Source organism: Pseudomonas sp. SW-3 (assembly GCF_016615645.1).
GTDB lineage: Bacteria > Pseudomonadota > Gammaproteobacteria > Pseudomonadales > Pseudomonadaceae > Aquipseudomonas > Aquipseudomonas mandelii.
Map to the genome: position 1 here is coordinate 4,952,979 of NZ_CP067098.1, position 456,927 is coordinate 5,409,905.

Annotated in this window: 416 protein-coding genes, 2 tRNA genes, 1 other RNA gene and 7 pseudogenes (1 of these 426 cut by a window edge); 192 read left to right on the forward strand and 234 right to left on the reverse strand. The window is 59.5% G+C overall.

Annotated features, from left to right (window positions below; translation table 11 throughout):
• Positions 1–113: 113 nt before the first annotated feature.
• Together JIO00_RS22290 and JIO00_RS22295 are read right to left on the reverse strand one after the other, a co-directional pair.
• The gene (locus JIO00_RS22290; protein WP_010457321.1) at positions 114–602 is read right to left on the reverse strand and encodes a GyrI-like domain-containing protein; all 489 of its coding nucleotides are present in this window, start codon (positions 600–602) and stop codon (positions 114–116) included.
• A gap of 69 nt (positions 603–671) precedes the next feature.
• Positions 672–1,334: a LysE family translocator gene (locus tag JIO00_RS22295; RefSeq protein ID WP_077748680.1), complete on the reverse strand. Its 663-nt coding sequence runs from the start codon at positions 1,332–1,334 to the stop codon at positions 672–674.
• Between the two features lie 138 nt (positions 1,335–1,472).
• Here JIO00_RS22295 and alaC point away from each other — a divergent pair, with 138 nt between their 5' ends.
• Entirely contained in the window at positions 1,473–2,690 is a 1,218-nt protein-coding gene (gene alaC, locus JIO00_RS22300) for an alanine transaminase (RefSeq protein ID WP_102594217.1), read from the forward strand.
• 193 nt (positions 2,691–2,883) lie between these two features.
• On the opposite strand, the gene JIO00_RS22305 is transcribed toward alaC, so the two are convergent.
• Both JIO00_RS22305 and JIO00_RS22310 read right to left on the reverse strand, forming a co-directional pair.
• Complete coding sequence (locus tag JIO00_RS22305) at positions 2,884–4,236, reverse strand: GntP family permease (RefSeq protein WP_083375903.1); 1,353 nt, start codon at positions 4,234–4,236, stop codon at positions 2,884–2,886.
• Positions 4,237–4,318: 82 nt separating this feature from the next.
• Positions 4,319–4,852 carry a gluconokinase gene (locus JIO00_RS22310; RefSeq protein ID WP_010457327.1) on the reverse strand — a complete coding sequence of 178 codons (534 nt, stop codon included), beginning with the start codon at positions 4,850–4,852 and terminating at the stop codon, positions 4,319–4,321.
• A 215-nt stretch (positions 4,853–5,067) separates the two neighbouring features.
• Between JIO00_RS22310 and JIO00_RS22315 the strand changes: the two genes are divergently transcribed.
• Positions 5,068–6,099: a LacI family DNA-binding transcriptional regulator gene (locus tag JIO00_RS22315; protein ID WP_077748682.1), complete on the forward strand. Its 1,032-nt coding sequence runs from the start codon at positions 5,068–5,070 to the stop codon at positions 6,097–6,099.
• Between the two features lie 51 nt (positions 6,100–6,150).
• Here the strand turns inward: JIO00_RS22315 and JIO00_RS22320 are convergent, their stop codons facing one another.
• Both JIO00_RS22320 and JIO00_RS22325 read right to left on the reverse strand, forming a co-directional pair.
• Positions 6,151–6,765 (reverse strand): DUF998 domain-containing protein, encoded by a 615-nt coding sequence (locus JIO00_RS22320; RefSeq protein ID WP_412070807.1) that lies wholly within the window; start codon positions 6,763–6,765, stop codon positions 6,151–6,153.
• A gap of 103 nt (positions 6,766–6,868) precedes the next feature.
• Complete coding sequence (locus tag JIO00_RS22325) at positions 6,869–7,741, reverse strand: LysR family transcriptional regulator (RefSeq protein WP_010457333.1); 873 nt, start codon at positions 7,739–7,741, stop codon at positions 6,869–6,871.
• Positions 7,742–7,862: 121 nt separating this feature from the next.
• On the opposite strand from JIO00_RS22325, the gene JIO00_RS22330 reads away from it, so the two are divergent.
• From JIO00_RS22330 to JIO00_RS22340, 3 genes are all read left to right on the forward strand, one after another.
• Positions 7,863–8,294, forward strand: coding sequence for a PACE efflux transporter (locus JIO00_RS22330; protein ID WP_200666856.1), 432 nt, complete (start codon positions 7,863–7,865; stop codon positions 8,292–8,294).
• A gap of 57 nt (positions 8,295–8,351) precedes the next feature.
• A complete protein-coding gene (locus JIO00_RS22335; protein WP_010457337.1) occupies positions 8,352–8,984 on the forward strand; it encodes a glutathione S-transferase family protein in 633 nt (210 codons plus the stop codon).
• 162 nt (positions 8,985–9,146) lie between these two features.
• A complete protein-coding gene (locus tag JIO00_RS22340) occupies positions 9,147–9,701 on the forward strand; it encodes a hypothetical protein (RefSeq protein ID WP_077748727.1) in 555 nt (184 codons plus the stop codon).
• Positions 9,702–9,768: 67 nt separating this feature from the next.
• Here JIO00_RS22340 and JIO00_RS30215 read toward each other — a convergent pair whose 3' ends face one another.
• Positions 9,769–10,341, reverse strand: a complete 573-nt coding sequence (locus tag JIO00_RS30215; RefSeq protein ID WP_238706180.1) for a methyl-accepting chemotaxis protein — start codon at positions 10,339–10,341, stop codon at positions 9,769–9,771.
• A gap of 27 nt (positions 10,342–10,368) precedes the next feature.
• A pseudogene (locus JIO00_RS30220) lies at positions 10,369–11,088 on the reverse strand (PAS domain-containing protein); the annotation flags it as partial.
• Positions 11,089–11,912: 824 nt separating this feature from the next.
• Between JIO00_RS30220 and JIO00_RS22350 the strand changes: the two are divergent.
• Positions 11,913–12,392, forward strand: coding sequence for a GNAT family N-acetyltransferase (locus tag JIO00_RS22350; RefSeq protein ID WP_200666860.1), 480 nt, complete (start codon positions 11,913–11,915; stop codon positions 12,390–12,392).
• Between the two features lie 54 nt (positions 12,393–12,446).
• On the opposite strand, the gene def is transcribed toward JIO00_RS22350, so the two are convergent.
• The 3 genes from def to JIO00_RS22365 form a co-directional block, all read right to left on the reverse strand.
• Positions 12,447–12,986: a peptide deformylase gene (gene def, locus JIO00_RS22355; RefSeq protein WP_010457345.1), complete on the reverse strand. Its 540-nt coding sequence runs from the start codon at positions 12,984–12,986 to the stop codon at positions 12,447–12,449.
• Positions 12,983–13,939 carry a YihY/virulence factor BrkB family protein gene (locus JIO00_RS22360; RefSeq protein WP_010457347.1) on the reverse strand — a complete coding sequence of 319 codons (957 nt, stop codon included), beginning with the start codon at positions 13,937–13,939 and terminating at the stop codon, positions 12,983–12,985. The genes def and JIO00_RS22360 overlap by 4 nt, the downstream gene beginning before the upstream one ends.
• 171 nt (positions 13,940–14,110) lie before the next feature.
• Positions 14,111–14,302: a CsbD family protein gene (locus JIO00_RS22365; protein ID WP_010457349.1), complete on the reverse strand. Its 192-nt coding sequence runs from the start codon at positions 14,300–14,302 to the stop codon at positions 14,111–14,113.
• Positions 14,303–14,502: 200 nt separating this feature from the next.
• Here JIO00_RS22365 and JIO00_RS22370 point away from each other — a divergent pair, with 200 nt between their 5' ends.
• Positions 14,503–14,880, forward strand: coding sequence for a hypothetical protein (locus JIO00_RS22370; protein WP_010457352.1), 378 nt, complete (start codon positions 14,503–14,505; stop codon positions 14,878–14,880).
• Positions 14,881–15,085: 205 nt separating this feature from the next.
• Here the strand turns inward: JIO00_RS22370 and fadD1 are convergent, their stop codons facing one another.
• Both fadD1 and fadD2 read right to left on the reverse strand, forming a co-directional pair.
• Complete coding sequence (gene fadD1, locus JIO00_RS22375; protein WP_010457354.1) at positions 15,086–16,786, reverse strand: long-chain-fatty-acid--CoA ligase FadD1; 1,701 nt, start codon at positions 16,784–16,786, stop codon at positions 15,086–15,088.
• Between the two features lie 383 nt (positions 16,787–17,169).
• A complete protein-coding gene (gene fadD2, locus JIO00_RS22380; protein WP_010457356.1) occupies positions 17,170–18,858 on the reverse strand; it encodes a long-chain-fatty-acid--CoA ligase FadD2 in 1,689 nt (562 codons plus the stop codon).
• A gap of 235 nt (positions 18,859–19,093) precedes the next feature.
• Here fadD2 and JIO00_RS22385 point away from each other — a divergent pair, with 235 nt between their 5' ends.
• Positions 19,094–20,038, forward strand: a complete 945-nt coding sequence (locus JIO00_RS22385; RefSeq protein WP_010457358.1) for an alpha/beta hydrolase — start codon at positions 19,094–19,096, stop codon at positions 20,036–20,038.
• A gap of 41 nt (positions 20,039–20,079) precedes the next feature.
• Positions 20,080–20,550: a MaoC family dehydratase gene (locus JIO00_RS22390; protein ID WP_008151121.1), complete on the forward strand. Its 471-nt coding sequence runs from the start codon at positions 20,080–20,082 to the stop codon at positions 20,548–20,550.
• Between the two features lie 189 nt (positions 20,551–20,739).
• Here JIO00_RS22390 and JIO00_RS22395 read toward each other — a convergent pair whose 3' ends face one another.
• The 4 genes from JIO00_RS22395 to JIO00_RS22410 form a co-directional block, all read right to left on the reverse strand.
• Positions 20,740–21,597 (reverse strand): efflux RND transporter periplasmic adaptor subunit, encoded by an 858-nt coding sequence (locus tag JIO00_RS22395; RefSeq protein WP_200666862.1) that lies wholly within the window; start codon positions 21,595–21,597, stop codon positions 20,740–20,742.
• 10 nt (positions 21,598–21,607) lie between these two features.
• Positions 21,608–21,814 carry a DUF1656 domain-containing protein gene (locus JIO00_RS22400; protein ID WP_008151119.1) on the reverse strand — a complete coding sequence of 69 codons (207 nt, stop codon included), beginning with the start codon at positions 21,812–21,814 and terminating at the stop codon, positions 21,608–21,610.
• Complete coding sequence (locus tag JIO00_RS22405; protein WP_010457364.1) at positions 21,801–23,789, reverse strand: FUSC family protein; 1,989 nt, start codon at positions 23,787–23,789, stop codon at positions 21,801–21,803. The genes JIO00_RS22400 and JIO00_RS22405 overlap by 14 nt, the downstream gene beginning before the upstream one ends.
• A gap of 158 nt (positions 23,790–23,947) precedes the next feature.
• Positions 23,948–24,415, reverse strand: a complete 468-nt coding sequence (locus JIO00_RS22410) for a ferritin-like domain-containing protein (protein ID WP_010457366.1) — start codon at positions 24,413–24,415, stop codon at positions 23,948–23,950.
• A 203-nt stretch (positions 24,416–24,618) separates the two neighbouring features.
• Here JIO00_RS22410 and JIO00_RS22415 point away from each other — a divergent pair, with 203 nt between their 5' ends.
• Both JIO00_RS22415 and JIO00_RS22420 read left to right on the forward strand, forming a co-directional pair.
• Complete coding sequence (locus JIO00_RS22415) at positions 24,619–24,855, forward strand: DUF3820 family protein (RefSeq protein WP_010457368.1); 237 nt, start codon at positions 24,619–24,621, stop codon at positions 24,853–24,855.
• Between the two features lie 28 nt (positions 24,856–24,883).
• Positions 24,884–26,065, forward strand: coding sequence for an aminotransferase class V-fold PLP-dependent enzyme (locus tag JIO00_RS22420; RefSeq protein WP_083375896.1), 1,182 nt, complete (start codon positions 24,884–24,886; stop codon positions 26,063–26,065).
• 2 nt (positions 26,066–26,067) lie between these two features.
• Here the strand turns inward: JIO00_RS22420 and JIO00_RS22425 are convergent, their stop codons facing one another.
• The 4 genes from JIO00_RS22425 to zwf all read right to left on the reverse strand — a co-directional run bounded on the left by JIO00_RS22425 (position 26,068) and on the right by zwf (position 29,828).
• Positions 26,068–26,793 (reverse strand): intradiol ring-cleavage dioxygenase, encoded by a 726-nt coding sequence (locus JIO00_RS22425; RefSeq protein WP_200666864.1) that lies wholly within the window; start codon positions 26,791–26,793, stop codon positions 26,068–26,070.
• Between the two features lie 182 nt (positions 26,794–26,975).
• On the reverse strand, positions 26,976–27,641 hold the full coding sequence (locus JIO00_RS22430; protein WP_010457374.1) for a bifunctional 4-hydroxy-2-oxoglutarate aldolase/2-dehydro-3-deoxy-phosphogluconate aldolase: 666 nt from the start codon (positions 27,639–27,641) through the stop codon (positions 26,976–26,978).
• Positions 27,642–27,658: 17 nt separating this feature from the next.
• Entirely contained in the window at positions 27,659–28,372 is a 714-nt protein-coding gene (pgl, locus tag JIO00_RS22435) for a 6-phosphogluconolactonase (protein ID WP_169858027.1), read from the reverse strand.
• A complete protein-coding gene (zwf, locus tag JIO00_RS22440) occupies positions 28,359–29,828 on the reverse strand; it encodes a glucose-6-phosphate dehydrogenase (protein WP_010457378.1) in 1,470 nt (489 codons plus the stop codon). The genes pgl and zwf overlap by 14 nt, the downstream gene beginning before the upstream one ends.
• A gap of 239 nt (positions 29,829–30,067) precedes the next feature.
• Between zwf and JIO00_RS22445 the strand changes: the two genes are divergently transcribed.
• Complete coding sequence (locus JIO00_RS22445; protein WP_169858048.1) at positions 30,068–30,928, forward strand: MurR/RpiR family transcriptional regulator; 861 nt, start codon at positions 30,068–30,070, stop codon at positions 30,926–30,928.
• A 153-nt stretch (positions 30,929–31,081) separates the two neighbouring features.
• Here the strand turns inward: JIO00_RS22445 and JIO00_RS22450 are convergent, their stop codons facing one another.
• The 11 genes from JIO00_RS22450 to edd form a co-directional block, all read right to left on the reverse strand.
• The gene (locus JIO00_RS22450) at positions 31,082–31,936 is read right to left on the reverse strand and encodes a D-hexose-6-phosphate mutarotase (protein WP_010457382.1); all 855 of its coding nucleotides are present in this window, start codon (positions 31,934–31,936) and stop codon (positions 31,082–31,084) included.
• A gap of 107 nt (positions 31,937–32,043) precedes the next feature.
• Positions 32,044–33,390, reverse strand: coding sequence for a carbohydrate porin (locus JIO00_RS22455; protein ID WP_010457384.1), 1,347 nt, complete (start codon positions 33,388–33,390; stop codon positions 32,044–32,046).
• Between the two features lie 172 nt (positions 33,391–33,562).
• Entirely contained in the window at positions 33,563–34,723 is a 1,161-nt protein-coding gene (locus JIO00_RS22460; RefSeq protein ID WP_010457386.1) for an ABC transporter ATP-binding protein, read from the reverse strand.
• A 2-nt stretch (positions 34,724–34,725) separates the two neighbouring features.
• The gene (locus JIO00_RS22465; RefSeq protein ID WP_077748691.1) at positions 34,726–35,571 is read right to left on the reverse strand and encodes a carbohydrate ABC transporter permease; all 846 of its coding nucleotides are present in this window, start codon (positions 35,569–35,571) and stop codon (positions 34,726–34,728) included.
• On the reverse strand, positions 35,564–36,472 hold the full coding sequence (locus tag JIO00_RS22470; RefSeq protein ID WP_010457390.1) for a carbohydrate ABC transporter permease: 909 nt from the start codon (positions 36,470–36,472) through the stop codon (positions 35,564–35,566). Before JIO00_RS22470 ends, JIO00_RS22465 begins: the two co-directional genes overlap by 8 nt.
• Positions 36,473–36,620: 148 nt before the next feature.
• The gene (locus JIO00_RS22475; RefSeq protein WP_010457391.1) at positions 36,621–37,922 is read right to left on the reverse strand and encodes an ABC transporter substrate-binding protein; all 1,302 of its coding nucleotides are present in this window, start codon (positions 37,920–37,922) and stop codon (positions 36,621–36,623) included.
• Positions 37,923–38,039: 117 nt separating this feature from the next.
• A complete protein-coding gene (locus JIO00_RS22480) occupies positions 38,040–39,299 on the reverse strand; it encodes a D-mannose isomerase (protein ID WP_200666865.1) in 1,260 nt (419 codons plus the stop codon).
• Between the two features lie 227 nt (positions 39,300–39,526).
• On the reverse strand, positions 39,527–40,996 hold the full coding sequence (locus JIO00_RS22485; RefSeq protein ID WP_042932631.1) for an ATP-binding protein: 1,470 nt from the start codon (positions 40,994–40,996) through the stop codon (positions 39,527–39,529).
• On the reverse strand, positions 40,986–41,717 hold the full coding sequence (locus JIO00_RS22490) for a response regulator (protein WP_010457397.1): 732 nt from the start codon (positions 41,715–41,717) through the stop codon (positions 40,986–40,988). Before JIO00_RS22490 ends, JIO00_RS22485 begins: the two co-directional genes overlap by 11 nt.
• Before the next feature lie 183 nt (positions 41,718–41,900).
• Entirely contained in the window at positions 41,901–42,851 is a 951-nt protein-coding gene (locus JIO00_RS22495) for a glucokinase (protein WP_077748693.1), read from the reverse strand.
• Positions 42,848–44,674, reverse strand: a complete 1,827-nt coding sequence (gene edd / locus JIO00_RS22500; RefSeq protein WP_010457401.1) for a phosphogluconate dehydratase — start codon at positions 44,672–44,674, stop codon at positions 42,848–42,850. Before edd ends, JIO00_RS22495 begins: the two co-directional genes overlap by 4 nt.
• 220 nt (positions 44,675–44,894) lie before the next feature.
• On the opposite strand from edd, the gene gap reads away from it, so the two are divergent.
• The 5 genes and pseudogenes from gap to JIO00_RS22520 all read left to right on the forward strand — a co-directional run bounded on the left by gap (position 44,895) and on the right by JIO00_RS22520 (position 50,297).
• On the forward strand, positions 44,895–45,896 hold the full coding sequence (gap, locus tag JIO00_RS22505) for a type I glyceraldehyde-3-phosphate dehydrogenase (protein WP_077748694.1): 1,002 nt from the start codon (positions 44,895–44,897) through the stop codon (positions 45,894–45,896).
• Positions 45,897–45,911: 15 nt separating this feature from the next.
• Positions 45,912–46,376, forward strand: a complete 465-nt coding sequence (locus JIO00_RS22510; protein ID WP_200666866.1) for a methylglyoxal synthase — start codon at positions 45,912–45,914, stop codon at positions 46,374–46,376.
• A gap of 560 nt (positions 46,377–46,936) precedes the next feature.
• Positions 46,937–47,944, forward strand: a pseudogene (locus JIO00_RS30225) (PDC sensor domain-containing protein); the annotation flags it as partial.
• Between the two features lie 102 nt (positions 47,945–48,046).
• Positions 48,047–48,802 carry a methyl-accepting chemotaxis protein gene (locus tag JIO00_RS30230; protein WP_370654441.1) on the forward strand — a complete coding sequence of 252 codons (756 nt, stop codon included), beginning with the start codon at positions 48,047–48,049 and terminating at the stop codon, positions 48,800–48,802.
• Between the two features lie 163 nt (positions 48,803–48,965).
• Complete coding sequence (locus JIO00_RS22520) at positions 48,966–50,297, forward strand: CoA transferase (RefSeq protein WP_200666868.1); 1,332 nt, start codon at positions 48,966–48,968, stop codon at positions 50,295–50,297.
• A gap of 128 nt (positions 50,298–50,425) precedes the next feature.
• Here JIO00_RS22520 and arcD (JIO00_RS22525) read toward each other — a convergent pair whose 3' ends face one another.
• Entirely contained in the window at positions 50,426–51,853 is a 1,428-nt protein-coding gene (gene arcD / locus JIO00_RS22525; RefSeq protein WP_077748698.1) for an arginine-ornithine antiporter, read from the reverse strand.
• 428 nt (positions 51,854–52,281) lie between these two features.
• Here arcD (JIO00_RS22525) and arcD (JIO00_RS22530) point away from each other — a divergent pair, with 428 nt between their 5' ends.
• The 12 genes from arcD (JIO00_RS22530) to JIO00_RS22585 all read left to right on the forward strand — a co-directional run bounded on the left by arcD (JIO00_RS22530) (position 52,282) and on the right by JIO00_RS22585 (position 66,861).
• Positions 52,282–53,709 carry an arginine-ornithine antiporter gene (gene arcD, locus JIO00_RS22530; RefSeq protein WP_077748699.1) on the forward strand — a complete coding sequence of 476 codons (1,428 nt, stop codon included), beginning with the start codon at positions 52,282–52,284 and terminating at the stop codon, positions 53,707–53,709.
• A 35-nt stretch (positions 53,710–53,744) separates the two neighbouring features.
• The gene (arcA, locus tag JIO00_RS22535) at positions 53,745–55,001 is read left to right on the forward strand and encodes an arginine deiminase (protein ID WP_010457415.1); all 1,257 of its coding nucleotides are present in this window, start codon (positions 53,745–53,747) and stop codon (positions 54,999–55,001) included.
• 69 nt (positions 55,002–55,070) lie between these two features.
• Positions 55,071–56,081 carry an ornithine carbamoyltransferase gene (locus tag JIO00_RS22540; RefSeq protein WP_200666869.1) on the forward strand — a complete coding sequence of 337 codons (1,011 nt, stop codon included), beginning with the start codon at positions 55,071–55,073 and terminating at the stop codon, positions 56,079–56,081.
• Positions 56,082–56,260: 179 nt separating this feature from the next.
• Positions 56,261–57,190 (forward strand): carbamate kinase, encoded by a 930-nt coding sequence (arcC, locus tag JIO00_RS22545; RefSeq protein ID WP_077748700.1) that lies wholly within the window; start codon positions 56,261–56,263, stop codon positions 57,188–57,190.
• Between the two features lie 12 nt (positions 57,191–57,202).
• Positions 57,203–57,565 carry a DUF5064 family protein gene (locus JIO00_RS22550; protein ID WP_077748701.1) on the forward strand — a complete coding sequence of 121 codons (363 nt, stop codon included), beginning with the start codon at positions 57,203–57,205 and terminating at the stop codon, positions 57,563–57,565.
• Between the two features lie 243 nt (positions 57,566–57,808).
• Positions 57,809–59,317, forward strand: coding sequence for a sigma-54-dependent transcriptional regulator (locus JIO00_RS22555; protein ID WP_077748702.1), 1,509 nt, complete (start codon positions 57,809–57,811; stop codon positions 59,315–59,317).
• 453 nt (positions 59,318–59,770) lie between these two features.
• Positions 59,771–60,154, forward strand: a complete 384-nt coding sequence (gcvH, locus tag JIO00_RS22560) for a glycine cleavage system protein GcvH (RefSeq protein WP_200666870.1) — start codon at positions 59,771–59,773, stop codon at positions 60,152–60,154.
• 11 nt (positions 60,155–60,165) lie between these two features.
• The gene (gene gcvP, locus JIO00_RS22565) at positions 60,166–63,018 is read left to right on the forward strand and encodes an aminomethyl-transferring glycine dehydrogenase (protein ID WP_200666871.1); all 2,853 of its coding nucleotides are present in this window, start codon (positions 60,166–60,168) and stop codon (positions 63,016–63,018) included.
• A 103-nt stretch (positions 63,019–63,121) separates the two neighbouring features.
• Positions 63,122–64,498, forward strand: a complete 1,377-nt coding sequence (locus JIO00_RS22570) for an L-serine ammonia-lyase (protein ID WP_010457430.1) — start codon at positions 63,122–63,124, stop codon at positions 64,496–64,498.
• 38 nt (positions 64,499–64,536) lie between these two features.
• Positions 64,537–65,661 (forward strand): glycine cleavage system aminomethyltransferase GcvT, encoded by a 1,125-nt coding sequence (gene gcvT / locus JIO00_RS22575; RefSeq protein WP_200666873.1) that lies wholly within the window; start codon positions 64,537–64,539, stop codon positions 65,659–65,661.
• A 404-nt stretch (positions 65,662–66,065) separates the two neighbouring features.
• Positions 66,066–66,278, forward strand: a complete 213-nt coding sequence (locus JIO00_RS22580; protein WP_003175786.1) for a cold-shock protein — start codon at positions 66,066–66,068, stop codon at positions 66,276–66,278.
• A gap of 94 nt (positions 66,279–66,372) precedes the next feature.
• Complete coding sequence (locus JIO00_RS22585; protein WP_077748705.1) at positions 66,373–66,861, forward strand: RDD family protein; 489 nt, start codon at positions 66,373–66,375, stop codon at positions 66,859–66,861.
• Between the two features lie 138 nt (positions 66,862–66,999).
• On the opposite strand, the gene nadA is transcribed toward JIO00_RS22585, so the two are convergent.
• The 19 genes from nadA to JIO00_RS22680 form a co-directional block, all read right to left on the reverse strand.
• Positions 67,000–68,058 (reverse strand): quinolinate synthase NadA, encoded by a 1,059-nt coding sequence (nadA, locus tag JIO00_RS22590; protein WP_077748706.1) that lies wholly within the window; start codon positions 68,056–68,058, stop codon positions 67,000–67,002.
• A 272-nt stretch (positions 68,059–68,330) separates the two neighbouring features.
• A tRNA-Lys gene (locus JIO00_RS22595) sits at positions 68,331–68,406 on the reverse strand.
• A gap of 63 nt (positions 68,407–68,469) precedes the next feature.
• On the reverse strand, positions 68,470–69,162 hold the full coding sequence (queC, locus tag JIO00_RS22600; RefSeq protein ID WP_154501453.1) for a 7-cyano-7-deazaguanine synthase QueC: 693 nt from the start codon (positions 69,160–69,162) through the stop codon (positions 68,470–68,472).
• 1 nt (position 69,163) lies between these two features.
• On the reverse strand, positions 69,164–69,811 hold the full coding sequence (gene queE, locus JIO00_RS22605; protein WP_077748728.1) for a 7-carboxy-7-deazaguanine synthase QueE: 648 nt from the start codon (positions 69,809–69,811) through the stop codon (positions 69,164–69,166).
• A gap of 167 nt (positions 69,812–69,978) precedes the next feature.
• The gene (gene ybgF / locus JIO00_RS22610) at positions 69,979–70,818 is read right to left on the reverse strand and encodes a tol-pal system protein YbgF (RefSeq protein WP_077748707.1); all 840 of its coding nucleotides are present in this window, start codon (positions 70,816–70,818) and stop codon (positions 69,979–69,981) included.
• A 6-nt stretch (positions 70,819–70,824) separates the two neighbouring features.
• Entirely contained in the window at positions 70,825–71,322 is a 498-nt protein-coding gene (gene pal, locus JIO00_RS22615; RefSeq protein WP_003178634.1) for a peptidoglycan-associated lipoprotein Pal, read from the reverse strand.
• A 52-nt stretch (positions 71,323–71,374) separates the two neighbouring features.
• Positions 71,375–72,643, reverse strand: coding sequence for a Tol-Pal system beta propeller repeat protein TolB (tolB, locus tag JIO00_RS22620; RefSeq protein WP_187699818.1), 1,269 nt, complete (start codon positions 72,641–72,643; stop codon positions 71,375–71,377).
• A 29-nt stretch (positions 72,644–72,672) separates the two neighbouring features.
• Positions 72,673–73,752 (reverse strand): cell envelope integrity protein TolA, encoded by a 1,080-nt coding sequence (gene tolA / locus JIO00_RS22625; protein WP_010457470.1) that lies wholly within the window; start codon positions 73,750–73,752, stop codon positions 72,673–72,675.
• Positions 73,752–74,204, reverse strand: a complete 453-nt coding sequence (gene tolR, locus JIO00_RS22630) for a protein TolR (protein WP_161807482.1) — start codon at positions 74,202–74,204, stop codon at positions 73,752–73,754. The genes tolA and tolR overlap by 1 nt, the downstream gene beginning before the upstream one ends.
• Before the next feature lie 23 nt (positions 74,205–74,227).
• Positions 74,228–74,923, reverse strand: a complete 696-nt coding sequence (tolQ, locus tag JIO00_RS22635) for a protein TolQ (protein WP_008147369.1) — start codon at positions 74,921–74,923, stop codon at positions 74,228–74,230.
• A complete protein-coding gene (ybgC, locus tag JIO00_RS22640; RefSeq protein ID WP_010457477.1) occupies positions 74,913–75,380 on the reverse strand; it encodes a tol-pal system-associated acyl-CoA thioesterase in 468 nt (155 codons plus the stop codon). Before ybgC ends, tolQ begins: the two co-directional genes overlap by 11 nt.
• 126 nt (positions 75,381–75,506) lie before the next feature.
• Positions 75,507–76,568, reverse strand: a complete 1,062-nt coding sequence (ruvB, locus tag JIO00_RS22645) for a Holliday junction branch migration DNA helicase RuvB (RefSeq protein WP_200666875.1) — start codon at positions 76,566–76,568, stop codon at positions 75,507–75,509.
• Positions 76,569–77,183 (reverse strand): Holliday junction branch migration protein RuvA, encoded by a 615-nt coding sequence (gene ruvA / locus JIO00_RS22650; protein WP_077748709.1) that lies wholly within the window; start codon positions 77,181–77,183, stop codon positions 76,569–76,571.
• Between the two features lie 115 nt (positions 77,184–77,298).
• Positions 77,299–77,823 (reverse strand): crossover junction endodeoxyribonuclease RuvC, encoded by a 525-nt coding sequence (gene ruvC / locus JIO00_RS22655; RefSeq protein WP_008147379.1) that lies wholly within the window; start codon positions 77,821–77,823, stop codon positions 77,299–77,301.
• 125 nt (positions 77,824–77,948) lie between these two features.
• A complete protein-coding gene (locus JIO00_RS22660) occupies positions 77,949–78,695 on the reverse strand; it encodes a YebC/PmpR family DNA-binding transcriptional regulator (RefSeq protein WP_154912402.1) in 747 nt (248 codons plus the stop codon).
• A 120-nt stretch (positions 78,696–78,815) separates the two neighbouring features.
• Positions 78,816–80,591, reverse strand: a complete 1,776-nt coding sequence (gene aspS / locus JIO00_RS22665) for an aspartate--tRNA ligase (protein ID WP_042932630.1) — start codon at positions 80,589–80,591, stop codon at positions 78,816–78,818.
• 94 nt (positions 80,592–80,685) lie between these two features.
• Positions 80,686–80,907 (reverse strand): FmdB family zinc ribbon protein, encoded by a 222-nt coding sequence (locus tag JIO00_RS22670; RefSeq protein WP_010457489.1) that lies wholly within the window; start codon positions 80,905–80,907, stop codon positions 80,686–80,688.
• 135 nt (positions 80,908–81,042) lie between these two features.
• Positions 81,043–81,381, reverse strand: a complete 339-nt coding sequence (locus JIO00_RS22675; protein ID WP_010457491.1) for a ribbon-helix-helix domain-containing protein — start codon at positions 81,379–81,381, stop codon at positions 81,043–81,045.
• Between the two features lie 264 nt (positions 81,382–81,645).
• Complete coding sequence (locus tag JIO00_RS22680) at positions 81,646–82,116, reverse strand: Dps family protein (RefSeq protein WP_010457493.1); 471 nt, start codon at positions 82,114–82,116, stop codon at positions 81,646–81,648.
• A 307-nt stretch (positions 82,117–82,423) separates the two neighbouring features.
• Here JIO00_RS22680 and JIO00_RS30020 point away from each other — a divergent pair, with 307 nt between their 5' ends.
• Positions 82,424–83,026, forward strand: a complete 603-nt coding sequence (locus JIO00_RS30020) for a cold-shock protein (protein WP_010457494.1) — start codon at positions 82,424–82,426, stop codon at positions 83,024–83,026.
• A gap of 61 nt (positions 83,027–83,087) precedes the next feature.
• On the opposite strand, the gene JIO00_RS22690 is transcribed toward JIO00_RS30020, so the two are convergent.
• Positions 83,088–83,294 (reverse strand): SlyX family protein, encoded by a 207-nt coding sequence (locus tag JIO00_RS22690; RefSeq protein ID WP_010457497.1) that lies wholly within the window; start codon positions 83,292–83,294, stop codon positions 83,088–83,090.
• Positions 83,295–83,297: 3 nt separating this feature from the next.
• A complete protein-coding gene (locus JIO00_RS22695) occupies positions 83,298–83,723 on the reverse strand; it encodes an HIT domain-containing protein (RefSeq protein ID WP_042933027.1) in 426 nt (141 codons plus the stop codon).
• Between the two features lie 874 nt (positions 83,724–84,597).
• Between JIO00_RS22695 and JIO00_RS22700 the strand changes: the two genes are divergently transcribed.
• Positions 84,598–85,866 (forward strand): OprD family porin, encoded by a 1,269-nt coding sequence (locus tag JIO00_RS22700; RefSeq protein WP_010457501.1) that lies wholly within the window; start codon positions 84,598–84,600, stop codon positions 85,864–85,866.
• Between the two features lie 166 nt (positions 85,867–86,032).
• On the opposite strand, the gene JIO00_RS22705 is transcribed toward JIO00_RS22700, so the two are convergent.
• Positions 86,033–86,875 carry a mechanosensitive ion channel family protein gene (locus JIO00_RS22705; protein WP_010457503.1) on the reverse strand — a complete coding sequence of 281 codons (843 nt, stop codon included), beginning with the start codon at positions 86,873–86,875 and terminating at the stop codon, positions 86,033–86,035.
• Between the two features lie 154 nt (positions 86,876–87,029).
• The gene (locus JIO00_RS22710) at positions 87,030–87,515 is read right to left on the reverse strand and encodes a YajQ family cyclic di-GMP-binding protein (RefSeq protein ID WP_007906601.1); all 486 of its coding nucleotides are present in this window, start codon (positions 87,513–87,515) and stop codon (positions 87,030–87,032) included.
• Between the two features lie 139 nt (positions 87,516–87,654).
• On the opposite strand from JIO00_RS22710, the gene JIO00_RS22715 reads away from it, so the two are divergent.
• Genes JIO00_RS22715 through JIO00_RS22725 form a run of 3 tightly spaced genes read left to right on the forward strand, consistent with a single transcriptional unit; the run spans position 87,655 to position 91,239 of the window.
• Positions 87,655–88,572 carry a putative 2-dehydropantoate 2-reductase gene (locus JIO00_RS22715; RefSeq protein WP_010457507.1) on the forward strand — a complete coding sequence of 306 codons (918 nt, stop codon included), beginning with the start codon at positions 87,655–87,657 and terminating at the stop codon, positions 88,570–88,572.
• Positions 88,573–88,617: 45 nt separating this feature from the next.
• Entirely contained in the window at positions 88,618–90,654 is a 2,037-nt protein-coding gene (locus tag JIO00_RS22720; RefSeq protein ID WP_042933026.1) for a sensor histidine kinase, read from the forward strand.
• Between the two features lie 3 nt (positions 90,655–90,657).
• Positions 90,658–91,239 carry a cob(I)yrinic acid a,c-diamide adenosyltransferase gene (locus tag JIO00_RS22725; RefSeq protein WP_200666877.1) on the forward strand — a complete coding sequence of 194 codons (582 nt, stop codon included), beginning with the start codon at positions 90,658–90,660 and terminating at the stop codon, positions 91,237–91,239.
• Between the two features lie 114 nt (positions 91,240–91,353).
• Here JIO00_RS22725 and JIO00_RS22730 read toward each other — a convergent pair whose 3' ends face one another.
• The 4 genes from JIO00_RS22730 to secA all read right to left on the reverse strand — a co-directional run bounded on the left by JIO00_RS22730 (position 91,354) and on the right by secA (position 97,105).
• Entirely contained in the window at positions 91,354–92,304 is a 951-nt protein-coding gene (locus JIO00_RS22730; protein WP_077748711.1) for a Nudix family hydrolase, read from the reverse strand.
• Positions 92,301–92,933, reverse strand: a complete 633-nt coding sequence (locus tag JIO00_RS22735) for a glutathione S-transferase family protein (protein WP_010457515.1) — start codon at positions 92,931–92,933, stop codon at positions 92,301–92,303. The genes JIO00_RS22730 and JIO00_RS22735 overlap by 4 nt, the downstream gene beginning before the upstream one ends.
• A 97-nt stretch (positions 92,934–93,030) precedes the next feature.
• Entirely contained in the window at positions 93,031–94,248 is a 1,218-nt protein-coding gene (gene argJ / locus JIO00_RS22740; RefSeq protein ID WP_010457517.1) for a bifunctional glutamate N-acetyltransferase/amino-acid acetyltransferase ArgJ, read from the reverse strand.
• Positions 94,249–94,369: 121 nt separating this feature from the next.
• A complete protein-coding gene (gene secA, locus JIO00_RS22745) occupies positions 94,370–97,105 on the reverse strand; it encodes a preprotein translocase subunit SecA (RefSeq protein ID WP_010457520.1) in 2,736 nt (911 codons plus the stop codon).
• 307 nt (positions 97,106–97,412) lie between these two features.
• Here secA and JIO00_RS22750 point away from each other — a divergent pair, with 307 nt between their 5' ends.
• Positions 97,413–97,868, forward strand: coding sequence for a DUF721 domain-containing protein (locus JIO00_RS22750; protein WP_008147416.1), 456 nt, complete (start codon positions 97,413–97,415; stop codon positions 97,866–97,868).
• A gap of 68 nt (positions 97,869–97,936) precedes the next feature.
• Here the strand turns inward: JIO00_RS22750 and JIO00_RS22755 are convergent, their stop codons facing one another.
• The gene (locus tag JIO00_RS22755; RefSeq protein WP_010457524.1) at positions 97,937–99,424 is read right to left on the reverse strand and encodes a helicase HerA-like domain-containing protein; all 1,488 of its coding nucleotides are present in this window, start codon (positions 99,422–99,424) and stop codon (positions 97,937–97,939) included.
• Positions 99,425–99,756: 332 nt separating this feature from the next.
• On the opposite strand from JIO00_RS22755, the pseudogene JIO00_RS30235 reads away from it, so the two are divergent.
• The 5 genes and pseudogenes from JIO00_RS30235 to JIO00_RS22775 form a co-directional block, all read left to right on the forward strand.
• Positions 99,757–100,596 (forward strand): annotated as a pseudogene (locus JIO00_RS30235) (HAMP domain-containing protein); the annotation flags it as partial.
• A 141-nt stretch (positions 100,597–100,737) separates the two neighbouring features.
• Positions 100,738–101,502: a methyl-accepting chemotaxis protein gene (locus JIO00_RS30240; protein ID WP_427701491.1), complete on the forward strand. Its 765-nt coding sequence runs from the start codon at positions 100,738–100,740 to the stop codon at positions 101,500–101,502.
• Between the two features lie 194 nt (positions 101,503–101,696).
• Entirely contained in the window at positions 101,697–102,818 is a 1,122-nt protein-coding gene (locus JIO00_RS22765) for a glycosyltransferase family 4 protein (RefSeq protein WP_010457528.1), read from the forward strand.
• Positions 102,811–103,587, forward strand: coding sequence for a DUF2334 domain-containing protein (locus JIO00_RS22770; RefSeq protein ID WP_172791525.1), 777 nt, complete (start codon positions 102,811–102,813; stop codon positions 103,585–103,587). The genes JIO00_RS22765 and JIO00_RS22770 overlap by 8 nt, the downstream gene beginning before the upstream one ends.
• Positions 103,584–104,579 (forward strand): lysylphosphatidylglycerol synthase transmembrane domain-containing protein, encoded by a 996-nt coding sequence (locus JIO00_RS22775; protein ID WP_200666879.1) that lies wholly within the window; start codon positions 103,584–103,586, stop codon positions 104,577–104,579. Before JIO00_RS22770 ends, JIO00_RS22775 begins: the two co-directional genes overlap by 4 nt.
• Here JIO00_RS22775 and JIO00_RS22780 read toward each other — a convergent pair.
• Positions 104,566–104,742, reverse strand: a complete 177-nt coding sequence (locus tag JIO00_RS22780; RefSeq protein ID WP_010457533.1) for a hypothetical protein — start codon at positions 104,740–104,742, stop codon at positions 104,566–104,568. The two genes, JIO00_RS22775 and JIO00_RS22780, sit on opposite strands and share 14 nt — an antisense overlap.
• An 86-nt stretch (positions 104,743–104,828) precedes the next feature.
• Positions 104,829–105,677 (reverse strand): formyltetrahydrofolate deformylase, encoded by an 849-nt coding sequence (gene purU, locus JIO00_RS22785; RefSeq protein WP_010457535.1) that lies wholly within the window; start codon positions 105,675–105,677, stop codon positions 104,829–104,831.
• Between the two features lie 340 nt (positions 105,678–106,017).
• Between purU and mvaT the strand changes: the two genes are divergently transcribed.
• Positions 106,018–106,395 carry a histone-like nucleoid-structuring protein MvaT gene (gene mvaT / locus JIO00_RS22790; protein ID WP_007933316.1) on the forward strand — a complete coding sequence of 126 codons (378 nt, stop codon included), beginning with the start codon at positions 106,018–106,020 and terminating at the stop codon, positions 106,393–106,395.
• Between the two features lie 99 nt (positions 106,396–106,494).
• Here mvaT and sbcB read toward each other — a convergent pair whose 3' ends face one another.
• Positions 106,495–107,925 carry an exodeoxyribonuclease I gene (sbcB, locus tag JIO00_RS22795; RefSeq protein WP_010457539.1) on the reverse strand — a complete coding sequence of 477 codons (1,431 nt, stop codon included), beginning with the start codon at positions 107,923–107,925 and terminating at the stop codon, positions 106,495–106,497.
• Between the two features lie 182 nt (positions 107,926–108,107).
• Between sbcB and JIO00_RS22800 the strand changes: the two genes are divergently transcribed.
• The 8 genes from JIO00_RS22800 to JIO00_RS22835 all read left to right on the forward strand — a co-directional run bounded on the left by JIO00_RS22800 (position 108,108) and on the right by JIO00_RS22835 (position 115,798).
• Positions 108,108–108,833, forward strand: a complete 726-nt coding sequence (locus tag JIO00_RS22800; protein ID WP_077748715.1) for an RDD family protein — start codon at positions 108,108–108,110, stop codon at positions 108,831–108,833.
• Positions 108,830–109,807: a stage II sporulation protein M gene (locus tag JIO00_RS22805; protein ID WP_200666881.1), complete on the forward strand. Its 978-nt coding sequence runs from the start codon at positions 108,830–108,832 to the stop codon at positions 109,805–109,807. Before JIO00_RS22800 ends, JIO00_RS22805 begins: the two co-directional genes overlap by 4 nt.
• Positions 109,794–111,338, forward strand: coding sequence for a DUF4129 domain-containing protein (locus JIO00_RS22810; RefSeq protein ID WP_200666883.1), 1,545 nt, complete (start codon positions 109,794–109,796; stop codon positions 111,336–111,338). Before JIO00_RS22805 ends, JIO00_RS22810 begins: the two co-directional genes overlap by 14 nt.
• Positions 111,335–112,498, forward strand: a complete 1,164-nt coding sequence (locus tag JIO00_RS22815) for a DUF4350 domain-containing protein (protein WP_102594727.1) — start codon at positions 111,335–111,337, stop codon at positions 112,496–112,498. The genes JIO00_RS22810 and JIO00_RS22815 overlap by 4 nt, the downstream gene beginning before the upstream one ends.
• The gene (locus JIO00_RS22820; protein ID WP_010457549.1) at positions 112,495–113,496 is read left to right on the forward strand and encodes an AAA family ATPase; all 1,002 of its coding nucleotides are present in this window, start codon (positions 112,495–112,497) and stop codon (positions 113,494–113,496) included. Before JIO00_RS22815 ends, JIO00_RS22820 begins: the two co-directional genes overlap by 4 nt.
• The gene (locus tag JIO00_RS22825; protein ID WP_200666885.1) at positions 113,493–114,824 is read left to right on the forward strand and encodes a DUF58 domain-containing protein; all 1,332 of its coding nucleotides are present in this window, start codon (positions 113,493–113,495) and stop codon (positions 114,822–114,824) included. Before JIO00_RS22820 ends, JIO00_RS22825 begins: the two co-directional genes overlap by 4 nt.
• A 106-nt stretch (positions 114,825–114,930) precedes the next feature.
• Positions 114,931–115,149, forward strand: a complete 219-nt coding sequence (locus JIO00_RS22830; protein WP_010457552.1) for a hypothetical protein — start codon at positions 114,931–114,933, stop codon at positions 115,147–115,149.
• A gap of 265 nt (positions 115,150–115,414) precedes the next feature.
• Positions 115,415–115,798, forward strand: a complete 384-nt coding sequence (locus JIO00_RS22835) for a DUF6124 family protein (RefSeq protein ID WP_010457553.1) — start codon at positions 115,415–115,417, stop codon at positions 115,796–115,798.
• A 147-nt stretch (positions 115,799–115,945) separates the two neighbouring features.
• Here the strand turns inward: JIO00_RS22835 and JIO00_RS22840 are convergent, their stop codons facing one another.
• Positions 115,946–116,305 (reverse strand): PilZ domain-containing protein, encoded by a 360-nt coding sequence (locus JIO00_RS22840; RefSeq protein WP_010457554.1) that lies wholly within the window; start codon positions 116,303–116,305, stop codon positions 115,946–115,948.
• A gap of 245 nt (positions 116,306–116,550) precedes the next feature.
• Entirely contained in the window at positions 116,551–116,928 is a 378-nt protein-coding gene (locus tag JIO00_RS22845; RefSeq protein WP_077748721.1) for a tetratricopeptide repeat protein, read from the reverse strand.
• 157 nt (positions 116,929–117,085) lie between these two features.
• Between JIO00_RS22845 and pyk the strand changes: the two genes are divergently transcribed.
• Entirely contained in the window at positions 117,086–118,537 is a 1,452-nt protein-coding gene (pyk, locus tag JIO00_RS22850) for a pyruvate kinase (protein WP_154501472.1), read from the forward strand.
• Positions 118,538–118,628: 91 nt separating this feature from the next.
• Here the strand turns inward: pyk and JIO00_RS22855 are convergent, their stop codons facing one another.
• The 3 genes from JIO00_RS22855 to JIO00_RS22865 are packed head-to-tail and all read right to left on the reverse strand — an operon-like array spanning position 118,629 to position 121,444.
• Entirely contained in the window at positions 118,629–119,378 is a 750-nt protein-coding gene (locus JIO00_RS22855; protein ID WP_200666887.1) for an enoyl-CoA hydratase-related protein, read from the reverse strand.
• Positions 119,379–119,409: 31 nt separating this feature from the next.
• Positions 119,410–120,345 carry an iron-sulfur-binding ferredoxin reductase gene (locus tag JIO00_RS22860; protein WP_200666889.1) on the reverse strand — a complete coding sequence of 312 codons (936 nt, stop codon included), beginning with the start codon at positions 120,343–120,345 and terminating at the stop codon, positions 119,410–119,412.
• A complete protein-coding gene (locus JIO00_RS22865; RefSeq protein WP_010457559.1) occupies positions 120,338–121,444 on the reverse strand; it encodes a GGDEF domain-containing protein in 1,107 nt (368 codons plus the stop codon). Before JIO00_RS22865 ends, JIO00_RS22860 begins: the two co-directional genes overlap by 8 nt.
• Positions 121,445–122,014: 570 nt before the next feature.
• On the opposite strand from JIO00_RS22865, the gene JIO00_RS22870 reads away from it, so the two are divergent.
• From JIO00_RS22870 to JIO00_RS22905, 8 genes and pseudogenes are all read left to right on the forward strand, one after another.
• A complete protein-coding gene (locus tag JIO00_RS22870; RefSeq protein WP_010457560.1) occupies positions 122,015–123,538 on the forward strand; it encodes a fumarate hydratase in 1,524 nt (507 codons plus the stop codon).
• A gap of 161 nt (positions 123,539–123,699) precedes the next feature.
• A complete protein-coding gene (locus JIO00_RS22875; protein ID WP_083375878.1) occupies positions 123,700–125,466 on the forward strand; it encodes a sensor histidine kinase in 1,767 nt (588 codons plus the stop codon).
• Positions 125,460–126,785: a sigma-54-dependent transcriptional regulator gene (locus JIO00_RS22880; RefSeq protein WP_200666891.1), complete on the forward strand. Its 1,326-nt coding sequence runs from the start codon at positions 125,460–125,462 to the stop codon at positions 126,783–126,785. The genes JIO00_RS22875 and JIO00_RS22880 overlap by 7 nt, the downstream gene beginning before the upstream one ends.
• A 121-nt stretch (positions 126,786–126,906) precedes the next feature.
• A pseudogene (locus JIO00_RS22885) lies at positions 126,907–127,107 on the forward strand (helix-turn-helix domain-containing protein); the annotation flags it as partial.
• Positions 127,108–127,228: 121 nt separating this feature from the next.
• A pseudogene (locus tag JIO00_RS22890) lies at positions 127,229–127,429 on the forward strand (helix-turn-helix domain-containing protein); the annotation flags it as partial.
• 121 nt (positions 127,430–127,550) lie between these two features.
• Positions 127,551–127,751, forward strand: a pseudogene (locus JIO00_RS22895) (helix-turn-helix domain-containing protein); the annotation flags it as partial.
• Positions 127,752–128,062: 311 nt separating this feature from the next.
• Entirely contained in the window at positions 128,063–129,382 is a 1,320-nt protein-coding gene (locus JIO00_RS22900; protein WP_010457563.1) for an MFS transporter, read from the forward strand.
• A gap of 239 nt (positions 129,383–129,621) precedes the next feature.
• Positions 129,622–130,251, forward strand: coding sequence for a flavin reductase family protein (locus JIO00_RS22905; protein WP_010457564.1), 630 nt, complete (start codon positions 129,622–129,624; stop codon positions 130,249–130,251).
• Here JIO00_RS22905 and JIO00_RS22910 read toward each other — a convergent pair whose 3' ends face one another.
• Complete coding sequence (locus tag JIO00_RS22910) at positions 130,252–130,482, reverse strand: hypothetical protein (RefSeq protein ID WP_200666893.1); 231 nt, start codon at positions 130,480–130,482, stop codon at positions 130,252–130,254.
• Positions 130,483–130,523: 41 nt separating this feature from the next.
• Positions 130,524–130,877, reverse strand: a complete 354-nt coding sequence (locus JIO00_RS22915; RefSeq protein ID WP_077750448.1) for a putative quinol monooxygenase — start codon at positions 130,875–130,877, stop codon at positions 130,524–130,526.
• A 335-nt stretch (positions 130,878–131,212) separates the two neighbouring features.
• Between JIO00_RS22915 and JIO00_RS22920 the strand changes: the two genes are divergently transcribed.
• Positions 131,213–132,142, forward strand: a complete 930-nt coding sequence (locus tag JIO00_RS22920) for an AraC family transcriptional regulator (RefSeq protein ID WP_010457570.1) — start codon at positions 131,213–131,215, stop codon at positions 132,140–132,142.
• A 113-nt stretch (positions 132,143–132,255) separates the two neighbouring features.
• Here the strand turns inward: JIO00_RS22920 and JIO00_RS22925 are convergent, their stop codons facing one another.
• The 6 genes from JIO00_RS22925 to JIO00_RS22950 all read right to left on the reverse strand — a co-directional run bounded on the left by JIO00_RS22925 (position 132,256) and on the right by JIO00_RS22950 (position 139,678).
• Entirely contained in the window at positions 132,256–133,311 is a 1,056-nt protein-coding gene (locus JIO00_RS22925) for an ABC transporter ATP-binding protein (protein ID WP_010457573.1), read from the reverse strand.
• A gap of 15 nt (positions 133,312–133,326) precedes the next feature.
• Positions 133,327–134,175 (reverse strand): ABC transporter permease, encoded by an 849-nt coding sequence (locus JIO00_RS22930; protein ID WP_010457574.1) that lies wholly within the window; start codon positions 134,173–134,175, stop codon positions 133,327–133,329.
• The gene (locus JIO00_RS22935; protein WP_010457577.1) at positions 134,172–135,080 is read right to left on the reverse strand and encodes an ABC transporter permease; all 909 of its coding nucleotides are present in this window, start codon (positions 135,078–135,080) and stop codon (positions 134,172–134,174) included. The genes JIO00_RS22930 and JIO00_RS22935 overlap by 4 nt, the downstream gene beginning before the upstream one ends.
• Positions 135,081–135,274: 194 nt before the next feature.
• Complete coding sequence (locus tag JIO00_RS22940) at positions 135,275–136,378, reverse strand: extracellular solute-binding protein (RefSeq protein WP_010457579.1); 1,104 nt, start codon at positions 136,376–136,378, stop codon at positions 135,275–135,277.
• A 217-nt stretch (positions 136,379–136,595) separates the two neighbouring features.
• On the reverse strand, positions 136,596–138,044 hold the full coding sequence (locus tag JIO00_RS22945) for an aldehyde dehydrogenase family protein (RefSeq protein ID WP_010457581.1): 1,449 nt from the start codon (positions 138,042–138,044) through the stop codon (positions 136,596–136,598).
• Entirely contained in the window at positions 138,041–139,678 is a 1,638-nt protein-coding gene (locus tag JIO00_RS22950) for a 5-guanidino-2-oxopentanoate decarboxylase (RefSeq protein WP_154912389.1), read from the reverse strand. Before JIO00_RS22950 ends, JIO00_RS22945 begins: the two co-directional genes overlap by 4 nt.
• Positions 139,679–139,837: 159 nt before the next feature.
• On the opposite strand from JIO00_RS22950, the gene JIO00_RS22955 reads away from it, so the two are divergent.
• Positions 139,838–140,719, forward strand: a complete 882-nt coding sequence (locus tag JIO00_RS22955; RefSeq protein ID WP_010457585.1) for a LysR substrate-binding domain-containing protein — start codon at positions 139,838–139,840, stop codon at positions 140,717–140,719.
• A gap of 129 nt (positions 140,720–140,848) precedes the next feature.
• Here JIO00_RS22955 and JIO00_RS22960 read toward each other — a convergent pair whose 3' ends face one another.
• Positions 140,849–141,463: an NAD(P)-dependent oxidoreductase gene (locus tag JIO00_RS22960; RefSeq protein ID WP_200666895.1), complete on the reverse strand. Its 615-nt coding sequence runs from the start codon at positions 141,461–141,463 to the stop codon at positions 140,849–140,851.
• A 212-nt stretch (positions 141,464–141,675) separates the two neighbouring features.
• Positions 141,676–142,563 carry an MBL fold metallo-hydrolase gene (locus JIO00_RS22965; protein ID WP_077750442.1) on the reverse strand — a complete coding sequence of 296 codons (888 nt, stop codon included), beginning with the start codon at positions 142,561–142,563 and terminating at the stop codon, positions 141,676–141,678.
• Between the two features lie 115 nt (positions 142,564–142,678).
• Between JIO00_RS22965 and JIO00_RS22970 the strand changes: the two genes are divergently transcribed.
• The 3 genes from JIO00_RS22970 to JIO00_RS22980 all read left to right on the forward strand — a co-directional run bounded on the left by JIO00_RS22970 (position 142,679) and on the right by JIO00_RS22980 (position 146,370).
• A complete protein-coding gene (locus tag JIO00_RS22970) occupies positions 142,679–143,584 on the forward strand; it encodes a LysR family transcriptional regulator (protein WP_202979502.1) in 906 nt (301 codons plus the stop codon).
• A 294-nt stretch (positions 143,585–143,878) separates the two neighbouring features.
• On the forward strand, positions 143,879–144,841 hold the full coding sequence (locus JIO00_RS22975) for an IS110 family transposase (protein WP_017341458.1): 963 nt from the start codon (positions 143,879–143,881) through the stop codon (positions 144,839–144,841).
• Between the two features lie 1,352 nt (positions 144,842–146,193).
• Positions 146,194–146,370, forward strand: coding sequence for a hypothetical protein (locus JIO00_RS22980; RefSeq protein ID WP_200666897.1), 177 nt, complete (start codon positions 146,194–146,196; stop codon positions 146,368–146,370).
• A 9-nt stretch (positions 146,371–146,379) separates the two neighbouring features.
• Here the strand turns inward: JIO00_RS22980 and JIO00_RS22985 are convergent, their stop codons facing one another.
• Positions 146,380–147,276: a helix-turn-helix domain-containing protein gene (locus tag JIO00_RS22985; RefSeq protein ID WP_010457596.1), complete on the reverse strand. Its 897-nt coding sequence runs from the start codon at positions 147,274–147,276 to the stop codon at positions 146,380–146,382.
• 188 nt (positions 147,277–147,464) lie between these two features.
• On the opposite strand from JIO00_RS22985, the gene pobA reads away from it, so the two are divergent.
• Positions 147,465–148,649, forward strand: a complete 1,185-nt coding sequence (gene pobA / locus JIO00_RS22990) for a 4-hydroxybenzoate 3-monooxygenase (RefSeq protein ID WP_200668665.1) — start codon at positions 147,465–147,467, stop codon at positions 148,647–148,649.
• A gap of 79 nt (positions 148,650–148,728) precedes the next feature.
• A complete protein-coding gene (locus JIO00_RS22995) occupies positions 148,729–150,246 on the forward strand; it encodes an MDR family MFS transporter (RefSeq protein ID WP_145311005.1) in 1,518 nt (505 codons plus the stop codon).
• Positions 150,247–150,382: 136 nt separating this feature from the next.
• Here the strand turns inward: JIO00_RS22995 and JIO00_RS23000 are convergent, their stop codons facing one another.
• The 4 genes from JIO00_RS23000 to JIO00_RS23015 form a co-directional block, all read right to left on the reverse strand.
• Positions 150,383–151,231: a cache domain-containing protein gene (locus JIO00_RS23000; RefSeq protein ID WP_145311002.1), complete on the reverse strand. Its 849-nt coding sequence runs from the start codon at positions 151,229–151,231 to the stop codon at positions 150,383–150,385.
• Positions 151,232–151,324: 93 nt separating this feature from the next.
• Positions 151,325–152,200: an ATPase gene (locus JIO00_RS23005; protein WP_010457604.1), complete on the reverse strand. Its 876-nt coding sequence runs from the start codon at positions 152,198–152,200 to the stop codon at positions 151,325–151,327.
• A 121-nt stretch (positions 152,201–152,321) separates the two neighbouring features.
• Positions 152,322–153,314 (reverse strand): NAD-dependent epimerase/dehydratase family protein, encoded by a 993-nt coding sequence (locus tag JIO00_RS23010; protein ID WP_010457606.1) that lies wholly within the window; start codon positions 153,312–153,314, stop codon positions 152,322–152,324.
• Between the two features lie 96 nt (positions 153,315–153,410).
• Positions 153,411–154,310 (reverse strand): LysR family transcriptional regulator ArgP, encoded by a 900-nt coding sequence (locus tag JIO00_RS23015; RefSeq protein ID WP_200666899.1) that lies wholly within the window; start codon positions 154,308–154,310, stop codon positions 153,411–153,413.
• 95 nt (positions 154,311–154,405) lie between these two features.
• Between JIO00_RS23015 and JIO00_RS23020 the strand changes: the two genes are divergently transcribed.
• The 3 genes from JIO00_RS23020 (at position 154,406) to JIO00_RS23030 (ending at position 156,189) form a co-directional block, all read left to right on the forward strand.
• A complete protein-coding gene (locus JIO00_RS23020) occupies positions 154,406–154,807 on the forward strand; it encodes an ACT domain-containing protein (RefSeq protein WP_010457610.1) in 402 nt (133 codons plus the stop codon).
• Positions 154,808–154,813: 6 nt separating this feature from the next.
• Positions 154,814–155,416, forward strand: a complete 603-nt coding sequence (locus tag JIO00_RS23025) for a LysE/ArgO family amino acid transporter (RefSeq protein WP_010457612.1) — start codon at positions 154,814–154,816, stop codon at positions 155,414–155,416.
• A 176-nt stretch (positions 155,417–155,592) separates the two neighbouring features.
• Complete coding sequence (locus tag JIO00_RS23030) at positions 155,593–156,189, forward strand: superoxide dismutase (protein ID WP_010457614.1); 597 nt, start codon at positions 155,593–155,595, stop codon at positions 156,187–156,189.
• 217 nt (positions 156,190–156,406) lie between these two features.
• On the opposite strand, the gene JIO00_RS23035 is transcribed toward JIO00_RS23030, so the two are convergent.
• The gene (locus JIO00_RS23035; protein ID WP_154501498.1) at positions 156,407–156,763 is read right to left on the reverse strand and encodes a DUF6124 family protein; all 357 of its coding nucleotides are present in this window, start codon (positions 156,761–156,763) and stop codon (positions 156,407–156,409) included.
• Between the two features lie 1,454 nt (positions 156,764–158,217).
• Between JIO00_RS23035 and JIO00_RS23040 the strand changes: the two genes are divergently transcribed.
• The 7 genes from JIO00_RS23040 to JIO00_RS23070 all read left to right on the forward strand — a co-directional run bounded on the left by JIO00_RS23040 (position 158,218) and on the right by JIO00_RS23070 (position 170,667).
• Complete coding sequence (locus tag JIO00_RS23040; RefSeq protein WP_010457618.1) at positions 158,218–160,269, forward strand: putative bifunctional diguanylate cyclase/phosphodiesterase; 2,052 nt, start codon at positions 158,218–158,220, stop codon at positions 160,267–160,269.
• Positions 160,270–160,502: 233 nt separating this feature from the next.
• A complete protein-coding gene (locus JIO00_RS23045) occupies positions 160,503–161,846 on the forward strand; it encodes an imelysin family protein (protein ID WP_010457619.1) in 1,344 nt (447 codons plus the stop codon).
• A gap of 752 nt (positions 161,847–162,598) precedes the next feature.
• Positions 162,599–164,026 carry a di-heme oxidoreductase family protein gene (locus tag JIO00_RS23050; RefSeq protein ID WP_102594591.1) on the forward strand — a complete coding sequence of 476 codons (1,428 nt, stop codon included), beginning with the start codon at positions 162,599–162,601 and terminating at the stop codon, positions 164,024–164,026.
• Positions 164,027–164,052: 26 nt separating this feature from the next.
• Entirely contained in the window at positions 164,053–165,117 is a 1,065-nt protein-coding gene (locus JIO00_RS23055; RefSeq protein WP_200666901.1) for an imelysin family protein, read from the forward strand.
• A gap of 14 nt (positions 165,118–165,131) precedes the next feature.
• Entirely contained in the window at positions 165,132–166,229 is a 1,098-nt protein-coding gene (locus JIO00_RS23060; RefSeq protein WP_154501502.1) for a DUF1513 domain-containing protein, read from the forward strand.
• Positions 166,230–166,469: 240 nt separating this feature from the next.
• Positions 166,470–167,618 (forward strand): efflux RND transporter periplasmic adaptor subunit, encoded by a 1,149-nt coding sequence (locus tag JIO00_RS23065; protein ID WP_010457626.1) that lies wholly within the window; start codon positions 166,470–166,472, stop codon positions 167,616–167,618.
• A 13-nt stretch (positions 167,619–167,631) separates the two neighbouring features.
• Positions 167,632–170,667, forward strand: coding sequence for a multidrug efflux RND transporter permease subunit (locus tag JIO00_RS23070; protein WP_010457628.1), 3,036 nt, complete (start codon positions 167,632–167,634; stop codon positions 170,665–170,667).
• A 172-nt stretch (positions 170,668–170,839) separates the two neighbouring features.
• On the opposite strand, the gene JIO00_RS23075 is transcribed toward JIO00_RS23070, so the two are convergent.
• The 5 genes from JIO00_RS23075 to colR all read right to left on the reverse strand — a co-directional run bounded on the left by JIO00_RS23075 (position 170,840) and on the right by colR (position 174,564).
• The gene (locus tag JIO00_RS23075; protein WP_077749882.1) at positions 170,840–171,067 is read right to left on the reverse strand and encodes a hypothetical protein; all 228 of its coding nucleotides are present in this window, start codon (positions 171,065–171,067) and stop codon (positions 170,840–170,842) included.
• 2 nt (positions 171,068–171,069) lie between these two features.
• Positions 171,070–171,783 (reverse strand): lipopolysaccharide kinase InaA family protein, encoded by a 714-nt coding sequence (locus JIO00_RS23080; RefSeq protein ID WP_077749883.1) that lies wholly within the window; start codon positions 171,781–171,783, stop codon positions 171,070–171,072.
• A 4-nt stretch (positions 171,784–171,787) separates the two neighbouring features.
• On the reverse strand, positions 171,788–172,456 hold the full coding sequence (locus JIO00_RS23085) for a class I SAM-dependent methyltransferase (protein WP_077749907.1): 669 nt from the start codon (positions 172,454–172,456) through the stop codon (positions 171,788–171,790).
• A gap of 160 nt (positions 172,457–172,616) precedes the next feature.
• Positions 172,617–173,891, reverse strand: coding sequence for a sensor histidine kinase (locus tag JIO00_RS23090; protein ID WP_145308548.1), 1,275 nt, complete (start codon positions 173,889–173,891; stop codon positions 172,617–172,619).
• Positions 173,881–174,564, reverse strand: coding sequence for a two-component system response regulator ColR (gene colR / locus JIO00_RS23095; protein WP_010457636.1), 684 nt, complete (start codon positions 174,562–174,564; stop codon positions 173,881–173,883). Before colR ends, JIO00_RS23090 begins: the two co-directional genes overlap by 11 nt.
• 218 nt (positions 174,565–174,782) lie before the next feature.
• On the opposite strand from colR, the gene JIO00_RS23100 reads away from it, so the two are divergent.
• A complete protein-coding gene (locus JIO00_RS23100) occupies positions 174,783–175,526 on the forward strand; it encodes a phosphatase PAP2 family protein (RefSeq protein ID WP_083375857.1) in 744 nt (247 codons plus the stop codon).
• A gap of 169 nt (positions 175,527–175,695) precedes the next feature.
• On the opposite strand, the gene groL is transcribed toward JIO00_RS23100, so the two are convergent.
• From groL to JIO00_RS23120, 4 genes are all read right to left on the reverse strand, one after another.
• Positions 175,696–177,339, reverse strand: a complete 1,644-nt coding sequence (gene groL, locus JIO00_RS23105; protein ID WP_008155543.1) for a chaperonin GroEL — start codon at positions 177,337–177,339, stop codon at positions 175,696–175,698.
• 49 nt (positions 177,340–177,388) lie between these two features.
• Positions 177,389–177,682, reverse strand: a complete 294-nt coding sequence (locus tag JIO00_RS23110; RefSeq protein WP_007948593.1) for a co-chaperone GroES — start codon at positions 177,680–177,682, stop codon at positions 177,389–177,391.
• Positions 177,683–177,930: 248 nt separating this feature from the next.
• Positions 177,931–178,407, reverse strand: a complete 477-nt coding sequence (locus tag JIO00_RS23115) for an FxsA family protein (protein WP_010457646.1) — start codon at positions 178,405–178,407, stop codon at positions 177,931–177,933.
• A gap of 66 nt (positions 178,408–178,473) precedes the next feature.
• The gene (locus JIO00_RS23120; protein WP_169857910.1) at positions 178,474–179,205 is read right to left on the reverse strand and encodes a HugZ family pyridoxamine 5'-phosphate oxidase; all 732 of its coding nucleotides are present in this window, start codon (positions 179,203–179,205) and stop codon (positions 178,474–178,476) included.
• A gap of 166 nt (positions 179,206–179,371) precedes the next feature.
• Between JIO00_RS23120 and JIO00_RS23125 the strand changes: the two genes are divergently transcribed.
• The gene (locus tag JIO00_RS23125) at positions 179,372–180,130 is read left to right on the forward strand and encodes an SDR family oxidoreductase (protein WP_077749886.1); all 759 of its coding nucleotides are present in this window, start codon (positions 179,372–179,374) and stop codon (positions 180,128–180,130) included.
• A 124-nt stretch (positions 180,131–180,254) separates the two neighbouring features.
• Here the strand turns inward: JIO00_RS23125 and apbC are convergent, their stop codons facing one another.
• Complete coding sequence (apbC, locus tag JIO00_RS23130; protein ID WP_010457651.1) at positions 180,255–181,349, reverse strand: iron-sulfur cluster carrier protein ApbC; 1,095 nt, start codon at positions 181,347–181,349, stop codon at positions 180,255–180,257.
• A gap of 326 nt (positions 181,350–181,675) precedes the next feature.
• On the opposite strand from apbC, the gene metG reads away from it, so the two are divergent.
• The 8 genes from metG (at position 181,676) to JIO00_RS23170 (ending at position 188,484) form a co-directional block, all read left to right on the forward strand.
• Positions 181,676–183,727 carry a methionine--tRNA ligase gene (gene metG, locus JIO00_RS23135; RefSeq protein ID WP_077749887.1) on the forward strand — a complete coding sequence of 684 codons (2,052 nt, stop codon included), beginning with the start codon at positions 181,676–181,678 and terminating at the stop codon, positions 183,725–183,727.
• Positions 183,728–183,870: 143 nt separating this feature from the next.
• Entirely contained in the window at positions 183,871–184,440 is a 570-nt protein-coding gene (locus JIO00_RS23140; RefSeq protein ID WP_010457655.1) for an electron transport complex protein RnfA, read from the forward strand.
• On the forward strand, positions 184,437–185,453 hold the full coding sequence (rsxB, locus tag JIO00_RS23145) for an electron transport complex subunit RsxB (protein ID WP_083375854.1): 1,017 nt from the start codon (positions 184,437–184,439) through the stop codon (positions 185,451–185,453). The genes JIO00_RS23140 and rsxB overlap by 4 nt, the downstream gene beginning before the upstream one ends.
• A complete protein-coding gene (locus tag JIO00_RS23150; protein WP_200666903.1) occupies positions 185,440–186,423 on the forward strand; it encodes an RnfABCDGE type electron transport complex subunit D in 984 nt (327 codons plus the stop codon). Before rsxB ends, JIO00_RS23150 begins: the two co-directional genes overlap by 14 nt.
• Positions 186,420–187,031: an RnfABCDGE type electron transport complex subunit G gene (locus tag JIO00_RS23155; RefSeq protein ID WP_200666905.1), complete on the forward strand. Its 612-nt coding sequence runs from the start codon at positions 186,420–186,422 to the stop codon at positions 187,029–187,031. The genes JIO00_RS23150 and JIO00_RS23155 overlap by 4 nt, the downstream gene beginning before the upstream one ends.
• Positions 187,024–187,533 (forward strand): Rnf-Nqr domain containing protein, encoded by a 510-nt coding sequence (locus JIO00_RS23160; RefSeq protein ID WP_200666907.1) that lies wholly within the window; start codon positions 187,024–187,026, stop codon positions 187,531–187,533. The genes JIO00_RS23155 and JIO00_RS23160 overlap by 8 nt, the downstream gene beginning before the upstream one ends.
• Positions 187,534–187,558: 25 nt before the next feature.
• Positions 187,559–188,197: an endonuclease III gene (gene nth / locus JIO00_RS23165; protein WP_083375850.1), complete on the forward strand. Its 639-nt coding sequence runs from the start codon at positions 187,559–187,561 to the stop codon at positions 188,195–188,197.
• A 107-nt stretch (positions 188,198–188,304) separates the two neighbouring features.
• A complete protein-coding gene (locus JIO00_RS23170) occupies positions 188,305–188,484 on the forward strand; it encodes a PA3496 family putative envelope integrity protein (protein WP_010457665.1) in 180 nt (59 codons plus the stop codon).
• A 95-nt stretch (positions 188,485–188,579) separates the two neighbouring features.
• Here JIO00_RS23170 and JIO00_RS23175 read toward each other — a convergent pair whose 3' ends face one another.
• Positions 188,580–189,206, reverse strand: a complete 627-nt coding sequence (locus JIO00_RS23175) for a response regulator transcription factor (protein ID WP_010457667.1) — start codon at positions 189,204–189,206, stop codon at positions 188,580–188,582.
• Between the two features lie 598 nt (positions 189,207–189,804).
• Here JIO00_RS23175 and JIO00_RS23180 point away from each other — a divergent pair.
• Positions 189,805–190,374 (forward strand): hypothetical protein, encoded by a 570-nt coding sequence (locus tag JIO00_RS23180; RefSeq protein WP_010457670.1) that lies wholly within the window; start codon positions 189,805–189,807, stop codon positions 190,372–190,374.
• A gap of 183 nt (positions 190,375–190,557) precedes the next feature.
• On the opposite strand, the gene JIO00_RS23185 is transcribed toward JIO00_RS23180, so the two are convergent.
• Complete coding sequence (locus JIO00_RS23185; protein WP_007898502.1) at positions 190,558–191,775, reverse strand: argininosuccinate synthase; 1,218 nt, start codon at positions 191,773–191,775, stop codon at positions 190,558–190,560.
• Positions 191,776–191,904: 129 nt separating this feature from the next.
• Positions 191,905–192,813, reverse strand: coding sequence for a flagellar protein MotY (locus JIO00_RS23190; RefSeq protein ID WP_010457676.1), 909 nt, complete (start codon positions 192,811–192,813; stop codon positions 191,905–191,907).
• A 157-nt stretch (positions 192,814–192,970) separates the two neighbouring features.
• Between JIO00_RS23190 and pyrC the strand changes: the two genes are divergently transcribed.
• Together pyrC and rnt are read left to right on the forward strand one after the other, a co-directional pair.
• Positions 192,971–194,017 (forward strand): dihydroorotase, encoded by a 1,047-nt coding sequence (pyrC, locus tag JIO00_RS23195; protein WP_010457678.1) that lies wholly within the window; start codon positions 192,971–192,973, stop codon positions 194,015–194,017.
• On the forward strand, positions 194,014–194,691 hold the full coding sequence (gene rnt / locus JIO00_RS23200; protein ID WP_008155580.1) for a ribonuclease T: 678 nt from the start codon (positions 194,014–194,016) through the stop codon (positions 194,689–194,691). Before pyrC ends, rnt begins: the two co-directional genes overlap by 4 nt.
• Before the next feature lie 75 nt (positions 194,692–194,766).
• Here the strand turns inward: rnt and JIO00_RS23205 are convergent, their stop codons facing one another.
• Positions 194,767–195,369: a peroxiredoxin gene (locus JIO00_RS23205; protein WP_010457682.1), complete on the reverse strand. Its 603-nt coding sequence runs from the start codon at positions 195,367–195,369 to the stop codon at positions 194,767–194,769.
• Positions 195,370–195,684: 315 nt separating this feature from the next.
• On the opposite strand from JIO00_RS23205, the gene JIO00_RS23210 reads away from it, so the two are divergent.
• Positions 195,685–195,903 (forward strand): bacterioferritin-associated ferredoxin, encoded by a 219-nt coding sequence (locus tag JIO00_RS23210; RefSeq protein ID WP_007943567.1) that lies wholly within the window; start codon positions 195,685–195,687, stop codon positions 195,901–195,903.
• Positions 195,904–196,102: 199 nt separating this feature from the next.
• The gene (gene bfr / locus JIO00_RS23215) at positions 196,103–196,576 is read left to right on the forward strand and encodes a bacterioferritin (RefSeq protein ID WP_010457685.1); all 474 of its coding nucleotides are present in this window, start codon (positions 196,103–196,105) and stop codon (positions 196,574–196,576) included.
• A 221-nt stretch (positions 196,577–196,797) separates the two neighbouring features.
• On the opposite strand, the gene grxD is transcribed toward bfr, so the two are convergent.
• From grxD to JIO00_RS23240, 5 genes are all read right to left on the reverse strand, one after another.
• The gene (gene grxD / locus JIO00_RS23220; protein ID WP_010457686.1) at positions 196,798–197,139 is read right to left on the reverse strand and encodes a Grx4 family monothiol glutaredoxin; all 342 of its coding nucleotides are present in this window, start codon (positions 197,137–197,139) and stop codon (positions 196,798–196,800) included.
• A 97-nt stretch (positions 197,140–197,236) separates the two neighbouring features.
• A complete protein-coding gene (locus tag JIO00_RS23225; protein WP_200666909.1) occupies positions 197,237–199,345 on the reverse strand; it encodes a molybdopterin oxidoreductase family protein in 2,109 nt (702 codons plus the stop codon).
• Between the two features lie 134 nt (positions 199,346–199,479).
• Complete coding sequence (locus JIO00_RS23230; RefSeq protein WP_077749897.1) at positions 199,480–199,773, reverse strand: hypothetical protein; 294 nt, start codon at positions 199,771–199,773, stop codon at positions 199,480–199,482.
• Positions 199,774–199,929: 156 nt separating this feature from the next.
• Positions 199,930–200,265, reverse strand: a complete 336-nt coding sequence (locus tag JIO00_RS23235) for a hypothetical protein (protein WP_138739082.1) — start codon at positions 200,263–200,265, stop codon at positions 199,930–199,932.
• Positions 200,246–200,452, reverse strand: coding sequence for a hypothetical protein (locus JIO00_RS23240; RefSeq protein WP_010457690.1), 207 nt, complete (start codon positions 200,450–200,452; stop codon positions 200,246–200,248). Before JIO00_RS23240 ends, JIO00_RS23235 begins: the two co-directional genes overlap by 20 nt.
• A 448-nt stretch (positions 200,453–200,900) precedes the next feature.
• Between JIO00_RS23240 and argF the strand changes: the two genes are divergently transcribed.
• A complete protein-coding gene (gene argF / locus JIO00_RS23245) occupies positions 200,901–201,821 on the forward strand; it encodes an ornithine carbamoyltransferase (protein WP_010457691.1) in 921 nt (306 codons plus the stop codon).
• The gene (locus JIO00_RS23250; RefSeq protein WP_010457692.1) at positions 201,818–202,927 is read left to right on the forward strand and encodes an ABC transporter ATP-binding protein; all 1,110 of its coding nucleotides are present in this window, start codon (positions 201,818–201,820) and stop codon (positions 202,925–202,927) included. Before argF ends, JIO00_RS23250 begins: the two co-directional genes overlap by 4 nt.
• A 56-nt stretch (positions 202,928–202,983) precedes the next feature.
• Here JIO00_RS23250 and JIO00_RS23255 read toward each other — a convergent pair.
• Positions 202,984–203,770: pseudogene (locus tag JIO00_RS23255) on the reverse strand (PhzF family phenazine biosynthesis protein).
• 15 nt (positions 203,771–203,785) lie between these two features.
• Positions 203,786–204,256, reverse strand: coding sequence for a Cys-tRNA(Pro) deacylase (gene ybaK, locus JIO00_RS23260; protein ID WP_010457694.1), 471 nt, complete (start codon positions 204,254–204,256; stop codon positions 203,786–203,788).
• Between the two features lie 371 nt (positions 204,257–204,627).
• Between ybaK and JIO00_RS23265 the strand changes: the two genes are divergently transcribed.
• From JIO00_RS23265 to glpD, 4 genes are all read left to right on the forward strand, one after another.
• Positions 204,628–205,479, forward strand: coding sequence for an MIP/aquaporin family protein (locus JIO00_RS23265; RefSeq protein WP_010457695.1), 852 nt, complete (start codon positions 204,628–204,630; stop codon positions 205,477–205,479).
• Positions 205,480–205,554: 75 nt separating this feature from the next.
• The gene (glpK, locus tag JIO00_RS23270; RefSeq protein WP_077749900.1) at positions 205,555–207,060 is read left to right on the forward strand and encodes a glycerol kinase GlpK; all 1,506 of its coding nucleotides are present in this window, start codon (positions 205,555–205,557) and stop codon (positions 207,058–207,060) included.
• A gap of 94 nt (positions 207,061–207,154) precedes the next feature.
• Positions 207,155–207,910, forward strand: coding sequence for a DeoR/GlpR family transcriptional regulator (locus tag JIO00_RS23275; RefSeq protein ID WP_010457697.1), 756 nt, complete (start codon positions 207,155–207,157; stop codon positions 207,908–207,910).
• Positions 207,911–208,227: 317 nt separating this feature from the next.
• Positions 208,228–209,766 (forward strand): glycerol-3-phosphate dehydrogenase, encoded by a 1,539-nt coding sequence (gene glpD / locus JIO00_RS23280; RefSeq protein ID WP_200666911.1) that lies wholly within the window; start codon positions 208,228–208,230, stop codon positions 209,764–209,766.
• Positions 209,767–209,827: 61 nt separating this feature from the next.
• On the opposite strand, the gene JIO00_RS23285 is transcribed toward glpD, so the two are convergent.
• Positions 209,828–210,715: a LysR family transcriptional regulator gene (locus JIO00_RS23285; protein ID WP_010457699.1), complete on the reverse strand. Its 888-nt coding sequence runs from the start codon at positions 210,713–210,715 to the stop codon at positions 209,828–209,830.
• A gap of 105 nt (positions 210,716–210,820) precedes the next feature.
• Between JIO00_RS23285 and JIO00_RS23290 the strand changes: the two genes are divergently transcribed.
• The 12 genes from JIO00_RS23290 (at position 210,821) to JIO00_RS23345 (ending at position 221,726) form a co-directional block, all read left to right on the forward strand.
• A complete protein-coding gene (locus JIO00_RS23290; protein ID WP_200666913.1) occupies positions 210,821–212,188 on the forward strand; it encodes an MFS transporter in 1,368 nt (455 codons plus the stop codon).
• The gene (locus tag JIO00_RS23295; RefSeq protein ID WP_083375845.1) at positions 212,169–212,579 is read left to right on the forward strand and encodes a DUF4440 domain-containing protein; all 411 of its coding nucleotides are present in this window, start codon (positions 212,169–212,171) and stop codon (positions 212,577–212,579) included. The genes JIO00_RS23290 and JIO00_RS23295 overlap by 20 nt, the downstream gene beginning before the upstream one ends.
• A 287-nt stretch (positions 212,580–212,866) precedes the next feature.
• Complete coding sequence (locus tag JIO00_RS23300; RefSeq protein ID WP_042933025.1) at positions 212,867–213,793, forward strand: glutamate/aspartate ABC transporter substrate-binding protein; 927 nt, start codon at positions 212,867–212,869, stop codon at positions 213,791–213,793.
• Positions 213,794–213,985: 192 nt separating this feature from the next.
• A complete protein-coding gene (locus JIO00_RS23305; RefSeq protein ID WP_010457703.1) occupies positions 213,986–214,732 on the forward strand; it encodes an amino acid ABC transporter permease in 747 nt (248 codons plus the stop codon).
• On the forward strand, positions 214,732–215,403 hold the full coding sequence (locus tag JIO00_RS23310; protein WP_010457704.1) for an amino acid ABC transporter permease: 672 nt from the start codon (positions 214,732–214,734) through the stop codon (positions 215,401–215,403). The genes JIO00_RS23305 and JIO00_RS23310 overlap by 1 nt, the downstream gene beginning before the upstream one ends.
• The gene (locus JIO00_RS23315) at positions 215,400–216,134 is read left to right on the forward strand and encodes an amino acid ABC transporter ATP-binding protein (RefSeq protein WP_010457705.1); all 735 of its coding nucleotides are present in this window, start codon (positions 215,400–215,402) and stop codon (positions 216,132–216,134) included. Before JIO00_RS23310 ends, JIO00_RS23315 begins: the two co-directional genes overlap by 4 nt.
• 161 nt (positions 216,135–216,295) lie before the next feature.
• On the forward strand, positions 216,296–218,197 hold the full coding sequence (locus JIO00_RS23320) for a sensor histidine kinase (protein ID WP_077749905.1): 1,902 nt from the start codon (positions 216,296–216,298) through the stop codon (positions 218,195–218,197).
• Between the two features lie 44 nt (positions 218,198–218,241).
• Positions 218,242–219,522, forward strand: a complete 1,281-nt coding sequence (locus JIO00_RS23325) for a sigma-54-dependent transcriptional regulator (protein ID WP_229801794.1) — start codon at positions 218,242–218,244, stop codon at positions 219,520–219,522.
• An 8-nt stretch (positions 219,523–219,530) separates the two neighbouring features.
• On the forward strand, positions 219,531–219,860 hold the full coding sequence (locus JIO00_RS23330) for a GlpM family protein (RefSeq protein WP_169857921.1): 330 nt from the start codon (positions 219,531–219,533) through the stop codon (positions 219,858–219,860).
• A 165-nt stretch (positions 219,861–220,025) separates the two neighbouring features.
• Positions 220,026–220,946: a hypothetical protein gene (locus tag JIO00_RS23335; RefSeq protein ID WP_010457709.1), complete on the forward strand. Its 921-nt coding sequence runs from the start codon at positions 220,026–220,028 to the stop codon at positions 220,944–220,946.
• Entirely contained in the window at positions 220,943–221,317 is a 375-nt protein-coding gene (locus JIO00_RS23340; RefSeq protein WP_083375843.1) for an EamA family transporter, read from the forward strand. Before JIO00_RS23335 ends, JIO00_RS23340 begins: the two co-directional genes overlap by 4 nt.
• A gap of 10 nt (positions 221,318–221,327) precedes the next feature.
• On the forward strand, positions 221,328–221,726 hold the full coding sequence (locus JIO00_RS23345) for a transporter (RefSeq protein WP_010457712.1): 399 nt from the start codon (positions 221,328–221,330) through the stop codon (positions 221,724–221,726).
• A 154-nt stretch (positions 221,727–221,880) separates the two neighbouring features.
• Here JIO00_RS23345 and JIO00_RS23350 read toward each other — a convergent pair whose 3' ends face one another.
• Positions 221,881–222,642 carry a MipA/OmpV family protein gene (locus JIO00_RS23350; protein ID WP_200666914.1) on the reverse strand — a complete coding sequence of 254 codons (762 nt, stop codon included), beginning with the start codon at positions 222,640–222,642 and terminating at the stop codon, positions 221,881–221,883.
• 220 nt (positions 222,643–222,862) lie between these two features.
• On the opposite strand from JIO00_RS23350, the gene JIO00_RS23355 reads away from it, so the two are divergent.
• The 6 genes from JIO00_RS23355 to JIO00_RS23380 all read left to right on the forward strand — a co-directional run bounded on the left by JIO00_RS23355 (position 222,863) and on the right by JIO00_RS23380 (position 230,269).
• Positions 222,863–223,561: an MtnX-like HAD-IB family phosphatase gene (locus JIO00_RS23355; protein WP_010457714.1), complete on the forward strand. Its 699-nt coding sequence runs from the start codon at positions 222,863–222,865 to the stop codon at positions 223,559–223,561.
• Entirely contained in the window at positions 223,554–224,948 is a 1,395-nt protein-coding gene (locus tag JIO00_RS23360; RefSeq protein WP_010457715.1) for an aspartate aminotransferase family protein, read from the forward strand. The genes JIO00_RS23355 and JIO00_RS23360 overlap by 8 nt, the downstream gene beginning before the upstream one ends.
• Positions 224,945–225,838 carry an alpha/beta hydrolase gene (locus JIO00_RS23365; protein ID WP_077749835.1) on the forward strand — a complete coding sequence of 298 codons (894 nt, stop codon included), beginning with the start codon at positions 224,945–224,947 and terminating at the stop codon, positions 225,836–225,838. The genes JIO00_RS23360 and JIO00_RS23365 overlap by 4 nt, the downstream gene beginning before the upstream one ends.
• A 156-nt stretch (positions 225,839–225,994) precedes the next feature.
• Positions 225,995–227,122, forward strand: a complete 1,128-nt coding sequence (locus JIO00_RS23370) for a GNAT family N-acetyltransferase (protein WP_200666915.1) — start codon at positions 225,995–225,997, stop codon at positions 227,120–227,122.
• Positions 227,119–228,891 carry a sensor histidine kinase gene (locus JIO00_RS23375; protein ID WP_200666916.1) on the forward strand — a complete coding sequence of 591 codons (1,773 nt, stop codon included), beginning with the start codon at positions 227,119–227,121 and terminating at the stop codon, positions 228,889–228,891. The genes JIO00_RS23370 and JIO00_RS23375 overlap by 4 nt, the downstream gene beginning before the upstream one ends.
• Positions 228,881–230,269, forward strand: a complete 1,389-nt coding sequence (locus JIO00_RS23380) for a sigma-54-dependent transcriptional regulator (protein ID WP_077749832.1) — start codon at positions 228,881–228,883, stop codon at positions 230,267–230,269. The genes JIO00_RS23375 and JIO00_RS23380 overlap by 11 nt, the downstream gene beginning before the upstream one ends.
• A 158-nt stretch (positions 230,270–230,427) precedes the next feature.
• Here the strand turns inward: JIO00_RS23380 and JIO00_RS23385 are convergent, their stop codons facing one another.
• On the reverse strand, positions 230,428–231,093 hold the full coding sequence (locus tag JIO00_RS23385; RefSeq protein ID WP_200666917.1) for a DsbA family oxidoreductase: 666 nt from the start codon (positions 231,091–231,093) through the stop codon (positions 230,428–230,430).
• 534 nt (positions 231,094–231,627) lie between these two features.
• On the opposite strand from JIO00_RS23385, the gene JIO00_RS23390 reads away from it, so the two are divergent.
• Entirely contained in the window at positions 231,628–231,996 is a 369-nt protein-coding gene (locus JIO00_RS23390) for a DUF6124 family protein (RefSeq protein ID WP_010457721.1), read from the forward strand.
• A 140-nt stretch (positions 231,997–232,136) separates the two neighbouring features.
• On the opposite strand, the gene JIO00_RS23395 is transcribed toward JIO00_RS23390, so the two are convergent.
• Together JIO00_RS23395 and metE are read right to left on the reverse strand one after the other, a co-directional pair.
• Positions 232,137–233,156 carry an alpha/beta fold hydrolase gene (locus JIO00_RS23395; protein ID WP_010457723.1) on the reverse strand — a complete coding sequence of 340 codons (1,020 nt, stop codon included), beginning with the start codon at positions 233,154–233,156 and terminating at the stop codon, positions 232,137–232,139.
• Positions 233,157–233,403: 247 nt separating this feature from the next.
• On the reverse strand, positions 233,404–235,716 hold the full coding sequence (metE, locus tag JIO00_RS23400) for a 5-methyltetrahydropteroyltriglutamate--homocysteine S-methyltransferase (protein ID WP_200666918.1): 2,313 nt from the start codon (positions 235,714–235,716) through the stop codon (positions 233,404–233,406).
• Positions 235,717–235,823: 107 nt separating this feature from the next.
• Here metE and metR point away from each other — a divergent pair, with 107 nt between their 5' ends.
• The gene (metR, locus tag JIO00_RS23405) at positions 235,824–236,741 is read left to right on the forward strand and encodes a transcriptional regulator MetR (protein WP_010457725.1); all 918 of its coding nucleotides are present in this window, start codon (positions 235,824–235,826) and stop codon (positions 236,739–236,741) included.
• A 121-nt stretch (positions 236,742–236,862) separates the two neighbouring features.
• Here the strand turns inward: metR and JIO00_RS23410 are convergent, their stop codons facing one another.
• The 4 genes from JIO00_RS23410 to JIO00_RS23425 form a co-directional block, all read right to left on the reverse strand.
• On the reverse strand, positions 236,863–237,360 hold the full coding sequence (locus JIO00_RS23410; RefSeq protein WP_010457726.1) for a GNAT family N-acetyltransferase: 498 nt from the start codon (positions 237,358–237,360) through the stop codon (positions 236,863–236,865).
• Between the two features lie 2 nt (positions 237,361–237,362).
• Positions 237,363–238,001 carry a LysE family translocator gene (locus tag JIO00_RS23415; protein WP_010457727.1) on the reverse strand — a complete coding sequence of 213 codons (639 nt, stop codon included), beginning with the start codon at positions 237,999–238,001 and terminating at the stop codon, positions 237,363–237,365.
• 24 nt (positions 238,002–238,025) lie between these two features.
• Positions 238,026–238,460 carry an NUDIX hydrolase gene (locus JIO00_RS23420; RefSeq protein WP_200666919.1) on the reverse strand — a complete coding sequence of 145 codons (435 nt, stop codon included), beginning with the start codon at positions 238,458–238,460 and terminating at the stop codon, positions 238,026–238,028.
• A 207-nt stretch (positions 238,461–238,667) separates the two neighbouring features.
• Positions 238,668–240,047, reverse strand: a complete 1,380-nt coding sequence (locus JIO00_RS23425) for an HD domain-containing phosphohydrolase (protein WP_200666920.1) — start codon at positions 240,045–240,047, stop codon at positions 238,668–238,670.
• 259 nt (positions 240,048–240,306) lie between these two features.
• Between JIO00_RS23425 and JIO00_RS23430 the strand changes: the two genes are divergently transcribed.
• Genes JIO00_RS23430 through JIO00_RS23450 form a run of 5 tightly spaced genes read left to right on the forward strand, consistent with a single transcriptional unit; the run spans position 240,307 to position 248,690 of the window.
• Positions 240,307–242,601 (forward strand): putative bifunctional diguanylate cyclase/phosphodiesterase, encoded by a 2,295-nt coding sequence (locus tag JIO00_RS23430; protein ID WP_154912501.1) that lies wholly within the window; start codon positions 240,307–240,309, stop codon positions 242,599–242,601.
• The gene (locus tag JIO00_RS23435) at positions 242,601–244,475 is read left to right on the forward strand and encodes a putative bifunctional diguanylate cyclase/phosphodiesterase (protein WP_083375836.1); all 1,875 of its coding nucleotides are present in this window, start codon (positions 242,601–242,603) and stop codon (positions 244,473–244,475) included. The genes JIO00_RS23430 and JIO00_RS23435 overlap by 1 nt, the downstream gene beginning before the upstream one ends.
• A gap of 44 nt (positions 244,476–244,519) precedes the next feature.
• Positions 244,520–245,479 (forward strand): cytochrome-c peroxidase, encoded by a 960-nt coding sequence (locus JIO00_RS23440; RefSeq protein ID WP_102594179.1) that lies wholly within the window; start codon positions 244,520–244,522, stop codon positions 245,477–245,479.
• A complete protein-coding gene (locus JIO00_RS23445) occupies positions 245,476–247,287 on the forward strand; it encodes a DAHL domain-containing protein (protein ID WP_010457736.1) in 1,812 nt (603 codons plus the stop codon). Before JIO00_RS23440 ends, JIO00_RS23445 begins: the two co-directional genes overlap by 4 nt.
• Entirely contained in the window at positions 247,284–248,690 is a 1,407-nt protein-coding gene (locus tag JIO00_RS23450; RefSeq protein ID WP_010457738.1) for an ATP-binding protein, read from the forward strand. The genes JIO00_RS23445 and JIO00_RS23450 overlap by 4 nt, the downstream gene beginning before the upstream one ends.
• Before the next feature lie 126 nt (positions 248,691–248,816).
• Here the strand turns inward: JIO00_RS23450 and JIO00_RS23455 are convergent, their stop codons facing one another.
• Both JIO00_RS23455 and JIO00_RS23460 read right to left on the reverse strand, forming a co-directional pair.
• Positions 248,817–250,142, reverse strand: a complete 1,326-nt coding sequence (locus JIO00_RS23455; RefSeq protein WP_010457740.1) for an APC family permease — start codon at positions 250,140–250,142, stop codon at positions 248,817–248,819.
• Positions 250,143–250,365: 223 nt separating this feature from the next.
• Positions 250,366–251,187 carry a carbon-nitrogen hydrolase family protein gene (locus tag JIO00_RS23460; RefSeq protein WP_200666921.1) on the reverse strand — a complete coding sequence of 274 codons (822 nt, stop codon included), beginning with the start codon at positions 251,185–251,187 and terminating at the stop codon, positions 250,366–250,368.
• Between the two features lie 124 nt (positions 251,188–251,311).
• Between JIO00_RS23460 and JIO00_RS23465 the strand changes: the two genes are divergently transcribed.
• Together JIO00_RS23465 and JIO00_RS23470 are read left to right on the forward strand one after the other, a co-directional pair.
• Positions 251,312–252,112 (forward strand): helix-turn-helix transcriptional regulator, encoded by an 801-nt coding sequence (locus JIO00_RS23465; RefSeq protein ID WP_010457744.1) that lies wholly within the window; start codon positions 251,312–251,314, stop codon positions 252,110–252,112.
• 177 nt (positions 252,113–252,289) lie between these two features.
• Positions 252,290–253,909: an FMN-binding glutamate synthase family protein gene (locus JIO00_RS23470; protein WP_083375834.1), complete on the forward strand. Its 1,620-nt coding sequence runs from the start codon at positions 252,290–252,292 to the stop codon at positions 253,907–253,909.
• Between the two features lie 50 nt (positions 253,910–253,959).
• Here the strand turns inward: JIO00_RS23470 and JIO00_RS23475 are convergent, their stop codons facing one another.
• The gene (locus JIO00_RS23475) at positions 253,960–254,334 is read right to left on the reverse strand and encodes a GtrA family protein (RefSeq protein ID WP_200666923.1); all 375 of its coding nucleotides are present in this window, start codon (positions 254,332–254,334) and stop codon (positions 253,960–253,962) included.
• A 119-nt stretch (positions 254,335–254,453) separates the two neighbouring features.
• Positions 254,454–255,959, reverse strand: a complete 1,506-nt coding sequence (locus JIO00_RS23480) for a glucosyltransferase domain-containing protein (protein WP_145308488.1) — start codon at positions 255,957–255,959, stop codon at positions 254,454–254,456.
• Positions 255,960–256,208: 249 nt separating this feature from the next.
• Here JIO00_RS23480 and JIO00_RS23485 point away from each other — a divergent pair, with 249 nt between their 5' ends.
• Positions 256,209–257,336 (forward strand): OpgC family protein, encoded by a 1,128-nt coding sequence (locus JIO00_RS23485; RefSeq protein ID WP_010457751.1) that lies wholly within the window; start codon positions 256,209–256,211, stop codon positions 257,334–257,336.
• 111 nt (positions 257,337–257,447) lie between these two features.
• On the opposite strand, the gene JIO00_RS23490 is transcribed toward JIO00_RS23485, so the two are convergent.
• On the reverse strand, positions 257,448–258,869 hold the full coding sequence (locus tag JIO00_RS23490) for an amino acid permease (protein ID WP_010457753.1): 1,422 nt from the start codon (positions 258,867–258,869) through the stop codon (positions 257,448–257,450).
• A 614-nt stretch (positions 258,870–259,483) separates the two neighbouring features.
• Here JIO00_RS23490 and JIO00_RS23495 point away from each other — a divergent pair.
• Positions 259,484–262,600, forward strand: coding sequence for a transglycosylase domain-containing protein (locus tag JIO00_RS23495; protein ID WP_154501557.1), 3,117 nt, complete (start codon positions 259,484–259,486; stop codon positions 262,598–262,600).
• A gap of 150 nt (positions 262,601–262,750) precedes the next feature.
• Positions 262,751–267,823, forward strand: a complete 5,073-nt coding sequence (locus tag JIO00_RS23500; protein WP_200666925.1) for an NEL-type E3 ubiquitin ligase domain-containing protein — start codon at positions 262,751–262,753, stop codon at positions 267,821–267,823.
• Between the two features lie 43 nt (positions 267,824–267,866).
• Here JIO00_RS23500 and JIO00_RS23505 read toward each other — a convergent pair whose 3' ends face one another.
• The 5 genes from JIO00_RS23505 to JIO00_RS23525 all read right to left on the reverse strand — a co-directional run bounded on the left by JIO00_RS23505 (position 267,867) and on the right by JIO00_RS23525 (position 273,530).
• Positions 267,867–269,132: a hypothetical protein gene (locus tag JIO00_RS23505; RefSeq protein WP_102599731.1), complete on the reverse strand. Its 1,266-nt coding sequence runs from the start codon at positions 269,130–269,132 to the stop codon at positions 267,867–267,869.
• Entirely contained in the window at positions 269,129–269,617 is a 489-nt protein-coding gene (locus JIO00_RS23510; protein WP_042933024.1) for a CS1 type fimbrial major subunit, read from the reverse strand. The genes JIO00_RS23505 and JIO00_RS23510 overlap by 4 nt, the downstream gene beginning before the upstream one ends.
• A gap of 5 nt (positions 269,618–269,622) precedes the next feature.
• Positions 269,623–270,363, reverse strand: coding sequence for a hypothetical protein (locus tag JIO00_RS23515; protein WP_010457763.1), 741 nt, complete (start codon positions 270,361–270,363; stop codon positions 269,623–269,625).
• 38 nt (positions 270,364–270,401) lie between these two features.
• On the reverse strand, positions 270,402–272,924 hold the full coding sequence (locus tag JIO00_RS23520) for a TcfC E-set like domain-containing protein (protein WP_010457765.1): 2,523 nt from the start codon (positions 272,922–272,924) through the stop codon (positions 270,402–270,404).
• Between the two features lie 114 nt (positions 272,925–273,038).
• Positions 273,039–273,530: a CS1 type fimbrial major subunit gene (locus JIO00_RS23525; protein WP_145308475.1), complete on the reverse strand. Its 492-nt coding sequence runs from the start codon at positions 273,528–273,530 to the stop codon at positions 273,039–273,041.
• A gap of 517 nt (positions 273,531–274,047) precedes the next feature.
• Here JIO00_RS23525 and JIO00_RS23530 point away from each other — a divergent pair.
• Both JIO00_RS23530 and JIO00_RS23535 read left to right on the forward strand, forming a co-directional pair.
• Positions 274,048–274,626 carry a PadR family transcriptional regulator gene (locus JIO00_RS23530; RefSeq protein ID WP_200666927.1) on the forward strand — a complete coding sequence of 193 codons (579 nt, stop codon included), beginning with the start codon at positions 274,048–274,050 and terminating at the stop codon, positions 274,624–274,626.
• Positions 274,623–275,405, forward strand: a complete 783-nt coding sequence (locus tag JIO00_RS23535) for a siderophore-interacting protein (RefSeq protein ID WP_077749808.1) — start codon at positions 274,623–274,625, stop codon at positions 275,403–275,405. The genes JIO00_RS23530 and JIO00_RS23535 overlap by 4 nt, the downstream gene beginning before the upstream one ends.
• Before the next feature lie 173 nt (positions 275,406–275,578).
• On the opposite strand, the gene JIO00_RS23540 is transcribed toward JIO00_RS23535, so the two are convergent.
• The gene (locus JIO00_RS23540) at positions 275,579–276,229 is read right to left on the reverse strand and encodes a Pr6Pr family membrane protein (protein WP_200666929.1); all 651 of its coding nucleotides are present in this window, start codon (positions 276,227–276,229) and stop codon (positions 275,579–275,581) included.
• 2 nt (positions 276,230–276,231) lie between these two features.
• Positions 276,232–276,462, reverse strand: coding sequence for a VF530 family DNA-binding protein (locus tag JIO00_RS23545; protein ID WP_007903672.1), 231 nt, complete (start codon positions 276,460–276,462; stop codon positions 276,232–276,234).
• 283 nt (positions 276,463–276,745) lie between these two features.
• Between JIO00_RS23545 and JIO00_RS23550 the strand changes: the two genes are divergently transcribed.
• The 10 genes from JIO00_RS23550 to cmoB all read left to right on the forward strand — a co-directional run bounded on the left by JIO00_RS23550 (position 276,746) and on the right by cmoB (position 289,194).
• Entirely contained in the window at positions 276,746–278,128 is a 1,383-nt protein-coding gene (locus JIO00_RS23550; protein ID WP_077749806.1) for a carbohydrate porin, read from the forward strand.
• Between the two features lie 210 nt (positions 278,129–278,338).
• The gene (locus tag JIO00_RS23555) at positions 278,339–280,750 is read left to right on the forward strand and encodes a glucose/quinate/shikimate family membrane-bound PQQ-dependent dehydrogenase (RefSeq protein WP_200666931.1); all 2,412 of its coding nucleotides are present in this window, start codon (positions 278,339–278,341) and stop codon (positions 280,748–280,750) included.
• Positions 280,751–281,236: 486 nt separating this feature from the next.
• Positions 281,237–281,614 carry a DUF6124 family protein gene (locus JIO00_RS23560; protein ID WP_200666933.1) on the forward strand — a complete coding sequence of 126 codons (378 nt, stop codon included), beginning with the start codon at positions 281,237–281,239 and terminating at the stop codon, positions 281,612–281,614.
• 455 nt (positions 281,615–282,069) lie between these two features.
• Entirely contained in the window at positions 282,070–282,450 is a 381-nt protein-coding gene (locus tag JIO00_RS23565) for a DUF6124 family protein (RefSeq protein WP_200666935.1), read from the forward strand.
• A gap of 757 nt (positions 282,451–283,207) precedes the next feature.
• A complete protein-coding gene (gene lon, locus JIO00_RS23570) occupies positions 283,208–285,625 on the forward strand; it encodes an endopeptidase La (protein ID WP_010457788.1) in 2,418 nt (805 codons plus the stop codon).
• A gap of 158 nt (positions 285,626–285,783) precedes the next feature.
• Entirely contained in the window at positions 285,784–286,260 is a 477-nt protein-coding gene (locus JIO00_RS23575) for a hypothetical protein (protein ID WP_145308466.1), read from the forward strand.
• A 127-nt stretch (positions 286,261–286,387) separates the two neighbouring features.
• Entirely contained in the window at positions 286,388–286,780 is a 393-nt protein-coding gene (locus JIO00_RS23580; protein ID WP_010457792.1) for a protease inhibitor I42 family protein, read from the forward strand.
• A 2-nt stretch (positions 286,781–286,782) separates the two neighbouring features.
• Entirely contained in the window at positions 286,783–287,418 is a 636-nt protein-coding gene (locus JIO00_RS23585) for a lysoplasmalogenase (RefSeq protein WP_042933023.1), read from the forward strand.
• Positions 287,419–287,461: 43 nt separating this feature from the next.
• Entirely contained in the window at positions 287,462–288,241 is a 780-nt protein-coding gene (gene cmoA, locus JIO00_RS23590; protein ID WP_154501569.1) for a carboxy-S-adenosyl-L-methionine synthase CmoA, read from the forward strand.
• Positions 288,238–289,194, forward strand: a complete 957-nt coding sequence (cmoB, locus tag JIO00_RS23595) for a tRNA 5-methoxyuridine(34)/uridine 5-oxyacetic acid(34) synthase CmoB (RefSeq protein WP_200666937.1) — start codon at positions 288,238–288,240, stop codon at positions 289,192–289,194. Before cmoA ends, cmoB begins: the two co-directional genes overlap by 4 nt.
• A gap of 125 nt (positions 289,195–289,319) precedes the next feature.
• On the opposite strand, the gene tadA is transcribed toward cmoB, so the two are convergent.
• The 7 genes from tadA to treP all read right to left on the reverse strand — a co-directional run bounded on the left by tadA (position 289,320) and on the right by treP (position 298,677).
• Positions 289,320–289,817: a tRNA adenosine(34) deaminase TadA gene (gene tadA / locus JIO00_RS23600; RefSeq protein ID WP_010457801.1), complete on the reverse strand. Its 498-nt coding sequence runs from the start codon at positions 289,815–289,817 to the stop codon at positions 289,320–289,322.
• On the reverse strand, positions 289,817–291,193 hold the full coding sequence (locus JIO00_RS23605) for a multicopper oxidase family protein (RefSeq protein WP_083375818.1): 1,377 nt from the start codon (positions 291,191–291,193) through the stop codon (positions 289,817–289,819). Before JIO00_RS23605 ends, tadA begins: the two co-directional genes overlap by 1 nt.
• A 123-nt stretch (positions 291,194–291,316) precedes the next feature.
• Entirely contained in the window at positions 291,317–291,607 is a 291-nt protein-coding gene (locus JIO00_RS23610) for a PTS transporter subunit EIIB (protein ID WP_010457805.1), read from the reverse strand.
• A 2-nt stretch (positions 291,608–291,609) separates the two neighbouring features.
• A complete protein-coding gene (gene ptsP / locus JIO00_RS23615; RefSeq protein ID WP_200666939.1) occupies positions 291,610–294,144 on the reverse strand; it encodes a phosphoenolpyruvate--protein phosphotransferase in 2,535 nt (844 codons plus the stop codon).
• 62 nt (positions 294,145–294,206) lie between these two features.
• Complete coding sequence (locus JIO00_RS23620; RefSeq protein WP_200666941.1) at positions 294,207–295,430, reverse strand: maltoporin; 1,224 nt, start codon at positions 295,428–295,430, stop codon at positions 294,207–294,209.
• A gap of 105 nt (positions 295,431–295,535) precedes the next feature.
• Positions 295,536–297,182 (reverse strand): alpha,alpha-phosphotrehalase, encoded by a 1,647-nt coding sequence (treC, locus tag JIO00_RS23625; protein ID WP_200666943.1) that lies wholly within the window; start codon positions 297,180–297,182, stop codon positions 295,536–295,538.
• 52 nt (positions 297,183–297,234) lie between these two features.
• Positions 297,235–298,677, reverse strand: coding sequence for a PTS system trehalose-specific EIIBC component (gene treP, locus JIO00_RS23630; protein WP_145308456.1), 1,443 nt, complete (start codon positions 298,675–298,677; stop codon positions 297,235–297,237).
• A 236-nt stretch (positions 298,678–298,913) separates the two neighbouring features.
• Between treP and treR the strand changes: the two genes are divergently transcribed.
• Both treR and JIO00_RS23640 read left to right on the forward strand, forming a co-directional pair.
• Complete coding sequence (treR, locus tag JIO00_RS23635) at positions 298,914–299,618, forward strand: trehalose operon repressor (protein ID WP_010457814.1); 705 nt, start codon at positions 298,914–298,916, stop codon at positions 299,616–299,618.
• A 99-nt stretch (positions 299,619–299,717) separates the two neighbouring features.
• Complete coding sequence (locus JIO00_RS23640) at positions 299,718–302,777, forward strand: membrane-targeted effector domain-containing toxin (RefSeq protein ID WP_200666945.1); 3,060 nt, start codon at positions 299,718–299,720, stop codon at positions 302,775–302,777.
• A 71-nt stretch (positions 302,778–302,848) separates the two neighbouring features.
• On the opposite strand, the gene guaA is transcribed toward JIO00_RS23640, so the two are convergent.
• From guaA to JIO00_RS23660, 4 genes are all read right to left on the reverse strand, one after another.
• Positions 302,849–304,426, reverse strand: a complete 1,578-nt coding sequence (gene guaA, locus JIO00_RS23645) for a glutamine-hydrolyzing GMP synthase (protein ID WP_010457818.1) — start codon at positions 304,424–304,426, stop codon at positions 302,849–302,851.
• 98 nt (positions 304,427–304,524) lie between these two features.
• Positions 304,525–305,994 carry an IMP dehydrogenase gene (gene guaB, locus JIO00_RS23650; protein WP_010457821.1) on the reverse strand — a complete coding sequence of 490 codons (1,470 nt, stop codon included), beginning with the start codon at positions 305,992–305,994 and terminating at the stop codon, positions 304,525–304,527.
• Between the two features lie 117 nt (positions 305,995–306,111).
• Positions 306,112–306,660: a hypothetical protein gene (locus JIO00_RS23655; RefSeq protein ID WP_010457822.1), complete on the reverse strand. Its 549-nt coding sequence runs from the start codon at positions 306,658–306,660 to the stop codon at positions 306,112–306,114.
• A gap of 164 nt (positions 306,661–306,824) precedes the next feature.
• Complete coding sequence (locus tag JIO00_RS23660) at positions 306,825–307,592, reverse strand: sulfite exporter TauE/SafE family protein (protein WP_200666947.1); 768 nt, start codon at positions 307,590–307,592, stop codon at positions 306,825–306,827.
• Positions 307,593–307,716: 124 nt separating this feature from the next.
• On the opposite strand from JIO00_RS23660, the gene xseA reads away from it, so the two are divergent.
• On the forward strand, positions 307,717–309,096 hold the full coding sequence (gene xseA, locus JIO00_RS23665) for an exodeoxyribonuclease VII large subunit (RefSeq protein ID WP_010457826.1): 1,380 nt from the start codon (positions 307,717–307,719) through the stop codon (positions 309,094–309,096).
• 3 nt (positions 309,097–309,099) lie between these two features.
• A complete protein-coding gene (locus JIO00_RS23670) occupies positions 309,100–309,921 on the forward strand; it encodes a peptidoglycan DD-metalloendopeptidase family protein (RefSeq protein ID WP_102593573.1) in 822 nt (273 codons plus the stop codon).
• 64 nt (positions 309,922–309,985) lie between these two features.
• On the opposite strand, the gene JIO00_RS23675 is transcribed toward JIO00_RS23670, so the two are convergent.
• Positions 309,986–310,342 (reverse strand): hypothetical protein, encoded by a 357-nt coding sequence (locus JIO00_RS23675; RefSeq protein ID WP_200666949.1) that lies wholly within the window; start codon positions 310,340–310,342, stop codon positions 309,986–309,988.
• A gap of 395 nt (positions 310,343–310,737) precedes the next feature.
• On the opposite strand from JIO00_RS23675, the gene leuA reads away from it, so the two are divergent.
• Positions 310,738–312,417 (forward strand): 2-isopropylmalate synthase, encoded by a 1,680-nt coding sequence (gene leuA, locus JIO00_RS23680; RefSeq protein ID WP_077749336.1) that lies wholly within the window; start codon positions 310,738–310,740, stop codon positions 312,415–312,417.
• Positions 312,418–312,500: 83 nt separating this feature from the next.
• Here leuA and ltrA read toward each other — a convergent pair whose 3' ends face one another.
• The 22 genes from ltrA to trmJ form a co-directional block, all read right to left on the reverse strand.
• Positions 312,501–313,922: a group II intron reverse transcriptase/maturase gene (gene ltrA, locus JIO00_RS23685; protein WP_200666950.1), complete on the reverse strand. Its 1,422-nt coding sequence runs from the start codon at positions 313,920–313,922 to the stop codon at positions 312,501–312,503.
• Between the two features lie 617 nt (positions 313,923–314,539).
• On the reverse strand, positions 314,540–315,331 hold the full coding sequence (locus JIO00_RS23690) for an amidohydrolase (RefSeq protein ID WP_010457836.1): 792 nt from the start codon (positions 315,329–315,331) through the stop codon (positions 314,540–314,542).
• A complete protein-coding gene (locus JIO00_RS23695) occupies positions 315,319–316,467 on the reverse strand; it encodes a pyridoxal phosphate-dependent aminotransferase (RefSeq protein WP_077749337.1) in 1,149 nt (382 codons plus the stop codon). Before JIO00_RS23695 ends, JIO00_RS23690 begins: the two co-directional genes overlap by 13 nt.
• Positions 316,468–316,613: 146 nt before the next feature.
• Positions 316,614–318,083, reverse strand: a complete 1,470-nt coding sequence (gene der / locus JIO00_RS23700; RefSeq protein WP_010457840.1) for a ribosome biogenesis GTPase Der — start codon at positions 318,081–318,083, stop codon at positions 316,614–316,616.
• A 140-nt stretch (positions 318,084–318,223) separates the two neighbouring features.
• Entirely contained in the window at positions 318,224–319,375 is a 1,152-nt protein-coding gene (gene bamB, locus JIO00_RS23705) for an outer membrane protein assembly factor BamB (RefSeq protein ID WP_042932605.1), read from the reverse strand.
• Positions 319,368–320,009: a tetratricopeptide repeat protein gene (locus JIO00_RS23710; RefSeq protein WP_010457845.1), complete on the reverse strand. Its 642-nt coding sequence runs from the start codon at positions 320,007–320,009 to the stop codon at positions 319,368–319,370. Before JIO00_RS23710 ends, bamB begins: the two co-directional genes overlap by 8 nt.
• 42 nt (positions 320,010–320,051) lie before the next feature.
• Complete coding sequence (gene hisS / locus JIO00_RS23715; protein ID WP_010457847.1) at positions 320,052–321,341, reverse strand: histidine--tRNA ligase; 1,290 nt, start codon at positions 321,339–321,341, stop codon at positions 320,052–320,054.
• A 23-nt stretch (positions 321,342–321,364) separates the two neighbouring features.
• Positions 321,365–322,474, reverse strand: coding sequence for a flavodoxin-dependent (E)-4-hydroxy-3-methylbut-2-enyl-diphosphate synthase (gene ispG, locus JIO00_RS23720; RefSeq protein ID WP_010457850.1), 1,110 nt, complete (start codon positions 322,472–322,474; stop codon positions 321,365–321,367).
• 3 nt (positions 322,475–322,477) lie between these two features.
• Entirely contained in the window at positions 322,478–323,512 is a 1,035-nt protein-coding gene (locus JIO00_RS23725; RefSeq protein ID WP_010457851.1) for a RodZ domain-containing protein, read from the reverse strand.
• The gene (gene pilW, locus JIO00_RS23730) at positions 323,512–324,270 is read right to left on the reverse strand and encodes a type IV pilus biogenesis/stability protein PilW (protein WP_010457854.1); all 759 of its coding nucleotides are present in this window, start codon (positions 324,268–324,270) and stop codon (positions 323,512–323,514) included. The genes JIO00_RS23725 and pilW overlap by 1 nt, the downstream gene beginning before the upstream one ends.
• 17 nt (positions 324,271–324,287) lie before the next feature.
• On the reverse strand, positions 324,288–325,430 hold the full coding sequence (gene rlmN / locus JIO00_RS23735) for a 23S rRNA (adenine(2503)-C(2))-methyltransferase RlmN (RefSeq protein ID WP_010457857.1): 1,143 nt from the start codon (positions 325,428–325,430) through the stop codon (positions 324,288–324,290).
• Between the two features lie 28 nt (positions 325,431–325,458).
• On the reverse strand, positions 325,459–325,884 hold the full coding sequence (ndk, locus tag JIO00_RS23740) for a nucleoside-diphosphate kinase (protein WP_010457859.1): 426 nt from the start codon (positions 325,882–325,884) through the stop codon (positions 325,459–325,461).
• Between the two features lie 92 nt (positions 325,885–325,976).
• Positions 325,977–326,177, reverse strand: a complete 201-nt coding sequence (iscX, locus tag JIO00_RS23745; protein ID WP_047538086.1) for a Fe-S cluster assembly protein IscX — start codon at positions 326,175–326,177, stop codon at positions 325,977–325,979.
• A gap of 14 nt (positions 326,178–326,191) precedes the next feature.
• Complete coding sequence (gene fdx, locus JIO00_RS23750) at positions 326,192–326,533, reverse strand: ISC system 2Fe-2S type ferredoxin (protein WP_010457863.1); 342 nt, start codon at positions 326,531–326,533, stop codon at positions 326,192–326,194.
• A 2-nt stretch (positions 326,534–326,535) separates the two neighbouring features.
• Positions 326,536–328,398 (reverse strand): Fe-S protein assembly chaperone HscA, encoded by a 1,863-nt coding sequence (gene hscA, locus JIO00_RS23755; RefSeq protein ID WP_083375808.1) that lies wholly within the window; start codon positions 328,396–328,398, stop codon positions 326,536–326,538.
• Positions 328,399–328,449: 51 nt separating this feature from the next.
• Complete coding sequence (hscB, locus tag JIO00_RS23760) at positions 328,450–328,971, reverse strand: co-chaperone HscB (protein WP_010457866.1); 522 nt, start codon at positions 328,969–328,971, stop codon at positions 328,450–328,452.
• A gap of 8 nt (positions 328,972–328,979) precedes the next feature.
• On the reverse strand, positions 328,980–329,303 hold the full coding sequence (iscA, locus tag JIO00_RS23765) for an iron-sulfur cluster assembly protein IscA (protein ID WP_007903589.1): 324 nt from the start codon (positions 329,301–329,303) through the stop codon (positions 328,980–328,982).
• Positions 329,304–329,331: 28 nt separating this feature from the next.
• Positions 329,332–329,718, reverse strand: coding sequence for a Fe-S cluster assembly scaffold IscU (gene iscU, locus JIO00_RS23770; protein ID WP_003443374.1), 387 nt, complete (start codon positions 329,716–329,718; stop codon positions 329,332–329,334).
• An 84-nt stretch (positions 329,719–329,802) separates the two neighbouring features.
• Positions 329,803–331,017: an IscS subfamily cysteine desulfurase gene (locus tag JIO00_RS23775; RefSeq protein WP_010457878.1), complete on the reverse strand. Its 1,215-nt coding sequence runs from the start codon at positions 331,015–331,017 to the stop codon at positions 329,803–329,805.
• A gap of 50 nt (positions 331,018–331,067) precedes the next feature.
• Positions 331,068–331,559, reverse strand: a complete 492-nt coding sequence (iscR, locus tag JIO00_RS23780) for a Fe-S cluster assembly transcriptional regulator IscR (protein WP_007903581.1) — start codon at positions 331,557–331,559, stop codon at positions 331,068–331,070.
• 225 nt (positions 331,560–331,784) lie between these two features.
• Positions 331,785–332,561 (reverse strand): serine O-acetyltransferase, encoded by a 777-nt coding sequence (gene cysE / locus JIO00_RS23785; protein WP_010457882.1) that lies wholly within the window; start codon positions 332,559–332,561, stop codon positions 331,785–331,787.
• A 2-nt stretch (positions 332,562–332,563) separates the two neighbouring features.
• Positions 332,564–333,334: a tRNA (cytosine(32)/uridine(32)-2'-O)-methyltransferase TrmJ gene (gene trmJ, locus JIO00_RS23790; RefSeq protein ID WP_010457884.1), complete on the reverse strand. Its 771-nt coding sequence runs from the start codon at positions 333,332–333,334 to the stop codon at positions 332,564–332,566.
• A gap of 145 nt (positions 333,335–333,479) precedes the next feature.
• Between trmJ and suhB the strand changes: the two genes are divergently transcribed.
• Positions 333,480–334,298 carry a type III secretion system regulator SuhB gene (suhB, locus tag JIO00_RS23795; RefSeq protein ID WP_008053258.1) on the forward strand — a complete coding sequence of 273 codons (819 nt, stop codon included), beginning with the start codon at positions 333,480–333,482 and terminating at the stop codon, positions 334,296–334,298.
• 251 nt (positions 334,299–334,549) lie between these two features.
• Here the strand turns inward: suhB and JIO00_RS23800 are convergent, their stop codons facing one another.
• The 6 genes from JIO00_RS23800 to queA form a co-directional block, all read right to left on the reverse strand.
• Positions 334,550–335,098: a glycine zipper 2TM domain-containing protein gene (locus JIO00_RS23800; RefSeq protein WP_010457893.1), complete on the reverse strand. Its 549-nt coding sequence runs from the start codon at positions 335,096–335,098 to the stop codon at positions 334,550–334,552.
• A gap of 120 nt (positions 335,099–335,218) precedes the next feature.
• Positions 335,219–336,133: a protein translocase subunit SecF gene (gene secF / locus JIO00_RS23805; RefSeq protein ID WP_010457895.1), complete on the reverse strand. Its 915-nt coding sequence runs from the start codon at positions 336,131–336,133 to the stop codon at positions 335,219–335,221.
• Between the two features lie 9 nt (positions 336,134–336,142).
• Positions 336,143–338,011, reverse strand: coding sequence for a protein translocase subunit SecD (gene secD / locus JIO00_RS23810; protein ID WP_010457897.1), 1,869 nt, complete (start codon positions 338,009–338,011; stop codon positions 336,143–336,145).
• Between the two features lie 63 nt (positions 338,012–338,074).
• Positions 338,075–338,413 (reverse strand): preprotein translocase subunit YajC, encoded by a 339-nt coding sequence (yajC, locus tag JIO00_RS23815; protein WP_007916913.1) that lies wholly within the window; start codon positions 338,411–338,413, stop codon positions 338,075–338,077.
• A gap of 43 nt (positions 338,414–338,456) precedes the next feature.
• Positions 338,457–339,572, reverse strand: a complete 1,116-nt coding sequence (tgt, locus tag JIO00_RS23820; RefSeq protein WP_010457900.1) for a tRNA guanosine(34) transglycosylase Tgt — start codon at positions 339,570–339,572, stop codon at positions 338,457–338,459.
• A 14-nt stretch (positions 339,573–339,586) separates the two neighbouring features.
• Complete coding sequence (gene queA / locus JIO00_RS23825) at positions 339,587–340,636, reverse strand: tRNA preQ1(34) S-adenosylmethionine ribosyltransferase-isomerase QueA (protein WP_008025479.1); 1,050 nt, start codon at positions 340,634–340,636, stop codon at positions 339,587–339,589.
• A gap of 107 nt (positions 340,637–340,743) precedes the next feature.
• Between queA and JIO00_RS23830 the strand changes: the two genes are divergently transcribed.
• Together JIO00_RS23830 and JIO00_RS23835 are read left to right on the forward strand one after the other, a co-directional pair.
• Positions 340,744–340,828 (forward strand) — tRNA-Leu (locus JIO00_RS23830).
• A gap of 151 nt (positions 340,829–340,979) precedes the next feature.
• On the forward strand, positions 340,980–341,309 hold the full coding sequence (locus tag JIO00_RS23835) for a hypothetical protein (protein WP_200666951.1): 330 nt from the start codon (positions 340,980–340,982) through the stop codon (positions 341,307–341,309).
• Between the two features lie 85 nt (positions 341,310–341,394).
• Here JIO00_RS23835 and JIO00_RS23840 read toward each other — a convergent pair whose 3' ends face one another.
• Both JIO00_RS23840 and JIO00_RS23845 read right to left on the reverse strand, forming a co-directional pair.
• The gene (locus JIO00_RS23840; RefSeq protein ID WP_200666952.1) at positions 341,395–342,021 is read right to left on the reverse strand and encodes a hypothetical protein; all 627 of its coding nucleotides are present in this window, start codon (positions 342,019–342,021) and stop codon (positions 341,395–341,397) included.
• 7 nt (positions 342,022–342,028) lie between these two features.
• Positions 342,029–343,069: an ImmA/IrrE family metallo-endopeptidase gene (locus tag JIO00_RS23845; RefSeq protein ID WP_200666953.1), complete on the reverse strand. Its 1,041-nt coding sequence runs from the start codon at positions 343,067–343,069 to the stop codon at positions 342,029–342,031.
• Positions 343,070–343,385: 316 nt separating this feature from the next.
• On the opposite strand from JIO00_RS23845, the gene JIO00_RS23850 reads away from it, so the two are divergent.
• Positions 343,386–343,952 (forward strand): sce7726 family protein, encoded by a 567-nt coding sequence (locus JIO00_RS23850; protein WP_200666954.1) that lies wholly within the window; start codon positions 343,386–343,388, stop codon positions 343,950–343,952.
• Here JIO00_RS23850 and JIO00_RS23855 read toward each other — a convergent pair.
• Positions 343,936–344,961 carry a beta family protein gene (locus tag JIO00_RS23855; protein WP_200666955.1) on the reverse strand — a complete coding sequence of 342 codons (1,026 nt, stop codon included), beginning with the start codon at positions 344,959–344,961 and terminating at the stop codon, positions 343,936–343,938. The genes JIO00_RS23850 and JIO00_RS23855 overlap by 17 nt on opposite strands.
• A 657-nt stretch (positions 344,962–345,618) precedes the next feature.
• On the opposite strand from JIO00_RS23855, the gene JIO00_RS23860 reads away from it, so the two are divergent.
• Positions 345,619–345,927 carry a DUF3077 domain-containing protein gene (locus JIO00_RS23860; protein WP_102593562.1) on the forward strand — a complete coding sequence of 103 codons (309 nt, stop codon included), beginning with the start codon at positions 345,619–345,621 and terminating at the stop codon, positions 345,925–345,927.
• A gap of 435 nt (positions 345,928–346,362) precedes the next feature.
• Here JIO00_RS23860 and JIO00_RS23865 read toward each other — a convergent pair whose 3' ends face one another.
• Together JIO00_RS23865 and JIO00_RS23870 are read right to left on the reverse strand one after the other, a co-directional pair.
• Positions 346,363–346,731: a PH domain-containing protein gene (locus tag JIO00_RS23865; protein ID WP_010457986.1), complete on the reverse strand. Its 369-nt coding sequence runs from the start codon at positions 346,729–346,731 to the stop codon at positions 346,363–346,365.
• A 75-nt stretch (positions 346,732–346,806) separates the two neighbouring features.
• Positions 346,807–347,148 carry a potassium channel family protein gene (locus tag JIO00_RS23870; protein WP_077749351.1) on the reverse strand — a complete coding sequence of 114 codons (342 nt, stop codon included), beginning with the start codon at positions 347,146–347,148 and terminating at the stop codon, positions 346,807–346,809.
• Between the two features lie 415 nt (positions 347,149–347,563).
• On the opposite strand from JIO00_RS23870, the gene JIO00_RS23875 reads away from it, so the two are divergent.
• The 6 genes from JIO00_RS23875 to JIO00_RS23900 all read left to right on the forward strand — a co-directional run bounded on the left by JIO00_RS23875 (position 347,564) and on the right by JIO00_RS23900 (position 354,426).
• Positions 347,564–348,040 (forward strand): formate dehydrogenase subunit gamma, encoded by a 477-nt coding sequence (locus JIO00_RS23875; RefSeq protein ID WP_200666956.1) that lies wholly within the window; start codon positions 347,564–347,566, stop codon positions 348,038–348,040.
• Entirely contained in the window at positions 348,037–349,569 is a 1,533-nt protein-coding gene (locus JIO00_RS23880) for a formate dehydrogenase beta subunit (RefSeq protein WP_200666957.1), read from the forward strand. Before JIO00_RS23875 ends, JIO00_RS23880 begins: the two co-directional genes overlap by 4 nt.
• Complete coding sequence (gene fdhF, locus JIO00_RS23885; protein ID WP_010457995.1) at positions 349,566–352,448, forward strand: formate dehydrogenase subunit alpha; 2,883 nt, start codon at positions 349,566–349,568, stop codon at positions 352,446–352,448. The genes JIO00_RS23880 and fdhF overlap by 4 nt, the downstream gene beginning before the upstream one ends.
• Complete coding sequence (locus tag JIO00_RS23890) at positions 352,445–352,666, forward strand: formate dehydrogenase subunit delta (RefSeq protein WP_010457997.1); 222 nt, start codon at positions 352,445–352,447, stop codon at positions 352,664–352,666. Before fdhF ends, JIO00_RS23890 begins: the two co-directional genes overlap by 4 nt.
• 783 nt (positions 352,667–353,449) lie before the next feature.
• Positions 353,450–353,914, forward strand: a complete 465-nt coding sequence (locus JIO00_RS23895) for a hypothetical protein (RefSeq protein ID WP_010458001.1) — start codon at positions 353,450–353,452, stop codon at positions 353,912–353,914.
• 146 nt (positions 353,915–354,060) lie between these two features.
• Complete coding sequence (locus JIO00_RS23900) at positions 354,061–354,426, forward strand: hypothetical protein (RefSeq protein WP_010458003.1); 366 nt, start codon at positions 354,061–354,063, stop codon at positions 354,424–354,426.
• Positions 354,427–354,602: 176 nt separating this feature from the next.
• Here the strand turns inward: JIO00_RS23900 and JIO00_RS23905 are convergent, their stop codons facing one another.
• The 3 genes from JIO00_RS23905 to JIO00_RS23915 are packed head-to-tail and all read right to left on the reverse strand — an operon-like array spanning position 354,603 to position 357,048.
• Positions 354,603–354,971 (reverse strand): PH domain-containing protein, encoded by a 369-nt coding sequence (locus JIO00_RS23905; RefSeq protein WP_083375797.1) that lies wholly within the window; start codon positions 354,969–354,971, stop codon positions 354,603–354,605.
• Between the two features lie 38 nt (positions 354,972–355,009).
• On the reverse strand, positions 355,010–356,341 hold the full coding sequence (locus JIO00_RS23910) for an ATP-binding protein (RefSeq protein ID WP_200666958.1): 1,332 nt from the start codon (positions 356,339–356,341) through the stop codon (positions 355,010–355,012).
• Entirely contained in the window at positions 356,338–357,048 is a 711-nt protein-coding gene (locus JIO00_RS23915; RefSeq protein ID WP_077749357.1) for a response regulator, read from the reverse strand. Before JIO00_RS23915 ends, JIO00_RS23910 begins: the two co-directional genes overlap by 4 nt.
• 166 nt (positions 357,049–357,214) lie before the next feature.
• Here JIO00_RS23915 and JIO00_RS23920 point away from each other — a divergent pair, with 166 nt between their 5' ends.
• The 6 genes from JIO00_RS23920 to JIO00_RS23945 all read left to right on the forward strand — a co-directional run bounded on the left by JIO00_RS23920 (position 357,215) and on the right by JIO00_RS23945 (position 361,735).
• Positions 357,215–358,006 carry an MlaA family lipoprotein gene (locus JIO00_RS23920; protein WP_102593558.1) on the forward strand — a complete coding sequence of 264 codons (792 nt, stop codon included), beginning with the start codon at positions 357,215–357,217 and terminating at the stop codon, positions 358,004–358,006.
• A complete protein-coding gene (locus tag JIO00_RS23925) occupies positions 357,996–358,259 on the forward strand; it encodes a hypothetical protein (protein ID WP_010458013.1) in 264 nt (87 codons plus the stop codon). The genes JIO00_RS23920 and JIO00_RS23925 overlap by 11 nt, the downstream gene beginning before the upstream one ends.
• A 105-nt stretch (positions 358,260–358,364) precedes the next feature.
• Positions 358,365–358,727, forward strand: a complete 363-nt coding sequence (locus JIO00_RS23930) for a hypothetical protein (protein ID WP_010458015.1) — start codon at positions 358,365–358,367, stop codon at positions 358,725–358,727.
• 114 nt (positions 358,728–358,841) lie between these two features.
• Positions 358,842–360,764 carry an alkaline phosphatase D family protein gene (locus JIO00_RS23935; RefSeq protein ID WP_442793937.1) on the forward strand — a complete coding sequence of 641 codons (1,923 nt, stop codon included), beginning with the start codon at positions 358,842–358,844 and terminating at the stop codon, positions 360,762–360,764.
• A 14-nt stretch (positions 360,765–360,778) separates the two neighbouring features.
• Positions 360,779–361,288, forward strand: a complete 510-nt coding sequence (locus JIO00_RS23940) for an adenylate kinase (protein WP_200666959.1) — start codon at positions 360,779–360,781, stop codon at positions 361,286–361,288.
• Positions 361,289–361,300: 12 nt separating this feature from the next.
• Positions 361,301–361,735, forward strand: a complete 435-nt coding sequence (locus JIO00_RS23945) for a bleomycin resistance protein (RefSeq protein ID WP_200666961.1) — start codon at positions 361,301–361,303, stop codon at positions 361,733–361,735.
• 67 nt (positions 361,736–361,802) lie between these two features.
• Here the strand turns inward: JIO00_RS23945 and JIO00_RS23950 are convergent, their stop codons facing one another.
• On the reverse strand, positions 361,803–362,978 hold the full coding sequence (locus JIO00_RS23950) for an aspartate aminotransferase family protein (protein ID WP_200666963.1): 1,176 nt from the start codon (positions 362,976–362,978) through the stop codon (positions 361,803–361,805).
• A 102-nt stretch (positions 362,979–363,080) separates the two neighbouring features.
• Between JIO00_RS23950 and JIO00_RS23955 the strand changes: the two genes are divergently transcribed.
• The 3 genes from JIO00_RS23955 (at position 363,081) to JIO00_RS23965 (ending at position 365,472) form a co-directional block, all read left to right on the forward strand.
• Positions 363,081–363,986: a LysR family transcriptional regulator gene (locus JIO00_RS23955; protein ID WP_200666965.1), complete on the forward strand. Its 906-nt coding sequence runs from the start codon at positions 363,081–363,083 to the stop codon at positions 363,984–363,986.
• Positions 363,987–364,057: 71 nt separating this feature from the next.
• Positions 364,058–365,071 carry a sensor domain-containing diguanylate cyclase gene (locus tag JIO00_RS23960; protein ID WP_200666967.1) on the forward strand — a complete coding sequence of 338 codons (1,014 nt, stop codon included), beginning with the start codon at positions 364,058–364,060 and terminating at the stop codon, positions 365,069–365,071.
• Positions 365,068–365,472: a GNAT family N-acetyltransferase gene (locus tag JIO00_RS23965; RefSeq protein ID WP_010458034.1), complete on the forward strand. Its 405-nt coding sequence runs from the start codon at positions 365,068–365,070 to the stop codon at positions 365,470–365,472. Before JIO00_RS23960 ends, JIO00_RS23965 begins: the two co-directional genes overlap by 4 nt.
• 12 nt (positions 365,473–365,484) lie before the next feature.
• Here the strand turns inward: JIO00_RS23965 and msrA are convergent, their stop codons facing one another.
• Genes msrA through msrB form a run of 3 tightly spaced genes read right to left on the reverse strand, consistent with a single transcriptional unit; the run spans position 365,485 to position 368,549 of the window.
• The gene (msrA, locus tag JIO00_RS23970) at positions 365,485–366,192 is read right to left on the reverse strand and encodes a peptide-methionine (S)-S-oxide reductase MsrA (RefSeq protein WP_083375787.1); all 708 of its coding nucleotides are present in this window, start codon (positions 366,190–366,192) and stop codon (positions 365,485–365,487) included.
• A 31-nt stretch (positions 366,193–366,223) separates the two neighbouring features.
• Positions 366,224–367,987, reverse strand: coding sequence for a cytochrome c biogenesis protein DipZ (locus tag JIO00_RS23975; RefSeq protein WP_010458037.1), 1,764 nt, complete (start codon positions 367,985–367,987; stop codon positions 366,224–366,226).
• A gap of 43 nt (positions 367,988–368,030) precedes the next feature.
• A complete protein-coding gene (gene msrB / locus JIO00_RS23980; protein ID WP_077749381.1) occupies positions 368,031–368,549 on the reverse strand; it encodes a peptide-methionine (R)-S-oxide reductase MsrB in 519 nt (172 codons plus the stop codon).
• A gap of 152 nt (positions 368,550–368,701) precedes the next feature.
• On the opposite strand from msrB, the gene JIO00_RS23985 reads away from it, so the two are divergent.
• The 4 genes from JIO00_RS23985 to JIO00_RS24000 all read left to right on the forward strand — a co-directional run bounded on the left by JIO00_RS23985 (position 368,702) and on the right by JIO00_RS24000 (position 372,557).
• A complete protein-coding gene (locus JIO00_RS23985) occupies positions 368,702–369,418 on the forward strand; it encodes a response regulator transcription factor (RefSeq protein WP_010458041.1) in 717 nt (238 codons plus the stop codon).
• A complete protein-coding gene (locus tag JIO00_RS23990; protein ID WP_042932584.1) occupies positions 369,415–370,932 on the forward strand; it encodes a sensor histidine kinase in 1,518 nt (505 codons plus the stop codon). The genes JIO00_RS23985 and JIO00_RS23990 overlap by 4 nt, the downstream gene beginning before the upstream one ends.
• Before the next feature lie 60 nt (positions 370,933–370,992).
• Positions 370,993–371,736 (forward strand): DUF72 domain-containing protein, encoded by a 744-nt coding sequence (locus JIO00_RS23995; RefSeq protein ID WP_200666969.1) that lies wholly within the window; start codon positions 370,993–370,995, stop codon positions 371,734–371,736.
• A gap of 116 nt (positions 371,737–371,852) precedes the next feature.
• On the forward strand, positions 371,853–372,557 hold the full coding sequence (locus tag JIO00_RS24000) for a hypothetical protein (protein WP_010458047.1): 705 nt from the start codon (positions 371,853–371,855) through the stop codon (positions 372,555–372,557).
• A gap of 172 nt (positions 372,558–372,729) precedes the next feature.
• Here the strand turns inward: JIO00_RS24000 and JIO00_RS24005 are convergent, their stop codons facing one another.
• Complete coding sequence (locus JIO00_RS24005) at positions 372,730–373,224, reverse strand: RidA family protein (protein ID WP_042932582.1); 495 nt, start codon at positions 373,222–373,224, stop codon at positions 372,730–372,732.
• A 122-nt stretch (positions 373,225–373,346) separates the two neighbouring features.
• Here JIO00_RS24005 and JIO00_RS24010 point away from each other — a divergent pair, with 122 nt between their 5' ends.
• Positions 373,347–374,750, forward strand: coding sequence for an aminotransferase-like domain-containing protein (locus JIO00_RS24010; RefSeq protein WP_200666971.1), 1,404 nt, complete (start codon positions 373,347–373,349; stop codon positions 374,748–374,750).
• A gap of 105 nt (positions 374,751–374,855) precedes the next feature.
• On the opposite strand, the gene JIO00_RS24015 is transcribed toward JIO00_RS24010, so the two are convergent.
• From JIO00_RS24015 to hmpA, 10 genes are all read right to left on the reverse strand, one after another.
• Positions 374,856–375,308: a hypothetical protein gene (locus tag JIO00_RS24015; RefSeq protein ID WP_077749374.1), complete on the reverse strand. Its 453-nt coding sequence runs from the start codon at positions 375,306–375,308 to the stop codon at positions 374,856–374,858.
• Positions 375,292–375,930 (reverse strand): DUF6036 family nucleotidyltransferase, encoded by a 639-nt coding sequence (locus JIO00_RS24020; protein ID WP_200666973.1) that lies wholly within the window; start codon positions 375,928–375,930, stop codon positions 375,292–375,294. Before JIO00_RS24020 ends, JIO00_RS24015 begins: the two co-directional genes overlap by 17 nt.
• 254 nt (positions 375,931–376,184) lie before the next feature.
• Positions 376,185–377,072 carry a heme o synthase gene (cyoE, locus tag JIO00_RS24025; protein WP_077749375.1) on the reverse strand — a complete coding sequence of 296 codons (888 nt, stop codon included), beginning with the start codon at positions 377,070–377,072 and terminating at the stop codon, positions 376,185–376,187.
• Between the two features lie 11 nt (positions 377,073–377,083).
• Complete coding sequence (gene cyoD / locus JIO00_RS24030; protein WP_010458054.1) at positions 377,084–377,419, reverse strand: cytochrome o ubiquinol oxidase subunit IV; 336 nt, start codon at positions 377,417–377,419, stop codon at positions 377,084–377,086.
• The gene (locus JIO00_RS24035; RefSeq protein ID WP_010458056.1) at positions 377,420–378,046 is read right to left on the reverse strand and encodes a cytochrome o ubiquinol oxidase subunit III; all 627 of its coding nucleotides are present in this window, start codon (positions 378,044–378,046) and stop codon (positions 377,420–377,422) included.
• A gap of 3 nt (positions 378,047–378,049) precedes the next feature.
• A complete protein-coding gene (gene cyoB / locus JIO00_RS24040) occupies positions 378,050–380,080 on the reverse strand; it encodes a cytochrome o ubiquinol oxidase subunit I (protein ID WP_010458058.1) in 2,031 nt (676 codons plus the stop codon).
• Positions 380,081–380,083: 3 nt separating this feature from the next.
• On the reverse strand, positions 380,084–381,028 hold the full coding sequence (gene cyoA / locus JIO00_RS24045) for a ubiquinol oxidase subunit II (protein WP_010458061.1): 945 nt from the start codon (positions 381,026–381,028) through the stop codon (positions 380,084–380,086).
• Between the two features lie 816 nt (positions 381,029–381,844).
• Positions 381,845–382,354 carry a disulfide bond formation protein B gene (locus tag JIO00_RS24050; protein ID WP_042932579.1) on the reverse strand — a complete coding sequence of 170 codons (510 nt, stop codon included), beginning with the start codon at positions 382,352–382,354 and terminating at the stop codon, positions 381,845–381,847.
• A gap of 25 nt (positions 382,355–382,379) precedes the next feature.
• Complete coding sequence (locus JIO00_RS24055; RefSeq protein WP_200666975.1) at positions 382,380–382,922, reverse strand: ester cyclase; 543 nt, start codon at positions 382,920–382,922, stop codon at positions 382,380–382,382.
• A 249-nt stretch (positions 382,923–383,171) separates the two neighbouring features.
• Positions 383,172–384,353: an NO-inducible flavohemoprotein gene (hmpA, locus tag JIO00_RS24060; RefSeq protein WP_010458067.1), complete on the reverse strand. Its 1,182-nt coding sequence runs from the start codon at positions 384,351–384,353 to the stop codon at positions 383,172–383,174.
• Between the two features lie 157 nt (positions 384,354–384,510).
• Between hmpA and norR the strand changes: the two genes are divergently transcribed.
• The 5 genes from norR (at position 384,511) to JIO00_RS24085 (ending at position 389,056) form a co-directional block, all read left to right on the forward strand.
• Positions 384,511–386,061: a nitric oxide reductase transcriptional regulator NorR gene (gene norR / locus JIO00_RS24065; protein WP_200666977.1), complete on the forward strand. Its 1,551-nt coding sequence runs from the start codon at positions 384,511–384,513 to the stop codon at positions 386,059–386,061.
• A gap of 266 nt (positions 386,062–386,327) precedes the next feature.
• Entirely contained in the window at positions 386,328–387,230 is a 903-nt protein-coding gene (locus JIO00_RS24070; RefSeq protein WP_010458072.1) for a chemotaxis protein CheV, read from the forward strand.
• A 27-nt stretch (positions 387,231–387,257) separates the two neighbouring features.
• Complete coding sequence (locus JIO00_RS24075) at positions 387,258–387,716, forward strand: GNAT family N-acetyltransferase (RefSeq protein WP_154912505.1); 459 nt, start codon at positions 387,258–387,260, stop codon at positions 387,714–387,716.
• A gap of 180 nt (positions 387,717–387,896) precedes the next feature.
• Positions 387,897–388,223 (forward strand): hypothetical protein, encoded by a 327-nt coding sequence (locus JIO00_RS24080; protein WP_077749378.1) that lies wholly within the window; start codon positions 387,897–387,899, stop codon positions 388,221–388,223.
• A gap of 83 nt (positions 388,224–388,306) precedes the next feature.
• Positions 388,307–389,056, forward strand: a complete 750-nt coding sequence (locus JIO00_RS24085) for a YkgJ family cysteine cluster protein (protein WP_200666979.1) — start codon at positions 388,307–388,309, stop codon at positions 389,054–389,056.
• A 157-nt stretch (positions 389,057–389,213) separates the two neighbouring features.
• Here the strand turns inward: JIO00_RS24085 and JIO00_RS24090 are convergent, their stop codons facing one another.
• Both JIO00_RS24090 and JIO00_RS24095 read right to left on the reverse strand, forming a co-directional pair.
• Complete coding sequence (locus tag JIO00_RS24090; protein ID WP_010458080.1) at positions 389,214–389,471, reverse strand: hypothetical protein; 258 nt, start codon at positions 389,469–389,471, stop codon at positions 389,214–389,216.
• A gap of 201 nt (positions 389,472–389,672) precedes the next feature.
• Positions 389,673–390,044, reverse strand: a complete 372-nt coding sequence (locus tag JIO00_RS24095) for a DUF6124 family protein (RefSeq protein WP_083375781.1) — start codon at positions 390,042–390,044, stop codon at positions 389,673–389,675.
• A 462-nt stretch (positions 390,045–390,506) separates the two neighbouring features.
• Between JIO00_RS24095 and JIO00_RS24100 the strand changes: the two genes are divergently transcribed.
• From JIO00_RS24100 to JIO00_RS24135, 8 genes are all read left to right on the forward strand, one after another.
• Entirely contained in the window at positions 390,507–391,043 is a 537-nt protein-coding gene (locus JIO00_RS24100; RefSeq protein ID WP_200666981.1) for a hypothetical protein, read from the forward strand.
• Positions 391,044–391,505: 462 nt separating this feature from the next.
• Positions 391,506–392,666: an efflux RND transporter periplasmic adaptor subunit gene (locus JIO00_RS24105; protein ID WP_102593548.1), complete on the forward strand. Its 1,161-nt coding sequence runs from the start codon at positions 391,506–391,508 to the stop codon at positions 392,664–392,666.
• A complete protein-coding gene (locus JIO00_RS24110; protein WP_200666983.1) occupies positions 392,663–395,764 on the forward strand; it encodes a multidrug efflux RND transporter permease subunit in 3,102 nt (1,033 codons plus the stop codon). The genes JIO00_RS24105 and JIO00_RS24110 overlap by 4 nt, the downstream gene beginning before the upstream one ends.
• 9 nt (positions 395,765–395,773) lie before the next feature.
• The gene (locus JIO00_RS24115) at positions 395,774–396,451 is read left to right on the forward strand and encodes a heavy metal response regulator transcription factor (protein ID WP_007916978.1); all 678 of its coding nucleotides are present in this window, start codon (positions 395,774–395,776) and stop codon (positions 396,449–396,451) included.
• The gene (locus JIO00_RS24120) at positions 396,441–397,805 is read left to right on the forward strand and encodes a heavy metal sensor histidine kinase (protein WP_200666985.1); all 1,365 of its coding nucleotides are present in this window, start codon (positions 396,441–396,443) and stop codon (positions 397,803–397,805) included. The genes JIO00_RS24115 and JIO00_RS24120 overlap by 11 nt, the downstream gene beginning before the upstream one ends.
• A gap of 275 nt (positions 397,806–398,080) precedes the next feature.
• The gene (locus tag JIO00_RS30030) at positions 398,081–398,305 is read left to right on the forward strand and encodes a hypothetical protein (protein WP_010458093.1); all 225 of its coding nucleotides are present in this window, start codon (positions 398,081–398,083) and stop codon (positions 398,303–398,305) included.
• 194 nt (positions 398,306–398,499) lie between these two features.
• A complete protein-coding gene (locus tag JIO00_RS24130; RefSeq protein ID WP_200666987.1) occupies positions 398,500–399,819 on the forward strand; it encodes an OprD family porin in 1,320 nt (439 codons plus the stop codon).
• 148 nt (positions 399,820–399,967) lie between these two features.
• Positions 399,968–401,464 (forward strand): sensor domain-containing diguanylate cyclase, encoded by a 1,497-nt coding sequence (locus JIO00_RS24135; RefSeq protein ID WP_200666988.1) that lies wholly within the window; start codon positions 399,968–399,970, stop codon positions 401,462–401,464.
• A 148-nt stretch (positions 401,465–401,612) separates the two neighbouring features.
• Here the strand turns inward: JIO00_RS24135 and lpxC are convergent, their stop codons facing one another.
• The 18 genes from lpxC to rsmI all read right to left on the reverse strand — a co-directional run bounded on the left by lpxC (position 401,613) and on the right by rsmI (position 421,146).
• Complete coding sequence (lpxC, locus tag JIO00_RS24140; RefSeq protein WP_008147525.1) at positions 401,613–402,524, reverse strand: UDP-3-O-acyl-N-acetylglucosamine deacetylase; 912 nt, start codon at positions 402,522–402,524, stop codon at positions 401,613–401,615.
• Between the two features lie 112 nt (positions 402,525–402,636).
• Entirely contained in the window at positions 402,637–403,830 is a 1,194-nt protein-coding gene (ftsZ, locus tag JIO00_RS24145; protein ID WP_007943486.1) for a cell division protein FtsZ, read from the reverse strand.
• 107 nt (positions 403,831–403,937) lie between these two features.
• Positions 403,938–405,197 (reverse strand): cell division protein FtsA, encoded by a 1,260-nt coding sequence (ftsA, locus tag JIO00_RS24150; protein WP_008147519.1) that lies wholly within the window; start codon positions 405,195–405,197, stop codon positions 403,938–403,940.
• A gap of 15 nt (positions 405,198–405,212) precedes the next feature.
• A complete protein-coding gene (locus tag JIO00_RS24155) occupies positions 405,213–406,082 on the reverse strand; it encodes a cell division protein FtsQ/DivIB (RefSeq protein ID WP_010458113.1) in 870 nt (289 codons plus the stop codon).
• A gap of 4 nt (positions 406,083–406,086) precedes the next feature.
• Positions 406,087–407,043: a D-alanine--D-alanine ligase gene (locus tag JIO00_RS24160; protein ID WP_010458115.1), complete on the reverse strand. Its 957-nt coding sequence runs from the start codon at positions 407,041–407,043 to the stop codon at positions 406,087–406,089.
• Positions 407,040–408,503, reverse strand: a complete 1,464-nt coding sequence (gene murC, locus JIO00_RS24165) for a UDP-N-acetylmuramate--L-alanine ligase (RefSeq protein WP_200666989.1) — start codon at positions 408,501–408,503, stop codon at positions 407,040–407,042. The genes JIO00_RS24160 and murC overlap by 4 nt, the downstream gene beginning before the upstream one ends.
• Positions 408,496–409,566: an undecaprenyldiphospho-muramoylpentapeptide beta-N-acetylglucosaminyltransferase gene (gene murG / locus JIO00_RS24170; RefSeq protein ID WP_010458119.1), complete on the reverse strand. Its 1,071-nt coding sequence runs from the start codon at positions 409,564–409,566 to the stop codon at positions 408,496–408,498. The genes murC and murG overlap by 8 nt, the downstream gene beginning before the upstream one ends.
• Complete coding sequence (gene ftsW / locus JIO00_RS24175) at positions 409,556–410,773, reverse strand: putative lipid II flippase FtsW (protein WP_010458121.1); 1,218 nt, start codon at positions 410,771–410,773, stop codon at positions 409,556–409,558. The genes murG and ftsW overlap by 11 nt, the downstream gene beginning before the upstream one ends.
• Positions 410,770–412,116 carry a UDP-N-acetylmuramoyl-L-alanine--D-glutamate ligase gene (gene murD / locus JIO00_RS24180; protein WP_083375775.1) on the reverse strand — a complete coding sequence of 449 codons (1,347 nt, stop codon included), beginning with the start codon at positions 412,114–412,116 and terminating at the stop codon, positions 410,770–410,772. The genes ftsW and murD overlap by 4 nt, the downstream gene beginning before the upstream one ends.
• 5 nt (positions 412,117–412,121) lie before the next feature.
• A complete protein-coding gene (gene mraY / locus JIO00_RS24185; RefSeq protein ID WP_010458126.1) occupies positions 412,122–413,204 on the reverse strand; it encodes a phospho-N-acetylmuramoyl-pentapeptide-transferase in 1,083 nt (360 codons plus the stop codon).
• A complete protein-coding gene (locus JIO00_RS24190) occupies positions 413,204–414,571 on the reverse strand; it encodes a UDP-N-acetylmuramoyl-tripeptide--D-alanyl-D-alanine ligase (RefSeq protein ID WP_010458128.1) in 1,368 nt (455 codons plus the stop codon). Before JIO00_RS24190 ends, mraY begins: the two co-directional genes overlap by 1 nt.
• A complete protein-coding gene (locus JIO00_RS24195; protein WP_010458130.1) occupies positions 414,564–416,027 on the reverse strand; it encodes a UDP-N-acetylmuramoyl-L-alanyl-D-glutamate--2,6-diaminopimelate ligase in 1,464 nt (487 codons plus the stop codon). The genes JIO00_RS24190 and JIO00_RS24195 overlap by 8 nt, the downstream gene beginning before the upstream one ends.
• The gene (locus JIO00_RS24200; protein ID WP_169857918.1) at positions 416,027–417,766 is read right to left on the reverse strand and encodes a peptidoglycan D,D-transpeptidase FtsI family protein; all 1,740 of its coding nucleotides are present in this window, start codon (positions 417,764–417,766) and stop codon (positions 416,027–416,029) included. Before JIO00_RS24200 ends, JIO00_RS24195 begins: the two co-directional genes overlap by 1 nt.
• Positions 417,766–418,059, reverse strand: a complete 294-nt coding sequence (gene ftsL, locus JIO00_RS24205; protein ID WP_010458132.1) for a cell division protein FtsL — start codon at positions 418,057–418,059, stop codon at positions 417,766–417,768. Before ftsL ends, JIO00_RS24200 begins: the two co-directional genes overlap by 1 nt.
• Entirely contained in the window at positions 418,056–419,003 is a 948-nt protein-coding gene (gene rsmH, locus JIO00_RS24210) for a 16S rRNA (cytosine(1402)-N(4))-methyltransferase RsmH (RefSeq protein ID WP_010458133.1), read from the reverse strand. Before rsmH ends, ftsL begins: the two co-directional genes overlap by 4 nt.
• Positions 419,000–419,455, reverse strand: a complete 456-nt coding sequence (mraZ, locus tag JIO00_RS24215; RefSeq protein ID WP_008025967.1) for a division/cell wall cluster transcriptional repressor MraZ — start codon at positions 419,453–419,455, stop codon at positions 419,000–419,002. The genes rsmH and mraZ overlap by 4 nt, the downstream gene beginning before the upstream one ends.
• Positions 419,456–419,810: 355 nt before the next feature.
• Positions 419,811–420,164, reverse strand: an RNA gene (gene rnpB, locus JIO00_RS24220) — RNase P RNA component class A.
• Positions 420,165–420,240: 76 nt separating this feature from the next.
• Positions 420,241–421,146 (reverse strand): 16S rRNA (cytidine(1402)-2'-O)-methyltransferase, encoded by a 906-nt coding sequence (rsmI, locus tag JIO00_RS24225; protein WP_167362276.1) that lies wholly within the window; start codon positions 421,144–421,146, stop codon positions 420,241–420,243.
• Positions 421,147–421,321: 175 nt separating this feature from the next.
• Here rsmI and JIO00_RS24230 point away from each other — a divergent pair, with 175 nt between their 5' ends.
• The 4 genes from JIO00_RS24230 to JIO00_RS24245 all read left to right on the forward strand — a co-directional run bounded on the left by JIO00_RS24230 (position 421,322) and on the right by JIO00_RS24245 (position 424,768).
• A complete protein-coding gene (locus JIO00_RS24230; RefSeq protein WP_200666990.1) occupies positions 421,322–423,133 on the forward strand; it encodes a penicillin-binding protein activator in 1,812 nt (603 codons plus the stop codon).
• Positions 423,133–423,495: a YraN family protein gene (locus JIO00_RS24235; RefSeq protein WP_007904371.1), complete on the forward strand. Its 363-nt coding sequence runs from the start codon at positions 423,133–423,135 to the stop codon at positions 423,493–423,495. The genes JIO00_RS24230 and JIO00_RS24235 overlap by 1 nt, the downstream gene beginning before the upstream one ends.
• Positions 423,496–423,599: 104 nt before the next feature.
• A complete protein-coding gene (locus JIO00_RS24240) occupies positions 423,600–424,193 on the forward strand; it encodes a phosphoheptose isomerase (RefSeq protein WP_008025961.1) in 594 nt (197 codons plus the stop codon).
• Positions 424,190–424,768 carry a BON domain-containing protein gene (locus JIO00_RS24245; RefSeq protein ID WP_010458144.1) on the forward strand — a complete coding sequence of 193 codons (579 nt, stop codon included), beginning with the start codon at positions 424,190–424,192 and terminating at the stop codon, positions 424,766–424,768. The genes JIO00_RS24240 and JIO00_RS24245 overlap by 4 nt, the downstream gene beginning before the upstream one ends.
• Before the next feature lie 99 nt (positions 424,769–424,867).
• Here the strand turns inward: JIO00_RS24245 and JIO00_RS24250 are convergent, their stop codons facing one another.
• From JIO00_RS24250 to rplM, 7 genes are all read right to left on the reverse strand, one after another.
• Positions 424,868–425,281 carry a ClpXP protease specificity-enhancing factor gene (locus JIO00_RS24250; protein ID WP_010458147.1) on the reverse strand — a complete coding sequence of 138 codons (414 nt, stop codon included), beginning with the start codon at positions 425,279–425,281 and terminating at the stop codon, positions 424,868–424,870.
• A gap of 16 nt (positions 425,282–425,297) precedes the next feature.
• Positions 425,298–425,915 carry a glutathione S-transferase N-terminal domain-containing protein gene (locus JIO00_RS24255; RefSeq protein ID WP_007905304.1) on the reverse strand — a complete coding sequence of 206 codons (618 nt, stop codon included), beginning with the start codon at positions 425,913–425,915 and terminating at the stop codon, positions 425,298–425,300.
• Between the two features lie 150 nt (positions 425,916–426,065).
• Positions 426,066–426,848, reverse strand: a complete 783-nt coding sequence (locus tag JIO00_RS24260) for a cytochrome c1 (protein WP_010458152.1) — start codon at positions 426,846–426,848, stop codon at positions 426,066–426,068.
• Positions 426,848–428,059, reverse strand: a complete 1,212-nt coding sequence (locus JIO00_RS24265) for a cytochrome b (RefSeq protein WP_010458153.1) — start codon at positions 428,057–428,059, stop codon at positions 426,848–426,850. Before JIO00_RS24265 ends, JIO00_RS24260 begins: the two co-directional genes overlap by 1 nt.
• Positions 428,059–428,652: a ubiquinol-cytochrome c reductase iron-sulfur subunit gene (gene petA, locus JIO00_RS24270; RefSeq protein WP_007905300.1), complete on the reverse strand. Its 594-nt coding sequence runs from the start codon at positions 428,650–428,652 to the stop codon at positions 428,059–428,061. The genes JIO00_RS24265 and petA overlap by 1 nt, the downstream gene beginning before the upstream one ends.
• A 267-nt stretch (positions 428,653–428,919) precedes the next feature.
• Positions 428,920–429,312, reverse strand: a complete 393-nt coding sequence (gene rpsI / locus JIO00_RS24275) for a 30S ribosomal protein S9 (RefSeq protein WP_002555064.1) — start codon at positions 429,310–429,312, stop codon at positions 428,920–428,922.
• 14 nt (positions 429,313–429,326) lie between these two features.
• The gene (gene rplM, locus JIO00_RS24280) at positions 429,327–429,755 is read right to left on the reverse strand and encodes a 50S ribosomal protein L13 (protein WP_007905295.1); all 429 of its coding nucleotides are present in this window, start codon (positions 429,753–429,755) and stop codon (positions 429,327–429,329) included.
• Between the two features lie 245 nt (positions 429,756–430,000).
• On the opposite strand from rplM, the gene JIO00_RS24285 reads away from it, so the two are divergent.
• Entirely contained in the window at positions 430,001–431,041 is a 1,041-nt protein-coding gene (locus JIO00_RS24285; RefSeq protein ID WP_010458157.1) for an NADP(H)-dependent aldo-keto reductase, read from the forward strand.
• A 103-nt stretch (positions 431,042–431,144) separates the two neighbouring features.
• Here JIO00_RS24285 and JIO00_RS24290 read toward each other — a convergent pair whose 3' ends face one another.
• The gene (locus JIO00_RS24290; protein ID WP_010458159.1) at positions 431,145–432,281 is read right to left on the reverse strand and encodes an acyl-CoA dehydrogenase family protein; all 1,137 of its coding nucleotides are present in this window, start codon (positions 432,279–432,281) and stop codon (positions 431,145–431,147) included.
• A 245-nt stretch (positions 432,282–432,526) separates the two neighbouring features.
• On the opposite strand from JIO00_RS24290, the gene JIO00_RS24295 reads away from it, so the two are divergent.
• Positions 432,527–433,423: a GlxA family transcriptional regulator gene (locus JIO00_RS24295; protein WP_169857917.1), complete on the forward strand. Its 897-nt coding sequence runs from the start codon at positions 432,527–432,529 to the stop codon at positions 433,421–433,423.
• Between the two features lie 177 nt (positions 433,424–433,600).
• Here JIO00_RS24295 and zapE read toward each other — a convergent pair whose 3' ends face one another.
• From zapE to JIO00_RS24310, 3 genes are all read right to left on the reverse strand, one after another.
• Entirely contained in the window at positions 433,601–434,695 is a 1,095-nt protein-coding gene (gene zapE, locus JIO00_RS24300; protein ID WP_010458163.1) for a cell division protein ZapE, read from the reverse strand.
• 91 nt (positions 434,696–434,786) lie between these two features.
• Positions 434,787–436,142 carry a tryptophan--tRNA ligase gene (locus JIO00_RS24305; protein ID WP_010458165.1) on the reverse strand — a complete coding sequence of 452 codons (1,356 nt, stop codon included), beginning with the start codon at positions 436,140–436,142 and terminating at the stop codon, positions 434,787–434,789.
• Positions 436,143–436,166: 24 nt separating this feature from the next.
• Positions 436,167–436,796: an alpha/beta hydrolase gene (locus JIO00_RS24310; protein ID WP_169857845.1), complete on the reverse strand. Its 630-nt coding sequence runs from the start codon at positions 436,794–436,796 to the stop codon at positions 436,167–436,169.
• A 144-nt stretch (positions 436,797–436,940) separates the two neighbouring features.
• Here JIO00_RS24310 and JIO00_RS24315 point away from each other — a divergent pair, with 144 nt between their 5' ends.
• Positions 436,941–437,375, forward strand: coding sequence for a YhcB family protein (locus JIO00_RS24315; protein ID WP_010458168.1), 435 nt, complete (start codon positions 436,941–436,943; stop codon positions 437,373–437,375).
• Between the two features lie 172 nt (positions 437,376–437,547).
• Here JIO00_RS24315 and JIO00_RS24320 read toward each other — a convergent pair whose 3' ends face one another.
• The 8 genes from JIO00_RS24320 to ehuR all read right to left on the reverse strand — a co-directional run bounded on the left by JIO00_RS24320 (position 437,548) and on the right by ehuR (position 446,955).
• Positions 437,548–438,933, reverse strand: coding sequence for an aspartate aminotransferase family protein (locus tag JIO00_RS24320; protein WP_010458170.1), 1,386 nt, complete (start codon positions 438,931–438,933; stop codon positions 437,548–437,550).
• Positions 438,934–438,944: 11 nt separating this feature from the next.
• A complete protein-coding gene (locus JIO00_RS24325) occupies positions 438,945–440,417 on the reverse strand; it encodes an NAD-dependent succinate-semialdehyde dehydrogenase (protein WP_200666991.1) in 1,473 nt (490 codons plus the stop codon).
• A 246-nt stretch (positions 440,418–440,663) separates the two neighbouring features.
• Positions 440,664–441,143: an Lrp/AsnC family transcriptional regulator gene (locus JIO00_RS24330; RefSeq protein WP_083375771.1), complete on the reverse strand. Its 480-nt coding sequence runs from the start codon at positions 441,141–441,143 to the stop codon at positions 440,664–440,666.
• A 68-nt stretch (positions 441,144–441,211) separates the two neighbouring features.
• A complete protein-coding gene (gene doeB, locus JIO00_RS24335) occupies positions 441,212–442,213 on the reverse strand; it encodes a N(2)-acetyl-L-2,4-diaminobutanoate deacetylase DoeB (RefSeq protein ID WP_083375770.1) in 1,002 nt (333 codons plus the stop codon).
• Positions 442,214–442,216: 3 nt separating this feature from the next.
• The gene (gene doeA, locus JIO00_RS24340) at positions 442,217–443,407 is read right to left on the reverse strand and encodes an ectoine hydrolase DoeA (protein ID WP_200666992.1); all 1,191 of its coding nucleotides are present in this window, start codon (positions 443,405–443,407) and stop codon (positions 442,217–442,219) included.
• 42 nt (positions 443,408–443,449) lie between these two features.
• On the reverse strand, positions 443,450–444,442 hold the full coding sequence (locus tag JIO00_RS24345) for a cyclodeaminase (RefSeq protein WP_200666993.1): 993 nt from the start codon (positions 444,440–444,442) through the stop codon (positions 443,450–443,452).
• Positions 444,443–444,481: 39 nt separating this feature from the next.
• Complete coding sequence (eutB, locus tag JIO00_RS24350; protein WP_200666994.1) at positions 444,482–445,453, reverse strand: hydroxyectoine utilization dehydratase EutB; 972 nt, start codon at positions 445,451–445,453, stop codon at positions 444,482–444,484.
• A gap of 107 nt (positions 445,454–445,560) precedes the next feature.
• Positions 445,561–446,955 carry a MocR-like ectoine utilization transcription factor EhuR gene (gene ehuR, locus JIO00_RS24355; protein WP_200666996.1) on the reverse strand — a complete coding sequence of 465 codons (1,395 nt, stop codon included), beginning with the start codon at positions 446,953–446,955 and terminating at the stop codon, positions 445,561–445,563.
• Positions 446,956–447,235: 280 nt separating this feature from the next.
• Between ehuR and ehuB the strand changes: the two genes are divergently transcribed.
• From ehuB to ehuA, 4 genes are all read left to right on the forward strand, one after another.
• The gene (gene ehuB, locus JIO00_RS24360; RefSeq protein WP_010458186.1) at positions 447,236–448,093 is read left to right on the forward strand and encodes an ectoine/hydroxyectoine ABC transporter substrate-binding protein EhuB; all 858 of its coding nucleotides are present in this window, start codon (positions 447,236–447,238) and stop codon (positions 448,091–448,093) included.
• Between the two features lie 68 nt (positions 448,094–448,161).
• Positions 448,162–448,821 carry an ectoine/hydroxyectoine ABC transporter permease subunit EhuC gene (gene ehuC / locus JIO00_RS24365; RefSeq protein ID WP_145310104.1) on the forward strand — a complete coding sequence of 220 codons (660 nt, stop codon included), beginning with the start codon at positions 448,162–448,164 and terminating at the stop codon, positions 448,819–448,821.
• Positions 448,818–449,474, forward strand: a complete 657-nt coding sequence (gene ehuD, locus JIO00_RS24370) for an ectoine/hydroxyectoine ABC transporter permease subunit EhuD (protein WP_010458188.1) — start codon at positions 448,818–448,820, stop codon at positions 449,472–449,474. The genes ehuC and ehuD overlap by 4 nt, the downstream gene beginning before the upstream one ends.
• Before the next feature lie 80 nt (positions 449,475–449,554).
• Positions 449,555–450,349: an ectoine/hydroxyectoine ABC transporter ATP-binding protein EhuA gene (ehuA, locus tag JIO00_RS24375; RefSeq protein ID WP_010458189.1), complete on the forward strand. Its 795-nt coding sequence runs from the start codon at positions 449,555–449,557 to the stop codon at positions 450,347–450,349.
• Between the two features lie 137 nt (positions 450,350–450,486).
• Here ehuA and JIO00_RS24380 read toward each other — a convergent pair whose 3' ends face one another.
• The 5 genes from JIO00_RS24380 to JIO00_RS24400 all read right to left on the reverse strand — a co-directional run.
• The gene (locus JIO00_RS24380) at positions 450,487–451,218 is read right to left on the reverse strand and encodes an OmpA family protein (RefSeq protein WP_010458190.1); all 732 of its coding nucleotides are present in this window, start codon (positions 451,216–451,218) and stop codon (positions 450,487–450,489) included.
• 102 nt (positions 451,219–451,320) lie between these two features.
• Positions 451,321–451,962 (reverse strand): MBL fold metallo-hydrolase, encoded by a 642-nt coding sequence (locus JIO00_RS24385; RefSeq protein WP_010458191.1) that lies wholly within the window; start codon positions 451,960–451,962, stop codon positions 451,321–451,323.
• Positions 451,963–452,050: 88 nt separating this feature from the next.
• Entirely contained in the window at positions 452,051–454,789 is a 2,739-nt protein-coding gene (locus JIO00_RS24390; RefSeq protein ID WP_010458192.1) for a LuxR C-terminal-related transcriptional regulator, read from the reverse strand.
• A gap of 351 nt (positions 454,790–455,140) precedes the next feature.
• The gene (locus tag JIO00_RS24395; protein WP_010458193.1) at positions 455,141–456,505 is read right to left on the reverse strand and encodes a DUF1329 domain-containing protein; all 1,365 of its coding nucleotides are present in this window, start codon (positions 456,503–456,505) and stop codon (positions 455,141–455,143) included.
• Positions 456,506–456,533: 28 nt separating this feature from the next.
• Positions 456,534–456,927, reverse strand: partial view of a DUF1302 domain-containing protein gene (locus JIO00_RS24400; RefSeq protein ID WP_102595362.1) — the 3' end only. It continues 1,493 nt past the right edge of the window; 394 of the gene's 1,887 nt are visible here — the last part of the coding sequence; the start codon falls outside the window, past its right edge; the stop codon is at positions 456,534–456,536.

Here is a 456,927-nt window from a genome sequence, read left to right on the forward strand (position 1 = left end):
GGCATCAGCACGTTTGGCTTTGTGACGTTGTCGATTGACGTGATGCGGTCGCGACGGATGAAGCGGAGCAAGTAACGATCAAGAGGCGGACGTGGGTTCGCCTCTTGATGCGGTCATTTGTCTTTTAGCGGCAGCCAGATTTCCAGCACGCCGGTGTTGAGCTTCGGGTTGAAGTCTTCGCTGTAGCGTTCGAACTCTGGCGCGTCCGCCGCCTGATGGCCGGACTGTGGCAGCCAGGTTTTCCAGATGTACTGAAAGGTCGCGGGCAACTGGTCCAGTGTGCCTTTGTGCTCGAACACCGCGTAATGCTGGGGTAGAACCTCGACCCAGCGGTACTTCTCGGGCAGGTCGTCGAGTTTGGCGATTTCGACGCCGGCGATGTACTCAAACCCGCCTTTGCCATCGGGATTGCAGCAAATACCGTAGGTCACTTCACCTTTTTGGCCGGGTATCTTGCCCATCTCGGGAATGAATTTTTCCCAGAGTTCGGGAATGCCTTGTGTGGTCTGCTGGGTAAATCGACCACCCAGCCCTGCAATGAGCAGAAAATGCCCATGTTCGAAGCGTGGCTCGGCCGGTTTCACGCCTGTTTGCTCATCCATGACTCAACTCCTTGCTGCAAAAAAAATGGGTTCGGCTGGGAGTATAGAAGCCAAACCCGATTCGCCTAATTACAGGGCGTGCAACTGCTCGACGGCGCCCGCACCAACAAACTCGTTATAACCCGATAGAATCACGTACACCGCGAAATAGCAGAAGATCGCCGCTGATGCCATGTAGGAGTAACGCAGCAGTTTGTCGCCCAGCAACTTGCCGCCGTGGCTCGCGGCGAAGCACAACGCGACGCACCAGAACACTCCGGCGCACAGAAAACCGCCGAGAAACAGCGCCGAACTGACGGCATCACCGCCACCGGAGCGCGCGATGAGCGTACCGCCCACGGCCGCAAACCAGAGAATGGCGCTGGGTGACGACATGGCCAGGAAAATCCCGCGGAAAAACTCCTTGCGGTGAGAGTTCTGCCCCACCTCGGCGGACTGCGCCAACACCGCTTCATGGTGAATCGCCGAATAGATCATCTTCGCCGCGAAATACACCAGCAACGCTGAACCGCCGATCCACAGCACCCAACGCACGGTTTCGTATTGCAGCAAAACGGTCATGCCCGCCAACGCCAGCACCGCGTAAATCAGGTCACCGACGCAAGTGCCCAAGCCCAGGGCAAAGCCTTGAAAATAGCCGCGCTGCATGGCCAGGGTGATCATCGCGATGTTGGCCACGCCGATATCCAGGCACAGCGAAAGGCTCAGCAGAAAGCCGCTGGTAAATTCCATCAACCGGGTTCCTTCGGACAAATTTGTTTACAGAGTCGCTGGACAGTGTGCCACAACAGCCCTTACATTCCGCCACAGGCCACCGCAGTGGCCAGCGTCGCTCGGACGGTTCCGGGCGCTCACGTTACCGAGGCAACAATGGCTAACCCAGGTTCGCCGCGCCGCTTTGCGCGCATAGATCGACTCCCCCCTTACGTATTCAACATCACTGCCGAGCTGAAGATGGCCGCCCGTCGTCGTGGCGAAGACATCATCGACTTCAGCATGGGCAACCCTGATGGCCCTACTCCGCCACACATCGTCGAAAAACTGGTCACCGTCGCCCAGCGCGAAGACACCCACGGCTACTCGACGTCAAAGGGTATCCCGCGTCTGCGCCGGGCCATTTCCAATTGGTACAAGGATCGCTACGAGGTCGATATCGACCCGGAAACCGAAGCCATTGTCACCATCGGCTCCAAGGAAGGCCTGGCGCATCTGATGCTGGCCACCCTCGACCAGGGCGACACCGTGCTGGTGCCGAACCCCAGTTATCCGATTCACATCTACGGTGCCGTGATTGCCGGCGCCCAGGTGCGTTCGGTGCCGCTGATCCCGGGCGTGGACTTCTTCGCTGAACTGGAAAGCGCGATTCGCGGCTCGATCCCGAAACCGAAAATGATGATTCTCGGCTTCCCGTCGAACCCCACCGCCCAATGCGTGGAACTGGATTTCTTCGAGCGGGTGATCGCCCTCGCCAAGCAGTATGACGTTTTGGTGGTGCACGACCTGGCTTACGCCGACATCGTCTATGACGGCTGGAAAGCCCCGTCGATCATGCAGGTGCCGGGCGCCAAGGACATCGCGGTGGAATTTTTCACCCTGTCCAAGAGCTACAACATGGCGGGCTGGCGCATCGGCTTCATGGTCGGCAACGCTGAACTGGTCAACGCCCTGGCGCGGATCAAGAGTTACCACGACTACGGCACCTTCACCCCGCTGCAGGTCGCGGCGATTGCGGCGCTGGAAGGCGATCAGCAGTGCGTCAAGGACATCGCCGAGCAGTATCGGCAGCGTCGCAACGTGCTGGTCAAAGGCCTGCACGAACTGGGCTGGATGGTCGAGAATCCGAAAGCGTCGATGTATGTCTGGGCCAAGATCCCCGAAGCCTATGCGCACTTGGGCTCGCTGGAGTTCGCCAAGAAATTGCTCGCCGAGGCCAAGGTCTGCGTCTCGCCAGGCGTCGGGTTTGGTGAGTATGGGGATGATCATGTGCGCTTTGCGCTGATCGAAAACCAGGACCGGATTCGTCAGGCAGTGCGCGGGATTCGCGGGATGTTTCGGGCGGATGGCCTGGCCCCGAAATCCGCCGGCTAACGCTTAACCTGTAGGAGTGAGCCTGCTCGCGATGAGGCCATCACATCCAATTGAAGTGTCAACTGCCGCACCGCTATCGCGAGCAGGCTCACTCCTACAAGGGTGATGTGTTGAGCCATGAAATCATCACCCACAAAAAAACCGCATTGCTGCGGTTTTTTTGTGCCTGCGCCTTGCTTAAACAAAGAGCCGCTTAAACGAACATCGACAGCAACAGGATAAAGCCCAGCGCAACGATGGACAGGATGGTTTCCATCGCGGTCCAGGTCTTGAAGGTTTCCGCCACGGTCATGTTGAAATACTGCTTCACCAGCCAGAAACCCGCGTCGTTGACGTGAGACAGGATCAACGAACCGGCACCAGTGGCCAGCACCAGCAGCTCACGGTTCACACCCGGAATCATCCCCACCACCGGCACCACGATGCCTGCGCCAGTAATGGTCGCCACGGTTGCAGAACCGGTTGCCACACGAATCACCGCCGCCACCAGCCAGGCCAGCAGGATCGGCGAGATCTGCGCTTCCACCGCCATGTGGCCGATCACGTCACCCACACCGCTGGTGACCAGCATCTGCTTGAAGCCACCACCGGCACCGATGATCAGAATGATCGCGGCGGTTGGCGCAAGGCTCGCGTCCAGCCATTTGAGCATCTGGTTGGAGCTAATGCCTTGCTTGTAGCCGAAGGTATATAGCGACAGCAGCAACGCCAGCAGGAGGGCCGAGATAGGGTGACCGATAAGGTCCATGAAGGTGCGGAAGAAGTTACCGTCCGGCAGCACCACATCGGCAAAGGTTTTGAGCAACATCAGGAAAACCGGCGACAGCACGGTGATCAAGGTGATGGAGAAACTCGGAAGATCGGCAGAATCGTTTTCACGTGCCAGTTGATCCACCAGTTCCTGGTTAGGATGACCGGGGATGTATTTGGCGATGAACGTGCCGTAGATCGGACCGGCAATGATGGCCGTCGGCAGCGCAACGATCAGACCGTAAAGAATGGTTTTACCGATGTCAGCGCCAAACACGCCGATGGCCAGCAACGGACCCGGGTGCGGCGGAACCAGGCCGTGCACGGCGGACAGACCGGCCAGCAGCGGGATACCGATCTTGATGATCGACACGCCGGTACGTCGGGCGACGATGAACACCAGCGGGATCAGCAGCACGAAGCCGATTTCGAAGAACAGCGGAATGCCGACCAAGAACGCGGCGAACATCATCGCCCACTGCACCTTGTCCTTGCCGAACGCACGAATCAGGGTCTGGGCAATCTGATCCGCCCCGCCCGACTCGGCCATCATTTTGCCGAGCATCGTGCCCAGCGCGAGGATGATCCCGACAAAACCGAGCACCCCACCGAAGCCGTCCTGGAACGCCTTGATGATGGTGCCGATCGGCATGCCGGAGGTCAGCCCGAGAAAGGCTGCGGCGATGATCAGGGCAATGAACGGGTGGAACTTGAACTTGGTGATCAGGACGATAAGCCCGATCACCGTGACCACTGCATCGAGCAGCAGGAACGTCTCGTGGGACATGCCAAACATTAGGGGTGTCTCCTGGTTGTTGTTGTTATTAAAGCGGGTAACTCGCACGCCATCAGGACAGCGCTATCTCTTCGGAAAAAACTCATACGGCCTGTTTCAGGCCATGGGCCTGCCACCAGACATGCGCTTGCTTCGCCAGTTGCTCGACGCTGTGGTTTGAAGCGTCCAGCGCCAGGGTCAAGGGCTCGCCAACGGGGGATTCAAGGGTGGCGAACTGACTGTCGATCAGGGTCGAAGGCATGAAGTGGCCCGGCCGGTGGGAGACACGATCAGCGGCGACTTCAGGGGTCAGCTCAAGGAACACGAAGCCCAGGCCCGGCAAGGCGCTGCGCAGACGTTCGCGGTAACTGTGTTTGAGGGCCGAGCAGGTCAGCACCGGGCGCTGGCCTTGAGCGTCGACGCGGCGCAATTCATCGCACAGGCTGTCGAGCCAGCCGGCACGGTCTTCGTCGTTCAGGGGGATGCCCGCGCTCATCTTTTCGATATTGGCGGCAGGGTGGAAAGTGTCGCCTTCAATGGCGGTCGCGCCGCTGAGTTGGCACAAGGCCTCGCTGACGCAAGTCTTGCCGCAACCGGCAACGCCCATGATGACCAGGGCGGTGATGGAATGATTCATGTAACACCTCAGCGCGCAGACAGCGCTACCTTTGCCAGTTATGACGCTTGAGCAAAAGCAGAAGTTGCCGACGCCTTCTTGTCATTTTTGTGGGTTGCAGCATGTTCGTTCCCAATGCCAAAAAGCGGGGATCAGGCAAACCCCGCTCACGCATTTGCAGCTGCATCGAGACAGCGCTACCTTAGTGCCTCGAATTTTGTTTGGCAAGCCGTCCGATGATCTCCCCTAAAAACGATAAGAATACGCGCACCACTGGCCGCCCTACCCTGAACGAAGTGGCACGCCTGGCCGGTGTCAGCCCGATCACCGCCTCCCGCGCCTTGCGCGGCGTCAGCACGGTGGCCACCGAACTGGTGGAAAAAGTGCAGAAAGCGGCCCTTGAACTCAACTACGTGGTCAACCCTGCCGCCCGCGCCTTAGCCTCGGCCCAGAGCCATTCGGTGGTGGTTTTGGTGCCTTCGCTGTCCAACCTGCTGTTCATCGATACGCTGGAAGCCATTCATCAGGTTTTGCGCCCCAAGGGCTTCGAAGTGCTCATCGGCAACTTCCATTATTCGCGCGATGAAGAAGAAAACCTGCTGCGCAATTACATGGCGTATCAGCCTCGCGGTTTGCTGCTGACCGGTTTCGACCGCACCGAAAGTTCGCGACGGATGATCGAGGCGAGCAACATTCCGTGCGTGTACATGATGGAACTGGACAGCGCCGCCGGGCTCAATTGCGTGGGTTTCTCGCAACTCGCGGCGGGTGAAACGGCGGCGCACCATTTGCTGTCACGTGGGCGCAAGCGCCTGGCCTACATCGGCGCGCAGCTGGATCAACGCACCTTGCTGCGCGGCGAAGGTTTCCGCAAAGCCCTGCAAAAGGCCGGTTTGTATGACCCGGACCTGGAAGTGCTGACGCCGCGCGCCTCCTCCGTCGGCCTGGGGGGCGAACTGTTCCTGCAACTGCTCGCCAATCATCCTGATGTCGATGCCATTTTCTTCGGCAACGACGACCTGGCCCAGGGCGCCCTGCTTGAAGCGATGCGTTGCGGGATCAAAATCCCCGAACAAGTGGCGATCCTCGGTTTCAACGACCTGCCCGCCTCGGCGCACATGGTCCCGCGCCTGAGCAGCATCAGTACCCCGCGCGAGGCGATTGGCCGACGTTCGGCGGAGTTGATGTTGACCTTGCTGGCGGGCAACACCGTGGCGAAACCGGTGCAGGACATGGGGTTTGAGTTGAAGGTGCGCGAAAGTACCTGACACGGCATCTGATCGTTCCCACGCTCTGGTCTGCATGGGAACGATCAGTTACTAAGCGCGACGGCTTATCAGCACCCCGGCAAACACGCCAACCCAAAGGATCGACACGCCATAGTTGATCCGCTGGTACAAACCAAACCCCTGCCCCACCTCAACAGCCTGTCCCATCAATGGCAGCACCAACAACGCCCCAAGGGTGCATACCAGGGAAAACCAGGCGAACCATTTCAAGCCCAATACTCGCGACGCTAGATAGACCCATAGCGCGTTGGCGATCAACAACGTCAGAAACATCACCAGGCCCGAAAGGTTATGCAGCTTCTGACTGTCGGAGGGATTTTCCAGACCACAGCCGATATCGCAGGAAAAATAACCGGCGCCGAAACTGGCAACACCGTGCAGCACAATCAGCACCGCGCTCAGTCGAGCGAGTTTCGAGGTATGGAAGGTCGCGAACGCGGCCAGACCGAAGACGATAAACAACACACCCAATGGGTAATTATTGATCAGCGGCGACACGCCATGAGTCGGTGCCCCAATTGCACCCAGCTCACTCATTGCCTGATTGAGATGGCTGTATCCCGGATACAAACTGCCGGCAATCACTACACCAACCAGCAGCCAGATCGGCGCCAACAAACCCGCCACAAAACCCCATTTGATCATTCCCTTGTTCACGCGCCATTACTTCCTTGATAGACCTGTCCGAAACAGACAAGTGGTCAGCAACTTAGTGGCTCTTCGAAGAAAAGTCACCCCTGTCCGAGCATCATCCCCCCATCAATTCCACAAACGCCATCGCGCCTTTCTGCAACGGCTGGCTCTTGAGCCATACCGCGTGCACCGGCAGCACCAGACCGTTCTCGATGTTGCGGAAACTCAGGCGCTTGAGTCTTCCGGCATCGAGCAACGGTTGGACCACCGACAACGGAAAATTGCCCCAGCCCAACCCGGCTTCGACCATTTCCAGCGCCATGGCGAGGGTGTCGGTGCGCCAATAGGATTCGCCCACCAAAGGCCGGGTTTCGCTGATCGGCAGGTCGCGACTGGCAACGATGATTTGCCGCACGTGAACCAGATCCTCCAGAAACAAATCCTCGCCCTGAAACAGCGGATTGTCCGCTGCCAGCGTGGCGATCACGCGCTCGGTGCCGACGAACTGGAATCGCTCCAGTACGTTCATGCTCAACCCCGCGAAGGCCAGGCAAACGCTGACGCGACCGCTGTGGAGCATCGCCAGCACATCGTCCTGGGGCGCGCTGAGCAGTTCTATTTCCAGGAGCGGATGACGCTGGGCGATGACCTTGATCGCGGCCAGCAAATGGCGCTTGTCGAGGTCTGCCACGACGCCAATGGACAACTTGCTTTCCAGCCCCAGCGACAGCTCGATCGCATGCACCTGCAGCTGCTTGAGCTGTTCGGCGATCAACCGCGCGTGCGGCACCAACGCACTGGCCATCGCCGTCGGCACCGGTTCGCGATGGCTGCGATCGAACAGCGGATATCCGAGCTCGGCTTCCAGGTTGGCAATGCCCATGCTCACCGCCGACGGCACTTTGCCCAGCGCACGCGCCGCCGCCGAAAACGAACCGCGCTCGATCACGGCCAGGAACAACTCGATGCTGTCGCTGTTGAAATTCATTCCTCGTCCTATCAATAAAATTGAAAGCTTCTGACTTTTTCTGTCAGCACTATTGAAGCTATCTTTCGTCGCCTTCGCCAGTGCTGCTGGCTTCAAGTTCGCGAGAAAGAGGCAAAACTCCATGCAAGGCGTTAAACGAAAACTGGTCTACGTGTCGCTGTTCGAAGTCTTTGGCATGACCTTCTCGACGCTGGGCCTGGCATTGCTGTCCGGCACCTCACCCGGCAGCACCGGGCCGTTGGCCGTCATCATCACCACCATCGCAGTGACCTGGAATTTCATCTACACCACAGTGTTCGAGCGCTGGGAACGTCGTCAGCCATCGCGCACCCGCACCGTTAAACGGCGCATCGCCCATGCCGTAGGATTTCAACTAACCTTGATAGTGTTTCTCATCCCGCTGATCGCCTGGTGGATGAACATCAGCCTGCTGCAGGCTTTCCTGCTGGACTTGGCGCTGATCATTTTCATCCCGTGCTACACCTTCGCGTTCAACTGGCTGTTTGATCGCACATTTGGTTTGCCCGCCTCGGCGTTGCCGGATCCGGTTTGAAAACCGCGCAATGTCTGTCAGATTCCTGAAGCGTCGAATCGCTAACGGAGTAGCTCAATGGAACATGCACTGAAGATTTTGGGTAAGGCGTCGTCCATCAATGTCAGAAAGGTCCTGTGGACCTGTGAAGAACTGGGCGTTGCCTACGAACGCGAGGATTGGGGTAGCGGTTATGCCTCAACCCACACACCGGAGTTTCTGCGGCTCAATCCCAACGCGCTGGTGCCGGTGATCATCGACGACGCTGGAGTGCTGTGGGAGTCCAACACCATCTGCCGTTATCTGGCCGGCAAACACCAGAACACCGATCTGCTCCCCCACGAACCGGCCGCGCGCGCTCGGGTCGAGCAATGGATGGATTGGCAAGCCACTGAACTCAATGCCTCATGGAGCTATGCGTTCACGGCATTGGTGCGCAAAGATCCGGAGTTCCAGGACCCGCATCACATTGCTGCCGGTGTACGTGGCTGGAACCAGAAGATGGGCATCCTCGAACACCAGCTCGCGGCGACCAAAGCTTACGTCGCCGGGCCACGCTTCACCCTCGCCGACATTGTCATCGGGCTGTCCGTCAACCGCTGGCTGATGACCCCGATGGAGCGGCCCGATTACCCGGCCATCGACGAGTATTTTCAGCGACTAGCACAACGTCCGGGGTTCCTCAAGTTCGGCTGCAATGGCCTGCCTTGATGCCCTGCCTTGTTTGCCGCCAAGCGGCAAAGACTAACCGCAGAACCCACGTCACCCCCTCGACCAGCACTCACTAACTGGTTGATTTATAGTGGTTTTTGCTTATAGGCATACTATTTGCTCAAAGCACCGCACCACAACTACCTGCAAGGTCTATTCATCATGTTGGTCAGTGCCAAACAACAAACGTTAATGATCCCGCTCTCCAAGAAGCCCGGCGATGATCCTGCGGCTGAAGCCGCTGCCGGCCTTCAGGGGGCGATGCTGCAAACGTTGCAAAGCAACGTTCAGGCGCAAACCGCGCAGGTGCAGACTTCCGCCACCCGGGACGCCACCCGGCAAGTCAGCGAGGCGAGCAAAATCAGCGACAACGTGGATGAAGCGTTCGCCAAAACCCGCGTGCAATTGCAAGCGCTCGAGTCTCTCCAACTGCCGGCCGATGTTAAAGCCAGGGTCACGGACAGCGCCGCCATGAGCGACTTCAAGGACTACATGAGCAAAACGCCTGAGCAGCGCCTGCGCGACAGCATTCTGCAAGAGATGGGGCTGACTGAAGAAGAAGTACAAGCCATGCCACCGGAGAAACAACAGGCAATCGCCAAAGAGATCGCCGAGCGCACGGAGGACAAGGTCAAACTGGCGCAGGTCGAGAAAGAAAACGCCAACAGTGAGAAAGGCAGTAGCCAGGTGGTCGACAAGTTCCTCGCTTCGCTTTAACGGCAGGGAGAACCCTGCACTTCATGCAGCAACCGGCACAGCCGGCTGCTACAAGAGACGCGATCAGTCAGTTCAACTGCAACGTTTCGTTGAACTGACTGATCGCATCCACCACATGCCGCGACCCTTGCTGAATCTCCAGGATCACCTCCCCCGCCTCGTTCGCCAGTTCCACCCCAAGTCCGGTTCGACTCAAGCTCGACTGCATGCTGGTCACCGCGCTCAACGACAGGTCATGGTTCTTGCGCACCACGTCGACGATCTCCAGCGTCGCCTGACTCGTGCGTGCCGCGAGGCTGCGTACTTCATCGGCGACCACCGCAAAACCCCGCCCATGCTCGCCGGCCCGGGCCGCTTCGATGGCTGCATTGAGCGCCAGCAAGTTGGTCTGGTCGGCAATGCCGCGAATCGTCTGCACGATGGTGCCGATGATGTCGGACTGTTTGCTGACGGCATCAATACTGAGCGCGGCTTCGTTCAAATCCCGGGAAATGTCCTGGATGATCTGCACCGTTTGCTGCACCACCTGAGAACCTTTCTGCGCACAGGCGTCGTTTTGCACCGACGTGCTGTGCGCCGACTCCGCAGCGGTTTGCAACGTGGCGATTTGCCGGGTGATGTCGCTGGCAAACTTCACCACTTTGTAGAGCCGGCCCTTGGCGTCGAACAAAGGGTTGTAGGACGCTTCGAGGTACACGGTATGGCCGTGTTTATCTTTGCGTTCAAAACGATGGGAGTGATACTCGCCGCGATTGAGTGATGCCCAGAACGCTTTGTAAGCCGACGACTCGGCTTCGGCGCGGTGGCAAAACAGGCTGTGGTGTTTCCCCACCACTTCGTTGAGCGAGTAATGCATCGTCTTCAGAAAGTTATCGTTGGCCGTGATGACGTTGCCCTCGGGGGTGAACTCGATCACCGCCATGGAACGACCTATGGCGGCGAGCATGCTTTCTTCTTCGTGTTCCTTGTAAACCCTGGCGGAGATGTCAGTGGCAACTTTAATCACGCTTTTAACCTGACGGTCGGGACCGAACACCGGCATGTAACTGGCTTCGAGCCAGACCTCCTTGCCGCGCTTGTTCAAGCGCAAGAAGCTCCCGCCCACCGGTTCGCCACGGGCCAGGTCGCGCCACAACTTCGCGTAAGCCTCGCTGCGATAAAATGCTTCCTCGCAAAAGATCCGATGATGTTTGCCGCGCACTTCGTCGGCGCTGTACCCCATGACACTGCAAAAGTTGTCGTTGGCATCCAGCACGATGCCGTCCGGCGTGAACTCGATCATCGCCATTGATCGACTGACCGCCGCCAACTTGGCGTTGGCTTCGCTCAACGCGCAGCTATAGCGCTCGATTTCCAGCAGGTCAGCCTTGTGATGTAGGTTAAACATGGTCGTATCACCTTCAGCGCGTTCTTTTGATTGATGAAAGGTCTTTGGTCTTTCAACGGATCCACCACAACGTTCTATGGAACAGGCACACGCGTTCCTCCACGGGAGGAAGTGTCAGGTGATCAATGATGTTCAATCGGAGTGTCCATGCAGCAACGCACTCATCAAGACATCCTTCTCTTGATAGCCCGGGACCGGGCCAGCCCTAACGGTTTCATAAGTAATTCCCTTTACCGGCCAGCTCCTTGTTACTCCCTGTCGGCGCCTTGGGTTGGGCGCTCTTGCTGCGCCATCTTTCATATGGCGAGCGACATGGGTAGTTAGAAGTCAGCGTAGACAGTCGATAGAGGGGCGCAAGGCCACTAGTCGGCCAGTATTGAGGACAAAATCGGTTCAGCGAGGCAAATCAGGAATGCCTGTAGCGCTGCAGCGCATCAAACGAACTCGCAATGTCTGCCCGTGGGCGGCATCGAAGTAATGGGGCATGGCGTTGCTCAGATCGGGGACCGGTCCCCCTCTGTGCAATGGCGCAGGGAAATCTTGCGGATTATTGGGTTACTTCTTTAGGCATGCAGCAGGAGCCCGAAGACCGGGCTCCCTTGTGGCGAGATCAATGACCGAACACATCCACCTTCTTGGCCTTCTTGTCTGCGCGCTTTTCATCGGCGGTTTTCGCCGGTTTCTTCTTTGCCGCTTTTTTTGAATCCATGCCTTTGGCCATGATACGTACTCCACTCATACGGGATGTGAGATCAGGTATACACCTATCGCCGGCCGCGCGTTCTTTTATAATCGCCCGCTTTGCGCACCGACAGATCGAACCCATGCCCGACACCCAGTACACCCTGCTCGCCGAGCCGTTATGGCCGTTGATGAACAAGTTTTATCGCGCCCACCAATCGTCGATGAAAGCGGTTCGCGACGCTCAGCTGTGGGTCGCCAGACGCGAGGAGATCATTGGCGCGCTGTGTTTGCGGCCGGTCTCGGGGGGGCATTGGTTGACGGGATTGTTCGTCGATCCGGCCTGTCGCGAACAGGGCATCGCGGCGGCGTTGATCGCCGAAGCGGTGCGCGGTCTCGACCAACCGGTCTGGCTGTTCTGCCACCCGGACTTGCGGGGCTTTTATGAACGCCGAGGGTTTTCCTTCGATCCGCCAATGCCCTACGCCATGACCGAACGGTTGAGCCGTTATGCCCGCAGCAAACCGATGATCGCCATGGGCCTGGAACCGTCTGTGAGTTCGACATGTAGGAACGAGCCTGCTCGCGAAGGCGGCGTGTCATTCGACATCATCGGTGAATGACCCGCCGCCTTCGCGCGCAGGCTCGCTCCCATCGTGGTTTGTGGTGTTTTCGCCTCAGTCGTCAGCGTCAGGGTCGAGGTCGGGGAACATCACTTCGGTAAAGCCGAATTGGCTGAAGTCGGTAATCCGTGACGGGTACAACCGGCCGATCAGGTGATCGCATTCATGCTGCACCACCCGCGCATGGAATCCCTCGGCGATCCGCAAGATAGGCTGGCCTTTGGGATCGAAGCCTTCGTAGCGAATCTGCTGATAACGGTCTACCGCGCCGCGCAGGCCGGGCACTGACAGGCAACCTTCAAAGCCCTCTTCCATCAGCGAGTTCAAAGGTGTGATCAACGGGTTGATCAGAATGGTCTGCGGCACCGCTTCAGCGTCCGGGTAGCGTTCACTGTGTTCGAACCCAAAGATCACCAGTTGCAGATCGACGCCGATCTGCGGCGCAGCCAGGCCGACGCCACCGACGCTCTCCATGGTCTGGAACATGTCGTCGATCAGTTGCCACAATTCAGGGCTGTCGAACATCTCGGCCGGCACCGGCGGAGCAATGCGCAGCAGGCGTTCATCGCCCATTTTCAGGATTTCACGGATCATTTTATGGTTTCGTCAGTGTGCGGCTTGATCGAGTGATCCCGACCCAGTCCGGAAACGTGGTGTTTGGGTTCGTGATCGAGCTCACCGGGGACTTTTTCACCGTCATTCTTGCCTTCGGTCGACATGTGCTCGATCACTGCATTCATCTCCGCGCCCAGCAACAGCACCGCGGCGGAAATATAAAAATAGAGCAGCAACACGATGATCGCGCCGATACTGCCATACATGGCGTTGTAGTTGGCGAACTCCTTGACGTACAGGCCAAAGCCCACGGAGGCAAGGATCCACACCACCACCGCCAGCACCGAACCTGGGGTGATAAAACGAAACTCTTGTTTAACGTCCGGCATGACGTAATAAATCAGCGCCACGGCCACCATCAGCAAAATCACCACCACGGGCCAGCGCACGATGGTCCACAGGGTCACGATGAAGTCTTCCATGCCGACTTGCGCGGCAATCCAGCCCATCAGTTGCGGCCCGAGCACCATCAACGCGGCGGCGATCAGCAGCATGCCGGCGATGCCAACGGTGTAGATGATCGACAGCGGAAAACGCTTCCACGCGGGCCGGCCTTCGACCACGTCGTAGGCGGCGTTCATCGCGCTCATCATCAGCCGCACGCCAGCGGATGCGGTCCACAGGGCAATCACGATACCAATCGACAGCAAGCCACCCTTGGACTGCTGGAGTTGGTCGATCACCGGGTTCACCTGTTCCAGCGCCTGGGGCGGCAGGACCAGTTCCGATTGCAGACGCAGCCACGAGAAGAAGTCCGGCAGGTGCAGGAAACCGATCAGAGCGATCAGGAACAGGATGAAGGGAAATAGCGAAAACAGCATTTGATAAGCCAGCGCCGAGGCATAGGTCGACATCTCATCGTCGACGAACTCGGTGACCGTGCGCATCATGACACGGTGCAGGCGCAGGCCTTTCATGTGGGGGAAAAACATTAGCGTCTCCTTTCGCCGCAGGTTGGGTTGAAGTCGAGGCGACTCAGGGGCCGTTTTCTACATCAAAGTAGCCTACTTGGCGACTTTGAAACAATTTCCGTGCGCAAGTTCAGGCTGACACAAAAACGGCCATCCGTGGATGGCCGTTCATGTTGTTCATCAAAGGCCGAATCAAGCCTTGTCGACGCCTTTCTTAATCGCGTCCTTGGCTTTGCCGACCGCTTGCTGGGCCTCGCCTTTTCTTTCCTGCACGACCCCTTCGGCGCGCATTTTGTCATTACCGGTGGCCTTGCCGACGCCTTGCTTGACGTTGCCGGCGGCTTCGTTGGCCATGCCTTTTACTTTATCGCCAGTGCTGCTCATGGTGTTTCTCCTGTGAACAATTCAACGGAAAAAGTCGTTACACAAAGATTGACCGGGGGCATTTGCACGGAGTTTCATTTATTTTCACGGCGACATTTCATCGTTCAGTGCAGGTTGGGCTTTATGTTTGCCGACCAACCCCCGAGAATGCGCAACGTATTCAGGCCATGGCGCTGAAGATCCAATCCCGTAGGAATGTTATGAAACTCGATAAAAAGCAGGCCATTGCCCGCAGAAACCAGGAACTCGGCGGTGCTGTGCTTGGCGTCAACAACTGCCATTTCACCGAACTGAACCGCAACCGCAACATCTGGTGGTTCGATATCCCGGTGGCGCGCCTGGCCATTGGTCAGTACGAATGGGTTCACCTGCTGATGCACACGCCGGAAACCGACGAACTGCTGCACTTGAAAGTGCCGACGGTATTCCTGCGCGAGAAGCTTGAAGGCCTGGTGGTGCGCAACGAAGGCAAGCGCAAGGCCGCCTTGAGCCTGGAACTGAGCGCCGACAAGGACTCGTACCTGCAGGACATGCGTCCGGCGGGCACCAACGTCAATTTCGCGCCGTTTCGCCTGTAACTTTACACATCCCCTGTGGCGAGGGAGCTTGCTCCCGCTGGGCCGCGAAGCGACCCCAAAACAGACGCTGCGGTATTTTTGGTGTAACTCCATCGACTGGGTGACGACTGCTTCGCAGTCGAGCGGGAGCAAGCTCCCTCGCCACAAAAGCAGTTCTGATATCGCTGCAAACAAAAAGCCCCGCATCTGCGGGGCTTTTTGTTTGTTACGCGCCGACTTTCCTGGCGTTGAGCTTCTTCAGCTCTTCGTCGCGCAATTCGCGGCGCAGGATCTTGCCGACGTTGGTGGTCGGCAGCGCATCGCGGAACTCCACGGCGCGCGGGACCTTGTAACCGGTGACGTTGGCACGCATGTGCTCCATCACCTGCTCCTTGGTCAACGTCACGCCCGGTTTGGCGACGATGAAGATCTTGATCGCCTCGCCCGACTTCTCGTCCGGCACGCCGATGGCCGCGCATTGCAGCACGCCCGGCAGGGTCGCCAGCACATCTTCCAGCTCGTTCGGGTAAACGTTGAAACCGGAGACCAGGATCATGTCTTTCTTGCGATCGACAATTCGCATGTAGCCGTCCGGCTGGATCAGCGCGATGTCACCGGTCTTCAACCAGCCTTCGCTGTCGAGCATTTCATCGGTGGCGTCCTGACGCTGCCAGTAGCCCTTCATCACTTGCGGACCTTTCACACACAGTTCGCCGATTTCGCCCAGCGGCTGTTCAACGCCGGCATCGTCGATGACCTTGCACACGGTCGATGGAACCGGAATACCGATGGTGCCGATCTGGATGTGCTGGATCGGGTTCACGGTGGCGACCGGGCTGGTTTCGGTCATCCCGTAACCTTCGCAGATGGCGCAACCGGTGACCGCTTTCCAGCGCTCGGCTGCCGCCAGTTGCAGGGCCATGCCGCCGGACAGGGTGACTTTCAGCGCCGAGAAGTCCAGCTTGCGGAACGCTTCGTTGTTGCACAGCGCCACGAACAGGGTGTTGAGGCCGACGAAGCCGCTGAACTTCCACTTCGACAGTTCTTTGACCATCGCCGTCAAATCGCGCGGGTTGCTGATCAGGATGTTGTGGTTGCCGATCAGCATCATCGCCATGCAATGAAAGGTGAAGGCATAGATGTGGTACAGCGGCAGCGGCGTGATCAGGATCTCGCAGCCTTCGTTGAGGTTGGAACCCATCAGCGCCTTGCACTGCAACATGTTCGCCACGAGGTTGCGATGGGTCAGCATCGCGCCCTTGGCTACGCCGGTGGTGCCGCCAGTGTATTGCAGGACGGCAACGTCGCTGCTGGCCGGGTTGGCTTCAGCCACTGGCTGGCCGTGGCCCTTGCTCAGCACGTCGTTGAACTTGATCGCCTTGGGCAAGTGATACGCCGGGACCATCTTCTTCACGTACTTGATGACGCTGTTGACCAGCAGGCGCTTGAGCGGTGGCAGCAGGTCGGCCACTTCGGTGACGATCACGTGCTTGACGCCGGTTTTCGGCACGACGATTTCGGCCAGATGCGCCATGTTGGCCAGGCAGACCAGGGCTTTGGCACCGGAATCGTTGAATTGGTGTTCCATTTCCCGCGCGGTGTACAGCGGGTTGGTGTTGACCACGATCAGCCCGGCGCGAATGGCACCGAACACGGCGACCGGGTACTGCAACACGTTGGGCAGTTGCACGGCGATTCGATCGCCCGGCTGCAAGTCGGTATGCTGTTGCAGGTAAGCGGCAAAGGCACCGGACAATTCGTACAGTTCACCGTAGGTGATTGTCTTGCCCAGGTTGCTGAATGCCGGTTTGTCGGCGAAGCGCTGGCAGGAACGTTTCAACACTGCCTGAATATTCGGATACTCGTCTGGATTGATCTCGGCAGCAATCCCGGCAGGGTACTTATCCTTCCAAAAGTCTTCGTTCATGGAAGCCCACTCCTCAGCAACGCGAATTCAGCACCGCATTTGATGCGATTATTATTGGTGTGTGTTTGTCGGTGAATCTAGCGCTTTCATAAGCCCGAGACGTCACAAAGCGCGCCGAGAGTAGCAGCTTTGCCAAGGGTCGACTAGAGCCAAAAGCGGCCTCTACGGTCACAATTGTGACTCAAGAATTGCTAGCGGTCATTTTAGAGCAAAAATTCTATACACCCCTGAAAAGCCTGTGAAACCGGGGGCTTCAGATGTTTAAAAGCTTCGCGGGCAAGCCTCGTTCCTGCAGGCTCGCATCGTTCGCTGACTTAATGAACGACACGAACCTGCAGGAGCGAGGCTTGCCCGCGAACGCGCGAAGCGCGGCCATTCACCGACTACGCGATATCCCGCAACTCCCGCCGCAGGATCTTGCCCACCGGCGTCATCGGCAACGACTCCCGCAACACAATGTGCTTGGGCACTTTGTACGCCGTGAAGTTTTCCTTGCAGTACGCCTTCAGCTCTTCAAGGCTGACCCCTGATTCGCGGGCCACCACAAACAGCTTCACCGCCTCCCCCGAACGCTCGTCCGGCACGCCGATCACCGCGCAGTTGGCGACTTTCGGGTGAGCCATCACGATGTCTTCGATCTCGTTCGGGTACACGTTGAAGCCCGAGACGATGATCATGTCTTTCTTGCGATCGACGATGCGCACAAAACCGTCCGGGTCGATCACCGCGATATCGCCGGACTTGAACCAGCCTTCGGCATCCAGCACCTCGGCGGTGGCTTCCGGTTTCTGCCAGTAGCCCTTCATGATCTGCGGGCCCTTGATGCACAGTTCGCCTCGCTCGCCCAGCGGCTGCTCGACGCCTTCATCGTTGATCACTTTCAGGGTGGTGCCCGGCACCGGCAGGCCGACCGTGCCGATCCGCGATTTGTCGCCGTAGGGGTTGGTGCAGGCCACCGGTGAGGTTTCGGTCAGGCCATAACCCTCGGTGATGCGGCAGCCGGTGAGCTGTTCCCAGCGCTCGGCGGTGGCCTTGACCAGCGCGGTTCCGCCGGAGTTGGTCAGCTTGAGGCTGGAGAAATCCAGGGTCTTGAAGTCTGGGTGATCCATCAATGCAACGAACAGCGTGTTAAGCCCCAGCAGTGCCGAGAACCGCCAGTTCTTCAGCTCCTTGATGAAGGCGCCGATGTCGCGTGGATTGGTGATCAGCACGTTGTGGTTGCCGGTCACCATCATGCACATGCAGTTCGCCGTGAAGGCATAGATGTGGTACAGCGGCAGCGGCGCGATCATCACTTCCTGACCTTCGCGCAGCAATGGCTGACCGTCGCTGCCGAACTGTCCGAGGCATGCCCGCGCCTGTTGCATGTTCGCCACCAGGTTGCCGTGGGTCAGCATCGCGCCCTTGGCCAGGCCGGTGGTGCCGCCGGTGTATTGCAACACCGCGATGTCGTCGAGGCTGACGTTCAGCGGCTTGATGCCCAGGCCCCGGCCCAGACGCAGCGCGCTCTTGAAGGAAATCGCCTGGGGCAAGGAATAGTCCGGGACCATTTTCTTGACCTTGCTCACCATCGTGTTGACCAGCCAACCCTTGGCGGCAGGCATCAGGTCGCCCATCTTCGCTTCGATCAGGTACTGGATGTCGGTGTCGGGCAGCACTTCCTGGACCTTGGCCCCGAACATGTTCAGGTACACCAACGCCCGGGCACCGGAGTCCTTGAACTGATGACGCATCTCCCGCGCGGTGTACAGCGGGTTGGTGTTGACCACGATCAGCCCGGCGCGCAAGGCACCGAACACGGCAATCGGGTAATGCAAAACGTTGGGCATCTGCACCGCGATGCGATCCCCCGGCACCAAGTCGGTGTGGGCTTGCAGGTAACCGGCGAACGCCAGGCTGTAGCGTTCCAGTTCGGCGTAGGTCAGGGTCACGCCCATGTTGCTGAAGGCGGGGCGATCAGCGAATTTCTTGCAGGAACGCTCGAACACCTCAAGCACCGACTTATAGGCCCCAAGGTCAATATCCAGGGGCACGCCGGCCGGGCGTTTGTCATTCCAGAAATCAGGTTGCATTGTTCTTGTCCTCTTTACCTGAGCCTATCCGGGCCGCTTTTCTGTCACTTTTGTAAAAGCGGGGCTTCACGGACACTAGCAGCTATGGCGAATCAGGCAAATATGCCAATGGGCGTCATTGACCGCGTGAATCTTGCTGCAGCGGCGTGGCCTGATCAGACGGCAAGCGCTGGATGCGCTATACAATGCATCGAGGCTATTTTCATACCCGGCAGCCCCATGCAAAGGAATCGCCATGATCCACGACACTTTCTGGCTGACCGCGAGTGACCGCAGCCGCCTCTTCGTCAACCAGTGGCTGCCCGATCCGCCTTTGAAAGCCGTGATTCTGCTGGCCCATGGCATGGCGGAACACAGCGGTCGCTACGCCCGCCTGGCGGAAAAACTCTGCGCGCAGGGTTACGGTGTCTACGCGCCGGACCTGCGTGGACATGGCAAAACTGCCGAAAACGGGACGCTCGGCCATTTCGCCGATGACGATGGCTGGTGCAAAGTGGTTGGCGATCTGGCGAGCCTCAACCAGCACATCGGCCAGCAACATCCTGGCGTGCCGATCGTGCTACTCGGCCACAGCATGGGCAGCTACATCGCCCAGGCCTACCTGCTGCATCACAGCGCCAGCCTGCACGGTGCGGTGCTCAGCGGTTCGAACTTCCAGCCCATCGCGCTCTATCGCGCGGCACGTCAGATTGCCCGTGTCGAAAAACTGCGTCAGGGGCCCAAGGGCCGCAGTGCGCTGATCGAGTGGCTGTCGTTTGGCTCGTTCAACAAAAAATTCAAACCGGTGCGCACGCGGTTCGACTGGCTCAGCCGCGATCCGGCGGAAGTCGATCGGTACGCCAACGACCCGCTCTGCGGCTTTCGTTGCACCAATCAGCTGTGGATCGATTTGCTCGGTGGGTTGCAGCAAATCAGCAAAGCGTCCAATCTCGCTCAGATTGATCCGGGCCTGCCGTTGCTGGTGATTGGCGGTGAATGTGATCCGGTGAGCGAAGGCAAACGTCTGAAGGATCTGGCCGATGCACTACGCGCGGCCGGCAGCCAGAACCTGCAACTGACTATTTACCCGCAGGCACGGCATGAACTGTTCAACGAGAGCAACCGCGATGAAGTGATCAATGACGTGTTGAACTGGATCGCCCAGGCGCTGAGCCACCGCCGGCCACCCAGATCGGAATAGTTTTTTTGTGGATTTTTTATTCGTCACAGGAATTGAAACAGATGACCCAGGTTACCAACACCCCATACGAAGCCCTCGAAGTCGGCCAGACCGCCAGCTACAGCAAGACGGTCGAAGAGCGCGACATTCAGTTGTTCGCCGCGATGTCGGGTGATCACAACCCGGTGCACCTGGACGCGGAATTCGCCGCCGGCACCATGTTCAAGGAGCGCATCGCTCACGGCATGTTCAGCGGTGCGCTGATCAGCGCTGCCGTGGCTTGCGAGTTGCCTGGGCCGGGGACTATTTATATCGGTCAGCAGATGAGCTTTCAGAAGCCGGTGAAGATTGGCGACACCCTGACCGTGCGCCTGGAAATCCTCGAGAAACTGCCGAAGTTTCGTGTGCGGATCGCCACGCGGGTGTTTAACCAGCGCGATGAATTGGTAGTCGATGGCGAGGCCGAGATTCTGGCGCCGCGCAAGCAGCAGACGGTGACGCTGCCTACCCTGCCGGCGATCAGCATCGGCTGATTCACCTCTCACCTGTGGCGAGGGAGCTTGTCGGAACGCCGCACCGTCCCGTTGGGGTGCGCAGCAAATCAGGCGCCGCGTTTGATCTGATCAACCGCGGCGTTAGTTTTTACGACTGCTTCGCAGCCGAGCGGGACGGTGTGGCGTTCCGACAAGCTTCCTCGCCACAATGATTGCGGCGCAGCGTATTTAGCGTTCGCTTACCTGCACACTCGCCGTCATCCCCGAACTCAGATTCATGCCCTCCGGCAATTTATCAATCTTGATCCGCACCGGAATCCGCTGTGCCAGCCTCACCCAGTTAAACGTCGGTTCTACCTCCGCCAACAACTGCCCATCTGGTGTGGTGTTGCGATCGGTAATCCCGCGACTGATGCTTTCCACATGCCCGTCCAGCGCTTCTCCCGCGCTCATCAACCAGATCTTCACCGGATCGCCAACCCGAATCCGCGACAACTTGGTTTCCTCGAAATACGCCTGCACATAGAAGGTCGAATCATCGATCAATGCCATCACCGGTTGCCCGGCGTTCACATAATTGCCTTGGGCCAGGCGCAGGTTGGTGATGTGGCCGCTGCGAGGCGCATGGACCTGACTGCGCGCCAGATTGAGTTCGGCAACCTTGGCTTCCGCCTGAGCTTCACGCAATTCACCCCGGGCGATACCGGCGTTGATTTGCGCGTTCTCGCGCAGCTCGGCACTGATGGCTTGCGGCCCGAGGCTGGCGCGGCGACTGGCTTCGCGTTCGCGCAGATTGAGTTGTTGCTGGCGGGTCTGCACCACCGCCTGGGCCTTCTCCAGCGCCGCTTCGAACCGGTCACGATCGATGCTCAGCAACAGGTCGCCCGCCTTGACCGGCTGGTTATCGAACGCCTTGAGCTCACGCACCCACCCCGAGACGTCCGGGGCGATGACCACCACGTCGGCGCGGATCCGCGCATCCCGGGTCCAGGGCGTAAGCATGTAGTACTGACACAAATGGAAGCCGGCAAAGATCGCCACCGCCACCAGGCACAGGGTTACCGCGACACGTACGGGGGTACGCATGTTCAACTCCTTATAAAGGTCCGAGGACGACGGTGATCAGGGTCAATACACAGACGTACAAGGCGCAATCAAACAGTGCTTCGTGCCAGATCCAGCGGCCGACCGGTGTCAGGCGCAACAGCATGCGCAAGGCTCCGGTGACCAGCAGTGCCAGCAGCACATAAATCAAAAACGGACTGAGCAGCACGCCGCCCACCGACCACTCACGCAAGCCCATGGCTTTGCTCCTGTTGACGGCACCAGGCGCGCCAACTGCTCTGCAGTTGCAGCACCGCGCCCTGAGCCAGTTTCACCGCGTCGCTGGGTGGCAACGCGTACAAGGTCTTCAAGAAATCTGCGCTGGGTCGTTCGAGCGCATCGGCGCAGTTGCCCGCAGGGCCCTGCTCAAGGACTTTTTCCAACTGCTCGAGATAACGCCGCTGCGGTGCGCTGACCGGCACTTGCGCCACCGCCAGGCTCAACCGCAGATGCAACAATTCATCGCCGATATCGAGGCCGAGCAAGCCGTCATCCCAGCGACTGCGCGCCGGTTCCGGCAACTCGGGATAGTGCCGCGCCAGTTGCAGCAAGCGGTCGGCCATGCGTCCGCCAAACCAGCTTTCGGCACCCCGCAGGTTACGTCGGGTCAGCCGCACCAGATCGTCGAGCGTCGCTGCCAGCAAGCGGCGGCCATGCCACGCCGGGTTACGCAGGATCAGCAAATGAAACGCCAGCACCGCCGCGCCGACACCGACCACCATCGCCTGGGCGCTGTTGAAGAACGTGGCGACGTCGAATTTCATCGCGTTCAGCGGCGACACCAGCACGATGAAATGCAGACAGAACGAAGTCGCCGTGGCCCCAATCTGCGGCTTGGCCATGCCCAGCGCACCGAAAAACAACGGCACGCCCATGCCCATGCAGAGCAAGGCAAATCCGCTCCATTGCGGCAGCAGAATCTGCCCGACGAAAAACGCCGCGGGAATCGCCAGGAAAATGCCACGCATAAAACTCATGCCGATCTGCGCACCGTTCTCTCGACTGGCGAACAGGCTGCACACCACGCACGTCAGCACCAGGGCGCCCGACGCGGCGGGCCAGGCCGTCGCCAGCCAGAAGCACGACACCACCAGAAACGCCAGGGCACTACGCGCGCCAAACACCAGCGCCAATGACAGGTCGCGGTGCGGCGCCAGGGTGCGTGGCGGATCGACCGTTTCGCGCCCCTCCTCCACCGCTTTCATCGCCGCAGTGGCCGCCATCGCGGTATCGAGCAACAAGGTGAAACGGGCCAGGCAATAACTCTGCGCCGAGCTGATGTGCGGGTCATGGGACGCATCGAGCAACCTCGGCCGCAACGCTTGCAGGGTCGCCGTATCGTCGCCGCTGAGCGCAACCTGAACCTCGGTCATCCACGGCGACAGTTGCTCGGCTTCCTGTGGTTCCAGTTGCTTCCACTGACGGCGCACCGAACGGGCAATGCGCAGCAGCATCAAGAGCTTCTGGCTCAAGCCGCTGATGGCTCGTGCCCGCTGCCGACCCAGGCCACCTTCAAACCAGGCATGTTCGCGCTGGGCATCGACCGCGACGATTCGCCCGAGGATTTCCAGCAACCCCTTACGGGCCTGAGCATCGCCGGCCAGCGTTGCACGCGCAGCATTCATCCCGCTGTTCCAGGCGGCTCGCGCCTGATCCGCCAGTTGTCGCTCGACGCGCATCGGCCACAGCAACGCGCTGGCCGCCGTGGCGCACAGGATGCCCAGACAGATTTCCGTGCAGCGCGCCACGGCCTGGTCGAACACCGTCAGCGGATGGGTAATGGCCGGCAATGCGATGATCGCCACCGTGTAACCGGCCAGCACAAATGAATAGGACCAGGCACTGCGCAGCAACGTTGAACTCGCCGTACACAACCCGAGCCACAACGCCAAGGCCAGCAAAAACAGCCAAGGCGTCTGGGCGAACAAGCCCATGAATACCACCGACATAATCGTGCCGACCAGCGTGCCCAGCAGCCGTGCCAGCCCCTTCTGCACCACCATTCCAGACAATGGCTGAGCGACGATGAACGCCGTCATCAATGCCCAGGCGGGTTGCTCAAGCCCCCAGCGCAATGCCAGCCACAGGGCCAGACCGCCACCGATCAGGGTTTTGATTGCGAACTGTAGGGCGCGGCGGTCAGGCGCAAACAAAGCCTGCAAAGTGATAGGCACGTAAAAGACTCTTGAAAGGACGTTTTTAACGATAGTCGGGTTCACTGAAGTCACTTGAAAAACAAATTATTAGCGAGCTATCTATATTCCGTCCAGCGTTAAATCCCAGACACAAAAAAACGCCAGACTGGCTGGCGTTTTTGACAGGCTACGAACGCTTAAGAGCGTGCGCGAGCCTGGTTGCGCAGGGCTTTTACCTGGTCGTGATTGCGTTGCACGCCGTGGTACTGACGTTCAACCAGGTCACGAATGCCCACCAGATTGTGCTTGTTGATTTTTTCGAGGGCTTCTTTGTAAGCCTTCAGTGCATGGTCTTCACCGCGTTCGGCTTCGTTCAGCACGGCTTCTTCATCCTTGCCGGTGAACATCGCTTTGACGTCGACCCAACGACGGTGCAGATCACCGCTGACACTGGTGGACGTTTCCGGATCGCCGCCCATCGAACGCACGGCACTCTGAAGTTCGGCAGCGGCGGTGGCGCAGTCGGCGGAGCGTTGCACGAACAGGGTTTTGAGTTCAGGGTGTTTGATGTCTTCAGCGCAAGTCTTGAACCCTTCCTGACCGTCTTTGCTGGTTTCAATCAGGTCGTTGAGTACAGAGATCGCTTCTTTATTCATGTCGGTCATTTTTCAATTCCTTGCGGGTTGATGAAAGATGCAATAGCTATTGCACCCTGCATGCCAGCTTCGAACTGAGAATTTATGCCTTATATTTCAATAAGTTAGTTATAGCGACCAAATCTGTATCCGCTTTTTTTGCATGAACTGTCAATTGGCCTGCATGCAGAATGCCTGTATTTTCCAGCCTGATGAATCAAGACGACCGATAGATGAACCCTGAAAAGCTCGAACTGTTGATCACCCGTGAAATGCCCTTCGGCAAATACAAGGGTCGCATCATTGCCGACCTGCCCGGCCAATACCTGAACTGGTTCGCCCGTGAAGGATTCCCGCACGGTGAGCTGGGCGGATTGCTGGCCCTGATGCAGGAGATCGACCACAACGGTCTGTCGGACCTGCTCGAACCGCTGCGCGCCAAACACGGCAAACCTGCCCCGCGCCACTGACATCGTCATCAAAAAAGCCGAGTAGCTCATGCCCGATAACACCCGTCGCGCCCGTGATGAACATTTCTGGAAAACCTTTGCCGACCGCTACTCGGTCGAACCCGGGCCCATCAACCTTGAAAACGGTTACTTCGGACGGATGTCGCGCACCGTGGTCGAGGAGTACGAGCGCAATATCGAGCTGATCAACCGCAGCAACTCGGTGCATGTACGCCAGCGTTTCGAACAGATCGAAAGTCTCGAGATCCGGGCGCAGCTCGCCCGCCTGATCGACGTTCCAGTCGACACCGTGGCCCTCACCCGTAACGCGTCGGACGGCCTGCAATCGTTGATCCGCAATTACAATCGCCTTCAGCCGGGCGATCAGGTGCTGATTTGCGATCTGGAGTACGACACGGTCAAAGGCGCGATGCGTTGGCTGGCGCGGCATCGCGGCGTGGAAGTGATCGAAATCGACCACGCGCACCCTGCAACGTTTGACAGCTTGCTGGCGACTTATCGCGACGCTTTCGCGCGTTATCCAAAGCTCAAATTGATGGCCCTGACCCATGTCACCCATCGCACCGGATTGGTCATGCCCGTGCAGGCCATTGCTGCTGCCGCGAAAGAATACGGCATCGACGTGATCCTTGACGGCGCGCACGCCCTCGGCCAGATCGAGTTCAATCTGGATGAACTGGGCGTTTCTTTCGCCGGCTTCAACCTGCACAAATGGATTGGCGCGCCCCTGACGCTGGGCTTTATCTATATAGACCCCGAGCGTTTGGCCGACATCGACCCAGACATGGGCGAGATGCACTTCCCGGTCACCGATATCCGCGCCCGCACGCCCTACAGCACACCGAACATCCCGGCCCTGCTGACGCTGCCGCTGGTGTTCGAGGAGCATCTCGCCATGGGCGGGGCCGCTGCCAAGAGCACACGGCTCAATTACCTGCGCAACCGGTGGGTCAGCGCCGTTCGCGAGTTACCGGGGATCGAGATCATGACACCCGATGACCCGCGACTGTATTGCGGCATTACCTCGATGCGCTTTACCCGGCATACCGATCAACAGGCGATGGTCGAGCGGCTGCTCAGCGATTACAACCTGTTCACCGTGGTCCGCAGTGGCGCGGCGAGCGGGCCCTGCATTCGCATTACACCGGGACTCACCACCACCGCTGCCGACATGGATCTGCTGGCCAGGGCGCTGAGCGAGTTGCGCTGACGTCAGACCGTGTATTTGTCGAAGTCCTCCGGCTTGATTTGCGTCGAAGCGGCGAACGTGTCGATACCGATGGTCGTATGCCCGAAAAAGCCATCCTCGTTCGAGTCTCGACCGAGGGTGTGGACCGTCAATGTCGAAGCCTCGCCAGCCTGCTCGCGGTAATAAGTGTCTTCATTGTTGCTCAACGGCGAGACCGATCGGCCGCTGTAGTCCCGGGCGTTTAGCACCGAACGTGAAGCGGGTTCGGGGAAGTAGAGCTGACCGACCCAGGCGACGTGTCGTTCGTCGAGGTAATTGTTGCCGGACGTAATGCGCACGGCGACATGAATGTGCAAGGTACGGCCGGCATAGAACCCCGGGTAGATGGTGGTAAACCGCACAATGCCCTTTTTGTCGGTGAATTGTCCGCCTCGCAGATAGGTGTCGTCGTCGGTGCGCGGGATGGAGCCGATGTCCCCGACATCGACTTCCTGGTCCGGATCGACCTTGCTCCAGCCCGAATACGCACCGCGCGCATTGCAATGCCAGATATCGACCAGGGCTCCGGTCACCGGCTCCCCCGTCATGGCATCGACAATCGACAATCGCAGCACCAGGGGAATGCCATCGGCGCTCTCGCTGATGTTGCGCCTGATCAGTTTCGGATTGCGGAAATACGGGCCGGCAATTTGCTCGGGAGACAGCAGGTAAACGGAGGGTGCGGGTGTTGCGGAGGTGGTGTCGTCCATGACGTTCTCTCTTCCATAAGATGAACGCAGGTTAACGCTGGATGGGCGGCGAGAGGCGGTAACTATGTATCGCATCATTTCCCTTGCAGGAGCGGTATTTCATCAGGCAAAAAAAAACGGTGCACCGACCAAGCGCACCGTAAAGCCGTAGAACACACAACGAAGTGTTTGGTAAAAGCCGATCAGTCCAGCAGCGCCAAGGCCTCGGCGGTGCATTCCTGAATGCGGGCCCAGTCGCCGTTCTTGATCCACTCGGGATCCAGCATCCAGCTACCGCCCACGCACATCACGTTTTTCAACGCCATGTAGCTCTTGATGTTGGCCGGGCTGACGCCGCCGGTCGGGCAGAATTTCACTTCACCGAACGGGCCGCCAAGGGCCTTGATGGCGGCAACGCCACCGCTGACTTCCGCCGGGAACAGCTTGAAGCGGCGATAACCCAGACCATAGCCTTCCATGATGCCGGAAGCGTTGCTGATGCCTGGCAACAGCGGGATCGGGCTATCGACGCTGGCTTCGAGCAGGTCACGGGTGATACCCGGGGTGACGATGAACTGCGAGCCGGCCGCTTCGGCAGCGGCGAGCATCGTGCGATCCAGCACAGTACCCGCACCGGTCACCAGCTCCGGACGCTGCTCACGCAGAATCTGGATGGCCTTGAGGCCGAACTGCGAACGCAGGGTCACTTCCAGGGCAGTCAGGCCACCGGCGGCCAGGGCATCGGCCAGCGGCAGGACGTCCTGTTCGCGGGCGATGGTGATCACCGGCAGGATCCGCGCCTTGGCGCAGAGGCTGTCGATCAGGGCAATTTTGTCCGCCATGGAAACGGTCGGGGATGTGATTGTCATAGCGGCTGATCCTTGGCTCATGGGCACCAGTAAATCTCTAACGTAGGTTGCAGAAACGCGCGAATCGGCATGGCGGCGACATCGTCACCGGCCAATGCGGCACTCAAAGTGGTCAGTTTGGACTGACCGGAAATCGATAGAACGGTGGTCTTGGCCGAGGCCAGCAGCGCGCGGCTCATGGTCAGTCGCTGATGCGGCACGGTCGGCGCCAGCATCGGATAGCACCGACGGGTGCCGTCGACTTTCAAGGCATCGATCAGGTTCGGGCTGTTGGGGAACAACGAAGCGGTGTGACCGTCATCGCCCATGCCGAGGATCAGCACGTCGATCGGCGGCAATTCGGCGAGCAAACGGTCGGCCTGCTCGGCGGCCAGCTCAAGGTTCGCGGTGGCGCTGTAGAGGCTCAGAAACTGAGCCTTGGCTGCCGGGCCTTGCAACAGGTAACGCTTGAGCAGACCGGCATTGCTGTCGGCATGCTCGACCGGCACCCAACGCTCGTCGGCCAGGGTGACGACCACCTTGGACCAGTCGAGTTTCTGCTTCGCCAGGTTCTGGAAGAACGCCACCGGGCTGCGGCCACCGGACACCACCAGCGTCGCGCTGCCGCGAGCGTCGATGGCATCACTCAGTTGCTTGGCCACAATCAGCGCCAGACCATCGGCCAGCAACACCGGGCTTTTGAACTCATGGGCGCTGACGCCCTGAGGCAGTTTCAATTCAGATATCGCCATACCACGACCTCCCATCCCGCGTGATCAGAGCAATGGAGCTCATCGGTCCCCAGGACCCGGCCGCATACGGCTTGGGCGCATCACCGGATTTTTTCCACCCGGCGATCAACTGGTCACACCACTTCCACGCGGCTTCGATTTCATCTTTACGGACAAACAGGTTCTGATTGCCGCGCATCACTTCCAGCAACAACCGCTCGTAGGCATCGGGAATCCGTGCGCTGCGATAAGTGTCGGAAAAATTCAGCTGCAACGGACCGCTGCGCAACTGCATACCCTTGTCCAGGCCTTGTTCTTTGGTCATCACACGCAAGGAAATGCCTTCATCCGGTTGCAGGCGGATAATCAGCTTGTTGCTGATTTGCAGGCGCTGCTCGGGGGCGAAGATGTAGTGCGACGGTTCCTTGAAGTGGATGACGATCTGCGACAGCTTCTGCGGCATGCGCTTGCCGGTGCGCAGGTAAAACGGCACGCCGGCCCAGCGCCAGTTGCGGATGTCCGCACGCAGGGCGACGAAGGTTTCGGTGTCGCTCTGGGTGTTCGAATTCGGTTCTTCCAGATACCCCGGAACCGGTTTGCCTTCGCTGTACCCGGCGATGTACTGGCCGCGCACCACTTGTGTAGTCAGGCCTTCCGGGCTGATAGGCGCCAGGGCCTTGAGCACTTTGACTTTCTCGTCACGGATGCTGTCGGCGGACAGGTCGGCCGGCGGGTCCATGGCGATCAGGCAGAGCAGTTGCAGCAGGTGATTCTGAATCATGTCCCGCAGCTGACCAGCCTTGTCGAAGTAACCCCAGCGGCCTTCGATGCCGACCTTCTCGGCCACGGTGATTTCCACGTGGGAGATATAATTCTGGTTCCACTGGGTTTCGAACAGGCTGTTGGCGAAACGCAGGGCGATCAGGTTTTGTACGGTCTCTTTGCCCAGGTAGTGGTCGATGCGGTAGGTGCGGTTCTCAGGGAAGAACTGCGCCACGGCGTCGTTGACCTTGCGCGAGGATTCCAGGTCCGAACCGATGGGTTTTTCCAGCACCACGCGGGTGTTTTCGGTCAGGCCGACCTTCGACAGGTTCTCGCAGATCGCACCGTAAACGGCGGCCGGCGTGGCGAAGTAGGCAATCACACGCTGGGCGCTGCCGGCCATTTCGGCCAGGGCGACGTAATCGTCGGCCTTGAGGAAGTCGACATGCAGGTAGCTCAAACGGGCCAGGAAGCGTTCGACCACAGCTTCGTCCAGCTCTTTGGCACCTACATAACGGCGCAGTTCGGAGGCGATGAACGCCAGGTGTTCCTGTTCGCTGCCTGGCTCACGGGCCAGCGCGATAATCCGCGTTTCCTCGTGCAGCAGGCCTGCGCCATCGAGTTGATAAAGGGCAGGAAACAGTTTGCGCAGGGCCAAGTCACCGAGGGCGCCGAACAAGGCAAAGGTGCACGGTTCAACCGTAATCGAAGGCATGATGTTTGTTCTTTTATCAAGTTAAGCTACAAATACCTTTTTTCAAGGCATCACTCAAGGGAAAATGTAGTAATAACCACAACATTTTCGCAAAATACAGATTCCGAGTGGTGGTCGGTCGGAGCCATCAGTAGGATAGGCCACCGTGACGGGCCCGATCAAAGTCCCAATTTGCATAGCCGGGGCCCTTATTTGCATTGCTCTCTTGTTTGCGGAGCTAAGGAACATATATGGACCGCGTGCGAAATTTACTGGAACAGATCCAGAATCGCCTTGAAGACCTGAACAAGGCGGAACGCAAAGTCGCCGAAGTGATCCTGCTCAACCCTGAGCTGGCCACCCGGTTCAGCATTGCCGCGCTCGCCCAGGCCTCGAAGGTCAGCGAGCCGACGGTCAACCGTTTCTGCCGTTCGTTCGGCGTCAGTGGCTACCCGGAGCTCAAGCTTCAACTGGCCCAAAGCCTGGCCAGCGGCGCGGCGTATGTCAGCCGTGCAGTCGAGGCCGATGACAATCCCGAGGCGTACACCAAGAAGATTTTCGGCAGCGCCATTGCGTCGCTGGACAGCGCCTTGCAGGCACTGGACCCGAACCTGATCAGCCGCGCCGTCGACCTGTTGATCCAGGCCCGGCAGATCCACTTCTTCGGCCTTGGCGCCTCGGCCCCGGTGGCTCTGGACGCGCAGCACAAGTTCTTCCGCTTCAACCTGGCGGTCACCGCCCATGCCGACGTGCTGATGCAGCGCATGATTGCGTCGGTGGCGCATACCGGCGAGTTGTTCGTGATCATTTCCTACACCGGCCGCACCCGCGAACTGGTGGAAGTGGCGCGTATCGCCCGGGAGAACGGCGCTTCAGTGCTGGGGCTGACGGCCGAGGGGTCGCCTTTGGCCAAGGCCAGCACCTTGAGCCTGAACATTCCGTTGCCGGAAGACACCGACATCTATATGCCGATGACGTCGCGGATCATCCAGCTGACCGTGCTGGATGTGCTGGCCACCGGCATGACCTTGCGCCGTGGCGTGGACTTCCAGCCGCATTTGCGCAAGATCAAAGAGAGCCTCAATGCCAGTCGGTATCCGGTTGGGGATGAGTTTAACTAGGTCAATATCTTCATTGCCTGTCCTGGCCTCATCGCGAGCAGGCTCGCTCCCACATTAGATCTTCGGTGGACACTGTATTTGTATTCAAAGCAGGTCCACTGTGGGAGCGAGCCTGCTCGCGAAAGGGCCAGCCCAGGCGCAAAGATTCTGGAACTAAACCCCCACCCGCGCCTGCAAACTCAAATGCGCTTTCTGCCCCGGCGCCAGGCTCAAACTGTCGGTCCCGCCACTCGCCGCCTCGACACACACAAATTCTGAAATCTCGTTCCAGCTCACCCCCAGCAACGGTCGCGCCCCCGGATGCCAGACCACCGTGTCCGCATGGTCGCCGGTGTCGATGCACAACTCGCGCTGCCAGGCGTGGTCCTTGAGCTGCAATTCACCGTCATGCTGGAACACCCGCTGACACCCACCGTCGACTCTCAACTCGCCTTCCTGCTGGCAAACCTGGCGGTTCAACTGGTCGTAACCGTGGGCGCCATCGAGTCCGGACAGCGCTATCTCACCGACATCACCAATACGCCAATAGGCATGCAAGGCCTGGCTCAATTGGCACGGCAGGCTGTCCTGATGCTCGGTGCTCAGGCGCAGATCCATGCGTTCACCCAAGTGTGCGTGCAGGTCCACTTGCCAGTCACACAGCTGAAGTTGCCAATGCAGGCGCACGCCATCGTCGTCATGGCTGCTGTCGAGCAGTTTCCAGTCGATCAACCGTGCCCAGCCATGGGAAGGCCAGGCGTTTTCGCTTGGATGACGGCCATACCACGGCCAGCATACCGGCACACCGCCACGAATCGCGCCGACTTGTGGCCACTTCGCCGCGCACCAGAGCCAGGGCTTCTGGCCCTTTGGCTGGAAGTGCAGCAACTGCGCGCCCTGCCGGCTGAACACCGCCTGACACAGCGGGTGATCGATCACCAGCACATCGCGCTTCTGATAGCGCTCCCACGCAAACACCGGACGTTCGCGCAAGGATTTGAAGAAGCGTTGTAGCGGATGCTCATGCATGTGCCACGGTCCTGAAAATCATCCGGGGTGCGCCGCCCCAAAAAAAAGCGGACAGCCAAGGCTGTCCGCAAAAATGCGCACATAGAGAGGAGCTTATCGCAACAGCGTTAGAACACCGACTGAATTTTCAGGCCGGCCACCAGCGCGTTGTCGACTTCATCCACACCGCCCGGGTGAGTGATGTATTGCAGGTTAGGACGCACGGTCAGCCAGTTGGTGACGTGGAAACCGTAGTTGATCTCGTAGTTGTACTCAGTGTTACGCAGCGGCGCGAACAGCGGGTCCTGATAGTCAGTGACATTGTTGGAGGCGTTGACCAACTCTGAGTTTTTCTTAACGTCATCGTTGACATGGATACGGGCGGCACCGATACCGAAGTCATCCTTCGGCCGTGCATCGAACGGGCCTTTGTACACCAGCATCAGCGACTGGTAGTTATCGACGAAGTTGGTGTCCTTGTCGTGGAAGGTAGCGTTGGCAGCAATGTTCAGACCGCGGGAAGCGTCACCGTTGTGGGTGGTGAGTTGTTGCTGCGCCACGAACCAGTAGCCGGACTTGCTGCTGTGGCTGCGATAGGCGTTACCGCTGGTTGCGGCGTCATTACCGTTGTCGTCTTCACGAACGTCATCGGCCTTGGCCGTGCTTTTGTAGTAACCGACACGGTATTCGCCCGGCAGGTTGCCAGGGTTAGGCAACCAGACCAGTTCGACTGGCAACACGGTGCCCTTGGTACCACTGCCGCTGAGTTTGAAGCCGTTACCGTGCTCCAGTTGCGACGGGTTCTGGTTGTACGCGCCGATCTGCGCATACCACTCAGGCGAGATGTTGTACTTCACGCGGACCGCAGCCTGCATGACCGGCCAGTTGTACCAGATGTTGGTCGCCCAGTTACCCGCTTGGGAACCGCAGAACGCCAGGTTCTGGAACTCGCACGGGAAGGTGTTGAAGTCTTCGCCTTCGCCGAAGTAACCGGCCTTGACGTCCAGTTTGCCATCGAGGAACTGGTGCTTGATCCACAGTTGGGTCAGGCGAACCATGTGGCCACGGCCGTAGACTTCCTGGGAGGAACTCAAGGTGCCGGCACGCGGATCGCCGACACGGTCATTGGAGATGTTCTCACCGTTACGGTTGGTGAGCTGGACCTTGGCCTGGGTGTTATCCCAGCCCCACAGCTTTTGCAGGTCCAGCGCCACGCCCAGGCCAAACTGGTCGGCGTAACGCGCGGTCTTGTCGTTGTTGTAGCCACCGTGAAGGTTGCCACCGACTTCACCGACGTAGTCCATCTTGATGTCGATGCCCCGCTCGATCAGCTTGGTCCGCTCGCCACCCCAATCGCCGGTCATCCATTCGGAATCGGCGCTGAACGCGTCAGCCGCGTGCACACTACCGGCCAGCATCATGGCCGCAACCGCGGACAACTGGCAGATAAGCTGAGCGTTGTTGTTCTTCTTCATCCCTACATCCTCGTTTTATTGTTATTAACTGTTTTTATTTAACGCGGTTACATCAGGTGCGGAGAGCGACAGGCCGCTCACCGCATATCCCCCCTGCAGGAGCCAGTTTTGCCGGCGAAGGCGACCCTGAAATCGCCTTCGTCGGCAAGCCTGGTTCCTACAGTTTTAATCTTCAGCGGCCTTTGAATTGGGCGACGTTGGCGCCGTGGCTCTCGGCTTTTGGTTGACCGGCCACCCCCAGGCGCTCCCCCGTCTTGGCATCGAACAACAGCACTTTCGATGGATCGAATTGCAGGGTCAGGGTCTCGCCCACGTTCGGCGCGACGTCCGGCGCCAGGCGGCAGCAGACTTTGGTGTCGTTGAGATTGACGAACACCAGGGTGTCGGGACCGGTCGGTTCGGTGACCTGGACTTCGGCGCGAATGGTCGGCAAACCGTTCGGCTCGCTGCCCGCCAGAACGATCTGCTCCGGGCGCAGGCCGAGGATCACTTCACGGTCTTCCAGACCGGCGTCCTGCATGCCCATCGGCAATTCGCAACGCGCCTGGCCGCTGTCGAGCAGCGCCACCAGACGACCGTCCTTGCGCTGCAAACGCAGCGGAATGAAGTTCATCGGCGGCGAGCCGATGAAGCTCGCCACGAACAGGTTGGCCGGGTTGTTGTAGATGTCCTTCGGCGTACCGAACTGCTGAATGATCCCGTCCTTCATCACCGCAACTTTGTCGCCCAGGGTCATCGCTTCGATCTGGTCGTGGGTCACGTAGACCGTGGTGGTTTTCAGGCGCTGGTGCATCAGTTTCATTTCAGTGCGCATCTCGACGCGCAGCTTGGCGTCGAGGTTGGACAGCGGTTCGTCGAACAGATAAATCTTCGGCCGACGCGCCAGGGCACGGCCCATGGCCACGCGCTGTTGCTGACCACCGGAGAGCTGACCGGGCTTGCGGTTGAGCAAGTGTTCGATCTGCAACAGCTTGGATACCCGCGCCACTTCCGCTTCGATGTCGGCGGCGGGCATTTTGCGGATCTTCAAGCCGAAAGCGATGTTCTCGCGCACGCTCATGGTCGGGTACAGCGCGTAGGACTGGAACACCATGGCGATGTCGCGGTCTTTCGGGCTCATGCCGCTGACGTCCTGATCACCGATCATGATCGCGCCGCCGGTGATGGTTTCCAGGCCGGCGATGCAATTCATCAGGGTCGATTTACCGCAACCCGAAGGTCCGACCAGGATCAGGAACTCACCGTCCTTGATCGACAGTTCGATGTTCTTGAGGGTGTCCGGCAGGCCGGGACCATAGGTCTTGTTTACATTGCGAAGTTCGAGCGTAGCCATGATTACCCCTTGACTGCGCCGGCCGTCAGCCCGCGCACGAAATACTTGCCTGCGACCACATAGACCAGCAGGGTCGGCAGCCCGGCGATCATCGCCGCCGCCATATCAACGTTGTATTCCTTGGCCCCGGTACTGGTGTTGACCAAGTTGTTCAACGCCACCGTAATGGGTTGCGAATCACCGCTGGAGAACACCACGCCGAACAGGAAGTCGTTCCAGATCTGGGTGAACTGCCAGATCAGGCAGACCATGATGATCGGGGTGGACATCGGCAGGATGATCAAGCGGAAGATGGTGAAGAAACCCGCGCCATCGAGCCGCGCCGCCTTCACCAGCGCATCGGGAACGCTGACGTAGTAGTTACGGAAGAACAGCGTGGTGAACGCCAGGCCGTAGACCACGTGCACGAACACCAGGCCGGTGGTGGTGCTGGCCAGGCCCATCTTGCCGAGGGTGAACGAGGCCGGCAGCAGGACGGTCTGGAACGGCAGGAAGCAACCGAACAGCAGCAGACCGAAGAACAGTTGCGAGCCACGAAAGCGCCACATCGACAGCACATAGCCGTTCAGTGCACCGATGGCGGTGGAGATCAGTACCGCCGGAACGGTGATCTTGATCGAGTTCCAGAAGTACCCGTCAACCGTGCCCCAGGCCTTGACCCAGCCAATGCCACTGACCACGGTCGGCCAGCTCAGCAGGTTGCCGGAGTTGATGTCTTCCGGCGTCTTGAAACTGGTCAACAGCATGACCACCAGCGGTATCAGGTAAAGGAATACCGCCAGGATCAGCACGCCGTAGATGGCGATGCGACTCAGGCTGATGGATGGTTTGGCAGCGAAATTAGTCATGACGCTTGGTCCTCAGCTCGGAGTACAGGTAAGGCACGATGATTGCGAGAATCGCACCGAGCATCAGAATCGCACTGGCCGAGCCCATGCCCATCTGGCCGCGACTGAAGGTGAAGGAATACATGAACATCGCAGGCAGGTCAGAGGAATAACCCGGGCCACCGGCAGTCATTGCCGCCACCAGGTCGAAACTCTTGATCGCGATGTGGGCCAGGATCATGACCGCGCTGAAGAACACCGGGCGCAGGCTCGGCAACACCACTTTCAGGTAAATGCGCGGCATGCTCGCGCCATCGATCTGGGCAGCACGGATGATCGATTGATCCACGCCACGCAGACCGGCGAGGAACATCGCCATGATGAAGCCCGAGGCTTGCCAGACCGCCGCGATCACCAGGCAATACACGACGCGATCCGGGTCGATCAGCCAGTCCAGGCGAAAGCCTTCCCAACCCCAGTCACGCAGCAATTTGTCCAGGCCCATGCCCGGGTTGAGCAGCCACTTCCAGGCGGTACCGGTGACGATCATCGAGAGCGCCATCGGGTACAGGTAAATGGTGCGAATGAAACCTTCGCGACGAATCCGCTGGTCAAGAAACACCGCCAGCAGCACACCGATCACCAAGGTGATGCCGATGAACATGCCGCCGAACACCGCCAGGTTCTTGCTCGCTACCCACCAACGGTCGTTGTCGAACAGCCGCTGGTACTGCGCCAGGCCCGCCCATTTGTAAGTCGGCAGGAAGGTCGATGTGGTGAACGACAGGATGAACGTCCACAGGATATAGCCATAGAAGCCCACCAGGACGATGAACATGCTCGGCGCCAGCACCAGTTTGGGGAGCCAGCGCTGCAATGCATCGAACGGCGAGGCCTTGCTGAACACAGCAACAGAACTCATGGGAAGATCCCGTACGAGAGAAAATTTACGTTGGAAATGCTGACCCTTGCAGGCGTGAGACTGCTTGCGATAGCTGAGTGTCAGACTCTGGATGTATCAACTGATACACCGCTATCGCGAGCAGGCTCGCTCCTACAGGGGCCAAGCATTACTTGGCAGCTTTGACGGCCGTGCCCAATTGCTTGGCGGCAGTCGCCGGATCGGCTTTCGGGTCGTTGATGAAGTTGGTCACCACATCAAAGAACGCGCCCTGTACCGCCAGCGTGGTCGCCATGTTGTGCGCCATGCTCGGCTGCAGGCCGCCGGACTTGGCGTCCACCAGGAAGTCCTTGGCAGCGGTCTGGGCGCAGGAGTCGAAACCGTACTTGCCCATGTCGTTCAGCATGTCGATTCGAACCGGGATCGAGCCCTTGTTGATGCTGAAGACTTTCTGGAAGTTCTCACCCAGCACGACCTTGGCAATGTCCTGTTGAGCAGCAGCAGTGCCTTTGTCTTTCTGCTTGAACACAGCCAGGGAGTCGATGTTGTAGGTGAACGCCTTGTCGGTGCCCGGGAACGCTACGCACTCGTAGTCCTTGCCGGCGACTTTCTTGGCGGCTGTCCACTCGCTCTTGGCCCAGTCGCCCATGATCTGCATACCGGCCTTGCCGTTGATGACCTTGGCCGCTTCCAGGTTCCAGTCCTGGCCTTTGCCGTCGGCGTCCATGTAGGTCGCGACTTTCTTCAGCTCGGTCAGCGCCTTGACCATTTCAGGACCGGTCAATGCTGCGTTGTCCAGGTCGACCAGGGCTTTCTTGTAGCCGTCGACGCCCATGACCGACAGGACCACCGCTTCGAACACGGTGCTGTCCTGCCAAGGCTGGCCGCCGTGGGCAAGCGCAATGAAGCCCGCTGCCTTGAGCTTGTCACCGGCTGCGTAGAATTCCTGAAGGGTGGTTGGCGCTTTTTCGATGCCGGCTTTCTTGAAGACTTCCGGGTTGATCCACAGCCAGTTGACGCGGTGAATGTTCACCGGCACGGCCACGTAGTCACCTTCGTACTTCACGGTATCGGAGACTTTCTTGTCGAGCAGACTGTCCCACTTCTCGGTTTTGGCCGCGTCTTTCAAGACGTCGGTGTCGAGCAGACCGGTAGACGCCCATTCCTGGATGTCCGGGCCTTTGATCTGTGCGACGCCCGGTGGGTTGCCTGCAACGGCGCGGCTCTTCAGCACGGTCATGGCGGTCGCACCGCCACCACCGGCAACGGCGCCGTCCTTCCAGGTGAAACCGTCTTTTTCGACTTGGGCCTTGAGGACATCAACGGCCGCTTTTTCGCCACCGGAGGTCCACCAGTGAACGACTTCTACCGAACCTTTGGAATCGGCGGCAAGCGCACTGACAGGGAATGCAGAGATAGGGAGCAATGAGGCAAGAGAAATGACAGTAGCGAGGCGAGAAATCGCATTCATCTAGAATTACCTTTCTTGTTGTTATGCATGCAAGTCTGGTGCTTGCGCTGCATAGGATTTTAAACAGGAGTTATCCCCTCGCAGGTAACGAAGGGACGCTTGAATGTCACCACATGGTTACACAGGAGCGCTCTGGGACAACTGCCCCAAGGCCTTGGCCATGCTCGGCGCCAGTGGCAGGCGCGGGATCAGGACGGCTTGCCAGGCGTGATACAGATCCGGTTTACCGGCCCAGATATCGGCACTTGGACGGTTTTGCGGGTCGAGCTCATGGTGCCAACTGCCATCGCAGCGGTCGATGAAATGACTGTCACAGAAATCCCAGAACAGCCGGTACCAGGTTTCGTATTGCGTATCCCCAGTGCGTTTAAGCAACGCGCTGGCGGCGGCACTGGCTTCGCAATGGGTCCAGTGCAAGCGATGGCGAACCACCGCGCGATTGTCCCAGTCGAGGGTGTAGACAATCCCGGGCAGCCCGTCGACATCCCAGCCGTGACGGCAGTTGTGATCGAAGAGTTTTTGCGCGTCGGTGGCCAGCCAACCCGGCGTGAGCATGCCGGCTTGCACGCGTGCCGCTTCGAGGTGCAGCAACAGCCGCGCCCATTCGAAACCGTGGCCCGGCGTGGTGCCGTAAGGGCGGAAACCGTCGGCCGGGTTGTCGTGGTTGTACTCGCGCAGCGGCTGCCAATCGCGATCGAAATGCTCGACCACCAGGTAGTCGTTGGCAGCGGCATGACCATGAATGACGCGCTCGACGATGCGCTGAGCGCGGACCAGCCAGCGGTGGTCGTCGGTGACATCGGCCAGGGCGAGAAAGGCTTCGGTGGCGTGCATGTTGCTGTTGGCGCCGCGGTAGGCTTCTTCTCCGCTCCAGTCGCGAGCAAAGGATTCGCGCATCGCACCCTCCTCCTCGCTCCAGAAATGCGTGTCGATGATGTTGATCGCATCGTCGAGCAACGCCTGTGCACCGGGGCGCTGGGCGACGACCGCCGAACTGGCCGCGAGGGCCACGAAGGCATGCAGGTAAGCGGCCTTGCCGGTGTTGTCATCGTGATGATGGGCAGCGGCAAACCAGCCGCCGTGTTCGGCATCACGCAACGGGCCGCTGAGCGCCTGAATGCCGTGATCGACCAGCTCGGCAAACCCTGGCAAACCCTGAATATGCGCCATGGCGAAGCTGTGGGTCATGCGGGCGGTGTTCATGGTTTCGGCGTGGGCGTTGGCCGGGAGACGGCCCTTTTCATCGAGATTGCCGAAGCCTTCGGCAAGCTTTGAAGCCTTGGCAAATGCCAACAGGCGCAGGCCTTCGGCCGCGAGCCATTGCTGATGGGCAGGTGCGTTGAGCCAACTGCTGAATGCAGGTTGGAAGGTGTCCATGGGGTGCCTTTTTTGTTGTTTTGACTGAGGGCAGTCTAAACAACGGGCGGGGGCGGGCTTGTAACGAAGGGGGCGAGTTATGTCACCGGTTTGTGACATTTAGCTTGAGAGATTTGTTTAATGGTCTGACGCCTTCGCGAGCAGGCTCGCTCCCACATGGGTTCTGCGGTGCACACAAATTCCCTGTGGGAGCGAGCCTGCTCGCGAAGAACGATAACGCGGTCAATCTAGTCAACACTGCGCGGCAACTGCAACGTCACCCGCAACCCGCCTTCACGCAGGTTTTGCAGGCTGACTTCACCGCCATGGCTATGGGCAATGTTGCGCGCAATCCCCAACCCCAAGCCATATCCCTGCTGCTGCCCGGCCAACCGGAAGTGCGGTTCGAACACCTGCTCCATCCGTTGCTCCGGCACGCCTGGCCCTTCGTCATCGACATGCAGGATGAAGGCGCTCTCGTCGTCATCGATATGCAAATGCGCGTTCTGCCCATACTTCAATGCGTTGTCGATCAGGTTGCCGATGCAGCGCTTGAGCGCCAGCGGTTTGCCCGGGTACGCCGCCAGCGCCCGGCCCTGCTGGGTGACGCGACCATTGCCGTTGGGCGCCAGGTACGGTTCCACCAGACAATCAAGCACATGGTTCAGATCCACCGGCTCGATGTTTTCGTGAATATCGGTGTCTTTCACGCATTGCAGCGCGCCCTTGACCAGCAATTCCAGCTCATCCAGATCGCGGCCGAACTTGGCTTGCAGCTGTTCGTCTTCAAGCAATTCGACCCGCAGCCTTAACCGGGTAATCGGCGTGCGCAGGTCATGGGAAATCGCGCTGAACAACTGGCTGCGCTCGGTCAGGTAACGGCTGATACGCTCGCGCATCGCATTGAAAGCGCGGCCCACTTCGACCACTTCACTGCCGCCGCCTTCGGCCACCGGTTCGACTTCGGCACCGAGGGACATGTCCCGCGCCGCCCGCGCCAGGCGTTTGAGCGGACGACTCTGCCAGTGCACCAACAGGCCGATGAACAACAGCAAAAAGCCACTGGTGAGCACGATGAACCAGACCTGCTGCGCCGGCAGGCCCTGTTCTTCAAGGCTGGTGTAGGGCTCGGGCAACAGCGAGGCGATGTACAGCCACTCGCCCGGCGCCATCTGGATTTGCGTGACCAGCACCGGCGGGTTCACCGGTTCCAGCGTCAGCGCGTAATGCGCCCATGAGCGCGGCAACTCATCGAGTTTCAGCCCGCTGTTGAAGATCCGCAGGTCTTCGGGGCTGACGAAGGTCACCGAGATATCCGTGTCTTGGCCGAGGGACTCGCGCAACACCTGATCCACCGCCTTGAGCACGGCTTCCTTGCGCGGGGTGATCGGCAACACTTCCATGCCCAGCGGCTTGTCGTTGAGGGTCACCACGAAACGGGTGCCGCCCATGCTGCGCAATTGGTCGAGCACCAAGGGACGAAACGCCACCGGCAGCGAACGAAAATAACTGACGCTGGCCGTCATCGAATGGGCCAGGCTGCGGGCACTGGTGACCAGGCCTTCAAGTTGGGTGGCACGCAGTTGCGACACCCAGATCACGCTCGACAAGGTCTGCGCGAACAACACCGCCAACAGGGTCAGCAGCAACATGCGCCCGAGCAGCGAACGCGGCATCGGCACGCGGGCGGCGAGCTTGCGCAACCACTCAGTGGCCATTGCTGGCAACCACATTGGCGGCCAGTTGGTAGCCGCTGCCACGCACGGTACGGATCAATCGCGGCGGTTTTTCGGTATCACGCAGGCGCTGACGCAAACGGCTGACCGCCATGTCGACGATACGATCCAGCGGCATCAGATCGCGACCACGGGTGGCGTTGCCGATGGTGTCGCGGTCGAGGATTTCCTGCGGATGATCGAGGAACAGTTTCAGCAGCGCAAAATCGGCGCCGGAGAGAATCACTTCTTCGCCGTCAATGTGGAACAGCCGGTGGCTGACCATGTCCAGCCGCCAGTCGTCGAACGCCAGCACTTCACCGCCGGAACGCTCCTGACCGAACTGCGCGCGGCGCAACAAGGCCTTGATGCGCGCCTGCAATTCACGGGGGCTGAACGGTTTACCGAGGTAGTCGTCGGCGCCCAGTTCCAGGCCAATGACGCGGTCGGCCTCGTCGGAGCTGGCGGTGAGCATGATGATCGGCACCTGCGCCTGACGCGGGTGTTGGCGGATCCAGCGGCAAAGGCTGAAACCGTCTTCGTCGGGCAGCATCACGTCGAGGATCACCAGATCGCTCGGCGCTTCGTTCATCGCTTGGCGAAAGCCCGCGCCATCGGGCGTGGTGCGGACCTGGAAACCGGCGCGGGTCAGGTAGGTGTCCAGCAACTCGCGTATCTCTTGATCATCATCGACCAACAAAATCGACTTGTTGACTGAGCTCACGGGGCGGCGTCCTTGTTGTTTGAATTGGGCGGATTATGCCTGATCGCGGGTAAATCGTTGGTGCCTGTACGGACGCCTTCGCGGGCAAGCCTCGCTCCTGCAAGGTCAGAGCCGTTCGCGAATTCCGTGAACGACATAAAACCTGTAGGAGCGAGGCTTGCCCGCGAAGGGCGCGACTCGGTGTTAGGCCTGATCGAGCGCCACACCCGCACCCATCAACCCGGAATACGGCGCCGTCACCAGCCACACCGGGATGCCTTTGAAGTAATCGCTCATGCAGCCCTTGTCGGCGAAGCACCGGGCAAAGCCGCTTTCAACGAAGAAATCGGCAAACCGCGGAATCACTCCGCCGACGATATACACGCCACCGCGAGCTCCCGTGGTCAGCACGTTGTTGCCGGCGACACGACCGAGCCAGCAGCAGAACTGCTCCAGCACTTCCAGCGCAATCGGGTCACCCGCCAGACCGGCAGCGGTTATCGATTCCGGAGTATCGAGCACCGGCTCATGACCGTCCACCGCACAAATCGCCCGGTAGACCCGCGGCAAACCGCTGCCGCTCAAGGCCGTTTCAGCGCTGACATGCCCGATCTCATTGAAGATGTGTTGCCACAGTTGGGTTTCACGCAGACTGCTCAAGGGCAGATCGACGTGACCGCCCTCCCCTGGCAAGGCGGCAAAACGGCCTTCACCCAGGTCCAGCAAGGTGCCGACACCCAGCCCCGTGCCCGGACCGATCACCACGGCAGGCCGCAGCGGCTCAGGCGTGCCTTCGCAGACCACCCGAAACTCACCCGGCTGCAAACGGGTCATGCCCAGCGCCATCGCCGAAAAATCATTGACCAGCAACAACTGATCGACCTGCAATGCCTTGCAAAAATCTTTGCGACTGAGCCGCCAGTGATTATTGGTGAACTTGAATTCATCACCGCTCACCGGACCGGCCACCGACAGGCATACCGAGCCGATCGAACCCGGCGCCAGGCCAAGCCCGCCCAGATAGAGGGAAATCGCCTCTTCCGGGCTGGCGTGGTCGGCCGTTGCCAGCACCTGGATCGCTTCCAGTTGCTGGTTTTTCCACAACGCGAAACGTGCGTTGGTCCCACCGATGTCACCGACCAAAGCCAGTTTCAATTAAGCGTCTCCAGGGCAGAAGTAAAGGCGCTGGCGCCCTGCTCTGCGGAGCTGAAGGCCATGCGCATGAAACCAAACAGTTCGCGACCGCTGCCAATGTTGTTGCCCAACAGGCCCTTGGCCGGGGTGCGCGCTGCAAATTCTTCGGCGTCCACCTTAAGCTCCAGGGTGCCTTTGACGCCATCGACGCGGATGATATCGCCCTCTTGCACCCGCGCAAGAGCACCGCCGACATAAGCTTCGGGACTGACATGAATCGCTGCCGGGATTTTCCCCGACGCGCCGGACATGCGCCCGTCGGTCACCAGCGCGACTTTGAAGCCGCGATCCTGCAGCACGCCGAGGAACGGCGTCATTTTGTGCAGCTCCGGCATGCCATTGGAGCGCGGGCCCTGGAAGCGCATCACCGCGACAAAATCCTTCTCCAGCAAACCGGCCTTGAACGCGTCGGCCAGATCCTGCTGATCCTGGAACACCATGGCTGGCGCTTCGACGATCTGGTTTTCCAAGGCAACGGCGGAGACTTTCATCACGCCACGTCCGAGGTTGCCTTCCATCACCCGCAAGCCGCCCTCAGGCGAGAACGCACGCGCGACCGGGCGAAGAATGGTTTCGTCGAGGCTTTCGATCGGGCCTTCGCGCCAGACCAGTTCGCCGTTTTCGAGGAACGGCTCCATGGTGTAACGGCTCAAGCCGTGGCCCAGCACCGTGTTGACGTTTTCGTGCAGCAGCCCGGCTTCCAGCAGTTCGCGGATCAGGAATGACATGCCGCCCGCCGCCTGGAAATGGTTGATGTCGGCTTTGCCGTTCGGGTAGACGTGGCTCAGGGTCGGCACGACTTCGGAGAGGTCGGCCATGTCCTGCCAGGTCAGTTGAATGCCGGCCGCCATGGCGATGGCGGGCATGTGCAAGGTGTGGTTGGTCGATCCGCCGGTGGCGTGCAGCGCCACGATGGAGTTGACCAGCGAACGCTCGTCGACGATTTCGCCGATCGGCATGAAGTCACCGTTCTGCTTGGTCAGACGCGTCACCTGATGCGCCGCTTCGCGGGTCAGGGCATCGCGCAACGGGGTGTTCGGGTTGACGAACGAGGCGCCCGGCAAGTGCAGGCCCATGACTTCCATCAGCAACTGGTTGGTGTTGGCGGTGCCGTAAAAAGTGCAGGTACCCGGGCTGTGGTAGGACTTCATTTCCGATTCCAGCAGCTCTTCGCGACTGGCCTTGCCTTCGGCATAACGCTGACGCACGTCGGCTTTCTGCTTGTTGGAAATGCCCGACACCATCGGCCCGCCCGGGACGAAGATCGTCGGCAGATGACCGAAACGCAGTGCGCCCATCATCAGGCCCGGGACGATCTTGTCGCAGATGCCGAGCATCAGCGCGCCATCGAACATGTTGTGGGACAGCGCCACGGCGGTGGACAGCGCAATCACCTCACGGCTCGGCAGGCTCAGCTCCATGCCCGGCTCGCCTTGGGTCACGCCATCGCACATGGCCGGGGTGCCGCCGGCGAACTGGCCGACAGAGCCGATCTCGCGCAGGGCTTTTTTGATCTGTTCAGGAAAGACTTCGTAAGGCTGATGCGCCGAGAGCATGTCGTTATATGACGAAACAATCGCAATGTTGGCGGAGTTCATCATCCGCAGACTGTGCTTGTCTTCAGTGCCGCAACCGGCCACGCCGTGGGCGAAGTTGGCGCATTGCAGCTTGCCGCGCATCGGACCGTCGCTGGCTGCATCGCGAATAAGCGCAAGGTAAGCCTCACGGGTTGCGCGGCTACGGGCGATAAGCCGTTCGGTGACCTCAAGGACGCGGGGATGCATGTGTAGAACTCCAGGCTAACGGATGTGGCGACCTGATTGTCTATGCTGAGCAAGAGCCGGTGTCGATGGGATGACAGACGGTTTTCTTGATCGGTCGGACCAGTTGATTCAGGTCACTCGTTGTAGATTGAACAAAATATTGCCATTAAAAAGGCTTGTTTTCTATTTTTATGCGAATAATCTTGTAATTCCAACAACAAAACGACGGCGGCCCTGTTAAATGACTCTTCGAATCGCAATCAATGGTTTTGGCCGAATTGGCCGCAACGTCCTGCGCGCACTGTATACCCAAGGCTATCGCCAGGATCTGCAGATCGTTGCCATCAATGACCTTGGCGACAGCGCGATGAACGCTCATCTGCTCAAGTACGACACCGTTCACGGCACGTTCGACGCCGATGTCCAGCACGATCAGGAAAGCCTGACCGTCAACGGTGACCGTATTGCCGTCAGTGCCATCCGCAACCCGGCCGAGTTGCCTTGGGCCGCGGAAAAAATTGATGTGGTGTTCGAGTGCACCGGTCTGTTCACCGACCGTGCCAAAGCCGCCGCGCATATTACGGCCGGCGCGCGCAAAGTGATTATCTCGGCCCCGGCCAAAGGCGCCGACGCCACCGTTGTCTACGGGGTCAACCACGACATTCTGCGCCAATCGCACCAGATCATTTCCAACGCATCGTGCACCACCAACTGCCTGGCCCCGGTGGCGCAGGTGCTGCACCGCGAACTGGGCATCGAAAGCGGTCTGATGACCACGATCCACGCCTACACCAACGACCAGAACCTGACCGACGTCTACCACACCGACCCGTACCGCGCCCGTTCGGCCACCCAGAACATGATTCCGAGCAAGACCGGCGCCGCTGAAGCGGTCGGCCTGGTGCTTCCGGAACTGGCCGGCAAACTGACCGGCATGGCGGTACGTGTTCCGGTGATCAACGTGTCGCTGGTGGACCTGACCGTGCAACTCAAGCGTGAAGCATCGGCCGATGAAGTGAATGCATTGCTCAAAGAAGCCGCCCAGCACTCGAAGATTCTCGGCTACAACACCCTGCCGCTGGTCTCCAGCGACTTCAATCACAACCCGCTGTCGTCGATCTTCGACGCCAACCACACCAAGTCCAGCGGCAAGCTGCTCAAGGTACTGGCGTGGTACGACAACGAATGGGGCTTCTCCAACCGCATGCTCGATAACTGCCTGGCGCTGTGCAACGCTGAGTAACGGGGAGCTAAACCGATGATCGGTATCAGCTTCACGCAAAAGACCATGGCGGCGCGCAAGCGTATCGCCCTGGTTGCCCATGACCACTGCAAGGTGTTTTTGCTGGACTGGGCCGAGCGGCAGAAGGACAAGCTTGCGCAACATGAACTGGTCGCCACCGGCACCACCGGGCTGTTGTTGCAACAACGCCTGGACCTGCCGGTGGAAAGCATGATCAGCGGCCCCTTGGGCGGCGACCAGCAACTCGGTGCGCGCATTGCCGAGCAGCGGGTCGACATGCTGGTGTTTTTCTGGGACCCGTTCGAACCGCAACCCCATGACCCGGACATCAAGGCGTTGCTGCGGGTCGCGGCGGTCTGGAACATTCCGGTGGCGTGCAACGAATGCAGCGCCGACTACCTGCTCAGCAGCCCGATGATGGAGCAGGCTCACGCTCACCGCATCCCCGATTACGCAACCTATCTGTTGGGTCGCGCCTGAACCGCTTTCGGATCCATCACTGATCCCTTGAACGGATAATGGACATCATCGTCCGTTCAAGAAGGATCAGGTACGCCAGCCCCGGAATTTCCCCGCGATTTCCCCCGTTTTAAGCCCTGTTTTCGGCAGATTTTTCCGCGCAAACGTTCAACCCCTACCGTTCGTCGGGGCCACCATCATGCATCCTCGTCCCACGCCGATGTGCATTGAATGGCGCTGAATGGACTTGGCGAACCGGGTCGACATCGACCCACAGCCAACACTTCATCCCTTCGCGAGTTCGCCCTATGTTCGACTCTCTCTCTATCCGTCTGAAAATCGTCTTGCTGTCCGGCCTGTGCCTGCTTGGCGTGGTCGCGTTGATCGTTGGTATGAACTTCTACCAGACCAACCAGAACGATGAGCTGGTCAGCGCCTCCAGCCGCAAGATGCTCACCACCAGCGTGCAGGACCTGCTCCAGGCCAAGGCCGCCGAGCAAGCGGTGCGGGTGCAGAAGACATTCGGTGAAAGCCTGTTGGTGGTGACTGCCCTGGCCGATCAGATCAAGGACATGCGCGCCATGGCCGCCAAGCGTTCGCTTGAGGCCGGGGCCCTGCGTGAGGAGTTGAACCAGAGCCTGAAAACCGCGTTTGAGCGCAACAGCAAAGTGCTGGGGATCTGGCTGGCGTTCGAGCCCAACGGCCTGGACGGCAAGGACAGCGAGTTCGCCAACGATGCGGCCCGCCAGTCCAACGAATCCGGGCGTTTTGCCAGTTACTGGAGCCGTGCCGGCGGGGCCGGGATCAACACGATCATGGTCGAAGACGACATGACCAAAACCACCCTGAGCCTCAGCGGCACGCCGTACAACAGCTGGTACACCTGCCCTCGCGACAGCAAACGCACCTGCTTGCTGGACCCGTATGCCGACACCGTCGGCGGCAAGGAAATGCTGATGACCACCATTTCCGTCCCGCTGCTGGTGGACGGCAAGTCCATCGGCGTGGTCGGTGTCGACATCGCCCTCGACGCCCTGCAAGCGGCCGCGGTCGATTCCCAGCGTGACCTGTTCAACAGCGCCGGGCACATGCTGATTGTCTCCGGCAGCGGTGTATTGGCTGGTTACAGCGTCGATGCGAGCAAGGTCGGCAAAGGCATTGATGCGACCCTCGGCGCTGACGGCAAGGACATCCTGCAACTGCTCAGCGGCGGCACGCCGAAGATCCTCGAACAAGGCGATGTGATTCGTGCGGTGTACCCGGTGAGCCCGATCAGCGACTCCAAAGCCTGGGGCGTGGTGATTGACCTGCCCAAGCAAGTGCTGCTGGCCGATTCGGTCAAGCTGCAAGCGGTGCTCGATGACGCCCAGCAAAGCGGCACGATCAAAGCGGTGCTGGTGGCTGTCGCGGCAGGCCTGGTCGGTCTGTTGCTGATCTGGCTCACCGCGTCCGGCGTGACCCGGCCGATCAACAGCGTCGCCGAGATGCTCAAGGCGATTGCCAGCGGCGACGGCGACCTGACCCAACGCCTGCACTACAGCAAAAAAGATGAACTGGGCGAACTGGTCAGCTGGTTCAACCGCTTCCTCGACAAGCTGCAACCGACCATCGCGCAGATCAAACAAAGCATCACCGACGCTCGTGGCACCGCCGACCAATCCTCGGAAATCGCCCGTCAGACCAGCGAAGGCATGCAGGTGCAGTTCCGCGAAATCGACCAGGTCGCCACAGCGTCAAACGAAATGAGCGCCACCGCCCACGAAGTCGCCAACAGTGCGTCGAACGCGGCCAATGCGGCCAAAGGTGCGGATCAATCGGCGCGCGATGGCATGTCGATCATCGAGCGCAGCACCCGCGACATCAATCAACTGGCCGACGAAGTCAGCAAGGCTGTGACTGAAGTCGAGGCGCTGGCGGTGAACAGCGAGCAGATCGGTTCGGTGCTGGAAGTGATCCGCAGCATTGCCGAACAGACCAACTTGCTCGCCCTCAACGCGGCGATCGAAGCGGCCCGTGCCGGCGAAAGTGGTCGCGGGTTTGCCGTGGTGGCCGACGAAGTGCGCAACCTGGCCAAACGCACCCAGGACTCGGTGGAAGAAATCCGCGTCGTGATCGAGCGCATCCAGACCGGCACACGCGGCGTGGTGGCCACCATGCATTCGAGCCAGACCCAGGCCCACAGCAACGCCGGACAGATCCAGCAAGCGGTCCAGGCCTTGGGCAAAATCAGCGACGCGGTCACCGTGATCAGCGACATGAACCTGCAAATCGCCAGCGCCGCCGAACAGCAAAGCGCGGTGGCCGAAGAGGTCAACCGTAACGTCTCGGCGATCCGCACCGTCACCGAAACCCTGACCGGCCAGGCCACCGAATCGGCGCAGATCAGCAGCCAACTCAACTCGCTGACCACCCACCAGATGAAATTGATGGATCAGTTCCGGGTGTGACAGCCACAGCCCTGTAGGAGCGAGGCTTGCCCGCGAAGGGAGCGCTGCGGTTTTCAGATAGACCGCATTATCGTTCTTCGCGGGCAAGCCTCGCTCCTACAGGTTTCATCCGCTTCATCACCTGTTTGATCTATGCTCGGGCTCTCGTTCCGGAGGGCCTTCGATGACTGGTTTACTCACGTCCATTCAAGCCGCGCTTGGCTTGCCTCACACGCCAATTCCCTTTACGTCGAGCGGCGCCCTGCCCTCGGCGTTTGCCGTCACTGATCTGGCCTGTGCCAGCATCGCCGCCGCCGGTCAGGCAGTCAGCGAATTACTGCAACAACACACCGGTCGCTTGCCCAGCCTTGAAGTCGACCGCCGCCTGGCCTCTTTCTGGTTCGCCACCTCGATCCGCCCCGTGGGCTGGAGCGTTCCGCCGCTGTGGGACCCGGTGGCCGGTGACTACGCGACCCAGGACGGCTGGATCCGCTTGCACACCAACGCGCCGCATCACCGCGCCGCCGCCGAAAGCGTGCTCGGCACTTGTGCCGACCGTGCGGCGATGGCGAGCAAGGTTGCGCAATGGGCGAAAACCGATCTGGAACAGGCCGTGGTCGATGCCGGCGGCTGCGCCGCCGAGATGCGCAGCTGGGCACAATGGCAGGCGCATCCCCAAGGCTTGGCGGTGAACGCCGAGCCGTTGATTCAGTTCAGCGCCGGCAGCGGTCAACACGCGAAACCCTGGAAAGGTTCTGTGGCGCAACCGTTGGCAGGCATCAAGGTGCTGGACTTGACCCGCGTGTTGGCCGGCCCCGTCGCCAGTCGTTTTCTCGCCGGCCTCGGCGCCGATGTATTGCGCATCGACCCACCGACCTGGAACGAACCCGGCGTGGTGCCCGAAGTCACGCTGGGCAAACGCTGCGCACGGCTGGACCTGCACAACAACGACGATCGAGCGGTGTTCGAAAGCCTGCTCAAGGACGCCGATATCGTGCTCCACGGCTACCGCGCCGACGCACTGGAAAAGTTGGGTTACGGTGTCGCCGAGCGGGAAAAACTGGCGCCGGGCCTGATTGATGTGTGCCTCAACGCCTACGGTTGGAGCGGCCCGTGGCGCAACCGCCGTGGCTTCGACAGCCTGGTACAGATGAGCAGCGGCATTGCCGACGCGGGCTGGCAGTGGAAGAAAGCGGACAAACCGACGCCGCTGCCCGTTCAGGCGCTGGATCATGCGACCGGGTATTTGATGGCGGCTGCGGCGATCACGTTATTGGGACGGGGTGGGTCGGCCAGGTTGTCGTTGGCGCGAACGGCGAAATTGTTGATTGAAAACGGTGCCGGGACGGATGAGGCGCTGCGAGCTGAAGATGAAAATGATCAGGGGATGTTGATCGAGCAAACGCCTTGGGGGCCGGCACATCGGCTTCATGTGCCTTTGAAGATCACCGGCACACCGTTGCAGTGGACACTTCCGGCTTCGGAATTGGGTGCCCATCGCGCGCAGTGGTGGTGACTGTCAGATAGCTATCGCGAGCAGGCTCGCTCCCACATTGGATCTGCGTCGAACACAAAACCTGTGGGAGCGAGCTTGCTAGCGATGGGGCCAGAACACTCAATACAAAACCGGTGCCAGCCGCCACCTCACAACGACAGCAACCCGCTGTACAACCCATACGCCGCCAGCCCCGCCCCGCTGATGACGCAGGTAAAAATCCCTTTCTCGATATGGGTAAACAGCGGCTCGCCTTGCTCTCGCTTGGCCTTGGCAAACAAGATCACTCCCGGCGCATACAGCAACGCCGACAGCAGCAGATATTTCACCCCGCCCGCATACAACAACCACACTGCGTAACCCAGGGCGATGCCGCCGATCATCAGGTCCTTGGTCCGCTCGGCCGACGCGTGCTCGTAGGTTTCGCCGCGTCCGCTCAACAGCACCGCATACGCCGCCGACCACAGATACGGCACCAGGATCATCGACGACGCGAGGTAGATCAGGCTGGTGTAAGTGCCTGCCGAAAACAGCGTGATCAGCAGAAAAATCTGGATCATCACGTTGGTCAGCCACAGCGCATTGACCGGTACATGGTTGGCGTTTTCCTTGGTCAGAAAGGCCGGCATGGTCTTGTCTTTAGCCGTGGCGAAAAGGATTTCGGCGCAAAGCAGCGCCCAGGACAACAATGCACCCAACAGCGAAATCGCCAGGCCGATGCTGATCAGCAGCGCCCCCCAAGGACCGACAATGTGCTCCAGCACCGCCGCCAGTGACGGGTTTTGCAGGGTGGCCAATTCCGGCTGGCTCATGATCCCCAGGGATAACACGTTCACCAGCACCAATAACGCCAACACGCCGAGAAAACCGATCACCGTTGCCCGGCCGACGTCCGAGCGTTTCTCCGCCCTGGCCGAGTACACACTGGCGCCTTCAATGCCAATGAACACGAACACGGTGACCAGCATCATGTTGCGCACCTGCTCCATGACGCCGCCGAAATTCGGGTTGCTGCTTCCCCAGATATCGCGGGTGAAGACGTCCGCCTTGAAGGCCACGGCGGCGATGACGATGAACATGATCAGCGGCACGATCTTGGCCACGGTGGTCAGCTGGTTGATGAACGTCGCCTCCTTGATCCCGCGCAGCACCAGAAAATGCACGGCCCACAGCAGCACCGAGGCGCAACCGATGGCGATCGGCGTGTTGCCCTGGCCAAATACCGGAAAGAAATAACCGAGGGTGCTGAAAAGCAACACAAAATACCCGACGTTGCCCAGCCAGGCGCTGATCCAGTAACCCCAGGCGGATGAAAACCCCATGTAATCGCCGAACCCGGCCTTGGCGTAGGCGTACACCCCGGAATCCAGTTCGGGTTTGCGATTGGCCAGGGTCTGGAACACGAAGGCCAGGGTCAGCATGCCGACCGCAGTGATCGCCCAACCAATCAATATCGCCCCGGCATCGGCACGCGCCGCCATGTTTTGCGGCAAGGAAAAAATCCCGCCGCCGATCATAGAACCGACGACCAGGGCGATCAGCGCACTGAGGCGAAGCTTTTGCGTCGTTTGCACCATCTTGCGTCCCTTTTTTACGGCATGGCCATTGAGGCATAACTTTAACTAAATGGATAACGGGTTTAAGCGTTTATTAACTAACGGAAAATAACGCCTTCTATTTATAGCCGATAATTCTATGGGATCGGTGTGTAACAGTTTTGTATGTCAATTTTGATAAATCCATTCCACACCGAAAACAGATGACAAAATTGGCAGAAAGCCAAAACCGGACTAAGGTCAAAATTCAAAAGTGCTATGCATCATTCACGCCTGAACTGGCCGAAGCCTCTGGAAAGGGCTTTTCCAGCGATATCCTTATGCCCGTAAAAGTTTCATAAGTCTTTCATTAACAATGGAATGTGTCGATGTACTGATCTATGTCAGATGTCTGAATAGCTAACAGCATTAATCTGCTGTCTCTTTTCTCCTGCATTGGAGGTCATGCAATGTCTGAATCCCCCGGTAAACTGAAACTCGGCGCACTTGTGGCGCTGGTTGTCGGCTCAATGATTGGTGGCGGGATCTTCTCTTTACCGCAAAACATGGCCGCCAGTGCCGATGTCGGTGCCGTGCTGATCGGTTGGGCGATTACCGCGGTCGGCATGCTGACCCTGGCCTTCGTGTTCCAGACCCTCGCCAACCGCAAGCCTGACCTGGACGGCGGTGTCTACGCCTACGCCAAGGCCGGTTTCGGCGACTACATGGGTTTCTCGTCTGCCTGGGGTTACTGGATCAGTGCGTGGCTGGGCAACGTCGGTTATTTCGTGTTGCTGTTCAGCACCCTCGGCTATTTCTTCCCGATCTTCGGCGAAGGCAACACCGTCGCTGCGGTGATCGGCGCGTCGGTGCTGCTCTGGGGCGTGCATTTCCTCGTGTTGCGCGGGATCAAGGAAGCGGCGTTCATCAACCTGGTGACCACCGTCGCCAAGGTCGTGCCACTGGTGCTGTTTGTGCTGATCGCGATTTTCGCCTTCAAACTGGACATCTTCACCGCCGACATCTGGGGCCTGAAAAACCCGGACCTGGGCAGTGTGATGAACCAGGTGCGCAACATGATGCTGGTCACCGTGTGGGTGTTCATCGGCATTGAAGGCGCGAGCATTTTCTCGGCCCGGGCAGAAAAACGCAGCGACGTCGGCAAGGCCACCGTGATCGGTTTTATCACCGTGTTGCTGTTTCTGGTGCTGGTGAACGTGCTGTCGCTGGGCATCATGACCCAACCGGAACTGGCCAAACTGCAGAACCCGTCGATGGCCGCGGTGCTGGAACACGTCGTCGGTCCATGGGGCGCCGTGCTGATCAGCGTCGGCCTGATCATCTCGCTGCTCGGGGCGCTGCTGTCGTGGGTGCTGTTGTGTGCGGAGATCATGTTCGCCGCCGCCAAGGACCACACCATGCCGGCGTTCCTGCGCAAGGAAAACGCCAAACAGGTACCGGTCAACGCCTTGTGGCTGACCAACGCAATGGTGCAGCTGTTCCTGGTCATCACCCTGTTTTCGGCCAGCACTTACCTGTCGCTGATCTACCTTGCCACCTCGATGATTCTGGTGCCGTATCTGTGGTCCGCGGCTTATGCCCTGCTGCTGGCGGTGCGTGGCGAGAGCTATGAAAACGCTGCGGCTGAACGTCGCAAAGACCTGTTCATCGGTGCCGTCGCGTTGATTTACGCGGTCTGGCTGATCTATGCCGGCGGCGTCAAATACCTGCTGCTCTCTGCCCTGCTCTATGCCCCCGGCGCGATCCTGTTCGCCAAGGCCAAGATGGAGCTCAACAAACCGGTTTTCACCAACGTCGAGAAGCTGATTTTCGCCGCTGTTGTCGTCGGCGCCCTGGTGGCGGCCTACGGCCTGTATGACGGCTTCCTGACCCTGTAACACTCGACTCATTTGTCATCTGGAGGATCACTGTAATGACCACCGAAAAAGTTAAGTACGGCGTCCATTCCGAAGCCGGCAAACTGCGCAAAGTCATGGTTTGCTCCCCAGGCCTGGCCCACCAGCGGCTGACTCCGAACAACTGTGACGAACTGCTTTTCGATGATGTGCTGTGGGTGGCCCAGGCCAAGCGTGACCATTTCGACTTCGTCACCAAGATGCGCGAACGCAACGTCGATGTGCTGGAAATGCACAACCTGCTGACCGACATCGTCGCCATCCCCGAAGCCCTCGACTGGATTCTGGAACGCAAGGTCACCGCCAACTCGGTCGGCCTCGGCCTGATCAACGAAGTGGGTTCGTGGCTGCGTAGCCTGGAACCGCGGCATATCGCCGAGTTCCTGATTGGCGGTGTCTCCGCCGATGACCTGCCGGACAGCTTCGGCGGCAAGACCATCCAGATGTTCCGCGACTTCCTCGGCCACTCCAGCTTCATTCTGCCGCCGCTGCCCAACACCCAGTTCACCCGCGACACCACCTGCTGGATCTACGGTGGCGTGACGCTGAACCCGATGTACTGGCCGGCGCGACGTCAGGAAACCCTGCTGACCACCGCCATTTACAAATTCCACCCACAGTTCACCAACGCCGATTTTGAAATCTGGTACGGCGACCCGGACCAGGATCACGGCAGCGCCACCCTGGAAGGCGGCGACGTGATGCCCATCGGCAACGGTGTGGTGTTGATCGGCATGGGCGAACGTTCGTCACGACAGGCCATCGGCCAACTGGCGGTGAACCTGTTCAAGCACAACGCCGTGGAGAAAGTCATCGTCGCCGGCCTGCCGAAGTCCCGCGCAGCGATGCACCTGGACACCGTATTCAGCTTCTGCGACCGCGACCTGGTGACGATTTTCCCGGAAGTGGTAAACCAGATCGTCGCCTTCACCCTGCGCCCTGACGACAGCAAGCCGGGCGGCATCGACATCCGCCGCGAAGAAACCAACTTCCTCGACACCGTCGCCAAGGCCCTCAACCTCAAGGCGCTGCGCGTGGTGGAAACCGGCGGCAACAGCTTCGCTGCCGAACGCGAGCAATGGGACGACGGCAACAACGTGGTGGCCGTGGAGCCCGGCGTGGTGATCGGTTATGACCGCAACACCTACACCAACACCCTGCTGCGCAAGGCCGGTGTAGAAGTCATCACCATCAGCGCTGGCGAACTGGGGCGCGGCCGTGGCGGCGGCCACTGCATGACCTGCCCGATCATTCGCGACCCTATCGACTATTAATTTTTATGCCCTGCTTCGCGCTCATAAAGCGCGAAGCAGGCGGATAACCGAAACCCAAGGAGATCCAAAATGGCTTTCAATATGCGCAACCGCAGCCTGCTCTCGCTGATGCACCACACCACTCGCGAGCTCAACTACCTGCTAGACCTGTCCCGCGACCTCAAGCGCGCCAAATATACCGGCACCGAGCGTCCGCACCTGCAAGGCAAAAACATCGCGCTGATCTTCGAAAAAACCTCGACCCGCACCCGTTGCGCCTTCGAAGTCGCGGCCCATGACCAGGGCGCCCACGTCACCTACATCGACCCGGTGTCGTCGCAGATCGGCCACAAGGAAAGCATGAAAGACACCGCCCGCGTGCTGGGGCGGATGTTCGACGCCATCGAGTACCGGGGCTTCGAACAGGAAATCGTCGAAGAGCTGGCCAAGTTCGCCGGCGTACCGGTGTTCAACGGCCTGACCGCTGAATTCCACCCGACACAAATGATCGCCGACACCCTGACCATGCGTGAGCACAGCGACAAGCCGCTGCACGACATCAGCTACGCCTACCTTGGCGACGCCCGTTACAACATGGGCAACTCGCTGCTGATGATCGGCGCCAAACTCGGCATGGACGTGCGCATCGCCGCGCCGAAAGCGCTCTGGCCACACGCTGATTTCATCGCCCAGTGCAAAGCCTTCGCCGAAGAAAGCGGCGCGCGCATCACCATCACCGAAGACCCGAAAGCAGCGGTCAAGGGCGTGGACTTCATCCACACCGACATCTGGGTGTCGATGGGTGAGCCGGTAGAAGCGTGGGACGAGCGCATCGAGCAACTGCTGCCGTACCAGGTCAACGCCGCGATGATGAAAGCCTCCGGCAACCCGCGGGTGAAATTCATGCACTGCCTGCCGGCGTTCCACAACAGCGAAACCAAGGTCGGCAAGGACATCGCCGCACGCTATCCGCACCTGGCCAACGGCCTGGAGGTGACTGAAGAAGTCTTCGAATCGCCGGCCAACATCGCCTTCGAGCAAGCGGAAAACCGCATGCACACCATCAAGGCGATCCTGGTGTCGGCGTTGGCGGATATCTAACGGCCCACCCGGCTCTCCCGGCTGGAACAAAGCCCCTGCGGGAGCGAGCCTGCTCGCGATAGCGGAGTAACAGTCAACGTCTCTGTTGAGTGTTAAATAGTCATCGCGAGCACGCTCACTCCCACACTGATCGGGTTTCACCAGGGAGACCGAGTCACCCCATTTAGAAGGACTGCATTATGCGTATCGTCGTTGCTCTGGGCGGTAACGCCCTGCTCCGCCGTGGTGAACCCATGACCGCGGACAATCAACGCGCCAACATCCGGATCGCCACTGAACAGATCGCCAAGATTTATGCTGGCAACGAACTGGTGATCGCTCACGGCAATGGCCCGCAAGTCGGGTTGCTGTCGTTGCAGGCCGCCGCTTACACCTCGGTTTCGCCTTATCCGCTGGACGTACTCGGCGCCGAAACCGAAGGCATGATCGGCTACATCATCGAACAGGAACTGGGCAACCTGCTGGACTTCGAAGTGCCCTTCGCCACCTTGCTGACCCAGGTCGAAGTCGACGCCAACGACCCGGCGTTCCAGAACCCCACCAAACCCATCGGCCCGGTCTACGCCAAGGCTGAAGCGGAAAAACTTGCCGCCGAAAAAGGCTGGGCGATTGCCCCGGACGGCGACAAATACCGTCGCGTGGTGGCCAGCCCCAGACCCAAACGCATCTTCGAAATCCGCCCGATCAAATGGCTGCTGGAAAAAGGCAGCATCGTGATCTGCGCGGGCGGTGGCGGCATCCCGACGATGTACGGCGCCAGCGGCAAACTGCAAGGCGTGGAAGCGGTCATCGATAAAGATCTGTGCTCGGCGCTGCTGGCCGAACAGCTGGAAAGCGATCTGCTGGTGATCGCCACCGACGTCAACGCCGCCTGCATCGACTTTGGCAAACCTACCCAGAAAGCCATCGCCCAGGCCCACCCCGACGAAATGGAAAAACTCGGCTTCGCCGCCGGCTCCATGGGACCGAAGGTGCAGGCCGCCTGCGAGTTTGCCCGCCATACTGGAAAAACCGCGGTGATCGGTTCACTCTCGGACATCGAAGCAATCGTCCAGGGCAAGGCCGGCACGCGCATCAGCACGGCGACACCTGGCATTACTTATTTATAAGGAGAAACGTCAATGGCAACGTTCGCCCCCGGTCACTTGCACATCGAGCGCCACGCGCTGACCTCGGATGATGTCAGCTACAACCTGCACTTCGACTATGAGGTCAGCAATAACGACAAAGGGGAAAAAGGCATCCAGTTCACCATGCATGGCAGCATTCAGGGAAAGGATATGAGCGAAACCTTCTTTCTACCCAAGGTTGAGGCCTACAACTTCGCCAACAACATAACGAATATCGCCGAGAAGTACGGTATTCCAAGGACACACAGCCAGATCGGCTCGGTTCACAAAAATTACGACGAGGTATTTGAAGACATTCGGAAGAAGCTGGATATGAAATCCGGCGACCCGGTAGATCTCAAAAACTTTGAGTAGCCTGCGTCCCCTTGTGGGAGCGGGCCTGCTCGCGATGACGGACTTTCATTCGCTATGGATGCCGACTGAAAGACTGCGGCCCCACGACCTGTAGGAGCGAGGCTTGCCCGCGAAGCTTTTAGTGGTCTTGATGGCCTCTACGCGGGCAAGCCTCGCTCCTGCAGGTTGAACACGTGCATTTCACCTGAGACCCGCCCCAAGGCATACTTGCCCCCCTCCGCTTGCCAGATTGAAAACCGCCCCATGCGTATCCACGTCAGCTTCATCGACCGCGTCGGCATTACCCAGGAAGTCCTGGCCCTGCTCGGTGGGCGTAATCTCAATCTGGATGCGGTGGAAATGGTCCCGCCCAACGTGTACATCGACGCTCCGACCCTGAGCCCGGAAGTGCTCGAAGAGCTGCGCGATGCGTTGCTCAGCGTGCGTGGCGTGCAAGCGATGACGGTGGTCGACATCCTTCCGGGGCAACGGCGGCACTTGCAGCTCGATGCGCTGCTCGCCGCCATGACCGACCCGGTGCTGGCCCTGGACAGTGACGGCAAAGTGCTGCTGGCCAACCCGGCGCTGATCGCGTTGTATGGTCGCGAACCGGCCGGTGAAAGCGTCGCCGATCTGTTTGCCGACCCGGCGCTGCTTGGCGTATTGCTCGAAAACGGCTTCCGCCTGCCGCTGCGCGAGATCACCGTCAACGGCCAGACCCTGCTGCTGGACGCCACCCCGATCACCGACGCCGGCGCCCTGCTGACCTTGTATCAACCGAACCGCATCGGCGAACGCCTCTCGGCGCTGCACCACGACCATGCCGAAGGTTTCGACGCGTTGCTCGGCGAGTCCCCGGCGATCCGTACCCTCAAGGCACGCGCCCAGCGCGTGGCAGCACTGGATGCGCCGTTGCTGATCCAGGGCGAAACCGGAACCGGCAAAGAACTGGTGGCGCGGGCCTGCCACGCCATCAGCGCCCGGCACGGTTCGCCGTTCCTGGCGCTGAACTGCGCCGCATTGCCGGAGAACCTCGCCGAAAGCGAACTGTTCGGCTACGCCCCTGGCGCCTTTACCGGTGCGCAACGGGGCGGCAAACCGGGGCTGATGGAACTGGCCAACCAGGGCACGGTGTTTCTCGATGAAATCGGTGAAATGTCGCCGTACCTGCAGGCGAAGTTGCTGAGGTTCCTCAACGACGGCAGCTTCCGGCGAGTCGGGGGTGATCGCGAGGTAAAGGTCAATGTGCGAATCCTCAGCGCAACTCACCGCAACCTGGAAAAAATGGTCAGCGAAGGTTCGTTCCGCGAAGACTTGTTCTATCGCCTCAACGTCCTGAATGTCGAAGTCCCGCCTCTGCGTGAACGCGGTCAGGACATCCTGCTGCTGGCGCGCTATTTCATGCAGCAGGCCTGCGCACAGATCCAGCGCCCGGTCTGTCGTCTAGCGCCCGGGACTTATCCTGCACTGCTGGGTAACCGCTGGCCGGGCAACGTGCGGCAATTGCAGAACGTGATCTTCCGTGCGGCGGCGATTTGCGAAAGCAGCCTGGTGGACATCGGCGACCTCGACATCGCCGGCACCTCGGTGGCGCGCCAGAGTGACAGCGATGTCGATAGCCTGGAGCAGGCGATGGAAGAGTTCGAAAAGACGCTGCTGGAAAAACTCTACGTCAGCTACCCCTCTACCCGGCAACTGGCCAGCCGCCTGCAAACTTCCCACACGGCGATCGCCCATCGACTGCGCAAGTACGGCATTCCCAATAAGCCGTGAGGCCGGGTATACAATCTCCCAACCGGCACAAAACAACTGTAGGAGTGAGCCTGCTCGCGATAGCGGAGTGTCAGTTGCTGCATGTGTTGACTGACACACCGCTATCGCGAGCAGGCTCACTCCTACAGAGGTTTGTGTCTGGCCTGAAGACCTGTTTAAAAACGACCTCCATCTGTACTGAAAGCGCTACAGCGGAACGATATCGCTACACCCTCCCCTGATCACCGCTGTGCAAGGCTTTGATCCACCTAGGCTTTTTTCTTCGCCTCTTGCTGTAGCGATTTCGCTACAGCCATCAATCTGTTGCGCATCGCAATATCAACTAAGCTATTGATTTATAACGATAAAAAAACATTGGCCGCGAAATTGCTTAGTAACCCGCCATAAAGCAGGGCTTTAGCCCAAGCATTCCATCGCGTCCACCAGACAAGTCTGGCCCCCTTAGGAGTTTCCATGAGCGAGTTGCGTTTTACTAAAGATCACGAATGGCTGCGCACCGAAGCTGACGGCAGCGTCACTGTCGGCATCACCGCCTTCGCACAGAACGCCTTGGGCGACGTGGTTTTCGTACAACTGCCTGAGCTGCAGTCCTACGACAAAGGCGCCGAAGCCGCCACCGTGGAATCGGTAAAAGCCGCCAGCGGCGTGTACATGCCTTTGGACGGTGAAGTGGTCGAGACCAACCCGGCCCTCGAGAGCAGCCCTGAACTGGTCAACGAAGATCCGCTGGGCGAAGGCTGGTTCTTCCGCTTTAAGCCAACCGACGCCTCGGCTGTCGCCAAACTGCTGGATCAGGACGCTTACGACCGTCTGATCAAAGCCAACGCCGAAGCCTGAGGAGCGCTGACATGACTCAAGTCAACCTGACGACCGCCAACGAATTCATCGCCCGCCACATCGGCCCGCGTTCCGGCGACGAGCAAGCCATGCTCAACAGCCTCGGTTTTGACTCCCTGGAAGCCCTGAGCGCCAGCGTCATCCCGGAAAGCATCAAAGGCACCAGCGTCCTCGGTCTCGAAGACGGCCTGAGCGAAGCCGATGCCCTGGCCTTGATCAAGTCCATCGCCGGCAAAAACCAGCTGTTCAAGACCTTCATCGGCCAGGGTTACTACGGCACCCACACGCCGTCGCCGATCCTGCGCAACCTGCTGGAAAACCCGGCGTGGTACACCGCGTACACCCCGTACCAGCCAGAAATCTCCCAGGGTCGTCTCGAAGCGCTGCTGAACTTCCAGACCCTGATCAGCGACCTGACCGGCCTGCCGATCGCCAACGCATCCTTGCTCGACGAAGCCACCGCCGCCGCCGAAGCGATGACCTTTTGCAAACGCCTGAGCAAGAACAAGGGCAGCCACGCCTTCTTCGCGTCCGTGCATTGCCACCCGCAAACCCTCGACGTGCTGCGCACCCGTGCCGAGCCGCTGGGTATCGACGTGGTCGTTGGTGACGAGCAGGCACTGACTGACGTGACGCCGTTCTTCGGCGCCTTGCTGCAATACCCGGCGAGTAACGGTGACGTCTTCGATTACCGCGAACTGACCGAACGCTTCCACGCCGCCAACGCGCTGGTCGCCGTCGCCGCCGACCTGTTGGCCTTGACCGTGCTGACCCCTCCAGGTGAGTTCGGCGCCGACGTGGCCATCGGCAGCGCGCAACGCTTCGGCGTGCCGCTGGGCTTCGGTGGCCCGCACGCGGCTTACTTCTCGACGAAAGATGCGTTCAAGCGCGACATGCCGGGCCGTCTGGTCGGTGTCTCCGTGGACCGTTTCGGCAAACCGGCCCTGCGCCTGGCGATGCAAACCCGCGAGCAACACATCCGCCGCGAGAAGGCCACGTCGAACATCTGCACCGCGCAGGTTTTGTTGGCCAACATCGCCAGCATGTACGCCGTGTACCACGGCCCGAAAGGCCTGACGCAGATCGCCAACCGCATTCATCACCTGACCGCGATTCTGGCCAAGGGCTTGAGCGCACTGGGGCTGACGGTCGAGCAAGAAAGCTTCTTCGACACGTTGACCATTAAAACCGGCGCCAACACTGGCGCGTTGCACGACAAGGCTCGCGCCCAGCAGATCAACCTGCGCGTCGTGGATGCCGAGCGTCTGGGCCTGTCCCTCGACGAAACCACTTCGCAAGCCGACGTGGAAACCCTGTGGGCCCTGTTCGCCGACGCTAAGGCGCTGCCAGACTTCGCCGCCCTCGCCGCTTCCGTGGTCAGCACCCTCCCGGCCGCGCTGGTTCGCCAATCTCCGATCCTCAGCCACCCGGTGTTCAACCGTTATCACTCGGAAACCGAGCTGATGCGCTACCTGCGCAAGCTGGCCGACAAGGACCTGGCCCTGGATCGCACCATGATCCCGCTGGGTTCGTGCACCATGAAACTCAACGCCGCCAGCGAAATGATCCCGGTCACCTGGGCCGAATTCGGTGCCCTGCACCCGTTCGCCCCGGCCGAGCAAAGCGCCGGTTACCAACAATTGACCGACGAACTGGAAGCGATGCTCTGCGCCGCCACCGGTTACGACGCGATCTCCCTGCAACCGAACGCCGGTTCCCAAGGTGAATACGCCGGCCTGCTGGCAATTCGCGCCTATCACCAGAGCCGTGGCGAAGACCGTCGCGACATCTGCCTGATCCCGTCCTCTGCCCACGGCACCAACCCGGCCACCGCCAACATGGCCGGCATGCGCGTAGTCGTCACCGCGTGCGATGCCCGCGGCAACGTCGACATCGAAGACCTGCGCGCCAAGGCCATCGAGCACCGCGAACATCTCGCGGCATTGATGATCACTTACCCGTCGACCCACGGCGTGTTCGAAGAAGGTATCCGTGAAATCTGCGGCATCATTAATGACCACGGCGGCCAGGTGTACATCGACGGCGCCAACATGAACGCGATGGTCGGCCTCTGCGCCCCGGGCAAGTTCGGCGGCGACGTGTCCCACCTGAACCTGCACAAAACCTTCTGCATTCCCCACGGTGGTGGCGGCCCGGGCGTTGGCCCGATTGGCGTGAAATCGCACCTGACCCCGTTCCTGCCGGGTCACGGCACCATGGAGCGTAAAGAAGGCGCGGTCTGCGCGGCACCGTTCGGCAGCGCGAGCATTCTGCCAATCACCTGGATGTACATTCGGATGATGGGCGGCGCCGGCCTCAAGCGCGCTTCGCAGCTCGCGATCCTCAATGCCAACTACATTTCCCGTCGCCTCGAAGAGCACTACCCAGTGCTGTACACCGGCAGCAACGGTCTGGTGGCGCACGAATGCATCCTCGATTTGCGTCCGCTGAAAGACAGCAGCGGCATCAGCGTCGATGACGTCGCCAAGCGCCTGATCGACTTCGGTTTCCACGCTCCGACCATGTCCTTCCCGGTCGCCGGCACGCTGATGATCGAGCCGACAGAAAGCGAATCCAAGGAAGAACTGGACCGCTTGTGCGACGCCATGATCCGCATCCGCGAAGAAATCCGCGCGGTGGAAAACGGTACGCTGGACAAGGACGACAACCCGCTGAAAAACGCCCCGCACACCGCCGCGGAAATCGTTGGCGAGTGGACGCATCCGTACAGCCGTGAGCAAGCGGTATACCCGGTTGCGTCGCTGATCGAAGGCAAGTACTGGCCACCGGTCGGTCGCGTCGACAACGTGTTTGGCGATCGCAACCTGGTTTGCGCTTGCCCGTCAATCGAGCTTTATGCCTAAAGCAGCTGCAAGCTCTAAGCTTCAAGCTACAAGTTAAAAGCCTGCGGGCTCTTACTTGCAGCTTGTAGCTTGCTGCTGACAACTGCGACCCCGGAGCCAAACCATGTCGTTAAGCGTGTTCGACCTGTTCAAGATTGGCATCGGCCCTTCCAGCTCCCACACCGTCGGTCCGATGCGCGCTGCTGCGCGTTTTGCCGAAGGCTTGCGCCGTGAAGGGCTGCTGACTGCAACCGCCTGCGTCAAAGTCGAGCTCTACGGCTCGCTCGGCGCCACCGGTAAAGGCCACGGCAGCGACAAGGCCGTGTTGCTCGGCCTGGAAGGCGAACACCCGGACACCGTGAACACCGAAACCGTCGCCGCCCGTCTGCAAGATATTCGCGGCAATGGTCGCTTGAACCTGCTCGGCGAACACAGCATTGCGTTCAACGAGAAAGAACACCTGGCGATGATCCGCAAACCGTTGCCCTATCACCCCAACGGCATGATTTTTCGTGCGTTCGACGCGGCGGGCCTACAGGTCCGCAGCCGCGAGTACTACTCGGTCGGCGGCGGATTCGTGGTCGATGAAGACGCCGCCGGCGCCGACCGCATTGTCGAAGACGCCACGCCGCTGACCTTCCCGTTCAAAAGCGCCAAGGACCTGCTCAGTCATTGCGCCACGTACGGCTTGTCCATCAGCCAGTTGATGCTGACCAACGAAAGTGCCTGGCGCCCGGAAGCGGAAACCCGTGCCGGCCTCCTGAACATCTGGCAAGTCATGCAGGATTGCGTCGCTGCCGGTTGCCGCAATGAAGGAATTCTGCCCGGTGGCTTGAAGGTCAAACGTCGGGCCGCTGCGCTGCATCGGCAACTGTGCAAGAACCCGGAATCGGCGCTACGTGATCCGCTGTCGGTGCTGGACTGGGTCAACCTCTACGCTTTAGCGGTCAACGAAGAAAACGCCAACGGCGGGCGCGTCGTCACCGCGCCCACCAACGGAGCAGCGGGCATCGTCCCGGCGGTGCTGCATTACTACATGCGCTTCATTCCCGGCGCCAACGAAGACGGCGTCGTGCGCTTTCTGCTGACCGCCGCCGCCATCGGCATTCTCTATAAAGAAAACGCCTCGATCTCTGGCGCCGAAGTCGGTTGTCAGGGTGAAGTCGGCGTCGCCTGTTCCATGGCGGCCGGCGCGCTGTGCGAAGTGCTTGGCGGCACGGTGCAGCAAGTGGAAAACGCGGCGGAAATCGGCATGGAACACAACTTGGGCCTGACCTGCGACCCGATTGGCGGGCTGGTGCAAGTGCCTTGCATCGAGCGCAACGCCATGGGTTCGGTGAAAGCCATCAATGCCGTGCGCATGGCCCTGCGCGGCGACGGCCAGCACTTCGTCTCCCTCGACAAGGTCATCCGCACCATGCGCCAGACCGGCGCCGACATGAAAAGCAAATACAAGGAAACCGCCCGTGGCGGTTTGGCGGTCAACATTATCGAGTGCTGATGCCCACGCGCATCCGCACACTTTTTCAGGAGCTGAATATGTCCACCGAACAATTGCTGAAAACCCCGCTGCACGCACTGCACATCGAACTCGGCGCGCGCATGGTGCCGTTCGCCGGCTACGACATGCCGGTGCAATACCCGTTGGGCGTGATGAAAGAACACCAGCACACCCGTGATCAGGCCGGGCTGTTCGATGTCTCGCACATGGGCCAGATCCGCCTGACCGGCGCCAATGCCGCCAAGGCCCTGGAAACCCTGGTGCCGGTGGACATCATCGACCTGCCGGTGGGCATGCAGCGCTACGCGATGTTCACCAATGAAACCGGCGGAATCCTCGACGACCTGATGGTCGCCAACCTGGGTAACGACGAACTGTTCCTGGTGGTCAACGCCGCCTGCAAGGATCAGGACCTTGCGCATCTGCAAAAGCACATTGGTGACCAGTGCACAATCGAACCGCTGTTCGAAGAACGCGCGCTGCTGGCCCTGCAAGGCCCGGCTGCCGTGACCGTGCTCGCTCGTCTGGCGCCTGAAGTCGCGAAGATGACTTTCATGCAGTTCACCCGAGTGAAACTGCTGGGTGTCGAATGCTTTGTCAGCCGTTCGGGCTACACCGGTGAAGACGGCTTCGAAATCTCCGTACCGGCCGCCAACGCTGAAGCCTTGGCGCGCGCGCTGCTGGCTGAGCCTGAAGTGGCGGCCATCGGCCTCGGCGCTCGCGACTCCCTGCGCCTGGAAGCCGGCCTGTGCCTCTACGGCCACGACATGAACACCGAGACCACTCCGATCGAGGCCAGCCTGCTGTGGGCCATCTCCAAGCCACGTCGCGCCGATGGCGCACGGGCCGGCGGCTTCCCTGGCGCAGAGACTGTGTTCGCGCAACAACAAGCCGGCGTCAACCGCAAGCGTGTGGGCCTGTTGCCTCAGGAACGTACACCGGTGCGTGAAGGCGCGGAAATCGTCAACGAAGCAGGCGACATCATCGGCGCTGTGTGCAGCGGTGGTTTCGGCCCGACTCTGGGCGGACCTTTAGCCATGGGCTACCTCGACAGCGCTTATATCGCTATTGATACACCCGTATGGGCGATTGTTCGTGGGAAAAGGGTGCCTTTGCTTGTAAGCAAAATGCCATTTGTTCCACAACGCTACTATCGCGGCTGATTGACTGTTTCTATAAGTAACGCGGTTGCGTTAACAGTGCACTAATGTGTAACGCAACCGCCATAAAACAGTGCATGTCTTTGGCTCTAAGCTTCGTTTATGAACGTTGCTTATAACGTTCGAAAACAATTGAACAACCCGATCGAATAAGCCCGCACTAGTGGACACGCTACTGCCATCAACCTGAGCAAAACCGGGCCTCTCACAGGGCTTGTTTTTTCTCACGTAGTTGGCGTAGAGTTTGTTCACTGTGTTTGCATGGGTCGCTTGGAATCGTGACCTGGGCAGTAGCCTACAAGTTAGCTACATCCCGTTCGACGTCTTCTTACTCTCCTGCAACCAGCCCCAGTACTCTTTCATGAGAAGGAGGCTGTCATTAATTTTTGCGTCAAAGGAAATAAGAAATGTCCCAACGTCAGAGCGGTACCGTCAAGTGGTTTAACGACGAGAAAGGTTTTGGTTTTATCACTCCAGAAAGCGGTCCGGATCTGTTCGTGCATTTCCGCGCTATTCAGGGCAACGGCTTCAAAAGCCTGAAAGAAGGCCAGAAAGTGACTTTCGTTGCTGTGCAAGGCCAGAAAGGCATGCAGGCTGACGAAGTACAAGCAGAAGCCTAATCTTCTGTAACGAAAAAGCCCCTGATGCTGACATCAGGGGCTTTTTTGTGCGCGTAAATCCGTAAAATAGCTTTTTTTCCGTCCAGAGGCTGTCATGTCGAAACACCTGCTCAACCCCCAGGGCGACTTTCCCGCCGCCACCCTGGGCCGTCGCCTGGCAGCGATGTTCTATGACTTCCTCTTGTGCACCGCCCTGCTGATCGTCACCAGCGGCATTTACAAGATGATCCAGATGGCGATCATCGGCGAAGACAAAATGCGCACATTGACCGAATCCGGCGCGCTGGACGGTGATCCGCTGCTATCGACGGTGTTGCTGTTTGTGTTGTTTGGTTTTTTTGCCAAGTTCTGGACCTGGTCCGGTCAGACGCTGGGTATGCAGGTGTGGTGCATTCGCGTGCAGAACGCGGATGGTTCGTCCATCAGCCTGTGGCAGGCGCTGCTGCGGTTTGTCGTGTCGATCGCATCGCTGTTGTGCGTTGGCCTTGGGTTCTTCTGGTCGCTGTTCGATAAACAGAAACGCAGCTGGCATGACATGTACTCGAACACGCAGCTCGTGCGCATTCCGAAGAAGAACAAGTAGCTGCGGGAAGCAAAAACCACTGTGGGAGCGAGCCTGCTCGCGATGGCGGTGCCTCAGTCAACATACATGTGACTGACGGACCGCCATCGCGAGCAGGCTCGCTCCCACAGTTTTTATCCCACAGTTTTTTGCGAGTACTTAAGCGTTACCGGCCAGTTTCATCCGAGCAGCCTGGGTGAAGTCGAGCATCCGCTTCAACGGCCGAATCGCCTGCGGAATCAACGCCGGATCCACAAAGATCTCGTTCGTCCCCTCCTTCAAGCACTTCAGCGTGCGCTCAAGGGTGTTCATCGCCATCCACGGGCAATGTGCGCAACTGCGGCACGCTGCGCCGTTACCAGCCGTTGGGGCTTCGATGAAGACCTTGTCCGGGCACAGCTGCTGCATCTTGTAGAAGATGCCGCGATCGGTGGCGACGATCAGGGTCTTGTTCGGCAGGCTCTGTGCCGCCGCAATCAACTGACTGGTGGAACCGACGGCGTCCGCCAGTTCGATCACCGAGGTCGGCGACTCCGGGTGCACCAGAATCGCGGCGTCCGGGTACAGCGCCTTCATGTCTTCGAGCTGCTTGGACTTGAACTCTTCGTGAACGATGCAGGCACCGTCCCACAGCAGCATGTCCGCACCGGTCTGGCGCTGGATATAAGTGCCCAGATGCTTGTCCGGGCCCCAGATGATGGTTTCGCCGTTATCCATCAGGCTTTCGACGATCTCCAGCGCGCAGCTGGACGTTACCACCCAATCCGCCCGGGCTTTGACCGCCGCCGAGGTGTTGGCATACACCACCACCGTGCGTTCCGGATGCTGATCGCAGAACGCCGAGAACTCATCCACCGGGCAACCCAGGTCCAGCGAGCAGGTCGCTTCCAGGGTTGGCATGAGAATGCGTTTTTCAGGATTGAGGATTTTCGCGGTTTCGCCCATGAACTTCACACCGGCGACCAGCACAGTCTTGGCCGGGTGAGCACTGCCGAAGCGCGCCATCTCCAGTGAGTCGGAGACGCAACCACCGGTTTCTTCGGCCAGGGCCTGAATCACCGGATCGCAATAGAAGTGAGCAACCAGCACCGCGTCCTGAGCCTTGAGCTCGGCAGCGATGGCGGCACGGTAAAAAGCTTCCTCTTCAACGGTCAGCGGCTTGGGCTGCTTGGCGTCGAGGTGGGCTTGAACCAGAAGGCGTTCGGAAATTTGCGTCATGTTCGCAAGACCTGCAGGCGCTTTCGCGCGAAAGTCGAGTATACACCCGGCTCCGGACCCTTCAGGGTACCGCCGGGAGAGTGAGTATCATCAGGCACGGACATCGGTGAAGCTGCGCAAGGCTACAGAATATCCCGTGGATGCAAAAGATGATTCTGACCTGCGTCACGCGGTGCAACCCCGCGTTGAGCCGAGGTCAAATCGCGGACAAAAAAAAATCCGGAAATCCTCACTTGCGTGGGCCTTCCAGACTTTTAAAACTGCTACAAAAATGGTGGGTCGTGTGGGATTCGAACCTACGACCAATTGGTTAAAAGCCAACTGCTCTACCAACTGAGCTAACGACCCGCTGTGTGGTGGCGCGTATAATACTGATTTTTAAGGACTATTCAACACCTAATTTGAAATAAATCAAAAATAAGGTGTTGGGTCGCTCACGCCGGCCGCTGCAAAGCCTTCTGCACGCAGTCGGCAGCTGTCGCATTTACCGCACGCACGACCATTATCGTCCGCCTGATAGCAGGAAACGGTCAGCCCGTAATCGACCCCCAGCTTCACGCCTGCCTGGACGATCTGTGCCTTGCTGAGGTTCTGCAGTGGCGCCTGGATGCGGAAGCCATTGCCCTCTACACCGGCCTTTGTCGCCAGATTGGCCATGCGCTCGAAGGACTCGATGAATTCGGGACGGCAGTCCGGGTAACCGGAATAATCCACCGCGTTCACGCCGATGAAGATGTCGCGCGCGCCGAGCACTTCAGCCCAACCCAGCGCCAGAGACAGAAACACCGTGTTGCGCGCCGGCACATAAGTGACTGGAATGCCTTCCCCCAACTCTTCAGGAATGTCGATGCTGCTGTCGGTCAGTGCCGAGCCGCCCATACCGTTCAAATTGAGGCCGATCACCTTGTGCTCGACCACGCCCAGGTCGCGGGCGACTCGTTCTGCGGCGTGCAACTCTACTTGAGACCGCTGACCGTAATCGAAGCTCATGGTGTAGCAGCTGTAGCCTTCAGCACGGGCCATGGCCACGACCGTCGCGGAGTCGAGACCGCCGGATAGCAGGATGACCGCACGTTTTTCAGCAGTGTTCAGTTGTTCAGTCATCTCAGCGCCCCGGCTCGTCATTCCAAAGATATTTATGCAGCTGCAATTGCAGACGCACTGGCAGGTTGTCCGCCACCACCCAGTCAGCCAGATCCCGCGCATTCAGGTCATGGTGGCTTGGCGAAAACAGCACTTCGCCCGCACGCGTGTCCAGGCCGTACTGAATCAGCTTGGACACCGCCCAGTCGTAGTCTTCCCGCGAGCAGATGACAAACTTCACCTGGTCGTTGGGCGTGAGCAGTTCGATGTTTTCGTAGCGGTTGCGGTGTGCTTCTTTCGAACCCGGGGTTTTCAGGTCGACGACCCGACTGACCCGTGGATCGACCGCCGAGATGTCGAGCGCGCCGCTGGTCTCCAGCGACACTTCGTAACCGGCGTCACACAACTGCTTGAGCAATGGGATGGCATTGGGTTGCGCCAGCGGCTCGCCACCGGTGACACAGACGTAACGCGGACGGAAACCGGCCACTTGCTCGAGGATGTCGTCGAGGGGGCGAATGGTGCCGCCGGTGAACGCGTAGGCGCTGTCGCAGTATTGGCAACGCAATGGGCAACCGGTCAGGCGCACAAAAACTGTGGGCAGCCCGGCAGTCCGCGTTTCACCCTGCAACGAGTAGAAAACTTCGGTGATTCTCAATGTGTCTTGCATAGTCGCCACGGGCATAACAGCTAAACAGGCTGTCCGCCTCCGTCAGGCACTTCAAGGAACCCCGCCAACGCGCAGATCCCAAAAAGCGTGTTTCAGAAAAAGGGCGTGAATTCTAACGAAAAAACCCGCGACAGGCGCGGGTTTCTTCAAAACGGGTAAAGCAGCCCTTACATTTTTTGCAGATCACGCTGGGCCAGCTGCGCAGCGGAAGTGCCCGGATACTGGGACACAACCTGTTGCAGAATGCCTTTGACCTTGTCGGTGTGACCGAGGCGGCGTTCTACATCAGCCAGCTTGTACAGCGAATCAGGCACTTTGGGGTGCTTGGGGTATAGCTGCGAAACCTTGGCAAATGCCTGACCTGCACCTTGCAGATCGCCTTTGGCCAAATTGACTTCGCCCAACCAGTATTGGGCATTGCCCGCGTACTGGCTGTTCGGGTACTTGCGCAGGAATGCGGCAAAAGCCTGACTGGCCTTGTCGAAGTCCTTGGCTTTGATCAGGTCGAAGGCTGCATCGTAATACAGTTTTTCCTTCGCCGGATCAGCCGGTTCGCTACCCGCAGCAGGTGCCTGAGCGGCGGCCGCTCCTGCACCTGCGCCAGCGGCGGCACCGGGGGCATTCAAACTGCCACCGGTGGAAGAATTATCAGGAGTCGCGGCTGGTGCAACGCCGGTTCCTATGCGCCGATCAAGATCCTGATATCGCTCCAGGCTCTCTTGCTTCATGCGCGCTACATCATTCTGCAGAACTTCGATCACACCCTGTTGGCGTGAAATCTGCTCCTGCATGGATTGCAATTGGTTGAACAGCTCGCCCTGTGCCGAGACAGGGGTCGAAACCCCTCCCCCGGCATAGGCGCCGTTCGTACCGTAACCCGCAGGCGGATTGCTACTCCCGCTATTGTTATAGCCGGAGTCGTTATCGACCACAGGAACCGCAGCCCACACCGCAAGCGGTGCGAGGCTGAGAGCCAAAACAGTTACAGCACGACGGCACGTTCGCATGACGAATTACTTACGCAGTTCGACGCGACGGTTTTGAGCCCAGGACTGCTCGTCGTTGCCGGTAGCAACTGGACGCTCTTCGCCGTAGGAAACCAGTTCCAGCTGAGCTGGGGAAACACCTTGCAGTACCAGGTAACGCTGAACGGCTTTCGCACGACGCTCGCCCAGTGCCATGTTGTACTCACGAGTACCACGTTCGTCGGTGTTGCCTTCCAGAACAACGCGAGCGCCGTTTGCTTTCAGGTCTTTGGCGTGAACGTCCAGAGCGCGCATGGCTTCTGGCTTCAGGTCCGAGCTGTCGTATTCGAAGTAGAAGGTAGTGATTGCGCGCAGAGCAGCTTCTTCGCTCAGGGAGCCATCAACGGCACCAGTGTTAGCGCCGTAACCAGCGTTTGGATCAACAGCGCCTTCACCGGCATTGTCGCCGCCTTTGGACGAGCAACCTACAGCTACAGCCATGGCCAGAGCCAGCGCAGCAAATTTACCAAACTTCAGCATTTCCATCGTGAAACTCCTAATGAACCCCAGTGTGTTAAGTAAAACGTGTAGCGCCGCGTCAGTTCAGGTAAGGGGACCAGGAAGGTTCTCTGACTTCGCCTTGTGCGGTAGGAAGCGGGAGCCTTACGCGTCCATTAATGGACACGAGCATCAAGACTCCCCGGCCCTGCTGGCGGGTGGCGTAGATTACCATGGTGCCGTTGGGCGCAACAGTAGGCGACTCGTCCAGAGTGCTATCAGTGAGGATCTTTACACTACCGCGCTGCAAATCCTGGGCCGCCACCTTGAAATTAGTGAAGCCATCCTGGCGGTGAATCATCACCAGGGTCTTTTCATCAGCCGAAAGTTTAGGGTTGGCGTTGTAGTTACCAATAAAGGTCACGCGTTCCGCACCGCCACCACCGACGCTGGTTTTGTAGATCTGTGGCTTGCCGCCACGGTCGGAGGTGAAGTAGATGGTCGAACCATCCTTGCCCCAGAACGGTTCGGTGTTGATGCCGGGACCATTGGTGACGCGAGAGATCTGACGCGAGCCCAGGTTCATCACGTAGATGTCCGGGTTACCGTCTTTCGAGAGTACGAATGCCAGGCGATTGCCATCCGGCGACCAGGCAGGCGCGCCATTGAGGCCTTCGAAGTTGGTGATCTGCTCACGGCGACCGGTGTCGATGTTCTGCATGAAGATACGCGGACGCTTCTGCTCGAACGAAACGTAAGCGATGCGCTTGCCGTCCGGTGCGAAACGCGGCGACAGGATCGGCTCGCGCGATTGCAGCAGAGTCACGGCGCGGGCACCGTCATAGTCCGAGCGTTGCAGCGTGTAGCGCGTGTTCTTCTCGGAGAAACGTTCGGCCGTCACGTACAGCAGGCGTGTCGAGAACGCACCTTTGATACCGGTGAGTTTTTCGAACGACTGATCGGCGATGTAGTGCGCCATGTCACGCAGTTGATCGACGCTGCCCGACACGCTGCCGGTCAGCACTTGCTGTTCGGTGGCGACGTTGAACAGAGCGTATTGAACCTGCAGGCGACCGCCCGCTGGAACGATGCTGCCGACCATAATGTACTGAGCGTTGATCGCCTTCCAGTCACGGAAAATGATTTCGCTGGCCTGGCTCGGCTGGCTGATCATGTTCTGCTTTGGAATCGGCGCGTAGTAACCCGAGTTGCGCAGGTCGTTGCCGATGATTTCGGCCATGTCATCCGGCAGCACGGTGCCGCCCTGGAAACCGAATGGCACTACGGCAATTGGAGTTGCCTGGGAGCTACCACTGCTGACCAGGATATTTTTTTCATCTGCTGTGGCCAGTCCTGCAAAGCAGAACATGACGACAAGCAGTCCTCGAAGAAGGTTTCTCACAAGGCTAGATCCTCAGGTGTGAATGTCATCTTGAATGAACGATAGGGTGCGAAATCAGCTGGCTTCAGACCCTGCATTTCGGTCAATCGACCAATATTTTTTACCGCCGCTACCGCTGAACTGTCGAACGGTACATCACCGCTGGACTTGGCAACCGATACGCCGGAGATTGTTCCATCAGGCAGCATGTTGATTTGCAGAATCACTTTCATGCCCTTGCGGGCCGACGGTGGCTGCGCCCAACCTTCGGAAGCACGCGAGCGAATCAAATCGTCGAAGTTACCCGCGACTTCATCACCCGTTTCATCCGCCAAGGCCTGCTGACGCTCCGTCGTGTCGGAAAGCAGATCGGCCAGGGCCTGAGCTTTTTTCTCATCGACGGATTTACGCGCCGCTTCCTGCGATTTTTTCTTCGCAGCATCGGCAGCAGCTTTCTTCTTCGCGTCTTCGGCGACTTTCTTCTTCGCCTCTTCAGCTTCGGATTTCTTCTTGGCGTCTTCCGCGGCTTTCTTCTTCGCGTCTTCGACAATCTTTTTCTTGGCTTCTTCAGCGGCCGCTTTCTTGGCCTCTTCTTCAGCCGCTTTCTTGGCTTCTTCTTCAGATTTCTTCTTGGCTATATCAGCCAATTGTTTCTCTTCGGCCTTTTTGGCTTCGGCGGTCTTCTTCGCTTCATCGGCTTTCTTGGCTTCATCAGCCTTTTTTGCCTCTTCCGCTTTCTTGGTCTCGTCGGCCTTCTTGGATTCTTCGGCTTTTTGAGCCGCATCTTCCTTCTTTTGTTCCGCGGCCTTGATCGCTTCCTGTTCGATCTTTTTCTGTTCCATCTGTTCGACTTCGGTCTGACGCGCGGCGGATTTCTTCGCCTCACCCGCAATCTTCTGATTGGTCTGGGTGGTCGCCTGACTTTTCGATTTCAGTTGGTACAAGGTCGCCTGGACAATCGGCTTGGCCGGCGGCAACTCCGGTGTGAAGGCGAAACTGACGAACAGCATGCCGAACACCAGCACGTGCAAGACAATCGCCAGGACACTAGGCCAGAAGTAGCTTTCCGAGGCGGACGGCTCTCGCATTTGCTGCATCAGGGTGCCTCGGTAATCAAGCCAACATTACCGACCCCGGCTTTCTGCAACCCGCCCATGGCGCCCATCACGGAACCGTAATCGACGGTCTTGTCACCGCGGATGAACACCTGGGTGCGCTTGCCGCCTTCAGTACCGGCGCGAATGATCTTGGTCACCGCGTCAGTCATCTGCGGCAAGGTCATGGCCTTGTCCTGTTGCTTTTCAGTGTCGACTTCGCTGCCAAGGTTCCAGTAGTAGGTCTTGTCAGCCTTGATCGAAATGGTCAGGACCTGGGTGTTGTTGTCCTGCGGCAAGGCTTCGCTGGAAACCTTGGGCAGATCAACTTTCACGCCCTGATTGAGCATCGGAGCGGTCACCATGAAGATGACCAGCAGCACCAGCATCACGTCGATGTAAGGCACCACGTTCATCTCGGCAACCGGCTTGCGCTTTTTGCGAGCTCGAGCGATTAAAGCCATTGGAAATTACCTGCTTATTCTTCGCTGGTGTGCACTTTGCGGTGCAGGATCGCCTGGAATTCATCGGCGAAGGTGTAGTAACGGCCCAGCAGGGTTTCACTGCGAGCAGCGAAACGGTTGTAAGCGATAACGGCCGGGATGGCTGCGAACAGGCCGATCGCGGTAGCAATCAGTGCTTCGGCGATACCCGGAGCCACGGTGGCCAGGGTCGCTTGCTGGGCAGTGGCCAGGCCACGGAAGGAGTTCATGATCCCCCAGACCGTACCGAACAGACCGATGTACGGGCTGACGGAACCGACGGTAGCGAGGAACGGCAGGCTCTGTTCGAGCTTTTCTTCTTCGCGGGAAATGGCGACGCGCATGGCACGGGCCACGCCTTCCATGACCGCTTCCGGGTCAACGCCTGGCTGCTGACGCAGACGGGAGAATTCCTTGAAACCGGCACGGAAGATCTGCTCGACGCCCGAATCCGGGTCCGGGTTGCTACCGGCCTGACGGTAGAGTTTGGACAGGTCGATGCCGGACCAGAAGCGCTCTTCAAAGCTCTCCAGGGCACGTCGACCAGCGCGCAGCAGGTTGCTGCGCTGAAAGATCATGATCCATGAGGTCACCGATGCGGCTACCAGGATCAGCATTACCAGTTGCACCACGATACTGGCATTGCTGACCAGGCTCCACATGGAGGAATGGTCGACGACGTTAGCTTCCACGCTTTATCTCCTGCTTTGAGTGTGTACCCGCGCCGCTCACGTCGGCAAAGGCCGCACGTAGAGCTTCGGGAATGGCCCGGGGTTTTAAACTTTCAGTGCGCACACAGGCCACCAGAAACTGCCCTTCGCAGAGCAGCGCATTATCCGTGGCTCGCCTGACCTGCTGTTTGAAGCGCAGGCTGACACGGTTCAATTCGATTACTTCAGCGCTTACCAGAAGTTCGTCGTCCAGTCGCGCCGGCGCGTGATAACGCGCTTCGCTGGAATGCACGACAAACAACAGGTCCTCGCCTGCCAGCTGGGACTGGGCAAAGCCCAGATCCCGGAGCCGCTCGGTTCGAGCCCGTTCCATAAACTTGAGGTAATTGACGTAATACACGATGCCGCCCGCATCGGTGTCCTCGTAATAAACGCGACAACGAAGTGCGAAAGGCTCAAGCCCGTTTTGCGCGCGCATACTCTAGTGCTTACTCCTCAGGTTGCCAATCCGGCCAGGCAACTGTTTTTCATTGATTCGCGGCTTTCTGGCAAAAGCACGGTCCTAGGACCGCGCAAATCCCGAATAAATCGGCCCGAAAGGTGATTAATCGTCTACCGCATCGAGGAACTCGTCTACAACGGGCATCTCGCCCAATCGTGACGGAATGTTTAAACCGAAGTGCAGATACGCGTGCCGAGTGACCACTCGCCCCCGCGGCGTGCGCATGATGTAGCCCTGCTGGATCAAATATGGCTCCAGCACGTCTTCAATGGTGTGACGCTCTTCGCTGATCGCCGCGGCCAGACTGTCCACACCCACCGGCCCACCGTCGAACTTCTCGATCATGGTCAACAGCAGGCGCCGGTCCTGGTGATCGAAGCCACGCTCGTCGACGTCCAGCAGGTTCAAGGCCAGGTCGGCGATCGGTTTGGTGATGTGGCCCTTGGCACGCACTTCGGCGAAATCCCGAACCCTGCGCAACAAACGGTTGGCGATCCGCGGCGTGCCACGGGCACGAAGGGCGATCTCAAAGGCGCCCTCCGGGTCCAGCGGCAAGCCGAGGATGTTCGCCGAACGACTGACAATCGTCGCCAGGTCGGCGGTGTTGTAGAACTCCAGGCGCTGGACGATGCCAAAGCGGTCGCGTAACGGGTTGGTCAGCATGCCGGCCCGCGTCGTCGCCCCCACCAGGGTGAACGGCGGCAGATCCAGTTTGATCGAGCGCGCAGCCGGCCCTTCACCAATCATGATGTCGAGCTGGAAATCTTCCATGGCCGGGTACAGCACTTCCTCGACGATCGGCGAGAGCCGATGGATTTCATCGATAAACAGCACGTCGTGGGGTTCAAGGTTGGTCAACAGCGCCGCCAGATCACCCGGGCGCTCAAGCACCGGGCCCGAAGTGCTCTTGATCGACACGCCCATTTCCTGGGCGATGATGTTGGCCAGGGTGGTTTTACCCAGACCCGGCGGGCCGAAAATCAGCGTGTGGTCCAGGGATTCGTTACGCCCGCGTGCGGCCTGGATGAACAACTCCATTTGCTCGCGAACGGTCGGCTGGCCAATGTACTCGGCCAGGCTGACGGGGCGAATCGCCCGGTCCTGGACTTCCTCGCGGTCGCGAGGGCCGGGCGTGGCGGCAATCAGACGATCAGCTTCAATCACTTAGATCATTCCCTTCAGGGCACGACGAATCATGTCTTCACTGCTCAAACCTTTCTCCTTGATCGCGGAAATCGCCTTGCTGGCTTCCTGCGGCTTGTAGCCCAGGGATATCAGCGCGCTGACCGCGTCATTTTCGGCGGTGGCAACCGGCGCCACATCAGGCCCGCCCGGCTGGTTCGGCACCAGGGCGAACATCGCCGGCACAGTTTCCCAAGCCTTGAACCGGTCCTTGAGTTCCACCAGTAAACGCTCGGCCGTCTTTTTGCCCACGCCCGGCACCTTGGTCAGCGCCGAGGTGTCCTGGGATTGCACGCAACGGACCAGCTCATCCACTTCCAGGCTCGACATCAATGCCAGGGCCAATTTCGGCCCCACACCATTGAGACGGATCAACTCGCGAAAAAAGTCTCGCTCACGCTTGCCGAAGAAGCCATAGAGTAACTGCGCGTCTTCACGTACGACCAAATGGGTGTGCAAGGTCAGTGGTTCACCGACCGACGGCAAGCGATAGAGCGTGGTCATGGGCACTTCCAGCTCATACCCCAGACCGTTTACATCCAGAATCAGGTGCGGCGGCTGTTTCTCAGCCAGTGTGCCGCGCAAGCGTCCAATCACGTTTCAGATCCTTGAGCGTTGGCCAGATCAATGACTGGCGGCTGACAGAACAAGGGGTTTGCGCCGACAACACAGGCGCAAAACCCTCATTCGCTAAAAATGATTGCTGATGCTATCAGAGACGCAGGCGCCCGCCACGACTGCGTGCCGTTCCCAGGCCATGGGGCAACAGGCTGGAACGGGTATGCGCGTGGCAAATGGCAATGGCCAGGGCATCCGAAGCATCGATTTGCGGCTTGCTGGTCAATTTCAGCATGTGCATGACCATCATCTGCACTTGCTCTTTATTGGCGGCACCGGTGCCGGTCACTGCTTGTTTGACCTGGGTTGCGGTGTACTCAGCGATTTCCAGGCTTTCTTCGGCACCCGCCACGATCGCGGCGCCCCGGGCCTGACCAAGCTTGAGGGCAGAGTCGGCATTGCGCGCCATAAAGACTTTTTCGATGCCCATGGTCACCGGGCCGTAGGTCTGGATGACTTCACGCACACCGCGATAGACGATTTGCAGACGCTCATGCAGTTCGCCGGACCCGGTGCGAATGCAGCCCGACGCCACATACACGCAACCACGCCCGGTATCGCGTACCACGCCATAACCGGTGATGCGCGAACCGGGGTCGATACCAAGAATTAAAGTCATAACGCCTGCAGCTCAAAAATGATGCCTGCCGGCAATTGCTTGCTCGGCGTAAAGGCAGAAGCCGGACATGCCTGGCGGTAAACATCACCGCCTGCACTTCCGGCTTCAAGAGTATTGCAGATCAATCAACCCAGCTGTGCGGCCACCGACTCTGGAATATCCGCGTTGGAGTAGACGTTCTGCACGTCATCCAGGTCTTCAAGCATGTCGATCAGCTTGAGCACCTTCTCGGCACCTTCCAGGTCCAGTTCAGCGCTGGTGGTCGGCAGCATCACGATTTCCGCATCATCACCTTTGAAACCTGCCGCTTCCAGCGCGTTACGCACGGCGTAGAAGCCGGCGAACGAGGTGAACACGTCAATCGAACCGTCTTCATGGGTGACCACGTCATCGGCGTCAGCTTCCATGGCCGCTTCCATCAGCGCGTCTTCATCGACACCTGGCGCGAAGGAAATCTGCCCCTTGCGCTCAAACAGATAAGCCACCGAACCGTCGGTCCCCAGGTTGCCACCGCACTTGCTGAACGCATGGCGAACAGCAGCTGCGGTGCGGTTACGGTTATCGGTCATGCACTCGACCATCACCGCCACGCCACCCGGGCCGTAGCCTTCGTAGGTCAGTTCGACCATGTCGTCGGTATCGGCTGCACCGGCACCGCGGGCGACTGCGCGATCAATGATGTCGCGGCTCATGTTCGCACCTAGCGCCTTGTCCAGCGCCAGGCGCAGGCGCGGGTTGGAACCCGGATCACCGCCGCCCTGACGGGCCGCAACGGTCAGCTCACGAATCCACTTGGTGAAAATCTTGCCCTTCTTGGCATCCTGACGTTCTTTGCGGTGCTTGATGTTCGCCCACTTGGAATGACCCGCCATATCTCGCTCCGAATTTCTCTTTGAAACATCGCCCGCCGCGCACGTTGTGTCGGCCAGCAACAAAAAATCTCGACCTAAAGAAAAGGCGCATCCCGGAAGGATGCGCCTTTGCGGTCAGCTTTACTCAGCCTTTGGTGTTTCGCGCAGACGAATGTGCAGTTCGCGCAATGCCTTGGCATCTACAGCACCCGGTGCCTGAGTCATGACGTCAGCCGCGCTCTGGGTTTTCGGGAAAGCGATCACTTCACGAATCGACTGGGCGCCGGTCATCAGCATGACCAGACGGTCCAGGCCGAAAGCCAGGCCACCGTGCGGCGGCGCGCCGTATTTCAGGGCGTCGAGCAGGAAGCCGAACTTCTCTTCCTGTTCCGCTTCATTGATACCCAACAGGCGGAACACGGTCTGCTGCATTTCCTTGCGGTGGATACGGATCGAACCGCCCCCCAGCTCGGTGCCGTTCAGAACCATGTCGTAGGCACGGGACAGAGCGATCGCCGGGTTGGCTTCCAGTTCTTCCGGGGTGCACTTCGGCGCGGTGAACGGGTGGTGCAAGGCGGTGAAGCTGCCGTCGTCGTTCTCTTCGAACATCGGGAAGTCGACAACCCACATCGGCGCCCACTTGCAGGTCAGCAGGTCCAGGTCGTTGCCGACCTTGATCCGCAGCGCGCCCAGGGCTTCGCTGACGATCTTGGCTTTGTCGGCACCGAAGAACACGATGTCGCCATCGACCGCGCCAACACGATCGAGGATCACGTTGAGGTTGGCTTCAGGGATGTTCTTGACGATTGGCGACTGCAGGCCTTCAACACCTTTGGCGCGCTCGTTGACCTTGATGTACGCCAGGCCCTTGGCACCGTAGATGCCGACGAACTTGGTGTAGTCGTCGATCTGCTTGCGCGGCATGCTCGCAGCGCCTGGAACGCGCAGGGCGGCAATACGGCACTTCGGGTCGTTGGCCGGGCCGCTGAACACCTTGAAGTCGACGTCTTTCAGCTGGTCTTCAACGTCAACCAGTTCCAGCGGGTTGCGCAGGTCAGGCTTGTCGGAACCGTAACGACGCATGGCTTCTTCGAAGGTCATGTGCGGGAAGTCGCCGAACTCCAGGTCCAGCACTTCCTTGAACAGGTTGCGGATCATTTGTTCGGTGATGGCCATGATCTCTTTTTCATCGAGGAAGCTGGTCTCGATGTCGATCTGGGTGAATTCCGGCTGACGGTCGGCGCGCAGGTCTTCGTCGCGGAAGCACTTGGCAATCTGGTAGTAACGGTCGAAGCCGGCGACCATCAACAGTTGTTTGAACAGCTGCGGCGATTGCGGCAAGGCGAAGAAGCTACCGGCGTGGGTACGGCTCGGCACCAGGTAGTCGCGAGCGCCTTCTGGCGTGGCACGGGTCAGGATCGGCGTCTCGACGTCGAGGAAGCCGTTTTCGTCGAGGAAGCGACGGATGCTGGTGGTCATGCGCGAACGCAGACGCAGCTTCTCGAGCATTTCCGGGCGACGCAGGTCGAGGAAGCGATAGCGCAGGCGGGTTTCTTCACCGACGTCGGAGAACTCGTTCAGCGGGAACGGCGGGGTTTCCGACTCGTTCAGCACTTCCAGTTCATAGCCCAGCACTTCGATCATGCCCGACGCCATGTTGGCGTTGGTGGCACCCGCCGGACGCAGGCGAACCTTGCCAGTGATCTTCACGACGTATTCGCTGCGCACGCGATCGGCGGCGGCGAAGCTCTCGGCGCGGTCCGGGTCGAAAACCACCTGGGCCAGACCATCACGATCACGAATATCGAGGAAAATCACCCCACCGTGGTCACGGCGACGGTGCACCCATCCGCAAAGGGTAATTTCCTGGCCTTCCAGGGCTTCGTTCAGTTGGCCGCAATAATGGCTGCGCATCATGGTAGTGGTTTCACTTCTCGTAATCGAAATTCGGTTGGAGGCCTTGCAGGTGTTGCAAGAGCTCGCGCGTGTCGTTCAACTCAGGTTCCAGACCTTAGTCAGCTTTGTCGCCGCCGGCCAGATTCTTCTTGGAACCGGTCTTGAAATCGGTTTCGTACCAGCCGGTGCCGCTCAGGCGGAAGCCCGGCATGGACAGCATCTTTTTAAGCTCTGGCGCCTGGCAGGCAGGGCAGTCGACCAGCGGTGCTGCGCTGATCTTTTGAATGGCTTCCAACTGATGACCACAGGAAGCACATTGATAGTCGTACATCGGCATGGGGGTTGTCTCGGCGATCAGATTGCTACCGCGCACGCTGGGTTTTGCGGCAAAGAGCGGGATTATATCCATTAAATGCAGCCTGTGCAGCCGTAAGACTGCACAGACTGACACTCTGTCCGATCACCTGCGTGGCTAGGGCATTGCGACGCTGCCCCCTTCTTTCAGGCTGTGCACGACGCAGACAACCCGCACCAGCCCGGTAAAGTTCTTGACCCCGCCATGACGCAAGTGCACTTCGCGATCCACATGGGACAGCAGCGCACTGACCGTACAACAATTGACCTTGGCCATATCGCCCAGAATATCCCAGTACACCTGCTCAAGCCGCAAGCAGGTGGCAAAGCCGTTCAACCGCACCGACCGGGATAAAGGCCGGGCCAGCCCCATATCAAATTCGCTGACAAATGGATCAATCCTTATCTCCTTGACCGGACTGACCCTCCCCTCGCTTCGCCTGTCTTCGTAATCCATATCGTTGACACTCCTTTGTCATCCTTGCCTTCTGTAAGAGCACTCTCCGTGGCCCTATAAAAGCGCAGGCGCAAAGGTATATCCAGATGACTTTATGACCATCGACGTAGGATAAGCCAACAACTGAAGGGCGATCATGGAGAGCGTCCTAGGCCGGCTATTTTCCTACGCCGCCAGACGATTTTTAACGAGCTTAAAAGCGATTTGAAGAAGGCAAAAGACCGCGAATAACACCCGACGGGCGTCATTCGCGTAGTGACGATATTACTGATCCAGCAGAGACCGCAGCATCCATGCGGTTTTTTCGTGGACTTGCATGCGCTGGGTCAGCAGATCAGCCGTCGGCTCGTCGCTGACTTTTTCCAGCAGCGGAAAGATTCCGCGGGCGGTACGGGTGACCGCCTCTTGCCCATCGACAAGCTGCTTGATCATGTCTTCAGCGCTCGGCACACCGGCTTCTTCTTTAATAGAAGACAGCCGCTCATAAATCGAATAGGCGCCGGGGGCAGGAAACCCGAGGGCGCGAATGCGCTCGGCAATCGAATCGACGGCCAGGGCCAACTCGTTGTATTGCTCCTCGAACATCAGGTGCAGGGTCCGAAACATGGGACCGGTGACGTTCCAATGGAAGTTATGGGTTTTCAAATACAGCACATAAGTGTCCGACAGCAGACGCGAAAGCCCGTCAACGATGGACTTGCGGTCCTCTTCACTGATACCGATATCGATTGCCATGTTTTTCCCCTAAAGGTGATGAGTTCATCCAGCAGGTGCAGGACCACTCTAGCAAGCCTGCCACCCCCTCGCCGCCCTGGATTGCGCAATGACCTGCGACAAATCGCCCCGCGAAGCACCGCTGGACTGCCTGATTTGAGTAGCTGCAGGCTTTGCTGTTAAATAGACCGTGTGTCGCGACCGCCTATTTTTCGGGGGCTGCGCATAGGCTGGTACCGGGTACGTGTCCAACGCCTCTTATTGTTCTGAAGCGAACCGTGCTCCATCAGCTCTTCCTTGTGATCCGTCTTAACGTGAGTTAATCAAAATGTTGAAAATCGTCCACCTGCTAATGGGCGCAGCAGCTTTGCTGCTGTCCTTCATCCCTAGCCTGCAACCCGAAGCTGCTCCTTACCTGCAACAACCCGCTGCGCTGTACCTGGCCTTTTTCGGCCTGCTTAACCTGACCCTCGCTCCGGTTATCCCTTACTGGAACAAAGGTCCTCGTCACCAACTGCAAAACCTGGTCAGCGCCCTGCTGGTCCTGGCCGTCGTCCTGCAAACCCTGACGTTGCTCGCGCCGATGCCTGTCATCGCCGGTCAACCTGCCGTCCTGTTCAGCCTGGTGGCTGCACTGATCGCCGTTCTCCTGCACCTGGCTATCAGCTTCTACAAATCCTCGCCGGCCGCCGCCTCGCCAAGCTACGACATGAGCAACCGCGATACCGGCACCGTCAAGTGGTTCAACACCTCCAAAGGCTTCGGCTTTATTTCCCGTGATTCCGGCGATGATATTTTCGTGCATTTCCGGGCCATTCGTGGCGAAGGTCACCGTGTTCTGGTTGAAGGCCAGCGCGTGGAGTTCTCTGTCATGAATCGTGACAAAGGGCTGCAAGCCGAAGATGTGATCGCTGCATTGCCGCGTCGCTGATTCAAGGCTAAAAAAAACCGCGAGCAGCTGAGCTGTTCGCGGTTTTTTATTGCCTGCGGTTTCAATAATGAGGCGGAGGTGCTTCTTCTTCGAAGGTTTCGAACTGCCCGGCCATTTCTTCCTGGCGCTTGAGCAATGCAGCCATCTGCAATTGCAGGCGTTCAACGGCGCGCTGCTGCGTTGCCAGCACATCACTCAATGACTGGATGGTGTCATCCTGAAACGCCAGTTGGCTCTCCAGATCGGTAACGCGATCTTCCAGGCTCATGATTCAACCCTCCAGAAACGTGAAATGTTCGGTTAACAGCAGACGCAGGCGCTCGCGAATGGCCGCGATTTGCGCTGCGCTGTAAGGCACGGCCGGGTGTTTGCCCCAGACCGGGGCTGGCCAGGCGGCGTCCTCACGCTTGCGCACAATGACATGCATGTGCAACTGACTGACGACATTACCCAGCGCCGCGACATTCAGCTTGTCGGCGTCGAACGAATCCTTGAGCAGTTCCGCCAGCGCGGTCGTTTCCTGCCACAGCTGCTGTTGATCTGCGACACCTAACTGAAATATCTCACTGATATCTTCACGGCGTGGCACCAGGATGAACCAGGGGTAGTTCGAATCATTGGATAACAGCAACCGGCAAAGCGGGAAATCGCCAATCGGTAGCGTGTCTTGTTGAAGTCGTGGATCTAAAGCGAACACCGCGCGCACTCCCGCCAGGTCATCATTTTCAGCTTAGCGCCCATCCTGACAGGCTGCGCACCAAGCGACAGGACGCCAGCATACCCGTGAACGCCACTGCCTTCACGCCGCACGAGCGCCCCTAAATGGGCCTTTTTTGCTCACGGCGCACCATTACAGAACCGCAGACCACGCCAAAAATGCTGAAATGACTGATAACCAATGAAAAGTTCCAGATGAGTCCGTTACCGCACTGTTTGAAATCAGCACAGTGATTAAGATTTTTTGCACCAAAACCGCACAGTGCGTCTACGCTGAGTGCGTCAGCATCCGAGAATTACTCAACGAGGGGTGAACCGGTAACATTTTTCGTTGTCACGCTTTCCGTTTCAGTGGTGCAACACCATGCAATGCACGGCGTCAAGCGTACAAAAAACACGCTTGAAGCCCCCGGTTTCATGAGGTTTTTATAGCGACAGGCAGGTTTCCAGAAAAAAACAGCTACAGAATTCTGGTTTGTGCACGCTTGTTGCATTCACACCCACATAGCTTTGGAAGCCTCCGCTGGAAGTGGAAGCCTCAAGGCCAATAAAAATAGCGGCAGGGTTGCCCAATGGAGATTCAAACGTTTCACCAGGGACTCTTTTTAGCGATGCACAAGCCTTGGAAAACAACGTTAAAGTTGCCAATCCGCTTGCGTCGAGGCAGTAAATTTGCGACATCTACCAAGCTGTTTGCGACAGGGTCGTAAAGAAGCTGAAAGGTTAGATACGCAAGTATCGCCAACATGGTCGGCGTGATATAAGTTTGCGCCGACACAAAAAGAAAGAGCCGCCCAGATAATAAAACAGGTGGGACGGCAGTACTCTTCTAAAAACCAAAGGAGCAAATCACGATGCGCGTGATGAAGTGGAGCATGATCGCACTGGCTGTTTCGGCTAGTACCTCGCAGTTCGCAATGGCGTCTTCTCAAGAGGAATCCAAGGGCTTTTTTGAAGATCAGAGCCTGAATGTCAAAAGTCGCATGCTGTACATGAACCGCGATTTCAAGAACGGTGCCTCCAACAACCAAAGCACCGCAAATAAACAACGTATCACAGGCTACCGCGAAGAAACCGGCCTGGGCGTCCAAGCTGTTTATGAGTCGGGCTTCACCCAAGGTACTGTTGGTTTCGGTTTAGACGCCTTGGCCAATGGCATGATCAAACTGGACAGCGGTCCAGGCCGCACCGGTAACGGCATGTTCGGCAAGGACAGTGATGGCACGCCAGAAGACACCCAATCCAACGCTGGCGGCGCAGTTAAATTCCGCTTGTCCGACACTGTTCTGAAATACGGTAACCAATACGTTGCCAGCCCTGTCTTCTCTACTGACGACAGCCGTTTGCTGCCAGAAGTTGCTACCGGTACTTTGATCACCAGCAAAGAAATCAAAGGCCTTGAATTGAGTGCTGGTCATTTCACCGCGATGCGGGCGCAGAACCAAATGGGGCGCGATAGCCTTGGTCTGAAAGCCGCAGATATTGCCGGTGCAACCTACCAGTTCACCGACAATTTTGTTGCCGGCGTAGCTGCTTCCGATGTTGACGACCATTTCAAGAAGCAATACATCAACGCCAACTACACCCTGCCGATCAACGAAGATCAGTCCCTGAACTTCGACTTCAACGGCTATCGCTCCAAGAGCCAGGGTCAAGAGCTGAGCGGTGACGTTGACAACCGCATCTGGTCCCTCGCAGCGGCCTATAGCCTTGGCGCACATAAATTCACCTTGGCTCACCAGCGTTCGACCGGTGACACCGGTTATGTTTATGGCGTTGACGGCGGCGGTACTATCTTCCTCTCCAACTCCGTTCAATACTCCGACTTCAACGGTCAAGACGAGCGCTCCTGGCAGGCTCGCTATGACCTGAACATGAAGAGCTACGGCGTTCCTGGCTTGAGCTTCATGACTCGTTACATCCGTGGCGACAACATCACCACCGGTGACACTGAGTCCAAAGAACACGAATGGGACTTCGAGACCAAGTATGTTCTGCAAAGCGGCCCAGCCAAGGACCTGTCTTTCCGCGTACGTAACGCGGTCTATCGTGCAAACTCCGCATACGATAGCGACAAAGTTGACACCCGTCTGATCATTGAATATCCGCTGAGCATCTTGTAATTCAGCGCTAATTCGACAGCTACACAGCACGGCAACAAAAAAAACGCTCACCTGAATCAGGTGAGCGTTTTTTTGTGCCTGGTTTCCATACCGTCTTTTGATTGTTGCCAGTTCGATAGCAACCTAACAGTACAATACTGACAACCTCCAAGTGACAACGAAGACGTTATTGCGGCACAGTCTCCTGAACCACACGAATAACCCGCTGTGGAAACGGAATATCGATACCCGCCGCTTTCAAACGATCACGGGACTGTTCATTGAACATGAACATCACATCCCAGTAATCCGCGGTCTTCACCCAAACACGCAGCGAAACAGTAATCGAACTGTCTCCCAGGGTCGAAATAACGGCTTGTGGTGCAGGTTCTGCCAGGATGCGTTCATCTTTGGCCAAATCCAGCAACACTTCACGGGCCTTCTGCAAGTCCGCTTCGTAGTCCACGCCCACATCAAATACAACTTTGCGGGTTGGCTGACGATTTGTATTGGTAATGATACCGTTCGACAAGTTGCCGTTAGGCACAATGATGGTCTTGTTATCGCCAGTGCGCAGTACGGTGTGGAAAATCTGGATACTGTCGACCGTACCGGCAACGCCTTGGGCTTCGATCCAGTCACCGATGCGGAATGGACGGAACAACAGAATCAGCACGCCGCCGGCAAAGTTTGCCAGGCTGCCCTGCAAGGCCAGACCGATGGCCAGACCCGCCGCACCAATGGCCGCCACGAACGAAGTGGTTTCCACGCCGATCATTGATGCCACGCTGACTACCAGCAAAACCTTGAGAATAATGTTCGCCAGGCTGCTGATGAAACCTTGCAGCGCGAGGTCGGCATTACGCAACGCCAGCAGGCCGCCAAGTTTTTGCGCCACCTTGCTGATCAACCACCATCCGACTGCCAGCGTGATGACTGCCAGTAGCACGCGGCTGCCGTACTCCATGATCATCGGGATCCAGGCTTGGGATGCCTTGACCAGGTTGTCCACTTCGGTATTCAAATCCATCTACTTTCTCCTGGGTTAAGCACAATCCGGGTGGGAGCGACGGTGCGGCGATCCGACCTGCTCGCGAAGAGGGCAGATCAGTCGACATCACTAATGAAATGACCCACCGCTTTCGCGAGCAGGCTCGCTCCCACAGGGTTCCCGCATTGCTAGGTCAGTCGCGGAAGTTGTTGAACTGCAGCGGCATATCGAAAGTCTTGGCGCGCAGAGCTGCAATCGCCTCCTGCAAATCATCACGTTTCTTACCGGTGATGCGCACTTGCTCGCCCTGAATGGCGGCCTGAACCTTGAGCTTGGCGTCCTTGACGTGAGCGACGATTTTCTTCGCCAGCTCTTTGTCGATGCCCTCCTTGAGGACGGCTTCCTGTTTCATCAGCTTGCCCGACGCGTAGGCATCCTTGACTTCAAGGCACTGCACGTCGATCTTGCGCTTGACCAGGGCCAGCTTGAGGATCTCGATCATCGCCTCGAGCTGGAAGTCAGCCTCGGCGGTCAGGTTGACGGTCAGGTCCTTTTCCTTGAATTCAAAGGTGCCCTTGCCTTTCAGGTCATAACGGCGATCGAGTTCCTTGACGGCGTTCTCGACCGCGTTGGTGACTTCGTGTTTGTCCAGTTCGGATACCACGTCGAACGACGGCATGTAATCTCTCCAATAAAAGGCGCGCTCGATAGCGATGGCGCGCGCTTGGCTTGCGGTTAAAATCGGGCTCATTATAACGGGTCTTTTCCAACCGATACTGCGAGCCTCACATGCCTGTGCCAAACCGAGCAAAAAGCTGATGTCCACCACCTGGCATGTATTGGGCGCCGGCAGCCTCGGCACCTTGTGGGCCACCCGCCTGGCGCGGGCCGGGGTGCCGGTCCGGTTGATCCTGCGCGATGAGCAACGCTTGCAGGCTTATCAGGCGGCCGGAGGGCTGACGCTGGTGGAACACGGCGAAGCCAGCACCTATGACATCCCCGGTGAAACACCCCACGGCAACGAGCCGATCCACCGTCTGCTGGTGGCGTGCAAAGCCTACGATGCCGAAAAGGCCGTGGCGCAACTGGCGCCGCGCCTGGCGCCTGATGCCGAACTGATCCTGTTGCAGAACGGCCTCGGCAGCCAGGACGCCGTCGCCGCGCAGGCTCCCCAAGCGCGTTGTGTATGCGCCTCAAGCACCGAAGGCGCGTTTCGCGATGGCGACTGGCGTGTGGTGTTCGCCGGTCACGGCTACACCTGGCTGGGGGATGCCGGTCACCCGGTCGCGCCGATCTGGCTGGACGACTTGACTGCCGCCGGTATTCCTCACGAATGGAGCACCGACATTCTCACGAGGCTGTGGCGCAAACTGGCGCTCAACTGTGCGATCAATCCGCTGACCGTGCTGCACGATTGCCGCAACGGCGGCTTGCAGGAACACCATTGCGAAGTCGCCACCCTTTGCGTCGAACTGACCGACTTGCTGGAACGCTGCGGTCAGCCGGCAGCCGCCGAGGACCTGCAACAGGAAGTCGAACGGGTGATCCATGCCACCGCGGCCAATTACTCCTCGATGCACCAGGACGTCGCAAGCCAGCGCCGAACCGAAATCAGCTATCTGCTGGGCTATGTCTGCAAAGTGGCCTCGCGGCACCAGTTGAACCTGCCCCACCTCAATCAATTACAGCAGCGGCTGATTGCCCATCTTCAAAGCCTTGGATTGCCCAGCGACTGAGCAGCGGCTACGCTGGCCACTTGTTCCTTTTCAGCGATGAACCTGATGCCATTGCGCCAGCGTCTCGAAAACCTTCCCGTCGGCCAGAAACTGCTGGCCGCCCTGCTCGTGCTGTTGATCACCATCCTGCTGGTCGCCAACCTGACCTTTATCAGCGCCGCGTATTACATCTCCCAGGAAAGCATGGCGCCCCAGGCCTTGCAGACCATCGGCCGACTGGTGTCCAACCCGAGCCTGGTGGCCGATGCCTTGAAGTCGCCGCAAAGCGCGGAACGCCTGCTCAACGAACTCAACAGCTATTCACCGCTGCGGGCGGCGGCCCTGTATGACGGCAAGGGTGAGCGATTGGCGCAATTGCAACATGGCGAGAAGCTGCAACTGCCAGAACGCTATCGGCATATCGAAGCCTGGCAGGCCACCGAGTTTCGCAGCAATCAGATCATCACCCTGCCCCGCCCTGGCACCGCGCCGGGCCACCTGTTGTTGGTGGCCAGCAGTGAACTGCCAATGGCGTTCTACACCGGGACCCTGACCGCCAGTCTCGGCATTCTGATCTTCAGTGTACTGTTGTGGCTGGTGATCGCCCGGCAGATCAAGCGCCTGATTACCCGGCCGATCCATCAGCTCGAAGAGCTGTCCCGGCAAGTGACCCGCGAAGAAAACTACGCCCTGCGCGCCTCCCGTGGCAACCACGACGAAATCGGCAGCCTCGCCGAGGCCTTCAACACCATGCTCTCGCGGATCGAAGCCCGGGAGCAGCAGCTCAAACGGGCCCGGGACGATTCCCAGGCGGCTTACGATCAGGCGCAAGGCCTGGCCGAAGAGACCCGCCACACCAATCGCAAGCTGGAACTCGAAGTCCAGGTGCGCAGCAAGATCGAGAAAAAACTTACCGGTTTCCAGAACTACCTCAACAGCATCATCGACTCCATGCCGTCGGCCCTGATCGCCCTTGATGAGCAGCTCTACGTGACCCAGTGGAATCAGGAAGCCAGTGCGCTGTCCGGCACGCGGCTGGACGAAGCCTTGAACCAGCCGATCTTCCTCGCCTTCGAACCCTTGAAGCCATTTCTGCCGCAGCTCAAGCAAACCGTCGAGCAGCACACCGTGGCGAAGATCGAGCGCGTAACCTGGTTCAAGGACGATGAACCCAAGCATTACGCCCTGACCTTCTACCCGCTGATGGGCGGCGCCGGGCGCGGCGTGGTGATCCGGATCGATGACATCACCCAGCGTCTGTCGCTGGAAGAGATGATGGTGCAGTCAGAAAAAATGCTCTCGGTCGGTGGCCTCGCCGCGGGCATGGCCCACGAGATCAACAATCCGTTGGGCGCGATCCTGCACAACGTACAGAACATTCGGCGACGCCTGTCACCTGACTTGCCGAAGAACCTCGAACAGGCTGAGCTAGCCGGCATTTCCCTGGACACGGTCAACAAATACCTGCAATTGCGCGAAGTACCGCAGTTGCTTGATGGCATTCAACAGGCTGGCGCCCGGGCGGCGAAGATTGTCACGCACATGCTCAGCTTCAGTCGCCGCAGCACCCGGCAAATGGCCCCGTGCGACCTGCCGGCGCTGATCGATCAGGCGGTGGAAATCGCCGGTAACGACTTCGACCTGGCCATCGGTTTCGACTTCAAGGGCCAGGCGATCATCCGTCAGTTCGACCCGGCGCTGGGCCCGGTGCCCGGCACGGCCAACGAACTGGAACAAGTGCTGCTCAATTTGTTGAAAAACGCCGCCCAGGCCATTCACCAACGTGAAGACGACAGTGAACCTGGGCGAATCATTCTGCGCACCCGGCTGAATCCGCCGTGGGCCGAAATCCAGGTCGAGGACAACGGTATCGGCATGAGCGAGAACGTGCGCAAACGCACCTTCGAGCCGTTCTTCACCACCAAGGAAATCGGTCAGGGCACAGGCCTTGGCTTGTCGGTCTCGTATTTCATCATCACCAATAACCACAAGGGGCAGATGGAGGTGCAATCGACGCCGGGCCAAGGCACCTGTTTCACTTTGCGTCTGCCGCTGGCGGGCTCCCCCGTCATCTCTCAAGAACTCAATCAGCTATCGAGGTAACCCATGGGCTTTCGCTTGTCGAAGATTTACACCCGCACCGGCGACAAAGGCGAAACCGGACTCGGCGATGGTCGCCGCGTGCCCAAGGACCACCCGCGGATCGAGGCCATTGGCGAAGTCGATACGCTGAACAGCCAAGTGGGCGTGCTGCTGGCCGGATTGGCCGCAGAAAGTGCTGCGAATCCGGGTTTGAACGAGGTGATTGAGTTTTTGGCGCCTTGCCAGCATCGGTTGTTCGACCTCGGCGGCGAGTTGGCGATGCCGGAGTATCAGGCGTTGAATGCAGCGGAAATCGAACGGCTGGAAACGGCGATCGATCTGTGGAATGAGGAGTTGGGGCCGCTGGAGAATTTCATTCTGCCGGGAGGTTCAGCGCTGATTGCCCAGGCCCATGTGTGCAGAAGCCTGGCGCGCAGCGCGGAGCGGCGGTGTCAGCATTTGAATGCGATTGAACCGTTGGCCGGGGTTGGCTTGGCGTACATCAATCGGCTGTCGGATGTGTTGTTTGTGGTGGCGAGGGTGATAGCCAAGCGGCAGGGGGTTGCCGAGATTTTGTGGCAGGCGGCCGCCAAGCCTCAGGAGTAATTGGCGTATTCGAGGACGCTATCGCGAGCAGGCTCGCTCCCACAGTTGACCGAGTTCCTCCAGAAGGAATGCGATCAAAGGTGGGAGCGAGCCTGCTCGCGATGAGGCCGGTGGCTACATCACAGAATCAGGCCAAAACGCCCGAATCCCCGCCACTCCCTGCGCCCCCGCCTCCCAAGCCTTTTGCTGTTCCGCCGGGCCAACACCACCGAGCAAGAACACCGGTTTGCTGAAACCGTCGATCAACGCCGCCACCTGCTGCCAGCCCAACGGCAGCGCATCCGGATGAGTCTGGGTCGGCTGCACCGGTGACAAGGTCACAAAATCCACGCCCATCTGCTCGGCCAGCGCCAGCTCTTCAGCGTTGTGGCAAGACGCCGCCAACCAGCGCGACGCCGGTAACGGTCGACCCGCCGCTGCATATTTGCGCAACTGCGCTGACGTGATGTGCCAGCCGGCGGACGGAAAGTCGCCCAGCCACTCGAACGGGCCCTTGATCATCAACTGCGCCTTGCCCGCACACAGCCCCGCCGCATCCACCGCCAGATCGCGGTATTTCGGATCGTAGCCGTTGGGTGCCCGCAGCTGGATCAGCTTGATGCCGCCAGCGATGGCTTTCTGGATTCCACGCAGCAAGGCCGGGGTTTCCAGGTCTTCAGGCGTAATCAAATACTGCGCAGGCAAACGTGCAGCCGCCACGATCGGCTGGTTGGCTGCCGGGAACTCATAGCTCAGCAGATCACGCTGGCCCACCCATTCCAAAGGCTGGCCTTCGGCGCCATGGGGCTCGCCGGTAAAGGACGAAACTTCCCAAACGTCCAGCAACACTTGCTTGTCCGGGTAATCGTGGCGGACTTTGATCAACGGTCGCGCAGCGCTGACCACAATGCCCAACTCTTCCTGGAGTTCGCGAGCCAATGCGCTTTCGACGGATTCGTCATCCTCGACCTTGCCCCCGGGAAATTCCCACAAGCCGCCCTGGTGCTGGGTGTCGGCACGGCGTGCGATAAGGATCTTGCCGCTGCTGTCGCGGATAACGGCGGCGGCTACGTGTACTCGTTTCACTGCCCAATCTCCTCCAGGCCAGCCTTCTGCCAGGCCTTGAACGACGGCCATTGATAGACGGTTTCAACGTAGGCTTCGTCCACCGCCGGCAATTTCACCTGATAGGTGCGCAGGCGCACGGCAATCGGGGCGAAGAAGGCATCGGCGAGGGTCGCGCCACCGAACAGGAACGGACCGGTTTCAGTGGCGACCGCACGGCATTCAGCCCACAACGCCAGCATGCGCTCGATGTCTGCCTGAACCTCAGGAGGCGTCGGCGATAGCGGTGCGTCGCGGCTCAGGTCGAACGGCATGTTGCCGCGCATGGCAAAGAACCCGGCGTGCATCTGCGCACAGGCCGAACGGGCCTGGGCACGGGCGGCGGTGTCTTTGGGCCAGAGGCCAGCGTCGGGGAATTGCTCGGCCAGGTATTCGGCAATCGCCAGAGAATCGGCGATGGTGCCGTGCACGGATTTCAGCAGCGGGACTTTGCCGGTCGGCGAATGCTTGAGCAGGCGTTCGCGGGTGTCCGGCTGGCCCAGCTTGATCAGTTCTTCGGTGTACGGGGCGCCAGTGAGGTCAAGGGCCAGTGCGCCGCGCAGGGACCAGGAGGAAAGCAGTTTGTCGCCGATGATCAGGTGGAGGCTCATGTTCGGGACCTTTTGAGAAGGGAAGCGGGCCAGCATTTGCAGTGTCTGGTCGGCCGTCTTCGCGGGCGATCCGACGTGCCCGCGAAAGCGATCTATCTTATGTGCGGTATTCGGCGTTGATCTTCACGTATTCGTGGGACAGGTCGGTGGTCCAGATGGTTTCGCTGCAATCGCCGCGACCCAGTTCGATACGGATGGTGATTTCTTCCTGCTGCATCACCGCCGCGCCCTGGGCTTCGGTGTAGGTCGCGGCGCGGGCGCCACGGCTGGCGATGCAGACTTCGCCGAGGAACACGTCGATCTTGCTGACGTCCAGGTTCGGCACGCCGGCACGGCCAACGGCAGCAAGGATGCGGCCCCAGTTCGGGTCGGACGCGAACAGCGCGGTCTTGATCAGCGGCGAGTGCGCCACGGTGTAACCGACGTCCAGGCATTCCTGATGATTGCCGCCGCCATTGACTTCAACGGTCACAAATTTGGTCGCGCCTTCGCCGTCACGCACGATGGCCTGGGCCACGTCCATGCACACTTCGAACACGGCTTGTTTCAGCTTGGCAAACAACTCGCCTTCGGCGCGGGTGATTTCCGGCAGCGCGGCCTGACCGGTGGCGATCAGCATGCAGCAGTCGTTGGTCGAGGTGTCGCCGTCGATGGTGATGCGGTTGAACGACTTGTTGGCACCGTCCAGCAGCAGATTCTGCAACACGTCGCGGGAAACTTTGGCGTCGGTGGCGATGTAGCCGAGCATGGTCGCCATGTTCGGACGGATCATGCCCGCGCCTTTGCTGATGCCGGTAACGGTAATAGTCACGCCGTCATGCTGGAACTGGCGGCTGGCACCTTTGGGCAAGGTGTCGGTGGTCATGATGCCGGTGGCGGCGGCTTCCCAGTTATTCACTGACAGGTCGTCAAGGGCGGCTTGCAGCGCACCTTCGATTTTCTCGACCGGCAGCGGCTCACCGATCACACCGGTGGAATACGGCAGCACCAGGCTGGCGTCAACGCCGGTCAATTCAGCCAGTTTCGCGCAGGTGCGCTCGGCGGCGGCCAGGCCAGGTTCGCCCGTGCCGGCGTTGGCATTGCCGGTGTTGGTCAGCAGGTAACGTACCGGGCCTTGCACTCGTTGCTTGGCCAGAATCACCGGAGCGGCGCAAAAGGCGTTCAGGGTGAACACGCCCGCGACCGTGGAGCCTTCGGCGCAGCGCATGACCACAACATCCTTGCGCCCCGGGCGCTTGATGCCGGCCGAGGCGATACCGAGTTCAAAACCGGCAACCGGGTGCAACGTTGGCAAAGGACCAAGACCAACAGCCATGAATGCGCTCCTTAATAAATGATGTCAGCACCGCTCTCAGGAAGAACGGTGGTGTAAATGGCAAAACGCCGCGACGGCTGATGCCGGTCGCGGCGCGGGTATTTCAGCGTATGAAACGGGTTTACTGGATCTGCCCGTGGCAATGCTTGAATTTCTTGCCCGAACCGCAGTAGCACAGTTCGTTACGGCCCAGCTTCTGTTCGTTGCGAACCGGTGCAGTGGCGAGGGCGACATCGACCTCTTCACCGAGCAGTTCCGGTTGCTCAAGACCAGGCGCTTCGTCGTGCAGGAACTGCATGCGCGCCGCCAATGCCTCGGCTTCCTGACGCAGGCGTTGCTCTTCTGCTTCCGGATCTTCGCGGCGAACCTGAACGTGCGACAGCACACGGATCGAGTCGCGCTTGATCGAATCCAGCAGCTCGGAGAACAGCGTGTACGACTCGCGCTTGTACTCTTGCTTCGGGTTCTTCTGTGCATAACCACGCAAGTGGATGCCGTGACGCAGGTGATCCATGGTTGACAGGTGGTCTTTCCACAGGTCGTCGAGCACACGCAGTACGATTTGCTTCTCGAAGGTGCGCAGTGCGTCGGCACCGGCCTGATCTTCTTTCTCGTTGTAGGCAGCGATGAGCTCCTGCATCAGCTTCTCGCGCAGGGTTTCTTCGTACAGGTGATCGTCTTCGTCGAGCCATTTCTGGATCGGCAGCGCCACACCGAAGTCGCTCTGCAACGCAGCTTCCAGACCGGCCACGTCCCACTGCTCTGGCAGCGATTGCGGTGGAATGTGCGCACTGATGGTCGCGTTGAGCACGTCCTGACGGAAGTCGGCGATGGTTTCACCGATGTTGTCGGCGGCCAGCAACGTGTTACGCATGTGATAGATCACTTTACGCTGTTCGTTGTTGACGTCGTCGAACTCGAGCAGTTGCTTGCGAATGTCGAAGTTACGACCTTCAACCTTGCGCTGAGCCTTCTCGATGGCGTTGGTCACCATACGGTGCTCGATCGCTTCACCGGACTGCATGCCCAAGGCTTTCATGAAGTTCTTCACCCGGTCAGAGGCGAAGATGCGCATCAGGCTGTCTTCCAGCGACAGGTAGAAACGGCTGGAACCGGCGTCACCCTGACGACCGGCACGACCACGCAGCTGGTTGTCGATACGGCGCGATTCGTGACGCTCGGAAGCGATCACCTGCAAGCCGCCCGACTCCAGTACTTGCTGGTGACGTTTCTGCCAGTCGGCCTTGATCTGGGCAATCTGCTCAGGGGTCGGATTTTCCAGGGTCGCAACTTCCACTTCCCAGTTGCCGCCCAACAGAATGTCGGTACCGCGACCGGCCATGTTGGTGGCGATGGTCAGCGCACCCGGGCGACCGGCCTGGGCAATGATCTCGGCTTCTTTTTCGTGGAACTTGGCGTTCAGGACCTTGTGTTCGATGCCTTCCTTCTGCAGCAACGCAGACATGTGCTCGGACGTTTCGATGGTTGCAGTCCCCACCAGCACCGGACGGCCCAGGGTCATGCATTCCTTGATGTCGTTGATGATCGCCGCGTATTTCTCTTCGGCGGTCAGGAACACCAGGTCGTTGTAATCTTTACGCGCCAGCGGTTTGTTCGGTGGAATGACCATCACCGACAGACCGTAGATCTGGTGGAATTCGAACGCTTCGGTGTCCGCAGTACCGGTCATGCCGGACAGTTTGTTGTACAGACGGAAGTAGTTCTGGAACGTGGTCGAGGCCAGGGTCTGGCTTTCGGCCTGGATGTTCAGGTTTTCCTTGGCTTCGATGGCCTGGTGCAGGCCTTCGGACAAACGGCGACCCGGCATGGTGCGGCCGGTGTGTTCGTCGACCAGGACGACCTGGCCATCCTGCACGATGTATTCGATGTTGCGATTGAACAGCTTATGAGCGCGCAGACCGGCATAAACGTGGGTCAGCAGGCCCAGGTTGTGCGCCGAATACAGGCTCTCGCCTTCAGCCAGCAGGCCGACGCGGGTCAGCATGTCTTCGATGAACTGGTGACCGGCTTCGTTGAGCTCGACCTGACGGGTCTTCTCGTCAACGGTGTAATGGCCAGCCTTGGTGACTTCGCCTTCCACTTCTTCGACGTGCAATTCCAGCTGCGGGATCAGTTTGTTGATCTCGATGTACAGCTTGGAGCTGTCCTCGGCCTGACCGGAAATGATCAGCGGGGTACGGGCTTCGTCGATGAGGATGGAGTCGACTTCGTCGATCACGGCAAAATTGAGTTCGCGCTGGAATTTTTCTTCCATGCTGAACGCCATGTTGTCGCGCAGGTAGTCGAAACCGAATTCGTTGTTGGTGCCGTAGGTGATGTCGGCGGCGTAAGCAGCGCGCTTCTCTTCCGGCGGCTGGAATGGGGTGACCACACCGACCGTCATACCGAGGAATTCGTAGAGCGGACGCATCCAGTTGGCGTCACGACGGGCCAGGTAGTCGTTCACCGTCACAACGTGCACGCCCTTGCCGGACAGTGCGTTGAGGTAAACGCCCAGTGTTGCCACCAGGGTCTTGCCTTCACCGGTACGCATTTCCGCGATCTGGCCTTCATGCAAGGTCATGCCGCCAATCAGCTGGACATCGAAGTGGCGCATACCCATGACACGCTTACCGGCTTCGCGGGCGACCGCAAAGGCTTCTGGCAGCAGCTTGTCGAGGGTTTCCCCTTTGGCGATGCGGGCCTTGAACTCGTCTGTCTTGGCACGCAATTGATCGTCCGAAAGGGCCACCATTTGCTCTTCGAAGGCATTGACGAGTTGCACCGTCTTGAGCATGCGTTTGACTTCACGCTCGTTCTTGCTTCCAAAAAGTTTCTTTAACAAAGGCGCAAACATATCGGCAGGATCTTCCACACTAAAGGGATGGAGGGCGGCCCCGTGAGTCGCCCGTGCAGCCCTCATGGCCGCATGCGAACGAGCATTCTACCCGGAAACGATGGTGAGGAAAGTGGCGTTGTTCCACGATGCATGCACTGCGCTGTGACGGGGCTCACTTAAAATAAGGGCTTTTTGCGCAACTTCAAGCCATTCGCGGCAGAAGTTACTTGTTGATTTAATGGGTAAAGCGCTCGCAAAGCAATGGGTCGGGCGCATGTGATGCTTTCTGCTACCATGGCGGCTCTGTTACTTCAGGTGTCTGATCATGGCATTTCGCCCTCTCACGGCCAGAGCACCCGCCGTTCTGCTTCGCGAAGCCAAGCCGCTGAAAGCCATTTTTGGCCATGCTCAACGCCTGGGTCATCTGCAACGTCTGCTCGAAAGCCAGTTGCAGCCTGCTGCGCGCGAGCATTGCCATGTGGCCTCGTGGCGCGAAGGCAGTTTACTGCTGATCGTCACTGACGGTCACTGGGCCACCCGCCTGCGTTACCAGCAAAAACGCCTGCAACGCCAGTTACAGATGTTCGACGAGTTCGCCAGCCTGACGCGGATTCTGTTCAAAGTGCAGCCCCCCACCGTTCAGCAAGGGGCGGCGGGGCATACCATCAGTTTGTCGACGGATGCCGGCGCAACCATTCAGGCCACGGCCGATGGCATCAGCGATCCGAATCTGCGAGCGGCGCTGGAACGCCTTGCGGCGCACGCCAAACCCAAAACCTGAAATTGATGTTTCACCTGTAGGATCGCCGCACCGCTCGCTCCTACAGGGTTGTGTCCAGCCAGTGGTTGTCAGCGGCGTTTACTGCCACCGAGCAGCGAGCCCATCAGTCCGCGTACCAGCTGCCGGCCCAATTGATTGGCCGCCTGGCGCATCGCCGATTTCAGCGCCTGCCCCGCCGCCGTGCCGAGGAATTCCCCGGCCTTGTCGGTGAAACTCGGCTCTTCGGCGGCCGGTTTACCCGGAACGGCCTCAGGCTCCGGCGCCAACCCTTTACGGCCCATCAATATTTCATACGCCGATTCCCGATCAACCGGCTTGTCATACCGCCCCTTGAACGGCGACCCGGCGATCAGCATCGTGCGCTCGGTTTCGGTCAACGGCCCGATCCGCGATTGCGGCGGGGCGACCAAGACACGCTGGACCATCTCCGGCGTGCCCTTGTCCTGCAAGGTGCCGACCAGCGCCTCGCCGATCCCCAGTTCGGTCAACACCGACAGGGCATCAAACGCCGGGTTCGGCCGGAAGCCTTCGGCCACCGCTCGCAGGGATTTCTGCTCCTTGGCAGTGAAGGCGCGCAAACCATGCTGGATGCGCAGGCCAAGCTGAGCCAGCACGTCATCCGGCAAGTCGCCCGGTGATTGCGTGACGAAATACACGCCCACGCCTTTGGAACGAATCAGCCGCACCACCTGCTCCAGGCGATCCTGCAAAGCCTTGGGCGTGTCGGCGAACAATAAATGCGCTTCGTCGAAAAACAGTGCCAGCAGCGGTTTGTCCGAATCGCCACGCTCTGGCAGTTGCTCGAACAACTCGGCCAGCAACCACAGCAGGAATGTCGCATACACCTTCGGCGCTTCGTGGACCAGACGACTGGCATCCAGCAAATGGATGCGCCCACGGCCGTCAGCCGTCGGTTGCAGAATGTCTTCGAGTTGCAGCGCCGGTTCACCGAACAGCGCTTCGGCACCTTGTTGCTCAAGGGTCGCCAGACGCCGCAACAGCGCCTGACTGGAACCGGTGGTCATCAACGCCGCGTCGTCCCCCAGCAACTCAGGGTTGTCACGCAGGTGATTGAGCAGCGCCTTCAGATCCTTGAGGTCCAGCAGCAACAGCCCTTCGCGGTCCGCGACCTTGAACGCCGCATACAGCGCCGACTGCTGGCTGTCGGTCAACTCCAGCAGGCTGCCGATCAGCAACGGCCCCATTTCGCTCAAGGTGGTGCGCAATGGATGACCGGACTCACCGTGAATGTCCCACAGGGTGACCGGGTAAGCCGCAGGCTTGTGGTTGAGCCACGGCATCCCGGCGATCCGCTCGGCGATTTTGCCTTGAGGGTTGCCGGCAGCACCCAGGCCACACAGGTCGCCCTTGATGTCTGCCGCGAACACCGCCACGCCCGCGTCGCTGAAGGCTTCGGCCAGTCGCTGCAACGTGACGGTTTTACCGGTCCCGGTAGCGCCCGCAACCAGGCCGTGACGGTTCGCCAGGCGCATGGCCTGGGAGATAGGCTGGCCGGCAAGGTCAGCGCCGATAACGAGTTGCGATGAGTCAGGCATTTTGTCACCCATGGTTAATCTTTGATCCTGCACGGCCGATACAAATAGTTGTGAGACCAATCCGAAAATAGCGTCGGTAATTCCCTAAGGAGAGGATGGAAATATCAGCTTTTTTTCAACATTGCCCATTTTGCGTGCCTTTATAAAAGCACGCTCAGGACATTAAGACCTTAGCGGAACCCCAAGCCATGAACAAAAACCTGCGTTTCAGCCATAAAATCTTGCTTGCCGCCGCCCTCATCGTCATTGCCGCCTTCGCCTCGTTCACACTGTACAACGACTACCTGCAGCGCAACGCCATTCGCGAAGACCTGGACAATTACCTCAACGAGATGGGAGACGTCACCGCCAGCAACATCCAGACCTGGCTGACTGGCCGTATCCTGCTGATCGACAACCTCGCTCAAAACATAGCCGTCAATCCTGAACAGGCCAACGTCGCCAGTCTGCTTGATCAGAAAGCCCTGACGTCGACTTTCATGGCGTCCTACCTGGGCGACTCCACCGGCAGCTTCACGATTCGTCCCGACGCCAAAATGCCTGCCGGTTTCGATCCGCGGGTACGTCCTTGGTACAAAGGCGCCGAAAGCAGCAGCACGGCCACCCTGACCGAACCTTACATCGATGCGGCCACCGGCCAGACCATCATCTCCATCGCCACCGCCTCGAAAAAGGCCGGGCAAAGCGTGGGTGTGGTGGGCGGCGACTTGAGCCTGCAAACCCTGATCGACACCCTCAGCGCCCGTGATTTCGACGGCATGGGTTACGCCTTCCTGGTCAGCGCCGACGGCAAGATCCTGGTGCACCCGGACAAAGCCCTGGTGATGAAGTCCCTGAGCGAGGCGTACCCGAACAATACCCCGCGCATCAGCAGCGACTTCAGTGAAGTCGAAGTGGACGGCAAGACTCGCATCGTCACCTTCACGGCGATTAAAGGCCTGCCATCGGTCCACTGGTACATCGGCCTGTCGGTCGATAAAGACAAAGCCTTCTCGATGCTCAGCGAATTCCGCGCCTCGGCGGTCGTCGCGACGATCATTGCCGTGGCGATCATCATCGCGTTGCTGGGCATGTTGATCCGCATCCTGATCCAACCGCTGCACGTCATGACCCGCGCCATGGAAGACATCGCCGACGGTGAAGGCGACCTGACCAAACGTCTGACCATCGTCAATAACGACGAATTCGGCGTTCTAGGCACAGCGTTCAACCGTTTTGTCGAACGTATTCACGGTTCGATCCGTGAAGTGTCCTCGGCCACCGGCCAGGTCAACGAAGTCGCGCTACGTGTGGTCGCCGCGTCGAATTCGTCGATGTTCAACTCCGACCAGCAAGCCTCGCGCACCAGCAGCGTGGCCGCCGCGATCAACCAGCTCGGCGCCGCCGCTCAGGAAATCGCCCGCAACGCTGCACAGGCGTCCAGCCAGGCCAGCGATGCCCGCAGCCTCGCCGAAGATGGCCAGCAAGTGGTGGATCGCAGCATCAAAGCGATGAATCAGCTGTCGAGCATGCTCAGCGCTTCGAGCACCAACATCGAATCGCTGAACAGCAAAACCGTGAACATCGGGCAGATTCTCGAAGTGATCACCAGCATCTCCCAGCAAACCAACCTGCTGGCGCTCAACGCTGCCATCGAAGCGGCCCGCGCCGGTGAAGCCGGGCGTGGTTTTGCCGTGGTGGCTGACGAAGTACGCAACCTGGCGCACCGCACACAGGAATCGGCGCAACAGGTGCAGACCATGATCGAAGAGCTGCAAGTCGGCGCCCGTGAATCCGTCAGCACCATGAGCGACAGCCAGCGCCACAGCCAGGACAGCGTGGAAATCGCCAACCTGGCGGGCGAGCGCTTGAACAGCGTGACGTTGCGTATTGGTGAGATTGACGGGATGAACCAGTCGGTGGCGACCGCGACCGAGGAACAGACGGCGGTGGTGGAGTCGATCAACGTCGACATTACCGAGATCAACACGCTGAATCAGGAAGGCGTGGAGAACCTGCAATCGACGTTGCGGGCGTGTTCGGACCTGGAGCAGCAGGCAGCGCGTCTTAAGCAGTTGGTGGGCAGTTTCCGTATTTGATGCGGCATTGAGGTCCTCTTTGCGGGCAAGCCTCGCTCCTACACGGGTTAGCGTTAACGTGTAGGAGCGAGGCTTGCCCGCGAAGACGTTTTGAAATACACCGCAAAAACCTCGCTGATCTGCGCGCCACAAAACCCCGACCGAACATCTATCCTTCATAAAGGTCAACCAAGGGAGAACAACGGACCGGAGGGATGCTCACTGTGCATATCGCGGACATCACCATGTTCTACGCCCCGGCCAGCGGTGGCGTGCGCACGTATCTGGATGCCAAGCACCGTCGCCTGAGCATCAAGCCAGGCATTCGCCACAGTTTGCTGATTCCAGGGGCACACCTGAGTGAGCATGACGGCGTCTACTCAGTTCCAGCCCCGGCCCTACCTTTCGGCAAGGGTTATCGTTTTCCTCTCCGCTTGGCGCCATGGCGAAATGTCCTGCATGATTTGCAGCCTGACCTGATCGAAGTCGGCGACCCTTACCTCACCGCATGGGCAGCTCTGGATGCGCGCCGGCAACTGGATGTGCCGGTGATCGGCTTTTATCACTCGGACCTGCCACTGCTGGTCAGCAATCGAATGGGCAATTGGGTGACCCCGAATGTCGAGGCCTATGTCCGCAAGCTGTATGGCAACTTCGACCGTGTGCTGGCACCGAGTCAGGTCATGGCCGACAAGTTGATCGGTCTTGGCGTGAAGAATGTGTTTGTCCAGCCGTTGGGGGTCGACCTGCAAACGTTCAATCCCCAAGCAAGGGACAGCGGCTTGCGGGCCGAGTTAGGCATTGATGAAAACACCCATCTGCTGATTTTTGCCGGCCGTGGCTCCAAGGAAAAAAACCTGCCGGTCTTGCTCGGTTGCATGAAACGTCTGGGGCCTCGTTATCATTTATTGCTAGTCGGTTCTTCCATGCCCGCTGTGGTGCCGGACAACGTGACTGTCGTCGATGAGTTCTGCCCGGCCACGCAAGTCGCGCGCTTGATGGCCAGCGCTGACGCGTTGCTGCATGCCGGCGATCAGGAAACCTTCGGTTTGGTGATCCTCGAAGCCATGGCCAGCGGTATTCCGGTGGTGGCGGTAGCCGCCGGGGCCTTTCAGGAAATCGTCACCGATCAATGCGGCTTGCTCTGCGCGCCGAACAATCCCCTGGCGATGGCCAATGCTGTTCGCGAGCTGTTCAGCCACGACAGCGCCGCCCTGGGCAAGCGCGCCCGCAGCCATGTCGAACAGCATTACGCCTGGGACACCGTGGTCGACAGCCTGCTGGGGCACTATCACGCAGTGCTCGGCAGCCAATGGCCGCTGACCGCCAATGGTTGAGCCCATGAACCTGCCCAGCCTGGTACTCGTGCTGCATGACGTTGCGCCGCAGACCTGGGCCGATTACCAGCCTTTTGTCGAGGCTGTCGATGCCCTGGGCGAAGTGCCGATGACCTGGCTGGTGGTGCCCAACTTCCACAAGCACAACGACCTGGACGAGCATCCGGGATTTCGCCGATGGCTGACCAGCCGAGTTGCCCGAGGTGACGAACTGGCATTGCACGGCTACTTTCATTGCGACGAAAGCCCTCCTCCCAGCAATCCCAGAGACTGGTTCATGCGCCGGATCTATACCCACGAAGGCGAGTTTTACAGCTTGTCGCAAGCCGCCGCCCTCGCCCGCCTGCGTGCCGGAATCGAAGTGTTCCATCGTTATCACTGGCCACTGGAAGGCTTCGTCGCCCCGGCATGGTTGATGAGCGAAGGCACTCGGCAGGCGTTACGCCAGTTACCGCTGAGCTACACCAGCGATTCACAGCATCTCTATCGGCTGCCGGACTTCAAGGCCATCGATGCGCCGGGACTGGTCTGGAGTGCGCGCAGTGCCTGGCGCCGGGGGCTGTCGAAAATCATCAGCGACCAGCGTGAACAGCGCTGGCGGCACGCGCCGGTGATTCGCCTTGGACTGCACCCGGTGGACATGCGTCATGGATTTTCGCGCAACTATTGGCTGCAAACCCTCAAGCGCTTGCTCGATGAGGGGCGAGTGCCAATGACCAAGGCCCAGTGGCTCTCTTTTCACAGTGATCGTCTCGGTCGCGCCGCATGAGCCGGGGCATTCTGCTGTTTATCGCCCTGCTCGCCGCGGTGCTGATTCCATTGCTGCTGGGCGGCAACGAGACGTGGTCGCGGCTGCAAAATTTCCCCTTGAATGAATTGCTGATCATGTTCGGCATGATCTTGCTGTGCTGGGTGGTGAACACCCTGCGCTTGCGCCTGTTGCTGGGCGATCAGTGCAACAAGGTCGGCCGGGTGAAGAGTCTTGGCGTAGTGATGGCCGCCGAGTTCGCCTACTGCGCCACCCCAGGCGGCAGCGGCGGCCCGCTGACCATCATGGCCCTACTGGCGCGCAATGGCGTGCGCCCGGCACGGGGCAGCGCGGTGTTCGCCATGGACCAACTCAGCGATCTGCTGTTTTTCCTCTGCGCGCTGAGCGGGATTCTGATCTATGCGTTGTTCCAGCACCTCAGCGAACGCCTGGAATGGCTGCTGATCGTCAGCGCCGTCTCCATGTTTGGCGGGCTGCTCAGTTGCGTGGTGGTGGCGCGCTACCATCGACTGCTGATTCGCCTGAGCGGGCGACTGCTCGTTCGCCTCAACGTCAAAGGCAGCACGCGCCTGCGCTGGGCACGCAAGCTCCTGCATTTCCTGGCAGCGTTCACTGACACGCTGAAGTTGCCCGTTCTGACGTTGATCAAGGTGTTTGCCCTGACCTGCGTGCATTGGCTCCTGCGGTATAGCGTGCTGTATCTGGCGTTGCGCGGGCTCGGGGCAGATTTGCAGTGGGCCTGGTGCTTTCTGATCCAGATGCTTTCACTGAGTGCAGGGCAATTCAGCCTGCTGCCGGGCGGTGCGGGTGCGGCGGAGTTGACTTCAGCGGCTCTGTTGGCGCCCATGGTGGGGAAATCCACCGCCGCGGCGGCGATTCTGATCTGGCGGACGGTGACGTATTACTTCTACCTGGTAGTGGGCGGCCCGGTGTTTCTGCTGATGCTGGGGCGGCCGCTGCTGAAGAAACTGATGAAGTTCAAGCAGGCTTAGGCTTGTCTTCGGGTTGCTGCTGCAACTGCTCCCACAACTCGGCCGCACCGGGAAACTCCGTGCCGTCTTCAGGGCTCATCTCATCCGGGTCGTAGCGACTCAAACAGCCCTCCCCCAACGTGGCGGGGGCCTTGGAAGTGGCTTTGTCGAGTGGATCGGCCATGGTCATGTCCTCAGTGCAGAAACGGCGAAGGGCCTGAAGCGATTGAACGCCCAGGCCCTTCGAATTTCAACCGTGATGTGCGGCGATCAGAACACTACGGTCTTGTTGCCATGCACCAGCACCCGGTCTTCCAGGTGATAACGCAGACCACGGGCCAGCACCATTTTCTCGACGTCACGGCCGAAACGCACCATGTCTTCAATGCTGTCGCTGTGGCTGACGCGCACCACGTCCTGCTCGATGATCGGACCGGCATCCAGCTCTTCGGTCACGTAGTGACACGTCGCACCGATCAACTTCACGCCACGCATCGAGGCCTGGTGGTACGGCTTGGCGCCGACGAACGACGGCAGGAAGCTGTGGTGAATGTTGATGACCTTGTGCGCATATTCCCTGCACAACGCGGGCGGCAGGATTTGCATGTAACGGGCAAGTACCACCACTTCGGCATCGTGCTGTTTGACCAGGCGCGAGACTTCGGCGAAGGCCGGCTCTTTGTCCTGTGGATTGACCGGCACGTGGTAATAAGGAATGCCGTGCCACTCGACCATGCTGCGCAAGTCGTCGTGGTTGGAAATCACACAGGAAATTTCGCAATCCAGTTCATCACTGTGCCAGCGGTGCAGCAAGTCGGCCAGACAGTGGGACTCACGGCTGGCCATCAACACAACGCGCTTTTTCTGCGCGGTGTCGGTAATGCGCCAGTTCATCGAGAACTCTTCGGCAATGGGTGCAAACGCTTCGCGAAAGGCCTCAATACCGAAAGGCAGCGAGTCGGCACGTATTTCGTGACGCATGAAGAACCAGCCATTCTGATTGTCCGAGTGATGGCTTGCTTCAGTGATCCAGCCGTTATGTGACGCCAGAAAGTTACTGACTTTAGCAACGATGCCGACGCGGTCCGGGCAAGCAATCACCAGCCGAAAAGTGCGCATGAGGGGGAAACTCCAGAACTTCGCAAAGGCCGCCATTCTAGCGATTGCGCAGCAAAACTGCAGTATCGATGACACATTGACCTGCACGCGGGTCAGTGGAACAGATTCCGGCAGCCCCTCACCACCCGCGCGATGGTGTTCTTGTAGTCAATCTTCAAGCGCTCAATTGTGAATATCTGTGATGACTGCATCACACTTTTAACTCTGCGTTGAATTGGCGTCCTATTCATCGCAACTAATTTAAATAAAAAGCCGGTTAAATGTTTACTTGATGAAACACCCTGACTATTATTGCGGCACTGTCACCCTGCCATCCAGCGCCCAACATAAGGTAGTCCTCATGTCCTTGATCAACGAATATCGCGCCACCGAAGAAGCTATCAAAGAGCTGCAAGCCCGTTTGAAGAACCTGTCCCAAGACGACAAACTGCAAACCGAGCTGGAATTCGAAGGCAAACTGCGCACCCTGATGGGCGAATACTCCAAGTCCCTGCGTGACATCATCGCGTTGCTGGACCCAGAGTCCAAGACCAAAGCACCACGTGGCGGCGCAGTAAAAACTACTGGCACCAAGCGTGCTCGCAAAGTTAAACAATACAAAAACCCGCACAACGGCGAAGTCATCGAAACCAAAGGTGGCAACCACAAGACTCTGAAAGAGTGGAAAGCCAAGTGGGGCGGTGACGTGGTTGAAGGCTGGGCTACCCTGCTGGGCTAAGCCCAATAGGTTGTCAAAGACTTATCCGTGACAAAAAATAACGCCAGCTGATGCTGGCGTTTTTTTATGCCCGGAATACAGCCCGGGCATTTTTCGTTTTCAAAGATTCAAACGTTTGCGTAATTCCTGGACATAATTCTGCCATTCACTCAGTACCTCTCGCTGAAACGTTGTAGCAGTAACGCTCAATTGGGCTGCGGCTTCTACGAAACTTTCAAGCGTATTGGGCGCCCCCCACTCCGGGGTCGACAAACGTTGCTGACAGAATGTTTGCCAGCGCTCTTGCTCCTCGGAATTCAACGTATCGGGGAAGTTGCGTGCGCGATAACGAAACAATAATTCAGGTAAACGTTCGTCATCGAAAGGCCATTGCTGTTGTGATAATTGGGCTGGGTCGGCGGCCCTGACTTGCTCACATAGACGACGATCCCGATCACCGATAAAACCATCGTATAACTGTTGTTCGGGGTCCCGGCTCGGAGTGAAATCTTCGCTGGCATAAATAGCCAACACTTTATCTCGCCAAACTTGTTGTGCGTCACTTAGCCGCAGTACGCGATCCTGATAAAGCGCCATGTCCAGCCCCAGGCGTTGCTGATCGTCAGGACGAAGTACCGACAGCGGCGCCACCACCGGGCACTTGTTGATATGAATGAGCTTGAGCGGCACCGGCAATTCGCCGTCGGCCAGGTCATCACGGCGGGTATACAGGCGCTGACGCAAGGTTTCTGCGTCCAGATCAAGCAACCCCTGGGGATCCAGATGCAGGTCACAGACAATCAGGGCGTTCTTGTTGCGTGGATGCCAGGCCAGTGGCAACACCACACCGACATAACTGCGAGCCGCCGAGAATCGTCCGGAAATGTGCACCATCGGCTGTAACAGCCGAATCTGATCCATCACCTTTTGTTTGCCGCGCAACTGGAACAACCAGTCATACAACTTCGGCTGCTTCTCGCGAATAAGCCGAGCCAGGGCGATGGTGGCGCGAACGTCCGACAGCGCCTCGTGGGCATTGCCGTGGTCAATGCCATTGGCGGCGGTCAGCCGTTCGAGTTTAAGCGTCACCCGCCCTTCATCATCGGTTGGCCAGACAAGGCCATCGGGGCGCAAGGCGTAGGCCGCACGTACCACATCAATCAGGTCCCAGCGGCTGTTGCCGCCCTGCCACTCGCGCGCATACGGGTCGAAAAAGTTTCGGTACAGGCTGTAACGGGTCATCTCGTCATCGAAGCGCAACGTGTTGTAACCCGCGCCGCAGGTCCCCGGTGCCGCCAGTTGAGCGTGCACCCGGGTCATGAAGTCGGCTTCGCTCAAACCGTGTTCGGCCAGCTGGCTGGGCGTAATACCGGTGATCGCGCAGGCTGCTGGATGCGGCAGGATGTCGTCGCTGGGCTGACAGAAGAGGTTGACCGGCTCGTCTATTTCATTGAGATCGAAGTCGGTGCGAATCCCCGCCACCTGGAGGGGGCGGTCGCATCGGGGATTGATGCCGGTGGTTTCGTAGTCGTACCAGAAGATCGAGGTCACGGGCTGTTCCTGAACTGAAGATCGGCAAAGTCTAGGCGTTCACATCCCGCCCCGGCCAGTAACTTGTCATTCAATCACTTCTGGTTTCGCAACGTGCAATACATAGTTATGTCGTTTCCCCCCGAGAGGCTGCTAGCATCGGACGGACATCGAATCCCGAACAGGCCACATCAAGGTTGCCCATGCTCGAGACCACAGCACTGCCAAGGAAAGCGACGCTGCCCCCACCACTGGACACGCGGTATCAAGTCGAAACGCCCGAAGGCATCGACTTGCCACTGCGCCCGGCCGGGTTGATGGTTCGTGCGCTGGCGTTCTCCATCGACCTCGGGTTGCGCGGGCTGATACTCGGCGTGCTGTTTATCGTGTTGGCGTTTCTGGGAAAACTCGGTGCCGGGCTGGGCTCGATCCTGCTGTTCGGGGTCAGCTGGTGGTACATGGTGCTGTTCGAGGTCCTCAATCAGGGCCGTTCGCCGGGCAAACAATGGATGGGGTTGCGCGTGGTACATGACGACGGCACCCCGATCGGATGGTCCGCCTCGCTGTTGCGTAACCTGTTGCGATTCGTCGACCTGTTGCCGTTTGGCTACTTCCTCGGCGCCATCAGTTGCCTGCAACACCCCTCCTTCAAACGCCTCGGTGACCTGGCCGCCGGCACGCTGGTGATCTACCGCGAACAGCCATTGACCCGACCGCAACTGCCCGACGTCCAGCCTCGGCGCCCGGCCTTTGCCCTGACGCTACCCGAGCAACGTGCCGTCCTCGGGTTTGCCGAGCGCCAAGGCGAACTTTCCGAGGCGCGCAGCCATGAACTCGCGTCCATCCTTGCCCAACCCTTGCAGGTTCCCGCGCCACGCGCCGTGACGGAACTTAACGCCATCGCTCGTGGTTTGTTGGGGCCCGCATGAAGCAAAGCCTTTTCGAAAATCGCCACAAGGCCGAATGGGCGAGGTTTTCCCTGGTGCTTGAACAACTGGAGCGCGGCAAGGACGCTTCCGGTATCGCCACTTTCCCGAAAGACTATCGACGGCTCTGCCAACAACTGGCACTGGCTCAGGAACGGGGCTACAGCAGTTTCCTGATCGACTCGTTGCAGCAACAAGTGCTGCGCGGGCATCAACAGCTTTACCGGCATCGCAGTCGACTGGGCACCAACATACTGAGCTTTATCCTTGCCGGCTTCCCGCGGCTGGTGCGCGAACAATGGCGCTTTGTGCTCGCCGCCAGCCTGATGTTTTTTGGCTGTCTGATCGGCTTCGCGCTGCTGGTGTATCTGTTCCCGGACCTGGTCTACAGCCTGATCCCGGCCGAGCAGGTCAGTGAGATGCAAAGCATGTACGACCCGGTCGCCGGCCACTTGGGCCGCTCGGCGGAACGCGCCGCCAGCGAAGACTGGGTGATGTTCGGTTACTACATCATGCACAACATCGGCATCGCCTTTCAGACCTTCGCCAGCGGGTTGCTGTTTGGTCTGGGCAGCGCATTTTTCCTGCTGTTCAATGGCTTGATGATCGGCGCGGTGGCGGGACACTTGACGCACATCGGTTTCGGGCAAACCTTCTGGTCCTTCGTGATTGGTCACGGCGCGTTCGAACTGAGCGCCATCGCCCTGGCCGGTGCCGCCGGCCTGCAACTGGGCTGGGCGTTGATCGCGCCGGGACGCCTGCCCCGCGCCGAAGCGTTGCGACTGGCAGCGCGCAAAAGCGTGTTGCTGATTTGCGGCGTCATGCTGTTTCTGCTGATTGCCGCCTTTATCGAAGCCTACTGGTCGTCGATGACCGCGCCGGCCCCCATGACCAAATACCTGGTCGGCGCGGCGCTCTGGTTGTTGGTGGCGACTTACTTGCTGTTTGCCGGACGGACCCGCCATGCGCCTGAGTGATGCCACGGTCGTCATCCGCCCGCGCAACTCCTGGGAAGCCATGGACCTGGGCGTGCTGCTGAGCCAGCGCCATCGACGGTTGCTGATGACCAGTTGGGCCATCATCACCTTGCCGATCTTCGCGCTGCTCAGCTTTTTCCTGTGGGATTCACCCTCCCTCGCCGTGTTTATCTTTTGGTGGTTGAAACCGGCATTCGAGCGCTTGCCGCTGTATATCCTGTCCAAAGCCATGTTCGGCGAAACGCCCACCTTGAAACAGGCGCTGCGCCAATGGCCGAACCTGCTCAAGCCACAACTGTTGGCCAGCCTGACCTGGCGACGCCTGAGCCTGAGCCGCAGCTTTCTGATGCCGGTGGTGCAACTCGAAGGCCTGGCGGGCGATGAACGACAGCAGCGCTTGCGGGTGTTGCTGCAGCGCAACGCCGGTGCAGCGCAGTGGTTGACGATCATTGGCGTGCACCTGGAAAGTGCGCTGTGGATTGGCCTGATGGTGCTGTTCTATATGTTCCTGCCACAGCAGGTTGAACTCGACTGGAGCTGGCAGACCTTGATCGACGTGGCCAGCCAGGACTGGCGCTGGCTGGAACACCTGACGAATTTCTTTTACGTGCTGGTGCTGATTGTCTGGGAACCGATCTACGTGGCCTGCGGTTTCAGCCTTTATCTGAATCGGCGCACGGTGCTGGAAGCCTGGGACATCGAACTGGTGTTCCGCCGATTGCGCCAACGCCTCAACACCACGGCGGTCACTCTGCTGCTGGCAGCGATAATGCTGGTGCCGACCACGCAAAACGTCTGGGCCGCCGAGCCGGTCATTACCCCGGACAGCCCACGTCTGCTGGACCAACCACTGACCAGCCAGGCCTCTAGGGACACCATCAAAACAATCCTCGATCAGCCCCCGTTCACGAACAAGGAAACGGTGACCCGCTATCGATTTGGCGAAGACAAACCCGACACCAAAACCCCGGACGACGGGAAAACACCCGAATGGCTGAAGGCTTTGGCCAGTCTGCTCGACAGCCAGCGTTTCGGCTTTATTGCCAACCTGATTGAAGTTCTGCTCTGGGCCGCCGTAATGAGCGCCATCGGCGTGTTGATCTGGCGTTACCGCGACTGGTTGCAGGCATTCGTCAGTCGTCGGCGGGTGTTGAACCGACGAGCCGCGCGTCCGTTACCGCAGCAAGCATTCGGCCTGGACCTGAGCCGCGAAACCCTGCCCGCCGACATTGCCGCCAGCGCTGAAAGTCTCTGGCAAACCAACCCGCGCGCGGCCCTCGGGTTGCTCTATCGCGCACTGCTCAGCCATTTGTTGCACGACCACAACATGGCACTGAAACCCGCCGACACCGAAGGCGAGGTGCTACAACGCGTCGAACAACTGCACCAACCGGCCTTGCTCGCTTTCAGCAAAACCTTGACCGGGCACTGGCAAAACATGGCCTACGGGCATCGATTGCCACCCGCGCATTTGCAACAGGAACTGTGTGACGGCTGGCGAACCTTGTTCGGCCCGGGAGCCGTCCGTTGAACCGGCGCTGGTGGCTTTCGGTCGGCGTGTTCATCACTGTACTGGTGGGCGCGCTGAGTGTTTATCTGTACCTGAAAGCCACGCCGTATCAGGCCGAAATCGATCACGGCCCCACGCCCGAAGCCCAGGCCAATCCCTATCTGGCCGCCGAGCATTTCCTGCGCAAACAGGGTCTGACCGTCGGCCATGCCAACAGTCTCGACGTGCTGCCCAGCCTCGACCCGCATCAGCACAGCCTGTTGTTGCTCGGTGATCGCTACAACATGACCCCACGCCAGATTGATCAAGTGATGAACTGGACCCGGGCCGGCGGGCGCCTGTTGTTTGTCGCCCAGTCGCTGTGGGATGAAAAGACCGGCCAGAGCAATGACCTGCTGCTCGATCGCGTGCAGGTGCATCAGTCGCTGAGCAAAGACCTCAAGGAGCCTCCACCGGACATCCTTGACGACCCGTTCCCCAAACTGACCAAGCTGTACCTGGAAGACGAGAACGCGCCGGCCTACGCCAGTTTCGATACGGCGTTCCACCTCGAAGACCCGAATAACCTCGCGCAAGCCTGGGCCAACAGCGGCAAGGCCACGCACATGATGCAGTTGAAACACGGGCTCGGCTCGATCATCGTCGTCACCGACGCCGACCTGTGGAAAACTCCGGCCATTGCCCAATACGACAATGCCTGGCTGCTCTGGTACCTGACCGCCGACACGCGCGTGACCCTGCTGTTCAATACCGACCACGACAGTCTGCTGACCTTGCTGCTGCGCAACTTCCCTCAGGCGTTGGTCGCCCTCATCGCCCTGATCGGTCTTGCGCTCTGGCATGTCGGGGTACGCCAGGGTCCGCTGCTGGCACCGGCGTCTAAAGGTCGCCGGCAACTTCAGGAACACCTGCGCGCCAGCGCCGATTTCATGCTGCGCCGCAGCGGTCAGCACAGCCTGTTGCAAGCCTTGCAGCAAGACATCCTGCGCCGTGTCCGCCACCGACACCCCGGCTTTGAACAACTCGGCGTCGCCGAACAATGGCTGGTGCTCGCGCGCCTGACCGGCCAGCCCACACGCGCCATCAGCCAGGCGATGAGCCCGCGACCGAAACAGCGGCTGTCCAGCGCTGAGTTCAGTCGACAGGTCGCCCACCTGCAAACCTTGAGGAACACGCTATGAGTCAACAGATCGAGCCCGGCAGCGCGACCCACGCCGCCCAGCAACGCCAGCGCGCCAGTCAGTTGGCCCAGGCCGTGCGCAATGAGTTGCAAAAAGCCGTGATCGGACAGAACAGCGTGATTGACGACGTTCTCACTGCACTGATCGCCGGCGGCCACGTGTTGCTCGAAGGAGTGCCGGGGTTGGGCAAAACATTGCTGGTGCGTGCCCTCGCCCGCTGCTTCGGCGGCGAGTTTGCGCGCATCCAGTTCACCCCGGACCTGATGCCCAGCGACGTCACCGGGCACGCGGTCTACGACCTGAACACCGAGCAGTTCAAACTGCGCAAGGGTCCGATATTCACTAACTTGCTGCTGGCTGACGAGATCAACCGTGCGCCGGCGAAAACCCAGGCCGCGTTACTTGAGGCCATGCAGGAACGCCAGGTCACTCTGGAAGGACGCGCCTTGGCCATCGTGCAACCGTTCATGGTGCTCGCCACGCAAAACCCGATCGAACAGGAAGGCACGTATCCACTGCCCGAAGCTGAACTCGACCGCTTCATGCTCAAGGTGCGCATGGATTATCCCGACGCCGATCAAGAGCTGAACATGGTCCGCCAGGTCAGCCGCTCGACCCGCGCCGACATGCTCGACGTGCAACCGCTGCGCACCGTGCTGCAAGCCAAGGACGTGATGGCCTTGCAGCGCATCGCCAGCGACCTGCCGCTGGACGATCAAGTCCTCGATTACGCCGTGCGCCTGGCCCGCACTACTCGCACCTGGCCAGGCCTGACCCTCGGCGCCGGGCCACGCGCGTCCATTGCCCTGGTGCGTTGCGCCCGCGCCCGCGCGCTGCTGCGTGGCGGCGACTTCGTGATCCCGGATGACATCAAGGGTTGCGCCTTGTCAGTGCTGCGCCATCGCGTCCGGATCGCCCCCGAGTTCGACATCGAAGGGCTGGATGTCGATCAGGTGCTCAAGCAGTTGCTCGATCAAGTGCCGGCGCCGCGTCTGTGAAACCGTCGCGCCTGTTGCTGATCTGGCTCGCCATCTTGCTCGCCATCGGCATCGTGCTGGGCATGTTGCGGGCACTGGACATCGACATGCCCTCAACCCTGTTGTCGATCAACTGGGGATTGTTGCTGGCGCTGCTGGCCCTGGCCGTTCTCGACGCCGTTCGCCTCAAGCGTTTGCCCTCGCCACGCCTCCAACGCCAGATGCCCGGCAGCCTTGCACTCGGCCGTTGGAGCGAAGTGCGGCTGGAGGTCGAGCATGACTTTGATCAACCACTGAACATCCAGATCTTCGACCATGTTCCGGAAGGCCTGAGCTTCGAAAACCTCCCGCTGCTGGCAGCACTGCAACCCGGTCAACAGAGCCTTGTGGGCTATCGATTGCGTCCCCTCAAGCGCGGCCACTTCACCTTCGAACACTGCGAAATCAACCTGCCGAGTCCAATGGGCCTGTGGTCCGGCAAACGTCTGCTGAACGTGACCGACAGCACCCGCGTCTACCCCGACTTCGCCCGTCTCTATGGCGGTGAGCTGCTGGCGGTGGACAACTGGCTCAGCCAGCTCGGCGTGCGCCAGCGCCAGCGTCGCGGCCTGGGCCTGGAATTCCATCAACTGCGCGAATTCCGTGAAGGCGACAGCCTGCGCCAGATCGACTGGAAAGCCACCGCCCGCCAACGTACACCGATCGCCCGCGAGTACCAGGACGAGCGCGACCAGCAAATCATCTTCATGCTCGATTGCGGCCGCCGGATGCGCAGCCAGGACGGCGAACTCGCCCATTTCGATCACGCACTCAATGCCTGCCTGTTGCTCAGCTACATCGCCCTGCGCCAGGGTGATGCCGTGGGCCTGAGCACGTTCGCCAGTGATCGCGCGCACTACCTCGCCCCGGTCAAAGGCACGGGGCAGCTCAATGTGTTGCTCAACACCGTCTACGACCTCGACAGCACCCAACGCCCCGCCGACTACCAGGCTGCCGCCACCCAGCTACTGGCCCGCCAGAAACGCCGGGCGCTGGTGGTGCTGGTCACCAACCTGCGTGACGAAGACGACGACGAACTGCTCACCGCCGTCAAACGCCTGAGCAAACTGCATCGGGTGCTGGTGGCGAGTCTGCGCGAAGACTTGCTCGACGATTTGCGGCACGCGCCAGTGCAAACCTTGCCAGAGGCGCTGGCCTATTGCGGGACGGTGGACTACCTGAATGACCGGGCGCAACTCCATGAGCAGTTGAGTGCTCATGGAGTGCCGGTGGTGGATGCCCGGCCCTCAGAGTTGGGGGCCGGGTTGGTGACGCGGTATTTGGGGTGGAAAAAAGAAGGTGCTATGTAATAGCGATAAAAAAGGTGGCGATGTCCGGTCTCAGCAATGCAGCAAAGCTGAAGTTAATAATTTCAATGACAATCCGAAATACCAAATAGCTAGCAAGGAATAAATCATGGACGATAAATATCTATTCGCGTCAGTGCTAATCAAGATCAACCAGAACCAACTAGCGTTGGGTGCGGCTATGGATGAGCTCACTATCTGGGCTGAGAAGCAAGGTGCGAGCGATGTCGCTGGCCACATAAGAGATGCACTAGAAACGCTGGATCAAAATCAAGAGTTTATCTCGTTGGCTCTTCTCTCTGTGTCAACTGACTTCAAAGGAGAATAGGTATCCCCGCTTTATAGTCCCTTTACCCGAAGCGAAGAGTGACGGAGTGGAGAGACTCGCTTTGCTGTGGCCAATGGTCATGACCATTGGCCAAGCCTGCATTCACCCTGGTCCTACACGTATATACAAGAAGCCGTACAACGGCTACATAATCAGTTGCTTCTGCCTACAACCTGCGGTGCCCCCGACTGACTTCGGGCGAGAGTCACCCCGATTAAGGTTCTCCTATCGCTACTTATCAGCGATCCAATAAGGAGTTAACCCCATGTCGAAGGCTACACCTGCCCCTTCCGAGCCTACGTGCTCAGCCTATGCCACTTTCGATCCAAAAAAACTTCATACCGCCGCCCAAAAAGCGCTGAACCACCATCTCGCTCAAAAAAAAACCAAATCGTGCTTTGCTAACGAACGCACCACCGAGGAACGCGCCATGAAGATGTTCACCGTTGTCCCTGATGCCAACCCCGAAGCCTTGACCATCGAGACCTACGAAACATTCTCGACGGTCAGCATTCTGCTACTCGACCTGGCGGAAAGTCTGGACGACAAGCCGCGGCATCTGGCGATGGCGATTTACCGGATGAGTGAGTTGGGGTTGATGCTGGTGGAACGCTCGCTGGATAACGAAAAGGCGATCAAGACGACCTGAGCTTGATTATCAGGCGCCTGAGCTGACGTCATCGCGAGCAGGCTCGCTCCTACAGAGGATTTTCGGGGACCACAATATGTGTGGACAGCCGATACCCCTGTGGGAGCGAGCCTGCTCGCGATGGCCATTGCCGATGCATCACAACACTCAGGCAGACGCCGGCATCGGCTGAAAACTGAAGTACTGCGTCAACGCCTCCACCAATTGCCCATACTCCGGCGGTGCCCGTTGCAGGCTGAACCCGGCGTCGTAATGGTGGGGGGTTTCGTCTTCATGGCACCACAAACAACACGCCGTCAGGTCAATGACCTGCTGGCAGCCGTCGCTGGCGGGGATTTTCAAACGCAGGTCAAAGTCGACGCCCACCATCATGGGCAACTGACTGATGAGCATCAGCCCGTCGGCGGACACATTGCCCAGAAAGCCGATGGGTTTGTCGGTGACACTGTTGAATACTTTCAGAAAATACGGCAGTTGATGCCGCTCGATCCGGCGGTCGGTAAACATGCGCAGTTGGCCCAGCAAGGCCCTTAAGCAGGGCCGCACTAATGCTTCGGAACGTGCCGTTTTTGCTTTTGTTGAAAAAGCCTGGCGCGCTCTCCCCGTTCCCGGTGCGTCAGTCCATGAATCCGCTGACGCTTACGGCTGCCGGTCACAGGTATGACCTCGGTCTAGAGACATGGCTCTAAAACCGATCCATTCGACTATAGCTCACCACCGCCGGGCGGCCAGCCTTTGCACGACAACGGCAATCAGAACCGCGTCGGGCGCACGACCGCTGCGGCGCTGCGAGTCGGGTAATGGCCCAGGCTCTGCAAGGTTTCCAGACGGGCGCGGGCGCGGTAGGCGTATTCGCTTTGCGGGTAGGACGCCATGATGAACTGATAAGTCTGCGCCGCATCGATGAACAGCTTCTGCCGTTCCAGGCACTGGCCACGCATCATCGACACTTCCGGCCACACATAAGGCCGCGCACGGCTGGAGCGTTCGACTTTGGACAATTCGAGCATCACCTGCTCGCAATTGCCGCGATCGTAAGCGCTGTAGGCATTATTCAAATGATGGTTCATGGACCAACGGGCGCAACCCGTCACACTGAGGGCAAGGGCGGCAATGAGCACGAATCGCATGGGGGATCTCCTGTCTTGAGCTCTGTATCGACCCGTGAGCAGAAATCTTCAGGAATGTTCGGTTAAAGAAACAAACGAAAAAGTAGTGCAAACGAACAATGACTACACCCGCTGACCATAGTAGCCTCACTCAGCGCTTGAACTCAGGAGTCTTTGCATGTCCGTCCGTCGTACCAAAATCGTCGCTACCCTTGGCCCGGCCAGTAACTCGCCGGAAGTTCTCGAACAGCTGATTCTGGCTGGCCTGGACGTCGCCCGCCTGAACTTCTCCCACGGCACCCCCGACGAGCACAAGGCTCGCGCGAAGCTGGTGCGTGACCTCGCGGCCAAGCATGGTCGTTTCGTGGCCCTGCTGGGTGACCTGCAAGGCCCGAAAATCCGGATCGCCAAATTCGCCAACAAGAAGATCGAGCTGAAGATCGGTGATCAATTCACCTTCTCCACCAGCCATCCTCTGACCGAAGGCAACCAGCAAGTGGTCGGCATCGACTACCCGGATCTGGTCAAGGATTGCGGCGTGGGCGACGAGCTGCTGCTCGACGACGGCCGCGTGGTGATGCGCGTCGATACCGCCACCGCCACCGAACTGAACTGCACCGTACTGATCGGCGGCCCGCTGTCCGACCATAAAGGCATCAACCGTCGCGGCGGTGGCCTGACGGCGCCGGCGCTGACCGAGAAAGACAAGGCCGACATAAAGCTCGCCGCCGAGATGGAAGTGGACTACCTCGCCGTGTCCTTCCCGCGCGACGCTGCCGACATGGAATACGCCCGTCAACTGCGCGACGAGGCCGGCGGTACTGCCTGGCTGGTGGCGAAGATCGAACGCGCCGAAGCCGTGGCCGACGACGAAACCCTCGACGCGCTGATCCAGGCGTCCGACGCGGTCATGGTTGCCCGTGGTGATTTGGGTGTGGAAATCGGCGACGCCGAGCTGGTGGGCATTCAGAAGAAGATCATTCTGCACGCACGCCGCCACAACAAGGCTGTGATCGTGGCGACCCAGATGATGGAGTCGATGATCCAGAACCCGATGCCGACCCGCGCCGAAGTGTCCGACGTAGCCAACGCCGTGCTCGACTACACCGACGCCGTGATGCTCTCGGCGGAAAGTGCTGCCGGCCTGTACCCGCTGGAAGCCGTGCAAGCGATGGCGCGCATCTGCATCGGCGCGGAAAAGCATCCGACCAGCAAGACCTCCAGCCACCGCATCGGCAAAGTGTTCGAAAGCTGCGACCAGTCCATCGCCCTGGCGGCCATGTACACCGCCAACCACTTCCCGGGCGTGAAGGCGATCATCGCCCTGACCGAAAGTGGCTACACGCCGTTGATCATGTCGCGCATCCGTTCTTCGGTGCCGATCTACGCGTTCTCCCCGCACCGCGAAACCCAGGCCCGCGCGGCGATGTTCCGTGGCGTCTACACCGTTCCGTTCGACCCGGCATCGCTGCCGCCTGAGCAAGTCAGCCAGGCCGCGATCGACGAGTTGCTCAAGCGCGGCGTTGTCGAGAAAGGCGACTGGGTCATCCTGACCAAGGGCGACAGCTACCACACCATCGGTGGCACCAACGGGATGAAAATCCTGCACGTTGGCGATCCGATGGTCTGAGTGATCGGCTGCTGAAAAGCAAAAGCCCCGCCATGTGAATGGCGGGGCTTTTTGTTGATCGCTCCCACGAACTGCGTGGGAACGATCGATGTCAGTGTCGGCTGATAAAAGCCGACAATGCCGCCAACGCTTCCGGCGAACGCAACCTTTGGGTGAACAACGCGCCCTCTTCTTCGATCACTGTGCGCAGCTGCTCCCGGTCCGGCGCTTTCATCAATTGCTTGCTGATCCGCACCGCTTCCGGTGGCAATGACTCAAACCGCAACGCCATCTCCCGCGCCTTGGCCAACGCCGCTTCGCCACTGCCCAACGCTTCGGTGGCAATGCCCCACGCCGCAGCCTGCTCACCGCTAAACCCTTCACCCAACAGCAACAGCTCCGCTGCTTTGGCATGCCCGAGCAATCGCGGCAGGATCAGGCTCGAACCAAACTCCGGGCACAACCCGAGGTTCACGAACGGCATGCGCAACCGCGCATCACGGCTGACGTACACCAGATCGCAATGCAGCAACAGCGTCGTGCCGATCCCCACCGCCGCGCCCGCCACGGCGGCGATCACCGGTTTGCGGCATTCCAGCAAGTTGAGCATGAAGTGGAACACCGGGCTGTCGAGGTTGCTCGGCGGTTGCTGGATGAAATCGGCGATGTCGTTGCCGGCAGTGAAGCACTCGGCGCTGCCGGTGATCAGCACGGCGTTGATGTCGGGGTCGGTGTCGGCCTGTTTCAGCGCGTCGGCCAAGTGGCTGTACATGGCGCGGGTCAGGGCGTTTTTCTTGTCGGGGCGGTTCAGGCGCAGGGTCAGCAGGCCGCGTTCGCGTTCAAGCTGGATGGCATCGGTCATGGCGAGTCTCGCGTCGTTAAACGATCAGCGCTCAACCACGGGGAACAAAGACATCCGCCAGCAGTTGGTTGCGCGGCAGTCCGGCCAGGTACAAACGCCGAGCAAAGGCGTCGACACTGTCGGGGGCTCCGCAGACTAAGGCCAGGGTTTGCCGGGAAACAAGCCGCAGTTGCGCCAACGCCTGCGGCAACTCGGCCGGGGTCCAGCATTCAATGCGGAGGTTTTCACGCACATCGGCCATGGCTTGCAGGGGCTTGGCCAGGTAATGCTCGCTGGCGTCATGGGCGAGGTGAATGACGCGTATGGCGCCTTGGTGATCCTGACGCAACGCTTCGCGCAACACACCGAACAACGGCCCCAGTCCCGTACCGGCAGCCATCAGCCACAGCGGTCGAGTGCTCCAGTCCGGGTCATATTGCAACGCTCCGCCACGCAGTTCGCCGAGGCGGATCGGGTCGCCGATTTTCAGCTGACGGGCCGCGTCGCTGAATTCACCCCGCTGTCGACAATCGAGGTGGAACTCCAAAAAGCGGTCCTCTTCCGGCAGGCTCGCCAAGGAGTAGGGCCGTGCCACGTTGCCCGCCCACAACACCAGATGCTGCCCGGCGCTGTAGCGTAACGGTCGCTCGGTGGTCAGGCGCAACCGCAATACGCTGGCGCTCAACCAATCAACGGCGGCGACTTGCGCGGGACGGCCGTCGACGTGTGGATCGAAGGCATGCACCTGCAAGTCCTCGACCACCTGGCACTGACACGCCAGACGCCAACCTTGCTGACGCTGTTCAGCGCTCAAGGCATCGGGACGACTGTCGCTGGGCAAGCCTTGAACACATTGCACCAGGCACGCATGGCAACTGCCGGCGCGACAACTGTAGGGCACGGCCACGCCGTTCTGATTCAGGGCATCGAGCAGGTTGCTGCCCGGGGCCACGGACCAATGGCGCTCGCCGACGCGCAACTCAGGCATCGACGTTCTCCCACGCCGCCGCGCAGCGATTGCGCCCGTCACGCTTGGCGCGGTAAAGCGCCTGGTCGGCGCGCTGCAAGGCGTCGTCGAGGTCATCGCCCAACTCCAGCAACGTCATGCCGGCGGACAAACTGAGGTGGGCGACGTTGAGTCCGATCAACTCGACATCGGTAAAGGCGATGCGCAGCCGCTCGCAACAAGAGGTCAGGCGTTCGGCGTTGCAGTCGGGCAGCAACACCACGAACTCTTCGCCACCATAACGGGCCAACACATCGCCCTCTCGCAGGCAGGCGGTGGCCACGCCGGCAAAGGCTTGCAGCACCTGGTCGCCAGCAGCGTGACCATGAACGTCATTGATGCGTTTGAAGTGGTCGAGGTCGATCAACGCCAGGCCATGCACCACGCCCGCCTCCATCGCGTTCAGCTCGCGGGAAGCCAGGCGCAGGAAATGCCGGCGGTTGAACAGCCCGGTCAGTTCGTCGGTGGCGACCAGGTCTTCGAGCTGGCGCATCATCCCGCGCAGGGTGTCCTGGTGCGCCTGCAAGGCAAACCGTCGTTGGCGCATACGTTGACGCGAGGCCTGGACGTAACGGGCATAAAGCTCCAGCCACACCAACACGATAAACAGCACGCACACCTGCAACGCGGCCAGCGCCGGGTCGTGCAACTGGAAGTGGTAGCCCTCCCATAGCGTGATCGCACTGAAACTGAAAAACACCAACAGGGCACAGCGCACAAACGCACGGCGCGAAAGATGGAACAGCCCGAACAACATGATCAGCAGGTAGAACACCAGGAACGCGCCGCGCGCCTCATCCAGATTGGCAACCAGCCATGTCTGCCACCCCAGGCCCATCAATACTTGTGCTTCGGTCAGGCTCGGGTCGGAAAAGCGCAGGTTGCAGCCGCTGTAAAACACCGCGAACAACGTCCCCTGGGTGATCACCACCAGCGCGCTGCCGATGGCCACGCTGGTCAGCGGCTCATCGTAATGCCCGGTGAAAAACGCCATCCACAGCAATACCAAAGCCAGGGCGTAGGTGCCGGCTGCGAGGGCGAAGCGTTTGAGCAAAAGCCGTTGGATGGCGTTATGGGTCAATCGTTGACTCACCGTGCGAAAGGAGGCTGATCGAGTGTCCTACTCTACAGACCGAATGCCACTTTAGTGGGGTGTCTGATAAATGACCATTCAATTTTCGGGGCAGAAAACTGGCGTCAAAAGCATGTCCCTGAATGACACAAAACCTGCGGTGAGGGAGCTTGCCTGTGGCGAGGGGATTTATCCCCGTTCGACTGCGAAGCAGTCGCCCATCCGACACACGGGGTATACCTGTCTCACCGAGGTGTAGCTATCGGGGGCGGCTTCGCCACCCAACGGGGCGGGGCGACGTTTCGCTAAATCCCCACACCGCAGATAAATCCGCCTGCCGCAAGATTGACTTTCGGCGGGTGTGCCCGGAACCGAGGCGCGGTATACTGCCGCGCCTTTTTAGCGTCGCGCCAGCAGCCCCGGCGTGCCCTGACTCTTCGAGCCAGCTTCAAGTTGCAAGCTCCAAGCAGCAAGCTCAAAGCAGTACACACACTGCTCTTACTTGCCGCTTGTAGCTCAAAGCTTGAAGCTGGCTCGAAGAGCTATTGAATGTTCCCGTCTTTTAGAGGAGCGCGACTCATGACCGTGATCAAGCAAGACGACCTGATTCAGAGCGTTGCCGACGCCCTGCAGTTCATTTCCTATTACCACCCCGTTGACTTCATCCAGGCGATGCACGAGGCCTACCTGCGCGAAGAATCGCCGGCAGCTCGTGATTCGATGGCGCAAATCCTGATCAACTCGCGCATGTGTGCCACCGGCCACCGCCCGATCTGCCAGGACACCGGCATCGTCACCGTCTTCGTCCGCGTGGGCATGGACGTGCGTTGGGATGGCGCCACCATGGGCCTGGACGACATGATCAACGAAGGCGTGCGCCGGGCTTACAACCTGCCGGAAAACGTCCTGCGTGCCTCGATCCTCGCCGACCCGGCGGGCGCTCGTAAAAACACCAAGGACAACACCCCGGCCGTTATCCACTACTCCATCGTTCCGGGTAACACCGTGGAAGTGGACGTGGCAGCGAAGGGCGGCGGCTCCGAGAACAAGTCGAAAATGGCCATGCTCAACCCGTCCGACTCGATCGTCGACTGGGTATTGAAGACCGTTCCGGAAATGGGCGCCGGCTGGTGCCCACCGGGCATGCTCGGCATCGGCATCGGCGGCACCGCCGAGAAAGCCGCGGTCATGGCCAAGGAAGTGTTGATGGAATCCATCGACATTCACGAGCTGAAAAAGCGCGGCCCGTCCAATCGCATCGAAGAGATGCGCCTGGAACTGTTCGAGAAGGTCAACCAACTGGGCATCGGCGCTCAGGGCCTCGGTGGCCTGACCACCGTACTCGACGTAAAGATCATGGATTACCCGACCCACGCCGCTTCGCTGCCGGTGTGCATGATCCCGAACTGCGCCGCCACCCGTCACGCGCACTTCGTATTGGATGGCTCCGGCCCGGCGACCCTGGAAGCGCCACCGCTGGACGCCTACCCGGAAATCGTCTGGGAAGCCGGCCCGTCGGCCCGTCGCGTCAACCTCGACACCCTGACCCCGGAAGACGTGCAGAGCTGGAAGCCGGGCGAAACCGTCCTGCTCAACGGCAAGATGCTCACCGGTCGCGACGCCGCGCACAAGCGCATGGTCGAGATGCTGAACAAAGGTGAAACCCTGCCGGTCGATCTGAAAGGTCGCTTCATCTACTACGTCGGCCCGGTTGATCCGGTGCGCGAAGAAGTGGTGGGCCCTGCCGGTCCGACCACCGCCACGCGGATGGACAAGTTCACCCGTCAGATCCTCGAGCAAACCGGCCTGTTGGGCATGATCGGCAAATCCGAGCGCGGCCCGACCGCGATCGAAGCGATCAAGGACCACAAAGCCGTTTACCTGATGGCAGTGGGCGGCGCAGCTTACCTGGTGGCGCAAGCGATCAAGAAATCCCGTGTCGTGGCATTCGCCGAACTGGGCATGGAAGCGATCTACGAGTTCGACGTCAAAGACATGCCGGTGACTGTTGCAGTAGACAGCAAGGGCGAGTCGGTACACATCACCGGTCCTGCCATCTGGCAGAAAAAGATCAGTGAAAGCTTGGCGGTCGAAGTGCAATAAGCGCGTCGACGACGAAAAAAAAGGCGACAGGAGCTATGCTCTTGCCGCCTTTTTTATTTGCTTTATATATCTATGTCAAAAGGCGGTGGATTTCAGCGTGGGAATGCTTAACACCGTCGTGATATGGTTCGCGCCCTCCGCACACTTGTGTAATCCCCGGCATGCTTGAGTCTTCTCGCTCTTTGCGCATAACTCTATACACCCTCCTTATCTTCGTCGGTGCCGCACTGGCGGCCGGAATTGCCCTGCGTCACACCGAACGCCAAGCGCTGGTCGAGGACGCTGCGCGGGCCAATCAGCAACTGGCGCTCTACGCCAATTCCCTGCACACCCTGATTGATCGCTACCGCGCCCTGCCCGCCGTGCTGGCGCTGGACCCGGAGTTGCGCGCTGCGCTCAACGGTCAGGTCACGGCGGAACAACAGGACGCGTTGAACCGCAAACTGGAAAAAATCAACGGCGCCGCGCAGTCCTCGACCCTGGAACTGCTCGACCGCACCGGCCTCGCCGTGGCGGCCAGCAATTGGCGCTTGCCCAGCAGTTACGTCGGCCACAACTATGGTTTCCGCCCCTACTTCAGCCAGACCCGCACCCAGGGCACCGGGCGTTTTTATGCGGTGGGGGTGACCAGCGGCATTCCGGGCTATTTCCTGTCCAGCGCGGTCACCAGCGACGCCGGCGAGTTCCTCGGCGCGATGGTGGTGAAGCTTGAGTTTCCGGAACTGGAGCGCGAATGGCGTCAGGGCAGCGACACGCTGCTGGTCAGCGACGCACGCGGCATTATCTTCATCGCCAATCAGCCGGGCTGGCGCTACCGCTCGTTGAAACCCTTGAGCGACAGCGATCACGCCGAGCTCAAGGCCACCCGCCAGTACGACAAACAACCGCTGACCCCGCTGGACTACCAATCGCTGCAGCGCTTTGACGACAACAGCGATCTGGCGCGGGTCGTCGGTCCTGACGGTACGGCCAATTACCTCTGGGAATCGCTGCCGCTGAGCACGGAAGGCTGGACTCTGCACCTGCTGCGCCGCCCGCACGTCGCCTTCGAAGACAGCCGCAATGCCGCACTCGCCGCTGCCGGGCTGTGGCTGGCGCTGGTGTTTCTGTTGCTGTTCCTCAACCAGCGCTGGCGCCTGGCGAAAATGCGCCAGCGCAGCCGTGAAGAACTCGAACAATTGGTCGAAGAGCGCACCCGCGACCTGCGCACCGCTCAGGACGGTCTGGTGCAATCGGCCAAACTCGCGGCCCTCGGCCAGATGTCCGCCGCCCTCGCCCATGAAATCAATCAGCCACTGACCGCCCAGCGCATGCAACTGGCGACCTTGCGTCTGCTGCTCGATCACGGTCGGGTCGACGACGCCTACAAGGCGTTGAAACCGGTGGACGACATGCTGACGCGCATGGCCGCCCTCACCGGCCACCTGAAAACCTTCGCCCGCAAAAGCCCCAGCGGCTTGCGCGAACGTCTGGACCTGGCAGCGGTGGTGGACCAATCGCTGCAATTGCTCGACGCGCGCCTGCGTGATGAGCAGGTCAGCACCGTGCTGCACCTGACGCGTCCGGCGTGGGTGCGCGGTGATGCGATTCGTCTGGAACAGGTGTTGATCAATCTGCTGCGCAATGCCTTGGACGCGATGCAGGACAAACCCTGCAAACGCCTGGAAATCCGCCTCGAAGCCGACGAGCAACTCTGGCGCCTGACCGTCACCGACAATGGCGGCGGCATCGCCGAAGAGCATCTGCCGAACGTGTTCGATCCGTTCTTCACCACCAAACCGGTGGGTGATGGCCTGGGTCTTGGCTTGGCGGTATCGTTTGCCATCGTGCACGAATCGGGCGGTCGCCTGAGCGCCGACAATCATGCCAACGGCGCCGTGTTCACCGTGACTTTACCCATCGACCTGGAGGCCCACAGTCCATGCTGAATTCCGTGATGGTGGTCGACGACGAAAGCAGCATTCGCAGCGCCGTCGAGCAATGGCTGAGCCTGTCGGGTTTCGAGGTGCAACTGTTCAGCCGCGCCGATGAGTGCCTGGCGCAATTGCCCACTCACTTTCCCGGGGTGATCCTCAGCGACGTGCGCATGCCCGGCATGACCGGCCTGGAGCTGCTGGCCGAGGTTCAGCGTCGTGATGCCGACTTGCCGGTGATTCTGCTGACCGGCCATGGCGATGTGCCGATGGCGGTCGACGCCATGCGCGATGGCGCCTACGACTTTCTGGAAAAACCCTTTAGCCCGGAAACCCTGCTGAGCAGCTTGCGCAGGGCGCTGGACAAGCGCCGGCTGGTGCTGGAAAACCGCGCCTTGCATGAGTTGGCCGACAACCGCGCCAAACTCGACGCGACGCTGCTGGGCGTGTCCCGAGGTTTGCAGACGTTGCGTCGGCAGGTACTGGACCTGGCGGCGTTGCCGGTCAATGTGTTGATCCGTGGTGAAACCGGCAGCGGCAAAGAGTTGGTCGCCCGCTGCCTGCACGACTTCGGGCCGCGCGCGGACAAACCGTTCGTGGCGCTCAATTGCGCGGCGATTCCCGAGCAGCTGTTCGAGGCGGAATTGTTCGGCCATGAGAGCGGCGCGTTCACCGGCGCCTCGGGTAAACGTATCGGCAAGCTTGAATACGCCGATGGCGGCACGCTGTTTCTCGATGAAATCGAAAGCATGCCCCTGGCCCAGCAGGTGAAATTGCTGCGGGTGTTGCAGGAGCAGAAGCTTGAGCGACTGGGCTCCAATCAGAGCATTCGCGTGGATCTGCGGATCATCGCCGCGACCAAGCCTGATCTGCTGGACGAGGCACGGGCCGGGCGTTTTCGCGAGGACCTGGCGTATCGCTTGAACGTCGCTGAGTTGCGCCTGCCGCCCTTGCGCGAGCGGCGTGAAGACATTCCGTTGTTGTTCGAATCGTTTGCGCAGAAGGCCGCCGAACGTTTGGGCCGCACGTTTCCACCGTTGAGTGGCCCGCAGTTGAGCCATCTGCTGAGCCACGACTGGCCGGGCAATGTGCGCGAATTGGCAAACGTGGCCGAACGTCAGGTGCTGGGGCTGGGCGAGCCGGAACCGGTCGGCATTGATCCCGGCCAGTCGCTGGCGGCGCAGGCCGAAGCGTTCGAAGCGCATTGCCTGCGCGCGGCGCTGACCCGGCACAAGGGCGACGTGAAAGCGGTACTTGAAGAGCTGCAACTGCCGCGCCGGACCTTCAATGAAAAGATGCAGCGGCATGGGCTGACTCGGGAGATGTTCTCGTAGTGCCTGAACGGCCCTCTTCGCGGGCAAGCCTCGCTCCTACAGGGTTTGCGTCGTTTGCAATATTGTCGAGCGACACAAATACCGTAGGAGCGAGGCTTGCCCGCGAAAAGGCCAATGCAAGGGCGAGCCGGAACCGGTCGGCATCGATCCTGGCCAGTCGCTGGCGGCGCAGGCCGAAGCGTTCGAAGCGCATTGCCTGCGCGCGGCGCTGACCCGGCACAAGGGCGACGTGAAAGCGGTACTTGAAGAACTGCAACTGCCGCGCCGGACCTTCAATGAAAAAATGCAGCGGCATGGGCTGACTCGGGAGATGTTCTCGTAGTGCCTGAACGGGCCCCTTCGCGGGCAAGCCTCGCTCCTACAGGGTTTGCGTCGTTTGCAATATTGTCGAGCGACACAAATACCGTAGGAGCGAGGCTTGCCCGCGAAGAGGCCAATGCAAGGGCGAGCCGGAACCGGTCGGCATTGATCCCGGCCAGTCGCTGGCGGCGCAGGCCGAAGCGTTCGAAGCGCATTGCCTGCGCGCGGCGCTGACCCGGCACAAGGGCGACGTGAAAGCGGTACTTGAAGAACTGCAACTGCCGCGCCGGACCTTCAATGAAAAGATGCAGCGGCATGGGCTGACTCGGGAGATGTTCTCGTAGTGCCTGAACGGCCCCCTTCGCGGGCAAGCCTCGCTCCTACAGGGTTTGCGTCGTTTGCAATATTGTCGAGCGACACAAATACCGTAGGAGCGAGGCTTGCCCGCGAAGAGGCCAATGCAAGGGCGAGCCGGAACCGGTCGGCATTGATCCCGGCCAGTCGCTGGCGGCGCAGGCCGAAGCGTTCGAAGCGCATTGCCTGCGCGCGGCGCTGACCCGGCACAAGGGCGACGTGAAAGCGGTACTTGAAGAACTGCAACTGCCGCGCCGGACCTTCAATGAAAAGATGCAGCGGCATGGGCTGACTCGGGAGATGTTCTCGTAGTGCCTGAACGGCCCCCTTCGCGGGCAAGCCTCGCTCCTACAGGGTTTGCGTCGTTTGCAATATTGTCGAGCGACACAAATACCGTAGGAGCGAGGCTTGCCCGCGAAGAGGCCAATGCAAACAACGCACATCCACGAGCCTGATAAGCAATTTTCCGCTCACGCCCAGCCCGGCATAAGCGGATTTCCGCTCACCCAATCCCCGCAACCCCTCTAAACCAGCCCTCCTTGATCTGGCACACCTCCTGCTATAGCCCATGCAGGCTGCGTTTCAACGCGCTCCACAAAAACAATTAAACGAAGGATCCTTCAATGGATAACTCCAACGCCCTGCCCCTTGGGTCGGCTGCCGTGCCCGCCAAAGAAAGAACCACCGCCAGTCGCATCAAGTCGATCTTCAGCGGCTCTGTCGGCAACATGGTCGAGTGGTACGACTGGTACGTCTACGCTGCCTTCTCCCTGTATTTCGCCAAGGCCTTTTTTCCCAAAGGCGACACCACCGCACAACTGCTCAACACCGCCGCGATCTTCGCCGTGGGCTTCCTGATGCGCCCGATCGGTGGCTGGCTGATGGGCCTGTACGCCGACAAGGCCGGTCGCAAGAAAGCATTGATGGCTTCGGTGTACCTGATGTGTTTCGGCTCGCTGCTGATTGCCCTGAGCCCCGGTTATGAAACCATCGGCATCGGCGCACCGATCCTGCTGATTTTCGCCCGCCTGCTGCAAGGCCTGTCGGTCGGTGGCGAGTACGGCACCTCGGCCACCTACCTCAGCGAGATGGCGACCAAGGATCGTCGCGGCTTCTACTCCAGCTTCCAGTACGTGACCCTGATTTCGGGTCAGCTCATCGCCTTGGCGGTGTTGATCGTGCTGCAACAAGTCCTGACCACCGAAGAGCTGTACGCCTGGGGCTGGCGCATCCCGTTCGCCATCGGCGCGCTGTGTGCCGTGGTCGCGCTGTACCTGCGTCGTGGCATGGAAGAAACCGAGTCGTTCACCAAGAAAGAAAAGGCCAAGGAAAGCGCAATGCGCACCTTGATGCGCCACCCCAAGGAACTGATGACCGTGGTCGGCCTGACCATGGGCGGCACCCTGGCGTTCTACACCTACACCACGTACATGCAGAAATACCTGGTGAACACCGTCGGCATGAGCATCTCCGACTCCACCACCATTTCCGCCGCCACGCTGTTCCTGTTCATGTGCCTGCAACCGATCATCGGCGGCTTGTCGGATAAGGTCGGTCGTCGTCCGATCCTGATCGCCTTCGGCGTGCTCGGGACGCTGTTCACCGTGCCGATCCTCACCACCCTGCACACCATTCAATCCTGGTGGGGCGCGTTCTTCCTGATCATGGCGGCGCTGATCATCGTCAGCGGCTACACCTCGATCAACGCGGTGGTGAAAGCCGAACTGTTCCCGACCGAAATCCGTGCACTGGGCGTCGGCCTGCCGTATGCGCTGACCGTATCGATCTTCGGCGGCACCGCTGAATACATCGCGCTGTGGTTCAAGAGCATCGGCATGGAAACCGGTTACTACTGGTACGTGACGGCGTGTATTGCCGTGTCGTTGCTGGTGTACATCACCATGAAAGACACCCGCAAGCATTCGCGGATCGAGACGGACTGAGTCAGCCCGCGCAATAAAAACAGGGGCAGACCTTAACGGGTCTGCCCCTTTTGTTTGCAACCGACACAAAACCCTGTGGGAGCGAGCCTGCTCGCGATAGCGGCGTATCAGCAGCACATTGGCTGACTGACACACCGCTATCGCGAGCAGGCTCGCTCCCATATTTGAATCTCATCGCTGGAAATTATCCGTTCGTCCTTGCACCATGACTGCCTCCCGATCCTCCCGGAATATATGCCATGCCCGACGACATCCACTTCTACGAACCCGCCAACGGCCACGGCCTGCCGCATGACCCGTTCAACGCCATCGTCGGCCCGCGCCCTATCGGCTGGATTTCCTCACAGGACGCCAACGGCCGCTTGAACCTGGCGCCTTACAGCTTCTTCAACGCCTTCAATTACATTCCGCCGATCATCGGGTTTTCCAGCGTCGGCCGTAAAGACAGCCTGAACAACATCGAGCAGACCGGCGAGTTCGCCTGGAACCTGGCCACCCGGCCACTGGCCGAGCAGATGAACCAGAGCTGCGCCATGGTCCCGCCCGAGGTCAACGAGTTCGAGCTGTCTGGCCTGACCCCGGTCGCCTCGAAAGTCATTCAAGTGCCACGGGTCGCCGAAAGCCCGGTGTCCTTCGAGTGCAAGGTCACGCAGATCATTCAGTTGCAGCGGGCGGACGGGAACGTGGTGCCGAGCTGGCTGATTCTGGGCGAAGTGGTCGCCGTGCATATCGCCAAGTGGCTGTTGAAAGACGGGGTGTACGACACCGCCGCGGCAGAACCGATTCTGCGCGGCGGCGGGCCAGCGGATTACTTTCAGCTGGGGCCAGAGGCATTGTTCAAAATGTGGCGCCCGGGGGCGGTCAAGTGATTACCAGAGCAGGTCGGCGCCTTCTTTGACGTCTTTGAGGCGGGTCAGCTCTTTGGCTGCGGCCAGATCAGCCTCATTGGCCGTCTTGAAGATTTGCCCTTCAAGTACTTTGTGAAAGCGTGGCGCTTCGGTGCCACCGATGGCTTTGACGGCGATCGCGGCGTGGTAACCCCCCTCGCCCGGTACTACAGCGGAAACAGCTTCGAAATGATCAAAGGCTTTACGTGCCATGTCGCGGATCCTGGCTGATTGAGAATGCAGCCATTAAACCCTCAACCCGCCATTTTGTGTACCCACGACCCGGACTGCCCCCGCGCCTGGTCGGCCGACACGTCCTTGAAGGTATGAAAATCCAGGCTGTTGACCACCAACTCCTGCACCAGCTCGGCGAAAATCTCCATCGCCGGGGTGCCGAAATAGGCCGTCATCGCTTGCTGGTTCGTCCAGAAACCGGACACAAGCCACAACTCCGGATCGCATTGCGAATGCTGCAGGGAAAAACTCAGGCAACCCGGCGCGCTGCGGGACGGCTCGATCAAGGCGCTCAGGCGCGCACCGAGTTCTGCCGAACGCCCGGCGCGGGCACGAACAAAAGCCATGTGACTGACGGGGATCTGCGTAGACATGTTCAACCCTCCCAGGGAGTCGAGTGGCAGCCGGGGGACGGGCTGCGACAGGATCAAAGGTTAAGCGCGCAGGGGGAAGCGCGGTTAGTCGATTCCTGCCGGCTTGTTGCACAATCCTGCGCGGCGTTTCGATAAACCTGTAACAACCTGTAAAAGCGTTCGTACCAACAAAACTCGGCTTTCAAGCAAGTTTCCCTGAGTTGCAGCAGCCATAGAGGCACCGCTGATCCACTCGATGCAGAATCAGGCAAGCTTGAGGCAGGATGTGTCTACCGCTCTGTCTTGCACAAACTTAAGCTGGCCTCATTACCAACGCCTCAACGAGGATGCCCGGCATGTCGTCGTTCGATCACTTTCAAGCCCCGCTGGATGCCGACATGGAGAAACAGCGCGCTGAACTGGCCACTATCATCCGGCGCAACACCACGGACGATGGCACTTATGCCACTGCCGTCGGCTCGCTGTTCATGTCCAAACACTGCAAGTCCCATGAATTTGCCCCGGTGCTGGCCCAACCCGCGCTGTGCATCATGGCGCAGGGGCGAAAAGAGGTCAGGCTGGCCGACGAATACTTTAATTACGACCCGCTGAATTACCTGGTGGTGTCGGTTTCGATGCCGTTGAGCGGGCGGGTGGTGAACGTCACGTCGCAAGAACCGATTCTCGCGGTGCGACTGGATATTGATCCGGCTGAAATCACCGCGCTGATTGCCGACGCCGGCCCTTTGGGCGTACCGACCCGTCCCACAGGACGCGGCTTATATGTCGAACGGATCGATACGGCGATGCTCGACGCGGTGTTGCGTCTGGCGCGTTTGCTCGATACCCCGAAAGACATCGCCATGCTCGCACCGCTGATTCGCCGGGAGATTCTTTATCGGTTGTTGCGCAGTCAGCAGGGCCATCGGCTGTATGAGATTGCGATTGCCAATAGCCAGAGCCACCGCATCAGCCAGGCGATCAAGTGGCTTAACGGCAACTATGAGCAACCGCTGCGCATCGATGATCTGGCGAAGGAAGTGAACCTGAGCGTCTCGACGTTGCATCACCGGTTCAAGGCGATGACAGCGATGAGTCCGCTGCAGTATCAGAAGCAACTGCGCTTGCAGGAAGCGCGGCGGTTGATGCTGGCCGAAGGGCTGGAGGCTTCGGCGGCGGGGTATCGGGTGGGGTATGAAAGCCCGTCGCAATTCAGCCGGGAATATAGCCGGTTGTTTGGGGCACCGCCGTTAAGGGATCTGGCGCGGTTGCGGTTGTCGGTTTGATCTGATTTTTGTGCTGGTTTTGCCGGCCCTATCGCGAGCAGGCTCACTCCTACATAGGCCGGTGTACACCGACCCACTGTAGGAGTGAGCCTGCTCGCGATGGGGCCAGTCAGTCAGGCGCCGAGTACGCGGCACGCCTCAGCCGGCAAGGTCACCGACACCGGGTTGCCAATGCTCAACCCAAACCCCTGACACGGCGTGCTCAGCGCCGTAAATGAAACCCCGGAACACTCCACCGTCGTTTCAATCGTCGCGCCGATATCGCGCACGAACGTCACCGTACCGAGCAACCGATTTCCCGCCGTGGCCTGCGGGTGCGACAGTTGCAGGTCTTCAGGACGAATCAGCATCTTCACCTTCTCCCCCACCACAATGCTGCTGCAAATCGGCACTTCCAGCGCGGCGCCCCCCGGCAACCCGACCTTGCCGTTGCCCAGCGCCGTGGCGGGGAAGATGTTGCCCGAGCCGATAAAGTCGGCGACAAATTCGTTGGCCGGGTGCCGGTAGATTTCAATCGGCGACCCCACCTGCTGCACCCGATGCTCACCCAGCACCACCACGATATCGGCCATGGTCATGGCTTCACGCTGGTCGTGGGTCACCATGATCGTGGTGATGTTCAGGCGCTGTTGCAGCTGACGAATTTCCACCTGCATCGATTCGCGCAGCTTGGCGTCGAGCGCCGACAGCGGTTCATCCAGCAGGAGGATTTTCGGGTGGTTGGCAATCGCCCGGGCAATCGCCACGCGCTGGCGTTGACCGCCGGAGAGTTTGGCCACCGGGCGATCAATCATCTCGCTCAGCTGAATCAATTCCAGCAACTCCACCACCCGCGCCTGCTGGTCAGCCTTGCTGACCCCGCGCAGTTTCAGCGGATAGGCGATGTTCTCCCCCACCGTCATGTGCGGGAACAGCGCCAGGGACTGGAACACCATGCCGAAGTTGCGCTGATGCGCCGGGGTGTGGCCGATGTCTTCACCGTCCAGGCGAATTTCGCCGCCGCTCAGGGTCTCAAGCCCGGCGATCATCCGCAGCAAGGTGGTTTTACCGCAGCCCGACGGGCCGAGGAAACACACCAGTTTGCCTTCCGGCAAATGCAGGTTTACATCCTTTACCGCGCAGGCCGAGCCGTAATGTTTCTCGACGTTTTCCAGAATCAGACCAGACATAAATCACCTCAAGAATCAGAACGAAACGCCACCTTCACCGACCAGCTTCTCCAGCGCCCAGATCAGGACGAAGTCGATCAGCACGATCAGCACGGCAAACGAAAATACGGTGGGGTCGAGCGACGACACGGTGCGGCTGTACATCCAGATCGGCACGGTCATCACATCGATGGTGTAGAGGAAATAGGTCACGGTGAATTCGTTGAACGAGACGATGAACGCCAGCAGCATGCCCGCCAGAATCCCCGACTTCATCAACGGCACCACCACATCGATGATCGCCCGCAGCGGTGAAGCGCCAAGCATTTGCGCGGCCTCTTCGACTTCGCTGCCGATGGAGAGCATTGCGGCGGTACAGTTCTTCACCACGAACGGCAGGGCCAGGATCACGTGGGCAATCACCAGCCGCGAGGTGGTCATCTGGAACGGCAGGCTGTCGAACACCAGCAGCAATGCCAGGCCCAACACCACCATCGGAAACACCAGCGGCAGCGACATCAGTTGCAGCGCCACGGCCTTGCCACGGAACTCGCAACGGGTCAGCGCGTAAGCCGCCGGCACCGCCACAATGGTGGCGAAGACCATGGTCAGGCACGCCACCATCAGGCTGGTGGTCATGGCTTTGCCCAGGCTCAGCACATCGCTGGCATCGGGCGACACAAAGGTGTGCCAGGCCGCCTTGTACCATTGCAGGCTGTAACTGCTCGGCGGGAAGTCGAGGTTCGATGCGCCGCTGAACGACATGACGATCATGGTCAGGATCGGCAACACCGCCAGCAGCAGGATGAAGCCCGAGAGAATGCCGGCAAACTTGCCGGTCTCACCGGGCAGCAGCCCATAACGTTTCTTGGTCAACGTGCTCATTGGGAAGCCTCCAGCATGCGCCGACGACGGCCAGTGATGAATTCGGACAAGGTCATGATCGCCAGCGTGGTGACAATCAGCACCACACCGGCAGCGGACGCGGCGGGCCAGTTCATCAGCGGGGCGATCTGGTCATGCACCATCACCGCCAGCATCGGCACGCGCCGACCGCCGAGCAACAACGGCACCACAAAACTGCTGGCGTTGTAGGCAAACACCAATGTCGCGCCGGTGATGATCCCCGGCATGCTCATCGGCAGCACCACCTGGCGGAACACCTGGAAGCGACTTGCCCCCAAGGTGGCGGCGGCTTCTTCGTAAGTGCGGGCGACGCCGCGCATGGCGCTGGCAATCGGCAGCACGGCCAACGGGAACGCGGTTTGCACCAGGCCCATCAACACGCCGTTCTGGTTGTAGAGCAGCATGATCGGTCGCTTGATCAGGCCCAGGCCCATCAGTGCCTGATTGAGCATGCCGCCAGGGCCGAGAATCACCAGCCAGCCGTAGCTTTGCAGCAGCAGGTTGACCAGCAACGGCAGCAGCACCGCCGCGAGGAAGATCCGTCGCACGAATGGCGAGGTCAGGCGCGACATGGTGTAGGCCACCGGGATCGCCAGCAACACCGCGATCACCGCGCTGATCAGCGCCAGACGCAGGGTCAGCAGCAAGGATTTGAGGTAATAGGGTTCGAGCAATTGGGCATAACTGGCCAGGCTGAACCCGGTCCACTCTGCGCCTTTGGTGCCCACGCTCATGCGCAGTACCAGCAGGCTGGCGGCAATCAGCACGCCCAGAAACAGCATCGAGGGCGAGAGGAAAAACCACGCACGCGCCGTCGGCGAAACACCCCGATTGGCACGCACGGGAGCGGCGGCGACCGGATGAGTCAGAGGTTGGTGTTCCATAGCAAAGGTCTCGTCAATGGAAAGCAGCTGACAAACACAGCCCTCAAAACCACATCAGCCCCCTGTGGGAGCGAGCCTGCTCGCGAAAGCGATCCATCAGTCGACATCAATGGTGAATGTCAGACCGCATTCGCGAGCAGGCTCACTCCCACAGGGGATCTTCAGTGGTTGAAGATCTTGTGTTCGCCACTCAATCAGGAAGAAAAGATTTCCGTGTAACGACGAATCCATTGGTCATGCACGGAGGCCAGGAAGGCGTTGTCGTGCATGATCGCCTTCTCGGCAATCTGCTCCGGCGTGAGGATGTAAGGGCTCTTGCGCGCTTCGGCGGAGATGATCGCCTTGGCGTTGACCGGGCCGTTGTAGATGTCCTCGGCCATCTTGCCCTGCACCAGCGGGTCCAGAGAGTGGTTGATGAAGGCGTAGGTCAGGTCGGTATCGCCCGGACGGTTCTTCGGCATCACCGAGAGCATCAGGTCGGTGTAGAAACCTTCCTTCATCCCGAACGTAGCGCCCAGGCCATAGGCCGGATCGCGGATCTGTTTCGGGAAGAACGCCGGTGCGTACAGGCCGCCCATGTCCAGGGAACCGGTGCGGAACAATTCGGCGATCTGGTTCGGGTTTTCACCCAGGGTGACCACACGGTCTTTCAGCTCGGCGAGTTTCTTGAAGCCCGGCTCGATGTTGTGCTCGTCACCCCCGGCCAGTTTGGCGGCGATGATGATCAGGTCCATCGCTTCGGTCCAGTTCGGCGGCGGCAGGAAGATGTTCGGCGACAGCTCGGCGTCCCACAGGGCGGCGTAACTGTCCGGTGCTTCCTTGATGGTGCGCGTGCTGTAGACGAGGCTGTTGCACCACAGCAGGTAACCGATGCCGTGACCGTTAGCGCCGGTACGGTATTTCTCCGGTACGTCGACCAGGTTGGGAATGCGGTTGAGGTCTGGTTTTTCCAGCAGATTGGCTGCTGCCAGACCTTCGGCGCCTACGCCGGCCAGGGTGATGATGTCGTACTGCGGACGATCACCGGCGGCCTTGAGTTTGGCGACCATTTCCGAGGTGCTGCCGGTGCGGTCAGCGATGACCTTGCAACCATATTTGTCTTCGAAGGTGGCCGCGATGTTACGCAGTGCAGCCAGGCCGGTGTCGTCGGACCAGGTCAACAGGCGCAGGGTCTTGCCCTGGAAGCGCGTGTCGCTGGCATTGGCCTTGACGAAGGGCAAACTCATGGCCGCCGCAGCTACGGACGCCACGCCCACGGTTTTGATGAATTGACGTCTGTTCAGATCATGTTCGCCCATTACGGACTCCCTTTGTTTTTGTAGGTATAAGGCAGGTCGAAACTGTTGCATCCGCGCAGCCGGATCAGCGTTTTCCCTCGTATTTTCGGGGGTTTGGCTGAACCAGTGAGTTCATCCTGAGGTCGTGCAAAACACCTGACTATCGATAAAAACTCATCGAAGCCATGACACCAGTGCATGCCTCGATACGAGGCATGCACTCACCTGTTTCGTGCCTTCAGACGGCGCGAATCACGTGTTTGATTTCCTGGAAAGCCTGCAAGCCCCACGGCCCCAATTCGCGGCCGATGCTGCTCTGTTTGTAGCCACCCCAAGCGGTCTGCGGGAAGATCACTTGCGGCGCGTTGATCCACACCAGTCCCGCCTGCAAGGCGTTGGCGACCCGATCCGCGGCTTCGTTGTCGCGAGTTACCACGCTGGCCACCAAACCAAACTGGCTGTCGTTGGCCAGGGCAATCGCTTCGGCTTCGGTGGCGAAACTGCGCACGCAGATCACCGGGCCGAAAATCTCTTCACACCACAACGCACTGCCCTGGGGCACTTCGGTGAAAATCGTCGGCTGCAAAAAATAGCCGCGGGGCAGGTCTGCAGGGCGATTACCGCCGCAAACCAGCTTGGCCCCGGCGCTCAAACCGCGATCGATGTGGCCCAGCACACGCTGGTATTGCGCCTGATTGACCAGCGCGCCCATTTCCACGTTTGGGTCGAACGGGTCGGCGACGCGAATGGCTTCGGCGCGGGCCTTCAATCGGATGAGGAACTCATCTGCCAATTCATCAGCGACCAGCACGCGGCTGGTGGCGGAGCACATTTGCCCGGCGTTGAAGAAACCGCCGCCACAGGCCACTTCCACCGCCAGTTCGATGTCGGCGTCAGCGAGCACCAGCAGCGAAGATTTGCCGCCCAGTTCCAGGCTCACGCCTTTGACGGTTTCCGCCGCACGTTGCATGACCTGCACACCGACCGCATTGCTGCCGGTGAAGGAAATTTTGGCGATGCGCGGGTCAACCGACAGCGGCGCGCCGACGGCCAGGCCCGTGCCGCAGACCAGGTTGAATACGCCATCCGGCAAGCCGGCCTCAGCGACGATCGCCGCCAGTTCCAGCTCGGGCAACGGCGTGACTTCGGACGGTTTGAGCACCACGCAGCAACCGGCCGCCAGGGCTGGGGCGAGTTTCCAGGCCGTGGTGACCATCGGGAAATTCCACGGCACGATCAGGCCGACCACGCCGCACGGTTCACGGCGCACGCGAGCGCTGAAATCGTCGGTGGGCAGCTCGATGTTGCTGTCTTGTCTGGCATCGAGGCCTTCGGCAAGACCGGCGTAATACTCGAACGTCGCGATCACGTCATCGACGTCAATGGCGGCCTCGAACAGCGGCTTGCCGTTGTTGCTCGACTGCAACTTCATCAAGTGGTCGCGCCCGGCCTGCACGCCGGCGGCGATTCTGCGCAGGATCGCGCCGCGTTCGGCACCGGTGGTTTTCGACCATTCGCCGAACGCCTGGGTGGCGGCGGTGACCGCTTGATCGACGGCTTTTTCATCGCCGCCATTCACGGTGGTCAACAGGGCTTCGGTCGCCGGGTTGATCACACGCAGATGTTCGTTGCCAGCCGACCATTGGCCGTTGATGTACAGGCCGTCCAGAGTGGTAGGGAAACTCATTTCGACACCGCCTTCATCCACTGGGTCTGATCGATTTCAATCAGGGTCGGGCCCTGACGGTCGGCGGCGCTGCGCAAGGCGCTGCGCAGTTGTTCAACACCGTTGACCGCTTCCGCCACACAGCCCAGCGCCTTGGCCACACCGATGAAGTCCGGGGTGTAGATGTCCACGCCCACCGGTTCGATGGCGCGGTTGACCATGTATTTCTTGATCTCTTCGTAGCCCTGGTTATTCCACAGCAGGACGATCACCGGGGTGCGCGCTTCAACGGCGCTGGCCAGTTCCGGCAGGGTGAATTGCAGGCCGCCGTCACCGATCAGGCATACCACCGGAGGACGCGCACCGTTTTCAAGGCTGCCACCGAGCCAGGCACCGATTGCCGCCGGCAAGGCGTAACCGAGGGTGCCGTAACCGGTGGACGAATTGAACCAGCGACGCGGGCGTTCCGGGTTGAAGGTCAGGTTGCCGGTGTACACCGGTTGGGTCGAATCGCCGACGAACACTGCGTCCGGCAATTCGTGCAACACGGTTTCGAGGAAGCGGGTCTGGGCCAGGGTCGGGGCGTCCCAGGTGGCGGCGAGGTCGTCACGCAGACGGGCAGCGCGGACTTGTCCCCAATCGTTGCGACGCTCGGCCAGCGAGTGCTTGGACAGTTCACTGAGCAAGGCTTGCGCGGCGTTACGCGAGTCCGCCACCAGGGCGACTTTCGGCGGGTAATTGCGCACGGTCTGGTCGGGGTCGATGTCCACGCGCAGCAGCACGCCGGGAATCTCGAAACCGCCGGCAAACGTGACGTCGTAATCGGTCTCGGCCAGTTCGGTGCCGATGGCCAGCACTACGTCGGCCTCGGCGACCAAGGCACGGGTCGCAACCAGGCTCTGGGTCGAACCGATCAGCAGCGGGTGACTGGATTCGAGCATGCCTTTGGCATTGATGGTCAGGGCCACGGGTGCGTCCAGCCGTTCGGCCAACTCGGTCAACTCGGCGGCGGCATCAATGGCACCGCCACCCGCGAGAATCAGTGGGCGCTTGGCGCCGGCCAGCAGCGCGGTCATGCGGCTGATGGCGCTTGGCGAGGCGCCAGCACGGTCGATGTTCACCGGGAGACTGGCGAGCAGGTCATCGGCTTCTTCGACCAGCACGTCCAGCGGAATTTCGATGTGAACCGGGCGTGGACGGCCGGCCTGGAACAGAGCAAAGGCGCGGGCCAATACGCCCGGCAATTCAGCTGCCGACATCAAGGTGTGGGAGAACGCCGCCACGCCGCCGACCAAGGCGCTCTGGTTCGGCAGCTCGTGGAGCTTGCCGCGACCACCGCCCAGCTGGCTGCGCGATTGCACGCTGGAAATCACCAGCATCGGGATCGAATCGGCGTAGGCCTGGCCCATGGCGGTGGTGATGTTGGTCATGCCAGGGCCGGTAATGATGAAGCACACACCCGGTTTGCCACTGGTGCGCGCATAACCGTCGGCCATGAAACCGGCGCCCTGTTCGTGACGCGGCGTGACGTGGTTGATGCTCGAACGGGCCAGCCCGCGATACAGCTCCACGGTATGAACCCCAGGAATGCCGAACACCTGCTCGACCCCGTAATCTTCGAGTAACTTGACCAATACTTCGCCGCACGTCGCCATGTCTTTGCCCTTTTTGTTCGTTTGAGACGCCGGGCCTGCGCAGTGTTTATGATGCGTGGGCAGGTCCAGGGATGGCCTCATTGGAACGGGCGACACGTAGCCGCAACAATGGATAAAAAGTCATACTAGCCATGTCCTCACGTCATACCTTGGATCCAAATGAAACGATTGCCTCCCCTGCCGGCGCTGCACACTTTTCTGATTACCGCGCAGTGCTGCAACTTCACTCGGGCCGCCGAACAGCTCTACATCACCCAAGGCGCGGTGAGCCGGCAGATCGCCGGGCTGGAAGAACATCTGGGTTATGAGTTGTTTATCCGCCAGGCCCGGGGCTTGAGCCTGACCGCTGAAGGACGGGAGTGGCTGCCACGGGTGCAGCAGATTTTCGGCTTGATCGACGAGGCGGTGGAACAGATCGGCGAGAAGCGCGAAACCCTGCAACTCAAGGCCCCGACGTGCGTGATGCGCTGGCTGCTGCCGCGCCTGGTGCAGTGGCAAAGGGAGCGCCCGGATGTGCCGGTCGAACTGACCACCACGGTGAAACACGGCGTGGATTTTCATCGCGAGCAGTTCGATGCGGCGGTGATCTATGGCGTACCCCCGGAGACATCACTGGCGTCCCATCGGCTGTTCGATGAGCAACTGACGCCAGTCTGCTCCAGGCCCTACCTCGAGGGGCCGGTGCCGCTGCAAGCGCCGGAGGATCTGGAACAACACATGCTGTTGCACCCGACCCGCGATGAACGCGACTGGAAAGCCTGGCTGGCCAGCGCCGATATTCGCTTGAGCAATGTCGGCAAGGGCCAGCATTTTGAAACCCTGGACCTGGCGATGTCGATGGCGTCCCAAGGAACTGGCGTGGCGATTGGGGACTGGTCGTTGATTGGCGACGACCTGAGCGCTGGGCGACTGGTCATGCCGTTTGAATTGAAGGTGAAGACAGGGTTGGCGTATTACCTGGTGTTCCCGGAAAAACCCGGGCCTTCGCCGAAGTTGCGCGAGTTGTTGGGGTGGTTGGTGGAGCAGGCTCAGTCACGCTGAGCCTCGAAGACTTGGCGCATAACCCTGTGGGAGCGAGCCTGCTCGCGATAGCAGTGGGTCAGTCGGCATATTTGTTGAATGACCCACCGCTATCGCGAGCAGGCTCGCTCCCACAGGTTCTTCAGTGACTCAGTAACCGACGGTGAACCGCTGCCGCGAATGCTTCGGCGCTTCCACTTCATCGATCAGCGCAATCGCGTAATCGGCGAACGAAATCCAGCTCCGCCCTTCGCTGCTCACCAGCAAATCATCCTTGCCCACCCGAAACGCCCCGGTGCGCTCACCTTCGACGAATTCCGCCGACGGGGACAGGAACGTCCAGTCCAGATCCTGTTCCTGACGCAGGTTTTCCAGAAACAAAGCCCCGGCGCTCGCCTCAGCCTTGTACTCCTCAGGAAAGCCCTTGCTGTCGATCACGCGAGTGCCGTCCGGCAGCAACAATGAACCTGCACCGCCCACCACCAAAAGTCGTTTCACCCCGGCCTTTTTCACCGGCCCGATCACCGCGCTGGCGGGAAGGGTCGCGAAGTGTGCCGCGCTGATGACCACGTCATGACCAGCGACGGCCGCCTGCAACGCTTGGGCATCAAGGGCATCGACGTTCCTGGTAACCACACCGGCACGCGGGCCGATCTTCGAGGTGTCGCGGGCAATGGCCGTGACGCTATGACCCCGACGCAGGGCTTCTTCCAGCAATTGGCTGCCGGCACGGCCGGTGGCACCGATGATTGCGATTTTGCTCATGACGTTCTCCAGTTGGCTTGAGTACACGCGTATTCGTTTGGCATCCAACATTGTGGCGAGGGAGCTTGCTCCCGTTCGGCTGCGCAGCAGTCGTAAAACCTGAGAGTGCGCTGTGGCTCAAACACTGCGGGGGAGCGCTTCGCACTGGAGCGCCAGCCCGGTCCAGCGGGAGCAAGCTCCCTCGCCACAGTTAATCCACTCGCCACATAAACTCATTCACCCCACTTCATCTCGCCCTTGGCGACTTTCGCGCTCAGCTCCAGCGAGCTGTCTTCGCCCAAAGTCGGGAAGCGTTTTTTCATGGCGGCGATCAGCGCAGCGGCGTCTTTGGCCTTTGGGGTTTCTTCGTCAAAGGCCTTGATGTAATCGGCAGTAAACTGCACGGCGGCCAGCGAACGGGCGCTCTCACCGAGGTAATGCCCCGGCACGATGGTTTTCGGTTTCAAGGTTTCGATGGCATGTAGCGTAGCCAACCAATCGGTGTGGGATTGCGCGGTCTGGGTGTCGGCCATCCACACGTGGATGTTTTCGGCGACGACCACGCCACCGACCACGGCCTTGATCGACGGGATCCACACAAAGGTCCGGTCCGGCTGCTTGCCGTCCAGGCCCACCACCTGCAACTTCTGCCCTTCAAGCATCAGGTTGTCACCCTTGAGTACGCCCGGCACGATGGTTTTGGCCGGCACGTCTGCGCCCATTTTCGGGCCCCAGAACGCCAGTTTGCCGTCGACGGTGTGCTTGATGTGATCCACGGTCGGCTGCGAGGCCAGCACTTTGGCGTTCGGGAAGGCGGCGGTCAGGGTGTCGAGGCCGAAGTAGTAATCCGGGTCACCGTGGCTGATGTAGATGGTGGTCAGTTGCTTGCCGCTGGCGCGGATTTTCTCGACCACCTGTTCGGCCTGGGACTTGCCGAATTGCGCGTCGACCAGAATCGCTTCTTTCTCACCGCTGACCAGAACCGAGGTCACCGGGAAGATTGCCTTGTCGCCCGGGTTGTACACGTCCAGGGTCAGGGTCGATGCCGCAGCCGCGTGGGCCGCGAAGCCGAGGGTGGCGGTGGCCAGCAAAAAGCGCTTGAGAGAGGTGAAGCCGATCATCTGTTGCTCCGTTGTCCAAATGCCGTGTCTGGCGATGGGGACAGAGCTTAGTTGCATGACTCAGTACAAAAAATGCGATGCTTGAACATAGTTTGTTTCTGAAAGCGGGCAAATCATGGATCGTCTACAAGCAATGCGAGTGTTCGTCTCAGTGGTCGACCTCGGCAGCCAGTCGGCCGCCGCCGATCATCTGGACCTGTCGCGGCCGGTGGTATCGCGTTATCTGGCCGAGCTGGAAGACTGGGTCGGCGCGCGTTTGATGCACCGCACCACGCGCAAATTGAGCCTGACTGCCGCCGGCAGCGAGATTCTGCCCCGGTGTCGGCAGATGCTCGACCTGTCCACCGACATGCAAGCCGCTGTCAGCGAGCCGGACGAGGCGCCACGTGGCTTGCTGCGCATCAGCGTCAGCACCTCGTTCGGCCAGGCGCAATTGGCGGATGCCATGGCGGCTTACGTCAAAAGGTACCCCGGTGTCAGCATCGACATGCAGATGCTCGACCGCACGGTGAACCTGGTGGATGAACGCATCGACCTGGCGATCCGCACCAGCAACGACCTTGACCCGAACCTGATCGCCCGGCGGCTGACCGTCTGCCGCTCGGTGATCTGCGCCTCCCCTGCTTACCTGAGCGAACACCCGACACCGCAGCGGGTCGAGGACTTGAGCCAGCACAACTGCCTGACCCACTCCTACTTCGGCAAAAGCCTCTGGCATTTCGAGGAGAACGGCGAGCCGGTGTCGGTGCCAGTGCAAGGCAACATCAGCGCCAACGAAGCCAGCACATTGCTGCGCGCAACCATGGCCGGTGCGGGGGTGGCAATGCTGCCCAGTTATCAGGCGGGTGTGCATATCCACAGCGGCGAGCTGATCCGCCTGCTGCCACACGCCGAGCCCCGGCAGATGAACGTGTACGCGGTGTACGCCTCACGCAAGCACATGCCGGCGGCGCTACGCAGCATGCTGGATTTTCTGGTGCTCAGGTTTCCCGAAGAGCCGGCATGGGATATCGGCCTGTAACCGAATCCCCTTGTAGGAGCGAGCCTGCTCGCGATGACGGTCTGAAATCTGACATCTTTGTTGCCTGACACTCCGCTATCGCGAGCAGGCTCGCTTGTATGTTTAGACTTGAAGGGGTGGGTGGGACTAAAGCTCGTCATCTGACTCTGACCAGTACAGACCGTGGGAGACTTCGTCCCACCCCTTCACCTAATGCGCCGATAAGGAATGCATCGGCTCGGACCGACGATAGAAACAAGCCAGCGCAACGGTGAACCCCGTCAAGTATCTAAACCCTAGCTCGGAGGGTGTGCCATGACAATCCTGGATTCGCAGGTGGTCGTCGGTGTGGATGTGGCGAAGGACGAGATCGTTATCTATCGATCCGACCTGGAAAAGACCCTAAATATCGCGAACAAGCGATCAACCTTGAAGCAATGGCTCAAGACGCTGCCAGCGCACAGCGCTATCGCGCTAGAAGCGACCAATATCTATCACCTTGATACAACGGAAATGGCCCATGAAATGGGCCATGACGTTTACGTCATCGATGGCAGTCGCCTCAACAAATACCGCGATGGAATAGGCATGAGGGCGAAAACAGATACGTTGGATGCCGAACTGCTGGCCCGTTACTTGAGCCGCGAATCCGACAGATTGAGGATCTGGAATCCGCCACCGAAGGCTTACACACAAATGAAAAGCCTGCTTCGCCGTCGGGCTCAGTTGGTCCGGGCCTGTGTTGCACTCAAGCAGAGCTGGAAAAACGAATCCTTGCTGAAAGAGCACTTCAACCAGCTTCTGGCCGCCATTGCCCAGTTCGAAAAGATGATTCAGAAAACGCTCAAGGAAATTGCTGAGGAAGGTGGGATTGATGATCAGGTGAAGCGTTGCCAGGCCATCGAGGGCGTAGGGCTCCTGACGGCCACCGCAGCGGCCACTGCTTTTATGCGTGGGGAATTTGCCAACAGCGACGAGTACGTCGCCTTCCTCGGCATGGATCCGCGTGTGAGGCAGTCAGGACAAAAGGATCAAAAGCGCCGACTCTCTAAACGAGGGGACTCGGAGTTCCGGCGCTTGTTTCACAATAGCGCTATGGCTGCCAGCCGTTCGCCGACCTGGAAGCCGTACTACGAACGCTATCTGGCCAGAGGTCTAAAAGGCACTCAGGCCTTGGTTATCCTGGCACGCAAGCTGGCCAGAGTGATGTTTGCCCTGATGAAAAACCAAACCGAATACAAGCCAAATTCTATGTTTGGGTGTTCCCCCCAAACATAGAATCTCCCACAGTTTGATTGGTGATACCGCAGCCTTTGCGCTCGACTCCACTCCCCTTGTGGGAGTGAGCCTGCTCGCGATGACGGTCTGACATTCAACATCTCTGTTGCCTGACACTCCGCTATCGCGAGCAGGCTCGCTCCCACAGTTTGATTGGTGATACCGCAGCCTTTGCGCTCGACTCCACTCCCTTGTGGGAGCGAGCCTGCTCGCGATGACGGTCTGACATTCAACATCTCTGTTGCCTGGCACTCCGCTATCGCGAGCAGGCTCGCTCCCACAGTTTGATTGGTGATACCGCAGCCTTTGCGCTCGACTCCACTCCCCTTGTGGGAGCGAGCCTGCTCGCGATGACGGTCTGACATTCAACATCTCTGTTGCCTGGCACTCCGCTATCGCGAGCAGGCTCGCTCCCACAGTTTGATTGGTGATACCGCAGTCTTTGCCCTCGACTCCACTCCCCTTGTGGGAGCGAGCCTGCTCGCGATGACGGTCTGACATTCAACATCTCTGTTGCCTGACACTCCGCTATCGCGAGCAGGCTCGCTCCCACAGTTTGATTGGCGATACCGCAGCCTTTGCGCTCGACTCCACTCCCCTTGCGGGAGTGAGCCTGCTCGCGATGACGGTCTGACATTCAACATCTCTGTTGCCTGGCACTCCGCTATCGCAAGCAGGCTCGCTCCCACAGTTTGATTGGTGATACCGCAGTCTTTGCCCTCGGCTCCACTCCCCTTGTGGGAGCGAGCCTGCTCGCGATGTCGGTCTGACATTCAACATCTCTGTTGCCTGGCACTCCGCTATCGCGAGCAGGCTCGCTCCCACAGTTTGATTGGTGATACCGCAGCCTTTGCGCTCGACTCCACTCCCCTTGTGGGAGCGAGCCTGCTCGCGATGTCGGTCTGAAATCTGACATCTTTGTTGCCTGGCACTCCGCTATCGCGAGCAGGCTCGCTCCCACAGTTTGATTGGTGATACCGCAGCCTTTGCGCTCGACTCCACTCCCCTTGTGGGAGCGAGCCTGCTCGCGATGACGGTCTGACATTCAACATCTCTGTTGCCTGGCACTCCGCTATCGCGAGCAGGCTCGCTCCCACAGTTTGATTGGTGATACCGCAGCCTTTGCCCTCGACTCCACTCCCCTTGTGGGAGCGAGCCTGCTCGCGATGACGGTCCGACATTCAACATCTCTGTTGCCTGGCACTCCGCTATCGCGAGCAGGCTCGCTCCCACAGGGGGGTATCAGTGTTCTGAATGTCGGGGTACATACAAAAGCCCTGTCACTGGCAACTCACTCCCGCTGACCTATGCTCAAAGTAATACCGGAGGGTATTCGTTCAGAGGTCAACGCCATGAACACCAAAACAAGAAGATACTTCGCCATTTTCGTCACCTGCGCGGCGACGCTGGCGCTGTATGGCACCGCCGCCTGGCGTGTCGAGCAGTTGCGACAACTGCCCCGCGACTACGCGAGTTGTAACTTCGAGCGCTGCATTCCCCACAACGCGACCCTCAATGCCCTTCGGTAACGAAGGCGGTCAGGCCTCGTTGTCCTGATCGGCCTTCAAGCGGTCGCGAAAAGCCTTGGGCGAGATCCCTACCCGACGCCGGAACAGGCGTGTGAAGTTGGTCGGATCGGAAAACCCCAACACGTCGGACATTTCGTAAATGGTCATGCTGGTGTAGGTCAGCAAGCGCTTGGCTTCCAGCAACTGTCGCTCGTGCATGATCTGCAACGCCGGTTGCCCCGCCAGTTCACGACAGGTGCCGTTGAGGTGCGACACGGAGATCCCCAGCCGATGCGCCAGGTCCTCGACCTTGACGTGCTGACGGTAGGTCTCTTCCACCAGCTGGATAAAACCGTTGAGGTACTCCCGGGCACGGTGCGGACGCTGACTGGCAGCGCGGCGCGAAATCACCTGGCGGCTGACCCACACCATGATCACGCTGACCAGCGAATGCATGAGCATTTCACGCGCAGGCTGGTGCCCGGTGTATTCCTCTTGCAGCGCTGAAAACAGGCTGTTGAGGTAATCGCTGTCCTTGCCCGCCGGGTAACTTTCGGCTTGGGCCAACGCGTTCACCGAGTTGCCCAGTTGCGCCTGAAGATGGGCAATCAATGGCGCGGCCAGGGTCACGACGAACCCTTCGACGTCCTCGGAAAACCGGTAACCATGCACCGATAACGGCGGCAGGATCAGGATCGCCGGTTCGGTCAGCTCCGTGTGTTTGCCTTCGATTTCAAGCTCTGCCTGACCTTTGAATACGAAGAGCAACTGGCACAAATCAGCGTGACGATGGGGTTTGATTTCCCATTGATGTTCGCGGCTGCGTTTGGAAATGGTTTCACAGTGCAGCAAGTCGGGGGTCGGCCAGTCCAGGCTTTCACCGTAGAGCTTGAACACTGGAATCGAAGGTAGGTCAGGCTTGTTCATCACTTCAATCCAGGCCTCAGAGGGTTACGGGCGATAATCGCACCGATTGGCAGAATGTACAGGTATCGGCTCAGTTTTCACCTTCAATTGACAGACCCGCAAGGGAAAAATGCAAGCACTCGATCCATAAAAATCATTCACCGGCCGTGGTCGCGTGAAGCTTGCGAGTCATAAAAACAATGAAAACGCTGAAAACCCAAATCGCCATCATTGGCGCCGGCCCCTCCGGTTTGCTGCTCGGCCAATTGCTGCATAACGCCGGAATCGACACCCTGATCCTTGAACGACAGACCCCCGACTATGTGCTCGGCCGAATCCGCGCCGGTGTCCTCGAACAAGGCATGGTAGAGCTTTTGCGTCAGGCCGGGGTGGGTCAGCGCATGGATGCCGAAGGGCTGGTCCATGGCGGTTTCGAGCTGGCCCTCGACGGACGCCGGGTACACATCGATCTGCAAGCCCTGACCGGTGGCAAAACCGTGATGATCTACGGTCAGACCGAAGTCACCCGGGACCTGATGGCCGCTCGTCGGGAGGCTGGCGCGCAGACGATTTACCAGGCCGGCAATGTCGTACCGCACGCAATGAAAACCGCAGAACCGTTCGTGACGTTTGAGAAGGATGGCGAGACCTGGCGCCTAGATTGCGACTACATCGCCGGGTGCGACGGTTTCCATGGCGTGGCGCGACAGTCGATTCCTGCCGAATGCCTGAAGGTCTTCGAGCGGGTCTATCCATTCGGCTGGCTCGGGATTCTCGCTGATACGCCGCCGGTCCATGACGAACTGGTCTACGCCCGCCACGAACGCGGTTTTGCCTTGTGCAGCATGCGTTCGGCAACCCGCACGCGTTACTACCTTCAGGTGCCGGCCGACGAGAAGGTCGACGCCTGGTCGGATGAGCGCTTTTGGGAGGAGCTCAAATCGCGCCTGCCTGCGGCGCTGGCCGATACTCTTGTGGCCGGGCCGTCCATCGAAAAAAGCATCGCGCCCCTGCGCAGTTTTGTGGTCGAACCGATGCAGTACGGGCGGATGTTCCTGGTCGGCGACGCGGCGCACATCGTCCCGCCCACCGGTGCCAAAGGCCTGAACCTGGCAGCCAGCGACGTCAGCACCTTATTCACCATTTTGCAAAAGGTGTACGCCGAGGGGCGCCTCGATCTGCTGGAGAAATACTCTGAGATCTGCCTGCGCCGGGTCTGGAAAGCCGAACGGTTTTCCTGGTGGATGACGTCGATGCTGCACCGCTTCGATGATCACGACGCCTTCAGCCAGCGCATCTGCGAGTCGGAATTGGATTACTTCGTACACTCCGAGGCTGGTCGAAAAACCATTGCAGAAAATTACGTCGGGCTTCCTTATGAGGCTATCGAATAGCCTCCTACCGACTTACACTGGTGAGCATCCCCGCTCGCCATTGCCTCGTGCGGGACACTCACTGCCCGCAGGTTCCACCGTGACCAATCTCAACCAGCCTGAAACGCCTAAACCGGCTATTCGCAGCGTGTTGATCGCCCTGATGCTGGCGATCTTTCTCGGCGCACTGGACCAGACCATCGTCGCCGTTTCCATGCCGGCCATCTCCGCGCAATTCAAGGACGTCAGCCTGCTGGCCTGGGTGATTTCCGGCTACATGGTGGCGATGACCGTGGCGGTGCCGATCTACGGCAAGCTCGGCGACCTGTACGGCCGACGCAAGTTGATGCTGTTCGGAATGGGGCTGTTCACCCTCGCCTCGCTGTTCTGCGGCATGGCCCAAAGCATGGAACAACTGGTGCTGGCGCGAATCATCCAGGGCATCGGTGCGGGCGGAATGATTTCGGTCAGCCAGGCGATCATCGGGGATATCGTCCCGCCCCGGGAGCGCGGTCGCTATCAGGGTTATTTCAGCAGCATGTACGCCGTGGCGAGTGTGGCCGGCCCGGTGCTCGGCGGTTACATGACCGAATACCTGTCGTGGCGCTGGGTATTTCTGATCAACCTGCCGCTGGGCATCGGAGCCTGGCTGGTGGCCAATCGCACACTGGTGGGTTTGCCCGTGCCACAACGCCAACCGATCATCGATTACCTCGGCACGTTGCTGATGATTATCGGTTTGACCGCCTTGCTGCTGGGCATCACGCAAGTTGGTCAGGGCCACTCATGGCGCAGCGCCGAAGTGCTGGGCCTGCTCGGGTGCGCGGTGCTGGTGCTGGCGCTGTTCGTCTGGCATGAGCGCCGGGCGCGGGAGCCATTGCTGCCGATGCACCTGTTTGCCAACCGCAATGCGATCCTGTGCTGGTGCACGATTTTCTTCACCAGTTTCCAGGCCATCTCGCTGATCGTGCTGATGCCGCTGCGCTTCCAGAGCGTCACCGGCGCCGGGGCCGACAGCGCCGCGCTGCACCTGTTGCCGCTGGCCATGGGCTTGCCGATCGGGGCTTATTTCGCCGGACGCCGCACCTCGGTGACCGGGCGCTACAAACCGATGATCCTGGCAGGGGCGGTGCTGATGCCGATCTCGATTCTCGGCATGGCTTTCAGTCCGCCCCAGGCGTTCTTGCTCAGCAGTCTGTTTATGTTGCTCAGCGGCATTGCCAGCGGCATGCAATTCCCGACGTCATTGGTCGGGACGCAGAACTCGGTGGAACAGCGGGACATCGGCGTCGCCACCAGCACCACCAACCTGTTCCGCTCGCTGGGCGGCGCGGTGGGGGTGGCATTGATGTCGGCGCTGTTGCTGGCGCTGCTGCAGGATTCGAGCTTCGCCCACCTGGCCGGTTCGTCGATGATTGCCGAGGGCCGTTCAGGGAATGTGTTGCTGGACGGTTTGAACGCTGCACCGGGGGAGGCGCAGAACGCCTTGCGCGCCGAGTTGGCGCTGACGTTCAGGCATTTGCTGATGGTCAGTGCGGCGGTGTCGTTGCTGGGGTTGGCGGCGGCGGTTGCGATGCCGAACAGGGTGTTGCGGGGGCGTGAGGATAAAGTCCGATAGATAGACCGAGTCGCCCGCCATCGCGAGCAGGCTCGCTCCCACAATGGATCTTTGTCGTCCACAAATGCTGTGAACACTGGAGATCTACTGTGGGAGCGAGCCCGCTCGCGAAGGCGTCCTCACAGACACCGATGAATCAAGGGCTGTAATACCCGACCGCCACCAGAAAATGCCCGACCTTTTTCAGGTAGGCATGCTTGTCTTCAACCTTGTTGGTGACCGGGTTTTTCCAGCGGTATTCGTATTCGCCGTAATCCTGCTTGGCAATCAACGCCAGGATCGGCTCGCCCACCGGTTTGCCTTCCGGGTCCTTGATCTTGCCGAAGTCGGTATTGATCAACCGCAGGTTGGTGCCGTGGGCCACGTAACGCTGGGTGTTGAGGTCAACGACGAACACGTACAGGTCATCCTGCAAGTAGCCGCCCTTGAGGGAGTTGATCGCAGTCAGCGTGCCCTTCTCGTCTTTGGCCAGATCCGTCGCCGCTTTGTTCAGCAAGGCCATCGCCTGTTCCGCCGACGCCCGTGGCAGGTAGTAACCCACGGCCAGAATCCGCTGGCCAACGCGCTGATAGAACACATGCTTGCGCTCGACCTTGCCGTCGGACCAGTTCTGCCAGCGGTATTCAGCCTGCTGAATCCCATTGCCCTCCGGCACTTTCAAGGCGTCCTTGAAGGCCTTCTGCAAATCCGGTCCCAGGGTTTCGGTCACATCACGCCCGATCAAGGCCGAAGACGGCCCGCCACTGGCAAGCATCACGCCCTTGGTATCGACCACGAAGACGTAACGATCCTTGTCGACAAACTCGCCCTGACGGCTGAACGCCGCGAACGCCTTGTCGCCGTTGTCGTGGTAGTAGGCCAGGGCTTTTTCCAGCAAGGCCTTGGCCGCCTGGCTGTCATCCTTTTCCGCCGTAGCCGCCTGAACCTGCCCCAGACACAACAACAGCATCCACCCCAGCACGGCCCACTTGTGCAGAACCCCCATAGCGCATCCCCTCGTTCTTGTCGGTGTTTCAAGAGCGTAGACGGCTATGGGATATGTACGAATTTTCAGGCCCTTGTAGCAGCTGTCGAAGGTTTACTGCCTTGCGCGGAGTTGCTGCTGCAGATTCTGGATCTGCGCCTGAAGGGTGTTGATGTTGCGGGTGGTCTGGCCGCGGAAGGCATCGAACTCGGCGGTATTGGTGACGCCTTGCGCTGCTGCCGGGCGGTTGTCCTGCTGGCTTTTGAGCACGATCATGTCTTGTTCCAGTCGCTCGATGGCGGCGCTCGGGTTGCCCTGTTTTTTCAGCGCGACGATGTCGGCGCCGAGGCTTTTGAGCTGGGCGTCGAACTTGCTGGTGTCGTCCGGGGCGCTTTTCAGCGCAGCCAACTCGGTGCTCAAGGCTTTGACCTGCGCCTGCAATTGCGTGTTGGCGGCCTGGTGTTCGGTGCTCTGGGCGGTCATCTGCGCCAGGCGCTTGTCCAGATCGGCGGTTTGTGCGGTCATTTGTGCCAGACGCTTGTCCAGGTCGCTGGTCTGACCGACAACACCTTGCTGCTGCTTGCTTTGGTCCTGCAACTGGTTTTCCAGCTGCTTGATTTGCAACTTCAGGGCTTCGCTGTCGCTGGTGACGTTGGTCTGGCTGGCGACCACCTTGCCGGAAATGTCCTGCAAGCGTCCCGCCGCATCCTCACTGATCCGCGCGAAACTTTCCTGGGTGGCCACCAGTTGCTGTTCCATCAGCGAAATCTGTTGAAAGCTCCACCAGGCAAGGCCGGCGAATGCGAAGAACAAAGCCCCGACCAGTGCCCACAGAGGCCCGGTGCTGGCGCTTTTGACCTTGACCACCGGCGCCGTGCGCGAATGCACGGAGGTGCGTTTCGAGGTCGGAAAATCATCGTCATCGGGGACGTCGGCGCGCAGGCTTGGAACATCATCGAAGTCGTCGTTGGCATCGTTACGCATGGACATTGAGTCAACCTTTGTGGAACGCGGTGATGGCTATAGGCAGCGAGTATAAACCCCACGGCCGCAGCGATTGACCCTCAACGCCAAACTCGGTTCAGTGCTGGCAGGTTTGTCACTGCAAAAGTCAGCGAATGTCCTGGGCTTTCCACCAGCCGCAGAATTCATCGAGGGCCGTCCAGAGACTGACTTTCGGATCGTAGTCCAGATAATGCCGGGCGCGGCTGATGTCCAGGGTGAAATTTTTGTTCATCACCTGCATGCCCAGCCGTGACAACGTCGGCTCGGGACGGCCCGGCCACAATTTACACACCCCTTCGTTGAGCGCGGCAACGCTGTAGGCCAGGCCGTAGGAACGGTAGCGCGTCACTTGTGGGACTTCCATCTTGCGCATGACGTAATTGACCACGTCCCACAACGGCACAGGCGTGCCGTTGCTGATGTTGTAGGCCTTGCCCAAGGCCGAGTCGCTGGCCAGCAAGCTGCTGAGCAATGCTTCATTGAGGTTTTGCACACTGGTGAAGTCGACCTTGTTCAGGCCGTTGCCGATGATCGCCAGGCGTCCCTTGCGCTGCATGTTCAGCAGCCGCGGGAAGATACTCATATCACCCGCCCCGGTGACGAAACGCGGGCGCAGGGCGAGGGTTTCGAGACCGAACTCCTGTGCGCCAAAGACCTTTTGCTCGGCGAGAAATTTGGTGGCGGCGTAGGGATGCTTGAAACGTTTAGGCACTTGTTCTTCGGTCAGCCCCAGATGATCACGGCCATCGAAGTAGATCGACGGTGACGACAAATGCACCAGGCGTCGGACCCGCTGTTTCAGGCAGGCCTCGACCACGTTTTCAGTGACCTGCACGTTGCCTTGATGAAAGTCCTGATAACGTCCCCACAAACCGACCGCGCCGGCGCAATGCACCACCGCTTCGACATCGGAACACAGCTCGCGCGCCAGTTCCGGGTCGCTCAAGTCGCCCGGGATAAACTCGGCGCCACGGCGCACCAGGTGTTCGACGCTTTCGGCCCGGCGACCATTGACCCGCACGTCCAGGCCCTGCTCCAGGGCGAAACGCGCAAAGCGTCCGCCAATGAAGCCGCTTGCGCCGGTAACCAGAATTTTCATGTAGAGCTCCAACAAATGCAGCGGTGAGCATCAAGCTACACGCAGCAAGTTAAAAACGGTCCGCAAGCGCTTCACTTGCGGCTTGCAGCTTGACGCTTATGGCTGCTTCCAGGGCACCAGCCATTGCTTCGACGAACGCACCAATTGATCGGTCAGCAACCCCAGCAGCTGACCGCCATTGCGCCAATGATGCCAGTACAGCGGCACATCGATGGGCTTATCTGCCAAAAGCTCCACCAATACACCGCGCTCCAGCTGCTCGCGCACCTGCAATTCGGGCACCAGGCCCCAGCCAAGCCCGGCTTCGGTCAGGCGGATAAAGCCTTCAGACGACGGGCATAAATGGTGTTCGAAACCGCCATCGACCCCGAGGGATGCGAGGTAACGATGCTGCAGGAAATCGTCCGGGCCGAAGACCAGCGCCGGGGTTTTCGCCAGCAGGTCAGCACGCACGCCTTCAGGAAAATGCCGGGCGATAAACGCCGGGCTGGCCAACGCGCGATAACGCATGGCGCCCAATAACACGCTACGTGCGCCAGCCACCGGGCGCTCGCTGGCGCAGATGCACGCGGCCACTTCGCCAGCGCGCATGCGTTTGAGGCCGACGGTCTGGTCTTCGACGACCAGGTCCAGCAGCAGGTGTTGCTCGGCGCAGAAATCACTGACGGCTGCGGCCCACCAAGTCGCCAGGCTGTCGGCGTTCAGGGCGATGCGCAGACGTTCCGGCAGACCTTCTTCGTCCAGCGCCGGTACCAGCGTCTGTAGATCCCGTTCCAGCAAACGCACCTGCTGGACATGGTTGAGCAGCCGCCGACCAATCTCGGTAGGCGCCGGCGGCGTGACCCGCACCAACACCGGCTGGCCGACCCGCGCTTCCAGGAGCTTGATGCGCTGGGAGATCGCCGATTGCGACAAGCCCAGCACCTGCGCCGCACGTTCAAACCCGGCCTGCTCGACCACGGCGGCCAGGGCGGACAGCAATTTATAGTCGAACATCAGTTTTCCTAATGAGCGATCAGCATGATTGGTTTTTCTTATACCGCGTTGCACCGGAGAATAGCCAGCAAGCACTCTTGAACAGGATCACCGACATGGCTGGCGAAACTTCATTGGCAACCCTGCTGCGCAGCATGAGCCCGCACCTCAACGAGGGTGAATATGTATTTTGCACCCTGCGCGACGGCCAATTGCCCGCCGGCCTAGCGATCGTCGGCAGCTTTCGCGAGCAGGAGGGGCTGACCGTCATTCTCGAACGCTCCCTCGCCGAGCAGGCCGGTTTCAGCTTCGACTACGTCGCGGCCTGGATCACCTTGAACGTGCACTCAGCCCTCGAAGCCGTCGGCCTCACCGCCGCCTTCGCCACGGCATTGGGCCAGGCCGGCATCAGTTGCAACGTGATCGCCGGTTACTACCACGACCATTTATTCGTCGGTCAGGCCGATGCCCAACGCGCAATGCACGTGTTGCGCGACCTGGCAGCCAACGCGGAGTAAACCCTTATGTGGCAAAGCTATGTGAATGGCCTGCTGGTGGCCGCCGGGCTGATCATGGCGATCGGCACTCAGAACGCGTTTGTGCTGGCGCAGAGCCTTCGACGTGAACATCACCTGCCGGTGGCGGCGCTGTGCGTCACCTGCGACGCCTTGCTGGTGGCCGCCGGGGTATTCGGGCTGGCGACGGTGCTGGCGCAAAACCCGACCTTGTTGGCGGTCGCCCGCTGGGGTGGCGCGGTATTTCTGATTTGGTATGGCAGTCAGGCGCTGCGTCGGGCGTGCTCGAAACAAAGCCTGCAACAAGGTGAAAACCAGACGGTGCGCTCGCTACGTGCGGTGATGCTCAGCGCGTTGGCCGTCACCTTGCTCAACCCGCACGTTTATCTGGATACCGTGTTGTTGATCGGCTCCCTCGGCGCGCAGCAAACCGAGCCCGGCGCTTATGTCGTGGGGGCGGCCAGTGCGTCGTTGTTGTGGTTTTTCACCCTGGCACTCGGCGCGGCATGGTTGGCACCCTGGCTGGCACGGCCCAGCACCTGGCGGATTCTCGATCTGCTGGTGGCGGTGATGATGTTTGCCGTGGCGTTTCAATTAATCGTCGCCAGCTGATTATTCCAAAAGGCTCTGGAACCTCTATCCCACACAGTTGTTGCGTGGTTATGCCGCACCCCCGGTGCTATGATCCGATCCGATGCGCCGCAAAGAGTACAAACTCCCCGGCGCTTGTCTGGCCGCCCGTGATCGGCCTTGCGCTCACCGCAACTGACCTGATTAGGAGAATCATCATGGCTTTCGAATTGCCGCCGCTGCCTTACGCACACGATGCCCTGCAGCCGCACATTTCCAAGGAAACTCTGGAATACCACCACGACAAGCACCACAACACCTACGTCGTGAACCTGAACAACCTGGTGCCAGGCACCGAGTTCGAAGGCAAGACCCTGGAAGAAATCGTCAAGTCTTCCTCGGGCGGCATCTTCAACAACGCCGCTCAAGTCTGGAACCACACTTTCTACTGGAACTGCCTGGCGCCAAACGCCGGCGGTCAACCAACCGGCGCACTGGCTGAAGCCATCAACGCTTCTTTCGGTTCGTTCGACAAGTTCAAAGAAGAATTCAGCAAAACCTCCATCGGCACCTTCGGTTCCGGTTGGGGCTGGCTGGTGAAAAAAGCTGACGGTTCCCTGGCCCTGGCCAGCACCATCGGCGCCGGCAACCCGCTGACCAGCGGCGACACCCCGCTGCTGACCTGCGACGTCTGGGAACACGCTTACTACATCGACTACCGCAACGTTCGTCCGAAATACGTCGAAGCGTTCTGGAACCTGGTCAACTGGAAATTCGTGGCTGAGCAATTTGAAGGCAAAACCTTCAAGGCTTAAGCTCGACGCCAGACAAGAAACCCGGCTTTTATGCCGGGTTTTTTTATGGGCTTTGGAAGTATTCACTGCCGTGTGTCGCTCTAAACATCGAATCAACTACCCGGCCGCCTTCGCTAGCAGGCTCGCTCCCACAGTGAACACACCCTTTATAAAACCCGCTCGATCTCCTGTGGGAGCGAGCCTGCTCGCGAAGAACGATGACGGGGTCTCTGGAATGCTATGCCGGATCGACGTTATCAAGCGCCCGGTTCACGGCCAGTTCTGCCAGCATGATGATCTGCTGGATTGCCAGCACGGTGTTGCGCTGCGGACCGATCAGGTTCGAGGCGAAATCGCTGGCCATGACGCTGGCCGAAGCCAGGGACTCGCAGGCTTGGACCAGGAGGCTTTCAGTGTCCATGTCGGGGGCGATCATGAACATCGTGCTGGGGCGCCGGGGTTTTTCGAGGTATTGGTTTGGCGGGTCGAGGTAGTAGTCGAGGGCGCGTTTTATGGCTTCGTGGTCTTTGAGGAGCGTTTCGGCTTCGGTGGTGGGAGCGATGTTGACGGGTGGGTCGGGGATTAACTTATCCAAACTGAAATTCCTCTAATCAAACGGGTGCCATCACCCGTCGTTTCTCACGCGACGGAGGGGAGGCAGCTATGTGCGGAGTGAGAAACCGGTAGAGGAATAGACCCGGCCAGACCGAAGTCTGCCCGCACACAGCCGCCATAAAAAACTTGCTGGCAGCGGATAAGCTGGCGGCAATTATGGTGGTACTGGCGCTGTATTAAAACCTCTACGGGCTCTCACACCCGGTCGCTGAGTTTTCAGCGACAGCCAGAGGTTAGAGAACACGCTTCCTACCCGGCAACCTGAAAAATGCGTGGGAAAACGCTGAGTTTTTTACACATTGTTCAACACACAAAAATGGAACGCGGAGCGTCCCGGGCGACATTCCCACGCGGAGCATGGGAACGATCAATCGGGAGGCATCAGGAAGAGATTAGTTGGCTGTCAGGCCGCCTTCGCGAGCAGGCTCGCTCCTACAGTGGAATGGGTGTACCTGCAAGAGATTGGTTGGCTGTCAGGCTGCCTTCGCGGGCAAGCCTCGCTCCTACAGTGGAATGGGGGTACCTGCAAGAGATTGGTCGGCTGTCAGGCCGCCTTCGCGGGCAAGCCTCGCTCCTACAGTGGAATGGGGGGTACCTGCAGGAGATTGGTTGGCTGTCAGGCCGCCTTCGCGAGCAGGCTCGCTCCTACAGTGGAATGGGTATACCTGCAAGAGATTGGTCGGCTGTCAGGCCGCCTTCGCGGGCAAGCCTCGCTCCTACAAGAATTCAGCGTACAGCCTTTGATTCTCACCACTCATCAGGCCGAGCGTTAGCTCGCCTTCAGCTCTTGATCTTGATCTACCCGCCCCTTTCGGGAGGCTGAGTGGAGGTGTTCATCCGGGGAGTGGCGCGCAGCGCCGTTCGACGCAGTCGAACACGCTGCATGTAGGTCGTCGCGAAGCAGACCGGAGGGCAGTGTCCCCGGATGGATACCGGAGCGAAGGTACGCCGAGCCTTAGCGAGGGGCCGGACGCTTGGGGCGAGACTTTTTGGTTCCTTTTGTGGCGTTTGACAAAAGGGACTCGCCGTAAGGGCGAAACCATAAGTGGCCGTTACCGCACAAATGGATATGTACACCAGCGGGAGACTGGTCGGCTGTCAGGCCGTCATTGCGAGCAGGCTCACTCCCACAGTTGAAATGCGGACACCCGCAGAACCCAAGCCAATCTCCGACAATGAAACCAGCATTCAGCCCCTTGCCCCCCCGCCACAGCAGGCTAACATCAACAAAAGGAAAAATAGTCCCAATCCTCCTCAAGTTGAAGGACCCAACTACCGACACAGTACTAATAGGGCAAATACTCAAAACAACAGCATTTTCTGCCAAGCTGCAGGCAAAAAACCATGAGATTGAATGTCCCTTTGACTGCCATCACGGGATTGCCAATACTCATGGCAACTTGATGCTACCCGCACGGAACAAGGAATAACCCTTTGAAGCTGGAACTCAAGAACAGCTTGTCGGTGAAGTTGCTCCGGGTCGTGCTCCTGTCGGCATTGATCGTCGGCGTAGTCTTGAGCTGCGCGCAGATCGTTTTCGATGCCTATAAAACACGCCAGGCCGTGGCCAACGATGCACAACGCATCCTCGACATGTTCCGCGACCCCTCCACCCAGGCCGTCTACAGCCTGGATCGGGAAATGGGCATGCAGGTCATCGAAGGCCTGTTCCAGGACGAAGCCGTGCGCCAGGCCTCCATCGGCCATCCCAACGAAGCCATGCTCGCGCAAAAATCTCGTGAGTTGCACCATTCAAACAGCCGCTGGCTGACCGATCTCATTCTTGGCAAGGAACGCACCTTCACCACCCAACTGGTCGGCCGCGGCCCCTACAGCGAGTATTACGGCGATCTGAGCATCACCCTCGACACCGCCACCTACGGGCAGGGTTTCATCGTCAACTCGGTGATCATCTTCATTTCCGGCGTATTGCGCGCCCTCGCCATGGGCCTGGTGTTGTACCTGGTCTACCACTGGCTGCTGACCAAACCTCTGTCGCGCATCATCGAACACCTGACCGAAATCAATCCGGACCGCCCCAGCGAACACAAGATCCCACTGCTCAAAGGTCACGAAAAGAACGAACTGGGGATCTGGATCAACACCGCCAACCAGTTGCTCGAATCCATCGAACGCAACACCCACCTGCGCCACGAAGCGGAAAACAGCCTGCTGCGCATGGCCCAGTACGACTTCCTAACCGGTCTGCCGAACCGTCAGCAATTGCAGCAACAACTGGACAAGATCCTGGTTGACGCCGGCAAGTTGCAACGTCGGGTTGCGGTGCTGGTGGTGGGCCTGGACGACTTCAAAGGCATCAACGAACAGTTCAGCTATCAGACCGGCGACCAGTTGCTGCTGGCCCTGGCCGATCGTCTGCGCGCTCACAGCGGTCGCCTCGGCGCCCTCGCCCGTCTCGGGGGTGACCAGTTCGCCCTGGTCCAGGCCGATATCGAACAACCTTACGAAGCCGCCGAACTGGCGCAAAGCATTCTCGATGATCTGGAAGCGGCGTTTGCCCTCGATCATCAGGAAATCCGCCTGCGCGCGACCATCGGCATCACCCTGTTTCCCGAGGACGGCGACAGCACCGAGAAACTGCTGCAAAAAGCCGAGCAGACCATGACGCTGGCGAAAACCCGCTCGCGCAACCGTTATCAGTTTTACATCGCCAGCGTCGACACCGAGATGCGTCGCCGTCGGGAACTGGAAAAAGACCTGCGCGACGCCCTGCGGCGGGACCAGTTCTACCTCGTCTACCAACCGCAGATCAGCTACCGCGATCACCGGGTGGTGGGTGTCGAGGCACTGATTCGCTGGCAGCATCCCGAACATGGCCTGGTGCCGCCGGACCTGTTCATCCCGCTCGCCGAGCAGAACGGCACCATCATCGCCATTGGCGAATGGGTACTGGATCAAGCCTGCAAGCAATTGCGCGAATGGCACGATCAGGGTTTCCCGGATCTGCGCATGGCGGTGAACCTGTCGACCGTGCAACTGCACCACGCCGAATTGCCGCGAGTGGTCAACAACCTGCTGCAGATGTACCGCCTTCCCCCTCGCAGCCTGGAGCTGGAAGTCACCGAAACCGGCCTGATGGAAGACATCAGCACCGCCGCCCAGCATCTGTTGAGCCTGCGCCGCTCCGGCGCATTGATTGCGATCGACGATTTCGGCACGGGTTATTCGTCCTTGAGCTACCTGAAAAGCCTGCCGCTGGACAAGATCAAGATCGACAAGAGCTTCGTGCAGGACCTGCTCGATGACGACGACGATGCCACCATCGTTCGGGCGATCATCCAGCTGGGCAAGAGCCTGGGCATGCAGGTGATTGCCGAAGGCGTGGAAACCGCCGAGCAAGAGGCCTACATCATCTCCGAAGGCTGCCACGAAGGTCAGGGCTACCACTACAGCAAACCGCTGCCGGCACGGGAATTGAGCGCCTACCTGAAACAGGCGCAGCGCAGTAACGCAGCCATTTTGTAGAGATCAAACAATCGCAGCCTTGTTCCACTCAACAGCTACTACGGGTCCGTGTGCTTGTAGCCGCTGTCGAGTGAAACGGGGCTGCGATGTTTTTTGATCCACGACACAACGCTTGTACGAATAAGAAATATTTCCAGCTACAACCCTTTACAGATAATGCGAAAGATTTGCATTATGTCGCAGTTTTGCGCACTCGCTGCGCCATACCCCCCTCTCGAAGCAGGATGTTCGCCATGATTCGTATGCCTCTGGCTACCGCCAGTCTGTTGGCCATCGCTATTTCCCTCGCCGGTTGTGGCGAAGGCAAAGACAAGAACGCCGCTACGCCGACGCCGGCCGCCAGCACCGCTGCGGCTCCAGCTGCCGCCCCGGCCGCTACCAGCAAAGTCGACGAAGCCGCCGCCAAAGCCGTTGTCGCGCACTACGCCGACATCGTCTACGCCGTTTACAGCGATGCCGAATCCACCGCGAAAACCCTGCAAACCGCCGTCGACGCCTTCCTCGCCAAGCCGAACGCCGACACCCTGAAAGCCGCCAAGGCTGCCTGGGTGGCTGCCCGCGTTCCTTATCTGCAGAGCGAAGTGTTCCGCTTCGGCAACACCATCATCGACGATTGGGAAGGTCAGGTGAACGCCTGGCCACTGGACGAAGGCCTGATCGACTACGTCGACAAATCCTACGAACACGCACTGGGTAACCCGGGCGCCACAGCCAACATCATCGCCAACACTCAGGTGCAGGTCGGCGAAGACAAGATCGACGTCAAAGACATCACCCCGGAAAAACTCGCCAGCCTGAACGAACTGGGCGGTTCGGAGGCCAACGTCGCCACCGGCTACCACGCCATCGAATTCCTGCTTTGGGGCCAGGACCTGAACGGCACCGGCCCTGGCGCCGGCAACCGTCCAGCCTCCGACTACCTGGAAGGCAAAGGCGCCACCGGCGGTCACAACGATCGTCGCCGCGCTTACCTGAAGTCCGTGACCCAGCTGCTGGTCAGCGACCTGGAAGAAATGGTCGGTAACTGGAAGCCGAACGTGGCCGACAACTATCGCGCCACCCTGGAAGCGGAGCCGGTTGATTCGGGACTGCGCAAAATGCTGTTCGGTATGGGCAGCCTGTCCCTGGGCGAACTGGCGGGCGAGCGCATGAAGGTTTCCCTGGAAGCCAACTCCCCTGAAGACGAACACGATTGCTTCAGCGACAACACCCATAACTCGCAGTTCTACGATGCCAAGGGTATCCGCAACGTGTACCTGGGCGAATACACTCGCGCAGACGGCACCAAAATGACCGGCGCCAGCCTGTCGTCCCTGGTGGCCAAAGCCGACCCGGCTGCCGACACCGCGCTGAAAGCCGACCTGGCTGCAACCGAAGCCAAGATGCAGGTCATCGTCGATCACGCCAACAAGGGTGAGCACTACGACCAGCTGATCGCCGCCGGTAACACCGCTGGCAACCAGATCGTGCGCGACGCCATCGCCGCCCTGGTCAAGCAGACCGGTTCGATCGAAGCCGCCGCTGGCAAACTGGGTATCAGCGACCTGAACCCGGACAACGCTGATCACGAATTCTGATCAACGCTGGCTGAGTGACTAAAGAGGCGACCTTCGGGTCGCCTTTTTCATGCCTGCCTGACACTGACCACTGTAGGAGCGAGCCTGCTTGTGATGGCGCCGTGTCAGTCACCATCAATGTTGAATTCAATACCGCCTTCGCGGGCAAGCCTCGCTCCTACAGGGTCTGCGCTGAACCTGTGGGAGCGAGCCTGCTCGCGAAGGCGCCGTGTCAGTACCATCCATGTTGAATTCAATACCGACTTCGCGGGCAAGCCTCGCTCCTACAGGGGCTGCGCTGGACCCGTGGGAGCGAGCCTGCTTGCGAAGGCGCCGTGTCAGTCACCCTCCATGTTGAATTCAATACCGCCTTCGCGGGCAAGCCTCGCTCCTACAGGGTCTGCGCTGAACCCGTGGGAGCGAGCCTGCTCGCGATGGCGCCGTGTCAGTCACCCTCCATGTTGAATTCAATACCGCCTTCGCGGGCAAGCCTCGCTCCTACAGGGGCTGCGCTGAACCCGTGGGAGCGAGCCTGCTCGCGAAGGCGCCGTGTCAGTCTCCCTCCATGTTGAATTCAATACCGCCTTCGCGGGCAAGCCTCGCTCCTACAGGGGCTGCGCTGAACCCGTGGGAGCGAGGCTGATTGCGATGGCGGCGCCTCGGTCCCCTGTGAAAACCTGCCCCACATCAACCAAACGATAATTCCTCTTATTCAAACTCCCTTGCCCTGTTAGACTTTGCGCCCTTGTTTTGCTCGTCTTGCAGGATGTCTGATGCCCTCGCTGCTTCTTCGCTTGTCCGCACTGTTTCTGGCCCTGGGCCTGAGTGCCTGCGATGACGCCCCGCGTTTTACCAAGGCCGAACCCGGTGAAGCCCGGTCCGGTGGCGCGGCGACTGTGCGCAAGACCGATCAAAATGCGTTCTCACTGCCCTCCGCGAACCTGTCGCCGTCACGGCGCGTGGATTTCAGCGTCGGCAACAGTTTCTTCCGCAACCCTTGGGTGATCGCCCCTTCGACCACCACCGCCCGGGACGGCCTCGGTCCGCTGTTCAATACCAACGCCTGTCAGGGCTGTCACATCAAGGACGGTCGCGGTCATCCGCCGACGCCCGATGCGGCGAACGCGGTATCGATGCTGGTGCGCCTGTCGATCCCGAATGCACCGGCCTATGCCAACGTCATCGAGCAGCTCGGCGTGGTCCCGGAGCCGGTCTACGGCGGCCAGTTCCAGGACATGGCCATACCCGGCGTGACCCCGGAAGGCAAAGTGCGGGTCGATTACACCCCCGTTCCGGTCCGCTTCAAGGACGGCACCGAAATCGAGTTGCGCAAGCCCAGCCTGAACATCACTCAACTGGGTTACGGCCCGATGCACCCCGACACCCGTTTCTCGGCACGCGTTGCCCCGCCGATGATTGGCCTGGGCTTGCTCGAAGCCATCCCCGACGAAGCGATCCTGGCCAACGCCGAGGCTCAGGCCAAGGACAAAAACGGCATCGCCGGGCGACCGAACCGGGTCTGGGACGACGTGCAGCAGAAGACCGTTCTCGGCCGCTTTGGCTGGAAGGCCGGGCAACCGAACCTCAATCAGCAGAACGTTCACGCGTTCTCCGGTGACATGGGCCTGACCACCAGCCTGCGCCCCTTCGACGACTGCACCGAGGCGCAAACAGCCTGCAAACAGGCGCCGACCGGCAACGGCCCGAATGGCGAGCCGGAAGTCAGCGATAACATCCTGCGCCTGGTGCTGTTCTACAGCCGCAACCTGGCTGTACCGGCTCGTCGCGACGTCAATGCGCCCGAAGTGCTGGCCGGCAAGAACCTGTTTTTCCAGGCCGGATGCCAGTCCTGTCACACACCGAAATACACCACCGCCGCCAACGCCGCCGAACCTGAACTGGCCAATCAAGTGATTCGCCCTTACAGCGATCTGCTGCTGCACGACATGGGCGACGGCCTGGCCGACAACCGCAGCGAATTCCAGGCCAGTGGCCGCGACTGGCGCACCCCACCGTTGTGGGGCATCGGACTGACGCAAGCGGTCAGTGGCCACACCCAGTTCTTGCATGACGGCCGCGCGCGCAATCTGCTCGAAGCCGTGCTCTGGCATGGCGGCGAAGCGAAAGCGGCCCAGCAACAGGTTTTGTCTTTCAATGCCGAGCAGCGCGCTGCGTTGCTGGCGTTTTTGAATTCCCTTTAATACGTATTCCATAGCGGGAGCCCGACATGTTCCGTCCCAAATTGTTGTTCACCAGCCTCGCAGCACTCGCCCTCGGCGCTTGCTCGCCACAGGACCCGCAAGCCGTCACCTCGGCCGCCATCGCCAAATCGGTGATCCTGCCAACGTACACCCGCTGGGTTGAAGCCGACCGCCAATTGGCCGTCAGCGCCCTCGCCTATTGCGAAGGCAAGGAAAACCTCGACACCGCCCGCGCCGACTTCCTGCACGCGCAGAAAGCCTGGGCCGAGCTGCAACCGCTGCTGATCGGGCCGCTGGCCGAAGGCAATCGCGCCTGGCAGGTGCAGTTCTGGCCGGACAAGAAAAACCTGGTGGGCCGTCAGGTCGAGCAATTGGTCACCGCGCAGCCGCAGATCGATGCCGCCGCCCTGGCCAAGTCCAGCGTCGTGGTTCAAGGCCTCTCGGCCTATGAATACATCCTGTTCGACAGCAAGCCGGACGTGGCCAACGACGCGCTAAAAGCCAAGTACTGCCCACTGTTGAAGGCGATTGGCGAGCGTCAGAAACTGCTGGCCGAAGAGATTCTGCAAAGCTGGAATAACACCGACGGCATGCTCGCGCAGATGAGCAAGTTCCCGAACCAGCGCTACGCCGACTCCCACGAAGCCATCGCCGACCTGCTGCGCGTCCAGGTCACCGCCCTCGACACCTTGAAGAAAAAACTCGGTACGCCGATGGGCCGTCAGAGCAAGGGCGTGCCGCAACCGTTCCAGGCCGATGCCTGGCGCAGCCAGTCGTCCCTGGCCGGCCTTGAAGCCAGTCTCGCAGCCGCCAAAACCGTGTGGGAAGGCGTCGACAACAAAGGCCTGCGCGGCCTGTTGCCGAGTGAGCAAAAACCGTTGGCCGACAAGATCGACGCCGCTTACGCCGCGTCCCTGAAACTGTTCGCCAGCAACCAGCGTTCGCTGACCGAGATGCTCAACGACGATGCCGGCCGCCAGCAACTCAACGATATCTACGACAGCCTCAACGTCGTCCATCGCCTGCACGAAGGCGAACTGGCCAAGGCGCTGGGCATCCAACTGGGCTTCAACGCCAACGACGGTGACTGATGAGGGCAAGTGCCATGCTGCGACGTCAGGCTCTGACTTTAGGTAGTTTGCTGCTGGGAGCAGTGACACTGGGCGGCTGGACGCTGTTCAAACAAAAGGACAAGAGCCCGCTGCTGCTTTCGGCGCGGGACGATGGCGACGGCAAGCATTACGCCGTCGGTTATCGGCTGGACGGCACCCGGGTGTTCGCCACCCAGGTCGGGCAGCGTTGCCACGACATCATCAACCACCCGACGCTGCCGATTGCGCTGTTCGTCGCACGACGTCCGGGCACCGAAAGCTATCTGATCGACCTGCGCGACGGCGCGCTGCTGCAAACCGTGGCCTCGCTGCCCAACCGGCATTTCTACGGGCACGCGGTGATTCACAAGAGCGGCGACTGGCTGTACGCCACCGAAAACGACACCTCCGATCCGGGTCGCGGACTGTTGGGGGTGTATAAGTTCGAAGGTGAACGGCTGGTGCACAGCGGCGAGATATCCACCCATGGCATCGGCCCCCATCAGGTGTCGTGGATGCCAGACGGCGAGACGCTGGTGGTGGCCAACGGCGGCATTCGCACCGAGGCTGAAAGCCGGGTCGAGATGAACCTCAACGCCATGGAGCCGAGCCTGGTATTGATGCAACGCGACGGCACCCTGCTGAGCAAGGAAACCCTCGCCCAGCAGATGAACAGCGTGCGTCACCTGGGGATCGCCAGCGATGGCACCATCGTCGCCGGCCAGCAATTCATGGGGCCGTCCCACGAGTCCTCAGAGTTGCTGGCGATCAAGCGTCCGGGCCAACCGTTCGTGGCGTTTGCGGTGCCTGAACATCAGTTGCAGGCGATGGGGCATTACACCGCCAGCGTGGCAGTCCACAGTGACTTGCGATTGGTCGCGTTGACTGCGCCGCGCGGCAACCGCTTTTTCATCTGGGACCTGGACAGCGGTGAAGTGCGCCTGGATGCGCCGCTTCCCGATTGCGCCGGGGTTGGCGCCGTGGCTGACGGGTTTGTCGTGACCTCGGGTCAGGGCCGATGCCGGTATTACGATTGCCGTCAGACAACGCTGGTTGCAAAACCATTGGAGCTTCCGGCGGGGCTTTGGGATAACCACCTTCACCTCATCTGAGCCCGTTTCCTGTGGCAAGGGAGCTTGCTCCCGCTGGGCTGCGAAGCGGCCCCAAAATGGGACTGCTGCGCAGTCCAGCGGGAGCAAGCTCCCTCGCCACAGGTTATTCATCGTTCGTTAGTCCCCTTGAGTGACAGGCGCTCGAAGGCCTCGCCTGTAATTTCTTCCAGTTGGAATCAACCTGCGACTCAGATAATGTGCCCCACTGTCTCACCTGATTTTCTCCAAGGAAGTGGAAATATGCTGCGTCGCCGCATGCTGATCATGTTGGGTGTTGTTCTGCTGATCGTGCTGATCCTGGCCGGTTATAAAGCCTTCTCCATCTACACGATGATTCAAGGCTTTTCCGCGCCGAAACCGCCGATCAGTGTCGCCGCGACCACTGCCGTGGAACGTCCGTGGCAAGCTCGCCTGCCAAGCGTCGGCACCCTCAAGGCGCTGCAAGGCGTGGACCTGAGCCTGGAGACCGACGGCACCGTCATCGATTTGCAGTTCGAGTCAGGCCAGAAGGTCAAGGCCGGCCAACCGCTGCTTCTGCTTGATAGCGTGGTAGAAACCGCCCTGCTCGAAACCGCTCAAGCCGACCTGGGGTTGGCGCAGCTCGATTACGGTCGCGGCAGCCAATTGGTGGGCAGCCAGGCCATTTCCAAAGGCGAGTTTGACCGGCTCTCGGCGATATTGAAAAAGAGCCGGGCCACGGTGAATCAGCTCAAGGCGGCGCTGGCCAAAAAACGCTTGCTCGCACCGTTCAGCGGGACCATCGGTATTCGTCAGGTGGACATCGGTGACTATCTCGCCAGCGGCACCATGATCGCCACCCTGCAAGACCTCAGCAGCCTCTACGTCGACTTTTTCGTGCCCGAGCAGTCGGTGCCGAAGATCGGCGTCGGCCAGTCGGTGCAAATCATTGTCTCGGCCTACCCGACACAGACCTTCCCCGGCACCATCAGCGCGATCAACCCGAAAGTCGAAAACAGCACCCGCAATGTTCAGGTCCGCGCGACCCTGGCCAACCCCGACGGCAATCTGCTGCCGGGCATGTACGCCAGCCTGCAGGTGATGCTGCCCGACCCGCAGCCGCGCATCGTCGTGCCGCAAAGCGCGATCACGTACACGCTGTACGGCAACTCGCTCTACGTCGTCGCGCAGAAAAAAGCCGAAGACGGCAGCCTCGAAAAAGACGACAAGGGCCAGCCGATCCTGATCGCCGAACGGCGTTTCATCGAAACCGGCGAGCGCCGCGACGGGCTGGTGGTGATTACCAAAGGCTTGCAGAACGGCGAAAAAGTGGTCACGGCCGGTCAGATCAAACTGGACAACGGCGCACACATTGCCATCAGCGACGACAAGACCCTGACCGATAAGAACAGTCAGCCACGTACTGACTGATCAAGGAATCCTCATGGCTTTTACCGATCCGTTCATCCGCCGCCCGGTGCTCGCCACCGTGGTCAGCCTGTTGATTGTGCTGCTGGGCTTCCAGGCCTGGAGCAAGCTGCCGCTGCGCCAATACCCGCAAATGGAAAACGCCCTGATCACGGTCACCACGGCGTACCCCGGGGCCAACGCCGAAACCATCCAGGGCTACATCACCCAACCGATGCAGCAAAGCCTGGCCAGCGCCGAGGGCATCGACTACATGACCTCGGTCAGTCGCCAGAACTTCTCGGTGATCTCGATCTACGCGCGCATCGGCTCCAACAGCGACCGCCTGTTCACCGAGCTGCTGGCCAAGGCCAACGAGGTGAAGAACCGGCTGCCCCAGGACGCCGAAGACCCGGTGCTGAGCAAGGAAGCCGCCGACGCCTCGGCCCTCATGTACATCAGTTTCTTCAGCAAGGAGCTGAGCAACCCGCAGATTACCGATTACCTGTCGCGGGTCATCCAGCCAAAACTGGCGACTCTGCCGGGCATGGCCGAAGCCGAGATTCTCGGCAACCAGGTGTTCGCCATGCGCCTGTGGCTGGACCCGGTAAAGCTGGCCGGTTTCGGCCTGGCCGCCAGCGACGTGACCAACGCGGTGCGCCAGTACAACTTCCTCTCTGCGGCCGGTGAAGTGAAAGGCGAGTACGTCGTCACCAGCATCAATGCCAACACCGAACTCAAGTCCGCTGAAGCGTTCGCTGCGATTCCGCTCAAGGTCGAGGGTGACAGCCGGGTGCTGCTCAGCGATGTGGCGCGGGTCGAGATGGGCGCGGAAAACTACGACTCGATCAGTTCGTTCGGTGGCACTCCTTCGGTGTACATCGGCATCAAGGCCACGCCGGGCGCCAACCCGCTGGACGTGATCAAGGAAGTGCGCAAGATCATGCCGGAGCTGGAAGCCCAGTTGCCGCCGAACCTCAAGGGGGAAATCGCCTACGACGCCACGCTGTTCATCCAGGCCTCAATCGATGAAGTGGTGAAAACCCTCTTCGAAGCCGTGCTGATCGTGATCGTGGTGGTGTTTCTGTTTCTCGGGGCGCTGCGTTCGGTGGTGATCCCGGTGGTCACCATTCCGCTGTCGATGATCGGCGTGATGTTCTTCATGCAGATGATGGGCTACTCGATCAACCTGCTGACACTGCTGGCGATGGTGCTGGCGATCGGGCTGGTGGTGGATGATGCCATTGTGGTGGTGGAGAACATTCACCGACACATCGAGGAAGGCAAGAAGCCGCTGGATGCGGCCATCGAAGGTGCCCGGGAAATCGCCATGCCGGTGGTTTCGATGACCATCACCCTGGCGGCAGTGTATGCGCCCATCGGTTTTCTGACCGGGCTCACGGGGGCGCTGTTCAAGGAGTTCGCCCTGACGCTGGCCGGTGCGGTGGTGATTTCCGGCGTGGTCGCGTTGACCCTGTCGCCGATGATGTGTGCCTTGCTCCTGCGCCACGACGAAAATCCCAGCGGCCTCGCGCACCGCCTGGACCTGATTTTTGAAGGCCTCAAGCGCCGATACCAAAGCATGCTCCACGGCACCCTCAACACCCGGCCGGTGGTCCTGGTGTTTGCGGTGATTGTGCTGTGCCTGATTCCGGTGCTGCTCAAGTTCACCAAGTCGGAACTGGCGCCCGATGAAGATCAGGGCATCATTTTCATGCTGGCCAACGCCCCGCAACCGGCCAACCTCGATTACCTGAACACTTACACTGACGAATTCATCACGATCTTCAAGGAGTTTCCCGAGTACTACTCTTCGTTCCAGATCAATGGATTCAACGGCGTGCAATCGGGGATTGGCGGTTTCCTGCTCAAACCGTGGAATGAGCGCGACCGCACGCAGATGGCCATCCTGCCCGAGGTCCAGCGCAAACTGGAGGGCATTGCCGGACTGCAGGTCTTCGGCTTCAACCTGCCCTCGTTGCCCGGCACGGGTGAAGGGTTGCCGTTTCAGTTCGTCATCAACACGGCCAACGATTACGAAGCGCTGCTGCAAGTGATGGACCGGGTGAAAAAACGGGCGATGGAGTCCGGCAAGTTCGCCTTTGTCGATGTCGACCTGGCCTTCGACAAACCCGAAGTCGTCGTGGACATCGATCGCGCCAAGGCCGCGCAGATGGGCGTGTCCATGCAGGACCTGGGCGGAACACTGGCCACATTGCTGGGACAGGCGGAAATCAACCGCTTCACCATTGAGGGTCGTAGCTACAAGGTCATCGCTCAGGTCGAACGACCGTTCCGCGACAACCCGGACTGGTTGAACAACTACTACGTGAAAAACAACCAAGGCCAACTGCTGGCCCTGTCGACCCTGATCACCGTCAGCGATCGGGCGCGTCCACGGCAGTTGAACCAGTTCCAGCAGCTCAACTCGGCCATCCTGTCAGGTGTGCCGCTGGTCAGCATGGGCGAAGCCATCGATGTCGTGCGCCAGATTACGCTGGAAGAAGCGCCGGCCGGTTTTGCCATGGATTACGCCGGCGCCTCGCGCCAATATGTCCAGGAAGGCAGCGCGCTGTGGGTGACCTTCGCCCTGGCGCTGGCGATCATTTTCCTGGTCCTCGCGGCCCAGTTCGAGAGCTTCCGTGACCCGCTGGTGATTCTGGTGACAGTGCCGCTGTCGATCTGTGGCGCGTTGATTCCACTGTTCCTGGGTTGGTCGAGCATGAACATTTATACCCAAGTGGGCCTGGTGACCTTGATCGGCCTGATCACCAAGCACGGGATCCTGATCGTCGAGTTCGCCAACCAGCTGCGCAGAGAGAAAGGCCTGACACCTCGCGAAGCTGTGGAAGAAGCTGCTGCAATCCGGCTGCGCCCGGTGTTGATGACCACGGCGGCGATGGTATTCGGCATGGTGCCATTGATCATCGCCACGGGCGCGGGCGCGGTCAGCCGGTTTGATATCGGCATGGTGATCGCAACCGGAATGTCGATCGGGACGTTATTTACGCTGTTCGTGTTGCCGTGCATCTACACCCTGCTGGCCAAACCCGACGCAAAAGAACACTCATAATCCATTTGGGAGCGAGCCTGCTCGCGATGGCGGTGTGTCAGGCATCTCAATGTTGACTATGCCGCCGTCATCGCGAGCAGGCTCCATCCCACCTTGGGCCATGCACGGCTTGAAATTCGGCACAAAAAAAGGCCTCGCATTGGCGAGGCCTTTTATTTTGGCTTCAATCTGTTCAACTCTGCGGCCTCATTCCTTGAGAAAGTCCGAACATGAACAGCAATAAATCATGATCGGGTTGAGATGCCACAGATGCCTTGGCAACCCGTGGCAACGGACAGTGCGCGTCACCGTTCACTGAACTGAGAACTTGCGTGCGGGGCTGCTCCCACGCCGCCACCGCCAATGAAGCAACTGCCAAGGCTCCTATCAGAAACACACCTCGTGCAATTTCTAGTTTCATTGCTATAAACCTTTGATAGCGCTGCCAAACGCCGTCTCATAAAAGTAGACGAGTTTGCGCCAGTCCGCCGTGCTGAACGACGAGTGGCGACGAAGCTGCTTCATGTCGTGAGCCGCCGCCCGATAGGCGGTCAAGCGCTGCCGGCATTTCTCCAGGTCGATCAAGGCGATTTCGACCTTGGCCGACTCGCCTTCACCGGTCACCCGTACGAATACGTGCTTGATGTAAATGCAACTGTGCTGCCAACGGCCCTTGTGCATGCGGGCCAGGTTTTCGGCCAGGTCCTTCAAGACTCGGTCATGCACCGCCTCGCCGTGACGCTCGCGACCGCCGCCGGCGTACCAGTGTTCGATTTCCTCGAAGCCGTCCAGCGACTTGGTCACCAGCAATGCGCGCCATTTGTGCACGGGGTCGCGCTGTGCGCCGCAGAAAACGATTTCCGGAACTCCCACCCCAAGCGCGCGCAGGCCAATGAGCGCATCACGCTCGCGCAACACGGTCGGACGACCGAAGGGGTGCAACCAGCTGCGATAGATATGTCCGGTCTGTCGCTTGGCGTAGAGCAGCTGACCATCGTTGCCCATGACCCGCTGCACGCCACTTTCTCCACCGCGACGGACGTTAGGTTCTTCTACCCATTCACCGCGCTGATTCCAGAAATAGTCGAAGCGGTCCTGAGAGGCGACGTCCGTCTCTGCTGCACATTGCACTGCCATCCTGTTACCTCTTGCGTAATACGTAAACTCGCCACATGGCATAGAGCGGTAAAAAGTCCAATCGTTCCTGAATACGGAACCCCGCTTGTTCAAACTCTTTTTCTACCGTGGCCGCCGGTAACACAAACCGGTTTTGGTAACCTTCCTGCCCACGCCGTTTCTCTGAGCGCTTGCGTTTCCAGGCCTTGAAATTGCCGTCCACCCACAACGAAAGGATCACGCTGTCACGCGTGACTCGTTCAAATTCGCGCAGAATGGCCAGTCGATGCTCGGCTTCACCGATGTGATGCAGCAAACGCATGCAGAAAATGCTGTCGACAGCGTTGTCGGGCAAAGCAATGTCGAATGCGGAAGTGTGCAAGGGTTGTACCCGTTTCACCACGTCAGCCGGTTGCGCCTGGGTTGCAATCTTCAACATTGACTCGGAGTTGTCGGCCCCGATGATCGCTCGATTGGCTTTCTCCGCCAGCATTGGCCAAAAACGCCCTGCCCCGCACGGCAAATCGAGGACCAGCCCTGGCTCACCGACCAGCTTCAGCGCCTTTCGCGCCAACTGCACGTCACGCCAGTGGGATAGCTTACGACCAAGACCATCCTGGTGCTTCTGCAAATACCTTTGTGCATGTTGATCGTCGTACTTCTCGGAAAAATCGAGTTTGATCGGGCCGTCCATCATTAAGGTCTCCTGAACTTCTGATGACGCCCACCTTAGGTAGCGTAGTGTCGGTGTCAGGTCATACCTTTGTGAAAAAATTGTTAAGGAAATGTTGAATCATTACAAGATTTTTCAAGTTGACCAGCATGGCTCGGAGCCCCGACTGCTCAAGCAACCGCTAGCTTTGGCTCAATTGCACCTGAAAACGACAGCCATTAGGTTCCATATTGGTCAAGCTGACGCTCCAGCCCTGGTTCTCGCAAATCCGCTGCACCAGCGACAACCCCAGTCCCAGGCCCTCGCCGCGCTTTTCACTGCCGCGAACGAAAGGTTCGAACATTGCCTCGCGTTTTTCCTCGGGAATGCCCACACCGCTGTCCTCGACCGTGAAACCTGTGGCCGTGAGGGTCAAGCGGATAAACCCGCGCTCGGTGTAATGCAGCGCGTTACGCAACAGGTTGCCCATGACGGCGTGCAAGAGGGTTGCGTTGTAACAGGTGTCCAGCGGATTACCCGGTTCGAAGATCAGGCTCAGCCCCTTGGCTTCGATCGGTTCGCGCCACTGGTTGAGCAGCCCGTCGGCGACCTGGCTCAACGTCTGCTGCGGCGACATGCTCGCGTCTTCTCGCTGGGCCCGGGCCAACATCAGGAAGGTTTGCACCAGTTCGCGCATCTCGGCGCACGCGCGGGCAATTCGCTCGACCTGGGCATGGCCACGCTGGTCGATACCGGGGTTTTCCAACAGTAGCTCACAGGAACTGGCCAGCACCATCAGGGGCGTGCGCAGTTCGTGGCTGACGTCACTGGTAAACAATCGCTCACGGGTCAATGCCTGGCGGAGCCGCCCAAGGGTGGCATCGAAGGCAACCGCCAGCTCGCCCACTTCGTCAGCGGCATAATCCGGTGCCAGGGGTGGCGCCAGCCCCAGCAATTGATCGCGGTGACGCACCTGGCGGGCGAGTCGCACCACCGGCGCCATCACTTTGCGCGCCAGGACCCAACCGAGAAAGACTGCCAGCGCCAGGCTCAGTACGAAGCCCACCAGCACCACGGCAAACAGCACTCGCTCACGTTCTTCGAAATCGCTTTGATCCTGCAGCAGTACGTAACGCCGGCCATCGACCACTTCAACCATCGCGTGATACGACAGCTGCTCGCGAAAGACCTCGTGGAAACCGGGCTCCAGATGCCGTAAATCCTTGGGCAACTCGAAGTCCCCCGGCCCACCGCTGAAATAGAACAGCTGGTCCGGCTCGGGGCGGTGGCTCCAGTCAGAGACGCTGTCCATCAGCAGGAGCCGTTGAAGATCGCCACCCAGCCCGGCTGAAATCAGCTTTTCTTCCACCAGGTGCACGGTCGCCACAATGCCCATGGCGAAGGCGCCTGCCACCAATGCACTCATCAGCGCAAAGGCGATGATGATCCGTTGAGCGAGGCTCTGCTTAAACTCCATCGCGACTCTCGGCCAAGCGATAACCCACACCGTGCACGGTTTGCAGCAAGGGCTTGGCGAAGGGCTTGTCGATCACCTGACGCAGTTGATGGACGTGGCTGCGCAGGCTGTCGCTGTCCGGGCAGTCATCACCCCAGAGGGCTTCTTCGAGAATTTCGCGGCGCAGAACATGCGGGCTTTTCTGCATCAGCACGGCCAGCAACTTGAGGCCGACCGGGTTGAGCTTGAGCAGGCGACCTTCGCGGGTCACCTCCAGGGTATCGAGGTCGTAGCTCAGATCACCCACCTGCAAGGCGCGTCGACCGCCACCCTGGGCACGACGCATGACCGCTTCGATACGCGCCGCCAGTTCGGACAGGGCGAACGGCTTGATCAGGTAGTCATCGGCACCGGACTTGAAGCCCTGCAGCCGGTCATCCAGCTGATCGCGCGCGGTGAGCATGATCACCGGCGTGTCGCGGCGGGCGTCTTCGCGCAGGCGTTTGCACAGCGTATAGCCGTCAATGCCGGGCAACATGATGTCGAGCACGATCAAGTCATAGTGCTCGGTGGCCGCCAGGTGCAGGCCTGACAAACCGTCCTGCGCGCAATCCACGGTGTAGCCTTTGAGCCCCAGGTAATCGGCCAGATTGGCCAGGATATCGCGGTTGTCTTCAACCAATAGAATTCGCATGGGCACCTCCTCCGCACACAGTAACGGCCGTCATGGCCCGCGCAGCTTAAGGCCAAGTGTGGCTCAGGGCTAGGACTGCGTGCAGTTGTCAATCCGATAGAAAAACCGATGAAGGCTTAACAAGTTTTTCACTATCGATTCACACGCCAATGACAGCGCCGGGCTCAGACTCCGCGCGGATGCGCACTACATACCCCTTCACCGACCAAGGAACTGCCATGGCTTCGACCGCTGCCCGCCCCGCTTCCAGACCGCTCAACTTTTGGGTGTGTCTGGGTGTGCCCGCTATCACAGCGATCAGTTTGGTGCTGCTTGAGCTGACGTCTCTGGACATGAACCTGGCCAAACTGTTCTACGACCCGGTCGCCGGGGAATTCATCGGACGCCACAGTTACTTCCTTGAAGACATCCTGCATGACCGAGCCAAGCAATTGGTCATCGCCTTTTCGGTGTTTGCGATCATCGGCTTTATCGGCTCGTTTTTCATCGCCAGGCTCAAGCCGTTCAAACGCGAACTGGGTTGCCTGGTGATGTCGCTGGCGCTGGCGACCTCGTTCGTGACCCCAGTGAAAGCGGTGACGGCCGTGCAATGCCCGTGGAGCCTCGAGCAATTCGGCGGCCACGAAACCTACAGCGAACTGCTCAGCCCGCGTCCGCAAACCGACAAGCCTGGGCGTTGCTGGCCTGGGGGTCATGCGGCGACGGGGTTTACCTTGTTCGCGCTGTTTTTTGTGTTGCGTGACCGTCGCCCGCGTCTGGCGCGCCAGGCGTTTGTGTTTGCATTTGCACTGGGGACGGTGTTTTCCGTGAGCCGGATGATGCAGGGGGCGCACTTCTTTTCGCATAACGTGTGGACGGCGATTTTCTGCTGGCTGATCTGTCTGGGGTCTTACTACTACATCCTGTATCGACCGGCGTCCAAGGCTGAGAAAGCGTCCGAAGCACAACCGGTTAGCGTATGAACTGACGCCTTCGCGGGCAAGCCTCGCTCCTACAGGGATTTCGCTGGACCTGTAGGAGCGAGGCTTGCCCGCGAAGAGGCCCTTAAAAACCACACAACTTTATGCCGGGCAATAAAAAACCCCGCCGGTTCATCACCGGCGGGGTTTTCATGTACGGGGTAAGGCTGGCTTACATCATGCCGCCCATGCCGCCCATACCGCCCATGTCTGGCATGCCGCCACCCGCTGGGCCGTCTTCCTTGATCTCAGCGATCATGGCTTCGGTAGTGATCATCAGGCTGGCAATCGACGAAGCCGCTTGCAGAGCCGAACGAGTCACTTTAGCCGGGTCCAGGATACCCATTTCGATCATGTCGCCGTATTCGCCGGTCGCAGCGTTGTAACCGTAGTTACCCGAACCTTGCTTGACCTTGTCGACCACAACGCTTGGCTCGTCGCCGGAGTTGGCAACGATCTGGCGCAGTGGCGCTTCTACAGCGCGACGCAGCAACTGGATGCCAACGTTCTGGTCATCGTTGTCGCCTTTGAGCTCGGAGATTGCCTGCAGAGCGCGAACCAGTGCCACGCCGCCGCCAGGTACCACGCCTTCTTCAACGGCTGCACGGGTAGCGTGCAGGGCGTCTTCAACGCGGGCTTTCTTCTCTTTCATTTCAACTTCGGAACCGGCGCCAACCTTGATCACTGCAACGCCGCCGGACAGCTTGGCCAGACGCTCTTGCAGTTTTTCACGGTCGTAGTCGGACGAAGTGTCAGCCACTTGCTGACGGATCTGCAGAACGCGAGCCTGGATGTCAGCTTCAACGCCGGCGCCGTCGATCACGGTGGTGTTTTCTTTGGACAGGATCACGCGCTTGGCATTACCCAGGTGTTCCAGGGTAGTGCTTTCCAGGCTCAGGCCGATCTCTTCGGAGATGACGGTACCGCCAGTCAGAACAGCGATGTCCTGCAGCATGGCCTTGCGACGGTCGCCGAAGCCTGGAGCCTTGACGGCTGCGACTTTGACGATGCCACGCATGTTGTTCACAACCAGAGTCGCCAGGGCTTCGCCTTCAACGTCTTCGGCCACGATCAGCAGTGGACGGCCGGCTTTGGCAACGGCTTCCAGGACTGGCAGCATTTCGCGGATGTTCGAGATCTTTTTGTCGACCAGCAGGATCAGCGGACCGTCCAGCTCGGCAGTCATGGTCTCTGGCTTGTTGACGAAGTACGGGGACAGGTAGCCACGGTCGAACTGCATGCCTTCAACAACCGACAGTTCGTTTTCCAGGCCCGAGCCTTCTTCAACGGTGATCACGCCTTCTTTACCGACTTTTTCCATGGCTTCGGCAATGATGTCGCCGATGGAGCTGTCGGAGTTGGCCGAGATGGTGCCGACCTGAGCGATGGCCTTGGTGTCAGCGCAAGGCTTGGACAGGGCTTTCAGCTCTTTGACGATAGCGATGGTCGCTTTGTCGATGCCGCGTTTCAGGTCCATCGGGTTCATGCCGGCAGCGACGGCTTTCAGGCCTTCGTTGACGATCGACTGAGCCAGAACGGTAGCGGTGGTGGTGCCGTCGCCTGCGTCATCGTTGGCACGGGAGGCAACGTCTTTGACCAGCTGCGCGCCCATGTTTTCGAAGCGATCTTTCAGCTCGATTTCTTTGGCAACGGACACGCCGTCCTTGGTGATGGTCGGAGCGCCGAAGCTCTTCTCGATGATCACGTTACGGCCTTTAGGGCCCAGGGTCGCTTTTACTGCGTCAGCCAGGACGTTGACACCGGCGAGCATTTTCTTGCGGGCGGAATCGCCGAATTTAACTTCTTTAGCAGCCATGATCGATATTCCTTAAATACTTTGTAGTAACGGGAAAATGAGCGGGGAATCAGCCTTCGACAACAGCGAGGATTTCGCTCTCGCCGATGACCAGCAGGTCTTCGCCGTCAACTTTCACAGTGTTGCTGCCGGAGTAAGGGCCGAACACAACCTTGTCACCCACTTTCACGGACAGCGCACGCACTTCACCGTTGTCCAGGACTTTGCCCGGGCCTACAGCGAGGACTTCGCCCTGGTTTGGCTTTTCAGCAGCCGAACCTGGCAGGACGATACCGCCAGCGGTTTTCTTTTCTTCTTCGCTGCGACGGACGACGACGCGGTCATGCAGAGGACGAAGCTTCATTGTCGATCTCTCCTAATTGTGGTTTTCATCGGCCGGTGTATTCCCGGCGGGTTTAACAAATCCGGCGGTGCCGGGTGCGGTTCGTCAAGCGAACCGCGGAAGTCTGTCTGGCGTGATCGCCAGAAACCTTGCGGTGACCGTTACATAAGGGCGCATAAGCTTATTACAAGGGCGGGGATCGAAATTTTTTTGCATCAATGCCCCGAAAACGAACACGGCACCCGAAGGTGCCGTGCAGCTGAAACGCTTTACTTGGAATCGCGGTGTTCGAACTCGCCTTCGATTACGTTCGGCTCGCGGCCCAGCGGCTGCTGCGGAGCAGGACCGCCACGTGGTTGAAGATCATCGGCAAACGCCCGCTGGCGGATCGCTGCCTCTTCAGCGCGCTGGCGCATTTTATTGGCCAGCAGTCGACGGGAGATCGGCAGCAGCATGATCAGACCCAGCACGTCCGTGACGAAGCCCGGCAGAATCAACAGACCGCCCGCCAGGGCCAGCATCAAGCCTTCGAGCATGGTCTGGGCCGGCAACTCGCCGCGGTTCAGGCTTTCACGCGCACGCAACGCAGTGGCCAGACCGGCGATGCGCAGCACGAACACGCCGAGCATCGAGCCGAGAATGATCAGCAGCAGGGCCGGGAAAAACCCGATGGCCCCGCTGACCTTGACGAATACGAACAGCTCCAACACCGGAAACAGTACAAAGAGCAATAAAAAAGGGCGCATCAAATGGTTCCTCAACGCAAGAATGCCTTGCCAGTCTTCCCTAGATGACGTCGCCGTTTCGTGAATTCAAGCGTCAGCCACTTCATTTTTCGGCCAATGCTCGGCGTGAGCCAGGAAAACCAAGGCTTCGCGCACTTGTGTCGGCGTATTACAAGTTGCCTGGAACGGCAGCCAGTACAGGGCCTGGCCAATGCGTAGGTGCATGCCTTCGCTATCGATACCCGCCAGTTGCGCCGGCTCGGTTTTCGGCAGCCCCGCCAAATCGACGTAGTGGGCGATGGCTTTGGCGTGATCGGCGTTCATGTGCTCGACCATGCTCAGTTCGGCTTTGCCGGCGAACGGATTGGCCAGGGTCAGTTGGTCGACCCAGTGAATCGCACCGAAACCGCCGATGTAACGGTGACGCACAGGCTTGAGCACCCAGAAATCGAAATCGTGGGCCTTGTGGTAGCTCTGCGACTCCGGGAAATAGCGGTAGTAACGCTCGGCCGCCGCTTCGATCGAGGCCTCGTCTTCGAGCTTTTCTGCTTCGGCGAGATAAGTCAGGCGACCAACGGCTTGCACATCGTCAGCCTCACGTTCGCCCACAAAAAGCGAGCATTTCGGATCTTTCTGCAGGTTATGGGTGTGCTGGGCGATGCGGCTGATAAGGATCAGCGGCCGGCCCTGCTCGTCCAGGCAATACGGAACCACGGAGCCAAACGGGAAACCGGGCATCGACTTGGAGTGCGTCGACAGCACCCCGCGGTATTCCTTGAGAAGCAATTCTCGGGCATTCTTGGCCGCTTCAACGCTCAATTTATGACTCCTTATATAGAATCCGTCGAAAAAACGGACAGGCGCCTGGGGATAAGTTCCAGTACGCCATCGGGGCAGTTCTCATGTGCAACCAGGCCACATCAGGTGCAGATCGAGAGGCCCTCTAGGAAGGAAACCACTCTGAACCTGCTATTGGGGCATGCGAATGCAACTCACTGACAAAGTAATCATTATCACTGGCGGTTGCCAGGGTTTAGGCCGTTCCATGGCCGAGTATTTCGCGGGTAAAGGCGCGAAGCTGGCGCTAGTGGACCTGAACCAGGAAAAGCTCGACGACACCGTCGCGGCGTGCAAAGCCAAGGGCGTAGAAGCTCGGGCTTACCTGTGCAACGTTGCCAACGAAGAGCAAGTGACGCACATGGTCGCCCAGGTGGCCGAAGATTTCGGCGCAATTCATGGATTGATCAACAACGCCGGCATCCTGCGCGACGGCCTGCTGCTGAAGGTCAAGGATGGCGAAATGACCAAGATGAGCCTGGCCCAATGGCAGGCGGTCATCGACGTCAACCTGACCGGCGTGTTCCTGTGCACCCGTGAAGTCGCGGCAAAAATGGTCGAGCTGAACAACAGCGGCGCGATCATCAATATCTCCTCGATCTCCCGCGCCGGCAACGTCGGCCAGACCAACTACTCCGCCGCCAAGGCTGGCGTGGCCGCGGCAACCGTGACCTGGGCCAAGGAACTGGCACGTTATGGCATTCGCGTGGCTGGCATTGCACCGGGCTTTATCGAAACCGAGATGACGTTGGGCATGAAGCCTGAAGCGCTGGAGAAGATGACGGCCGGGATCCCGCTCAAGCGCATGGGCAAACCGGAAGAGATCGCCCATTCGGCGGCGTACATTTTCGAGAACGACTACTACACCGGCCGGATTCTGGAAATGGATGGCGGGCTGCGGATCTAAGGCCTCATAGATCAATGTGGGCGCTAGCCTGCTAGCGATTGAGCGGGTTCAGTCAACTTTTTGTTGAATGTGAATCCGCTATCGCTAGCAGGCTAGCTCCCACAGTTAGTTGTGTTTCAGGCCATCAATCGTCGCTGATGGTGATGTTCGGCATCGCCGGCGACACCGCTTCCTGCAACACAATCCGCGCGCCGACGTGGCGGGCGAGTTCCTGGTACACCAGGGCAATCGGGCTGTCAGGTTCGGCGATCACCGTTGGCTTGCCGCCATCGGCCTGTTCACGGATAGCCATTGCCAGCGGCAACGACGCCAGCAGTTCGACGCCATACTGGTTGGCCAGCTTCACCCCTCCGCCCTCACCAAACAGATGCTCGGCATGCCCGCAGTTGGAGCAGATGTGCACGGCCATGTTTTCCACCACACCGAGCACCGGGATGTTGACCTTGCGGAACATCTCCACGCCCTTGCGTGCGTCCAGCAATGCCAGATCTTGCGGCGTGGTAACGATCACCGCGCCAGCCACCGGGACTTTCTGCGCCAGAGTCAGCTGGATATCACCGGTGCCTGGTGGCATGTCGATGACCAGGTAATCCAGATCGCCCCAGGCGGTTTGCGTGACCAGTTGCAACAATGCGCCGGAAACCATCGGCCCACGCCAGACCATCGGCGTGTTGTCGTCGGTCAGGAACGCCATCGACATCACTTCAACGCCATGGGATTCAATCGGCACGAACCATTTCTGATCCTTGACCTTCGGTCGGGTGCCTTCGGGGATGCCGAACATGATGCCCTGGCTCGGACCGTAGATGTCCGCGTCGAGAATCCCGACCTTGGCGCCTTCACGGGCCAGGGCCAGCGCGAGGTTGGCGGCGGTGGTGGACTTGCCCACGCCGCCCTTGCCGGACGCCACGGCGACCACGTTCTTGACGTTGGCCAGGCCCGGGATTTGCGCCTGGGCCTTGTGCGCGGCGATCACGCTGGTGATGTCAACGCGAGCGCTCGTCACGCCGTCGAGGCCTTCGATCGCCATTTGCAACATTTGCGACCAGCCACTCTTGAACAGACCGGCGGCGTAGCCCAGTTCCAGTTGCACGCTGACGCGATCGCCCTGGATGTCGATGCTGCGCACACACCCGGCGCTGACCGGGTCCTGGTTCAGATAAGGGTCGGTGTATTGGCGAAGGACGGCTTCCACCGCTGCGCGATTGACGGCGCTCATGGGCAACTCCGATAGCAAGACTGGAAAATCAGGGGGGTATCCTACGCCGGACATACATTTGTGGCGAGGGAGCTTGCTCCCGCTCGGCTGCGAAGCAGTCGCAATCAGGCAGACGCACTCCTTGCGCCGAAAACGGGATGGAGGGTTTGGGGCGGCTTCGCCACCCAGCGGGAGCAAGCTCCCTCGCCACAGAAGCATTTTCACGCTCAGACTGCCGGTGCACAGGTTTGGGCATTCGATGCAACCGGAAACAGGCTGACGGGGTGAAAAATATGCGCCAGCGCTTTATAGTGGCCGACCTCCGTTTCATCAAGTAGCCGAGCCCCATGTCCGAGCCACGCAAGATCCTCGTCACCAGCGCCCTGCCCTATGCCAATGGTTCGATCCATCTTGGCCACATGCTGGAATACATCCAGACCGATATGTGGGTGCGCTTCCAGAAGCACCGCGGCAACCAATGCATTTATGTCTGCGCCGACGACGCCCATGGTTCGGCCATCATGCTGCGCGCGGAAAAAGAAGGCATCACCCCGGAACAACTGATCGCCAACGTCCAGGCTGAACACAGCGCCGACTTTGCCGAGTTCCTGGTGGACTTCGACAACTTCCACTCCACTCACGCCGAAGAAAACCGTGAGCTGTCGAGCCAGATCTACCTGAAGCTGCGCGACGCCGGGCACATCGCCCAGCGCTCGATCACTCAGTACTTCGACCCCGAAAAGAAAATGTTCCTGGCCGACCGCTTCATCAAGGGCACCTGCCCGAAATGCGGCACTGAAGACCAGTACGGCGACAACTGCGAAAAATGCGGTGCAACCTACGCACCCACCGACCTGAAGGATCCGAAGTCGGCGATCTCTGGCGCCACTCCGGTGCTCAAGGATTCCCAGCACTTCTTCTTCAAGCTGCCGGATTTCCAGGAAATGCTGCAAGCCTGGACCCGCAGCGGCACCCTGCAAGAAGCCGTGGCGAACAAGATCGCCGAATGGCTGGATGCCGGCCTGCAACAGTGGGACATCTCCCGCGATGCGCCGTACTTCGGCTTCGAGATCCCCGACGAGCCAGGCAAATACTTCTACGTCTGGCTGGACGCGCCGATCGGCTATATGGCCAGCTTCAAGAACCTCTGCGCCCGCCGTCCGGAACTGGATTTCGACGCGTTCTGGGGTAAGGACTCCACCGCCGAGCTGTACCACTTCATCGGCAAGGACATCGTCAACTTCCACGCCCTGTTCTGGCCAGCGATGCTCGAAGGCGCCGGTTTCCGCAAGCCGACCGGCATCAACGTGCACGGCTACCTGACCGTCAATGGTCAGAAAATGTCCAAGTCCCGTGGCACCTTCATAAAGGCCCGGACTTACCTGGACCACCTGTCGCCGGAATACCTGCGCTACTACTACGCGGCGAAGCTGAGCCGTGGCGTCGATGACCTGGACCTGAACCTCGAAGATTTCGTGCAGAAGGTCAACTCCGACCTGGTCGGCAAAGTCGTCAACATCGCCAGCCGTTGCGCCGGGTTTATCCACAAGGGCAACGGCGGTGTGCTGGTGTCCGGCAACGCCGCACCGGAACTGACCGAAGCGTTCCTGGCCGCAGCGCCAAGCATTGCCGAGGCCTACGAGGCGCGCGACTTCGCCCGTGCCATGCGCGAGATCATGGGCCTGGCCGACCGTGCCAACGCCTGGATCGCCGACAAGGCACCGTGGTCGCTGAACAAACAGGAAGGCAAGCAGGACGAAGTCCAGGCCATCTGCGCCCTGGGCGTGAACCTGTTCCGCCAACTGGTGATATTCCTCAAACCGGTGCTGCCGCTGCTGGCCGCCGACGCCGAGGCGTTCCTCAACGTCGCGCCGCTGACCTGGAATGACCACGCGACCTTGCTCAGCAACCATCAACTGAACGAGTTCAAGCCGTTGATGACCCGTATCGACCCGGTAAAAGTCCAAGCCATGAGCGATGCATCGAAAGAAGACCTGACCGCCAGCGCAACCGACACCGGCAATGCCGCGCCGGCCGGCAATGGCGAACTGGCCAAGGATCCGCTGTCGCCCGAAATCGATTTCGACGCCTTCGCCGCGATCGACCTGCGCGTTGCCTTGATCGTCAAGGCCGAACACGTGGAAGGTGCCGACAAGCTGCTGCGCCTGACCCTCGACATCGGTGACGAGCAACGCAACGTGTTCTCCGGGATCAAGAGCGCTTACCCGGATCCGTCCAAGCTCAATGGCCGTCTGACCATGATGATCGCCAACCTCAAGCCGCGGAAAATGAAGTTCGGCATCTCCGAAGGCATGGTGATGGCAGCCGGCCCTGGTGGAGAAGAAATCTACCTGCTCAGCCCCGATAGCGGCGCCAAGCCGGGTCAGCGCATCAAGTAAGTTTCTGCGCTAAATCGATCCCACAGTCGTGCCTGGCGCGACTGTGGGATTTTCATATCAGCCCCCACCCTCCGTCCTTCCCGGATAATGCCTAAGCTTTTTAGAACGCTCTGTTAAAAAGCCCTCTTTCTACCGGCACAATCATGACCGAGATGCTGCTTACGCTTATCAGCGCCGCCCTGATCAACAACCTCGTGTTGCACTGGCCGCTGGGCGTCGATCCGCTGCTGGGCAGCGAGCGCGATCAGGTTCATGCATTGGGCATTGCGACGACGTGTCTGATGCTGATGGTCGGCATACTGGGCTACCCGGCTTATCACTGGCTGCTGGTGCCGCTGGAACTGACTTCGCTGCGTCTTTTCGTGTTCCTGCCCTTGAGCGTATTGCTGATCGGCCCGCTGCTGAAAGCGCTTTCCCGGTTACTTCCAAAGCTTGCGTTTGATGGCCTCTGGCCGTTGCTGCTGGGCAACGCGGGTGTGCTGGGGCTGGCATTGCTCAACGCTCAGGACGACAAAGGATTCTTCCACGCCACCGCCCTGTGCCTCGGTGCAGGACTGGGGTTCTGGCTGGTGCTCAGCCTGTTCAGCGATTTGCGCCAGCGCACAATCGAAAATGATATTCCCCTGCCCTTTCGCGGCCTGCCGATCGAACTGATCGGCGCCGGACTGATCGCAGTGGCTTTTCTCGGATTCAGCGGGCTGATCAAAACATGAGTCTGATTCAACGCATCGACGCCCTCTTGCCGCAAACCCAATGCGGCAAGTGCGGCCACCCCGGATGCAAGCCTTACGCCGAAGGCATCGCCAGCGGCGAGCCGATCAACAAGTGCCCGCCAGGGGGCAGCGAAACCATCTCGGCGCTGGCCGAGTTGCTGCAAGTGCCGGTGCTGGAACTGGACGTCAGCCGCGGCTCGGCACCGGCGCAGATCGCTTACATCCGCGAAGCCGAATGCATCGGTTGCACCAAATGCATCCAGGCGTGTCCGGTGGATGCCATCGTCGGTGCCGCCAAATTGATGCACACGGTGATCATCGACGAATGCACCGGTTGCGACCTGTGTGTCGCGCCGTGCCCGGTGGATTGCATCGAAATGCGGCCACTGCCTTTGGCCACGGTGCTGCCGATTGTTGGTGGCCTGGCGTTCAGCCTTGAGGAACAACGGGCGCGCACCGCCAAACGCAATCATGCGCGGCGTCGCTTCGAACAGCGCAACGCCCGTTTGCGCCGCGAGGAAGAGCAGAAACTCGCCGAACGTCAGGCCCGCGCTCAACGCGCCACGCCGCAAAACGAAGTGCCGACGCTCGACCCGGTTCAGGCTGCGCTTGAGCGGGTGCGTGCGCAGAAAGCGGCAAACGCCGATGCGGCGTTGAAAAAAGCCAAGATCGACCTGGCGATGAGTCGTGCGCAACTGAACAAGTCGCTCAAGGCGTTCGGGCATCCGCCGACCTTCGAGCAGCAGTCGCAATTGATCGTGCTGCAACAACAATTCGAGATGGCAGAGCAAGCCTTGGCCAAGCTGGAAAGCAGCGCGCCGCCCATCCCCGCACCGGCACCCGCCGCGCCAGCGAAGGATGCCGAGCTGAAACGGGCGAAGATCCAGCTGGCCATGCGCCGCGCCGAACTCAACAAGGCGCGAACCGGCGAAGCCGCAGCTGAACAGATTGCAGCGCTGGAACGCGCTGTGATGGACGCCGAGCGTCAGGTGGATGCCTATGTCGCCCCTTGAATCGGTGGACGAACGCCTTCAGCAGGCCATGAAGCTGGTGTTGCTGGCCACGGTGCCGGGCATGCTGGCGTTGTTCTGGTTGTATGGCTGGGGCGTGTTGATCAACCTGATTTTGACGGCTGTTACCGCATTGGCGGTTGAAGCTGCGGTATTGCACCTGCGCAAGCAATCGATCAAGCCAACGTTGAGCGACGGCAGCGCGCTCGTCAGCGCGACGTTGCTGGCCTTGGCCTTGCCGCCTTATTGCCCGTGGTGGCTGACGGTCAGTGCGGCGGCATTCGCCCTGCTCGGTAAACACCTTTATGGCGGGGTTGGCAAAAATCCGTTCAACCCGGCGATGCTTGGTTTTGCCCTGGTGCTGGTTACGTTTCCCCAACAGATGACCCTCTGGCCGTCGGCCCACGGCATGAGTCTGCTCGGTGGCTTGCAACAGGTCTTCGGCTTCGGTCAGGCGCCAGATGCCTGGGCCCAGGCCACGGCGCTGGACAGCCTGCGAATCAACAAAAGCCTGACCATGGATGAACTCTTCGCGAGCAACCCGGCGTTCGGCCACTTCGGCGGACGTGGTGTGGAATGGGTCAACCTGGCCTTTCTCGCTGGCGGCGCGTTTCTTCTGCAACGGCGGGTGTTCACCTGGCACGCACCGGTCGGCATGCTTGCCAGTCTGTTCATCATCAGCCTGCTGTGCTGGAACGGTTCGGGCTCCGACTCCCATGGCTCGCCGCTGTTTCACCTGCTCACCGGCGCGACCATGCTGGGCGCGTTTTTTATTGCCACCGAGCCGGTGTCCGGCGCGAAGAGCCCCGGTGCCCGATTGTTGTTCGGTGCCGGCGTGGGATTACTCACCTACCTGATTCGTACTTGGGGCGGATACCCCGACGGTGTAGCGTTTGCCGTGTTGTTGATGAACCTTGGCGTCCCGGCGCTGGAGCGGTTAGTCGCGTCCAGGCAGGAGCAGATGGCCCCATGAACCGAGCGACGAGCGTTGCGATGCTGGTGCTGCTGGCCGGGTTGGGAATTGGCGTGACGTACGTCGTGCAGCACGTCAGCGAACCGCGCATCAGTGCGCAACAGCGCTTGATCGACAGCCGCAACCTGCTGGACCTGCTACCGCCAGACAGCTACGACAATCAGCCGTTGGACCAGCCACTCGCCCTCGAAAACATCCGGCTGTCCAACAGCACGCTGCTGGGCGGCTATTTGGCGACCAAGGCCAGCCAACCGAGCGCGGTGTTGCTGCGCAGCCAGACCTTGGGCTACGAAGGCTCCATCGAGCTGCTGATCGCCATCGGCGCCAGCGGCAAGTTGCTGGGGGTCAAGACCCTCAAGCAATCGGAAACCCCAGCCCTGGGCGGCAAGATCGCCGACTGGCCCAATACCTGGCTTCAGGTGTTTACTGGCAAGTCGCGAAACGACCCCGGCGACACCGGCTGGGCCTTGAAAAAAGACCAGGGTCAATTCGATCAGATAGCGGGCGCGACCATTACTTCACGGGCGGTAATCAGCGCCGTTCATGACGCGTTGCGTTTCTTCGACGAACACCCGCAACAGCTAATCGGGAGCAGTGCGCATGAATAAAAAATCGACACTGCGCAACTCTCTGATGCTTGCGCCTCTGATCGGCGCTACGCAGGCCTGGCCGACCGCTCTCGGCCTGTGGCTGATGTTCTTCTTAGTGATCAATGCATATGACCTCAGCATGGCCGCCTTGCGATCACGGCTGATCCCGTCCACCCGCTTGCTTGCCAGCATCCTGTTGGCCGCCACGTTGACCAGTTGCGCGGAACTGGCCGCGCAGGTCGGGTCACTTCAATGGCATCAGCACGCGGGGATCTATGCAGGATTGATCGCCTTGCAATGTGTGGTGCTGGAGCACAATGGTTTTTTCCAGGAACCGCGGCTTGATCGCCTGCGTTTGTGTGGCCTGTTTGGCGCGCTATTGGTGGGGCTAGGCCTGCTGCGCGAGGTGATCGGCAATGGCGGTCTGCACCTGGCCACGCTGGTCCCTGGCGGATTCATTCTCTTGGGACTGCTGATCGCCGCCTGGCAGGCCTGGCACCGACCGACTCCCTCACACTGACCGACTTCGAGGAAACGCACTGTCCATGAATGCCGCAAAACGTCTGGAAATTTTCCGCAGGTTTCACGAAGACAACCCGGAACCGAAGACCGAACTGGCCTATTCCTCGCCGTTCGAATTGCTGATTGCGGTCATTCTGTCCGCCCAGTCGACCGATGTCGGTGTGAACAAGGCCACCGCCAGACTCTATCCGGTGGCCAACACGCCGGCGGCGATCTATGCCTTGGGCGTCGAAGGGCTGTCGGAATACATCAAGACCATCGGCCTGTTCAACAGCAAAGCGAAAAACGTGATCGAAACCTGTCGTTTGCTGGTTGAGCGCCATGGTGGCGAGGTTCCGCAAACCCGAGAGGAACTGGAGGCGCTGCCCGGCGTCGGCCGCAAGACCGCCAACGTGGTGCTCAATACCGCTTTCCGGCAACTGACGATGGCCGTGGATACCCACATTTTCCGAGTCAGCAACCGCACGGGCATTGCACCGGGCAAAAACGTGGTCGAGGTGGAGATGAAGCTGATGAAGTTTGTCCCCAAGCAATACCTGCTCGATTCACACCATTGGCTGATCCTTCATGGACGCTACGTTTGCCTGGCCCGCAAGCCTCGTTGCGGGAGCTGCCGGATCGAAGACCTGTGCGAATACAAGCAAAAGACCTCGGACGATTGAGGCAGTATTAGTTTTATTGATCCATCGATTGAAAAAATCTTTTTTACCCGCCGGGAGTTTGTCGATATAAGGAGCGCCAAAGGCAGTCTTAGCCTGGAGTTAACCTTATGAGCACTGGCAAAGAGCAATTGGACGTAGAAGACGACTTCACACCTGTTGAGACCGATGACGCTGAACCGGTGGTTGAAGTGGCGAAGACCAACCTGAGCAAACGCCGCACCATCGACAATCTGCTGGAGGAGCGTCGACTGCAAAAGCAGTTGGCCGATTACGATTTTGACCTTTGACACCTGAAAGCCTCCCGAAACGGAGGCTTTTTACTGGGTGCTGCCCGCCCCCCGATGAACGCCCTTTCATCACGCCTCGTCAATCGCCAGTGCGCTCATACCAGTCCATTACGTTGAGCGAGTTCGATCAGATCAACCAATGAGCGAGCATTGAGCTTCAACAACAGGCGTGTCTTGTAAGTACTGACCGTTTTATTGCTGAGGAACATGCCATCGGCAATTTCCTTGTTTGTCTTTCCTCGAGCCAACTGTTGCAACACCATCATTTCGCGCCCGGACAGACGATCCACCATATCGGCTTCACTGGCATTCCCGAGACTGGAACGAACGGTATGCAGCGCTTGATTCGGAAAGTAGCTGTAGCCCGAAAGCACGGCCTTTATCGCACTGAGCAATTCAGTGAGATCCTGTTGTTTGCAGACATACCCAGCGGCCCCCGATTGCATGCAACGCATGGAAAAATGCCCGGGGGCCTGAGAGGTCAGGATCAGCACTTTAAGAGGCATCGCTGTTGTGGTCAGACGCGCAATGACTTCCAGCCCGTCCAGCTTCGGTATCCCAATATCCAGAATGACAATATCCGGCATAAGTTCGCGGGCAAGTTGTAACGCATCCACACCGTTATCTGTTTCTGCAATGACTTCGTAGCCATGACGTTCCATCAGCATACGTACCGCAAGACGAATGACGGGGTGATCATCCACGATCAGCACTTTATTCATGGGCAAGTCCAATTTCGCTGTTCGAATTTTTAGAGCCCGCACAATAGCCTAGTCGTTTCATCCGTGGCATGCCGCCCCCCTCGGCCACCCGCAGCGAAAGACATTCCCTACAAACAAGCAGGACATGTCTTACAAAAATCAGACGAATACTGTGTGTCTTAAATTTTATCGCCCCGGCGGCACGGTGCTTTCAAAATTGTTTTTGTATCGATTTACATCAGGAAATCAAAGAAACCAGAGGTTGACCGAAGGATCCGACAGACGCTGACGATTGAGCTACGCTAAAAAACAACCGATATTTTCAGGCGAACATTCACACTCGCTCGTTAAAAATCAAGACGTGACCACTAATCAAATTACAACAACCCTTACACCAGGCAACACTTCAGAAACAGCAATAAACGCCACACTTACCAAAACAACAATAACAAAAATACCCGAGGCGCAAATAATACAGCTACTATGACCCCCGTTAACAAACTCACTAAAAGGACACCACCAAAACAGCAGACCGCCTTCCCGACTCCGGCAACTTACCAACACCCGAAACCTCTCCATAAATTGATCGAGAACAGACAATCTTCCATGAGCAAACAACATGAACAAACTCAAAATAAGAATTTCCAACCCCATGACAATCATTGCGATATTTGCAACACTGTCTGAAACTTCGGCTGCTATCTCCCTTCCATTTCTCGACAATAAGGAACGAGAGATCTATATCTGGTTCCTTATCAGCTTTCCCTTTTATTTGCTCTTCCTATTCTTCGCCACACTCAACTTCAACTATCGATCGCTTTATGCGCCCTCTGATTTTGAGAAAGGCAAGCATTTCATCAAGGCCATGACCGATGCCGATCACGCGCAAGTCAATACACCCGAGCATTTGATTGAGCACCCCTTACGCTCATCGGTGTTGCTAAAGGATCTGCACATCGTCGATGCACGATGGATGAGCAACAAAATGGACTTCAACACTTTGATGGAAAAGATCCAGCAACCACAGGAAAACCCTGCGCGCGTGATCGTGTTCCTAACCTGTACTGATTCAGAGGCGTTACTGAAGGAAGGCGCACACAAGCATTCGAAACAAACAAAGAAACGCAACAGCACTACGTTCTGGGTTGCCTACAATTTGAGCTCACATGGCATGACGACGATGGCTTGAACGCCAATAGCAGAAGACCGATTGCGACGGGCAGTCGGAGAGTAAAGCAGACGAAAGCTTATTTGTAACAACAACAAGAAAGTTGATACATGATACCCGGTAGGAAAAATCCCTCTTTCAGAAATGTGGCCTTGTCACTGACAAGGCCACATTTCCATTACCGTCGTTGCAGCTTCAAAGATCTCAGAAAAGCTTCCGGCCTTTGTTTGCAGCAATGCGCATGCGCAAGGCGTTGAGCTTGATGAAGCCCGCTGCGTCGGCCTGGTTATAGGCGCCGCCGTCTTCTTCGAAGGTCGCGATGTTGGCATCGAACAACGATTCGTCGGACTTGCGACCGGTGACGATCACATTGCCCTTGTACAGCTTCAGGCGCACAACGCCGTTCACGTGTGCCTGGGACGCATCGATCATCTGCTGCAGCATCAGACGCTCAGGGCTCCACCAGTAACCGGTGTAGATCAGGCTGGCGTATTTAGGCATCAGCTCGTCTTTGAGGTGAGCCACTTCGCGGTCCAGAGTGATCGATTCGATCGCACGGTGAGCGCGCAGCATGATGGTGCCGCCAGGAGTTTCGTAGCAACCACGGGACTTCATGCCCACGTAACGGTTCTCGACGATGTCGAGACGGCCGATACCGTGTTCGCCACCGATACGGTTCAGGGTCGCCAGCACGGTGGCCGGGGTCATTTCGACGCCGTCCAGTGCCACGATGTCGCCGTTGCGGTAGGTCAGTTCCAGGTACTGCGCCTTGTCAGGAGCCTTCTCCGGGGAGACGGTCCATTTCCACATGTCTTCTTCGTGCTCGGTCCAGGTGTCTTCCAGCACGCCGCCTTCATAGGAAATGTGCAGCAGGTTGGCATCCATCGAGTACGGGGACTTTTTCTTGCCGTGGCGCTCGATCGGGATATTGTGCTTTTCAGCATAATCCATCAGCTTTTCACGGGAGAGCAGGTCCCATTCGCGCCAAGGGGCGATCACTTTCACGCCAGGCTTCAGTGCGTAGGCGCCCAGTTCGAAACGAACCTGGTCGTTACCCTTGCCGGTGGCGCCGTGGGAAATGGCGTCAGCGCCGGTTTCGTTGGCGATTTCGATCAGGCGTTTGGCGATCAACGGGCGAGCGATGGAAGTACCCAGCAGGTACTCGCCTTCGTAAACGGTGTTGGCGCGGAACATCGGGAAAACGAAATCGCGCACGAATTCTTCGCGCAGATCGTCGATGTAGATCTCTTTCACGCCCATGGCCTGAGCCTTGGCGCGTGCAGGTTCAACCTCTTCGCCCTGACCCAGGTCAGCGGTAAAGGTCACCACTTCACAGTTATAAGTATCCTGCAGCCACTTGAGGATCACCGAAGTGTCCAGGCCGCCGGAATACGCCAGAACGACCTTGTTTACGTCCGCCATGCCATCACTCCACGGGGTTCTACGGAAAGCCGTGAAGTCTACCGGTCATACGGAATAATTTACAGAGGCGCGACAGCTTATGACGACGAAGCGACAGATTCTGTCGAGCGAGCGACGAATTCAGCAAACTCAGGATGTCGCCGAAGAGCTTCCCGGCGTCGTGGTTTGAGGCGCGACTTTCTCGGTCGGTGCCACCCGCTCCAGGCGAACCGCAACCCGGCGATTCTTCGCGCGGTTGGTGGCGCTGGTGTTCGGCGCCACAGGGTAGCGCTCACCGTGGAAACGCAGGGTGATCTGCGATTCCTGGATGCCATTGGCCTTGAAATAGTCCATCACCGCCAACGCCCGGCGGCGTGACAGCTCGCGGTTGGTCAGGCGATTGCCGCTGTTGTCGGAGTGCCCGTCGAGTTCGATGTGATTGACCGTCGGATCCGCTTTCATGAACTCCAGCATCACCTGCAACTGCGCCTTGGCTTGCGAATCAAGATCAACGCCTTCACCCGGGAAACCGATCTCGGACTGTTTGACCTGCTCGAAATTCTTCGGCAGCAGTTTCGCCACGCAACCCTGGTAGTCGTTGAAGGCCTTGCTGAACTTGACCGGCAACAGGCGCACTTCAGAGACGCGGCCATCACCAGAGGAATGCCGGATGACCGGACTGCGGCCGTCCATCAACCCGCTGATCAGGCGACCGGCCTGAACTTGCGAACTGTTGAACAACACGTTGCCGCTGCCGATTCTCACCGATCCCAGATTGATGTCGCCACGTCCCGGTTGCCACGGCGCAGCCGCCGCCAGCAGGGTTGCTGAACCGCCACCGATCATCGCGTTGTAGGCTTTCAGACGAAACGTCGCCTGCTCGCCGGCGCGGCGCACGAATTCACCCGAACCGAAATCGGTAATCGGTTGAGTCAGGCGGCATTCGAACTTGTCACCTTCGACCGTCCACTCGATGCTCTCCAGACGTGTCTGGAAAGTGAGCGCCATCGCAGGGAGGCTGGCAAACACACTGAGCAAGGCTAAATAACGCTGGCGCACGGGAGGCTCCACTGGCTTCTACAACAAAAAGACCGACACACATATTTACGGCATACCTGTTGGATATCGGAAGCTTCCTGCAAAACTTGATAGCGAGTGCCTGAGAGAGTCTTTTCCGGTAGCATTCCCCAGAGTTTGACCCGCCTGGAATCCCCTCATGTCCGACCGCCTGACCCTGCTGCGTCCCGACGACTGGCATATTCATCTTCGCGATGGTGCTGTGTTGACCAATACCGTTGCGGATGTCGCGCGCACCTTTGGTCGCGCCATCATCATGCCCAACCTGGTACCTCCGGTGCGTAACGCCGCTGAAGCCGACGGCTATCGCCAGCGGATTCTCGCTGCACGTCCGGCCGGCAGTCGTTTCGAACCGTTGATGGTGCTGTACCTGACCGACCGCACCCAGCCCGACGAAATTCGCGAGGCCAAGGCCAGCGGTTTCGTTTACGCCGCCAAGCTGTACCCGGCCGGCGCGACCACCAACTCGGACTCGGGTGTCACCAGTATCGACAAGATCTTCCCTGCACTTGAGGCCATGGCCGACGTCGGGATGCCCTTGCTGATTCACGGTGAAGTCACCCGCGGCGATGTCGATGTGTTCGACCGCGAAAAAATCTTCATCGATGAGCATATGCGTCGTGTGGTCGAGCGTTTCCCGACGCTCAAAGTGGTGTTTGAACACATCACCACCGCGGACGCCGTGCAGTTCGTCAACGAGGCTTCGGCCAACGTTGGCGCGACCATCACCGTGCATCACCTGCTGTACAACCGCAATCACATGCTGGTGGGCGGGATTCGGCCGCACTTTTATTGCCTGCCGATCCTCAAGCGCAACACCCACCAGGAAGCCCTGCTCGACGCTGCCACCAGCGGCAGCAACAAGTTCTTCCTCGGCACCGACTCGGCGCCTCACGCCCAGCACGCCAAAGAAGCGGCCTGCGGCTGTGCCGGTTGCTACACCGCTTATGCGGCGATCGAGATGTACGCCGAAGCCTTTGAACAACGCAACGCGCTGGACAAGCTTGAAGCCTTCGCCAGCCTCAACGGCCCGCGCTTCTATGGCCTGCCGGTGAACACCGATCGCATCACCCTGGTCCGCGATGAGTGGACCGCCCCAACCAGCCTGCCATTTGGCGAGCTGACCGTAATCCCGCTGCGCGCCGGTGAAAAACTGCGCTGGCGCCTGCTGGAGGAACACGCGTGAGTGAAGACCATTTCGACGACGAACAGGACGGTCAAGGCGGCGGAGGTGGTTCGCGCCACCCCATGGCTGAGCGCTTCCGTGGGTACCTGCCAGTTGTTGTCGACGTTGAAACCGGTGGTTTCAACTCTGCCACTGACGCCCTGCTGGAAATCGCCGCGACCACGATCGCCATGGATGAAAAAGGCTTTGTGTATCCCGATCACACCTATTTCTTCCGCGTCGAACCTTTTGAAGGCGCGAACATTGAAGCCGCGGCGCTGGAATTCACCGGGATCAAACTCGATCACCCGCTGCGTATGGCGGTGAGCGAAGAAACGGCCCTGACCGATATCTTCCGTGGTATCCGCAAGGCCCTGAAAGCCAACGGCTGCAAACGGGCAATTCTGGTTGGGCACAACAGCAGCTTTGACCTGGGTTTCCTCAACGCCGCTGTCGCACGCCTGGACATGAAACGTAACCCGTTTCACCCATTCTCCAGTTTCGATACCGCGACCCTCGCTGGCCTGGCTTACGGTCAAACCGTACTGGCCAAGGCTTGCCAGGCGGCGGACATCGACTTCGACGGTCGTGAGGCTCACTCGGCGCGCTACGACACCGAAAAGACGGCCGAGCTTTTCTGCGGCATCGTCAATCGCTGGAAACAAATGGGCGGCTGGGAAGACTTCAACGACTGATCCCGGTCGCTGAATTTCTCCCGACCATAAAAAAACCGGCCTCAGTGGCCGGTTTTTTTATGCCTCGAACGTGCCTTACAGCGCAGCAGCGTTCTCGGTCAGGTAAGCCGCGACGCCTTCGGTCGAAGCAGTCATGCCTTTGTCGCCTTTTTTCCAGTTGGCAGGGCAGACTTCGCCGTGCTCTTCGTGGAATTGCAGCGCGTCGACCAGACGGATCAGCTCTTCCATGTTACGGCCCAGCGGCAGGTCGTTGATGATCTGCGAACGGACAACGCCTTTGTCGTCGATCAGGAACGCGCCACGGAAAGCCACGCCGCCTTCGGACTCAACGTCGTAGGCCTTGGCGATTTCGTGCTTCATGTCGGCAGCCATGGTGTAACGAACCTGGCCAATACCGCCATTGTTCACCGGGGTGTTGCGCCATGCGTTGTGGGTGAAGTGCGAATCGATCGACACCGCGACCACTTCAACGTTGCGCGCCTTGAAGTCAGCCATGCGGTTGTCCAGAGCGATCAGCTCGGACGGGCAAACGAAGGTGAAGTCCAGTGGGTAGAAGAACACCAGGCCGTATTTGCCTTTGATGGCCGAGGACAAGGTGTAGCTGTCAACGATTTCGCCATTGCCGAGGACGGCAGGTACGGTGAAGTCCGGGGCTTGTTTGCCTACGAGTACGCTCATTGAATATCTCCTGGTCTATATATCGTGAAGAACTGGGTTCGTGTCAGCCTGCCACCCTCAGGCGACAGCCCTGTGACACGCCCCCCTTCGCAAGGACCGACCATCATACACGGCGTTTTTGGGCTGTCCTCAACGGTTTTTCAACCGCGCGTCAAATTGGTCGTCGCGACAGGTGATGGCAGAAGCCCGGATGAAAACCGTTCGTCAGTCATACTCGCTTATAACGCGAAGCTTTCAGAAAGCACTTTGACAATCATTCTCGTTAACATTAAGATCCATCGCAACTGAGTCACCACCAGCGACGGTTCTTAGCTTATGTATGTCTGCCTCTGCACTGGCGTCACCGACGGTCAAATCCGCGATGCAATCTATGAAGGTTGCTGCAGCTACAAAGAAGTCCGCCAGGCCACTGGCGTAGCCAGCCAATGCGGTAAATGCGCCTGCCTTGCCAAGGAAGTGGTGCGTGAAACCCTGACCAAATTGCAATCGGCCCAGGCTGCGATTCCTTTCCCTGTAGAATTTACTGCCGCGTAACTACCCTATTCCAAAGAACCGGACTTGATGTCCGGTTTTTTTATGTCTGAAAATCAACTGCTTACGCTCCAGACGCGGAACACAAACATTCTTATTCCGATTAATTTTCATTTAAGTTTCAATAACTTAGGTTTGACACTGTTAGTTGTGCGGCTCAAACTCCGCCTTATTGACAGCTAATACAGGGCAGGACCCCATCATGAAAGGCGACATTACAGTCATCCAGCATCTCAACAAGATCCTTGCCAATGAGCTGGTCGCGATCAATCAATATTTTCTGCATGCGCGCATGTACGAAGATTGGGGTCTGAACAAGCTCGGCAAGCACGAATACCACGAATCCATCGACGAGATGAAACACGCGGACAAGCTGATCAAGCGCATCCTGTTCCTCGAAGGCCTGCCGAACGTCCAGGACCTGGGCAAGCTGCAGATCGGCGAACACACCCAGGAGATGCTCGAATGCGACCTGCGTATTGAGAAAACTGGTCATGCCGACCTCAAGGTTGCCATCGCTCATTGCGAAACCGTGGGTGACTTCGGTAGCCGTGAATTGCTCGAAGATATCCTTGAGTCCGAAGAAGAACACATCGACTGGCTGGAAACTCAACTGGGCCTGATCGATAAAATCGGTCTTGAGAACTATCTGCAATCGCAGATGGGCGAAGAGTAAGTTAGCGCCCGCTAAACTCGAGACAATAAAAAGCCCCGCACTCTTTTATAGAGGCGGGGCTTTTTAATGCCCTTTGTCTCGTCCTGAACAAGGTTTGCACCTGTTTCAGGACGAAACATCTGCAGGAGCGAAGCTTGCTCGCGAAAGCGGTAGTCCAGTCAACTTATGTGCTGAATGTTGTACCGCTTTCGCGAGCAAGCTTCGCGCCTACAGGTACCGGGTCAGGCTTCGGTCTTGTTCGCAGCAGCCGCTTCAACGGCAGCCTTGATCGTGGCCTGCAGCGAACCATCAGCCGACATTTCAGTCATGATGTCGCTACCGCCGACCAGCTCACCACCGACCCACAGTTGCGGGAAGGTTGGCCAGTTGGCGTATTTTGGCAGGTTGGCGCGGATTTCCGGGTTCTGCAGGATGTCCACGTAAGCAAACTTTTCACCACATGCCATCACGGCCTGCGCGGCTTTCGCGGAGAAGCCACACTGCGGGGCATTCGGCGAACCTTTCATGTAAAGCAGAATGGTGTTGTTAGCAATCTGCTCTTTAATCGTTTCGATGATATCCATGGAGCACCTCGGCTGAACTTTCCGACTCAGAGGTCGGCACGGTGGCGCATTGTAACGGAAACCCGAGCGCCATGCTCGGTCTCCCCGACAGACACAATCAGGCCGCCGCCACTGTCACCGGAACACCGTTCAACGCAGCATTCCCCGACAACTCGTCGAGCTGACATTCATCGGTCAGGTCGTTGGCGCTGGAGCCCGGTTGACTACTGGCGATCGTCATCTGCACGCCGGGCCGTGCATGCCCCCAACCGTGAGGAAGGCTGACCACGCCTTTCATCATGTCCAGGCTGGCGAGCACTTCCACTTCGATCACACCGACCCGCGAACTGACCCGCACGCGCTGCCCGTCACCGAGTCCACGACTGGCCAGGTCATCCGGGTGCATCAACAATTGATGGCGCGGCTTGCCCTTCACCAGACGGTGATAGTTGTGCATCCACGAGTTGTTGCTGCGCACATGGCGACGACCAATCATCAGCAATTCGTCGGCAGCCGGTGCTTGCAGCGCGGCGAAACGGGCAAGGTCAGCGAGAATCGCAGCCGGCGCGGCCTGGACTCGCTGGTTGGCGGTTTTCAGGCGTGGCGCCAGGTTCGATTTGAGCGCGCCCAGATCGACGCCGTGCGGGTGATCGAACAGCGTCGCCAACGAAAGCTTGTGCGCCGAGGCATCGCCATAAAGCCCCATCCGCAGCCCACGATCGATCATCTGCGCCGGTGCAATGGTCGGTTTCAGCTCCTTGCCGGTCTTCGCCGCAAAAGCCTGGGCTAGGCCGACAAAGATCTCCCAGTCATGCAATGCACCTTCGGGCTTGCCCAGGATCGCCCGGTTGAAACGGGTGACGTTGCGCACCGCGAACATGTTGAACGTGGTGTCGTAGTGATCGTTTTCCAGTGCCGAAGTCGACGGCAGGATCAGGTCGGCATAGCGCGTGGTTTCATTGATGTACAGGTCGATGCTGACCATGAACTCCAGACCGTCCAGCGCCTGTTCCAGTTGCCGGCCGTTGGGTGTGGACAGCACCGGATTGCCGGCCACGGTGATCAGGGCACGAACCTGCCCTTCCCCGCCCGTCAGCATCTCTTCCGCCAGGGCCGACACCGGCAACTCACCACCGTACTCGGGACGCCCGGACACCCGGCTCTGCCACAGATTGAAATGCCCACCCGACGTCGAAGCCACCAGATCCACCGCAGGTTCAGTGCACAAGGCACCGCCGACGCGGTCGAGGTTGCCGGTGACCAGGTTGATCAGTTGCACCAGCCAATGACACAGCGTGCCGAAGGCTTGGGTCGAGACGCCCATCCGGCCATAGCAGACCGCTGTCGGCGCCGCCGCGAAATCACGGGCCAACTGACGAATCTGTTCTGCCGGCACCGCGCACAAGGGGCTCATCGTGTCGGCAGTGAATGTGCTGATCTCCTGACGGACTTCATCCAGACCGTCGACCGGCAAATGGCTGTCGCGGGTCAGACCTTCTGCGAACAAGGTATTGAGCAACCCGAACAACAGCGCCGCATCGCCACCGGGGCGCACGAACAGATGCTGATCGGCTATCGCTGCCGTTTCGCTGCGGCGCGGATCGACCACCACCACTTTGCCGCCCCTGGCCTGAATCGCCTTCAGGCGCTTCTCCACATCGGGCACGGTCATGATGCTGCCGTTGGAGGCCAGGGGATTGCCCCCGAGGATCAACATGAAATCGGTGTGGTCGATGTCCGGAATCGGCAGCAGCAAGCCGTGGCCGTACATCAAATGGCTGGTCAAGTGATGAGGCAACTGATCGACCGAGGTCGCGGAAAACCGGTTGCGGGTTTTCAGCAGGCCCAGGAAATAATTGCTGTGGGTCATCAAGCCATAGTTGTGCACGCTGGGGTTGCCTTGATAAACCGCCACCGCATTCTGCCCGTGATGCTCCTGAATCGCCGCCAGGCGTTCAGCGACCAGGCTGAAGGCGTCTTCCCACTCGATAGGTTGCCATTCGCTGCCCACTCGCAACATCGGCTGACGCAGGCGATCCGGATCGTTCTGGATGTCTTGCAGGGCAACCGCCTTGGGGCAGATGTGCCCACGACTGAACGTATCCAGCGGGTCACCCTTGATTGAGGTGATCTGCACGCCATTGCCTTCGACCTCGGAGGTCTCGATGGTCAGGCCGCAGATGGCTTCACACAGGTGGCAGGCACGGTGATGGAGAGTCTTGGTCATGGCCAGTCTCTGTTTTGTTCTGGGCGGGCAATATCAGCCGCGGGAACAAAACTATGGCGCCTGACCCGCGACTGCGCCAGCGACGTTCGTCTTGTGAATCGACGACCATCAGGCTAGCCGATGGCCGTGCACGATCAATTCGGCGGCAACCTGGGCGGCGGCGCCTGCAACTGGATCTCTTGAATGGTTTCGATCTGTTCCTGGGCGATATGTACGCCGGTGAGCTCGCCGATCAGTCGCCAGTGTTCGTCGAGCCCGGTACTAATGGTTGCCATGCGATCGATCATGCGTCGACCGGCCGCTTTGGTCACTTCGTCTTCACTGCGCATCAATTCGAAGGACATCGACGTCATGGAAGCGGTGAGGTGGGTCAAGGAGCGGGCCGTGAGGCCGAGTAAATCCATTAAAAGCTGTTCTTTCGATTCCATTCCGAAGGCTTCCTGCGTCACTCGTGAGTTAGTTATAACCCAGCACTTTGTATTAGCAAACGTTTCATCCAGAACACGGTGACAACCGGCGCCTTGAACAACAGACAAGACACGAAACGACCTCGTCAAAACCTGCGTTCGACCACACAGACAGGCTCACTGAGGCTGAGAAATCTTCGACGCCTTCTTTTTGAGCGGTGAGGCCAAGGCCGTCCAGATTCCGCCGACCGCCAGCCAAAGCATCACGCCGGACCCGATCAGGATGATAGCTTTCTGGTTTGCCAGGATGCCCAGCTGATGAGGCTCGGCTTGATAGACCTGCAACGCGATATCAATGACGCTCACCACTGTGAACCACGCGACCACCAGGGCAGCTCCATGCTTCAGGTCCGGCGTCGATCGCGCGAGTAGCGAAGCTCCCAGGTAGATTCCAATTGCGACCAATCCTCCCACTACCAAAAACTGGGTCGAATCAATCTGCAATCGCGTCATCCCTGAAATTCTTCACGCCGATAAAAGCGCCGACGATGGCGCCCACCACTGCGCTCGGAACGCCTGGATAAATCGTGCTTGCGATAATCGCGAAGCCCATGACCGTAGAAATGACAGCCATATCGAAGGCCGGCGAAACACGACGAAGGCGCGTCAGACCAGTGTGTCCGGGTTTATTGATCGCCATACAGCGCTCCCTCCCTGGGAGTGTTTGACTTTACGCAGTCGAGAATCCGCAATGAGGCGGATAATACCTGAGCGCAATCCGAAACCCGGCACCTGAAAACGTAACAGCAAACAACTCCGCGAGCTTGTAAGGGGCCCGGAGGGCGCTGTTCAGCGGGTCTTCCATTCTTCGCCGGATATCGAGCCAGATCACGGCAGTTATTGCAATCGAGCTTCGGCACCGTGTACAAATGCTGCACACAAACTCGCAACGCGGATCGCGTTGTATCGCTTGAAACATGTTGGAAACCGTAAAAAAAGCCTCCTATTGGAAAAACGCGACATTTAATGTCAATATCGCGCCTCCCCCTATTTCGTCGCCCCGTGCGGCTTACGCCGCAGGTCTCGCCCGTTTTTCAGTTAAACAAGGCTTTGAGTATCTGCGGTCTGTTGCAAAAAGGTAGTCAATGATGAGCGCAAGGCACTTTCTCTCCCTGATGGATTGCACGCCCGAAGAGCTGGTCAGCGTGATCCGTCGAGGCGTTGAGCTCAAAGACCTGCGTAACCGCGGCGTACTGTTCGAGCCTCTGAAAAACCGCGTGCTCGGGATGATTTTCGAGAAGTCCTCGACCCGTACCCGCATTTCGTTCGAAGCCGGCATGATCCAGCTCGGCGGCCAGGCCATCTTCCTGTCGCCGCGCGACACGCAACTGGGCCGTGGCGAGCCGATCGGCGACTGCGCCATCGTGATGTCGAGCATGCTCGACGCCGTGATGATCCGCACCTTTGCCCACAGCACCCTGACCGAATTTGCCGCCAATTCCCGCGTTCCCGTGATCAACGGCCTGTCCGATGACCTGCATCCGTGCCAGTTGCTGGCCGACATGCAGACGTTCCTCGAACATCGCGGCTCGATTCAGGGTAAGACCGTGGCCTGGATCGGCGACGGCAACAACATGTGCAACAGCTATATAGAAGCGGCGATCCAGTTCGACTTCCAGTTGCGCATCGCCTGCCCTGAAGGGTTTGAACCCAACCCGCAGTTCGTGGCCATGGCCGGCGATCGCGTGACCATCGTCCGCGATCCGAAGGATGCCGTGCGCGGCGCCCACCTGGTGAGCACCGATGTCTGGACCTCCATGGGCCAGGAAGAAGAAACCGCCAAGCGCCTGAAGCTGTTCGCGCCGTTCCAGGTGACTCGCGCCCTGCTCGACCTGGCGGCCGAGGATGTGCTGTTCATGCACTGCCTGCCGGCCCACCGTGGCGAGGAAATCAGCCTCGACGTGCTCGATGACAAGCGCTCGGTCGCCTGGGACCAGGCGGAAAACCGCCTTCACGCACAAAAGGCCCTGCTCGAGTTCCTCGTCGAGCCGGCGTATCACCACGCATGAGCCCTCCATTACTGCTTAACCTGCGCAACCTCGCCTGCGGCTATCAAGACCAGCGCGTCGTGCAGAACCTCAACTTGCATTTGAATGCCGGTGACATCGGTTGCCTGTTGGGCTCCTCGGGCTGCGGCAAGACCACCACGCTACGGGCGATTGCCGGTTTCGAACCGGTGCAGGAAGGTGAAATCACCCTCGCAGGCGAGACCATCTCCCGCGCCGGTTTCACCCTTGCCCCGGAGAAACGCCGGATCGGCATGGTGTTCCAGGACTACGCGCTGTTTCCGCATTTGAGCGTGGCCGAGAACATCGCCTTCGGGATCCGCAAGCACCCGCAAAAGGATCGTGTCACCGAAGAGTTGCTGGAGCTGGTCAACCTGAAAAACCTCGGCAAGCGCTTTCCGCACGAATTGTCCGGTGGTCAGCAGCAGCGTGTCGCACTGGCCCGCGCACTGGCACCGGAACCGCAATTGCTGTTGCTCGACGAACCATTCTCCAACCTCGATGGCGAACTGCGACGCAAGCTCAGCCATGAGGTGCGCGACATTCTCAAGGCCCGTGGCACCAGCGCGATTCTGGTAACCCACGACCAGGAAGAAGCCTTCGCGGTGAGCGATCATGTCGGGGTGTTCAAGGAAGGTCGGCTGGAACAATGGGACACGCCCTACAACCTGTATCACGAGCCACTGACGCCGTTTGTGGCCAGCTTCATTGGCCAGGGTTATTTCATTCGCGGCCAGCTGAGCAGCCCCGAGTCGGTGCAGACCGAATTGGGTGAGTTGCGCGGCAATCGTGCCTACACCTGGCCCGTGGGCGGTGCGGTGGATGTGTTGCTGCGTCCGGACGACATCGTTTATGCACCCGACAGCGGTTTAAAGGCGCGGATTGTCGGCAAGTCGTTCCAGGGGGCCTCGACGTTGTACCGTTTGCAGCTGCCGACCGGGGCGCAACTGGAGTCGATTTTCCCGAGCCATGCCGATCATCAAGTCGGTGCCGAAGTGGGTATTCGAGTCGCGGCTGAACACCTGGTGCTGTTCCAGGCATCGGGCAGCACGGCTGCGCAGATTCCGGTGGTAGAGTCGGGTGTCCGGCGCTACAGCACCGCCAGCTAATACACACGGACAAAAAATGTGGGAGCGTGGCTGCTCACTCCCACATCAAATTTGGGTTAACCGAGAATGAGTGTTCCGCTCGCAACCAGCGTCGCATTCCCGCCTATCTTCACCCGGTCCCCTTCCAGTCGGCAGAACAACGCCCCGCCTCGCTTCGAGCACTGATAAGCGCTGAGACTCGTCTTGCCCAACCGCTTCGACCAATACGGAATCAAGCTGCAATGGGTCGAACCGGTCACCGGGTCTTCATTGATGCCGATTGCCGGGGCAAAGTACCGGGACACGAAATCATGCTGACTGACTCCCCTTGGCGGTGACGATTGCACCCGGCCACGGCAGCTTGGCCAGGGCGATCATGTCTGGCTGGCAGTTGAGCACGGCCTGCTCGGACTCCAACACCACGAACAACTCGTTGGAACCCAGAACATCGACCACTTCGACGCCCAAGGCGCGCTCGACATCCAGGGTCACGCCCACTTCAGATGGCACGACGGCCGGAAAATCCAGCCACAAGCGCCCGTCCTCGCGGCTTACGCTCAACGGGCCGGACTTGCAGATGAAGTCCAGGCGCTCGACCGGCTCCTTATAGATGTCAAATAACACATGCGCACTGGCCAGGGTCGCATGGCCGCACAATGGCACTTCGGTCGTCGGGGTAAACCAGCGAATGTGCCAACCCTGCCCTTCACGCACCACGAAGGCGGTTTCGGCGAGGTTATGTTCGGCGGCAATCTTCTGCATCAACTCATCGGCTAGCCACGCCTCGAGCCGATACACCATGGCCGGGTTACCACTGAACGGACGATCACTGAACGCATCGACTTGATGAAATTCAAGCTGCATAACCTTCTCCCTGATTCAGGCCCGGCCGATATCGGCAAACTTGGCCTGAGTGTGTTCGGCCAGCACCGCCGGCGCCAATTCAACTTCAAGACCGCGCCGGCCGGCGCTGACGAAAATGGTCGCAAAGGGCTGAGCGGAGTTATCGATAAACGTGCGCAAGCGCTTCTTCTGCCCTAACGGACTGATCCCGCCCAACAGATAACCCGTCGCGCGTTGCGCAGCGGCAGGATCGGCCATTTCGGCTTTTTTCACGCCCGCCGCGTGAGCCAGATGCTTCAAGTCCAAAGTTCCGACGACCGGCACCACCGCTACCAGCAACTCACCTTTCTCACTGGCTGCCAGCAATGTTTTGAACACCTGCGCCGGGTCGAGTCCCAGCTTCTCCGCGGCCTCCAGCCCATAGGACGCAGCCTTTGGATCATGTTCATAACTGTGCACGCGATGTTCGGCTCGAACTTTTTTCAACAAATCCAATGCGGGGGTCATGGCAGCTCCAGAGTGGGCGGCAGTAGAAAAATCCTGCGCTGGATTCTAGGACATTGGTCGGCAAAAGGCTCTATTGCGCCACTGTTTCAGCGGCTTGACGGCACAGGCTGCCGTTCGTCCGTGCCTGGCCGGACGCGTGAACAATACGATCATTCACATGACTAATAGTTGAATTGTGACCGACAGTTCACTTTCGACCTTTGACAGCAGCGTTTCTTGTCTATATTTTTTCGAATCTGAATACCGTACGAATGTGTCATCGCAGCACCCCAGTAGCAGGCCGAGAACAGGATGGGGATTCTGCCTCGGTGGAAAACGCGCTTTGGCCATGATGAAAGAAGCGCCAGACAACAACAAAAACGAGGTTTTCAATGACAACTGCTTTACAACAACCGTCGCTCTCAAGCCAATGCATGGCCGAGTTTCTGGGCACTGCACTGCTTATCTTTTTCGGCACCGGTTGTGTTGCCGCTCTCAAGGTCGCGGGTGCCAGCTTTGGCTTGTGGGAAATCAGCATCATCTGGGGCGTCGGCGTGAGCATGGCGATCTACCTGACCGCCGGGGTTTCCGGGGCTCACCTCAATCCCGCCGTGAGCATCGCACTGAGCATTTTCGCCGACTTCGAAAAACGCAAACTGCCGTTCTATATCCTCGCTCAAATTGCTGGCGCGTTCTGCGGCGCATTTTTGGTCTACACGCTGTACAGCAATCTATTCTTCGATTTCGAACAAACTCACCATATGGTCCGTGGCACCCAGGCGAGCCTCGAATTGGCGTCGGTGTTCTCCACCTTCCCCAACCCGGCCCTGTCCACCGCCCAGGCTTTCCTGGTTGAAGTCATCATCACCGCCATCCTGATGGGCGTGATCATGTCCCTGACCGATGACAACAATGGCCTGCCAAAAGGGCCGCTGGCACCGCTGCTGATTGGCTTGCTGATCGCCGTGATTGGCAGCTCGATGGGCCCGCTGACCGGTTTCGCGATGAACCCGGCGCGTGATTTCGGTCCGAAGCTGATGACTTTCTTCACCGGCTGGGGTGAAATTTCCCTCACCGGCGGCCGCGATATCCCGTATTTCCTGATTCCGATTTTTGCACCGATTGTCGGTGCCTGCCTCGGCGCTGCCGCGTATCGCGGGCTGATTGCCCGTCATCTGCCCAGCGCCACACCTGCTACACAGGACGTAACACCGGCCATTGACGGCAAACCAAGAACTTCTTGATACCGTAGGCGCGTGATCCTGCCCATAAGATCACGCGCCGGACCTCTCTTCCTTTTTTCGTCCAAGGCAATCGACATGACCGACATTCAGAATAAGAACTACATCATTGCCCTCGATCAGGGTACGACCAGCTCCCGCGCGATCATTTTCGACCGCGACGCGAACGTGGTCTGCACCGCCCAGCGCGAATTCGTCCAGCATTACCCGCAAGCCGGTTGGGTCGAACACGACCCGATGGAAATCTTCGCCACCCAAAGCGCCGTGATGGTCGAAGCCCTGGCTCAAGCCGGCCTGCATCACGACCAGGTCGCGGCCATCGGCATCACCAACCAGCGCGAAACCACCGTGGTCTGGGACAAGACCACCGGCCGCCCGATCTACAACGCGATCGTCTGGCAGTGCCGCCGCAGCACCGAGATTTGCCAGCAGCTCAAACGCGACGGCCACGAGCAATACATCAGCGAGACCACCGGCCTGGTCACCGACCCGTACTTCTCCGGCACCAAGCTCAAGTGGATCCTCGACAACGTCGAAGGCAGCCGCGAGCGTGCGCGCAACGGCGAACTGCTGTTCGGCACCGTCGACAGCTGGCTGATCTGGAAATTTACCGGCGGCAAGGTCCACGTCACCGACTACACCAACGCCTCGCGCACCATGCTCTTCAACATCCACACGCTTGAGTGGGACACGAAGATGCTGGAGATACTGGATATTCCGCGCGAGATGCTGCCGGAAGTTAAATCTTCGTCCGAAATCTACGGCCACACCAAAAGCGGCATCGCCATCGGCGGCATCGCTGGCGACCAGCAGGCCGCCCTGTTCGGCCAGATGTGCGTCGAGCCGGGCCAGGCGAAAAACACCTACGGCACCGGCTGCTTCCTGCTGATGAACACGGGCGACAAAGCCGTGAAGTCCAAGCACGGCATGCTCACCACCATCGCCTGCGGCCCACGTGGCGAAGTGGCTTACGCGCTCGAAGGCGCAGTGTTCAACGGTGGTTCGACCGTTCAGTGGTTGCGTGACGAACTGAAGATCATCAACGACGCCCACGACACCGAATACTTCGCCAACAAGGTCAAGGACAGCAACGGCGTGTACCTGGTGCCAGCCTTCACCGGCCTCGGCGCGCCTTACTGGGACCCGTATGCCCGTGGCGCCCTGTTCGGCCTGACCCGCGGCGTACGTGTGGATCACATTATTCGTGCAGCCCTGGAGTCGATTGCCTACCAGACCCGCGACGTGCTGGACGCCATGCAACAGGATTCCGGCGAACGTCTGAAATCCCTGCGCGTGGACGGCGGCGCGGTTGCGAACAACTTCCTGATGCAGTTCCAGGCCGACATCCTCGGCACTCAGGTCGAGCGTCCGCAAATGCGCGAAACCACTGCACTGGGCGCCGCTTACCTGGCCGGCCTGGCGTGTGGCTTCTGGGGCAGCCTGGATGAGCTGCGCGGCAAGGCGGTGATCGAACGCGAATTCGAACCGACCCTGGACGAAACCGCCAAGGAAAAACTCTACGCCGGCTGGAAAAAAGCCGTCAGCCGCACCCGCGACTGGGAACCACATGAAGGCGCTGAATAAGCCAACCTGAGTACTCGTATCGGTATGTAACTGGTAGGGAGCAGATTCCTGCGGCATCATGGGCAAATTTTGCACGGCAGCCAAAGGAAGCCCCATGAATCTGCCTCCCCGTCAGCAGCAAATCCTCGAACTGGTCCGCGAACGCGGCTATGTCAGCATCGAGGAAATGGCTACGCTGTTCGTCGTTACACCGCAAACCATCCGCCGCGATATCAATCAGCTCGCGGAAGCCAATTTGTTGCGTCGCTACCATGGCGGCGCAGCCTACGATTCCAGTGTCGAGAACACCGCCTACGCCATGCGCGCCGACCAGATGCGCGATGAGAAGCAGCGTATCGGTGAAGCCATTGCGGCTCAGATCCCGGATCACGCCTCGCTGTTCATCAATATCGGCACTACCACCGAATCGATTGCCCGGGCGCTGCTCAACCACAACCACTTGAAAATCATCACCAACAACCTGCACGTGGCCTCGATGCTCAGCGCCAAGGACGACTTCGACGTTCTGCTGACGGGCGGCAATGTGCGGCGCGACGGTGGCGTGGTCGGCCAGGCGAGTGTCGATTTCATCAACCAGTTCAAAGTCGACTTTGCCTTGGTCGGCATCAGCGGTATCGATGAAGACGGCAGCCTGCTGGACTTCGATTATCAGGAAGTGCGGGTATCACAGGCGATCATCGCCAACGCCCGGAAGGTCATTCTGGCGGCTGACTCCAGCAAATTCGGGCGCAACGCCATGATTCGCCTGGGGCCGATCAGCCTGATTGATTGCCTGGTCACCGACCAACAACCTTCGCCGGCGCTGGCGCAACTGCTGAGTCAGCACAAGATTCGGCTGGAAGTCGTTTAACCCTCTCCAAACAGCGCGCTCCCTTGTGGCGAGGGAGCTTGCTCCCACTGGGCTGCGAAGCAGCCCTGAAACCGGTAATCGTTGTATTTCAGGAAGAGCGTGTCGTCTGATTTGCGTCTGCTGAGCAAGCTCCCTCGCCACAAAAGCCTCCACCCCCCCTCATTTAATGTTCGTATATTTTCCTTTCTCGGCCCTTCGATCAGTATTTTCAATCGAAGTTGACTGGCTGTGGGCGGCTTTATGGGCTACCATTTTCGCAAATGAACATTAATGTTCGAATTCCAATACAGAAAATCAAAAGAGCCCGAGGCCAGCCGATGCCCACTTCTACCTTGCCTACGCCCCCTCTCGCTGAGGTCTACGACATCGCCGTCATCGGTGGTGGGATCAATGGCGTTGGGATCGCAGCGGATGCCGCCGGTCGCGGCCTTTCGGTGTTCCTTTGCGAAAAAGATGACCTGGCCAGCCACACTTCGTCGGCCAGCAGCAAGCTGATCCACGGCGGCTTGCGCTACCTCGAACATTACGAATTCCGCCTGGTACGCGAAGCCCTCGCCGAACGCGAAGTGCTGCTGGCCAAGGCGCCGCACATCGTCAAGCAAATGCGCTTCGTGTTGCCGCACCGTCCGCACCTGCGTCCAGCCTGGATGATCCGCGCCGGCCTGTTCCTGTATGACAACCTCGGCAAGCGGGAAAAACTCGAAGGCTCGAAAAGCCTGAAGTTCGGTCCGGACAGCCCGCTGAAAAGCGAAATCACCAAAGGCTTCGAATACTCCGATTGCTGGGTCGACGATGCGCGCCTGGTGGTGCTGAACGCCATGGCCGCCCGCGAGAAAGGCGCCCACGTTCACACCCAGACCCGCTGCGTCAGTGCCCGTCGTACCAAGGGCCTGTGGCATCTGCACCTGGAGCGCGCCGACGGCAGCCTGTTTTCGATCCGCGCCAAAGCGCTGGTGAACGCCGCCGGCCCTTGGGTCGCCAAGTTCATTCGTGATGACCTGAAGATGGAATCGCCCTACGGCATTCGCCTGATTCAGGGCAGCCACCTGATCGTGCCAAAACTGTATGAAGGCGAACACGCGCACATTCTGCAAAACGAAGATCAGCGCATCGTCTTCACCATTCCGTACCTCAATCACTTCACCCTGATCGGCACCACCGACCGCGAGTACACCGGCGATCCGGCCAAAGTGGCGATCACCGAAGGCGAAACCGATTACCTGCTGAAAGTGGTCAACGCCCACTTCAAGAAGCAGATCAGCCGCGACGATATCCTGCACAGCTATTCCGGCGTCCGTCCGCTGTGCAACGACGAATCCGACAACCCGTCAGCCGTCACCCGCGACTACACCCTGGCGCTCTCGGGCACTGGCGAAGAAGCGCCGTTGCTGTCGGTGTTCGGCGGCAAGCTGACCACCTACCGCAAACTGGCCGAGTCGGCGCTGGCACAATTGGCGCCGTACTTCACGCACATCAAGCCAAGCTGGACTGCCAGCGCCACCCTGCCGGGCGGCGAAGACATGACCACCCCGCAGGCGCTGAGCTCGCTGATTCGCGACAAGTTCGACTGGGTTCCGACTGAAATCTCACGCCGCTGGGCAACCACCTATGGCAGCCGCACCTGGCGCATGATGGAAGGCGTGCAGAACCTCAACGACCTGGGCGACCACATTGGCGGCGGTCTCTACACCCGCGAAGTCGATTACCTGTGCAGCGAAGAGTGGGCAACCACCGCCCATGACATTCTGTGGCGCCGCAGCAAATTGGGCTTGTTCACTACCCCGGCGGAACAGCAGAAACTGGTGGATTACATGAGCAAGGTCGAGCAGAACCGCAGCAAGATCGAAGCGGCCTGATCGCCATCCGTTTAAATGAAAGCCCCTGAATCCGACGATTCAGGGGCTTTTTTGCAGGCGCTCATTGCGCCAGATGCAGCAACAGGAAATCAATGAACGCCCTCGTTTTGTGGGGCAAATGCGGGCTGTTGGGAAACACCACGTTGACGGACTGCGAGGGCAGCGAATAGTCGGGCAACAGGCGAATCAGCCGCTCGCTGGCGATGTCGTCCTTGACCACCCAGGCGGGCAGCACCGAGACGCCCAGCGACGACAACGTCATGGAGCGAATGGCCGTGGAAGAGTTGGATTCAAACTGATTGATCCCGTTGATCTCGACAGCCCCTGATTGCGGATGACGCAACGTCCACTGGGTCGGTGCCTGCAGGTTGCTGTTGGCGATCCACGGCACCGAGTTCAGGTCCTGAGGCGTTTGCACCGGGTGACGGGCAAGAAACGTCTGCGTAGCCACCAGGACAATTTCATAATCCGCCAGCTTACGGCTCTTGAAAGCCGAGTCTGCCAAGTTGCCCAGACGAATAACCAGGTCTAACTTTTCCGCCACCAGATCATTGAGTGAAGAGTTAAAGTCATAGCAAAGTTTTATTTCCGGATAGCGCTCTATAAATTGCGGTATCAACGGAAGGATATAAGCCTCGCCGTATTCTATGGTGGAACTGAACCGCAACTTGCCGGTGACACGGTTATGACCTTTCAATACATTATCGAAGGCACTATCGATGTCCGCGACAATACCTTTGAACGATTCATAAAAATCCTGACCTATTTCCGTGAGGGAGATATTTCGGGTATTTCGAATCAACAACGTCGCGGACAGCACATCCTCCAGCGCCTTGACATGCAGGCTGGCCATGGCTTTGCTGATGTTCAGGTAATTGGCGGCCTTGGTGTAAGAACCAAAATCGACCACCGCCAGAAATGTCTGTACCCGATTAAGATGAGTGTGCATAGCAATAGAGCTCACTGTTCAATCCCGTCAAACATTGTTTCAAGGATAGTCGTATCGACAGTTCAAGTCCATCGCCCCTATGCTTTGCGACAAAGGGGAAACAACATGACCTATCGCTACAAAGTTGCACTGATATTTCTCATCGGCTTTTTTATAGACTGCATTAACATCTTTATATCGGCGGTCGCACTACCGACTCTATCGGCGGCGCTGCACGTTAGTACTTCAGACGTTGCCTGGGTGGCTAACGCTTATATTCTGGGGCTGACACTGATCATCCCGGTCAGCACCTGGCTGGCCGGTCGTTTTGGCAGTCGGGAAATCCTCACCGCCTCGATGATCGTGTTCACAGCCTCCGTGTGGATGTGCGGGCTGGCCGACAGTTTCAACGAGCTGGTGATCTGGCGCTTCGTCCAGGGGATGGGCGGCGGTCTGTTGATTCCAGTCGGTCAGGCACTGACATTCAACCTGTTCAAGGGTGAGCAGCGGGCGAAAATATCCACGTTGGTCATGGCTGTTGCCCTGATAGCGCCCGCCATTTCACCGACCATCGGCGGCATCATCGTCGACAGCAGTTCCTGGCGCTGGGTGTTCTACAGCAACATCCCGTTCTCGCTGATCGCGGCTTTGCTGTCCTGGTTCTGGATCAACGAAGCGCGGCCGACAAGTTTGCCCCGGCCCGACATCAAGGGTTTGCTGCTGGTCAGCGCCGCACTCGGCAGCCTGTTGATGGGCATGTCGTTGTATGGCGGCGACGCTCCGGCCTGGGTGGCCGCCCTCTTCGTCACGGCCGGCGTTACGTTTGTCCTCCTGTACGGGCTGCACTACCGCCGCTGCAAAAACCCGATCATTGAACTGAGCCTGCTCAAAAGCAAAAAACTCAGCACCTCCATCTTTATCTATTACGCGATTCCCGGTGTGTTCACGGGGGTCAACCTGATGAGCATCTTCTTCCTGCAAAACACCCTGCACTTCAGCGCCCGACTGACAGGGATGTTCATGATCCTCTACGCCATCGGCGCGTTCATCGCGATGCTGATCTGTGGCCGGACCTACAACCGGATGGGCGCCAAGCGGTTGTTTGCCCTCGGCATGCTGTTGCACAGCGCCGGCATCGCCACCCTGTTATTGGTCAACGATCCCTCGGACCTCTGGGTAATAGTCATCGCCTACAGCTTGATGGGGATTGGCGGTGGCATCGGTGCCAACACCGCACAAACCACATCGCTGATGGACTTCGAGGGCAATGACACGCACAAGGCCAGTGTCATCTGGAACATCAACCGACAGATGTCATTCAGCATCGGTGCCGCCCTGTTCCTGATGGTTTTCAACCTGCTCTTGAAGCACTTCGATACCACCCAGGCCTATCACGCGACCTTCGCCATCGCCTCGCTGGTGGGCCTGTTTCCACTCTTTCAACTGAGTCAGTTGAACACTCAAAAGGACTGTCATGCACAACGAAATAGTTGAACTGGCGCACCACAGCGTTCATCACGTGCACGAGTTGATTCAAACCCTGTTCTCCGATGCAAACGGTCAGGGACAGGCCATGCTCGAGCCGCTGATGTCGGCATTCGCCGAGGACTTCAGCATGGTCACCACCTCGGCCGCCATCGTCAGCCGGGCGACGGTCGAACAGATGTTCAAGGGTGCAATCGGCGCCAAGCCAGGTCTGGAGATCATCATCAGCGACCTGCAAACGGTCTGGCAGGAAGGCCACAGCGTGGCGATCCGCTACAAGGAAACCCATCGCCTCGACCAGCGCGAAAGCTCAAGGGTTTCGGTGGCGATCATTGGCCTGCATCACCACAACGCCCAGTGGATCTACCTGCATGAAACGCCGCTAAGCCAGGAAAGCTGATTTTTCGATGATCAGCTGGCAGCCCCAAACACTATTCGGTTTTCCGAACACGACCTGTCGGTCGATTCGGTTAACCGGATTATCCTTCACAAAAAAAGAACGCCATAAATATTTAATCCCTTTATAAATCAGTAAGTTAACTTGACTCGCCTGGCCTGGCACGAGTCATGCTCTACACTCTTGGACGAATGTCTCTTGTGCACCCACTTCAGGAGCCGTCAGGCATTCGAAGCACAAAAGGGCCGATGAACTGGCTCCATAAAAAAAACAATGTCGAGGAAAATTTGATGCGCATCGTTCCCCATATCCTGGGCGCAGCCATTGCTGCCGCTCTGATTAGCACTCCAGTTTTCGCTGCCGAACTCACCGGCACACTGAAGAAGATCAAAGAGTCCGGTGTGATCACCCTCGGGCATCGTGACGCTTCCATCCCGTTTTCCTATATCGCTGATGCTTCCGGCAAACCGGTCGGCTACTCCCACGATATCCAGCTGAAAATCGTCGAAGCCATCAAGAAAGACCTGGACATGCCCAACCTCCAGGTCAAATACAACCTCGTGACCTCGCAAACCCGTATCCCGCTGGTGCAGAACGGCACCGTGGACGTCGAGTGCGGTTCCACCACCAATAACGTGGAACGTCAGCAGCAAGTTGCCTTTTCCGTCGGCATTTTCGAAATCGGTACGCGTCTTCTCTCCAAGAAAGACTCCGCGTACAAGGACTTCGGCGACCTGAAAGGCAAAAACGTCGTGACTACCGCGGGCACCACGTCCGAGCGCATCCTCAAGTCGATGAACGCCGACAAGCAGATGGGCATGAACGTCATCTCCGCCAAAGACCATGGCGAATCCTTCCAGATGCTGGAAACCGGCCGCGCCGTGGCTTTCATGATGGACGACGCCTTGCTGGCCGGTGAAGCAGCCAAAGCCAAGAAGGCGGATGACTGGGCCGTGACCGGTACTCCACAGTCCTACGAGATCTACGGCTGCATGGTTCGCAAAGGCGACGAGCCGTTCAAGAAGGCGGTGGATGACGCCATCAAGGCAACCTACGCTTCGGGCGAGATCAACAAGATCTACGAAAAATGGTTCATGCAGCCAATCCCGCCTAAAGGCCTGAACCTGAACTTCCCGATGAGCGACGAGCTCAAGGCCCTGATCGCCAATCCGACCGATAAAGCGGCTGACGACAAGCCTGTAGAAAAAAAGTCCTGAATTCTGACTAACCTTATCTCCTGAGAGGGCCACTGCCCTTTCAGGGGATAGTCACTCCCTGCTGGCATTTTTGGAAACACTCGAACCGGTGGCTGTCGAGCCGCTCGTGTGTGCCTGACCATCAGAGTCGGGCGGGAACGGAGCTTCCCCAGGCGGGCACTTGTACATCGAACGATCTGAGGGGAGACCCTAATGAATTACAACTGGGACTGGAGCGTGTTCTTCAAGTCCACCGGCGTGGGCAGTGAGATTTATCTCGACTGGTACCTCTCCGGTTTGGGCTGGACCATTGCCATCGCCGTCGCCGCCTGGATCATCGCGCTGCTGTTGGGCTCGATTCTGGGTGTCATGCGCACCGTGCCGAATCGCATCGTATCGGGCATCGCGACCTGCTACGTCGAACTCTTCCGTAATGTGCCGCTGCTGGTTCAGCTGTTCATCTGGTACTTCCTGGTGCCCGATCTGCTGCCGCAAAACCTGCAGGACTGGTACAAACAGGACCTGAACCCGACCACCTCGGCTTTCCTCAGCGTCGTCGTTTGCCTGGGCCTGTTCACCGCTGCTCGTGTATGCGAACAAGTGCGTACCGGCATCCAGGCGCTACCTCGCGGCCAGGAAGCCGCCGCTCGCGCCATGGGTTTCAAACTGCCGCAGATCTACTGGAACGTGCTGCTGCCCCAGGCCTACCGGATCATCATTCCGCCGCTGACCTCGGAATTCCTGAACGTGTTCAAGAACTCCTCCGTGGCGTCGCTGATCGGCCTGATGGAGTTGCTCGCGCAGACCAAACAGACCGCCGAGTTCTCCGCCAACCTGTTCGAAGCGTTCACCCTGGCCACCCTGATCTACTTCACCCTGAACATGAGCCTGATGCTGCTGATGCGTGGGGTCGAGAAGAAAGTCGCCGTACCGGGCCTGATCTCCGTAGGGGGTAAATGATGGAATTCGACTTCTCGGGTATCGTTCCGTCCCTGCCGGGCTTGTGGAACGGCATGGTCATGACCCTGCAACTGATGGCGCTGGGCGTCGTCGGCGGGATCATCCTCGGCACCATCCTTGCGCTGTGCCGTCTGTCCCACAGCAAACTGCTGTCGAACCTGGCTGGCGCCTACGTCAACTATTTCCGTTCGATCCCGCTGCTGCTGGTCATCACCTGGTTCTACCTGGCGGTGCCGTTCGTGCTGCGCTGGATCACCGGCGAAGACACCCCGATCGGCGCGTTCGCCTCCTGCATCGTGGCCTTCATGATGTTCGAAGCGGCGTACTTCTGCGAAATCGTCCGGGCCGGCGTGCAGTCGATTCCCAAGGGCCAGATGGGTGCTGCCCAGGCTTTGGGCATGACGTATGGCCAGATGATGCGTTTGATCATCCTGCCGCAAGCGTTTCGCAAGATGACCCCGCTGCTGCTGCAACAGAGCATCATCCTGTTCCAGGACACTTCGCTGGTCTACGCGGTCGGCCTGGTGGACTTCCTCAATGCTTCCCGTGCCAGTGGCGACATCATCGGTCGCTCCAATGAGTTCCTGATCTTTGCAGGTCTCACGTACTTCACAATCAGCTTTGCCGCCTCGCTGCTGGTCAAGCGTCTGCAAAAAAGGTTTGCCGTATGATCTCTATCAAGCAAGTCAACAAGTGGTATGGCGACTTCCAGGTACTGACTGATTGCAGCACCGAGGTCAAAAAAGGCGAAGTGATCGTGGTGTGCGGGCCGTCCGGTTCCGGCAAATCCACCCTGATCAAATGCGTCAACGCCCTGGAACCGTTCCAGAAAGGCGACGTGGTGGTCGATGGCACGTCCATCGCCGACCCGAAGACCAACCTGCCGAAACTGCGTTCGCGCGTCGGCATGGTGTTCCAGCATTTCGAACTGTTCCCGCACCTGACCATCACCGAAAACCTGACCATTGCGCAGATCAAGGTGTTGGGCCGCAGCAAGGAAGAAGCCACCAAGAAAGGCCTGCAACTGCTTGAGCGCGTTGGCCTCTCGGCTCACGCCCACAAGCACCCGGGCCAGCTCTCAGGTGGCCAGCAACAGCGTGTGGCAATTGCCCGTGCGCTGGCGATGGACCCGATCGTCATGCTGTTCGACGAACCGACCTCGGCGCTGGACCCTGAAATGGTCAACGAAGTGCTCGACGTGATGGTGCAACTGGCCCACGAAGGCATGACCATGATGTGCGTGACCCACGAAATGGGCTTTGCCCGCAAAGTGGCGGATCGCGTGATTTTCATGGACCAGGGCAAAATCATCGAAGACTGCAAGAAAGAGGACTTCTTCGGCGATATCACCCACCGCGCCGAGCGTACACAGCACTTCCTTAACAAGATTCTGCAGCACTAAGTTCTACCACCGCCCCCCTGTGGGAGCGAGCCTGCTCGCGAAGACGGCTTAACAGTCAACATCGACATTGGCTGATCCACCGCCTTCGCGAGCAGGCCCGCTCCCACAAGGGTCCGCGGCGATTTACAAGTAAGTGTTGTGGTTGACCCAAGGCATCTGTGATGAAATGCGACCCCACTCTCTATCGCGCTGCGCCGCCATCACTCGCCGTGAAACCCCGTCTGATTCGCCATCTGTTCCTGCCCCCCCTGGTCATCGCCCTGATGATCGGATTGGGTTACCTCGGCTTCTGGGTCAGTGAGCACTACGGGATTCGCAGCCTCAGCGAGAACGGCCAGCGTCAGCTCGAACTGCACGCCCGCGCCGTCGAGAGCGAGATCAGCAAGTACACCTACCTGCCCAGCCTGCTGGAACTTGAATCCAGTGTTTCAAAACTGCTGGCCGACCCGTCACCGGAACACCGGCAAACGGTCAATGATTACCTCGAAGGCCTGAACCGGCGCAGCCGCAGTCGGGCCATCTATGTGATGGACACCACCGGCCGCGTCATGGCCACCAGCAACTGGCGCGATGTCGACAGTTACCTGGGCGAAGACCTGTCCTTTCGCGCCTATTTCCAGAACGCCGTGCGCGGTCAACCGGGGCGCTTCTACGGGATCGGCAGCACCAACGGCGAACCCGGTTACTACCTGGCCCACGGCCTGGAAGAACACGGCAAGATCATCGGCGTCGCGGTGGTCAAAGTCCGCCTGGAAGCCATGGAAGAACGCTGGCAGCGTGCGCGCCTCGAAGCCTTTGTCAGCGACGAGAACGGCATCATCATTCTGTCCAGCGATCCGGCACGACGGCTCAAATCGGTGGTTCCGTTGAGCGAAGAAACCAAGGAAAAGCTGGCCCGCAGCCTGCAGTACTACTGGTTCCCGCTGAACGAATTGCAGCCACTGGCCCGGGAAAAACTGGCCGAAGGTGAAGAAAAACTGACCTTCCCCGCCAACAGTGAAGTGGAGTCAGACGAAGAGGACATCAGCTACCTCTCGCAGACCCGCCCCCTGAGCGACACCCCGTGGAACTTCACTCTGCTCACGCCGCTCCAGGATTTGCGCCGTGAAGCGATCAATCAAGGGATTCTGGTGGCAGTGGCGTTTGCCCTGGTGGCGTTCCTGCTGATTGCCTGGAACGAGCGGCGCAAGGTGATCGCCACCCGCCTCGCCGCCCGTGAAGCCCTGCAGCAAGCCAACAATCAACTGGAGCGTCGGATTACCGAACGCACCACGGACCTGCGCGCCAGCAACGAACGCCTCAAGGGGCAGATCCGCGAACGGCGTCAGGCTGAAGAGACGTTGCGCCGCGCCCAGGATGAGCTGGTGCAGGCCGGAAAACTCGCCGCCATCGGCCAGATGTCGACCAGCATCGCCCACGAACTGAACCAGCCGCTGGCGGCGCTGCGCACCTTGTCCGGCAATACCGTGCGCTTTCTCGAACGCGGTCAACTGGACGTGGCCAGCACCAACCTGAAGACCATCAACGAATTGATCGACCGCATGGGCCGGATCACCGCCAGCCTGCGCTCCTTCGCCCGTCGCGGTGACGACAAGGGCCAGGCGTGCCTTGGCAAAGCGGTAGATGCCGCGCTGCAACTGCTGGGAGGTCGCGTGGAAAGTGTCCATCTGCAACTGCATCGTGACTTCAAAGACGTGCAGGTGCAGATCGACCAGACCCGCCTCGAGCAGATCCTGGTCAACCTGATCGGCAATGCCCTCGATGCCATGCAGGCACAACCGTTGCCCGAGTTGTGGCTGGAAGGCGAAGCATTTGATGGCAAATATCGCCTGCGCGTGCGCGACAACGGCCACGGTATCGACGCCGAAGCACGCAAGCATTTGTTCGAACCGTTCTTCACCACCAAACCCGGCGAACAAGGCCTGGGCCTGGGCCTGACACTTTCCGCCAGCCTGGCCGCCGCCACCGGCGGGCACCTGGGTGTCGAACACCCGGCCAGCGGTGGCACCACCTTCGTCCTCAGTTTACCGTTGGTAAGCCCCACTCACGCCGAGCCAATATGAACAACGACCTTAGTGTGCTGATCGTCGAAGACGACCCCCATGTGCTGCTCGGCTGCCAACAGGCGCTGACCCTGGAAGACATTCCCTGCGTGGGAGTTGGCAGCGCCGAAGAAGCGCTGGAGCGGGTTGGCGACAATTTTGCCGGCATCGTCATCAGCGACATCCGTCTGCCGGGCATCGACGGCCTGGAACTGCTGACCCGGCTCAAGGCGCGCGATCGTAGCTTGCCGGTGGTGCTGATCACCGGCCACGGCGACATCTCCATGGCCGTCGGCGCAATGCAGAAAGGCGCCTATGACTTCATGGAGAAACCTTTCTCCCCGGAACGCCTGGTGGACGTCGCCCGCCGCGCGCTGGAGCAACGCAGCCTGGCCCGGGAAGTGTCTTCGTTGCGCCGGCAACTGGCGGAGCGCGATTCCCTCGAAGGTCGGATCATCGGCCGCTCGCCGGCCATGCAGAACCTGCGCGAACTGATCGCCAACGTCGCCGATACCTCGGCCAACGTGCTGATCGAAGGCGAAACCGGCACCGGCAAGGAATTGGTTGCGCGCTGCCTGCACGACTTCAGTCGCCGCCACACCAAGCAATTCGTCGCGCTGAACTGCGGCGGCCTGCCGGAGAACCTGTTCGAAAGCGAGATCTTCGGCCATGAAGCCAACGCGTTCACCGGCGCCGGTAAACGACGGATCGGCAAGATCGAACACGCCGACGGCGGCACGCTGTTCCTGGATGAAGTCGAAAGCATGCCCCTGCCCTTGCAGATCAAACTGCTGCGGGTGTTGCAGGAGCGCACCCTCGAACGCCTGGGTTCGAACCAGAGCGTGGCCGTGGATTGCCGGGTGATTGCCGCGACCAAGTCCGACCTCGACGAGTCGAGCAAGGCCGGCGAGTTTCGTAGCGATCTGTATTACCGTTTGAACGTGGTGACCCTCGAATTGCCGCCGTTGCGCGAACGTCGCGAAGACATCCTGCAACTGTTCGAACACTTCCTGCAGCAGTCGTCCCTGCGCTTCGACCGCGCCGTGCCGGAACTGGACAACCAGACCCTGTCGAACCTGATGAGCCACGACTGGCCGGGCAACGTGCGCGAACTGCGCAACGTCGCCGAGCGTTTTGCCCTTGGCCTGCCGGCCTTCAAGAAATCCGGCACCAGTGGCAGCAATCAGGGTCTGGCCTTCGCCGAAGCAGTGGAAGCGTTCGAACGCAACCTGCTCAGCGACGCCTTGCAACGCAGCGGCGGCAACCTGACCCAGGCCAGCCTGGAACTGGGAATGGCCAAGACCACGCTGTTCGACAAAGTGAAGAAATACGGGCTGAGCCACTGATGGACCTGATCCTCAAAGCAGCGCTGGGGGCGGCGGTGGTCGTCATCCTCGCGGCACTGGCCAAGACCCGAAACTATTACATCGCAGGCCTGGTGCCGCTGTTTCCGACCTTTGCGCTGATTGCGCATTACATCGTCGGCAAGGGGCGTTCGCTGGAGGATTTAAAGACCACCATCGTGTTCGGGATGTGGTCGATCATTCCGTACTTCGTTTACCTGGCGACGTTGTACGTGATGGTCGACCGGATGCGGCTTGAAGCGTCGCTCGCCATCGCGGCAGTGGCGTGGCTGATGGCGGCCACCGTCCTCGTCACCGTCTGGGTCCGCCTCCACGCTTGACCATCCCACCCTGTGGCGAGGGAGCTTGCTCCCTCGCCACAATGAATTTCAGTGCAGCAGACGGCTGGCCCGCCCCTTGCATTTACCCCCAAAAGCCCCCTCGGCCGGCTTTCATGATGGATGAAGCCGGTGTCTGGGAGGGTCTGCCAAGGGTGAATTGCGACCTTGAACATTTTAGATCTCGACCACAGCCTGACGGCCCAGGCGCCCATCTCGCGGCTGCTGGAAAGCGGCCGTGCCAAACGCCTCGACTTGCTCGACCTCGGCCCGAAACTGCGGCTGTGGTCCAGCGAACGGACCTGGCGGCGGTTCGCCGAACGCTTGCAGCAACGGCCCCGGCACAGCGGCCCGCAACCGGAAATCTTCTTCGTCGGTTCCGGTGATTACCACCATCTGACCCCGGCGTTTCTGACTGATTTGCCGGAGCCGGCAAGCCTGATCCACTTCGACAACCACCCCGACTGGGTCCGCTTCGCCCCCCGCCGGCATTGCGGTTCGTGGGTCAATCAGGCACTGAAACTGCCGAACATCCAGCGCATCGTCACCCTTGGCCCGTGCAGCGACGACCTGCAGAATCCACAGCTCAAGGGCGGCAATGTCCGGGCGCTCAAACGCGGCGTGTTGCAGCTGTTTCCGTGGCAGCGCCCGCCCTCGAAAGTGTGGGGCCGGGTCGGTGACGGCGCTGGCCATCGGCAGCAGGAAAACCTGCTGCACTGGCGCAATCTGGCGGAGCTCGACTGGCCGGTGTTTCTCGAACAAATGATCGCCAGCCTGCCCACCCGCGCAGTGTGGATCACCCTCGACAAAGACGTGTTGGCCTGCGAAGACGCGGCGACCAATTGGGACCAGGGCGGCATGCGCTTGAGCCACTTGCTGCAAGCCATCAGAGCCTTGGCGGCCAGCAAGCGAATCCTCGGCATCGACATCTGCGGCGAGTACGCCCGACCCGCCTTCAGCAACGCCCTCAAGCGCTGGGAAGCCAAATCGGACCAGCCCCCGGCCGAACGCTGGAGCGAAGCGGATCTGCTGCGCAACGCGGCGACCAACCAGGCGTTGATCGATCTGTTCGAGGAGTTGTTTCCATGACCTTCACCGTGATTGTGCTGGTGGCGTTTTCCATTGTGCTGGACGTCATCGGCCAGCTCTGTTTCAAGCTTGGCCTGGATCGTTTACCGGCGCTCGAAGGCGGGTTTCGCCTGAATGCGTTCTGGGGCCAGGTATTCAACGCGCCGCTGCTGTGGTGCGGGATCGGCGCCTACGTAATCGAATTTTTCGTCTGGCTCGAAGCCCTGTCCCGGGCGCCGCTGAGCCTGTTGTTTCCAGCGGCGGCGCTGGCGTACTGCGGCGTGGTGCTGGCCGGCAAACTGATCCTCGGCGAGACCGTCAGCCGGCGGCGCTGGCTCGGCACTTTAGTGATTACGGCGGGCGTGATGCTCGTGTGTGTCACCCATGCATGAGGCAAAAGCGATGATCAGGAACAAGACCGACTGGCTGCATGAACGCCTCGGTACGGTGGTGCTGTGGGCGTTGTTGATCGGGTTTGAAAGCGCCGGCCAGATCGCCACCAAGGTCGGTGGAGATCAGCTGGGGCAGATGGATTTCAACCTGCAATGGCTGCTGGCTGTGGCGGTCAATCCCGGGGTGTGGTTTGCGATTGCCTGCTACATCGGCGCGTTTTTCGTGTGGATGCTGATCTTGCGGCGCAGCAGTCTGTCCTTGGCGTTCCCGCTGAGTTCGCTGGTGTTTGTCGGGGTGTTGCTCGGTTCGTGGCTGGGGCTGGGCGAGCAGATCAGCGTGCTGCACTGGGTGGGGGTGGCGGTGATCATGGGGGGGATTGCGTTGCTGGCCGAAGGCGAAGAAACCTGAAAATCACCGCAATTCCTGTGGAGAGGGAGCTTGCTCCCGTTCGGCTGCGCAGCAGTCGTAAAACAGGCTGGCGAGGTATTTCTGGAAGAATGACTTGCCAAGTTTGGGGGCCGCTTCGCGACCCGGCGGGAGCAAGCTCCCTCGCCACAAGTGCTTAGTTGAACTTGTAGGCCAGTGCCGCCTGCACTTCCCCTTGGTTGGTCTCACCGAGCTCTTTGACAAGGCTGCTGTCCGCCGCAGAACCCGTCAGGTGAATCCAGCTCGCGCTGGTCAACAACGACCACTGCGGCGCCAGCGGAAACTCGAAACTCTGAGTCAACGTCACATTCTGCAAACCACCGCCCGCGTTGTACGGCCGAATCCCCGAGGCTTGTGATTCATTGGCACTGACGCCGAAGAACGTCTGACTCTGCCGCGCATCCGCAAAATGCGCGGTCAGACCGGAGCTGCCAATCACCCCGCCACCCAGTGGATAACCCACCTCCCCGCCAACACGCCCCAACACCCCGCCCTGGCCGCCGCGCCCTCCAACCGCTTGCCCGACCGAGGCAAACACCCGCCAGAAGTCAGCCGGCGCGTACTGCACAAAACCGCCCACCTCGCCCATGTCCGGCACATCGCGCAACCCCTGCAGTTCGCCGTTGGACGTGCGCCCCGGCAGGTAATTCACGAACGGTCCGGCGCTGAAACCCTTGGTGTTCAGCGCGTCCCAGGTCAGCCCGTCGTCCGTACTGAGGCTGACATTGCCCCAATCCAGATCGAGGTAAGGCACCGGCCGGGTTTCGTAGCGGCTACCGGTCGGATCGTGGGGCTGATAGCTGAGGCCAGCCCCCGCCTCACCGGTGATGCCGTCCGCTGAAACGCCGGCAGAAAGGCACGTCAGCACGGCAAATAGAGCAACAGTAATCCTCGACATGAGGCCATTCCTTGAACTGGATGTGCGCGCATCAATCCCCGAATCGCCCCTCTCGCGCAAGCACTCATGTTGTTTGTAGCGACCTACAAAAATTGTAGCTTCACCGCCATCCACACCCGCCTCAACCCCAGCCCCGCTGGGCCAAACCCGGTTGGCACAGTCCCTGCTCTACCCCCTTGGCAAGCGCAAACAGCGCCTCCTGCCAAGATAGGTACAACAGATGATTGACTGGCATATCGTGTGTGATTTCGACGGGACCATCACCCGCACCGACGTGATCGACAGCATCCTCCAACGGTTCGCCGACCCGAGCTGGGAAGCGATCGAAAACGAGTGGCTGGCGGGTGACATCGGTTCCCGTGAATGCCTCAGCCGCCAGCTCTCGCTGGTCAAGGCCACACCGGGCGAACTGCTCGGGTTCTTCGACACCATCGAGATCGACCCGGACTTCCCTGACTTCGTCGACCACGTCATCGGCCTCGGCGCTTCCCTTGAAGTGGTCAGCGACGGCATCGAGCAAGGCATTGCACGGATCCTGGCGCGCCACTACGTCAGCCTTTTGCCGATCCTCGCCAACCGCCTGCGGCAGCTCGACCACCAGAGCTGGCGCATCGACTTCCCTCACGCAAGCGATGCCTGCCGCGCCGCGTCCGGCAACTGTAAATGCAAATCCACCCCCAGCGCCAAACGGGTGCTGGTGATCGGCGACGGTCAGTCCGACATGTGCGTGGCCGCCACCGCCGATTTCGTATTCGCCAAGGATCGCCTGGCCGAGCACTGCGAGCGCAACGGCATCGCCTACGCCCGCTTCGACAGCTTCGCCGATCTGCCTGCGTTGCTCGCCCTGCTGCCAAGCGCCAGCGCCGCCAACGCCACCTCTTTCAACGTAGAAACACAGGAACGCTTCCACCATGTCTGATATTCGAATCGCCACACCTGAAGACCAGGTCCTTCTGGATAAAGAAGCCAAGTACTGCTCCTACGGCGACACCGTTCACTACATCGATCCGCCGCGCATTTTCAGCCGCTGCGAAGGCTCCTACGTCTGGGACACCGAAGACCAGGCCTACCTCGACCTGCAAATGTGGTACTCGGCGGTCAACTTCGGTTATGCCAACCCGCGCCTGAACAATGCGCTGAAACAGCAGATAGACACCCTGCCGCAGATTGCCAGCCAGTACCTGCACAAGGGCAAGATCGAGCTCTCGGAAATGATCGCCGTGGACGCGAAAAAGAAGTTCGGCCTCGACGGCCGGGTGCACTTCAACGTCGGCGGTTCGCAGTCCATCGAGGACTCGCTGAAAGTCGTGCGTAACGCCACCAATGGCAAAAGCCTGATGTTCGCCTTCGAGGGCGGTTACCACGGTCGCACCCTCGGTGCGTCGTCGATCACCTCCAGCTACCGCTATCGCCGCCGCTACGGCCACTTCGGCGAGCGCGCCAATTTCATCCCGTTCCCGTATCACTTCCGGGGCCCGAAAGGCATGACCAAGGAAGAGTACGGCAGCCATTGCGTGCAGCAATTCGCCCGCCTGTTCGAGACCGAATACAACGGCGTCTGGGATCCGAAAGTCGGCCAGAGCGAATACGCCGCCTTCTACGTCGAGCCGATCCAGGGCACCGGCGGCTACGTGATTCCGCCGATGAATTTCTACAGCGAACTCAAGCATGTGCTGGACCAGCACGGCATTTTAATGGTGGTCGATGAAATCCAGATGGGCTTCTGGCGCACCGGCAAGCTGTGGTCGATTGAGCACTTCGATGTCAAACCGGACGTCATCGTCTTCGGTAAAGCCTTGACCAACGGTCTCAACCCATTGGGCGGCATCTGGGCCAGGGAAGAGCTGATCAACCCGAAAATCTTCCCGCCAGGCTCGACCCACTCGACCTTCGCCTCCAATCCGCTGGGCACGGCGGTCGGCCTGGAAATGTTCAAGATGACCAGCGAAGTCGATTACGGCAAGAGGGTCATGAACAAGGGCAAATACTTCCTCGAAGGCTTGAAAGACTTGCAGAAACGCTACCCGATCATCGGCGACGTCGATGGCCTGGGCCTGGCACTGCGTTGTGAAATCTGCGGGCCGGACGGCTTTACGCCGGACAAGGCAACGCTCGACTTCATGGTCGAAGAAGGCATGAAAGGTGACATCGAAATTGACGGCAAACGCCTGGGCCTGATCCTCGATGTGGGCGGTTACTACAAGAACGTGATCACCCTCGCGCCGTCGCTGGAAATCAGCTACCCGGAGATCGACCTCGGCATCGCGCTGCTCGACCGTCTGCTTGATCGGGCGATGAAACGATGAACCCCTCTTTTTCAAGGGCAGACGAGATCGACATGGGCGAAGGCAGCGCCGGTTTCGTTCTCGGCAACGGAGAGGTCGCGGTGTTGTTGATCCATGGCCTCACCGGCACGCCGACCGAATTGCGACGGGTCGCGATGGGCCTGGCCAAGGCCGGCTGCACGGTCTATGTGCCGACCCTGGCCGGCCACTGCGGGGACAACGCCGACCTGCAAGCCACCGGTTGGCACGACTGGTACGAGAGCGCGCGCAATACCTTCGTTGGTGTGCGGCGCAAGCATGAGCATGTGTTCGTCGGTGGCTTGTCGATGGGCGCGGTGCTGGCGATGTACCTGGCGGCCGAACATCCGGGGCAGATCGAAGGCTTGCTGCTGTATTCGACCACCCTGCGCTACGACGGCTGGAACATGCCTTGGGTCGCCAAACTGAGCAGCCTGGTGATGTCGATTCCGTTTGGCGTGCACCTGTGCCGCTTCAACGAAAAATCACCGTTCGGCATCAAGGACGAACGCTTGCGCGCCATTGTCGAACGGCAGATGAAGGCCGGTGAAAGCGCCAATGCCGGATTGCTGACCATGTCCGGCGTGAGTGTCCGGGAACTGCATCGATTGGTGGCCGCGGTGAAAAAGCGCATGCCGCAGATCACCACCCAGGCGCTGGTGCTGCACTCACGGGAAGACGACATCACCAGCCGCTGGAACGCCGACTATGTCGAACGCAAACTCGGCGGCCCGGTAGTGAAAGTCCTGCTCGACGATTGCTATCACATGATCACCGTCGACCTGCAATACCGCCGGGTCGTGGAGCTGAGCGCGGACTTCATCCAGCACCGGTTCATGCAACAAGTCACCGCCCCGCAACCCATGCGCCAGGACTATCGGCAACTGGCCTGAACACATTTGAAGAAGCTACGCATGCCCACAGCCGCCCCCCAATCCCTGTAGGAGCGAGCCTGCTCGCGATGCACTCAAGAGCGCCGCGTTTCTCCTGTAACCCCACGTTATCGTTAACGACCATCGCGAGCAGGCTCGCTCCTACAAGGAAACGATGTGATCACTGCCCTTGCCTATTCAACCATCGAAGCCATCGACCGCAGTGCCTGGAATGCCTGTTTCCCCGGCGAACTGGAGGACTGGGATTATTACCGGGCCGTTGAACAGGCAGGCATTGCGGATTTCCGGTGGCGCTATCTGGCGCTGTACGAAGACGAGGTGTTGATCGCGGCGGCAGTGGCATTCACCACCGCGTATTCGCTGGACACCACGGTTCAGGGACCGGGTAAACGCGTCACCGAGCAGTTGCGCCGCTGGTGGCCGGGGCTGTTGGACGTCCGCTTGTACGCCCTCGGTTCGCCGGTGGCCGAGCAATGCCATGTGGGGACCGCACGCCAGATCGACCCCGCACGGCGTCCGGCCTTGCTTGAGCAATTGTTAATCCTGGCGCGCAACGACGCCGACCAGGCCGGAATCGGTCTGCTGGCGGTCAAGGACGCGTCCCATCGCGATCCACAGTGGTTGCAGGTGTGCCAGGCGGCCGGTCTGCAAAGCATGCCCGGCCTGCCCAGCGCCGAACTGCCGATCCGTTTTGGCTCCGTGGACGCTTACCTCGGCACGCTCGGCAAATCCACCCGTAAAGACCTGCGCCGCACGTTGCGCGCGCAAGGTCCGCGCATCGAATGGCGGCGCACTGTGGAAGACCTGCTCCCACACATGATGGCGCTTTACGAAGCCACCCTTTCACGCAGCGACCTGACCTTTGAACGCTTGCCATCGGAGTACTTCCGCCAGGTCCTCGAATACCTCGATGAACGCGCCGCGTGCGTGCTGTACTGGGTCGGCGATGAGCTGGTAGCGTTCAACCTCGTGCTGCTGGACGAGCAACGCCTGGTCGACAAATTCTTCGCCCATGACCTGACCCGGACCCGCGAGCACAATCTGTACGTGCGCAGCTGGCTGGCCAATGTCGACTACTGTATTGAACACGGCATCCCGATCTACGCGTGCGGTCAGGCCGGCTATGCCAGTAAGCTGCGCCTGGGTTGCTCGTTCACCGGCAACACCGTGTTTTTCCGCCATCGCAACCGTGTGCTCGACAGTCTGTTGCGACTGGTGAAAATGTTCATTCGACCGGAACGCTCCGACCCTGCCATGGCTGCTGCATTAAGCGAAACTTCATGATCAAAAACCGCCCCGCCACCGCCCGACCTTTCGCCCTCTCCGGCTGGAGCCTGCAGCGCAAACTGGTGTTGGCGTTCTGGCTGGTCAGCGTGATTCCGACCATGATCGCCGCAGAACTGGCGGCCACCACCCTGTCGCAGATTTTCGACAGCAACGTGCGGATCTGGCTGCAGGAATCGACCCAGATCGTCGAGGACGAGATCACCGAGATCCGCCGGGATAACGCCCGGGCCGCGCAGTTGTTCCTGCGCTACACCCGCCCGCCGACGGACCGGTTATCGAGCAAACACGACAAACTGACCACCGACATCGCCGATTCCATGGGTATCGACGTGGTGGCGCTGGTGCGCAACAGCGATCACAAAGTGGTGTTCAGCACCGCCGCCGATGACATCGTCCGGCAGATCAGCACCGAGTCCAAGGCGTTGTTGCAGACCCTGCAAGTCGGCGGCATCCCCACCGGCACGGTGGTCTCGACCTTCGAGACCGATCAGGACGGCGTCGACTACAAACTGGTGATCGCCACCTACCTGGACAGCAGTTTCCTCACCAGCGTCGCCGATGTGCACTCCCTCGACCTGCGCCTGTACCTGGCCAAGGCCGATGACTTCTCGGAGATCTTTTCCACCCAGCGCTTCGAAGATCACCCGGCGGCGGTACCGGAAAAAATCGAACAGACCCTGCGCAGCACCAAGCAGCCGATCGAACAATTCACCAATCGCTACAGCGGCATCTACCGGCCGATCCTCAATGAAAGCGGTGAGCTGCAAGGCGTGATTTTCAGCGGTCTGCTGCGCCACACCAGCCTGGTCGGGCTGGTGAACCAGAGCAACCTGTTCATCCTGATTTTCCTGCTCAGCTCGGCGGCGTCCCTGGCGGTCGGCTGGATTGTTTCGCAACGCCTGACCAAGCCGTTGCGCGGGTTGTCCAAAGGCGTGCAAGCGGTGATTGCCGGGGATTACCGCCAACGCCTGGCGGTCACCGGCGGCGACGAACTGGCGGAATTGAGCAGCACCTTCAACCACATGAGCGAACGCCTCGGCGAGTTGCAGCACCTGGAATCGCAACTGCGCCGCCGCGACCGTCTGCATGCCCTGGGTGAAGTCGCCATGGGCCTGGCCCATGAAATCCGCAACCCGCTGGGCATCATCAAGACCGCCACGCAACTGCTGCACCGGCGCGCCGATTTGCCCGAGACCGACAAGCGTCACCTGGAATACGTGGTCAGCGAAGTCAGCCGCATCAACGACCTGATCACCGATTTCCTCGACTTCGCCAAGCCCAGCGCGCCGATGCGTTCGACCCAGGCGGCGCGGCCGCTGGTGGATGACCTGGTCGGCTTCTGCGCCCCGGAGCTGGCCAGCCATAACATCGATGTGCACATCGACGATCAGGCCCCCGGCGCGACCCTTCATGTCGACGCGCGGCAACTCAAGCAGGCCGGCCTGAACCTGATCGTCAACGCCATCGACGCCATGCCCGACGGTGGACGACTGACCGTGGCGATCAGCAGCGAATCGCCGTACACCGTAATCAGCATCAGCGACACCGGCCAGGGCATCGAACCGGATATGCTCGAACGGATCTTCACGCCGTTCGTCACCACCAAGGCTTCGGGTACCGGCCTGGGGCTGGCGAAGGTGTTCTCGATCATGGAAGGTCATGAAGGGCGCATCGAATGCGTCAGTGAAAAAGATGCCGGGACCACCTTCACGCTGTACATTCCGGCCAACGGTGAAGACTTCGACGAGGGCAGCGATGACACATAACGTACTGGTGGTGGACGACGAGCCCAAGCTCTGCGACTTGCTGGCATCGGCCCTGGGTCAGAACGGCATCCAGGTGTTCACCGCCGGAAACGGCTTGCACGCGCTCAAGGTGCTGGAGTGCGAGGACATCGACCTGGTGATCAGCGACTGGCGCATGCCCGGCATGGACGGCCCGCAGTTGCTGGCGGAAATCAAAAGCCGTTTTCCGCAGCTGCCGGTGATCGTCATGACCGCCTACAGCACGGTGAAAAACGCCGTGCAGTCGATGCGCAACGGCGCCTTCGACTACATCGCCAAGCCGTTCGACATCGACGAACTGGACATCACCGTCAGCAAGGCACTGCAATTTCGCGACATCCTCAAAGACAACCAGCGCATGCGCGCCGAGCTCGATGAGCATCAGCAGATTGACAGCCTGATCGGCGACAGCCCGAGTTTTCGCCGGGTGCTGCACGCCATCGATTCCGTGCGCGAAAGCAACGCGACGATTCTGCTGACCGGCGAAAGCGGCACCGGCAAGGAAATGGTCGCCCGGGCGATCCACAAACACGGTAATCGCGCTGACAAACCGTTTGTGGCGGTGAACTGTGCGGCGATCCCGGAAGGGTTGCTGGAAAGCGAAATGTTCGGTCACCGCAAAGGCGCGTTTACCGGCGCCGTGGCGGATCGCGTCGGGCGCTTCATGCAGGCTGACAAAGGCACGTTGTTCCTCGATGAAATCGGCGAAATGCCGCTGGCCTTGCAGGCGAAAATCCTCCGGGCCTTGCAGGAACGGGTGATCGAGCCGGTGGGCGATCCGCGCGAGCGCAAGGTCGATGTGCGGGTGATTGCCGCGACCAACAAGAACCTGCTGGACGCGGTGGCCAACAAGGAGTTTCGCGAGGACCTTTATTACCGCCTCAATGTGTTCCCGATTCCCTTGCCGGCCCTGCGCGAACGTGTGGAAGACATCGCGCCGCTGGCCCGGCATTTTGCTCACACCCTGGGCGCCACGGCAGGCAAGCGTTTTACCGGATTCAGCGCGGAAGCCTTGCAGGCCATGGCCCATTATTCGTGGCCAGGGAATATTCGTGAGCTGCAGAACTGCGTGGAACGAGCGACGATTGTCGCGTCGGGGGCGGTGATTGAAGAGGAAGATTTGCCGGCGTATCTGTTTGCCTCAAATGCCGGCACCAGCGGTGCGCTGGTCACCGAAGGCAGCGTGCCGGCAGATCTGGAAGCCGCGTTGGCGGAGGTCGAGAAGGCTTACATTCTGGCGGCGCTGGCGCAGAGCAATGGTGTACAGGCTGCGGCGGCGCAGTTGATCGGGATCTCCGAGCGCAGCTTCTGGTATCGCCTGAAGAAACTGGGCATCCACGTCGACAAAATCGTCAGGTAACCGCTCCCCCCTGTGGCGAGGGAGCTTGCTCCCGCTCGGCTGCGCAGCAGTCGTAAATCCAGCGAATGCGGTCAGCCTGGCTACATCGGTGCTGACATTGGGGCCGTTTCGCAGCCCAGCGGGAGCAAGCTCCCTCGCCACAGAAACACTCCCGGTAATTAGCTCACGGTCCCGCCCTTCGATTCGCTCATGATCTGCCGAATCGCCCCGACAAAGGTTTCGACCGGCTGCCCGCCCGTCACCGCGTACTGCCCGTTGAACACCACCGTCGGCACCGAACTCACCCCGCGCGCCAGCCACAACTTCTCTTCTTTGAGCACCTCTGTGGCGAATTCATCGGACGCCAGAATCGCCTCCGCCCGCTGCCGATCCAGCCCCACGCTTTCAGCCATCAGCGCCAACTGCTTGTGATCCGACGGATTGCCGCCCTCAGTGAAATACGCCTTGAACAGCGCTTCCTTCAGATTGAACTGCAACCCTTCCAACCCCGCCCAAAACAACAACCGATGCGCATCAAAGGTGTTGTAGATGCGGCTGTTGCCATCAGTGCGAAACGCGAACCCGACCTCGGCCCCACGGGCGCGGATCATCTCGCGGTTCTTCTGCGACTGCTCCGGGGTCGAGCCGTACTTTTCAGTGATGTGTTCGGTGATGTTCTGCCCTTTCGGCCCCATTTTCGGGTTCAGTTCGAACGGCTGGAAACGGATCTCGGCCTGGACCTCATCGCCCAGCAAATCCAGGGCCCGGGTCAGGCCATACAGACCGACCACGCACCATGGGCAGGACACGTCGCTGACGAAATCGATTTTCAGGGGGGTACTCATCATTCACCTCGCAGGCTTGGATCGCGCGGAAAGTTGGAACAATACACCCGAAGACTGGCGCGCGCAGGTCCCTTGTAGGAGCGAGCCTGCTCGCGATTGCGGTCTGACATTCAACATTGATGTTGACTGATACACCGCCATCGCGAGCAGGCTCACTCCTACAGGGATCGGGGGTGTTTGGGAGGGGGTGTTTAGTTCTGTTTAAGGTTACTTCCTGAAAGCTACAGCGCCTTGCGCCGTCGCCTACAACAACGTCAGAATCCGCTGGCTTGTGCGCCCGGGTGGCCGTCGGTAACTTGGTTCGTGTCACTGATTCCCAGTGATCGGGTTTAGTAGCCCGGCTAATACGCTTACGGTTGCACAAGTGTCATCCCGTCAGGTTTTCACCTGCACTTGATGGTAGCTGTGCGCATGGCGCCCTCGGGCGCGCCGGGTTTTGGGCGTATTTTACCGGTCTACTAACTTGCGCACAGCTGCCACCCCTCCGTTTAGTAGCGAGACAGGTTGCGGCTCTACTATTAGGAAAAATACCCCATGTTCAAAATTACTCCGAACCCACCGGAAACCGACGACGTCTCCCCCTACGAAACCCCGGACTCCAAAAAACTCAACGAAGCCGCCGACCGCGCCCTCGATTTCTACCTCAAACCGGTCATTCCCAAAGACACCCCACGCAAACCCAGCACCATCTACACCATCGCCCCCGACATCGATCAAGAAACCCTGCTGGCCAACGCCTGCGAATCCCTGGCGTCAGCGAGCGTGATGCTGAGTGATTTCGCCGGGTTGCTGGAAGGCCCGCAGCGCAACACTGTGCTCGGCATTCAGCAGTCCGTCATGCTGGGTGAACTGGCGGTGAACCGGATGCTGGATAACTTCGTTCCACCAAGCGCCGCGACCTGATTGGCTGACAAGGTTCCACTAACGAAGAAGATCCAACTGTGGGAGCGAGCCTGCTCGCGATGGCGGTGTGACATTCAGCATTGATGTTGACTGACACACAGCCATCGCGAGCAGGCTCGCTCCCACATTGGTACTGGGTACTACAGGAGGTTCGGAGTGGGCACCGGATCGATCTGTGCCCAATGCGAAGTGTCTTCGCGGTGGGCCTGCAAATACGGCAACACCGCCGCCAGCAACGGCGCCTTGAACGCCTCCTGGAACCGATGCGCCAACCCCGGAATCAGCTTCAACTGACTGCCACGAATATGCGCCGCCAGATGGACGCCATGCATCACCGGCAACAGCGGATCCGCCGTGCCGTGAACCACCAGCGTCGGCACGCGCAACTGATTAAGCAGCGCCACACGACTGCGCTCGGCGAGGATCGCCATGATCTGGCGCTTCACGCCCTCCGGGTTGAACGCCCGGTCATAGGACAGCGCCGCCTGATGCAGCAACGCTTGCCGATCATCACTGACGGTCGGGCTGCCCAGCGCTGCCAGCAAATCGGCCTGCTGTTCCAGCGCCACTTCGCGATTCGGCGCGCTGCGCCGCGACAACAGCTGCACCAACGCCGCACTCGGCGCCGGCAAGCCTTCGGCCCCGGAACTGGTCATGATCAGGGTCAGGCTCTCGACCCGTTGCGGCGCCATCGCCGCCATGTGCTGGGCAATCATCCCGCCCATACTCGCGCCCAAGACGTGAAACTGCTCAACCTTCAACGCATCCATCAGGCCAAAGGCGTCGTCCGCCATGTCGGTCAAGGTGTACGGCGCCGCCACCGGCAGACCGAGTTTGTAGCGCAGCACTTCGAAGGTCAGGTTGGCGTCGGCGGGCGTTTGCCGCCAGGTCGAGAGGCCGACGTCGCGATTGTCATAACGAATCACCCTAAAACCCTGCTGACACAGCGCGACCACCACCTCGTCAGGCCAGTGAATCAACTGCCCGCCCAGGCCCATCACCAGCAACAACGCCGGGTCGGACGCACGGCCGATGCTCTGGTACGCCAGGCTCACCTGCGCCAGATCGGCCTGTTGGGTGGGAACATTGACATCGCAACGAGACGCCGCCAAAGACGGCAGGCCAAACAACAGCAAGGCCAAAAAAATGAATGCACGCATGAAAAAACACCGAAACGCAGAACCCCAGTAGAGCGCGAGTCTGATGAAGTTTGATCAAGCGCGCTGCCACAGTTACATGACAGTTTGATGAAGATTGCCGAGCGGTCATTTTCGGGACCGCGTTATCGTTCATCGCGAGCAGGCTCACTCCCACAGGATCGATGTCGTACACAATATTTGTGATCGACCTAGATCCAATGTGGGAGCGAGCCTGCTCGCGATGGCGTCCGAACAGACGCTACATCGGCTAAGCCAACTGACTGCGCAACTGCCTTGCCGCCGCCACCATATTGACCAACGCCGCCTCGGTCTCCGGCCACGCCCGGGTCTTCAGCCCGCAATCCGGGTTCACCCACAACCGCTCGGCCGGAATGCGCTTCACGGCTTTGCTCATCAACTTGACCATCTCAGCCGTGTCCGGCACCCGTGGCGAATGGATGTCGTAGACGCCCGGGCCGATGTCGTTCGGGTAGTCGAACGCTTCGAAGGCTTCCAGCAATTCCATGTCCGATCGCGAGGTTTCGATGGTGATCACGTCGGCATCCATCGCCGCGATGGACTCGATCACGTCGTTGAATTCGCTGTAGCACATGTGGGTATGGATCTGGGTTTCGTCGCGCACACCGGAGGCGCTCAAGCGGAACGCTTCCACCGCCCAGTCCAGGTATTCCTGCCATTGCGCCCGACGCAGCGGCAAGCCTTCGCGGAACGCGGCTTCGTCGATCTGCACGATCTTGATGCCGGCACTTTCCAGGTCGACCACTTCATCACGCAGGGCCAACGCCAACTGCTGCGCCTGGATTTTGCGCGAGACGTCTTCGCGCGGGAACGACCACATCAGCATGGTCACGGGACCGGTGAGCATGCCTTTCATGACCTTGTCGGTCAGGCTTTGCGCATAGGTGATCCAGTCGACGGTCATGGCGTTCGGACGGCTCAGGTCGCCGTAGATGATCGCCGGTTTGACGCAGCGCGAACCGTAGCTCTGCACCCAGCCGAAACGGGTGAACAGGTAGCCGTCCAGTTGCTCGGCGAAGTACTCGACCATGTCGTTGCGCTCGGCTTCACCGTGCACCAGCACGTCCAGGCCCAGGCGTTCCTGGACTTGCACGGCGTGACGGATTTCGCTGTGCATGGCGTCGGTGTAATCGTTGGCCGACAGCTTGCCTTGCTTGAACGCCTGGCGGGCCAGACGGATCGAACCGGTCTGCGGAAACGAGCCGATGGTGGTGGTCGGGAATGCCGGCAGTTTCAGCCGAGCGCGTTGCTGCTCGATGCGTTTGGCGAACGGCGAGTGACGTTGGCTGTCCGCTGCGCTGATCGCATTGATGCGTGCCTGCACGTGGGCTTTATGGATACGCGGCGACTCGGCGCGGCTCGTCTGAATCACTCGGCTCTGGGCCAGAGCCGCTTGTACTTTGGGCGATTGCGGGTCGTTCAGGGCATCGCGCAGCACGGCGATTTCACCGCACTTCTGCACGGCGAAGGCCAGCCAGCTTTTCAGTTCAGGATCGAGTTTGTCTTCCCGTTCCAGGTCCACCGGGCTGTGCAGCAGCGAGCAGGAACTGCTGACCCACAGGTTGTCGCCAAAGCGCTCTTGCGCCGGTTGCAGTTGCGCGAGCACTTGCTCCAGTTCGCAACGCCAGACGTTGCGACCGTTGACCAGGCCCACCGAAAGAATCTTGTAGGTCGGCAGACGGTCCAGCACCTGACCGAGTTGATCCGGCGCCCGCACTGCGTCGATGTGCAGGCCTTGCACCGGCAGGCCGACTGCCAGGCCGAGGTTGTCTTCCAGGCCACTGAAGTAGGTCGCCACGAGCTTTTTCAGCGGCGAGTATTGAAGGATGTGGTAAGCGCGCTCGAAGGCGTTTTTCCAGGCTTGTGGCAGGTCGAGGGTCAGGATCGGTTCGTCGATCTGCACCCATTCCACGCCTTGGGCGGCGAGGCGGCCGAGGATTTCACCGTAGATCGGCAGCAGGCGTTCGAGCAGGTCGAGCTTGTCGAAGTCGTTGCCTTTGGCCTTGCCCAGCCACAGGTAAGTCAGCGGGCCGATGATGACGGGTTTGACGTTGTGGCCAAGGGCCTTGGCTTCGTCGACCTCGTCGAACAACTGTTCCCAGCTCAGTTTGAACTGTTGGTCAGCTGTGAATTCCGGGACCAGGTAGTGGTAGTTGGTGTCGAACCACTTGGTCAGCTCCTGGGCATATTGGGCCTGGGTGTGTTCGCCACCGCAGCAGGCCGTCGTGGCGCCTCGGGCCATGGCGAACAGGGTGTCGAGGGTCGGCAGGCCGCGCGCATCCTTGGCGCTGTCGAAACGCTCGGGGATCACGCCGAAGGTCAGGGAATGGGTCAGCACCTGGTCGTACCAGGCGAAGTCGCCGACGGGCAGCAGGTCGATGCCGGCGTCTTTCTGCAACTGCCAGTGGGTGGCGCGCAGTTGGCGGCCGACGCTTTTCAGCGCGTCCTGATCGAGGTCGCCCTTCCAGTAGGATTCGAGGGCTTTTTTCAGTTCGCGGTCAGCGCCGATGCGCGGAAAACCAAGTGTGTGGGCCAGAGCCATGGTGAATTTCTCCCTGTAAAAGATGGCGCTATTGTCGACAGCCAACCCAACATGAGACAAACTCAACCTTTTCGTGTTGATCACAAGTTTTCCTCATGGAGCCCCCGGTGCTTGAAATCCGCCACCTGAAGACCCTGCACGCCTTGCGCGAAGCCGACAGCCTGGTCGATGCCGCCGACCGTCTGCACCTGACCCAATCGGCCCTGTCCCACCAGTTCAAGGAACTGGAGGAGCGCATGGGCATGCCGTTGTTCGTGCGCAAGACCAAACCGGTGCGGTTCACCAGCGCCGGGTTGCGCCTGCTGCAACTGGCCGACGCCACCCTGCCGCTGCTGCGCGGTGCCGAACGCGATATCGCGCGGTTGGCGGGCGGCACCGCGGGCCGTTTGCACATGGCAATCGAGTGCCACAGTTGCTTCCAGTGGCTGATGCCGACCATCGATCAGTTCCGCGATGCCTGGCCGGAAGTCGAGCTGGACCTGGCTTCGGGCTTCTCCTTCGCGCCGCTGCCGGCCCTGGCCCGTGGCGATCTGGATTTGGTGGTGACCTCCGATCCGCTGGAACTGGCCGGGATCACCTACGTGCCGTTGTTCACCTATGAAGCGATGCTCGCGGTGGCCAATCAGCACCGTTTGGCGAACAAAGCCTACATCGTGCCGGAAGACCTGCTCACGGAAACGCTGATCACCTACCCGGTGGAACGCGACCGGCTGGACATCTTCACCCGTTTCCTGGAACCGGCCGACATCGAACCGGCGCAGGTCCGCACCTCGGAACTGACGGTGATGATGATGCAGTTGGTCGCCAGCGGACGCGGCGTCTGCGGCATGCCCCATTGGGCGCTGCATGAATACAGCTCGCGGGGTTACGTGAAGGCCAAGCGGCTGGGCGAGAAAGGATTGTTTGCGACGCTGTATGCGGGGATTCGTGCGGACATGCTGGATGCGCCGTACATGCGCGACTTCTTGCTGACGGCCAAGGACACATCGTTCTCGACACTCGACGGCGTCAGCGCAGTCCGCTGACACACCGCAACCGCTGTAGGAGCGAGGCTTGCCCGCGAAAGCGGTGTATCAGCCAAGTAGATATCGACTGTCACGACGCCTTCGCGGGCAAGCCTCGCTCCTACAGGGGTTTGTGGTGGGTTTAGAGCTCGCGCCACATGTGGATTTTGTCGAAGTAGTCTTCGCCGACGCGCACCGCCATGGGTTCGAGGCCGAACTGTACGAAGCCGCAACGCTGGTACAGGTTGAACGCCGCCTCATTGCCGGCGGTGACGGTCAGCTGGATCAGCCGCAGGCCTTTATGGTTCTGCGCTTCATCCAGCGCGGCTTGCACCAGTTGCTGACCCAACCCGCGCTGCCGGACTTTGCCGGACACATACATGCCAAACAGCGTCGCCTTGTGCCGGGCCTTTTCCCGGGGTTCGAAGGCCAGGCCGACGATGCCTGACAACGCGCCGTCCTCGAACGCCCCGAACACCACATCCAGCTTGCTGGTCAGGCGCGACTCCCACCAACTCAGCGGCATTGTTGCGCGTTCGCGCACACTCGAAGTGAAGGCCTGCGGGTGCAGGTCGTAGGCTTCCAGCATCAGCGCCCGATAGTCCAGCGCATGGCTGGCATCCAGTCGTTCAATCCACATGATCAGGCCGTCCGTCGTTGCTCAAGCATCAGCCGCACCGCCAGCGCGGACAGGACAAACCCCATGAAATAACGCTGCAGCGCCAGCCAGGTCGGGTTGTTGACGAACCACGACGCGATGCCTGCCGCGAAGATCGCGATCAGCAGGTTGACGCAGAAACTGACGCTGATCTGGGTCAGGCCCAGCACGATGCTCTGGGTGAACACCGAGCCATGCTCAGGCGTGATGAACTGTGGAAACACCGACAGGTAAAACACCGCGATCTTCGGGTTCAGCGCGCTGGTGAGAAACCCCATGGTGATCAGTTTGCGCGACGAGTCCGGCGGCAACTGCTGCGCTTCGAAGGGTGAACGTGCGCCGGGTTTGACCGCCTGCCACGCCAGCCACAACAGATACAGCGCGCCCGCCCATTTCAACACTTCGTAGGCCATCGGCACGGCCAGAAAGACCGCGGTCAAACCGGCCGCAGCGGCGAACAAGTGCACGAAGAATCCTGCCACCACGCCGAGCAACGAAGTCACGCCGGCCTTGCGCCCCTGGCAGATCGAACGGGAGATCAGGTAGATCATGTTCGGCCCCGGCGTCAGCACCATCAGCAACGCGGCAGCGGCGAAAATCAGCAAGTCTTGAAGTGGGATCATGGGGCAGTCCTAGTCCGTGGATGATCAGGCGATCGCAGTCAGCGAAGCTCGATAAAACGGCAGGATCAGGTCCCGTGTCAATGGCGCCAGCGAGAGATCGCCGTCGGTGGCCGGATCGATCCAGCGGACCTCTTCAATCTCCGCGGCGGGCGAGACGTCTGAATCGATGGTCAGCTGAAAGAGTTCAGCCTGGACGACAAAACCCGGCTCGTTGGCCGCCGGTGCCGAAAAGGGCCCCAGGTAGGTGGCGTGCGCGGGGTCGATGACCAGTCCAAGCTCTTCTTCCAGCTCACGGGCCAGGGCGTGAACCGGTTGTTCATGGGCCTCGATCTTGCCGCCGGGTTGCATGAAGGCTTCGGTGCCGCGTTTGCGGACCAACAGCGTGCGACCGTCAGGGCCGATCAGCAGGGCGGCGGCGATGCGGATGATGCGGGGGGAAGGGGCGGATGAAAGTGTCATGGATCTGAGTGTGCCTTGAGTGAAAGGCGCAAAGGATCACATGGGTGTCGCGCCGGCGTCACGGGGGAAAATAGCGATCTAGCCCTTTGTGGGAGCGAGCCTGCTCGCGATAGCGGTCTTTCAGTCGACATCCATGGTGAATGTCAGGCCGTCTTCGCGAGCAGGCTCGCTCCCACAGGGGTCAGTGTTGAGTCTTCCAAAGGGGGATCAGGGCTGAGTTTGAACCACCAGCGGCGCTTCGAGGATTGCGGCTTCCACCTCATCCGGCACTTTCACAAAAACGCTGTATTTCGCCCCTTCCATCGCCTCGAACGCGATCAGTTTCTCCACCAGCGGCCCGCTCAGCACCTTCCCCGCATTGAGCAACAGCATGCCGTTATCGGCATTGAGGTTGCGCGCCAGAATCATGCCGGTCGCCAGGTCCCGGGTGGTCAGTACCTTGACCGTCGGATCGGCCAGTGACACATCGCTCTGGTAGGCGGCGCAGACCTGAATGAAGTCCTCCACCAGATCAGGATCGTAGAGACGACCGGCGTACTGGCGGATATAGACCAGGGCTTCATCGCTGTTCATCTGGCGCTCAAGGATCAGCCCACGCTGCAACTCGATGAAATCCACCGCCAGTTTCAGCCACCGCGCCCCGAGCGGAATCGCCTCGCCCTTGAGCCGGTCGGGGAAACCGGTGCCATCCCAGCGCTCCTGGTGGTGAAGGATCAGGCGCGCCGCATCCTTCATCGGATCGAGGGTCATCAGCAACGATTCGCTCTGCTTCGGATAACCGCGATAGCGTTCCTGATCGTTGTGGTGCAGCAAATCCGCAGGCGCGGTCATCATGCTGTCGGTCCAGCTCAGCTTGCCGATGTTGTAAAGCGCCGCGGCCATGGTCAGGTCGCGGGTACTGCCCTCGTCCACGCCATGGAGTTTGCAGTACACCCGCACCAGTTCGATGATCTGCCGGTTCGTCTGCTTGGCCGGTGGCAAACGCAGGTTGGCCAGCAGCGAGAACACCTCGGTGCCGGTGACATAGCTGTGTTTGAGCTCTTCGTAGGCCAGGTCGAGCATGTCGGCGGTCTGCTGCAGCTCGGCGGTGCGGGACGCAACGTGTTTCTCCAGGGTCGCGTTGAGCAACCTCAATTCTTCGTTTTGCTCCCAGGTCTCCTGCACCAGATGCAGGCGTTCGCGCTCGGAACGCTGGTAGGCGAGGGATTGTCGCAACGTCAGCAGCAATTCCTCATCGTGCCAGGGTTTGCTGATGTATCGGTCAATCTGCCCGTCGTTGATTGCTTTGACGATCATCGTCAGGTCGGCATAACCGGTCAGCAAAATGCGCAGCGTGTCGGGATGGCGCTGGTGAATGTGCGCCAGCAGCGTGGCGCCGTCCATGTTAGGCATGCGCGCATCGCTCATCACCAGGTCGACGGGCTGTTTCGCCATGATATCCAGGGCTTGCTCCCCGCTGGTGGCCAGCAATACTTCGTAGGGCTGGCCGCGCAAGAGCCGGCGCAGACTGTTGAGGATAGACTCCTCGTCGTCGACCAGCAGAATCGTGGGTTTATCGGCAAAAGTAGTGGGGAGTTGCTCTTCCATGGCATTACCTCAAGCAAAACGGGCGTCGTCGCGTCAATCATCAGCCAGAACATTCCGTTTCTGGCGCTGCCTGAGCTACAGGCTAGATGATTTCCAGCGACGCCCCTGGAAATGATTCGTTTCAGGCGACCGGGCGAAGTGCTGCACAGGCGACTATGCTCAGTTCACTCGGATCCACTTTATGCGCTTGGCCACGTGATCAGGGAAAGGATGCCCCTATGAGCACACCGCACCACCACATTGCCACCGCTCCCGGCGTATGCCTATGAATACGCTGCTGGCACGAACCAACCGTCGGATACTTATCGTCGACGACACCGCGTCTATTCATGCGGACTTCATCAAGATCCTCAGCCCGCCATCGCCCGAAGACGACGACCTGATCAGCGCCGAAAAAGCCCTGTTCGGGACGCAAGCGACGGCAACCCTGCAAAGTTTCATGCTCGATTCGGCGTTTCAGGGGCTGGAAGCACTGGACAAGGTTGAACGAGCGCTGGCCAACGACCTGCCCTATGCGATGGCTTTCATCGACATGCGCATGCCGCCGGGCTGGGACGGCCTGGAAACCATCGAACGGCTGTGGCAGGTCGATCCCAAGCTGCAAGTGGCGCTCTGTACCGCTTATTCCGACTATTCCTGGGAAGACATCGATGAACGCCTGGAACTGGGCGATCGCCTGCTGATCCTGAAAAAACCATTCGATGCCATCGAAATCCGTCAGCTGGCCAGCGCCCTGACCGCCAAATGGCAAATGACCGAAGACGCCGAACTGAAGATGTCGTTGCTGGAACAGGCCGTGGAAGAACGCACCCGGGAGCTGTCCGACGCCAACATCATCGTGCAGAACAGCCCGACCATTCTGTATCGCCTGCGGGGCGAACCGTCGTTTCCGCTGATGTACATCTCCCACAACATCACCAAGTACGGTCATGTCGCGGCGAATCTGGTCGCCTCGGCCAACTGGGCCCGGGAGTTGATCCATCCCGACGACCAGCCGAAAGTCGACACGGCCATGGCCCGAGTGCTGGATCGCCATGCGGGCGGCGCGTCCATCGAGTTTCGGATGCGCACCGGCGACGGTGCCTGGCGCTGGGTCGAAAACCGCTATATTCCGGTGCGAGACGCCGAAGGACGTTTACTGGAAGTCGAAGGCATCATCATCGACGTCACTGAACGCAAGGTCGCCGAGGAGAAAATCGCCCTGCTGGCCCGCACCGACGGGCTGACGGGGCTGGCCAACCGTGCCACCTTGATCGAGCGCCTGCATCAGGCCTTCGCCGCTGCGCGCCGGGGTGCAACACCGTTCGCGATGTTCTACCTGGACCTTGACCACTTCAAACGCATCAACGATACCCTCGGTCATCCGGTGGGCGATCTGTTGCTGCAGGAAGTGGCCCGGCGCATCAAAGCCTGTGTGCGCGAAAACGACGTGGTCGCCCGCCTCGGCGGCGACGAGTTTGCCATCCTGCAACTGGACGTCAGCGACCCGACCCAGTCTGCGTCCCTGGCGGCCAAGGTCCGCGATGCACTGGTGCTGCCCTACTCCCTGGCCGGCAATGATGTGCGGGTGTCGGTCAGCATCGGCATCAGCAGCTATTCGCCGCGCATCACCAGCGCCGACGGCTTGCTCAGCCAGGCTGACATGGCGCTGTATCGCTCCAAGGAAAAGGGCCGCAATCAGTATCACTTCCACTCCGAGGAGATCAATCAGGAGGTGGTCGAGCGCATGACCATCGCCAGCGAACTGCGCACGGCCATCGACCATGAAGAACTCGAACTCAGATACTGGCCGGAAGTCGACCTGAGCAGCGGCAAGATCCTCGGCATGGAAGCCCAGGTCTGCTGGAACCACCCCGAGCGCGGCTTGCTGGAAGCATCGGCGTTCCTGCCGGCCGCGGAAAAAACCGGCGCCATCATCCCCCTCGGGCACTGGGTGCTGGATCGCGCCTGCCAGCAAATGCGTCTGTGGCGCGACGAAGGCATGGCGCCCCCGGTGATTGCCATCAAACTGTCCCTGGCCCAACTGAAAAGCGGGCCCGAACTGATCTATGACGTACTGCGCACCACCGCGCGCTGGGAATTGTGCGCCTGGGACCTGCGCTTCGATGTCACCGAAGCCACCTTGGCCCAGACCAAATGGACCCACAACGACGTGCTGCCACGCCTGCGCGAGCTGGGGGTGAAGATCGCCATCGACGACTTCGGCACCGAATACTCCTCGTTCGACTACCTCAAGACCTACCAGGTCAATCACCTGAAACTCGCCCAGGCTTTCATCGACACCGCTGCCCGCGACCCGGCAAGTGCCAACACGTTGCGCGCAATCATCAATTTCGCTCGAGAAGTAGGGATCGGAATCATCGCCGAAGGTGTCGAAACCCAGGAACAGCGTAGTTCGCTGATGGCCACAGGCTCGCCAATGAACGCACAGGGTTACTTTTTCAGTAAAGCGGTCAGCAGCCAACAAGCCGCCCAGTTGCTCAAAGCCGGCAGCATCGTGCCCGCAAGCCACGGACCGATCCTGGACAACCCGCACGCCACGGAGGACAAGTGATGAAAACGTCGTCCGTCCGGACCAACCGGCGCATCCTGATCATCGACGACACGCCTTCGATTCATGAGGATTTTCGCAAGATCCTCGGCCCTGACTCTGAAGATGAGCAGACCCTGGCCGGCACGGAAGAGGCGCTGTTCGGCACGCAACAACCGGCCCGGCTGACCTTCCAGCTCGATTCCGCCTACCAGGGCCAGGAAGCCCTTGAGCTGGTCCAGCGGGCCCAGGCCGAAGGTCGCCCCTACGCCATGGCGTTCACCGACATGCGCATGCCGCCGGGTTGGGACGGGCTGGAAACCATCGAACAGCTCTGGAAGATCGACCCGCACCTGCAAATCGCGCTGTGCACCGCCTATTCGGATTACAGCTGGGAGGACATGGCTGAACGGCTGGAGTTCGGCGACCAGTTACTGGTGTTGAAAAAACCCTTCGACAGTCTGGAAATCCGCCAGATGGCCAGCGCCCTGACCTGGAAATGGCAGATGACCCAGGACGCGGAGACAAAAGTGCAAAGCCTGGAGCAAACCATCGAGGCGCGGGTCCACGAACTGCTCAAGGTGTCCCACCTGTTGCAATACGACGTACTGACCGAGCTGCCCAACAGCACGTTGCTCGGAGATCGACTGAACCAGTCCCTGGCGTTGTCGCGCCGCCATGACAAGCAGCTGGCGGTGATGTTCCTGGGTCTTGATCGCTTCAAGCGCATCAACAATGCCCTGGGCCATCCGGCCGGTGACGAGATGCTCAAACGGGTCGGGCAAAACCTGGTGTCCACGGTGCGCGAATCCGATTCGGTGTTTCGCTACGGCGCTGATGAGTTCGTGGTGATCCTCGCTGACATCCGCCATCCCCAGCAGACCAAAGGCATCGCCGAAAAACTCTTGAACGCCATTGGCACGACCCAGCACATCGCCGGCCATGACCTGAGCGTAACCGCCAGCCTGGGCATCAGCATCTACCCCGATGATGGCTTCGATGCGATCGCGCTGATCAAGAAAGCCGAAACCGCGATGCGTCACGTCAAGGAAAGCGGCCCCAACGACTTCCGCTTCTTCATTGAAGAAATGAACCAGCGCGCCCGGGACCAGCAGACCATCGAGTCGGGCATTCGCCTGGCATTGGAGCGGGACGAATTTGTCCTGCATTACCAGCCCAAGCTCGACCTGGGCACCGGTGAGGTAGTCGGCGCAGAGGCCTTGATTCGCTGGCAGAAACCGGGGCATGGCTGGGTCTACCCGTCGGACTTCATTGGCGTGGCCGAAGACAGCGGCTTGATCGTACCGTTGAGCAAATGGGTGCTGGCCCAGGCCTGTCGGCAAGCCTGCGCCTGGCAGGCGGCGGGGCTGCCGAGGCTGTGCATGTCGGTGAATGTGTCGGCCATCGACTTTCGCCAACGAGGCTTTGTCGAAGGCATTGAACAGGTCCTGAAACAAACCGGTCTGGACCCGTCATTGCTGGAGCTGGAAATCACCGAAGGCGTGCTGATGCAGAACGTCGATGCCACGGTCACCGCCCTGAACCGGATCAAGGCCATGGGGGTGCGGCTTGCCATCGACGACTTCGGCACCGGTTATTCCAGCCTGAGTTACCTGCGGCGTTTTCCCATCGACGTGCTGAAAATCGATCAGTCGTTCATTCGTGGCCTGAGCCGTGACATCAACGACGCAGCGCTGGTCAGCGCCATCATCAGCCTGGGCAAGAGCCTGAAACTGACCATCATCGCCGAAGGGGTGGAAACCCTCGAACAACTGGATTTCCTCAAGGCCCATCAGTGCGAGGAAGGCCAGGGCTACTACTTCAGCAAAGCCGTGGCGCCGGATGACTTCGTGCACTACCTGACGTCGGTGAAATCCCCTCCCCCTGCCGCCACATGACCGATAAGCAGCGACACACGGGCTATCCGCCAAGGAATTACAGGATGTCGCCATTTCTCTACCGCTTGCTCTTGATGCCTCTGCTCGGAGTCTGTCTGACGGCCAGCGGCGCGCCACTGGACGAACCGCTCAAACCGCTGCCGGCCGTGCCGCAGCAAAACCCTCTGCGTGTCGAACTCGGTCGCCAGTTGTTCAACGAGCCACGTTTATCGGTCAACGGCAGCCTCTCGTGTGCCAGTTGCCATCGCCTGGAAAGCGGTGGCGCCGATAACAAGGCGTTTTCCATCGGTTTCAACGGCCAGCCAGTGGCAGTCAATACTCCGAGCGTGTTTAACGCCAGCCTGAACTTCCGGCAATTCTGGAACGGCCGCGCCGACACCCTGGAAACCCAGGTCCACGCCGTGGTGCAAAGCCCCAGTGAAATGGGCAGCAACTGGGAACACGTGGTGCAGACGCTGTCCGCCGACGCCGCTTATCGAACCGCGTTCGGCAACGCCTACCCGGATGGCGTGACCATGATCAATGTGCAAAACGCCCTGGCGACCTACGAGCGCACGTTGATCAGTGCCAACTCGCGTTTCGACCAATACCTGCTGGGCGACACCGACATTCTCACCCGCGAGGAGAAATACGGTTACCAACGCTTCAAGGATTACGGCTGTATCGCCTGCCATCAGGGAATCAATATCGGCGGCAACATGTTCCAGAAATTCGGGGTGATGGGCGATTACTTCAAGACACGAGGCAACCCGACCGACACCGACCTGGGCCGCTACCTGCTGACCAAGGACGAAGAGGACCGCTACGTGTTCAAGGTCCCGAGCCTGAGGAACGTCGCCGTGACCGCGCCGTACTTTCACGACGGCTCGGCCAAAACCCTCGAAGACGCCGTGGAGGTGATGTTCTCATTTCAACTGGGACGCATCCCCTCTGTCGAGGACAAGGTGCTGATCATCAAATTCCTCAAGACCCTGACCGGTGAATGGGAGGGCAAACCATTATGAAAATATCCCGCCGACGCAGTGTGGCACTCCTCGGTATCATGGCCCTGATACTGGCCTCGACACTGCTGTTTCTGTACCTCAAATCCAACTCCAATCAGACGTCGACCTACACCGAATCCCGGGATCTGATTTCCCGGATGAAACAGCTGAATGCGCAGTGGGAAACGGAAATCCTCAAGGCCAGGATTGCGATCAACCACAACTACGATCCGCTGGTCACACCGCTGACCGAGATGACGCTCCTGTGGGAACGGTTCGACACAATGTCGTCGAATCACAGCCGCAACACCTCGCCCGTCTGGTTGACCAGCCATGATGCGTACCTGAGCGCCTTCGAGGAAAAGATCCGGCTGGTTGAGCAGTTCAAGTCCCACAATGCTGTGTTGCGCAACTCACTGGCGTTTCTGCCGACCGCCGAAGACGACATTCAGGAACCCCTCGCCCAGTTGCAGGACGGCGACAAACTGCAACTGCAGAACATCGCCAACGACACCTATGACCTGGTACTCAGCACCATGGAGTTCGCCATGGTTACCTCTGACGACAAGGCCGCCGAAATCCTGGTGGGATTGAGCAAACTGAAAGTGAACAAACTGCGACTGCCGGAGGAGTTCCACAGTCCGCTGGATGTGCTCAATAACCATATTGAGCTCATTCTGCGTGAGCAACCGGTGGTCAACCGCTTGCTGGAAAACATCGAGGCGATTCCCGTGGCCGAGCGGCTGGACGGCATCACCGATCTGCTGAACAACGATCAGCAGCGCACCGATGCGGTCGACCAGCGTTATCACTTTTACATGCTGGTGTTTTCGGTGCTGCTGGTGCTGTTGCTGGTGTACCTGGCGATTCACTTGATGCGCAGTTTCACCGTGATCAATCGCGTCAACAAGGCCCTGAAAACCGCCAATGATGACCTCGAAAAACGGGTCGAAGAACGCACCCGCGAACTCAAGGATACCCAGAGCGAACTGCTGGACACCGCGCGCCAGGCCGGCATGGCGGAAATCGCCACCAATGTGTTGCACAACGTCGGCAACGTACTCAACAGCGTGAACATCTCCGCCGACCTGGTCAGCCGCAAACTGCGCAGCAGCAAGGCTCAGGGGCTGGGCAAGGCGATGCAGCTGATTAACGAGCATCAAGGCGACCTCGGGGCCTTTCTGACCCAGGACGCGAAAGGCAAATTGCTGCCCGGCTATCTGAATCAACTGGTCGACGCCATCGCGCTCGAACAACAAAGCATGACCGACGAACTCGCCCAACTGACCAAAAGCGTCGACCACATCAAGGACATCGTCGCCACCCAGCAGTCCTACGCCGGCGCCAACAGCCTGATGGAACCGCTGCACATCAGTGAACTGCTGGAAGACGCCCTGCGCATGAACTCCGGTGCCCTGACCCGGCACCACGTCACCGTGGTCAAGGAGTACAACGAGGTGCCGCAGGTCATGGGCGACAAACACCGGTTGCTGCTGATCCTGATCAACCTCATCAGCAATGCCAAATACGCCATGTCCGACCTCAGCAATCGTCCGCGACAAATGACCCTGGGGGTGAAAATCGTCGAAGACTCCACCCTGCAAATCAGCGTCAAGGATGATGGCGAAGGCATCGCGCCGGAGAACATGACGCGCATCTTTGCCCACGGTTTTACCACCCGCAAGGAAGGCCACGGTTTTGGTCTGCACAGCTGCGCACTCGCGGCGATAGAGATGAACGGCCATCTCAGCGCCCACAGTGACGGGCCCGGCAAGGGCGCGCAGTTCACCTTGCAGATTCCGCTGAAAACCGTCCCGGAGGAGGCATGAGTGAGCATTCGAACCGACGCATTCTGTTGATCGACGACACACCGTCGATTCATGACGACTTTCGCAAGATCCTCACCCCGGTTCCGGTGGAGCACCTGGAACTGGACGAGATGGAAGCCACGCTGTTTGGCCGTGAAATCAAAACCACCACGGCCCTGTTCGAACTGGATTCGGCGTATGGCGGCCAGGAAGGCCTGGGCAAACTCACTCAGGCCTTGCAGGAAAGCCGGCCCTACGCCCTCGCGTTCGTCGACATGCGCATGCCTGAAGGCTGGGACGGCGCGCAAACCATCGAACATCTGTGGCAGGAAGATCCGCACCTGCAAGTGGTGGTGTGTACCGCGTATTCCGACTATTCCTGGGATGAGCTGTTGGACCGACTGCAAGCCCATGATCGGTTGCTGATCCTGAAAAAACCGTTCGACAACATCGAAGTCCAGCAGATGGCCAACACCCTGCTGACCAAATGGGAGATGACCGAACGCGCCTCCGTGCAGATGAGCCATCTGGAGCATCTGGTGGACCAGCGCACCACGCAGTTCAAACAGGCCAGCGAGGCGTTGCAGCGGGAAATCGACGAGCGCAAACAGCTTGAATCGCAACTGGTGCAATCGGAAAAACTCGCGTCCCTGGGGCAATTGGCGGCCGGCGTTGCCCATGAAATCAACAACCCCATCGGCTTCATTTCTTCCAACCTTGGCAGTCTTGATGGCTACTTCAAGCAACTGCAGGACATGCTCGACGCCTATCGCGAGGCCGAAGAGGCGATTGCTTCAAATGAGGTGATCGAGCGGCTTGGGCAGTTACGGGAACGCATCGAGCTGGAATTTCTGCGCGAGGACATTCCGTTGCTGATCAAGGAATCCAAGGAGGGCATCAACCGAGTGGGGCAGATCGTCAAGGACCTGAAGGACTTCTCCCGGGTGGATTCCAACCAGGAATGGCAGTGGACCAATCTGCAACAGGGCATCGAATCGACCTTGAACATCGTCGCCAATGAACTCAAGTACAAGGCCGATGTGCTGAAGGAGTATCAGCCATTGCCCGACATCGAGTGCCTGCCATCGCAAATCAACCAAGTGATCATGAACCTGATCGTCAACGCGTCCCAGGCGATGGGCCCACAGCGGGGCACCATCACCCTGCGCACCGGGTTTGAGGGTGAACGGGTGTGGATTGAGGTGGCCGACACCGGCTCCGGTATCGCGCCGGACAGCCTGCAGAAAATCTTTGATCCGTTCTTCACCACCAAACCGGTGGGCCAGGGGACAGGGCTTGGGTTGTCCTTGTCCTATGGCATCGTCAAGAAGCACCGGGGGGATATTTCGGTGCGCAGTGAAGTGGGCGTGGGCAGCACGTTCCGAGTCGAACTGCCCGTGCACCAGACACACTCAGCCACCTGAACTCCGTAATAAATGCAGGAGTGAGCCTACTCGCGATGGCGGTATGTCAGTCGCCCTTGATGTTGACTGACATGGCCCTATCGCGAGCAGGCTCACTCCTACAGGGGGTTTTGCAGGGATCCGAGGTCAGGTGGCTTCCTGGAAATCCATCTCCGGTGGCTGGCGGCGGAAGCCACCGGTCAGCACCGCCAGGTACACCACGCCAATCGCCAGCCAGCTCAGGCCCAGGTAGATCGCCAGGTGATCGAGGCTAACCATCAGCCACAAATCTGCCGCCAGGCCAATGAACGGGAATAACAGGAACAGCACGAACTCGCGCAGGCCTTTGTTTGCACCGCCGATCCAGTAATGAAAGATCACCGACAAATTCACCAGACTGAACGCCAGGAACGCACCGAAGTTGATGAACGAGGTCGAGGTGGTGACGTCCAGTTTCAGCGCCAGCAACGCGACCACGGCGCACAACAGGATGCTGTTGACCGGTGTGCCAAAGCGCTCATGCAAGCTGCCGAAAAATGATTTAGGCAGCACGCCGTCGCGGCCCATGGCGAACAACAAACGCGAACCACTGGCCTGAGCCGACAGGCCCGAGGCGAACTGGCCGACGATCAGGCCGATCAGGAAGATCGTCACGAACAGGTCGCCACCGATGTTGCGGGCGATTTCATAAGCGGCCGAGTCGACGCTGTCGAACTGGAACGAGGGATGGGCGATCTGCACGAAGTACGAGACGCTGACGAAGATCAGGCCGCCGATCAGGGTAATCAACATGATCGCCCGCGGGATGGTGCGGCGTGGGTCGCGGGTTTCTTCGGTCAGGGTGCTGACCGCGTCGAACCCGAGGAACGAGTAACAGGCGATGGCCGCGCCACTCATGATCAGCGGCATCTGCATGTCGCCGTTGAAGAACGGCTTGATCGACCACAACGGCGTGCTCGCATCGCCCCCGACGTAGTGGATGCACAGCGCGACGAAGGCGATCAGCACCAGGAACTGCACCAGCATCAGCAAGGCATTGATGCCGTTGGCCAGTTTCAGGCCGACGATGTTGATCGCGCTGGTGATGCCGATGAACGCCAGCACCCAGATCCACTGCGGCACGGCCGGGAAAGCGGAATTGAGGTAGGCCGCACCGATCAGCCAGATCGCCATCGGCAGGAACAGATAGTCGAGCAGCACCGCCCAACCGGCGATGAACCCCAGCTTCGGGCTGATGGCCTTGCGGACATAGCTGTAGGCGGAACCGGCGACGGGGAATGCCGAGGCCATTCGGCCGTAGCTCATCGCGGTGAAAAACATCGCCACCAACGCCGCCAGATACGCGGCCGGGACCATGCCGGCGGTGGATTGAGCGAGAATGCCAAAGGTGCCGAGCACAATGATCGGCGTCATGTAGGCGATGCCGAACAGCACCACCGAACCCAATGACAGGGTGCGTTGCAAACGAGCCATGAGCGACTACTCCGAATTTATTAGATTTATGGCAGAGCCGAGTTCGGCGCTAAATTTCGGGTGTTTCGTTGTTGTTTTGGGTGATCGGTCAAACAGGTGTGTTGTCTGTCAGGACCTCTTCGCGAGCAGGCTCGCTCCCACAGGGGATCTGCAGTGGACACAAACTCAATGTGGGAGCGAGCCTGCTCGCGAAAGGGCCACTCGGAGCAATGCAACATCCGGATCAGCGCGAAGGAATCAGCAACTCCCGCACACCAGAAGCCTGCTCGACAATCTCACCCGGCAACTTCAGCCGCTGGTCATCCAGGTACCGGTAATCCTTGCGTGCCGCCTCCAGCCGGCTGAAATCCAGCTCAACCGCAAACTGCCCTTCATCGCGTCCGGCCTCGAACAACAGGGTGCCGAGCGGATCCACCAGCGCACTGCCACCGGCAAACACCAATCCGTCATCACTCTCTTTGACCCGATTGACCATCAGCGCAAAGGCCTGGTTTTCCTGGGCCCGGGCCATGATCGCGGTGCGATGAGTGGGGCCGTAAGGGTCCATGTTGCCGTTGGTGACGATCAGTAATTCGGCGCCCAGTTGCGCCAGGGCGCGGGCAGTTTCCGGGAATTCGATGTCGTAGCAGATCAGCAGACCGACCCGCACGCCGTTCCACTCGCAAGTGGCGTAACGGTCGCCCGCCTCGAACACGCCGCGATCCGACGCCCACAGGTGCGTCTTGCGGTATTTCAGGGCGATGCCTTCGGGGGTAATCAGCAGCGTGGTGTTGTAGAAGCGGCCGTTGTCGTTCTCCGCCATGCCGATCACCACGGCGATGTTGCGTTCGCGGGCGGCCGCCACGACGGCGCTGACCGTCGGCCCGTCCAGCGGTTCGGCGGTCTGGGCCACGGTGTCGGCAGTCGGAAAGCCCATCAGGTGGGTTTCCGGGAAGACGATCAGTTGCGTATCCGCGTGGCAGGCAGCGATGGCCGTCAGGGCGCGTTCGAGGTTGTACGCTGTGCCGTTGTCACGGCCCGCCAACTGGGCGAGTTCGACTTTCATGGGTATTCCTTGTTTTGGGCCGAGCGGCAGAAAGATTGCCCGGTCTGTGTCTGTGCGCCAGTATGCGCAGCAAGCCACCGGCCGGGGAATCACGCCGCTGGGGTAACCCGATAGGGGTAGAGGCATGACACTTTCGTTAGACGACATCGCGTGGCACCGCTCGGTCGGGCAACTGATCGACGCCCTCGACAAGCCCAACTTCTGGACGCAGCTGGTGCGCCTGCTGGATCAGTACGTGACCTTCGACAGCTGGGTGGCGCTGCTTTTCAGCGCGGACCAGCACCCGCAGGTGTTCGCCGAATGCCCGGGCGAGGACGGCAGCCCTGATCAGCTGTTTCAGGATTACCTGCGCGGGCTCTATCTGCTTGATCCGTTCTACATCGCCTGCCGCGAGCAATCGCGCACCGGCCTCTATCGCCTGTCGGAAGTGGCGCCGGAGCACTTCGAGCTGACCGAGTATTACCAACGATACTTTCGTCTGAATGTGGTGGCCGACGAAATCCAGTTCAATTGCCAACTCGAAGGGGACCGCACGCTGTGCCTGTCATTGGGCAGCAAGCAGCGTTTCAGCGGCCAGCAGATTGCCTTGCTGTCGCTGATCCAGCCTTGGGTGCTCGGCCTGTTGCGCCAGCGCCTGCCCTACGAAATCAACGAGGCCGTGGCCCTCGCGCCAGCACCGATCCAGGGCGATTGGCGCGTGCAGCTGGAAGCCTCGGTGCAACAACTCAAGGGCGCGCAACTGACCGCCCGGGAACTGGATGTCGGGCGCTTGATGCTCAGCGGTTGCTCCAGTAAAGAAATCGCCCGTAAGCTGGAAATCTCTGTTGAAACCGTGAAAGTCCACAAGAAACACATGTACAGCAAGCTGGGGATCAAATCCCAGTCCGAGCTGTTTTCGATATTTCTCCAGGCGCAAAACGCCTGATTGCAACGCGGAGTGCTTTTTACTGTGGGAGCGAGCCTGCTCGCGATTGCGGTCTTTCATTCAGCATTGATGTCGACTGAACCACCGTAATCGCGAGCAGGCTCACTCCCACAGGGATCTGTGTGTATCCATGCACCTGCTGCGTTGAAATTATTGAGTCCGAACCAAGGAACCCGTATGAGCCTGTCACTCCTGAGCCGCTACGCCTTCTTTGCTGCCTGTGTGATTTTCACCCTCGCCAGCCTGCCCTTCCTGGAACACGACTGGCTCTGGCCAATCACCGCCGTGACGGGCGTCCTGAGTCTGGTGGGCCTGTTCGATCTGCTGCAAAGCCCTCACGCAGTGCGGCGCAACTACCCGATCCTGGGCAATATTCGCTATCTGGTGGAGGGCATTCGCCCGGAGATCCGCCAGTACCTGCTCGAATCCGACAGCGACGCCCTGCCCTTCTCCCGGGCCCAGCGCTCGCTGGTCTATTCCCGGGCCAAGAATGAAAGCGCTGACAAACCCTTCGGCACGCTGATCGATGTGTACCAATCGGGTTTCGAATTCATCGGCCACTCGATGCGCCCTGCGCCGTTGAGCGATCCGAGCAATTTCCGCGTCATCGTCGGTGGCCCACAGTGCACCCAGCCGTACTCGGCCTCTGTGTTCAACATCTCGGCCATGAGTTTCGGCTCGCTCAGTGCCAACGCCATTCGCGCGTTGAATCAGGGCGCCAAACTCGGCAACTTCGCCCATGACACCGGCGAAGGCAGCATCAGTGCGTATCACCGGGAAAACGGCGGCGACCTGACCTGGGAACTGGGCAGCGGCTACTTCGGCTGTCGCACTGCCGATGGCCGCTTCGACCCGGAACGCTTCGCCGCCCAGGCGCAAACGCCGCAAGTGCGCATGATCGAAATCAAGATGTCGCAAGGGGCCAAACCCGGGCATGGCGGCATCCTGCCCAAGCACAAAGTCACCAAGGAAATCGCCGAAACCCGCGGCATCCTGATGGGCGAAGATTGCATCTCGCCGTCGCGGCACAGTGCGTTTTCCACGCCGATCGAACTGATGCACTTCATCCAGCAGTTGCGTGAATTGTCCGGCGGCAAACCGGTGGGCTTCAAGTTCTGCCTCGGTCACCCGTGGGAATTCATGGGCATCGCCAAGGCCATGCTGGAAACCGGCATCCTTCCGGACTTCATCGTGGTCGACGGCAAAGAAGGCGGCACCGGCGCCGCGCCCGTAGAGTTCACAGACCACATCGGCGTGCCGATGCGCGAAGGCCTGCTGTTCGTGCACAACACGCTGGTGGGCCTGAACCTGCGGGACAAAATCAAACTCGGTGCCAGCGGCAAGATCGTCAGTGCCTTCGACATCGCCAGCGTCCTGGCCATCGGTGCCGACTGGGCCAACTCGGCGCGTGGCTTCATGTTCGCCATCGGCTGCATCCAGTCGCAAAGCTGCCACACCAACAAATGCCCGACCGGCGTCGCCACTCAAGACACCCTGCGCCAGCGTGCACTGGTGGTCCCGGACAAGGCCCAGCGGGTCTACAACTTCCACCGCAACACACTCAAGGCCCTGGCGGAAATGCTCGCGGCCGCCGGCCTCGATCATCCTTCACAGTTGTCAGCCAAGCACTTGGTGCGACGTATGTCGGCGACCGAGATCAAGCTGTTCTCGCAGTTACATGTGTTCTTGAAGCCGGGGGAATTGCTCACCGGCGAGGTGAATGGCGAGTTTTACTCGCGGATGTGGCAGATGGCGCGGGCGGATAGTTTTGAGCCTAATGAGGTGGTTGCTGCGTAAAGATCGCTCTGCATGCCAGCCTTACGGACAGGCTGGCATCAGCGACACGTTCACGCTTCGCGCTCGCCATACAGGACAAATCTCGAGAAGAAAAACCCGCAAACCAGACTCAACAGCGAGAACGACCCTACGGTCATCAGCCCGTGGATTTTCCAGACATCAGCGTAATGTCCGACAACGAAACTCATGCCCCCCATGAAAAACACATACAGCAGATAACGAAGTACCGACCCCCCGGCCTCAAACGTGTAGAGCGCATGCACATAGAATGAGAACGTCGCGGCCACACAAAACGCCGAAAAATTACTGACGGCCTGACTAAGCTCGGCCGCAGTGGTCAGTACATAAAATAGCTGCCAATGGATAAGCGTATTGGCCACTCCAATGACTGCGTAGATAGAAAATTCTTTCCATAAAGCTTTCATGTCCGATCCTTGACCCATTCCCGTTTCAGGCGCCGTTCAAACCTAAAGTCGAGGACAGGTGCGCGTCTACTGTAAGAACTAACAGGTAGCGCGACATTCCAGACCAATGGTCACGGGGTTCACCACTGGAGAGAGCGGACCCGGGCGGGTTCTTTCATGACAATAAAGCCGTAGTCCCCCAGCAGATAAATCCGATAAAACAGACTGTCCACCAGCGGTGGATACCCCTGATAACCCACCAGCGTCGCGTTACGCCGTTCCTTTTCCCTGACCACATTAGTGATGCCTGTTTTCGGCAGATTTTCCGCGAGCATGTAGAAATCGATGTTTAACAAGTAATGCAAAACCGGCATCTGCTTGAACGACCCGGCGGCCCCCACCAGCCAGTGATCGGAGTACGTCACCGACATATAAATGCGCTTGGCTTCGCGCAACGCCGGGCGCGAAGCAATGTCGGCACTCAAGGCGTACAGCGCATTCGTCGCGAAGGTTTTTTGTAACGTCAGCACCCGTCCATACGCGAAGGAAAGCGAAAGCATCGCCAACAATGGAACCAGCAACAGCAGCGGCAGCTTTCCGTGCACCGACGCCAGCGCCAGATGGCTCAGGTAGAACAGCAATACGAGCACGACAGCAAAGCCCATCAAGGTGCGGGCGCCTTCATTGAAGTCGCGGAAAAACAATGAGACGCCCGGCACCAGCACCATCAGGACGGGCAAGATCAACAGGCACAGCAGGCCGATCACGGTTTTGTTCAGCCCAGTACCGGCACGCTCCAGCACGCGCTGTCCCACGCGCACGGCACCGAACAGGGCGCACAGCAACAGCGCGGCGAATACCCAGGCAAAGCCGCCATGGAACAGCAGCACGATTTTTTCCAGCACCCAGCCCGCGCTGGTTTCAATTTGCTGCAACGGCGCCGCTGCCCCGTTCAACAATGAGGTGCGCTTCTGAGTCATGAAGGAATAGGCGGTGGCGTAATAGATCAACCCTGCCAGACCCACCTGTACAACTTTGCAGCCGATCAATCGCCACCAAGCAGGCCATGCCAATGGGTCGTCCGTGCGCCGCAGCAACTCCATACAACACAGACCGAGAAACACATTAAAGCTGACCTGATAAAGCCCGATGGCCAAGGCGATCAGCGCGGCCGGTATCAGCAGGTGCTGAACGCGAGAAGGGCTTTGGAAGGTGATCGCGTAGATCACCGCCACCAGGCTGAGCGCCATGCTCGGTCCGTCGTATTGGTACGACAGGTTTTGCAGGAAGAACGGGTTGTACCAAAGCGGCAGCACCACCAGGCAATGGGCGAACGTCGGTTCGGGGAAATAGTGAAACGTCAGCCGGGTCAGGGCCCAGCTCATCGCCAGCGTGGCGATCAACAGCGGCAGCGGGAAGATGTTCGGCGCGGCGCCGCTGAAGGTCAGCAGGTTGTAGAACCACTGCGCGAACAGCCGGCCGTCCTCCGCCCAGCCGGTACCCGCGGCCAGCGCACGCCAGTTGTCATCGATGTAGGGATAATCCGCGAGGATCAGCGGCAGGATGTACACCAGCGTCGCGAAAAGAAACAACAACCAGACTTGGCGGCCGGTGAGTTCTTTGTCGAGCCATTCGCTGATCTGCATGCCGGCGCCTCAAGGGAATTCCGCCTTCAATCAATAAAGCTTTGAACCTCGACGGTCGTCAGAGATCGCCGACCTGCGTGTCTTTTAGACAGGCGGTTGTCGCCTCGGCGATGCACAGAGACACTCCGTAATATCCACACTTTGCAATTGCCGCCGAATCCCTGCACCCTGCGCGCCGCCAATGTGCAGCGCGCAACCTTTTGTGTCGCCGGCGCTCCTCCTTCAAACCCCGTTCCAGAGCCCGCAGCCATGACGACTGAACGCGATCACCGGATCGACTTTTTCCGAGGCCTGGCGCTGATCTTCATTTTCTGGGATCACGTGCCCCACAACCCGCTGGGTCAAATCACTCTGCGTAACGTCGGCTTCAGCGATGCCGCCGAAGTCTTCGTGTTTCTCGCCGGTTACGCGGCGGTCCTGGCCTACGGCAAGATCCTGGCCCGCGACGGTTACCTGATTGCCTGCGTGAAAATCCTGCGCCGCGCCTGGGTGCTGTATGTGGTGCATATTTTCCTGCTGGCAATGCTGATGGGCATCGTGTTCTTCGCCAACAGCCATGTGGAGACCCGAGATCTGGTGGAGGAGATGGGCATGCACCACTTCATCAGCAATCCGCAGCAAGCCTTGATCGATGAGTTGCTGTTGCGCTTCAAACCGAACCTGATGGACCCATTGCCGCTCTACATCGTGCTGCTGGCCGGTTTGCCGCTGGTGCTGCCGATATTTGTGCGCAAACCATGGGTGGTGGTGGCGATGTCGTTTGCGGTGTACCTGACGGTGCCGTTGTTCGGCTGGAATCTGGCGGCCATCAAGGACGGCGTGTGGTATTTCAACCCCGTCGCCTGGCAACTGTTGTTCGTACTCGGCGGTGCCGCTGCGATTCACACGCAGCGCCCACGCTTGCCCGACAGGCGCCCGTTGCTGCGCCAGCCATTGTTTGTGAGTGCGGCGTTATACGCAGGCGTCGCCGGTGTACTGACCGTATTGTGGCGGTGGCCGCAACTGCATGATGCGATGGTACCGACCAGCCTGAGCAATCTGTTGTACCCGATCAGCAAGACCGACCTGTCGCCGGTGCGACTGCTGCACTTCCTGGCGCTGGCGTATGTCACGGCGAAACTGTTGCCGGACACTGGCTGGACGCAGAACTGGCTGGCCCGGCAATGCAGTCGCATGGGCCGTTATTCGCTGGAAGTGTTCTGCCTCGGGGTGTTGCTCGCGCCGCTGGCAGACATGATCAATGCCCTGACCGACGATGCGTTTGCCATGCAAATCTTCACCGCGCTGGTGGGTGCAGGATTGATGGGGTTGTTGGGGGTTTGGCTGGATTTCAACAAGCGCCTGACCGCACCGATTCAACCGGTCGCCGTCCATTAAGAAACTCCGCGCCTTTGTGGCGAGCCAGCTCGCTCGCCACCGGAGATTTCGTCAGCCAATAAAAAGGCCCCGGCCAATGGACCGGGGCTTTTGCGTTTCAGGCGTTACGACTTACGCAGCCGAACGCACCGCACCTTGCGACACATTGGTCGGTTGCAGCTTGAACACGTAGAACAACACCGTCAGCAGCACCAGGAACGCCGGGCCGACGTACAGCGCCACGCGGGTTTCCGGGAAGTAAGCCATCAGGCCGACCACCAACACCAGGAACGCCAGCGCCAGGTACGAGCTGACCGGGTACAGCCACATCTTGTATTTCAGACCGGCACGTTCGCTGGCACTCAGGCCTTTGCGGAACTTGAGCTGGGCCAGCAGGATCATCACCCAGGTCCAGATCGCGCCGAAAGTGGCAATCGCCGTCACCCAGACGAAGACTTTTTCCGGGACCATGTAGTTGAGCAGCACGCCCAGCAACAGCACGAAGATCGACAACAGCAACGCGCGACGGGGCACGCCGTTGCTCGACGTGGTGGCAAAACCGGCCGGGGCCTGGCCATTCTGCGCCAGGCTGTAAAGCATGCGCCCGGTGCTGAAGATGCCACCATTGCAGGACGACAGCGCTGCGGTGATTACCACAAAGTTGATGATGCCGGCCGCGGTCTTGATCCCCAGGCGTTCGAACGTCATCACGAACGGACTGCCCTGGGTGCCGATTTCGTTCCACGGGTAGATCGACAGGATCACGAACAACGCGCCGACGTAGAACAGCAGAATCCGCCAGAACACCGAGCCGATCGCGTTGGGAATGGTCTTCTGCGGGTTCTTCGCTTCACCGGCGGTCAGGCCGATCATCTCGACACCGAGGTAGGCGAACATCACCATCTGCAGCGACATCAATACGCCTTGCACGCCGTTGGGCATGAAGCCGCCGTGGGCCCAGAGATTGGAAATCCCCAGCGCCACGCCGTCATTGCCGAAACCGAACGCGATCACGCCGATACCGCCGATCACCATCGCAATGATGGTGACGATCTTGATCAGGGCGAACCAGAACTCGAATTCACCGAAGGCTTTCACCGCGATCAGGTTGATCGAACCCATGCTGATCAACGCGGCGAGTGCCCAGATCCAGCGCGGCACATCAGGGAACCAGACGCCCATGTACACCGCCACGGCGGTGATTTCCGCGACACAGGTCACAAGCCACAGGAACCAGTAATTCCAGCCTGTCAGGAAGCCCGCCAAGGGGCCGAGGTAGTCTTGAGCGTAACGGCTGAAGGAGCCGGCGACCGGGTTGTGCACGGCCATCTCACCGAGGGCGCGCATGATCACCAGGATCGCCAGACCGCCGATGATGTAGGACAGCATGATGGCGGGGCCGGCCATTTCGATGGCCTTGGCCGAACCGAGGAACAGACCGACGCCGATACACGCTCCGAGCGCCATCAAGCGGATATGCCGTTCGCCGAGTTCGCGTTTAAGCGGGCCGCCCTGAGCGGTCTCGCCATGGGGCAGATGATTGCCGACTGGCATAGGGGTACAACCTCGTCTTGTTATTGGATATGACCACCGAGTAACAAAGCGCTGACCGGTAAGCCATTGCTTCTGAGAAACCGGGCCTGCTTCGTGAGCAAACCCGTCTTGCAGGACAACACCGGCAAGATCAGCGGGGCGTGCAGTATAAAAAGCTTCGTACAGGGTTTTTCACTCTATAAACCACAACATTCAGCCAGAACTCTCGGGAAAAGCCCGGTTAGCGGAGGGGCATTACCTGACTTTTGTAGGATCTTTCACCAACTGAAACGCCGCCGAGTATTGCACAGCATTGGTGCATCGTCATGCCCCTGGCCGGGCCTTATTTGCTATTCGACGTGTCTAGGAAGGGCATTTCAGGCAGGCACTACCTGTGGCGAGGGAGCTTGCTCCCGCTCGGCTGCGCAGCAGTCGCAAAACCGGTGATCGCGGTTCTACTGAAAGACCGAGATGGCAAATTCGGGTCTGCTTCGCAGCCCAGCGGGAGCAAGCTCCCTCGCTACAGGGAATGGGGAATATTTGAGATCTGTGCGTCCACAATTTCTTCACCATCGCCAACCACCGACTAAGCTTCAGACAAGTCAGATCAATCTGCGTGAATGGATCAGTCGACTATGGGCGCGTTATGGCAAACCGATACGAGTAAAACTGTGGTCCCGACTGAACGTGTGGATGAAGCGCCTATTCCTGAAAAACCCCCTGGCAGTCGCACAAAGCATGGCTGGGGGGCGTTTTGGTTGTTGCTGATTATTATCCTGATTGTCCTGGGGCTTGCCGCTGCCAAGGAAATGCGTACCTCGAAGTTTCAATCCCGCGAGGTCAGCAAATTCGCCGCCTCCCTGAGTTACGAAATGAAACCCGGCCCCAGCGACGCGATTCGCTATCCAGGCGCAGGCCCTTTCGACTTGCGTCTGGGCTACAGCTCGCTGGGTGAGTTTCTGCCGCGATTGCTCAAGCGTGACTACGTCATTGCGTCGCAAACCCGCTTCTCTGAAAAGCTGATGAACTACACCGACAAGGGCTTTTTCGTGCCTTACGCGGAGAAAATACAGGCTGGACTGTCGATCACCGATTGCCGTGCGGCACCGCTGTACCAGTACAAATACCCCCAACAGCTGTATTCAAGCTTTGAGTCGATTCCGCCTGTGGTGGTCAGCAGCCTGCTGTTTATTGAAAACCGCTTTTTGCTCGATCCTCGTCAGCCCCTGGCCAACCCCGCCGTGGACTGGCCACGGTTCGGCATGGCGATCTGGTCCCAGGTTGCCAAGTTGCTGCATATACCAGGGCAGTCGGCGGGCGGCAGTACGCTGGCGACGCAACTGGAGAAATACCGGCACTCGCCCGATGGCCTGACGGTGTCAGGCGCGGAAAAGATCCGGCAGATGATTTCCGCCACCGTGCGTGCTTATCAAGCGGGGCCGGAAACCTTGCAGGTCCGGCAAAATGTGGTGCGCGATTACCTCAATAGCGTGCCGCTGTCGGCGGTACCGGGACACGGTGAAGTGCATGGCATGGCCGAAGGGTTGCGCGTCTGGTACGGCGCCGACTTCAACAAGGCCAACGAACGGCTGGCCAGCACCGACACGGACCCCAAGAGCATGGCCGAAAAAGGCCTGGCGCTGCGTGAAATGCTCTCGCTGATGATCGCCCAGCGCCGCCCTTCTCATTACCTGACCAAGGGTCATGATGAACTGGCCGACCTCACCGACAGCCACATCCGCCTGCTGGCGGCGAATGGCGTGATCGACGCGCCCTTCGCCGCCGCCGCCCTGGCCAGCCAGGTGACCTACCGCGACTGGCAGACCCAGCCGACCATCCAGCCGATTGAAACCAACAAAGGCATCAGCGTGGCGCGCAGCCGTCTGGGCGGGTTGCTCAATCGTCCGCTGTACGATCTCGACCGCCTCGACCTTTCCGCCACCAGCACCCTGCAAGGTGAATTGCAAAGCCAGGCTACCGAGTATCTCAAGCGCCTGGCCGACCCGGCGTTCGCCACACAAATCGGGCTGATGGGCGAACGCTTGCTCACCCCCACCAGCACCACTCAGGTGCGCTACAGCTTCACGTTGTTCGAGCTGACACCGGACGGCGCGCGCGTGCGGGTACAGACCGACAGCACCGACCAGCCATTCGACATCAATGAAGGCAGCAAGCTGGAACTGGGCTCTACCGCGAAAATGCGCGTGCTCACCACCTACCTGCAAATCATGGCCGAGCTGCACGATAAATATGCCGAAATGACCGTCCCGGAACTGAAGAAAGTCGACATCCCCGATCAGGATCGCCTGAGTCGCTGGGCCATCGACTACCTGATTGAGAACAAGGACCGCAACCTGCCGGCCATGCTCGGTGCCGCGCTGGATCGTAAATATTCGGCCAGCCCCGGCGAAGCGTTTTTCACCGGCGGCGGGCTGCACACCTTCGTCAACTTCCGCAAGGAAGACAACGGTCGCATTCCAACCCTGCGTGATGCGTTGCGTGAGTCGATCAACCTGCCGTTCATTCGCCTGATGCGTGACCTGGTGCGCTACACGACGTACTCCGGCCCCAACAACAGCGCCGAATTGCTCAAGGACGATCGCGACCCGCGGCGTCAGGAATACCTGGCCAGTTTCGCCGACCGCGAAGGGACTTCGTTCCTGCTCAAGTTCTGGAAGAAATACAAAAACAAGGACACCCAGGCGCGGCTCGACACCTTCCTGGACAGCATGCGTCCGACGCCGATTCGCCTGGCGGCGGTGCACCGCTATTTGCTGCCCCAGGCCAGCCAGGAAAGCTTCAATGCCTTCGTGCGCGCGCACCTCAAAGGCGCCAAGCTCACCGAAAAACTCACCGACGAACGCCTGCAACGGCTCTACGAAAATTACAGCCCCGGCGCCTACGACTTGCCGGATCAGGGTTTCATCGCCAAGGTTCACCCGCTGGACCTGTGGCTCATGGGCTACCTGCTGAACAACCCGGATGCCAAGTGGAGCCAGATCGTCAAAGCCAGCCAGTTCGAGCGTCAGGAAGTCTACAGTTGGCTGTTCAAGAGTCGTCACAAGGGCGCCCGCGACAGCCGTATTCGCACCATGCTGGAAATCGAAGCGTTCCTGGACATTCATCAGCGCTGGCAGAAAGTCGGTTACCCGTTCGATCACCTGGTACCGTCGCTAGCCACCGCCATCGGCAGTTCCGGCGATCGCCCGGCCGCCTTGGGCGAGTTGATCGGCACCATCCTCAACGATGGTGTGCGCATGCCGACATTGCGCATCGACACCCTGCACTTCGCGGCGAACACCCCGTATGAAACCAAACTGATCAATGACCCAGACGCCGGCAAACGAGTGATGCCGTCCGAAGTGGCCACGGCCATGCGTGAGGCGTTGTCGCAGGTTGTGGATGCCGGTACGGCCAAACGGGTGTCCGGCAGTTTCATCACCCCCGATGGCAAACCCCTGGCGATGGGCGGCAAGACCGGGACCGGGGACAACCGCATCGAAGCCATTGGTTCCGGCGGGCGGATCCTGAGTTCGAAGTCGATCAACCGCACCGCCACTTTCGTGTTCTATATCGGTGACAGCCACTTCGGTACGTTGACCGCCTTCGTGCCCGGGCGCACCGCCGAGGCCTTCAAGTTCACCTCGGCGCTGCCCGTGCAAGTGCTCAAAGGCATGGCACCGATTCTCACGCCCTATCTGCAACCGGGTGCGCATACACAATGCCTGCCGGTGGAGGTCGCACGGCGCTGAAAAAAGGCGGTAATTACCTATTTTCGGCATTGGTAATTCCAATGTTTATGGGCGGCTGACACTGATTAAGCAGCGGTAATTCAGGCTTTTACTTTGAGCCTCGGGCGTTAGGCTGGTCATTCCACTTAACGCTCAAGGTTTATTAAAAGCATGACTGACTTACACGGACGTATATCAGCGCGACCGACACGGGGGGCGGATGACAATAAAGGTCGCCACTACGATTTCATCAAAAGCCGTATCCACCCCACGTTCAAGGACGCGTCACTGCGACGGATCCGGGAACTGAGCCTCACGCAAACGGCTTCAGGGTATTGGGTACAGAGCACCACGGGTTTCGATCACTCCCCGCTACAACACGCCAACCTCGAACTCTGGTCCGCTCAAAACACTGTCGACCGGGTCATGGACAAGGTCCAAGGCGTTTACGAATTCGCCGAACCGTTGCTGACCAGGGCGTTGCTGGAACAGTTCGGTGTCGACGTCGATGTAAAGACCACTTACCTGCACCTTTATCTACCCAAACAGCTCCCCTGGTATGCCAGCAATCTCAACGGCGTGGTGACCCGCACCGTTTCGCTGCTGGACGCGGCCTTGCATAACTTCGCGAGCCGCGAAACCTGCGAGGCGGACTCGAACTTCATCAGCCAGCCCGATGCCCGCGGGCATTTCGACACCCTGGCGATCAAACGCAAAATGTCCATCGCCCAGTTCCAGACCCTGTGTCGCACGCTGGACATTGGCGCGCGCTACACGAAATACCTCGAAGAACAATTGCGGCCCAGGGATGGCCTCGCCCAAGTGGTTTTGAAACACAAGATCATCGAGAACGAGAAAGCCGCGTTTAAAGCGGCCGCTCAGCTGGCCGTCCTGAAGGGCGACATCGACGCCGATGCCGGTGACCTGATCCTGATGATGCTCGATGGCCAGCGCAACCTCACCCGCAAAGGCCGAATCATGCAGTTCGCCAAACTGTCCATGCTCGACAGCCTGCTGACCGGCATCGTCTTGATTACGCCGGATCTGAACCGGGTCCATAAGGTAGTGCCGATCTTCGCGTATGTCCCACAAGACCCCGAGCACCCGCTGAAAGAGTACCCCTCGACCCTCGCGCTGATGAAAGAGCTGACGCGTCAGCTGCGCGACAACGCTGTCATCTCCTCCACCGGCATGACCTACCAGCAATTCTTCAGCCGGTTCGTCGATCAATCCGATCGGGGGCATTTTTTCGGCGGGTTGCAACAACGCCTGTTCCAAGTGAAATGGCATCGCAAAGAGCCGCTTGACCCGAGGCCGAGCTGGCGCGAAGAGGCTATCACTGCCCCTCGTCTGCAGTTCAACACCGCACCGATCAGCGGCGAACTGTGGCAGTACCTGTTCGAGCAAAAGCTCAACAAGGTCCTCAATGACGCCCGTCACATCGCCGTGTCCACCGCCGATGCCGATACCCATGCACGATGGGCCTGGTGGGAGAACTTCAAGAAAATCGTCTCGGACATCTTCAACATCGCCCTGATGGTCGTCACGCCGTTCGTGCCCGGACTGGGCCAGCTGATGATGGGCTACATGGCTTATCAGATGGCCAGCGACGCCATCGAAGGCCTCGTCGACATGACCCTGGGACTGTGGACTGAAGCCACCGAACACATTGTCGGCCTGGTCACCGATGTTCTTCAGCTGGAAGCGTTCGCCGCCGGTGCGCAGATCGGTGCGCTGGCACGCCTGAAACTGTCGCCGCTGATCGAAGGCATGAAACCGGTCACCCTGCCCAATGGCGAACCCCGGCTGTGGCACCCCGACCTCAAACCTTATGAATGGCCGGATGTGCAGTTATCGCCGGACTCCAGACCTGACGCGCTGGGGCTGCACGCTCACGAGGGCGAGGCGGTTCTGCCGCTGGATGACAAGCACTACGCCGTGCAAAAGGATCCGCAAACCGGCAACTACCGGGTCAAACACCCGCATCGCGACAATGCTTACCTGCCCGAGTTGAAACACAACGGCCTCGGCGCCTGGACCCATGAAGCCGAGCACCCGCGAGCCTGGGATCGTCCGACGTTGATGCGCCGTCTCGGCCACACCGTGGAGGGCTTCAGCGACGCGGAACTCGAAGCCGTTCGCATCGCCAGCGGTACCGACGACGGTGCGCTGCGCCGGATGTACGTCGACAACACGGCCCCGCCACCGTTACTCGACGACAGCCTCACCCGCTTGAACATCCAGCGCCAGACCCGCCAGGCCATCGAGAGGATTCGTTCAGGCCAGCCTCTGGATCCCTCCTCCTACTGGTTTGAACCGCTGGCGACTTACCTGGACGGCTGGCCCGCGGACAAAGCCCTGAAGGTCTACGAAAACGCCGACATGAGCGGCCGGTTCCGCCAGTACGGCAATGCCGATGCGACGGCCGAACAGACCCTGTCCACCAGTTTGTCCAACCTCATGAGCGAGCAATTTGCGCCAGACCTTGTCGAGTTTCTCAACGAAGAAGAACTGCACGCCGTGCTCGGTCGGTCCACCGCCCAACGTGAACGGGTGCAAGCCTTGCGCAATCGACTGGCGGACGAAGCCGATCGGCTGACCCCAGACATCATCAATCAGCTTTACCAAGGGGCCCAGGCGTTCGACGATCCGCCGCTGCGACTCATGCGCCACACCTTTCCCGAGTTACCGTCCCGTGCCGCCGCGACGCTGCTGAACACCACTGACGCTGCCGACCTCAAGCGCATGACCCAAACGCAACGACTGCCCTTGAGCCTCAAGAGCCGCGCCCGTGAGGCGGCCTTCGAAGCCCGGACCAACCACGCCTATGAAGGCTTCCAGGACGGCGCGCAGTGGGTGGCGCAAACCGAAAGCCTGGTGCTGAACGCCTTGAGGATTCATACCGACACGTTCGCGCAATTGCGCATCGAGGTTCGTGAAGGCAACGATGCCGGTCCCTTGCGTAGCCGTGTAGGGGCCGAAGACGCGTCGATGGTCCGGGTGCTGGTCAAGGACGATGGCAACCGGTTCGAAGTCTGGGACGGTGACAACCGAAAACTGCACGACGCCACTGACTTTTACGAAGCCGTTCTCAACGCCCTGCCGAAAAACAAACTGGCGCAGTTGGGTTATCGGCCAGGCCAGGGGGGCTTCTTCAAGCAATGGGTGATGGCCAAGACCGAGACACCGGCGCAGCGCCGCACGGCGCTCGCCGCCCCGCCGATCCGTCCGCTGGCTGACCATGAAGACATGATCCTGTTGCGCGGTCCCGGCTTCTCCACAGTCGCCCCCACGCTCACCCAACGGGTGCAGGACATTTACCCTCACTTCAACGACCGCGAGGTCAATACCTTCGTTCGATCCCTCGGTTCGCAGGAGCAAGGGCACCAGACACTGACCCGACTGGACCGCGAACTGGACGACCTGCGAGTACTGTTGAATCGCTGGCGCTACCAGCAGCCGGATAGCTGGGGGCCGGATCAGCGCGGGTTCGTCAACAGTGGCGGGTTGCACATTGCCGAACGCTTTATCGACTGTTTCAAACGCAAGCCTACGGTTTTTGGTGAACGCAGCATCACGGCCGACGGCGGGTATGCGCTGGACCTGTCCACAGAGTTCCAGGTGCTCGACCTCGAACGCTGGTGGAAGGAACTGCCGGATATCAAACGCTACCTCGATCAGATCAGCACCTTGAATCTGGACCGCACGACCTTTTCCGAAACCACCTCCGGCCTCTTGGGCGCCTTCCCTCATCTGCGACAACTGAGCGCCCGTAGCTGCGGCCTGACGCGACTTCCCGACACCATCGGCAAGATGCACCACCTGCGCACGTTGCGACTGATGAACAACGACATCACGTTGACCCCCTCCGCTGTCGAGCAACTGCGAAATCTGACCCGCCTGGAAACCCTCAGGCTCGATGACAACGCGAAGCTGGGCCTGCTTCCGGACGTCGGACGCATGCCCAGGCTGAGAATCCTGAGCTTGAGCAACACGGGCGCTACCACCTGGCCCGACGGCCTGTTCGGGCCCTCCAACAAACGTCGACCGCGCGGCTTCTTTCTGGATATGCAGGAGAACCCGATCAGGGTCATTCCGAAAGTCGTGCCCGGCTCGGAAGATGCCTTCCTCCTGGCCCGGACCCGCTTGTACGAAGAGCAGCTCTCGGACGCCAACCTGATCACCTTCAAGGCGTATCGACGGTCAGTCGGCCTCGCGCCCGAGCAGGTCTACATCGACGCGGCGCGTGACGCGATAGAACTGTGGCCGATGCAAGACGATTCGGTCTGGTGGAGTGCCGAGGTCTCAGGGTTGGGGACCTTCCGCGAGGAAGCCTGGCACGAATTGATGACCGAGCCCGGCGCCAAGGATTTCTTTGCATTGATCCAGAAGCAGACCCGTTCGGCCGATTACAAGGCCGGTGGTGAATTGCGCCAACAACTCAGCAGCCGGGTATGGCGCATGATTGAAGCCATCGACCTGGACACCGAGCTGCGCAAGGATCTGTTCGAAATGGCCAGGGCGCCTACCACCTGTGCCGATGCCGGGGCCCAGGTGTTCAACCACATGGGCATCAAGGTGCTCGCCTCCGAAGCCTATGCCTTGTCGACGTCCAACGCCGTGCTTGAAAGCAAACTGGTGAACCTGGCCAGAGGTGCCGCTCGCCTCGCGCGCGTGGATGACATTGCCCGTGCCGATTTCGGCAGCCGCCCGGGCAATCCGGATGAGGTCGAGGTGTACCTTGCCTACGAAACCGGCCTGGCTCAACGCCTCGGTTTACCGTGGCAATCGGAGACGATGCTGTTTCGCACCATCGCCGGTGTGAACACCAAAACCATCGACACCGCCTTCGAGACGGTGATGTCGATGGAGGCCGGCGATGGGTTGGTCAACGACATGATCGAACAGCCGTTCTGGCAGAAATACCTGCAGGACACTTATCCGAACGAATTCCGGCGCAATACCCGGTTTTACGAAACCAAGAGCGACTTGCTCGATGAGTTACGCGAAGTCCAACACACCTGGGCCAGTTCCAAGGGCCAGCAAATTGCACAACGACGCGCCCTCAAACAGCGTCTGCAAGACCTCGCCCGGCGCCTGAATATCGATGACAGTGTGGTGTTGACGGACCAGGACATGACCGATGAGGTCTACGGCCAATTGCTGCACGACATGGGTTACGAAGAAAAAGAGCTGAGCAGAAAACTCACCCGCGCAGCGCTGCAAAAAGACGCACAGTCGTAATCGGCAACCCCTGATGCATCGGGTGATGTATCAGGGGTCACGCTTAACCCACTTCCGAATCCCAAACCACCGTGACAGTGCCCGAGTACGTTCTGGCGACACCGGGCTTGATCATTTCCTCGACCTCATCCTGCGCAATCTCGAAGTGCAACGTGCCCGGTTTGCGATCGACATAAAAGCGCGGCTGGAACAGCTCGGTACCACTGCCGTCGCGCCGTAACAGCCGACGGCTGACCGGTTGATCGGTGGCATCCACCAAGCCATTGGGCAGGGTCACGCTGACGTCGAGCGGCACGACATGGCCTGAAGCCGGGTCGCGCACCGAGCAGCGGTTGCCATCGGTGCTGTACTGGCAGTCCAGGCTCATCTTGAAGCGACTCGATGAAGACACATTGAACGTCTGATCACGAAACAGCCGTGTGGGCTTGCGCCCTTGGGTCAGCCAGGCTTGCCAGCCGCCCTGCGGAACCAGTTCAACGCGATTGCCACCGGGTGGAATCTCGACCTTGAGGGTGTGCCGAACATCCAGAGAGAAGTTGAGGGTCAGTTGGTTGTCACTGGGGATCATGACATCGCCCATGTCGAAGTCCTGACGCGGACCGACGGTGTACGGCATGGTGCCGGTGTATTTGCCCGTCTTCATGGTCAGGGGGTTAGGCGTGCGCAGCTCATAAGCGAACACGAAGTACAGGTAGCGAAAGGAAAGCGGAATATCGAACCTCGCCGTCTTGCTGCACACGCCCACTCCTCTGGCGACTCGCCAGAAACTGTTGTAGCCCGAGGGCCCTGCCGAGTGCCAACCCACACTTGAACAGGGTATAGGCGCATAGGCCCAACCGCCACCTACCCACAAGTCATCCCACCAACCTCCTCCGGTCAGTTCAGTGACAGGGCGGGGAGTTGCGGCTTCGTGCCCGATCCCGCCAATACGAATGGAAAGCACCTCGGTATCACCCGACTCGTGGGTGACCACCACCTCTCTCCAGTCCGAGGGAACGCGGGCCATTCCGCCTTGCCGCGGGTCCGCATGGTTGGCCAGGATTGGCGCATTCGCCGTGAAGGAAATAGGCGCAATAAGGCTGAACAGCTTATAGGGCGCACAGGCCTGTGGAATCTGCCGGCAAAAACCTTCGGACGGGGTCATGTTGACGAACACGTTATTATTCGGATTCGAGGAATCCGGCTCGAATACCGCTTCGATGTCCATCACTGCGGCCTGTATGGGCAGGGCAAACACCGCACACAGCAGGCTGGCCGATGCAGCCCCCTTCAACGTCCGGGCTGATCGCTTATTCAATAAATTCATCATTTGGGCAACACCGCGTTGAAGACCATGTTGACGCTTCCAAAATAGTTGCCGGGTTTGTAAACCCCATCGGCGGGTGGCACAGGCAGCACTTCCAGTAAAACCCGCTTGCCCTGCGCGGCGTCGACCAGCGAAACCACCTCGCGGCTTTCCCCCTCGCTCAACAACTTTTCGTTGAACAGCACGCGCAATCCAATGTCATGGGCCTGCGTCCCGTTAGACAAGTAAGGCCGGCCCTCAAGGCGGGCTTCGATGGAACCGGCTTCGCTCTTCACATCGAAATACTTGCGCAAGCCGCCCAGGGTCGAGGTCGTCAGATTCCATGGCAATGACTGTTCGCGGTGAATCCAGCCGGGGTCTGCGGGAATGACGTAGAACGCCTGGCTCGGGATCGTCACGAATACTTCAAAGTGCTGCACTTCGCGGGCCGCGAACGCACCATGGCAGGCCATCGCCGACACCATCAGGACCGTCAGTTGTCTGAACATAGTCATCAGCCCTTCACATCGAGTTTCTTGCGGCTCTCGCCTTCAACCAGCGTGAAGCGGTACTCGCGGCCAGCCTGTTTCTCGAACTCGAAATGGCGCCCGGCCAGAACATGATGTTTGGTGGTCGGCTGGCAGTCCTGGTCGTTCTTGACCGAGCAATCCTTGAACTCATCGATCACCACCACGGTGTTGCCGGTATTGCGGATCCGGTACCTGGCCGCCTCGTTTTCGATCACGCTGGCGTAACGCGGGTCCTTGGGGCGAACGAAAAACACCGCGCCATACCCGGCCAGCACCGTGACCCCGGCGGACAGGGCTTTCCTGTACTGCTCACGCTCCTCGCCGGAGACGGCGAATTCGTCTTCCTTCTCGGGCACCACCGGTATGAAACGCACACGGAAATAGCGCTCTTTGTCGCGCTCGCCCATGTACAGCAACCGCGTGCCCTGCATGCCACTGGCGGGCACGATCAATCGCGCCGGGCTGGCCATCAAGCCATCCCGGGAATTGCCCTCGGCATTGGATTTGAGCGGCACCTCCCGCGACTTGCCATCGGCGTCGTAGAGGATTTCAAGGATGTTGACCTTGACGAAAGCGGTGCTGTCGCCGCCGTTATAGACGCGTTTCAAAAAGGTACTTTTGTCGCCGTCCAGGTAGTCGTAGACCGTGCCGATATTGATGTTCGGCCCGGCGTGTGCCGTCTGGGTGAACAAACAAAAACCAATCAGTGCCAACCGACGTTTCATCGTCATTTACCTCATAAAAAAATGCGGGGTGCCGGGCATCAGCCTGCCGTCGGCGTCTCAAGCGTCAGGTCCGCCAGCGTGTCCGGCGTGCAACGCAAATCACCAATCATCAGCACGTTGTTTTCCGTGTGGCCACGGCTCGGGTCGAGGCGGAACTGGCACAGCAACTGGTTGCCGTGGCGCACTTCCAGGGTCGGTGAACCGGCGTTCATTTCCATGGAGAAGAAGCCGTCCACCTCACTGACCCCGCGACTGGCGTGGTTGATGATGTGATGGCCCTTGAGCGGGTTGCCCTGGGGGTCGATCAGGCGACCGAGGACAGTGAGGGTTCGCATCACGCGAATCTGGCGATAATCCACGCCGCCCTTGTTCAGGTGATAACTGGAACGGGCCGGCTGGATGGTCGCGGCAGGCACGTGATTGCCTTCGAAATCGAAACTGACGGAGCTGCTTTTGTAAGCCGTGATCGGCACAAAATTGCGTCCGGGCTTGAGGACTGCGCTGCCGCCGCTCAGATCGTCGGCGCGTAAAGTGATGTCGTCGATGTCCGACTCGACATCGATGATCATGCCCGCGCCATTGCGGTGGTATTGGCTGGTCACGATCATCTTTTGCCCGCCGACCGCCACGGTGCTGTCGAGGTTGAGGCCGCCGGTGAGGTCGTTGTTGTAGGACGAGCGCTGGATAAATCCGTCGCCGTTGACCCGGTCCGATTGCATCGTCGCCAGCGCATTCAAACCGAGGCCATAGGTGTCGGTGATGGCCGTGGCGGAAACGCTTTGCAGCAGGTGGTCCTGCAAGTCTTTGCGGTAAGTGATCGAGGCATTGTTATCACGCCCGCCATCGCGATCGGTGCGGGTGCCGATGCTGCCGGAGAGCTGCTCTCCCGGGCCACCCAGCGCCACGCTCACGCTCAGGTCAAGGCCGCGATTTCGATCATTGCCCGAACTGAAGCTGCCCGGCCTGTCGAACAGCGACAGGCGCCAATTGGCGTCGCTGCCGAACAGTTGCGTGCGTTGAGTCCAGCCCAGATCCACGCCGACCCCTTCGGTGTTGCCTTCGCTGTGGGACACCCGGGCATTGACCGAACTTTTGCTGGTGAGGCGATGATTGAGTGACAAGGACGAGTTGCTGGTCTGGCCGATAAATACATTGCGCTGCCGCACGCGCGTGCCGTCGGGCAAGGTGTCGTAGAGCCGGGTGGTGTCGAGCCAGCTGCGGTTATGGCTGGCGACGAGGCTGCCGCTGCCGTAGGAATAAAGCCCCTGCACGTCGAAACCGGTGCCGTAGTCCTGAGTCTTGTAGACGTTGGCGAAGACGCTGGCGTTGTTGACGATGGCCCAGTCGACCGACGTGCCGTATTGCAGGGTGTCTTTCACTTGCCGACCCGACAGGCCGAGAATCACCCGCGGGTGCAGCAGGAAGTTGAAGGCGGCGCCAGCGGTCATGTCGCCATCGGCCTGCTCATCCCAGTTGCTGAGCATTTTCGATTCACGCCCGGCAAACAGGTTGTAGCGCCAGCGCTCGTCATGATTGCGCCAGTTGTTGGGTTTGTAGACCAGCTCCTGCGTGCTGGAGGTGATCTGGCCGTCTTCGATCAGCCGCACTTCCACTTCATAGATGCCGCCGGGCAATGGCCGCGTATCGAGGGTCTGCAAACCAGCCGGTATCGCCTGAGTATTGATCAGCAAACCGTCGCGATAGATTTCCACCGAGCCCTGGCGATTGGCCGTGACGTAGATCGGGTAGACCGCCGGTTTCGGGTTATTGATGGCCAGGCTGTCGGAGCTGCCGTACATGACGCCGAGCGCGGTGTCAGGGCTGGCGCCGAAGGAGCGCGGCTGGCGCGTCAGGCCTTCCGAGGTGGGCGTGAACAAGCCCAGGCGCAGGAAGTTGCCTTCCAGTTCACGCTGGGTAAAGAGCTCATGCACGGCGTGATAGAGCTGATTGTCCACACCGCCCAGGCGGGACAACTGCAGGTTCACCGCTTGGGTCCAGTTGCCCAGGCTGCTGCTCGCTTCCAGACCGTATCGACCACCGAGGTCCTGGTTCTGGCCGCCATTGAGGTTCAGCTGGTTGCGCACGATCAACCCGGTGCTGCCGTCTTCGGGCTGGTTGTAATAGCGCTGCACCTGATCATCGTGCTCGGCGTTTTCCGTGAGGATCGACACCAGCGAGTTTTCCAGGCTGTAGTGCACGGCCAGCAGTTGTTCGGGGCAATTGGCCTGGCAGGCGCCCAGCACCACGCCATGTTTGAGGTAGTTGGCCCAGATGTCGCGCTCGCTGGCTTTGATCGTGCTATCGCTGACATCGGTGAATTCAACGAGGGTGATGCGATCGTCGCGGGTCAGCACAACCATCGCCTCACCGAGAAACTGCTGATCAAGTTCCACGCGCACCGCCAGCGGCACATCAAAGAAGTGCTCTTCGAACTCGCTCGGTAATCCCTTGGCTTGCGCAAGCAGACTTCGGGGTGTGTGGCCGTTGTCCGCTGGCGCAGCCAGGGCAGTCGCACAAAAACATAGGGCAAGCGCCGTCGCGATGGGAGTCATCGGGAACATGAACGAAATACTCTGAAGATAAATTCGTTGAAACCCGATCGACAGGCACAACCTCCCTGGCGATCGGTGAACGTTGCCAAGTAAGACAGAACTTACTTACAGCACGCGTTTGCTTCAGATGCGCGGAATGGCATCAAAGATGACGACCGGGTTGGCGGTGTAGATCCCCACCTGACTGTTGCCCGGCTTCTCTGCCGTAATCACCAGGTCGGCGCGCATGCCGCCGTTGGACTCGGTGTCGCCGACCACTTCCTGAGAATCAGCGGTCAACTCCGTGCCATTGAAGGTATAGGTCAGAGGAATGTTCAAGGCTGGATTACCGTTGAACAGCGGAGTAGGACCGCCCACGACATAAGCGCCGACCGAGCCGTTGGTGTGTTGAATATCATAGGTGCCACGGACTTCCGTCAGGGTGCCGGAGCCGACGACATACTGCATTTTCTCGTCTTTACCGAAGTCTTTGTCTACAGGCTGAGCGTGGAAGACCTTGCTCGGAATATCAGCGGTAATGTTGATGGAGGTGCGCGATTCTTCCGCCGCGAACGCCATCGAAGTGCTCAGGGCCAGGAGGGTCATGGGAACGGCGATTGCAAACGTCTTGAACATTATTGAGTACCTGTATTTTTTCAAAGGATTGGGCCGAGGAAAGTCTGGAAAGCCGACATCTCTCCATACGGTGATGGCGATTTCACTTAACTTTCGACGCCGAAGAATGATCGTTCAATCCCTTGAAAAAGTAAGTACGCAACTTCCCAAGAACATGTAGTAACAATGGCGTTCGAACAATAGGAAAAACATTGAAAAAACGCCAACTCGATTGTTTTACCCTCAGAGAAAGACTACACACAGTTCTAATTGAAAAAGCACACAGATACGAACTAGTTGAATTCCGTCAGACGAAGACTACTTATCTTGCGACAGTGGAATAATTATCAATCGATGAACTTTCATGATTAGTTCAATTGCTCTAAAAGAGCAACCGATACCGCATTCCTCATCGCTGATCGCTGATCGCTTCTGGACCTCCAGCGGTGGCCGAGAACGACCGTTGGTCCAGAACGCTTGCGTCTGTCTAAAGATATATCTTAAGTTGTATCTAAACACGACGAGAGAAGACGCAGAAATGAGAGACCATTATTCCCATCGCGACCATAGCGACAGCCGAGACGGCTTCGAGAAACGCCCAGGCCCCGGCCGTGAACGCGGCGGCCGCGGCCCCCGGGTGTTCGCCCCCGGCGACCTGAAACTGCTGCTGTTGGCGTTGATCGCGGAGCAGCCCTGCCACGGCTATGACCTGATCCGCCAGATCGAAAGCATGTTCGACGGCGCCTACTGCCCCAGCCCCGGTGTGATCTACCCGACCCTGACCTTTCTCGAAGAAAGCGAAATGATCCTGGGCGATGCCGAGGGCGGCAAAAAACGCTACACCATCACCGACGCCGGACGTCTGTCATTGACCGAACAGGCTATTGCGCTGGACGGCGTGCGAATGCGCATCGAGGTCAGCAAGCGCTCATTGCGCGGCCATGATCGTCCGGCCGAGATCCACGAGGCGGTGCACAACTTGCGTCACGCCCTGCAAATGCATCACGGCCGCTGGAGCCCGGAAGAAATCCTGCGGGTTCGCGACCTGCTCAACAACACCGCCAAAGCCATCGTCGATGGCCCTGCCGTTCAACCCGTCCAGGAGAAAGCCGAATGACTGAAGTTGTGCACACCATTCACCGTGTCATGCACGAGGTCAAACGCCGTCGTCTGCAAGTGCTGCGGGTGGTTGACCTGACCCCGCGGATGCGCCGGATCACCCTGGGCGGCCCGGAGTTGGCCGGCTTCGTCAGCCTGGGCACGGACGACCACGTCAAACTGCTGTTCCCGCAAAACGCGGCCGAACACGCCGCACTGGAAACCCTGGTGCTCGGCGCCGGCAAAGACAACGGGCCGATGCCGGCAATGCGCGACTACACGCCGCGTCGCTACGACCTCGACACCCTGGAACTGGACATCGATTTTGTCCTGCATGGCGACGGCCCCGCCTCGACCTGGGCCGAGCAGGCCACGCCCGGCCAGTTCCTGCACATCGGCGGGCCGCGTGGCTCGATGATCGTGCCGGACATGTTCGACAGCTATTTGCTGATCGGTGACGAAACCGCCCTGCCCGCCATCGCCTGCCGGCTCGAAGGTCTGGCGGCCAATCGTCGTGCGCTGGTAATTGTGGAAGTGGAGAACGGCGCCGAGCAGCAACGCCTGGAAAGCGCCGCGCAGGTCAGTGTGATCTGGGTCTTGCGCGAGGGTGGCAAAGACAACTTGCTGACCACCGTGAAGCAGCTGCAAGTGCCGAGCGGCAACCTGTATGCGTGGGTGGCGACCGAGACCAAGGTGTCACGGCAGATTCGTCGTGTGCTGCTTGATGAGCACGGTTTGAATGAACAATTCGTCAAGGCCGTGGGGTACTGGCGGGCGGAGGGCAGCGACGAGGAATAACTGCAACTCGATAGTGTGGCGAGGGAGCTTGCTCCCGTTCGGCTGCGAAGCAGTCGTAAAATCAGCCTGCGTGGTGACTCAGTTAAAACCCGGTTGCAGGTTTAAGCACTGCTGCGCAGCGCAGCGGGAGCAAGCTCCCTCGCCACAAAAGTCCTTCACATCACCCTCAGTATTCACCGACCGCGCCACCGGTCCAATGCGACCATTATCAGAGCAATCACCACAAACCCCGTCAACAATCCACCCGCATTCAAAAACACCTGTGGATAACCCAAGGTGCCGACGTCAATGAACGGATAGGGATAAACCGCCAACTCATGCCCCCTCAGCAATGAATAGGCGAAATACACCAGCGGATAGATCACCCACAACCCGAGATGCCGCAGGCGCAACGTGCCCTTGGGCACGCACCACCACCAATACGCCAGGAACAGCAGCGGCATGACGTCGTGCATCAACTCATCGGCCAGAAACTGCCAGCCTTCGGGATGCCACAAATGGCGCAACAACAGGCTGTACGCCAGACCGACGACTACGATGCTCACGGCAATGGCGCTACTGACCCACGGCTGCAAAAACCAGCGTCGCGCCGCCGACTCGCGAGAGGTCCACTCACATGTCAGCACCACCGCCACCAACGTATTGGTCAGCACGGTGAAGTAGCTGAAAAAGCTCAGCAGCCCACCGATCAAGCTCGCTTCCAGTGTCCAGCGCGAGTACAGAATCAGGTACAGCTGAATGGCCAGTCCGGCCCAGCTCAGCACAGCGGCCACTGCCACAAAACGACGCCTCGCGGCAGAACCTGGCGTCGACAGAAAGCCCATGTTCAGAGCGGGCGCTTGGTGCGCATCAGCTTCACGTACAAGCGTTCAACCTTCTCCCGCGCCCATGGGGTTTTACGCAGGAAGGTCAGGCTCGACTTGATGCTCGGGTCACTCTTGAAACAGCGGATATCAATGCGCTCGGCCAGCCCCGACCATTCGTAATGCTCCACCAGGGCGTTGAGGATTTGCTCCAGCGTCACGCCGTGCAGCGGGTTATTGTTCTGTTCGGTCATGCCGGGCCTTTGAGCGATGAAGGGGATTGGAAGCCGCGCACCTTAGCCGAGGGTGTGGCCGGGTGGAAGCGCTCTGTGCGCTCTCTGGTAAATGTAGGTGAACTTGAACCGATCGCTGTCCGGCACTGTTACCGAATACGAAATAATTCATGTCACGAAAAGCGCTTTCTCTATTTGTAACAGAACATTATCCTTGCGCCCGTCAAGCTGAAACGCTTCATCCAGGCGCGACATAGTGCCGCTTTCAGTTCACCCCCCAGAAAAGATCAAGAATTCCTTCTCTATGCCTGATTTCCCAACTCCGCGAGACAGCGCTGTCTGCATCGCTATTGCCAGTCGAAAAGCCCTGAACCTGATCGGTGGTTTCACTGCTTTTGGCCTGGCTACCTGCACCCAGGCCGCGCCCGCCTTCGATAGCGAATCGCCCTGGATGCTCGGCGACTGGAATGGCACGCGCACCGAACTTTCGGAAAAAGGCTACGACTTCAAAGTCGATTACACCGGCGAAATGGGCAGCAATCTGCACGGCGGCTACGACCACGATCGCACCGCACGCTACAGCGACCAGTTCGGTTTCGGCACGCACCTGGACTTGCAGAAAATCCTCGGCTGGGACGACGCTGAATTTCAGCTGACCGTCACCGAGCGCAATGGCAACAACATCAGCAACGACCGGATCAACGATCCGCGTGTCGGCGGTTTCACTTCGGCGCAGGAAGTCTGGGGCCGTGGGCAAACCTGGCGCCTGACGCAGATGTGGTACCAGCAGAAATTTTTCGACCAGAAACTCGACATCAAAGTCGGCCGTTTCGGCGAAGGCGAAGACTTCAACAGCTTCCCATGCGACTTCCAGAACCTGGCGTTTTGCGGCTCGCAGGTCGGTAACTGGGTCGGCGGCATCTGGTACAACTGGCCCGTCAGCCAGTGGGCAATGCGGGTGAAATATCACCTGACGCCGGAGCTCTACGCGCAAATCGGCGCGTATGAGCAAAACCCGTCGAACCTTGATCGCGGCAACGGCTTCAAGCTCAGCGGCAGCGGCACCCAGGGCGCGATTCTGCCGGTCGAACTGGTGTGGTCACCAACACTCAACGGCCTGCCGGGCGAATACCGCGCCGGTTATTACTACAGCAACGCCAAGGCCACGGATGCCTACAAGGACAGCAATGGTCAGCCGGCAGCCCTGAGCGGCGAGGCTTACCGCAGCGCATCGAGCAAGCACGGCGTGTGGCTGGGTGTGCAGCAGCAGATCACCAGCCGAGCCAGCGACAATTCGCGCGGCCTGAGCGTGTTCGCCAACGGCACGATGCACGACAAGAAGACCAACGCCATCGACAACTATGTCCAGGCCGGCGTCGTCTACAAAGGCCTGTTCGATGCGCGCGCCAAGGACGACATCGGCTTTGCCCTCGCCCGGGTTCACGTCAACCCGGCCTATCGCAAGAACGCCGAAGCGACCAACCAGGCCCGCGTCGTCTATGACTACGACGACCCCTCGTTCCTGCCGCCCCAGGACACCGAATACAGCGCCGAACTCTATTACGGCGTGCACGTCACGAACTGGCTGACCGTGCGCCCGAACCTGCAATACATCCGCCACCCCGGTGGCGTGGACAAGGTCGATGACGCGCTGATTGGCGGGATAAAAATCACCTCGTCCTTTTAAGACACACACAAAACCTGTGGGAGCGAGCCTGCTCGCGAAGGGCCGTCAGCCTGAACATCAATGCCGACTGTCCCATCGCTTTCGCGAGCAGGCTCGCTCCTACAGGGAACGCACCAACCGAACCTTTTTTATCTGAACCATGCCCGCACAGGATCGTCATCTACAGTGAACTTGCGCGGGACTACTTGAAACGTCACGGAGAACCACACTATGAGCACTGATGGTGCTTTGAGTCGAAGCCGTCTACTGCCGACCCTGCTCGGCATTCTGCTTCTGCTAATGGGCCTGGCCATGCTGGCCGGCGGGATCAAGCTGAGCCTGCTCGGCGGCTCGTTGTATTACCTGCTGGCCGGTATCGGCCTGACGCTGACCGGCGTGCTGCTGATCCTGGCCCGCCGCGCTGCACTGGGCCTCTACGCACTGGTGCTGTTTGCCAGTACCGTGTGGGCCTTGTGGGAAGTCGGCCTCGATTGGTGGCAACTGGTGCCGCGTCTGGCGATGCTGTTTGCGCTGGGCCTCGTCATGTTGCTGCCGTGGTTCCGCCGTCCGTTGCTGATCACCGGCCCTGCGCCGATGGGCACTGGCGCACTGAGCGTGGCAGTGGTACTCGCGGGCGTTGCCGCACTGGCCAGCCAGTTCACCAACCCGGGTGAAATCAAAGGCGAACTGGACCGCGACAGCGTGCCCGGCATGACCAACACCGCCCCGGCCATGCCCGACGGTGACTGGAATTCCTACGGTCGCAGCGCTCATGGTGATCGTTACTCTCCACTGGCGCAGATAACCCCGCAGAACGTGAACAAGCTCGTTCCCGCCTGGACCTATCGCACTGGCGACCTGCCAGGGCCGAACGATCCGGGTGAAACCACCGCCGAAAACACCCCGCTGAAAGTCAACGGCATGCTCTACGTGTGCACGCCGCACAGCCAGGTGATCGCGCTGGATCCCGACACCGGCAAGGAAATCTGGCGTTTCGATCCGAAGCTCTCCACGCAAAACGCGGCGAACTTCAAGGGTTGGGCGCACATGACATGCCGTGGCGTGACCTATCACGATGACGCCGTCTACGCGTCCGAGCAAAGCCCGACCGGCACCGCCAGCCCTGCGCCGGTCAGCACCGTCTGCCCACGCCGGATCTTCCTGCCGACCGCCGACACCCGCCTGATCGCCCTCAATGCCGACACCGGCAAGATGTGCGAAGACTTTGGCGACAAAGGCCAGGTCGACTTGACTGCCAACATCGGCGGCTTCAATGCCGGCGGTTACTACTCCACCTCGCCTCCAGCGGTCACTAAAGACCTGGTGGTGATCGGCGGCCACGTCACCGACAACGTTTCCACCGACGAACCCAGCGGCGTCATCCGCGCGTTCGACGTGCACACCGGCAAACTGGTGTGGAACTGGGACAGCGGCAACCCGGACGACACCACGCCGATTGCCGAAGGCCAGGTCTACACGCGCAACTCGCCGAACATGTGGTCCATGTTCGCCGTCGACGAAAAGCTCGGCATGCTTTACCTGCCGATGGGCAACCAGACCCCGGACCAGTTCGGTGGCGATCGCACCCCTGAGTCGGAACTGCACGCTGCGGGCCTGACCGCCCTCGACATCGCGACCGGCCAGGTGCGCTGGCACATGCAGTTCACCCACCATGACCTGTGGGACATGGACGTCGGTGGCCAGCCTACCCTGATGGACCTGAAAACCGCTGACGGCGTGAAGCCAGCGGTACTCGCTTCGACCAAGCAAGGCAGCATTTACGTGCTGGACCGCAGCACCGGCAAGCCGATTGTGCCGATCAACGAAGTGCCGGTGCCCCAAGGCGCTGTCGCTGGTGATCACACCTCGCCGACCCAACCCAAATCCGACCTCAACCTGATGCCGCCGCCGCTGCAAGAGCGCGACATGTGGGGCGTGACCCCGTTCGACCAACTGATCTGCCGGATCGACTTCAAATCCATGCGCTACGACGGCCCGTTCACGCCGCCATCGCTGCAGGGATCGATCGTTTACCCCGGCAACTTCGGCGTGTTCGACTGGGGCGGCATCGCGGTTGACCCGGTGCGTCAGATCGCTTTCGTGAACCCGAGCTACATGGCGTTCAAATCGAAAATGATCCCGGCCGCCGAAATCGCCGCCCAAGGCCCGCGTAAAAGCGAAACCGAAGGCGTGCAGCCGAACAAAGGCGCGCCTTACGGCGTCGTCCTCGAAGCCCTGCTCTCGCCAATGGGCCTGCCGTGCCAGGCACCGGCCTGGGGTTATGTGGCCGCGGTCGACCTGACCACCCAAAAAACCATCTGGAAACACAAAAACGGCACCGTGCGCGACAGCTCACCGGTTCCGATCCCGCTGAGCATGGGCGTGCCTAGCCTGGGCGGCACCTTCACCACCGCTGGCGGCGTCGGCTTCCTGAGCGGCACCCTCGACCAGTACCTGCGCGCCTACGACATGAAAAACGGCAAGCAGCTGTGGGAAGGCCGCCTGCCTGCCGGCGCTCAAACCACGCCAATGACCTACACCGGCAAGGACGGCAAGCAATACGTGCTTGTCGTTGCGGGCGGTCACGGGTCGCTGGGCACCAAGCAAGGTGACTATGTGATTGCGTACAAACTGTCCGAATAAGGTTTAGCGGCGGTTAAAGGAAAGGCGACTCCTGCGAGGGGGTCGCCTTTTTTTGCATCGCTGCACATCAAAATGTAGGAGTGAGCCTGCTCGCGATAGCGGACTGTCAGCCACCCTGGATATTGAATGTTAAACAGCCATCGCGAGCAGGCTCGCTCCCACATTGGGTCGTGTCGGGCCTGAATTTTTTTGCCAGCGTCCTACAGCCGTGACTTTTATGGAGGAGGATTCCGACAAGTTCTGGCGGTTGTTGTGTCAGAAGCCCGTTCGATAGGCTTTCGGGGTCGCTGCAAATTCAGCGGCCGGGTTTGGTCGCCCGGGTTTAGAATGGCGCACTTTTCGTGCTTGCTTCATGGCGAGCTGTGCGTGGGAGGGCTCCGGCCCTGCCGGGTTCCATTCCCTGGTCGACCAACCTGCGTATGGTTCGCCACCCAACTGCTTGGTCGCAGTCGTGGCGAACTTCCAGTCCCCGAATGGAGCTTCACCATGCTCAAAGAAAACCCGAATCCCCCGCAAAACGACGACGTTTCCCCCTACGAATCCCTCGACTCCAAAAAACTCCACGATGCCGCCGAGCGCGCATTGGATCACTACCTCAACCCCGCCGCCCTAAAATCCCCTGCCATCCGCAAACCCAGCACGATGTTTTTGATTGCTCCGGATATCAAGGACGAAGACCTGCTGGCCCACACCTGCGAGTCATTGGCCCAGGCCAGCGTGATGGCGAGCGACTTCGCGGACTATCTGGAAGGCCCGCACCGGCACAAGGCAATGGCGATTCAGCAGATCGTGATGCTGGCTGAACTGGCGGCGAACCGGATGCTCGATAACGTCGCCGTACCCAAACCTGCGCCACACTGCTGATCCCCTGTAGGAGCGAGGCTTGCCCGCGAAGGCGGTGTGTCATTCAACATCAATGTCGTCTGACACTCCGCCTTCGCGAGCAGGCTCGCTCCCACATTGGGTCGTGTCGGGCCTGAATTTATTTGCCAGCGTCCTACAGCCGTGACTTTTATGGAGGATGATTCCGACAAGTTCTGGCGGTTGTCTTGTCGGAAGCCAGGGGGATAGGCTTTCGGAGTCGCTGCACATCAGCGACCGGGCGTCGCGGCCTGAATCAGCTTACTTGGTGCATAATCACCCGCCTCAACCGACCAGCCTTATGTGCTTGTCGTTTGGTCTTATGGTGGCTGTGCGCGGGATACCCTCGGGTATGCCGGGTTTCCAAGTAGCTCGGTCCGCGAACCTGCGTACAGCTGCCACCTACCATCGCGTCGCGGCGATCCGTGGGGGCTCCATTACTTACTTGGAGCTTCACCATGTTCAAAGAAACCCCGAATCCCCCGCAAACCGACGACGTTTCCCCCTACGAATCCCTCGACTCTAAAAAAAAACTCCACGATGCCGCCGAGCGCGCATTGGATCACTACCTCAACCCAGCAGCCCTCAAATCCCCTGCTACCCGCAAACCCAGCACGATGTTTTTGATCGCCCCGGATATCAAGGACGAAGACCTGCTGGCCCACACCTGCGAGTCATTGGCCCAGGCCAGCGTGATGGCGAGCGACTTCGCGGACTATCTGGAAGGCCCGCACCGGCACAAGGCAATGGCGATTCAGCAGATCGTGATGCTGGCCGAACTGGCGGCGAACCGGATGCTCGATAACGTCGCCATCACAAAACCTGCGCCACACTGCTGATCCCCTGTAGGAGCGAGGCTTGCCCGCGATGGCGGTGTGTCATTCAACATCAATGTCGTCTGACACTCCGCCATCGCGAGCAGGCTCACTCCTACAGTGGAATGTGGGTATCTGCAAGAGATTGGTCGGCTGTCAGGCCGCCTTCGCGAGCAGGCTCGCTCCCACATTTGGATTGCGTACATCTGTCAGAGATTGGTCGGCTGTCAGGCCGCCTTCGCGGGCAAGCCTCGCTCCTACAAGGGGTTCGGTGTAAACGCTTCGCTCTTCACCACTCATCAGGCCGAGCGTTAGCTCGCCTGCAGCTCTTGATCTTGATCCACCCGCCCCGTCGGGAGGCTGAGTGGAGGTGTTCATCCGGGGAGTGGCGCGCAGCGCCGTTCGACGCAGTCGAACACGCTGCATGTAGGTCGTCGCGAAGCAGACCGGAGGGCAGTGTCCCCGGATGGATACCGGAGCGAAGGTACGCCGAGCCTTAGCGAGGGGCCGGACGCTTGGGGCGAGACTTTTTGGTTCCTTTTGGCTGGGCCGGCACTCCGGGCGTTTGACAAAAGGGACTCGCCGTAAGGGCGAAACCATAAGTGGCCGTTGCCGCAGAAACGGATATGTACCCAACCCCCAAGAACAGGGTCGGCCCAAAGGCCGCCAAGTCAAAAGCACCTGTCCAAACCCTGAACACACACCCAGAAATATCCTGCCCCATTGAAACCACCCCCCACCTGCCCCATCTAAGACCCATACCCCATTGCGCAGGTGCCCCATGAGCGACCAGCAAGAATTCCCTGAAGACCCGAGCGAATACGCCGACCCAGAGAACGCCGAACACCATTCCACCGGCAAAGGCCTCGCCCTGCCCGGCCAGAACCTGCCGGACAAGGTCTACATCATCCCGATCCACAACCGCCCGTTCTTCCCGGCCCAAGTGCTGCCGGTCATCGTCAATGAAGAACCGTGGGCTGAAACGCTGGATCTTGTGAGTAAATCCGATCACCACTCCCTGGCCCTGTTCTACATGGACACGCCCCAGGAAGATCCGCGCCATTTCGACACCTCGGCCCTGCCGCTGTACGGCACTCTGGTCAAGGTGCACCACGCCAGTCGCGAAAACGGCAAACTGCAATTCGTCGCCCAAGGCCTGACCCGCGTGCGCATCCGCACCTGGCTCAAACACCATCGCCCGCCGTATCTGGTGGAAGTCGAATACCCGCACCAGCCCACCGAGCCGACCGACGAGGTCAAGGCCTACGGCATGGCGCTGATCAATGCGATCAAGGAACTGCTGCCACTCAACCCGCTGTACAGCGAAGAGCTGAAAAACTACCTCAACCGCTTCAGCCCCAACGATCCGTCGCCGCTGACCGACTTCGCCGCCGCCCTGACCTCGGCCACCGGCAGCGAGCTGCAAGAAGTGCTCGACTGCGTGCCTATGCTCAAGCGCATGGAAAAAGTCCTGCCGATGCTGCGCAAGGAAGTCGAAGTTGCGCGGCTGCAGAAAGAGATTTCCGCCGAAGTTAACCGCAAGATCGGCGAGCATCAGCGCGAGTTCTTCCTCAAGGAACAACTCAAGGTCATCCAGCAAGAGCTGGGGCTGACCAAGGACGACCGCAGCGCCGACATCGAACAGTTCGAGCAGCGTCTGGAAGGCAAGGTGCTGTCGAGCCAAGCGCAGAAACGCATCGAAGAGGAAATGAACAAGCTGTCGATCCTCGAGACCGGTTCGCCGGAATACGCCGTCACCCGCAACTACCTCGACTGGGCGACTTCGGTGCCGTGGGGCGTGTACGGCGAGGACAAACTCGACCTCAAGCACGCGCGCAAGGTGCTGGACAAACACCACGCCGGCCTCGACGACATCAAGGACCGCATCCTCGAATTCCTTGCGGTCGGTGCTTATAAAGGCGAGATCAGCGGTTCCATCGTCTTGCTGGTCGGCCCGCCGGGCGTGGGTAAAACCAGTGTCGGCAAATCCATCGCCGAATCCCTCGGCCGGCCGTTCTACCGCTTCAGCCTCGGCGGCATGCGCGACGAAGCCGAGATCAAGGGCCACCGACGCACCTACATCGGCGCACAACCGGGCAAACTCGTGCAAGCGTTGAAAGACGTCGAAGTGATGAACCCGGTGATCATGCTCGACGAAATCGACAAGATGGGCCAAAGCTACCAGGGCGACCCGGCCTCGGCGCTGCTGGAAACGCTGGACCCGGAACAGAACGTCGAATTTCTCGACCACTATCTCGACCTGCGGATGGACCTGTCGAAAGTGCTGTTCATCTGCACCGCCAACACCCTGGATTCGATTCCCGGCCCATTGCTGGACCGGATGGAAGTGATTCGCCTGTCGGGTTACATCACCGAAGAAAAAATCGCCATCGCCAAGCGTCACCTGTGGCCCAAGCAGCTGGAAAAGGCCGGCGTGTCCAAAGGCAGCTTGAGCATCAGCGACAGCGCGCTCAAAGCCCTGATCGACGGTTATGCCCGTGAAGCCGGGGTGCGCCACTTGGAAAAACAGCTGGGCAAACTGGTGCGCAAAGCCGTGGTGAAGTTGATCGACGAGCCGAAAGCGGTGATCAAAATCGGGCCGAAAGACCTGGAAGCCTCGCTCGGCCATCCGGTGTTCCGCAACGAGCAAGTGCTGTCCGGCACCGGCGTGATCACCGGGCTGGCCTGGACCAGCATGGGCGGCGCAACATTGCCGATCGAAGCCACGCGCATCCACACGCTCAACCGTGGCTTCAAACTCACCGGGCAACTGGGCGACGTGATGAAAGAGTCGGCGGAAATCGCCTACAGCTATGTCAGCTCGAATCTGAAGTCGTTTGGCGGTGATCCGAAATTCTTCGACGAAGCCTTCGTCCACCTGCACGTCCCGGAAGGCGCCACCCCGAAAGACGGCCCGAGCGCCGGCGTGACCATGGCCAGCGCCCTGCTCTCGCTCGCCCGAAACCAGGCGCCGAAAAAAGGCATCGCCATGACCGGCGAACTCACGCTGACCGGGCATGTACTGCCGATTGGCGGGGTGCGTGAGAAGGTGATTGCGGCGCGGCGCCAGAAAATCTTCGAATTGATCCTGCCGGAGCCGAACCGTGGCAGCTTTGACGAACTGCCGGACTACCTGAAGGAAGGGATTACCGTGCACTTTGCCAAGCGCTTTGCGGATGTGGCGAAGATTTTGTTCTGAATGAATGTTCGCCATCATGCCTGCACTGCAGGTGTGCTGGCGAACCACTCTTATTCCTAATAAAGCTAAGTAACTGTCAGACATGACAGTTACCTCCTATTGAATTGATCGCCAAACTTCCCACTCGAGAATGGCTCATCATCAAAAGGAATTAGCACATGACCACAGATAAAATCAGCCCCTCTACCGAAGAACTGTTCGCCTTGGATGGCAACATGACGTTCATGGGGCCCGGTCGGCTTGAGTTCAGATCGAATGATCTGGAGATTCGACTTTTAATCCTGAACGAAACGACGATTGGTTTTTATCAGAACCGGAACCGTCCTGCCGAAAAGCACCTGTCGTTTACTTTCAGCAAAGACATTAAAAGTGGCACTCACGAACTTGCGCAAGCGGGCCCCTTCCTCGCGGCGAATTTCCATGAAGTGCTTAACAATCAACTGGGCATGCAATCCCCCGAGCATTACAAAGCAACCAAAGGCACGGTAAACCTGGTTCTTTTGGACAACTCACCTGATCAAACCAGTCATATTGTCACTGGTTTCAATCTAACTCTGGAGTCGTCGACTACCGGTAAAAGCATTGATCTTTCCGGAGAATTTCAAAGCCACATGACTTACACCACGGCGAAATAGGCCTGACTGCACCTCTACGGGCGCTGAACAGGTACCAGAAGATCGCGCCCGTAGTCCCTTCCGTCACAATTTGTCTCATCTTCAGTTATGCTCGCCGTTCGTCGTGAATGCCGGAGCCACTGACCTTATGTCCCCCACTCGCCTGTTTGTCCCCCTCGCCCTCACCTTGCTGGCCGCTTGCGCCACGCAACCGAAACAGAACGTGACCGTGGAAAAACAAGGCGAATGCCCGGTGCAAATGCACAATGGACAGAACCTCATCCTGACCCTGCCAAGCAACCCGACCACGGGTTATCGCTGGTCGATCCAGGATTCGGCTGGTGGTGTGCTGCATGCGCTCAGCCCCGAGGTGTATAGCAACCCGGAAGACGCCGGGATCGTCGGCAGCGCCGGGATTTCGACCTGGCGCTTCCAGGCATTTGCCACCGGTACAGGCCGCTTGCGCCTGACCTACTCACAGCCATGGGCCCCGGAAGTGCCGGCCGTGAAAACCTTCGATTGCGCGATTGCGGTTAACTGATCGTGGGCTGGCTGATTCTGGCGCTGATGGGCGCAGTGACCTTTCTGTATGGCTTGAGCGTGCACGCTGCGCTGCTGTGCCTGCTGGTCAAACCGTTGCCGGTCTTGGCGCTGCTCGGCTGGCTGCACGACGCACCGCCCACTGAGTATCGGCGCTGGATCAGCCTTGGATTGATTTTTTCCCTGCTCGGCGATGTGTTGCTGGCGTGGCCGGGGGATTTGTTTGTGTTTGGCCTTGGGGCATTTCTGGTCGCCCACCTGGCGTATCTGAAAGCTTACTTGAGCGATTGCCGGCGGTTGGCGTTGTTGCCCTTGGTGATTGCCTTGGGAGTTGGCGCGGTTCTGTTGGGGATTTTGATTTCCCACGGACTGGGCCCACTGTTGATTCCGGTGATCGTCTACGGCTTGGCCATCAGTGCGATGCTCTGGCGGGCGCTGGCCCGGCTCGGGACCGACGTGCCGAAACGATCGGCGCTGCTGGCGGCGGGTGGCGCAGTGGCGTTTGTGTTTTCCGATAGCGTGATTGGCATCAGTCGCTTTGCGGTGCCATTCAATGCGGCGCCCTACGTGATCATTCTCAGTTACTGGCTGGGGCAATGGGGGATTGCGGCGTCTGCGTTTGGACCGAAACCGCGTTGAATTCGTCAGACAACCCGCGCATCCCCCCGTCAATTTGGCTAAAATGCCGGCCTTTTCCACCTACGCCGCTGGAACCGCCGTGAGCAAAGAACCCGATCGCCTTTTCGCCCAGCCTTTGGCCCAGGTGCCCGACTTCGCCTTTAACGAGGACGTGGTGCGGGTGTTCCCGGACATGATCAAGCGCTCGGTGCCGGGTTATCCGACCATCGTCGAGAACCTCGGCGTGCTCGCCGCGCAATTCGCCCAGCCCAACAGCGTGCTCTACGACCTCGGCTCGTCCCTGGGCGCCGTGACTCAAGCATTGCGCCGCCACGTGCGCACCGACGGTTGCCGCGTGATCGCTGTGGATAACTCCGCCGCGATGGTCGAGCGCTGCCGTGAATACCTCAACGGTCAAGACTCGATGTTCCAGGAGTTGCTGCCCGTGGAAGTGATCGAAGGTGACATCCTCGCCCTCGAATTCCAGCCCGCCTCGGTGGTGGCACTGAACTTCACCCTGCAATTCATCGCCCCGGACCAGCGCACCGCGTTGCTTTCGCGCATCCGCCAATCGCTGCTGCCTGGCGGTGCGTTGATCCTCTCGGAGAAGCTGCGCTTCAACGACCTCGAAGAACATGCGTTGCTCACTGATTTGCACGTCGCGTTCAAACGCGCCAACGGCTACAGCGAACTGGAAATCGCCCAGAAGCGCAGCGCCATCGAAAACGTCATGAAGCCCGACAGCCTCGAAGAACACCGCGAGCGCCTGTTGGCAGCCGGTTTCTCGAAAGTCGTGCCGTGGTTCCAGTGTCTTAACTTTGCCTCGTTGATTGCCTTGCCATGATTGATCTGTCCCCCCTCGCCCGCCGTCTGGCCGGCACGCCGCTGGCCGAATGGGCCAACACCCTGCAAGCGCAACTCGACAAGAAAATGGAAAAGGGCCACGGCGACCTGGAGCGCTGGCAAAGTGCGCTGGATGCGTTGCCGAAGATTCAGCCGAGTAAAGTCGACTTGTTGAACGGTCTGACACTGGACACCGATTGCGACCCTGAGACCCGCGCGCAAATGCGCACCGCGTTGATGGGGTTGTCGCCATGGCGCAAAGGACCGTTTGATCTGTTTGGTGTGCACGTCGACACGGAATGGCGTTCGGACTGGAAATGGTCGCGGGTCGCGCCGCACCTGGACCTCAAGGGCAAACGCATCCTCGATGTGGGTTGCGGCAATGGTTACTACATGTGGCGCATGCTCGGTGCTGGCGCCGACAGTGTGATCGGTGTCGACCCGAACTGGCTGTTCTTCTGCCAGTTCCAGGCGGTGCAGCGTTACTTGTCAGAACCCAATGCCTGGCACCTGCCGTTTCCTTTCGAAGACCTGCCACCGAACATGGAAGGCTTCGACACGGTGTTTTCCATGGGCGTGTTCTACCACCGTCGTTCGCCGATCGAGCATTTGCTGGCGCTGAAGGATTGCCTGGTCAAGGGCGGTGAACTGGTGCTGGAGACGTTGGTGATCGAAGGCGATCAACAGCAGGTGCTGGTGCCGGAAGACCGATATGCGCAGATGCGCAACGTGTGGTTCCTGCCGTCGGTGCCGGCGCTGGAGTTGTGGTTGCGACGTGCCGGGTTTACGGATGTTCGCTGTGTCGACGTCAGCGTGACCACGGTCGAGGAACAGCGCGGGACGGAGTGGATGAAGTATCAGTCGTTGAGTGACTTCCTGGATCCGGACGATCACAGCAAAACGATTGAAGGACTGCCGGCGCCGATGCGTGCCGTCATCGTGGCCCGTAAGTAAATCTATCAAACACCGCATAACCCTGTAGGAGTGAGCCTGCTCGCGATGGCGGTCTGACAGTCACATCAATATTGACTGTCAGACCGCCATCGCGAGCAGGCTCACTCCTACATTGGGCTTTGTGTTTATTCAGTAGGCTTTACGCGTCTAGCCTTGAAAAACTCGCTGAGTACCGCCCCGCATTCCTCCGCCAACACCCCGCCTTCAAACAATACCCGGTGGTTCAAGAAGCCCTGGGTAAAAAACTGCCCCTGACTCTGCACAATCCCGGCCTTGGGCTCCAGCGCGCCATACACCACCCGCGCAATCCGTGAATGCACGATCAGCCCTGCGCACATGCTGCACGGTTCAAGGGTTACGTACAGCGTGCTGCCCGGCAGACGATAGTTGCTGGCGGCCAAGGCTGCGGCGCGGATTGCGACCATTTCGGCGTGGGCACTCGGGTCGTTGCCGCTGATCGGGCAATTGAATCCGCGACCGATGATCTCGCCGTTCTGCACCAACACGGCGCCCACGGGCACCTCACCCAGCGCCGCGCCTTGTGCGGCCAAGGCCAGGGCTTCGCGCATGAAGTCGCGGTCACGGCTGCGGTCGATGATCGCGGCGGGACGTATCTGACGCATCAAGCCACCTCGATAGCGGCCATCAGGCCGGTTTCCATGTGATCGATCACATGGCAATGGAACATCCACACGCCGGGGTTATCCGCCACCAGCGCCACTCGTGCGCGCTCGTTCTTGCCCAACAGGTAGGTGTCGGTGAAGTACGGGATCACCTTGTGCCGGTTCGAGGCGATGACTTTGAAGCTCATGCCGTGCAGGTGAATCGGGTGCTGATACTGAGTCATGTTCTTCAATTCGAAAATGTAGCTCTTGCCCTTTTCGAGCTTGGCAATCGGGCGGTCGGCGCAGGTCTTGTCCGTGATGTCCCAGGCCTTGCCGTTAATCTGCCACAGGCTCGGCGGCTTGCCGTTGTCGACGTTGACCGACACCGAGCCCACCCATTCGAAATTGAAGTTGAGTTTCTCGGCATTGGCCAGGTCGGGCTCGGCCACCGGGTTGGCCGGCAGGGCAGCGGGCCATTCGGTGGGTGCATCGGTGTTGGCCACCGAGCGCAACGTGCCCAGGCGAACCGGGCCGTTGCGCAGGGACAGTTCTTCACCGGCGGGCGGCGCCTTGATCGCCAGGCAGATACGCATGCCCGGTCCGAGCCAGTATTCCTTGCCCAGCGGGCGCGGCTCCACCGGATTGCCATCCAGCGCGTAGATCTGCGCTTCGACGCCAGGAATATTGAGGCGATAGGTCAGGGTGTTATCGAGGTTGAGCAGGCGCACGCGGGTGATTTGCCCGGCGGGCAAGTCGATCACCGCTTGCGAGACACCGTTGATGGTCGACAGCCGTCCCGCCGTGCCACCCCGGGCGGCTTCGCGAGGAATGCTGAAGGCCACGAAAGCCCCCTCTTCATCGACGTGCCAGCTCTTGAGGCTCAGGGTTTTCTCGTATTTGAAACCGGTGGGCTCACGCTCTTCGACGATCAGCGGGCCGACGAGGCCGCGGCCGAGCTCTTCGCTGCTGTTCACATGCGGGTGATACCAGTAACTGCCCGCGTCTGGCACACGGAATTTGTAGTCGAAGTACTCCCCAGGCAGCACCGGCAATTGCGAAACGTACGGGACACCGTCCATTTCCAGCGGCAGGCGGATGCCGTGCCAGTGAATGGTGGTCGCCACCGGCAGATGGTTGATGAAACGCACCCGCAACCATTCACCCTGACGAACCCGCAACTCGGTGCCCGGTGCCGAAGGGCCGAACGCCCAGGCTTCGGTCTTGTGCCCGGCGACCAGTTCGACGTCCAGCGGTGCGGCGATCAGCTCATAGTCATGACCGGCGTCAGCATCAGCCATCTTGCCCAGCCAGTACCGCGACGCGCCCCCCGCTCCGACACCAACGACAACAAGACCGGCCAGGCCACCGAGGATTTGGCGACGGGTAAAGGACATGAACTCAACTACCTCACGTATCAGCGACAGGCCCGAGGGCCTGTAAAAGGCGAATACGATACACCTGCGGATGAGAAACAGTAAGGGCGACCGAGGGCCGCACATCCCCCTGAAGGGAATCGGTTATGGCTGCAGGCCGGTAATCAGATGTACCACCCCGTCATCCAGCATCATGACGCCCGGCACACCTGCCACACTCAATGCCTGCCGATCCATCCGCGCCACATCCCGCAACGCCACCCGGACCCGGGTCAACGCTACAGGCTGCTGAGACTTGAGGTTATCCACGCCACCCAGTGCGTCCACGACATTCGCTGGCAACCCGGACACCGGCTGAACAACTGCCTTCGGCTCCTCCGCCACCAGATCCGGCGTCAACGCTTTCCAGAAAGCCCGCTGCATTTTCTCGAACATGTTCAGTTCTCCAGAACCAGTGAAGTATCGACCGTGGCCTCGTGATACAGGCGTAATGCCTCGCGTACCTGTCCGGCACTTTCCAGGCCCAGCACTTGCTGGGCGATGGCCTGACAGTCCATCAGGTCCAGCTCACGAACCGCTGCCTTGATCGACGGAATCAACGGCACACTCACCGACAGTTCATCCACCCCCAGCCCCAGCAACAGCGGAACGGCCAGCGTCTCGGAGGCCATCGCGCCGCACACACCGACCCATTTGCCGTGGGCGTGCGCGGCCTTTACGGTGCTGGCAATCAAGCGCAGCACCGCAGGATGAAAGCTGTCCGCCTGACTGGCCAGCTGCGGGTGATCGCGGTCCATGGCCAGGGTGTATTGCGTGAGGTCGTTGGTGCCAATGGAAAAGAAATCCACCTCGGGTGCAAACAGGTCCGCCATCAGTGCCGCCGCCGGCACTTCGATCATGATGCCCAGCTTGGGCAGTTCCGTGAGGCCCAAAACCAGCGCCTCTTCTTCGAGCAGTTGCCGAGCCAGGCGCAACTCCGACAGCTGCGAAACCATCGGCAGCATGATGTGCAGGCGAGCGAGCCCGGCACTGCCAAGGATGGCCTTGAACTGATCGCGCAACAGCTGCGGGCGCTCCAGGCACAAACGAATCCCGCGCATGCCGAGGAAGGGGTTGGTTTCGCTGTCCATCGGCACGTAGGCCAGCGGTTTGTCACCGCCGACGTCCAGGGTGCGCACCACCAGATTGCGCGTCGACCCGAGTACTTGGGCGATGGCGTTGTAGGTAGACGCCTGCTCGTCATGGCTCGGCGCATGGTTGCGATCCAGATAGAGAAACTCCGAACGGAGCAAACCGACGCCCTCGCCTCCCAGTGCCATGGCCTGCTCGGCTTCGGCCAGCGAAGCGATGTTGGCCGTCACTTCAAAATGGTGACCGTCGCGAGTGCAGGCGGCCAGTGTTGCGTGCGCCAACTCATGCTGCCGGCGTTGCTGTTGAAGCTGGCGCTTGGCTTGCAGCTGTTCGATGGCCTGCAGATCCGGATCCAGCTGCAACTCGCCCTTGTCGGCATCGAGCAACACCTGGGTTCCATTGACCAGCGCCATCACTTGTACCGGCAGTCCGCAGATCGCCGGCAAACCGAACGCCCGGGCGAGGATCGCGACGTGGCTGGTGGCACCGCCACCCACCGTGGCGAAACCCAGTACCTTGCGGGTATCGAGCCCGGCGGTCTGCGACGGCGTCAGTTGTTCGGCGATCAGGATCGCCCCTTCAGGCAGCTCCATCACCTGATCCCGTACGCCGAGGATCTGCTTGAGCACCCGCTGGCTCACATCGGCGAGGTCCGCAGCCCGCTCCGCGAGCAGGGCGTTACCCAGGCTCTTGAACAAGGTGGCTGCTGACTCGGTGGCCGAGCGCCACGCAAACCCGGCGCTTTTGCCTTCATCGATCAATACGTGAGCCACTTCCAGCAAACCAGGGTCTTCGAGCAGCTCCTGATGCGCCTTGAAAATGTCGGCCTGCGCGTCGCTCTTGGCGTTGTCACGCAGCTGTTGCAGGGCCACCAGTGCTTCGGCCAGGGCACGGGACAGATGATCGCGCTCCACCTGCGGTGTTGAGCCGAGTTCATTCACTTCCAGGTTTTGTTCGGCGATCTGTACCACTTGGCCAAACGCCGACCCGGGTGATGCACAAACCCCGCGCAGCACCGTCAGCGATGAAGCCTCGACCGCACTCACCTCAACCTGCATCGGACCCGCGACCACTTCACCGCATCCAGTCAGCAGCAGTTCGGCCAGCGTCTTGATCGCCGCTTCCGCATCCGGACCGGCCGCGCTGACTTGCATGACATCACCGTGCGCCGTCTGCAACGCCATGATCGCCACCAGGGATTTCGCGTTCGCAGTCTCCTGCTTTTTATGCAGGTAGATGCTCGCCGAAAAAGCTTTTGCCGCCTGGGCGAATACCGCGGCTGGACGGGCGTGCAAGCCGTTGAGGTTGGCCAGCGTCACCGGTTTTGAAAACAGCGTTTCGGCCGCTTCGGTTAGCGGCGTATCGCTTGTCTGCTCGACAAGGTTCAGGCTCAGCAGCGGCTGGCCACTGTCTACCAGACCCGTTTCCGGCGCCAGCCAGGTGAACGGTTCTCCACTGACCACCAGCATCAACGTCAGCAGGCTGCGGGCATTCAATGCAACAAAATCGGCATCGAACTCGATCAGCGCCTGCCCAACGTCAACCTGCTGGCCTTCCTCCACCAGCCGCGTAAACCCGTTTCCGGCCAGGTTCACCGTGTCGAGGCCGATGTGCATCAACACCTGCACACCCTTTTCGTCAGTGATGCTGACGGCATGCCCACTGGCCTGCACATTGCTGACAACCCCGGCCAGCGGCGCGCACAAGGTCGTTGAAGTCGGGTCGATGCACAGCCCGTCGCCGATGACCCGGCTGGAAAACACCGGGTCGGGCACGAGGTCCAGTGGCACCAATACGCCTGACAGGGGGGCGTGCAGTTGCAATTGTTGGGGTGTGGCCATGACGTCACCTGCTGTTTTGTTCTTTGAAGTGCCGATGGAGCGCGAGGCTCCGACAGCATCGCTTATTTCCACCAATACTCGACCTGCAATCCGACATTCGCACCGTGCCGCGCCGTGCCGAAGGCGCCGGTATCGGACAATGCCGAGCCCGCCGCCAGTTCATTGGCTGCCCGTTTGGCCGCCTCGTTCCAGCTGGCATAGGTGTAATACAGACGCACTTCGGGCCGCGCCCAGAATTCCGGACCTTTGGGCGACCATGTCGGGGCGAAGGTGAACTTGCTCAGCTTGCGCGTGCCGCCCGCAGCTTCGACCTGATCGTGGCCCAGTTCGGTCACCAGTTTGAACTGCTCGGTGATCGCGTACGCCGGACGAATTCCCAGGGAAATCCAGTTCTGATCGGCCCCGTCCGGGCGAATGTCCTTCTGGTAAACCGCCTCGACTTGTCCGCCAAACCGTGGCGTCACTTGCCAGTCGAAGAACTCCACCACCCGGTAGCTTTTGTTGCTGTCGTCCAGCTTTACGTTGCCGGTATAGCCCAGCCCGGTGCCGGGGCCTTCGCCGTACTGGAAGGCCAGTTTGTTCTTGCCGCCCAGAAAACCTTTTTGCACATGCTGTGCGGTGATTGCCCAGCCGCGGTGTGCGTCGCGGCTGTCGGGTTTGTCGATGTAGCTCAGTCCGAGTTCCAGTTCACCACCGGGGTTGGTGTGGAAACCGGCGACGTTGAAATCGTGACGGTTGATGTAGTCCTTCTGATACAGGTTGTCCTTGCGCGAGAAGGCATAGCTGTATTTCAGATCGCCGATCAGCACATCCTCGATACCACCGCCCGTGGCGCTCTGGTTCCAGTAGTAGAAGTCGGAGATGTGGATGTCGTTTCGCTTGTAGTAACGCCGACCGGCCCACAGCGAACCGCCGTTGAGGCTCGGCATGTTCGACCACTGCGCGTACAACTGCGGCATGCGCACCGAGCCATTGTCGCCATTGAACGTCAGGTCCTTGTCGTACTGGTTATACAGAGAAGCCATGCCGTCGACGCTCAGCACCGAACCATCGTCCAGGGTGTACAGGTCCTGGCGAAGTTCAAGCTCACCGTACTGCTCACACTCGTTGCCCAAGCGGTATTTGGTCTGCGCGCCGGGCAGTTGGAAACACTGTTGTTTTCCACTGTTGACCGATGTCCCGACGCCGCTGCGCACGTAGCCGCCGAACTCCAGGGCCTGCGCTGACAACGGCAACGCCAGGCATAAGCTCGCGGCAGCAAGGCTGCGATTTAGTGTTGTTTTCAAGAACCACCCCATTATTTTTATTGTGTTGTTCCGCAAATTCGGCGCGCAAAACTCCCCCGCGCAGCGTTCTGCGTGTTTTTTGAAGTCGGTGTTTTTAGTGGTCGGTCAGTCGGTCAGGTGCAAAACGAACGACTCATAGGGCCTTAAAAAAATCTGCCGGTTTCGCGGCGGACAGTTCGGGTAATTGCTGATGACCAGGCGTTGAGTCATGGCTTCGCTGATCACGTCATCGGGCAGCTCGACGTCGCACGGCGTGCCATAGAAATTGTTCAGTACCAGCAAACGCTCGCCTTGACCTTCACGCACATACGCCCAGATTTGCGGGTGCTCCGGCAACAATTGCCGATAGACGCCATCGGAAATCAGCACTTCGCTACGGCGCAGGGTAATCAACTGACGGTAGTGATGCAGCACGGAGTCCGGGTCGTCGAGCTGGGTGGCGACGTTGATCTGCGTCGCGTTGGCCGGCACGCCAATCCAGGGTTCTGCGGCGCTGAATCCTGCGTTCGGCTCGGTGTTCCAGTGCATCGGCGTACGGCCGTTGTCCCGGGATTTCTGCATGATCGCCGCCATGTTGTCGGCATCACTTACACCGGCCTCCCGCTTGAGGCGAAAGATGTTGAGCGTCTCGACATCGCGGTACTGATCGATGTGATCAAACCCCGGATTGGTCATGCCCAGTTCTTCGCCCTGATACACAAACGGTGTGCCCTGAAGGAAGTGCAGCGCGGTGCCGAGCATCTTCGCCGAGATCACCCGAAACTCGCCGTCATGGCCAAAACGCGACACCACCCGTGGCTGGTCGTGGTTACACCAGAACAACGCGTTCCAGCCACCGCCGGCCTGCATGCCGGTCTGCCAGTCCGAGAGAATGCGCTTGAGTTCGAGGAAGTCGAAGTCGGCGCGAATCCACTTCTGCAGGTTCGGGTAATCGACCTTCAGGTGATGAAAGTTGAAGGTCATCGACAGTTCTTTCGACTCTGGCTTCGAGTAGCGAATGCAGTGTTCCAGGCTGGTGGACGACATCTCGCCGACGTTGATCAGGTCGTGACCTTCGAAGACTTCGCGGTGCATTTGCTGCAAGTATTCATGCACGTTCGGGCCGTCGGTGTAGAAGCGTCGACCGTCGGTGTTGTCTTCTGGAAAGTCCGCTGGTTTGGAGATCAGGTTGATCACATCCAGACGGAAACCGCCCACGCCTTTATCGCGCCAGAAACGCATCATCTTGAAGACTTCGGCGCGTACGTTCGGGTTGTCCCAATTCAGGTCGGCCTGGGTGTGATCGAACAGGTGCAGGAAATACTGACCGGTCTGCGCTTCGTATTCCCAGGCCGAACCACCGAACTTGGATTCCCAGTTGTTGGGCTGATCGCGCCAGATGTAAAAGTCGCGGTACGGGTTGTCGAGGCTGCTACGGGCCTGCTGGAACCAGGCGTGTTCGATCGAGGTGTGGTTGACCACGATATCGAGCATCAGCTTGATCCCGCGCTTGCCCGCCTCGGCAATCAGCAACTCGCAATCGGCCATGGTTCCGTAGCTAGGGTCGATGGCGTAGTAATCGCTGATGTCGTAACCGTTGTCGCGCTGGGGCGAACGCAGGAACGGCGTGATCCACAGGCAATCGACACCCAGCCATTGCAGGTAATCGAGCTTGGCCACGACGCCGAGCAAATCTCCCGTGGGGTTGCCGGCGTGGCTGTGAAAACTCTTCGGGTAGATCTGATAGATCACCGAACGTTGCCAGTCTTGCATGGCGCTATTCCTTCAATAATTTTGTCCAGGCCTTGCTCGGGAATCCGGTCTGTCAGGCAACCCGATACCCTGGCCGGATAATCTTCATGCTCAACCCACAGGTCAGAACAAACGGCACGACCATCGCAATCACCATTCCAATCACAAACATCGGAATGAACTGCGGAATGATCGAGATGAAACCGGGCAAGCCGCCCACTCCGATGGCCGAGGCCTGGACCTTGTTCAGCGACAGGAAGATGCAACCCAGGGCCGAGCCGCACAGGGCCGCATAGAACGGAAACTTGTAGCGCAGGTTGACCCCGAACATGGCCGGTTCGGTGATGCCGAAATAGGCGGAAATCGCCGAGGTCGAGGCCATGCTTTTGTCGCGTACATTGCGGGTCATGTAGAACACCGCCAGTGCCGCGCTGCCCTGGGCAAGGTTGGACATGACGATCATCGGCCAGATGAACGTGCCGCCCTGGGTGGAGATCAGTTGCAAGTCGACCGCGAGGAACATGTGGTGCATGCCGGTGATCACCAGCGGCGCGTAGAGCAGCCCGAAAATCGCCCCGCCGACCATCGGCGCGAGGTCGAACAGCATGACCACGCCTTCGGTGATGAGAATCCCCAGATGCCGGGTCACCGGGCCGATCACGGCCAGTGCCAACACGCCGGTGACCACGATGGTGGTAATCGGCACCACCAGCAATTGCACGGCGTTCGGCACCCGCGCCCGCAGCCATTTTTCGATGACGCTCATGACATAGGCCGCCAGCAGGATCGGCAGGATTTGTCCCTGATAACCGACCTTCTCGATCTGGAACAACCCGAGAATGTCGAAGTACGGCAGGCTTTGCCCGTCCAGCCCGGCCACCGCTTTGCCGTAGTTCCAGGCGTTGAGCAGGTCCGGGTGAACCAGCATCAGGCCGAGCACGATGCCGAGAATTTCGCTGCCACCAAACCGCTTGGCCGCCGACCAGCCCACCAGTGCCGGCAAGAACACAAACGAGGTGTTGGCCATCAGGTTGATCAGGCTCCAGAGCCCGTCGAGTTTCGGGTAGGCATCCAGCAGGGTCTGGCCTTCGATGAACATCCCCTTGGCGCCGATCAGGTTGTTGATGCCCATCAACAGACCCGCAATGATCAACGCCGGCAGGATCGGCATGAACACGTCGGAAAACACCCGCACAAGACGCTGCATCGCGTTTATCTTGTCGGCGCTTTTTTGTTTAACGTCGGCGATGGTTGAGGCGGCGAGACCGGTTTGACGGCGCAGTTCGGCGTACACCTTTTCAACCTCGCCGGGGCCGATGACCACCTGGAACAGGCCGCCGGTGAAGAATGAGCCTTTCACCAGGTCAATCTGATTCAGCGTGGCGCTGTCGACCAGGCTCGGGTCCTTGAGGGCCAGGCGCAGGCGTGTGACGCAGTGCGCGGCCTGCTCGAGGTTGTCGCTGCCGCCGAGGCTTTGCAGCAGCTCGCTGGCGATGTTCGGATAGTCGTGGCTCATGCTTTTCTTCCGCTGTAGTTTTTTGTTTTTGGCAGCACGCCGAAGCGAAAAGTACTCGTCTGTACGAGTTAAAGCAACAACTCGTACAGACGAGTTTGATTTTGTTTACTACGACCCCGTCAATCGGCGACTTTTCCTACCTCCCGAAACGATGAAACCCAAAGCCGCATGGACAAACCCCTACCCTGCCCTTAAGGTTCGAAACCTTGAGTACATCGCGGCACAGAGCCATCCCCATGAGTAAATACAACCAGATCTACAGCGATCTGCTTGCCAGCATCACGACCGAACGTCTGGAACGCGGCGCCCGGTTGCCTTCCGAAACCGAATTGATGGACACCTATCAGGCCAGCCGCGGCACCGTGCGCAAGGCCATCGAGCAATTGCAGGAGCGCGGTTTCGCCCAGAAAGTCCACGGTAAAGGCACTTTCGTGTTGTCGACCAACCCGATCGAATTCCAGTTGGGCGGCATCGTCAGCTTCCAGGAGACCTATCCGCGACTGGGCAATGACGTCAGCACCGAGGTGGTCGAATTCACCCAAATCCCCCTCGAAGGCCCGCTGCTCGACCACATCAAGGCTGAAGAAGGCAGCCTGATCACGCGGATCAAGCGCGTGCGGCGGATTGACGGCAAACGCGTGATCCTCGACATCAACCATTTCGTCAGCGACGTGATTCCCGGCCTGAACCGCGACATCGCCGAGCAGTCGATCTACGCCTTCATCGAACAGACCCTGCAGCTGCAAATCGCCTACGCCCAGCGCACCATCGAAGCGGTCCCTCGAAGCAAGGACGACCAACACCACCTGGACCTCGACGGCCAGAGCCATGTGATCGTGGTCAGCAACCAGACTTTCCTGCAGGACGGTCGCCAATTCGAATACACCGAATCACGGCATACCCTCGACAAGTTCTACTTTTCGGATGTGGCACGGCGCTGACCCTACACGGTCACGAAAGGCATGTGGGCATAACTATGTAGTGCACTTGCCTTGAGCAAACGGGTCATCCTCACGGCCCATTTCTCAAGGAGCGAGATCATGCCTGCCGATCAAAGTACTGAAGCGTTACCCAATGCTGCCGACAGGGAGCAGCTGAAAACGATTGCCCCCGTCGTTGTCACAGCCTGTCCGGGGTTGAAGGAAGAAGCCCACGCGGTCGCCAGTGAAATCCTGAAAAAACACGGCATCACCGACAAGGACCCTGACCAGGTCTGGTGGCATCGGTTCGATAACGTCTCGGCCAGCAGCACCAAGGCCTTTCTGAGTTGGGAACACGCCCCCAAGCCCTGTGAATCACTGACCCTGACGCAACTGGTGATCCAGGGATATCGCGTGACCGATCAAGACGACGCCCTCGAACTGAACAGTAACGGCGGGTTTTACACTGAAGACGCAAACGCCAGCATTTTCAATGAAACCAACGAGGTGCGGATGTACCCCAGCAAGGTCCTCACAGACCTGTGGGAGATGAACCTCAGTGAACGCTACCTGAATAAGCTGAACGCTTTCTGGACCACGCATTTCGATGACTTCCGGAACCTGGCCAAATCCAGCTACCTCAGCAAAGCGGTCGAGGCGCGGCAAAACGGTCAGCTGGAAGAGGACGATTTCCAGACCGTCGTAAGGGCCGTTGTCGCTGACGCAGCCTGGCCGATTACCCTGGCGACGCTGCAATCCCAAACCACGGCGCCTGCGGATCTTCGTGTCTGCGCCCTGGATGTCGCAGGGCACGTCGCCACCGATATTCTGCGCATCGTTGACCGCAACGGCCGACAGATCACTTATGTTCCCGGCGCCGCACAGGCCTTCCACGTGCATCCCACACAAACGGACATGCACTGGTGGATGTTGCTGCAAATGAATGAGGCGCAGCCGCGGACCGAGTTCATGACCCATTTCCCGCTGTCGGTTCGCAAGGAAGTCCATGACAACATCACTCCGCTGATGAACCAGCTGGTCGGCACCTGGGGAAAATACGACCATCACTTGATCAATCAGAAAAACATCACCATCAGTGGCGATGCCTTCACCTGGCAGAGCCGGGCAGTCCAGAGCACGATGCTGGAAGAGGCGGACCTGACGCTGGTGACCCACGGACAAATGCGCAAACAGCTCTGGCTGGGTTACCTGAGTGCCGGTCTGCATGTTTTTGGTCCCTTGGCGATGATGGGCTGGCCAATCGCGCTGCCGGTGATCGGTGCCAGCCTCGCCGCGATGGGCTTGAACATCGACAAGGCGGTGAATGGCAAAACGGCGGCGCAGCGCAAGGCCGGCGTCATTGGCGCGGTGCTCGATGGCATCAATGCGCTGTCCAATATTCCGCTACTCAAGGAAGTCAACGTATTGGAAGACGTCGGGGCTGCGGCCGAGGCGGCTGAAGCGACCGAGATGGCGGATTTGAACAAGACCCTCAATCCGGAAGAAAGCGTCGTCACGCAAGACCCTCTGGCGCCCGGAGAGTCAGAGCAAGGGCCTGTGCAACCGGGTGTGTTGCCGACCCTGCCCGAGGAAACCGCCGAAGCTTTTGAAGTGCCGGAGCACTACCAAAGCAATGAAATCCTCGAAAACTACCCGATGGCCACGAGCGGAAAATTCCAGGGTATCTATACGCTGGACTCAAACCCTTCCACCGCCATCATGATGAACGATCAGGCTTATTACGTGCGCTACGAAGCCGACATCAACGGTGGCGGTACGTGGGCGATCATCGACCCCAGTCATCCGCAGGCGTCCACGGGATCGATTCCCGTGCGCCTGAATGACGAGGGCGAATGGGAGTTGGCACCCACAGCCGGATTGAAAGGCGGCGGCAAAGGCCTCAGCAAGCCTGCGCCCGTACCCGGTCCTTCCAGGCCGACGACTCACGCCCGGCCAAGGTCTGATTTTTTCAGTCATTTGACGCGATACGATGCACCCAATGGACGTTCGCTGAACTTCCTGGCCCTGGGAAAGCCGGAAACCCATATAAAAGTCGTGGCCATGCCTAACGGGTTCATCAGAGGAGTCTCCCCCTACGAAGAGTATGTCGCTGGGCGTCGAGCGGTGCTGATCAGGGATGCGATCGTATTCCAGACCCCGGAGGACTTTTTTGCCTCGTTGCCCGCCCGGCCGGTGCAGCCCGTGATCACACCCTCCACCACCGTGACGGAACTCATCGAGAACATTTTCAACACTGCGCCCGGCCTTGTCGTCGGTGAAAGTCAGGATCGCATTGCCAGCATGCGGTTCCTGATCGAAAACATGCAGACCCTGGCGAAACAAGGCGTCAAGACGATCTACATGCATCGCCTGCTCAACGACTTCAATCAGGTCGACCTGAACGAGTTCGCCGAAACCGGGGACATGCATGGGATGCTGGAGAAGTACCTGCAGAAACTGCCAGGTGATCCTGCCGGACAGCACACCCCTCTTGAAGTCGTCAAAGCGGCCCAGCAGAACGGCATTCGAATCCAGGCCACCGATTGCCTGGCGAGCTATCGCTACACAGATTCAAACTTCCGTGCCATCTCACGACAATCCGTCAAGACCTACCTCACCCATACCATCATGCAGGCCACTCAAGCCCGCAATGGCGGCGGAAAATGGCTGGCGCTCACCGACCAGGAGAGTACAAACACATTCAGGGGGATGGCCGGCATCAGCGAAACGGAGGGAGGTATCGGTCTACGCATCGAAGAAGTGGGCCCAGACCAGCCTATGCACCTGGGCATCGACCATGGCATCGAGGTCGGCCGTGATGTTTCGGAGGCCGGCGCTCAAATGCGCGGTGATTTCGACACCCTGTATGCCGACATCAGCTTGCAGATGCCGACTCCGGTCATTCAACGATCGTCTGAGCAAATCAATCAGCTGCTGTTCCGCCAGGGCATGTTCACCATTGAAAGGTCGGACGACACGTTGACGCTGATCCATCGCAGCCGGACGAATCAGATTGTGCGAACGATGATTGAGCGAACGGCGAATGGGGGCTTTCTGATCAACCGCCCTGCCTGGGCCGCCGTGCATCAGGTCACTTACGCGAATCTGATCAGCCTTGTCCACGCGCTCAATCGCATGGGCCTGATGCTTGAAGGGCGCCTGCCCACTGTAGCGGCCTGATCGCAAAAAGGCCCCGTGAACACACGCTCACGGGGCCTTTCAGGTGTTACGGGCGATCAGTCAGACCGGGATCATTCCCACTCGATCGTCGCTGGCGGCTTGCTCGACACGTCGTAAGTCACGCGGGAGATGCCTTCGATTTCGTTGATGATCCGGCCGCTGACGGTTTCCAGCAGTTCGTAAGGCAGGTGTGCCCAACGCGCGGTCATGAAGTCGATGGTTTCCACTGCACGCAGGGCCACGACCCAGGCGTAACGACGGCCATCACCAACCACGCCAACCGATTTCACCGGCTGGAACACCACGAAGGCCTGGCTGACCTTGTGGTACCAGTCGGCTTTGCGCAGTTCTTCGATGAAGATGTGGTCGGCGCGACGCAACAGGTCGGCGTATTCCTTCTTCACTTCACCGAGAATGCGCACGCCCAGGCCCGGGCCCGGGAACGGGTGACGGTAGACCATGTCGTACGGCAGGCCGAGTTCCAGGCCCAGACGACGGACTTCGTCCTTGAACAGCTCGCGCAGGGGTTCAACCAGCTTGAGGTTCATTTCTTCCGGCAAGCCACCCACGTTGTGGTGCGACTTGATCACGTGGGCCTTGCCGCTTTTGGCGCCAGCCGACTCGATCACGTCCGGGTAGATGGTGCCTTGAGCGAGGTACTTGATGTTGTCCAGTTTGTTGGACTGGGCATCGAAGACGTCGATGAAGGTACGGCCGATGATCTTGCGCTTCTTCTCCGGGTCGGACTCGCCGGCCAGGTTGTTCAGGAACTGGTCTTCAGCGTTGGCGCGGATCACCTTGACGCCCATGTTCTCGGCGAACATGGCCATCACTTGCTCGCCTTCGTGCAGACGCAGCAGGCCGTTGTCGACGAAGACGCAGGTCAGCTGGTCGCCGATGGCTTTGTGCAGCAGCGCGGCAACCACCGAGGAGTCAACGCCGCCGGACAGGCCGAGCAGCACGTTGTCAGTGCCGACCTGGGCGCGGATATTGGCGATGGCGTCTTCCGCAATCTTCGACGGCGTCCACAGGGCTTCGCAGCCGCAGATGTCGAGGATGAAGCGCGACAGGATGCGACCGCCCTGCTTGGTGTGGGTCACTTCCGGGTGGAACTGCACGCCGTAGTAGCCACGAGCATCGTCGAACATGCCGGCAATCGGGCAGCTCGGGGTGCTGGCCAGGATGTGGAATTCCTGCGGCATCTTGGTGACCTTGTCACCATGGCTCATCCACACGTCGAGACCGAACAGGCCGTCAGCGTCGATGTGGTCTTCGATGCCGTCGAGCAGGCGGCTCTTGCCGACCACGTCGACACGGGCATAACCGAACTCACGCAGTTCGGAACCTTCAACCTTGCCACCCAGCTGTTCAGCCATGGTCTGCATGCCGTAGCAGATACCGAAGACCGGAACGCCCAGGTCGAACACCGCCTGCGGGCAGCGAGGGCTGTCGGCTTCGTGCACGGACTCGGGGCCGCCGGCGAGAATGACGCCTTTTGGAGCGAATTCGCGAATCGCGTCTTCATCCATATCGAACGGATGCAGTTCGCAGTACACGCCGATTTCGCGCACGCGGCGGGCAATCAGCTGGGTGTACTGGGAACCGAAATCGAGGATCAGGATGCGGTGAGCGTGAATGTCGAGGGCCATGATTCAGTCTCGTCTAGTAATTCAGAAACAGTCGTGATTCAGAAACAACTCGGGGCTGAATAAAACAGCCCCGGTTACTTAACGTTTTGCTTGAAGCCTCAACCTACGCGGTAGTTTGGCGCTTCTTTGGTGATCTGTACGTCGTGGACGTGGGACTCGGCCATGCCAGCGCCGGTGATCCGCACGAACTCAGGCTTGGTGCGCATTTCTTCGATGTCGGCACTGCCGGTGTAACCCATCGAGGAACGCAGGCCGCCCATCAGTTGATGGATGATGGCGCTCAGGCTGCCCTTGTAAGGAACACGCCCTTCGATGCCTTCCGGAACCAGCTTCTCGGCACCCGCGGAGGAGTCCTGGAAGTAACGGTCGGAGGAACCCTGGGCCTGGGACATGGCGCCCAGCGAACCCATGCCACGGTAAGCCTTGTACGAACGACCCTGGAACAGTTCGATCTCGCCCGGGGCTTCTTCAGTACCGGCGAACATCGAGCCCATCATCACGCAGGAAGCACCGGCTACGATGGCCTTGGACAGGTCACCGGAGAAGCGGATGCCGCCGTCGGCGATCAACGGAACGCCAGTGCCTTCAAGGGCAGCGGCGACGTTGGCGATGGCACTGATTTGCGGGACGCCGACACCGGCGACGATACGGGTGGTGCAGATCGAGCCAGGGCCGATACCGACCTTGACCGCATCAGCGCCGGCTTCGGCCAGGGCCTTGGCAGCAGCGCCGGTGGCGATGTTGCCGCCGATGACCTGCACTTCAGGGAAATTCTGTTTGACCCAGCGAACGCGGTCGATCACGCCTTTGGAGTGACCGTGTGCGGTGTCGACCACCACCACGTCAACGCCGGCATTGACCAGGGCAGCGACGCGGTCACCGGTGTCTTTACCGGTACCAACTGCTGCGCCAACACGCAGACGACCTTGATCGTCCTTGCTGGCCAGCGGGTACGCCTTGGCTTTTTCGATGTCGTTGACGGTCATCATGCCTTTGAGGGCAAATTTGTCGTCGACGATCAGCACGCGTTCGATGCGGTGTTTGTGCAACAGCTCACGAACGTCGTTCTTGTCGGCGCCTTCCTTGACCGTGACCAGGCGCTCTTTGGGCGTCATCACTTCGCGGACAGTGGCTTCCAGACGATTTTCGAAACGCACGTCACGGGAAGTGACGATGCCGACCAGGTCGCCATTGTGCAAAACCGGAACGCCGGAGATGTTGTGCAGACGGGTCAGTTCGAACAGTTCACGCACCGTGGCTTCAGCCTCGATGGTGATCGGGTCCTTGACCACGCCGGCCTCGTAACGCTTGACCTTGCGCACTTCGGCAGCTTGCTGCTCGATGGTCATGTTCTTGTGGATGATACCGATGCCACCTTCCTGAGCCATGGCGATTGCCAGACGGGCTTCAGTGACGGTGTCCATGGCGGCAGAAACCAGAGGAATATTCAGCTCGATGCCACGGGTAAGGCGGGTCTTGAGACTGACTTCGTTAGGAAGCACCTCGGAATAACCGGGCACTAGGAGAATGTCGTCGAATGTCAGAGCTTCTTGGCTGATACGCAGCATCGCGGGGGCTCCCGAGCGGGAAAATGGAAGCGCGCCATTATAGTCAGACACCCCCTCGTGTTCAATGTAAAACTCTTTCTATTATTAGCATTACTGATATACGGGGATTGTCGCTTCCTACAACTCGACTTTCACCCAACTGACGGGCTGATCCAGCCAATCGGCAAACTCATCGATAAAGCTCTGCTTGAACCCGGCCTCGGCCCAGTTGTTAAAGATGAACCCCAGGTTGGAAAAGCCGCATTCCTGCAGGAAAAGAAAGCCGTTGATGTCGTCTTCATGCCCGCACTCCGGGCAGGTGAAGTTATCGGTGCGCCCTGGCATCCACTCCTCCAGGCTTTCGAACAGCGCTTCGCCGACTTCCTTGCGGCACTCGGCGCAACCCGCCTCTTCCAGGAACCCCTTGGCCGGCGTGTAGATGCAGCGCTTGGTGATGATCTCCAGGCCATTGATCGGCTCGCCGAACGGCAGCGCTTGTGGGTGCAACACCACGGCGCGGGCACCGTCGGCGATGGCGTGGCCCATGCGGTTACCGGTACGGCCACACGTGGTCAGCTCTTCCTTGATGATGTTCTTGCGCACCAGCCAGCGCACGACCGCCCGGGCCCGGGGTTCGTGTACCGGCAGTGTGGAGATTTTCGGGACGATGATGCTTTGCGAATTCATGGTGCAAGCCTACTGCGTCAATTGGATGTTTCTGCGGTGTTCTTACTGACGCCTTCGCGGGCAAGCCTCGCTCCTACCGGAAAAGTTTGCGAACGACTGTAGGAGCGAGGCTTGCCCGCGAAGGCATCGGAACGGCCGGCAGCTTAATCCCTGACGAAATCCGGTCAAGTACTCAAATAACGCCCGATCAAGGCAATCCCGCTCGCCAGCACCAACCAGGTCACCAGCCGCACGAACGCCTCGCGGGACAATCTCAGGGTCAATCGCCGCCCGACCCACAGCCCCACGGCCATGGCCGGCAATAGACACAGGGCCAATATCAATAAGGGTAGCTCGGCATAGACACCTGCGACGGCAAACAGGCTCAAGCGCACCACGGTGCTGCAACTGATCAGCGCACTCTGGGTCGCCCGGGCCGCCTCTTTGGGCAGGCGACTGTTCAAATAGATCGCATATAGAAAGCCGCCACTGCCAAACAATGCCCCGAACATCCCGCCCACCGTGCCCATCGGCACCGCCCAGGCGGCGGACAATTGTGTCGGACGGGTTTTGACCCACAAGCTGTAAATCGCGTAGGTGCTGATAAACAGCCCCATCAACAGCAATAACACATCGGATTTGAGGTTCAGCAGAAAGATCACCCCCAACGTGCAGCCCACCGCCATGCAGGGCAGCAGCCGCAGCAACTCGGGTTTCGCCACATCCCGCCGCGAAGGCAGCAGATTGCCAAACGCTGCGACGAAATCCAGCAGCACCAGCAACGGCACGATCTTCGACAGCGGCATGAACAGAATAAGAATCGGCCCCGCCACCAGCGCAGTGCCAAATCCGGCGATACCAAACACGATATAGGCCAGGGCAATGCCCAGCCCGATCACCAGCCAATCCGTGGCGCCGAATGGCCATGGGTTCAACAACTCAAGCACACTCATTCCCTCGTCTTCCCTGAATCCCGGGGCTGACTTTACTCCTTATGGGAGCGCGCAGGCCCGCTCTCATAAGGGATTTGTGCGCACTCATGGAGATTGTTCGACGAATGCCTTTATCATGCGCCCCATGATTAAAGATCCCTTTGCAAGACTCGGCCTGGACCGTGAAGTCCTGACTGTCAGCCAGCTCAACGGCCGCGCGCGGGTGTTGCTCGAAGACGTGTTCAGCAACATCTGGGTCGAAGGCGAAATCTCCAACCTCGCCCGCCCGGCGTCCGGCCACGTGTATTTCACCCTCAAGGACAGCGGCGCCCAGGTTCGTTGCGCGCTGTTTCGGCAGAACGCAGCACGAGTTCGCCAGGCGCTGAAGGACGGCCTGGCGGTCAAGGTGCGCGGCAAGGTTTCGCTGTTCGAGGGGCGTGGCGACTATCAGCTGATCCTCGACACCGTGGAGCCGGCCGGTGACGGTGCGCTGCGTCTGGCGTTCGATGCACTGAAGGAAAAACTCAGCGCCGAAGGCCTGTTCAGCGCCGAGCGCAAAGTGCCGTTGCCGGCGCATCCGCAGCGCATCGGCATTATCAGTTCGCCGACTGGCGCGGTGATTCGCGACATCATCAGCGTCTTTCGCCGCCGCGCACCGCAGGTTCAACTGACTCTGATCCCGACCGCCGTACAGGGCCGCGAAGCGACTGCGCAAATCGTCCGCGCCCTGAAACTGGCGGACGCTCGCGGTTTTGATGCGCTGATCCTCGCCCGTGGCGGCGGTTCGCTGGAAGACCTCTGGTGTTTCAACGAAGAAGCCGTGGCCCGCGCCGTGGATGCGTGCGTGACGCCGATTGTCAGCGCCGTCGGCCACGAAACCGATGTCTCGATCAGTGACTTCGTCGCCGACGTCCGCGCCCCGACGCCCTCCGCCGCCGCCGAATTGCTCGCGCCGGATTCCAGCGACCTGGTGCGCCGGGTCGAAAGCCTGCACCGGCGCCTGGTGATGCGCATCCGCGACCGCTTGATGCGCGATCGGCTGCGCCTGGAAGGCATGTCCCGTCGCCTGCGTCACCCTGGCGAACGTCTGCGCCAGCAAGCGCAACGTCTGGACGACCTGGACATGCGCATGCGCCGCGCTTTCGAACGCAGCCTCAATACCCGTCGCGAACGCTTGATTCGTCTGGAAACCCGCCTCGCCGGGCAACACCCGGGACGGCAATTGGCAATGCTTCGTCAGCGCCTCGACAGCTTCGCCGAGCGCCTGCCGCGAGCCATGCGTGAAGGGCTCAAGTCCCGTCGCCTGCAACTGCAAAGTCAGGTGCAGACGCTGCAAGTGGTCAGCCCGCTGGCGACCCTGGCCCGTGGCTACAGCATTCTGCTGGATGAACGCGGCAACGCGATTCGCAGCGCCGAGCAAACCCATACCGGTCAGCGCCTGAAAGCCAAACTGGGCGAAGGCGAGCTGCATGTCCGGGTCGAAGACAATCACCTGACGCCTGTCACCCTTTCTTTACTGGATTGATCCATGCCGCGTTTTTTAGCTCCGCTGCTGTTGCTATGCCTGACCTTCAATGCCCACGCCGACAGCTACATCACCCGCCTGTTGAATAAACCGGTACCGGGGGGCGTGGCCGTGGTGGACCTGGGTGCTTCTGCACAGGCGCCAAAAGCCAGCTACCAAGGCAAGTCGGTGCTGGTGGTCAAGGAACAGAACAATTGGCTGGCGATTGTCGGCGTGCCGTTGACGGTTAAACCGGGCACGCAGCAGGTCAGCAGCGGCGGTCGCACTCTGAGTTTCACGGTCGGCAACAAGAAGTATCCGGAACAGCACATCACCCTGAAGAACACGCAGCAGGTCAATCCGAACCCGGAGAACCTTAAGCGCATCGAAGGTGAACTGGCCGAGCAAATCGCCGCCTACCGCACGTTCAGTCCGAACACCCCGAGCAACCTGCTACTGGACAAACCAGTCAACGGGCCGCTGTCGAGCAAGTTCGGTGTGCGCCGGTTCTTTAATGGCGAAGAGCGCAATCCCCACTCGGGCCTGGATTTCGCCGTGGGCGCAGGCACACCGATCAAGACCCCGGCGGCGGGCAAGGTAATCCTGATCGGCAACTACTTCTTTAATGGCAATACGGTGTTCGTCGACCATGGGCAGGGCTTTATCAGCATGTTCTGCCATATGTCGAAGATTGACGTGAAGGTGGGGCAGCAACTGGCGCGCGGCGGTGTAGTCGGGAAAGTCGGCGCCACCGGGCGGGCGACCGGGCCGCACATGCACTGGAATGTCAGCCTGAATGATGCGCGGGTGGATCCGGCGATTTTTATTGGTGCTTTCCAGCCCTGAATCTTCTTTGAGGCGACTGGCCCATTCGCAATCAGGCTCGCGATAGGGCCATCACTGCCGCCGCTTATTCAGCGTCCAGATCCTCAATACCATGGACCTCCCGGTTCGCCAGACAATTGCTGATCCATGTTTGAGTGTCTTGTGAGAAGCCAGCCAATTCTTCAGCCGTGATCAACTCGCGGGCACACAACGCCAGCAAGTGAGAGCTGGCGTCATTGCGTGAGAACCTGAAAGCGCCAAATGCCCAATACAGCTCCTTTTGCCCGGCTTTGAGCAGCTCTTCGCTCACTTCAATTCGATCATAAGGCGCTTGGCTTCTATCCAGCACCGTGCGCTCGACTTCGTCCATGATCCGGTTACACATCCGCTCATGGGCCAACGGGCGCAACGCACTGTAAAGCTTCCAATCCGACTCGTTCATCGCTGACTCCTGCATTCCAGTCGTCTGGTTGAGGCTTTAAGAATAGCTGCCGTCGCCAAGACAAGTCTGCCAACTTTCAATTGCGCACCCTTCAAACCTCGCGCAAACATCAACACAATCACCCGGCCTGACCGCAATAAAATCGCGATAATCCTGACTATTCGAGTATTCCTCTCAATTTTTTTCGACTGCTTGCCATCCTCAATCACGGCGGTTAGGGTTGAAGGCATGAAAACCTCTCACACCCTCATTCAGCTTCGTCAGCACCGCAGCCTGTGCCTCGTCAGTGCACGACTGCCAGGCTGAATCGCGGTGCCTCGCCCCACGCTTTTCCCCAAGAACATTGATCCACCGGCAGGCCGCCTTTTTTCGGCCCACACAATAAGGATTTCCCGATGAGCATGCTCAAAGACCCGTCTTCGAAATACCGCGCGTTCCCGACCATCGACATCCCGGACCGTACCTGGCCATCGAAGACCATCACCGCAGCGCCGATCTGGTGCAGTTCCGACCTTCGTGACGGCAACCAGTCGCTGATCGAGCCAATGGACGCGGTCAAGAAGCTGCGTTTCTGGAAGACGTTGGTGCAAGTCGGTGTGAAAGAGATCGAAGCGTCGTTCCCGGCCGCGTCGCAAACCGACTTCGACTTCGTGCGTACCCTGATCGAAGGCAACCACATCCCGGACGACACCACCATTCAGGTGCTGACCCAGGGCCGTGAAGACCTGATCGAGCGCACTTTCGAATCCCTGCGCGGGGCGAAGAAAGCCATCGTTCACTTGTACAACGCGACCTCCCCGTCCTTCCGCCGCATTGTCTTCAACCAGGACAAGGAAGGTGTCAAGGCCATCGCCGTGAACGCCGCCAAGCTGTTCGTCAAATATGCCGCCCAGCAACCGGACACCCAGTGGACCTTCGAATACTCGCCGGAAACCTTCAGCGCGACCGAATTGGAGTTCGCCAAGGAAGTCTGTGACGCGGTCATCGAAGTCTGGAACCCGACGCCTGAGCACAAGGTGATCCTCAACCTGCCGGCCACCGTCGAATGCGCGACCCCGAACATCTATGCCGACCAGATCGAATGGTTCGGCCGTCACATCAACCGTCGTGACAGCGTGATCATCAGCCTGCACACCCACAACGACCGTGGTACGGGCGTTGCGGCCACCGAACTGGGCCTTATGGCCGGTGCTGACCGTGTCGAAGGTTGCCTGTTCGGTAACGGCGAGCGTACCGGTAACGTCGACCTCGTGACCGTCGCGTTGAACCTCTACACCCAGGGCATTCACCCTGAGCTGGACTTCTCCGACATCGACGGCGTGCGCAAAGTCGTTGAAGAATGCAACCAGATCCAGGTGCACCCACGTCACCCCTACGTCGGCGACCTGGTTCACACCGCGTTCTCCGGCTCCCACCAGGACGCGATCCGCAAGGGCTTTGCCCAGCAGAAACCGGACGCCTTGTGGGAAGTGCCGTACTTGCCGATCGACCCGGCCGACATCGGCCGCAGCTACGAGGCGGTGATCCGCGTCAACAGCCAGTCGGGCAAGGGCGGTATCGCCTACTTGCTGGAACAGGAATACGGCATCAGCTTGCCGCGTCGCATGCAGATCGAGTTCAGCCAGGTGGTACAGCGTGAAACCGATCGCCTCGGCCTGGAGATGACCGCCCAACAGATCCACGCCTTGCTGCACAGCGAGTATTTGCAGGCCAACACCCCGTATGCGCTGGTCAGCCATCGCCTGCAGGAAGAAAACGGTCACAGTGCCGTGGAAGTGGAAGTCTCGGGCAAAGGCCAGGGCGAAACCAACCTGCACTGGCGCGGCAAGGGCAACGGCGCGCTGGAAGCCCTGGTGGCCGGCCTGCCGATCCCGGTGGAAATCATGGACTACAACGAACACGCAATCGGCGCGGGCACCAATGCCAAGGCAGCGGCTTACATCGAACTGCGTGTGAACGGTGAACGTGCGGTGCATGGCGTCGGTATCGATGAAAACATCACCACCGCGAGCTTCAAGGCCCTGTTCAGCGCGCTGAACCGCTCCCTGAGCCAGCCGGAAGCGAAAGCGGCGTAAGCGTTCGCGGCAATCGAGTAGGAGGCGGATTTACATCCGCCGTCCTCTCACACCACCGTACGTACGGTTCCGTATACGGCGGTTCAGGCTATGCGACTAAGTCTGTTTATCGTATCCAGTATCGAGACAAGCCCCAGTGCATCCCATCGCTTTTTTGGCAGAGCCAGATTCATATGGGATGCACCCGCGTTCCACCATGGACCTCGACCATTGAAGGCTGACTTGCAGGCGGTCACCTCGCTGAGCCCGAGACGCATCAGGTTGCGGGCCCTCGTCGAGGACAGCTTCCACTGACGCCACACGGCACAACGAAGTTTTCGACGCACCCATCCGTCAAGCTCTCCAAGGGGACCTTTGCTCTGGCTGAGCTTGAAGTAACCACTCCAGCCAAGCAGGACAGGGTTCAGTTGCTTGACTACGTCCGACAACTTTCGGCCCCTCGCTCCACGCAGCAAGGTTCTGAGTCGGCCACGCAGGCGACCCAGACTCATCGTCGCCACTCTCAGCCTCGGCTGTCGATGCCAGCTCATCCCATAACCCAGATAGTCGCAGACCCAAGGCCGTGCCACGCTGCTCTTTTCCCTATTCAGCGTCAGTTTCAAACGCTGCCGCAGAAAGCGCTCGACGCCTGCCATCACTCGCTCGCCAGCATGACGGCTACGCACATAAATGTTCGCGTCATCCGCATAGCGCACGAAACGGTGGCCCCGTCGCTCCAGCTCACGGTCAAGTTCGTTGAGCAGGATGTTCGACAGCAGCGGCGAGAGAGGGCCGCCTTGCGGCGTCCCTTCCTGCCGTCGACTGGCGAGTCCGTCTGACATAGTTCCCGCTTCGAGGTAACGCCGGATTAGCGTGAGCACTCGCTTATCTTCGATTTGACGCTCCACGTAGGCCATCAGCACGTCGTGGTTGACCCGATCAAAGAACTTCTCCAGATCAAGTTCCACACACCAGCGATAGCCCGCCGCCACATGGACACGGGCCATTTCAATGGCTTGGTGAGCGCTTCTGCCCGGACGAAAGCCGTAGCTGTAGTCCGAGAACAGTGGGTCGAAGATCGGCGTGAGCTGTTGCAACAGCGCCTGCTGGATCAGGCGATCCACGACGCTGGGAATGCCCAGCTGTCTTGTTCCACCTTTGGGTTTGGGGATCTCGACGGCGCGCACACCTTGCGGGTGATACTCACCGGCCAGCAACCGAGCCTTGAGGGTCGGCCAATACTGTTTCACGTAGCCCGCCAAGTGGTCGACCGCCATGCCATCGGCACCCGGTGCGCCCTTGTTGCTAACTACGCGTTGATACGCACGCTTAAGGTTGGCGGGTGCAAGCACCCGTTCCATCAGCGTGTCCGACTCCGCGTTCGTCCACGTCACAGACGCCGCCGATACCTGTGCGCTGTCAGCCGTCATCCTCGGATTCTGTCCGGGACTAGGAGTAACAGTCTTCTCTGGGAGAAATTTCTGCATTTCGGTATCCAACGAGACTCTGACGCCTACTGGCGGCATAACCTGTTCGGCCCTTGGTGACGCGGTTATTCGCCACTTACTACGGCCTCGGCTGACTTCTGCACGCTCATCCCGTCGCCTCTCGGCGTCGGTAGCACAGGGGCAAACGTACAGATCTCCCAGGGTAATTCGCGTGACCTTCCTGCTTATGCCTGTCGGATTTACGTCGTAGCGTTCCGTGCAAGTATTGGGCTTTGATGATGCATGCCATCTCACCCCGCTACGCCGCCTAATCCGCTTCCTGTTCGTCAGGCCAGCACTTTGCCTCGGGCTTCCTTCAGATTCGCAGTCACCCACGACACCCTTGCCTCTGGCTAACACTTCCCCTTGCCGGGTGTGTAGAGGACTTTCACCTCCAAGTCACCAGCATGGCCACCACAGCCAAGCTGGTTGCGCTTGCGCGCAACGCGCCATGCCTGGCGCACATGCAAAAGGCCCCGAGGTGAAAACCTCGGGGCCTTTTTGTTTGCCTGGCATTTTTAGGGTGCCTGTCATGGCCTCTTCGCGAGCAGGCTCACTCCCACAGGAGGCTTCGGGTGCACACAAAATCTCTATTCACGCGATCCACTGTGGGAGTGAGCCTGCTCGCGATGAGGCCGGCTCAGGCTGCCGAGATATCAGGTGAACTCGAACGTATCAGCATCGAGATTCGCCGGAAACCGTGTGCGATAGGCTTGCAGATCCGCCGCATTCAGCACGACCTGGAACACGCCATCGGCTTCGCCGGCACTGAGCAATGTCTCACCCTGGAAATCCAGCACCTGGCTATCACCGGTGTAAGCAAAGCCTTTGCCGTCGGTACCGATGCGATTGACCGCCGCCACGTAGCACAGGTTTTCAATCGCCCGCGCTGGCAGCAAACGGTTCCAATGCTGACGACGCGCGCCGGGCCAGTTGGCGGTGTAGAGCAGCAAGTCAGTGTCTTGTGCGTCGCGGCTCCAGACCGGGAAACGCAAGTCATAGCAAATCAGCGGCCGCACACGCCAGCCCTTGAGCTCGAACTGCACCTGGCGCTCACCCGGTGTGTAGTGGTTGTGCTCACCGGCCATGCGGAACAGGTGACGCTTGTCGTAGTGCCAGACTTCCCCGTCCGGCCGCGCCCACAACAATCGATTGCGGTGGCTGCCATCAGCGGCCTGGACGATGACGCTGCCGGTGATCACCGCATCAAGTTTCGCCGCCTGGACGCGTAGCCATTTGCTGGTCGGACCGTTTTCCGCTTCGGCGAGGGTCTGCGATTCCATGGAAAAACCGGTGGTGAACATCTCCGGCAGAATGATCAGATCCGCCCCGCGAGCCTGCTCAAGCAATGGCTCGAAATGCTCCAGGTTGGCCTGACGGTCGTGCCAGGCCAGGGTGGTCTGGATCAGCGCGACGTTCAGATTGGGCAGTGCACTCAGATCACGCATAGTTTTGCCGCTGCTTCACGCAACGTCTCCTCGCGTTTGGCGAAGCACAAGCGCACCAGGCGCTGGCCTTCAGGTGGTGTCTGGTAGAAAACCGAGATCGGGATGCTCGCCACGCCATGTTCACGGGTCATCCACAGCGCCATTTCGACGTCATTGAGGTCCGGGCGGATCTGCGAATAATCGACCAACTGAAAATACGTGCCGGTCACGCGCTTGAAGCTGAAACGCGACGACGCCAGCAGATCGCAGAACAGATCGCGCTTGGCCTGGTAGAAACCCGGCAGTTCTTCGACGTGTTCAGGATGTTCGGCCATGAAGTCGGCCAAGGCGTATTGCAGCGGGGTCACGCCGCAGAAACTGACGTACTGGTGAACCTTGCGCAGCTCGGCGGTGAGCGCCGGCGGTGCGACCACGTAGCCGGTTTTCCACCCGGTGACGTGATAGGTCTTGCCGAAAGAACTGACCACGAAGGCGCGCTGATACAGCTCTTCGTGATTCAGCACGCTGACGTGAGGCACGCCGTCGAAGACCAGGTGTTCGTAGACTTCGTCACTGACGATGTAGATGTCGCGATCCCGAATCAACGCTGCCAACTGGTCCAGCTCGGCACGGCTGATCAGCGCGCCACTCGGGTTATGCGGAGCGTTCAGCACGATCATCCGCGTGCGCGGCGTAATCGCTTCGGCGAGTTTCTCGAAGTCGATGGAAAAATCATTCAGACCCAGTTGCACATGCACGCATCGCCCACCGGCCAGCTCCACCGACGGCTCGTAGCTGTCGTAGCACGGATCGAACACGATCACTTCATCGCCGCTGTGGATAACCGCTTGAATCGCACAGAAGATCGCTTGAGTGGCTCCGGGAGTGACCGTCACTTCATGGTCGGCATCCACGCTGACGCCGTAGGTGCGGGCGATCTTCGCCGAAATCTGCTGACGCAGCGCCGGCAGGCCGGTCATCGGTGAATATTGGTTGTGGCCATTGGCAATGTGCCGACCGACCGCATCGCACAGGGCTTGCGGTGCATCGAAATCAGGAAACCCCTGGGACAGGTTGATCGCCCCGGTTTGCGCCGCGAGTTGAGACATCTGAGTGAAGATAGTGATGCCGACATTCGGCAGCTTACTGGTGATCATCGGTAGCCCCTTGCAGGTGAGCTGCAAGTTTCAAGCTGCAAGCTGCAAGTGGTCAAGCAACAAACCATCAGACACAAAAAAGGGCTCTGACTTGAGCCCTTTTCTGCAGTGACTTGAAGCTTGCAGCTTGAAACTTAAAGCTGCTTCTATTTCTTATCGCGGCGCTTTTTGTCGGCCTTTTTGTGGTGCGACATCATGCGACGCTTCTTGTTGACCTGACGGTCGGTCAGCGTGGTCTTTTTGCCTTCGAACGGGTTTTCGCCGCCCTTGAACTCGATGCGAATCGGCGTACCGACCAGCTTCAAGACACGACGGTAAGTGTTTTCCAGATAACGGACGTAAGACTTCGGCACCTTCTCGATCTGGTTACCGTGGATCACGATGATCGGCGGGTTCGCACCACCCAAGTGGGCATAACGCAGCTTGATCCGGCGGTTGTTGACCATCGGCGGCGCGTGCTCGCTGACCGCATCTTCCAGGATCGTGGTCAGGCGGTTGGTTGGCCAGCGGGTAACCGCGGACTTGAACGAGTTCTGTACGGAGGCATAGAGGTTGCCCACGCCCGTACCGTGCAGGGCCGAGATGAAGTGGATGTCGGCGTAGTCGACGAAGAACAGTCGACGTTGCAGCTCGACCTTCACGAAGTCACGCTCGCTCGGCGTCATGCCGTCCCACTTGTTGATCGCGATCACCAGCGCACGACCCGACTCAATGGCGAAGCCCAGCAGGTTGAGATCGTGATCGACCACACCCTCACGGGCGTCCATCACAAAGATCACCACGTTGGCGTCTTTGATCGCTTGCAGGGTTTTGACCACGGAGAACTTTTCGACTTCTTCGTGGATCTTGCCGCGCTTGCGCACACCGGCGGTGTCGATCAGCGTGTACTTCTCGTCGTTACGCTCGAACGGGATGTAGATGCTGTCGCGAGTGGTGCCAGGCTCGTCATAGACGATAACCCGGTCTTCACCGAGCATGCGATTGACCAGGGTCGACTTGCCGACGTTCGGGCGGCCGATGATGGCGATCTTGATCCCGTCTTTTTCGCTAGGGCCAGGAATGCGCTTGGCTTCCTCGCCTTCGGCAACGATCTCTTCCTCGCCTTCTTCCTGTTCGTCATCGTCTTTCGGGAAGTCGCTCAGGGCGATTTCCAGCATCTGGGTGATGCCACGACCGTGGGCGCCGGCGATCGGAATCGCGTGGCCCATGCCCAACGGGGCGAACTCGGCGCGGGCCATTTCAGGGTCGATGTTGTCGACCTTGTTGGCAACCACGTAGGAACGCTTGTTACGTTTGCGCAAATGCTCGGCGATCATCTGGTCGGCGGCGGTAAAACCGGCCTTGGCATCTACCAGGAACAGAACGACATCCGCTTCTTCAATGGCCAGCAACGACTGCTCGGCCATTTTTTCGTCCATACCGTGCTCGTCACCGGAGATACCGCCGGTGTCGACCAGAATGTAGGAACGCCCTTGCCACTTGGCCTCACCGTATTGGCGATCACGGGTCAGACCGGACAAGTCGCCGACGATGGCGTCGCGAGTCCTGGTCAGGCGGTTGAACAAGGTGGACTTGCCGACGTTCGGTCGGCCCACCAGGGCGATTACGGGAACCATGCGGCTCTCCACTTCGTTATTTCAGAAAATACAAAAGCCGCTGCGAGGCAGCGGCTGGTGCTCGGGGCAGCGCTTGAGGGCGCTGCGAACCCCGTGGTTACGGGGCTGCCTGGGGTTTAACCCCAAGCATAGTCAAACCTTTACTTAATGGTCAGGGCTTCCAGTTTGCCACTGTTGCCATACACATAAATCGTGTCACCCACCACCAGCGGACGGGCACGCAGGCCGTCGCTGTCGATGCGCTCGCGGCCGACGAAACGACCGTCCACCTGGCTCAGCAGGTGCAGGTAGCCTTCCATATCGCCGACTGCAACGTAGCTGGAGAACACTTCCGGAGCCGACAGTTGACGACGAGCCAGCGAATCGTTGCTCCACAAGGCTGTGGTGGAACGTTCGTCGACGCCTTCAACGGTGCCCGAAGACAGGCTCACGTAAACGCTGCCAAAACCCTGCGCGACGCCGGCATAGCTGGAAGCATCACGCTGCCAGAGCTGACGACCGCTTTGCAGGTCCAGTGCCGCAACGCGACCCTGGTAGCTGGCGACGTACAGCGTTTCGCCGGACAGCAGCAGGCCACCGTCGATATCGACCACACGCTCCAGTTCCGAACGACCTTGTGGAATCGCGACCCGTTGTTCCCACACCGGCACGCCGTTGGAAATATCGAGAGCGACCACTTTACCGGTCGACAGGCCAGCCACCGCGAGGCGGTTGGTGACGATCGGTGCGCTGGTGCCGCGCAAGGTCAGGACCGCAGGCGTGCTGTCATACAACCAGCGCTGGGTGCCGGTGGCGGCATCCAGACCAATCAGACGGTCGTCCTGAGTCTGAACCACAACCACGTCACCGTTGTTGGCCGGCGGTGCGAGTACTTCGCTGGACACGCGAGCGCGCCATTTCTCTTCACCATTGATCGCATCCAGAGCAACGATTTCGCCCTTGATGGTGCCGAACATGACCAGACCGTAACCCACGCCAACGGCGCCGGAAACAGGCAGTTCAAGGTCCTTCTTCCATTTGACGTCGCCGTTGCTGCGATCCAGCGCCATCACCACACCGGTGACGTCGGCAGCATAGATGGTATCGCCTTCGATCGCCGGAACCAGCATGTTGTAGGTTTCGCCCTGACCGTCACCGATCGAACGACTCCACTGCTTTTGCAGAACCACTTCTTCTTTGAAGTCGGTCAACTCGGCCGGTGGCAATTCTTTTTTGCTGTTGCTGCTGCAACCCGCGGCCAAAATGGCCAGAGCCAGCAATGCTGCATGTTTCCAACGGATCACGTCACGCATCCCCTTTGGCCAGGTCGTCCAGCTTGATTTGTAGGCCACCGACCGCCGCTTCATCCGACAGTGCCGCCTTGGCTTTTTGATACGCCGTGTTTGCTTCGTCGGTACGACCCAACTGCACCAGCAGGTCGCCTTTGAGTTCTTCGCGCGTGGCCAGGAATGCCTTGTCAGCATCGCCTTCGAGCAGCTTCAGGGCCTCATCGACCTTGTTCTGCGCCGCCAGTACCTGCGCCAGACGCTGACGGGCGATTTCGCCCAGCGCCGGGTTGGCCGGTTTTGCCACGATGGCTTTCAGCTCGGTGGCCGCGTCGTCCAGCTTGCCGCTGTCGACCGCGACTTTCGCCACGAACAAGCTGCCGTACTGTGCATAGGCGCTACCGCCGAACTCGCTGTTGAGCTTGCCGGCCAGGTCCGAAACACGGGCGGCATCAGGCTTGCCGTCAGGCGTCAGCGTGGTTTCGAGCAATTGCTGATAGAGAATCGAGGCGCCTTGCGACTGATTGCTCTGATACTTCTGAAAGGCCTGCCAGCCGAACACGATGACCAGCGCCAACAGGCCGCCAGTGACCAGGGGCTTGCCGTTGCGTGTCCACCAGTCCTTCAAATCTGCCAGGTTTTCGTCTTCGGTACTCGACACCCCAATACTCCTTAATCGCTAAATCGGCTGTTTATGACAGCTTCAACCCTGCACGACGCAGGTGGCCAGGTGTGCAGCAAGCGCATCCCAGGCAATGCTTTGTTGTTCGCCCTGGCCACGCAGGGGTTTGAAACCTACCACTTGCTGGGCCATTTCGTCGTCACCGAGGATCAGCGCATACAGCGCGCCGCTCTTGTCGGCCTTCTTGAACTGGCTTTTGAAGCTGCCCGCGCCGGCATTGACTTGCAGGCGCAGGTTGGGCAATTGATCACGTACACGTTCACTCAGGGCCAGACCGGCCAGCTCGGCGGCTTCTCCGAAGGCGCAGAGGTAAACGTCGACCTGACGAGAGATCTCTTCCGGAATTTGCTCCAGGGTTTCAAGCAACAGCACCAGGCGCTCGATACCCATGGCAAAACCGACGCCAGGGGTTGGCTTGCCACCCATCTGCTCCACCAGACCGTCGTAACGACCACCGGCACACACGGTGCCCTGGGCGCCCAACTTGTCGGTGACCCATTCGAAAACGGTCTTGCTGTAGTAATCCAGCCCGCGAACCAGCTTCGGGTTGATCACGTAAGGAATGCCGGCGGTGTCCAGACGAGCCTTCAGGCCCTCGAAGTGCACACGGGATTCTTCGTCCAGGTAGTCGGCCATTTTCGGCGCATCGACCAGCACGGCTTGCGTGTCTGCGTTCTTGGTATCGAGCACCCGCAAAGGGTTGGTTTTCAGACGGCGCTGGCTGTCTTCGTCCAGCTTGTCCAGGCGGGACGAGAGGAACTCGACCAGCGCTTCGCGATAACGAGCACGGGACTCGGCGGTGCCCAGGCTGTTGAGCTCAAGCTTGACCGCATCACGGATGCCCAGCTCGCCCCACAGGCGCCAGGTCAGCACGATCAGCTCGGCGTCGATGTCCGGACCGTCGAGGTTGAAGACCTCACAACCGATCTGGTGGAACTGGCGATAACGGCCTTTTTGCGGACGTTCGTGACGGAACATCGGGCCGATGTACCAGAGTTTCTGCACCTGACCACCGCCGGTGATGCCGTGCTCGAGCACAGCACGCACGCAGGCCGCCGTGCCTTCAGGGCGCAGGGTCAGGGAATCGCCGTTGCGGTCGTCGAAGGTGTACATCTCTTTTTCGACGATGTCGGTCACTTCACCAATGGAGCGCTTGAACAGCTCGGTGAACTCGACGATCGGCATGCGGATCTGCTTGTAACCGTAGTTATCCAGCAGACGCGAGACGGTGCCCTCGAAATGACGCCACAGCGGGGTCTGTTCGGGCAGGATGTCGTTCATGCCACGTATGGCTTGCAGAGACTTGCTCACTATAAATCCTTAAATTCGTTCGATCAGCCGCGGGCGATGACTGCCGCGTCGGCTTCGACCTTTTCGGCCGCTTTCTGGCGGATCAAGCGTTCAAGCTCATCCACCAGATTGTCATTCGTCAGTTTCTGCGACGGCTTGCCGTCGATGTAAATCAGGTTTGGCGTGCCGCCGGTCAAGCCGATATGGGCTTCCTTGGCTTCACCCGGCCCGTTGACCACGCAGCCGATGACCGCGACATCCAGCGGCACCAGCAGATCTTCGAGGCGCCCTTCCAGTTCGTTCATGGTTTTGACCACATCGAAATTCTGCCGCGAGCAGCTCGGGCAGGCGATGAAGTTGATGCCACGGGAACGCAGGTGCAGGGATTTGAGAATGTCGTAGCCGACTTTCACTTCCTCGACCGGGTCGGCCGCCAACGAGATGCGAATAGTATCGCCAATCCCTTCGGCGAGCAGCATACCGAGGCCCACGGCGGATTTCACCGTGCCTGAGCGCAAACCACCGGCTTCGGTGATGCCCAGGTGCAGCGGCTGGACGATTTCCTTGGCCAGCAGGCGGTAGGCGGCGACGGCCATGAACACGTCGGAGGCCTTCACGCTGACCTTGAAGTCCTGGAAATTCAGGCGTTCAAGGTGCTCGACGTGACGCAGGGCAGACTCGACCAGCGCCGCCGGGGTCGGCTCGCCGTATTTCTTTTGCAGGTCTTTTTCCAGGGAACCGGCGTTGACGCCGATGCGGATCGGGATCCCGCGATCACGGGCGGCATCGACCACCGCGCGCACGCGGTCTTCACGACCGATGTTGCCCGGGTTGATCCGCAGGCAATCAACACCCAGTTCGGCGACGCGCAGCGCAATCTTGTAGTCGAAGTGGATGTCGGCAACCAACGGCACCTTGACCAATTGCTTGATCTTGCCGAAGGCTTCGGCGGCGTCCATGTCCGGCACGGAAATCCGCACGATATCGACACCAGCGGCTTCCAGACGATTGATCTGGGCCACGGTGGCGGCCACGTCATTGGTGTCGCTGTTCGTCATGCTCTGAACAGCGATGGGCGCATCGCCGCCGACGGGCACGTTACCGACCCAGATCTTGCGGGATTCGCGACGTTTGATTGGAGATTCGCCGTGCATGACTTATTGACCCAACTTCAGGCGAGCAGTCTCGCCACTGGTGAACGGAGCGACATCAACCGCCTGCCCGTTGTAGCTGACCTGCGCGCCACGGGCGAAGCCCAGACGCACGGCAAACGGTGGCTTGCCGCTGACGGAAACACTTTCGCCTTTACGCTTCAGACCGCTCAACAGCACTTTGCCGGTGCCATCGGTCACTTGCGTCCAGCAATCGGCGGTGAACTGCAGTTGAACCTGACCTTGGCCGGCAACCGGAGCTGCCGGTGCTGGAGCGGGGATGGTCGGTGTCACCGAAGCGCTTGCAGGCGGAGTTGATACAACAGGAGCCGTCGGAGCCGGCGCTACGGGAGTCGCGACAACCGGAGCGGTGCTGTGCGCCGGTGCAGCAGGCGCTGGGACAACGGGCGCAGTCGGCGCGGCGGCAGGCGCAGTGGCTTCAGTCCCGGCCGGTGCTTCAGTGGAATTCTCGGCTTGCGGCAACGCCAGCGCGGTTGCGCCGTCAACCTGACCTTCCGCGACGGCCTGGTCTTCCGGCTCGTCCAGCGGATGGATCTGGGTGGTGCCATCAGCACCTTCGACTTCGACGTGTTCCGGGCTCGGGGTAATCAGGTCCTTGGTGCGCTGGGAGGTTTGATCCTGCCACCAGACAAAACCACCGCCAATCACTGCGATCAGCAACAGCAGGCTGACAATGCGCAAAATAGTGTGGGAAACCCGAACCGGTTCTTCGATACGCCCCAGGCTGTGGACGTTGCTGCCCTGGGAGTCGGTGCCGGTGGATTGGTCGAACTGCTGGACCAGAACGGTCTGGTCCATGCCCAACAATTTGGCATACGCGCGAATATAACCGCGAGCAAAGGTGTGCCCCGGCAGCTTGTCGAAAGCGCCGGCTTCCAGATTACTCAAGGAATTAACGGTGAGGTTGAGCTTGAGGGCCACTTCAGCCAGCGACCAGCCATTGCTTTCGCGGGCCTGGCGCAAAGTCTCACCGGGGTTAACGCGATTCGCTGCTACAACTTCGGGATGCGCCGCTTTCATCATTGCTCCGACAGGTATTGCTGATATTCCGGCGTACCGGGATAGAGTCGTTTTAGTTGCAGGCCAAAACTGGCGGCCTTGTCGCGATCTTCAAACACTTTTGCCAGCCGAACGCCGAGCAATAGACTACGTGCATTTTGCTCGGTGAGCAGGCTAAAACGATCGTAATAGTCACGCGCGGGCACATAATGCCTGTCTTCGAAGGACAACTCAGCCATTTCCAGCAATGCACGCGGTTGTTGGCGGTTCAAACGCAGGGCTTTTTCCAGTTGCTGCTGGGCCAGATCACGCTGACCCAGCTTCGAAGCGGTCATGCCCAGGTTCTCGAACACCCGCGAACGCTCAGGATACAGGGTATCGGCGGCGGCCTGTTCAAAGCGCTCGTAAGCCTCTTTGTAACGTTTTTCTTCGAAAAGAAAGCTGCCGTAGTTGTTCAGGATTCGAGCATCGTCGGGGCGGGAAGACAGCGCCTTGCGAAAGTGCTGGTCTGCCAGTTCAGGTTCCATTTCAGCCTGAAACACCAACCCAAGCGCCGCATTGGCATCCGGGTCCGAGTCATCCAGATCCAAGGCTTTCTTCAACGGCACTTTCGCCCGTTCGGTCATGCCTTGCTGCAAGTATCCCAAGCCCAGTTGCACATAGGCAGCACGCGCTTCATCGCGACCTTTGCTGGTTTTCATCGGGTTGAAATCGCCCGACAGGACGCAACCAGCACACAGGCTGGCCAACAGCAAAAGCAGCGCAAAGCGCAGGGACATAGAGATCCTCTCTTGATTTATTCCGCAGCGTTTTGAGCCATATCGTTCTCGGCGTTCAACTCACGCACGGCGATATAACGTTCGCTGCGACGGGTGCGATCCAGCACCTGCCCTACCAATTGGCCACACGCGGCATCGATGTCTTCACCGCGGGTGGTGCGCACGGTGACATTGAAGCCGGCATGGTGAAGCTGATCCTGGAAACGGCGAATCGCGTTGTTGCTCGGGCGCTCGTAACCGGAATGCGGGAACGGGTTAAACGGAATCAGGTTGATCTTGCACGGGATGTTCTTGAGCAACTCGATCATCTCAACGGCATGTTCAACCTTGTCGTTGATGTCCTTGAGCAAAGTGTACTCGATGGTCAGCACGCGCTTTTCGCCCAGGGACGACATGTAGCGCTGGCACGACTCGAGCAGCATCTTAAGCGGATATTTCTTGTTGATCGGCACCAATTGGTTACGCAATGCGTCGTTTGGTGCGTGCAGCGACAATGCCAGGGAGACGTCAATGTGCTTGGACAGCTCATCGATCATCGGCACCACGCCCGAAGTGGACAGGGTCACGCGGCGCTTGGAGATCCCGTAGCCCAGGTCATCCATCATCAGATGCATGGCAGCCACGACGTTGTCGAAGTTCAGCAGCGGCTCACCCATGCCCATCATCACCACGTTGGTGATGGCACGGTCGGCGGTCGCCGGGATGCTGCCGAACGATTTATTGGCAATCCACACCTGGCCGATGACTTCAGCGGCGGTGAGGTTGCTGTTGAAACCTTGCTTGCCGGTGGAGCAGAAACTGCAATCCAGGGCACAGCCTGCCTGGGACGAAACGCACAAAGTGCCGCGCTTGCCCTGGGGAATGTAAACGGTCTCGACGCAGCTGCCGGACGCCACGCGCACTACCCATTTACGGGTACCGTCGGTGGAGATGTCCTCGCTGACGACTTCAGGACCGCGAACTTCGGCAATAGCCTTGAGCTTGTCGCGCAAGGCCTTGCTGACGTTCGTCATGGCGTCGAAATCATCGACGCCAAGGTGGTGAATCCATTTCATTACCTGACCGGCACGGAAACGCTTCTCCCCGATTGAGTCGAAGAATTTTTCCATTTCCAGCTGAGTCAGACCCAGCAGGTTGGTTTTTACAGTCGATGTAGTCATGGATTCACCTTCACTCATAAGCCAATGCTTAGCGAGTGGTTACTTCAGTAGCTGCGAAGAAGTACGAGATTTCGCGAGCAGCAGCGGCTTCGGAGTCCGAACCGTGTACAGCGTTGGCATCGATGGAGTCAGCGAAGTCAGCACGGATGGTGCCGGCAGCAGCTTCTTTAGGGTTGGTAGCGCCCATCAGCTCACGGTTCAGAGCGATAGCGTTTTCGCCTTCCAGAACCTGAACGACAACTGGACCGGAGATCATGAAAGCAACCAGGTCGCCGAAGAAACCACGAGCGCTGTGCTCAGCGTAGAAGCCTTCAGCTTCGGCTTTGGACAGTTGCTTCATTTTCGAAGCTACAACCTTCAGGCCGGCTTTTTCGAAACGAGTGGTGATCTCGCCGATGACGTTTTTTGCAACAGCGTCAGGCTTGATGATGGAGAAAGTACGTTGAACAGCCATGGTGTAACTCCAGAAACGGTAATTTGCGAAAAATTAAACCCGCGAATTATACGCGGGTTCTTTGGTATTGCCTAACTGCATACGGCGCAGACTCAGTCTGCTTCTTCGATCCAGGCGGCCTGAATGGCTTCAAGTACCTTCTCGCCACCGCGGGTCGGATCATCACTGAACTCCGGCAATGCCAGCACCCATTTGTGCAGATCGACGAAGTTCACATAACGCGGATCCACTTCCGGCCGGGATTCAGCCAGCTGGATCGCGATTTCCAGCACATCAACCCATTTCAGACTCATGACGTTTCCTTGAATCAGTGCGGCGCTTCGGCCGCATGGTTGAGCGAGTACTTCGGAATTTCGACGGTCAGGTCTTCAGTCCCGACTTTTGCCTGACAGGCCAGGCGTGAGTGGGGCTCCAGCCCCCAAGCCTTATCAAGATAGTCTTCTTCAAGCTCATCGGCCTCTTCCAGCGAGTCAAAGCCCTCGCGAATCAGGCAATGGCAGGTGGTGCAGGCGCAGACGCCGCCGCAAGCGCTTTCCATCTCGATATGGTGTTCGTGAGCCAGTTCGAGGATGGAGATGCCGGGTTCAGCCTCCACAACCATGCCGTCCGGGCAAAACTTCTCGTGTGGCAGAAAAATGACCTGCGGCATCGTTATTCCTCAATCTCATTCAAGTTGCGCCCCGCCAGCGCGGCTTTCACCGTTGAGTCCAGGCGGCGGGCAGCAAAAGCGTCGGTCACTTGCGACAGACGCTTGGTCTGCTGCTCGATGGCGAAACCATCGGTACCTTTCATCAGTTCGGTCAGTTCCTGCATCTGCAACTCGATGACCATGCGCTCTTCGGCGTCGAGCAAGCGCTCACCGTCGACATCAAGGGCAGCCTGCACCGCTTCGATCAGGCGCTGGGCGTCGACCTGCTGCTCACGCAACACACGGGCGACCTTGTCGTCGTTGGCGTGCTGGAACGATTCCTTGAGCATTTTGGCGATTTCGCCGTCGGTCAGACCGTAGGACGGCTTGACCTGAATGCTGGCCTCGACGCCTGAACCCAACTCGCGAGCGGAGACACTGAGCAGACCGTCGGCATCGACCTGGAACGTCACGCGGATTTTCGCAGCACCGGCGACCATGGCCGGAATGCCGCGCAATTCGAAGCGCGCCAGGGAACGGCAGTCGCTGATCAGCTCACGCTCGCCCTGCAGCACGTGAATCGCCATGGCCGACTGGCCGTCTTTGTAAGTCGTGAAGTCCTGGGCGCGGGCAACGGGGATGGTGGTGTTGCGTGGGATCACCTTCTCCATCAGGCCGCCCATGGTTTCCAGCCCCAGGGACAACGGAATGACGTCGAGCAAGAGCAATTCGCCGCCATCGCGCTTGTTGCCAGCCAACGTATCGGCCTGGATCGCAGCCCCAATGGCCACCACTTGATCCGGATCGATTTCAGTCAGCGGCTGGCGACCAAAGGCTTCAGCGACGGCTTCACGAACGCGAGGCACGCGCGTCGAGCCGCCGACCATGACCACAGCGTGCACTTCGTCCAGCTCGATGCCGGAATCACGCACCGCGCGGCGGCAGGCTTTCAGGCTGCGCGCGACCATTGGCTCGATCAGCGCATCGAAGGCTTCGCGGGTCAGTTGCGCTTTCCAGTCGCCGTAAGCGACTTCAACCGTCGAGGCATTGGTCAGGGCTTCTTTGGCCGCACAAGCGGTTTGCAGCAGATGGCGCTGAGCACCCGGGTCGAGGTCGGCGGACAAGCCGGCGCTCTCGATGATCCAGCCAGCGATGGCGTGGTCAAAGTCATCGCCACCCAAGGCGCTATCGCCACCGGTAGCGAGGACTTCGAATACACCGCCCGTCAGGCGCAGGATCGAAATATCAAACGTACCGCCACCCAGGTCGTAAATCGCGACCAGGCCTTCGGCATGCTGATCCAGACCGTAAGCCACTGCGGCTGCGGTCGGTTCATTGAGCAAACGCAGCACGTTCAGACCGGCCAGCTTGGCCGCATCCTTGGTCGCTTGACGCTGAGCATCATCGAAATAGGCCGGAACGGTGATCACCGCGCCCACCAACTCGCCGCCCAATGCCGCTTCAGCACGCTGACGCAGCACCTTGAGGATATCGGCGGAGACTTCGACCGGGCTTTTCGGCCCCTGAATCGTGTCGATGAACGGCATGTGCGACTCGCCACCGACAAAGCGGTACGGCAGTTGGTCGCCCAATTGCTTGACGTCGGACAGACCACGACCCATCAAGCGCTTGACCGACAGCACGGTGTTCAAAGGATCGGTAGCGGCCGCCAGCTTGGCGGACTCGCCGACTTCGACGCGATCGGCGTGGTAGCGCACGGCGGACGGCAGGATGACCTGCCCTTCGGCGTCGGCCAGAGGCTCGGAAAGACCACTGCGCAACGCAGCGACCAGCGAATTGGTAGTGCCCAAGTCGATCCCCACAGCCAGACGACGCTGGTGCGGTTGAGGACTTTGGCCGGGTTCGGCGATCTGCAGTAGGGCCATCGTTATCAGGACTTATCTGTATATCAGGCGTGCGACCGGAGCGGCACTGGGTTAATCGTCGAGGCGCTCTTCTAACTGGCGCACTTCGTAGGTGAGCTTGTCGAGGAACTGCATGCGCCGCATCAGGCGTTCGGCCTGTTCACGTTGCGCTGCATCATCCCAACAGGCTGCGAAGCTTTCGTTCAGTTCATCCTGAGCCGTCTTCAGGCGACGCTTGAACACTGCAACACCCGCCAGGTCGGCGCTGTCTTGCAGGTCTTCGAGCTCTTCACGCAATTCCATCTGCTGCAGAAGGAATTCCGGATCATGCACCGTGACCTCCAGCGGCAGCTCGCCTCCATTCAAAGCGAGCAGGTATCGCGCGCGCTTTGGGGGACTTTTGAGCGTCTGATAGGCCTCGTTGAGGCTCGCGGATTGCTCCAGCGCCAGCCGCTGCTCGCGCTCGGAAGCGTCTGCAAAGCGGTCCGGATGAACACCGCGCGCCAACTCACGATAGCGCGTGGCCAACTGATCGAGATCCAGACGGAAGCTCGGCTGCAGTTCAAATAAAGCGAAATGACAAGGAGTACCCACGAGCAGCCTCAGATGTTGAAGCTTTCGCCGCAGCCACATTCACCGCGCACGTTGGGGTTGTTGAACTTGAAGCCTTCGTTCAACCCTTCCTTGACGAAATCGAGTTCGGTGCCGTCCAGGTAGGCCAGGCTTTTCGGGTCGATGATCACTTTCTCGCCGTGACTTTCGAACACCTGATCCTCTGCAACCACCTCGTCGACAAACTCCAGCACGTAGGCAAGGCCGGAACAACCTGTGGTGCGAACACCCAGGCGAATCCCCTCACCTTTGCCGCGCCCGTTAAGGGAGCGTCGCACGTGTTGAGCAGCCGCTTCTGTCATGCTGATAGCCATCGTTGACTCCTTACTCGTCGCTTAATGCTTAGATCAAGCCTTTCTTCTGCTTGTAGTCGCGAACGGCCGCTTTGATAGCGTCTTCAGCGAGTACGGAGCAGTGAATTTTTACCGGCGGCAGTGCCAGTTCTTCGGCCAGCTGAGTGTTCTTGATGGTCTCTGCTTCATCCAGAGTCTTGCCTTTCATCCACTCGGTCGCCAGGGAGCTGGAGGCGATCGCCGAACCGCAACCATAAGTCTTGAACTTGGCATCTTCGATGATGCCTTGCTCGTTGACCTTGATCTGCAGGCGCATTACATCGCCGCACGCCGGAGCGCCGACCATGCCGGTGCCGACATCAGGATCTTCCGCGTCCATCTTGCCGACGTTGCGCGGGTTTTCGTAGTGGTCGATGACCTTTTCGCTGTAAGCCATGATTCTTAATCCTCACTCATCAGAGAGTCGCTCTTGAGCCCTGAAAACCTTGGTTTTGCAGGGCCGGTTTGCGGCGACTTGAAATCAGTGTGCCGCCCACTCGATTTTCGAAATGTCGACACCGTCTTTGTACATGTCCCACAGCGGCGACAGGGTGCGCAGCTTGGTAACGGCCTCGCAGACTTTCTGCGCGGCGTAGTCGATTTCTTCTTCGGTGGTGAAACGGCCGAAGGTGAAACGGATCGAGCTATGGGCCAGTTCGTCGTTGCGGCCCAGGGCGCGCAGTACATACGAAGGCTCAAGCGATGCCGAGGTGCAGGCCGAACCGGACGAAACCGCCAGATCCTTGAGCGCCATGATCAGCGACTCGCCTTCAACGTAGTTGAAGCTCAGGTTCAGGTTGTGCGGTACGCGGGCGGTCATGCTGCCGTTGATGTACAGCTCTTCCAGGCCTTCGACCTGCTTGAAGAAACGGTCGCTCAGGGCTTTGATACGGATGTTCTCGGCCGCCATGTCTTCCTTGGCTACGCGAAACGCTTCACCCATGCCGACGATCTGGTGGGTCGCCAGGGTGCCGGAACGCATGCCACGCTCGTGACCGCCGCCGTGCATGGTCGCTTCGATGCGAACACGCGGCTTGCGGCTGACGTACAGCGCGCCGATGCCTTTAGGGCCGTAGGTTTTGTGGGCAGAGAACGACATCAGGTCGACTTTCAGCTTCTGCAAGTCAATCTCGACCTTGCCAGTGGACTGAGCGGCGTCGACGTGGAACAGAATACCCTTGGAGCGGGTCAGTTCGCCGATGGCTGCGATGTCGTTGATGGTGCCGATTTCGTTGTTCACGTGCATGACCGAGACCAGGATGGTGTCGTCGCGCAGGGCGGCTTCGATCATCGCTGGCGTAACCAGGCCGTCAGTCTGAGGCTCGAGGTAGGTCACTTCGAAACCTTCACGCTCCAGTTGGCGCATGGTGTCGAGGACAGCCTTGTGCTCAATCTTGGTGGTGATCAGATGTTTGCCTTTGGTCGCATAGAAATGCGCCGCACCCTTGATTGCCAGGTTGTCGGACTCGGTGGCACCGGAGGTCCAGACGATTTCACGCGGGTCGGCGTTAACCAGGTCAGCGACCTGACGACGAGCGTTTTCGACGGACTCTTCAGCTTTCCAGCCGAACACGTGGGAACGGGACGCCGGGTTACCGAAGTTTCCGTCGACCAGCAGGCATTCACTCATCTTTTGCGCAACACGCGGATCAACCGGGGTGGTCGCAGAGTAATCAAGGTAAATCGGCAATTTCATGGACTATCTCCTAATCAGGCTGGCTGGCGTACCGCTTTGCTCTCTGGCTGTCATTCGACGGCGGACGCTTCAATCTTGTCCAGGCGTGGCGCCTTGCTGTTGCAACGGCGCTGGTCCTGACGCTGGGCTACTTCTTGCACCTCACGGCGAGTTACAAGGTCAGCCAAGCTGATACCGCTCAGAAATTCGTGAATCTGCAGGCTCAGATCGCACCACAAGTGGTGGGTCAGGCAGGTGTCGCCTTGATGGCAATCACCTTGGCCTTGGCATTTGGTTGCATCGACCGATTCGTTCACCGCATCGATCACCTGGGCGACCTGGATGCCCTGCATGTCGCGGGACAGTTGGTAGCCACCGCCCGGGCCACGAACGCTGGAGACCAGATTGCTGCGGCGCAATTTGGCGAAAAGCTGTTCGAGGTAGGACAGGGAGATGCCTTGGCGCTCGGAGATATCGGCCAGGGACACCGGCCCGTGCTGCGCGTGCAACGCCAGGTCGAGCATGGCGGTTACGGCGTATCGGCCTTTTGTAGTCAGTCGCATGGACAATTACCACGGAGTTCGGAATGGGGCGAGTATGCAATTCCCGAGTATTTAAGTCAACTATAAGACCTAGTACTTTAGTCAGGATTACCCGCAAAAGAGCGCGCGCATCATAGCAAAGGCTGGCCGCGTACAGCCAGCAGTACCGCGTTATCGTTCTTCGCGGGCAAGTCTCGCTCCTACAGGGGTCGCGCCGAGGCTTGCCCGCGAAGGGGTCGGCGCGGTTTAGCTGGCCTGACTCTGATCCTTGTCCTTCACACAGGCAAAGTCTTCTTCGCGCAACTCAGGCAGATCTTTCGCACAGTAATTACTGCCCAGGTCCTTCAACGCTCCGCACATCCCCTCCAGACGGCCATCGACTGCCTGCAGGTGATCGAGCAATTGGTTGATAGCCCGCGCCACCGGGTCAGGCATGTCTTCGCCAACACCGTAGGCATCGAAACCGATCTTCTCGGCCATGGCCTTGCGCTTGGCGTCCTGCTCTTCATCAGACTTGACGATGATCCGCCCCGGAATCCCGACCACCGTGGCCCCGGCCGGAACCGCCTTGGTCACGACGGCGTTGGAACCGACCTTGGCACCCGCGCCCACCGTGAACGGACCGAGCACCTTGGCGCCCGCCCCGACCACCACGCCATCTTCCAGCGTCGGGTGACGCTTGCCCTTGTTCCAGCTGGTGCCACCCAACGTCACGCCCTGATAAAGGGTGACATCGTTGCCGATCTCGGCGGTCTCGCCAATGACGATGCCCATGCCATGGTCAATAAAGAAGCGACGACCGACCTTGGCGCCGGGATGAATCTCGATCCCGGTCAGCCAGCGACCGAAGTTAGAGACAACCCGCGCCAGCCACTTCCAACCCATACCCCACAGGGCCGATGACAGGCGATGGATCCAGATGGCGTGCATGCCGGGGTAGCAGGTCAGGACTTCAAAGGCGTTGCGCGCTGCCGGGTCACGATGGAAAACACTCTGGATATCTTCACGCAAACGCTCGAACATTTTTAATCCTTCCGCTTTAGAAGCTCGCCACGGGCCGCTTTCTGGGTTTCCGTGAGGATGCCACGCAATATATTCATTTCCGCCCGGCTGACCGAGCTGCGACCGTACAACCGGCGCAGGCGCGCCATCAAGTGCCGTGGTTTTTCCGGATCGAGGAATTCGATGGCCACCAGGGTTTGCTCCAGGTGCTCATAGAATCGCTCCAGCTCATCCATGGTCGCCAGCTCACCACTTTTGGTGGACGCCACCTCATCCTTCTCGACCTTGCTCGGCTGGCCTTGGGCCGCGAGCCAGGACATGCGCACTTCATAACTCAACACCTGCACCGCTGCCCCAAGGTTCAGCGAACTGAACTCAGGGTCTGATGGAATGTGCACGTGATAATGACATCGCTGCAGCTCTTCATTGGTCAGGCCGGAATCTTCACGACCAAAGACCAAGGCAATCTCGGCACCCGATGCCGCTTCCTCGACCACCTTCACACCGCATTCGCGGGGATCGAGCAACGGCCAGGGGATGCGACGGTCACGGGCGCTGGTGCCAAGCACCAGATTGCAGCCGACCAAGGCATCTTCCAAGGTGGCGACGACTTGCGCGTTTTCAAGGATGTCCCCGGCGCCGGAAGCACGGGCATCGGCCTCGTGATGCGGGAACAACCGCGGTTCGACCAGCACCAGCCGCGACAGGCCCATGTTCTTCATGGCACGCGCAGCCCCGCCGATGTTGCCGGGGTGGCTGGTATTGACCAGGACGACACGAATGTTATGCAGCACGGGAGGCGTTCTCGAACACAAATTTGGGAGCAGAATCTTACAGTTGATCCTACCGTTAAGCTATGAAAGCGAACACCAACCTTCACCTGTAGAAAAGTTCTGATAGAATGCCCGGCTTTCTTTAACAACCTTAGGTGACACATCCATGCAGCCCATGCTGAATATCGCGCTGCGCGCCGCCCGCAGCGCCAGTGAATTGATCTTCCGCTCCATCGAGCGCCTGGATACCATCAAGGTCGACGAAAAAGACGCCAAGGATTATGTATCCGAGGTGGATCGCGCCGCCGAACAGAAAATCATCGACGCGCTGCGCAAGGCCTACCCGAATCACTCGATCCTGGGTGAAGAAACCGGCATGCACGCCGGCACCGGGATCGAAGGCGAAGAATACCTGTGGATCATCGATCCGCTGGACGGCACCACCAACTTCCTGCGCGGCATTCCTCACTTCGCTGTCAGCATCGCCTGCAAATACCGCGGTCGCCTGGAGCACGCTGTTGTTCTGGACCCGGTTCGCCAGGAAGAATTCACCGCCAGCCGTGGTCGCGGCGCTCAACTGAACGGTCGTCGCCTGCGCGTCAGCGGTCGCACCAGCCTGGACGGCGCCCTGCTGGGTACCGGCTTCCCGTTCCGTGACGACCAGATGGACAACCTCGACAACTACCTGGGCATGTTCCGCGCCCTGGTAGGCCAGACCGCCGGCATCCGCCGCGCAGGTTCGGCGAGCCTGGACCTGGCCTACGTGGCTGCCGGTCGTTTTGACGCCTTCTGGGAGTCAGGCCTGTCCGAGTGGGACATGGCGGCAGGCGCCCTGCTGATCCAGGAAGCCGGCGGCTTGGTGAGCGACTTCACCGGTGGCCACGACTTCCTTGAGAAAGGCCATGTCGTTGCAGGCAACACCAAGTGCTTCAAGGCAGTATTGACGGCGATCCAGCCGCACCTGCCGGCCTCGCTGAAACGCTAAGCGAACGCCCACAAAAAAGCACCCTTCGGGGTGCTTTTTTTATGCCTGGGATTCGCTCTCAAGCACACCCCCCATTCCCTGTGGGAGCGAGCCTGCTCGCGAAGGCGTCCTCACATCCAGCAATGGAGGTGGCTGATACACCGCTTTCGCGAGCAGGCTCGCTCCCACAAGGGACGGTGGTGAGGCACAAATCGTGGGCACAAAAAAAGCACCCATCCGGGTGCTTCTTTTTGAATCTGAATTGCAGTTTTTTAGTGAGCCTGTTCGTTCTGCGACAGGACCAGCTTGCCTTCCTTGTCGACCGGAATCTGGTTACCCGGATCACGATCCATCCGCACCTTGCCTTCCTTGCCATCCAGCGAATAACGAACGTCGTAGCCTACAACCTTGTCGCTGATGTCATTCACTGTGTTACAGCGAGTCTGAGTCGTGGTGTAGGTGTCACGCTCTTGCATGCCTTCCTGAACCTTGTTGCCCGCATAACCACCACCGACAGCGCCTGCGACCGTGGCAATCTTCTTGCCGGTGCCGCCACCGATCTGGTTACCCAGCAAACCACCGGCTAATGCACCGACCACCGTACCGGCGATCTGGTGTTGATCTTTCACCGGCGCTTGCCGGGTTACTGCTACATCCTTGCACACTTCACGTGGCGTCTTGATTTGTGTCTTGACCGGTTCAACGGCTAGCACTTGCGCATACTCAGGGCCGCTTTTAACCAGGCTGTAGGTGGCAACAGCACCCCCGGCTGTTACACCGACAGCACCCAATACCGCACCAACCAGCAACGACTTGTTCACATGAACCTCCTGACCATCACATGCGGGCAAAGCCCGCGCTTCTCCCAGCCTTGGAGCATAAAAAAAGGCGCGAGTTCAACTCGCGCCTTTTTGGGCTGACAGCTGGAGGAGCGATGGCCGTTATGGACGGTCGTCGACTTCCTTGTCAGTGGCCGCAGGAGGAATCAGGTCCTCGCTGCTCAGGTTCAGCCAGATCAGCACCACGTTCGCGATGTAGATCGACGAGTAAGTACCCGCCAGAACACCGATAAACAGGGCAATGGAGAAGCCGAAAAGGTTGTCGCCACCGAAGAACAGCAGGGCCGCGATCGCCAGCAAGGTGGAGATCGACGTCGCCATGGTGCGCAGCAGGGTTTGCGTGGTCGAGATGTTGATGTTCTCGATCAGGCTGGCCTTGCGCAGTACACGGAAGTTCTCACGAACCCGGTCGAATACCACGATGGTGTCGTTGAGCGAGTAACCAATGATCGCCAGTACCGCCGCCAGCACCGTCAGGTCGAAGGTGATCTGGAAGAACGACAGGATACCGATGGTCACGATCACGTCGTGGATCAACGAAACGATGGCACCGACCGCGAACTTCCACTGAAAGCGGAAAGCCAGGTAGATCAGGATACCGCCCAGCGCCATCAGCATGCCGAGGCCGCCCTGGTCGCGCAGTTCTTCACCCACCTGCGGGCCGACGAACTCGACGCGCTTGACCGTCGCCGGGTTGTCGCCGCCGACTTTCAGCAGCGCTTCTGCCACTTGATGGCCCAGCTGCGGGTCTTCACCCGGCATACGCACGAGCAAATCGGTAGTCGCACCGAAGCTCTGCACGATTGCCTCGTGATAACCCGAAGTGACCAGCTGCTCACGCACCTTGGTGACATCGGCCGGACGCTCGTAGGTCAGCTCGATGAGCGTACCGCCGGTGAAGTCCAGACCCCAGTTCATGCCCTTGGTGGCGACGCTGAACAAAGCCAGCACGGTAAGGAACAATGTGACGCCGAACGCAACGTTGCGAACGCCCATGAAGTTGATTGTACGTAACATGGCAGCCCCTTAAATCCACAACTTCTTGAAGTCACGACCGCCGAAGATCAGGTTGACCATCGCGCGGGTCACCATGATGGCCGTGAACATCGAGGTAAAGATCCCGAGGGACATGGTCACTGCGAAGCCTTTGACTGGACCTGTGCCCATCGCAAAGAGAATCCCGCCGACCAGCAACGTTGTCAGGTTGGCGTCGAGAATCGCAGTAAATGCCCGGCCGAAGCCTTCGTTGATTGCCCGTTGTACGGTCATGCCCGCCGCGATCTCTTCACGAATCCGCGAGAAGATCAGAACGTTGGCGTCGACCGCCATACCCATGGTCAATACGATACCGGCGATACCCGGCAGGGTCAGCGTTGCACCCAGCAGCGACATCAAGGCCAGCAGCAGCACCATGTTCACCGACAGTGCGACGGTGGCGATGATGCCGAAGAAGCGGTAGATGGCGATGATGAACAGCGAGACAAACAGCATGCCCCACAGCGATGCATCGATACCTTTGGTGATGTTGTCGGCACCCAGGCTCGGGCCAATGGTGCGCTCTTCAGCGAAGTACATCGGTGCAGCCAGACCACCGGCACGCAACAGCAGCGCCAGTTCGGACGACTCGCCCTGACCGTTCAGGCCAGTGATGCGGAATTGAGCACCCAGCGGCGACTGGATGGTCGCCAGGCTGATGATCTTCTTCTCTTCTTTAAACGTCTGGACCGCAACGTCTTTCTCAACGCCGTTGACCATTTGCTTGGTGTACGTGGTGACCGGGCGCTGCTCAATGAAGATCACCGCCATGCTGCGACCGACGTTGCTGCGAGTCGCACGACTCATCAGCTCGCCACCGTGACCATCCAGACGGATGTTCACTTCAGGCGTGCCGTGCTCGCCGAAGCCAGCCTTGGCGTCAGTCACTTGGTCACCGGTGATGATCAGGCCACGCTCGATCTGTGCCGGTGGACGATTGCCTTCACGGAACTCGAAGCTTTCGGAAGTGGCTTTCGAAGCGCCCGGCTCAGCCGCCAGACGGAACTCAAGGTTGGCCGTCTTGCCGAGGATACGCTTGGCTTCTGCGGTGTCCTGCACGCCCGGCAGCTCAACCACGATGCGGTTGGCGCCCTGACGCTGAACGATCGGTTCGGCAACACCCAGCTCGTTGACGCGGTTACGTACCGTGGTCAAGTTCTGCTTGATGGAGTATTCGCGGATTTCCGCCAGCTTGGCCGGGGTCATCGCCAGACGCAGCACCGCCTGACCATTGAGGTCGGCCGGAACAATGTCGAAATCGTTGAAGTTCTTGCGGATCAGTGCGCGGGCCTGTTCGCGGGAAGCTTCATCAGCGAAGCCCAGCTGAATGGCACCGTTGAGTTGCGGCAGGCTGCGATAGCGCAGTTTCTCTTTACGCAACAGGCTCTTTACATCGCCTTCGTACACTTTCAAGCGTGCGTCGAGGGCTTTGTCCATGTCCACTTCGAGCAGGAAGTGCACACCACCGGACAAGTCCAGACCCAGCTTCATCGGGTGCGCGCCCAGGCTGCGCAGCCATTGCGGGGTGGTTTGTGCCAGGTTCAGCGCGACGACGTAGTCATCACCCAGTGCCTTGCGCACGACGTCTTTGGCCGGCAGCTGGTCTTCAGCCTTGGTCAGACGAATCAGACCGCCCTTGCCATTGGCCGCCAGCGTGGCTGCCTTGACGTTGATCCCGGATTCCTTGAGCGCAGCGCTCACACGATCCAGATCAGCCTGATTGACTTGCAGCGCAGTGCTTGCGCCGCTGACCTGAATGGCCGGGTCATCAGGATATAAATTGGGAGCGGAATAAATCAGACCGACCGCCAGCACCGCCAGGATCAGAATGTATTTCCACAGAGGGTATTTGTTCAGCATCACGCCGCCCGCTTATGACGCGGGGCGCCTTGCGCGCCCCGTCGATTGAGTAGAAGTTGAAACTTAGATCGCTTTTAGCGTGCCTTTTGGCAGCGTGGCGGCAATGGCGCCTTTCTGGAACTTCATTTCGACGGTGTCGGAAACTTCCAGAACAACGAAATCATCAGCCACTTTAGTGATCTTGCCGGCGATGCCGCCGGTGGTCACAACTTCGTCGCCTTTCTGCAGGCTGCTCAGCAGGTTCTTCTGCTCTTTGGCGCGCTTGGCCTGTGGACGCCAGATCATCAGGTAGAAGATGACCAGGAAACCGACCAGGAAAATCCACTCGAAACCGCCACCCATTGGGCCGGCAGCTGCCGGTGCAGCAGCGTCAGCCATGGCATTAGAGATAAAAAAGCTCATTTAGCACTCCAGTTGCAAATGTTGAATCTTGGGGTCAGAAAACTCAGTCCAAAGGCGGAACAGGAAGCCCGCGTTTGGCGTAGAAGGCATCGACAAAGGCGGCCAATGTACCCTGTTGAATAGCCTCGCGCAAACCAGCCATAAGCACTTGATAATGACGCAAGTTATGGATGGTATTGAGCATGCTCCCCAGCATTTCGCCGCACTTGTCCAGGTGATGCAGATAAGCGCGGGAGAAGTTCTGGCAGGTATAGCAATCGCAGGTCGGATCGAGCGGCGAATCATCATGGCGATGGAACGCGTTTCGGATCTTCAGCACGCCTGTATCAATGAACAGATGCCCATTGCGGGCATTACGGGTTGGCATCACGCAATCGAACATGTCCACACCGCGGCGCACACCCTCAACCAGATCTTCCGGTTTGCCAACGCCCATAAGGTAACGAGGTTTGTCAGCCGGCATTTGCCCCGGGAGGTAATCCAGCACCTTGATCATCTCGTGCTTGGGCTCGCCCACCGACAGACCGCCAATGGCCAGGCCATCGAAGCCGATCTTGTCGAGGCCTTCCAGGGAGCGCATGCGCAGATCCTGGTGCATGCCGCCCTGAACGATGCCGAACAGCGCCGCCGTGTTGTCGCCATGGGCTTCTTTCGAACGCTTGGCCCAACGCAACGACAGCTCCATGGAAATCCTTGCGACGTCTTCGTCGGCCGGGTACGGCGTGCATTCGTCGAAAATCATCACGATGTCCGAGCCCAGGTCACGCTGAACCTGCATCGACTCTTCCGGGCCCATGAACACTTTGGCGCCGTCGACCGGAGAAGCGAAGGTCACGCCCTCCTCCTTGATCTTGCGCATCGCGCCGAGGCTGAACACCTGAAAACCACCGGAGTCGGTCAGAATCGGGCCTTTCCACTGCATGAAATCGTGCAGGTCGCCGTGCTTCTTGATCACTTCGGTGCCAGGACGCAGCCACAAGTGGAAGGTGTTGCCCAGAATGATCTCCGCGCCGGTCGCGACGATATCCCGCGGCAGCATGCCCTTGACGGTGCCATACGTGCCCACCGGCATGAACGCCGGGGTCTCGACGGTACCGCGCGGGAAGGTCAAACGACCGCGACGAGCCTTGCCGTCGGTAGCAAGCAACTCAAACGACATACGACTTTGGCGACTCATTCTTTGTCCTCAGGGCCACGTGGTGCGGGGTTACGGGTGATAAACATCGCATCACCGTAGCTGAAAAAGCGGTATTCATGCTCGACAGCCGCTTTATAAGCGGCCATCGCTTCGGGATAACCGGCGAACGCCGAAACCAGCATCAACAGCGTGGATTCGGGCAAATGAAAGTTGGTGACCAGGGCATCGACCACATGAAACGGCCGGCCCGGGTAGATGAAGATGTCCGTGTCGCCACTGAACGGCTTGAGCACACCATCGCGCGCGGCGCTTTCCAGGGAACGCACGCTGGTGGTCCCCACCGCCACCACACGACCACCGCGAGCGCGACAGGCTGCCACGGCATCCACCACGTCCTGGCCGACTTCCAGCCATTCGCTGTGCATGTGGTGATCTTCGATCTTCTCGACGCGCACCGGCTGGAACGTGCCAGCGCCGACGTGCAAGGTCACGAACGCCGTCTCGACGCCCTTGGCGGCAATCGCCTCCATCAGCGGCTGATCGAAATGCAGCCCCGCCGTCGGCGCCGCCACCGCGCCCAGGCGCTCGGCGTACACCGTCTGATAACGCTCACGGTCCGAGCCTTCATCCGGGCGGTCTATATAAGGAGGCAGCGGCATGTGCCCGACGCGGTCGAGCAGCGGCAACACCTCTTCTGCAAACCCCAGCTCGAACAACGCATCGTGCCGCGCCAGCATCTCGGCCTCGCCACCGCCATCAATCAGGATCTTAGAACCCGGCTTCGGCGACTTGCTGGACCGCACATGGGCCAGCACGCGATGACTGTCGAGCACGCGCTCCACCAGAATCTCCAGCTTGCCGCCGGAAGCCTTCTGGCCAAACAGCCGCGCCGGAATCACCCGGGTATTGTTGAACACCATCAAATCGCCCGGGCGCAAATGCTCGAGCAAATCGGTGAATTGACGGTGTGCCAGGGCGCCGCTGACCCCATCAAGGGTCAACAGGCGACTGTTGCGACGCTCGGCCAAAGGGTGGCGAGCAATCAGCGAATCTGGGAGTTCGAAAGTAAAGTCAGCAACGCGCATGATGGGGTTCGTCTAGCAGGGGCCGGAAGTCTAGCCGAAATAGTGAAAATTCTCTATGTACCTGATTGACCGACGGTAATCTCATCTCTATACTTCGCCGCCATTGAGCCCTGATGGCGGAATTGGTAGACGCGGCGGATTCAAAATCCGTTTTCGAAAGGAGTGGGAGTTCGAGTCTCCCTCGGGGCACCAAAATTAAGAAAGGTCTTGCTTAGCAAGGCCTTTTTTTTCGTCTGCGATAAAGTGGCTGACGCCACGCCGACCTGTAGGAGCCGGCTTGCTGGCGATGCTTTTTGATTTCTCACATCCTCGACCGGTACGACCCTTCTCAAGGATTCACCCCATGGAACTGCTGCTGGAAACCGTCGCCCTGTTCTGCCTCAAGCTTGCTTATGAGACGGAGGATTCGAGTCCGATTCTTCGGGATGATCCAATCATGAGTGATTATGAGCGGGAGGTTTTTGGGTTGTTGGTGCGTCGGGGAGATATTGAGGGGATTCAGTTTAGGATGGTGTGTTGTGTCGGATTGGCGATGGAGGCTTTGGGTGGGAGTGGGACGGCAATGGGGAGGGAGTTGGATCGGTTGGCATCCGATTTTAGCAAAGCAAATACTATGGAACAGCTTGAGGTCCCGCTGAATGCGCTTAAGGATTATTTGAAAGATATTCAATGAGTGAAGAAATAAGGTGTAAACAGGACCCGCCATTAGGACCGTTAATTTTTAGTCAGCCCTTCTAAAGACTGCCTCTCCCCCAACGTCAGTCAGGAAGAAGGTACTTCCCGCAAGTATCCCCTACCAAGGATTTCATGTAGCCCTGAAGCGCATCAATCACTGTCTCAGGGGAATTAGCGACTACACGCCCAAAAGAGATACTGATAGCCATATCGACTTCTGGTCGTGCCCGGATTTTGTTCGAGATTAGTTGGAAGTCGGCGCTGCGCACAATCAAATATAAAGCCTCTTCCAGGCAGATGAGTCGAGACCACAACTCATCTACGACAGGCATACCATCGACTCTGGAAAGCGCAACGTATGCACGTTTATCCCCGCTGAGAAGCTCCGCGTCTTTAGAGCCATGCAAAGCGGCAAAAAGCGTAGCTTCGCCACTATCAATATCAGGGCGGTTAAGCAGCAGTAGCGGATTAGCGGCTTCCGCCGACACCTCCACTTCCGATGCTAAGGCGACGAGACTTCGTGCAAGCGAAACAGCTTCTGCAGTACCTAGCTTAGCAAGAGCCTTTTCGTCCTTGGCCAGCTTCAACTGAAATTTGAGCTGAGGCAGTACAGCGAAGTCGCTAATAGCGCACTCGAGAGCACCGGCGAGCTCATGTAACAAATGGTATTGGCAGATTTTTTTTGCCGCGTCGCTATCGAGCAAATACAAAATATGGCTATCCTTTGATTCCCTGCATGGACAGTAGATGCTCGGTGCTCTCTTCACTGATAGCCGCCAGTGCGGCATTCCTCATGAAACGATCTTGCAGCAGACTAATAGCACTCACAGGCTGTTCGATAAAATTTAGAGCTTGATTCGCCCTCATCCAGTCATCTCGCTCCTTTGCGTAAGATAGGATGAGATGCCCATAATCGACTCCCGCCTCTCTACCCAATCTTGAGGCCTCGGCTGCCAAGACAGCCGCAGATCCGATTAGACGTGGCATTTGTCCGATTATGTCCATATTGCAATTTCGAATCATGTTGAGTGAGAACGCATCTGCCTCTCGCTCTTGGTCATCACGCCGGACCTGTGCTCGCCCCTCCAGCCCCTCGCTGACATCGGCAATGTCTTCGTCAACTAAGACGTCATTGTTCTGAACGTGCCCGCATACAACGTGCGCAAGCTCATGGGCTAGTACGAAAAGTTGCTTAGAGTGTTGGGCATAATTAAAGCCCAGCAAAATAGCAGGACGACCATCAACCATCACCGCCATACCGGTCATTTTTTTGGTGTTCCTCGGCATCTCCTTAAGGAACAAGACTGGAATCCCATGTAACCAACAAAGGTCAAGCAAGCCTTCGAAATCTACCGTTGGTCGACCGCTCATATCGCGAATTTTGGCGTAGATGGCAGCAGGATCGGCGGGCAGCTCGACATACGGCACATTAGTGGCAAACACAGCTAAGCGCGCCAATGCTATGCCAAGACTCGCAGCAACATTAAGCTCTTCTGCATTGGTACCGGCCAAATGCTTGAAATTAGCGTGAGCCGCTCGCGGATCAATCGCCAGATTACCGTCTTGTCCGAAATTCACATCTAGACCCAGCCGCTGTTTCAGTATCAGAGCGAATTGGAACGCTCCAGCGCTGGTTTTCAGAAGGCTATTGTCCCACCAGTCAGGTAGGAGCCTCGTCACATAAGCGCGCGGATAGCCGGCGGCTTGGAGGCTTTCGAAGGCGGATTTAACGGTTATTGGAGTCTTTGCGTCATGCATAAGGGACCTCCTCTAACGCTTTTTTCAATACTCATCTTCCCATGCTCAGCTGGCAATGGGCAATACGGAGAAATGCAAGCTTGCAAGCCTGTTCGTGAAAGCTATGCCAGGCGGAGACAAGCGAATTCATCAGATTCCCGCAGGGACGAGGATTAGCAGAGTCAACATTTGCATCAATTTTTTACCTATTTAGCACCAACCCAAAATGAGTTTTAGTCAGCCTATGGGATACGACTACAATTCATTCATCACGTCGGAAATCGAAAGCCTCCTTAGCTATTTTCCGGCATGATTGCCGCTTCCTTGAGAACTGACTATGCGCGAAGCTGAAATCAAAATTGCCCTTACCCATCACTTGGTATCCGGAATGACAAGCAACGCATACCATTTCCTGGAAGAAGTCGAGCTAAACGGTGGTGAGATCCGCGCAGACCTAGTGCAGGTAACGGACATGCACTGTTACGAGATCAAAAGCGCGACCGATTCGCTCAAACGACTCGTAGGTCAAGGCTCCCGTTATGCACGTGCATTTGATCAAGTCACGCTCGTAACCGCCGAATGCCACCTAAAGAAAGCGATGCCTATGCTGCCCCCATGGTGGGGAGTGATGGTCGTGCCAAACGAGGCTGGCAAGGCGTTTAAGCAGGTACGAAAGGCTAAGCTCAATAAACGTCACGAACCCAACGTGCTAGTCACCCTACTGAAACGTGCAGAGGCTCTGCTGATCTTGGAAGAACTGGGGATTACACGGGGTTTCAAGAGCAAAAGTCTCTACGTAATCCAAGCTAAAATAGCCGAACTTCTCCTTCTGGATGAATTGAAGGAAAAAGTTCGGCAGTGCCTTATCGAACGAGCTAAATCTTCACTTAGTACTGCTCTTTGATAACGTACGCGATATGGTGACTCCAGCTTTCGGTAATATGATAGTGACCGCAGCGTTTCTTCTTAATCGGGAAGTGGGGGTCTGCCCGCTCAGAGAGAATTAAGTCACCAAACGAATACGCCGCTCCCTTGAAGTCACCCGAATAGTTATTAACAAGAATTTCAGAGATAGCAATTGAGTCACTCGTTGTTTTACCGTCGGCTCGCAAAATCAACCAATTGCTATCTCGTGTGTAGCGAATCGCGATGCGATTGCTACGTAGTTCCAAAGTTTCTTCTGTCCACTCAGGGGAAAGTGTCCCATAGTCGCCAAATCCAATAGTCAAATCTGGCAAAATCGCGTTCACATCGCTCCAGAACCCCCAATCCGATCGTTTAAAGTTCGCACTACCCGTTTTCACCGAAGCTAGGCTTGCCGGGTATGCCCCTGAGATAAGGTGCATCGTTTGGTAGCCGATAGCTGCGAGCGCGCGCAGGTCCTGTCCGAAGCTAACAACCTGCGCAGCTGTCCATTCTTTCGGGCTAACACCCAGATCGACAATCAAGGTGGAAGTAATACCGGCAGCCTTAAATGTGGCAAACGCACCTTGGGCGAGGACTAACTTATCTTGTGCTACCGATAGCGACCCTACACGCAGACGGATAGCTACTGAAGGCAACGCGGCAGCCAGCGTCAAAAATTTCGGCCCCATACCGGCGACATGTGCTGGCCCTAGTACTGGGGAGGCGGGAATCTTGTGTTTAACAGCATACTGGAGAAAATCTAATAACTCGTTCTGTCGTGTAAGTGTCAGAAGACCGCTGGGGTTTGCGTAATCAACTAGCACATCTTGCGGCCAGACTGTCGTTAGCTTGCTAAGCATGGAAAGGTGCTGTTTGGACGTGCGAACCTCAATGCAAGGCTGCATGCGAGGCACGACTGCGGCATCAACTTTTTCGAGAGCTCTTTGCTCCCATGATTGCCACTTAATAACTGGAATATACCGCGGATGGTTCGGAAACTTGGCCATGCCGACTCCTTGGCGCTGTTGGGGTAACGATGTATAGCACTTCGCCAGCAACATCGCACGAAAACAGATTTAATATTGCGAACGGGGTATACGTTAAGACATACCGCATCTTTGTGCACTTTCGAAGCCGTTAACTATGAAAACGCACAGATATTCTGTTCAGAAAAACAAAAATATACTCAATAAATTCATATTGTTAGCGCGAGCGACAACATTCGTAACACCACCTTTCAGCAGAGTTCACCTTGCTCCATTGAGGACCCGCTTTCAAAGGTTGCAGGAAATTGACCTGCACGATACCCTCCCACCGTCGCTGCCAATTCAGCGACCGGGCTTGGTAACCCGAGGTAAATCACTGCGCAACAGTGCTATGCGTTCGCAGGCGCTTTTTTTTCGCCTGCGATCTGCGTTATGGCGGCTGTGCGTGGGACGTCTTCGGACGTGCCGGTTTCCTTGATTTCCCGGTTTACCAACCTGCGCACAGCTGCCACCCATTCGCTTGGTAACGAATTGTGGCGGCTCTTAAAAATTAAGGAGCTTCACAATGCGCTGTATGGATACGTACAAAATCTGGCTTTTCCCTCAACGCGACTCCCAGTTGCGTATCGCCCCACCGTCCACCCTCTCCCACCGCCTCTCCCTCACCGGAGGTGGCCAATGACCGATCAATCAGAGCTAAAAACCATCGGCCTAACACCCGCCATTTACTGCGCCGATCAACCCCTCTTCCACGTCACTCGCGGCGTTCCCCTCGGCGATGCATTAGCCATGGCTTCTGACTTTCTCTTCCTCGCCAAGAAGCTGAACGAAGATGCCGCGTACGCCACGGACACCGACCGCCACTCTTGGGCCGCGCATTATTTGACGGCGATGAGTAAGGCGGTGGTTGATGATGCGGTGAAGGTGCTGACGCGGGATCGGAAGGTTGCGCCGATGTCGAAGCAGGCGGCGGAGGCTGAAGAGTAGCTTCTGGTTTTTAGACGTCAGGCGTACCGCATGTAGGGGCGGGTTTGGTCGCGGGCTGGGGCATTCAGTGGGAGTGATGGTTGCCTTGAGTTTTTCGCGAGCAGGCTCGCTCCCACAGGGGGCGGTTAAGCCAATTACTATGCTCCAGAAACAAGAAGGCCCGAACGTAATGCCGGACTGAGCCAGCACCAGAGGATCGGGCGCGATTGGGATTGATGCTGTCGGAGCCTGATCATCATGTCTACGCCGACGCCACATAAAACACTGGTTTTTTGCCGACACCTAAGCGGGCGGAGGCTGAGGCTGGAAAGTAGTGGCTAGCTTTAAGCGTTGATGGTGGCTGGTCTGGCGCTTTCGCGAGCAGGCTCGCTCCCACATTGGATGTGTGTTTAGTCAGTTGGGGCCCCGAGTTTTCGGGGCTTTTTCGTGTTGGGGTCAGAGCAAGTGCTGGGAGATCAGTTTTGAGATTTCGACCATTGATGTCCTGCCGGTGAATTCGAATTTCACTTTTCCCAACGACGAGAAATAAACCTCCAGTTCGGAGTCCAGGTCGAACGTGCCAGAGGTTTCCACCGAGTACGCCACGATGTTTTTGTAGGGCAGTGAGGTGAAGTCTTTTTTGCTGCCGGTGAGGCCCTGGACGTTGACGGCGATGATGCGTTTGTTGGTGAACACCACGCCATCGCGCATGGACTTATAAGCGTCGATGACGTGTTCGCCGTCGATCAAGAGGTCAGAAACGCGTGCGGCGTATTCGTCGTTTTGCTTGAGCTTGAAGAATCCTTTGTTGTTGAAATCAATCATCAGTCTTTCCCTGTTTTCAAATGAACATCGCTAGCAGGGCTTCATAGCGCATTTCCCACTACGCCGCCACGTCCCCTACTCCAGGTGGTCTGTCGCCCGCACCGCATTTTCAATCGCCCGAATGCTGATCGCCGCAAATATTGCCGTCATCAGCACCCCGTTAAACCCCAGCAAAACCGCCAGCACCCGTGAGACGGCCAGTTTCGGGACGAGATCGCCATAACCGATGGTCAGGCCGGTCACGAACGCGAAGTAGATACCGTCAAAAGGCCCCCATCCTTCCAGATAGCTGATGATCAGACCGAACAGCACGATCAAAAACAGCAGGATGGAAAAAATCGGCCAGACAACGCGAAAATAGAACCTGACGGCTTTATAGAATTCTCGACGGACGTGTGCTGCATGAGCGATGTTCATGTTATGGGCCCTTTGGGGGTTTGCCGGACCGGCAATTGAATGCTCGGCGCTTCAACACCCTTCAGCTTGGCACAAGCGAGGTGGATCGCCCGCTCATCGTACTCAAGGCGTATCTGAAAGATATTCGGTAAGCAAACGCTTGGCTTTGTGCTCTTCTAGACTTACTGGAGAGTCGTAGGCAGAACCGAACACGTCGCTTTGGTGCAGTTCGATCAATAGCAGCGTGGCAAGCTGCCCTTTATGCCCAATAGAGGTGCGGCGAAGACCGTATCGGGCACAACAAGATGCCCGCTCAGGGTGCCCTGGCCAACGGCCTGACAATGCCACGATACCGTGACGTGGTGTAAATGCCGCAGCCGACACTTTCGGACGACCGACAACCGCCTGGTTTGTCCGTGACCGTGAGGAATGCTGTATGCCTGATGAGATGTTGCAATTGCCTATGGTCAACAGCGTGCTGGAGCGCCACAAGGGCTCTGCGGGTGCACTGTTGCCCATCCTTCATGAGATTCAGGCCGGTATCGGTTACATCCCCGATGCCGCCATCCCCGAGATTGCCCATGCGCTCAATCAGAGTCAGGCCGAGGTTCGCGGGGTGATCAGCTTTTACCATGACTTCCGTACCGCGCCGCCGGCCCGGCATATCCTGCGGTTGTGCCGGGCTGAGTCGTGCAAGAGTCGCGGCGCCGAGCAGCTCGCCGCGCAATTGCGCGATCGCTTGCAACTGGACGATCACGGCACCAGTGCCGACGGCAGCATCAGTTTGCGTCCGGTGTATTGCCTCGGTGCCTGCGCCTGCTCACCCGCTCTGGAATTGGATGGTCAGGTGCATGCGCGGCTCAGCGCCGAGCGTCTCGATGCGTTGCTCGACGCTTGCCGGGAGGACGCATGAGCCTCTATCTCCCCTGTGATTCTCTTGCCCGTGCCGTGGGTGCCGATGCAGTGGCTTCTGCCCTTGCCGGTCAGGACCTGCAACGCACCAGTTCCCGTGGTCTTTACTGGCTTGAGCCGCTGCTGGAAGTGGACACCCCGCAAGGCCGTATCGGCTTCGGCCCGCTGACCGCTAGCGATGTGTCGTCAGTGCTCGATGCGCTGCAAGGCGACGCGTCCTCGCACCCACTGGCCTTGGGTCTGGTGGAAGAATTGCCCTATCTGAAATCTCAACAACGCCTGTTGTTCGCTCGCGCCGGCATCACCCGGCCGTTGTCGCTGGACGATTACCGGGCCCATGGCGGTTTCGAAGGTTTAACGAGAGCCGTGACCGTTGGCGGTGATCAAACCGCAACGGAAGTGTTCGATTCAGGCCTGCGTGGCCGTGGCGGCGCAGCGTTCCCCGCCGGGATCAAATGGCGCACGGTGCGTGCCACCCAGGCGACGCAGAAATACATTGTGTGCAACGCCGACGAAGGCGACTCCGGCACTTTCGCCGACCGCATGTTGATGGAAGGCGACCCCTTCCTGCTGATCGAAGGCATGGCCATTGCCGGCATCACCGTCGGCGCCAGCTACGGCTACATCTATGTGCGCTCGGAATACCCACAGGCCATCACCACGCTGAACGAGGCGCTGGAGATTGCCCGGTCCAACGGTTACCTGGGGGCCAATGTCGGCGGCAGCGGCTTGGCTTTTGATATGGAAGTGCGCGTCGGGGCCGGCGCTTACATCTGCGGTGAAGAAACCGCGTTGCTGGATTCGCTCGAAGGCAAGCGCGGGGTCGTTCGCGCCAAGCCGCCGATTCCCGCGTTGAAGGGGCTGTTCGGCCTGCCGACGCTGGTGCACAACGTGCTGACCCTGGCCTCGGTGCCGCTGATTCTGGCCAAGGGTGCGCAGTTCTATCGCGATTACGGCATGGGCCGTTCCCTGGGCACGATGCCCTTCCAGTTGGCGGGCAATATTCTTCACGGTGGCCTGGTAGAACGGGCCTTTGGCCTGACCCTGCGCGAACTGGTGGAAGACTACGGCGGTGGCACCGCCAGTGGCCGACCGCTGAAAGCCGCACAGGTCGGTGGCCCGCTCGGCGCTTGGGTGCCGCCGTCGCAATTCGACACGCCGCTGGATTACGAAGCGTTCGCGGGCATCGGCGCGATGCTCGGTCACGGTGGTGTGGTGGTCGCGGACGACAGCCTGGACATGGCGCAAATGGCGCGTTTCGCCCTGCAGTTCTGCGCCGAGGAATCCTGCGGCAAATGCACGCCGTGCCGCATCGGCTCGACCCGGGGCGTGGAGGTGATCGACCGCCTGTTGGCCGCGCCGGACCAAAGTGGTCGCGAAGAGCAGGTCATCATCCTCAAGGACCTGTGCGACACGATGCAATACGGTTCGCTGTGCGCCTTGGGCGGCATGGCCCCCTTTCCGGTGGTCAGCGCCCTCAAGTACTTTCCCGCCGACTTCGGTCTGCAATCTTCGGAGGCCGACCAATGATTACCCTCTTCGACCCGAAAACCGATATTGATCTGGGCACCCCGGCCCGCGACAGCGACGTGCAGATAACCCTGAGCATCGACGGGCGCAGCATCAGCGTGCCCGAAGGCACTTCGGTGATGCGCGCCGCCGCGTTGATGGGCACGACTATTCCGAAACTGTGTGCCACCGACAGCCTGGAAGCCTTCGGCTCCTGCCGCATGTGCCTGGTGGAGATCGACGGCATGCGCGGCTATCCCGCGTCTTGCACCACGCCGGTCACCGAAGGCATGACCGTGCACACCCAGACGCCGAAGCTCGCGACCCTGCGTCGCAATGTCATGGAGTTGTACATCTCCGATCACCCGCTGGACTGCCTGACCTGCTCGGCCAACGGCAACTGCGAGCTGCAAACCGTCGCCGGTCAGGTTGGCCTGCGGGAAGTGCGTTACGGCTATGAAGGTGACAACCATCTGGCCGACGTGAAGGACACTTCCAACCCTTACTTCGATTACGACCCGAGCAAGTGCATCGTCTGCAACCGCTGCGTGCGTGCCTGCGAAGAAACCCAAGGCACCTTTGCCCTGACGATTACCGGACGCGGTTTTGAATCACGGGTGGCGGCGGCCGGTGGCGATAACTTCCTCGACTCCGAATGCGTGTCCTGCGGCGCTTGTGTGCAGGCTTGCCCTACGGCGACGCTGATGGAAAAAAGCGTGGTCGAACTGGGTCAGCCGGAGCACAGCGTGATCACCACCTGCGCCTATTGCGGCGTGGGCTGCTCGTTCCGCGCCGAGATGAAAGGCGACCAGTTGGTGCGCATGGTTCCGGACAAGAACGGCCAGGCCAACCACGGCCACTCGTGCGTCAAAGGACGCTTCGCCTGGGGCTACGCCACCCATCCGGATCGCATCACCAAGCCGATGATCCGCAAACACATCAACGACCCGTGGCAGGAAGTCAGCTGGGATGAAGCGGTGACCTACGCCGCCAGCGAATTCCGTCGGTTGCAGCAAAAGTACGGCCGCGATTCCATTGGTGGCATCACCTCCAGCCGTTGCACCAACGAAGAAACTTACTTGGTGCAAAAACTGGTGCGCGCCGCGTTTGGCAACAACAACGTCGACACCTGTGCGCGGGTCTGCCACTCGCCGACCGGTTATGGGCTGAAACAAACTTTGGGCGAATCCGCCGGCACCCAGAGTTTCGACTCGGTGATGCAGGCCGACGTGATTCTGGTGATGGGCGCCAACCCCAGCGACGCCCACCCGGTGTTCGCCTCCCAACTCAAACGCCGCCTGCGTGAAGGCGCACGGCTGATCGTCATCGACCCACGGCGCATTGATCTGGTGGACGCGGTGCATGCCCGCGCCGAACTGCACCTGGCCTTGCGCCCGGGCACCAACGTCGCCATGCTCAATGCGTTGGCCCACGTCATCGTCACCGAAGGCTTGCTCGATCAGGCCTTTATCGACGCCCGTTGCGAGGGCAGCGATTTCGCTCGCTGGAGCGAGTTCGTCAGCCGCGCGGAACACTCGCCCGAAGTCCTCGGCCCGGTCTGCGGCGTCGCCGCTGCCGATATCCGCGCCGCCGCTCGCCTGTATGCCGGTGCCGGCAATGCGGCGATCTACTACGGCCTGGGCATCACCGAACACAGCCAGGGCAGCACTGCGGTCATGGGCATCGCCAACCTCGCCATGGCCACCGGCAACATCGGTCGTGAAGGCGTGGGCGTGAACCCGCTGCGTGGGCAGAACAACGTTCAGGGCTCCTGCGACATGGGTTCGTTCCCCCACGAATTGCCCGGTTACCGGCACATCTCCAACGAAGTGGTACGGGCGCAGTTCGAACAGGCCTGGAACGTCACCTTGCAACCCGACCCGGGGCTGCGTATCCCGAATATGTTCGAGTCGGCGCTGGCCGGCAGTTTCAAGGGTCTGTATTGCCAAGGCGAAGACATCGCCCAGAGCGACCCGAACACCCAGCACGTCACCGCAGCCTTGTCGGCCATGGAATGCATCGTGGTGCAGGACATTTTCCTCAACGAAACCGCCAGGTTCGCCCACGTGTTCCTGCCGGGCAGTTCGTTCCTGGAAAAGGACGGCACCTTCACCAACGCCGAGCGGCGTATCTCGCGGGTGCGCAAGGTCATGGAACCGCTGGGCGGCAAGGCTGACTGGGAAGGCACAGTGGCGCTGGCCAACGCCTTGGGCTACCCGATGAACTACACGCATCCGTCGCAAATCATGGATGAAATCGCCAGCCTGACGCCGACGTTCACCAACGTCAGTTACGCCGCACTCGACAGCCACGGCAGCCTGCAATGGCCGTGCAACGCCGAGGCGCCGGACGGCACGCCGACCATGCACATCGATCAATTCGTGCGCGGCAAAGGGCGCTTCATGCTCACCGGGTACGTGCCCACCGAGGAGAAGGTCAACAATCGCTATCCCCTGCTGCTGACCACCGGGCGCATCCTCAGTCAGTACAACGTCGGCGCCCAGACACGGCGAACCGAAAACGTGGCCTGGCACGATGAAGACCGCCTGGAAATCCACCCGACCGACGCCGAGAGCCGAGGCATCAACGAAGGCGACTGGGTCGGCATCGGCAGCCGCGCCGGTCAGACCGTACTGCGTGCGCGGGTCACCGAGCGGGTCGCGCCGGGCGTGGTGTACACGACGTTCCACTTCCCGGAATCGGGGGCCAACGTCATCACCACCGACAACTCCGACTGGGCTACCAACTGTCCGGAGTACAAGGTCACGGCCGTGGAAGTCAGCCGCGTCTACCACCCTTCCGAGTGGCAAAAACGCTATCAGGCCTTCAGTGATGAACAGGACCGTCTGCTCAAGGAACGCCGGCATGCCCGTGGCGCTAAAGCGGAGGTGCGCCGATGAGTACGGAGAACCTGATCAAGATGGTCAACCAGATCGCCCTGTACTTCGCCACCGAACCGGACCAGCAAGCGGCCGTGCTCGGTGTGCGTAATCACCTGCAGATGTACTGGACGCCGGGCATGCGCAAGGAATTGCTGGCCTGGCAGACAGAACATCACGGGGCGGATTTGCACCCGTTGGCGCAGGCGGCGGTCAGTGGCGCGGGGTGGGAGGCTTAGGTTCACACAAGCTCAAGATCGACCGAAAAACCTGTAGGAGTGAGCCTGCTCGCGATGGCGTCAGATCAGTCAGCAACAATGCTGAATGTACTGACGCCATCGCGAGCAGGCTCGCTCCTACAGGGGTTTTGTGAACTGACTGACATCCGGGATGAACCACGGGTTTTTCGGCGCCTTCGATCACTCAGCTCACAGCAAATGATTGGAAATCAAAGTCGATTACTCGAGCGTGGCGCGCTTCACCCAAGTACAGCGTCGAACGCCCTGGATATTCAGTGAGTGACGAAATGTGGGTTAAGCCGTTTTTCCTGCGTGGGCCGTCGTGGTCACCAGAATCCGCGCCCGCTTCGGACGTAATGGCCATAGGACATTATTTCAATTGCGCCCTCCGTACTGCCTCTGCTAGATTTCTCGACAGGCACGAATCTCAAAATAGTCGCCACTGATCCACGCACTTCGTTAAAAAACCACATAAAGGACTAACAATGGCTCGCAACAAAGCAAGGGACGACAAATTTTTCAATTGCGTACAAGAGTTTGAGGACGACTACGTTTCCAGCCACTACGGCACGAACAAGGGAACAGTAAAATCCTTCCTCAAAGACTCATGCAAAACAGGTGTTATCAATTACAGCACCCATGAGTCAGTCTACAAACTGATTGAGGAAAAACTGGGATACCCGGTTCCATCCTCACCAAAATAAACTTGTAGACATTTTAAAAATCGCACCTATAAAAAACCAAACTGCCAGTTTCAGTTCAATCACGTCAAGGATGAAAACAATGAAAAAGTATCTTCTGCTCGCCGGTGTACTTCTCGCAAGCCAAGCGCATAGCGCGCCAAGCTATGTTGTTGACCTTAAACTCATCACACCGAAGCGAACAACTTCAGACCGGATTGACTCTAACGCTCCGTACTATTCAAAAGAAGGTCAGACGCGTAATTACGTAGAACTTGTTTGCGAAGGGAATAAAAAAATCCTGCGTTCCACACCTGTATTTGATGGAACTACCATAGATGGACTATCAAAAGAAAACGAGCTTTCCATTATCATTGAAAGTTCGACCGTGATCGACAAAAGCGAAGAAATCGGCAAAATTAGCAAGTCCCAATGCATCACTATTCGCCCCGACATAAAAACAAATAAGCTCACCGCAAAAATCCCTTTGACGGCTACTGCAGAGTCTAAAAAGATCGATTTAGGCGACGGCTACAGCATCCAGTATGAAGTGCATCAAAAACACTAACCCGGGTTGAATAAGCCCCGAGCTTTCGGGGCTTTCGGGGCTTTCAATGCTCAGTGCTTGGCGGGCGAACAACGCGGCAGCCACTGCATCCCCCTCCAACACAGTGGATCGTTTCCGGGGCAGGTCACCAAGGGATGGAATAAATAATGCTGTTCGACTGGCTGGTTATTTACGCTGCGTGGGCGGGAATGTGGGTTTGGGTGGTGCGCGCTCGCGGCACCATGAATGTGTGGCTTGCCAATCTCGCGGGCTTCGTAGGTGGCTGTATCGTCGCAATGATCGTGGAGTACCTGACTCGCGTCGCCAACGGGGATGCCCCACCGAACGCTCCCTATATGTTGTTCTCGATCATGGCCGCGCTTGGCACGTTAGTCGGAACATGGATGTGGCTCATCGCAAGGCTTCAACAGCCGGAAAACCTGTTCCTGCGCCATCTGTTCGCTGGGGCAGTCAGTCTCGTCACCGGCTCGATTGCGCTCAATTTGGCGTGGACGCATTTGGTTTCCGGATGATGAAGGCGCTGAAAAAGAAAACGGTATGTACAGCGATCATGCGAGCCAGTGCTGATCGACATTTGATGTTGGCTGATCTGCGCTATCGCGAGCAGGCTCGCTCCTACAGGGGGGGTGTGTAACTGACTGACATGCGGGATGAGCCCCGAGTTTTTCGGGGCCTTCGATCACTCAGCTCAGAGCAAATGCTTGGAAATCAGTTTCGAAATTTCCACCATCGATGTCTTCCCGGTGAACTCGAACTTCACCTTCCCCAGCGACGAAAAATAAATCTCCAACTCCGAATCCAGGTCAAACGTCCCCGACGTTTCCACCGAATACGCCACGATGTTTTTGTACGGCAACGAGGTGAAGTCTTTCTTGCTGCCGGTAAGGCCCTGGACGTTGACCGCGATGATCCGCTTGTTGGTAAACACCACGCCATCGCGCATGGATTTGTAGGAGTCGATCACCTGTTCCCCGTCCAGTAGCAGCGCGGTGACGCGTTCGGCGTATTCGTCGTTTTGCTTGAGTTTGAAGAAGCCTTTGTTGTTGAAATCAATCATCTGTCATTCCCTGTTTTTCAAATGGACACCTGGGCCGGTTACACGGGCAACACCACCAACGCCTCCAACCCGCCCTTCGACCGATTTCGCAGTTTCAATACCCCGCCATGCTCCAACACTATCGCCCGCGCCGCCGATAATCCCAAGCCCACGCCGCCGGTGCTTTTGTTGCGTGATCCTTCCATACGAAAGAACGGCACAAACACTTGTTCAAGGCTGGCCTGCGGAATACCCGGCCCGCGATCCAGTACTTTGATCCGCACTTCCCCAGCATCAGCAATCAACTCAATCGCCGGCTCACTGCCGTACTTGATCGCGTTATCCAGCAGATTGGTCATCACCCGCTTAAGCCCCAGCGGCCGCCCGAAATACACCCACCGCGTCGGCCCGACGTAGGCGATCTCAACCCCCTGATCCCGGTAATCATCCAGCAACGTTTGCAGCAACTCGGCCAGATCAAACTGGGTCGCCGGTTCAAGCCGCGCATCATCCCGGAAGAATTCCAGCGCCGAGTTGATCATCGCCTGCATTTCATCCACATCACGAAACAGCCGCTGCTGTTGCTCGCTGTCTTCGATGAATTCCCCGCGCAAACGCATCCGCGTCAAGGGCGCGCGCAGGTCGTGGGAGATGGCGGCGAGCATTTGGGTGCGGTCGCGAATGAAGTGTTGCAGTTGGGCCTGCATGGCGTTGAACGCGAGGATCGCCTGGCGGATTTCCTGAGGGCCTAGCGGTTCGATCGGCGGGGCGCGGAAGTCCACGCCGAAACGTCGGGCGCCTTCGGCGAAGTGTTGCAAAGGTGTGGCGAGGCGGCGGGTGGCGATCAGCGCGACCAGGGCGGTGGAGATCAGCACCAGCAGGATGACGATCAAGTAACGCGGCGCTTCGTCCAGGCCCCAGCTGCGCGAGGGGGCGGAGAACATGACCCAGGTCGCGTCCGGCAGCTGGATCAGCAGCGCATAACGAGCGTCCGCCGAGGGTTCCGTCCAGTCGGCCGGCTCGTAGGTCTGGATTCGTGCGGCAAACTTAAGCAACGGATGCAGGATGGTCGAGCCGATTTCGGAATCCAGGTCTTCCACCGTCGGCAGATTGAGCTCACGTCGATCAAGGTGCCAACTGACGATGAAGCCCTCATCGCTGACGGCGTGCGCCAGTTGGCTGCGCAGCGGCGCCGGGGCGGCCTGGATGATGCGGGTGATGGCGGCCATTTTGTCCAGCAACCCGGTTTCGGTCAGCGGTGGGCGCGCCCACACACCCGCCAGTTGGATAAACAGCCCGTTGAGCGCCAATGAAATCAGCATCGCCAGAATGATGGTCAAGGCGATCCAGCGCGCCACCGTGTCCCGGCGAATCCGCTTCAACCAGCTCATCGCCGGGTCACGCTGGGGGTGAACAGATAACCGCCATTGCGCACCGTGCGAATCATCGCCGGGCGTTTGGTGTCGGATTCGAGCTTGCGTCGCAGGCGGCTGACTTGCACATCGATGCTGCGATCAAACGCGTCATGGCAATGCCCCCGCGCCAGGTCCAGCAACTGCTCGCGGGTGAGGATGCGTTGAGGGTGTTCGACGAAGACCAGCAGCAAGTCGAACTCACCGGCCGACAGCGGGATCATCACGTTGTCCGGCGAGCGCAGTTCACGGCGGGTGACGTCGAGGTGCCAGTCGGCGAAGTCGATCAGCGGCCGTGGGCGCTCCGTGACGACCGGCCGGCGTTCGTCCACGCGCCGCAGCACGGCGCGCACCCGGGCCAGCAGCTCGCGGGCGTCGAAAGGTTTGGTCAGGTAATCATCGGCGCCGAGTTCGAGGCCGACGACCCGGTCGCTGAGTTCGCCCATGGCGGTCAGCATGATCACCGGCATGGCGTAGCGAATCCGCAGTTGCTGACACAGGATCAATCCGCTGTCCCCCGGCAACATCACGTCAAGAATGATCAGGTCCGGCGGCTGGCGCTCGATGGCCGCCCACAGCGACGCGCCGTCGGTGGCGACCTCGACGCTGTAGCCGTGCTGCACGAAGAATTTTTTCAGCAGATCGAGGACTTCAAGGTCGTCGTCCACAATTAAAAGGCTGTTCACCGAAGGTCACTTAAGGGGCGAATGGAGCCGCCATCTAAAACCATTCACGGCAGCGCGTCATATATTTCAATCCTGCAATAAAGCGTCAGCACCGCAATAAACCAGACATCTTTGTGCAAGGCCTGGGGCTCAGCATCTCGGCGAATTCCTTCCGAGACTTGCGTCCATGTTGCCTTTCAAATGTGCTCCCTGGCTGGTCCGCAACACGTCGATGGCCGTGCTGGCCGCCGGGCTGGCGGGTTGCAGCAGCCAACCGCCGGCGTCCGCCACCGTGACGTGTGCCGAAATCAGCTATTCGGTGTACGACCCGGCGGAACCGTTCAACCGCGGTGTCTTTGCCTTCAATCGGGTGGCCGATGACTATGCCCTGGCGCCGGTCGCCCGTGGCTATCGGTACTTGCCGGACTTTTTCCAGACCGGTGTGCACAACTTTGTCGCGAACTTTGGCGAGCCCAAGGTGTTTATCAACGACCTGCTGCAAGGCAACCCGATGCGCTCGGTCAATACGTTGGGACGTTTCGCGCTCAATACCACCGTGGGCGTGGTGGGCTTGATCGATGTGTCCGGCATGGCCGGCATCCCGCGTCACAAAGCAGATTTCGGCCAGACCTTCGGCGTGTGGGGCATCGGCAACGGTCCGATCGTCGAGCTGCCCTTGTTCGGCACCTCGAACAGCCGCGATGCGGCCGGGCGAGTACTGAGTTTTGTGGTCGATCCGTTCGGCAGCAACAGCGATACCGTGGACACGCTGTCCATGATCAACACGGTCGGCGGCATCGTCGATGGTCGAGCCGAAGCATTACCGCTGACCGACAGCCTGCAAAAATTGCCGGATTACTACAGCGCCTTGCGCAACGTGGTCGCCGAGCATCGAGCCGCTTATGTGGAGGATGGCAAACAAGGCTCAGCGCAAACAACCCAACCTCAATGCGAAGGAGTACCGACCGATGGTTTCTGAAAGCAATCATTTGACGCTGCAACAGCGAGTGACCCGGCACGACGCGGTTAATGTGCACTGCCGGGAAATCACCCTGCGCCTGTCACCGGACTGCCGCCAACTGGTGCTCAGCCGCTACACCGAACACTACGGCCCGGCGGTGGTGCGCTGGATCGAGCGCAGTCATACGGTATCGCTGAGCGAGCTGTTTCGCTGGCTGGTGGCCAATGGGGAAACCAGTGTCACGAGGGGGGACAGCCTTTCGCTGCCTTGATGAATCGCCCGTCTCACTTCAACACCACGCCACTGATTTGCTATCGTGCACGCCATCGCCCCACCTCAAAGAACAATGGACGCCATTGTTACCAAGGAAGAATGAATGGTTCTCGTCGCAATATTGGTGTTCTTGGCTGCGTCAGCGGGGATCTGGTTCTGGATAGTGAGGAACCGTGGCAGCTTGTATCTGTGGTTCGCCAACCTGGCAGGTGCTCTGGCCAGTTTGATTGTCGCGACGATCGTGCTGATGTTCATGAGCCCCGATGAGACAAAAACACGACCCGCTTACTTTCTCTATACGATCATGGCGACCTTTGGCGTCTTCTTCGGAACATGGCTCTTCACAGTCGCCAGGTTCAAGCAGGATGAGTATCCGGTCGGGCGCCATTTGATAGCCGGAGCTTGCAGCCTGGTGACGGCATTCCTGACGTTTGTGATATGCGCAGTGATCATTGATGGCAAATGAGCACTGCCCGGCTCGGCTTTACAATTTCAGCAGCAAGCCAGTAGCCATCAGATAATCCCGGGCGCTGGCTGCGCTATCATCGCGCGCTCTGTGCACCAAGAGTCTTGAACCTGCATGTCCATGTCTTCGCCATTCCCCGACAGCCATCGCTCTCTGCCACCGGTCCTCGCCGGCCCGCTGTTGCGGCGTCTGGAGCCCACGCGTCTGGTGCTCTGGCTGGTAGGAACCCGGGCATTGTCGCTGACCTTGCGCCTGCAAGGTGTCGGCGACATTCGCCTCGATGCCGGGCAATGCACGGTCATTCCGGTGGGCAAGCATGCCTTCGTCCATCTGATCGATGTACCACTGGCGACCGCCCTGCCCTGCGACACCCTGATCGACTATGACCTGCTGATAGATGACGCGGCGACCGGTATTGCCGACTGGGCGCCTCATTTGCTGTACGGCGAAGCCCGTTGCCCGAATTTTGTTTTGCGTTCGCGCATCGATCAGTTGATGCACGGTTCCTGCCGTAAACCTCACCACCCGGCAGCCGACGGTTTGCTGTGCGTCGATCGTTTTCTGGCGACAGAACATGCCGCGACGGAGCGCCCGGCCCTGCTGATGATGAGCGGCGATCAGGTGTACGCCGACGATGTCGCCGGTCCGATGTTGCGGGCGATCCATGCGCTGATCACTCAACTGGGGCTGTTCGAAGAACACCTCGAAGGTGCGGTGGTCAGCGACAGCGCCAAACTCTACGAACACCCTGCCAGTTATTACCATCGTGCGGATTTGTTGCCGGCGCTTGAGAGCAACAAAACCTTGCGCGAGCGATTTTTCGGCGGAGCGCGCAAGCCGATTTTCACCAGCAGCAGCGCCGACAATCACCTGGTGACATTCGCTGAAGTCATGGCCATGTACCTGCTGGTCTGGTCGCCGACTCCCTGGACGCTGATCGCGCCACAACCGCCAGCGCTGACGCCCGAAAGACGCAAGCGTTATGCCCTTGAACAGACGCGTATCGATGACTTCAAGGGGGGCCTGGGGGATGTCGCGCGGGCCATGGCGCATCTGCCGTGCCTGATGATTTTCGACGACCATGACATTACCGATGACTGGAATCTGTCCGCGCAATGGGAGGAAACGGCCTACGGCCATCCGTTCTCCAAGCGCATCATCGGCAACGCGCTGCTCGCCTACATGCTGTGCCAGGGCTGGGGCAACAACCCGGATGCGTTCGGCGACGTGCTGGAAAAAGCCCGATTATTGAGTGCCACGGGGCACGACGATTATCTCGACAGCGACGTCCAGGACGCTCTGATCGATGAGCTGCTCGGCTTTCAACACTGGCATTACGTGCTGCCGACCACTCCGGCACTGGTTGTCATCGACACCCGCACCCGACGCTGGCGCAGCGAGATGAATCTCAAGCAACCCTCGGGTCTGCTGGACTGGGAAGCGCTCAGCGAACTGCAACAGGAACTGCTCGATCACCCGTCGGCGATTATCGTTTCGCCAGCGCCGATCTTCGGCGTCAAACTGATCGAAACCGTGCAACGCGTCTTCAGCTGGTGCGGTTATCCGCTACTGGTCGACGCTGAAAACTGGATGGCCCATCGGGGCGCGGCCCAGGTGATCCTGAACATTTTCCGACACTCGCGCACACCGGGTAACTACGTGGTGCTGTCGGGCGATGTGCATTACTCCTTCGTCTACGAAGTCCTGATCCGACACCGCCAGGCCGGTCCGAGGATCTGGCAGATCACCAGCAGCGGCATCAAAAACGAATTCCCGCCCACGCTGCTCGAATGGTTCGACCGCCTCAACCGCTGGCTCTACTCGCCGCGCTCGCCGCTCAATTGGCTGACCAAACGCCGTCGCATGCGCATCATCCCGCACATCCCTGAACATGCCGAAGCGGGTGAACGGCTGTGGAATTCGGCAGGGATCGGCCAAGTGTTCTTCAATGAAAAGGGACAGCCGCAGGAAATCTTTCAGCACAATTCAAACGGTTCACCAAAGACGCGAATGATTGCGCCCGACACAGACGACTGAACGTGTGAGCCACCATGAACCTCACCCGAACCCTGATCATCGGCAACTCTGGCGCTGGCAAAAGCTGGCTGGCTAAACGACTGGCCGAACACCTGCATGCGCCGTGGACTGATCTTGACCGCGTCCACTGGCTGTCGGATGAAAGCAGCATCGCCCGCCCTCGCTCCGAAGCATTGGGCATGGCGCGCGTGCTGGCCGATGAAGAGCGCTGGGTGATTGAGGGTGTTTACGGCTGGATCGTCAGCGAACTGATCAACCGTGCAACAGCGCTGGTCTGGCTGTGTGTTGACGACGAAAGCTGCGTCGCGAATATTCGTCAGCGAGAAAACCGGCAGGACAACGACGAATTGCTGATCGCGTTGCTGGAATGGGCCGGCAGTTATCGTGTTCGCAAAGACTCCAGCGGGTTTTCCGCACACCGGCAGCTGTTCGAAGGGTTCAGCGGTTCAAAAATCAGACTCAGGGATCGGAGTGAAATCGCGGCCTTCGTGAACACTCTTCCCGACTCATCTCACAGCGTTTGAAAAAGGATTGGTATGTTTGCACGGAGCAAGTTAGTCCCCGAACTGATGGTCACCGACATCAAGAAAAGCCTGCATTTCTGGACCTCGCTAATCGGTTTCAAGATTGCCTACGAGCGCCCTGAAGCGGGTTTCGCCTACCTCGATAACAACGGCGTGCAAATCATGCTGGAGCAATACGCTCCAGACGAAGGCCAGTGGATGACAGGAGCATTAGAAGCGCCGTTTGGCCGGGGCATCAACTTTCAGATCACTGTTGATTTTGTCGAGCCGATACTCAAGCGATTGGAGGATGTCGAATGGCCGCTGTTTCGTCCCTGCGCCGATGTCTGGTATCGCGCTGATGCGGTGGAGGTCGGGCAACGTGAATTTCTGGTTCAGGACCCGGATGGGTATCTGGTTCGGTTGGTGGAGAGTTTGGGGGAGCGGGTGTGTTTGTCCGGCTGTTGAGGTCACAACAACCAAAACCCCGAGCAAGATCATTCCCACGCTCCGCGTGGGAACGATGATCCTTCCACTAAGCGGTGATTAACGCCCGACAAACCCCTCTGACAATCATCTCCACTTCCCGCTCATCAATCGTCAGCGGTGGCAGCAGGCGGATGGTCTTGCCCCGTGTCACGTTGATCAGCAAGCCGTGGTCGCGTGCGGCGATCAGGGTCAGGTCGCGGATCGGTTGCTTGAGTTCAATGCCGACCATCAAGCCTTGGCCACGAATCGCCAGGACGTTCGGGTCGTCGGCCAGTTCGGCGCGCAGTCTGGCCAGCAGGCGTTCCCCCTGAAGCCTGGCGTTTTCCAGCAGACCTTGTTCTTCGATGATGTCCAACACCGTGCAGCCGACCCGACACGCCAGCGGATTACCGCCGAAGGTGCTGCCATGGCTGCCGGGGGTGAACAGCTCGGCCGCTTTGCCCCGGGCCAGGCAGGCGCCAATGGGGATACCGTTGCCGAGGCCCTTGGCCAGGGTCATGACGTCCGGGACGATGCCTTCGTGTTGGAAGGCGAACCACTGGCCGGTACGACCGATGCCGGTCTGGATTTCGTCGAGCATCATCAGCCAGCCGCGCCGGTTGCACAGTTCGCGCACGGCTTTCAGGTAGCCGGGGGGCGCCAGCTGGACGCCGCTTTCACCTTGAATCGGTTCCATCAGAATCGCCACGATGCGCGGGCCATGGGCTTGCCGCACTTTGTCCAGCGCGTTGAGGTCGCCGAAGGGCACTTTGACGAAGTCGCCGGGCAACTCGTTGAACCCCAGGCGCACGGCCGGGCCGTCGCTGGCGGATAAGGTGCCCAGCGTCCGGCCATGGAAGGCGTTTTCCATCACCACCACCAGCGGCTGCTCGACGCCTTTATGCCAGCCATAAAGCCGTGCGAGTTTCAGTGCGGTTTCATTGGCTTCGGCCCCGGAGTTGTTGAAGAACGCCCGCTCCATGCCCGACAACTGCGTCAGTTTCTGCGCCAACCGCTGCTGCCAGTCGATGCCGTAGAGGTTGGAGGTATGCAACAGCAGCCCGGCCTGCTCGCTGATCGCCGACACGATTTTGGGATGAGAGTGGCCGACATTGGTCACCGCCACACCCGCCACCGCATCCAGATACTCACGTCCCGCCTGATCCCAAAGTCGAGTGCCCAGGCCTTTGCTGAAACTCAGGGCCAGGGGTTGGTAAGTGGTCATCAGGCAAGCGGCGGTCATGACATCAAGCTCCATCAATTGTCGGTGTTTTTGCAGTATGGTTAGCCACCTGAGCTGGATAAACGCTGCAACACTTCAATCATCTTAAAGCTGAGCTTGATAATGAATTTATTCCAGGCAATGACGGTTTACGTCAAAGTGGTCGAAGCCGGGAGCATGACGGCCGCCGCACAGCAGTGCGAAATGTCCACCACCATGGTCGGCAATCACCTCCGCGCGCTGGAGCAACGTCTGGGTGTGCGTTTGTTGAACCGGACGACGCGGCGCCAGCGTTTGACGGAGTTCGGCTCCGCCTATTACCAGCGCTGTCTGGAGGTGTTGGGATTGGTGGAGGATTCCGAGCGACTGGCCGAACAAAGTCAGGACACCCCGAGCGGGACCTTGCGCATCACCGCCCCGTTGACCTTCGGCACTGAAAAGCTTGCGCCGGCACTCAGCGAGTTCACCCTGCGTTACCCGCAAGTCAAACTGGACGTGGTGCTCACCAACGGGCGGCCCGACCTTCTCGAAAACGGCCTCGACGTGGCGTTTCGCCTGGGCGCAATCGAACCGTCCAACCTGATCGCCCGCCCGCTCATCGACTACACGCTGACCATGTGCGCCTCGAAGTCTTATCTGGCACGCCGGGGCACACCGGAAAAACCCGAAGACTTGCAACAGCACGACTGCTTGTCCTTTGCCTACCCGGTCGGCGATGACTGGCAATCCGTGGAAAAGCAATGGCGGCTGAGCGGGCCGGAAGGCGAAGTCATGGTGGCCGTCAGAGGACCGATGCTGATCAACAGCTCGGCCGGGCTGCACCAGGCTGCTCGAACCGGGATGGGCATCGTGATGTTGCCCGATGCGCTGGTCGAGCAGGATTTGCTGAGCGGAAACCTGGTAGCGCTGATGCAAGACTATCGACTGCCCAGCCGGCCGATGCACCTGGTGTACGCCCAGGATCGCTACCGCTTGCCGAAATTGCGTCGCTTCGTCGACTTCGCCATGCAGATGTGGGCCAAGCACTAGCCGGGGCAATACACCATGCACTAATCTCCCGGCTGACGGGTCACTTTGATATCAGTGCAAGGAGAGCGGTGATGGGTGAGGCATCAAATATCGAGCCGTTGAAATTCAATGTGTCGGATTTGAACGAGGACATGCTGCACACCATTCTGGAACTGGTCAGTGACGGCATTTGGGACTGGAATGCCAACACCGGGTTCGTCTACCGCAATCCCGGGTGGTACGTGATGCTCGGCTATGCTCCGCACTCCCTGGACAACACCGTGTTTACCTGGGAAAACGTGATGCACCCCGACGATTACCCGCGGGTGATGGCGTTGTTTGATGCGTACCTGAATCAACACACGGCGGGCTATCAAGCCGAGTATCGCTGCCGCAAGCAGGACGGCAGTTATATCTGGATCGAAGATCGCGGCTACGTGCTGGCACGCAATGCCGACGGATCGGTCGCGCGGATGGTCGGTGCGCACCGCAGCATCGAAGACAAGAAACGCCTCTTCGAGGAGATGGAACGGCGCAATCAATCCCTTGAAGCCATCGTCGAAGAACGCACCCGGGAGTTGTCGCGGGTCAATCAGCAGCTGCAAATTCAACTGGAAGAAAATCGCAAACTGGCGGAAACCGATGCGCTGACATCGATCGCCAATCGCTATCGCCTGGAAAAAACCCTGCCTCAGGAATGCGAGCGTGCCCAGCGCTTTCGCCAGCCGCTGTCATTGATCGCCATGGACATTGATGACTTCAAGAACATCAACGATCACTACGGCCATGCCCTGGGAGACGCGGCATTGGTGCAGGTCGTCAAGACCGTGAACCGCTGCGTGCGCTACGGCGATCTACTGGCACGCTGGGGCGGTGACGAGTTCATCCTCATCCTGCCCAATACCTCGCTGGCCGACGCCCGATCCTTCGCCGAAAAGATCCGCCAAGGCCTCTCAAGCATGCCGCCTGTGGGTGAGTTCCATGTGACCATGAGTTTCGGGGTGGTCCAGCGCTTTGAAGAAGAGCAACAGACCGGCCTTCTGGCCAGGGCCGATCAGGCGCTGTATCGGTCGAAAGTGGCCGGCAAGAATGTGATTTCCGGGTGAGCGCCGTCCTGCATGTCCGCGATGTACTGCCCTCGGAAGCGGAATCCGTGCGGCTGTTTCTTGAGCAGAACGGATGGGCCCACCGCCTGGGATCAACTGAACATTTTGCGCAGTTGATCGCCAGCTCCCAACGTACCGCGCTTGCCGTGAAAGATGCCCAGATCATCGGGTTTGCCCGTGGCATCACCGACAGCCTATCCAACGGTTATCTGTCTATGGTTGTCGTGTCCGGGCAGCATCGACGTGAAGGCGTTGGCCGGGCGCTGGTCGAGCATGTCATGGGCGAGAACACCGACATCACCTGGGTTCTGCGCGCAGGCCGTGAAGGCGCTTCGGAATTTTTCTCGCGCCTGGGTTTTGAACCGTCGAGCATCGCGATGGAGCGCCCGCGCAGTCGATAGCCAAAACGCCCTTCACATCCCCGCCTTCACCAGCACCGGTTTCTCCTGATACCGATCCGGGTACAGCTGCTTCAGCTGCGCGACTTTCGGCAGGTCGTTGATCACGATGTATGGATACGTCGGGTGCTCGGTCAGAAAGTCCTGATGTTCCTCTTCCGCCGGGTAGAAACCGTTGTAGGTTTCCAGCTTGGTGACAATGGGTTTGGTGAACGAATGGGCGGCGTCGAGCTGGGCAATGTAGGCCTGGGCGACGCGCTGCTGTTCCGTGTTCGCCGGGAAAATTGCCGACCGATACTGCGTGCCGCTGTCGGGGCCCTGGCGGTTCAACTCGGTGGGGTTGTGCGCCACTGAGAAATAGATTTGCAGCAAGGTGCCGTAGCTGACCTGCGACGGATCGAAAGTGACTTCGACCGATTCCGCATGACCGGTATCGCCGTCGCTGACACGCTCATACCGGGCGGTGTTGGCTTCACCGCCAGCGTAACCGGAGACGGCTTTTTTCACGCCTTTGACGTGCTGGAACACCCCTTGGACGCCCCAGAAGCAACCGCCGGCGAAGACTGCGGTTTCGCTGTGGGCCTGGGTGGTTTCATCCAGGGCAGGCGGCGGGATAATGACGGCCTCTTCAGCAGCGCCGAAAGAAAACGCCGAGCATTGGCCAATGACGCCTGCAGCCGCCAAACCCAACAAGGTACGGCGCCAGGTAACCGGGATTTTCATGAGTCTGACTCCTGAACAAATGATAGGGCGATCAACCGAACGTAAACGCATACGCCGACACACCCGGATCGAGAAACTCGATGCTGAAAGTGCGGTCCGTCACGCCGCCGTTCTGGCGCACCAATTGATACAACCGTTGCTCGGTAACGCTGCCGCTGCCATCGGGGGCGACGTCAGTACCGTGGGCATCGCCGGGGGCTTTTCCGTCGATCAGCACTTTGAAGCGCACCGGTTTGCCGTCTGCGCCGGGGCCCAGTACCAGGTGCAAATCGCGCGCGTGGAAGCGGTAGACGATTCGGCTGGCCGGCGCGCTTGAAATCGCCCGTTCCGAACCGACGTTCCATTGACCGTCCAGGCCCCAATCGTTGAGTGCCAATTGCGCCGGCGTGCTGTACGCCGACACCTTGTCCGGCACCAGACCGGTTTGCGGTACGAAGTGCTCCGCACGCTGGTAGCCGACATAGGTTTCCGGCGACTGGACTTCATTCATGTCCGGGGCCAGTTGAACCCCGGTGGCATCGGCTGTGATCAGCCCATCGGCAACTTTTGAGGCGCCCGCTTCACGCAGCAACTGCTGGATGACGCGTTCCGATTCGGCGTATTCGCCTTCACCGAAGTGGTGATAACGAATGCGCCCCTGCGCGTCGGCAAAATAGTGAGCCGGCCAGTATTCGTTGTTGAAGGCACGCCAGATCTTGTAGTCATTGTCGATCGCCACCGGGTAGTTGATGCCCAGGTCTTTCATGGCTTTGGTGACATTGCCCACATCCCGCTCGAACGCGAATTCGGGCGCATGAACACCGATCACCACCAGCCCCTGATCGCGGTATTTCTCGGCCCAGGCTTTGACATACGGCAAGGTGCGCAGGCAGTTGATGCAGGAGTAAGTCCAAAAATCCACCAGCACGACCTTGCCCTTCAATGCCTGTGCGGTCAGTGGAGGCGAATTGAGCCATTGCACGGCGCCATCCAGCGGCGGGAGGTTGCCTTCAATCGGCAATGCGCCTGGCGCTTTTGCTGACATTTTCATCGCCCCGCCAGCGGCCATCATCGCCCCGCTGTTGTTCGGTGATTTGCCGGCTAAACGGCCCACCAACGCCTGCTCGAGGCCGCCGGTGGAAGCCGTCGAAACCCGCGCCAGGATGCCAGTGTCCAGCCCGAGGGCAATCGCCGCCACACCAGCCAACATCGCCGCGCCCAAACCTCGACGGACCCATTCACCCGCGCCGATCGAGCGCTTCATCGCCGCGAAGACTTTACCGCCCAGCAACAACGCCACGGCGAGGGAAGTGGCGGCACCCGCGGCGTAAGCCAGCAACAGCAACGTGGTGGCGATGCTTGCCCCTTGCAGCGCCGCCCCGGTCAGCAACAGGCCGAGAATCGGCCCGGCACACGGTGCCCAGAGCAGGCCCGTGGCGACGCCGATCAGGAACGAAGCGCCGGGACGCGGACGAGCATCGGCGCCCGCGGCTTCCGACAGTCGGCTGCCGGCCGCCACCAGTGGGCGCGTCAGCCGCTCGGCCAATCGAGGCAGCAGCAGCGTCAGCCCGAACAGTGCCACGAACAGCAACGCGAGCCAGCGACCGTACTGATTGACTTGCACCACCCAGCCGCCGCCCACCGCCGCCAATGAGGCGACGAGCGCGAAGGTCACCGCCATCCCCGCCAACAGTGGCAAGCCACTTTTCATAAACGGCTGCCCGGTGCGAGCGAAGACAAAGGGCAATACCGGCAGAATGCACGGGCTGACAATCGTCAGCACACCACCGAGATACGCGAGAACCAGAAGCCACATAGCATCGACCTGCAATAAATGAGTGAAAGGAAGTGCCCATGGGTCACGCCGCCCCGGGCTCGAAGGTCATCGCCAGACCGTTCATGCAGTAACGCAGGCCGGTCGGCTTGGGCCCATCGTCGAAGACGTGGCCCAGATGCCCCCCGCAACGCCGGCAGTGGACTGCTTCGCGCAGCACGCCGAAGGAACGGTCCTGACGGGTCGCCACCGCCTTGTCCAGTGGCGCCCAGAAGCTGGGCCAACCGGTGCGGCTGTCAAACTTCGTGTCGGATGAGAACAGCGGCAAATCACACCCGGCACAGGCGAAAATTCCCTCGCGATGCTCGTTGTTCAACGGGCTGCTGTAGGCCCGTTCGGTGCCTTCTTCGCGCAGGATTTCGTACTGCTCGGCACTGAGCATCGCGCGCCATTCGCTGTCACTGTGAGTCACCTCGAACACCTCCGACGCACTGGCCTCGCTGACCAGCGCCGAATGGGCGGCAAATTTTGGCAACACACCGATCACCAGGGCTGCAGCGCCCAGCCCGCCGCTCGCTACAAGAAATTGTCGCCGTGAAAACATGGCCATCTCCAAAATTCCAAGTGCCTGATAGGGAACACAGCCTAGGCTTGGGTTGATCGCCAAATCCTCACGGACAGTTAAACAATTCGTGATAACTCGCCCCGGGGAAAACCCGCACAATGTGCCCATTGCGCTACAAAGGATTGAGCTTTATGGAACAGACCAAACGTGTCCTGGTGGTCGAGGACGACCTGCACATCGCCGACCTTATCTGCCTGCATCTGCGCGATGAGCAGTTCGAGGTGGTGCACTGCGCCGACGGTGATGAGGGTATGCGACTGCTGCAGCAAGGAAGCTGGGACGCACTGATCCTCGACCTGATGTTGCCCGGCGTCGACGGCCTGGAAATCTGCCGTCGGGCGCGGGCCATGGCCCGCTACACACCGATCATCATCACCAGCGCCCGCTCCAGTGAAATGCACCGGATCCTGGGGCTGGAACTCGGGGCCGACGATTACCTGGCCAAGCCTTTTTCAATGCTTGAGCTGGTCGCCCGGGTCAAAGCCCTGCTGCGACGTGTCGACGCCATGGCCCGCAACCTGAAAATGGACGCCGGCAGCCTGATCACCAACGGCCTGTCCATCGACCCGATCACCCGCGACGTGTCCCTCGACGGTCGTCGCCTGGACCTGACCCCGCGAGAGTTCGACCTGCTGTATTTCTTCGTCCGCCAGCCTGGCAAGGTGTTCTCGAGGATGGACCTGCTCAACGCAGTCTGGGGCTACAGCCACGAAGGCTACGAACACACGGTCAACACCCACATCAATCGCCTGCGGGCCAAGATCGAAGCCGATCCGGCACAACCTGCGCGCATCCTCACGGTATGGGGTCGTGGCTATAAATTCGCGGCCAAGGAGGAGCAGCCATGAGGCTGACCCTGACACAGCGCCTGTCCCTGGTGTTCGCCATTCTGTTGCTGGTGTGCTGCGGCACCTCGGCCTGGATGCAAGTGCGCTCCAACAAAATGCACGAACTGGAGGTGGTTCAAGGGCTGTCGCGTGATCTCGCCCAGCACATCGCCCGCGACACTGTGCTGATGGACACCAATGGCCTGATGCCCAATGCCGTGCGCGAATTGTTCAGCAAACTCATGCTGGTCAATCCGAGTGTCGAGGTCTATCTGCTTGATAACGAGGGGCTCATTGTCGGCAGCGCCGCCCCCGAAGGCCGGATGCGTCGGGATCGGGTCGATCTGGCACCGATCCAGCGCTTGCTCAAGGGCGAGGCGCTGCCGATTCTCGGCGACGACCCGCGCAGCGTCGACGGACGCAAGGTGTTCAGCGCAGCGCCGTTGCAGGTCAACGGCAAGCCGGAAGGTTACCTCTATGTGGTGTTGCTCAGTGAAGAACACGACCGCTTCGCCGAACGCGGTGCCACCAGCGCCGCGCTCAATACGGCGCTGCTGTCTATCGGTCTGGTGGCGTCGCTGTGCCTGATCGCCGGCCTTGCCGCATTTGCCCTGATCACCCGACCGTTGCGTCGATTGACCGATCGAGTCAGCCAGTTCGACATCGACGGAGTCCCCTCCACACCGCCCGCATCGGACCCGGTAGAAAAAGCATCGAGCCACGATGAAATAGCCGTACTCGACGCCGCTTTCCGCCAGATGCAAACCCGTCTCGGCGAACAATGGCGCTCGCTGACTCGCCAGGATCAGGAACGCCGCGAATTGGTGGCGAACATCTCCCACGACCTGCGCACACCGCTGGCCTCGCTGCACGGTTATCTGGAAACCCTGTCGCTCAAAGACGCCACGCTGTCCCCCGCCGACCGCCGTCGCTATCTGGGCATCGCCCTGGATCAAAGCCGCAAGGTTGGCGGCCTGGCGCAATCGCTGCTGGAACTGGTGCGGCTGGAACACGGCTTTGTGCAACCGGTGCTGGAGCGTTTCTCCCTGACCGATCTTGTGCAGGACATCTTCCAGAAGTTCGAACTCACCGCCGAAGCGCGCCAGATTGAACTCAAGGCCAACTTCGCGCCCAACGTCTCGGCCGTCTGCGCCGACCTGGGGCTGATCGAACGTGTGCTGACCAACCTGTTCGACAATGCCCTGCGCGATACCCCGCAAGGTGGAGAAATCGAACTGAGCCTGCGACCTCAAGGGCCCTTCATCGAAGTCACCGTCAGCGACACCGGCCCCGGCATCGCCCCCGAATTGCGCGAAGGTTTGTTTCTGCGTCCGTTCAACATTGGCGGTGCCCGGCGCGATGGCGGGCTGGGGCTGCGCATCGTGCATCGGATCCTGCAACTGCACGGTCGCGAGATTCAGTTGATCGACGTTCCGGGACGGGGGGCGACTTTCCGTTTCTCCTTGCCAGTGGATGAACAAACAGCCGAAAAATGGGCCGTTCGCTCGATGAACCTGAATTCGATGGGGAAATAGCCCGGTTTCGGCGGTCACAGCTTTGAACCCGATACCCGATGCTGAGGCGAGAAAACGTTGATGACGGCCACGACGCCCTTGTATATCGGCTGCGCCGGATGGAGCCTTCCCCGTGAGCAATGGAGTGCTTTTCCCGACGAAGGCACTCACCTGCAACGGTACGCGGCACAGCTGATGTGCGCGGAAATCAACAGCTCGTTTTATCGACCACACCGCCCGGCAACCTATGCGCGATGGGCTGAAAGCGTGCCGGAAAATTTCAGGTTTTCAGTCAAAGTCCCCAAGCAGATCACCCACGAGGCTCGCTTGGTGAATGGTGAACAGTTGATCGATGACTTTATTGAGCAATGCATCCACCTGGGCCAGAAGCTTGGCTGCCTGCTGATCCAGCTTCCGCCCTCCTTGCCCTTTGACGTCAACACGGCCGAAACCTTTTTCGCCACCTTTCGTTCGCGCTACACAGGCTTCGCCGTGTTTGAACCCAGGCACGTCAGCTGGCAAACAGCCGAGGCGCAGGCGCTGCTGATGGAGCATCGAATAGGCCAAGTGGCAGCCGATCCTTCGCCACTGCCCAATGGCGATGTACCCGGTGCCTGGCCGGGCATCCGCTACTACCGATTGCACGGGTCGCCGCGAATCTACTGTTCAAACTACGAGAAACCATGGCTTGAAGACCTGGCTCGAACGCTACACCCCCAAGCTGACGGCGTTCCCACCTGGTGCATCTTCGACAACACCGCCAGTGGTGCGGCGACCGCCAATGCGCTGGAGCTTCAGCGAATGACATCCCAGCGCCAAAAATGATGACCAACCGCCTGTTCATCCGTGACAACTCGGGTCAGGTCCAATAGATTAGGCGGCCTGAAAAGGCCCTGTGCTTTCTCGCCTAAACCCAAGTTAAAAGAAGTAGTGAAATTTCAATGTCCGATTCCAATACCGCTGAATCCGTAGTCACCTTGTCGTCCAAAGCGGAATACGAAAACTCCATCAATCTTTCACAGCATGTGCCACAGGCCAAGACCATCAGCGAGATGGTCCTGGACGCTTTTCAATCCACCCGGGAAAGCGACCAGATCCGCGAGCTGCGCGCCGCGATTCGCCAGGCGCACGACAGCTTCGACGACGATAAAGCCTATGAACTGATGGGCGAGCTCAAACAACTGAAAGACGCTGAAGCGTCCGACATTGCCGCGCTGGAAGACCTGAGCAGCAAATTCCCGATCAGCCGTATTCTTTCCAGCTTCAAGGAAGACCCGGCGTTTCAGGAAATCGTCTATGGCCTGGCGTTGAAGGTGCTGAACCAGACTCACCAGGCCATCAGCAACCCAAGCACGGGCAAGAGCAAAGTGGCTCGCGCCAAGAAAGACCTCGAAGTGTTCACCATCAGCAAGGATGGCGTGAGCGTTACGCTGCCGCTGCGCACGCCACGTGCGAGCCTGAACGTTGATCGCAAAGCGCTGGAGTTCCTCGGTTTCACTTTCGTCGGCGAAGGTGAAGACGCGGCCATTGAAAACGAAACGTTCCTGGACAATACCGGGGCCGAACAAGCGGTCAACCGCAAGAACATCATCACTGCTATTCAACAACAAACCGCGTTCGACGGTTACAGCATCGCTGCGCAGTAACCGATCAACCTGAAAGCTTTCAGTCAGCAAGGAACCTGTGGCGAGGGAGCTTGCTCCCGCCGGGCTGCGTAGCGGCCCCAAAAAATGTGGCAACAATGCCGACTCTTGTGAGTGCTACCCACTCAAGCGGGAGCAAGCTCCCTCGCCGCAAAAGCAGGTATGCCCGAAAGAATTATCGCGCTGACGGATGCAGGGCCGCGATCATGTCCACTTCAATCGGCGCATTTTTCGGCAGCTGGTAAACACCGACGGTCGTTCGGGTGTGTTTACCGGCCTCACCCAATACATGCGTGAAGACGTCAGACGCACCGTTGGCCACTTCACTGAGGTCTACAAAGTCAAACGTGGATTTCACGTAGACCGTGATGCGCAGCAATGCCTTGAGGTTATCCAGTGAGCCGATGGCCTCACGGATCAGGGCAAGCCCGCGTATCGCGCTGATACCGGCAGCCTCTTGGGCATCGGCCAGGTTGAGTTCCAGTCCCACTCGGCCGGGGTACTGGATTTTTCCGTTCATACGCGGCACCAGCCCGCTGACATACAGTTCGTCATCGTGCCGGACCACCGGGGCGTAATGCCCGCCGGCAGAATTCTCGTCGTAGATATCAAAGCCGAGTTCTTTCGCCATCGCGAGGAAGCGTTCGTCGCGACTCATTTGATTACTCATTAACCGAACCCCTCTTAATCAATCATGCATACGCGCAGATGATGGTAGAGAGAGATGCGTGTCTTGATCAGGGCAACTTCGTATAAGATCCAACAAACTTTACTGCCAGGGAGACCAGTAAAATGCAGCGCGCCGTCATCGCCGCCATCGAGTTCCAGCCCGGAGTGCCGCTGGTGCAGCAGATCGTCGATCAGCTGTCTTTGGCCATCAACCAGGGTGGCCTGCCGAACGGGGCCAAGTTGCCACCGATTCGCGAGCTGTCCGAGTTGATGAACGTCGGCAAGTCCACGGTGGTCGATGCTCTCGACCGGTTGCGGGCCAAGGGGTTGGTGGTTTCACGCCAGGGTTCGGGGCATTACATTCACCGCCCAAGCATCCAATCCCAGCATGCAACTGGCCCGGACCTGCATCCCCAAGACACACTCAGCCGGGTCCGCCGCGCCTTGCTGCTGAACAACGGCGCGCTGCGCCCTGGCTGCGGATTTCTGCCCGCCTCGTGGCTGCCCGCCGACGAATTGCTCAAAGCCGTGCGCAGCACCCTTCGTGCGACCGCGCTGCGCATGGGCGAGTACGGTGAGGTCGGTGGTTACCTCCCGTTGCGCGAGGCGTTGCGCGTGAAGCTGTCGACCGTCGGCATCGAGGTGCCGGTGGAGCAGATCATCACCACCGCCAATACCGTGCAGGCCATCGACCTACTGATGCGCCTGTTGATAAAACCCGGCGACACCGTGCTGCTCGACGATCCGTGCTACTTCAACATGCACACCAACCTGGCGCTGCACGGCGCCAAGGTCATCACCATCGCCCGCGATTGCGACGGGCTGGACCTGGAAGCGTTCGAGCAATTACTGATCGCCCATCGCCCAGTGCTGTATATGACCAACAGCACGCTGCACAACCCGACCGGACACTCGTTCTCCGCCGCCCAGGTTTATCGCTTGCTGGAGCTGAGTCACCGTTACGGCGTCCACATCCTCGAAGATGACTTGTATGGCGACATCCAGCAAAGACGCACCCCGCGCCTGGCCGCGAGCGGTCTGGACAATGTCAGTTACGTGTCCGGTTTCTCCAAGACCCTGACCGCCAACAGCCGGGTCAGCTACACCGCGCTATCGCCGCAACTGGCCGCACGCATGATCACCTTGAAGATGGCCTGCGGCGGCGTGACCTCGGAACTGGCGGAGCAGATCACCTGCACCATGCTCAGTAACGGCAGCTACGCCAAACACACCCGGCGCACGGTGGATCGCCTGTATGAGTCGAGCAGTCGCGTGACGAGATGGCTGGTAGAGGCGGGATGTTCGGTGTCATCGATAGCGGGTGAAGGGCTGTTCATCTGGACTCGGTTGCCCGAAGGACTGCACGCCGAAACCCTGGCCGGCAAAGGCCTCGAACACGACCTGGTGCTGGCGCCCGGCACCCTGTTGAGCAAGGCCGCCGATGCCAGCAGCTTCCTGCGTTTCAATGTTGCGCATAGCGATAGCCTGCAGGTGCGCGAGCAGTTTTTCCGGCTGCTCGATCGCTGAGTTTTTCTGATGCCATTTTGCTGTTCCAACAAAAAGCCCCGCTCTTCTCTCGAAGGCGGGGCTTTCAACCGGAGCTGCATCGGGTTCTTGTTTTGCAACTCAGGCTCAAGAAAATGTTGCGCGTTGCTCCGCCTCGTAATGTCGAGTCTGAAAAGGCATGAGGGTTTGAGCCTTTAGGCCAAGGCCTTCACTCAACCCCCAGGAGGCTGCCAGTTCATCACGGCGACGGCGAAGCGGCGCGGCTGGTTCTGGCTTCACGCCTTGCTTGAAAGTCGAGTAGGCAAAAAGCTCAAGGGCATTAAAGGTTTCCAACACTCGGCTATCAGACACGCATGAAAAACGTGTAAAGCGTTCGAGCAGGTAGCCTGCGCGACGAACCTCGACCTCATCAGAATGCCGACTCAAAAAAGCCGTGACTTCACTTGAGAGGTTCGAGCTTGAGTACCAAACAGCTTTGGCAGCGCTCACAAGCGCAACGTCATCTGCTTGATTCAAAGGACTTTTGACCAGAGTGTCCAAAGCGGATGAGAGGACGTGGCCGCTAAGGGGCTTCGTCATCTGTATTCTCCAGATAGTTTTGCAGAATATTTTCGAGAACAGAGGTTGGTGATTCTTTATTGCCAACATATACATCAATAGCCTGCAACGCCAGTCGGCGGAGCTCAGTGGTGAGTATGAAACCACTTCTGAGCAGCGCCATGATATCGCCAATGTCCTGATCCGTAGCTCTGCCCAATTTAGAAATGGCAATGTCGATAGGCGATGCAATGTGAACATGCAGAGGAGACTCATTCGGAAACTCGGCAAGTGGAAGGCTTCGCTCCCAGTAATCCTCGTGAACAGGCCCAAAGCTTGTGTTGTATTGAAGGTCGTAGTTCAGTTCCATCAATCGACCGGATCGTTCATCGACAAACTCTTCCGGAACCTCTGCGAGCATGGTTTGAAGGTGGAGACCTTTTGGGACATTAGCCTCGTAAATTTCGGCATCGACATCCGTGGAAACACGGTGATTTGTATAGAGGTGAACCGCACACCCACCGAACACAATAATTTTGACCGCCCCAGTGTCTGCAGACTCAAGCACCAACTCAGCTTCGACAGATTTGAACATTGAAATCAAAGCCTGCCCTAACGCCGTGCTCGTAATAACACGGGGATTGATTACGTCCGGCAAATCCATATTCGAACCTCTAGCGACAAAACGCCAGGCAGCTGCTGCAGCTGATTTGGCAAAGCCCGAGGTTAGAAAGACGACTTCCGACCGACAACCTGAAAGGTTTGTAGGAAGATTCTTCCACATGGGTAAGCAGGAGCACTGGGCCTCGCATTAGTTGCGCGCCTACGAGACTTGGTGTGCCAAACGACTGAATCGCACCCAACAAAAAGCCCCGCTCTTCTCTCGAAGACGGGGCTTTTCTTTACAGCAGCCGGCGCTTAAGGCGCGTAAGTCAGCAACAACTCACTCGGCACTTTGAAGTCCAGCGACATCATCACGCTCAACGCGGTGATGGTGAAGATCGAGAACACGAACAGCTTGCGTGCCCAGACCGTGTCATCGACTGCCTTGTAGCCGGTCCAGGCCATGTACAACCAGTACATGCCCATGGCCGCGGCGACGGCGAGGTAGCTCATGCCGGCGTAGCCGCTGAAGGTCAGCATCAAGGTCGCCACGAGGAACGCCAGGATGTAGAGCAGGATGTGCCGCTTGGCCACTTGAATCCCGCGCTTCACGGGCAACACCGGAATCGATGCGGCCCGGTAATCGTTGAAGCGGAAGATCGCGATGGCGTAGGAATGCGGCATCTGCCACAGGCTGAACATCACCAGCAACGTCAGTGCGGCCATGTCGAAGTTGTTGGTCACGGCCACGTAGCCAATCACCGGCGGCATCGCACCCGACAGACTGCCCACCAGCGTGCCGTGAACCGACTTGCGCTTGAGGTACAGGCTGTAGAAGCCGACGTAGATGACGAAACCGATCACCGCGAACAGCGCGGCCAACGGGTTCGCCACCTTGTACAACAATGCAACGCCGGCCACACCGAGGACGGTCGCGAAGATCAGCGCCAGTTTCAGGGAGATCAGGCCCTGGACCAGTACGCGGTTCTTGGTGCGCTCCATCTTCAGGTCGATGTCGCGGTCGATGCAGTTGTTGAACACGCAACCGGAAGCCACCACCAGGGAGGTGCCGATCATTGCCGCCAGGAAGATGGCCAGATCGACATGCCCTTTAGAGGCCAGGAAAAATCCGCCTGCCACTGAAAGCACGTTACCGAAAATGATCCCCGGTTTGGTGATTTGGATAAAGTGCTTAAAGGACATCCGGACTTACCTCACTTCGCCATCATGAACGTGTGGATGCTGAACATGATCCACAGCGACAGGCCCACCAGCAGGACAATCACGATCGCGGCGAAAACAAATGCAATCACGTTGTTACGCTGCGCGGCCGAACGGTCCAGGTGCAGGAAGTACACCAGGTGCACCAGCACCTGGATCACGGCGAATGCCAGGACGATCATCAGGGTGATCGACTTCGGCAGCGTCGGGTACATCACCAGCGCAAACGGGATGACGGTCAGGATCACCGACAGGATGAAGCCGATCGCGTAGGACTTGACGCTGCCGTGGCCGGCGTCGTGGCTGTCATGGGAGTGTGTGTTAGCCATTTACATAGTCCCCATCAGGTAAACAACGGTGAATACGCAGATCCACACGACGTCCAGGAAGTGCCAGAACAGGCTCAGGCAGCTCAGGCGGGTCTTGTTGGTCGACGTCAGGCCATGCTTGTTGACCTGATACATCATGATCGCCATCCAGATCAGACCGCTGGTCACGTGCAGACCGTGGGTACCGACCAGGGTGAAGAACCCGGACAGGAAGCCGCTGCGGCTAGGGCCGTAGCCTTCGGCGATCAACACGTGGAACTCGTTGATCTCCATGCCGATGAAGCCGGCACCGAACAGGAAGGTCATGGCCAACCAGCCCAGGACCTGCTTCTTGTTACCCCGGTAGAACGCCAGCATGGCGAAGCCGTAGGTGATCGAACTGAACAACAGCAGAGCGGTTTCGCCCAGCACGTAAGGCAGTTCGAAGATGTCGTGGCCCGACGGGCCACCGGCGACGTTGTTAACCAGTACCGCGTACACCGCGAAGATCGACGCAAACAGAATGCAGTCGGTCATCAGGTAGAGCCAGAAACCGTATACGGTCATCTCGCCCGAGTCGTGGTGATGGTCATCGTGCCCATGTCCATCGACATGGGTGTGTCCAGCATTGGTCACTAAGTTCGACATGGTTTAAGCCTGTTCCAACGAGGTTTCAACACGGGTGGCGGTGGCCGGGATTTTCCCTGCCGCGACCAGACGCTTGTGCTGCTCGGCTTCGATGCGTTCGATCACATCGACCGGCACCATGTAGCCTTGATCGTCACGTGCAGCGTGGATCACGAAGTAGATGACAGTGCCAGCCAGGCTCGCGATTGCCAGCCACCAGATGTGCCAGATCATCGCGAAACCGAACACGGTCAACAGCGCGCCCATCACCACGCCAGTGGCGGTGTTGTTCGGCATGTGGATCGGCTCGTACTTGGCCGGAGCGCGGTACGCAGTACCGTTTTCCTTGGCTTCGGTGAACGGGTCGATGCAGTCGGCTTTCGGCAGCACGGCAAAGTTGTAGAACGGTGGTGGAGACGAGGTCGACCATTCCAGCGTGTGGGCATTCCACGGATCACCGTGTTCGCACATATTCTCTGGCTTGTTGCGGTCACGCACACTGACGTACAGCTGGATCAGTTGGCAGGCGATGCCGACAGCGATCATCACCGCACCGAACATGGCGACATACAGGTACGGCACCCACTCAGGGTTGGTGGTGGCGTTCAGACGACGGGTCATGCCCATGAAGCCCAGTGCATAGAGCGGCATGAACGCGACGAAGAAGCCGCTGATCCAGAACCAGAACGCTGCCTTGCCCCAGCCTTCGTGCAGCTTGAAGCCGAACGCTTTCGGGAAGTAGAAGGCGAAGCCTGCGATGTAGCCGAATACCGCGCCGCCGATGATCACGTTATGGAAGTGCGCGATCACGAACAGGCTGTTGTGCAGTACGAAGTCAGCACCCGGGATGGCCAGCAATACGCCGGTCATGCCGCCGATGGCGAAGGTCACCATGAAGCCCAGGGTCCACAGAACCTGGCTGGTGAAACGCAGACGGCCCTGGTAAATGGTGAACAGCCAGTTGAATAGCTTCACCCCCGTCGGGATCGAAATCAGCATCGTCGCCAGGCCGAAGAAGGCGTTGACGTTGGCACCCGAACCCATGGTGAAGAAGTGGTGCAGCCAAACCATGAAGCCCAGTACCGAGATCGCGCCGGAAGCGTAGATCATCGAGTGGTGGCCAAACAGTTTCTTGCCGGTGAAGGCCGAGATGACTTCCGAGAAAATGCCGAATGCCGGCAGGATCAGGATGTACACCTCAGGGTGACCCCACGCCCAGAACAGGTTGACGTACATCATTGGATTGCCACCAAGTTCATTGGTGAAAATGTGGAAATCCATGTAACGGTCAAGCGTCAGCAGTGCCAGGGTAGCGGTCAGGATCGGGAACGAAGCCACGATCAGGACGTTGGCCCAGGTGCAGGTCCAGGTGAAGATCGGCATGTCCATCAGTTTCATGCCAGGGGTACGCATTTTCAGCACGGTGGCCAGGAAGTTGACCCCCGTCAGCGTTGTCCCCAGACCCGATAGCTGTAGCGCCCAGATGTAGTAATCCATCCCCACGCCCGGACTGTATTGCAGGCCCGACAGCGGCGGATAGGCAACCCAACCGGTCTTGGCGAATTCGCCGACGCCCAGGGACAGGTTGATCAGCACCACGCCGGACACCAGCAGCCAGAAGCTCAGGGAGTTCAGGAACGGGAAGGCAACGTCACGCGCGCCGATCTGCAGCGGCACTGCAAGGTTCATCAGGCCGGTGAAGAATGGCATCGCCATGAAGATGATCATGATCACACCGTGGGCGGTGAAGATCTGGTCATAGTGTTCAGGCGGCAGGTAGCCAGGCGAACCCTCGGTGGCCATTGCCAGCTGGGTACGCATCATGATGGCGTCGGCAAAACCGCGCAGCAGCATGACCATGGCGACGATGATGTACATCACGCCGATTTTCTTGTGGTCGACCGACGTCAGCCACTCGGTCCACAAGTAGGTCCACTTCTTGAAGTAGGTGATTGCAGCGAACAGTGCCAGACCACCGAGCGCGATCATGGCGATGGTTATCATCACGATCGGTTCGTGGAACGGGACCGCTTCCCAACTTAATTTACCAAACATCGTTTACTCCTCTGCCCCGGCAGCTGAATGCGAGTTCATGTCCATTCCTTGCGTAGCGGCCACTTCTTTCTCTTTCTTCTCGTGCTTCACCTTAGGACCCGGTTTCATGCCTTCGTACTTGTCGACGATGGTCTGGAACAGGTTCGGCGTCACCGAGGAGTAGAGCTCGACTGGGTTGTTCTGGCTCTGCTTGGCAAGGGCTGCGTACTCAACTTGTTCAAGCTGCTTAGGTGACTTTTTGACTTCACTTACCCAGGCGTCGAAATCTTCCTGGGAAGTTGCGATCGCTTTGAATTTCATACCGGTGAAACCCGCGCCGCTGTAGTTGGCGGAGATACCGTCCATTTCAGCGTTACGGTCAGCGATCAAGTGCAGCTTGGTCTGCATGCCCGCCATCGCGTAGATCTGGCCGCCCAGGCCCGGGATGAAGAACGAGTTCATCACGGCGTCGGAGGTGATCTTGAAGTTGATTGGCGTGTGCGCCGGGAACACGATCTTGTTGACCGTGGCAATGCCTTGTTCCGGGTAGATGAACAGCCACTTCCAGTCCAGCGCGACCACTTCGATGGTCACAGGCTTGACGTCGGATTGAATCGGACGGTACGGGTCCAATTCGTGGGTCGAAATGTAGGTGATGTAACCCAGGGCAACGATGATCAGGACCGGGATGGTCCAGACGGCCACTTCGATTTTGGTCGAGTGAGACCATTTCGGGGTGTAAATGGCGTCCTTGTTAGAGGCACGGTACTTCCAGGCGAACAGGAAGGTCATCACGATAACCGGCACCACGACCAACAGCATCAGCAGCGTGGCGGTGATGATCAGGTTTCGCTGTTCCAGGCCGACCTGGCCCGTGGGATTGAGCAAGGTCATGTTGCAGCCTGACAGCAACAACGTGCCGAGCAGCGGCAATAAGCCTAGTAGTCTGGGGTACCTGTTTTTACTCATCTCACGACCTCTAAAGCAGCTTGCGCAATGCAGTTGGGTTTTGATCGCCAACACTTCACCCTGCCAAGGGTTGGCATTTTTCTTGGATTGAATAAGGGCTGCCCGTCGCGCGTCAGACGCTGTTCGACAAATCCTGGGCTAGCGGTAAGTTCTTATTCGAATTCGTGGTCAAAGGCCTTGTTACAGACCAATTCCATTTGGTGCGGATAGTTGGAAGGCTCCGACACCTGGGAGTCGCACGAAGCGTTCAAGCCCCTCGACGCCCTGTTTTCCTGCTCAAGGTGAGCAGTGCCGGAATTCAGTGCGGGCGATTGTAGATACGTAGCGACTCATAAACCATGTCTCATCCCGAAATAATTTTTATCCATTCCAGCAACAATCATTAACGGATTTTGCAAAAGTGCGGCATCTTATCGAAATTAATTCTCAACAAAAACACCAAAATTTGTAGGTCTACAGGGCGCAGTTCAGACAGCTATCGGGGCTGACGCAGACACTTCGACGGTGCCCTAGCCCCTACAAGACAAGGGCTCTGGCGATTTGCCAGCCGCTGTTAAAACTGTCTGTTTGCGTGCGATGGCCAATCAATCGGCAGACGCCTGAGTAGGCCAATTTTGTTGCCAGGCCATACACCGATTCTGCCCGTTGAAATGCCTTGCGACAGTCACGCTGTGACAACATGTCGCACACGTGTCGCACCCTTTCTTGTCGCACATCACGGACTTTTTATTTGTCCCTTGAAATGCAAAACGCCCCGGCCCTCTTGATGAGGACCGGGGCGTTTTTTCACGTTATCCGCACGAGTGGCGGATGACCTCAGCGCAGCGCTTTGCGGTTACGCGAAGTGAGCAGCGGCACCAGCACCACGATCAGCACGAACGCCACCAGCGCCCACTGCGCCAGCGACAAACCGAGGATCGGCGGGTATGGCGTGGAGCAGAAACCATCGACCTGAAAGCCCAGCGGGAAAATCTTCGCCAGCGGCAGGCCATCGACAATCGGTTGCAGCACATCGATGCCACAGCTGACCGCCGGGTAGAACTGGGTGTAGACGTGATGCCCGGCCACCGCGACACCGGCCAGTGCGAAAATCACCACCAGGGTTTCAAACACCGTGATGCTGCGGCGGGTGCGCATCGCCGCGCCAATGAAGGCAAACAGCGCAATCAGCAACAGCGCGTAACGTTGCAGGATGCACAGCGGGCACGGCGCCTCGCCCAGCACAACTTGCATGTACAGCGCGCCACCGATCAGCGCCAGGCAGATGATGCCCAGCAACACCAGGTAGCGCCGTTCACGTCCCAACCGCATTGTTTCCTCGCTCATCGCGTTTCCCTTTTATGCTCGTGGATCAGCTCGCCGGCGGCTGCGCTTGCAGCTGCTGCATCAGGCTGATGTTGTCTTCGATATGCCAATTGGCCGCGATGCGACCGCTTTTGATCTGATAGATATCGGTTGCCCGGAAGTCTACACGCTGGCCCTGACCTTTGAGAGCCTTGAACGGACCAGTGAAGTGACCGCGAAAGTGCAAATGCACTACCACCCGGTCGCCAGCAATGATCATTTGCTCGATCTCGCAGCTCAGGTCCGGCACCGCCGTGCGGAAAAACTTCGACGCCAGCAGCGGCCCGGTCGGCCCCTGGACCCGGCCTTCAGGCGGGGTCATGTCGATGAACTGCTCCGACAAGGCCGACTTGGCCAACGCCTCCTCCCCGCTGTTCCAGAAACTACCGTAACGACGAGCTGCCAATTCCATCGCATCACGTTGCGCCTTGGGCAGGCTCTGATCGACGATCAAGGTCTGCGGCTGGAGCAAGGCGGATTCGGCGAACGCGAAAGGGCTGGCCAGTAACGCAGCCGATAGAACGAGACGGGAGAAGGTGAAGTGAGTCATGGGGCGATCCTGATCATGTAAACGAACGAGCGCCTATCATCAGCATCGGGGAATAAACGATAAACCGGTTAAGAACGGATTAACTTTTAAGGGATTTTTACGAATCGGGACCGCGGCGCGTCTATCACGTGCAAGCCCCGCTCCTACAGGTTTTGTGTTGTTCGCGCGATTGCGCAACGGTACAAAACCTGTAGGAGCGGGGCTTGCCCGCGAAGCAAGCGACTCGGTCTCCCGAGTCGCCGCAAACAGTTACTCCAATGCCGAAGCCGGCCCAAAGAACTCGTAACGGCTCTGCTTCTCCGGCACACCCAACGCCTTGAGGTGACGCTTGATTGCCGCCATGAACCCTTTCGGCCCCAGGAAGTAAGCATCCAGATCGCGCTGCTCCGGCAGCCACTCGCCCAGTTGCTCGCGGCTCAACAGCCCGACCGTGTCGGCCGCCGGACTCACGCCATCATCTTCGGCGTAGCAATAGAAGCGTTTGAGTTGCGGGTGACGCTCGGCCAAGCCATCGATCCAGTCGCGGAATGCATGAACGCTGCCGTTACGCGCGCAGTGGATAAAGTGCACCGGCCGTTCGGTGGCCAGCGCCGCTTCCAGCATCGCCAGCGTCGGGGTGATGCCGACACCACCGCTGATCAGCACCAGCGGTTTGTCACTGGCGGTCAGGGTGAACTCGCCCGATGGCGGGAACAGCTGGATGCTCGAACCAACGTGCAACTGATCGTGCAAGTGGTTGGAGGCGCGGCCACCGGTTTCACGCTTGACGCTGATGCGGTACTGGCCCTTGTTGGCCAACGCCGACAGCGAGTAGTTACGACGGATCTCTTCGCCATCGAGGATCAGTTTCATGCCGATGTACTGGCCCGGTTCCGCTGCCAAAATCGCGCCTTTGTCGGCAGGTTCGAAGTAGAACGAGGTGATTTCCGCGCTTTCCTCGACCTTGGCCGCCACGATGAATTCCCGCGCCCCGCGCCAGCCACCGGGTGCCTGTTCCTTTTGATCGTAGATGCTGGTTTCGGCGCCGATCAGGATGTCGGCCAACTGACCGTAGGCCGCGCCCCAGGCACTCATCACCTCAGGGGTGGCAATTTCTTCGCCCAGCACTTCGGAGATCGCACGCAGCAGGCAAGTGCCGACAATCGGGTAGTGCTCCGGCAGAATTTGCAGGGCCACGTGCTTGTTGATGATCTTGGCGACGAGGTCGCCCAACTGATCGAGCTGGTCGATGTGGCGCGCGTACATCAGAACACCGTTGGCCAGGGCGCGCGGCTGATCACCGCTGGCCTGGTGAGCCTGGTTGAACAACGGGCGCACTTCCGGGTATTCCGAGAGCATCATGCGGTAGAAGTGAGTGATCAGCGCTTCGCCACCGCTTTCCAGCAACGGCACGGTGGATTTGACGATGGCACGGTCTTGAACGCTAAGCATAAAGTGACTCCTGGGCTACTTTGGATTGCTAACTGATGACCCTAGGGTTATCACTTTCCATGCCAACTATTTAACCCTTCAAAAACAATAACTTATAAACACAGTAGTCATATCGACACACGTTGGCTTATAGTCATCCCGACTACACGGAGTCACTATGACTGCAAAATCCTTGCTTACCGCCCTGCTACCGCTGGTCTCCGACCTGTCCCGCGAACTGCCCGAAGGCGAGCGTTATCGACGCCTGCTCGAAGCCATGCGCGCCCTGCTCCCCTGCGATGCCGCCGCCCTGCTGCGCCTGGATGGCGAGTGGCTGGTGCCGCTGGCCGTCGACGGGTTGAGCACCGACACCATGGGCCGCCGTTTCAAAGTCAGCGAGCACCCGCGTTTCGAAGCGTTGCTCAGCAGCCACGGCCCGACGCGGTTCGCCGCCGACAGCGACTTGCCGGACCCTTACGACGGTCTGGTCGACGGCCTCGACGAGCATCTGGAAGTTCACGATTGCATGGGCTGCCCGTTATTCATCGACGAGCGTCCCTGGGGCTTGCTGACCCTCGACGCCCTCGACCCGGAAAAATTTGAACCCATCGAACTGGACGCCCTGCAAGCCTTCGCCAGCCTCGCGGCGGCCACCGTCAACGCCGCCGAACGCATCGAGCGCCTGGCCAATCGCGCCGAAGACGAGCATCAGCGCGCCGAGGTCTACCGCCAGGCCAGCGGCCAGCAAAACCGCGAGATGATCGGGCAGAGCAAGACGCATAAACGCCTGGTGGAAGAGATCAGCCTGGTGGGCGGCAGCGACCTGACCGTGCTGATCACCGGCGAAACCGGGGTCGGCAAGGAATTGGTCGCGCAGGCGATTCACGCCGCTTCGCCAAGGGCGGACAAACCGATCATCAGCCTCAACTGCGCCGCCCTGCCGGACACCCTGGTGGAGAGCGAATTGTTCGGCCATGTGCGCGGCGCCTTCACCGGCGCCACCAGCGATCGGCGCGGCAAGTTCGAACTGGCCAATGGCGGCACGCTGTTTCTTGATGAAGTCGGCGAACTGTCCCTGACCGTGCAGGCTAAGTTGTTGCGGGTGCTGCAAAGCGGTCAATTGCAGCGCCTGGGGTCGGATAAGGAGCATCAGGTGGACGTGCGCTTGATCGCAGCGACTAACCGCGACCTGGCCGAAGAAGTGCGCAGCGGCCGCTACCGTGCCGACTTCTATCACCGCTTGAGCGTATACCCGCTGCTGGTACCGGCCCTGCGCGATCGCGGGCGCGATGTGTTGCTGCTCAGCGGTTATTTCCTGGAACAGAACCGCTCGCGGATGGGCCTTAACAGCCTGCGCCTGAACAGCGACGCGCAGGTGGCATTGCTGGCATACGACTGGCCGGGGAATGTGCGGGAGCTGGAGCATTTGATTGGTCGCAGTGCCTTGAAAGCGCTGGGTAACTGCAAGGTACGGCCGAAGATTCTGAGTTTGAGTGCGGCGGATCTGGATTTGCCCAATGGCAGCATCGAAGTGGTCGCCGAGCAACCGGCGGCGGCCCCAATGGCATTGGTGTCGGGGGATTTGCGAGAGGCTACCGAAAATTATCAGCGCCAATTGATCAGCGCTTGCCTGGAACGGCACCACGACAACTGGGCAAGCGCGGCGCGCGAGTTGGGCCTGGATCGGGCGAACCTCGGGCGGATGGCCAAGCGCCTAGGGATGAAATAACCCCCCCACTGTGGCGAGGGAGCTTGCTCCCGCTCGGCTGCGAAGCAGCCGCAAAACCTGAAAATGCGGATAGTCTGATAACACACATCACCTGATCGGGAGTGCTTCGCACTCCAGCGGGAGCAAGCTCCCTCGCCACAGGGTTCGCCGTTGGGCCGGGAATGGGTATTTAGCCTAAAGCCTGCCCCCAACAAGTCGATAACCCGGCATCAATAGTTTTTGGCGACTTTTTACTCGCCCATCACCTTTTTCCACAGAAGGTTTTTATGTCCACCACCAAAGCCCGCGCAGACTCACTTTCGCTTCTGCTGTTTACCTTGCGCAGCGGCAAGCTGATGGCAATCAACCTGCTGAAAGTCAGCGAAATCATCCCCTGCCCGCCGCTGACCAAGCTGCCGGAGTCGCACCCACACGTCAAAGGCATTGCCACCTTGCGCGGCGCCTCGTTGTCGGTGATCGACCTCAGCCGCGCCATCGGCGAGCGGCCACTGGAAGACCCGAATGGTGGCTGCCTGATCGTCACCGACGTCAGCCGCTCCAAACAGGGCCTGCACGTTCAGGCCGTGAGCAAGATCGTCCACTGCCTGACCACCGACATCCGCCCGCCGCCCTTCGGCTCCGGCGGCGTGCGCTCGTACATCACCGGCGTGACCTCGGTCGACGGCACCCTGGTGCAAGTGCTGGATATCGAAAAGGTCATCCACGGCATCGCCCCGGCGCAGATCGAAATGGCCCCGACCGAACTGAGCATGGAAGACGCCGAAGTGCTGGGTAACGCTCGGATCCTGGTGGTCGACGACAGCCAGGTCGCGCTGCAGCAATCGGTTCACACCTTGCGCAACCTCGGCCTGCAATGCCACACCGCCCGCAGCGCCAAGGAAGCCATCGACTGCCTGCTGGACCTGCAAGGCACGGCGCAGCAGATCAACCTGATCGTCTCGGACATCGAAATGTCGGAGATGGACGGCTACGCGTTCACCCGCACCCTGCGCGAGACGCCGGACTTCTCGCACCTTTATGTGCTGCTGCACACATCGCTGGACAGCGCGATGAACAGTGAGAAAGCGCGCCTGGCCGGGGCCAACGCGGTGCTGACCAAGTTCTCCTCGCCAGAACTGACCCGGTGCCTGATCGAAGCGGCCAAGGCCGTCGCCGAACAAGGTCACTGAGTCATGACCGAACGCTTTTGCTTGCTGATGCGGCGCAACCTTGCCGAGGCGGTGCCCGCAATCACGTGGCCGGTCGGCATTGAATTGATCGAGTACCGTCCCGAAGTCGCCCAAGCCGTCCATCACGTGATGGAACTGGGTCACCTGGAAGGCGGTGGCCGTGTGCCGGAATTGGCGATCTGGCAGCGACGTTTTGAAACCGATCCTGAATATGACCCCACGCTCTGCTTCATCGCTCAAGATGCCGAAGGGATCGTCGGCGTGGCGCAGTGCTGGACCAGCGCCTACATCAAGAAGTTGATGGTGCACCCACGGGCACAGCGACGTGGGCTTGGCCGCGCATTACTGCTCCACGCGTTCCAGGTGTTTCAGGCCCGCCGGGAAGGTTATGTGGATTTGAAAGTACTGGAAGACAACCTTCGGGCGCAGCGGCTGTATGAAAGCGCCGGAATGTATGTAGTCCGCCGAGAATTGGTCCCAGTCTGATACACCGCCATCGCGAGCAGGCTCGCTCCCACAATGTTTTTTTGTCGTACACAACATCGGTGTCTGGTGAAGATCTACTGTGGGAGCGAGCCTGCCCGCGATGGGGCCGACACATTCAACCCAATACCATCAGGCATACTCCACCCCTCGGCCAACTCAATGCCCAAGGATGCCTGCCCCATGAAAACCGCCACCCTGACCTTGCTCTGCCTTACCGCCCTCGCCCCCCAAGCCCACGCCTCCAGTCCCGACGCCTGGGCCGCCTACGACAAAGCCGTGCTCGCCAGCTGCACCAAAGCCAGCGGCCTGAAAAACGCCAAACCCGTCGGCACCGCCGCGCAGTTCGACGACCGGGTCGACTACACCGCGCTCCTGATGCAAGGCCAATACCCGCAAAAACACATGAAAGGCCAGCAAGGCACCGAACTGTGCCTGTACAACAAAAAGAGCAAAACCGCCTACGTGACCGAATGGGACTCCATCCGCCCCACCGCCAAAACCCAGTGACTGGCGCATAACTTGCTTCGACCCGAGCCTTCGCGGTGTCTTTCTGGCGCCGTTCCATGCCCTCGGAAGCGACCGACCGCTCAATGAATACGACATTTTCCTGCGTAGGTTGCGGCAAATGCTGCAACGACCACCACGTGCCCCTGACCCTGGCCGAAGCCCGCATGTGGGCGGCCGACGGCGGTCAGGTGATCGTGTTGGTGGAAGGTTTCCTCGGCAACGGCCTGGGCCTTCCCGTGCAGCAACGCGAACACGCCGAACGTCGCTCAGTAGTGGTTCGAAGCGGCACGTCCGAGGCTTACGTGGCGATCACTTTTGCCGCCTACAACGTCGGTCCCTGCCGGAATCTTGACGAAGACAACCTCTGCCGAATCTACGAACGCCGCCCGCTGGTGTGCCGCATCTACCCGATGGAAATCAATCCGCACATTGCGCTGAACACCGCAGTGAAAGAATGCCCGCCCGAATCGTGGGAACAGGGGCCGGACTTGATCATCGGGGGTAAGTTGGTGGATCAGGAACTCGCGGGATTGATCCAGCGTTCGCGCCAGGCGGATCGCGACGACATTCAGACCAAGGATGCGATTTGCGGGCTGCTGGGGATTCGGACGACAGCGTTGAAGGGGGATGGATTTACGGCTTACCTGCCGGATATGAAGGCGTTTGCCACCGTCATCGACCAGGTTGCCGCGCAGCCGCTGGCGGGCTCAGGCAGTGATTGGCAGTTTCATGTGTCAGGGGAAGACATCGCCGTGCAAGTGCAGGCGGCCGGGGCGATGGTGGCGACGGAAGTGCCGGTGAACTATGCGTTTATTTCGTTGCGGGTGGCTTGATTCCAGGGCTGTTCAACCTGTTATGGCCCCTTCGCGAGCAGGCTCGCTCCCACCATTGATCTGCGTCGTACACACAAAATCTGTGTCCTGTTGAGATCTACTGTGGGAGCGAGCCTGCTCGCGAAGGCGATTGATCAGGCACTGCAGCGTTTGAAACTCAGCGTTTACCCATCGACCGACGAGTCCCTGGAGGCGCAGCCCCTGGTGTCTTGGTATGGCCATTCTTCGCGCCATTCTTGTACCAAGGCTGGCTGGCATTCTTCGCAGCGGCCAAATCACCCGGTTTGAACGGGAACTTGAACGCCGGGATCGCGGCTTTGGTTTCGCTGTCTGCGCTGGAGTCGACGCTGTCTGGCAGGTCTGCCGGGGCGTCGCTCAAAGCGTCGGCAACCGGCGGTTGTGTCGGGGAAGTCATGAAAGCTCCGGGGTGATGCAAAAAGTCGGGCCCGGTCAGCGAGCCGCGAAAGAGCGGCAGTATACCTGTGTCCAGAGCCGCAAGCTTCACGCCGCAAGCGAGTCCGTCGGGTTTTGTGCCAATCGCGAGCAACCCCCGCACCTGTGGGAGCGAGGCTTGCCCGCGAAGAACGATCACGCGGTCAATCAGACCGAACGCTATCTACCGGGGAACCTCAACCCTATCCAACACCCGATTCACCGCCAACTCCGCCAGCATGATGACCTGCTGAATCGCCATCAGCGTATGCCGCTGCGGCCCCTCCAGACTCGTCGCAAAATCACTGCTCATCACACTCGCTGATGCCAAAGATTCACAGGCATGGGCCAACAGACTTTCAGAATCAACATCAGGATCGACCACAAACATCGTGCTCGGCCGGCGCGGTTTTTCGATGTAGCGCTCGGGGGGATCGAGGTAGTAATCGAGCGCGCGTTTCATGGCTTCGTGGTCTTTGATGAGCGATTCGGCCTGGGTGGTTTCGTCGCGGGGTGTGGTGGTATTGATGGGTGGATCGGGGATTAACTTATCCATGCAAACTCCTACTGAAATGGGTGCCACCATTCGCCGGATCTCACGCGGCGAAGAGGTGGCAGCTATGTGCAGTGTGAGATCACCGGTAGTAGGCACCCGGCCAGACCGAAGTCTGCCCGCACACAGCCGCCATAACGCATTTACAGGCAGCGGATAAGCTGGCGCCAATTATGGTGGCATTGGCGCTAGATGCATACTAGTTGCCGGGGATCTCACGCCCGGTCGCTGAATTTGCAGCGACAGCCAAAGGTTAGAGAACACGCTTCCTACCCGGCAACCTGAAAAATGCGTGGGAAAACGCTGTGTTTTTTACACATCTTTCAACACACAAAAATGGAACGCGGAGCGTCCCGGGCGGCATTCCCACGCGGAGCGTAGGGAACGATCAATCGGGGGCAGTAGAGAGAAAATGGTCGGCTGGCAGACCGCTATCGCGAGCAGGCTCACTCCTACAGTGGAACGATGCACGTCTGCAAGAAATTGGTCGGCTGTCAGGCCGCCTTCGCGGGCAAGCCTCGCTCCTACAGTGGAACGATGCACGTCCGCAAGAAATTGGTCGGCTGTCAGGCCGCCTTCGCGGGCAAGCCTCGCTCCTACAGTGGAACGATGCACGTCTGCAAGAAATTGGTCGGCTGGCAGGCCGCCTTCGCGGGCAAGCCTCGCTCCTACAGTGGAACGATGCACGTCTGCAAGAAATTGGTCGGCTGGCAGGCCGCCTTCGCGGGCAAGCCTCGCTCCTACAGTGGAACGATGCACGTCTGCAAGAAATTGGTCGGCTGTCAGGCCGCCTTCGCGGGCAAGCCTCGCTCCTACAGTGGAACGATGCACGTCCGCAAGAAATTGGTCGGCTGGCAGGCCGCCTTCGCGGGCAAGCCTCGCTCCTACAGTGGAACGATGCACGTCTGCAAGAAATTGGTCGGCTGTCAGGCCGCCTTCGCGGGCAAGCCTCGCTCCTACAAGGGGTTCGGTGTACACGCTTCGCTTTTCCCCACTCATTAGGCCGAGCGTTAGCTCGCCTGCTTTTGATCTTGATCTGCCCGCCCCTTCGGGAGGCTGAGTGGAGGCGTTCATCTGGGGGGTGGGCGCGTAGCGCCGTGCGGCGAAGCCGCACACATCGAGAGGAGGTCGAAGCGAAGCCGACCGGAGGCGATGCCCCCAGATGAATGCCGGAGCGAGGGTACGCCGAGCCCAGGCGAGGGGCCGGACGCTGGGGCGAAGCCTTTTGCTTACTTTTCGGCGTTTGGAAAAGTGAGTCGCTGTAAGAGCGAAACCGCCAGCAACCGTTACCGCAGGAATGGATATGTACGCCATCAACAGCAGCATGGTCGGCTACCAGGCCGCCAAGCCCAAACTGACAGCGCCGTCAGTTAGCAGTCACCTTCCTGACCGCCGAACAGGTTTATAAAGGAAGGTATAAACCCGACCCGACTCCCGACCACCTAGCCCGGCGCCCCCACTCGCATGCGAACCCAGAAAAAAACCGCCTTGATCGCAGGCCTGCTGATCGCCCTGGCAGCGAGTGGCGCGTGGTACGCCACCAAACCCGCCACCGCCAAACTCGCCGCGCCCACAGCGATCCCGGTTCGAGTCGTCAGCGTCACCGAAAAAGACGTCCCCCGCTACGTCACCGGCATCGGCTCGGTCCTGTCCCTGCACAGCGTCGTAGTCCGCCCGCAAATCGACGGCATCCTCACCAAAATCCTGGTCAAAGAAGGCCAATTGGTGAAACAAGGCGACCTGCTCGCCACCATCGACGACCGCTCGATCCGCGCCAGCCTCGACCAGGCTCGGGCACAACTCGGCGAAAGCCAGGCGCAACTGCAAGTCGCGCTGATCAACCTCAAGCGCTACAAACTGCTCAGCGTCGATGACGGCGTATCCAAGCAGACCTACGACCAGCAACAAGCCCTGGTCAACCAGCTCAAAGCCACCGCCCAAGGCAATCAGGCGTCAATCGACGCCGCTCAGGTGCAGCTTTCCTACACACAGATTCGCTCCCCGGTCACCGGCCGCGTCGGTATTCGCACGGTGGACGAAGGCAACTTCCTGCGCATGACCGACACCCTGGGCCTGTTCACCGTGACCCAGATTGACCCGATCGCCGTCGAGTTTTCCCTGCCGCAACAAATGCTGCCTACCCTGCAAGGCCTGATCGGCGACCCCGAGCGCGCACAAGTGAAGGCCTATATCGGCGCCGACACCGACGGCGAAACCGGCAACCTGCTGGGCGAAGGGCACCTGACCCTGATCGACAACCAGATCAACGCCAACACCGGGACCATCCGCGCCAAGGCGGAATTCAACAATCCCGGGCAGAAGCTCTGGCCGGGCCTGCTGGTGACGGTAAAAATTCAGACCGCCCTGGATAAAGATGCGCTGGTGGTCCCGCCCACTGTCGTACAGCGTGGCCTCGATCAACATTTCGTGTACCGCGTCAACGGCGACAAGGTCGAAACCGTCACCGTACAAATGGTCTACCAAGGCAGCGGCCAGGACATCATCAAAGGCGTAAAACCGGGTGACGTGCTGGTCAGCGACGGCCAGTCGCGGCTCAAACCCGGCTCGACCGTGCAGGTAATGACCGAGCCGCCGCAAGTGGTGCAATCGGAGTCGAAGCCATGAAGGGCCACGGTTCTGTCTCAGCCTGGTGCATCGATCATCCGGTGGCGACGATCCTGCTGACCTTTGCCCTGGTGTTGCTCGGCGTTATCGCCTTCCCGCGCCTGCCGATTGCGCCGCTGCCGGAAGCCGAATTCCCGACCATTCAAGTCGCCGCACAATTGCCCGGCGCCAGCCCCGAAACCATGGCGTCGTCGGTGGCCACGCCGCTTGAAGTGCAATTCAGCGCCATCCCCGGCGTGACCCAGATGACCTCGAGCAGCGCCTTGGGCTCGACCAACCTGACCCTGCAATTCACCCTAGACAAAAGCATCGACACCGCCGCCCAGGAAGTACAGGCCGCAATCAACACCGCCGCCGGCAAGCTGCCCAAGGACATGCCGAACCTGCCGACGTGGCGCAAGGTCAACCCGGCCGACAGCCCGGTGCTGATTCTCAGCATCAACTCAACCTTGATGCCCGGCACCGAACTCAGTGACTTGGTGGAAACCCTGCTCTCGCGTCAGATCAGTCAGATCGACGGCGTAGGCCAAATCAATATCACCGGCCAGCAACGTCCGGCAATCCGTGTTCAAGTCTCGGCCGACAAACTCGCGGCCATCGGCCTGACCCTGGCGGACATTCGGCTGGCGATCCAGCAAACCAGCCTCAACCTGGCCAAAGGTGCGTTGTACGGTGAGTCGAGTATCTCGACACTGTCGACCAACGACCAATTGTTCCACCCCGAGGAATACAACCAGCTCATCGTTTCCTACAAGGACGGTGCCCCGGTTCACCTCAAGGATGTCGCTACAGTCGTCAACGGTTCGGAAAATGCCTACGTTCAGGCGTGGGCCGGTGATCAACCCGGGGTGAACCTGGTGATTTCCCGGCAGCCGGGCGCCAACATCGTCGAAACCGTTGATCGCATCCAGGCCGCCCTGCCCGGCCTCGAAGCCATGCTGCCGGCCTCGGTGCAGGTCAAGGTGCTGGTCGACCGCACCCAGACCATCCGCGCCTCCCTGCATGAAGTGGAAATTACCCTGCTGATCGCGATCATGCTGGTGGTGGCGGTGATGGCGCTGTTCCTGCGCCAATGGTCGGCGACCCTGATTGTGTCCGCCGTACTGGGCGTATCGCTGGTCGCCAGTTTCGCCCTGATGTACATCATGGGTTTCAGCCTGAACAACCTGACGCTGGTGGCAATCGTGGTGGCCGTGGGGTTTGTGGTCGACGATGCGATTGTGGTGGTGGAGAACATTCACCGCCACCTGGAGGCCGGCGACGGCATGCGCGAGGCGGCGATCAAGGGTGCCGGCGAGATCGGTTTTACCGTGGTTTCGATCAGCTTCTCGCTGGTGGCGGCGTTCATTCCGTTGCTGTTCATGGGTGGCGTGGTCGGGCGGCTGTTCAAGGAATTCGCCCTGACCGCCACTTCGACCATCATGATTTCGGTGGTGGTGTCGCTGACGCTGGCGCCGACCCTGGCCGCGCTGTTCATGCGCGCCCCGGTGCATCACGCCCACAGCAAACCCACGTTTGGCGAACGTTTGCTGACAGGTTATGAAAAACTGCTGCGCCGTGCCCTCGCCCACCAGAAACTGATGATCGGGGTTTTCTTTCTGTCACTGGGCCTGGCGGTGGCCGGTTACATCTTTATTCCCAAGGGGTTCTTCCCGGTGCAGGACACCGGTTTTGTCCTCGGCACCACCGAAGCCGCCGCCGATATTTCCTACGGCGACATGGTGAAAAAACACCTGGCGATGGCCGAAATCGTCGCCACAGACCCAGCGGTTGCGGCGTTTTCCCACTCGGTCGGGGTCTCGGGCAGTAACCAGACCATCGCCAATGGCCGCTTCTGGATTTCCCTGAAAAAACGCGGCGACCGCGACGTCTCGGCCAGCCAGTTCATCGACCGGATCCGTCCGAAACTGATGAAAGTCCCGGGCATCGTGCTCTATCTGCGCGCCGGCCAGGACATCAACCTCAGCTCCGGCCCGAGTCGCGCCCAGTATCAATACGTGCTCAAGAGCAACGACGGCGCAACGCTCAGCACCTGGACCCAACGCCTGACCGAAAAACTGCGCGCCAACCCGGCGTTCCGCGATATTTCCAACGACCTGCAACTGGGCGGCAGCATCACCCACATCAGTATTGACCGCAGCGCCGCCGCGCGTTTCGGCCTGACCGCCAGTGATGTCGATGAAGCGCTGTACGATGCGTTCGGCCAACGGCAGATCAATGAATTCCAGACCCAGATCAACCAATACAACGTGATCCTGGAACTGGACACCCAGCAACGCGGCAAGGCCGCAAGCCTCAATTATTTCTACCTGCGCTCGCCGCTGAGCGGGGAAATGGTGCCGCTGTCGGCCCTGGCGACATTCGATGCGCCAACGGTTGGCCCGTTGTCTATTGCCCACGACGGCATGTTCCCGGCCGCCAACTTGTCGTTCAACCTGGCGCCTGGCGTGGCGTTGGGCGATGCAGTGATCATGCTCAACCAGGCCAAGGCCGACATCGGCATGCCGGCCGCCATGAGCGGCAACTTCCAGGGCGCGGCGCAAGCGTTCCAGAGTTCGCTGGCCAGCCAGCCGTGGTTGATCCTGGCGGCGCTGGTGGCGGTGTATATCATTCTCGGCGTGCTCTACGAGAGCTTCGTCCATCCGTTGACCATTATTTCAACGCTGCCATCGGCGGGGCTTGGCGCGGTGATCATGCTGTGGATCTGCGGCCAGGACTTTTCGATCATGGCGCTGATCGGGCTGGTGTTGCTGATCGGCATCGTCAAGAAAAACGGCATCCTGATGATCGACTTCGCTCTCGATGCCCAGCGCAATCGTGGCTTGCCACCGGAAGAGGCGATTTACCAGGCCTGTATCACGCGGTTCCGGCCGATCATCATGACCACCCTCGCCGCCCTGCTCGGCGCCCTGCCGTTGATGCTCGGCTACGGCACCGGCGCCGAACTGCGCCAGCCATTGGGCATCGCGGTGGTCGGCGGCTTGCTGGTGAGCCAGGCGCTGACGCTGTTTACCACTCCGGTCATATACTTGTGGCTTGAGCGGCTTTTCCATAAGCCCAAACCCGCACCGATGCCGGCGCTGGCAACCACAGACTGAGGCGGGGTCATGCGCGTTCTGATTATCGAAGACGAAGAAAAAACCGCGGACTATCTGCACCGCGGCCTGACGGAACAGGGTTACACCGTGGACCTGGCGCGCGACGGCGTCGAAGGCCTGCACCTGGCGCTGGAAAGCGACTACGCGGTGATCGTCCTCGACGTCATGCTGCCGGGCCTCGACGGCTTCGGTGTATTGCGCGCGTTGCGTGCGCGCAAGCAAACCCCGGTGATCATGCTCACCGCCCGCGAGCGGGTCGAAGACCGCATCAAAGGCTTGCGCGACGGTGCCGACGATTACCTCGGCAAGCCGTTTTCCTTCCTCGAACTGGTGGCGCGCCTGCAAGCGCTGACCCGGCGCAGCGGCGGCCACGAACCCGTGCAAGTGAGCATCGCCGACCTGTGGATCGATTTGATCAGCCGCAAGGCCACCCGCGCTGGCACCCGCCTGGACCTGACCGCCAAGGAGTTCTCGCTGCTCAGCGTTTTGGCCCGCCGGCAAGGTGAAATCCTCTCTAAAACGGCGATTGCCGAGATGGTCTGGGACATCAATTTCGACAGCGACGCCAACGTCGTAGAAGTCGCGATCAAACGCCTGCGGGCCAAGCTCGACGGGCCGTTCGACGAAAAACTGCTGCACACGATCCGGGGCATGGGTTATGTGCTGGAGAGCCGCGGTGTCCAGTAATTCGATTGCCCTGCGCCTGAGCGGGATGTTCACGCTGGTGGCGCTGCTGGTGTTCCTGTTGATCGGCTGGGCCTTGTACCAGCAGGTCGACAAAGGCCTGGGTTTGCTGCCCGAGGCGGAGCTGGACGCGCGTTACAGCGTGCTCGAATCCACCGTCGGGCGATATGGCACGCCGGAGCATTGGGTGAAGATCAACAACAAGCTCAAGTTGCTCGGCGAAGAAGACAAGCGCATCAGTTTCTGGATCATCAGCGGCGACCCTCACTACGAATACGGCAACCTGACACCGCAGATCCGCGCCTTTGCCGAAGGGCCCCTGGGGATGCGCGACATGACGTTGCCAGACCAGCCTTATCCGCTGAAAGTGCTGGTCAGCCAGTTCCCGGCCAAGGATCAACGGCCGCCGCTGCGTTTCATGATCGGTATCGACACCGAGACGTTTTTCCAGACCCAGCATCATCTGCTGATCGCGCTGATCAGCCTGGCAATTATTGGCGTGTTGCTTGCCTCGGCGCTGGGTTATTGGGTGGCGCGAATTGGCCTCAAACCCTTGATCAAGTTGTCGCAGGAAGCCCAACGCCTTGCACCGCCGTTGCGTTCCGGGCGTTTGCGCTTATCGCCGCTGCCGCCGGAGCTCAATCAGTTCGTCAATTCGTTCAACTCCACACTGGAGCGAGTCGAGCAGGCCTATTCGCGGCTTGAGTCGTTCAACGCCGACGTCGCCCACGAACTGCGCTCGCCGCTGACCAACCTGATCGGCCAGACCCAGGTCGCGCTGACCCGTGGACGCTCGGCGGAACACTACTTCGAAGTGCTGCAATCGAACCTCGAAGAGCTGGAACGGCTGCGTTCGATCATCAATGACATGCTATTTCTTGCCAGCGCGGATCAGGGCAGCAAGGCGACCAAACTGACTTCCACCTCGCTGGCCGACGAAGTGGCCACGACTCTTGAATACCTGGATTTCATTCTTGAGGATGCGCAGGTTCAGGTGCAAGTCAGTGGAGATGCGCAGGTGCGGATCGAGATTGCGCATCTGCGCCGGGCGTTGATCAATTTGCTGAGTAACGCGGTGCAACACACCGGGCCCGGGCAGGTGATTGAGGTGCGGATCGAGGTCGAGGAGCACCAGGTGAGCATCGGCGTGGCCAACCCCGGGTCGCCGATTGCCAACGAGCATTTGCCTCGATTGTTCGAGCGTTTTTATCGCGTCGACGCATCGCGCAGCAACAGCGGGAATAACCATGGGCTGGGGTTGGCGATCGTCAAGGCGATTGCGCTGATGCATGGCGGGGATGTGTTTGTGCACAGTGATCACGGCATGAACACCTTCGGCATCCACCTCCCGGTCTAGACCCTTCCCTGTGGCGAGCGAGCTTGCTCGCGCTGGGCTGCGTAGCAGCCCCCCAATCAGCCACTCAGGTTCCTCAGGAAAATCGGGGGGGTTGTTTGCGACTGCTGCGCAGTCGAGCGCGAGCAAGCTCCCTCACCACAAAAGCCATTTCCCGCTGCCGGCTACTGTTGCTTTTAGCGCAACAGTCCTTTCATGAATCCGCTCTTTTTCCCCTGTCCAATCCCCCTTATCTTTGCCGCACCAAACAGCACTTGCCAAGCAAGAAGGTTTTAAAGATGTCCAACACTATGGGTATTGCCAGCGCTTTCGTTTTGTCCTCTTTGTTCCTGTCTCCGTTCGCCGTGGCTGAAGAATCGCCGGCCTTCGTCGCGCACAATGCCGCACGCGCCGCTTCGTATGAAGAGCATCAGGGCGAAATGACAGCCAAGGCTAAAGAGGCTGCGCAAACCCCTCAAGCATCAATGTCTTCAAGCCAGCCACGGGTTGAGAAAGACAGCTGATCCGACCCGTTTGCTCCTTTTCCCTCGACACTTTTCATCGGCTCTTCCCTTTGAAAAGTTGTCTTCAAAGCCGCTGCTATCAGCGGCTTTTTTTCGTTGTGGTTTAAACGCCGTCCAGTTCGTCTTCACTGACAAGAAACATTTTGCACTTCAAGAGTATGAAGTGTTTAGTTGACCAAGGAGCTTTACCGCAAGTGCGTTTCCCTCTCCGTTTCAACCCGCTGTTCATTGCAATCGCTGCAACGATGACCCCCGCCGCCTACGCCGCCGACGAATCCAGTCAGGAAGGTTTTGTCGAAGGTTCGAGCCTCAACCTTAATGTCCGTAACTACTACATGAACCGCAACCGCCTGCAGCAGACGGACGACAACATCGAGTGGGGTCAGGGTTTCCTCGGTCTCTTTGAATCGGGCTTCACCCAGGGCACCGTCGGGTTCGGCGTTGATGCCCACGCCATGCTGGGGCTCAAGCTCGACGGCGGTGGCGGCACGGATGGTTCGAGCATCCTGCCGATCAGCGATGGCAACGGCAAAGCGCCTGGGTCGTTCTCAACGGCGGGTGGTACGCTGAAAATGCGTGCTTTTGATACCGAGTTGAAGGCCGGCGACCTGTTCCTCGCCAACCCGGTGATTGCCGGCGGCGAAACCCGCATGTTGCCGCAGACCTTTCGTGGGGTCAGCCTGACCAACCACAGCTTCGACGGCTTCCTGATCGAAGGTGGCCAGGCGAGCTTCACCAAGCCGTACAACCAGAGCGGTCACACCCGCATCGGCACCTCCTACGGCAGCCTGGCAGACGGTGACGACAGTCAGCACCTGAACTGGGCCGGTGTGGCTTGGAGCGGTCTGCCGGGGTTGACCAGCAGCCTGTACGCCTCCGAACTCAAGGACATCTGGAACCAGTACTACTACGACCTGGATTACACCTACGCGCTGAACGACCTGGTCAGCCTCAACCCGGGCCTGCATTTCTATCACACGCAAGACACCGGCGATGCGCTGCTGGGTAACATCGACAACAACGCCTACAGCCTGCATTTCACCGTCGGCGTGGGCTTTCACAGCGTTACGGCGGCGTATCAGCGAGTCAACGGCAACACGCCGTTCGACTACATCAGCCAGGGCGACAGCGTCTTCCTCGACAACTCCCAGCAGTATTCTGACTTCAACGGCCCGAACGAGCGCTCGTGGAAACTCAAGTACGCCTACGACTTTGCCGGTCTCGGCCTGCCCGGCCTGACCTCGGCGCTGTCCTACTCCCGAGGCGAACTGGACCTGACCAAAGTCGATCCGGACAGCCGTGGCTACGCCTCGTGGTACAGCGCCGACGGCAAAAACGCCAGGCACTGGGAGCGCGACATCGATCTCAAGTATGTGATCCAGGGCGGCAAGGCCAAGGATCTGGCGGTGCGCATGCAATGGGCCACCAACCGCGGCGGCAATGGCTATGGCGCGCTGGATCAGGACACCGATGAATACCGGGTGATCGTCGACTACCCGCTCAATGTCTTCTAAGCTTCACTAAGCAAAAGGCCAGCATTTTTTTGCTGGCCTTTTTTTTATCCGGCATTTATACAAGCGCTCTGGACGCGACCGGTTTCTGGAACTCTGCCCGATTCTTGTAAAAAACTTTTATAACGCCTTATTTGCAGAAGTCAGAACCATGAGTGTGAGCAATGAGAAATCTCAACATCCGATCAGCTCGACACGATCGGAGCAACTTCTGACTCTCGGCAGTGTGCTGTTGGTGATTGCGATATTCAGCATTGTGACCTTCCTGCTGATCCGTGAACGCGCCAACGCCGAGTTGTCCGCCGCTCGCGCCGCCAACAACATCGTGCAATTGATCGACGCCGATGTGCTGCGCAATGTCGAACTCTATGATATTTCCCTGCTGGGTTTGATCGCCGCCTCCCGGCGAGAAGATCTCAAGAGCGTTTCTCCCACCATTCGCCATCTGGCCTATTTCGACCGCGCCACCGCCGCGCCGTACAAGGGCGACATTTTGTTGCTCGACAACAAGGGCGACGTGATCGCCGACTCGGCGTCGGTGGAACCCAGGCAAGGCAACTACGCTGATCGCGAATACTTCCAGTCGCACGTGAACAACCCGGCCCCGGGCATGTTCATCAGCCCGCCCTTCCGGGCCAGGTCGGCCGAACACGATTGGCGTATCAGTTTCAGTCGACGGGTGAGTGGCGCCCAAGGTGAGTTTCTGGGGGTTGCCGAAGCCGCCATGCGCTTGAGTTACTTCGATCAGTTGTTCAACAGTTTGAGCATCGGCCGCGACAGCACGGTCAATCTGATCAGCAAGAACGGGATTCTCCTGGCCCAGCAACCACGCCTGGCCGAAGAGCTGATCGGCAAGGATTTCAGTAACCGCCCCAATTTCCAGCGCATCGTCAAAGAAGGCAACGGCAGCTTCACCAGCATGTCCGATCTATACCGTGACAAGCGTCTGTACACCTTTTCCAAGGTCGGAAATTTGCCGTTGATCGTCATCGTTGCACTGTCCAGTGATGAAGTCTTTTCGGCCTGGAAACGCACTGCAGTGGTGGTCAGCTCTGCAACCGCTGCCTTGTGCGTGAGCCTGCTGTGGCTGACGTGGGTGCTGCGCCGGGAATTGCGCCGGCGTCACGATGCCGAACACGAACTGGCGCAACTGGCCGCCACCGATGCGTTGACGGGGCTGGCCAACCGCCGAACGCTGGATCAGGCCCTGCGCCATGAATGGTTTCGCGCTCAACGTTCCGGCATGCCTTTGTCACTGATGATGATTGATGCCGACCATTTCAAAGCGTTCAACGACCGCCATGGCCATCAGGCCGGCGACGAAGCGCTGCGCTCGCTGGCCAACGTTATCAGCGCCCACGTGCGACGACCGGCGGACCTGGCTGCCCGTTATGGCGGCGAGGAGTTTTCGGTGATCCTGGCGGAAACCGATAGCGCCGGTGCGCGGCAGATTGCCGAAAACATCCGCAAGGCCGTTGAGCAGTTGCCGCTGGTTGAGGGAGCTGATGAGCCGATGACTGTCAGTATCGGGATCAGCACCTGGACGACAGCGACGGATATCAGCCTGGAGAGTTTGCTGTTTGCGGCGGACAAGGCGTTGTATCAGGCCAAGGAAAACGGACGGAATCGGGTGGTCGACACGGCTTGAAATCTGCGGTGTCGCTACTGGCCTCTTTGCGGGCACGTCGGATCGCCGCACCGCCCGCGCCTACAATGGCGCTCGGTCTACCTCTTTCCCGCGGGCATAAAAAAAGGCCACCCGAAGGCAGCCTTTAAAAACTAGAGAGGTTTTTGACTTACACGGCCGCTACGGGACGCATGTAAGAGATCGGTGCAGTGCTGGCGTCTTCGAAAGTCACGACTTCCCAAGCATCTGTCTGCTCAATCAACTTGCGCAGCAGCTGGTTGTTCAATGCATGTCCGGACTTGAAGCCCTTGAACTCACCAATCAGGCTATTGCCCAGCAGGTAGAGGTCACCAATTGCATCGAGGATCTTGTGCTTCACGAATTCGTCTTCATAGCGAAGGCCGTCTTCGTTCAGTACACCATCCGCGTCGACCACAATAGCGTTTTCAACGCTGCCGCCGAGTGCGAGGTTGTGCTTGCGCAAGTACTCGATGTCACTCATGAAACCAAAGGTACGGGCGCGGCTGACTTCTTTTACGAACGAAGTGCTGGAAAAATCCACGCTTGCACTTTGTGTGCGGTTACGGAAAACCGGGTGATCGAAATCGATCTCGAAACTCACCTTGAAGCCTTCGAAAGGGACGAAAGTGGCGCGCTTGTCGCCGTCTTCCACTGTCACTTCCCGCAGGATCCGGATGAACTTCTTCGGTGCGTCCTGTTCTTCCAGGCCGGCCGATTGAATCAGGAATACGAAAGGTCCAGCGCTACCATCCATGATCGGGACTTCGGACGCGGAGAGCTCGACGTAGGCGTTATCGATGCCCAGGCCAGCCATGGCCGAGAGCAAGTGCTCCACCGTATCCACTTTGGTGTCGCCACTGACCAATGTGGTCGACATCGTGGTTTCACCAACGTTTTCCGCGCGGGCAGGAATCTGCACCACAGGGTCGAGGTCGGCACGAACAAACACAATGCCGGTGTCGATAGGTGCAGGCTTGAGGGTCAGGTAAACCTTCTCCCCGGAGTGCAGGCCTACACCTGTAGCACGGATAATATTTTTCAGTGTGCGTTGTTTAATCATGGCTTGGGCCGCTTCAGCGCAAATTGCGAACTGGTATCAACAAAGGCTGGCGATAATAGCAGACCAGACCTTTGCTGAACACCAATCACCTTCATAGCCCTGATACATTCCATCAATCAGCCTGACGACGCAGGAAAGCCGGGATGTCCAGGTAATCCAGATCATCTTGCGGATTCATCTTCGCGGCAGTCGCAGCACCGGCCTGAGCCTGGTTGCGCATGACGGTCGGACGGTCCAGGTCACGGTAATTTACCGCCGGTTGTTCCTGACGAGCGGGCGCCGATTGTTGCGGCTGGGAGGCCATGGAGGTGTGAACGGTGTTGTCGATGACCTTCACAGGCTTCTCGATTTTCGCGCCCAGACCGGTGGCAACCACAGTCACGTGCAGTTCGTCGCGCATGTCCGGATCGATAACGGTACCGACCTTGACCATCGCGTGCTCGGAAGCGAAGGCTTCGATGATGCTACCCACGTCGGAGTACTCACCCAGGGACAGGTCAGGACCGGCGGTGATGTTCACCAGGATGCCGCGTGCACCTTGCAGGTTCACGTCTTCGAGCAACGGGTTGCGAATGGCCGCTTCAGTGGCCTCACGTGCACGGTTCGGACCGCTGGCGCAGCCAGTGCCCATCATCGCCATGCCCATTTCGCTCATTACAGTCCGTACGTCGGCAAAGTCGACGTTGATCATGCCCGGACGCTTGATGATGTCGGAGATACCGCGAACGGCACCGGCCAGTACATCGTCGGCCTTGGCGAAAGCCGACAGCAGGCTGGCGTCTTTACCGAGGATGGTCAGCAGCTTCTCGTTGGGAATGGTGATCAACGAGTCGACGCTTTCAGACAGCAGACGAATACCTTCGTCGGCGATCTGCATACGCTTGCGGCCTTCGAACGGGAACGGACGAGTCACCACCGCAACGGTGAGAATCCCCATTTCCTTGGCCACTTCAGCAATGATCGGCGCAGCACCGGTACCGGTACCACCGCCCATGCCGGTGGTGATGAACACCATATTGGTGCCCTGCAGGACTTCGGCAATGCGCTCACGGTCTTCGAGAGCGGCCTGACGACCTACTTCAGGGTTGGCGCCGGCGCCCAGACCTTTGGTAACGCCGGTACCCAATTGCAGGATGGTCCGCGCGCCGATGGATTTCAGCGCCTGGGCATCAGTGTTGGCGCAGATGAATTCAACGCCTTCAATGTTGCTCTTGACCATGTGATTGACGGCGTTGCCGCCGCCTCCGCCAACACCGATAACTTTAATAACCGGGCTTGCGGGGATGTTGTCTACGAGTTCGAACATTTTCCCTCTCCTTTACGTTCTCTAGTTTTTTCGCCTACTGCTTTTACTGCTTGTCGCTTTTACTGCTTGCTCTTGCGGCTTGTAGCTTGCCGCTTGAATCTGCTTCGTCAGAAGTTGCCTTGTACCCAGCTCTTGATGCGATCGAGCAAGGCGGCTTTCGGTTCTTCATTGCTGTAGCTGTCGCGACTGCTGATGCCCGAGAACGAAATCCCGTCGGACTGCTTCTGCAGGCCGTACATCAACAGGCCTACGCCTGTGGAATAAATCGGGTTGCGGACCACGTCGTCCAGGCCCTTGACGCCATGGGGCACGCCCAGGCGGACCGGCATGTGGAAGATCTCTTCGGCCAGTTCGACCGCGCCTTCCATTTTCGAGGTACCGCCGGTCAGCACGATGCCGGCCGGGATCAGGTCTTCGTAGCCACTGCGGCGCAGTTCGGCCTGGATCAGCGTGAACAGTTCGTCGTAACGCGGCTCGACCACTTCGGCCAGGGCCTGGCGGGACAGCTCGCGCGGTGGACGGTCGCCAACACTTGGCACCTTGATGGTTTCACCGGCACCGGCCAGCTTGGCCAGGGCGCAGGCGTAGCGAATCTTGATTTCTTCGGCGTACTGGGTCGGGGTGCGCAACGCCATGGCGATGTCGTTGGTCACCTGGTCGCCCGCAATCGGGATCACCGCGGTGTGACGGATCGCGCCTTCGGTGAAGATCGCGATGTCGGTGGTGCCGCCGCCGATGTCCACCAGGCACACGCCCAGCTCTTTCTCGTCGTCGGTCAGGACCGAATAGGCCGACGCCAGTTGCTCGAGAATGATGTCGTCGATTTCCAGGCCGCAGCGACGCACGCATTTTTCAATGTTCTGTGCGGCGTTGACGGCGCAGGTCACCACATGGACCTTGGCTTCCAGACGCACGCCCGACATGCCCAGCGGCTCACGAACGCCTTCCTGGTTATCGATCACGTAATCCTGCGGCAAGGTGTGCAGTACGCGCTGGTCAGCCGGGATCGCCACGGCCTGGGCGGCGTCGAGGACACGCTCAAGGTCGGCGGAGCTGACTTCGCGATCACGAATCGCCACGATGCCGTGGGAGTTCAGGCTGCGGATGTGATTGCCGGCCACGCCGACGAACGCCGAGTGAATCCGGCAACCGGCCATCAGCTGCGCTTCTTCGATCGCGCGCTGGATCGATTGCACGGTGGACTCGATGTTCACCACCACGCCTTTCTTCAGGCCACGGGACGGATGAGTGCCGATCCCGACGATTTCGAGCGTGCCGTCGTCCGAGACCTCGCCGACCAGCGCCACCACCTTGGAGGTGCCGATATCGAGACCGACGATCATTTTGCCGCTTTGCACGTTTGCCATGGGTCCTGCCTCTTCTTAATTCTTCGCGACAGCGGGTTGGGCTGTCGTGGGCGCTACAGGTTCCCGCCAGCCAACAGCAAGGCCGTTGGCGTAGCGCAGATCGATGCGCGCAATGTTCGTAATCTGTTCTTTAAGCGTCTTGTCGTAGATGGCAATGAAGCGGCGCATCTTTTCCACCAGCTTGCCGCGTCCCAGCAGCAGTTCGATCCCCGGGCCCGCGCTGCCGGCGCCGGTGGTCAGGAACCAGCTGCCTCGTTCACGCAACTCCAGGCGTGCAATCGAGAAGCCCATCGGCCTGAGCATCTGGCTCAGCACCTGGTATTGCTGCATCACTTGCTGTTGCGCCCGTTGTGGGCCGAACAGCTGTGGCAAATGTTCGTAATTGGCCAGCTCACGCGGGGTGAACGCCTGGCCCTGGTTGTTCAACAGCGATTCATCGCCCCAACGGGCTATCGGCAGTTGTTCTTCCAGGCGGATCACTACTTGATCCGGCCACACCCGACGCACTTCGGCGTGAGCAATCCATGGCATCGTTTCAAGTTCGGTGCGCATGCTCGCAAGATCGATGGTGAAGAAGCTCGACGCCACATAAGGGGCGATTCGCTGCTGCACCGCCTGCTGGCTGATGTAACTCAAGTCACCCTGCACAGCGACTTTGGTGATCGGCCGGTCGGCGTAGGGCAGCAAACGCTGCGCGCCTTCGTAAGTGCCGAACCCCAGCGCAACCAACATCACCGGCCAGAACAGGCTTTTCAGAAAACCAAAATTGGCTTTCGGCAGGCGCGCAGACATCGGCTCTTTGGCCACCATTCGGCTCGCACCCCGTGGCACCGGCTTGCGGCCGGGTGCTGGAGGGGGCTGATGTCTCAGCTGTGCGCCTTGCATGGTCTTAACCCCGCGCCTCGATACTTGCGGCCAGAATCGCCAGAACCAGTTGCTGGAAATCCAGACCGGCGGCACGGGCCGCCATCGGCACCAGGCTGTGATCGGTCATGCCCGGTGCGGTGTTGACTTCGAGGAACCAGAACTGCCCGTCGGCGTCCTGCATCACGTCTGCCCTGCCCCAACCGGCGATACCCAGCGCCTCACAGGCTTTCGCCGTGAGGTCCATCAATTCTTTTTCCTTGGTGCTGTCCAGGCCACACGGGATCCGGTACTGAGTATCGGAAGCCACGTACTTGGCGTCGTAGTCGTAGAAGCTGTGCGTGGTGCCCAGGGCAATCGGTGGCAACACCTGGTCACGCAGGGTGGCGATGGTGAACTCCGGACCTTGAATCCATTGCTCGACCAACACTTGCGAATCGTAGGTACTGGCCGCTTTCCAGGCGTCGATCAATTCCGACGCGGACGTCACTTTGGCCATCCCGATACTTGAACCTTCATGGGCCGGTTTGACGATCAAAGGGAAGCCCAGTTCCGTCGCTGCCGAAATACAATCAGCCTCTGAGCTCAGTACCGCGTGACGTGGCGTCGGGATGCCGAGGCTGTGCCAGACCTGTTTGGTCCGCAGCTTGTCCATGGCCAGTGCCGAAGCCAGGATGCCGCTGCCGGTGTAGGGAATACCCAGGCATTCGAGCAGGCCCTGCATGCTGCCGTCTTCACCGCCACGACCGTGGAGGATGACAAAGGCGCGGTCGATCTTTTCGTTCAGCAAACGCTGCAGAAGGTCATCGCCCACATCGAGGCCGAACGCATCCACACCGGCGCTCAGCAGCGCGTCGAGTACCGCGTTGCCCGACTTCAGGGACACCTCACGCTCGGCACTCTTGCCGCCGAACAGCACGGCGACGCGGCCGAAGTCTTTCGGCGCGACCGTGGAGACGAGGTTGGCGTAGGCAGCAGTCATTTCAACTTCCCCACAGTCGGCGCGGCAACAGCACCCGCAAATAGCGGACTGGCCAACAGTTTCGGGGCGAGACCACCAATATCACCGGCGCCCTGGCACAGCAGTATGTCGCCAGCACGCAGCAGCGGCTTGACCAGTGGCGCGAGGTCGACTCCGCGCTCGATGTAGATCGGGTCGAGCTGACCGCGCTGACGAATGCTGTTGCACAGCTTGCGGCTGTCGGCGCCCGGAATCGGTTCTTCACCGGCCGGGTAGACTTCCATCAGCAGCAAGACGTTGGCATCGGCCAGTACATTGACGAAATCGTCGTACAGGTCGCGGGTACGGCTGTAACGGTGCGGCTGGTAAACCATCACCAGACGACGCTCCGGCCAGCCACCGCGGACGGCCTGGATCACGGCCGCGACTTCGGTCGGGTGGTGACCGTAATCATCGACCAGCATGACGTTGCCGCCATCGACCGGCAGTTCGCCGTAGACCTGGAAGCGTCGACCGACACCCTGGAAGCCGGACAGGCCCTGGACGATGGCTTCATCGCTGACGCCCTCGTCGGTGGCGATGCAGATGGTGGCCAGCGCGTTCAGCACGTTGTGGTTGCCCGGCATGTTCACCGAGACATCCAGCGGCTCGCGATCAGGGCGCAGTACGGTAAAGAAGGTCTGCATGCCTTGCTGGCGCACATTGATGGCGCGCACGTCGCAGTCATCGCCGAAGCCATAGGTGACCGTCGGGCGTTTCACCAACGGCAGGATTTCACGCACCACCGGATCGTCCAGGCACACCACCGCCAGACCGTAGAACGGCAGGTTGTGGAGGAACTCGACGAAGGTTTTCTTCAGTTTGTTGAAGTCACCGTCATAGGTCGCCATGTGGTCGGCGTCGATGTTGGTGACCACGGCCACCAGCGGCTGCAAGTGCAGGAAACTGGCGTCGCTTTCGTCGGCTTCGGCGATCAGGTAGCGGCTGGTGCCAAGCTGGGCATTGGTGCCCGCGGCATTCAGGCGGCCACCGATGACGAACGTCGGGTCCAGGCCACCGGCCGCGAACACCGAAGCGATCAGGCTGGTGGTGGTGGTTTTGCCGCCGTGCGTACCGGCGACGGCGATGCCGTGGCGATAGCGCATCAGCTCGGCCAGCATTTCTGCGCGTGGCACCACAGGGATGCGACGTTCCAGCGCGGTGGCGACTTCCGGGTTGGACGTGTTCACGGCGCTGGATACCACCAGCACGTCAGCGGCAGCGGCGTTTTCAGCACGGTGACCGATAAAGATGTGCGCGCCAAAAGACTCGAGACGCTCGGTCACAGGCGAAGCTTTCAGGTCGGAACCGGACACTTCATAGCCCAGGTTCAACAACACTTCGGCGATGCCGCACATGCCCACGCCGCCGATGCCGACGAAGTGGATGCGACGGATGCGGCGCATTTCCGGTTGCGGCATGGCTTTCTGTTTCTCAACCATGGGCCACCTCCAGGCAGGTATCGACCACGTTACGGGTGGCATCGGGTTTGGCCAGGCGGCGTGCCGCAGTGGCCATGTCGTTGAGTCGTTGTGGTTGCATCAGGACCTCTGTCAGGCGTGCGGCAAGATCCGCTGCGCCAGTCGTTCTTTGCGGCATCAGGAAGGCAGCGCCTTCACGGGCCAAATAATCGGCGTTGCGGGTCTGGTGATCGTCGATCGCGTGGGGCAATGGCACCAGCATCGAGGGCAGACCGGCGGCAGCCAGCTCACTGATGGTCAATGCGCCTGCGCGGCACACCACCAGGTCGGCCCAGCCATAGGCTTGGGCCATGTCTTTGATGAAAGGCTGCACTTGCGCCTCGACGCCAGCCGCGCGATAGCGCTCTGCAGTCACTTCATCGTGGTTTTTGCCGGCCTGATGAAACACTTCCGGGCGCAGGTCGGGGGCGACTTGCGACAGGGCTTCAGGCAGCAACTTGTTCAACGGCTCTGCGCCCAGGCTTCCGCCCAGAATCAGCAAACGCGCCTTGCGACCCGCCAGGGCGGGGCGCTGTGTTTCGAGGAACAGCTCGGTGCGCACCGGGTTACCGGTGGTCCGACGGCTGTCCGACAGGGTAAAGGTGTCGGGGAACGCTTCACAGACTCGGGCGGCCAACGGCACCAGCAACCGATTGGCGGTACCGGCCACGGCGTTCTGTTCATGAACGATCACCGGCACGCCGGCCAGTTTGGCTGCAACGCCACCGGGGCCGGTCACATAACCACCGAAGCCGACCACGCACACTGGCCGCAGCTGACGAATGATCGCCCGCGCCTGCCAGACGGATTTGAGCACCATGAACGGCGCCTTGAGCAGGGACAACTTGCCCTTGCCGCGCAGACCGGTGGCGTTGATCCGATGCAGCTCGATACCGGCCATCGGCACCAGGTCGTTCTCAATCCCGCGCGGTGTTCCGAGCCAGTGCACGGTGTAACCGCGGGCCTGGAATTCGCGGGCGCACGCCAGCGCCGGGAACACGTGGCCACCGGTACCGCCCGCCATGATCAAGACGTTAGCGCCCATGGGTCGGCTCCTCGGCGAAGTCGCTCTCATGGAACTCCATCTCTTCGCTGCCCAAGTGGGTTCGACTCTCCCACTCGATGCGCAACAACAAGCCGAGACAGGCACCGCAAATCACCAACGAACTGCCGCCATAACTGAGGAACGGCAGGGTCAGGCCTTTGGTCGGCAACAGGCCAACGTTCACCCCGATGTTGATCAGGAACTGGCCGATCCACAGGAACGACAGGCCATAAGCGATGTAGGCGGCGAAGAATTGCTTGGCCTTCTCGGCCCAATAGCCGATGTACATGCCACGCACGCAAACAAAGACGAACAACGCCACCGTGCACAAGGAACCCACGGCACCCAGCTCTTCGGCAAGGACTGAGAACACGAAGTCGGTGTGGGCTTCCGGCAGGTAGAACTGTTTCTGCACGCTGTTGCCCAGGCCAACGCCCAGCCATTCGCCGCGACCAAACGCGATCAACGCCTGCGACAACTGATAGCCGGCACCGAACTGGTCGGCCCATGGATCGGCAAAGTTGGTCAGACGCGCCATTCGATACGGCTGAACTTGAATCAACAGCACCACCGCCCCGACCGCCAGGACCACCATCAAGGAGAAACGGAACAGTCCGACCCCGCCGAGGAACAGCATCGCCGCCGCCGCGCCCATCATGACAACGGTGGCGCCGAAGTCCGGTTCCATCAGCAACAGGCCGGCCATGGGCAGCAGCACGATGAACGGCTTGAAGAAGCCCATCCAGCTTTCCCGCACTTCTTTCTGGCGACGCACCAGATAACCGGCGAGGTAGATCACCACGAACACCTTGGCGATCTCGGATGGCTGGACGTTGAAGAAACTGAAACCGATCCAGCGCATCGAACCGTTCACTTCACGGCCGATCCCCGGGATGATCACCATCACCAGCAAACCGAATGCGCCAAGCAGCATCAGCCAGCCCAGGCGTTGCCAGGTGGCGATCGGAATCATCATGGTGACGACGCAGGCACCCAGGCCCAGCACGATGTAGATCAAGTGGCGAATCATGTAGTACAGGGCACTGCCCGACTGCACGGCCGCCACTTCGGTCGACGCCGAGGCAATCATCACCAGCCCGAGACCGATCAAGGCCAGGCAACCGGCGAGCATCGGGAAGTCGAGGTCGATCCCGCGTCCGGTGATGATCGGCGACGGATAAGGCTTGATGATGTTCATCAGGCTCATACCAGATCCTCCACGGCGCGGACGAACTGGTGACCACGGTCTTCGTAATTCTTGAACATGTCGAAACTGGCGCAGGCGGGCGACAGCAGCACGGCGTCACCCGGTTCGGCGATGGCGCGGCATTGGGCAACCGCTTCATCCAGCGAACCGACGCGAATCAGCGGCACGGCATCGCCGATGGCCTGGCCGATCAAGTCGGAGTCACGGCCCATCAGCACCACGGCGCGGCAATTGGCTGCCACCGGGTCACGCAAATCCTTGAACTCGGCACCCTTGCCATCGCCACCGGCGATCAGCACGAGTTTGCCGTCGATGTCCGCACCCAGGCCTTCGATGGCCGCCAGTGCGGCGCCGACGTTGGTGGCTTTGGAATCGTTGTAATAGCTCACGCCGTCCAGCTCACGAACCCACTGGCAACGATGTTCCAGCCCGGCGAAGGTGCGCAGGCTCGAGAGCATGGCGTCGAACGGCAGGCCGACGGCATGGCCCAGGGCCAATGCTGCCAACGCGTTGGACTGGTTGTGGGCGCCACGAATTTTCAACTCGCGCACCGGCATCAGGTTCTGGAATTCGAAGGCCAGGTACTTCTCGCCGTCTTCTTCGCGGATACCGAAAGCCTTGAAATCGGGCTTGCTCAAACCGAAGGTCCAGCAAGGCTGGCCCTCGCCCATCAGCGGACGGCTCAGGGCGTCCTGACGGTTGACCACAAACTGTTTCGCGCCACGGAAGATCCGGTGCTTGGCCAGGTGATAGGCCGGCAGACCGCTGTAGCGGTCCATGTGGTCTTCACTGACGTTGAGCACGGTCGCCACTTCGGCGTTGAGTTGATCGGTGGTTTCGAGCTGGAAGCTCGACAACTCCATCACGTACAACTCGACGTCGTCGCTGAGCAAATCCAGCGCCGGCGTACCGAGGTTGCCACCGACAGCGACACGTTTGCCCGCCGCCACGGCCATCTCGCCGACCAGGGTGGTGACAGTGCTTTTCGCGTTGGAACCGCTGATGGCGACAATCGGCGCCTTCGCGTTACGCGCGAACAGCTCGATGTCACCGGACAATTTCACGCCACGGGCGGCGGCAGCCTGCAGGGCCGGAGTCGCCAGCGCCAGGCCGGGGCTCACGTAGAGTTCGTCGGCACGGCACAGGAACTCGACGTCCAGCTCGCCACAACGCACTTCCACGTGCGGATAGTCACGCTTGAGCGTGGCCAGTTCCGGTGGATTTTCCCGCGTATCGGCCACAGCAAACGACGTGCCCCGGTTCGCCAGGAAGCGAACCAGGGACATGCCGCTCTTGCCGAGGCCGACAACGATGCGGAAGTGGTCAGAAGCGATCAGAGACACTCGTTCTACCTCAGCTTCAGGGTGGCAAGGCCGACCAGTACGAGAATCACGGTGATGATCCAGAAACGGACGATCACACGCGGCTCGGGCCAGCCCTTGAGTTCAAAATGGTGGTGAATGGGTGCCATGCGAAACACACGGCGACCGGTCAGCTTGAAAGAAGCAACCTGGATAACCACGGACAGGGTTTCCATCACGAACACGCCGCCCATGATGAACAGGACGATTTCCTGACGGACGATCACCGCGATGGTGCCCAGGGCCGCGCCCAGCGCCAGCGCGCCGACGTCGCCCATGAAGACCTGCGCCGGATAGGTGTTGAACCAGAGGAAACCGAGGCCCGCACCGATCAAGGCACCGCAGAACACGATCAACTCACCGGCGCCCGGCACATACGGAATCAGCAGGTATTCAGCGAATTTCACGTTACCGGACAGGTAGCAGAAGATGCCAAGACCGCCGCCGACCATCACCGTCGGCATGATCGCCAGACCGTCGAGGCCGTCGGTCAGGTTAACCGCGTTGCTCGAGCCGACGATCACGAAATAGGTCAGAACGACGAAGCCTATGCCCAGCGGAATGCTGTAGTCCTTGAGCATCGGCAGGATCAGGGTCGTTTCCACCGGCGTCGCAGCGGTCATATAAAGGAAGATCGCTGCGCCCAGGCCGAACACCGACTGCCAGAAATATTTCCAGCGGCTCGGAAGGCCTTTGGAGTTTTTCTCGATCACTTTGCGATAGTCGTCGACCCAGCCGATAGCGCCGAACAGCAACGTCACCAGCAACACGGTCCAGACATAACGGTTGCTCAGGTCAGCCCAGAGCAAGGTGCTGACGCCGATGGACGACAGGATCAGTGCACCGCCCATCGTCGGGGTGCCCGACTTGGACAAGTGCGATTGTGGACCGTCGTGGCGAACGGATTGACCGATCTGACGGTTCTGCAAAGTGCGAATCATCCACGGGCCATAGCACAGGGACAAAACCAGCGCGGTCAGCACACCGAGGATCCCGCGCAGGGTCAGGTACTGAAAGACCGCGAAGCCTTTGTAGAACTGTTGCAGATACTCCGCTAGCAGCAGCAGCATTAATGTTTCTCCAGACTGGACCCGCACAAAGCGGCGACGATGTTTTCCATCGCAGCGCTGCGCGAACCCTTGATCAAAATGGTGGTGTTTGTGTCTTGCTCGGCGCCCAAGGCCTTGATCAGCTCAGCCTGAGTGCTGAAGTGAAAGGCCTGTGGACCGAAAGCGTTCACGGCGTGAGCCATCAGTGGCCCAACGGCGTAAAGCGCGGAAACCTTGCCGCGGGCGTACTCGCCCACATCGCGGTGCCCCTGCTCTGCCCAATCGCCCAGTTCGCCGATATCTCCGAGCACCAGAACGGTGCGGCCGGAAAAGCCGGCGAGTATATCAACGGCGGCGCACATGGAGGTGGGGTTCGCGTTGTACGTGTCATCGATCACGCGCATGCCATTGCTGGCCAGTTGCGCGACGGTGCGGCCCTTGACCGGTTGCACCGCGCCGAGGCCGGTGGCGATGCCGAACAGCGACACGCCCAAGGCGTGCGCGGCAGCAGCGGCGGCCATGGCATTGGTAACGTTATGGGTGCCGAGCAGGTTCAGTTGAACGCGCTCCACACCTTCAGGACTGTGCAGGTTGAAGGCCGGGCAACCGCGCGCATCGCGATCCAGGTCGCTGGCATAGAAGTCGGCGCTTGGGTTGTTCAGGGCGAACGTCAGGACTTTACGACCGGCCGCACGGGCCTTCCAGATGCCGAACGCCTTGTCGTCAAGATTGAGCACAGCGACGCCATCGGCCTCCAGCCCTTCAATGATCTCGCCTTTGGCTTCAACGATTTTTTCCGGCCCGCCGAACTCGCCGACGTGGGCGGTCCCGGCGTTGTTGAGCACGGCCACGTGCGGCTTGGTCATGCCGACGGTGTAGGCAATTTCGCCGAGACGCGACGCACCAAGTTCAATAACGGCGGAGGTATGTTCCGGCGCGAGTTCGAGCAGGGTCAGCGGGACGCCGAGGTCGTTGTTCAGGTTGCCACGGGTCGCCAGGACCGGACCGCGCGTGCGCAGGATGCTGGCGAGCATTTCCTTGACCGTGGTTTTGCCGCTGGAACCGGTGATCGCCGCGACCGGGTTAGTAAACGCGGCACGGTTCATCGCGCCCAGTTGGCCCAACGCCTGGCGGGTGTCCTTGACCAGCAATTGCGGCAGCGCGCTGTCGGCGACTTCGCGCTCGACCAGAGCGGCAACCGCGCCTTTGCTGGCGACGTCGTTCAAATAGTCATGACCGTCGAAGCGCGGACCGGCCAGGGCAATAAACAGTTGGCCCGGTTTGATCGCGCGGCTGTCGATGCTGACGCCATCGAACGTGGCATCGGCCGCGATCAATCGTGCATTCAGTGCGCCAGTCAGCTCACTCAGCTTCAACGCTTTAAGCATGGGCCACCTCCCATGCGGTCAAGGCGTGATCGGCCTCGACCAGATCGGAGAAAGCGTGACGCTCGCCGTTGATTTCCTGATAGTCCTCGTGGCCTTTACCGGCCAGGACAATCACGTCATCCGCCGAAGCACTGGCGATCAACTGGGCAATCGCCTGCCCACGGCCAGCGACAAAGGTGACTTTATCCACAGCGGTGAAACCGGCGCGGATGTCATCGAAAATCAACGAAGGATCTTCGGTGCGAGGGTTGTCATCGGTGACCAGCACGCCGTCGGCCAGACGTTCGACCACTTCGGCCATCAGCGGACGCTTGCCGCGATCGCGATCGCCGCCACAGCCAAACAGGCACAACAAACGGCCTTTGGCGTGTGGACGCAGGGCCATCAAGACCTTTTCCAACGCATCCGGGGTGTGGGCGTAATCGACGACCACCAGCGGCTGAGTGCCACCGCCCAAGCGCTGCATGCGACCGGCCGGGCCTTCGAGTTTCGGCAGGACCTTGAGGATTTCGTCCAGCGCGTAGTCCAGGCCGAGCAAAGCACCGACGGCGGCCAGTACGTTGCTCAGGTTGAAACGACCGAGCAAGGTGCTGCGCAAATGGTGTTCGCCCTGCGGCGTGACCAGCGTGGCGCGCACGCCTTCGTCATCGAACTGCGCTTCACGGCAATACAGGTAAGCGCTGGCATCTTCCAGGCTGTAGGTAATCAGGCGCGACTCACGTTTGTCTGCAGCCAGTTGGCGGCCGAACTCGTCGTCGAGATTGATCACCCGGCACTTCAAATCGTTCCAGGCAAACAGCTTGGCCTTGGCTTCGCCGTAGGCTTGCATGGTGCCGTGGTAATCGAGGTGATCGCGGGACAGGTTGGTCATCACCGCCACATCGAATGCCAGCGCGGTCACGCGGCCTTGGTCCAGGCCGTGGGAAGACACTTCCATGGCGACGGCTTTGGCGCCGGCCTTTTTCAGGTCAGCCATGGTCGCTTGCACGGCGATCGGGTTCGGCGTGGTGTGCAGGCCACTTTCCAGTGCACCGTAGAAGCCGGTACCCAGGGTGCCGACAATGCCGCAATGCTGGCCGAGCAAATCCAGGGCTTGTGCAACCAATTGCGTGACGCTGGTTTTGCCGTTGGTGCCGGTCACGCCGACCAGGTTCAGGTGCCGGCTCGGGTCGCCATAAAAGCGACCGGCGATGTCCGACAGCTGCGCCGCCAGGCCTTTGACCGGAATCAGCGGCACGTCGGTGATCGGCAAAACGGTAGCGCCTTCGACTTCGTAAGCCACGGCAGCAGCACCGCGTTGCAAGGCATCGGCGATGTGCGCGCGCCCGTCGAGCTTGCCGCCAGGAACAGCGAGAAACAGATCGCCAGCCCGCACGTTACGGCTGTCCAGGGTCAGCTCGCGGATCAACAGATCGCGGCCGGCGTGGGCGAAAATCTTGTTCAGGCTCAAAGACATTAGCCGCGCCCTCCATTGGCTTTCAGTGGAACGACCGGTGTGGCGTTAGCGGTTTGCGTCGGTGGCAGGTTGTCCGGAGTGATGTTCATCAGGCGCAGCGTCCCGGACATCACTTTGCTGAACACCGGGGCCGATACCAGACCACCGTAGTAACCGGCTTTGGTCGGTTCATCGATCACCACCACGATTGCGTAGCGCGGATCGCTCATCGGGCCGAAGCCGGCGAACAGTGAGCGGTAGGAATTCTCGGCATAGCCTTTGGTGCCCACCGACGTCTTGCGCGCAGTACCCGACTTGCCGCCCACGTGATACGCCGGCACTTGCGCACGGAATACACCGCGCGGGGCTTCGATCACCTGGGTCAGCATGGTCTGCATGGTTTTCGCGACGGCTTCCGGCAGCACTTGCGTGGTTTGCGCTGGTTTGTCGGTTTTGATCAGGGTCAGCGGTGCGAGACGACCGTTGTTGGCCAGGGCCGAGAAGGCGTGGACCAGCTGGATCGCGGTCACGGAAATACCGTAACCGTAGGACAGCGTGGCGGTTTCAGCCTTGCGCCATTCGCGGTAGTTCGGCAGGTTGCCGACGCGTTCGCCCGGGAAGCCGAGACCGGTGTCCTGGCCGAGGCCGACTTTCTGCGCGAGGCGGAAGATGGTTTCGCCGCCGATATCAAACGCCACCTTACTCATGCCGACGTTACTGGAATTGATCAGGATGCCGGTCAGGTCAAGCACCGGGCCTTCGGACTTGGAGACGTCCTTGATGGTGTATTTACCAATCTGCAAAGTGCCCGGGTACACCTCGACGGTGTCGCTCGGTTTCCAGCGCCCGGTTTCGATCGCTGCACTCATGGAAATGGCTTTCATGGTCGAACCCGGCTCGAACACGTCGATCATGGCGCGGTTGCGCATCATCGCCGGTTGCAGGTTGCGACGGTTGTTCGGGTTGTAGGTCGGCTGGTTGACCATGGCGAGGATCTCACCGGTCTTCACGTCCATGATCACCAGGCTGCCGGCCTTGGCACCGTTCTCGATGATCGCGTTACGCAGCTCGCGGTTGGCCAGGTATTGCAGACGCAGGTCAATGGACAACGCCAAGGGCTTGCCGGCCTTGGCGTTTTTGGTGACCTGGACATCCTTGATAAGTCGGCCACGCCGATCCTTGATGACCTGTCGCTTGCCGGGGACGCCGGCCAGCCATTCGTCGTAGGCCAGTTCGACCCCTTCACGACCGTGGTCATCGATGTCGGTAAAGCCGACCATGTGCGCGGTGACTTCACCGGCCGGGTAGAAACGCCGGAACTCTTCGATGCCGTAGACACCCGGCACTTTCAGGTCGAGCACGGACTGGCCTTGCTCGGGAGTCAGCCCGCGCACCAGGTAGATGAATTCTTTGTTGGCCTGGGCTTCGAGACGTTCGGCCAGGGCTTTAGGGTCTTGGCCCAGCGCGGCCGCCAGGGCTGGCCATTTCTCTTTGGCCAGCTGCATTTCCTTGGCGTTCGCCCACAGTGTGGTGACCGGGGTACTCACGGCCAAAGGCTCGCCATTACGGTCGGTGATCAGACCACGGTGAGCCGGAATCGGAATGTGACGAACGCTGCGCGCATCGCCCTGACCTTTAAGGAAGGCACGGTCGACGACTTGCAGGTCGATGATGCGCCAGCAAATCGCCGCGACCATGATGCCGAGCAAGCCCAGCACCAGGCGGAAACGCCATGGGAACAGTGCGCCTTCGAGTTTCATCATGGCGCCACCATCTGCACTTCAGCGGCGCCGGGAATGCGCATCTTCAGTTGCTCGGTGGCCAGCACTTCGATACGGCTGTGCGCAGTCCAGGTGCTCTGCTCGAGAATCAACCGGCCCCACTCCGCCTGCGCCTTGTCGCGCACGCTCAACTCGGCGTACAGCGAGTTCAGCAACTGACGGTTCCAGTGGGCGCTGTACGACACGCCGATGGCCGACACGAGCACGCCAATAAACAGCAGCAGCATGAAAAAGCTTCCGCCGGGAAGAGGCTTGGCGAAAAGCTTGCTCACCGCAGCTTCTCCGCGACGCGCATGACAGCGCTCCGGGAACGTGGGTTGGCTTTGAGTTCGGCCTCGGAGGCGGACTGCGCTTTGCCATGGATTTTGATGATCGGTTCGAACGCGACGTGACGGACCGGCAGGTTGCGCGGCAGGTTGTCGGCTTCGCCTTTTACCAGCTTGCGCATGAACAGTTTGACGATGCGGTCTTCCAGCGAGTGGAAGCTGATGACGACCAGACGGCCGCCGATCTCCAGGCAGTCCAGTGCGGCTTCGAGGCCGGCTTCCAGGTCGCCCAGTTCGTTGTTGACGTGGATACGCAGGCCCTGGAACGCACGGGTGGCAGGGTTCTTGCCCTTTTCCCATGCCGGGTTGGCGACTTTCAGGACTTCAGCCAGATCGGCCGTGCGCTCGAACGGCTTGATGTCGCGACGCTCGGCTACGGCACGGGCCATGCGGCCGGAGAAACGCTCTTCGCCGTATTCCTTGAATACGCGGGCGATCTCTTCCACCGGTGCGGTGTTGACGAATTCGGCAGCGCTGATCCCGCGGGACGGGTCCATACGCATGTCCAGCGGGCCATCATTGAGGAAACTGAAGCCGCGCTCAGGGTCGTCGAGCTGTGGCGAAGACACGCCCAGGTCGAGCAACACGCCGCTGACCTTGCCGTGCAGGCCACGTTCGGCCACTTCCGAACCCAGCTCGGCAAAGCTGCGTTGCACAACGACAAAGCGGCCGTCTTCGGCCGCTAGCGTTTGCCCGGTGGCAATCGCTTGAGGATCTTTGTCGAATCCGAGGACCCGACCATCGGGGCCGAGCTGGCTGAGGATCAACCGACTGTGCCCGCCGCGCCCGAACGTACCGTCCAGATAGCAGCCATCAGGACGTACGGCGAGAGCCTCCACGGCTTCGTCAAGCAGTACGGTGATGTGGTTAAAGCCGCTATCAATAGTCACAGGATCAAATCACGCAGTTCATCAGGCATGGCGCCCGGTTGTTGAATAGCAGCCAGGTCAGCGGCAGAAACCGCATCCCAGGCATCCTCGTCCCACAATTGGAACTTGTTCAGTTGGCCTACCAACATCGCGCGCTTATCCAACCTGGCATATTCACGAAGACGCGGCGGAACCAGAAAACGACCACTGCCATCGAGCTCGAGGTCGACGGCATTACCAATCAGCAAACGTTGCAGGCGGCGGTTCTCTTCGCGAAGCGAAGGCAGTGCGCGCAGTTTGGTTTCGATAATTTCCCACTCATCGAGGGGGTAAACACACAAACACGGATCAACGGCATCAATTGTGACGATCAGTTGACCGGAACTACGCGAAACGAGCTCGTCACGGTACCGGCTCGGCATAGCGAGACGGCCCTTTGCGTCGAGACTGATAGCGTTAGCTCCGCGAAACACGTCAGCGTTTCTCCAAATATTAGCGTTTTACGCTCAAAAAACCCACTTCATGCCACTTTCCGCCACTTGCGCACACTATAGGAATGCGGCCACCGCACCGTCAAGGCGCGGTTTAAAGGAAAAGCCTTACAGAACTGAGATTTAGGAGGGTAAACGGAGGGGTAACGACAATCTGACGGCTGAATTTGCCCAATAACTTGAATCAGCACAGAAGGCTGCGTTCGAAAGTTAAAGTAGTTTGTTAAGAGTAAGATTTTTTCGGTATTACGAAAGTGTTCTGGCAACGATTCTGGAAGGAGGGAAAATGCTACTACCAGCGCCCTGCTTAAATGATTAAAGCAGGAAGGAGAAAAAGGTGGAGAGTCGATCTGTAAGCCGGGTTCTGTCTTGAACAGTCATTCGTCTACGATGGCCATCACTGGACATCTTTAGCAACCTACCCGGTCCCAGCGCGGGCCACGCCTTGGGACCCTATTTGGTCTTGCTCCAAGTGGGGTTTACCTAGCCACGAACTGTTGCCAGACGTGCGGTGCGCTCTTACCGCACCTTTTCACCCTTACCGGCGCCGAAGCGCTTAGGCGGTTATTTTCTGTGGCACTTTCCGTAGGCTCACGCCTCCCAGGCATTACCTGGCACTTCGCCCTATGGAGCCCGGACTTTCCTCCCCCCCCTAATTTTCATAGAGGGCAGCGACTGTCCAATCGACTCTCCGCCGCGAAGGTTAACGGCAGCGCGGCCGAAGAACAAGCGCTAAACGCCTTTGGCTGCTCCTGTGCGTCGGGTTTTTACTCGCCCTTCTGTTTATCCAGCGCCACCTGATAGAGCACATTCTTGCGCTCACCGGTAATTTGCGCCGCCAATGCCGCCGCACGCTTGAGCGGCATCTCTTCAAGCAACAGATTGAGGATGCGCATGGCCTCACTGCTGACCGCGTCCTCGGTCTCGGGTACAGACCAGCCCGCCACCAACACCACACACTCGCCACGCTGCTGATTGCTGTCCGACTCGACGAACTCACGCAGCTCGGCCAGCGGCAGGCCTTTGAGGGTTTCGAAGGTTTTGGTGATTTCACGGGCCAACAACGCCGGACGTTCGGGACCGAACACCAGCTCCATGTCTTGCAGGCACTCAAGGATGCGATGCGGCGCCTCATAAAAAATCAGTGTGCGCGGCTCTTCCTTGACCAGCTCAAGACGAGCACGACGACCGACAGCCTTGGCCGGCAGGAAGCCTTCGAAAATGAAACGGTCCGACGGCAGCCCCGCCGCCGACAATGCCGCGATCAATGCACAGGCACCCGGAACCGGCACCACATTGATCCCGGCGGCACGAGCCTGACGCACCAGGTGATAACCCGGATCGGAAATCAGCGGCGTGCCAGCATCGGAGATCAGCGCCACATCATCCCCCGCCAGCAATCGCGTGATAAAGCGGCTACCCTCGTCGCGCTCGTTGTGCTCATGGCACGCGGCCAGCGGCGTGGGAATGCCGAAATGCTGCATCAGGCGCTGTGAGTGACGGGTGTCTTCGGCGGCAATCAACGCGACGTCGCGCAGGATCTTCAGCGCACGTGCACTGATGTCGTCCAGGTTGCCGATGGGCGTCGCCACCACATAAAGCGAGCCAGCAGCGGAATTCAAAGCACCTGGAGCAGTCAAAGCGCACACCTCATGATCGGTAAAAGGCGACATTGTAGCGCGTAGCGGCGCTTGCGATCGCCCCGCCCTCCTCGGGTTTTTCAGGCGTTTGTGCAGCGCTGCAACATTTGTACGAGCTAAATTGATCGATTCACGCCAGTAACATCGCGCCCCGGCCAGTGCTTGGGTACAATTCCACGCTAATTTGATCGAGTATCAGGAACACTACATGATCGCTTGCCTGCGGCTGTTCACTGCCCTCTGCCTCGCTGCCTTGCTGGCGGCTTGCGCCAGCTCGCCCTCCTCCAGCCTTGGCGAACTTCCACGGACCCCTGACGCCAGTATCGAGCAGCTGCTCGAACAGGCCGCTCAAAGCAAGGACCCGGAAAAAGCTGCGTTGCTGCGCCTGAGCGCGGCCGACCTGGCCTATCGTCAGGGCAATGCCGGCCAGTCCGCGCAAATCCTGCAACAGGTTCCGGTGGAACAACTCAAGCCAGGCCAACAGGTCTTCGCCAGCACCCTGGCGGCTGAACTGGCCATGGCGCGCAATCAGCCCAAGGCTGCGCTGACTGCCTTGAGCCATCCGAGCCTGCAACGCCTGAGCGAGTTGCCAGTCGAGCAACAGGTTCGCACCGGCACTGTCCATGCTCGCGCCCTTGAGGCCGACGGACAGACGCTGGCCGCCGCACGGGAGCGCATTTTCATCGCACCCATGCTCGAAGGTGAAGCCGCCGCCAAAAACCACGAAGCGATCTGGACCCTGATCGCCTCGCTGCCAACCGATCAACTGCAGCCCACCACCAATGATGACCTCGGCGGCTGGATGGGCCTGGCACTGGCGGTGAAAACCGCCGGAACCCTGGAACAGCAGCAAGCCGCGATTGACAACTGGCGCGCCCAGAACTCTAAGCACCCGGCTGCCATTCAGTTGCCTCTGCCACTGACCAAGCTCAAGGAACTGGCCAGCCAGCCCCTGAGCAAGATCGCCCTGCTGCTGCCGCAAGACGGCCCGCTGGCGTCGGTCGGCAAAGCACTGCGCGAAGGTTTCATGGCTGCGCACTACCAGGCTCAACAAGCCGGGCAGAAGCCGCCTGCCATTGAGTTCTATGACAGCTCGAAACTGACTTCGATGGACGAGTTCTATCGCAAGGCCCAGGCCGATGGCGTGCAACTGGTGGTCGGTCCGCTGGAAAAACCACTGGTCAAACAGCTCAGTGCTCGCCCGCAGCTGCCGATCACCACCCTGGCGCTGAACTACAGCGAAGGTGAACAAGGTCCGGCCCAGCTGTTCCAGTTTGGTCTGGCCGCTGAAGACGAAGCCCGTGAAGTGTCTCGTCGTGCTCGCGCCGACGGCCTGCATCGCGCCGCCATCATGGTGCCGAAAGGCGAATGGGGCGATCGCGTGTTGCGCGCATTCAGCCAGGACTGGCAAGCCAACGGCGGCAGCATTGTCGCGACCGAGCGCGTTGACCAACCGGTTCAACTGGCCCAGCAGATTGCCGACATGTTCCAGCTGCGCCAGAGCGAAGGTCGCGCCAAGAGCCTGCAAAGCACCGTCGGCTCGCAGATAGCAGCCCAGCCTTCGCGCCGTCAGGACATCGAGTTCATCTTCCTGGCTGCGACTCCGCAACAGGCCCAGCAGATCAAACCGACCTTGAACTTCCAGTACGCGGGCGATGTGCCGGTTTACGCCACCTCCCACGTGTTCAGTGCCAGCGGCGACGTGAACCAGTACAACGACATGAACGGCATCCGCTTCTGCGAAACCCCGTGGTTGCTGGACGCCAATGATCCGCTGCGCAAACAGGTCACCGCACAATGGCCGCAAGCCGCCGGCAGCCTCGGCCGCCTCTACGCAATGGGCGTTGACGCCTATCGCCTGGCACCGCGACTGGGGCAACTCAAGGCACTGCCGGACAGCCGTATTGAAGGTCAGTCGGGCAGCCTGGGCATGACTCAAAACCAGCGCGTGGTGCGCCAGTTGCCTTGGGCACAGTTCGTCAGCGGTCAGGTTCAACGCCTGCCGGATACCTCACGCTGATGCCTGACAGGTCACGCCAGCAAAGCGGTAAAGATGCCGAGCGCCATGCGCTCGAGCATCTTCAACAGCAAGGTCTGCGCCTGCTGGCGCAGAACTGGTTGTGTAAACGCGGCGAGCTTGATCTGGTCATGCTTGATGGCGATACAGTAGTATTCGTTGAAGTCCGCTATAGAAAAAACACCCAGTGGGGTGGAGCGCTCGACAGCATCGATGGGCGCAAACGGCAGAAACTGATTTTCGCCGCGCAGTATTTTCTTCAGCGCGAGTCGCGTTGGGCCAATTCCCCCTGCCGCTTCGACGTGGTTGCCATCGACAGCAACCTCGATCAGTTGAACTGGTTGCAGAATGCCTTCGATAGCTGATCGCCTGCGCCCCGAAGCGGACACCTTTACCCAACACTTTTGCTCTTTGCTTTGCGGGCTGCACATTCATGTGCCGAGTAGCCGCGCTAATTAAGGTCACACAGATGGACATGCAATCCCGAATTCGCCAGCTTTTTCAGGCCAGTATCGACACCAAGCAAATGGCGATGGACGTACTTGCACCGCACATCGAGCAAGCCAGCCAGGTAATGGTCAACGCCCTGCTCAATGAGGGCAAAATGCTTTCCTGCGGCAACGGCGGCTCCGCCGGTGATGCCCAGCACTTTTCGTCCGAGCTGCTCAACCGCTTCGAGCGCGAACGTCCGAGCCTGCCCGCCATTGCGCTGACCACCGACAGCTCGACGATCACCTCGATCGCCAATGACTACAGCTACAACGAAATTTTCTCCAAACAGATCCGCGCGCTGGGGCAACCGGGTGACGTATTGCTGGCGATTTCCACCAGCGGTAACTCGGCGAACATTATTCAAGCGATCCAGGCCGCACATGATCGCGAAATGATTGTCGTAGCATTGACTGGTCGCGATGGCGGCGGCATGGCGTCGTTGCTATTACCCGAGGACGTCGAGATTCGCGTACCGGCCAACGTCACCGCACGTATTCAGGAAGTCCACCTGCTGGCGATCCATTGCCTTTGCGATTTGATCGACAGCCAACTGTTCGGGAGTGAAGAATGACCCCTAATCGCCTAGGCCTTCTGGCCTTGACCCTGTGCCTCGGCATCAGCGGCTGCACTTCGGTGGTTAAAGCCAGCCGTGAAGCACCCATTGAAGATGACCGCGGTACGCGCACCTTCGGCAGCAAGATCGATGACTCCCTGATCGACACCAAGGTCGGCGTCAACGTCGCCAAGGCCGATCCTGCCCTGGACAACGATTCGCACATCGTCGTCACCAGCTTCAACGGCGTCGTGCTGCTCGCCGGGCAAACACCGACTGCCGAGCTCAAGGCCAAGGCCGAACAGGCTGCCGCCGCGGTCCAGCGCGTGAAGAAGGTGCATAACGAACTGCAGGTCCTGCCGCCCTCCGGTTTCCTTGCCCGTCAGAACGACACCTGGCTGACCTCCAAGATCAAAACCCAGATGCTCACCGACCCGAACATCCCGGGTTCGCGCATCAAGGTCGTCACCGAGAACGGCATCGTTTATCTGCTGGGTCTGCTGACCAAGCAGGAAGCGGCGCAGGCTACCAATCTGGTGCAAAGCGTTTCAGGCGTGCAGAAGATTGTGAAGTTGTTTGAGTACATTGACTGATATGGCTTATCGGCGATGGTGCTCTTAAAGACGCCTTCGCCGGCAAGCCTGGCGCCTACATGAAATAAAAAAGGGTGATCCTCGCGGATCACCCTTTTTTTATTTCACCACTTTCAAACTGGGTCGACCGCTGGGACGCGGTGGTTCGCTGTCGGGCGGCGGAATGTCATCATCCGGCTCGATATCTTCCACGTCTTCCATAGGCGATTCCAGATCGAACACCATACCCTGACCATTCTCCCGGGCGTAAATGCCCAGAATCGATGCGATAGGCACGTACAGAGTGTGCGGCACGCCACCGAAGCGCCCTTCGAAGCTGACCGCTTCGTTGTCCATGTGCAGATGACGCACGGCAGCCGGCGATACGTTCAGGACAATCTGTCCGTCACTGGCAAAACCCTGAGGCACCTGCACCGATGGATACTCGGAATTGACCAGCATGTGCGGGGTGCAATCGTTGTCCACAATCCACTCGTAGAGCGCGCGGACCAGATAAGGTCGACTGGAGTTCATAGCGGCTCCTTAAGCCTTAGCGCATATCGCGTTCGACACCAGACAGACTCGCCTGGAAAGCCTCACGCGCAAACGAGCGCTCCATGTAATCAAGCAACGGCTTGGCAGGCCGCGGCAGTTCAATACCCAGAATCGGCAAACGCCAGAGTATTGGCAATAGGCAGCAATCCACCAGACTTTGTTCCTCACTGAGGAAAAACGGCTTGTCGGCAAACAACGGCGACACGCCAGTCAGGCTTTCACGCAACTCTTTACGAGCCACGACGCGGGCGGCTTCCTTGGTCCGCGAATCCAGGATCAGATCCACCAGACCACACCAGTCACGCTGAATACGATGGATCAGCAGACGGCTGTTGGCACGCGCCACAGGATAAACCGGCAGCAAGGGCGGGTGCGGGTAACGCTCATCCAGATATTCCATCACCACGGTCGACTCCCACAACGCCAGGTCACGATCGACCAGGGTGGGCAGACTTCCGTAAGGGTTCACTTCAATCAGTTTAGGCGGCTGGCGACCAGCTTCCACGTAAATGATCTCTGCGCTGACACCCTTCTCTGCAAGTACGATGCGCACTCGGTGGGAATAGTGGTCGGCGGGGTCGGAGTAACAGGCCAACCGATTGGTCACGCCCATGGCGGTCCTCCTCGCTTGTTGAAATTATCGGAAGCGGAAAAACGCACGCGCCCAGAGGACGCCTCCCGTAACGTCTGGCTTGCCAGACTCGTTACACCTTCAGAGACGCCCCTGGGCGCGTGCGATTAACAGCAATTGCTTACAGCTTTATCAATGGACGTCTTTCCAGTATTCACGCTTGAGCAAGTAAGCGAATACGAAGAAGAACGCCAGGTACAGCAACACATAGGTACCGATGCGCTGATGCTCCAGCTTAACCGGGTTAGCCGAGTAAGCGAGGAAGGTTACCAGATTCTTGACCTTCTCATCGAACTGCTGTTCGGTCAGAGCACCGCTCTTCGGCACGATGGTCAGCTGATCGCACGCTTCATGTGTCAGCGCGTTACCGGTCAGCGGATCATATTGCTTCTTGCCGTCTTCGACGATCGGAACCTGCTTGCAACCGACAACCTGACGACCTTGCAGGCCAACCAGGACGTTAGGCATGCCCACGTTCGGGAAAACCTTGTTGTTCACACCCCAAGGACGCGACGGATCTTCGTAGAAGGACTTCAGGTAACCATAAAGCCAGTCCGTACCACGAACACGCGCTACCAGAGTCAGGTCAGGCGGTGCGGCACCAAACCAGGTCTTGGCGTCAGCCGGCTGCATGCCGATGCTCATGTGGTCGCCGATCTTGGCGCCGGTGAACACCAGCTTCGAGAGCATCAGGTCATGCGGGATGCCCAGGTCATCGGCGACACGCTCGTAGCGCTGGAACTTGGCGCTGTGGCAACCCATGCAGTAGTTGGCGAACGTACGCGCGCCGTCCTGCATGGCCGCTTTGTCAGAAACGTCGATATCTACCTTTTCCAGTTCAGGAGCACCGGCCGTCGACGCGAAGGACAACACAGGCATGGCAGCAAGAATCAGTACAGCAAATAGCTTTTTCATCAGCCAGTCACCCTTTCCGGAACCGGTTTGGTCTTCTCGAGCCTGGTGTAGAAAGGCATCAGAATGAAGTAGGCGAAGTACAGGAAGGTGCATACCTGCGACAGCAGCGTACGACCCGGCGTCGGAGCCAGAACACCCAGAACGCCGAGGATCACGAACGAGACGCAGAACACCACCAGCCAGATTTTGCTCAGCCAGCCTTTGTAGCGCATCGACTTGACGGGGCTGCGATCCAGCCACGGCAGGACGAACAGCACAGCGATGGCCGCGCCCATGGCGATAACGCCCAGGAGCTTGTCCGGAACCGCCCGCAGAATCGCGTAGAACGGTGTGAAATACCAGACTGGAGCGATGTGCTCAGGGGTCTTGAAGGCGTTCGCCACTTCAAAGTTCGGCTTCTCGAGGAAGTAGCCGCCCATTTCCGGGAAGAAGAACACGATCGAGCAGAAGATAAACAGGAACACCACCACGCCGACGATATCTTTCACGGTGTAGTACGGGTGGAAGGCAATGCCGTCCAGCGGTACGCCGTTTTCGTCTTTGTGTTTCTTGATGTCCACACCGTCCGGGTTGTTCGAACCGACTTCGTGCAGCGCCAGGACGTGCAGCACCACCAGACCGAGAATCACGATCGGCAGGGCCACGACGTGCAGGGCGAAGAAGCGGTTCAGGGTGATACCGGAAATCAGGTAGTCACCACGGATCCACTGGGTCAGGTCGTTACCGATGACCGGGATCGCACCGAACAGCGAGATAATCACCTGGGCGCCCCAGTAGGACATCTGGCCCCACGGCAGCAGGTAGCCCATGAAGGCCTCAGCCATCAGCGCCAAGTAAATCAGCATGCCGAAGACCCACACCAGCTCACGCGGCTTCTGGTACGAACCGTAGAGCAAGCCACGGAACATGTGCAGATAAACCACGATAAAGAACATCGAAGCGCCGACGGCATGCAACATACGCAGGATCGAGCCGTACTCGACGTCGCGCATGATGTATTCAACGGAAGCAAACGCTTCTTCCGCCGATGGCGTGTAGCTCATGGTCAGCCAGACACCGGTAACGATCTGATTGACCAGAACGAGCAGCGCCAGGGAGCCAAAGAAATAGAAGAAGTTGAAGTTCTTCGGGGCGTAGTACTTGCTGAGGTGGTCTTCCCACATTTTGGTCGCGGGAAAGCGTGCATCAACCCAATCCATGAACTTGCTCATCACGCTTTCTCCGTATCGACGCCAATGACAATGATGTCATCGGTCTCATAGGAATGCGGGGGAACTGGCAGGTTCAAAGGCGCAGGTTGCGACTTGTAGACGCGGCCAGCCAGATCGTAGTGGGAACCGTGGCAAGGGCAGAAATAACCACCTACCCAGTCCTTGCCCAGATCCGCAGGTGCCACTTCTGGACGGAAGGTCGGCGAGCAACCCAGGTGCGTGCAGATACCGATCAGCAGCAGAACTTCTGGCTTGATCGAACGCGTTTCCGGGTCGACATAGGTCGGTTGTGTCGAGTTCTTGGAGGTCGGGTCAGACAGCTGGCCCTCGATCTTTTTCAGATTCCCCAGGATTTCCTCGGTACGGCGGACAATGAACACCGGCTGACCGCGCCACTCAGCAATCATCTGCTGACCTGGTTCGATTTTGCTGACATTCACTTTCACCGGTGCACCTGCGGCTTTCGCCTTGGCACTGGGAAACCATGACCCCACGAACGGGACCGCAGCCCCCACCGCTCCTGCAGCACCCACCACGGATGTGGCTGCTACCAAGAAGCGACGCCGGCCTGCATTCACGCCGTCATTGCTCATTCAGTCCTCTCCCATCAGCTTTGTGGCCTGTTAAATCAGGCGTCTACTAAGTAAAAATCTGAACTTATAAAAATTTTGCCGAATGGTAATGAAAAGCCCCAATTCTGACAAGGTAATTACCGAGGGGCTTCACTGCCAAGCCTTGCAGTATAGGGCTTCTACGGCTGTGGCAAGTTGTCACAGCGCAATTCTTTGATAAATCGCGCCCATAAAAAAACGCCCAGCTTCGCGAGGAAACTGGGCGTTCTTTTTGAACGCGAAAGCGAATTAACGCTTCGAGTACTGCGGACGCTTACGCGCTTTACGCAGACCAACTTTCTTACGTTCAACTTCACGAGCATCGCGAGTAACGAAGCCAGCTTTGCGCAGAGCGCCACGCAGGGTTTCGTCGTACTGCATCAGAGCGCGAGTGATACCGTGGCGGATTGCGCCAGCTTGACCACTTACACCGCCACCGATAACGGTGACGTAGATGTCGAACTTTTCAACTGTCTCGGTCAATTCCAGCGGCTGACGAACTACCATGCGGGCAGTTTCGCGACCGAAGAAATTATCCAGGGAGCGGTTGTTGATCGAGATGTTACCAGTACCCGGACGCAGGAAAACGCGTGCGGTTGCGGTCTTGCGACGGCCAGTGCCGTAATTTTGAGTCGCCGACATAATGAACTATTCCGTTAAAACTTCAGTTCTTGGGGCTGCTGAGCAGTATGAGGGTGTACAGCGCCCGCATAGACTTTCAGCTTACGATACATGTCGCGACCCAGCGGGTTCTTAGGCAGCATGCCTTTGACCGCGGTCTCGATCACGCGCTCAGGGGCTTTGGCGATCAGCTTTTCAAAGTTGATCGACTTGATGCCGCCCGGGAAACCGGAGTGGGAGTAGTAGATCTTGTCGGTGGTTTTAGCACCGGTTACACGAATCTGCTCGGCATTGATAACGACGATGTAATCGCCGGTGTCAACGTGAGGAGTGTACTCAGCTTTATGCTTGCCACGCAGACGGCTCGCGATTTCGGTGGCCAGACGACCCAGGGTCTGACCTGCAGCGTCGACGACAAACCAGTCGCGCTGTACTGTTTCCGGTTTAGCAGTAAAAGTTTTCATTCTTTATAGCCTCAGGGGCCGCCCTGTAAATTAGACGGCGGATCTTACTGAATAGTGCGTACTTTGACAAGTCAAAGGCAGCCGGATACAGACGCTTTCGGGGGCTCGGGTCGGCGCGTCCGTTCAACGGCAAGATTCTTCGGCGGCGGCGCATCACTTCCACTGCAGAAAGAGGTGCGCAATTATGCAGATTGCGAAAAATAATTCAACCTGCTTTTATGATTGTTTTGCCCAAGGAGCACCCGATGGACTATCGCCAGCTAGGCCGAACCAATCTGAACGTGAGTGCCATCTGCCTCGGAACCATGACCTGGGGCGAGCAAAACACTGAAGCTGAAGCCTTCGCCCAGATCGAACGGGCCAAGAACGCCGGGATCAATTTCATCGACACCGCCGAAATGTACCCGGTGCCGCCGAAGGCCGAAACCTACGCCACTACCGAACGCTACATCGGCAATTACTTCAAAAGTCGCGGTGATCGCTCCGACTGGATCCTCGCCAGCAAAATCGCCGGCCCCGGCAACACCATCGATTACATCCGCGATAAAAACCTGCGACACAACCGCCAGCACATCACTGAAGCCGTGGATGCCAGCCTCAAGCGCCTGCAAACCGACTACATCGACCTCTATCAGCTGCACTGGCCGGAACGCAGCACCAACTTCTTCGGCCAGCTCGGTTACAAACACCAGACCGAAGCCAACCTCACGCCGCTGGAGGACACCCTCGAAGCGCTGGACGAGCAGGTCAAGGCCGGCAAAATCCGCCACATCGGCCTGTCCAACGAAACGCCATGGGGCACCATGCGCTTCCTCGCCCTGGCCGAAGCCCGTGGCTGGCCGCGCGCGGTGTCTATCCAGAACCCGTACAACCTGCTCAACCGCAGCTTCGAGGTCGGCCTGGCGGAAATCGCCATCCGCGAACAGTGCGGCCTGCTCGCCTATTCGCCGCTGGCGTTTGGTTTCCTGTCGGGCAAGTACGAAGGTGGCGCACGCCCACCAAAAGGCCGCCTGAGCCTCTACAGCCGCTTCAGCCGCTATTTCAACCCGCAGTCGGAAGCAGCGTGCAGCCGTTATGTCGCGCTGGCCCGGGAACACGGCCTGGACCCGGCGCAAATGGCGTTGGCGTTTGTCAATCAGCAGCCGTTTGTGACCAGCAACATCATCGGCGCCACAACCCTGGAGCAACTGGAGAGCAACATCGCCAGCTTCGAGCTGAAACTTTCCGATGAAGTGCTGGCGGGGATTGAGGCGATTCACAAGGATCACCCGAACCCGGCGCCTTGATCGACTCATAGTCCCCATCGCGAAAAGCTCACTCCCACAGGTTTTGCACAATCCCTGCAGGAGTGAGCCTGATCGCGATGAGGGCCTGACAGTCACCGCAAAATCAAAGCGACCGCGCAATAATCTCCTTCATGATTTCATTGGTCCCCGCATAAATCCGTTGCACCCGCGCATCGGCCCACGCTCGGGCGATCGGATATTCCCACATGAATCCGTAACCGCCATGCAACTGCACGCATTCGTCGAGCACCTTGCATTGCAGGTCAGTCCCCCAATACTTGGCCATCGCGGCGGTCGGCACATCCAGCTTGCCTTGCAGGTGCAACTCGAGGCAGCGATCAACGAAGACCCGGCCGATCTGGATTTCAGTCGCCATCTCCGCCAACTTGAAGCGCGTGTTCTGGAAATCGGCAATCGCCTTGCCGAACGCCTTGCGTTCACGGGTGTAATCGAGCGTCCATTTCAACGCAGCTTCGGCCGACGCCAGCCCGCCAATGGCGACGGTGAGGCGCTCCTGCGGCAACTCCTGCATCAGGTAAGCGAAGCCCATGCCCGCCTGCCCCAACAGATTCTCCTTGGGGACCCGCACGTCCTGGAAGAACAACTCCGACGTGTCCTGAGCCTTCATGCCGACCTTTTCCAGGCGCTTGCCCTTGTCGAAGCCCGGGGTGTTGGCCTCGACCAGAAACAGACTGGTGCCCTTCGCGCCAGCCTTCGGATCGGTCTTGGCCACGACAATCACCAGATCAGCCAAAAAGCCGTTGGTGATGAAGGTTTTCGATCCGTTAATCACGTACTCGTCGCCATCCAGCACGGCGGTGGTTTTCACCCCTTGCAAGTCGGAACCGGCGCCCGGTTCGGTCATGGCAATCGCGGTGACCATTTCGCCGGACACCAGTTTCGGCAGGTATTTGTGCTTCAGCGCTTCACTGCCGTAATGCAGGATGTACGGCGCCACAATGTCCGAATGCAGAGAAAAACCGATGCCAGTCAGGCCGAGACGACCGACCTCTTCGATCACGACAGTGCTGTAGAGAAAGTCTGCCCCCAGCCCACCGTATTCCTCCGGCAGGTGCGAACAAAGCATCCCCGCCTCCCCCGCCTTGTTCCAGAGTTTACGGTCGATGTAGCCTTGTTTTTCCCATTGCCCGTGGAACGGCACGGCCTCTTTTTCGAGGAACGTTCGCACGCTGTCGCGAAACAATTCGTGCTCGGAACTGAACAAGGTTCTGGGGATCATGCGGCACCTGTCATTAATTGTTGGAAGAAGTTGACCTTCAGAGACTAAGCCCCGCATCCGATACAGGACACTGGACACATCAGACAAAAAATAAGACGATCCAGCCGTCTGGTGACCACTTTCCCCTATAAGAATAAAGTTGAATTATGTCTAACCAAGTCTCCACGCCCTTGCGGCGCGTCAGCATCCTGGCTATCGACCGGGTTTTCGCTTCCACCCTCATGCAAGCCAAGGATTTCTTTCATCTGGCCAGCCTGCGATACGGCAAACAACTGGGCCAGGGCCTGACACCGGCGTTCGAAACCCGGCTGGTCAGCCCCGACGGCAAACCGGTGAACAGCTTCAGCGATGTGATCATGCCGGTGGACGGCGGCCTGGAAAATGCCGACGTTATTATCCTCCCGGCCTTCTGGGACGATTTCGATACCCTTTGCCAACGTTATCCACAGGTCCTGCCCTGGTTGCGTCAGCAACACGCTCGCGGCGCCGTGCTTTGCGGTGAGGCCACCGGGGTGTTCTGGCTTGCCGAGGCCGGCCTGCTCAACGGCAAGGAGGCGACCACCTATTGGCGCTTCTTCAATGCCTTCGCCGAGCGTTTCCCACAGGTTTATCTCAATCAGGACAAGCACCTGACGGACGCCGACAACCTGTATTGCGCAGGCGGCACCACCTCGGCATGCGACCTCTACATCTACCTGATCGAACGTTTCTGCGGCGCCAACGTCTCCCAGGCCGTGGCCCGGGACATTCTCTACGAAGTGCAGCGCAGCTATTCGCCAGGACGCATCGGCTTCGGCGGACAGAAATTGCACCAGGACGTGATCATCCTGCAGATCCAGCACTGGCTCGAAGAACACTTCGCCGACAAATTCCGCTTCGAAGACGTCGCCCGCGAACACGGCATGAGCATCCGCAACTTCATGCGGCGCTTCCAGACCGCCACCGGCGACAAGCCCCTGCATTACCTGCAACGCCTGCGCATCGAAACCGCCAAGGGTTTGCTGTCGGGCAGCCGCAAGAGCATCAAGACCATCAGCTATGAAGTCGGTTATGACGATGCGAGCTTCTTTGCGCGGCTGTTCCGCCAGCACACCGAGTTGTCGCCGAATCAGTATCGGCAGCAATTTCAGCAAGCCGCCTAAGCTGAAACCCAACACCCGTCCGATGTGGGAGCGAGCCTGCTCGCGAAAGCGATAAATCAGTCACATCAATGCTGGATGTGCCGCCGCCTTCGCGAGCAGGCTCGCTCCCACAGGAAATCTGCGGTGAACAAAAAAGGGCCTGCATGTGCAGGCCCTTTTTTTATTGTCCGAATCGTCCTACGGCTTGTGCGCCCGGGACAGGAATTCGTGCGACTGCATTTCCAGCAGACGGCTGAGCGTGCGCTGGAATTCGAAGTTCAGGCGACCGCCGGTGTAGAGGTCCTTGAGCTCGACTTCAGCCGAGATGATCAGCTTGACGTTACGGTCGTAGAACTCGTCGACCATGTTGATAAAGCGTCGGGCGATGTCGTCGGTGGTGACGCTCATCTGCTCGACACCGCTGAGCAACACGGCGTGGAAGATCTTGCCCAGCTCGATGTAATCGTTCTGGCTGCGCGGGCCGTCGCACAGTTCGCGGAAGTCGAACCAGGCCACGTCATCGCAGGTGCGCACGGCGCGAATTTCGCGGTTCTCGATCATCAGCACGTCATTCTCGATGGCGGCCGTGCATTCCGGTGTCAGGGCGCGGAAGCTTTTGCGCAGGCTTTCCTGAGCGGCTTCGTCCAGCGGGAAGTGGAACAGCTCGGCTTGCTCGAGGTGGCGCAGACGATAGTCGACGCCGCTGTCGACGTTGACGATGTCGGTGTTCTGTTTGATCAGCGCAATGGCCGGCAGGAAGCGCGCACGTTGCAGGCCATCCTTGTACAGACCGTCCGGCACGATGTTCGAGGTCGCGACCAGGGTCACGCCATTCTTGAACAGCTCTTCCATCAGCGTGCCGAGGATCATCGCGTCGGTGATGTCGGACACGAAGAACTCATCGAAACAGATCACCCGGGCTTCGTCAGAGAAGCGCTTGGCGATGATGGTCAGCGGGTTCTTCTCGCCGCCGAGGGTCTTCATCTCTTCGTGCACGCGCTTCATGAAGCGGTGGAAGTGAGTGCGGACCTTTTCCTTGAACGGCAGCGCTTCGAAGAAGGTGTCGACCAGGTAAGTCTTGCCGCGACCCACGCCGCCCCAGAAATACAGGCCCTTGACCGGTGCCTGATCTTTCTTGCCAAACAGTTTGCCGAGCAGGCCCGGCTTGGTGTTCGACGCAGCGACCAGATCGTCGTACAGGCGCTGCAAATGACGCACGGCGGTTTCCTGCGCGGCGTCATGGAAGAATTCCGGGCGTTTCAGATCAGCTTGATATCGTTCTAGGGGCGTCATAATTCGTTAGCAAGGCAACAAAAACGGGCCGTCACTGTAGCGACGGCCCGTGGGAATGGCAATCGGCCCTTGGTCGGGTCGAGCCGTTGATTTATTCCTGAACCGGTGTCAGCGCAACCCGCAAGGCGTCAATGGCGACGTCGCGAGCGGCGTTGTCAGCAAAGGTCGGGCTGTCGGCCACGCACTCACCTTCCAGCCAGACGCTGAAGCTCTGCTCTTCACTGCGCACATCCAACGGCTGGCCCGATTGCAGCTGCTTGGTCACTTGACCAGCGGTTTTGCCGTCGGCGAAGTTGCGCGACAACAGCAGTTGCTCGCCATCGGCCGCCAGCAGACGGAAACGGAAACTGCTGTCTTCTTCGCGGAAGCTGACAAAACGCGCGGCTTTCGCGGCTTTCTTCTTGGTGGTGGCAGCGACCTGAGTCTGAGCGACGAAAGAGCGCAGGCCGACCGCTTCGCGCAGTTCGTGGAGGAACGGCGTGGCGACCGAACGGGCTTTTTTCGCGCCGAGTTGCAGCATGTCTTCCAGATCCGCCGGGCGTTCGATCAGTTGGTGATAACGCTCGCGGGACTCGCCCAGCTCGCTATCGAGCAGTTGGAACAGGCGATTCTTCGCCTCGCCCCAACCCAGGCCCTGCAACAGTTCGCTGCGGAATTCATCGGACTGTGCCGGCGTGGCAAACGCCTGGAACAGAGTGAACAGGTGCGAGTTGTCCGGATCCTTGGCTTCGCCCGGCGCGCGGGAGTCGGTGACGATCCGCGAGATCGCGTCCTTCATTTCCTTGGCGCTGCTGAACAACGGAATGGTGTTGTCGTAGCTCTTCGACATCTTGCGACCGTCGAGGCCTGGCAGCGTGGCGACGCTTTCTTCGATCAGCGCCTCCGGCATGGTGAAGAATTCTTTGCCCTGGCCAAACAGGTGGTTGAAGCGCTGGCCGATGTCGCGGGCCATTTCCACGTGCTGGATCTGGTCACGACCGACCGGCACCTTGTGGGCGTTGAACATCAGGATGTCCGCGGCCATCAGCACCGGATAGCTGTACAAGCCCATGGTGATGCCCGCATCCGGGTCTTCGCCGGCCTCGACATTCTTGTCCACCGAGGCCTTATAGGCATGGGCGCGGTTGAGCAGGCCTTTGGCGGCAACGCAAGTCAGCAGCCAGGTCAGCTCGGGGATTTCCGGGATGTCGGACTGGCGATAGAACGTCACACGATCCACATCCAGGCCACCGGCCAGCCAGGTCGCGGCGATTTCCAGACGCGAGCGCTGGATGCGCAGCGGGTCGTCGCATTTGATCAGGGCGTGGTAGTCGGCCAGGAAGTAGAACGAATCGGCATTGCTGTCACGGCTGGCCAGGATCGCCGGGCGGATGGCGCCGGCGTAGTTGCCCAGGTGCGGCGTGCCGGTAGTGGTGATGCCGGTGAGGATACGGGTACGAGTCGTCATGGGTAATCGCTTGTCAGACTGCAATCAATTCGAAAGGCGCGGCAGGATCAGATCCTTGAGATCGGTCAGCTTGCCATGAAAAAAGTGTCCGCATTCTGCCACTTTCAGCAGCTCATGGGGGCGTTCGAGCTTGTCGGACCATTCGTAAACAAGTTGCGGATCAATCACTTCGTCGGTTTCCGGCTGGATCAGGGTCAGTTCACCCTGCTGCGGCAGTTGATCCTGATCGCCCAGGCGCATGACAGCCGGCGCGACCATAAACAGATGCTTGAGCTGTTCGCCCTTGGCTTCCAGGCGTCCGCCGAGACTTGCTGCAACAAAACCACCAAAGGAGAAACCGAACAGGGTCAGCGGCAACTCGGGGTGTTTGGCCCGTAGCCATTCGGCAACGGCTTGGGCGTCGTCGACTTCGCCGGTGCCCATGTCGTGGGTGCCTTCGCTGGCACCGACGCCACGGTAGTTGAAGCGCAAAGTAATCAAACCGGCGTCGCGCGCGGTGCGCTGCAGGGTCGAGACGACTTTATTGAGCATGGTGCCGCCCTGCACCGGGTTCGGGTGGCAGATCAGCGCGATGCCGCGCGGCTGCTCATTATCAAGATAAAGGGCTTCCAGTTGGCCGACCGGGCCATCAATCACTACAGGGGTTTCGCGCATAAGCAAGGAAGGAACTCCGTGACCTCGAATCGGGTCGACTCGTCTAGCAAATTGTCTGTGCCAATCTATTGCGAGTGAATCGCGGTATACAGCGCAGGTTCGAGCCGTTAACGTAAAGCAAAGCCGTTTATAGAGGAAGGACTCGTGGAACACTCGCTCTTAGTTTGGTTGTTGCCGACTCTTGCCCTGGTTGTGGGTGTCGCCATTGGTTTCCTGATCGCTCGTTTGGTGCCGAATGCCGCGCCTAGCAGCACCCAACGTCAGCTGGATGACATTCAGGAACGTTTCGACAGTTATCAGAACGAGGTGGTCACCCACTTCAACAGCACTGCAAACCTGGTCAAGAAGCTGACGGCGAGCTATCAGGAAGTGCAGGATCACCTCGCCGAGGGTGCCAACCGCCTGGCCCTGGACGAGCAGACTCGTCAACGCTTGCTGGCCGCCCTGCACGCCGATTCGGCACAGGCTCCACGGGAACGCCTGACGCCACCGCGCAATCAGGAGCCGCCTCGCGACTACGCCCCCAAAGCTCCGAACGCGCCGGGCATGCTCGATGAGCATTACGGCCTGAAGAAGTAATCAGGTCTCGCGCGACACAAAAAACCTCGGACGAGTGATTGTCCGAGGTTTTTTTGTTTCTGATTGAGGATTTTTGGTGCCTGTCCTGACCTCTTCGCGGGCCTGAAAAGGCGACGCAAAAAAGCCCGCCCGATCTGTGAATCGGACGGGCCCTGTTCAACCAGGCTGGGGATCAGCCAAGCACTTCGCTGGCCACCTGATCCACCGCGCTCTTGGTGATGTCGACGATCAGGTCGGCTTCTTCCTCGGTCAAAATCAACGGCGGCGCAAAGCCGAGAATGTCGCCGTGAGGCATCGCCCGGGCAATCATGCCGCGCTCGAGACAGGCCGCCGAAACTTTCGGGCCGACCTTCAAGGCGGCGTCGAACGGCGTGCGCTGCTCGCGATCGGCCATGAACTCGACGGCGGCAAGCATGCCGTCACCGCGCACTTCACCCACCAGCGGATGGCCTTCCAGGGTTTCGCGCAACCGGCGGTTCAGGTAGCTGCCTACTTTCTCGGCGTTGGTGGTGAGGTTTTCCCGCTCCAGAATATCGAGGTTGGCCAAGGCCGCGGCGGCGCAGATCGGGTGACCGGAGTATGTCCAGCCATGGCCCATCGCACCTTGTGATTCAGAGGCTTTTTCGATTACGTCCCATACTTTTTCGCCGACGATCACTGCCGACAACGGTGCATAGGCGCTGGTCAGGCCCTTGGCGGTGGTGATCAAGTCTGGCTGCATGCCGTAACGCTGGCTGCCCATCTTCGAACCCAGCCGACCGAATGCGCACACCACTTCATCGGCGATCAGCAACACGTCGTATTTGTTGAGCACCGCTTGAATCGCCGCCCAATAACCCGCCGGAGGAACGATGATGCCGCCGGTGCCCATCAACGGCTCGCCGATGAACGCGGCCACGGTGTCCGGCCCTTCGGCGAGGATCATTTTCTCCAGTTCGTCGGCGCAATAGCGCACGAACGCCGCTTCATCCATGCCGGCCGGCGCCTTGCGGTACCAGTGCGGGCAAACGGTGTGTTTGACGCCTTCGGCCGGCAGGTCGAAGTGCTGATGAAAAGTCGGCAGGCCGGTGAGGCTGCCGGTCATGATGCCCGAGCCGTGATAACCGCGATCGCGGGAGATGATTTTCTTCTTCTGCGGGCGACCCAATACGTTGTTGTAGTAACGCACCAGTTTGATCTGGGTTTCGTTGGCGTCAGACCCGGACAGACCGTAATAGACCTTTTTCATGCCCTGCGGCGCCCAGTCCATGATGCGGCTGGACAACTCGATGATCGCCTCGGTCGAATGCCCCACATAGGTATGGTAATACGCCAGCTCCTTGGCCTGCTTGTAGATCGCATCGGCGACTTCGGTACGGCCGTAGCCGATGTTCACGCAGTACAGGCCAGCGAAGGCATCGATGAAGTCGCGGCCCTCGTGGTCGCGGATGCGAATGCCCGACGCACTCTTGATGATGCGTCCCTTGAGCGCGCCGCTGGCGTGGTCATGGGCGTGGGTCGAGGGATGCATGAAGTGCGCGCGGTCTTGTTCGAACAGGGTATCGAGTTCTTGGTTCATGACATGTCTCCTTAGAACTGGCCTTGATGGTGCAGGCAAAAGTATTTGGTTTCGACAAAGGCTTCGAAGCCCTCGGTGCCGCCTTCGCGGCCCAGACCCGAGGCTTTCATGCCACCGAACGGAATTGGATGGCCGGTGAACTTGACGCCGTTGACCGCGACCATGGCGTGGTCGAGTCGGCGAATCAGCGGGTAGATCAGGTCCAGGCGATTGGAACAAATGTAGGCGGCCAAACCGTATTCGGTGTCGTTGGCCATTTCGATGGCGTGCTCAAGGGTGTCAAACGGCATCACCCCCGCAATCGGCGCGAAATTCTCTTCGCGGTAGATGCGCATCTGCGGGGTGACATCCGCGAGCACCGTCGGCTGGTAGAACAATCCCCCCAAGGCGTGAGCCTCGCCGCCGACCAAGCGTTGCGCACCGAGTTGAAGGGCGTCAGCCACACGCTCAGCCGTCACCTCGAAAGCGGCCCGGTGCATCAACGGGCCGATGTCGACAGGTTGTTCTTGATCGCCCACCAGGGCCGGACCGACCCGCAGCTCGCGAACCGCAGCGGCAAAGCGCTGGAGGAATTCCGGGTAAATCGAGCGCTGCACCATGATCCGGTTGGCCGCGCAGCAATCCTGACCCGAGGTCTGGAATTTGGCTTCTACGGCGACTTTCACCGCCAGCGCCAGATCGGCATCGGCGCAGACGATGAACGGCGCATTGCCGCCCAGTTCCAGCGAGACTTTCTTCACGTCCTGCGCTGCCGCTTGCAGCACCAACTTGCCGACGCGGGTCGAGCCGGTGAAGCTGACCGAACGCACGCGGCTGTCCTGCACCAGGGTTTGCATGGTCATCTGCGGCTCGCCCAGCACCACGTTGAACACGCCCGCCGGGAAGCCCGCCTCCTCCGCCAGTTGCGCCAGCGCCAACGCTGAAAAAGGCGTTTCATGGGCCGGTTTGATCACCACGGTGCAGCCAGCGGCCAAGGCGGCGGCCGCTTTGCGGGTGATCATGGCCGACGGGAAATTCCACGGTGTCAGCAGTGCACAGACGCCGACCGGCTCCTTGAGAGTGCCCAGATGTGCACCAGGAATGTGGCTGGGAATGTTTTGCCCATAAAGACGCCGTGCTTCCTCGGCGAACCAGGGAATGAAACTCGCGGCGTAAGCGATTTCCACACGAGACTCGGCCAGCGGCTTGCCTTGTTCCTGACTGAGGATGCGTGCCAGGTCTTCCTGATGCTCAAGGATCAACGCCGCCCAGCGCCGCAAAATCGTCCCACGCGCATCGAGGCTTTGTTCGCGCCAGCCGGCAAAAGCCCGGTGCGCGGCATCGACAGCCGCGACAATCTGCGGCTGATCGAGCATCGGCACGTGGCCGATCAATTTCAGGTCGGCAGGGTTATGCACGGCGACACTGTGACCACTGTCGCTGTGGACCCAATGCCCATCGACGTAACACAGTGCCTTGAACAGCAGCGGATGTTTGTATGTCATGGCGGTTACTCCAAACCGTGTGCGTGGAACCATGCTAGGGCAGCTCGGCTCGGGTTATTGGGTGTTTGGCGGGGCTTGGCAGGCGGTTTTTTCTGATTGAACAGCGTAAAACCGAAGATTTTGCGGTGACCCTTAACGAACACTGTTCTTTCAGTCAGACAAGCAGTCATGTGGGAGCGAGCCAGCTCGCGAAAGCGGCGTGTCAGTCAACGTGAGCAAGCCCTCTCCCACACGGATCTGTCGTGTTCAGGGCTCTTGTGCCAGCTCCGCTGGCAAGGCGCCGGCGGTCTTGATGGTCTTGGTCACGATGTAGGTGAAGTAACGCTCGATGCCCAGATCGTCGAGCAGCAGCTGGTCGATAAACCGCTGGTAGTGATCGATGTCCGGCGCCTGGATCATCGCCATGTAATCCACCCCGCCACCGGTGGCGTAACAGAACGCCACTTCAGCCGCCTCGCACATGCGTTGCTCGAACCGGCGCATATCCTGTGCGGTGTGTCGGGCCAGGGTGATTTCGACCAGGACCTGCTGACTTTTGAATACCGCATTCCAGTCAATCTGCGCCCGGTAGCCCTTGATCAACCCAAGCGCTTCCAGTTTGCGCACGCGCTCCCAGGCCGGGGTCACCGATAGATTGATCGCGTCAGCCAGGCTCGACTTGGTGATCCGCCCGTCTTCGGCAAGGATTCGCAGGATTTTCAGGTCGTAGCGATCAAGCTTGTGCATGGGCCGAGGAACTCCTGTGCCATTGGGACCTTGTGGGAGCTGACGTGCCCGCTCCCACAAGGAATGTGTTACGCCAATACTTCGGCGATGACTGCCACGGTGTCACCGCACTGCACCAACCCGGGGAAATGCCGCGCCGCCAGCAAACCGCTGCGGGCCGCACGATATTCCACCGGGGCAACACCGCTGCGGGTGGCGTCATAAACCCGGGCAATCACCTCGCCCTTGCTCACGTTGTCACCCAGATCGCGACACATTTCCAGCAAGCCGTCATGTTCGCTGGCAATGAAGCAATCAGCATCCGGCATGTCGAGCATGATCGACGCAGCGGTCTGGACCTCGCCTTCGAGAATCCCGGCATGCACCAGCAGATTGCGCACCCCGCGCTCGGCGATCGCCACACTGCGTGCGCTGGACGAACCTCCGCCACCCAGTTCGGTGGTGACGAAAACTTTGCCCTGTCGCTCGGCGGCTGTGTCGTACATCGCCCCCGCATCCAGCTCCAGCATGCGCATGCTGTAGGGGGCATTGAACGCGCGCATGCCGGCTTCGCATCGGGCTTGCTGGTGTTTATCGGGCAGCACATGACTCGCGGCGAACGGCAGGAAATCCAGGGTGCGGCCGCCGGAATGAATGTCCAGCACGATATCGGCCAAAGGCAACAAGGTCCGGTTGAAGTAATCGGCGATTTTCTCGGTCACCGTGCCGTCCGGCTTGCCGGGAAAACTGCGATTCAGGTTGCCCTTGTCGATGGGCGACGTGCGCCGTCCGGCGTGGAACGCCGGGGTATTCATGAACGGGACGATGATCACCCGCCCGCTCACTTCACCAGCCGTCAGGCCCTGCGCCAGTTTGCTCAGCGCAACCGGGCCTTCGTATTCGTCGCCGTGGTTACCGCCGGTCAGCAGCGCCGTCGGTCCCTGACCACGCTGAATCACCGTCAGCGGAATCATCACCGCGCCCCAGGCCGAGTCGTCCCGCGAATACGGCAGTTTGAGAAACCCGTGCTGCACGCCTTCGCGGGCGAAATCCACCGTGGCGCTGATCGGGTTATCAGGCAATTCGCTCATGGCTCAATCCTTCACGAACAATTGGCGTGGCACGTTGCACAACGTTTCGACACCGGTCTCGGTGATCAAAATGCTCTCGGTGATTTCCAGCCCCCAATCGTCCATCCACAGGCCCGGCATGAAGTGGAAGGTCATGCCCGGTTGCAACACGCTGGTGTCGCCGGGACGCAAGCTCATGGTGCGCTCGCCCCAATCCGGCGGATAACTGATCCCGATCGGATAACCGCAACGGCTGTCCTTGTGGATGCCGAACTTCTCCAGCACTTTGAAAAACGCGACGGCAATGTCACCCGTGGTGTTTCCTGGCTTGGCCGCTTCGAGCCCGGCGGCGATGCCTTCGACCACGGCTTTTTCGCCGTCGAGGAAATGCTGCGGCGGTTTGCCCAGGTAAATGGTGCGCGACAACGGGCAGTGATATCGCTTGTAGCAACCGGCAATTTCGAAGAACGTGCCGGCGCCTTTTTCGAATGGCGTGTCGTCCCAGGTCAGGTGCGGCGCGCTGGCATCGGCGCCGGTCGGCAACAGCGGCACGATGGCCGGGTAATCACCGCCATGACCGTCGGCACCGAGAATGCCGCTGCTGTAGATCTCGGCCACCAGTTCGTTTTTGCGCATGCCCGGCTCAATGCGTTCAAGGATCCGCGCGTGCATGTTTTCAACGATGCGCGCGGCGATGCGCATGTAGGCGATTTCCTGGGGCGACTTGATCGCCCGCTGCCAGTTCACCAGCCCGACCGCGTCGATCAGCGTGGCCTTTGGCAGGTGTTTCTTCAGCGACAGATAGGCGGCGGCGCTGAAGTAATAGTTGTCCATTTCCACGCCAATGGTCAGCGCGTCCCAGCCGCGAGCGCTGATGACTTCGCGCGACAGGTAATCCATTGGATGGCGTTCCCGGGACTGCACATAAATGTCCGGGTACCCGATGATGTTTTCATGCTGCATGAACACGGTGCGTTTGGCGCCGTTGGCATCTTGCCCGCGCCCGAACCAGACCGGCTCGCCGTCGAGCGCCAGCAACACGCATTGATGGACGTAAAACGACCAACCGTCATAGCCGGTCAGCCAGGCCATGTTCGATGGATCAGTGACCAGCAACAACTCGATGCCCTGAGCCTGCATGGCCGTTCGAACCCTGGCCAGACGCTGGGCGTATTCCTCCCGTTCGAACGGGAGATTGACGACTATCTGAGACATGTACATGCCCTCTGATAAATGACGCACGGATGAAAAAACGGCTTAGCTGCCGAACTGAAAACCCTTGCCGGCCGAGCGCGCACGCTCGAAGGCCAGATTGGCGATGGCGGTGTCTTGAGCGCCGGTACCGGTGAGGTCACACACGGTGATCTGTGCCGCATCGGTTCGGCCGGGACGTTGCCCGGCCAGCACCTGACCCAACTCGACCAGGCGCGATTCATCGGCCATGACGCCGGCCGCCAAGGCGTGATGCAATTCACCGAGGAGGCGGGTCTGGCTCAAGCGATCAGCCACGTAGAGGTCGGCCTGCGCCAACGCCTGGGGCGAAATTTCGTTTTTGTGTTCGGCGTCGGAGCCCATGGCAGTGATGTGCAGGCCGGGATGCAAATGGCGCGTTTCAATCAAGGGTTCACGACTGGGCGTGCAAGTGATCGCAATGTCCGCGTCGGCCATGGCCTCTTCGATACTCGCGCAAGGCGTCACCGCCAGACCGCTGCTGCGCGCCAGTTCTGCACTGAAGCTGTTTGCCTTGGCGCTGTCACGCGCCCAGACGCGCACCGATTCAATCGGACGCACCAGGCGCAAGGCCTGCAACTGCAGCGCGGCCTGCTCGCCGGCCCCGATCAGCGCAACGTTGCGACTGTCGGGCCGCGACAGGGCCCGCGCCGCCACCGCACCCGCCGCCGCAGTGCGCACGGCCGTCAGGTAACCGTTATCCAGCAACAAGGCCTCCAGCAAACCGGTGCGCGCCGACAACAGCATCATCATGCCGTTGAGGCTCGGCAGGCCGAGTGCCGGGTTATCGAAAAAGCCCGGGCTGACCTTGATCGCAAAACGCTCCAGACCCGGCAGATACGCGGTCTTCACGTCCACTTCGCCGTTGTGCTCCGGGATGTCCAGACGCAGGATCGGCGGCATTGCCACGGCGGCCGTGGCCAGCAGCACAAAGGCTTGCTCGATGGCTTCGATACTCGGCAAATCCAGCGCCACACAGGCGCGCAAATCCGCTTCGCTCAATAAAGTAATGTCACTCATCAACGCAGCGCTCCAATCGGATGGTTATTGTTGTGGGGTTCACGCATCGGCTCCGGCGAGCACGCGTAAATGCTGATCGACATCGACGTTACGGCCGCTGACCACCACCACGATCGGCCCACGCGGCTCAATCAAGCCGTCGAGCAACGCGGCAATGCCGACCGCCGCCGCGCCTTCGAGCACCAGACGCTCTTCGCGGTAGGCATGGCGGATGGCATTGGCGATAGAGGCTTCGCTGAGCAAATGCAGGTGGTCGCACAGGTTGCGGGTCATGTTGAAGGTGTAACGATTGTCCAGACCGATGCCGCCGCCGAGCGAATCGGCCAGGGTCGGCAACTCCTCGACTTCGACCGGATGCCCGGCTTCAAGGCTGGCGTGCATCGCCGCGCCTCGCTGCATGCTGATGCCGTGAGTGACGATGTGTGGACTGGCGCTTTTGATCGCCAGTGCCACGCCGGCAAACAGACCGCCGCCGGATAACGGCACCAGCACTTGCGCCACCTCTGGCTGCTGCTCGAGGATTTCCAGCCCGAGGGTGCCTTGCCCGGCGATGATCGCCGGGTGGTCGAAGGGCGGCAGCAATGTCGCGCCCTGCTCGCTGGCAATCCGTTCGGCTTCGCGCTGGGCATCGTCCTGAGAGTGACCGACGATGCACACCTCGGCCCCCAGATCCCGAATGGCCTGCACCTTGTTCGCCGGCACCAGGCGCGACAGGCAAATGGTCGCCCTCACACCTTGCCGGGACGCGGCATACGCCAGCGCCCGACCGTGATTGCCGGTCGAGGCGGCCACCACGCCACGGGCCTTTTGCTCGACATCAAGCTGCGCCACGGCATTGCTGGCGCCACGCAACTTGAAGCTGCCGGTCAGTTGCAGGGATTCGAGCTTGAGAAACACCGCCACACCCAAGCGCTGCGAGAGGCTGGGTGAATACTCCATGGGCGTGCGCCGAACCAACGATTCGATCCGCTGGCGAGCGAGGTAAATATCGTTCAATTGCAGTGCTGACATGACCGCATCCCAACCGAGGTGTTGGGCGCAGTCTAAGAGGGCTGGATTGTCGCGATGAATGTACTAGGGCAATTTAGCCGACAAACTTTTCGCGAACTTTTTCTCGCTCAAAAGTCATGGATCTGCGGGTATTGGCCGAAGATCTCGCGCATGCCGATCAGCGCAACACGCATTTCTTCATCACTGCATTCGGCGCCCACACAGACCCGCACCGCTCGCGGCCGAGGCGTGCCGCGCACGGTGAACGGGTCAGGTGAAGTGACGGCAATGTGTTTGTGGCGCAATGCCCGGACCAGGCTGTCGATTTCCCAATGGGGCGGAATTCCGATCCAGGCGTTCAAGGCATAGGGGTGCTGGGCGATCAGGTATTCGTCCAGATACTCAGTGACCAGCGCCTGGCGGCCCGCCAGGAGTTTGCGCTGCAGGCCCACCAGGGTGTCGGCGCGACCATCACGAATCCAGCGCGCCGCGATCTCGGACACCATGGGCGTGGCCATCCAGCTGTTGACCCGCAAGATGCTCTCGGTGCGCAGCGCCAGCCGCTTGGGCACGACCAGATAACCGATGCGCAAACCGGTGAGCACCGACTTGGTCATGCTGGTGCAATAGAACGACAGCTCCGGCAGGTAATGACTGATCGGCGGCGCGCGTCGCTCATCGAGCAACGGGCCGTACACATCGTCTTCAATGACGTGCACCCCGAAGCGCCGGGCGATCTCGGCGATTTCACGCCGGCGGCTATCCGGCATCAGGCTGGTGGTGGGGTTGTTCAGGTTCGGTGTACAGACCAGCGCGGTGATGCGCTCGTTACTGCACATGTCTTCAAAATGCTCGGGGTCAATGCCGTAACGGTCCATCTCCAGGCCTTTGAGGGTAAACCCCAGCACCTGGGAATTGCCGATCACACCGTGGTCGGTGACGCCCTCGCACAGCACCACATCGTCCGGGCCGGCCAAGGAAGCCAGCGCGAGAAAGATGCCGTGGGCCGCGCCGTTGGTGATCAGGATGTCGTCACGCTCGACCCGTAACCCTTGTCGCCCGATCCAGTGCATGGCCGCTTCCCGGTGCGATTCGAACCCGGCAATCGGACGAAATGCATGAATCCACGGCTGATCCTCTTCGGTGCTGAGTTCGCGGCAGGTCTCGCGCCAGAACTGGTCATGCTCACGGGTGTGCATGATCCGGGTGATGGAAAAATCCACCAGGGCCCGCTCGGGGCTGTCGAGAATATAGTTGGCGACCCGATCGCTCATGCGTCGCGACACAAAGCTGCCGCGCCCGACTTCGCAACGCACCAGGCCCTGGCGCTCCAGCTCCTTATAGGCGTTGGTGACCGTCTGCACGCTGATGCCCATCGCATCGGCGACGTGCCGTTGCGGCGGCAGGCGCTGATCGTTGGCCAACACGCCTTGCTCGATGTCGTCGGCGATGGCCTGCACCAGGATCTTGTATTTGGACTCACCGCTGCGGGCGACGTCCAATGCTGCTTTCCACTTATCCATCGGCGCTAAAACCCGCGTAGGTGCCAGTGCGCACAGCATCCCGCGAGAATACATGCAAAGCAATTGTCCTAGTGCAATGCCACGATGCCTGAGGCTTTTGTATGCTCGGTTCAAGGTCGATGCCCGGGCACGTTTCAAGCCCCTACAACAAAACCAATCGACCTGTATCGGAACTGCGTCCCGCGTCATGGATCAGTCCTTATACGTTTTGCTCTTGTCACACTGCCTCCTACCACAGAGCCGTCACAGACGGGTCCACAAGAAACAGGAGATTTTATCGATGAGCAATTTCCCCACCCGCACCCCCCATGTTTTGCGTCGTCTGTTCGTGGCGTGTGCCTTGTTCGGCCTGGCCGCCAGCGCTCACGCCGCCAATACGCTGGAAACCGTCAAACAGAACAGCAGCATTCGCATCGGTTACGCCAACGAAACCCCTTTCGCCTATACCGAAACCGACGGCAAGGTTACCGGCGAATCGCCGGAAATCGCCAAAGCGATCTTCGAGAAGATGGGCATCAAGAAAGTCGACGGCGTGTTGACCGAATGGGGCTCCTTGATCCCGGGACTGCGCGCGGGGCGATTCGACGTGATTGCCGCCGGCATGTACATCACCCCGGCTCGTTGCAAGCAGGTGCTGTTTACTGATCCGCAGTACCAGCTGCCGGACGCCCTGCTCACGGCCAAAGGCAACCCGAAGAACCTGCACAGCTATGAAGACATCGCCAAGAACCCTGATGTGAAGCTGGCGATCATGGCCGGCACGGTGAACCTGGCCTATGCGCGTGACTCCGGCGTGAAGGATGCGCAAATCCTTCAGGTGCCGGACACCACCGCGCAGCTGCAAGCCGTGCGCGCCGGCCGTGCCGACGCGGCAGTGGGCACGCAACTGACCATGAAAGGCCTGGCCGCCAAGGGCGGCGAGAAAGTCGAAGCCGTCACTGAGTTCAAGGACGATCCGTCGCACATCGGCTACGGCGCCCTCGCCTTCCGCCCGGAAGACAAGGACCTGCGTGATGCGGTCAACGCCGAGATGAAAAAGTGGCTGGGCTCCGAAGAGCACCTCAAGGCGGTCGCCCCTTTCGGCTTCGACAAATCCAACGTGACAAGCAAAACGGCTGCCGAGCTCTGCGCTCAATAGTCGAAACAGGCATGGCGCCACGGCGCGATGCCTATTTCCCTGCTTACTCCGGATGGCCAGGTTGAATCATGGGTGAATTACTTCCGCTGTTGATACAAGGCGCCTGGGTAACCCTCCAGGTGACATTCTTCGGCTCGCTGCTGGCGATTGCCGCCGCCATTCTGGCGGCACTCGGGCGCATGTCGCCATGGCGGGCACTGCGCTGGTTTTCGATTGCTTACATTGAAGTGTTCCGCGGCACGTCGTTGCTGGTGCAATTGTTCTGGCTGTTTTTTGTGCTGCCGTTGCCGCCGTTCAATATTGAGCTGAGCCCCTACAGCGTGGCCATTGTCGGCCTCGGCCTGCACATCGGCGCTTACGGCGCCGAGGTGATGCGCGGCGCGATCAGTTCGGTCGCCAAAGGTCAGTACGAAGCGTCCACGGCGCTGAACTTCAGCGGCTACAAACGCTTTCGGCGGATCATCCTGCCGCAGGCCTTACTTGCGGCCATCCCACCCGGCACCAACCTGCTGATCGAATTGCTGAAAAACACCTCGCTGGTGTCGCTGATCACGTTGTCGGACCTGAGCTTTCGTGCCCGGCAACTCGATCAGGCAACCTTCCAGACCCTGGAAATCTTCAGCCTGGCGCTGGTGATCTACTTCGTCCTGGCGCAAGCCATCAATATCGGCATGCGCCAGATAGAGCGGCGTCTGGCTCGCGGGCGGATGCGTGGAGGTCTGTCATGACACTGTTCGACTGGACCTACGCCTGGCAAATCCTCCCCGATTTGCTGCGCGCTTCGCTCAACACCGTGGGGATTACCCTGATCGGTTTCCTGATCGCCATTGTCCTGGGGCTGTTCCTGGCGATTGGCCGACGCAGCCGCAGAGTCTGGTTGTCGTGGCCGGCGACCGGGGTGATCGAGTTCATCCGCAGCACGCCGCTGCTGATCCAGGTGTATTTCCTCTACTACGTGCTGCCCAATTACGGCGTCAGCATGACGGCCATGCAAGTCGGGATTCTCGGCATCGGCCTGCATTACGCCTGCTACATCGCCGAAGTGTATCGCGGTGGCCTCGACGCCGTGCCGCGAGCGCAATGGGAAGCGGTCACGGCGCTGAACATCGCGCCCTATAGCGCCTACCGCAACATCATCTTGCCCCAGGCCCTGCGGCCGATCCTGCCGCCATTGGGCAACTACCTGGTGGCGATGCTCAAGGACACACCGGTGCTGTCGGCGATTACCGTGGTGGAAATCATGCAACAGGCCAAAAACATCGGTTCCGAGAACTTCCGCTACCTGGAGCCGATCACCATGGTCGGTCTGTTTTTCCTCGCCCTGAGCATCGCCTTGGCTTATCTGGTACGGCGCCTTGAAGTGCGCCTGGAGCTACGCTAATGACTTCTCCACTCTCGACACCTACCGACCTTTCCCGGCGCAGCCATCCGTCACCGCTGCATCCGCAGGAGGCCACGGCCATGCATGAACCCAATCCGGTCAAGCCGATTGTCAGCTTCCAGGACGTCACCAAGAGTTACGGCAATTTCACCGTACTCGACCACCTGAACCTGGACGTTACGCCAGGGGAGAAAGTCGCGATCATCGGCCCCAGTGGCTCCGGCAAATCCACGCTGCTGCGGGTGTTGATGACGCTTGAGGGCATCGATGACGGACTGATCCGCATCGAGGATGACCTGCTGACCCACATGCCTAACCGCAATGGCGTGCTGGTACCGGCCAATGATCGGCATATCCGTCGCGTTCGCGGCAAGATCGGCATGGTGTTCCAGAGCTTCAACCTGTTCCCGCACATGACGGCGCTGCAAAACGTCATCGAAGCGCCGGTGCAGGTGCTCGGCATGAAACCGGCCGAAGCGCGGGAACGGGCGGCAGATTTGCTGGAACTGGTCGGGCTGGGCAGCAAACTGGGGCACTACCCTTCGCAACTGTCGGGCGGGCAGCAACAACGGGTCGCGATTGCCCGGGCATTGGCGATGCGGCCCAAGGTCATGCTGTTTGACGAAGTCACCTCGGCGCTCGACCCGGAATTGTGCGGCGAAGTGCTCAACGTGATCCGCAAACTCGGTGCCGAGCACAACCTGACCATGCTGATGGTCACACACCAGATGGGGTTTGCCCGGGAGTTCGCTGATCGCGTGTGCTTCTTCTACAAGGGCCAGATCCATGAACAAGGCACGCCGCAGCAGATCTTCGAGCACCCGCAACAGGAACGTACTTGCGCGTTTCTCAGCGCGGTAAAAGAAGCCAACTAGGAAAGTCGCGACAGGCCAAAACCAAATGTGGGAGCGAGCCTGCTCGCGAAAGGCGGCGTGTCAGCCCAACCTGATTGTTGTCTGACACGCCGCCTTCGCGAGCAGGCTCGCTCCCACAGTTTTTTATTGCGCAGATGTTACGGGTATTGCTGAACCGTACCCGGCTGTTGCTGACCACCGTACTGCTGACCCGGAATCGCCTTCAGGTTGACTTCAACGCGGCGGTTCTGCGCCCGGCCATTGACGTCGCCGTTGCTGGCAATCGGATTATCCGGCCCGGCACCGCGCGCCGACAGGTTGGCGCCGCTGACACCTTGCGAGGTCAGGTAGGTCGCCACGCTCTGCGCACGACGTTGCGACAGGTCCATGTTGTGCTGGCGGCTGCCGGTGCTGTCGGTGTAGCCGACGATTTCGATCTGGTTCTGGCTGAACTCCTTCAGCGAGCCGGCCAGATTGTTCAGCGGCTGATAGAAGCTGGAGGCGATATTTGCCGAATCGGTGGCAAACGTGATGTTGCCCGGCATGATCAGTTTGATCTGGTCACCCTGACGCTGCACCTCGACACCGGTGTTGGCCATGCTGGCCCGCAGCTTTTTCTCTTGCTGGTCAGCGTAGTAACCGTAACCGGCAGCGGAAGCACCCACGACGGCAGCGCCGATCAGCGCGCCCTTGCCACGGTTATCATGACCGATGGCGGCGCCAGCCAAGGCGCCAGCCAGAGCGCCGAGGCCGCCGTATTTAGCGGTTTTGCTCATGCCCGTGGAGCCACTGTCAGCCTGGCCCTGGTTGTCATAAGGGTTAGGCGAGGCGCAGCCAGACAGCAAGGCCACAGCCGTAGCGACAATAATCAAACGCTGCTTGGTGAACATGAAGAGCTCCTACTTTTTGCATTCTGGGGTGCAACGGACAAAGGCAATGGACCTTTGCGGGTGTTGGATCGTTTTGGCCGACGAAAATTCCGTCGATTGCCTTCAAGCCCGCACAAACGGGTTCTCGCGCATTTCATCGCCCAAGCGCGTGTCCGGACCATGCCCGGTCACGACCGTTGCTTCTTCGTCGAGCGTATAGAGTCGCTGCTTGATTGACCGCACGATGGTCGCTTGATCGCCGCCCCACAAATCCGTACGCCCTACCCCGCGACGAAACAACGTGTCACCGGCAATCAGCAGCTTGGCCTCGGAAAACCAAAAGCTCATGGAACCCGGCGTGTGACCCGGCGTATGCAACGCCACGCCGCAACCGCAAGCCAGCTCTTCATCATCGGCCAACCAGCGATCCGGCGACGGCACCGGCGTGTAGGGCACACCGAACATCTGGCACTGCATCTCCAGATTGTCCCAAAGGAACTGATCTTCTTTGTGCAGGTGCAGGGTCGCGCCGGTTTTCTCCTTGAGCTGACCGGAGGCCAAGAAGTGATCCAGGTGCGCATGGGTGTGGATGATGCTGACCACCTTCAGGCCCAAGGCATCGAGACGCGCGAGGATCAGTTCGTGGTTGCCGCCTGGGTCGACGACGATGGCTTTTTTGGTGATCGGGTCGCCAATGATCGTGCAGTTGCACTGCAACGGGCCGACGGGGAAGGTTTCGCGGATCAGGGTGGGCTGCTGGGACATCGGGGCATGCTCGGAAAACAGGGATGGGCAATTTTGGCACAAAACCGTATTCCGTCATTTAGCGGACCCGGTAGATCTTGAAAATGCGCTACTCCAGCACCCTTAACTCTTTAGCCCGCGCCACCGCCTGCGTGCGCCGCTCAACCCCGAGTTTGCTGTTGATGTGGCTGGCATGGGTCTTGACCGTGTGCAGCGAGATGAACAGCTGATCGCTGATTTCCTGGTTCGAGCACCCTTGGGCGATCAGGCGCAGGACGGCCAGCTCACGGGTGCTGAGCTGTTCCGTTGCGGGGGATGCTTCCAGTGTCGGGCGAGCGGCCATGGCTGGTAGTTTTTCGGTCAGTTCCTGCGAAACGACTGTAGGAGCGCATAGTTGCAGTTGCCCGCGCAGCCAGTCCGGGTGTTCGGCCAGCAATCGGTCGAACGGTTGCAGGACGCCACCGGCTGCCGCTTCCAGTGCCTGGGCAAACGCCTTGCGCGCCTCGGGCTCACGCCCGGCCGAAAGCAACAGGGCGATTTTCTGAGTCAGCGCCATCACGCTGAGCATTTGCCGTCCCGATTTCTGCCCATGCTCAAGCAGCGCGTTCAAACGCCCCTCGGCCAGCATCGGCTGCCCCTGGATCACCTCCAGCAAGGCTTGCTGCAATTCGATATGCAGCGGCAGCTGTGGATGGAATTCCGGCGGCGCTGCCGCGTGCTCGCCGTTGTAGGTCTGTCCCAATCGCGCCAGCCAGGCTTCGGCCAGATCGGTACGGCCCTGGGCCAGCCAGAGCTCGCATTTGACCAGGGTAATCATCGCCAGGTAGTAGATCGGCGGCACGTCCCAGATGTGCATCAGGCGTTCGGCTTCGGCGAGTTCGGCGAAGGCTTTGGCGAACTCGCCGCTGCTGCCCTCGAGCCGGGCGATCACGCAGTGGCCGATCAACACGCTGATATCGCGACAGGCTCGGGCTTCATTCAAGCCGGCTTGTAGACGCACCCGCGCGGCTTGCGGCTGCAAGCGCACGGCCAGCAAAAAACCCTCGTACAAGGTCAGGCGCGCACGCACGGCATAAAGCCGTTGCGGGGATAACCCTTGCAGGCGTTGCAGCCCCTGACGGACCTCCTGCAACGAGCGCAGAATTTCCCCGCGCGCTTGCAGCACACGTGCGCGGTCGTAATGGGCCAGCGCTTCGAACAGTGGGTTGCCGACCCGTTGCGCCAATTCCAGCGATTCGCGGTTCAAGCTGCGTGCACGCCACAGGTCGCCGTCGGCGATCGCCAGGTTGGACAGCGTCGAAAGACACATCAGCCGTTGCCCGTAGCGCTTGGCCGGCAGACTATCCAACGCTTCGGTGCAGTAAAGTTGCGTGAGTGCGCGATTGCCTCGCCCCCGGGCGATGATGCCACTCAGGGCCAGCCATTGCGCTAGCATGGACTTCTGCGCAGTGGCCGACGGGGCTGGCAGGAAACGACTCAAGTGCGCCGCCAGCTCCTCGGCAGCGTCCAGCTGACAGGCCAGTCCCAACGCCCAGCTGTAGAGCACAATCAGGCGCGGCGTGCTGATCAGCAGGCTGTCGGGCAAGTCCATCTTCCAGCGCAGCAGCATGCCGACATTCTGTTCGGCGAGCAGTTGTTCTTCAGAGAGGTTTTGCACCAGGTTCGCTGCAACGTCCAGGTGTCCGGCGCGCAGTGCCTGCTCCACCGCTTCGTCGAGCAACCCCTGCGCATTGAACCAGCGACAGGCGCGCAGATGCAGGCTGGCGGCCGGCACGATTGACTGGGCGGCGGGCCGGGTACGCAGCAGGTCGGAAAACAAATGGTGATAGCGATACCAGTGCCCATGTTCGTCCAGCGGCACCAGAAACACTTGGTGCGCCTGAAGGAAACGCAGGATTTCGGCACTGTCATGGGCCTCGCGGACCGCGTCGCAGAGCTCGCTGCAAAAACGTTCCTGAGGCGCGGTGTCGTACAGGAACGACTGCACTTCGGCGGGCAGGCAATCGATGACTTCTTCGAGCAGGTAATCGCGAATCAGACCTTCTCCGCCGTGCAACGACTGCGGCAATGCACCGTCGGTACCGGCTTCGGACGCCGCCAGCAACCAGAAACGCAGGCCGGCGACCCAGCCTTCACTGCGTTGGATCAGGTTTTCCAGTGCCTCACCACGCAATGAACTGCTGTGCCGATCGAGCAACGTGAGGGCTTCATCGTGGGTCAGTCGTAGGTCCTGCTCATGCAACTCAAGCAATTGCCGCGACAAGCGCAAACGCGCCAGATGCCAGTCCGGACGCTGTCGGCTGGTCACCATGACCAGCAAGCCATCGGGCAAATGATTGAGGAAAAACTGCAAGCAACGATCCAGCACAGGCCCCTGCGCCAGGTGATAGTCATCCAGCACCAGCAGCAATGGTGTCATCGGCGAAAGGTGGATGGCCAGTTCATCGAGCAACCCGTCCAGCCATTCTTCGAAGGCGAAGGGCTGATGGCGCTGGCGCATTTTCAACAGACCCAGGGCCTGGCTGCCGAGCTTCGGAAAGTAATCCTGAAGACCTTCGAGCAACCGCTCGAGGAAACGCCCCGGATCGCTGTCTCGAGGACTCAACCCCAACCACAGACTGTGCCAATGGGCCGGCAGCCCCTGGCAGAACTCCACCGCTAGTGAGCTCTTGCCGAACCCGGCGGGTGCACTGACCAGCAACAGCCTGCCACCGAGGCCAGCACTCAGGCGCTCGCACAGGCGAGGCCGCAGCACATGGCCGTCGGGCAACGGGGGCCGAAAAAAGCGCCCGTCCAGTGCCGCGACGGCAACGCTTGCAGGGCCCGGGAGTGGGGACAGATCAGTCATGGCCGGCTCTTGTTTGAATTGCGGGTGGCGGCGTTGCAGATGTCCGCAGACTATCGGTAAACGAAGAGGGAATGAAGGTTATTGCTACAAATGGCTACAAAAAGAATACAAGCAGAAGTTGCGGGGCTTGAGATGGAGTTTTCCTGACAGCCCGTGTCGCGTCCATCGCGAGCAGGCTCGCTTCCACAGTTGACGGCGTTCTCATGGAAGAGCGCGTTACCTGTGGGAGTGAGCTTGCTCGCGATAGGCCGTCATCGACACTGAAGATTCACAGTGAGAAATCCGGGCAAAAAAAAACGCCCCGAACCAGTCGGGGCGTTTTTCGAGGATGCGGCCTCTGTTCAGTGCAGGTTAACGAACCCCGTCCTGACGCAGCGCAGCGGGGGTGAAATCGCTGGTGGTCGCGGTGAAGCCGAAGTCATATGCCGACTTCTCTTCGTTCTTCATGCCCAGTGCCAGGTAACGGCCCGATTGCAGGTCGTACAAGGTTTCCAGGGCGTACCACGGCACTTGCTTGTCGTAGTAGTTCTCGGCGTGAGCTTCCGCCACTCGCCACAGTTGATTACGGCCGTCGTAGTGGTCGATCACCGCGGCTTGCCAGGTGTCTTCGTCGATGTAGAAGTCGCGCTTGGCGTAGATGTGACGCTGACCTTCCTTCAAGGTAGCCACCACATGCCAGACCCGGCGCAGCTCGTAGCGAGCCAGGTCCTGGTTGATGTGACCGGCCTTGATGATGTCGTCGTACTTCAGTTGCGGCGAATCGAGCTTGTAGCTGTCGGAGGCAATGTACATCTCTTTCTTGCCTTCGAGCTTCCAGTCGTAGCGATCCGGCGCACCGTTGTACATGTCCAGGTTGTCGGAGGTCCGCAGGCCGTCAGCCGCAGTACCCGGCCCGTCATAGGACACTTGTGGCGCACGACGCACTCGACGTTGACCGGCGTTGTAGACCCACGCCGAACGTGGCTCTTTAACCTGATCGAGGGTTTCGTGCACCAGCAGCACACCACCGGCCAGACGTGCCGGCGCGGTCACTTTCTGCTTGAAGTAGAACAGGATGTTGCCCGGATTCGCCGGATCGTAGTCCTTCATCTTGTCGCGGAACACGAACTGATCCTGGAAGTACACCAGGCTGTACGAACCGTTCGGTTGCGGCGTCGCCTGGGTCACCAGGCGGGTCACGCTGCCTCCGCGATAACGGGTGATGTGGTTCCAGATGACTTCAACGCCGGTCTTTGGAATCGGGAACGGTACGGCGGTTTCGAAGTTTTCCAGGCCGTTGCCGCCAGACACGAGGTTGGTGTTGGTGGCGTTTTTCTTGATGGAGGCGAACACGGCATCCGGCACGGTCGCGCCACGATGGGACGGGTAAACCGGCATCTTGAAGGTTTCCGGGTAGCGCTTGAACATCGCGTACTGGCCCGGAGCGAGCTTGTCTTTGTATTGGTCGACGTTCTGCGCAGTGATGGTGAACAGCGGTTTTTCACTGGCGAACGGGTCAGACAGGAAGCCTTTGCCGTCGACGGTGCCGGCGTTTTTCGCCATCGGTTTCCAGGCCGGGATCGAACCGTCAGCGTTGCCCGCCATCTCGGCGCCCATCGGCGTCAGGCTCTTGCCCAGTTTGTCCGCTTCGGCAGCAGGCACTGCCGCCATGACGCTGGTCGCCAGCAGCGAAAGCCCCAGAACTCCAGCGTGGAACAGACTCTTTGTTATTTTCATATGTGTGTTCGTCCTGAAAAAACAGTGCTTAGAAGTTCACGCCGAAGCTGAGCGCAACGAAGTCGCGGTCATCGACGGTGGTGTACTTGCCATCAAAGAAGTTGGTGTAGGCCAGGCTCGCGGTGTAGGTGTTCTGGTATTCGGCATCGACACCCAGGCTCACCGCTTTGCGACCTTCTTCGAAGTTGCCGCCAGGGCCTGGCGAGTAACCGTCCACGTCGTGGGACCAAGCCACGTTCGGCTTGAGGTTCACACCGGCGAACACGTCGTTGTATTCCCAGATGGCGCGACCACGGTAGCCCCACGAAGTCGACGTGGTGAAGCCGTCACTGTTGCAGTTGCGGCTGCGGTTGTTGGTTGGAGTGCCTGGGCCGGCACCGTTGATGGTGCTGGTGTTGAGGGCCACACAAGTATTCGCCCCG

What these genes read in the sequence shown, in the direction of transcription:
- JIO00_RS22290 (WP_010457321.1), bottom strand. Translation starts at nt 602, where the DNA reads ATGGATGAGCAAACAGGCGTGAAACCGGCCGAGCCACGCTTCGAACAT.
- JIO00_RS22295 (WP_077748680.1), bottom strand. Translation starts at nt 1,334, where the DNA reads ATGGAATTTACCAGCGGCTTTCTGCTGAGCCTTTCGCTGTGCCTGGAT.
- alaC (WP_102594217.1), top strand. Translation starts at nt 1,473, where the DNA reads ATGGCTAACCCAGGTTCGCCGCGCCGCTTTGCGCGCATAGATCGACTC.
- JIO00_RS22305 (WP_083375903.1), bottom strand. Translation starts at nt 4,236, where the DNA reads ATGTTTGGCATGTCCCACGAGACGTTCCTGCTGCTCGATGCAGTGGTC.
- JIO00_RS22310 (WP_010457327.1), bottom strand. Translation starts at nt 4,852, where the DNA reads ATGAATCATTCCATCACCGCCCTGGTCATCATGGGCGTTGCCGGTTGC.
- JIO00_RS22315 (WP_077748682.1), top strand. Translation starts at nt 5,068, where the DNA reads ATGATCTCCCCTAAAAACGATAAGAATACGCGCACCACTGGCCGCCCT.
- JIO00_RS22320 (WP_412070807.1), bottom strand. Translation starts at nt 6,765, where the DNA reads ATGATCAAATGGGGTTTTGTGGCGGGTTTGTTGGCGCCGATCTGGCTG.
- JIO00_RS22325 (WP_010457333.1), bottom strand. Translation starts at nt 7,741, where the DNA reads ATGAATTTCAACAGCGACAGCATCGAGTTGTTCCTGGCCGTGATCGAG.
- JIO00_RS22330 (WP_200666856.1), top strand. Translation starts at nt 7,863, where the DNA reads ATGCAAGGCGTTAAACGAAAACTGGTCTACGTGTCGCTGTTCGAAGTC.
- JIO00_RS22335 (WP_010457337.1), top strand. Translation starts at nt 8,352, where the DNA reads ATGGAACATGCACTGAAGATTTTGGGTAAGGCGTCGTCCATCAATGTC.
- JIO00_RS22340 (WP_077748727.1), top strand. Translation starts at nt 9,147, where the DNA reads ATGTTGGTCAGTGCCAAACAACAAACGTTAATGATCCCGCTCTCCAAG.
- JIO00_RS22350 (WP_200666860.1), top strand. Translation starts at nt 11,913, where the DNA reads ATGCCCGACACCCAGTACACCCTGCTCGCCGAGCCGTTATGGCCGTTG.
- def (WP_010457345.1), bottom strand. Translation starts at nt 12,986, where the DNA reads ATGATCCGTGAAATCCTGAAAATGGGCGATGAACGCCTGCTGCGCATT.
- JIO00_RS22360 (WP_010457347.1), bottom strand. Translation starts at nt 13,939, where the DNA reads ATGTTTTTCCCCCACATGAAAGGCCTGCGCCTGCACCGTGTCATGATG.
- JIO00_RS22365 (WP_010457349.1), bottom strand. Translation starts at nt 14,302, where the DNA reads ATGAGCAGCACTGGCGATAAAGTAAAAGGCATGGCCAACGAAGCCGCC.
- JIO00_RS22370 (WP_010457352.1), top strand. Translation starts at nt 14,503, where the DNA reads ATGAAACTCGATAAAAAGCAGGCCATTGCCCGCAGAAACCAGGAACTC.
- fadD1 (WP_010457354.1), bottom strand. Translation starts at nt 16,786, where the DNA reads ATGAACGAAGACTTTTGGAAGGATAAGTACCCTGCCGGGATTGCTGCC.
- fadD2 (WP_010457356.1), bottom strand. Translation starts at nt 18,858, where the DNA reads ATGCAACCTGATTTCTGGAATGACAAACGCCCGGCCGGCGTGCCCCTG.
- JIO00_RS22385 (WP_010457358.1), top strand. Translation starts at nt 19,094, where the DNA reads ATGATCCACGACACTTTCTGGCTGACCGCGAGTGACCGCAGCCGCCTC.
- JIO00_RS22390 (WP_008151121.1), top strand. Translation starts at nt 20,080, where the DNA reads ATGACCCAGGTTACCAACACCCCATACGAAGCCCTCGAAGTCGGCCAG.
- JIO00_RS22395 (WP_200666862.1), bottom strand. Translation starts at nt 21,597, where the DNA reads ATGCGTACCCCCGTACGTGTCGCGGTAACCCTGTGCCTGGTGGCGGTG.
- JIO00_RS22400 (WP_008151119.1), bottom strand. Translation starts at nt 21,814, where the DNA reads ATGGGCTTGCGTGAGTGGTCGGTGGGCGGCGTGCTGCTCAGTCCGTTT.
- JIO00_RS22410 (WP_010457366.1), bottom strand. Translation starts at nt 24,415, where the DNA reads ATGACCGACATGAATAAAGAAGCGATCTCTGTACTCAACGACCTGATT.
- JIO00_RS22415 (WP_010457368.1), top strand. Translation starts at nt 24,619, where the DNA reads ATGAACCCTGAAAAGCTCGAACTGTTGATCACCCGTGAAATGCCCTTC.
- JIO00_RS22420 (WP_083375896.1), top strand. Translation starts at nt 24,884, where the DNA reads ATGCCCGATAACACCCGTCGCGCCCGTGATGAACATTTCTGGAAAACC.
- JIO00_RS22425 (WP_200666864.1), bottom strand. Translation starts at nt 26,793, where the DNA reads ATGGACGACACCACCTCCGCAACACCCGCACCCTCCGTTTACCTGCTG.
- JIO00_RS22430 (WP_010457374.1), bottom strand. Translation starts at nt 27,641, where the DNA reads ATGACAATCACATCCCCGACCGTTTCCATGGCGGACAAAATTGCCCTG.
- pgl (WP_169858027.1), bottom strand. Translation starts at nt 28,372, where the DNA reads ATGGCGATATCTGAATTGAAACTGCCTCAGGGCGTCAGCGCCCATGAG.
- zwf (WP_010457378.1), bottom strand. Translation starts at nt 29,828, where the DNA reads ATGCCTTCGATTACGGTTGAACCGTGCACCTTTGCCTTGTTCGGCGCC.
- JIO00_RS22450 (WP_010457382.1), bottom strand. Translation starts at nt 31,936, where the DNA reads ATGCATGAGCATCCGCTACAACGCTTCTTCAAATCCTTGCGCGAACGT.
- JIO00_RS22455 (WP_010457384.1), bottom strand. Translation starts at nt 33,390, where the DNA reads ATGAAGAAGAACAACAACGCTCAGCTTATCTGCCAGTTGTCCGCGGTT.
- JIO00_RS22460 (WP_010457386.1), bottom strand. Translation starts at nt 34,723, where the DNA reads ATGGCTACGCTCGAACTTCGCAATGTAAACAAGACCTATGGTCCCGGC.
- JIO00_RS22465 (WP_077748691.1), bottom strand. Translation starts at nt 35,571, where the DNA reads ATGACTAATTTCGCTGCCAAACCATCCATCAGCCTGAGTCGCATCGCC.
- JIO00_RS22470 (WP_010457390.1), bottom strand. Translation starts at nt 36,472, where the DNA reads ATGAGTTCTGTTGCTGTGTTCAGCAAGGCCTCGCCGTTCGATGCATTG.
- JIO00_RS22475 (WP_010457391.1), bottom strand. Translation starts at nt 37,922, where the DNA reads ATGAATGCGATTTCTCGCCTCGCTACTGTCATTTCTCTTGCCTCATTG.
- JIO00_RS22480 (WP_200666865.1), bottom strand. Translation starts at nt 39,299, where the DNA reads ATGGACACCTTCCAACCTGCATTCAGCAGTTGGCTCAACGCACCTGCC.
- JIO00_RS22485 (WP_042932631.1), bottom strand. Translation starts at nt 40,996, where the DNA reads ATGGCCACTGAGTGGTTGCGCAAGCTCGCCGCCCGCGTGCCGATGCCG.
- edd (WP_010457401.1), bottom strand. Translation starts at nt 44,674, where the DNA reads ATGCATCCCCGCGTCCTTGAGGTCACCGAACGGCTTATCGCCCGTAGC.
- gap (WP_077748694.1), top strand. Translation starts at nt 44,895, where the DNA reads ATGACTCTTCGAATCGCAATCAATGGTTTTGGCCGAATTGGCCGCAAC.
- JIO00_RS22510 (WP_200666866.1), top strand. Translation starts at nt 45,912, where the DNA reads ATGATCGGTATCAGCTTCACGCAAAAGACCATGGCGGCGCGCAAGCGT.
- JIO00_RS30230 (WP_370654441.1), top strand. Translation starts at nt 48,047, where the DNA reads ATGCAGGTGCAGTTCCGCGAAATCGACCAGGTCGCCACAGCGTCAAAC.
- JIO00_RS22520 (WP_200666868.1), top strand. Translation starts at nt 48,966, where the DNA reads ATGACTGGTTTACTCACGTCCATTCAAGCCGCGCTTGGCTTGCCTCAC.
- arcD (WP_077748698.1), bottom strand. Translation starts at nt 51,853, where the DNA reads ATGGTGCAAACGACGCAAAAGCTTCGCCTCAGTGCGCTGATCGCCCTG.
- arcD (WP_077748699.1), top strand. Translation starts at nt 52,282, where the DNA reads ATGTCTGAATCCCCCGGTAAACTGAAACTCGGCGCACTTGTGGCGCTG.
- arcA (WP_010457415.1), top strand. Translation starts at nt 53,745, where the DNA reads ATGACCACCGAAAAAGTTAAGTACGGCGTCCATTCCGAAGCCGGCAAA.
- JIO00_RS22540 (WP_200666869.1), top strand. Translation starts at nt 55,071, where the DNA reads ATGGCTTTCAATATGCGCAACCGCAGCCTGCTCTCGCTGATGCACCAC.
- arcC (WP_077748700.1), top strand. Translation starts at nt 56,261, where the DNA reads ATGCGTATCGTCGTTGCTCTGGGCGGTAACGCCCTGCTCCGCCGTGGT.
- JIO00_RS22550 (WP_077748701.1), top strand. Translation starts at nt 57,203, where the DNA reads ATGGCAACGTTCGCCCCCGGTCACTTGCACATCGAGCGCCACGCGCTG.
- JIO00_RS22555 (WP_077748702.1), top strand. Translation starts at nt 57,809, where the DNA reads ATGCGTATCCACGTCAGCTTCATCGACCGCGTCGGCATTACCCAGGAA.
- gcvH (WP_200666870.1), top strand. Translation starts at nt 59,771, where the DNA reads ATGAGCGAGTTGCGTTTTACTAAAGATCACGAATGGCTGCGCACCGAA.
- gcvP (WP_200666871.1), top strand. Translation starts at nt 60,166, where the DNA reads ATGACTCAAGTCAACCTGACGACCGCCAACGAATTCATCGCCCGCCAC.
- JIO00_RS22570 (WP_010457430.1), top strand. Translation starts at nt 63,122, where the DNA reads ATGTCGTTAAGCGTGTTCGACCTGTTCAAGATTGGCATCGGCCCTTCC.
- gcvT (WP_200666873.1), top strand. Translation starts at nt 64,537, where the DNA reads ATGTCCACCGAACAATTGCTGAAAACCCCGCTGCACGCACTGCACATC.
- JIO00_RS22580 (WP_003175786.1), top strand. Translation starts at nt 66,066, where the DNA reads ATGTCCCAACGTCAGAGCGGTACCGTCAAGTGGTTTAACGACGAGAAA.
- JIO00_RS22585 (WP_077748705.1), top strand. Translation starts at nt 66,373, where the DNA reads ATGTCGAAACACCTGCTCAACCCCCAGGGCGACTTTCCCGCCGCCACC.
- nadA (WP_077748706.1), bottom strand. Translation starts at nt 68,058, where the DNA reads ATGACGCAAATTTCCGAACGCCTTCTGGTTCAAGCCCACCTCGACGCC.
- queC (WP_154501453.1), bottom strand. Translation starts at nt 69,162, where the DNA reads ATGACTGAACAACTGAACACTGCTGAAAAACGTGCGGTCATCCTGCTA.
- queE (WP_077748728.1), bottom strand. Translation starts at nt 69,811, where the DNA reads ATGCAAGACACATTGAGAATCACCGAAGTTTTCTACTCGTTGCAGGGT.
- ybgF (WP_077748707.1), bottom strand. Translation starts at nt 70,818, where the DNA reads ATGCGAACGTGCCGTCGTGCTGTAACTGTTTTGGCTCTCAGCCTCGCA.
- pal (WP_003178634.1), bottom strand. Translation starts at nt 71,322, where the DNA reads ATGGAAATGCTGAAGTTTGGTAAATTTGCTGCGCTGGCTCTGGCCATG.
- tolB (WP_187699818.1), bottom strand. Translation starts at nt 72,643, where the DNA reads ATGTTCTGCTTTGCAGGACTGGCCACAGCAGATGAAAAAAATATCCTG.
- tolA (WP_010457470.1), bottom strand. Translation starts at nt 73,752, where the DNA reads ATGCAGCAAATGCGAGAGCCGTCCGCCTCGGAAAGCTACTTCTGGCCT.
- ybgC (WP_010457477.1), bottom strand. Translation starts at nt 75,380, where the DNA reads ATGCGCGCGCAAAACGGGCTTGAGCCTTTCGCACTTCGTTGTCGCGTT.
- ruvC (WP_008147379.1), bottom strand. Translation starts at nt 77,823, where the DNA reads ATGACTTTAATTCTTGGTATCGACCCCGGTTCGCGCATCACCGGTTAT.
- JIO00_RS22660 (WP_154912402.1), bottom strand. Translation starts at nt 78,695, where the DNA reads ATGGCGGGTCATTCCAAGTGGGCGAACATCAAGCACCGCAAAGAACGT.
- aspS (WP_042932630.1), bottom strand. Translation starts at nt 80,591, where the DNA reads ATGATGCGCAGCCATTATTGCGGCCAACTGAACGAAGCCCTGGAAGGC.
- JIO00_RS22670 (WP_010457489.1), bottom strand. Translation starts at nt 80,907, where the DNA reads ATGCCGATGTACGACTATCAATGTGCTTCCTGTGGTCATCAGTTGGAA.
- JIO00_RS22675 (WP_010457491.1), bottom strand. Translation starts at nt 81,381, where the DNA reads ATGGATTACGAAGACAGGCGAAGCGAGGGGAGGGTCAGTCCGGTCAAG.
- JIO00_RS22680 (WP_010457493.1), bottom strand. Translation starts at nt 82,116, where the DNA reads ATGGCAATCGATATCGGTATCAGTGAAGAGGACCGCAAGTCCATCGTT.
- JIO00_RS30020 (WP_010457494.1), top strand. Translation starts at nt 82,424, where the DNA reads ATGTTGAAAATCGTCCACCTGCTAATGGGCGCAGCAGCTTTGCTGCTG.
- JIO00_RS22690 (WP_010457497.1), bottom strand. Translation starts at nt 83,294, where the DNA reads ATGAGCCTGGAAGATCGCGTTACCGATCTGGAGAGCCAACTGGCGTTT.
- JIO00_RS22700 (WP_010457501.1), top strand. Translation starts at nt 84,598, where the DNA reads ATGCGCGTGATGAAGTGGAGCATGATCGCACTGGCTGTTTCGGCTAGT.
- JIO00_RS22705 (WP_010457503.1), bottom strand. Translation starts at nt 86,875, where the DNA reads ATGGATTTGAATACCGAAGTGGACAACCTGGTCAAGGCATCCCAAGCC.
- JIO00_RS22710 (WP_007906601.1), bottom strand. Translation starts at nt 87,515, where the DNA reads ATGCCGTCGTTCGACGTGGTATCCGAACTGGACAAACACGAAGTCACC.
- JIO00_RS22715 (WP_010457507.1), top strand. Translation starts at nt 87,655, where the DNA reads ATGTCCACCACCTGGCATGTATTGGGCGCCGGCAGCCTCGGCACCTTG.
- JIO00_RS22720 (WP_042933026.1), top strand. Translation starts at nt 88,618, where the DNA reads ATGCCATTGCGCCAGCGTCTCGAAAACCTTCCCGTCGGCCAGAAACTG.
- JIO00_RS22725 (WP_200666877.1), top strand. Translation starts at nt 90,658, where the DNA reads ATGGGCTTTCGCTTGTCGAAGATTTACACCCGCACCGGCGACAAAGGC.
- JIO00_RS22735 (WP_010457515.1), bottom strand. Translation starts at nt 92,933, where the DNA reads ATGAGCCTCCACCTGATCATCGGCGACAAACTGCTTTCCTCCTGGTCC.
- argJ (WP_010457517.1), bottom strand. Translation starts at nt 94,248, where the DNA reads ATGGCTGTTGGTCTTGGTCCTTTGCCAACGTTGCACCCGGTTGCCGGT.
- secA (WP_010457520.1), bottom strand. Translation starts at nt 97,105, where the DNA reads ATGTTTGCGCCTTTGTTAAAGAAACTTTTTGGAAGCAAGAACGAGCGT.
- JIO00_RS22750 (WP_008147416.1), top strand. Translation starts at nt 97,413, where the DNA reads ATGGCATTTCGCCCTCTCACGGCCAGAGCACCCGCCGTTCTGCTTCGC.
- JIO00_RS22755 (WP_010457524.1), bottom strand. Translation starts at nt 99,424, where the DNA reads ATGCCTGACTCATCGCAACTCGTTATCGGCGCTGACCTTGCCGGCCAG.
- JIO00_RS30240 (WP_427701491.1), top strand. Translation starts at nt 100,738, where the DNA reads ATGTTCAACTCCGACCAGCAAGCCTCGCGCACCAGCAGCGTGGCCGCC.
- JIO00_RS22765 (WP_010457528.1), top strand. Translation starts at nt 101,697, where the DNA reads ATGCTCACTGTGCATATCGCGGACATCACCATGTTCTACGCCCCGGCC.
- JIO00_RS22770 (WP_172791525.1), top strand. Translation starts at nt 102,811, where the DNA reads ATGGTTGAGCCCATGAACCTGCCCAGCCTGGTACTCGTGCTGCATGAC.
- JIO00_RS22775 (WP_200666879.1), top strand. Translation starts at nt 103,584, where the DNA reads ATGAGCCGGGGCATTCTGCTGTTTATCGCCCTGCTCGCCGCGGTGCTG.
- JIO00_RS22780 (WP_010457533.1), bottom strand. Translation starts at nt 104,742, where the DNA reads ATGGCCGATCCACTCGACAAAGCCACTTCCAAGGCCCCCGCCACGTTG.
- purU (WP_010457535.1), bottom strand. Translation starts at nt 105,677, where the DNA reads ATGCGCACTTTTCGGCTGGTGATTGCTTGCCCGGACCGCGTCGGCATC.
- mvaT (WP_007933316.1), top strand. Translation starts at nt 106,018, where the DNA reads ATGTCCTTGATCAACGAATATCGCGCCACCGAAGAAGCTATCAAAGAG.
- JIO00_RS22800 (WP_077748715.1), top strand. Translation starts at nt 108,108, where the DNA reads ATGCTCGAGACCACAGCACTGCCAAGGAAAGCGACGCTGCCCCCACCA.
- JIO00_RS22805 (WP_200666881.1), top strand. Translation starts at nt 108,830, where the DNA reads ATGAAGCAAAGCCTTTTCGAAAATCGCCACAAGGCCGAATGGGCGAGG.
- JIO00_RS22810 (WP_200666883.1), top strand. Translation starts at nt 109,794, where the DNA reads ATGCGCCTGAGTGATGCCACGGTCGTCATCCGCCCGCGCAACTCCTGG.
- JIO00_RS22820 (WP_010457549.1), top strand. Translation starts at nt 112,495, where the DNA reads ATGAGTCAACAGATCGAGCCCGGCAGCGCGACCCACGCCGCCCAGCAA.
- JIO00_RS22830 (WP_010457552.1), top strand. Translation starts at nt 114,931, where the DNA reads ATGGACGATAAATATCTATTCGCGTCAGTGCTAATCAAGATCAACCAG.
- JIO00_RS22835 (WP_010457553.1), top strand. Translation starts at nt 115,415, where the DNA reads ATGTCGAAGGCTACACCTGCCCCTTCCGAGCCTACGTGCTCAGCCTAT.
- JIO00_RS22840 (WP_010457554.1), bottom strand. Translation starts at nt 116,305, where the DNA reads ATGTTTACCGACCGCCGGATCGAGCGGCATCAACTGCCGTATTTTCTG.
- JIO00_RS22845 (WP_077748721.1), bottom strand. Translation starts at nt 116,928, where the DNA reads ATGCGATTCGTGCTCATTGCCGCCCTTGCCCTCAGTGTGACGGGTTGC.
- pyk (WP_154501472.1), top strand. Translation starts at nt 117,086, where the DNA reads ATGTCCGTCCGTCGTACCAAAATCGTCGCTACCCTTGGCCCGGCCAGT.
- JIO00_RS22855 (WP_200666887.1), bottom strand. Translation starts at nt 119,378, where the DNA reads ATGACCGATGCCATCCAGCTTGAACGCGAACGCGGCCTGCTGACCCTG.
- JIO00_RS22860 (WP_200666889.1), bottom strand. Translation starts at nt 120,345, where the DNA reads ATGCCTGAGTTGCGCGTCGGCGAGCGCCATTGGTCCGTGGCCCCGGGC.
- JIO00_RS22870 (WP_010457560.1), top strand. Translation starts at nt 122,015, where the DNA reads ATGACCGTGATCAAGCAAGACGACCTGATTCAGAGCGTTGCCGACGCC.
- JIO00_RS22875 (WP_083375878.1), top strand. Translation starts at nt 123,700, where the DNA reads ATGCTTGAGTCTTCTCGCTCTTTGCGCATAACTCTATACACCCTCCTT.
- JIO00_RS22880 (WP_200666891.1), top strand. Translation starts at nt 125,460, where the DNA reads ATGCTGAATTCCGTGATGGTGGTCGACGACGAAAGCAGCATTCGCAGC.
- JIO00_RS22900 (WP_010457563.1), top strand. Translation starts at nt 128,063, where the DNA reads ATGGATAACTCCAACGCCCTGCCCCTTGGGTCGGCTGCCGTGCCCGCC.
- JIO00_RS22905 (WP_010457564.1), top strand. Translation starts at nt 129,622, where the DNA reads ATGCCCGACGACATCCACTTCTACGAACCCGCCAACGGCCACGGCCTG.
- JIO00_RS22910 (WP_200666893.1), bottom strand. Translation starts at nt 130,482, where the DNA reads ATGGCACGTAAAGCCTTTGATCATTTCGAAGCTGTTTCCGCTGTAGTA.
- JIO00_RS22915 (WP_077750448.1), bottom strand. Translation starts at nt 130,877, where the DNA reads ATGTCTACGCAGATCCCCGTCAGTCACATGGCTTTTGTTCGTGCCCGC.
- JIO00_RS22920 (WP_010457570.1), top strand. Translation starts at nt 131,213, where the DNA reads ATGTCGTCGTTCGATCACTTTCAAGCCCCGCTGGATGCCGACATGGAG.
- JIO00_RS22925 (WP_010457573.1), bottom strand. Translation starts at nt 133,311, where the DNA reads ATGTCTGGTCTGATTCTGGAAAACGTCGAGAAACATTACGGCTCGGCC.
- JIO00_RS22930 (WP_010457574.1), bottom strand. Translation starts at nt 134,175, where the DNA reads ATGAGCACGTTGACCAAGAAACGTTATGGGCTGCTGCCCGGTGAGACC.
- JIO00_RS22935 (WP_010457577.1), bottom strand. Translation starts at nt 135,080, where the DNA reads ATGGAACACCAACCTCTGACTCATCCGGTCGCCGCCGCTCCCGTGCGT.
- JIO00_RS22940 (WP_010457579.1), bottom strand. Translation starts at nt 136,378, where the DNA reads ATGGGCGAACATGATCTGAACAGACGTCAATTCATCAAAACCGTGGGC.
- JIO00_RS22945 (WP_010457581.1), bottom strand. Translation starts at nt 138,044, where the DNA reads ATGAGTTTCCCTACCACTCTGGACGGCCTGTACATCAACGGCCAATGG.
- JIO00_RS22950 (WP_154912389.1), bottom strand. Translation starts at nt 139,678, where the DNA reads ATGGCGACGTGCGGCGAAGTATTGGTCAAGTTACTCGAAGATTACGGG.
- JIO00_RS22955 (WP_010457585.1), top strand. Translation starts at nt 139,838, where the DNA reads ATGAAACGATTGCCTCCCCTGCCGGCGCTGCACACTTTTCTGATTACC.
- JIO00_RS22960 (WP_200666895.1), bottom strand. Translation starts at nt 141,463, where the DNA reads ATGAGCAAAATCGCAATCATCGGTGCCACCGGCCGTGCCGGCAGCCAA.
- JIO00_RS22965 (WP_077750442.1), bottom strand. Translation starts at nt 142,563, where the DNA reads ATGATCGGCTTCACCTCTCTCAAGCGCTTTTTGCTGGCCACCGCCACC.
- JIO00_RS22970 (WP_202979502.1), top strand. Translation starts at nt 142,679, where the DNA reads ATGGATCGTCTACAAGCAATGCGAGTGTTCGTCTCAGTGGTCGACCTC.
- JIO00_RS22975 (WP_017341458.1), top strand. Translation starts at nt 143,879, where the DNA reads ATGACAATCCTGGATTCGCAGGTGGTCGTCGGTGTGGATGTGGCGAAG.
- JIO00_RS22980 (WP_200666897.1), top strand. Translation starts at nt 146,194, where the DNA reads ATGAACACCAAAACAAGAAGATACTTCGCCATTTTCGTCACCTGCGCG.
- JIO00_RS22985 (WP_010457596.1), bottom strand. Translation starts at nt 147,276, where the DNA reads ATGAACAAGCCTGACCTACCTTCGATTCCAGTGTTCAAGCTCTACGGT.
- JIO00_RS23000 (WP_145311002.1), bottom strand. Translation starts at nt 151,231, where the DNA reads ATGGGGGTTCTGCACAAGTGGGCCGTGCTGGGGTGGATGCTGTTGTTG.
- JIO00_RS23005 (WP_010457604.1), bottom strand. Translation starts at nt 152,200, where the DNA reads ATGTCCATGCGTAACGATGCCAACGACGACTTCGATGATGTTCCAAGC.
- JIO00_RS23010 (WP_010457606.1), bottom strand. Translation starts at nt 153,314, where the DNA reads ATGAAAATTCTGGTTACCGGCGCAAGCGGCTTCATTGGCGGACGCTTT.
- JIO00_RS23015 (WP_200666899.1), bottom strand. Translation starts at nt 154,310, where the DNA reads ATGTTCGACTATAAATTGCTGTCCGCCCTGGCCGCCGTGGTCGAGCAG.
- JIO00_RS23020 (WP_010457610.1), top strand. Translation starts at nt 154,406, where the DNA reads ATGGCTGGCGAAACTTCATTGGCAACCCTGCTGCGCAGCATGAGCCCG.
- JIO00_RS23025 (WP_010457612.1), top strand. Translation starts at nt 154,814, where the DNA reads ATGTGGCAAAGCTATGTGAATGGCCTGCTGGTGGCCGCCGGGCTGATC.
- JIO00_RS23030 (WP_010457614.1), top strand. Translation starts at nt 155,593, where the DNA reads ATGGCTTTCGAATTGCCGCCGCTGCCTTACGCACACGATGCCCTGCAG.
- JIO00_RS23045 (WP_010457619.1), top strand. Translation starts at nt 160,503, where the DNA reads ATGATTCGTATGCCTCTGGCTACCGCCAGTCTGTTGGCCATCGCTATT.
- JIO00_RS23050 (WP_102594591.1), top strand. Translation starts at nt 162,599, where the DNA reads ATGCCCTCGCTGCTTCTTCGCTTGTCCGCACTGTTTCTGGCCCTGGGC.
- JIO00_RS23055 (WP_200666901.1), top strand. Translation starts at nt 164,053, where the DNA reads ATGTTCCGTCCCAAATTGTTGTTCACCAGCCTCGCAGCACTCGCCCTC.
- JIO00_RS23060 (WP_154501502.1), top strand. Translation starts at nt 165,132, where the DNA reads ATGCTGCGACGTCAGGCTCTGACTTTAGGTAGTTTGCTGCTGGGAGCA.
- JIO00_RS23065 (WP_010457626.1), top strand. Translation starts at nt 166,470, where the DNA reads ATGCTGCGTCGCCGCATGCTGATCATGTTGGGTGTTGTTCTGCTGATC.
- JIO00_RS23070 (WP_010457628.1), top strand. Translation starts at nt 167,632, where the DNA reads ATGGCTTTTACCGATCCGTTCATCCGCCGCCCGGTGCTCGCCACCGTG.
- JIO00_RS23075 (WP_077749882.1), bottom strand. Translation starts at nt 171,067, where the DNA reads ATGAAACTAGAAATTGCACGAGGTGTGTTTCTGATAGGAGCCTTGGCA.
- JIO00_RS23080 (WP_077749883.1), bottom strand. Translation starts at nt 171,783, where the DNA reads ATGGCAGTGCAATGTGCAGCAGAGACGGACGTCGCCTCTCAGGACCGC.
- JIO00_RS23085 (WP_077749907.1), bottom strand. Translation starts at nt 172,456, where the DNA reads ATGGACGGCCCGATCAAACTCGATTTTTCCGAGAAGTACGACGATCAA.
- JIO00_RS23090 (WP_145308548.1), bottom strand. Translation starts at nt 173,891, where the DNA reads ATGGAGTTTAAGCAGAGCCTCGCTCAACGGATCATCATCGCCTTTGCG.
- colR (WP_010457636.1), bottom strand. Translation starts at nt 174,564, where the DNA reads ATGCGAATTCTATTGGTTGAAGACAACCGCGATATCCTGGCCAATCTG.
- JIO00_RS23100 (WP_083375857.1), top strand. Translation starts at nt 174,783, where the DNA reads ATGGCTTCGACCGCTGCCCGCCCCGCTTCCAGACCGCTCAACTTTTGG.
- groL (WP_008155543.1), bottom strand. Translation starts at nt 177,339, where the DNA reads ATGGCTGCTAAAGAAGTTAAATTCGGCGATTCCGCCCGCAAGAAAATG.
- JIO00_RS23110 (WP_007948593.1), bottom strand. Translation starts at nt 177,682, where the DNA reads ATGAAGCTTCGTCCTCTGCATGACCGCGTCGTCGTCCGTCGCAGCGAA.
- JIO00_RS23115 (WP_010457646.1), bottom strand. Translation starts at nt 178,407, where the DNA reads ATGCGCCCTTTTTTATTGCTCTTTGTACTGTTTCCGGTGTTGGAGCTG.
- JIO00_RS23125 (WP_077749886.1), top strand. Translation starts at nt 179,372, where the DNA reads ATGCAACTCACTGACAAAGTAATCATTATCACTGGCGGTTGCCAGGGT.
- apbC (WP_010457651.1), bottom strand. Translation starts at nt 181,349, where the DNA reads ATGAGCGCCGTCAATCGCGCAGCGGTGGAAGCCGTCCTTCGCCAATAC.
- metG (WP_077749887.1), top strand. Translation starts at nt 181,676, where the DNA reads ATGTCCGAGCCACGCAAGATCCTCGTCACCAGCGCCCTGCCCTATGCC.
- JIO00_RS23140 (WP_010457655.1), top strand. Translation starts at nt 183,871, where the DNA reads ATGACCGAGATGCTGCTTACGCTTATCAGCGCCGCCCTGATCAACAAC.
- rsxB (WP_083375854.1), top strand. Translation starts at nt 184,437, where the DNA reads ATGAGTCTGATTCAACGCATCGACGCCCTCTTGCCGCAAACCCAATGC.
- JIO00_RS23150 (WP_200666903.1), top strand. Translation starts at nt 185,440, where the DNA reads ATGTCGCCCCTTGAATCGGTGGACGAACGCCTTCAGCAGGCCATGAAG.
- JIO00_RS23155 (WP_200666905.1), top strand. Translation starts at nt 186,420, where the DNA reads ATGAACCGAGCGACGAGCGTTGCGATGCTGGTGCTGCTGGCCGGGTTG.
- JIO00_RS23160 (WP_200666907.1), top strand. Translation starts at nt 187,024, where the DNA reads ATGAATAAAAAATCGACACTGCGCAACTCTCTGATGCTTGCGCCTCTG.
- nth (WP_083375850.1), top strand. Translation starts at nt 187,559, where the DNA reads ATGAATGCCGCAAAACGTCTGGAAATTTTCCGCAGGTTTCACGAAGAC.
- JIO00_RS23170 (WP_010457665.1), top strand. Translation starts at nt 188,305, where the DNA reads ATGAGCACTGGCAAAGAGCAATTGGACGTAGAAGACGACTTCACACCT.
- JIO00_RS23175 (WP_010457667.1), bottom strand. Translation starts at nt 189,206, where the DNA reads ATGAATAAAGTGCTGATCGTGGATGATCACCCCGTCATTCGTCTTGCG.
- JIO00_RS23180 (WP_010457670.1), top strand. Translation starts at nt 189,805, where the DNA reads ATGAACAAACTCAAAATAAGAATTTCCAACCCCATGACAATCATTGCG.
- JIO00_RS23185 (WP_007898502.1), bottom strand. Translation starts at nt 191,775, where the DNA reads ATGGCGGACGTAAACAAGGTCGTTCTGGCGTATTCCGGCGGCCTGGAC.
- pyrC (WP_010457678.1), top strand. Translation starts at nt 192,971, where the DNA reads ATGTCCGACCGCCTGACCCTGCTGCGTCCCGACGACTGGCATATTCAT.
- JIO00_RS23205 (WP_010457682.1), bottom strand. Translation starts at nt 195,369, where the DNA reads ATGAGCGTACTCGTAGGCAAACAAGCCCCGGACTTCACCGTACCTGCC.
- JIO00_RS23210 (WP_007943567.1), top strand. Translation starts at nt 195,685, where the DNA reads ATGTATGTCTGCCTCTGCACTGGCGTCACCGACGGTCAAATCCGCGAT.
- bfr (WP_010457685.1), top strand. Translation starts at nt 196,103, where the DNA reads ATGAAAGGCGACATTACAGTCATCCAGCATCTCAACAAGATCCTTGCC.
- grxD (WP_010457686.1), bottom strand. Translation starts at nt 197,139, where the DNA reads ATGGATATCATCGAAACGATTAAAGAGCAGATTGCTAACAACACCATT.
- JIO00_RS23225 (WP_200666909.1), bottom strand. Translation starts at nt 199,345, where the DNA reads ATGACCAAGACTCTCCATCACCGTGCCTGCCACCTGTGTGAAGCCATC.
- JIO00_RS23230 (WP_077749897.1), bottom strand. Translation starts at nt 199,773, where the DNA reads ATGGAATCGAAAGAACAGCTTTTAATGGATTTACTCGGCCTCACGGCC.
- JIO00_RS23235 (WP_138739082.1), bottom strand. Translation starts at nt 200,265, where the DNA reads ATGACGCGATTGCAGATTGATTCGACCCAGTTTTTGGTAGTGGGAGGA.
- JIO00_RS23240 (WP_010457690.1), bottom strand. Translation starts at nt 200,452, where the DNA reads ATGGCGATCAATAAACCCGGACACACTGGTCTGACGCGCCTTCGTCGT.
- argF (WP_010457691.1), top strand. Translation starts at nt 200,901, where the DNA reads ATGAGCGCAAGGCACTTTCTCTCCCTGATGGATTGCACGCCCGAAGAG.
- JIO00_RS23250 (WP_010457692.1), top strand. Translation starts at nt 201,818, where the DNA reads ATGAGCCCTCCATTACTGCTTAACCTGCGCAACCTCGCCTGCGGCTAT.
- ybaK (WP_010457694.1), bottom strand. Translation starts at nt 204,256, where the DNA reads ATGACCCCCGCATTGGATTTGTTGAAAAAAGTTCGAGCCGAACATCGC.
- JIO00_RS23265 (WP_010457695.1), top strand. Translation starts at nt 204,628, where the DNA reads ATGACAACTGCTTTACAACAACCGTCGCTCTCAAGCCAATGCATGGCC.
- glpK (WP_077749900.1), top strand. Translation starts at nt 205,555, where the DNA reads ATGACCGACATTCAGAATAAGAACTACATCATTGCCCTCGATCAGGGT.
- JIO00_RS23275 (WP_010457697.1), top strand. Translation starts at nt 207,155, where the DNA reads ATGAATCTGCCTCCCCGTCAGCAGCAAATCCTCGAACTGGTCCGCGAA.
- glpD (WP_200666911.1), top strand. Translation starts at nt 208,228, where the DNA reads ATGCCCACTTCTACCTTGCCTACGCCCCCTCTCGCTGAGGTCTACGAC.
- JIO00_RS23285 (WP_010457699.1), bottom strand. Translation starts at nt 210,715, where the DNA reads ATGCACACTCATCTTAATCGGGTACAGACATTTCTGGCGGTGGTCGAT.
- JIO00_RS23290 (WP_200666913.1), top strand. Translation starts at nt 210,821, where the DNA reads ATGACCTATCGCTACAAAGTTGCACTGATATTTCTCATCGGCTTTTTT.
- JIO00_RS23295 (WP_083375845.1), top strand. Translation starts at nt 212,169, where the DNA reads ATGCACAACGAAATAGTTGAACTGGCGCACCACAGCGTTCATCACGTG.
- JIO00_RS23300 (WP_042933025.1), top strand. Translation starts at nt 212,867, where the DNA reads ATGCGCATCGTTCCCCATATCCTGGGCGCAGCCATTGCTGCCGCTCTG.
- JIO00_RS23305 (WP_010457703.1), top strand. Translation starts at nt 213,986, where the DNA reads ATGAATTACAACTGGGACTGGAGCGTGTTCTTCAAGTCCACCGGCGTG.
- JIO00_RS23310 (WP_010457704.1), top strand. Translation starts at nt 214,732, where the DNA reads ATGGAATTCGACTTCTCGGGTATCGTTCCGTCCCTGCCGGGCTTGTGG.
- JIO00_RS23315 (WP_010457705.1), top strand. Translation starts at nt 215,400, where the DNA reads ATGATCTCTATCAAGCAAGTCAACAAGTGGTATGGCGACTTCCAGGTA.
- JIO00_RS23320 (WP_077749905.1), top strand. Translation starts at nt 216,296, where the DNA reads ATGAAATGCGACCCCACTCTCTATCGCGCTGCGCCGCCATCACTCGCC.
- JIO00_RS23340 (WP_083375843.1), top strand. Translation starts at nt 220,943, where the DNA reads ATGACCTTCACCGTGATTGTGCTGGTGGCGTTTTCCATTGTGCTGGAC.
- JIO00_RS23345 (WP_010457712.1), top strand. Translation starts at nt 221,328, where the DNA reads ATGATCAGGAACAAGACCGACTGGCTGCATGAACGCCTCGGTACGGTG.
- JIO00_RS23350 (WP_200666914.1), bottom strand. Translation starts at nt 222,642, where the DNA reads ATGTCGAGGATTACTGTTGCTCTATTTGCCGTGCTGACGTGCCTTTCT.
- JIO00_RS23355 (WP_010457714.1), top strand. Translation starts at nt 222,863, where the DNA reads ATGATTGACTGGCATATCGTGTGTGATTTCGACGGGACCATCACCCGC.
- JIO00_RS23360 (WP_010457715.1), top strand. Translation starts at nt 223,554, where the DNA reads ATGTCTGATATTCGAATCGCCACACCTGAAGACCAGGTCCTTCTGGAT.
- JIO00_RS23365 (WP_077749835.1), top strand. Translation starts at nt 224,945, where the DNA reads ATGAACCCCTCTTTTTCAAGGGCAGACGAGATCGACATGGGCGAAGGC.
- JIO00_RS23375 (WP_200666916.1), top strand. Translation starts at nt 227,119, where the DNA reads ATGATCAAAAACCGCCCCGCCACCGCCCGACCTTTCGCCCTCTCCGGC.
- JIO00_RS23380 (WP_077749832.1), top strand. Translation starts at nt 228,881, where the DNA reads ATGACACATAACGTACTGGTGGTGGACGACGAGCCCAAGCTCTGCGAC.
- JIO00_RS23385 (WP_200666917.1), bottom strand. Translation starts at nt 231,093, where the DNA reads ATGAGTACCCCCCTGAAAATCGATTTCGTCAGCGACGTGTCCTGCCCA.
- JIO00_RS23390 (WP_010457721.1), top strand. Translation starts at nt 231,628, where the DNA reads ATGTTCAAAATTACTCCGAACCCACCGGAAACCGACGACGTCTCCCCC.
- JIO00_RS23395 (WP_010457723.1), bottom strand. Translation starts at nt 233,156, where the DNA reads ATGCGTGCATTCATTTTTTTGGCCTTGCTGTTGTTTGGCCTGCCGTCT.
- metE (WP_200666918.1), bottom strand. Translation starts at nt 235,716, where the DNA reads ATGGCTCTGGCCCACACACTTGGTTTTCCGCGCATCGGCGCTGACCGC.
- JIO00_RS23410 (WP_010457726.1), bottom strand. Translation starts at nt 237,360, where the DNA reads ATGTGGATTGAACGACTGGATGCCAGCCATGCGCTGGACTATCGGGCG.
- JIO00_RS23415 (WP_010457727.1), bottom strand. Translation starts at nt 238,001, where the DNA reads ATGATCCCACTTCAAGACTTGCTGATTTTCGCCGCTGCCGCGTTGCTG.
- JIO00_RS23420 (WP_200666919.1), bottom strand. Translation starts at nt 238,460, where the DNA reads ATGACACTTTCATCCGCCCCTTCCCCCCGCATCATCCGCATCGCCGCC.
- JIO00_RS23425 (WP_200666920.1), bottom strand. Translation starts at nt 240,047, where the DNA reads ATGGAAGAGCAACTCCCCACTACTTTTGCCGATAAACCCACGATTCTG.
- JIO00_RS23430 (WP_154912501.1), top strand. Translation starts at nt 240,307, where the DNA reads ATGCCTATGAATACGCTGCTGGCACGAACCAACCGTCGGATACTTATC.
- JIO00_RS23435 (WP_083375836.1), top strand. Translation starts at nt 242,601, where the DNA reads ATGAAAACGTCGTCCGTCCGGACCAACCGGCGCATCCTGATCATCGAC.
- JIO00_RS23440 (WP_102594179.1), top strand. Translation starts at nt 244,520, where the DNA reads ATGTCGCCATTTCTCTACCGCTTGCTCTTGATGCCTCTGCTCGGAGTC.
- JIO00_RS23445 (WP_010457736.1), top strand. Translation starts at nt 245,476, where the DNA reads ATGAAAATATCCCGCCGACGCAGTGTGGCACTCCTCGGTATCATGGCC.
- JIO00_RS23450 (WP_010457738.1), top strand. Translation starts at nt 247,284, where the DNA reads ATGAGTGAGCATTCGAACCGACGCATTCTGTTGATCGACGACACACCG.
- JIO00_RS23455 (WP_010457740.1), bottom strand. Translation starts at nt 250,142, where the DNA reads ATGGCTCGTTTGCAACGCACCCTGTCATTGGGTTCGGTGGTGCTGTTC.
- JIO00_RS23460 (WP_200666921.1), bottom strand. Translation starts at nt 251,187, where the DNA reads ATGAAAGTCGAACTCGCCCAGTTGGCGGGCCGTGACAACGGCACAGCG.
- JIO00_RS23465 (WP_010457744.1), top strand. Translation starts at nt 251,312, where the DNA reads ATGACACTTTCGTTAGACGACATCGCGTGGCACCGCTCGGTCGGGCAA.
- JIO00_RS23470 (WP_083375834.1), top strand. Translation starts at nt 252,290, where the DNA reads ATGAGCCTGTCACTCCTGAGCCGCTACGCCTTCTTTGCTGCCTGTGTG.
- JIO00_RS23475 (WP_200666923.1), bottom strand. Translation starts at nt 254,334, where the DNA reads ATGAAAGCTTTATGGAAAGAATTTTCTATCTACGCAGTCATTGGAGTG.
- JIO00_RS23480 (WP_145308488.1), bottom strand. Translation starts at nt 255,959, where the DNA reads ATGCAGATCAGCGAATGGCTCGACAAAGAACTCACCGGCCGCCAAGTC.
- JIO00_RS23485 (WP_010457751.1), top strand. Translation starts at nt 256,209, where the DNA reads ATGACGACTGAACGCGATCACCGGATCGACTTTTTCCGAGGCCTGGCG.
- JIO00_RS23490 (WP_010457753.1), bottom strand. Translation starts at nt 258,869, where the DNA reads ATGCCAGTCGGCAATCATCTGCCCCATGGCGAGACCGCTCAGGGCGGC.
- JIO00_RS23495 (WP_154501557.1), top strand. Translation starts at nt 259,484, where the DNA reads ATGGGCGCGTTATGGCAAACCGATACGAGTAAAACTGTGGTCCCGACT.
- JIO00_RS23500 (WP_200666925.1), top strand. Translation starts at nt 262,751, where the DNA reads ATGACTGACTTACACGGACGTATATCAGCGCGACCGACACGGGGGGCG.
- JIO00_RS23505 (WP_102599731.1), bottom strand. Translation starts at nt 269,132, where the DNA reads ATGATGAATTTATTGAATAAGCGATCAGCCCGGACGTTGAAGGGGGCT.
- JIO00_RS23510 (WP_042933024.1), bottom strand. Translation starts at nt 269,617, where the DNA reads ATGTTCAGACAACTGACGGTCCTGATGGTGTCGGCGATGGCCTGCCAT.
- JIO00_RS23515 (WP_010457763.1), bottom strand. Translation starts at nt 270,363, where the DNA reads ATGAAACGTCGGTTGGCACTGATTGGTTTTTGTTTGTTCACCCAGACG.
- JIO00_RS23520 (WP_010457765.1), bottom strand. Translation starts at nt 272,924, where the DNA reads ATGTTCCCGATGACTCCCATCGCGACGGCGCTTGCCCTATGTTTTTGT.
- JIO00_RS23525 (WP_145308475.1), bottom strand. Translation starts at nt 273,530, where the DNA reads ATGTTCAAGACGTTTGCAATCGCCGTTCCCATGACCCTCCTGGCCCTG.
- JIO00_RS23530 (WP_200666927.1), top strand. Translation starts at nt 274,048, where the DNA reads ATGAGAGACCATTATTCCCATCGCGACCATAGCGACAGCCGAGACGGC.
- JIO00_RS23535 (WP_077749808.1), top strand. Translation starts at nt 274,623, where the DNA reads ATGACTGAAGTTGTGCACACCATTCACCGTGTCATGCACGAGGTCAAA.
- JIO00_RS23540 (WP_200666929.1), bottom strand. Translation starts at nt 276,229, where the DNA reads ATGGGCTTTCTGTCGACGCCAGGTTCTGCCGCGAGGCGTCGTTTTGTG.
- JIO00_RS23545 (WP_007903672.1), bottom strand. Translation starts at nt 276,462, where the DNA reads ATGACCGAACAGAACAATAACCCGCTGCACGGCGTGACGCTGGAGCAA.
- JIO00_RS23550 (WP_077749806.1), top strand. Translation starts at nt 276,746, where the DNA reads ATGCCTGATTTCCCAACTCCGCGAGACAGCGCTGTCTGCATCGCTATT.
- JIO00_RS23555 (WP_200666931.1), top strand. Translation starts at nt 278,339, where the DNA reads ATGAGCACTGATGGTGCTTTGAGTCGAAGCCGTCTACTGCCGACCCTG.
- JIO00_RS23560 (WP_200666933.1), top strand. Translation starts at nt 281,237, where the DNA reads ATGCTCAAAGAAAACCCGAATCCCCCGCAAAACGACGACGTTTCCCCC.
- JIO00_RS23565 (WP_200666935.1), top strand. Translation starts at nt 282,070, where the DNA reads ATGTTCAAAGAAACCCCGAATCCCCCGCAAACCGACGACGTTTCCCCC.
- lon (WP_010457788.1), top strand. Translation starts at nt 283,208, where the DNA reads ATGAGCGACCAGCAAGAATTCCCTGAAGACCCGAGCGAATACGCCGAC.
- JIO00_RS23575 (WP_145308466.1), top strand. Translation starts at nt 285,784, where the DNA reads ATGACCACAGATAAAATCAGCCCCTCTACCGAAGAACTGTTCGCCTTG.
- JIO00_RS23580 (WP_010457792.1), top strand. Translation starts at nt 286,388, where the DNA reads ATGTCCCCCACTCGCCTGTTTGTCCCCCTCGCCCTCACCTTGCTGGCC.
- cmoA (WP_154501569.1), top strand. Translation starts at nt 287,462, where the DNA reads ATGCCGGCCTTTTCCACCTACGCCGCTGGAACCGCCGTGAGCAAAGAA.
- cmoB (WP_200666937.1), top strand. Translation starts at nt 288,238, where the DNA reads ATGATTGATCTGTCCCCCCTCGCCCGCCGTCTGGCCGGCACGCCGCTG.
- tadA (WP_010457801.1), bottom strand. Translation starts at nt 289,817, where the DNA reads ATGCGTCAGATACGTCCCGCCGCGATCATCGACCGCAGCCGTGACCGC.
- JIO00_RS23605 (WP_083375818.1), bottom strand. Translation starts at nt 291,193, where the DNA reads ATGTCCTTTACCCGTCGCCAAATCCTCGGTGGCCTGGCCGGTCTTGTT.
- JIO00_RS23610 (WP_010457805.1), bottom strand. Translation starts at nt 291,607, where the DNA reads ATGTTCGAGAAAATGCAGCGGGCTTTCTGGAAAGCGTTGACGCCGGAT.
- ptsP (WP_200666939.1), bottom strand. Translation starts at nt 294,144, where the DNA reads ATGGCCACACCCCAACAATTGCAACTGCACGCCCCCCTGTCAGGCGTA.
- treC (WP_200666943.1), bottom strand. Translation starts at nt 297,182, where the DNA reads ATGCAAGACTGGCAACGTTCGGTGATCTATCAGATCTACCCGAAGAGT.
- treP (WP_145308456.1), bottom strand. Translation starts at nt 298,677, where the DNA reads ATGAGCCACGACTATCCGAACATCGCCAGCGAGCTGCTGCAAAGCCTC.
- treR (WP_010457814.1), top strand. Translation starts at nt 298,914, where the DNA reads ATGAGTAAATACAACCAGATCTACAGCGATCTGCTTGCCAGCATCACG.
- JIO00_RS23640 (WP_200666945.1), top strand. Translation starts at nt 299,718, where the DNA reads ATGCCTGCCGATCAAAGTACTGAAGCGTTACCCAATGCTGCCGACAGG.
- guaA (WP_010457818.1), bottom strand. Translation starts at nt 304,426, where the DNA reads ATGGCCCTCGACATTCACGCTCACCGCATCCTGATCCTCGATTTCGGT.
- guaB (WP_010457821.1), bottom strand. Translation starts at nt 305,994, where the DNA reads ATGCTGCGTATCAGCCAAGAAGCTCTGACATTCGACGACATTCTCCTA.
- JIO00_RS23655 (WP_010457822.1), bottom strand. Translation starts at nt 306,660, where the DNA reads ATGAATTCGCAAAGCATCATCGTCCCGAAAATCTCCACACTGCCGGTA.
- JIO00_RS23660 (WP_200666947.1), bottom strand. Translation starts at nt 307,592, where the DNA reads ATGAGTGTGCTTGAGTTGTTGAACCCATGGCCATTCGGCGCCACGGAT.
- xseA (WP_010457826.1), top strand. Translation starts at nt 307,717, where the DNA reads ATGATTAAAGATCCCTTTGCAAGACTCGGCCTGGACCGTGAAGTCCTG.
- JIO00_RS23670 (WP_102593573.1), top strand. Translation starts at nt 309,100, where the DNA reads ATGCCGCGTTTTTTAGCTCCGCTGCTGTTGCTATGCCTGACCTTCAAT.
- JIO00_RS23675 (WP_200666949.1), bottom strand. Translation starts at nt 310,342, where the DNA reads ATGAACGAGTCGGATTGGAAGCTTTACAGTGCGTTGCGCCCGTTGGCC.
- leuA (WP_077749336.1), top strand. Translation starts at nt 310,738, where the DNA reads ATGAGCATGCTCAAAGACCCGTCTTCGAAATACCGCGCGTTCCCGACC.
- ltrA (WP_200666950.1), bottom strand. Translation starts at nt 313,922, where the DNA reads ATGCCGCCAGTAGGCGTCAGAGTCTCGTTGGATACCGAAATGCAGAAA.
- JIO00_RS23690 (WP_010457836.1), bottom strand. Translation starts at nt 315,331, where the DNA reads ATGCGTGATCTGAGTGCACTGCCCAATCTGAACGTCGCGCTGATCCAG.
- JIO00_RS23695 (WP_077749337.1), bottom strand. Translation starts at nt 316,467, where the DNA reads ATGATCACCAGTAAGCTGCCGAATGTCGGCATCACTATCTTCACTCAG.
- der (WP_010457840.1), bottom strand. Translation starts at nt 318,083, where the DNA reads ATGGTTCCCGTAATCGCCCTGGTGGGCCGACCGAACGTCGGCAAGTCC.
- bamB (WP_042932605.1), bottom strand. Translation starts at nt 319,375, where the DNA reads ATGCGTGACGTGATCCGTTGGAAACATGCAGCATTGCTGGCTCTGGCC.
- ispG (WP_010457850.1), bottom strand. Translation starts at nt 322,474, where the DNA reads ATGCACGGCGAATCTCCAATCAAACGTCGCGAATCCCGCAAGATCTGG.
- JIO00_RS23725 (WP_010457851.1), bottom strand. Translation starts at nt 323,512, where the DNA reads ATGAAAGCGGCGCATCCCGAAGTTGTAGCAGCGAATCGCGTTAACCCC.
- pilW (WP_010457854.1), bottom strand. Translation starts at nt 324,270, where the DNA reads ATGTCCCTGCGCTTTGCGCTGCTTTTGCTGTTGGCCAGCCTGTGTGCT.
- rlmN (WP_010457857.1), bottom strand. Translation starts at nt 325,430, where the DNA reads ATGACTACATCGACTGTAAAAACCAACCTGCTGGGTCTGACTCAGCTG.
- ndk (WP_010457859.1), bottom strand. Translation starts at nt 325,884, where the DNA reads ATGGCTGTTCAACGTACTTTCTCCATCATCAAGCCTGACGCTGTTGCA.
- iscX (WP_047538086.1), bottom strand. Translation starts at nt 326,177, where the DNA reads ATGAGTCTGAAATGGGTTGATGTGCTGGAAATCGCGATCCAGCTGGCT.
- fdx (WP_010457863.1), bottom strand. Translation starts at nt 326,533, where the DNA reads ATGCCGCAGGTCATTTTTCTGCCACACGAGAAGTTTTGCCCGGACGGC.
- hscA (WP_083375808.1), bottom strand. Translation starts at nt 328,398, where the DNA reads ATGGCCCTACTGCAGATCGCCGAACCCGGCCAAAGTCCTCAACCGCAC.
- iscA (WP_007903589.1), bottom strand. Translation starts at nt 329,303, where the DNA reads ATGGCTATCAGCATGACAGAAGCGGCTGCTCAACACGTGCGACGCTCC.
- iscU (WP_003443374.1), bottom strand. Translation starts at nt 329,718, where the DNA reads ATGGCTTACAGCGAAAAGGTCATCGACCACTACGAAAACCCGCGCAAC.
- JIO00_RS23775 (WP_010457878.1), bottom strand. Translation starts at nt 331,017, where the DNA reads ATGAAATTGCCGATTTACCTTGATTACTCTGCGACCACCCCGGTTGAT.
- iscR (WP_007903581.1), bottom strand. Translation starts at nt 331,559, where the DNA reads ATGCGACTGACTACAAAAGGCCGATACGCCGTAACCGCCATGCTCGAC.
- cysE (WP_010457882.1), bottom strand. Translation starts at nt 332,561, where the DNA reads ATGTTCGAGCGTTTGCGTGAAGATATCCAGAGTGTTTTCCATCGTGAC.
- suhB (WP_008053258.1), top strand. Translation starts at nt 333,480, where the DNA reads ATGCAGCCCATGCTGAATATCGCGCTGCGCGCCGCCCGCAGCGCCAGT.
- secF (WP_010457895.1), bottom strand. Translation starts at nt 336,133, where the DNA reads ATGTTACGTACAATCAACTTCATGGGCGTTCGCAACGTTGCGTTCGGC.
- secD (WP_010457897.1), bottom strand. Translation starts at nt 338,011, where the DNA reads ATGCTGAACAAATACCCTCTGTGGAAATACATTCTGATCCTGGCGGTG.
- yajC (WP_007916913.1), bottom strand. Translation starts at nt 338,413, where the DNA reads ATGAGCTTTTTTATCTCTAATGCCATGGCTGACGCTGCTGCACCGGCA.
- tgt (WP_010457900.1), bottom strand. Translation starts at nt 339,572, where the DNA reads ATGTCGTTTGAGTTGCTTGCTACCGACGGCAAGGCTCGTCGCGGTCGT.
- queA (WP_008025479.1), bottom strand. Translation starts at nt 340,636, where the DNA reads ATGCGCGTTGCTGACTTTACTTTCGAACTCCCAGATTCGCTGATTGCT.
- JIO00_RS23835 (WP_200666951.1), top strand. Translation starts at nt 340,980, where the DNA reads ATGGAACTGCTGCTGGAAACCGTCGCCCTGTTCTGCCTCAAGCTTGCT.
- JIO00_RS23845 (WP_200666953.1), bottom strand. Translation starts at nt 343,069, where the DNA reads ATGCATGACGCAAAGACTCCAATAACCGTTAAATCCGCCTTCGAAAGC.
- JIO00_RS23850 (WP_200666954.1), top strand. Translation starts at nt 343,386, where the DNA reads ATGCGCGAAGCTGAAATCAAAATTGCCCTTACCCATCACTTGGTATCC.
- JIO00_RS23855 (WP_200666955.1), bottom strand. Translation starts at nt 344,961, where the DNA reads ATGGCCAAGTTTCCGAACCATCCGCGGTATATTCCAGTTATTAAGTGG.
- JIO00_RS23860 (WP_102593562.1), top strand. Translation starts at nt 345,619, where the DNA reads ATGACCGATCAATCAGAGCTAAAAACCATCGGCCTAACACCCGCCATT.
- JIO00_RS23865 (WP_010457986.1), bottom strand. Translation starts at nt 346,731, where the DNA reads ATGATTGATTTCAACAACAAAGGATTCTTCAAGCTCAAGCAAAACGAC.
- JIO00_RS23870 (WP_077749351.1), bottom strand. Translation starts at nt 347,148, where the DNA reads ATGAACATCGCTCATGCAGCACACGTCCGTCGAGAATTCTATAAAGCC.
- JIO00_RS23875 (WP_200666956.1), top strand. Translation starts at nt 347,564, where the DNA reads ATGCCTGATGAGATGTTGCAATTGCCTATGGTCAACAGCGTGCTGGAG.
- JIO00_RS23880 (WP_200666957.1), top strand. Translation starts at nt 348,037, where the DNA reads ATGAGCCTCTATCTCCCCTGTGATTCTCTTGCCCGTGCCGTGGGTGCC.
- fdhF (WP_010457995.1), top strand. Translation starts at nt 349,566, where the DNA reads ATGATTACCCTCTTCGACCCGAAAACCGATATTGATCTGGGCACCCCG.
- JIO00_RS23890 (WP_010457997.1), top strand. Translation starts at nt 352,445, where the DNA reads ATGAGTACGGAGAACCTGATCAAGATGGTCAACCAGATCGCCCTGTAC.
- JIO00_RS23895 (WP_010458001.1), top strand. Translation starts at nt 353,450, where the DNA reads ATGAAAAAGTATCTTCTGCTCGCCGGTGTACTTCTCGCAAGCCAAGCG.
- JIO00_RS23900 (WP_010458003.1), top strand. Translation starts at nt 354,061, where the DNA reads ATGCTGTTCGACTGGCTGGTTATTTACGCTGCGTGGGCGGGAATGTGG.
- JIO00_RS23905 (WP_083375797.1), bottom strand. Translation starts at nt 354,971, where the DNA reads ATGATTGATTTCAACAACAAAGGCTTCTTCAAACTCAAGCAAAACGAC.
- JIO00_RS23910 (WP_200666958.1), bottom strand. Translation starts at nt 356,341, where the DNA reads ATGAGCTGGTTGAAGCGGATTCGCCGGGACACGGTGGCGCGCTGGATC.
- JIO00_RS23920 (WP_102593558.1), top strand. Translation starts at nt 357,215, where the DNA reads ATGTTGCCTTTCAAATGTGCTCCCTGGCTGGTCCGCAACACGTCGATG.
- JIO00_RS23925 (WP_010458013.1), top strand. Translation starts at nt 357,996, where the DNA reads ATGGTTTCTGAAAGCAATCATTTGACGCTGCAACAGCGAGTGACCCGG.
- JIO00_RS23930 (WP_010458015.1), top strand. Translation starts at nt 358,365, where the DNA reads ATGGTTCTCGTCGCAATATTGGTGTTCTTGGCTGCGTCAGCGGGGATC.
- JIO00_RS23935 (WP_442793937.1), top strand. Translation starts at nt 358,842, where the DNA reads ATGTCCATGTCTTCGCCATTCCCCGACAGCCATCGCTCTCTGCCACCG.
- JIO00_RS23940 (WP_200666959.1), top strand. Translation starts at nt 360,779, where the DNA reads ATGAACCTCACCCGAACCCTGATCATCGGCAACTCTGGCGCTGGCAAA.
- JIO00_RS23945 (WP_200666961.1), top strand. Translation starts at nt 361,301, where the DNA reads ATGTTTGCACGGAGCAAGTTAGTCCCCGAACTGATGGTCACCGACATC.
- JIO00_RS23950 (WP_200666963.1), bottom strand. Translation starts at nt 362,978, where the DNA reads ATGACCGCCGCTTGCCTGATGACCACTTACCAACCCCTGGCCCTGAGT.
- JIO00_RS23955 (WP_200666965.1), top strand. Translation starts at nt 363,081, where the DNA reads ATGAATTTATTCCAGGCAATGACGGTTTACGTCAAAGTGGTCGAAGCC.
- JIO00_RS23960 (WP_200666967.1), top strand. Translation starts at nt 364,058, where the DNA reads ATGGGTGAGGCATCAAATATCGAGCCGTTGAAATTCAATGTGTCGGAT.
- msrA (WP_083375787.1), bottom strand. Translation starts at nt 366,192, where the DNA reads ATGAAAATCCCGGTTACCTGGCGCCGTACCTTGTTGGGTTTGGCGGCT.
- JIO00_RS23975 (WP_010458037.1), bottom strand. Translation starts at nt 367,987, where the DNA reads ATGTGGCTTCTGGTTCTCGCGTATCTCGGTGGTGTGCTGACGATTGTC.
- msrB (WP_077749381.1), bottom strand. Translation starts at nt 368,549, where the DNA reads ATGTTTTCACGGCGACAATTTCTTGTAGCGAGCGGCGGGCTGGGCGCT.
- JIO00_RS23985 (WP_010458041.1), top strand. Translation starts at nt 368,702, where the DNA reads ATGGAACAGACCAAACGTGTCCTGGTGGTCGAGGACGACCTGCACATC.
- JIO00_RS23990 (WP_042932584.1), top strand. Translation starts at nt 369,415, where the DNA reads ATGAGGCTGACCCTGACACAGCGCCTGTCCCTGGTGTTCGCCATTCTG.
- JIO00_RS23995 (WP_200666969.1), top strand. Translation starts at nt 370,993, where the DNA reads ATGACGGCCACGACGCCCTTGTATATCGGCTGCGCCGGATGGAGCCTT.
- JIO00_RS24000 (WP_010458047.1), top strand. Translation starts at nt 371,853, where the DNA reads ATGTCCGATTCCAATACCGCTGAATCCGTAGTCACCTTGTCGTCCAAA.
- JIO00_RS24005 (WP_042932582.1), bottom strand. Translation starts at nt 373,224, where the DNA reads ATGAGTAATCAAATGAGTCGCGACGAACGCTTCCTCGCGATGGCGAAA.
- JIO00_RS24010 (WP_200666971.1), top strand. Translation starts at nt 373,347, where the DNA reads ATGCAGCGCGCCGTCATCGCCGCCATCGAGTTCCAGCCCGGAGTGCCG.
- JIO00_RS24015 (WP_077749374.1), bottom strand. Translation starts at nt 375,308, where the DNA reads ATGACGAAGCCCCTTAGCGGCCACGTCCTCTCATCCGCTTTGGACACT.
- JIO00_RS24020 (WP_200666973.1), bottom strand. Translation starts at nt 375,930, where the DNA reads ATGGATTTGCCGGACGTAATCAATCCCCGTGTTATTACGAGCACGGCG.
- cyoE (WP_077749375.1), bottom strand. Translation starts at nt 377,072, where the DNA reads ATGTCCTTTAAGCACTTTATCCAAATCACCAAACCGGGGATCATTTTC.
- cyoD (WP_010458054.1), bottom strand. Translation starts at nt 377,419, where the DNA reads ATGGCTAACACACACTCCCATGACAGCCACGACGCCGGCCACGGCAGC.
- JIO00_RS24035 (WP_010458056.1), bottom strand. Translation starts at nt 378,046, where the DNA reads ATGTCGAACTTAGTGACCAATGCTGGACACACCCATGTCGATGGACAT.
- cyoB (WP_010458058.1), bottom strand. Translation starts at nt 380,080, where the DNA reads ATGTTTGGTAAATTAAGTTGGGAAGCGGTCCCGTTCCACGAACCGATC.
- cyoA (WP_010458061.1), bottom strand. Translation starts at nt 381,028, where the DNA reads ATGAGTAAAAACAGGTACCCCAGACTACTAGGCTTATTGCCGCTGCTC.
- JIO00_RS24050 (WP_042932579.1), bottom strand. Translation starts at nt 382,354, where the DNA reads ATGAGCGAGGAAACAATGCGGTTGGGACGTGAACGGCGCTACCTGGTG.
- JIO00_RS24055 (WP_200666975.1), bottom strand. Translation starts at nt 382,922, where the DNA reads ATGACTCACTTCACCTTCTCCCGTCTCGTTCTATCGGCTGCGTTACTG.
- hmpA (WP_010458067.1), bottom strand. Translation starts at nt 384,353, where the DNA reads ATGCTTAGCGTTCAAGACCGTGCCATCGTCAAATCCACCGTGCCGTTG.
- norR (WP_200666977.1), top strand. Translation starts at nt 384,511, where the DNA reads ATGACTGCAAAATCCTTGCTTACCGCCCTGCTACCGCTGGTCTCCGAC.
- JIO00_RS24070 (WP_010458072.1), top strand. Translation starts at nt 386,328, where the DNA reads ATGTCCACCACCAAAGCCCGCGCAGACTCACTTTCGCTTCTGCTGTTT.
- JIO00_RS24075 (WP_154912505.1), top strand. Translation starts at nt 387,258, where the DNA reads ATGCGGCGCAACCTTGCCGAGGCGGTGCCCGCAATCACGTGGCCGGTC.
- JIO00_RS24080 (WP_077749378.1), top strand. Translation starts at nt 387,897, where the DNA reads ATGAAAACCGCCACCCTGACCTTGCTCTGCCTTACCGCCCTCGCCCCC.
- JIO00_RS24085 (WP_200666979.1), top strand. Translation starts at nt 388,307, where the DNA reads ATGAATACGACATTTTCCTGCGTAGGTTGCGGCAAATGCTGCAACGAC.
- JIO00_RS24090 (WP_010458080.1), bottom strand. Translation starts at nt 389,471, where the DNA reads ATGACTTCCCCGACACAACCGCCGGTTGCCGACGCTTTGAGCGACGCC.
- JIO00_RS24095 (WP_083375781.1), bottom strand. Translation starts at nt 390,044, where the DNA reads ATGGATAAGTTAATCCCCGATCCACCCATCAATACCACCACACCCCGC.
- JIO00_RS24100 (WP_200666981.1), top strand. Translation starts at nt 390,507, where the DNA reads ATGCACGTCTGCAAGAAATTGGTCGGCTGTCAGGCCGCCTTCGCGGGC.
- JIO00_RS24105 (WP_102593548.1), top strand. Translation starts at nt 391,506, where the DNA reads ATGCGAACCCAGAAAAAAACCGCCTTGATCGCAGGCCTGCTGATCGCC.
- JIO00_RS24110 (WP_200666983.1), top strand. Translation starts at nt 392,663, where the DNA reads ATGAAGGGCCACGGTTCTGTCTCAGCCTGGTGCATCGATCATCCGGTG.
- JIO00_RS24115 (WP_007916978.1), top strand. Translation starts at nt 395,774, where the DNA reads ATGCGCGTTCTGATTATCGAAGACGAAGAAAAAACCGCGGACTATCTG.
- JIO00_RS30030 (WP_010458093.1), top strand. Translation starts at nt 398,081, where the DNA reads ATGTCCAACACTATGGGTATTGCCAGCGCTTTCGTTTTGTCCTCTTTG.
- JIO00_RS24135 (WP_200666988.1), top strand. Translation starts at nt 399,968, where the DNA reads ATGAGTGTGAGCAATGAGAAATCTCAACATCCGATCAGCTCGACACGA.
- lpxC (WP_008147525.1), bottom strand. Translation starts at nt 402,524, where the DNA reads ATGATTAAACAACGCACACTGAAAAATATTATCCGTGCTACAGGTGTA.
- ftsZ (WP_007943486.1), bottom strand. Translation starts at nt 403,830, where the DNA reads ATGTTCGAACTCGTAGACAACATCCCCGCAAGCCCGGTTATTAAAGTT.
- ftsA (WP_008147519.1), bottom strand. Translation starts at nt 405,197, where the DNA reads ATGGCAAACGTGCAAAGCGGCAAAATGATCGTCGGTCTCGATATCGGC.
- JIO00_RS24155 (WP_010458113.1), bottom strand. Translation starts at nt 406,082, where the DNA reads ATGCAAGGCGCACAGCTGAGACATCAGCCCCCTCCAGCACCCGGCCGC.
- JIO00_RS24160 (WP_010458115.1), bottom strand. Translation starts at nt 407,043, where the DNA reads ATGACTGCTGCCTACGCCAACCTCGTCTCCACGGTCGCGCCGAAAGAC.
- murC (WP_200666989.1), bottom strand. Translation starts at nt 408,503, where the DNA reads ATGGTTGAGAAACAGAAAGCCATGCCGCAACCGGAAATGCGCCGCATC.
- murG (WP_010458119.1), bottom strand. Translation starts at nt 409,566, where the DNA reads ATGGGCGCTAACGTCTTGATCATGGCGGGCGGTACCGGTGGCCACGTG.
- ftsW (WP_010458121.1), bottom strand. Translation starts at nt 410,773, where the DNA reads ATGAGCCTGATGAACATCATCAAGCCTTATCCGTCGCCGATCATCACC.
- mraY (WP_010458126.1), bottom strand. Translation starts at nt 413,204, where the DNA reads ATGCTGCTGCTGCTAGCGGAGTATCTGCAACAGTTCTACAAAGGCTTC.
- JIO00_RS24190 (WP_010458128.1), bottom strand. Translation starts at nt 414,571, where the DNA reads ATGCTTAAAGCGTTGAAGCTGAGTGAGCTGACTGGCGCACTGAATGCA.
- JIO00_RS24195 (WP_010458130.1), bottom strand. Translation starts at nt 416,027, where the DNA reads ATGTCTTTGAGCCTGAACAAGATTTTCGCCCACGCCGGCCGCGATCTG.
- JIO00_RS24200 (WP_169857918.1), bottom strand. Translation starts at nt 417,766, where the DNA reads ATGAAACTCGAAGGCGCACTGTTCCCATGGCGTTTCCGCCTGGTGCTG.
- rsmI (WP_167362276.1), bottom strand. Translation starts at nt 421,146, where the DNA reads ATGTCGCCTTTTACCGATCATGAGGTGTGCGCTTTGACTGCTCCAGGT.
- JIO00_RS24230 (WP_200666990.1), top strand. Translation starts at nt 421,322, where the DNA reads ATGATCGCTTGCCTGCGGCTGTTCACTGCCCTCTGCCTCGCTGCCTTG.
- JIO00_RS24235 (WP_007904371.1), top strand. Translation starts at nt 423,133, where the DNA reads ATGCCTGACAGGTCACGCCAGCAAAGCGGTAAAGATGCCGAGCGCCAT.
- JIO00_RS24240 (WP_008025961.1), top strand. Translation starts at nt 423,600, where the DNA reads ATGGACATGCAATCCCGAATTCGCCAGCTTTTTCAGGCCAGTATCGAC.
- JIO00_RS24245 (WP_010458144.1), top strand. Translation starts at nt 424,190, where the DNA reads ATGACCCCTAATCGCCTAGGCCTTCTGGCCTTGACCCTGTGCCTCGGC.
- JIO00_RS24250 (WP_010458147.1), bottom strand. Translation starts at nt 425,281, where the DNA reads ATGAACTCCAGTCGACCTTATCTGGTCCGCGCGCTCTACGAGTGGATT.
- JIO00_RS24255 (WP_007905304.1), bottom strand. Translation starts at nt 425,915, where the DNA reads ATGGGCGTGACCAATCGGTTGGCCTGTTACTCCGACCCCGCCGACCAC.
- JIO00_RS24260 (WP_010458152.1), bottom strand. Translation starts at nt 426,848, where the DNA reads ATGAAAAAGCTATTTGCTGTACTGATTCTTGCTGCCATGCCTGTGTTG.
- JIO00_RS24265 (WP_010458153.1), bottom strand. Translation starts at nt 428,059, where the DNA reads ATGAGCAAGTTCATGGATTGGGTTGATGCACGCTTTCCCGCGACCAAA.
- petA (WP_007905300.1), bottom strand. Translation starts at nt 428,652, where the DNA reads ATGAGCAATGACGGCGTGAATGCAGGCCGGCGTCGCTTCTTGGTAGCA.
- rpsI (WP_002555064.1), bottom strand. Translation starts at nt 429,312, where the DNA reads ATGTCGGCGACTCAAAATTACGGCACTGGCCGTCGCAAGACCGCAACC.
- rplM (WP_007905295.1), bottom strand. Translation starts at nt 429,755, where the DNA reads ATGAAAACTTTTACTGCTAAACCGGAAACAGTACAGCGCGACTGGTTT.
- JIO00_RS24285 (WP_010458157.1), top strand. Translation starts at nt 430,001, where the DNA reads ATGGACTATCGCCAGCTAGGCCGAACCAATCTGAACGTGAGTGCCATC.
- JIO00_RS24290 (WP_010458159.1), bottom strand. Translation starts at nt 432,281, where the DNA reads ATGATCCCCAGAACCTTGTTCAGTTCCGAGCACGAATTGTTTCGCGAC.
- zapE (WP_010458163.1), bottom strand. Translation starts at nt 434,695, where the DNA reads ATGACGCCCCTAGAACGATATCAAGCTGATCTGAAACGCCCGGAATTC.
- JIO00_RS24305 (WP_010458165.1), bottom strand. Translation starts at nt 436,142, where the DNA reads ATGACGACTCGTACCCGTATCCTCACCGGCATCACCACTACCGGCACG.
- JIO00_RS24310 (WP_169857845.1), bottom strand. Translation starts at nt 436,796, where the DNA reads ATGCGCGAAACCCCTGTAGTGATTGATGGCCCGGTCGGCCAACTGGAA.
- JIO00_RS24320 (WP_010458170.1), bottom strand. Translation starts at nt 438,933, where the DNA reads ATGAACCAAGAACTCGATACCCTGTTCGAACAAGACCGCGCGCACTTC.
- JIO00_RS24325 (WP_200666991.1), bottom strand. Translation starts at nt 440,417, where the DNA reads ATGACATACAAACATCCGCTGCTGTTCAAGGCACTGTGTTACGTCGAT.
- JIO00_RS24330 (WP_083375771.1), bottom strand. Translation starts at nt 441,143, where the DNA reads ATGCACAAGCTTGATCGCTACGACCTGAAAATCCTGCGAATCCTTGCC.
- doeB (WP_083375770.1), bottom strand. Translation starts at nt 442,213, where the DNA reads ATGAGCGAATTGCCTGATAACCCGATCAGCGCCACGGTGGATTTCGCC.
- doeA (WP_200666992.1), bottom strand. Translation starts at nt 443,407, where the DNA reads ATGTCTCAGATAGTCGTCAATCTCCCGTTCGAACGGGAGGAATACGCC.
- JIO00_RS24345 (WP_200666993.1), bottom strand. Translation starts at nt 444,442, where the DNA reads ATGAGTGACATTACTTTATTGAGCGAAGCGGATTTGCGCGCCTGTGTG.
- eutB (WP_200666994.1), bottom strand. Translation starts at nt 445,453, where the DNA reads ATGTCAGCACTGCAATTGAACGATATTTACCTCGCTCGCCAGCGGATC.
- ehuR (WP_200666996.1), bottom strand. Translation starts at nt 446,955, where the DNA reads ATGGATAAGTGGAAAGCAGCATTGGACGTCGCCCGCAGCGGTGAGTCC.
- ehuB (WP_010458186.1), top strand. Translation starts at nt 447,236, where the DNA reads ATGAGCAATTTCCCCACCCGCACCCCCCATGTTTTGCGTCGTCTGTTC.
- ehuC (WP_145310104.1), top strand. Translation starts at nt 448,162, where the DNA reads ATGGGTGAATTACTTCCGCTGTTGATACAAGGCGCCTGGGTAACCCTC.
- ehuD (WP_010458188.1), top strand. Translation starts at nt 448,818, where the DNA reads ATGACACTGTTCGACTGGACCTACGCCTGGCAAATCCTCCCCGATTTG.
- ehuA (WP_010458189.1), top strand. Translation starts at nt 449,555, where the DNA reads ATGCATGAACCCAATCCGGTCAAGCCGATTGTCAGCTTCCAGGACGTC.
- JIO00_RS24380 (WP_010458190.1), bottom strand. Translation starts at nt 451,218, where the DNA reads ATGTTCACCAAGCAGCGTTTGATTATTGTCGCTACGGCTGTGGCCTTG.
- JIO00_RS24385 (WP_010458191.1), bottom strand. Translation starts at nt 451,962, where the DNA reads ATGTCCCAGCAGCCCACCCTGATCCGCGAAACCTTCCCCGTCGGCCCG.
- JIO00_RS24390 (WP_010458192.1), bottom strand. Translation starts at nt 454,789, where the DNA reads ATGACTGATCTGTCCCCACTCCCGGGCCCTGCAAGCGTTGCCGTCGCG.
- JIO00_RS24395 (WP_010458193.1), bottom strand. Translation starts at nt 456,505, where the DNA reads ATGAAAATAACAAAGAGTCTGTTCCACGCTGGAGTTCTGGGGCTTTCG.